The 461,373-nt window shown below is 64.5% G+C and carries 401 protein-coding genes, 6 tRNA genes and 10 pseudogenes (2 of these 417 only partly in view); 212 read left to right on the top strand and 205 right to left on the bottom strand.

What is annotated here, in order from left to right:
• The 5 genes and pseudogenes from ACQY4T_RS03945 to ACQY4T_RS03965 form a co-directional block, all read left to right on the top strand.
• Positions 1-141: pseudogene (locus ACQY4T_RS03945) on the top strand (FAD-dependent monooxygenase); it begins 1,917 nt to the left of the window's first position.
• A 127-nt stretch (positions 142-268) separates the two neighbouring features.
• Positions 269-1,375 carry an ABC transporter substrate-binding protein gene (locus ACQY4T_RS03950; protein ID WP_428537984.1) on the top strand — a complete coding sequence of 369 codons (1,107 nt, stop codon included), beginning with the start codon at positions 269-271 and terminating at the stop codon, positions 1,373-1,375.
• Between the two features lie 111 nt (positions 1,376-1,486).
• Entirely contained in the window at positions 1,487-2,500 is a 1,014-nt protein-coding gene (locus ACQY4T_RS03955) for a branched-chain amino acid ABC transporter permease (protein WP_428537987.1), read from the top strand.
• Entirely contained in the window at positions 2,497-4,278 is a 1,782-nt protein-coding gene (locus ACQY4T_RS03960) for an ABC transporter permease subunit (protein WP_428537990.1), read from the top strand. Before ACQY4T_RS03955 ends, ACQY4T_RS03960 begins: the two co-directional genes overlap by 4 nt.
• The gene (locus ACQY4T_RS03965) at positions 4,275-5,042 is read left to right on the top strand and encodes an ABC transporter ATP-binding protein (protein ID WP_428537993.1); all 768 of its coding nucleotides are present in this window, start codon (positions 4,275-4,277) and stop codon (positions 5,040-5,042) included. The genes ACQY4T_RS03960 and ACQY4T_RS03965 overlap by 4 nt, the downstream gene beginning before the upstream one ends.
• A gap of 128 nt (positions 5,043-5,170) precedes the next feature.
• On the opposite strand, the gene ACQY4T_RS03970 is transcribed toward ACQY4T_RS03965, so the two are convergent.
• Positions 5,171-6,325, bottom strand: coding sequence for an ISNCY family transposase (locus ACQY4T_RS03970; RefSeq protein WP_428532901.1), 1,155 nt, complete (start codon positions 6,323-6,325; stop codon positions 5,171-5,173).
• 188 nt (positions 6,326-6,513) lie between these two features.
• On the opposite strand from ACQY4T_RS03970, the gene ACQY4T_RS03975 reads away from it, so the two are divergent.
• Positions 6,514-7,293, top strand: coding sequence for an HpcH/HpaI aldolase family protein (locus ACQY4T_RS03975; RefSeq protein WP_428537996.1), 780 nt, complete (start codon positions 6,514-6,516; stop codon positions 7,291-7,293).
• A 731-nt stretch (positions 7,294-8,024) separates the two neighbouring features.
• Here ACQY4T_RS03975 and ACQY4T_RS03980 read toward each other — a convergent pair.
• The 4 genes and pseudogenes from ACQY4T_RS03980 to ACQY4T_RS03995 all read right to left on the bottom strand — a co-directional run.
• A pseudogene (locus ACQY4T_RS03980) lies at positions 8,025-8,438 on the bottom strand (transposase); the annotation flags it as partial.
• A 16-nt stretch (positions 8,439-8,454) separates the two neighbouring features.
• Positions 8,455-8,904, bottom strand: a complete 450-nt coding sequence (locus ACQY4T_RS03985; protein WP_428537999.1) for an IS5 family transposase — start codon at positions 8,902-8,904, stop codon at positions 8,455-8,457.
• Positions 8,799-9,155, bottom strand: coding sequence for a transposase (locus ACQY4T_RS03990; RefSeq protein ID WP_428542693.1), 357 nt, complete (start codon positions 9,153-9,155; stop codon positions 8,799-8,801). The genes ACQY4T_RS03985 and ACQY4T_RS03990 overlap by 106 nt, the downstream gene beginning before the upstream one ends.
• 43 nt (positions 9,156-9,198) lie before the next feature.
• Positions 9,199-10,028 (bottom strand): annotated as a pseudogene (locus tag ACQY4T_RS03995) (IS256 family transposase); the annotation flags it as partial.
• A gap of 227 nt (positions 10,029-10,255) precedes the next feature.
• Between ACQY4T_RS03995 and ACQY4T_RS04000 the strand changes: the two are divergent.
• Positions 10,256-11,324 (top strand): IS630 family transposase gene (locus tag ACQY4T_RS04000; protein ID WP_428538002.1). Its coding sequence is split into 2 segments (ribosomal slippage): positions 10,256-10,749 and positions 10,748-11,324, totalling 1,071 coding nucleotides; the frame shifts between segments, so codons are not numbered across the junction.
• Positions 11,325-11,365: 41 nt separating this feature from the next.
• On the opposite strand, the gene ACQY4T_RS04005 is transcribed toward ACQY4T_RS04000, so the two are convergent.
• A complete protein-coding gene (locus ACQY4T_RS04005; protein ID WP_428542696.1) occupies positions 11,366-11,563 on the bottom strand; it encodes a helix-turn-helix domain-containing protein in 198 nt (65 codons plus the stop codon).
• Between the two features lie 217 nt (positions 11,564-11,780).
• Between ACQY4T_RS04005 and sdhC the strand changes: the two genes are divergently transcribed.
• The 4 genes and pseudogenes from sdhC to ACQY4T_RS04025 form a co-directional block, all read left to right on the top strand.
• Positions 11,781-12,188: a succinate dehydrogenase, cytochrome b556 subunit gene (gene sdhC, locus ACQY4T_RS04010; RefSeq protein ID WP_428538005.1), complete on the top strand. Its 408-nt coding sequence runs from the start codon at positions 11,781-11,783 to the stop codon at positions 12,186-12,188.
• Positions 12,189-12,196: 8 nt separating this feature from the next.
• A complete protein-coding gene (gene sdhD / locus ACQY4T_RS04015; protein ID WP_428538008.1) occupies positions 12,197-12,592 on the top strand; it encodes a succinate dehydrogenase, hydrophobic membrane anchor protein in 396 nt (131 codons plus the stop codon).
• Positions 12,593-12,609: 17 nt separating this feature from the next.
• Positions 12,610-14,421, top strand: a complete 1,812-nt coding sequence (sdhA, locus tag ACQY4T_RS04020; protein WP_428538011.1) for a succinate dehydrogenase flavoprotein subunit — start codon at positions 12,610-12,612, stop codon at positions 14,419-14,421.
• A gap of 149 nt (positions 14,422-14,570) precedes the next feature.
• Positions 14,571-15,436, top strand: a pseudogene (locus tag ACQY4T_RS04025) (IS630 family transposase); the annotation flags it as partial.
• 197 nt (positions 15,437-15,633) lie between these two features.
• Here the strand turns inward: ACQY4T_RS04025 and istB are convergent.
• On the bottom strand, positions 15,634-16,479 hold the full coding sequence (gene istB, locus ACQY4T_RS04030; RefSeq protein WP_428538014.1) for an IS21-like element helper ATPase IstB: 846 nt from the start codon (positions 16,477-16,479) through the stop codon (positions 15,634-15,636).
• Positions 16,476-17,510, bottom strand: a complete 1,035-nt coding sequence (istA, locus tag ACQY4T_RS04035) for an IS21 family transposase (RefSeq protein WP_428538017.1) — start codon at positions 17,508-17,510, stop codon at positions 16,476-16,478. Before istA ends, istB begins: the two co-directional genes overlap by 4 nt.
• A gap of 85 nt (positions 17,511-17,595) precedes the next feature.
• On the opposite strand from istA, the pseudogene ACQY4T_RS04040 reads away from it, so the two are divergent.
• Positions 17,596-17,805 (top strand): annotated as a pseudogene (locus ACQY4T_RS04040) (transposase); the annotation flags it as partial.
• A 52-nt stretch (positions 17,806-17,857) separates the two neighbouring features.
• On the opposite strand, the gene ACQY4T_RS04045 reads toward ACQY4T_RS04040, so the two are convergent.
• Positions 17,858-18,265 carry a hypothetical protein gene (locus ACQY4T_RS04045; RefSeq protein WP_428538020.1) on the bottom strand — a complete coding sequence of 136 codons (408 nt, stop codon included), beginning with the start codon at positions 18,263-18,265 and terminating at the stop codon, positions 17,858-17,860.
• A 931-nt stretch (positions 18,266-19,196) separates the two neighbouring features.
• On the opposite strand from ACQY4T_RS04045, the gene ACQY4T_RS04050 reads away from it, so the two are divergent.
• Positions 19,197-19,781, top strand: a complete 585-nt coding sequence (locus tag ACQY4T_RS04050) for a DUF3800 domain-containing protein (protein WP_428538023.1) — start codon at positions 19,197-19,199, stop codon at positions 19,779-19,781.
• A gap of 560 nt (positions 19,782-20,341) precedes the next feature.
• On the opposite strand, the gene ACQY4T_RS04055 is transcribed toward ACQY4T_RS04050, so the two are convergent.
• On the bottom strand, positions 20,342-21,286 hold the full coding sequence (locus tag ACQY4T_RS04055) for an IS1595 family transposase (protein ID WP_428538026.1): 945 nt from the start codon (positions 21,284-21,286) through the stop codon (positions 20,342-20,344).
• 70 nt (positions 21,287-21,356) lie between these two features.
• Between ACQY4T_RS04055 and ACQY4T_RS04060 the strand changes: the two are divergent.
• Both ACQY4T_RS04060 and ACQY4T_RS04065 read left to right on the top strand, forming a co-directional pair.
• Positions 21,357-21,773: pseudogene (locus ACQY4T_RS04060) on the top strand (helix-turn-helix domain-containing protein); the annotation flags it as partial.
• 747 nt (positions 21,774-22,520) lie between these two features.
• Positions 22,521-23,216, top strand: coding sequence for a hypothetical protein (locus tag ACQY4T_RS04065; RefSeq protein ID WP_428538029.1), 696 nt, complete (start codon positions 22,521-22,523; stop codon positions 23,214-23,216).
• Between the two features lie 157 nt (positions 23,217-23,373).
• Here the strand turns inward: ACQY4T_RS04065 and ACQY4T_RS04070 are convergent, their stop codons facing one another.
• Together ACQY4T_RS04070 and ACQY4T_RS04075 are read right to left on the bottom strand one after the other, a co-directional pair.
• The gene (locus ACQY4T_RS04070) at positions 23,374-23,832 is read right to left on the bottom strand and encodes an HNH endonuclease signature motif containing protein (RefSeq protein WP_428538032.1); all 459 of its coding nucleotides are present in this window, start codon (positions 23,830-23,832) and stop codon (positions 23,374-23,376) included.
• Between the two features lie 148 nt (positions 23,833-23,980).
• The gene (locus ACQY4T_RS04075; RefSeq protein WP_428538035.1) at positions 23,981-24,919 is read right to left on the bottom strand and encodes an IS1595 family transposase; all 939 of its coding nucleotides are present in this window, start codon (positions 24,917-24,919) and stop codon (positions 23,981-23,983) included.
• 231 nt (positions 24,920-25,150) lie between these two features.
• Between ACQY4T_RS04075 and ACQY4T_RS04080 the strand changes: the two are divergent.
• Positions 25,151-25,258 (top strand): annotated as a pseudogene (locus tag ACQY4T_RS04080) (IS630-like element ISAli3 family transposase); the annotation flags it as partial.
• Positions 25,259-25,345: 87 nt separating this feature from the next.
• On the opposite strand, the gene ACQY4T_RS04085 reads toward ACQY4T_RS04080, so the two are convergent.
• The 10 genes from ACQY4T_RS04085 to ACQY4T_RS04130 all read right to left on the bottom strand — a co-directional run bounded on the left by ACQY4T_RS04085 (position 25,346) and on the right by ACQY4T_RS04130 (position 31,936).
• Positions 25,346-25,471: a hypothetical protein gene (locus ACQY4T_RS04085; protein WP_428538038.1), complete on the bottom strand. Its 126-nt coding sequence runs from the start codon at positions 25,469-25,471 to the stop codon at positions 25,346-25,348.
• 1 nt (position 25,472) lies between these two features.
• Positions 25,473-25,595 carry a hypothetical protein gene (locus ACQY4T_RS04090; protein ID WP_428538041.1) on the bottom strand — a complete coding sequence of 41 codons (123 nt, stop codon included), beginning with the start codon at positions 25,593-25,595 and terminating at the stop codon, positions 25,473-25,475.
• Positions 25,596-25,616: 21 nt separating this feature from the next.
• Positions 25,617-25,784: a helix-turn-helix domain-containing protein gene (locus ACQY4T_RS04095; protein ID WP_428538044.1), complete on the bottom strand. Its 168-nt coding sequence runs from the start codon at positions 25,782-25,784 to the stop codon at positions 25,617-25,619.
• Positions 25,785-26,307: 523 nt separating this feature from the next.
• Positions 26,308-26,598, bottom strand: coding sequence for a hypothetical protein (locus ACQY4T_RS04100; protein WP_428538047.1), 291 nt, complete (start codon positions 26,596-26,598; stop codon positions 26,308-26,310).
• 189 nt (positions 26,599-26,787) lie between these two features.
• A complete protein-coding gene (locus ACQY4T_RS04105) occupies positions 26,788-27,162 on the bottom strand; it encodes a type IIL restriction-modification enzyme MmeI (RefSeq protein WP_428542699.1) in 375 nt (124 codons plus the stop codon).
• On the bottom strand, positions 27,080-29,635 hold the full coding sequence (locus ACQY4T_RS04110; protein ID WP_428538050.1) for a DNA methyltransferase: 2,556 nt from the start codon (positions 29,633-29,635) through the stop codon (positions 27,080-27,082). Before ACQY4T_RS04110 ends, ACQY4T_RS04105 begins: the two co-directional genes overlap by 83 nt.
• An 11-nt stretch (positions 29,636-29,646) precedes the next feature.
• Entirely contained in the window at positions 29,647-30,504 is an 858-nt protein-coding gene (locus tag ACQY4T_RS04115; protein WP_428538053.1) for an IS1 family transposase, read from the bottom strand.
• Positions 30,505-30,708: 204 nt separating this feature from the next.
• Positions 30,709-30,785: transfer RNA gene (locus tag ACQY4T_RS04120), tRNA-Thr, on the bottom strand.
• Positions 30,786-30,831: 46 nt separating this feature from the next.
• Positions 30,832-31,260, bottom strand: a complete 429-nt coding sequence (locus tag ACQY4T_RS04125; RefSeq protein ID WP_428538056.1) for a hypothetical protein — start codon at positions 31,258-31,260, stop codon at positions 30,832-30,834.
• Between the two features lie 475 nt (positions 31,261-31,735).
• Positions 31,736-31,936 carry a hypothetical protein gene (locus tag ACQY4T_RS04130; RefSeq protein WP_428538059.1) on the bottom strand — a complete coding sequence of 67 codons (201 nt, stop codon included), beginning with the start codon at positions 31,934-31,936 and terminating at the stop codon, positions 31,736-31,738.
• A gap of 486 nt (positions 31,937-32,422) precedes the next feature.
• On the opposite strand from ACQY4T_RS04130, the gene ACQY4T_RS04135 reads away from it, so the two are divergent.
• Complete coding sequence (locus tag ACQY4T_RS04135; protein ID WP_428538062.1) at positions 32,423-32,584, top strand: ATP-binding protein; 162 nt, start codon at positions 32,423-32,425, stop codon at positions 32,582-32,584.
• 146 nt (positions 32,585-32,730) lie between these two features.
• Here the strand turns inward: ACQY4T_RS04135 and folD are convergent, their stop codons facing one another.
• Positions 32,731-33,576: a bifunctional methylenetetrahydrofolate dehydrogenase/methenyltetrahydrofolate cyclohydrolase FolD gene (folD, locus tag ACQY4T_RS04140; RefSeq protein ID WP_428538065.1), complete on the bottom strand. Its 846-nt coding sequence runs from the start codon at positions 33,574-33,576 to the stop codon at positions 32,731-32,733.
• A gap of 127 nt (positions 33,577-33,703) precedes the next feature.
• A complete protein-coding gene (locus tag ACQY4T_RS04145) occupies positions 33,704-34,018 on the bottom strand; it encodes a YggT family protein (RefSeq protein ID WP_428538068.1) in 315 nt (104 codons plus the stop codon).
• A gap of 323 nt (positions 34,019-34,341) precedes the next feature.
• On the opposite strand from ACQY4T_RS04145, the gene ACQY4T_RS04150 reads away from it, so the two are divergent.
• From ACQY4T_RS04150 to pdxA, 9 genes are all read left to right on the top strand, one after another.
• Entirely contained in the window at positions 34,342-34,989 is a 648-nt protein-coding gene (locus tag ACQY4T_RS04150) for a TetR/AcrR family transcriptional regulator (RefSeq protein ID WP_428538071.1), read from the top strand.
• Positions 34,990-35,353: 364 nt separating this feature from the next.
• The gene (cysD, locus tag ACQY4T_RS04155; RefSeq protein WP_428538074.1) at positions 35,354-36,331 is read left to right on the top strand and encodes a sulfate adenylyltransferase subunit CysD; all 978 of its coding nucleotides are present in this window, start codon (positions 35,354-35,356) and stop codon (positions 36,329-36,331) included.
• Positions 36,332-38,221, top strand: coding sequence for a sulfate adenylyltransferase subunit CysN (cysN, locus tag ACQY4T_RS04160; RefSeq protein ID WP_428538077.1), 1,890 nt, complete (start codon positions 36,332-36,334; stop codon positions 38,219-38,221).
• 195 nt (positions 38,222-38,416) lie between these two features.
• Positions 38,417-39,610, top strand: coding sequence for a sulfotransferase (locus ACQY4T_RS04165; RefSeq protein WP_428538080.1), 1,194 nt, complete (start codon positions 38,417-38,419; stop codon positions 39,608-39,610).
• Positions 39,611-39,815: 205 nt separating this feature from the next.
• Positions 39,816-40,412, top strand: a complete 597-nt coding sequence (locus ACQY4T_RS04170; RefSeq protein WP_428542702.1) for a DUF2852 domain-containing protein — start codon at positions 39,816-39,818, stop codon at positions 40,410-40,412.
• A gap of 270 nt (positions 40,413-40,682) precedes the next feature.
• Complete coding sequence (locus ACQY4T_RS04175) at positions 40,683-43,538, top strand: 2-oxoglutarate dehydrogenase E1 component (RefSeq protein WP_428538083.1); 2,856 nt, start codon at positions 40,683-40,685, stop codon at positions 43,536-43,538.
• 127 nt (positions 43,539-43,665) lie between these two features.
• Positions 43,666-45,009 (top strand): 2-oxoglutarate dehydrogenase complex dihydrolipoyllysine-residue succinyltransferase, encoded by a 1,344-nt coding sequence (gene odhB, locus ACQY4T_RS04180; RefSeq protein ID WP_428538086.1) that lies wholly within the window; start codon positions 43,666-43,668, stop codon positions 45,007-45,009.
• A gap of 58 nt (positions 45,010-45,067) precedes the next feature.
• Positions 45,068-46,459 (top strand): dihydrolipoyl dehydrogenase, encoded by a 1,392-nt coding sequence (lpdA, locus tag ACQY4T_RS04185; protein ID WP_428538089.1) that lies wholly within the window; start codon positions 45,068-45,070, stop codon positions 46,457-46,459.
• Positions 46,460-46,522: 63 nt separating this feature from the next.
• Positions 46,523-47,515 (top strand): 4-hydroxythreonine-4-phosphate dehydrogenase PdxA, encoded by a 993-nt coding sequence (pdxA, locus tag ACQY4T_RS04190; protein WP_428538091.1) that lies wholly within the window; start codon positions 46,523-46,525, stop codon positions 47,513-47,515.
• 122 nt (positions 47,516-47,637) lie between these two features.
• On the opposite strand, the gene ACQY4T_RS04195 is transcribed toward pdxA, so the two are convergent.
• A protein-coding gene (locus ACQY4T_RS04195) for an IS630 family transposase (RefSeq protein WP_428531896.1) occupies positions 47,638-48,707 on the bottom strand; the annotation gives its coding sequence in 2 pieces (ribosomal slippage) (positions 47,638-48,218 and positions 48,218-48,707; 1,071 coding nt in all).
• Between the two features lie 297 nt (positions 48,708-49,004).
• Here ACQY4T_RS04195 and ACQY4T_RS04200 point away from each other — a divergent pair.
• Positions 49,005-49,702: pseudogene (locus tag ACQY4T_RS04200) on the top strand (IS5 family transposase).
• 125 nt (positions 49,703-49,827) lie between these two features.
• Here the strand turns inward: ACQY4T_RS04200 and ACQY4T_RS04205 are convergent.
• The 10 genes and pseudogenes from ACQY4T_RS04205 to ACQY4T_RS04250 all read right to left on the bottom strand — a co-directional run bounded on the left by ACQY4T_RS04205 (position 49,828) and on the right by ACQY4T_RS04250 (position 55,681).
• Positions 49,828-50,175: a hypothetical protein gene (locus ACQY4T_RS04205; RefSeq protein ID WP_428538094.1), complete on the bottom strand. Its 348-nt coding sequence runs from the start codon at positions 50,173-50,175 to the stop codon at positions 49,828-49,830.
• Positions 50,150-50,926: pseudogene (locus ACQY4T_RS04210) on the bottom strand (AMP-binding protein); the annotation flags it as partial. The pseudogene ACQY4T_RS04210 and the gene ACQY4T_RS04205, both read right to left, overlap by 26 nt.
• Positions 50,927-50,938: 12 nt before the next feature.
• Entirely contained in the window at positions 50,939-51,130 is a 192-nt protein-coding gene (locus tag ACQY4T_RS04215; protein ID WP_428538097.1) for a hypothetical protein, read from the bottom strand.
• 15 nt (positions 51,131-51,145) lie between these two features.
• The gene (locus tag ACQY4T_RS04220; RefSeq protein ID WP_428538100.1) at positions 51,146-51,337 is read right to left on the bottom strand and encodes a hypothetical protein; all 192 of its coding nucleotides are present in this window, start codon (positions 51,335-51,337) and stop codon (positions 51,146-51,148) included.
• A 325-nt stretch (positions 51,338-51,662) separates the two neighbouring features.
• Positions 51,663-52,448 (bottom strand): Rieske 2Fe-2S domain-containing protein, encoded by a 786-nt coding sequence (locus ACQY4T_RS04225; protein ID WP_428538103.1) that lies wholly within the window; start codon positions 52,446-52,448, stop codon positions 51,663-51,665.
• 100 nt (positions 52,449-52,548) lie between these two features.
• Positions 52,549-52,881, bottom strand: coding sequence for a hypothetical protein (locus ACQY4T_RS04230; RefSeq protein WP_428538106.1), 333 nt, complete (start codon positions 52,879-52,881; stop codon positions 52,549-52,551).
• 24 nt (positions 52,882-52,905) lie between these two features.
• Positions 52,906-54,627 carry a thiamine pyrophosphate-dependent enzyme gene (locus ACQY4T_RS04235; protein ID WP_428538109.1) on the bottom strand — a complete coding sequence of 574 codons (1,722 nt, stop codon included), beginning with the start codon at positions 54,625-54,627 and terminating at the stop codon, positions 52,906-52,908.
• A 21-nt stretch (positions 54,628-54,648) separates the two neighbouring features.
• The gene (locus ACQY4T_RS04240) at positions 54,649-54,780 is read right to left on the bottom strand and encodes a hypothetical protein (RefSeq protein ID WP_428538112.1); all 132 of its coding nucleotides are present in this window, start codon (positions 54,778-54,780) and stop codon (positions 54,649-54,651) included.
• Between the two features lie 398 nt (positions 54,781-55,178).
• Positions 55,179-55,484 (bottom strand): annotated as a pseudogene (locus ACQY4T_RS04245) (CcdB family protein).
• 41 nt (positions 55,485-55,525) lie between these two features.
• Positions 55,526-55,681, bottom strand: coding sequence for a type II toxin-antitoxin system CcdA family antitoxin (locus tag ACQY4T_RS04250; RefSeq protein WP_428538115.1), 156 nt, complete (start codon positions 55,679-55,681; stop codon positions 55,526-55,528).
• Positions 55,682-55,870: 189 nt separating this feature from the next.
• On the opposite strand from ACQY4T_RS04250, the gene ACQY4T_RS04255 reads away from it, so the two are divergent.
• Entirely contained in the window at positions 55,871-57,025 is a 1,155-nt protein-coding gene (locus tag ACQY4T_RS04255) for an ISNCY family transposase (RefSeq protein WP_428538118.1), read from the top strand.
• Positions 57,022-57,216, top strand: a complete 195-nt coding sequence (locus ACQY4T_RS04260) for a hypothetical protein (protein ID WP_428538121.1) — start codon at positions 57,022-57,024, stop codon at positions 57,214-57,216. Before ACQY4T_RS04255 ends, ACQY4T_RS04260 begins: the two co-directional genes overlap by 4 nt.
• A gap of 49 nt (positions 57,217-57,265) precedes the next feature.
• On the opposite strand, the gene ACQY4T_RS04265 is transcribed toward ACQY4T_RS04260, so the two are convergent.
• The gene (locus ACQY4T_RS04265) at positions 57,266-57,892 is read right to left on the bottom strand and encodes a MucR family transcriptional regulator (RefSeq protein ID WP_428542705.1); all 627 of its coding nucleotides are present in this window, start codon (positions 57,890-57,892) and stop codon (positions 57,266-57,268) included.
• A 968-nt stretch (positions 57,893-58,860) separates the two neighbouring features.
• Here ACQY4T_RS04265 and ACQY4T_RS04270 point away from each other — a divergent pair.
• The 7 genes from ACQY4T_RS04270 (at position 58,861) to ACQY4T_RS04300 (ending at position 74,202) form a co-directional block, all read left to right on the top strand.
• Positions 58,861-61,719, top strand: coding sequence for an alpha-1,4-glucan--maltose-1-phosphate maltosyltransferase (locus ACQY4T_RS04270; RefSeq protein ID WP_428538124.1), 2,859 nt, complete (start codon positions 58,861-58,863; stop codon positions 61,717-61,719).
• Between the two features lies 1 nt (position 61,720).
• Entirely contained in the window at positions 61,721-65,026 is a 3,306-nt protein-coding gene (treS, locus tag ACQY4T_RS04275) for a maltose alpha-D-glucosyltransferase (protein WP_428538127.1), read from the top strand.
• Positions 65,023-67,221 carry a 1,4-alpha-glucan branching protein GlgB gene (gene glgB / locus ACQY4T_RS04280; RefSeq protein WP_428538130.1) on the top strand — a complete coding sequence of 733 codons (2,199 nt, stop codon included), beginning with the start codon at positions 65,023-65,025 and terminating at the stop codon, positions 67,219-67,221. The genes treS and glgB overlap by 4 nt, the downstream gene beginning before the upstream one ends.
• A 239-nt stretch (positions 67,222-67,460) precedes the next feature.
• A complete protein-coding gene (treZ, locus tag ACQY4T_RS04285; RefSeq protein WP_428538133.1) occupies positions 67,461-69,179 on the top strand; it encodes a malto-oligosyltrehalose trehalohydrolase in 1,719 nt (572 codons plus the stop codon).
• Positions 69,176-71,218: a 4-alpha-glucanotransferase gene (malQ, locus tag ACQY4T_RS04290; RefSeq protein WP_428538136.1), complete on the top strand. Its 2,043-nt coding sequence runs from the start codon at positions 69,176-69,178 to the stop codon at positions 71,216-71,218. Before treZ ends, malQ begins: the two co-directional genes overlap by 4 nt.
• Before the next feature lie 14 nt (positions 71,219-71,232).
• Positions 71,233-73,773: a malto-oligosyltrehalose synthase gene (gene treY / locus ACQY4T_RS04295; protein ID WP_428538139.1), complete on the top strand. Its 2,541-nt coding sequence runs from the start codon at positions 71,233-71,235 to the stop codon at positions 73,771-73,773.
• A 12-nt stretch (positions 73,774-73,785) separates the two neighbouring features.
• On the top strand, positions 73,786-74,202 hold the full coding sequence (locus tag ACQY4T_RS04300) for a hypothetical protein (RefSeq protein ID WP_428538142.1): 417 nt from the start codon (positions 73,786-73,788) through the stop codon (positions 74,200-74,202).
• A 333-nt stretch (positions 74,203-74,535) separates the two neighbouring features.
• Here ACQY4T_RS04300 and ACQY4T_RS04305 read toward each other — a convergent pair whose 3' ends face one another.
• The 8 genes from ACQY4T_RS04305 to ACQY4T_RS04340 all read right to left on the bottom strand — a co-directional run bounded on the left by ACQY4T_RS04305 (position 74,536) and on the right by ACQY4T_RS04340 (position 81,899).
• Positions 74,536-75,105: a hypothetical protein gene (locus ACQY4T_RS04305; RefSeq protein ID WP_428538145.1), complete on the bottom strand. Its 570-nt coding sequence runs from the start codon at positions 75,103-75,105 to the stop codon at positions 74,536-74,538.
• Positions 75,106-75,135: 30 nt separating this feature from the next.
• Complete coding sequence (locus ACQY4T_RS04310) at positions 75,136-75,435, bottom strand: hypothetical protein (protein ID WP_428531902.1); 300 nt, start codon at positions 75,433-75,435, stop codon at positions 75,136-75,138.
• Positions 75,387-77,039 carry an IS66 family transposase gene (tnpC, locus tag ACQY4T_RS04315; RefSeq protein ID WP_428542708.1) on the bottom strand — a complete coding sequence of 551 codons (1,653 nt, stop codon included), beginning with the start codon at positions 77,037-77,039 and terminating at the stop codon, positions 75,387-75,389. Before tnpC ends, ACQY4T_RS04310 begins: the two co-directional genes overlap by 49 nt.
• Positions 77,040-77,110: 71 nt before the next feature.
• A complete protein-coding gene (tnpB, locus tag ACQY4T_RS04320) occupies positions 77,111-77,458 on the bottom strand; it encodes an IS66 family insertion sequence element accessory protein TnpB (RefSeq protein WP_428531905.1) in 348 nt (115 codons plus the stop codon).
• A complete protein-coding gene (gene tnpA / locus ACQY4T_RS04325; protein ID WP_428531908.1) occupies positions 77,455-77,850 on the bottom strand; it encodes an IS66-like element accessory protein TnpA in 396 nt (131 codons plus the stop codon). Before tnpA ends, tnpB begins: the two co-directional genes overlap by 4 nt.
• 61 nt (positions 77,851-77,911) lie before the next feature.
• Positions 77,912-78,562, bottom strand: coding sequence for a helix-turn-helix domain-containing protein (locus ACQY4T_RS04330; protein ID WP_428538148.1), 651 nt, complete (start codon positions 78,560-78,562; stop codon positions 77,912-77,914).
• A 395-nt stretch (positions 78,563-78,957) separates the two neighbouring features.
• A complete protein-coding gene (locus ACQY4T_RS04335) occupies positions 78,958-80,166 on the bottom strand; it encodes an MFS transporter (RefSeq protein WP_428538151.1) in 1,209 nt (402 codons plus the stop codon).
• 143 nt (positions 80,167-80,309) lie between these two features.
• Positions 80,310-81,899 (bottom strand): acyl-CoA carboxylase subunit beta, encoded by a 1,590-nt coding sequence (locus tag ACQY4T_RS04340; RefSeq protein ID WP_428538154.1) that lies wholly within the window; start codon positions 81,897-81,899, stop codon positions 80,310-80,312.
• 159 nt (positions 81,900-82,058) lie between these two features.
• Between ACQY4T_RS04340 and ACQY4T_RS04345 the strand changes: the two genes are divergently transcribed.
• Positions 82,059-83,102 carry a helix-turn-helix domain-containing protein gene (locus ACQY4T_RS04345; RefSeq protein WP_428538157.1) on the top strand — a complete coding sequence of 348 codons (1,044 nt, stop codon included), beginning with the start codon at positions 82,059-82,061 and terminating at the stop codon, positions 83,100-83,102.
• A gap of 276 nt (positions 83,103-83,378) precedes the next feature.
• Here the strand turns inward: ACQY4T_RS04345 and ACQY4T_RS04350 are convergent, their stop codons facing one another.
• On the bottom strand, positions 83,379-84,104 hold the full coding sequence (locus ACQY4T_RS04350; protein WP_428538160.1) for a biotin--[acetyl-CoA-carboxylase] ligase: 726 nt from the start codon (positions 84,102-84,104) through the stop codon (positions 83,379-83,381).
• A gap of 69 nt (positions 84,105-84,173) precedes the next feature.
• A complete protein-coding gene (gene cysK / locus ACQY4T_RS04355; protein WP_428542711.1) occupies positions 84,174-85,151 on the bottom strand; it encodes a cysteine synthase A in 978 nt (325 codons plus the stop codon).
• 251 nt (positions 85,152-85,402) lie between these two features.
• On the opposite strand from cysK, the gene ACQY4T_RS04360 reads away from it, so the two are divergent.
• The 4 genes from ACQY4T_RS04360 to ACQY4T_RS04375 all read left to right on the top strand — a co-directional run bounded on the left by ACQY4T_RS04360 (position 85,403) and on the right by ACQY4T_RS04375 (position 88,975).
• Positions 85,403-86,023 (top strand): hypothetical protein, encoded by a 621-nt coding sequence (locus ACQY4T_RS04360; protein ID WP_428538164.1) that lies wholly within the window; start codon positions 85,403-85,405, stop codon positions 86,021-86,023.
• Entirely contained in the window at positions 86,020-87,300 is a 1,281-nt protein-coding gene (locus ACQY4T_RS04365; protein ID WP_428538166.1) for a TCR/Tet family MFS transporter, read from the top strand. Before ACQY4T_RS04360 ends, ACQY4T_RS04365 begins: the two co-directional genes overlap by 4 nt.
• A 1,137-nt stretch (positions 87,301-88,437) precedes the next feature.
• Complete coding sequence (moaD, locus tag ACQY4T_RS04370; RefSeq protein ID WP_428538169.1) at positions 88,438-88,701, top strand: molybdopterin converting factor subunit 1; 264 nt, start codon at positions 88,438-88,440, stop codon at positions 88,699-88,701.
• A 94-nt stretch (positions 88,702-88,795) separates the two neighbouring features.
• Entirely contained in the window at positions 88,796-88,975 is a 180-nt protein-coding gene (locus ACQY4T_RS04375; RefSeq protein WP_428538172.1) for a hypothetical protein, read from the top strand.
• 456 nt (positions 88,976-89,431) lie between these two features.
• Here the strand turns inward: ACQY4T_RS04375 and ACQY4T_RS04380 are convergent, their stop codons facing one another.
• From ACQY4T_RS04380 to ACQY4T_RS04460, 17 genes are all read right to left on the bottom strand, one after another.
• Positions 89,432-90,487 carry a 2-oxoacid:ferredoxin oxidoreductase subunit beta gene (locus ACQY4T_RS04380; protein WP_428538175.1) on the bottom strand — a complete coding sequence of 352 codons (1,056 nt, stop codon included), beginning with the start codon at positions 90,485-90,487 and terminating at the stop codon, positions 89,432-89,434.
• The gene (locus ACQY4T_RS04385) at positions 90,484-92,319 is read right to left on the bottom strand and encodes a 2-oxoacid:acceptor oxidoreductase subunit alpha (RefSeq protein ID WP_428538178.1); all 1,836 of its coding nucleotides are present in this window, start codon (positions 92,317-92,319) and stop codon (positions 90,484-90,486) included. Before ACQY4T_RS04385 ends, ACQY4T_RS04380 begins: the two co-directional genes overlap by 4 nt.
• Positions 92,304-94,091, bottom strand: coding sequence for an FAD-dependent oxidoreductase (locus ACQY4T_RS04390; RefSeq protein ID WP_428538181.1), 1,788 nt, complete (start codon positions 94,089-94,091; stop codon positions 92,304-92,306). The genes ACQY4T_RS04385 and ACQY4T_RS04390 overlap by 16 nt, the downstream gene beginning before the upstream one ends.
• 281 nt (positions 94,092-94,372) lie before the next feature.
• Positions 94,373-94,741, bottom strand: coding sequence for a HesB/IscA family protein (locus ACQY4T_RS04395; RefSeq protein ID WP_428538184.1), 369 nt, complete (start codon positions 94,739-94,741; stop codon positions 94,373-94,375).
• Positions 94,742-94,764: 23 nt separating this feature from the next.
• Complete coding sequence (locus ACQY4T_RS04400; protein WP_428538187.1) at positions 94,765-95,136, bottom strand: SUF system Fe-S cluster assembly protein; 372 nt, start codon at positions 95,134-95,136, stop codon at positions 94,765-94,767.
• Positions 95,129-95,605: a Fe-S cluster assembly sulfur transfer protein SufU gene (gene sufU / locus ACQY4T_RS04405; protein WP_428538190.1), complete on the bottom strand. Its 477-nt coding sequence runs from the start codon at positions 95,603-95,605 to the stop codon at positions 95,129-95,131. Before sufU ends, ACQY4T_RS04400 begins: the two co-directional genes overlap by 8 nt.
• Entirely contained in the window at positions 95,602-96,846 is a 1,245-nt protein-coding gene (locus ACQY4T_RS04410) for an aminotransferase class V-fold PLP-dependent enzyme (RefSeq protein ID WP_428538193.1), read from the bottom strand. Before ACQY4T_RS04410 ends, sufU begins: the two co-directional genes overlap by 4 nt.
• The gene (sufD, locus tag ACQY4T_RS04415; protein ID WP_428538196.1) at positions 96,843-98,096 is read right to left on the bottom strand and encodes a Fe-S cluster assembly protein SufD; all 1,254 of its coding nucleotides are present in this window, start codon (positions 98,094-98,096) and stop codon (positions 96,843-96,845) included. Before sufD ends, ACQY4T_RS04410 begins: the two co-directional genes overlap by 4 nt.
• Positions 98,093-98,842, bottom strand: coding sequence for a Fe-S cluster assembly ATPase SufC (gene sufC / locus ACQY4T_RS04420; RefSeq protein WP_428538199.1), 750 nt, complete (start codon positions 98,840-98,842; stop codon positions 98,093-98,095). Before sufC ends, sufD begins: the two co-directional genes overlap by 4 nt.
• A 5-nt stretch (positions 98,843-98,847) precedes the next feature.
• On the bottom strand, positions 98,848-100,332 hold the full coding sequence (gene sufB, locus ACQY4T_RS04425) for a Fe-S cluster assembly protein SufB (RefSeq protein WP_428538202.1): 1,485 nt from the start codon (positions 100,330-100,332) through the stop codon (positions 98,848-98,850).
• 8 nt (positions 100,333-100,340) lie between these two features.
• On the bottom strand, positions 100,341-100,793 hold the full coding sequence (locus tag ACQY4T_RS04430) for an SUF system Fe-S cluster assembly regulator (RefSeq protein WP_428538205.1): 453 nt from the start codon (positions 100,791-100,793) through the stop codon (positions 100,341-100,343).
• Between the two features lie 183 nt (positions 100,794-100,976).
• Complete coding sequence (locus tag ACQY4T_RS04435; protein ID WP_428538208.1) at positions 100,977-102,356, bottom strand: MFS transporter; 1,380 nt, start codon at positions 102,354-102,356, stop codon at positions 100,977-100,979.
• Between the two features lie 137 nt (positions 102,357-102,493).
• Positions 102,494-104,002 (bottom strand): Ppx/GppA family phosphatase, encoded by a 1,509-nt coding sequence (locus ACQY4T_RS04440; RefSeq protein ID WP_428538211.1) that lies wholly within the window; start codon positions 104,000-104,002, stop codon positions 102,494-102,496.
• A gap of 2 nt (positions 104,003-104,004) precedes the next feature.
• Positions 104,005-106,254, bottom strand: coding sequence for an RNA degradosome polyphosphate kinase (locus tag ACQY4T_RS04445; RefSeq protein WP_428538214.1), 2,250 nt, complete (start codon positions 106,252-106,254; stop codon positions 104,005-104,007).
• Positions 106,255-106,305: 51 nt separating this feature from the next.
• Positions 106,306-107,019 (bottom strand): chromosomal replication initiator DnaA, encoded by a 714-nt coding sequence (locus tag ACQY4T_RS04450; protein WP_428538217.1) that lies wholly within the window; start codon positions 107,017-107,019, stop codon positions 106,306-106,308.
• Entirely contained in the window at positions 107,019-108,167 is a 1,149-nt protein-coding gene (locus tag ACQY4T_RS04455) for an AI-2E family transporter (RefSeq protein ID WP_428538220.1), read from the bottom strand. Before ACQY4T_RS04455 ends, ACQY4T_RS04450 begins: the two co-directional genes overlap by 1 nt.
• Positions 108,168-108,205: 38 nt before the next feature.
• Complete coding sequence (locus tag ACQY4T_RS04460) at positions 108,206-108,772, bottom strand: CDP-alcohol phosphatidyltransferase family protein (protein ID WP_428538223.1); 567 nt, start codon at positions 108,770-108,772, stop codon at positions 108,206-108,208.
• A 96-nt stretch (positions 108,773-108,868) separates the two neighbouring features.
• Between ACQY4T_RS04460 and purM the strand changes: the two genes are divergently transcribed.
• From purM to ACQY4T_RS04480, 4 genes are all read left to right on the top strand, one after another.
• Positions 108,869-109,960 carry a phosphoribosylformylglycinamidine cyclo-ligase gene (gene purM / locus ACQY4T_RS04465; protein ID WP_428538226.1) on the top strand — a complete coding sequence of 364 codons (1,092 nt, stop codon included), beginning with the start codon at positions 108,869-108,871 and terminating at the stop codon, positions 109,958-109,960.
• Positions 109,948-110,580 carry a phosphoribosylglycinamide formyltransferase gene (gene purN, locus ACQY4T_RS04470; RefSeq protein ID WP_428538229.1) on the top strand — a complete coding sequence of 211 codons (633 nt, stop codon included), beginning with the start codon at positions 109,948-109,950 and terminating at the stop codon, positions 110,578-110,580. The genes purM and purN overlap by 13 nt, the downstream gene beginning before the upstream one ends.
• A gap of 500 nt (positions 110,581-111,080) precedes the next feature.
• Positions 111,081-111,878 (top strand): enoyl-CoA hydratase, encoded by a 798-nt coding sequence (locus ACQY4T_RS04475; RefSeq protein WP_428538232.1) that lies wholly within the window; start codon positions 111,081-111,083, stop codon positions 111,876-111,878.
• Between the two features lie 283 nt (positions 111,879-112,161).
• Entirely contained in the window at positions 112,162-113,622 is a 1,461-nt protein-coding gene (locus ACQY4T_RS04480) for a beta strand repeat-containing protein (RefSeq protein WP_428538235.1), read from the top strand.
• A gap of 42 nt (positions 113,623-113,664) precedes the next feature.
• On the opposite strand, the gene ACQY4T_RS04485 is transcribed toward ACQY4T_RS04480, so the two are convergent.
• Positions 113,665-114,705 (bottom strand): class I SAM-dependent methyltransferase, encoded by a 1,041-nt coding sequence (locus ACQY4T_RS04485; protein WP_428538238.1) that lies wholly within the window; start codon positions 114,703-114,705, stop codon positions 113,665-113,667.
• Positions 114,706-114,982: 277 nt separating this feature from the next.
• Here ACQY4T_RS04485 and ACQY4T_RS04490 point away from each other — a divergent pair, with 277 nt between their 5' ends.
• From ACQY4T_RS04490 to ACQY4T_RS04545, 12 genes are all read left to right on the top strand, one after another.
• Positions 114,983-116,887: a glycosyltransferase family 2 protein gene (locus tag ACQY4T_RS04490; RefSeq protein ID WP_428538241.1), complete on the top strand. Its 1,905-nt coding sequence runs from the start codon at positions 114,983-114,985 to the stop codon at positions 116,885-116,887.
• 132 nt (positions 116,888-117,019) lie between these two features.
• Positions 117,020-118,261: an ABC transporter substrate-binding protein gene (locus ACQY4T_RS04495; protein ID WP_428538244.1), complete on the top strand. Its 1,242-nt coding sequence runs from the start codon at positions 117,020-117,022 to the stop codon at positions 118,259-118,261.
• A gap of 39 nt (positions 118,262-118,300) precedes the next feature.
• Positions 118,301-119,170 carry a branched-chain amino acid ABC transporter permease gene (locus ACQY4T_RS04500; protein WP_428538247.1) on the top strand — a complete coding sequence of 290 codons (870 nt, stop codon included), beginning with the start codon at positions 118,301-118,303 and terminating at the stop codon, positions 119,168-119,170.
• On the top strand, positions 119,167-120,150 hold the full coding sequence (locus tag ACQY4T_RS04505; RefSeq protein WP_428538250.1) for a branched-chain amino acid ABC transporter permease: 984 nt from the start codon (positions 119,167-119,169) through the stop codon (positions 120,148-120,150). Before ACQY4T_RS04500 ends, ACQY4T_RS04505 begins: the two co-directional genes overlap by 4 nt.
• On the top strand, positions 120,147-120,896 hold the full coding sequence (locus ACQY4T_RS04510; protein ID WP_428538253.1) for an ABC transporter ATP-binding protein: 750 nt from the start codon (positions 120,147-120,149) through the stop codon (positions 120,894-120,896). Before ACQY4T_RS04505 ends, ACQY4T_RS04510 begins: the two co-directional genes overlap by 4 nt.
• Positions 120,893-121,627 carry an ABC transporter ATP-binding protein gene (locus ACQY4T_RS04515; protein ID WP_428538256.1) on the top strand — a complete coding sequence of 245 codons (735 nt, stop codon included), beginning with the start codon at positions 120,893-120,895 and terminating at the stop codon, positions 121,625-121,627. The genes ACQY4T_RS04510 and ACQY4T_RS04515 overlap by 4 nt, the downstream gene beginning before the upstream one ends.
• A gap of 21 nt (positions 121,628-121,648) precedes the next feature.
• Positions 121,649-122,413, top strand: a complete 765-nt coding sequence (locus tag ACQY4T_RS04520) for an SDR family NAD(P)-dependent oxidoreductase (protein ID WP_428538259.1) — start codon at positions 121,649-121,651, stop codon at positions 122,411-122,413.
• Positions 122,414-122,642: 229 nt separating this feature from the next.
• Positions 122,643-123,098: a hypothetical protein gene (locus tag ACQY4T_RS04525; protein ID WP_428538262.1), complete on the top strand. Its 456-nt coding sequence runs from the start codon at positions 122,643-122,645 to the stop codon at positions 123,096-123,098.
• A gap of 115 nt (positions 123,099-123,213) precedes the next feature.
• On the top strand, positions 123,214-123,948 hold the full coding sequence (locus tag ACQY4T_RS04530; RefSeq protein ID WP_428538265.1) for an SDR family NAD(P)-dependent oxidoreductase: 735 nt from the start codon (positions 123,214-123,216) through the stop codon (positions 123,946-123,948).
• A gap of 52 nt (positions 123,949-124,000) precedes the next feature.
• Positions 124,001-125,083, top strand: a complete 1,083-nt coding sequence (locus ACQY4T_RS04535) for an LLM class flavin-dependent oxidoreductase (protein ID WP_428538268.1) — start codon at positions 124,001-124,003, stop codon at positions 125,081-125,083.
• 257 nt (positions 125,084-125,340) lie between these two features.
• Positions 125,341-126,441, top strand: a complete 1,101-nt coding sequence (locus ACQY4T_RS04540) for an efflux RND transporter periplasmic adaptor subunit (RefSeq protein WP_428538271.1) — start codon at positions 125,341-125,343, stop codon at positions 126,439-126,441.
• 27 nt (positions 126,442-126,468) lie between these two features.
• A complete protein-coding gene (locus ACQY4T_RS04545) occupies positions 126,469-129,591 on the top strand; it encodes a multidrug efflux RND transporter permease subunit (RefSeq protein WP_428538274.1) in 3,123 nt (1,040 codons plus the stop codon).
• Positions 129,592-129,630: 39 nt separating this feature from the next.
• On the opposite strand, the gene ACQY4T_RS04550 is transcribed toward ACQY4T_RS04545, so the two are convergent.
• Positions 129,631-129,705, bottom strand: a tRNA-Val gene (locus ACQY4T_RS04550).
• Positions 129,706-129,788: 83 nt separating this feature from the next.
• Between ACQY4T_RS04550 and ACQY4T_RS04555 the strand changes: the two genes are divergently transcribed.
• The 11 genes from ACQY4T_RS04555 to ACQY4T_RS04605 all read left to right on the top strand — a co-directional run bounded on the left by ACQY4T_RS04555 (position 129,789) and on the right by ACQY4T_RS04605 (position 137,960).
• Positions 129,789-130,250 (top strand): 23S rRNA (pseudouridine(1915)-N(3))-methyltransferase RlmH, encoded by a 462-nt coding sequence (locus ACQY4T_RS04555; protein ID WP_428538277.1) that lies wholly within the window; start codon positions 129,789-129,791, stop codon positions 130,248-130,250.
• A 140-nt stretch (positions 130,251-130,390) separates the two neighbouring features.
• Entirely contained in the window at positions 130,391-130,639 is a 249-nt protein-coding gene (locus tag ACQY4T_RS04560; RefSeq protein WP_428538280.1) for a twin-arginine translocase TatA/TatE family subunit, read from the top strand.
• A 168-nt stretch (positions 130,640-130,807) separates the two neighbouring features.
• Positions 130,808-131,488: a class I SAM-dependent methyltransferase gene (locus ACQY4T_RS04565; protein WP_428538283.1), complete on the top strand. Its 681-nt coding sequence runs from the start codon at positions 130,808-130,810 to the stop codon at positions 131,486-131,488.
• Positions 131,489-131,697: 209 nt separating this feature from the next.
• A complete protein-coding gene (coxB, locus tag ACQY4T_RS04570; RefSeq protein ID WP_428538286.1) occupies positions 131,698-132,531 on the top strand; it encodes a cytochrome c oxidase subunit II in 834 nt (277 codons plus the stop codon).
• Positions 132,532-132,692: 161 nt separating this feature from the next.
• Complete coding sequence (locus tag ACQY4T_RS04575; RefSeq protein ID WP_428538289.1) at positions 132,693-133,616, top strand: heme o synthase; 924 nt, start codon at positions 132,693-132,695, stop codon at positions 133,614-133,616.
• Positions 133,617-133,619: 3 nt separating this feature from the next.
• Complete coding sequence (locus ACQY4T_RS04580) at positions 133,620-133,769, top strand: hypothetical protein (RefSeq protein ID WP_428538292.1); 150 nt, start codon at positions 133,620-133,622, stop codon at positions 133,767-133,769.
• Positions 133,770-134,420 carry a cytochrome c oxidase assembly protein gene (locus ACQY4T_RS04585; protein ID WP_428538295.1) on the top strand — a complete coding sequence of 217 codons (651 nt, stop codon included), beginning with the start codon at positions 133,770-133,772 and terminating at the stop codon, positions 134,418-134,420.
• A gap of 107 nt (positions 134,421-134,527) precedes the next feature.
• Positions 134,528-135,412, top strand: a complete 885-nt coding sequence (locus tag ACQY4T_RS04590) for a cytochrome c oxidase subunit 3 (RefSeq protein WP_428538298.1) — start codon at positions 134,528-134,530, stop codon at positions 135,410-135,412.
• 6 nt (positions 135,413-135,418) lie between these two features.
• Positions 135,419-135,778, top strand: coding sequence for a DUF983 domain-containing protein (locus ACQY4T_RS04595; protein ID WP_428538301.1), 360 nt, complete (start codon positions 135,419-135,421; stop codon positions 135,776-135,778).
• Entirely contained in the window at positions 135,775-136,467 is a 693-nt protein-coding gene (locus ACQY4T_RS04600; RefSeq protein WP_428538304.1) for an SURF1 family protein, read from the top strand. The genes ACQY4T_RS04595 and ACQY4T_RS04600 overlap by 4 nt, the downstream gene beginning before the upstream one ends.
• A complete protein-coding gene (locus tag ACQY4T_RS04605) occupies positions 136,464-137,960 on the top strand; it encodes a carboxypeptidase M32 (protein WP_428538307.1) in 1,497 nt (498 codons plus the stop codon). Before ACQY4T_RS04600 ends, ACQY4T_RS04605 begins: the two co-directional genes overlap by 4 nt.
• A gap of 10 nt (positions 137,961-137,970) precedes the next feature.
• On the opposite strand, the gene ACQY4T_RS04610 is transcribed toward ACQY4T_RS04605, so the two are convergent.
• The 7 genes from ACQY4T_RS04610 to ACQY4T_RS04640 form a co-directional block, all read right to left on the bottom strand.
• A complete protein-coding gene (locus ACQY4T_RS04610; protein WP_428538310.1) occupies positions 137,971-139,134 on the bottom strand; it encodes an ABC transporter substrate-binding protein in 1,164 nt (387 codons plus the stop codon).
• 27 nt (positions 139,135-139,161) lie between these two features.
• Positions 139,162-140,301 (bottom strand): AMP-binding protein, encoded by a 1,140-nt coding sequence (locus ACQY4T_RS04615; RefSeq protein ID WP_428538313.1) that lies wholly within the window; start codon positions 140,299-140,301, stop codon positions 139,162-139,164.
• 2 nt (positions 140,302-140,303) lie between these two features.
• On the bottom strand, positions 140,304-141,077 hold the full coding sequence (locus ACQY4T_RS04620) for an ABC transporter ATP-binding protein (RefSeq protein WP_428538316.1): 774 nt from the start codon (positions 141,075-141,077) through the stop codon (positions 140,304-140,306).
• A complete protein-coding gene (locus ACQY4T_RS04625; RefSeq protein WP_428538319.1) occupies positions 141,074-141,844 on the bottom strand; it encodes an ABC transporter ATP-binding protein in 771 nt (256 codons plus the stop codon). Before ACQY4T_RS04625 ends, ACQY4T_RS04620 begins: the two co-directional genes overlap by 4 nt.
• A complete protein-coding gene (locus ACQY4T_RS04630; RefSeq protein WP_428538322.1) occupies positions 141,841-142,917 on the bottom strand; it encodes a branched-chain amino acid ABC transporter permease in 1,077 nt (358 codons plus the stop codon). Before ACQY4T_RS04630 ends, ACQY4T_RS04625 begins: the two co-directional genes overlap by 4 nt.
• Positions 142,918-142,920: 3 nt before the next feature.
• On the bottom strand, positions 142,921-143,802 hold the full coding sequence (locus ACQY4T_RS04635; protein ID WP_428538325.1) for a branched-chain amino acid ABC transporter permease: 882 nt from the start codon (positions 143,800-143,802) through the stop codon (positions 142,921-142,923).
• 118 nt (positions 143,803-143,920) lie between these two features.
• Positions 143,921-145,087 carry a PA0069 family radical SAM protein gene (locus tag ACQY4T_RS04640; RefSeq protein WP_428538328.1) on the bottom strand — a complete coding sequence of 389 codons (1,167 nt, stop codon included), beginning with the start codon at positions 145,085-145,087 and terminating at the stop codon, positions 143,921-143,923.
• Positions 145,088-145,410: 323 nt separating this feature from the next.
• Here ACQY4T_RS04640 and ACQY4T_RS04645 point away from each other — a divergent pair.
• The 3 genes from ACQY4T_RS04645 (at position 145,411) to nusG (ending at position 146,298) form a co-directional block, all read left to right on the top strand.
• A tRNA-Trp gene (locus tag ACQY4T_RS04645) sits at positions 145,411-145,487 on the top strand.
• Positions 145,488-145,557: 70 nt separating this feature from the next.
• The gene (gene secE, locus ACQY4T_RS04650) at positions 145,558-145,752 is read left to right on the top strand and encodes a preprotein translocase subunit SecE (protein WP_428538331.1); all 195 of its coding nucleotides are present in this window, start codon (positions 145,558-145,560) and stop codon (positions 145,750-145,752) included.
• A 15-nt stretch (positions 145,753-145,767) separates the two neighbouring features.
• Positions 145,768-146,298, top strand: a complete 531-nt coding sequence (gene nusG, locus ACQY4T_RS04655) for a transcription termination/antitermination protein NusG (RefSeq protein ID WP_428538334.1) — start codon at positions 145,768-145,770, stop codon at positions 146,296-146,298.
• A 147-nt stretch (positions 146,299-146,445) separates the two neighbouring features.
• Here nusG and ACQY4T_RS04660 read toward each other — a convergent pair whose 3' ends face one another.
• Positions 146,446-147,183 carry a response regulator transcription factor gene (locus ACQY4T_RS04660; protein WP_428538337.1) on the bottom strand — a complete coding sequence of 246 codons (738 nt, stop codon included), beginning with the start codon at positions 147,181-147,183 and terminating at the stop codon, positions 146,446-146,448.
• Positions 147,184-147,572: 389 nt separating this feature from the next.
• On the opposite strand from ACQY4T_RS04660, the gene ribA reads away from it, so the two are divergent.
• Positions 147,573-148,703, top strand: a complete 1,131-nt coding sequence (ribA, locus tag ACQY4T_RS04665) for a GTP cyclohydrolase II (RefSeq protein ID WP_428538340.1) — start codon at positions 147,573-147,575, stop codon at positions 148,701-148,703.
• 80 nt (positions 148,704-148,783) lie between these two features.
• Positions 148,784-149,044, top strand: coding sequence for a DUF3126 family protein (locus ACQY4T_RS04670; RefSeq protein WP_428538343.1), 261 nt, complete (start codon positions 148,784-148,786; stop codon positions 149,042-149,044).
• A gap of 20 nt (positions 149,045-149,064) precedes the next feature.
• Here the strand turns inward: ACQY4T_RS04670 and ACQY4T_RS04675 are convergent, their stop codons facing one another.
• The 4 genes from ACQY4T_RS04675 to ACQY4T_RS04690 all read right to left on the bottom strand — a co-directional run bounded on the left by ACQY4T_RS04675 (position 149,065) and on the right by ACQY4T_RS04690 (position 152,689).
• Positions 149,065-150,669 carry a glycosyltransferase family 39 protein gene (locus ACQY4T_RS04675; protein WP_428538346.1) on the bottom strand — a complete coding sequence of 535 codons (1,605 nt, stop codon included), beginning with the start codon at positions 150,667-150,669 and terminating at the stop codon, positions 149,065-149,067.
• A 109-nt stretch (positions 150,670-150,778) separates the two neighbouring features.
• Positions 150,779-151,624 (bottom strand): fumarylacetoacetate hydrolase family protein, encoded by an 846-nt coding sequence (locus ACQY4T_RS04680; protein WP_428538349.1) that lies wholly within the window; start codon positions 151,622-151,624, stop codon positions 150,779-150,781.
• Positions 151,625-151,643: 19 nt separating this feature from the next.
• Positions 151,644-152,390 carry an SDR family oxidoreductase gene (locus tag ACQY4T_RS04685; RefSeq protein ID WP_428538352.1) on the bottom strand — a complete coding sequence of 249 codons (747 nt, stop codon included), beginning with the start codon at positions 152,388-152,390 and terminating at the stop codon, positions 151,644-151,646.
• An 89-nt stretch (positions 152,391-152,479) separates the two neighbouring features.
• The gene (locus ACQY4T_RS04690; RefSeq protein WP_428538355.1) at positions 152,480-152,689 is read right to left on the bottom strand and encodes a dodecin; all 210 of its coding nucleotides are present in this window, start codon (positions 152,687-152,689) and stop codon (positions 152,480-152,482) included.
• 196 nt (positions 152,690-152,885) lie between these two features.
• Here ACQY4T_RS04690 and ACQY4T_RS04695 point away from each other — a divergent pair, with 196 nt between their 5' ends.
• From ACQY4T_RS04695 to ACQY4T_RS04705, 3 genes are all read left to right on the top strand, one after another.
• Positions 152,886-154,157, top strand: coding sequence for an MFS transporter (locus ACQY4T_RS04695; protein ID WP_428538358.1), 1,272 nt, complete (start codon positions 152,886-152,888; stop codon positions 154,155-154,157).
• A 201-nt stretch (positions 154,158-154,358) separates the two neighbouring features.
• Positions 154,359-154,628 carry a hypothetical protein gene (locus tag ACQY4T_RS04700; RefSeq protein WP_428538361.1) on the top strand — a complete coding sequence of 90 codons (270 nt, stop codon included), beginning with the start codon at positions 154,359-154,361 and terminating at the stop codon, positions 154,626-154,628.
• Between the two features lie 3 nt (positions 154,629-154,631).
• Positions 154,632-155,036: a hypothetical protein gene (locus tag ACQY4T_RS04705; RefSeq protein WP_428538364.1), complete on the top strand. Its 405-nt coding sequence runs from the start codon at positions 154,632-154,634 to the stop codon at positions 155,034-155,036.
• A gap of 53 nt (positions 155,037-155,089) precedes the next feature.
• Here the strand turns inward: ACQY4T_RS04705 and ACQY4T_RS04710 are convergent, their stop codons facing one another.
• Positions 155,090-156,586, bottom strand: coding sequence for an MFS transporter (locus ACQY4T_RS04710; protein ID WP_428538367.1), 1,497 nt, complete (start codon positions 156,584-156,586; stop codon positions 155,090-155,092).
• 488 nt (positions 156,587-157,074) lie between these two features.
• Here ACQY4T_RS04710 and ACQY4T_RS04715 point away from each other — a divergent pair, with 488 nt between their 5' ends.
• Genes ACQY4T_RS04715 through ACQY4T_RS04725 form a run of 3 tightly spaced genes read left to right on the top strand, consistent with a single transcriptional unit; the run spans position 157,075 to position 159,750 of the window.
• Complete coding sequence (locus tag ACQY4T_RS04715; RefSeq protein WP_428538370.1) at positions 157,075-158,277, top strand: acetyl-CoA C-acyltransferase; 1,203 nt, start codon at positions 157,075-157,077, stop codon at positions 158,275-158,277.
• A 1-nt stretch (position 158,278) separates the two neighbouring features.
• Positions 158,279-159,310 carry an alpha/beta hydrolase gene (locus tag ACQY4T_RS04720; protein WP_428538373.1) on the top strand — a complete coding sequence of 344 codons (1,032 nt, stop codon included), beginning with the start codon at positions 158,279-158,281 and terminating at the stop codon, positions 159,308-159,310.
• 2 nt (positions 159,311-159,312) lie between these two features.
• A complete protein-coding gene (locus ACQY4T_RS04725) occupies positions 159,313-159,750 on the top strand; it encodes a hypothetical protein (RefSeq protein ID WP_428538376.1) in 438 nt (145 codons plus the stop codon).
• A gap of 54 nt (positions 159,751-159,804) precedes the next feature.
• Here ACQY4T_RS04725 and ACQY4T_RS04730 read toward each other — a convergent pair whose 3' ends face one another.
• From ACQY4T_RS04730 to ACQY4T_RS04745, 4 genes are all read right to left on the bottom strand, one after another.
• Positions 159,805-160,230, bottom strand: coding sequence for a type II toxin-antitoxin system VapC family toxin (locus ACQY4T_RS04730; protein ID WP_428538379.1), 426 nt, complete (start codon positions 160,228-160,230; stop codon positions 159,805-159,807).
• Positions 160,230-160,484: a type II toxin-antitoxin system Phd/YefM family antitoxin gene (locus ACQY4T_RS04735; RefSeq protein ID WP_428538382.1), complete on the bottom strand. Its 255-nt coding sequence runs from the start codon at positions 160,482-160,484 to the stop codon at positions 160,230-160,232. The genes ACQY4T_RS04730 and ACQY4T_RS04735 overlap by 1 nt, the downstream gene beginning before the upstream one ends.
• Before the next feature lie 177 nt (positions 160,485-160,661).
• Positions 160,662-161,411 (bottom strand): molybdopterin-dependent oxidoreductase, encoded by a 750-nt coding sequence (locus tag ACQY4T_RS04740; protein ID WP_428538385.1) that lies wholly within the window; start codon positions 161,409-161,411, stop codon positions 160,662-160,664.
• Positions 161,408-162,127, bottom strand: a complete 720-nt coding sequence (locus ACQY4T_RS04745) for a cytochrome b/b6 domain-containing protein (RefSeq protein ID WP_428538388.1) — start codon at positions 162,125-162,127, stop codon at positions 161,408-161,410. The genes ACQY4T_RS04740 and ACQY4T_RS04745 overlap by 4 nt, the downstream gene beginning before the upstream one ends.
• 84 nt (positions 162,128-162,211) lie before the next feature.
• Here ACQY4T_RS04745 and ACQY4T_RS04750 point away from each other — a divergent pair, with 84 nt between their 5' ends.
• Positions 162,212-162,901 (top strand): hypothetical protein, encoded by a 690-nt coding sequence (locus ACQY4T_RS04750; RefSeq protein WP_428538391.1) that lies wholly within the window; start codon positions 162,212-162,214, stop codon positions 162,899-162,901.
• A 58-nt stretch (positions 162,902-162,959) separates the two neighbouring features.
• Here ACQY4T_RS04750 and ACQY4T_RS04755 read toward each other — a convergent pair whose 3' ends face one another.
• Complete coding sequence (locus ACQY4T_RS04755) at positions 162,960-163,709, bottom strand: SDR family NAD(P)-dependent oxidoreductase (protein WP_428538394.1); 750 nt, start codon at positions 163,707-163,709, stop codon at positions 162,960-162,962.
• Between the two features lie 119 nt (positions 163,710-163,828).
• On the opposite strand from ACQY4T_RS04755, the gene ACQY4T_RS04760 reads away from it, so the two are divergent.
• The 4 genes from ACQY4T_RS04760 to ACQY4T_RS04775 all read left to right on the top strand — a co-directional run bounded on the left by ACQY4T_RS04760 (position 163,829) and on the right by ACQY4T_RS04775 (position 169,600).
• Positions 163,829-165,499: a lysine--tRNA ligase gene (locus ACQY4T_RS04760; RefSeq protein ID WP_428538397.1), complete on the top strand. Its 1,671-nt coding sequence runs from the start codon at positions 163,829-163,831 to the stop codon at positions 165,497-165,499.
• 33 nt (positions 165,500-165,532) lie between these two features.
• The gene (locus ACQY4T_RS04765; protein ID WP_428538400.1) at positions 165,533-167,578 is read left to right on the top strand and encodes a phosphatidylglycerol lysyltransferase domain-containing protein; all 2,046 of its coding nucleotides are present in this window, start codon (positions 165,533-165,535) and stop codon (positions 167,576-167,578) included.
• Positions 167,579-167,940: 362 nt separating this feature from the next.
• Positions 167,941-168,627 carry a cold-shock protein gene (locus ACQY4T_RS04770; RefSeq protein ID WP_428542714.1) on the top strand — a complete coding sequence of 229 codons (687 nt, stop codon included), beginning with the start codon at positions 167,941-167,943 and terminating at the stop codon, positions 168,625-168,627.
• Positions 168,628-168,754: 127 nt separating this feature from the next.
• Positions 168,755-169,600 carry a DUF1932 domain-containing protein gene (locus tag ACQY4T_RS04775; protein ID WP_428538403.1) on the top strand — a complete coding sequence of 282 codons (846 nt, stop codon included), beginning with the start codon at positions 168,755-168,757 and terminating at the stop codon, positions 169,598-169,600.
• Positions 169,601-169,637: 37 nt separating this feature from the next.
• Here the strand turns inward: ACQY4T_RS04775 and ppa are convergent, their stop codons facing one another.
• The 3 genes from ppa to dcd are packed head-to-tail and all read right to left on the bottom strand — an operon-like array spanning position 169,638 to position 172,020.
• Positions 169,638-170,174, bottom strand: a complete 537-nt coding sequence (ppa, locus tag ACQY4T_RS04780; RefSeq protein ID WP_428538406.1) for an inorganic diphosphatase — start codon at positions 170,172-170,174, stop codon at positions 169,638-169,640.
• Positions 170,175-170,187: 13 nt separating this feature from the next.
• Positions 170,188-171,450, bottom strand: coding sequence for a UDP-N-acetylglucosamine 1-carboxyvinyltransferase (murA, locus tag ACQY4T_RS04785; protein WP_428538409.1), 1,263 nt, complete (start codon positions 171,448-171,450; stop codon positions 170,188-170,190).
• Between the two features lie 15 nt (positions 171,451-171,465).
• Complete coding sequence (gene dcd / locus ACQY4T_RS04790; protein ID WP_428538412.1) at positions 171,466-172,020, bottom strand: dCTP deaminase; 555 nt, start codon at positions 172,018-172,020, stop codon at positions 171,466-171,468.
• Positions 172,021-172,276: 256 nt separating this feature from the next.
• Here dcd and ACQY4T_RS04795 point away from each other — a divergent pair, with 256 nt between their 5' ends.
• The 6 genes from ACQY4T_RS04795 to ACQY4T_RS04820 all read left to right on the top strand — a co-directional run bounded on the left by ACQY4T_RS04795 (position 172,277) and on the right by ACQY4T_RS04820 (position 180,005).
• The gene (locus ACQY4T_RS04795; RefSeq protein WP_428538415.1) at positions 172,277-173,191 is read left to right on the top strand and encodes an SDR family NAD(P)-dependent oxidoreductase; all 915 of its coding nucleotides are present in this window, start codon (positions 172,277-172,279) and stop codon (positions 173,189-173,191) included.
• Positions 173,192-173,247: 56 nt separating this feature from the next.
• Entirely contained in the window at positions 173,248-174,855 is a 1,608-nt protein-coding gene (locus ACQY4T_RS04800) for a DHA2 family efflux MFS transporter permease subunit (protein ID WP_428538418.1), read from the top strand.
• Positions 174,856-175,107: 252 nt separating this feature from the next.
• Positions 175,108-176,352: a branched-chain amino acid ABC transporter substrate-binding protein gene (locus tag ACQY4T_RS04805; protein WP_428538421.1), complete on the top strand. Its 1,245-nt coding sequence runs from the start codon at positions 175,108-175,110 to the stop codon at positions 176,350-176,352.
• Between the two features lie 9 nt (positions 176,353-176,361).
• The gene (locus tag ACQY4T_RS04810) at positions 176,362-177,291 is read left to right on the top strand and encodes a branched-chain amino acid ABC transporter permease (RefSeq protein WP_428538424.1); all 930 of its coding nucleotides are present in this window, start codon (positions 176,362-176,364) and stop codon (positions 177,289-177,291) included.
• A 7-nt stretch (positions 177,292-177,298) separates the two neighbouring features.
• On the top strand, positions 177,299-179,287 hold the full coding sequence (locus ACQY4T_RS04815; protein WP_428538427.1) for an ABC transporter permease subunit: 1,989 nt from the start codon (positions 177,299-177,301) through the stop codon (positions 179,285-179,287).
• Positions 179,280-180,005, top strand: a complete 726-nt coding sequence (locus ACQY4T_RS04820) for an ABC transporter ATP-binding protein (RefSeq protein WP_428538430.1) — start codon at positions 179,280-179,282, stop codon at positions 180,003-180,005. Before ACQY4T_RS04815 ends, ACQY4T_RS04820 begins: the two co-directional genes overlap by 8 nt.
• Positions 180,006-180,103: 98 nt before the next feature.
• Here ACQY4T_RS04820 and ACQY4T_RS04825 read toward each other — a convergent pair whose 3' ends face one another.
• Entirely contained in the window at positions 180,104-181,147 is a 1,044-nt protein-coding gene (locus ACQY4T_RS04825; protein ID WP_428538433.1) for a GlxA family transcriptional regulator, read from the bottom strand.
• 175 nt (positions 181,148-181,322) lie between these two features.
• Between ACQY4T_RS04825 and ACQY4T_RS04830 the strand changes: the two genes are divergently transcribed.
• The 3 genes from ACQY4T_RS04830 (at position 181,323) to ACQY4T_RS04840 (ending at position 182,975) form a co-directional block, all read left to right on the top strand.
• A complete protein-coding gene (locus ACQY4T_RS04830; RefSeq protein ID WP_428538436.1) occupies positions 181,323-181,562 on the top strand; it encodes a hypothetical protein in 240 nt (79 codons plus the stop codon).
• Between the two features lie 392 nt (positions 181,563-181,954).
• Positions 181,955-182,344, top strand: a complete 390-nt coding sequence (locus ACQY4T_RS04835) for a nuclear transport factor 2 family protein (RefSeq protein ID WP_428538439.1) — start codon at positions 181,955-181,957, stop codon at positions 182,342-182,344.
• Between the two features lie 364 nt (positions 182,345-182,708).
• On the top strand, positions 182,709-182,975 hold the full coding sequence (locus ACQY4T_RS04840) for a hypothetical protein (RefSeq protein ID WP_428538442.1): 267 nt from the start codon (positions 182,709-182,711) through the stop codon (positions 182,973-182,975).
• A gap of 41 nt (positions 182,976-183,016) precedes the next feature.
• On the opposite strand, the gene ACQY4T_RS04845 is transcribed toward ACQY4T_RS04840, so the two are convergent.
• Entirely contained in the window at positions 183,017-183,814 is a 798-nt protein-coding gene (locus tag ACQY4T_RS04845; RefSeq protein ID WP_428538445.1) for an exodeoxyribonuclease III, read from the bottom strand.
• 139 nt (positions 183,815-183,953) lie between these two features.
• Between ACQY4T_RS04845 and ACQY4T_RS04850 the strand changes: the two genes are divergently transcribed.
• Positions 183,954-184,030, top strand: a tRNA-Ile gene (locus ACQY4T_RS04850).
• 9 nt (positions 184,031-184,039) lie between these two features.
• Here the strand turns inward: ACQY4T_RS04850 and ACQY4T_RS04855 are convergent.
• The 5 genes from ACQY4T_RS04855 to hrcA form a co-directional block, all read right to left on the bottom strand.
• Positions 184,040-185,242, bottom strand: coding sequence for an ABC transporter substrate-binding protein (locus tag ACQY4T_RS04855; RefSeq protein WP_428538448.1), 1,203 nt, complete (start codon positions 185,240-185,242; stop codon positions 184,040-184,042).
• Between the two features lie 138 nt (positions 185,243-185,380).
• On the bottom strand, positions 185,381-186,520 hold the full coding sequence (gene dnaJ, locus ACQY4T_RS04860; RefSeq protein WP_428538451.1) for a molecular chaperone DnaJ: 1,140 nt from the start codon (positions 186,518-186,520) through the stop codon (positions 185,381-185,383).
• Positions 186,521-186,643: 123 nt separating this feature from the next.
• Positions 186,644-188,572 (bottom strand): molecular chaperone DnaK, encoded by a 1,929-nt coding sequence (gene dnaK, locus ACQY4T_RS04865; RefSeq protein WP_428538454.1) that lies wholly within the window; start codon positions 188,570-188,572, stop codon positions 186,644-186,646.
• A gap of 371 nt (positions 188,573-188,943) precedes the next feature.
• Positions 188,944-189,603 (bottom strand): nucleotide exchange factor GrpE, encoded by a 660-nt coding sequence (locus ACQY4T_RS04870; RefSeq protein WP_428538457.1) that lies wholly within the window; start codon positions 189,601-189,603, stop codon positions 188,944-188,946.
• Positions 189,604-189,867: 264 nt separating this feature from the next.
• Positions 189,868-190,965 (bottom strand): heat-inducible transcriptional repressor HrcA, encoded by a 1,098-nt coding sequence (gene hrcA, locus ACQY4T_RS04875; protein WP_428542717.1) that lies wholly within the window; start codon positions 190,963-190,965, stop codon positions 189,868-189,870.
• Between the two features lie 605 nt (positions 190,966-191,570).
• Here hrcA and ACQY4T_RS04880 point away from each other — a divergent pair.
• The gene (locus tag ACQY4T_RS04880) at positions 191,571-192,476 is read left to right on the top strand and encodes a class I SAM-dependent methyltransferase (RefSeq protein ID WP_428538460.1); all 906 of its coding nucleotides are present in this window, start codon (positions 191,571-191,573) and stop codon (positions 192,474-192,476) included.
• 25 nt (positions 192,477-192,501) lie between these two features.
• Here the strand turns inward: ACQY4T_RS04880 and ACQY4T_RS04885 are convergent, their stop codons facing one another.
• Positions 192,502-193,233 (bottom strand): methyltransferase domain-containing protein, encoded by a 732-nt coding sequence (locus ACQY4T_RS04885; protein ID WP_428538463.1) that lies wholly within the window; start codon positions 193,231-193,233, stop codon positions 192,502-192,504.
• A 141-nt stretch (positions 193,234-193,374) separates the two neighbouring features.
• On the opposite strand from ACQY4T_RS04885, the gene ACQY4T_RS04890 reads away from it, so the two are divergent.
• The 3 genes from ACQY4T_RS04890 to ACQY4T_RS04900 all read left to right on the top strand — a co-directional run bounded on the left by ACQY4T_RS04890 (position 193,375) and on the right by ACQY4T_RS04900 (position 202,158).
• Positions 193,375-196,806, top strand: a complete 3,432-nt coding sequence (locus tag ACQY4T_RS04890; RefSeq protein ID WP_428538466.1) for a glycoside hydrolase family 99-like domain-containing protein — start codon at positions 193,375-193,377, stop codon at positions 196,804-196,806.
• A 485-nt stretch (positions 196,807-197,291) separates the two neighbouring features.
• A complete protein-coding gene (locus tag ACQY4T_RS04895; protein ID WP_428542720.1) occupies positions 197,292-200,435 on the top strand; it encodes a glycosyltransferase in 3,144 nt (1,047 codons plus the stop codon).
• Positions 200,436-200,448: 13 nt separating this feature from the next.
• The gene (locus tag ACQY4T_RS04900) at positions 200,449-202,158 is read left to right on the top strand and encodes a class I SAM-dependent methyltransferase (RefSeq protein ID WP_428538469.1); all 1,710 of its coding nucleotides are present in this window, start codon (positions 200,449-200,451) and stop codon (positions 202,156-202,158) included.
• 19 nt (positions 202,159-202,177) lie between these two features.
• On the opposite strand, the gene ACQY4T_RS04905 is transcribed toward ACQY4T_RS04900, so the two are convergent.
• Positions 202,178-203,692, bottom strand: coding sequence for an acyl-CoA synthetase (locus tag ACQY4T_RS04905; RefSeq protein WP_428538472.1), 1,515 nt, complete (start codon positions 203,690-203,692; stop codon positions 202,178-202,180).
• 11 nt (positions 203,693-203,703) lie between these two features.
• Complete coding sequence (locus ACQY4T_RS04910; RefSeq protein WP_428538475.1) at positions 203,704-204,966, bottom strand: cytochrome P450; 1,263 nt, start codon at positions 204,964-204,966, stop codon at positions 203,704-203,706.
• A gap of 172 nt (positions 204,967-205,138) precedes the next feature.
• On the opposite strand from ACQY4T_RS04910, the gene ACQY4T_RS04915 reads away from it, so the two are divergent.
• On the top strand, positions 205,139-206,320 hold the full coding sequence (locus ACQY4T_RS04915; protein WP_428538478.1) for a thiolase C-terminal domain-containing protein: 1,182 nt from the start codon (positions 205,139-205,141) through the stop codon (positions 206,318-206,320).
• A complete protein-coding gene (locus ACQY4T_RS04920; protein WP_428538481.1) occupies positions 206,317-206,757 on the top strand; it encodes a Zn-ribbon domain-containing OB-fold protein in 441 nt (146 codons plus the stop codon). Before ACQY4T_RS04915 ends, ACQY4T_RS04920 begins: the two co-directional genes overlap by 4 nt.
• A 66-nt stretch (positions 206,758-206,823) precedes the next feature.
• On the opposite strand, the gene ACQY4T_RS04925 is transcribed toward ACQY4T_RS04920, so the two are convergent.
• Entirely contained in the window at positions 206,824-207,564 is a 741-nt protein-coding gene (locus tag ACQY4T_RS04925) for a hypothetical protein (RefSeq protein ID WP_428538484.1), read from the bottom strand.
• Between the two features lie 141 nt (positions 207,565-207,705).
• Positions 207,706-208,212: a hypothetical protein gene (locus ACQY4T_RS04930; RefSeq protein ID WP_428538487.1), complete on the bottom strand. Its 507-nt coding sequence runs from the start codon at positions 208,210-208,212 to the stop codon at positions 207,706-207,708.
• A gap of 678 nt (positions 208,213-208,890) precedes the next feature.
• Between ACQY4T_RS04930 and ACQY4T_RS04935 the strand changes: the two genes are divergently transcribed.
• Entirely contained in the window at positions 208,891-209,178 is a 288-nt protein-coding gene (locus ACQY4T_RS04935; protein WP_428538490.1) for a BrnT family toxin, read from the top strand.
• A complete protein-coding gene (locus ACQY4T_RS04940) occupies positions 209,129-209,419 on the top strand; it encodes a BrnA antitoxin family protein (RefSeq protein ID WP_428538493.1) in 291 nt (96 codons plus the stop codon). The genes ACQY4T_RS04935 and ACQY4T_RS04940 overlap by 50 nt, the downstream gene beginning before the upstream one ends.
• A gap of 65 nt (positions 209,420-209,484) precedes the next feature.
• Here the strand turns inward: ACQY4T_RS04940 and ACQY4T_RS04945 are convergent, their stop codons facing one another.
• Both ACQY4T_RS04945 and ACQY4T_RS04950 read right to left on the bottom strand, forming a co-directional pair.
• Positions 209,485-210,267, bottom strand: a complete 783-nt coding sequence (locus ACQY4T_RS04945; protein ID WP_428538496.1) for an enoyl-CoA hydratase — start codon at positions 210,265-210,267, stop codon at positions 209,485-209,487.
• Positions 210,264-211,064, bottom strand: coding sequence for an SDR family NAD(P)-dependent oxidoreductase (locus tag ACQY4T_RS04950; protein ID WP_428538499.1), 801 nt, complete (start codon positions 211,062-211,064; stop codon positions 210,264-210,266). The genes ACQY4T_RS04945 and ACQY4T_RS04950 overlap by 4 nt, the downstream gene beginning before the upstream one ends.
• 76 nt (positions 211,065-211,140) lie before the next feature.
• Here ACQY4T_RS04950 and ACQY4T_RS04955 point away from each other — a divergent pair, with 76 nt between their 5' ends.
• The 5 genes from ACQY4T_RS04955 (at position 211,141) to ACQY4T_RS04975 (ending at position 220,170) form a co-directional block, all read left to right on the top strand.
• Positions 211,141-214,050, top strand: a complete 2,910-nt coding sequence (locus ACQY4T_RS04955; RefSeq protein ID WP_428538502.1) for a helicase-related protein — start codon at positions 211,141-211,143, stop codon at positions 214,048-214,050.
• The gene (locus ACQY4T_RS04960) at positions 214,050-217,781 is read left to right on the top strand and encodes an Eco57I restriction-modification methylase domain-containing protein (protein ID WP_428538505.1); all 3,732 of its coding nucleotides are present in this window, start codon (positions 214,050-214,052) and stop codon (positions 217,779-217,781) included. Before ACQY4T_RS04955 ends, ACQY4T_RS04960 begins: the two co-directional genes overlap by 1 nt.
• 8 nt (positions 217,782-217,789) lie before the next feature.
• Positions 217,790-218,596, top strand: coding sequence for a hypothetical protein (locus tag ACQY4T_RS04965; RefSeq protein WP_428538508.1), 807 nt, complete (start codon positions 217,790-217,792; stop codon positions 218,594-218,596).
• Entirely contained in the window at positions 218,593-219,648 is a 1,056-nt protein-coding gene (locus ACQY4T_RS04970; protein ID WP_428538511.1) for a hypothetical protein, read from the top strand. The genes ACQY4T_RS04965 and ACQY4T_RS04970 overlap by 4 nt, the downstream gene beginning before the upstream one ends.
• 318 nt (positions 219,649-219,966) lie before the next feature.
• Positions 219,967-220,170, top strand: coding sequence for a hypothetical protein (locus tag ACQY4T_RS04975; RefSeq protein WP_428538514.1), 204 nt, complete (start codon positions 219,967-219,969; stop codon positions 220,168-220,170).
• Between the two features lie 138 nt (positions 220,171-220,308).
• Here the strand turns inward: ACQY4T_RS04975 and ACQY4T_RS04980 are convergent, their stop codons facing one another.
• On the bottom strand, positions 220,309-221,550 hold the full coding sequence (locus tag ACQY4T_RS04980; RefSeq protein ID WP_428538517.1) for an AmpG family muropeptide MFS transporter: 1,242 nt from the start codon (positions 221,548-221,550) through the stop codon (positions 220,309-220,311).
• On the bottom strand, positions 221,550-222,068 hold the full coding sequence (locus tag ACQY4T_RS04985; protein ID WP_428538520.1) for an N-acetyltransferase family protein: 519 nt from the start codon (positions 222,066-222,068) through the stop codon (positions 221,550-221,552). The genes ACQY4T_RS04980 and ACQY4T_RS04985 overlap by 1 nt, the downstream gene beginning before the upstream one ends.
• A 595-nt stretch (positions 222,069-222,663) precedes the next feature.
• On the opposite strand from ACQY4T_RS04985, the gene ACQY4T_RS04990 reads away from it, so the two are divergent.
• The 11 genes from ACQY4T_RS04990 to ACQY4T_RS05040 all read left to right on the top strand — a co-directional run bounded on the left by ACQY4T_RS04990 (position 222,664) and on the right by ACQY4T_RS05040 (position 238,909).
• Positions 222,664-224,847: a peptidase domain-containing ABC transporter gene (locus ACQY4T_RS04990; RefSeq protein ID WP_428542723.1), complete on the top strand. Its 2,184-nt coding sequence runs from the start codon at positions 222,664-222,666 to the stop codon at positions 224,845-224,847.
• Positions 224,810-226,219 (top strand): HlyD family type I secretion periplasmic adaptor subunit, encoded by a 1,410-nt coding sequence (locus ACQY4T_RS04995; RefSeq protein ID WP_428538523.1) that lies wholly within the window; start codon positions 224,810-224,812, stop codon positions 226,217-226,219. Before ACQY4T_RS04990 ends, ACQY4T_RS04995 begins: the two co-directional genes overlap by 38 nt.
• Positions 226,220-226,248: 29 nt before the next feature.
• Positions 226,249-228,051: a tetratricopeptide repeat protein gene (locus ACQY4T_RS05000; RefSeq protein ID WP_428538525.1), complete on the top strand. Its 1,803-nt coding sequence runs from the start codon at positions 226,249-226,251 to the stop codon at positions 228,049-228,051.
• Between the two features lie 3 nt (positions 228,052-228,054).
• Positions 228,055-231,309: a glycosyltransferase gene (locus tag ACQY4T_RS05005; RefSeq protein WP_428538527.1), complete on the top strand. Its 3,255-nt coding sequence runs from the start codon at positions 228,055-228,057 to the stop codon at positions 231,307-231,309.
• Positions 231,310-231,467: 158 nt separating this feature from the next.
• Positions 231,468-232,625, top strand: coding sequence for a hypothetical protein (locus tag ACQY4T_RS05010; protein ID WP_428538529.1), 1,158 nt, complete (start codon positions 231,468-231,470; stop codon positions 232,623-232,625).
• Positions 232,626-232,628: 3 nt separating this feature from the next.
• Positions 232,629-233,984 (top strand): glycosyltransferase, encoded by a 1,356-nt coding sequence (locus ACQY4T_RS05015; RefSeq protein WP_428538531.1) that lies wholly within the window; start codon positions 232,629-232,631, stop codon positions 233,982-233,984.
• Positions 233,985-234,141: 157 nt separating this feature from the next.
• Complete coding sequence (gene fabI, locus ACQY4T_RS05020) at positions 234,142-234,984, top strand: enoyl-ACP reductase FabI (protein ID WP_428538533.1); 843 nt, start codon at positions 234,142-234,144, stop codon at positions 234,982-234,984.
• Positions 234,985-235,236: 252 nt separating this feature from the next.
• A complete protein-coding gene (aroC, locus tag ACQY4T_RS05025) occupies positions 235,237-236,340 on the top strand; it encodes a chorismate synthase (RefSeq protein ID WP_428538535.1) in 1,104 nt (367 codons plus the stop codon).
• 111 nt (positions 236,341-236,451) lie between these two features.
• The gene (locus ACQY4T_RS05030) at positions 236,452-237,705 is read left to right on the top strand and encodes a hypothetical protein (RefSeq protein WP_428538537.1); all 1,254 of its coding nucleotides are present in this window, start codon (positions 236,452-236,454) and stop codon (positions 237,703-237,705) included.
• 152 nt (positions 237,706-237,857) lie between these two features.
• Positions 237,858-238,034, top strand: a complete 177-nt coding sequence (locus ACQY4T_RS05035) for a peptide chain release factor 1 (RefSeq protein WP_428538539.1) — start codon at positions 237,858-237,860, stop codon at positions 238,032-238,034.
• A 605-nt stretch (positions 238,035-238,639) separates the two neighbouring features.
• The gene (locus ACQY4T_RS05040) at positions 238,640-238,909 is read left to right on the top strand and encodes an HU family DNA-binding protein (protein WP_428538541.1); all 270 of its coding nucleotides are present in this window, start codon (positions 238,640-238,642) and stop codon (positions 238,907-238,909) included.
• A 381-nt stretch (positions 238,910-239,290) separates the two neighbouring features.
• On the opposite strand, the gene ACQY4T_RS05045 is transcribed toward ACQY4T_RS05040, so the two are convergent.
• From ACQY4T_RS05045 to ACQY4T_RS05060, 4 genes are all read right to left on the bottom strand, one after another.
• On the bottom strand, positions 239,291-240,052 hold the full coding sequence (locus tag ACQY4T_RS05045; protein ID WP_428542726.1) for a TlyA family RNA methyltransferase: 762 nt from the start codon (positions 240,050-240,052) through the stop codon (positions 239,291-239,293).
• On the bottom strand, positions 240,049-240,282 hold the full coding sequence (gene xseB / locus ACQY4T_RS05050; protein ID WP_428538543.1) for an exodeoxyribonuclease VII small subunit: 234 nt from the start codon (positions 240,280-240,282) through the stop codon (positions 240,049-240,051). Before xseB ends, ACQY4T_RS05045 begins: the two co-directional genes overlap by 4 nt.
• 111 nt (positions 240,283-240,393) lie before the next feature.
• Positions 240,394-241,326 carry a histone deacetylase family protein gene (locus ACQY4T_RS05055; RefSeq protein WP_428538545.1) on the bottom strand — a complete coding sequence of 311 codons (933 nt, stop codon included), beginning with the start codon at positions 241,324-241,326 and terminating at the stop codon, positions 240,394-240,396.
• Between the two features lies 1 nt (position 241,327).
• Positions 241,328-241,579: a sulfurtransferase TusA family protein gene (locus ACQY4T_RS05060; RefSeq protein WP_428538547.1), complete on the bottom strand. Its 252-nt coding sequence runs from the start codon at positions 241,577-241,579 to the stop codon at positions 241,328-241,330.
• Positions 241,580-242,070: 491 nt separating this feature from the next.
• Between ACQY4T_RS05060 and ACQY4T_RS05065 the strand changes: the two genes are divergently transcribed.
• The 4 genes from ACQY4T_RS05065 (at position 242,071) to ACQY4T_RS05080 (ending at position 246,090) form a co-directional block, all read left to right on the top strand.
• Complete coding sequence (locus ACQY4T_RS05065; protein WP_428538549.1) at positions 242,071-242,970, top strand: ROK family protein; 900 nt, start codon at positions 242,071-242,073, stop codon at positions 242,968-242,970.
• A gap of 1 nt (position 242,971) precedes the next feature.
• A complete protein-coding gene (locus ACQY4T_RS05070; protein WP_428538551.1) occupies positions 242,972-244,345 on the top strand; it encodes a DNA polymerase IV in 1,374 nt (457 codons plus the stop codon).
• 609 nt (positions 244,346-244,954) lie between these two features.
• Positions 244,955-245,365, top strand: a complete 411-nt coding sequence (locus tag ACQY4T_RS05075; RefSeq protein WP_428538553.1) for a MarR family transcriptional regulator — start codon at positions 244,955-244,957, stop codon at positions 245,363-245,365.
• 401 nt (positions 245,366-245,766) lie between these two features.
• Complete coding sequence (locus ACQY4T_RS05080; RefSeq protein WP_428538555.1) at positions 245,767-246,090, top strand: NIPSNAP family protein; 324 nt, start codon at positions 245,767-245,769, stop codon at positions 246,088-246,090.
• 25 nt (positions 246,091-246,115) lie between these two features.
• Here ACQY4T_RS05080 and ACQY4T_RS05085 read toward each other — a convergent pair whose 3' ends face one another.
• From ACQY4T_RS05085 to ACQY4T_RS05095, 3 genes are read right to left on the bottom strand one after another with little or no spacing between them, the layout of a single operon-like run.
• Positions 246,116-246,778 (bottom strand): YggS family pyridoxal phosphate-dependent enzyme, encoded by a 663-nt coding sequence (locus tag ACQY4T_RS05085; RefSeq protein ID WP_428538557.1) that lies wholly within the window; start codon positions 246,776-246,778, stop codon positions 246,116-246,118.
• Positions 246,775-247,350: a hypothetical protein gene (locus tag ACQY4T_RS05090; RefSeq protein WP_428538559.1), complete on the bottom strand. Its 576-nt coding sequence runs from the start codon at positions 247,348-247,350 to the stop codon at positions 246,775-246,777. The genes ACQY4T_RS05085 and ACQY4T_RS05090 overlap by 4 nt, the downstream gene beginning before the upstream one ends.
• On the bottom strand, positions 247,347-248,924 hold the full coding sequence (locus ACQY4T_RS05095) for a tetratricopeptide repeat protein (RefSeq protein WP_428538561.1): 1,578 nt from the start codon (positions 248,922-248,924) through the stop codon (positions 247,347-247,349). Before ACQY4T_RS05095 ends, ACQY4T_RS05090 begins: the two co-directional genes overlap by 4 nt.
• A gap of 218 nt (positions 248,925-249,142) precedes the next feature.
• Between ACQY4T_RS05095 and ACQY4T_RS05100 the strand changes: the two genes are divergently transcribed.
• The 4 genes from ACQY4T_RS05100 (at position 249,143) to ACQY4T_RS05115 (ending at position 252,239) form a co-directional block, all read left to right on the top strand.
• Positions 249,143-249,580, top strand: a complete 438-nt coding sequence (locus ACQY4T_RS05100; RefSeq protein ID WP_428538563.1) for a GNAT family N-acetyltransferase — start codon at positions 249,143-249,145, stop codon at positions 249,578-249,580.
• Positions 249,581-249,723: 143 nt separating this feature from the next.
• The gene (locus tag ACQY4T_RS05105; RefSeq protein ID WP_428538565.1) at positions 249,724-250,485 is read left to right on the top strand and encodes a Fic family protein; all 762 of its coding nucleotides are present in this window, start codon (positions 249,724-249,726) and stop codon (positions 250,483-250,485) included.
• 254 nt (positions 250,486-250,739) lie between these two features.
• Positions 250,740-251,600 carry a hypothetical protein gene (locus tag ACQY4T_RS05110; RefSeq protein ID WP_428538567.1) on the top strand — a complete coding sequence of 287 codons (861 nt, stop codon included), beginning with the start codon at positions 250,740-250,742 and terminating at the stop codon, positions 251,598-251,600.
• Positions 251,601-251,603: 3 nt separating this feature from the next.
• Positions 251,604-252,239 carry an alpha-ketoglutarate-dependent dioxygenase AlkB family protein gene (locus tag ACQY4T_RS05115; RefSeq protein ID WP_428538569.1) on the top strand — a complete coding sequence of 212 codons (636 nt, stop codon included), beginning with the start codon at positions 251,604-251,606 and terminating at the stop codon, positions 252,237-252,239.
• A gap of 71 nt (positions 252,240-252,310) precedes the next feature.
• Here ACQY4T_RS05115 and ACQY4T_RS05120 read toward each other — a convergent pair whose 3' ends face one another.
• From ACQY4T_RS05120 to ACQY4T_RS05130, 3 genes are all read right to left on the bottom strand, one after another.
• Positions 252,311-252,721, bottom strand: a complete 411-nt coding sequence (locus ACQY4T_RS05120) for a hypothetical protein (protein ID WP_428538571.1) — start codon at positions 252,719-252,721, stop codon at positions 252,311-252,313.
• Between the two features lie 128 nt (positions 252,722-252,849).
• The gene (locus ACQY4T_RS05125; protein ID WP_428538573.1) at positions 252,850-254,151 is read right to left on the bottom strand and encodes an MFS transporter; all 1,302 of its coding nucleotides are present in this window, start codon (positions 254,149-254,151) and stop codon (positions 252,850-252,852) included.
• Positions 254,152-254,439: 288 nt separating this feature from the next.
• Positions 254,440-254,598, bottom strand: a complete 159-nt coding sequence (locus ACQY4T_RS05130) for a hypothetical protein (protein ID WP_428543085.1) — start codon at positions 254,596-254,598, stop codon at positions 254,440-254,442.
• Here ACQY4T_RS05130 and ACQY4T_RS05135 point away from each other — a divergent pair.
• Together ACQY4T_RS05135 and ACQY4T_RS05140 are read left to right on the top strand one after the other, a co-directional pair.
• Entirely contained in the window at positions 254,560-254,682 is a 123-nt protein-coding gene (locus ACQY4T_RS05135) for a nucleotidyltransferase domain-containing protein (protein ID WP_428542729.1), read from the top strand. The two genes, ACQY4T_RS05130 and ACQY4T_RS05135, sit on opposite strands and share 39 nt — an antisense overlap.
• Positions 254,683-254,827: 145 nt before the next feature.
• Positions 254,828-255,409: a LysE family translocator gene (locus ACQY4T_RS05140; protein WP_428538575.1), complete on the top strand. Its 582-nt coding sequence runs from the start codon at positions 254,828-254,830 to the stop codon at positions 255,407-255,409.
• 175 nt (positions 255,410-255,584) lie between these two features.
• Here ACQY4T_RS05140 and ACQY4T_RS05145 read toward each other — a convergent pair whose 3' ends face one another.
• Both ACQY4T_RS05145 and ACQY4T_RS05150 read right to left on the bottom strand, forming a co-directional pair.
• Positions 255,585-257,441: a ribonucleoside-diphosphate reductase subunit alpha gene (locus tag ACQY4T_RS05145; RefSeq protein WP_428542732.1), complete on the bottom strand. Its 1,857-nt coding sequence runs from the start codon at positions 257,439-257,441 to the stop codon at positions 255,585-255,587.
• Between the two features lie 527 nt (positions 257,442-257,968).
• Complete coding sequence (locus ACQY4T_RS05150) at positions 257,969-258,670, bottom strand: nitroreductase (RefSeq protein WP_428538577.1); 702 nt, start codon at positions 258,668-258,670, stop codon at positions 257,969-257,971.
• Positions 258,671-258,769: 99 nt separating this feature from the next.
• Here ACQY4T_RS05150 and ACQY4T_RS05155 point away from each other — a divergent pair, with 99 nt between their 5' ends.
• Together ACQY4T_RS05155 and ACQY4T_RS05160 are read left to right on the top strand one after the other, a co-directional pair.
• On the top strand, positions 258,770-259,021 hold the full coding sequence (locus tag ACQY4T_RS05155) for a ribbon-helix-helix domain-containing protein (RefSeq protein ID WP_428542735.1): 252 nt from the start codon (positions 258,770-258,772) through the stop codon (positions 259,019-259,021).
• A 641-nt stretch (positions 259,022-259,662) separates the two neighbouring features.
• Positions 259,663-260,523 carry a hypothetical protein gene (locus ACQY4T_RS05160; protein WP_428538579.1) on the top strand — a complete coding sequence of 287 codons (861 nt, stop codon included), beginning with the start codon at positions 259,663-259,665 and terminating at the stop codon, positions 260,521-260,523.
• Positions 260,524-260,696: 173 nt separating this feature from the next.
• Here ACQY4T_RS05160 and ACQY4T_RS05165 read toward each other — a convergent pair whose 3' ends face one another.
• Positions 260,697-261,731, bottom strand: a complete 1,035-nt coding sequence (locus ACQY4T_RS05165; RefSeq protein ID WP_428538581.1) for an alpha/beta fold hydrolase — start codon at positions 261,729-261,731, stop codon at positions 260,697-260,699.
• Positions 261,732-261,990: 259 nt separating this feature from the next.
• On the opposite strand from ACQY4T_RS05165, the gene ACQY4T_RS05170 reads away from it, so the two are divergent.
• The 5 genes from ACQY4T_RS05170 (at position 261,991) to ACQY4T_RS05190 (ending at position 266,822) form a co-directional block, all read left to right on the top strand.
• The gene (locus ACQY4T_RS05170) at positions 261,991-262,692 is read left to right on the top strand and encodes a M48 family metallopeptidase (protein ID WP_428538583.1); all 702 of its coding nucleotides are present in this window, start codon (positions 261,991-261,993) and stop codon (positions 262,690-262,692) included.
• Positions 262,693-262,858: 166 nt separating this feature from the next.
• Entirely contained in the window at positions 262,859-264,955 is a 2,097-nt protein-coding gene (locus tag ACQY4T_RS05175) for a molybdopterin oxidoreductase family protein (RefSeq protein WP_428538585.1), read from the top strand.
• Positions 264,956-265,159: 204 nt separating this feature from the next.
• A complete protein-coding gene (locus tag ACQY4T_RS05180; RefSeq protein WP_428538587.1) occupies positions 265,160-265,849 on the top strand; it encodes a dienelactone hydrolase family protein in 690 nt (229 codons plus the stop codon).
• Positions 265,850-265,904: 55 nt separating this feature from the next.
• Positions 265,905-266,348: a type II toxin-antitoxin system RatA family toxin gene (locus ACQY4T_RS05185; RefSeq protein ID WP_428538589.1), complete on the top strand. Its 444-nt coding sequence runs from the start codon at positions 265,905-265,907 to the stop codon at positions 266,346-266,348.
• A 192-nt stretch (positions 266,349-266,540) separates the two neighbouring features.
• On the top strand, positions 266,541-266,822 hold the full coding sequence (locus ACQY4T_RS05190) for a DUF427 domain-containing protein (protein ID WP_428538591.1): 282 nt from the start codon (positions 266,541-266,543) through the stop codon (positions 266,820-266,822).
• Positions 266,823-266,963: 141 nt separating this feature from the next.
• On the opposite strand, the gene ACQY4T_RS05195 is transcribed toward ACQY4T_RS05190, so the two are convergent.
• Entirely contained in the window at positions 266,964-268,865 is a 1,902-nt protein-coding gene (locus ACQY4T_RS05195; protein ID WP_428538593.1) for a chloride channel protein, read from the bottom strand.
• A gap of 123 nt (positions 268,866-268,988) precedes the next feature.
• The gene (pckA, locus tag ACQY4T_RS05200; RefSeq protein WP_428538595.1) at positions 268,989-270,653 is read right to left on the bottom strand and encodes a phosphoenolpyruvate carboxykinase (ATP); all 1,665 of its coding nucleotides are present in this window, start codon (positions 270,651-270,653) and stop codon (positions 268,989-268,991) included.
• A 201-nt stretch (positions 270,654-270,854) separates the two neighbouring features.
• On the opposite strand from pckA, the gene ACQY4T_RS05205 reads away from it, so the two are divergent.
• Entirely contained in the window at positions 270,855-272,036 is a 1,182-nt protein-coding gene (locus ACQY4T_RS05205; RefSeq protein ID WP_428538597.1) for an ISNCY family transposase, read from the top strand.
• Between the two features lie 309 nt (positions 272,037-272,345).
• Here ACQY4T_RS05205 and ACQY4T_RS05210 read toward each other — a convergent pair whose 3' ends face one another.
• Positions 272,346-273,482 carry an amidohydrolase family protein gene (locus tag ACQY4T_RS05210; protein ID WP_428538599.1) on the bottom strand — a complete coding sequence of 379 codons (1,137 nt, stop codon included), beginning with the start codon at positions 273,480-273,482 and terminating at the stop codon, positions 272,346-272,348.
• A gap of 897 nt (positions 273,483-274,379) precedes the next feature.
• Between ACQY4T_RS05210 and ACQY4T_RS05215 the strand changes: the two genes are divergently transcribed.
• Complete coding sequence (locus tag ACQY4T_RS05215) at positions 274,380-274,859, top strand: PEP-CTERM sorting domain-containing protein (RefSeq protein WP_428538601.1); 480 nt, start codon at positions 274,380-274,382, stop codon at positions 274,857-274,859.
• A 174-nt stretch (positions 274,860-275,033) separates the two neighbouring features.
• On the opposite strand, the gene ACQY4T_RS05220 is transcribed toward ACQY4T_RS05215, so the two are convergent.
• From ACQY4T_RS05220 to ACQY4T_RS05270, 11 genes are all read right to left on the bottom strand, one after another.
• Positions 275,034-275,990 (bottom strand): hypothetical protein, encoded by a 957-nt coding sequence (locus ACQY4T_RS05220; protein WP_428538603.1) that lies wholly within the window; start codon positions 275,988-275,990, stop codon positions 275,034-275,036.
• A 496-nt stretch (positions 275,991-276,486) separates the two neighbouring features.
• Positions 276,487-278,427, bottom strand: a complete 1,941-nt coding sequence (gene ggt, locus ACQY4T_RS05225) for a gamma-glutamyltransferase (protein WP_428538604.1) — start codon at positions 278,425-278,427, stop codon at positions 276,487-276,489.
• Between the two features lie 19 nt (positions 278,428-278,446).
• Entirely contained in the window at positions 278,447-278,950 is a 504-nt protein-coding gene (locus tag ACQY4T_RS05230) for a DUF29 domain-containing protein (RefSeq protein WP_428538606.1), read from the bottom strand.
• Between the two features lie 173 nt (positions 278,951-279,123).
• Complete coding sequence (locus tag ACQY4T_RS05235; RefSeq protein ID WP_428538608.1) at positions 279,124-279,654, bottom strand: phosphate-starvation-inducible PsiE family protein; 531 nt, start codon at positions 279,652-279,654, stop codon at positions 279,124-279,126.
• Between the two features lie 315 nt (positions 279,655-279,969).
• On the bottom strand, positions 279,970-281,331 hold the full coding sequence (locus ACQY4T_RS05240) for an aspartate aminotransferase family protein (protein WP_428538610.1): 1,362 nt from the start codon (positions 281,329-281,331) through the stop codon (positions 279,970-279,972).
• A gap of 187 nt (positions 281,332-281,518) precedes the next feature.
• Positions 281,519-281,890, bottom strand: a complete 372-nt coding sequence (locus ACQY4T_RS05245; protein WP_428538612.1) for an RES family NAD+ phosphorylase — start codon at positions 281,888-281,890, stop codon at positions 281,519-281,521.
• Positions 281,821-282,576 carry an antitoxin Xre/MbcA/ParS toxin-binding domain-containing protein gene (locus tag ACQY4T_RS05250; RefSeq protein ID WP_428538614.1) on the bottom strand — a complete coding sequence of 252 codons (756 nt, stop codon included), beginning with the start codon at positions 282,574-282,576 and terminating at the stop codon, positions 281,821-281,823. The genes ACQY4T_RS05245 and ACQY4T_RS05250 overlap by 70 nt, the downstream gene beginning before the upstream one ends.
• 96 nt (positions 282,577-282,672) lie before the next feature.
• A complete protein-coding gene (locus tag ACQY4T_RS05255) occupies positions 282,673-284,055 on the bottom strand; it encodes a DUF2252 domain-containing protein (RefSeq protein ID WP_428538616.1) in 1,383 nt (460 codons plus the stop codon).
• Positions 284,056-284,171: 116 nt separating this feature from the next.
• The gene (locus tag ACQY4T_RS05260; protein WP_428538618.1) at positions 284,172-284,624 is read right to left on the bottom strand and encodes a phosphatidylglycerophosphatase A family protein; all 453 of its coding nucleotides are present in this window, start codon (positions 284,622-284,624) and stop codon (positions 284,172-284,174) included.
• Between the two features lie 227 nt (positions 284,625-284,851).
• Positions 284,852-286,063 carry an alpha/beta fold hydrolase gene (locus ACQY4T_RS05265; RefSeq protein ID WP_428538620.1) on the bottom strand — a complete coding sequence of 404 codons (1,212 nt, stop codon included), beginning with the start codon at positions 286,061-286,063 and terminating at the stop codon, positions 284,852-284,854.
• Positions 286,051-288,000 (bottom strand): transglycosylase SLT domain-containing protein, encoded by a 1,950-nt coding sequence (locus ACQY4T_RS05270; RefSeq protein WP_428538622.1) that lies wholly within the window; start codon positions 287,998-288,000, stop codon positions 286,051-286,053. Before ACQY4T_RS05270 ends, ACQY4T_RS05265 begins: the two co-directional genes overlap by 13 nt.
• A gap of 291 nt (positions 288,001-288,291) precedes the next feature.
• Between ACQY4T_RS05270 and dapA the strand changes: the two genes are divergently transcribed.
• The 5 genes from dapA (at position 288,292) to ACQY4T_RS05295 (ending at position 292,326) form a co-directional block, all read left to right on the top strand.
• Positions 288,292-289,170: a 4-hydroxy-tetrahydrodipicolinate synthase gene (gene dapA / locus ACQY4T_RS05275; RefSeq protein WP_428538624.1), complete on the top strand. Its 879-nt coding sequence runs from the start codon at positions 288,292-288,294 to the stop codon at positions 289,168-289,170.
• Positions 289,171-289,228: 58 nt separating this feature from the next.
• Complete coding sequence (gene smpB / locus ACQY4T_RS05280; RefSeq protein ID WP_428538626.1) at positions 289,229-289,711, top strand: SsrA-binding protein SmpB; 483 nt, start codon at positions 289,229-289,231, stop codon at positions 289,709-289,711.
• A 476-nt stretch (positions 289,712-290,187) separates the two neighbouring features.
• The gene (locus tag ACQY4T_RS05285) at positions 290,188-290,457 is read left to right on the top strand and encodes a hypothetical protein (RefSeq protein WP_428538628.1); all 270 of its coding nucleotides are present in this window, start codon (positions 290,188-290,190) and stop codon (positions 290,455-290,457) included.
• A gap of 58 nt (positions 290,458-290,515) precedes the next feature.
• A complete protein-coding gene (locus ACQY4T_RS05290) occupies positions 290,516-291,430 on the top strand; it encodes a retroviral-like aspartic protease family protein (protein WP_428538630.1) in 915 nt (304 codons plus the stop codon).
• Positions 291,427-292,326, top strand: a complete 900-nt coding sequence (locus tag ACQY4T_RS05295; RefSeq protein WP_428538632.1) for a LysR family transcriptional regulator — start codon at positions 291,427-291,429, stop codon at positions 292,324-292,326. The genes ACQY4T_RS05290 and ACQY4T_RS05295 overlap by 4 nt, the downstream gene beginning before the upstream one ends.
• A 77-nt stretch (positions 292,327-292,403) precedes the next feature.
• Here ACQY4T_RS05295 and ACQY4T_RS05300 read toward each other — a convergent pair whose 3' ends face one another.
• Positions 292,404-293,129, bottom strand: a complete 726-nt coding sequence (locus ACQY4T_RS05300; protein WP_428538634.1) for a 2OG-Fe dioxygenase family protein — start codon at positions 293,127-293,129, stop codon at positions 292,404-292,406.
• The gene (locus ACQY4T_RS05305; RefSeq protein WP_428538636.1) at positions 293,104-295,596 is read right to left on the bottom strand and encodes a mechanosensitive ion channel domain-containing protein; all 2,493 of its coding nucleotides are present in this window, start codon (positions 295,594-295,596) and stop codon (positions 293,104-293,106) included. Before ACQY4T_RS05305 ends, ACQY4T_RS05300 begins: the two co-directional genes overlap by 26 nt.
• 146 nt (positions 295,597-295,742) lie before the next feature.
• On the opposite strand from ACQY4T_RS05305, the gene ACQY4T_RS05310 reads away from it, so the two are divergent.
• The 4 genes from ACQY4T_RS05310 to ACQY4T_RS05325 all read left to right on the top strand — a co-directional run bounded on the left by ACQY4T_RS05310 (position 295,743) and on the right by ACQY4T_RS05325 (position 298,822).
• The gene (locus ACQY4T_RS05310) at positions 295,743-295,934 is read left to right on the top strand and encodes a twin transmembrane helix small protein (protein WP_428538638.1); all 192 of its coding nucleotides are present in this window, start codon (positions 295,743-295,745) and stop codon (positions 295,932-295,934) included.
• Positions 295,935-296,202: 268 nt separating this feature from the next.
• Positions 296,203-296,952: an electron transfer flavoprotein subunit beta/FixA family protein gene (locus tag ACQY4T_RS05315; protein ID WP_428538640.1), complete on the top strand. Its 750-nt coding sequence runs from the start codon at positions 296,203-296,205 to the stop codon at positions 296,950-296,952.
• Between the two features lie 2 nt (positions 296,953-296,954).
• Positions 296,955-297,890: an electron transfer flavoprotein subunit alpha/FixB family protein gene (locus tag ACQY4T_RS05320; RefSeq protein WP_428538642.1), complete on the top strand. Its 936-nt coding sequence runs from the start codon at positions 296,955-296,957 to the stop codon at positions 297,888-297,890.
• A 2-nt stretch (positions 297,891-297,892) separates the two neighbouring features.
• The gene (locus ACQY4T_RS05325) at positions 297,893-298,822 is read left to right on the top strand and encodes a 3-hydroxybutyryl-CoA dehydrogenase (RefSeq protein ID WP_428538644.1); all 930 of its coding nucleotides are present in this window, start codon (positions 297,893-297,895) and stop codon (positions 298,820-298,822) included.
• Between the two features lie 122 nt (positions 298,823-298,944).
• Here ACQY4T_RS05325 and ACQY4T_RS05330 read toward each other — a convergent pair whose 3' ends face one another.
• Both ACQY4T_RS05330 and ACQY4T_RS05335 read right to left on the bottom strand, forming a co-directional pair.
• Positions 298,945-301,890, bottom strand: coding sequence for a beta strand repeat-containing protein (locus ACQY4T_RS05330; RefSeq protein WP_428538646.1), 2,946 nt, complete (start codon positions 301,888-301,890; stop codon positions 298,945-298,947).
• Between the two features lie 345 nt (positions 301,891-302,235).
• Positions 302,236-303,462, bottom strand: a complete 1,227-nt coding sequence (locus ACQY4T_RS05335) for a CaiB/BaiF CoA transferase family protein (RefSeq protein WP_428538648.1) — start codon at positions 303,460-303,462, stop codon at positions 302,236-302,238.
• 220 nt (positions 303,463-303,682) lie between these two features.
• On the opposite strand from ACQY4T_RS05335, the gene ACQY4T_RS05340 reads away from it, so the two are divergent.
• Positions 303,683-305,194, top strand: a complete 1,512-nt coding sequence (locus ACQY4T_RS05340) for an MFS transporter (RefSeq protein ID WP_428538650.1) — start codon at positions 303,683-303,685, stop codon at positions 305,192-305,194.
• Between the two features lie 34 nt (positions 305,195-305,228).
• Here ACQY4T_RS05340 and ACQY4T_RS05345 read toward each other — a convergent pair whose 3' ends face one another.
• From ACQY4T_RS05345 to ACQY4T_RS05355, 3 genes are all read right to left on the bottom strand, one after another.
• Positions 305,229-306,335, bottom strand: coding sequence for a diguanylate cyclase (locus tag ACQY4T_RS05345; RefSeq protein WP_428538652.1), 1,107 nt, complete (start codon positions 306,333-306,335; stop codon positions 305,229-305,231).
• A 143-nt stretch (positions 306,336-306,478) separates the two neighbouring features.
• Positions 306,479-307,915 (bottom strand): MFS transporter, encoded by a 1,437-nt coding sequence (locus tag ACQY4T_RS05350; RefSeq protein ID WP_428538654.1) that lies wholly within the window; start codon positions 307,913-307,915, stop codon positions 306,479-306,481.
• 154 nt (positions 307,916-308,069) lie between these two features.
• The gene (locus ACQY4T_RS05355; protein ID WP_428538656.1) at positions 308,070-308,873 is read right to left on the bottom strand and encodes a DUF2272 domain-containing protein; all 804 of its coding nucleotides are present in this window, start codon (positions 308,871-308,873) and stop codon (positions 308,070-308,072) included.
• A 465-nt stretch (positions 308,874-309,338) separates the two neighbouring features.
• Between ACQY4T_RS05355 and ACQY4T_RS05360 the strand changes: the two genes are divergently transcribed.
• The gene (locus tag ACQY4T_RS05360; RefSeq protein ID WP_428538658.1) at positions 309,339-310,634 is read left to right on the top strand and encodes an NtaA/DmoA family FMN-dependent monooxygenase; all 1,296 of its coding nucleotides are present in this window, start codon (positions 309,339-309,341) and stop codon (positions 310,632-310,634) included.
• 5 nt (positions 310,635-310,639) lie between these two features.
• Here ACQY4T_RS05360 and ACQY4T_RS05365 read toward each other — a convergent pair whose 3' ends face one another.
• The gene (locus ACQY4T_RS05365) at positions 310,640-312,226 is read right to left on the bottom strand and encodes an amino acid ABC transporter permease/ATP-binding protein (protein ID WP_428538660.1); all 1,587 of its coding nucleotides are present in this window, start codon (positions 312,224-312,226) and stop codon (positions 310,640-310,642) included.
• 157 nt (positions 312,227-312,383) lie between these two features.
• On the bottom strand, positions 312,384-313,253 hold the full coding sequence (locus ACQY4T_RS05370) for a transporter substrate-binding domain-containing protein (RefSeq protein WP_428538662.1): 870 nt from the start codon (positions 313,251-313,253) through the stop codon (positions 312,384-312,386).
• Between the two features lie 188 nt (positions 313,254-313,441).
• On the opposite strand from ACQY4T_RS05370, the gene ACQY4T_RS05375 reads away from it, so the two are divergent.
• Together ACQY4T_RS05375 and ACQY4T_RS05380 are read left to right on the top strand one after the other, a co-directional pair.
• Positions 313,442-313,843 carry a RidA family protein gene (locus ACQY4T_RS05375; protein ID WP_428538664.1) on the top strand — a complete coding sequence of 134 codons (402 nt, stop codon included), beginning with the start codon at positions 313,442-313,444 and terminating at the stop codon, positions 313,841-313,843.
• Positions 313,844-313,862: 19 nt separating this feature from the next.
• A complete protein-coding gene (locus ACQY4T_RS05380; RefSeq protein WP_428538666.1) occupies positions 313,863-315,032 on the top strand; it encodes a Rieske 2Fe-2S domain-containing protein in 1,170 nt (389 codons plus the stop codon).
• A gap of 45 nt (positions 315,033-315,077) precedes the next feature.
• On the opposite strand, the gene ACQY4T_RS05385 is transcribed toward ACQY4T_RS05380, so the two are convergent.
• From ACQY4T_RS05385 to ACQY4T_RS05410, 6 genes are all read right to left on the bottom strand, one after another.
• Positions 315,078-315,929, bottom strand: coding sequence for an ATP-binding cassette domain-containing protein (locus ACQY4T_RS05385; RefSeq protein WP_428538668.1), 852 nt, complete (start codon positions 315,927-315,929; stop codon positions 315,078-315,080).
• The gene (locus tag ACQY4T_RS05390) at positions 315,926-316,882 is read right to left on the bottom strand and encodes an ABC transporter ATP-binding protein (RefSeq protein WP_428538670.1); all 957 of its coding nucleotides are present in this window, start codon (positions 316,880-316,882) and stop codon (positions 315,926-315,928) included. Before ACQY4T_RS05390 ends, ACQY4T_RS05385 begins: the two co-directional genes overlap by 4 nt.
• Before the next feature lie 10 nt (positions 316,883-316,892).
• A complete protein-coding gene (locus tag ACQY4T_RS05395) occupies positions 316,893-317,735 on the bottom strand; it encodes an ABC transporter permease (protein WP_428538672.1) in 843 nt (280 codons plus the stop codon).
• Entirely contained in the window at positions 317,732-318,745 is a 1,014-nt protein-coding gene (locus tag ACQY4T_RS05400) for an ABC transporter permease (RefSeq protein WP_428538674.1), read from the bottom strand. The genes ACQY4T_RS05395 and ACQY4T_RS05400 overlap by 4 nt, the downstream gene beginning before the upstream one ends.
• 138 nt (positions 318,746-318,883) lie before the next feature.
• Complete coding sequence (locus ACQY4T_RS05405; protein ID WP_428538676.1) at positions 318,884-320,464, bottom strand: ABC transporter substrate-binding protein; 1,581 nt, start codon at positions 320,462-320,464, stop codon at positions 318,884-318,886.
• Complete coding sequence (locus ACQY4T_RS05410; protein WP_428538678.1) at positions 320,461-321,804, bottom strand: LLM class flavin-dependent oxidoreductase; 1,344 nt, start codon at positions 321,802-321,804, stop codon at positions 320,461-320,463. The genes ACQY4T_RS05405 and ACQY4T_RS05410 overlap by 4 nt, the downstream gene beginning before the upstream one ends.
• A gap of 200 nt (positions 321,805-322,004) precedes the next feature.
• On the opposite strand from ACQY4T_RS05410, the gene ACQY4T_RS05415 reads away from it, so the two are divergent.
• Both ACQY4T_RS05415 and ACQY4T_RS05420 read left to right on the top strand, forming a co-directional pair.
• Positions 322,005-322,331 (top strand): hypothetical protein, encoded by a 327-nt coding sequence (locus ACQY4T_RS05415; RefSeq protein WP_428538680.1) that lies wholly within the window; start codon positions 322,005-322,007, stop codon positions 322,329-322,331.
• Positions 322,311-322,385 (top strand) — tRNA-Thr (locus tag ACQY4T_RS05420). Before ACQY4T_RS05415 ends, ACQY4T_RS05420 begins: the two co-directional genes overlap by 21 nt.
• Before the next feature lie 473 nt (positions 322,386-322,858).
• Here the strand turns inward: ACQY4T_RS05420 and ACQY4T_RS05425 are convergent.
• Both ACQY4T_RS05425 and ACQY4T_RS05430 read right to left on the bottom strand, forming a co-directional pair.
• Positions 322,859-324,997 carry an FAD-dependent oxidoreductase gene (locus ACQY4T_RS05425; RefSeq protein WP_428538682.1) on the bottom strand — a complete coding sequence of 713 codons (2,139 nt, stop codon included), beginning with the start codon at positions 324,995-324,997 and terminating at the stop codon, positions 322,859-322,861.
• The gene (locus ACQY4T_RS05430) at positions 324,998-325,651 is read right to left on the bottom strand and encodes a hypothetical protein (protein WP_428538684.1); all 654 of its coding nucleotides are present in this window, start codon (positions 325,649-325,651) and stop codon (positions 324,998-325,000) included.
• A gap of 677 nt (positions 325,652-326,328) precedes the next feature.
• On the opposite strand from ACQY4T_RS05430, the gene ACQY4T_RS05435 reads away from it, so the two are divergent.
• A complete protein-coding gene (locus tag ACQY4T_RS05435) occupies positions 326,329-327,234 on the top strand; it encodes a LysR family transcriptional regulator (RefSeq protein ID WP_428538686.1) in 906 nt (301 codons plus the stop codon).
• Positions 327,235-327,322: 88 nt separating this feature from the next.
• Here the strand turns inward: ACQY4T_RS05435 and ACQY4T_RS05440 are convergent, their stop codons facing one another.
• Together ACQY4T_RS05440 and ACQY4T_RS05445 are read right to left on the bottom strand one after the other, a co-directional pair.
• Positions 327,323-327,922 carry an NADPH-dependent F420 reductase gene (locus tag ACQY4T_RS05440; protein WP_428538688.1) on the bottom strand — a complete coding sequence of 200 codons (600 nt, stop codon included), beginning with the start codon at positions 327,920-327,922 and terminating at the stop codon, positions 327,323-327,325.
• A gap of 73 nt (positions 327,923-327,995) precedes the next feature.
• A complete protein-coding gene (locus ACQY4T_RS05445; RefSeq protein ID WP_428538690.1) occupies positions 327,996-328,730 on the bottom strand; it encodes an SDR family NAD(P)-dependent oxidoreductase in 735 nt (244 codons plus the stop codon).
• Between the two features lie 84 nt (positions 328,731-328,814).
• Between ACQY4T_RS05445 and ACQY4T_RS05450 the strand changes: the two genes are divergently transcribed.
• On the top strand, positions 328,815-329,183 hold the full coding sequence (locus ACQY4T_RS05450; RefSeq protein ID WP_428538692.1) for a winged helix-turn-helix transcriptional regulator: 369 nt from the start codon (positions 328,815-328,817) through the stop codon (positions 329,181-329,183).
• On the opposite strand, the gene ACQY4T_RS05455 is transcribed toward ACQY4T_RS05450, so the two are convergent.
• Entirely contained in the window at positions 329,184-330,533 is a 1,350-nt protein-coding gene (locus tag ACQY4T_RS05455) for an MFS transporter (protein ID WP_428538694.1), read from the bottom strand.
• 193 nt (positions 330,534-330,726) lie between these two features.
• The gene (locus tag ACQY4T_RS05460) at positions 330,727-331,719 is read right to left on the bottom strand and encodes an alpha/beta fold hydrolase (protein WP_428538696.1); all 993 of its coding nucleotides are present in this window, start codon (positions 331,717-331,719) and stop codon (positions 330,727-330,729) included.
• A 144-nt stretch (positions 331,720-331,863) separates the two neighbouring features.
• Between ACQY4T_RS05460 and ACQY4T_RS05465 the strand changes: the two genes are divergently transcribed.
• The 5 genes from ACQY4T_RS05465 to ACQY4T_RS05485 all read left to right on the top strand — a co-directional run bounded on the left by ACQY4T_RS05465 (position 331,864) and on the right by ACQY4T_RS05485 (position 336,327).
• Complete coding sequence (locus ACQY4T_RS05465; RefSeq protein WP_428538698.1) at positions 331,864-332,814, top strand: LysR family transcriptional regulator; 951 nt, start codon at positions 331,864-331,866, stop codon at positions 332,812-332,814.
• Positions 332,815-333,098: 284 nt separating this feature from the next.
• On the top strand, positions 333,099-333,995 hold the full coding sequence (locus tag ACQY4T_RS05470; protein ID WP_428538700.1) for an alpha/beta fold hydrolase: 897 nt from the start codon (positions 333,099-333,101) through the stop codon (positions 333,993-333,995).
• A gap of 98 nt (positions 333,996-334,093) precedes the next feature.
• Positions 334,094-334,477: a nuclear transport factor 2 family protein gene (locus tag ACQY4T_RS05475; RefSeq protein WP_428538702.1), complete on the top strand. Its 384-nt coding sequence runs from the start codon at positions 334,094-334,096 to the stop codon at positions 334,475-334,477.
• A 244-nt stretch (positions 334,478-334,721) separates the two neighbouring features.
• Positions 334,722-335,360 (top strand): FMN-dependent NADH-azoreductase, encoded by a 639-nt coding sequence (locus tag ACQY4T_RS05480; RefSeq protein WP_428538704.1) that lies wholly within the window; start codon positions 334,722-334,724, stop codon positions 335,358-335,360.
• Positions 335,361-335,379: 19 nt separating this feature from the next.
• Positions 335,380-336,327: an alpha/beta fold hydrolase gene (locus ACQY4T_RS05485; protein ID WP_428538706.1), complete on the top strand. Its 948-nt coding sequence runs from the start codon at positions 335,380-335,382 to the stop codon at positions 336,325-336,327.
• Positions 336,328-336,548: 221 nt separating this feature from the next.
• Here ACQY4T_RS05485 and ACQY4T_RS05490 read toward each other — a convergent pair whose 3' ends face one another.
• The 4 genes from ACQY4T_RS05490 to ACQY4T_RS05505 all read right to left on the bottom strand — a co-directional run bounded on the left by ACQY4T_RS05490 (position 336,549) and on the right by ACQY4T_RS05505 (position 339,038).
• Positions 336,549-336,947: a PRC-barrel domain-containing protein gene (locus ACQY4T_RS05490; protein ID WP_428538708.1), complete on the bottom strand. Its 399-nt coding sequence runs from the start codon at positions 336,945-336,947 to the stop codon at positions 336,549-336,551.
• Positions 336,948-337,073: 126 nt separating this feature from the next.
• The gene (locus ACQY4T_RS05495; protein ID WP_428538710.1) at positions 337,074-337,454 is read right to left on the bottom strand and encodes a PRC-barrel domain-containing protein; all 381 of its coding nucleotides are present in this window, start codon (positions 337,452-337,454) and stop codon (positions 337,074-337,076) included.
• 136 nt (positions 337,455-337,590) lie between these two features.
• Positions 337,591-338,322 carry a molybdopterin-dependent oxidoreductase gene (locus ACQY4T_RS05500; RefSeq protein ID WP_428538712.1) on the bottom strand — a complete coding sequence of 244 codons (732 nt, stop codon included), beginning with the start codon at positions 338,320-338,322 and terminating at the stop codon, positions 337,591-337,593.
• Positions 338,323-338,378: 56 nt separating this feature from the next.
• A complete protein-coding gene (locus ACQY4T_RS05505; protein WP_428538714.1) occupies positions 338,379-339,038 on the bottom strand; it encodes a cytochrome b/b6 domain-containing protein in 660 nt (219 codons plus the stop codon).
• 1,004 nt (positions 339,039-340,042) lie between these two features.
• On the opposite strand from ACQY4T_RS05505, the gene ACQY4T_RS05510 reads away from it, so the two are divergent.
• Entirely contained in the window at positions 340,043-340,510 is a 468-nt protein-coding gene (locus ACQY4T_RS05510; RefSeq protein WP_428538716.1) for a DUF2721 domain-containing protein, read from the top strand.
• A gap of 21 nt (positions 340,511-340,531) precedes the next feature.
• Here ACQY4T_RS05510 and ACQY4T_RS05515 read toward each other — a convergent pair whose 3' ends face one another.
• From ACQY4T_RS05515 to ACQY4T_RS05525, 3 genes are read right to left on the bottom strand one after another with little or no spacing between them, the layout of a single operon-like run.
• Positions 340,532-342,364 (bottom strand): glycoside hydrolase family 15 protein, encoded by a 1,833-nt coding sequence (locus ACQY4T_RS05515; protein ID WP_428538718.1) that lies wholly within the window; start codon positions 342,362-342,364, stop codon positions 340,532-340,534.
• On the bottom strand, positions 342,361-342,732 hold the full coding sequence (locus tag ACQY4T_RS05520) for a hypothetical protein (protein ID WP_428538719.1): 372 nt from the start codon (positions 342,730-342,732) through the stop codon (positions 342,361-342,363). Before ACQY4T_RS05520 ends, ACQY4T_RS05515 begins: the two co-directional genes overlap by 4 nt.
• Positions 342,733-342,766: 34 nt before the next feature.
• Positions 342,767-343,249 (bottom strand): hypothetical protein, encoded by a 483-nt coding sequence (locus ACQY4T_RS05525; RefSeq protein WP_428538721.1) that lies wholly within the window; start codon positions 343,247-343,249, stop codon positions 342,767-342,769.
• A 148-nt stretch (positions 343,250-343,397) separates the two neighbouring features.
• Between ACQY4T_RS05525 and ACQY4T_RS05530 the strand changes: the two genes are divergently transcribed.
• A complete protein-coding gene (locus ACQY4T_RS05530; protein ID WP_428538723.1) occupies positions 343,398-343,814 on the top strand; it encodes a hypothetical protein in 417 nt (138 codons plus the stop codon).
• Between the two features lie 86 nt (positions 343,815-343,900).
• Positions 343,901-344,059 (top strand): hypothetical protein, encoded by a 159-nt coding sequence (locus ACQY4T_RS05535; protein WP_428538725.1) that lies wholly within the window; start codon positions 343,901-343,903, stop codon positions 344,057-344,059.
• Between the two features lie 104 nt (positions 344,060-344,163).
• Here ACQY4T_RS05535 and ACQY4T_RS05540 read toward each other — a convergent pair whose 3' ends face one another.
• The 14 genes from ACQY4T_RS05540 to ACQY4T_RS05605 all read right to left on the bottom strand — a co-directional run bounded on the left by ACQY4T_RS05540 (position 344,164) and on the right by ACQY4T_RS05605 (position 363,819).
• Entirely contained in the window at positions 344,164-345,726 is a 1,563-nt protein-coding gene (locus tag ACQY4T_RS05540) for an FAD-dependent oxidoreductase (protein WP_428538727.1), read from the bottom strand.
• A gap of 555 nt (positions 345,727-346,281) precedes the next feature.
• A complete protein-coding gene (boxB, locus tag ACQY4T_RS05545) occupies positions 346,282-347,730 on the bottom strand; it encodes a benzoyl-CoA 2,3-epoxidase subunit BoxB (RefSeq protein ID WP_428538729.1) in 1,449 nt (482 codons plus the stop codon).
• A gap of 29 nt (positions 347,731-347,759) precedes the next feature.
• A complete protein-coding gene (boxC, locus tag ACQY4T_RS05550; RefSeq protein ID WP_428538731.1) occupies positions 347,760-349,418 on the bottom strand; it encodes a 2,3-epoxybenzoyl-CoA dihydrolase in 1,659 nt (552 codons plus the stop codon).
• Positions 349,415-350,251: an alpha/beta fold hydrolase gene (locus tag ACQY4T_RS05555; protein WP_428538733.1), complete on the bottom strand. Its 837-nt coding sequence runs from the start codon at positions 350,249-350,251 to the stop codon at positions 349,415-349,417. The genes boxC and ACQY4T_RS05555 overlap by 4 nt, the downstream gene beginning before the upstream one ends.
• Positions 350,251-351,795: a benzoate-CoA ligase family protein gene (locus ACQY4T_RS05560; protein WP_428538735.1), complete on the bottom strand. Its 1,545-nt coding sequence runs from the start codon at positions 351,793-351,795 to the stop codon at positions 350,251-350,253. Before ACQY4T_RS05560 ends, ACQY4T_RS05555 begins: the two co-directional genes overlap by 1 nt.
• Before the next feature lie 236 nt (positions 351,796-352,031).
• On the bottom strand, positions 352,032-352,640 hold the full coding sequence (locus ACQY4T_RS05565) for a 2-hydroxychromene-2-carboxylate isomerase (protein ID WP_428538737.1): 609 nt from the start codon (positions 352,638-352,640) through the stop codon (positions 352,032-352,034).
• A gap of 34 nt (positions 352,641-352,674) precedes the next feature.
• On the bottom strand, positions 352,675-354,450 hold the full coding sequence (locus ACQY4T_RS05570; RefSeq protein ID WP_428538739.1) for a thiamine pyrophosphate-requiring protein: 1,776 nt from the start codon (positions 354,448-354,450) through the stop codon (positions 352,675-352,677).
• 33 nt (positions 354,451-354,483) lie between these two features.
• Entirely contained in the window at positions 354,484-354,966 is a 483-nt protein-coding gene (locus ACQY4T_RS05575) for a hypothetical protein (RefSeq protein WP_428538741.1), read from the bottom strand.
• Positions 354,963-355,472: a hypothetical protein gene (locus ACQY4T_RS05580; protein ID WP_428538742.1), complete on the bottom strand. Its 510-nt coding sequence runs from the start codon at positions 355,470-355,472 to the stop codon at positions 354,963-354,965. The genes ACQY4T_RS05575 and ACQY4T_RS05580 overlap by 4 nt, the downstream gene beginning before the upstream one ends.
• A 167-nt stretch (positions 355,473-355,639) precedes the next feature.
• Entirely contained in the window at positions 355,640-356,521 is an 882-nt protein-coding gene (locus ACQY4T_RS05585) for an alpha/beta fold hydrolase (protein ID WP_428538744.1), read from the bottom strand.
• A 142-nt stretch (positions 356,522-356,663) separates the two neighbouring features.
• Positions 356,664-357,140 carry a peroxiredoxin gene (locus ACQY4T_RS05590; protein ID WP_428538746.1) on the bottom strand — a complete coding sequence of 159 codons (477 nt, stop codon included), beginning with the start codon at positions 357,138-357,140 and terminating at the stop codon, positions 356,664-356,666.
• 4 nt (positions 357,141-357,144) lie between these two features.
• Positions 357,145-360,123 carry a bifunctional [glutamine synthetase] adenylyltransferase/[glutamine synthetase]-adenylyl-L-tyrosine phosphorylase gene (locus ACQY4T_RS05595; RefSeq protein WP_428538748.1) on the bottom strand — a complete coding sequence of 993 codons (2,979 nt, stop codon included), beginning with the start codon at positions 360,121-360,123 and terminating at the stop codon, positions 357,145-357,147.
• A gap of 31 nt (positions 360,124-360,154) precedes the next feature.
• Positions 360,155-361,777: a hydantoinase B/oxoprolinase family protein gene (locus ACQY4T_RS05600; protein ID WP_428538750.1), complete on the bottom strand. Its 1,623-nt coding sequence runs from the start codon at positions 361,775-361,777 to the stop codon at positions 360,155-360,157.
• Positions 361,774-363,819, bottom strand: a complete 2,046-nt coding sequence (locus tag ACQY4T_RS05605; protein WP_428538752.1) for a hydantoinase/oxoprolinase family protein — start codon at positions 363,817-363,819, stop codon at positions 361,774-361,776. Before ACQY4T_RS05605 ends, ACQY4T_RS05600 begins: the two co-directional genes overlap by 4 nt.
• Before the next feature lie 215 nt (positions 363,820-364,034).
• On the opposite strand from ACQY4T_RS05605, the gene ACQY4T_RS05610 reads away from it, so the two are divergent.
• Entirely contained in the window at positions 364,035-365,822 is a 1,788-nt protein-coding gene (locus ACQY4T_RS05610; protein WP_428538754.1) for a hydantoinase B/oxoprolinase family protein, read from the top strand.
• Positions 365,819-367,876 carry a hydantoinase/oxoprolinase family protein gene (locus tag ACQY4T_RS05615; RefSeq protein ID WP_428538756.1) on the top strand — a complete coding sequence of 686 codons (2,058 nt, stop codon included), beginning with the start codon at positions 365,819-365,821 and terminating at the stop codon, positions 367,874-367,876. Before ACQY4T_RS05610 ends, ACQY4T_RS05615 begins: the two co-directional genes overlap by 4 nt.
• Here ACQY4T_RS05615 and ACQY4T_RS05620 read toward each other — a convergent pair.
• Complete coding sequence (locus ACQY4T_RS05620) at positions 367,873-368,451, bottom strand: Uma2 family endonuclease (protein WP_428538758.1); 579 nt, start codon at positions 368,449-368,451, stop codon at positions 367,873-367,875. The genes ACQY4T_RS05615 and ACQY4T_RS05620 overlap by 4 nt on opposite strands.
• A gap of 723 nt (positions 368,452-369,174) precedes the next feature.
• Here ACQY4T_RS05620 and ACQY4T_RS05625 point away from each other — a divergent pair.
• Together ACQY4T_RS05625 and ACQY4T_RS05630 are read left to right on the top strand one after the other, a co-directional pair.
• On the top strand, positions 369,175-369,612 hold the full coding sequence (locus ACQY4T_RS05625; RefSeq protein ID WP_428538760.1) for a CBS domain-containing protein: 438 nt from the start codon (positions 369,175-369,177) through the stop codon (positions 369,610-369,612).
• Between the two features lie 135 nt (positions 369,613-369,747).
• On the top strand, positions 369,748-370,038 hold the full coding sequence (locus tag ACQY4T_RS05630; protein WP_428538762.1) for a DUF1330 domain-containing protein: 291 nt from the start codon (positions 369,748-369,750) through the stop codon (positions 370,036-370,038).
• On the opposite strand, the gene ACQY4T_RS05635 is transcribed toward ACQY4T_RS05630, so the two are convergent.
• Positions 370,039-370,917 carry an MBL fold metallo-hydrolase gene (locus ACQY4T_RS05635; protein WP_428538764.1) on the bottom strand — a complete coding sequence of 293 codons (879 nt, stop codon included), beginning with the start codon at positions 370,915-370,917 and terminating at the stop codon, positions 370,039-370,041. It abuts the gene before it with no gap.
• 202 nt (positions 370,918-371,119) lie between these two features.
• Between ACQY4T_RS05635 and rpmG the strand changes: the two genes are divergently transcribed.
• Positions 371,120-371,287: a 50S ribosomal protein L33 gene (rpmG, locus tag ACQY4T_RS05640; protein WP_428538766.1), complete on the top strand. Its 168-nt coding sequence runs from the start codon at positions 371,120-371,122 to the stop codon at positions 371,285-371,287.
• A 70-nt stretch (positions 371,288-371,357) separates the two neighbouring features.
• Positions 371,358-371,768 (top strand): FixH family protein, encoded by a 411-nt coding sequence (locus tag ACQY4T_RS05645; RefSeq protein ID WP_428538768.1) that lies wholly within the window; start codon positions 371,358-371,360, stop codon positions 371,766-371,768.
• 51 nt (positions 371,769-371,819) lie between these two features.
• Here ACQY4T_RS05645 and ACQY4T_RS05650 read toward each other — a convergent pair whose 3' ends face one another.
• The 5 genes from ACQY4T_RS05650 to rpmI form a co-directional block, all read right to left on the bottom strand.
• Positions 371,820-372,368, bottom strand: a complete 549-nt coding sequence (locus ACQY4T_RS05650) for a carboxymuconolactone decarboxylase family protein (protein ID WP_428538770.1) — start codon at positions 372,366-372,368, stop codon at positions 371,820-371,822.
• 121 nt (positions 372,369-372,489) lie between these two features.
• Entirely contained in the window at positions 372,490-374,952 is a 2,463-nt protein-coding gene (gene pheT / locus ACQY4T_RS05655) for a phenylalanine--tRNA ligase subunit beta (RefSeq protein ID WP_428538772.1), read from the bottom strand.
• A gap of 3 nt (positions 374,953-374,955) precedes the next feature.
• A complete protein-coding gene (gene pheS, locus ACQY4T_RS05660; RefSeq protein WP_428538774.1) occupies positions 374,956-376,026 on the bottom strand; it encodes a phenylalanine--tRNA ligase subunit alpha in 1,071 nt (356 codons plus the stop codon).
• Positions 376,027-376,178: 152 nt separating this feature from the next.
• Positions 376,179-376,535 carry a 50S ribosomal protein L20 gene (gene rplT, locus ACQY4T_RS05665; RefSeq protein ID WP_428538776.1) on the bottom strand — a complete coding sequence of 119 codons (357 nt, stop codon included), beginning with the start codon at positions 376,533-376,535 and terminating at the stop codon, positions 376,179-376,181.
• A 14-nt stretch (positions 376,536-376,549) separates the two neighbouring features.
• Entirely contained in the window at positions 376,550-376,753 is a 204-nt protein-coding gene (rpmI, locus tag ACQY4T_RS05670; RefSeq protein WP_428489690.1) for a 50S ribosomal protein L35, read from the bottom strand.
• Between the two features lie 723 nt (positions 376,754-377,476).
• Between rpmI and ACQY4T_RS05675 the strand changes: the two genes are divergently transcribed.
• The 3 genes from ACQY4T_RS05675 to ACQY4T_RS05685 all read left to right on the top strand — a co-directional run bounded on the left by ACQY4T_RS05675 (position 377,477) and on the right by ACQY4T_RS05685 (position 381,128).
• Entirely contained in the window at positions 377,477-377,971 is a 495-nt protein-coding gene (locus ACQY4T_RS05675) for a MarR family winged helix-turn-helix transcriptional regulator (RefSeq protein WP_428538777.1), read from the top strand.
• Between the two features lie 173 nt (positions 377,972-378,144).
• Positions 378,145-378,849 carry a ribonuclease activity regulator RraA gene (locus ACQY4T_RS05680; protein WP_428538779.1) on the top strand — a complete coding sequence of 235 codons (705 nt, stop codon included), beginning with the start codon at positions 378,145-378,147 and terminating at the stop codon, positions 378,847-378,849.
• 329 nt (positions 378,850-379,178) lie between these two features.
• Positions 379,179-381,128 carry a glycosyltransferase family 2 protein gene (locus ACQY4T_RS05685; protein ID WP_428538781.1) on the top strand — a complete coding sequence of 650 codons (1,950 nt, stop codon included), beginning with the start codon at positions 379,179-379,181 and terminating at the stop codon, positions 381,126-381,128.
• Here ACQY4T_RS05685 and ACQY4T_RS05690 read toward each other — a convergent pair.
• The 4 genes from ACQY4T_RS05690 to ACQY4T_RS05705 form a co-directional block, all read right to left on the bottom strand.
• Complete coding sequence (locus ACQY4T_RS05690) at positions 381,125-382,429, bottom strand: aminotransferase class I/II-fold pyridoxal phosphate-dependent enzyme (protein WP_428538783.1); 1,305 nt, start codon at positions 382,427-382,429, stop codon at positions 381,125-381,127. The genes ACQY4T_RS05685 and ACQY4T_RS05690 overlap by 4 nt on opposite strands.
• A gap of 178 nt (positions 382,430-382,607) precedes the next feature.
• The gene (locus tag ACQY4T_RS05695; protein ID WP_428538785.1) at positions 382,608-382,982 is read right to left on the bottom strand and encodes a hypothetical protein; all 375 of its coding nucleotides are present in this window, start codon (positions 382,980-382,982) and stop codon (positions 382,608-382,610) included.
• Positions 382,983-383,396: 414 nt separating this feature from the next.
• Positions 383,397-385,364, bottom strand: coding sequence for an HAD-IIIA family hydrolase (locus ACQY4T_RS05700; RefSeq protein ID WP_428538787.1), 1,968 nt, complete (start codon positions 385,362-385,364; stop codon positions 383,397-383,399).
• A gap of 442 nt (positions 385,365-385,806) precedes the next feature.
• Positions 385,807-387,249: a protein adenylyltransferase SelO gene (locus ACQY4T_RS05705; protein WP_428538789.1), complete on the bottom strand. Its 1,443-nt coding sequence runs from the start codon at positions 387,247-387,249 to the stop codon at positions 385,807-385,809.
• A 193-nt stretch (positions 387,250-387,442) separates the two neighbouring features.
• On the opposite strand from ACQY4T_RS05705, the gene ACQY4T_RS05710 reads away from it, so the two are divergent.
• The 4 genes from ACQY4T_RS05710 (at position 387,443) to ACQY4T_RS05725 (ending at position 394,376) form a co-directional block, all read left to right on the top strand.
• Complete coding sequence (locus ACQY4T_RS05710; protein WP_428538791.1) at positions 387,443-388,429, top strand: LLM class flavin-dependent oxidoreductase; 987 nt, start codon at positions 387,443-387,445, stop codon at positions 388,427-388,429.
• 90 nt (positions 388,430-388,519) lie between these two features.
• Positions 388,520-389,659: a TIGR03557 family F420-dependent LLM class oxidoreductase gene (locus tag ACQY4T_RS05715; protein WP_428538793.1), complete on the top strand. Its 1,140-nt coding sequence runs from the start codon at positions 388,520-388,522 to the stop codon at positions 389,657-389,659.
• 281 nt (positions 389,660-389,940) lie between these two features.
• Positions 389,941-393,111 (top strand): efflux RND transporter permease subunit, encoded by a 3,171-nt coding sequence (locus ACQY4T_RS05720; protein WP_428538795.1) that lies wholly within the window; start codon positions 389,941-389,943, stop codon positions 393,109-393,111.
• Positions 393,108-394,376: an efflux RND transporter periplasmic adaptor subunit gene (locus ACQY4T_RS05725; RefSeq protein WP_428538797.1), complete on the top strand. Its 1,269-nt coding sequence runs from the start codon at positions 393,108-393,110 to the stop codon at positions 394,374-394,376. Before ACQY4T_RS05720 ends, ACQY4T_RS05725 begins: the two co-directional genes overlap by 4 nt.
• A gap of 92 nt (positions 394,377-394,468) precedes the next feature.
• Here ACQY4T_RS05725 and ACQY4T_RS05730 read toward each other — a convergent pair whose 3' ends face one another.
• Positions 394,469-397,054, bottom strand: a complete 2,586-nt coding sequence (locus ACQY4T_RS05730) for a GNAT family N-acetyltransferase (protein ID WP_428538799.1) — start codon at positions 397,052-397,054, stop codon at positions 394,469-394,471.
• A gap of 108 nt (positions 397,055-397,162) precedes the next feature.
• Between ACQY4T_RS05730 and ACQY4T_RS05735 the strand changes: the two genes are divergently transcribed.
• The 3 genes from ACQY4T_RS05735 (at position 397,163) to ACQY4T_RS05745 (ending at position 399,740) form a co-directional block, all read left to right on the top strand.
• Positions 397,163-398,194 carry an alpha/beta hydrolase fold domain-containing protein gene (locus tag ACQY4T_RS05735; RefSeq protein ID WP_428538801.1) on the top strand — a complete coding sequence of 344 codons (1,032 nt, stop codon included), beginning with the start codon at positions 397,163-397,165 and terminating at the stop codon, positions 398,192-398,194.
• 187 nt (positions 398,195-398,381) lie between these two features.
• Positions 398,382-398,966: an N-acetyltransferase family protein gene (locus ACQY4T_RS05740; RefSeq protein ID WP_428538803.1), complete on the top strand. Its 585-nt coding sequence runs from the start codon at positions 398,382-398,384 to the stop codon at positions 398,964-398,966.
• Positions 398,967-399,077: 111 nt separating this feature from the next.
• On the top strand, positions 399,078-399,740 hold the full coding sequence (locus tag ACQY4T_RS05745; RefSeq protein ID WP_428542738.1) for a protein tyrosine phosphatase: 663 nt from the start codon (positions 399,078-399,080) through the stop codon (positions 399,738-399,740).
• A gap of 101 nt (positions 399,741-399,841) precedes the next feature.
• On the opposite strand, the gene hemC is transcribed toward ACQY4T_RS05745, so the two are convergent.
• From hemC to ACQY4T_RS05760, 3 genes are all read right to left on the bottom strand, one after another.
• Entirely contained in the window at positions 399,842-400,819 is a 978-nt protein-coding gene (gene hemC / locus ACQY4T_RS05750) for a hydroxymethylbilane synthase (protein ID WP_428538805.1), read from the bottom strand.
• A 227-nt stretch (positions 400,820-401,046) separates the two neighbouring features.
• On the bottom strand, positions 401,047-401,427 hold the full coding sequence (gene copM, locus ACQY4T_RS05755) for a CopM family metallochaperone (protein ID WP_428538807.1): 381 nt from the start codon (positions 401,425-401,427) through the stop codon (positions 401,047-401,049).
• A gap of 38 nt (positions 401,428-401,465) precedes the next feature.
• On the bottom strand, positions 401,466-403,886 hold the full coding sequence (locus ACQY4T_RS05760) for a heavy metal translocating P-type ATPase (protein WP_428538809.1): 2,421 nt from the start codon (positions 403,884-403,886) through the stop codon (positions 401,466-401,468).
• Positions 403,887-404,112: 226 nt separating this feature from the next.
• Here ACQY4T_RS05760 and cueR point away from each other — a divergent pair, with 226 nt between their 5' ends.
• From cueR to ACQY4T_RS05795, 7 genes are all read left to right on the top strand, one after another.
• Positions 404,113-404,580 carry a Cu(I)-responsive transcriptional regulator gene (cueR, locus tag ACQY4T_RS05765; protein ID WP_428538811.1) on the top strand — a complete coding sequence of 156 codons (468 nt, stop codon included), beginning with the start codon at positions 404,113-404,115 and terminating at the stop codon, positions 404,578-404,580.
• A gap of 356 nt (positions 404,581-404,936) precedes the next feature.
• Positions 404,937-405,887: a DMT family transporter gene (locus tag ACQY4T_RS05770; RefSeq protein WP_428538813.1), complete on the top strand. Its 951-nt coding sequence runs from the start codon at positions 404,937-404,939 to the stop codon at positions 405,885-405,887.
• 144 nt (positions 405,888-406,031) lie between these two features.
• Positions 406,032-407,420 carry an MFS transporter gene (locus tag ACQY4T_RS05775; RefSeq protein WP_428538815.1) on the top strand — a complete coding sequence of 463 codons (1,389 nt, stop codon included), beginning with the start codon at positions 406,032-406,034 and terminating at the stop codon, positions 407,418-407,420.
• An 18-nt stretch (positions 407,421-407,438) separates the two neighbouring features.
• Entirely contained in the window at positions 407,439-408,080 is a 642-nt protein-coding gene (locus ACQY4T_RS05780; protein WP_428538817.1) for a flavin reductase family protein, read from the top strand.
• A gap of 53 nt (positions 408,081-408,133) precedes the next feature.
• The gene (locus ACQY4T_RS05785) at positions 408,134-408,514 is read left to right on the top strand and encodes a putative quinol monooxygenase (protein WP_428538819.1); all 381 of its coding nucleotides are present in this window, start codon (positions 408,134-408,136) and stop codon (positions 408,512-408,514) included.
• 145 nt (positions 408,515-408,659) lie between these two features.
• On the top strand, positions 408,660-409,943 hold the full coding sequence (hisD, locus tag ACQY4T_RS05790; protein ID WP_428538821.1) for a histidinol dehydrogenase: 1,284 nt from the start codon (positions 408,660-408,662) through the stop codon (positions 409,941-409,943).
• A 77-nt stretch (positions 409,944-410,020) separates the two neighbouring features.
• Positions 410,021-410,917 carry an enoyl-CoA hydratase gene (locus tag ACQY4T_RS05795; RefSeq protein ID WP_428538823.1) on the top strand — a complete coding sequence of 299 codons (897 nt, stop codon included), beginning with the start codon at positions 410,021-410,023 and terminating at the stop codon, positions 410,915-410,917.
• Between the two features lie 139 nt (positions 410,918-411,056).
• On the opposite strand, the gene ACQY4T_RS05800 is transcribed toward ACQY4T_RS05795, so the two are convergent.
• Positions 411,057-412,028 carry a quinone oxidoreductase family protein gene (locus tag ACQY4T_RS05800; protein WP_428538825.1) on the bottom strand — a complete coding sequence of 324 codons (972 nt, stop codon included), beginning with the start codon at positions 412,026-412,028 and terminating at the stop codon, positions 411,057-411,059.
• Positions 412,029-412,228: 200 nt separating this feature from the next.
• Here ACQY4T_RS05800 and ACQY4T_RS05805 point away from each other — a divergent pair, with 200 nt between their 5' ends.
• On the top strand, positions 412,229-413,140 hold the full coding sequence (locus ACQY4T_RS05805) for an SMP-30/gluconolactonase/LRE family protein (RefSeq protein WP_428538827.1): 912 nt from the start codon (positions 412,229-412,231) through the stop codon (positions 413,138-413,140).
• A 115-nt stretch (positions 413,141-413,255) separates the two neighbouring features.
• Here ACQY4T_RS05805 and ACQY4T_RS05810 read toward each other — a convergent pair whose 3' ends face one another.
• The 4 genes from ACQY4T_RS05810 to ACQY4T_RS05825 all read right to left on the bottom strand — a co-directional run bounded on the left by ACQY4T_RS05810 (position 413,256) and on the right by ACQY4T_RS05825 (position 418,982).
• Positions 413,256-414,854: a metallophosphoesterase gene (locus ACQY4T_RS05810; protein ID WP_428538829.1), complete on the bottom strand. Its 1,599-nt coding sequence runs from the start codon at positions 414,852-414,854 to the stop codon at positions 413,256-413,258.
• A 160-nt stretch (positions 414,855-415,014) separates the two neighbouring features.
• Positions 415,015-416,721, bottom strand: a complete 1,707-nt coding sequence (locus tag ACQY4T_RS05815; RefSeq protein ID WP_428538831.1) for a M3 family oligoendopeptidase — start codon at positions 416,719-416,721, stop codon at positions 415,015-415,017.
• A complete protein-coding gene (locus tag ACQY4T_RS05820) occupies positions 416,714-418,492 on the bottom strand; it encodes an ABC transporter ATP-binding protein/permease (RefSeq protein ID WP_428538833.1) in 1,779 nt (592 codons plus the stop codon). Before ACQY4T_RS05820 ends, ACQY4T_RS05815 begins: the two co-directional genes overlap by 8 nt.
• 7 nt (positions 418,493-418,499) lie before the next feature.
• Positions 418,500-418,982, bottom strand: coding sequence for a DUF1499 domain-containing protein (locus ACQY4T_RS05825; RefSeq protein ID WP_428538835.1), 483 nt, complete (start codon positions 418,980-418,982; stop codon positions 418,500-418,502).
• Between the two features lie 245 nt (positions 418,983-419,227).
• On the opposite strand from ACQY4T_RS05825, the gene ACQY4T_RS05830 reads away from it, so the two are divergent.
• The 5 genes from ACQY4T_RS05830 to ACQY4T_RS05850 all read left to right on the top strand — a co-directional run bounded on the left by ACQY4T_RS05830 (position 419,228) and on the right by ACQY4T_RS05850 (position 421,932).
• The gene (locus ACQY4T_RS05830; RefSeq protein WP_428538837.1) at positions 419,228-419,518 is read left to right on the top strand and encodes a DUF4168 domain-containing protein; all 291 of its coding nucleotides are present in this window, start codon (positions 419,228-419,230) and stop codon (positions 419,516-419,518) included.
• A gap of 1 nt (position 419,519) precedes the next feature.
• Positions 419,520-419,909, top strand: coding sequence for a DUF4168 domain-containing protein (locus tag ACQY4T_RS05835; protein ID WP_428538839.1), 390 nt, complete (start codon positions 419,520-419,522; stop codon positions 419,907-419,909).
• Positions 419,910-421,079: 1,170 nt separating this feature from the next.
• The gene (locus tag ACQY4T_RS05840; RefSeq protein ID WP_428538841.1) at positions 421,080-421,211 is read left to right on the top strand and encodes a hypothetical protein; all 132 of its coding nucleotides are present in this window, start codon (positions 421,080-421,082) and stop codon (positions 421,209-421,211) included.
• A 239-nt stretch (positions 421,212-421,450) separates the two neighbouring features.
• Positions 421,451-421,636, top strand: coding sequence for a hypothetical protein (locus ACQY4T_RS05845; RefSeq protein ID WP_428538843.1), 186 nt, complete (start codon positions 421,451-421,453; stop codon positions 421,634-421,636).
• A gap of 137 nt (positions 421,637-421,773) precedes the next feature.
• Positions 421,774-421,932, top strand: coding sequence for a helix-turn-helix domain-containing protein (locus tag ACQY4T_RS05850; protein WP_428542741.1), 159 nt, complete (start codon positions 421,774-421,776; stop codon positions 421,930-421,932).
• 403 nt (positions 421,933-422,335) lie between these two features.
• On the opposite strand, the gene ACQY4T_RS05855 is transcribed toward ACQY4T_RS05850, so the two are convergent.
• The 4 genes from ACQY4T_RS05855 to def form a co-directional block, all read right to left on the bottom strand.
• Positions 422,336-422,425 (bottom strand) — tRNA-Ser (locus ACQY4T_RS05855).
• A gap of 74 nt (positions 422,426-422,499) precedes the next feature.
• Positions 422,500-424,305 carry a translation elongation factor 4 gene (lepA, locus tag ACQY4T_RS05860; RefSeq protein ID WP_428538845.1) on the bottom strand — a complete coding sequence of 602 codons (1,806 nt, stop codon included), beginning with the start codon at positions 424,303-424,305 and terminating at the stop codon, positions 422,500-422,502.
• Positions 424,306-424,384: 79 nt separating this feature from the next.
• A complete protein-coding gene (locus ACQY4T_RS05865; RefSeq protein WP_428538847.1) occupies positions 424,385-425,035 on the bottom strand; it encodes a COQ9 family protein in 651 nt (216 codons plus the stop codon).
• Positions 425,032-425,565 carry a peptide deformylase gene (gene def, locus ACQY4T_RS05870; RefSeq protein WP_428538849.1) on the bottom strand — a complete coding sequence of 178 codons (534 nt, stop codon included), beginning with the start codon at positions 425,563-425,565 and terminating at the stop codon, positions 425,032-425,034. The genes ACQY4T_RS05865 and def overlap by 4 nt, the downstream gene beginning before the upstream one ends.
• A gap of 196 nt (positions 425,566-425,761) precedes the next feature.
• On the opposite strand from def, the gene rpsU reads away from it, so the two are divergent.
• From rpsU to ACQY4T_RS05890, 4 genes are all read left to right on the top strand, one after another.
• Positions 425,762-425,965, top strand: a complete 204-nt coding sequence (gene rpsU, locus ACQY4T_RS05875; RefSeq protein WP_048860545.1) for a 30S ribosomal protein S21 — start codon at positions 425,762-425,764, stop codon at positions 425,963-425,965.
• Positions 425,966-426,155: 190 nt separating this feature from the next.
• A complete protein-coding gene (locus ACQY4T_RS05880) occupies positions 426,156-427,592 on the top strand; it encodes a PLP-dependent aminotransferase family protein (protein WP_428538851.1) in 1,437 nt (478 codons plus the stop codon).
• Between the two features lie 220 nt (positions 427,593-427,812).
• Positions 427,813-428,946, top strand: coding sequence for an acyl-CoA dehydrogenase family protein (locus ACQY4T_RS05885; RefSeq protein WP_428538853.1), 1,134 nt, complete (start codon positions 427,813-427,815; stop codon positions 428,944-428,946).
• A 25-nt stretch (positions 428,947-428,971) separates the two neighbouring features.
• A complete protein-coding gene (locus ACQY4T_RS05890) occupies positions 428,972-429,379 on the top strand; it encodes a VOC family protein (RefSeq protein WP_428538855.1) in 408 nt (135 codons plus the stop codon).
• 185 nt (positions 429,380-429,564) lie between these two features.
• Here the strand turns inward: ACQY4T_RS05890 and ACQY4T_RS05895 are convergent, their stop codons facing one another.
• Complete coding sequence (locus ACQY4T_RS05895; protein ID WP_428538857.1) at positions 429,565-431,211, bottom strand: Na/Pi cotransporter family protein; 1,647 nt, start codon at positions 431,209-431,211, stop codon at positions 429,565-429,567.
• A 246-nt stretch (positions 431,212-431,457) separates the two neighbouring features.
• Here ACQY4T_RS05895 and ACQY4T_RS05900 point away from each other — a divergent pair, with 246 nt between their 5' ends.
• Positions 431,458-432,501 (top strand): MBL fold metallo-hydrolase, encoded by a 1,044-nt coding sequence (locus ACQY4T_RS05900; protein WP_428538859.1) that lies wholly within the window; start codon positions 431,458-431,460, stop codon positions 432,499-432,501.
• Positions 432,502-432,581: 80 nt separating this feature from the next.
• On the opposite strand, the gene ACQY4T_RS05905 is transcribed toward ACQY4T_RS05900, so the two are convergent.
• Both ACQY4T_RS05905 and ACQY4T_RS05910 read right to left on the bottom strand, forming a co-directional pair.
• Positions 432,582-433,013, bottom strand: a complete 432-nt coding sequence (locus tag ACQY4T_RS05905; protein ID WP_428538861.1) for an OsmC family protein — start codon at positions 433,011-433,013, stop codon at positions 432,582-432,584.
• A 169-nt stretch (positions 433,014-433,182) separates the two neighbouring features.
• Complete coding sequence (locus tag ACQY4T_RS05910) at positions 433,183-433,668, bottom strand: CinA family protein (protein WP_428538863.1); 486 nt, start codon at positions 433,666-433,668, stop codon at positions 433,183-433,185.
• A gap of 274 nt (positions 433,669-433,942) precedes the next feature.
• On the opposite strand from ACQY4T_RS05910, the gene ACQY4T_RS05915 reads away from it, so the two are divergent.
• From ACQY4T_RS05915 to ACQY4T_RS05925, 3 genes are all read left to right on the top strand, one after another.
• A complete protein-coding gene (locus ACQY4T_RS05915; protein ID WP_428538865.1) occupies positions 433,943-435,187 on the top strand; it encodes a cytochrome P450 in 1,245 nt (414 codons plus the stop codon).
• Positions 435,188-435,222: 35 nt separating this feature from the next.
• Positions 435,223-436,458 carry an MFS transporter gene (locus ACQY4T_RS05920; protein ID WP_428538867.1) on the top strand — a complete coding sequence of 412 codons (1,236 nt, stop codon included), beginning with the start codon at positions 435,223-435,225 and terminating at the stop codon, positions 436,456-436,458.
• Between the two features lie 258 nt (positions 436,459-436,716).
• Entirely contained in the window at positions 436,717-437,781 is a 1,065-nt protein-coding gene (locus ACQY4T_RS05925) for a thioesterase domain-containing protein (protein WP_428538869.1), read from the top strand.
• On the opposite strand, the gene ACQY4T_RS05930 is transcribed toward ACQY4T_RS05925, so the two are convergent.
• Positions 437,782-438,441, bottom strand: coding sequence for a hypothetical protein (locus tag ACQY4T_RS05930; protein ID WP_428538871.1), 660 nt, complete (start codon positions 438,439-438,441; stop codon positions 437,782-437,784).
• Between the two features lie 130 nt (positions 438,442-438,571).
• Between ACQY4T_RS05930 and ACQY4T_RS05935 the strand changes: the two genes are divergently transcribed.
• Positions 438,572-440,374, top strand: a complete 1,803-nt coding sequence (locus ACQY4T_RS05935) for a long-chain-acyl-CoA synthetase (protein ID WP_428538873.1) — start codon at positions 438,572-438,574, stop codon at positions 440,372-440,374.
• 9 nt (positions 440,375-440,383) lie between these two features.
• Here the strand turns inward: ACQY4T_RS05935 and ACQY4T_RS05940 are convergent, their stop codons facing one another.
• The 4 genes from ACQY4T_RS05940 to ACQY4T_RS05955 are packed head-to-tail and all read right to left on the bottom strand — an operon-like array spanning position 440,384 to position 443,414.
• Complete coding sequence (locus tag ACQY4T_RS05940; protein WP_428538875.1) at positions 440,384-441,118, bottom strand: SDR family NAD(P)-dependent oxidoreductase; 735 nt, start codon at positions 441,116-441,118, stop codon at positions 440,384-440,386.
• Entirely contained in the window at positions 441,111-442,490 is a 1,380-nt protein-coding gene (locus ACQY4T_RS05945; protein ID WP_428538877.1) for a class I adenylate-forming enzyme family protein, read from the bottom strand. Before ACQY4T_RS05945 ends, ACQY4T_RS05940 begins: the two co-directional genes overlap by 8 nt.
• Positions 442,477-442,719 carry a hypothetical protein gene (locus ACQY4T_RS05950; RefSeq protein ID WP_428538879.1) on the bottom strand — a complete coding sequence of 81 codons (243 nt, stop codon included), beginning with the start codon at positions 442,717-442,719 and terminating at the stop codon, positions 442,477-442,479. The genes ACQY4T_RS05945 and ACQY4T_RS05950 overlap by 14 nt, the downstream gene beginning before the upstream one ends.
• Positions 442,720-442,757: 38 nt before the next feature.
• On the bottom strand, positions 442,758-443,414 hold the full coding sequence (locus ACQY4T_RS05955) for a hypothetical protein (RefSeq protein ID WP_428538881.1): 657 nt from the start codon (positions 443,412-443,414) through the stop codon (positions 442,758-442,760).
• A gap of 241 nt (positions 443,415-443,655) precedes the next feature.
• Between ACQY4T_RS05955 and ACQY4T_RS05960 the strand changes: the two genes are divergently transcribed.
• From ACQY4T_RS05960 to ACQY4T_RS05970, 3 genes are read left to right on the top strand one after another with little or no spacing between them, the layout of a single operon-like run.
• The gene (locus ACQY4T_RS05960) at positions 443,656-444,972 is read left to right on the top strand and encodes an O-acetylhomoserine aminocarboxypropyltransferase/cysteine synthase family protein (RefSeq protein ID WP_428538883.1); all 1,317 of its coding nucleotides are present in this window, start codon (positions 443,656-443,658) and stop codon (positions 444,970-444,972) included.
• A gap of 23 nt (positions 444,973-444,995) precedes the next feature.
• The gene (locus ACQY4T_RS05965) at positions 444,996-445,955 is read left to right on the top strand and encodes a homoserine O-acetyltransferase/O-succinyltransferase family protein (RefSeq protein WP_428538885.1); all 960 of its coding nucleotides are present in this window, start codon (positions 444,996-444,998) and stop codon (positions 445,953-445,955) included.
• On the top strand, positions 445,952-447,349 hold the full coding sequence (locus tag ACQY4T_RS05970; protein ID WP_428538887.1) for a pyridoxal phosphate-dependent decarboxylase family protein: 1,398 nt from the start codon (positions 445,952-445,954) through the stop codon (positions 447,347-447,349). Before ACQY4T_RS05965 ends, ACQY4T_RS05970 begins: the two co-directional genes overlap by 4 nt.
• A 60-nt stretch (positions 447,350-447,409) precedes the next feature.
• Here ACQY4T_RS05970 and ACQY4T_RS05975 read toward each other — a convergent pair whose 3' ends face one another.
• Both ACQY4T_RS05975 and ACQY4T_RS05980 read right to left on the bottom strand, forming a co-directional pair.
• The gene (locus ACQY4T_RS05975) at positions 447,410-449,392 is read right to left on the bottom strand and encodes a hydantoinase B/oxoprolinase family protein (RefSeq protein WP_428538889.1); all 1,983 of its coding nucleotides are present in this window, start codon (positions 449,390-449,392) and stop codon (positions 447,410-447,412) included.
• Positions 449,393-449,397: 5 nt separating this feature from the next.
• Positions 449,398-451,422, bottom strand: a complete 2,025-nt coding sequence (locus ACQY4T_RS05980) for a hydantoinase/oxoprolinase family protein (RefSeq protein WP_428538891.1) — start codon at positions 451,420-451,422, stop codon at positions 449,398-449,400.
• 374 nt (positions 451,423-451,796) lie between these two features.
• Here ACQY4T_RS05980 and ACQY4T_RS05985 point away from each other — a divergent pair, with 374 nt between their 5' ends.
• The 9 genes from ACQY4T_RS05985 to ACQY4T_RS06025 all read left to right on the top strand — a co-directional run.
• Entirely contained in the window at positions 451,797-453,011 is a 1,215-nt protein-coding gene (locus tag ACQY4T_RS05985) for an ABC transporter substrate-binding protein (protein WP_428538893.1), read from the top strand.
• Between the two features lie 134 nt (positions 453,012-453,145).
• Complete coding sequence (locus ACQY4T_RS05990; RefSeq protein ID WP_428538895.1) at positions 453,146-453,811, top strand: ABC transporter ATP-binding protein; 666 nt, start codon at positions 453,146-453,148, stop codon at positions 453,809-453,811.
• 5 nt (positions 453,812-453,816) lie between these two features.
• Positions 453,817-454,572: an ABC transporter ATP-binding protein gene (locus ACQY4T_RS05995; protein ID WP_428542744.1), complete on the top strand. Its 756-nt coding sequence runs from the start codon at positions 453,817-453,819 to the stop codon at positions 454,570-454,572.
• Positions 454,569-455,483 carry a branched-chain amino acid ABC transporter permease gene (locus ACQY4T_RS06000; protein WP_428538897.1) on the top strand — a complete coding sequence of 305 codons (915 nt, stop codon included), beginning with the start codon at positions 454,569-454,571 and terminating at the stop codon, positions 455,481-455,483. The genes ACQY4T_RS05995 and ACQY4T_RS06000 overlap by 4 nt, the downstream gene beginning before the upstream one ends.
• Entirely contained in the window at positions 455,480-456,559 is a 1,080-nt protein-coding gene (locus tag ACQY4T_RS06005; protein WP_428538899.1) for a branched-chain amino acid ABC transporter permease, read from the top strand. Before ACQY4T_RS06000 ends, ACQY4T_RS06005 begins: the two co-directional genes overlap by 4 nt.
• A 5-nt stretch (positions 456,560-456,564) precedes the next feature.
• Positions 456,565-457,482 carry an aminotransferase class IV gene (locus ACQY4T_RS06010; RefSeq protein ID WP_428538901.1) on the top strand — a complete coding sequence of 306 codons (918 nt, stop codon included), beginning with the start codon at positions 456,565-456,567 and terminating at the stop codon, positions 457,480-457,482.
• Complete coding sequence (locus tag ACQY4T_RS06015) at positions 457,479-459,500, top strand: hydantoinase/oxoprolinase family protein (protein WP_428538903.1); 2,022 nt, start codon at positions 457,479-457,481, stop codon at positions 459,498-459,500. The genes ACQY4T_RS06010 and ACQY4T_RS06015 overlap by 4 nt, the downstream gene beginning before the upstream one ends.
• 22 nt (positions 459,501-459,522) lie before the next feature.
• Positions 459,523-461,220, top strand: coding sequence for a hydantoinase B/oxoprolinase family protein (locus ACQY4T_RS06020; RefSeq protein ID WP_428538905.1), 1,698 nt, complete (start codon positions 459,523-459,525; stop codon positions 461,218-461,220).
• An 11-nt stretch (positions 461,221-461,231) separates the two neighbouring features.
• Positions 461,232-461,373, top strand: the 5' portion of a protein-coding gene (locus ACQY4T_RS06025) for a hypothetical protein (protein ID WP_428538907.1). Its footprint extends 50 nt past the window's final position; the window shows 142 of its 192 coding nt (coding positions 1-142); it begins with the start codon at positions 461,232-461,234; its stop codon lies off the right edge, out of view.

Below are 461,373 nucleotides of genomic sequence, written 5' to 3' on the forward strand. Positions count from 1 at the left end.
CCGGTGCAGTACGAGTATGGCCGCGACGCGCTGATGCGCAGCGCCGCGCGCGAGCGGGCGGACCTGCTGGAGCTGCGCCGGCGCGCCCGCCCCAAAAGCCACGGCGGGACTCGCGGCGACCGCCCCAGACATGCGATGTAATGATTAAGCGGCGGACCGACCCTTGGCTTGGCCGGCGCCAAGGGCAAAGCAAACGCGGGCTGGCGTGAAGCAATCATCCATGTTGGGGGTCACCATGCGGGCAGTGCGGGTCTTCGGGATAGCAGCGATGCTGATCGGAATGCTGACGACGGCGGCCTCGGCGCAGATCAAGATCGGCGCGATCATTTCGATTACCGGACCGACCGCAGCGCTGGGTGTCGGCTACAAAAGCGCTTTCGCGGTGTTTCCCTCGGAGATCGACGGCAAGAGCGTCCGCTACATCATCCGCGACGACGCCGCCGATGCCAGCCAGTCGGTCACCATCGCCCAGCGCATGATTGAGGAAGATCATGTCGATGCGATCATCGGTCCGTCGCTGACCGCCTGCGCCAATGCGGTGCAGCCGATCGCCAACGCCGCCAAAGTGCCGATGATCGTGACGTCGCCGCTGGATTATGATCCGGTGAAAGACCCCTACACCTTCTCGGCTGTGCAGCCAGTCAGCCTGATGGTGAACGCTCTGGTCGCCGATATGATGAAGCGCGGCGTCAAGACGGTGGCCTATATCGGTTTCGCCGACGGGTTCGGCGATCAGGTCTATGACGCAACCAAGCAAGCCGCCGACAAGGCCGGCATCAAGCTGGTGGCGAATGAGCGCTACGCCCGCACTGACACCTCGGCCGAGTCGCAGGTGCTGAAGGTGATTGTCAAGAAGCCGGATGCGGTGATGATCGGCGCATCGGGCACGCCGGGAACGCTGCCCGACGTGGCGCTGCACCGGCGTGGCTACAAAGGACTGATCTACGGCAATCACGGCATGGTCAGTCCGGCCTTCCTGCGTGTCGGCGGTGCCGCGGTGAACGGCACCATCGCAGTGACCGGCCCGGTTGTGGTGTATGACCAACTGCCCGACACCAATGCGTCGCGCGGGCCGGCCACTTCGTTCATGAAAGCGCTTATCGCAAAGTTCGGACCGGATTCGGTCAGCCCGTTCGCAGGCTATAGCGAGGACGCCTTGCTGCTGATCAGCGCCGCCATCCCCGCGGCGCTACAGACCGCAGAATCGGGCACCGAGGCGTTCCGGGTGGCGTTGCGCGGCAACCTGGAGAAGACCCACGATCTGGTCGGCACGCACGGGGTGTACTCCATGAGCCCGACCAACCACAACGGCATGGACGACCGGGCGCGCGTCCTGGTTCAGGCGGTCGATGGGCAGTGGAAGCTGCTGCCGTAGCGGCGCGCTTGCCATCGCCGCCGGTGTCCCGGGTGGGGAAACGGGCGCACCCGCTGTCCTGGCGCGGGCGGGGCCGGGCAAGGTTGTCCGCGACCGGGCGCTGAGCCCGCAATGGACCTGACGATCCTCCTGGCGCTGCTGCAGGATGGGCTGACCACCGGGGCGATTTATGTGCTGCTCGCGGTCGGGCTGCTGATCGCGTTCACCGTGACGCGGGTGATCTTCATCGCCCAGGGTGATCTGGTGTCGTTCGCGGCGCTGACACTGGCCTCGCTGATCAGTCACCGCATCCCTGGCACGGTGTGGATGCTCGACGCGCTGTGCGCCTGGGCGCTGGTGCTTTCGCTTGCCCGCGGCCGCTGGGCGGCGCTGCTGGGCTATGGGTTGGCGCCCGCCGTGCTGACGCTGTGCACCTGGGCGGCGGCACGGTATGGCGTTGCCACCCCGGTCCTGATGCTGTTGTCACTGACCATCGTCACCGCGCTCGGGCCCCTGTTGTATCGCTTTGCCTACGAACCGCTGGGCGAAGCGCCGATGCTGCCGCTGCTCATCGTGTCGATGGCGCTGCACTTCGTGCTGATCGGGATTGGGCTGTATTGCTTCGGCGCCGAAGGGGTTTCGACCCCGCCGCTGACTGATGCCAGCTTCGATGCTGGGCCGATCGAGATTTCCGGCCAGTCGCTGAGCGTCGCCCTGGTCTGCCTGGTCATGGTCGGCGCGCTGCGGTGGTTCTCGGTCAGCACGTTGCTCGGCAAAGCGCTGCGCGCCGCGGCGTCGGATCGGCTGGGGGCGCGACTGATCGGCGTCGATCACGCACTCAGCGGGCGCGCCGCATTTGCCTTGGCGAGCTTCGCGGCGGCGGTCAGTGGCGTGCTGATCGCGCCGATTACACCGCTGTCGTACGACACCGGGTTCGAGATCGGTCTGAAGGGCTTCGTCGCGGCGGTGATTGGCGGCCTGGCATCGTACCCGCTGGCCGCGGCGGGGGCGCTGGTAGTCGGGCTGCTGGAATCGTTCTCCGGCTTTTGGGCCAGCCAATATCAGAACATCATCGTGTTCTCGCTGCTGATTCCAGTGCTGATCTGGCTGTCGCTGGCGCGCGGCAATCCGGAGGACCAGGCGTGAACCGGGTTCACCCTGGTGCAACGCTATCGCGCGGCCTTGTTCCGACCATCGTTGCGCTGCTGGTCTGTTTGGCTCTGCCATTCGTGCTGACAGAGTATCAGGCGACGCTCGCCGGCTTCATCGGGATTGCCGCTATCGCCGCGCTTGGGCTTGTGCTGCTTACCGGGGTCAGCGGTCAGACATCGTTCGGGCATGCTACGTTTGTCGGACTCGCCGCCTATACAACCGCCTGGATGACCCGCTATGGCGGGTGGCCGCCGCTGGCCGGGCTTGTCGCCGGGCTTGCCGTCACCGGCGGCGCCGCGTTTCTGCTCGGGCTGATCACCTCGCGCATCTCCGGCCATTACCTGCCGGTTGCCACCATCGCTTGGTGCTCCAGCTTCTTCTACCTGTTCGGCGTGTTGCCCGGTCTGGGCGGCTTCAATGGTTTCGGCGAGATCCCGCCGCTGTTCCCCGGCATCAGCCGTGGCACGGCCGCTGCACTGATCGGGTTAGTGCTGATAGCCGCCACCGTGCTCTGCGCCAACCTGCTGGGCAGCCGAACCGGTCGGGCGATGCGGGCACTGGCGCAGAGCCGCGTCATGGCGGAGAGCCTGGGCATCGACACCGCGCGACTGGCCCGATCCAGCTTCGTGCTGGCCGCGCTGCTGGCGGGCGTCGCCGGGTGGCTGTTCGCCCATGTCCAGCGTTATATCAGCCCGGCGCCGTTCGGTCTCAGCGCCAGCATCGAATATGTCTTCATGATCGTGATCGGCGGCGCCGCGCATCTCGGCGGCGCGATCCTCGGCGCGGCTATCGTCGTGCTACTGCGCGACCAACTCAATGATCTGCTGCCTCGCCTGCTCGGGTCGTCCGGAAACTTCGAGACGGTGGCGTTTAGCCTCGTGGTCATCGCGCTGCTGCGCTACGCCCCCGGCGGCATCGCCCCCGCCCTGTTCCGCGGTCGGTTGCGACCCGCGCCGAGCAATCCGGTAGGGGATCGCGCGGCCCCGTTGCCGAGCCGGGACAAGCCGCCACACGGCACGCTGGTCCTGGCAGCGAGCGCGTTGGAGAAGCGGTTCGGCGGGCTGGTCGCGGCGCGGGCAATCGACCTTGCGGTGCACGCCGGTGAGATCGTGGCGCTGATCGGCCCCAACGGAGCCGGCAAGAGCACGACCTTCAACCTGCTCAGCGGGGCGCTGGCGCCGGACGCGGGACGGATCCAGCTCACCGAGCATGACGTCCACGGGTCAGGCGCGCGAGCAATTGCGTGGCGCGGCCTCGCCCGAACGTTTCAGCATGTCAAGCTGCTGCCGGAGGCGAGCGTGCTCGACAATATCGCACTCGGCGCGCATCAGCGCGGCCGCGCGGGAATGCTGCGGTCGATGCTGCGGCTGGATCGGTTGGAGGAGCGGGCTTTGCTACGGACGGCGCGGGAACAGGCGGCGCGCGTCGGGCTGGATGACGTACTGCTGGCCCCGGTCGGCAGTTTGCCGCTCGGGCGCCAACGACTGGTGGAGATCGCCCGCGGGCTGTGCCTGGACCCGCTGGTGTTTCTGTTGGACGAGCCAGCCGCCGGCTTGCGGCTACAGGAGAAACAGGCGCTGGCCGGTTTGCTGCGCGCTCTGCGCGGTGAGGCCATGGCGATCCTGCTGGTCGAGCACGACATGGACTTCGTGATGGGGCTGGCGGATCGGGTGGTGGTGATGGATTTTGGCGAAAAGATCGCCGACGGCCGACCCGACCAGGTGCAAGACGACCCGATCGTGCAGGAGGCCTACCTGGGCGGCGTCGCATGACGGTGCTGTCAGTGGAGAACCTGTCCGCCGGCTACGGCAAAGCCGAGGTGCTGCACGGGGTGACGCTGTCGGTCGATCAAGCGCAGATCGTCGCCATCGTCGGGCCGAACGGTGCCGGGAAGTCAACGCTGATGCATGCGGTGATGGGATTGCTACCGCGCCAGGGGCAGGTCTCGTTTATCGGGCAGGCGGCGGGCGAGGTAGGCTGGATGGTACGGCACGGCGCCGTGCTGGTGCCGGAGACCCGCGCCCTGTTCACCGACATGACCGTGCAGGACAACCTGATGCTCGGCGGGTTCGCCCGATGGTCCCAAAGGTCACGTCCGGGCGGCCGCCAGGCGGAGTCTCCGCCGCGACTCGATCTGGCAGCCTCGATGGCGGATGTATTCGAGGTATTTCCCCGTCTGGCCGAACGGCGCCGGCAGTTGGCCGGCACGCTTTCGGGCGGCGAGCGGCAGATGCTGGCGCTCGGGCGAGCACTGATGGGCCAGCCGAAGCTGCTGCTGTTGGATGAACCGAGCCTGGGACTGGCGCCGAAGATCGTGGTGGACATTTTTCGCGTGATAAGCGCGCTGCGCGATCGCGGGATCGCCATTTTGCTGGTCGAGCAGAATGCGCGCGCGGCATTACTGTTGGCGGAGTATGGCTATGTGCTGGAAATGGGGCGGGTGGCGCTGCACGGTCCGTGCGTTGATCTGGCATCGGATGTGCGGGTGATCGAGACGTATCTGGGGCGGAAGCGTGACGCCCGGTTGCCGGGTTAATCATTCGGCAGTCAGACGAATCTGAAAATCCCCTTCGTGTCCGTGACGCGTGAAGATGTCCGCCTGATAAAACAAATCAAATGTCCATCTCGGTGGTTTTTGATGCGCCGGAGTGTTGAATGGCATGGTCATGCGGCGGCCCTCGGAACGGTTGGTTGGATGGCTACGGCGTCGCGGTCATAGCGGCCCAAGCAGCGCGGCCCATCGAAGATCGCCAGACCGCCATCGGGGTATTCATGCACCCGGATCGTCGCCCGGACGTAGTGATGGCGGTGTGTCTGCTCGGGGATCTGCAGCGTTTTGCCGCGCCATGACACGCAGTTGTCCCGCCCGACACGGCGATCCTCTTGCAGGCACAGCGTATCCGCCAACGGAGCGCCGACATAGGCGACAAAGGCGGATCCTGCCTCGGATGCCGCGACGCCGAAGCGGGCATTGAAGTCGGGCATGAAGACCTCTCGTAGATACACGTTCGCAACCTCGGCGCTGGCCAGCCCGCGGATCCGCAGTTGCTGAGGAAGACGACCTTGCAGCGTGCCGAAAGCCCGCTCCATGCGACCGCGCGCTTCGGGCGAATAGGACGGGATGTGGCGGATGCCGAGCTGTGCCAGGGCGCGGCCGACCTGGGTGAGGTTCTGTTTGTCGACTTTGCCACTGGCCTCCGGCGTCAGGAAATAATGCGAGCCGCGATCGGTGTAGAACGCCCCGAAAAGCCCGTGCCGCTGGATCGTTTCAGCCAGTCCCCGCAGGCTCGACATGGTGCCTTCTTGCTCGGTCAGGAAGATCGAGGTGATGTGCCCGGTGGCATCATCGAGGGTGACGATCAGGTCCTGCTGGGCGGCGGTGCCGGGTAGCCAGCAATGCGTCGAGCCGTCCTGGAACAGCAGCATGCCAGGCAGCGGCCGCCGCTCGCGCTTCTTGCGGTGCTTGCCCCGCAGCGTCGCCTTTTGCACCAGTCCAGCCGATTGCAGCGCCAGCCGGGTGACCGTGTAACAGAGCTTGTAGTTGTGCTCGCGGCGCGCTGTCTCGTGGAAGTGCTTGACCGAGAAATCCCGATATCGGTCACGATACAGCGCGCACATCCGACCGATCTCCGTGGTGTCAGCACGCCGCGGCGACGCCGTCCCTAGGCGCCGGTCGCGCAGTCCCTCGACGCCTTCGTCGTCAAACCGGACGCACATACGGCGGAACTGCCGACCCGATACACCAAGCAGGTCCCCGGCCTGATCGGCGCTCAGACGCCGATGGCGAAAGCGCTCCAGCGCGGCCTCGAACCGGCTCACGAAAACACCCCACAAAGCCCGTTGTCGCCGCATGTCCTACCTCTCGAACAGGCGGCGAACATTCCGGACATTTCACGCGCTAACAAACACGGACAGATCACGCGCTCCCAACACTTTTGTGGGCTGCGTTGACGCTACGCCGACCCGCGACTAGCGTGCCTACTCGACAGGCTCGGGAGAACGGCTCCATGACTACCAAGCTCAAGGCGCGCATCGACGCGGGAAAAGCAAACGTCAATGGTTGGCTTGCCATCCCGTCTGGTTTCTCCGCAGAGGTGATGGCCCAGTGCGGATGGGATAGCGTCACGGTCGACATGCAGCATGGAGTGCAGGATTACCTGTCTATGGTACAATGCTTCCAGGCTATGCAGGCTCATCCGATTACGCCGCTAGTGCGCGTGCCGTGGAATGAGCCGGGAATCATCGGCAAGTGCCTCGACGGAGGGGCAATGGGTATTATTTGCCCAATGGTAAACACTGCCGCCGAGGCAAAAGCGCTAGCAGATGCCTGCCTTTATCCGCCAAACGGCAAACGCAGTAACGGCCCGATCCGCGCCGCCATGTATGGCGAGGTGAGTGGCTACCAAACCACTGCCAACAACGAGATCTTGGTCATCCCAATGATTGAGACCCAGCAGGCCATTGATAACATTGATGAAATCCTCAGTGTTCCCGGCATTAATGGCATCTACATCGGTCCGTCCGACATGGGTTTGTCACTCGGGCTGGTCCCTATCCTAGATCGCGAGGAGCCAATCATTCTGGAAATCTATGGAAAGCTGCTGACCTCGTGCAAGAGATACGGCAGGTTTGCGGGTATCCACAACGGCACCGCTGCCTATGCTGCACGAATGATGCAGATGGGTTTCCAACTTTGCACTATTGCTAACGATAGCGGGCTAATGGCTAGAGCTGCGCGTGAAGCGGTTGGTGCAACTCGCAAGGCCGCTGGAGATGTCGCGAGCTAATCTCAAAACGATGGATTAGTTGCTCCAAAGTGATTTTTTCCGGCTCGATGCGGCATCTCGTTCTGTATAGGGGCGAAGCGGTGATGACGATGCAGATCACGCGGTTCGATCATAATGCAGATTGGTTGCGCGATCGCGGTTTATGTTGCCGACGCAAGTGTTGCGCGGCGGGCGCTGGCTCTGGTCTTGTAGGATCTCGAGTGGGCTGGAGTTTCCAAGAACTACGGCACGGACCGGCAGACGCTGCGCGACTGGAGGACAGATACAGGGAGCAGGGGATCGCCGGCTTGTCAAACCGGTCGGCATTGCGGCTGCGGGCGGCGGCAACTTGGGTGCGGTCATGCCAGGAGACGAGGGCCAGGGCATTGCGCAACAGATGAACGATGCAGGTCGGGAGTGTCAGATCTTCTGTGTGTGAGGCGGTTTCTGTCTCACCCAACCCATCGTTGGATTACTAACTGTATCGGACGGATGACCCTCCTCGGCAAGCTGCCATGACGTTTCTTGATCCACGTTCCTTGGTTCGATCGAAGCGCCTGTTCCTGCGTCCCGGCCTGCGATCGCATCGGCAGTCGCGCGCAGGCCCGGTCAAATTCGCCGCTTGCGGCGGGACGGCCGCCACGCGCAGCCCCGCTGGGGCGAGCATGGCGAGGACCCACAATTTGACCTGGCTGAGCACGACGTCAAGCTTCGGCCAGGCGGGCGTGGCGCAGGTCTTGCATGGGAAGCCATCAACCCTCCCGGGTGAAGCGCTCCGCGTAGAGGATCGCGAACTGGTTCATCGCTTCCTTCCAGTGGTGCGCCGCGGTGCCCCAACCGGCGGTGATATTGCGAACGCCAGCCAGATCAGCTTGCCCGCCGCATCGTCAGTGGGAAAATGACCCCGAGTCTTGATGATTTTTCGCAGGCGGACATTCACGCTTTCAATCGCATTGGTGGTGTAGATCACCCGCCTGATCTCGGGCGGAAAGGCAAAGAACGGGATCACGTGGTTCCAGGCGCGTCCCCACCACGGTGGAGAATTTCCGCCCCCATTCGCCCGCCGCGAACGCGTCCAGCGCCGCAACGGCAGCCTCCGCACTGGCCGCGGCATAGATTGGACGCAACGCCGCCGCCAGCGGTTTGCGGTGCTTCCAACTGGCGTAGGCTCCGGACTCAATTTCAAGTCCACCAGATGATGATGGCCGCCAGTGCGACTGTCGCGCTGAAATTTCGCTTGAGCTTGTCGTAGCGGGTGGCGACGCGGCGCCAATCCTTCAGATGGGCGAAGGCTCGCTCGATCAGGTTGCGTAGTTTGTAGATCGTGGTGTCGAACGCGGGGACGTTCTTGCGCCTCGGGTTGGGCTTGATCACCGGGGTGGTTCCGCGCTCTGCCAGCGAGCCGCGAAGGTCGTCGCTGTCATAGGCGGTATCGCCGAGCAGATGGTCGGCCTTTGGCAGTTTCGCCAGCAAGTCGTTGGCGGCTCGTATGTCGCTTCTCTGCCCGGGGGTTAGATCGAACCCGATCAGACGCCCGCGGCGGTCGGCAACGGCGTGGATTTTCGTCGTTCGGCCGCCTCGGCTGCGCCCGATCGCCTGCAAATCGGCCCCCCTTTTCCTCCGCCACTGCATCGGTGCGCCTTGGCGGTGGTGCTGTCGATGCTTTGCAAATCGACCGTCTCCGGGGTGATCAGCTGTTGCAGTATGCGCTGCCAGATGCCGGATTTCGACCACCGGTTAAAGCGATTGTAGATCGTGGTATGCGGGCCATAGACTGCGGGACAGTCGCGCCAGCGGCAACCAAACTTCAGCACATGCAGGATGCCGCTGATGCGGCCCGGCCTGACCCCTCGACGATGGGTCGGGAACCGAGCCGGGACTATTGTTTAATTGGGTTCTGAGCCTAGTCGAGGCTGTTGCGGATCAGATAGAGCAGGTTTGCAGGTTGGTCTGGGGAAACACCACGTCCAGCGCCTGAGGCATACCGGTCAACCCGTCGGTCACCGCGATCAGGATGTCGAGCACGCCGCGGCTGCGCAGGTCGTTGAACACCTTCATCCAGAACTTGGCGCCCTCGGTGGTCTCGATCCACAGACCCAGGATCTCGCGTGTGCCGTCCCGCCGCACCCCGAGCGCCAGATACACCGCCTTGTTGCGCACCACGTTGTCTTCCCGGATCTTCACCCGCAGCGCATCGAAGAACACCACCGCATAACCGGCTCCAGCGGCCGGCTCTGCCACGCCGTGACCTCCGACAGCACGGCGTCGGTCACCGTGCTGATCAACTGCGGACTGACCTCGCTGCCATAGCTTTCCAGCAGATAGCCCTGGATCTCACGCACCGTCAGGCCACGCGCATATAGCGCCACGATGCTGTCGTCGAAGGCGGTGAAACGGCGGGCGTGCTTGGGCGACTGAGCACGCGAAGGAGGGAGCAGCAGCGGCTCGAAGCTGCCCTCGCGGTCACGCGGCGTCTCGATCAGGACACGGCCGTCACCGGTCAACACCGTCTTGCTGGTAGCGCCGTTACGGTGGTTGCTGACCTGCCCGGGCTTCTCCGCGCCTGGCGCGTAGCCCAGATGGTGGCTCAGCTCCGCGTTCAGCGAAGCCTCGATCAGCGCCTTCTTGAACGCGATACCCGCCTGGTTGATCGCCTCGCCGGTCATCGGACCGCTCAGGAACAGATCGACCAGTTCCTTCGGGATCGACGGCTGCTTGGATACCTCACGCTCTACGTTCTTCACTTTGCTCGGCATCATACGCTCCTTGGCGTCGGTTATGCCTCGCACACAGATTCATGGACAGGCTCATCGGTATGACAGTAATCGGGATAATCTGAGAGAGTCCCGTCGTGTTTCCAGTGCCCCTCCCGATCTGAGGGGACGTCTAATACCAGCCGACGGTTGCGTTGACTCGTATGTGATTTCCGCCGGCTCGAGGCGGCATGATTCGATTTGCCCGTTCTGGATGCGAGGCGAGCGGCATGACGGTGCAGATCACACGGCGCGATCACGATGCGGGTTCATTGCGCGAACACGCGTCGGGTGTTTGCGAGGCGAGTGTCGTGCGGCGGCTTCTGGCCTTGGCGTTGGTGTTGGAGGGTCACGGTCGTGCGGCAGCCGCCAAGACCTGCGGCATGGATCGGCAGACGCTGCGCGACTGGGTGCACCGCTACAACGAGCAGGGGATCGACGGCCTGTCGGACCGTCCGCACGGCGGTGGTGCGCCACCGAAGCTGACCGTCGAGGAGAAGACCCAACTCGCGGCCTGGGTCCGCCAAGGGCCGGATATGACTGAAGACGGTGTCGTGCGCTGGCGGTTGCGCGATCTGCGGGACCGGATCCTGGCACGCTTTTTCGTGCCGATGGACGAGCGCAGCGTCGGGCGGATGCTGAAGACCTTGACGTTCAGCCACATCTCGGTGCGCCCCCGCCATCCTCAGGCCGACGCCGCAGCGCAGCAGGCGCATAAAAAAACTCGCCGACCTGGTCGCCGCTGCGGTTCCCGCTGCCGCACAGGGTAAGCCGATCGAGCTGTGGTGGCAGGACGAAGCGCGCGTTGGTCAGCAAGGCACCCTGACCCGCATCTGGGCGGAGCGTGGCAGCCGTCCGACCGCGCCACGCGATCAACGTTATAAATGGGCGTACTTGTTCGGCGCGGTCTGCCCGGCGCGAGGCGTCGGCGCCGGGCTCGTGCTGCCGCACGCCAATGTCCACGCCATGAACCTGCATCTACAAGAAATCAGCACTCAGGTCAGCCAAGGCGGCTTCGCGGTGCTGACGCTGGACGGTGCAGGATGGCACCAACTGGGCAACCGTCTGGTGGTGCCCGACAACATTGGCCTGCTCCACCTGCCGCCTTATTCACCCGAGCTCAATCCGGTTGAGAACATCTGGGAGTTCCTGCGGGGAAACGATCTCAGCAATCGCATCTACGCGACCTATGAGGCAATCGTCGACGCCTGTTGCGACGCCTGGAACAAACTCATCGCGGCACCCGATCGTATCCGCTCAATCGCCTCCCGAGACTGGACAAAAACGGTCACTTCATGAGTCGGTTGGTATAAAATGATCACTACAAATCCTACTCTTTACTAAGCAATACAGACGCCGGTTGTCCAGACCTGACAGGCCAACTCCTGATGCCGGTCCCGCCAACGGCGGAAGGTCCGCTCGCTGATCTCAAGCAACTCAGCCGCTTCCATCTGGCTCAGCTCCGACCACTCGGAGCGGCCTAAAATATCCGCAAAACGCATCCGACGTATGCCCTCGTGAATGCGTGCCCGATCCATCTGCAAACCCCCGACATAGGAGATCCAGATGACCGGACATTTCACCAGCTACCAAACCCGGACAATTCATCAGCTAGCCATAGAGACTACCCCCTGCGTTGACTGCCTATTCCCGCGGAGTTAATCAGCCTTGACGATTCCGACGCCGTCGTCAGATCTAACTGAATTGAAACTGACAAGACTGGAGCCACGCGTGCGAGACGAAAGGGACGCGAAGATGATCGCGCCGAACTCTGAGGGCAAACTTGTGGGTCGCCCGTTGTCGCCGCACCTGCAAGTCTATCAATGGCCGATTAGTATGGCGCTATCGATTATTCATCGCGTAACCGGCGTCGGCCTCGCAGGCGGCACCCTGTTACTCACTTGGTGGCTTGTCGCTGCCGCGGGTTCTGACGCAGCATTTGATACGGTGCAGCGGTTTGTGGGTTCCGTGCCAGGGTTCTCTTTGATGTTTGCCTGGTGCGCCGCACTTATATTCCATTTCTTTAGTGGCGTTCGCCATCTGCTGTGGGATTTCGGAATTGGTTTTGACGCGCCTATGTATAAGACGTCTGGCTGGGCTGTGGTTTTCCTAACTGGCGCCTTTATAACACTAGTTTGGATCATAGGACTATTACTTTGGTAGGGGCCGACATGTCCGGAGGACCACGAGTTGGCGTTGCGCGTTCCGCGGTTGGTGCAGCTCACGGCCGAGGATCGACGCGTGCGGGTTCACATCATTGGTGGGCACAGCGTTTGACTGCTCTCTGCCTAGTTCCCTTGTCCCTTTGGTTTATCTATTCCGTGATTCGCCTTTCGGGCGCGTCGCATCAAGCCGTAATAAACTGGATGTCATCGACCGCCAGCCTGACTTTGATGCTCGTTCTTATTGTGACAACTTTTCACCATCTCCAACTGGGGATGCAAATGGTGATCGAGGACTACGTCCGCGGCGATCTAGCTAGATGGGGCATCGTTTTGGCAGTGAGGGCCGCGTCTGCGCTTCTAGCGACAGCTTGTATCGTGTCAGTGTTGAAAATCGGGCTCTGAGTGCAGAGGAGAACGCTATGAATGCGATTACAATGCCTTCATCACGAGCCTACAAAATATTGGACCACACCTATGACGTTATAGTTGTCGGTGCTGGGGGCTCCGGCCTGCGGGCGGCGCTCGGAATGGGCGCCTCCGGCTTTAGCACGGCCTGCATTACGAAGGTTTTTCCAACCCGCAGTCACACTGTTGCAGCACAAGGCGGAATTGGCGCGGCGCTAGGAAACATGGGAGAGGACGACTGGCGGTGGCACATGTATGACACCGTCAAAGGATCCGACTGGCTTGGCGATCAAGACGCGATTGAGTACATGTGCCGCGAAGCTATCCCGGCCATTTATGAGTTGGAACGTTACGGCGTTCCATTCAGCCGCACTGAGGACGGACTTATATATCAGCGTCCCTTTGGCGGCCATATGACTGAATACGGCAAAGAGCCCGCCGTGCGTGCGTGTGCTGCGGCCGATCGCACGGGCCATGCCATTTTACACACGTTATACCAGCAAAGCCTGAAGCACGGAACGGAATTCTTCGTCGAATACTTTGTGCTAGACTTGATTGTGGATCACGAGGGCATCTGTCGCGGCGTAGTAGCCTGGAACCTAGAAGACGGCAGCATGCATCGATTTCGGGCGCAAAGAGTTGTGATAGCAACAGGTGGGTACGGTCGAGCCTATTTATCGTGCACATCAGCACATACTTGCACTGGCGATGGCACAGGCATGGTACTCCGCGCAGGTTTACCTGTTCAAGACATGGAATTTGTGCAGTTTCATCCAACGGGGATCTTTCCCGCAGGCTGTCTAATCACTGAAGGTGCACGTGGTGAAGGCGGCTATCTGACCAACAGGGATGGCGAGCGCTTTATGGAACGTTATGCGCCAACTGCAAAGGATCTTGCCAGCCGAGACGTTGTTTCTCGCTCAATGACATTGGAAATAAATGCTGGACGTGGCTGTGGCCCGGCAAAAGATTATATCATGCTCCATTTGGAGCATCTTGGGTCCGACTTGCTAGTCGAGCGTTTGCCGGGAATCTCGGAAACCGCAAGGGTGTTTGCCGGCGTTGACGTAACGAAGGATCCGATTCCGGTTCTGCCCACGGTCCATTATAACATGGGGGGTATACCGACAAATATTTATGCTGAGGTGCTACGCCCGGCGCACGACAATCCCGACGCTGTGATCCCCGGATTGATGGCAGTCGGTGAAGCGGCGTGTGTTTCAGTTCATGGCGCAAATCGCCTCGGCACAAACTCGCTACTCGACCTTGTAGTTTTTGGCCGCGCTGCAGCTCATCGCGTCTCCAAAACAATTCGCCCTGGAGCCGTCCAGTCTCCATTGCCCCCTAAAGCCGGTGAAGCCTCGCTTGATCGGTTCGACCACGCCCGGTACGCCAAAGGGGGCACTAGGGTCGCGGAGCTTCGGTTAGCAATGCAACGTTCTATGCAGAGCCACGCAGCGGTATTCCGTGATGCAAGTAGCCTGACCGAAGGCGTGGAGAAAATGAGGGAGATCTGGACTGGGATGGCCGATATGTCTGTCAAAGACCGAAGTCTGATCTGGAACAGCGACCTGATGGAGGCGTTAGAGCTAAGCAATCTTATAAGTAACGCAATGACGACGATGGTTGGGGCGGAAGCGCGCTCTGAAAGCAGAGGTGCACATGCGCATGACGACTACCCAGACCGCGACGATCAGACTTGGATGAAGCACACCCTGGCTTGGTGCGACAAAAGTGGGAAAGTGAAACTGGATTATCGGCCTGTGAAAATGCGAACGCTAACCAATGAAGTATCCGTCTTTCCGCCAAAGAAGAGGGTCTACTGAGCCTAGTAGAGGCGCTCCAATAGATCGACTCTCCTCACACCGCCTCGCTGATCTTATACCAGCCGACGGTTGCGTTGACTCGTATGTGATTTCCGCCGGCTCGAGGCGGCATGATTCGATTTGCCCGTTCTGGATGCGAGGCGAGCGGCATGACGGTGCAGATCACACGGCGCGATCACGATGCGGGTTCATTGCGCGAATACGCGTCGGGTGTTTGCGAGGCGAGTGTCGTGCGGCGGCTTCTGGCCTTGGCGTTGGTGTTGGAGGGTCACGGTCGTGCGGCAGCCGCCAAGACCTGCGGCATGGATCGGCAGACGCTGCGCGACTGGGTGCACCGCTACAACGAGCAGGGGATCGACGGCCTGTCGGACCGTCCGCACGGCGGTGGTGCGCCACCGAAGCTGACCGTCGAGGAGAAGACCCAACTCGCGGCCTGGGTCCGCCAAGGGCCGGATATGACTGAAGACGGTGTCGTGCGCTGGCGGTTGCGCGATCTGCGGGACCGGATCCTGGCACGCTTTTTCGTGCCGATGGACGAGCGCAGCGTCGGGCGGATGCTGAAGACCTTGACGTTCAGCCACATCTCGGTGCGCCCCCGCCATCCTCAGGCCAACGCCGCAGCGCAGCAGGCGCATAAAAAAACTTCGCCGACCTGGTCGCCGCTGCGGTTCCCGCTGCCGCACAGGGTAAGCCGATCGAGCTGTGGTGGCAGGACGAAGCGCGCGTTGGTCAGCAAGGCACCCTGACCCGCATCTGGGCGGAGCGTGGCAGCCGTCCGACCGCGCCACGCGATCAACGTTATAAATGGGCGTACTTGTTCGGCGCGGTCTGCCCGGCGCGAGGCGTCGGCGCCGGGCTCGTGCTGCCGCACGCCAATGTCCACGCCATGAACCTGCATCTACAAGAAATCAGCACTCAGGTCAGCCAAGGCGGCTTCGCGGTGCTGACGCTGGACGGTGCAGGATGGCACCAACTGGGCAACCGTCTGGTGGTGCCCGACAACATTGGCCTGCTCTGTCAACGCCGGTTGAAAACTGACCCACCGGTGGCGTGGGGCGCCGGTTGAAAGTTGACCCACCCGGCTGCCTCAGGACGCAGTGGTGCGTTACGGCATGTAAGCCTGCCTCGCTGTTGGGCGCCGAGGTCAAGCCCCGCAGCCGCGCAGCGGGGCGTCGCAGACGCCGGGCTTGAGGTCGGCGACCGACGGCGGGATCATGGGTTCGGCCGGTTCTCGGCGATCGGCCCTGGGAGAGCCGTAGTTGCCGCATCGACCTGTGACGGTGGGTGAGGCGCGGACTTTGGCATGATGCCGCTCTTCCTCTTGTCGCGCAGCCGGTAGCTGTCGCCGCCAATCTGCACGACGGTCGCGTGATGCATCAGTCGATCGAGCATGGCGGCCGTCAGCACGGCATCCCCGGCAAGTGCCTGATCCCAACTGCCAAAGGTCAGGTTCGAGGTCAGCACGATCGACCCGCGCTCATACCGTTTGGCGACCACCTGGAACAGCAGGTTCGCCTGATCGCGCGACAGCGGAAGGTAGCCAATCTCGTCGATGATCAGCAGCCGATACATCGAGACGGCCCGATGCAAGGCTTCCTTTAACCGACCTTGGCGCTGCGCGGTTTCCAGCAACAGCACCAGATCGGCCGCCGGCATGAACCGCGTCTTGATCCCAGCCTGTGTCGCCAGGTACCCCAGGCTGATGGCGATATGGGTTTTGCCGACCCCCGATGGTCCCAGCAGGATCACGTTCTCCGCGCGATCGATGAAGCCCAGTCCTGCCAGGTGCTGGATCTGCTGCTTCGGCGCACCGACCGCAAACGCGAAGTCGAACTGGTCCAGTGTCTTGATCGCCGGGAAGCCTGCAACCCGCGACAGCATCGTCCGCGCCCGGGCCCGGCGGGTCTCCAACTCTCCGCGCAGCACCGTCTCCAGGAAGTCGGTGAAGGATGCCTCGGTCGCGGCCGCGGTCTGCGCCGCGGCGGCGTAGCTCAGCGCAACCCCGCTCAGCCGCAGGTCCAGGCAAAGTTGGGTCAGCCGCTCGTGCTGGAGATTCACCGAACCGCCTGCGCGGCCAGGAGAGCCTCATAGACGCTGAGCGGATGCTGGATCGTGATGGTCTCCAAAGGCTGTCTGATCGACACAACAGGCGCCGAGCGGGGTACATCGCCCTGCCACGGACCCGCCAGCGGCAAAAGCCTTTCCAGTTCCTCCGCAAGCAGCTCCGCCGGAGCCCGCCCGGTCGTGCCGTGCAGCCGCACATTTGCCGTGTCGCGCAGCCACTTGCGGCCTTCGATGTTGGCCGTCGCGGCATCGACCTTGACGCCGAGCGGACGCAACCGGCTGTCCAGCGGCACCCAGAAGCTGTGGCGTAAGTATCGGATGAAACGTTCGACCTTGCCTTTGGTCTGCGCCCGGTACGGGCGGCACAGTCGGGGCAGGAAACCATGGTGATGGGCGAAGTCGCGGAACCCCGGTTGCAGCCGATGCTTGCCCGGACCATACGCATCCCGGCCGATCACGACCGTGCGCATGTTGTCGTACAGCACCTCGTGCGGCGTGCCGCCGAAGAATGCGAACGCCGCCTCGTGGCAGGCGATCAGCGTCTCCAGCCGCTCGTCGGTGACGAACTGCACGTAGGCCATCCGGCTGTGACCCAACACCGCGACAAACACCGACAGCGGATCCGCGCCGCGGCGCATGACCGCCCAGTCGACCTGCATCTGCCGACCTGGCTCGGTCTCGAACCGAACAACCGGGTCGGGAACCGCCACGGGCCGCAAGGATGCCAGATGCTCACGCAGGATGGTGATCCCGCCGGTGTAGCCACGCAGCCTCAATTCGCTCAGCAGCACGATGCCAGGAACCCGATCCGGATCTGCAGCCGCCATGCGCTCCGACAAAAACACCTTGTGGGCGTCAAGCTTCCCCTCAACCGCTGGACGCGCCGTGTAGCCCGGGTCCTCCGTCGATTTGAGATAACGCTTCACTGTGTTGCGTGACACGCCGGTACGGCGGGCAATCTCCCGCACGCTCAAGCCCTGCCGCTTCAAAATCCGGATCTCCATCGCGCTCTCCGCCAGAACCACAGGTCCCTCCGGCAAAGCGCACCACACTAAACACATGGGTCAGTTTTCAACCGGCGGGGTGGGTCAGTTTTCCAGCGGTGGCAACATGCTCCACCTGCCGCCTTATTCACCCGAGCTCAATCCGGTTGAGAACATCTGGGAGTTCCTGCGGGGAAACGATCTCAGCAATCGCATCTACGCGACCTATGAGGCAATCGTCGACGCCTGTTGCGACGCCTGGAACAAACTCATCGCGGCACCCGATCGTATCCGCTCAATCGCCTCCCGAGAGTGGACAAAAACGGTCACTTCATGAGTCGGTTGGTATAATACACCGTTGTGGTGACGCCGGAGGGCCTGCCGACGGCCTATGAAGTGCTGCCCGGTGTATTCGCCGAAAGTGTGGATCGCGGGGCCAAGGAACGCGCGATGCGCAGGCGGCAGCTGAAATGGCTGTGGAAGCGGTTGCGCGAACTGGCGGCGATGGAAATCTCGCGCGAGGAAATGCTGATGAAACGGGTGCCGCGATCCCGGGCACCCGGCGCTTGGCGCTGGTCGACAGCGAAATGGACCGCGAAAGCTCGATGTTCCTCTACCGACGGCACCATGTCGCTCGGGTAGCGGCCAGTTTTGACACGAGGAACGCGAACTTCCGTATGGCGGCCGCCTGTCCAGTGGATCAGCAAAAGGGCGTCGTTGGCAGCCTCGTCGCGATCGCAGACGATCTCGCGAATCGGGATATGGATCAGCCGTTGTTTGGTTCTCGTATCGATCAAGGGCGCATTCCGTGCGGCAGGCAGATCATGGGCAAGCTGCATGAGCATCGAGCTGGTAAGCAGAGCGCGACTCCCGCGTGCTGATTTGCGCGGCGATATTATACTTTGCGAACCCAACGTAGACTGATAGACCGCAAACCGCGAAAACACAGGCGGTCGCGGTGGGTCTGTTCGAAATCGTCAAACAGGAATGGCTCTGAGAGCCAACGCCGCAATTGGGAAATTTGTAGCCACTTCCGCCAGCTTGAGCGGCAATGGTGTTTTCTCGGCTAATCCGATCGTCGCAAAGCGCGAACCAAAAAAGGGGTAGGCATTCGCCGGAACTTGCAAAAAGCAATGCTTCGTGGCGCGGGCGCCCTCGTAACCTTCTATGGGGTTGGAGATACTTCGACCGAATCTGCTTTTATGCCCCAATCGCCAGCTTCGACTCGTGTTACGGTCCCCCGTACAACGACTGGACACCTTTGCTGGCAACGCTCCAGCAATTGCTTGCGCTCCTCCCTGGGCACCGAACGGACGTCAACGTAGATCAGGGAATTGCCGTGCTGGATTGCCTGCATAAGCCAATGGTCAGAAATCTCATTCATCCAGGCTGCGACCTCGATCCTCTTTTCAGCCAGCTTTTGACCGTCGAGTTTAATGTCCAAGACATCTCTATCTTTCGGTAATCAATGGCTCCCGCCATGCTAGGAGCACTTAAAATCGTGGCCGCGATGGCAAATCGGAATATTCCCATAGTCCCCATCCTATGATCTGCGCGGTCGTCTTTTTGGTTCATGTTTAGGAAGTGACTTGGACTCAGCCACCTTCTTCAAAGTGTCCTCGAACGTCGCTTCCTCCTCATCACAGCCGAGCTCGCGGGCGAGTTCCTTGAAGCGGTCGATTTGTGAATCTCTAGCGTTGGTTTCCGTTTCCGACCTACTATCCATTGATGGCGCCTCCGATTGGCTACATAGCATATATAGATGAGGCTGGCGACGACGGCCTTGAACGGGTCAAGCCTGCTGACGCAAATGGTGCATCGGAATGGTTTGTGCTGTCCTGCATGTTGATCCGTTCCGATCGTGAGAATGATATTCTCCCGTTTCTGAAAGACTTCCTCGGGTCCTTTAAGCAACATCAGATAAGGCATCTACATTTCCGACAATTGCGAGATGATAAGAAAGCTGTAGCGTGTGACTACATATCGGAACTTCCAGTTAGGCTGATTACTGTAGTATCAAATAAGAGGAATATGACGGGCTATTTGAAACTTCGAGCATCGCAGGCTAGAATCAACGTAACAGCCTGGTTTTATTGTTGGATAATGCGCGTTCTAATTGAACGTGTATCGGACTATTGCTGTCGGCGATCGGTTTCTCACCATGGAGAAATCAGGCCTGTTCGGTTTGAGATATCCTCGCGGGGTGGCGTTAGAATCAAGGATGTCACAAGATATCCCTCGTATCTTAAGGATCAGGACGAACTTGGGTTGATGTTCAACGACTATTGGGTTCCGTGCTGGGCCTGTCATTGATTTCGACCAGTTCCATGTCTATCCAGCGAAGGAACGGGCCGGCCTACAGTTCGCTGATTGTGTCGTGAGTGCTTTCTTCCAAGCCCTAGAGTTCACAAGCGAGGGGCTTGTTAAGCCTGAGTTTGCTAAAACTCTGTGTGGTCGCATGTGTATGAGCAAACGAAACCGAATCTATGACTTCGGATTCAAAATTCTGCCCTCAGATGTACGAATGATGGCGCGTCGTAGGCAACTTGAAATTCTGGATTTCTTACCAGCATCTGTGAAAAGGCAGCGAGCCCCGGACCCAATTACCATCGGCGGTATCTAGCCCACCCCACTGGAAGGCATCCATCCGACTGCCGCGTAACCGCAACATGGGCAACCTGCGTTGCTCGCCGATTCGGCAATAGGCGATTCTCCTTGTGGAATCAAGGGGTTGCTAAGTCTTTGATAGGACTCGTCTTTCCGACTCAGGATCGATTCTACAGATTTATCCAGGTACAAATCATACATCCAGTTCAAGCTGGCGCTGATCCGTGATGCTGGCTCGTTCCCGGCGATCAGGTAGTCGCTTTGGTCTAGGCGTGAGGTGCCGTTGCCCTGTTTCGATCAGTGCCACGGTATGTGAGCCTCTTGTCGACGATACCCGCCAGCGCCCGATCCATGCGAGCCATGTCATCAGAGCCGGTTTTGATCCGGTTGGTGTGGCGGATGTCAAATTCCGCAAGATATCTGTTCAGATGCGCCTCGGACACGTGCTGGTAGATTCCGTAAATGCCGCGCTTCAGAATGGAGAAATACCCCTCCAGCGTGTTCGTGTAGGCATCGTCGCGAACGTATTCCTTGGCGGCATGGTTAACCGTTTGCTGATCCCTGAACCAACGACCAGTGCGGCTATACGTGTTCGCTTCGTCCGTCATGAAGCGGCTATCAACATGCGCATGGCGCGCAATGATGGGGACCAGATTGGCGGCAGTGACATCGGGAACATGGAAACTGCGAACGCCGCCGTTACGCTCAACGAGCGCAAAGACCGCTTGCTTCAGCGGGATAGGGCCGTACGCGCGGTTTGCGGCCTTGCCACCAACAAAGGTCTCGTCAGCCTCAACGACCATCCCGGAACCACCCAACTTCCCACCAGTCGGCCATCCCGGCTGTTTCATGGCTTCCCGGATGCGATGGGTCATGAACCACGCGCTTTTCAGCGTGATGCCCATAGTCCGGTGGATTTGATTGCTGCTTACGCCTTTCTTGCTGGACACCATGAGAAAGACGGCCTGCAACCAATGCCTCAGCGCGATGTGGGACGCCTCGAACACTGTGCCGACCGTCACACGGAACTGCTTGCGGCAGCGATAGCATTTGTAGACGCCAGGCCGCGTCGCGGTGCCCTTTAGGAGCCCGATCCGGTTTGTCTCGCCGCAATGCACGCAGACCGGGCCATTCGGCCAAACGATGCTTTCCAATTTTGCATAGGCTGCGGCTTCATCGCGGAAATAGGGTTTATCGAGAATGCTGGGCATCTGAGCGGCTCCGTCTATGAACCTACCCTAATGCCTACCTGTGGGTTTGGCAAGTATAATATCGCCGGCCCGGCGGCTGTTGGCAATCGCGATGATCCACGACGGGGTCTCGCGGCTTGATGCCGCGCGCCAGGCGGGCATGGACCGTCAGACCCTGCGCGACTGGGTGCATCGTTATAACCATGCCGGCCTTGACGGCCTGGTGTCGCGCAAGCCACCGGGGGCGCGCGCCAAACTGAGCGAGGCGCAGATGGCGGAACTGCGCGAGCTGGTGATCGCCGGGCCTGATCCGAACATCCATAAGGTCATCCGCTGGCGCTGTGTCGATCTGCGCGCCGAGGTGACAAGGCGGTTCTCGGTCACCGTACCCGAACGCACGATCGGCAAGTGGCTGCACAAACTGAAGCTCACCCAGCTGCAGCCGCGGCCGTATCATCCCAGGAAGGATGCGGCGGCGCAGGAGGCTTTTAAAAATTCGATCAAGTGAGGCCGCGGGCGTCATAGCCAGCCGCGCTGGCAGATTCAGCAGGCGCTCCGCCGGATGCACGGCGCCGGGGTTCACGGAACATTATGGCCATCCTCAGCGCCCTGCAGCTCGCAGCCCCGGCTATTGGCCGACGAAGCGCATGAGATGCGGCGCCGCGCTGGCGCCACGGCACCGACGGATCTTACGTACCCGCATTAGCAGCCAGAATTGGCGCCCTTATTCCGGTAAATCGCTTGGGCTTTGCCGCTGGCCGTTTCAACCGCTGATTATCGTCATCACAGGCATACTGCACTTAAGCCTGGGACCCCTCGATCCCTGGCTTCACGTCAATCATTGCTGGAATCGTTCCGTTTCTTCGTCACAATCTTATGTCATACCATTCGTCCCGACGCTTTGACCCGCCTGTGACGCGGGTAGGGATTGAAGGCCTGTTCAGGTGAAGAGGCTTGGACATGGCGTTTGCGATCACGTAGAACGATGTCACAGTTTCGGACCTGGTCTGCGAATGGCGCGCGCCGCTGCCACGTCGGTTGCCGGAACTGACACGCCGGGGTCATTGGAGCCGATTCGGCCGCGTTGATCATGATGGCGCGGGTCAATTGAGCGCCAATGTTATACTTTACTGACCCATCGCTGCTGGGCTAGTGTTGGGGGTGCTTCGTGAGCGCCGCCGGTCGTTGCGAAGTATGGGGAGACCGCCGGCTTCGGAGCCTGTCTGACGTGTTAGAGATATCGGCAGCTGGATATATGGCTCTCGGCGTTCAACTCGAACGAGCCGTAGCGATTTTTGAAGATGTCGAAGATGTTCCCCCTCGGCCCTTTGGACGCCTTATGGGACAGCAGGAAACCGACGATCTTCGCGATACTTTGAGACGAGCCTTAGCCGAATGCAAAGCCCTACGACTGCCAGTGTCGTCGGAACTACTTAACTGGCGCGTTGAGGCGCTGCCCTCCACGGCCGGAGAGCTTAGCACCTTGATAGAGACTATTCATGCCGAGCTAAGAACACTGTTCTTTGTGTTTATGCCTACGGAAGCGGTTGGTTATTACCGCTTGGAGTTGGCGCCATCCGTTCAAGCCGCCTTTCCCAGAGTGGCCCGAGAGCTTAGTCAGGCGGGCGAGTCCTATGCATTTGGCTTGTACACAGCCTGCGTCTTTCACTCGATGCGGGCGGCTGAGATAGGCGTGCGAACCCTCGGGGGAGCGTTGTCTGTTAGTTTTCCAGATAAACCCATCGATTTGGCGGAGTGGCACCAAATTCTGGATCAGTGTGAGGCGCGGATTAAGGCGATCGGTCAGCAACCCAAAAGCTCGCAGCGCGACGCGGATCAGCAGCCCATGCTCGCGAAAGCTATGATGAAAGAGGCCGCTCGGGTGTTAGATCACGTGCGAGACTTTTTCGAGGGACTGGCGTCCCGTCTATCAGAGAGCGGGGCAGGGTGAAGGCGTTGCACCACAACCTTGCTAAATAGGCGCTCGAAATCCTCCGGATTATCCGAGGCACCGATTTCCTTTGCGGTCTCAACAAAACGCTCGCGTTGGGGTTTCTCATCGCGCGGCGTCGGTTTGCGTGCTGGCATCAGTTTATCTCCCTTTTGGCCTACATCTCAAAGATGCCAAGGTCCGCAATGAATGTCCGGCCGGCATCCGTGATGGTAAGGAAGTCAGGATTTGCTCTCATCCCGCCGATGGTGACTGGACCAGTAGGGTTGGCGTTAACGAGGGTGTATCCAGCATCAAAACTTCGCTTCAACAAGATATTCATGAATGGCAGCAACATAATCGCATTCTGCGGCAGTTTTAAGCTGAACAACTCCAGTAAGATGTCCATTTCAAGCTGGGAAAATTTATCATGAGCGAACCGAAGGTTGACCTTGTAGAGCCGCAAACTTTTACGGTCAATCTCCCCTCGGTCGGCGCGCCTGTGACAATTAGGACAGAGAGCGATGAGGTTGTCGTACTCGTGCGCCTTACACTGCCCCCACGGGATAATATGGTGAATATCGACCTCGATGTATCGACATGTCGGGATGGCGCATCTGTGCCCAGCTTCGACCAAGACGCGCCTCCTGATCCCGGCAGGAATTGGCGGGCGGTCTTCCCCAAATGAACCAATCACGTGTCATCTCGGCGGATATGGGAAAAGTTCGCCTTGGCGCGGATCAGCAGTAAATGTTCCCCGTCGCCTGACATGATCTCGCCTTGGCTTAAGAGGAAGCCGGGATTGGCCCTCTGCCACGAGTCGTTCGATAAGTGAGGCGCTTTCCCACGATACCAGATACCGCCAAGCTGACCCGAGCGCTGTCATCAACGCCCAGCTTCGCCCGGTTCGAATAGCGGAAGTCGAACTCCGCCAAATACCGCTTCAAATGGGCTTCTGAAACGTGCTGATAAACCCCATAAATCCCGCGCTTCACGATCGAAAAATAGCCTTCAATGGTGTTTGTGTAGTCGTCGTCTCGCACGTATTCCTTGCTCGAGTGGTTGGTTACGCCGTGGTAGGCGTACAGGGTGCCGACAGTGCCATAGAGGGGCGATTCGTCACTTTGAAAGCGGCTGTCCGCATGAGCGTGCTTGACGATGATGGGGCGAAGGTTTGCGGCAGTCACGTTCGGCACATGAAAGCTGCGGACGCTGCCCCCGCGCTGAACCAATGCGAAGACTGCTTGCTTGAGGCCAGGCGGCTCAAAAGCGCGGCTTGTGGATTTGCGGCCAATGAAGGTCTCATCCCCCTCCACGGTCATACCAGCGCCACCCATCGGATCCACGTGCAGAACCTTCATCGCCTCGCGGATGCGATGCGAGAGGAACCAAGCCGATTTGAGGGTTACGCCCAAGGTCCGGTGAAGCTGCTGAGTGCTAATACCTCTCTTGCTGCTGCAAAGCAGGTGCATCGCCTGCAACCAAATGTGGAGCGGGATATGGCTGGACTCCATGACCGTACCATTGGTCGCAGTGAACGGCTTACGGCAGACGTAGCACTTGCACATGCCGAGCTTGGTGGTTTTGCCGTTTAAGCGCCCAATCCGGTTCCGCTCGCCGCAACGCGGGCATGTCGGCCCATTCGGCCAGATGCGCGCTTCAACGAAGGCCAACGCGGCGGCTTCATCGTGGAAATGGTCGGCGGACAGGATCGACTTAGCCATCGGAACCTCCAATGACCACAACCTTATCCCCCTACTCTGGGTCAGTCAAGTATAACATCGCCAATCGAGCTCTCCGCCTTGCCGGACCACCCATCAAACTTGCGGCAGATGCTGCGCGAGCGGCCAAGGCGGCTGAACAGCCGCAGGCCGTGCTGCAGGGCACGGCGAGCGAGCGTGATGCGGAGGTCGACAAACACTGCCTGCTGATCGAGCGTATGTTGCGTCACAGCGCATGGTGTGGTGACGCTCGACGGCGCCGGCTGGCATCAGCAAGACGATAGAGTGAAAGTGCTTGACAACATCAGCCTGGTGCCGCTGCCGCCCTACTCACCGGAACTGATCCTCAACAGAATATCTGCGCTTAAACAAACTTCATCCGGAACTTAACCTTGCCGCTCGATCATAGACCTGTCCGATTTTCTTAGCTCATGATCTGTCCGCTTCGTTCTTCGGCCGGCGCGGCCGCTTCTTGCGGCGCGCCGAGCGCGTCTTGGCCCGAACCACCAGGCCTGCGCGCTGCAGGTGCAGCTTTATCACCGTGTAGCCCAGCACCTCAATTGTGCCGTTTGCGCAACTGTTCGTGGAAGTGCCGCACCGTGAAGCCGCGGTAGAGATCCCGATACGGGCCCAGCATCCGCTCGATCTCCGCCGCCGGCGCGCGACGCAGCGACAGCACCAGACGCCGGTCGTGCAGACCCTACAGGCCAAACTCCTGATGCCGATTCCGCCAACGGCGGAACGTCCGCTCGCTGATCCCAAGCAACTCAGCCGCTTCCATCTGGCTCAGCTCCGACCGCTCGGAGCGGCCCAGAATATCCGCAAAACGCATCCGACGTATGCCCTTGTGAATGCGTGCCCGATCCATCTGCAAACCCCCGACACAAGAGATCCAGATGACCGGACACTTCACGAGCTACCAAACCCGGACAATTCATCAGCTAGCCACACTCCTGAACTCAACCTGATGGAGAATGTCTGAGACTACCTTCGTTTCAGTGAACTCTTGTCGTTGCCAAGGACGTTGTCCCTCCGATGGCTGATTGTGCCTGCGCCGACGCGACCAGAGTCAAGCCAAGCCGCCTTTGGCGGTCGCTTCGCGAGGCTTGACTCCAACCATGCCGTCGCCGACCTCTTAGCCAAGCCGCGAATCTCTGCTTAGGCAGCGCGGCCCATCGAAGATGACCAGACCGCCATCAAGTTATTCATACACCGGATGGTCGCCCGGACGTAGTGATGGCGGTGTGTCTGCTCAGGGATTTGCAGCGTTTTGCCGCGCCATAACACGCAGTTGTCACGCCCGACACGGCGATCCTCTTGCAGGCACAGCGTATCGGCCAACCGAGCGCCCATATAGGCAACAAAGGCGGACCCTTCCTCCGATAGCTCTGCTATCGAATTCGGCCCAGCAGTGCTGGCGAATTTTGGCCCACCCCCGGCCCTTCAACCCAGGGTTGCCCCGATTGGACGGGGAACTTGGCGTGGACTGGAGAGCCAAAGTGGATTTGTTCGAGCGGCTTCATTGGGAGCATGAATTTGGGATCGACACGATCGCGGGTGTTGCCGCGAAGTTCGGCGTTCATCGGCGCATTGTGCGCCAGGCGGTCGGCAGTGCCGTTCTGCCGATGTATCACTACCCGCCCAGGATTAAGCCCGAAGCTGGCCGCCGTGGCGGCGCTCATCGACAAAGTGCTGGACGGAGACTGCCGCGCACCGCGGAAGCAACGCCACACCGCCCGGCGGCTGTATCGCCGGATCCTGACGGAATTCCCGGACGTCACGGTCGCTGAGTCGACGGTGTGTCAACGGCAGTCGAAAACTGACCCACCCTCTTCTGAGCAGGACAGAGTGAGTGTGTTACGGGTAGTGTCTCAGTTTGAATTTCCGAGGTGGAATGCAGTCCTAGACTTTAGCTTGTGGCGCGAGGCAAGCTTTCCCAAATTCGGCGCGAGCGGTGCGGCAAGGGTTTCGTAGCGCTCGAACAGGAAGGCGACCCGTTCGGCTTCGCTGGAAAAACGCCGTCGCGTGTAGGCGGTATCCACAGTGCGATCTAGGGCCGCGTGTGCCCCCACCAGTGCGGCCGGCATGGCGGCTTCGGCATAGAGTTCCGCAAGTGAGGAAGTGGGAAACCGGGATCGCGCGTTTAGGACCCCTTGTGCCGCATCAGCGATGGTCTCTTTTTGTTTTGGCGACGATTCCGGCCAGGGAAAGTTGTTGTAAAACGATCTTGGCGGAATATCGGTAATCGCTCTTGATCCTGCCGCATACCGCCCGCATCCATGCCATGTGCATTATCGACGTGAGAATACCGAACACGTAAGGCGTGGCATTTGTGAGCATCAGGTTGGCGTCTCCGCAGACTACCTTGGGGTCCTCGTATGCCATTGGGATATAGCGTCGGCTCTCGCCAGTGTGGCGGGGGATCACCAAGTACGGGCTTGCAGGCTGCCGTATCTCGCCGAATAGGGCGGGAGTATCGGCAAGCCTCTTCGTTGCTTCCCTCCTGCTGGCCTTACGATACGCCGCGACGCGGCGGACCCGCGCGAGAACCAGGGGCATATTCCTCAAGGCTCCCGGCGGAGCATCCGCCAGCCACAAGCACCATCTGTTCGCTCCGTAGAGCAGTTCATCCACTTGGATGAAGCGCCGGCTATAAGTTTGGGCGGCTGGCTCAGCGGCAAGCAGTTCCTTCTTCTCGTGATCCGTCAACAGCAGATGCCCGTCGTCATTGGCCATGCTGCCGAACGTCATGGCGGGCGCGTCCGAAATCGGCCTTGTCCGTTTGGGCAAAGTCACGTCGGGACCGTCAACCAGATATGGGTTGATGTTCTTGGCGCCGACTGCTTGTGCCGGGGAGCGGGGTCTCTCGTAATCGAAGATGACTTTCGTGGGACGATCCGCCAAGGCGAAGCCGGCGATGACGCAATGCACGGCGGCCTTGCCGCGCGCCTCGCTCTCCCATTCGAACGTGCGATGGGCAAAGTTGATTCGGAGGCCCTTAGCAAGGAGGGGCGCCCAAAGAACATCGGGTTGCTCGCCTTGCGTGATCGAGTTAGTCGAGACAAGCGCCGCCTCGATGCGCGGATTCTCCTTCATAAAGTCGAGTGACTTCCAATACCAGCCGGACACGTAGTCGAGTAACGCCACGCCAGCCTGGAATACGACTGCCAAGTCCGCCTTCTGTGCGGACGACATGACCCTGGCACCCGAGAACGGCGGATTGCCGACGATATACGTCAGCACCTGCGGAGCGACCACATCACGCCAGTCCATCCGCAAAGCATTGCCGTGGATGATGGTAGGGGCCTTTCGCAACGGCAGGCGTGCGAAGTAGTGGCCAAACTCAGTTGAGACCGCGAGATTCATCAGGTGGTCCATGAGCCAGAGCGCTACCTGCGCGATCTGAGCCGGCCATTCTTCCAGTTCGATCCCATAAAACTGGTCAACATCTAAGTGGATTAGGGCCAGCACATCGAGGTTCAGGTTGCGCTCGGTTTTCAGCAGCTCGCGCAAAACCTCTATTTCTAGAAGGCGCAGTTCGCGGTAGGCGATGACGAGGAAATTGCCGCATCCGCAGGCCGGGTCCATGATGCGCATCGCGGCAAGCCTTGCATGGAACTCATTCAGGCGGCGCGTACTGCCACGCACTTGTTCGAATTCGGCCCGCAGAGCGTCGAGGAACAAGGGCCGCAGCGCTTTCATGATGTTCGTCTCGGTCGTGTAGTGCGCTCCGAGATTCCGGCGCTTCTTTGCGTCCATGATGGACTGGAACATGCCGCCAAAAATTGATGGATTGATGCGGCTCCAATCCAACACGAGGCAGGTGAACAGCGTGTCGCGCATCTTGCTGTCGAAGTCGGGTGGAGCAACCGGCTCCGCGAACAGCTTGCCGTTGACGTGCGGGAAGGCCGCTAACTGCTCGTCCAGCGCCTTCGCGCGCCGCTCTTTGGGGCGATTGAGCACGTCGAAAAGCTTCGCCAGCCACAACCCAAGGTCGGACCCATCCTCAGCGGTGCGCTGCTCGACAAATTGCCGGAAGGCGCCGCGCTCAAATATGCCGGTGTCGTCCGCGAACAGGCAGAACAGGACGCGGACCAGGAACACCTCAAGTTCATGCCCGCTGTAGCCTGACGCGTTGAGCAGGTCGTGCAATGCGCCCAGCTTTTCGGCCGCCGTTACGTTAACCGGGTCTTCGTTGCCGAACGACTGCGGCTCGTAACCGCTCATGAAGCCGAAGACGCCGATGCGCTGTGGGAGTTCTGACAACGGGAACTCGATGAAGCGCTTGCTGTCCGCTTCGGGATCGGAGCCCCGGCCCTGTGCGAGTAGCAGCAACCGGGCATGTGTCACTGTATCCGGTTCCAGATCGTAGAGTCGGATGCGGGCGAAGTCAGACACAATGACGTAGCGCGGCAGATCGCGATCCTTTAGGCCGGAGAAGTAGTCGAAAGCTTGGCCCCTCGCCCGATCCAGATCCTTGCCGAGAGACTTGTGCTCTACCAGCAGCACGCCGCGCCACAGCAGGTCTATATAGCCGCCGTTGCCCGATGCCTTCTTCACCGGCTCTTCGAAAGTGGCGACGCGGCGCCGATGCACGCCGAAAACGGTGAAGAAGCCATCCCAAAAGGACTTGGCCTCTGCGTCTTCGCTGGCCTCATCTGCCCATTCCTTGGCGAAGGCGAAGGCGCGCGCACGTATCTCATTCAGTGACAGCGGCATGTTTGGTTTCCCTAGCCGACCAGCTTATCCTGCCGAACTTCCCAATCCTCGATCACCGTCACGATGTCGCTGATATCCCAAAGGCGCTTTGACACCCCAGCCGCCATAGCAGGGGTGCAGCGCAATGAGCCGTGGATGCGAACGAAGTTGTAAGCCATGAAGTGCAGCGACACGGAATAGGCATGGTTCTCGATTTTCTTTGAAAAGGCATTGGTTAGGCGCGTGAACCGTCGCATGTGCATCCGCATCGTCAGGTTGCTGCGCTCCGAATAACTCGTGCTGACATGCTTGGGATCAGGATTGCCGGTAATTGCTTCCTTGTCGGTGCCCGTGCAAATGCCGGGACTGTAGCGGCCAGCCGGTTCCGCTGCTTCACCGTAGTGCTTCACCAGCATGGCGTAATCGATATCGCCGCCAAAAGCCTGCTCAACGGCTTGCAGATAGCTCTTATAGCCATCGCTGGTCAGTTGAACGCGCGTGATCAAGCGACTGGCTAGGTCGGAAATGAACGTCTTGGCTGTCTCACCACTGCGATCTCCGACAAGCCAGGAAGGGATCAGCTTCGTGTCGGCATCGATCGCCGTCCATGTCCACACGTCGCCAGCACCTTCCGGAGCGGCTTTTGCAGTCTCAACATTACGCTGCTTGGCGTAGCAGAAAGCCCAGATTTCATCGACCTGGATGCGACGGCAAGTCAGGTTACGGAACGCCAAGCTTTGAAACTCAGAGCAAGCTTTGCCTGCGTCGATCAGCAGCTTCGTCACGGTGTTGATGCTTACGCCCGTGATGCGAGTAACGGCGCGGAGGCTCATGCCCTCGACCAGCAGGGAGATGATCTGAATGCGCGCCTCACGGGGGAGCTTGTTCATACACATGGGTATATGAACATCATGCCTACCTGTCAAGCATGATGGTTCACTATGGACGAGTTAACGTGTTCTGTTATGTTGACTCATGTTTGACTCCTAATTGGTTGCTGCAAAAACTGTTTGCTAAGTTAAGAGGATTGGCGACAATCACTCTTAACAGAACGGATGTCGAAAGTCCTGCCGGGCATCGAAGTCTGCGTCTGCTGGTGGTCCCGACCCGACTCGAACGGGCAACCTTGGGATTACGGATCACCTGCTCTATCCAGTTGAGCTACGGGACCACCGCTACCAACGCCTGAAGTTAGCGCTTCGGGCGTTGGAATTCCTCTAAGCGACGCTACGTAAGGGCGTCGGCTCGGGGCGAGGGGGAAGACTGTATTGGCGGGTGTCCTTATCGTATGCCAGAATGCCATCCCGCGCTAAACGGCTAAGAAGAGACGCGACGCTGTTGCGGTCGAGATCAACGCCTCTGGCTTTGGCCAGATCAACGACATCAACAGTCTTCAAGCCTCCGTCCGGGTGCTCACCAATCAACCCCAGAACCACGTCCTTTACCGAACCACGTCCTCTTCGCTGCTCAATAGGTGCAGGGGCATGTTCCAGACCCTTCAGAATTGCAATGGCCCGGTTGATGCCCCGAAGTTCACCGTCCAAAGAGTCGATTTCGCTACGTTTATCTTTTAGCTTGCTCTCAAGGCGGTCTCTCTCCGTTTTGAGAGAGAGTAAGGTCTGATGTGTGCTCATGCGGGAGGCCATTATGTGTCTCCAGAACGGTGGTGTCCCCGGTGGGATTTGAACCCACAGTGCCTGCCGGGCATCGGTTTTAAAGACCGCCGCGTCTACCATTCCGCCACGAGGACCATTTCAGTGGGTAAGTTGATAACGGATGCTTTCGCGTTTCGCAACACTCTTTTCTTTGGCAACGCTCAGAGAGCGGCTATCGTATTGGAATAATTGATAAGTTAATATCGGAGTTAACGTATACTAATCAGTCGGCATCGCGCTCTTTCCACCTTTTCGCGGCTGCGACTCGTGCGATTTCCGCCCTACGCTCCGGCGTTAAGGCGCGGGCTCGTGCCTTGCCGCCCTTCTGCCCACCTGACCGCGCGAACTCCTGCGCTGGCGTAAGCACGTCAGGCTTCACGTCAGGCTCCAAACCCGCCGCCAGATCGACGATCAGCTTCGCGAGCTGGTTCGGATCGCGGGGTCGTTTCGGGGTCTTTGGCACGGGTTAAACCACCCGCAAGTGCGGCGGAGCCACCGGCTCTTGTTGCTCGTCTATGACGGCAAGGTGCTCATCCTGTGCAACCCATGATTTGCCATCAAATATCGACGCGAACCCGTCTGCTTCATGGACAAATTCACCAAGGCGTTTGATTTGCACCTTATACCTGTCGCCATCTTTGATGATTTCATATGTCGTGTTGCTCATGGGCGGCTCTTTCGGGCGGGGGATACCATGCCTTATAATACCACCACCCGCGATACCCCGCGAACAAAGCCAGCTAGGACTTTATTCGAACTGAGACACTACCCGGGATCGAAACAGTTGGCACAGTGGCGCGAGACGGGTCGCTGGCCTTGCTGCTATGACGAGCTCTGGAACCGTCTGCAAGGGCGGCACGGTAGGCAGAACGGCACCCGCGCCATGGTGGCTGTGCTGGCGCTGGGCCCAGAGTTTGGCCACGACCGGCTGCGCGCGGCGGTCGCCGCCACGGAGTCGCTTGGTGCCTGCGACGTGGCGTCCGTGCGGAGATGGAGGAGCGGGAGAGCCGCGCCATCACCCGGTTTCTACATGAGGCGGAGCTGCCGCGGATGAAGACGCTGGATGGGTTCGAGTTCGACCGCTCCGGCGTCTCGGCTGCGCAACTGCGCGCGCTGACCGAGGGCGACTATGTGACCAAGGGGGGAGCCGGTTTTGCTGGTCGGCGAGGCGGGCACGGGGAAAACCCATCTGGCGACGCAGTTGTGCGTGGCGGCCTGCCGCCAGCGTCGCCGGATGCGCTTCACCACCGCGACGGCGCTGATCAACGAACTGGCCGAGGCGGCGCACGCCAATCAACTCATATCAGGTGCTTAATCGCGCCAACCAACACGGAGATCGCCTTTTGAAGGGTCGTTAGCGGCCGAAGCCTGCCCGTTGGATCCAGCGCTTCTTGGTTTTCTCCCGCGCAATCGCGCTGGGCCCGTTTTTCATTATTGGCACCGCTCACAATTAGCATATGATCAGGCGACGCGTCTGCGAAACGCGGCGGTCAGGGTGTTCTCCAGGAGGCACGCCACCGTCATCGGACCGACTCCGCCGGGGACCGGAGTGATCGCGCCGGCGACCGCTTTGCAGGCCGCGAACGCAACATCACCGGTCAGGCGGCCGTCCTGCATGCGGTTGATGCCGACGTCGATCACCGCACTACCGGGGCAGATCCAATCGGCCTTGACCATCTCCGGCTTGCCGACCGCCGCGATCAATATGTCGGCGCGGCGACACTCGGCCGGCAGGTCGCGGGTGTGCGAATGGGCGATGGTCACCGTCGCATCGGCGGCCAGCAACATCGACGCCAATGGCCGCCCGACGATCGCCGACCGACCCAGCACAACGGCTCGGGCGCCCGCAGTGGTGACCCCGGCGGCGCGGAGCAGTTTCATCACCCCCAGCGGGGTGCATGGCACTAAGTTAGGGCGGCCTTCGGCGAGCCGGCCGACGTTCATCGGATGGAAGCCGTCGACATCCTTGGCGGGGTCGATTGCCTCGATCACAGCCGGTGCATCGGTCCCGCGCGGCAGCGGCAACTGCACCAGAATGCCATCGATCGTCGGGTCGTCGTTCAAATTCCGTATAGCTTCCAGGAGCTCGGTCTGGCCGGTTTCGACCGGAAGGCGGATGGTGCGGGTTTCGATCCCGGCCTCTCGCGCGGCGCGGTCCTTGGTCCGGACATAGACTTTGCTGGCGGCATCCTCGCCGACCAGGACCACGGCAAGGCCGGGAGCAAAGCCGGCGGCGGCCACTCTGGCCGCAACCTCGACCCGCAACGCTGCGGCAGCGGCTCGGCCGTCGATCAACCGGGCGGTCACGCGGTTTCCGCTCGCATAACCGCCAGAACGGCGGCGGGCGCGGTTGGCCGAGATTCCTGGCAATTTCCCGAACGGGAGGGATTAGGTCGAACTTTCAGGGTCACGTCAGAGGCCCGCGAGCCCGCTCTCAAAGCAGGTACTGCATTGCACCGGTAAGGATCGCGGCTTCGATGTTGGCCACTATCATAATCGTCCCCTGGACCAGCAAGAGCAGGATAAGCGGGCTCAGATCGATATTGCCGAAATTGGGCAAAATGTTGCGGATTGGCCGCAATGCCGGTTCAGTGATGCGATACAGGAAGTCGCCGATGCTCCAGACGATACGGTTGCGGGTATCGATGACGCCAAATGACGCGAGCGTGCTGAAGATGGCGGCCAGCAGGACGGCCCACCAATAAAGATTCAGGGCCTCGAGCAGCAGCCAGAAAAGTGGCCGGATCATTTGGCGAACACTCCAGGTTCGGCCGCGAAAGCTAGCGACGGCTGCGCTGTTCCGCAACAAGCCTTGCGGGCATCCGATGACTGTTGCGCCTGGGGCGGAGCCAAATGTGATGGGGATCACAGATGTTTCACGGCTGATCGGTATGGTGTGCCGCGGCGGCCAACGCTGCCCGTTTACTGCCGCGGCCGCCGGATCACCCGTGATCCTTGTCAACCCCGGACCTTAACCTAGCCCGGCCGCTTCGGTGGCCGGGTTTTTTTCGTGCTTTGCTGGATCGGGTGTGCGACTCATGTAAAACACCGTCACATGAGCAAATTAGGCACATGAGTTGGTCAGGGCCCGGCGAGGGCGGTTCGGGGCGGCGCGGCTATCACCACGGCAACCTGCGCGAAGCCCTGATCGAAGCCGCGCTTGAACTGATCGGCGTGAAGGGTCCGGCTGGATTCACGATTGCCGAGGCTGCCCGGCTCGCCGAGGTCAGCCCGGCCGCGCCTTACCGCCATTTCCGCGACGCCGATGCGCTGCTCGCCGAGGTGGCGCTGCGCGGCTACGACCGGTTGGCGCAGAGGCTCGCGCAAGCATGGAACGGCGGACGGGGGGAGCCGGTGCGGGCATTTGAGGATCTCGGCATCGCCTACCTGGCGTTCGCGCGCAATGAGCCAGCATATTATGCGGCAATGTTCGATTCGCACCTTGTGGTCGACGCTCATCCGGGGCTGCAGTCTGCTGCAGACAGGGCATTCGCGGAGTTGCGGGAGGCAGCAGACCAGGTTGCGGCTACCCTTCCGAAGAGACGCCGGCCGCCCTCATTGATGATGGCGCTCCACATCTGGTCGATGGCGCACGGCGTCGCATCGCTGTTCGTGCGGCAGAGTCCGTCGCGACGCAAGTTACCGATGGCGGCCGAGGATTTACTTGAGGCGGGAGTTCTCATCTACCTGCAAAGCCTGGGTCTGGCGGCCGGGGAATAGGCGTTCCGAGCAGCGCCGGCCCCGCTGGACCAAGCTGCGCCCCGCCCCGCGAACTTACCTCCTTGGGGTAGCGGAAGGTGTTGCTCGGCTTGATGAGATTATCTACAACCGCCTGACTTCATCGATCCCCGAAGCTTAAGTAGATCCGCGCCCGGAGGATATAGTTGTCATATCAAATCTACTTGGCGGATGCCACGTTGCGAAGTCGGCGCTCTAGCATTTTCTCGGCGCGACCGGTTATCGACCGCAGAGCCGACCAGAGCGTTGGATCGTTATTCGTTTTGTCACTACGCTTGCCGCGGTCGTCCGCCAACGACAACGAGTGGACTGCTCCAGGCTGATATCCGCATGAAACGTGCTACAGGTGTTCGACAACATGCATTTGACCAGCCAGGTTACCCCGCCGGAAGAGAAAACCCTCGGGCCATCGGCAGCAAGCTCGATCAGGCCCACCTCGCACCTGCGACGGCTCGAGGAAGAGAGTATCTACGTTTTTCGACAAGTTGCGGGGGAATGCCGTGCTCCCGTGATGCTGTACTCGATCGGCAAAGACTCGTCGGTGCTGCTGCATCTGGCGCTCAAGGCGTTCTATCCGGCCAAGCCGAACTTCCCTTTGCTGCACATCGATACAGGGTGGAAGTTTCGCGAGATGATCGCGCACCGTGACGCAATGGCCGCCCGTTACGGATTGCGACTGATCGTGCATACGAATGAGGAAGGCCGACGGCAGGGCATCAATCCATTCGACCATGGCGGTTTTTATACGCATACGATGAAGACCGAGGCGCTGAAGCAGGCGCTTAGCAGCGGCGGGTATGATGCAGCGTTCGGCGGTGCACGTCGTGATGAGGAGAAGTCGCGCGCAAAGGAGCGCATCTTCTCGTTTCGTGATGCGGCACAAGGCTGGGACCCGAAGAACCAGCGTCCCGAGTTCTGGCGGCTATACAACAGCCGGATAAACGCCAACGAGTCGATCCGGGTGTTTCCGCTGTCCAACTGGACAGAACTTGATATTTGGCAATACATCGCCCAGGAAGACATCCCGATCGTCCCATTGTACTACGCGCAGGATCTCCCGGTCGTGAATCGCGAGGGGGTATGGATCGTTGTGCATGACCAGCGGATGCGTCTCGACCCCGGCGAAATGCCAAAGCTCAAACGGGTGCGCTTCCGCTCGCTCGGATGCTATCCGCTCTCCGCCGCTGTGGAATCGACGGCATCGAACCTGCCCGAGATCGTTGAGGAGATTATGACGTCGCGTGTCTCGGAACGCGGCGGACGGCTGATCGATCGCGACGAGAACGACTCGATGGAGCGGAAAAAGCGAGAGGGATACTTCTGAATGGGAACCGCCATCGAAGATCGTGCTACGCAAACCGAATCGTCGCCTCCAGCATCAGAAGGATTGCTGCGCTTCATCACCTGCGGCAGTGTCGATGACGGTAAATCAACCCTGATCGGGCGCTTGTTGTACGAAACCGGGTCGATCCCGGAAGACCAGCTCGCGACCCTGCGGCGCGACAGCCTCAGATACGGGACTACCGGCGAGGATGTCGACTATTCGCTATTGGTGGACGGACTCGAAGCGGAGCGCGAGCAGGCGATCACGATCGATGTCGCCTACCGATTTTTTACGACATCAGAACGACGGTTCATTGTCGCGGATACCCCAGGCCATGAACAGTACACGCGCAATATGGCCACGGGTGCATCCACCGCGGATCTTGCGATCGTGCTGGTGGACGCGCGTAAAGGGCTGCTAACGCAAACGCGTCGGCATTCCCTCATCGCAAGTCTGATGGGGATCGCTCACGTCGTCTTGGCAGTGAACAAGATCGACCTGGTGGATTTTGACCAGGTCATATTTGAAGAGATTTCGGCCGACTACAAGGCGGCTGTGGAGGCATTCAATTTCCGCAGTCTGGTGGCGATCCCGCTGTCGGCGCGGTTCGGCGACAACGTGATCGACCAAAGCCGGAGGATGCCGTGGTATCATGGACCGAGTCTGTTGCAGCAGCTCGAGGGTCTTGAACTGGGCGAAGCCGTCAGCCGTCCGTTTCGTATGCCTGTGCAATTGGTCAGTCGGCCCAACTCGAACTTTCGCGGCTATGCAGGCACCATCGCCAGTGGCCGGATCAGGCCGGGCGACAGGGTGACTGTCGCTGTTTCCGGGCGACAAACTCAGGTCACCGAGATCATCACCGCAGACGGGGCACTGCTTGAGGCACATCCCGGAAACGCGATAACGCTCGTCCTGGCCGACGACTTGGACATATCGCGGGGCGACGTATTGGCAGCGAGCGATGCCCCGGTCGGAGTGGCCGATCAGTTCCAGGCACACATGATCTGGTTGAGCGAAACAGCGTTGCAGAGCGGACGAACCTATCTGTTCAAGCTCGCCGCCCGTACTATCAGCGGTAGCATCACGCGCATTCGCCATCGCTTGGATCTGAACACCCACGGGCAGATGCAAGCGGATGAACTGGCATTGAATGAGGTCGGCGTGGTCAATCTGAGTTTCGCCACCGCGGTGGCGTTCGAGAGCTACGCCGAAAGCCGCGACCTTGGCGGCTTCATCGTCATCGATCGTCAGAGCAACGCCACGATAGGCGTCGGTATGATCGATTTCGCTCTGCGGCGCGCCACGAACATTCGGTGGCAGGAGTTGGACGTCGATCGCGCCGCACGCGCCGCGCTGAAAGGCCAGAAGCCGGCGGTGCTCTGGTTCACCGGGCTGTCCGGGGCCGGCAAATCAACCATCGCCAACCTGCTCGAACGCAAGCTGCACGCCGAGGGGCTGCACACCTGTGTGCTGGACGGCGACAACGTACGCCATGGGCTGAACCGCGACCTCGGCTTCACCGAGGCGGATCGGGTAGAGAATATCCGCCGGGTCGGCGAGGTCGCGGCGTTAATGGCGGATGCCGGCTTGTTGGTGATCGTATCTTTCATCTCGCCCTATCAGGCGGACCGCGACGCCGCACGCGAAAAGCTGCCGCCGGGAGAGTTCCTGGAAGTGTTCATCGATACGCCGATCGAGGAGTGTCGACGCCGTGATCCGAAGGGTTTGTACAGCAAGGCAGATGCCGGGCTTATCCAGAACTTCACCGGAGTCAATGCGCCGTATGAGACGCCCGCTGCCCCCGACATTCGCGTACGGGCGTCGGCGGCCACGGCTGAGGAGTCGGTCGAGCAGGTGTTGCAGGAGTTGCGGCTGCGCGCCCTGTGTTAAGCATGTCGTTCCACCCAGCCTTAGACCTGCTGGATCGGCATCGGTTCCGCTCATCTTGTTGCGCTCGCGCCGCCAGATCGGTTACGCTCGAAACCATGGCAATGATTGCGCTACGGCCGATCCCCTTGGCGGCAATCACCGCCCGTAGATTCGGTATCGCGCTGCGTCGAATGCTGATCAGTGGAACGAGGACAGATGGACTACGTCGGTTATGTAGACGAGGTTAACCGGTTCCGCGTATCTGGCTGGGTCGCTGATCGGGACGACTGGAAGAAATCGTTACGCGTCGATATTTTGGTCGAGGGTCAAGTACTTAACGTCGTCAAGGCCGCCATCTTTAGACCAAAACTCGATGAACTCGATCCTGACGCGACAGGCAGTTATTCATTCAACGTCCATTTCTCAAATCCGCTATCAATGTATCAGCAGCAAGAGGTCTTGGTTCGGGTCACAGGATCAAACTTCTATCTGACTCAGGATCAATCTGAAATCAAAGCGATATCGCCAGACCCTACGGTCTCCGTGCTTCGTCCCGTTGCGCCGGTGTTGCTGACCACCATGGGACGCACCGGTTCGACGGCGGTGATGGCTAGTCTGGCGCAGCACCCAAACATCGTCGTGGCGGGAACACGACCGTTCGAGATCGAATTAGGATGTTATTATGCCTATGCCCTGAGAACCCATGTCGCCAACGCCGACCACGAGAAATCATTGGCCACCGACAGGATAACGGCGGGAGAAAACAAGTATCAAATCGGCTTCAACCCGTATTTCCGCAAAGGCCATGGCGAGGTGTTCAAGAACCCGATGGTCCTCGACCACTTCATGACGAATCGCCTTCCCGCTCGGCTCGCAACAGCGTTTCGCGAAATCATTCTTGATTATTATGAGGAAGTTGCTCGCGATCAGGCGATAGATTATCCGATTTTCTTTGCCGAAAAGACGCTTCCCGAACGAGATTCTCGGCTTGGGATTCGCTACATGTTCCCGAAAACAAAGGAGATCTTGCTGATTCGCGATCTACGCGATGTCGTTTGTTCCGCCCGCTCCTCAAACGGTTCGGCCTTCGATCGGGTGATGGACGCCACCAAAAGCGCGGCGAGGAACTTGCAAACCATCGATGCGGCAAGGAATGACAGCGTTATGCTGCTTAAATACGAGGATTTCGTGTTGGACAACGCCAGAACCGTAGGTCGGCTTTTCGGGTATCTCGGGCTGGCGCCGATCGTTTCCGATCAAGACGGGATGAGCACCCTGTTCGCGACCCACGCCACGAGCGTCACGCCGGCTGCGTCGATCGGTCGCTGGAAAAAAGATCTGACGGCCGAACAACGCAAAAGATGCGAAGAATTCAATCCCTTTTTGGACCAGTTTGGATACGAAATTTAAGCCAGTCCCTTCGTCCACGGCGATCGCATTGCACCATCACGCCCGCTTAAGCAGGCCCTTCCCAACCCGGTGCCCCACAAGGGCATCTTTCCCCGCCCGCATCGCTGCCGACGATTTTGCTACAAGCGGCTCCGCTAACGGCTTGACGTTCAGCCTCGGCTGCCTTTATGTAAATGTGTTTTACATTCACATGAGGCCCTCAATGATGAGCGCTGCCAATCAAGACGCCTACGGACCACGTGGCTGGAACCAAGGGCCCTGGGGCAACAACCAGGCCCCTCAGTGGCAACAAAACAATAACGGGGCCAGCTACGCTGGGCAGAATTCGGGGGCCCAGAATTGGGGTCCGGGTTCGGGCAACCCGGCCTGGGTTGGGCCATTTTGGCACCACGCCGGGCTCAGCCGCCCGGCCGCAATCGCCTTCACCATACTTGGCTTCCTGTTCTGGTGGCCGGTCGGAGTCGCTTTCCTGATTTATATGATAGGGAGTGGTCGCATGGGATGCCTGGGCCGTCGCAGACGAGCTATGAACCAACAAAACTGGCAGGACGCTGGCCCGTGGGCGAATTGGAAGACCTGGGCCTGCGGACCATCGGGTCGTGCCGCCTCGACCTCGGGCAACCGAGCATTCGATGAATACAAGACCGAGACCCTGCGTCGCATGGAAGAGGAACAGAAAGAGTTCGGGTCGTTCCTGGAGCGCCTTCGTTTCGCTAAGGACAAGTCGGAATTCGACCAATTCATGGCCGAACGCCGGGCTCGCCCGCCCGCTCCACCGACAGATGAGCAGCCCGCCACCTGACGCTTCGCGGACTAGGTTGTATTCACCGATTTCGCCTACCAACTCTCAATGCGTCCATCCACCCTTAAACTGGGGCTGGGCGCATTTTCTGTTTCGCTCACCTTCCGCTTGCGTACTCTACATTCATCGGCTGTGCGCAGCCTGCAACCATATCCCGTCCGACATCTCCGGACTGCTCGTTGCGCCAATCCCGACGCAGCCAAAAGCGCTTTTCGTCAGCTTCGTGCTTGTCTGAGAGGCGCGTCACGGACAGCTAGAGGATCGTAACAAATGGCCGGCATCGACATCCTGGCGTCAGCCTTCAATGGCGCCAACGCAGCCTTTTTGGCCGATCTTTATGCACGGTGGGCGTCCCACCCGTCGGCAGTCGACCCCAGCTTCGCTGAACTTTTCGCTGCTATGAATGACGAGGCCCGTGCCGTTTTGGAGGATGCCACGGGTGCGTCCTGGGCGCCGCGCCGCGGCCTCATGGCGGGTGAAGCGAGGTCCAAGCCGACGACAGACGGGCTGGCACCGGATCAGGTCCGGGCTGCGACGATCACCTCGCTGCGGGCGCTGATGCTGATCCGGTCCTATCGGGTGCGGGGCCATCTTGAGGCGCAACTTGATCCGCTCGGTCTGCAGTCACCGCACAAGCACGCCGAGTTGGATCCGACTTCCTATGGCTTCACCGAGGCTGATCTCGACAAGCCGATCTTTATCGACAACGTGCTGGGTCGCGAAACCGCCACCCTGCGCGAGATCATGCAGGTTCTGCGACAAACCTATTGCGGCCCGATCGGTGTCGAATTCATGCACATACAGGACCCCGAACAGAAATCCTGGATCCAGCGCAAGGTTGAGGGCGCACCCTGGCGAACCACGTTCGATGCCGCTGAACAGCGCACCGTGCTGCGCCAGTTGACCGAAGCCGAAGCCTTCGAGGCGTTTTGCCAGAAGCGTTACGTAACCACCAAGCGCTTCGGCCTGGAAGGCGGCGAGGTCACCATCCCGTCGTTGCATGCGATGATTGCCGTTGCCGCGTCGTCAGGTGTGGTCGAGGTGGCGATCGGCATGCCACATCGCGGCCGGCTCAACACCTTGGTCAATATCGTCCGGAAGCCGCTGACCGCGCTGTTCAGCGAGTTCGGTGGAGAGAGCTTCAAGCCTGACGATGTGCAGGGGTCAGGCGACGTGAAGTATCATCTGGGCACCTCCACCGACCTGGAGATCGATGGCCACAACGTGCACCTGTCACTACAGCCGAATCCGTCGCACCTGGAGGCAGTCGATCCAGTCGTCGTCGGCAAAGTTCGCGCCCGGCAGGACCGCTCCGGCGATACCAAGACGCGCAAGTCGGTGATGGCGATCCTGATGCACGGCGACGCGGCGTTTGCCGGCCAGGGGCTGGTCTACGAGACGCTGGCGATGAGCCAACTGATCGGCTACCGCACCGGGGGGACGATCCACCTGGTCGTCAACAATCAGATCGGATTCACCACTGTTCCGGCGCACGCGTTCTCCGGACTGTACTGCACGGACGTGGCGAAGTCGATCCAGGCGCCAATCCTGCATGTCAACGGCGACGATCCCGAGGCAGTGGTATTCTGCTCACGGATGGCCGCGGAGTACCGCATGAAGTTCAACAGCGACATCGTGTTGGACATTGTCTGTTACCGCCGGCATGGCCACAACGAGACCGACGAGCCGGCCTTTACTCAGCCGCTGATGTATCGGGCGATCGACGCCACCAAAACCACCCGCACGCTTTATGCCGAGAAGCTGGCCAACGAGGGCATCGTGCCGGCCGCCGAGGCCAAGGCAATGCTGGATGAGTTCACCAAGACGCTGGAAGCCGCCAACGCTGCGGCTAAGGCATATCGGCCAAATAAGGCGGACTGGCTGGAAGGGCACTGGTCCGGCTTCGCCCCGGTGGATCAGCAGGAAGACGAACTGGCCGAGCAACCCACCGCCGTCATGAACGAGACGCTGAGGCGGATTGGCACCGCGCTGGCGCAAGTTCCGGATGGCTTCCACCTCAACCCGAAGATCAGCCGCCAGCTTGAGGCTAAAAAGCACGCCATCGATAGCGGCGAAAGTATCGACTGGGCGACGGGGGAGGCACTGGCCTATGGCAGCCTTCTGCTGGAAGGGACCCGTGTGCGACTGTCCGGCGAGGATAGTCAGCGCGGCACCTTCAGCCAGCGCCACGCGGTGCTGATCGATCAGGTGAATCAGCACGAATACACCCCGCTTAACAACATCGCCGAAGACCAGGCGCGGATCGAGATCTATAATTCGCTGCTTTCGGAAGCCGGCGTGCTGGGCTTCGAGTACGGCTACTCGTTGGCCGATCCGGAGACCCTGGTGCTGTGGGAAGCGCAATTTGGCGACTTCGCCAATGGTGCGCAGGTCATTATCGACCAGTTCCTGGCCAGCGGCGAAACCAAATGGCTGCGAATGTCGGGCTTGGTGTTGCTGCTACCGCACGGTTACGAGGGTCAGGGTCCAGAACACTCCTCGGCACGCATAGAGCGGTATTTGCAGCTCTGTGCCGAACGAAACATGTATATTTGCAACCTCACTACTCCTGCCAACTATTTTCATGCGTTGCGCCGGCAGCAGCACCGCAACTTCCGCAAGCCGCTGATCGTGTTCGAGCCGAAGTCGCTGTTGCGCCACAAGCTGGTGGTGTCGCGGCTGGCCGAATTCGCCGAGCATACTGGATTCCAATTCGTGATCCCGGAAATCGACGCGATCGCGCCGCCCGACCAGGTGCGCCGCGTGGCGATCTGCTCCGGCAAGGTGTATTATGATCTCCTCGCCGAACGCCGGTCGAAGCTGATCAAGGACATCGCCATCATCCGGCTGGAACAGCTTTATCCTTTTCCGGAAAACACCCTCCGCCGTGTGTTGGCACCTTACGTCAACGCCGACGTCGTGTGGTGCCAGGAAGAGCCCGAGAACATGGGTGCCTGGCAATTCGTCGACCGTCGCATTGAAAAGGTGCTCGGTCGCCTGGACACAAAGGTTCGCCGGCCGACCTACGTCGGCCGTGACCCCGCCGCCAGCCCGGCGACCGGCTTGGCCAAGGCCCACGTCGTTCAGCAGGCGCGCCTGGTAGCCACGCTGCTTGGTATCGGCTAGACCGCCAAGCGCTGTTTCCCTAAAACCCGCTCCTCACTGACGCCTGCTGCTGACTTGCGCCCCCCGCTGGCCCACGCCCCCTGCTGACCCACGCCCCCTGCTGACCCACGCCTGGAGACATATCGCCGTGGCGACTGAAATCGTTGTGCCCGCGTTGGGCGAGAGCGTCACAACCGCCACGGTTGCCCGCTGGATCAAGCAGCAAGGTGAAGCGGTGGTTGCCGACGAGCCGCTGGTCGAACTGGAAACCGATAAGGTGACCGTGGAGGTCAACGCTCCGGCCCGGGGCGTGCTGTCCTCGATCGTCGTGGCCGAGGGCATCGAGGTCGAGGTCGGTTCGATCCTTGGCCTGGTAGATGGCGCCGCGGGAGAAGCCGCCGGCCCGGCCAAGACCGCACCGGCCTCGCCGCCAAAGAAGGTGGCACGCGAGCCGCAGCCGACATCCGCAGCCGCGCAGCCGCCATCGTCTGTCGCCGAACCACGGCCGGCCGCCAATCCGCCGCCCGGGGTTCATCCGCCGCCGCGCCCGCTGGGTCCGGTGTCCCGCCCTGCCGAACCCAGTGGGGTTACCCGTGACGCCCCGGCGACGGCTCACGCGCCGCTGCCGGCTGCCGCAAAGCTGATTGAGGAGAACAAGGTTCCAGCCGAAGCACTCGGTGGGGGGACTGGCAAGGACGGGCGCATCACCAAGGGCGACGTTCTGGATTTTCTCAATCGCGCTGCTCCTGCTCCACCGGCACCGATCACAAGAGGGCCGCGTCAGGATGAGCCTCGGGAACAACGGGTGAAAATGACCCGCCTCCGCCGCACGATCGCGCTGCGGCTGAAGGAAGCGCAGAACAACGCCGCGATGCTGACCACCTTCAACGAGGTGGACATGTCGGCGATCATGACGCTGCGGACGCAATATCGCGAAGCATTCGAGAAGAAGCACAAGGGCATCCGGCTCGGCTTCATGAGCGTGTTCGTCCGTGCTTGCTGCGTGGCGCTGAAGGAATTTCCTGCGGTCAATGCCGAAATCGACGGCGACGACATCGTCTACAAGAACTTCGTCAACATGGGCATCGCCGTAGGTGGCCCGACCGGTCTCGTGGTTCCGGTGATCCGCGACGCCGACCAGCTCGGATTTGCCGGCATCGAGGCGGCAATCGCCGACTTCGGCAAGCGTGCTCGCGACGGCGTCCTCAAGCTCGAGGATCTGGCCGGCGGCACGTTCAGTATTACCAATGGCGGCATTTATGGATCAATGATGTCGACGCCGATCCTGAATCCCCCGCAGTCGGCGATCCTCGGGATGCACAAGATCCAGGAGCGCCCGATGGTTGTCGACGGCAAGATCGAGATCCGGCCAATGATGTATCTCGCAGTGTCCTACGATCACCGCATCGTCGACGGCAAGGAGGCGGTGTCCTTTTTGGTCCGGGTCAAGGAAGGCGTGGAAGATCCGCGCCGGCTGCTGCTGGATCTCTGAGTGGCCGTCGCAGCACAACCGTCCAACGTCGATAGCGGCGAGTAACCCCGAGGACTACATGAGCGATTCATTCGACGTCATCGTCATCGGTTCGGGGCCGGGCGGCTATGTCTGTGCCATCCGCGCCGCTCAATTAGGGCTGAAAGTAGCCTGCGTCGAGAAGCGTCCGACACTCGGCGGGACCTGTCTGAACATCGGCTGCATCCCGTCCAAGGCGCTGCTGCAGTCATCGCAGGAGTTCGAGAAAACCGGCCATTCGCTAAAGGATCATGGCGTGATGGTCGATAGCGTGAAGCTGGATCTCGTTCGTATGCAAGCGCGCAAGAACGAGGTCGTCAACGCCAACACCAAGGGCGTCGAATTCTTGTTTCGCAAGAATAAGGTCACTTGGCTGAAGGGCACTGGCCGGATCGCCGCGCCTGGCACAGTCGATGTCGACGGCACTCCCTATACCGCGAAAAGCATTGTCATCGCGACCGGCAGCGAGAGCGTCCCGCTGCCCGGTGTTGCGGTCGATGAAGAGCGGATCGTCACCTCAACCGGTGGGCTGGAACTTCCAATTGTTCCCAGGCACTTGGTCGTGATTGGTGCCGGGTATATCGGGCTGGAACTTGGCAGTGTCTGGCACCGTCTCGGCGCCGAGGTGACCATTGTCGAGTTCTTGGACAGGATTGTACCAGGAATGGACAGCGAAATCGCCTCGGCGTTCCAACGCATCCTGCAGAAGCAGGGGCTGAAGTTCCGCCTGGGCATGAAGGTTAGCCAGGCAGCAACGACGGCAGATGGGGTTACCCTGACGATGCAGCCCGTCAAGGGCGGCGCGGCGGAGACGATCATAGCGGATGTGGTCCTGGTTTCGGTTGGCCGTCGTCCCTATACCGATGGCCTTGGCTTGCAGCAGGTCGGCGTCGAGCTCGATGACCGCCAACGGGTCAAGGTCGATGCCAGCTACGCCACCAACGTGTCGGGTATCTACGCTATCGGCGACGCGATAGCTGGCCCGATGCTTGCGCATAAGGCCGAGGACGAAGGTGTCGCGGTGGCGGAGATCCTAGCCGGACAGGTAGGGCACGTTAACTACGGGGCGATCCCCGGGGTGGTCTATACGTGGCCAGAAGTTGCCTCGGTGGGGCGGACGGAGGAAGAACTGAAGGCTGGCAGGGTCGCCTATTCAATCGGCAAATTCCCGTTCACCGCGAACTCCAGGGCGCGCGCGATGGGGGACACCGACGGTTTTGTGAAGATCTTGGCGGAGAAATCGACCGACCGATTGCTTGGCGCGCATGTGCTTGGCCCCGATGCTGGTACATTGATCGCGGAACTGACCACCGCGATCGAATTCGGAGCTTCGGCCGAGGACGTCGCGCGGATTTGCCACGCCCATCCGACGCTCAGCGAGGCAGTAAAGGAAGCGGCCCTAGCGGCCGGCGGACGGGCAATCCATATCTGAGGTCATGGAACTGACGTTCAATTCGGTGCGGCAACGCGATGTGCTGTGCGCGGACGCGGAGCGGTGAAACCGCTTGCGCTGACAATGGGCGACCCGGCGGGGATTGGCGGTGAACTGTCCCTAAAAGCGTGGCTAGCGCTGCGCGAAAGCGGGATCGCGTTCGTGGCGCTGGATGATCCGGTTCGGCTGCGGCAATTGGCGCTCGATCAAGGCCTTGTGGTGCCATTGCGGACAGTGAGACATGCTGACGAGGCTACTGAAGCGTTTCAATCGGCGCTGCCTGTTCTGGCCGTGCCGCTGGCTTCGGCCGCAATTCCGGGACGGCCCGATCCGGCGAACGCGGTTGCGGTCGTTGCATCGATCGAGCAGGCGACGAAGCTTGCGCTGGCCGGGACGGTCGGTGCCGTCGTTACCAATCCGATCAATAAGGCCGGCTTGTACAGAGCCGGTTTTCCCTTTCCTGGGCATACCGAATTTCTCGCTGAACTGACCGGCGCCACCGGGCAGCAGATCATGATGCTCGTTAGTCCGATGCTACGTGTCGTGCCTGTGACGGTACACGCGTCATTGCGGGATTCGATCGAGATGCTGACAACCGAGATGATCGTCGCGGCTGGTCGCACCACCGCCACTGCGCTGCGCCGCGATTTCGGCATCGCCTCCCCTCGTCTGGCAATCGCCGGGCTAAATCCCCACGCTGGAGAGCGGGGCGCACTGGGAACTGAGGAAACCACGCTGGTGCGGCCGGCTATTGACGTGTTGCGAGCCGAGCGAATCGAGGTCTCTGGTCCCTGGCCGCCCGACACAATGTTCACCGCCGCCGCGCGCAGCCGCTATGACGTGGCCATCTGCATGTACCACGACCAGGCCCTGATCCCGCTTAAGACGCTGGACATGGACCATGGCGTAAACGTGACCTTGGGGCTGCCGATCGTGCGGACGTCGCCCGATCATGGCACCGCCTTCGATATCGCGGGCAAAGGCGTGGCCGATGCCACTAGCCTGCTGGCCGCGATCGCGTTGGCCGGGGAGCTGGCCCGGCGTCGGCGAGCATAGCCGGGAAGGTGGTGGCGCGGAGGGGTTTTCATGAGATCGGCTCAAGCACAGATCAGCCGATATCGGGATCAAGGGTTTGTTCCCACGCGGAGCCTCTAGATCTAGACCTAATACCAGCCGCCCTAGACACTGACTGTTGCCCACTCCCTGGTGCCAATGGATCGAATTCGATCTGGATCATCGACCAGCCAGTTCCAGGCCTCTGCGCAAGCCTCGAGGATCTCGTCGTAGCTGTCCCATACGCAGGCGGAGAGTTTGTTGGCGCGAAGGTAATCCCAGACATTCTCCATCGGGTTAAGTTCCGGGGCGTAGGGCGGCAGCGGCAACAGCACGATGTTGTCGGGCAGCTTGATGTCGCCGCCGCGCTGATGCCACCCGGCGCCGTCACAGATAATCGCCGCGATCGAGCCGGGCGCGACCTGCGTGCTGATCTCGGCGAGGTGCAGGTTCATGCATTCCATGTTGGCGGCTGGCGCGATGATCGCCGCGCCGACACCGCGTGCCGGACAGATCGCGCCAAAGATGTAGGCGGTGTCGTGGCGGTTGTCGCGCAGCATCGGCGGACGCGAACCGACCGGCGCCCAGACATAACTGAGCGAGCCTTTCTGCCCGACCCTGGCCTCATCCTGGAACCAGATCTCCACCGGCGTGGCCGCGGTGCAGCCGTTCAGGGCTTGCTTCAGGCTGGCACCGAAGTTTTTTTAAAAGCCTCCTGCGCCGCCGCATCCTTCCTGGGATGATACGGCCGCGGCTGCAGCTGGGTGAGCTTCAGTTTGTGCAGCCACTTGCCGATCGTGCGTTCGGGTACGGTGACCGAGAACCGCCTTGTCACCTCGGCGCGCAGATCGACACAGCGCCAGCGGATGACCTTATGGATGTTCGGATCAGGCCCGGCGATCACCAGCTCGCGCAGTTCCGCCATCTGCGCCTCGCTCAGTTTGGCGCGCGCCCCCGGTGGCTTGCGCGACACCAGGCCGTCAAGGCCGGCATGGTTATAACGATGCACCCAGTCGCGCAGGGTCTGACGGTCCATGCCCGCCTGGCGCGCGGCATCAAGCCGCGAGACCCCGTCGTGGATCATCGCGATTGCCAACAGCCGCCGGGCCTGGCCGGCGTCGTCGCTCTTCGCCGCCAGGGCACGCAGTTCCGCCGGCGCGTGGTCGATGCGAGTAATTTTGATCGCTGCGCTCATCGCGTCCTCCAATGCAGCGAATCGATGCTGCAGCGAGAGCGAATCGTACTTTCGCGGTCTTGAGAATCGGGGGGCCGAGAAATCTAGCGAGAGTCGTCTTCAGTGGCGGCTGGTATAAATCGCCATGTTTTCGATTTAATAATCTGATGAGGAACCCTGACCCTGGCGTAGGCTCAGAATCCAATTAAACAATAACTCTTGTCCCGGCTCGGTTGGTTGCCATTCAAGCTTCCCAGCTTGACTGGGGACAGGTGAATGGCAAACGAATACTGGCTGAACGACGAATAGTGGGCGGCGATTCAACCGCTGATCCCGACCCATCGTCGAGGGGTCAGGCCGGGCCGCATCAGCGGCATCCTGCATGTGCTGAAGTTTGGTTGCCGCTGGCGCGACTGTCCCGTAGTCTATGGCCCGCATACCACGATCTACAATCGCTTTAACCGGTGGTCGAAATCCGGCATCTGGCAGCGCATACTGCAACAGCTGATCACCCCGGAGGCGGTTGATTTGCAAAGCATCGACAGCACCACCGCCAAGGCGCACCGATGCAGTGGCGGAGGAAAAGGGGGGCCGATTTGCAGGCGATCGGGCGCAGCCGAGGCGGCCGAACGACGAAAATCCACGCCGTTGCCGACCGCCGCGGGCGTCTGATCGGGTTCGATCTAACCCCCGGGCAGAGAAGCGACATACGAGCCGCCAACGACTTGCTGGCGAAACTGCCAAAGGCCGACCATCTGCTCGGCGATACCGCCTATGACAGCGACGACCTTCGCGGCTCGCTGGCAGAGCGCGGAACCACCCCGGTGATCAAGCCCAACCCGAGGCGCAAGAACGTCCCCGCGTTCGACACCACGATCTACAAACTACGCAATCTGATCGAGCGAGCCTTCGCCCATCTGAAGGATTGGCGCCGCGTCGCCACCCGCTACGACAAGCTCAAGCGAAATTTCAGCGCGACAGTCGCACTGGCGGCCATCATCATCTGGTGGACTTGAAATTGAGTCCGGAGCCTAGTCCAACCGGCGGGAAAATCACCCTTTACAGAGACCAAATCGGTTTAATTGCTGCGCCAGCCGCAGCAGGCCGAAGTAGCGGATGTCGATCTCCTCGCGCACGATCGTCAGCCCATGACGGCCAACGATCCCGCCCACCCGAGTGTGGTCTGTGGTATGTACAAGTATGTCGACACGATGGCCGATTTCGCCAACCACCGACTTATGTAATTACCGTCGGTTAGGTCCAGGGCAACGATTTCCACACCTGGAACCGCGCGGAGTGCTGCCTCGCCCGGGAACGGCTTCCATGCATCGGCGATGCCGGCGAAGATGATTGCGGCACCCGCCGCCGCCATCGCCTGGCCGGTGGCGTTGCGGGCATCGGTGATCAGCACACGGCGGAACTTCGGATCGCATGTCAGTTCCCGCAACTGCACGCCGTCCTCCTCATGCTCGGTTGGCTGCTCCGGCATTGCCAGCGCCACCGCGTTGCCGCTTTTGTCGAGACGCAATGTCATACGGACCCGGTCGCCCTCGATGGCATCGCCATACAGGTGAGCAACCAGTGATGGGCCGCAGTCCAGGGCGACGGTGCCGATGTGCCAAGGCGTGCGTTCGTGGAAGTAGATATCGGTGCTGGTGCGGATCGGCCGCCGCGACCCGGTGGTGCTGGCGGAGCGCGCTTTCGACCTCGACGGCGGCGATGTTCTGGCCGGAGCGGCGCATGATGTTCTTGCGTCGGTCGACGAAGTGCAACGATCCGTCCGGCCCGCGTCGGACCACATCGCCGGTTTGGAACCAGCCGTCTGTCCAGGCCTCGGCGGTGGCGGCGGCGTCTTTCAGATATGCCCGGAAGAAACCGAAACCACGGTCGGGTCCGGCGTGGCGGACCAGAAGTTCGCTTTGTTCCGCGTTGCTGCCGTCTTCCTGGACAATGCGGCATTCGACCTCGGGGCCAGGGCGGCCGAAGCAGCAGGTGCCAACATGGCGGGGTTCGTCACTGGCTGCGATCATCGCACCCGCGCCGGTCTCGGTCATCGCCCAGGCCTCGATCAGCAGGAAGCCAAACCGTTGCTCGAACGGCGCTTGCAGCTTGCCGTCGACCCCGGCGCCGAAGCCGAAACGAACTGCGTGGTCCCGATCGTTCGCCGTCGGCGGATCAGCCGTCAGCATCGCCGGCATGACTCCAAGATAATGGATCAGCGTTGCGCCCGACTCGCGTACCGTCTGCCACCATCACCGAGGATGGAACCAATCGAGCGGGATCAGGCAGCCTCCGGTGAGCAGCATCGCCATCACCGAGCAGGCAAGGGCGTTCATATGATGCAATGGTAGCGGCGTCAGCATCCGCTCCTGACGCAGCGATGCCAACCCGCCAAGGCAGGCGTACCAATCCCCGGCGGCGAGAAAATAGCTGTTGGCCAGCACGCAGCCTTTCGGCCGTCAGGTGGTGCAGGACATGTCGAGCAGCGCGGCCTCATCCCAGGGCGCAGCGGGCCTTGTAACCGTGGCCGGGGTTTCATCCGGCGCGGTGATCGCCACGGGATGATCGCCAGCGGCTTGCCGCACCGCGGCACGGCGGGACGGTATCGCGATCACCGCGACCAGTTCAGAGTATGCGATATAATTGCGCATCTGCCTCTCGGTTGTACCGTTGTCGACGGCAAGGCGCTGCTCTCCGGGTTCGAACAGGCGGTGCAAGCTGACCCAGGGATTGTCGTCGGCGTGTGCCCCTCCTGCGCGCGCTCATACATTTCCAGGTCGTCATGCCCGACCACGGATGTCGGTGCGTCGACGAGACGGTTATAATTAGCTTTCGTTCCAGCACAAAATCCGGTGCGTCAACCAGACCGAATGTCCAGCTTTCAACCAGTGTGCGATCAGGGCCCAGCGGCTTGAACAGGCGCAGCAACTGGATCGGCCCCTTCACCTTCAGATTAGGGAAGTAGATCGTGTTATATTATATTATGCCGGTTCTCACCCAGGATCGCCCTGGCGCGGGCTTCACCATAGGCGGCGACCATGCGCTCGAAATAATCCGGTACCGCCGTGTAGTTTGAGTGGATCGAGCAATAAACTTCGGTGTGGCCGTGGTCATTTTCCCAGGTGCGGATACCCATTTTTTTTGAAGAACTCGTATGGCGCCATGAACGGCGCGTAAATCTCCACCGCCATCGGCTTCGGGGTTTGCTCGCCGGCGCGCTTCCATAGGTCGATCGCGGTGCCGGCTCATCTTCCAGTTGCAGTTGTGCATGTAACGCAGCAGCCCGCCGGCGACTTCCAGCCGACCGGCCGGCGACCGATCAACCATGTTATCGATGCTGGACAGCGAGTCGCCAAAGAACGTCGCGAAATCGGCGCCCCCGGCCGCCATCTTGGCGGACACGAAGCAGCGGTAATTGTGGATGTGCCGAACCGGCGTCAGGCCACGTGCCGCCGCGCTGTCGGTGAAGCGGGTGTTGTCATAGCCTTCGGGTAACGGCAGCTCGGCGAGGCTGCCGTCGGTGCGGAAGCTCCAGGGGTGATATGGGCAGCGGAACAATTGCCCGGTGTTGCCGCTGGTCTCGGTGGTGATGCGCGTGCCTTTATGTGGGCAGCGGTTGTACAGCACATGCAGAGAACCATCCTCGTGGCGCACCATTAGCACCGGCTGTGCGCCGATCGTGGTGCCGAAGTAGTCACCCGGCTTCGGCACTTGGGAATCGTGGGCGACATAGACCCAGGTATTGGCAAACAGCCGCTCCATCTCCGGGCGAAGACCACGGGGTCGTTGTAAACATCGCGATGGACCTCGGCGTCGCGCACCAGGGCGCGCAGGGCGTCGGGATCATCGCGGTAGCGCGTTGTCATGCCGCCTGCCTCCCATCCAGGAAGGAATCGACGGTGCGTAGTGCCTGCCGCAGCGCCAGTCCTGGTTCATCCTCCACCGCTGCCTTGCGCAGGCGGCGCACCCAACCAGCGGCGTCTGGGCGGCCGCGCGGGCGTTCCGCCGCCGCCATCAACCTGGGCATACTTATCCAAACCACGGCTATGGGTGTCGCTATATCCTTTGATTTCGCGCCGGTGCGCGGCGCCACGCCGAGCACCGAGGTCGATTGCGCACGCCAGCCCTCGCGTTCGGCCAGCGGCACGATCCAGTCCACCAGCACGCCACCGCCCTGACCGCCGATCGCCAGCACCGCGATGGTGATCGGGCGATCATGTCAGGCTGATATCCCAGCGGCCGGCGCCCACTGCCGAGCGGCGCGGGGGCGCCAGAGGAAGCCGATCACCGCGCCGCACATGCGGGCGAGCAGCAGATCGATCCGGCTTAGATTCTCGACCAGATCGGCGCGATAGAATGACGGGCACAGTACCGCGGCGTTGGCGACCTCACCGCAATGGCCGCAACTAACGCAGGAATTGTCCACCACCGCGACTGGGTCGTCGCGCAGCTTCTCTCCGGTGTGCTTCAGCGACAGCGAGGGGCAGCCCGACAGCCGCATACAGGCGTGATCGCCGGTGCAGACGTCTTGACCGACGCCGAATCTCGGCCGCACGACACGCTTGCCGGCCCTTGCCGCTGCTTGCAGCAGGGGCTTTTCCCGCCGCTGGCGGTTCAGCATGCACTCCGACGACGCAACGATCACCTTCTGGCCGTGCGCCTTCGTGGTCAGCGCCGAACGCAGTGTGTCGCGCATATGGGCGACGTCGTAGGTGCGATCGACCTGCCGCACCCATCCCGCGCCGACACCGCGCACCGCTCGCGCGATCGCGTGCCCGGTGGAGCGGCGGCGGCTCGTCGCGCGTGACGACAGCAGATCCTGCCCGCCGGTCGCGGCCGAGTAATGATTATCGACGATGACTGTGACGTGGTCGCTCTTGTTGTAGACCGCATTGCCGATGCTGGAATTCAGTCCGTTATGCCAGAACCCGCCATCGCCGAGGAACGAGACCACGCGTTTGCCCTCGCCGCCATTCAGCGCCGAGGCGGAGGCTGGGCCCAGCCCATAGCCCATGGTCGTGGCGCCGATATTGAACGGCGGCAGGATCGAGAAAAGCTGGCAGCCGATGTCGGCGGTCACGTGGTGCGACCCAAGTTCCTGCTCGACCAACTTCATGGCGGAGAAGATCGGCCGTTCCGGACAGCCGCTGCAGAAGCCGGGCGGCCGGGCGGGGACGACATTGGCCAAGGCGCGGACGGGATCCTCGTCCAGGATGGCGGCGACATTGGCGGGCGGCGTTAGTTCGCTGGCCATGCCCACGGCGGCGAAGAAACCGCGCACACGTTGCTCCAGCACCGCGACGGCATATTCACCGGCCATCGGCAGAACGCGCTTGCCTTGCAGGCGGGTCGGCAGGTCGGCCTCGCGCAGGATTTTCGCCAGCGCTTGTTCGATGAAGTCGGGCTGGCTTTCCTCCATCAGCACGGCGCGCTTGTCGGCGCAGAAGCCGGTAACTTCGGCGTCAACCAGCGGGTAGGTAACGTTCAGCACGTAGAGCGGGACTCGCGTGGCGCCCCAGATATCGGCGAGCCCGATCCGCATCAGCGCGCGCATCACGCGGTTGTACATGCCGCCTTGCAGGATGATGCCGACGTTGGACAAGTCGCCGTCGAACAAATCGTTCAGGCGGTGCACCCGGATGTAGTCAACCGCGGCGGCCCAGCGGCGGGCGATCTTGTCGCGCTCATGCGGGAAGCTGGCCGGCGGCAGCACGATGTGCCCGGTGTCGCGCCGCGGGGCGTTGCGCGCCTGGGTCAAGGAGAACGGCGGCGAGCGGTTGTCCTTGGTGATGAAGCTGCCGTGCAGGTGGCAGGCGCGGATTCGCACCCCCAGCATCACTGGCGTGCCGGAGGCTTCCGACAACGCAAACCCGTGCTCCACCATGCGCACGAGCGACGGCAGGTCGGGCCGTGGATCCAGCAGCCAAAGCTGTGATTTCATGGCGATCGCGTGGCTGCGCTCCTACATGATCGAGGAACCCTCGCCGTAGTCCTCGCCGAGGATGATCAATGCTCCGCCTGTCACGCCGCTGGATGCCAGGTTCGACAGCACGTCGGAGGCGACATTGGTCCCAGCGGTGCTTTTGAACGTCACCGCGCCACGGATCGGATACATTACGAGGTGGCGAGGGTCGCGGCCGCCGCTGCCTCATTGGCGCTGGATTCGAGATGCACCCCGAGTTCAGACAGGATGACGGACGCATCCGCCAATACATTCATCAGGTGCGAGATCGGCGCCCCTGGTAACCGGCGACATAGCCGACGCCGTTTTCAAGCAGCGCCTTGGTGATCGCCCGGATGCCCTCGCCGCGAAACTCGGCACCCGCGCCAAGGCGGAGCTGATGAACTTCGCGGGCGAAGGAGCGTTCGGCCAGACTGATCCTCTCGTTTCAACTTATCATGCGCCAGACCAACGGTTTGATCTACCCTGGAACGGAACGGGGTTTGTAAATGCAAAAAGGTCCCTGCCGCCGCGGCCGTTCCGTGACCCGGTCAGATCCGGCTGAGCAGTGCGTCTATCGCTCGAACGACCTGATCGCGATGTGCCGCCAGCGTATCGATCGGCTTGCGCAACCGCCCGAGCGGAACGGCCGCGATGTTTCGGGTCATCAGCATATATGCCGCGCCATCGATTTCAAAGACCGGATTGAGGGTTTTGGCTCAAACCGGTGGCACCGAATGCTCCGCCAGGAGCGGAGTAACGACACGCGTCGACATTTTGTCTAGCAGGCCGGATTGGATGTCGACGACGAAGCCGGCCCGCGAGCCCGGAAACGGGTAGACGGAGAATTGGCTCAAAATTGCCGAAAGTGCTCCAACGGCAGGCCGTGTTCCTCGACCTATCGGTTGTAAGCTGCGACGGCCGCGGCGTTTTCGGCCTTCCAGCGACGCTCTCGTTCGGCTCGAAGCGCCACCCCTATGCCGGTTTCGCATGCCCGCGAGAGGTTGATCCCGAGCGCCTTGGCTTCCTCGACGATGCTTGTGGGGAGGCTCACGTTCGTGGGACAGCGGTCGGACGCATCGGACGTCCTTGCGCATAAGCTTGCACATGTCAACGAAGGGGATTTTCAGTGTTGGGAGCGCGTGATCTGTCCGTGTTTGTTAGCGCGTGAAATGTCCGGAATGTTCGCCGCCTGTTCGAGAGGTAGGACATGCGGCGACAACGGGCTTTGTGGGGTGTTTTCGTGAGCCGGTTCGAGGCCGCGCTGGAGCGCTTTCGCCATCGGCGTCTGAGCGCCGATCAGGCCGGGGACCTGCTTGGTGTATCGGGTCGGCAGTTCCGCCGTATGTGCGTCCGGTTTGACGACGAAGGCGTCGAGGGACTGCGCGACCGGGGCCTAGGGACGGCGTCGCCGCGGCGTGCTGACACCACGGAGATCGGTCGGATGTGCGCGCTGTATCGTGACCGATATCGGGATTTCTCGGTCAAGCACTTCCACGAGACAGCGCGCCGCGAGCACAACTACAAGCTCTGTTACACGGTCACCCGGCTGGCGCTGCAATCGGCTGGACTGGTGCAAAAGGCGACGCTGCGGGGCAAGCACCGCAAGAAGCGCGAGCGGCGGCCGCTGCCTGGCATGCTGCTGTTCCAGGACGGCTCGACGCATTGCTGGCTACCCGGCACCGCCGCCCAGCAGGACCTGATCGTCACCCTCGATGATGCCACCGGGCACATCACCTCGATCTTCCTGACCGAGCAAGAAGGCACCATGTCGAGCCTGCGGGGACTGGCTGAAACGATCCAGCGGCACGGGCTTTTCGGGGCGTTCTACACCGATCGCGGCTCGCATTATTTCCTGACGCCGGAGGCCAGTGGCAAAGTCGACAAACAGAACCTCACCCAGGTCGGCCGCGCCCTGGCACAGCTCGGCATCCGCCACATCCCGTCCTATTCGCCCGAAGCGCGCGGTCGCATGGAGCGGGCTTTCGGCACGCTGCAAGGTCGTCTTCCTCAGCAACTGCGGATCCGCGGGCTGGCCAGCGCCGAGGTTGCGAACGTGTATCTACGAGAGGTCTTCATGCCCGACTTCAATGCCCGCTTCGGCGTCGCGGCATCCGAGGCAGGATCCGCCTTTGTCGCCTATGTCGGCGCTCCGTTGGCGGATACGCTGTGCCTGCAAGAGGATCGCCGTGTCGGGCGGGACAACTGCGTGTCATGGCGCGGCAAAACGCTGCAGATCCCCGAGCAGACACACCGCCACCACTACGTCCGGGCGACGATCCGGGTGCATGAATACCCCGATGGCGGTCTGGCGATCTTCGATGGGCCGCGCTGCTTGGGCCGCTATGACCGCGACGCCGTAGCCATCCAACCAACCGTTCCGAGGGCCGCCGCATGACCATGCCATTCAACACTCCGGCGCATCAAAAACCACCGAGATGGACATTTGATTTGTTTTATCAGGCGGACATCTTCACGAGCGTGGCTCTGGATGGGGGCGGTATGTCCGGCGGGATTGTGACGATGAGCGGTTCGCAGCAGGAGCGCGCGTGCCTGGTGCGCCATGTGGTGCAGGGCGAACTAATATAATTAGGTCATCCGGAGGCGTCGGAACGGCTCGGCATCGGGGTGAGTCAGCTCAAACGGCTTTTTGCCCGCATGGCGTGGTGATGGCGACCAGGGCCTTGTTTCGCGTCAGCGCGGGCGTCCATCCCCCCGGCGCATGGCGGGAGCGGTCCGGACCAGGATCGAAAGCCTTCTTCAGGTGGCGGCCGAAGACGCGGCTCTCGGGCTGAAGACACGCGACCACGTCGGAATAGAAGGCCGAAGGACAGCGATAGGCCAGAACGTGGTCCCACAAGGCATTAAAATACGCCGCCCCCGACTCCACTGCTGCGAACCGCAGCGCCGTCAGCCGGGCCCGTATCAGCGTGCAGCGGGGTCCACGGCCTTCGAACCAGTCGTGCAGGCCGCCGTCGATCTGAATCATTTCGCCAAACCCCGGGCGCCGGTGAGGCAACTGGAACGCACGTCGAGCGCGTGTCTTCAGCCCGAGATCGCTTCGAACTGGCAAAGTTGAGCGTAGACCGGCATAACCAACGGCGACCATCGAATAATCGGGTGGCAGACGCCATTTCGCCCGATAATCGTCAGGAGACATGCCGTGCACGGCCTGCAGGCGTCGCTTGAGCATCCTCATGGCCAGGCCATCTTCCAAGCCAACCCAATGGTCGCTGGAGACTGTCCGGCCGTGAACCGGATGAATGCATACATCTGCGCATGGCTGATATGACGCTCTTGCTGGTGGTAATCACTATAATCACCTCCGGCATCCGTATGCAGAAACCTCCGTGCGGACGGCGAGCTGCCTGGGTTTAAGTCCACTAAAATGTTGTACACATTACCGGTAGCCGTCGAAAGTGAGCCGATTCCAGCGCGATTATTGCCGGCGTGAGCTGCAATGATTTGTGCAGAGAAGAATCAGAAGGTTTGACTCTGGTGGGGCATTAATATCGATCCCCACGCGAAGAGGCTTTGACGTTTTTTTCACGTTGTATTAGCATCTACCTTAACGTCAATGTCACCGGGCCCCGCAGTTTGCCGGGTGAACGAAATCAGGCGGAGGGCGCATGAGCGATCGTATTTTTCAAGATGCCTATGTAAGAGTACGGGGGCGCCATGACGATCGGTCTTGGTTCGCTCTTTCACCGAGAGAGATAACGGACTCGATATATCGGGAGATCCGAATAATCGACAGCGAGCGAAGGATCGGGAACTACGTTGGCATGGTTCCACTGGCTGCAGCGGCAGAATAGCGTTCGATTATAGCGTCCAGGCTGGAATGTCGCGGGATTGACGCCAGGTGATCTTGTTCTGCGCTCTGCGGAACTTCGAACCTCGAAGTGGCGTTCTCCCGACGTCATGAACGTGATCCGACCTAGTACGTTGTCTTCCGAGTGGTTAGGGCGTGGCGCCCGTGATGCAATCAATGTGTATCATGTCCACCCGCTTGTGGCCGGCCCGCTTGACCGGTGGGCAGCGATTTTTGAACGCGTCGCCGCAATGGGCTTTAGTCATCTTTGCCTAGCCCCGCCGTTCGAGCCCGGAGATAGTGGGGACATATTTATTCACGCTACTTTCGATCGGTTACATCCATCACTCGGTTTCGGTGGGTCAGCCGACCAAGGCCTCCGGTTGGCGGCGGATCTGGCTTCGCGAGCAGGTCTCAAATTGATGCTCGACATCGCGCCGGGCCAGATTGCGATCAATGCTCCCCTTCACCAACGTCACCTAGACTGGTTCGGCGCTACCGGCTCGAACCGAATTCCCGACCCGCGGCAACCTCCGCACCGAATTGACATTGCGGTGCCGTGCTTTGATCAGACCGCCATGGCGGATTCGATGGCGGATTGGTGGGTAAAAATTCTGACGCGCGTGATGCAAGCTGGAATCGAAAGTTTCCGCTGTCTGACCCTAGACCTCATCCCCGCATGGTTCTGGCGCCGGATCACCGCCGCGATCCCGGATGCACTATTTTTGGCTTGGACGCCTGGTGTACCCCAGGCACGGGAACTGGCAGGAATAGACTTCAGCCTGTCCGCATCTTCGGCCGCTTGGTGGGATGGACGGGCGCCATGGTTCCTTGACGAACTGGCGGTGCTGCGTGACGTGGCGCCGGCATTGGCTAGTCCAGAGCCCTCGTTCTTTCATCGGTTGACGCAGATGTTGGCGCCCGATGCGGATCTTCCCAAAGCTTACCGGCTCTCGCTACAGATCGCGGCTGCCACTGGGGCCGGCCTATTTTTGCCGATGGGTTTTGAGTACGCAACCAGCCGCCGCTTCGATCCGGTGCATGCTCGCCCCGAGGATATGGAAGCGGCCATGCGAGAAATGCCTATCGATTTATCGGATGATGTTGCTGCGGCAATCCGTTTGAATAAGCACTTGCCGATTGCGCAAGCACTGCGTCCCGTCACAAGTCCAGCTGCCCCGGTGACGGCTTTGTTGCGTGAGGACACTCTGGTCCTGATCAATCCTGATGTCGATCGACCTGCCACACTGGGATTTTCGGGTGCACCGTTGCCTCCGTCGGCCGGTGCCGCGTTATCCGCCTTGGGCGACCTCGAAATGCCGCTGCATAGGGGTGAAGTCCGAATCCTGAAGTGTCGGCAAGATCCCGGCGTGCCCAACCAGGGATTGGAGCTGTGTTCTGACTGGGCCGAGTCTACCCGCATCGCCATCGAAGCGGTCGAGCCGAGCGGCGAGTTCGCCAGCAAAACCGTTGTAGGCCGTGAATTCACCATCAGTGCCGACGTATTCGGCGATGGTCATGACCTAGTGGCGGCAGACGTACTCTGGCGGCCTGCTGACGCTTCCGAATGGCGACGCGTTCGGATGCAGAAGCTACCAAACGATCGATGGGAGGGGCTCATTCGCCCGGAACGGGTCGGTCTGTATCAATTCGCTGTTGAGGCATGGTGGGATCAGTGGGGCACGTTTACCCATGATCTGCATGCCAAAGTCGATGCGGGCCAAGACGTGAAACTAGAGCTCCAAGAAGGCTGGCGATTGATTCAGACTGCCATGCCTGGCCTGGATACAGCGATGAACGCGGAAGCTATGCTCGCGGAAGACTTTGCGGCATTGGTAGAACACTCGATTGCACGGCCATTCGTTGCACGCAGCTCGATCCACTGGGTGCGCGCAGACCGACCATCCGCGGAATTCGCGAGCTGGTATGAGCTGTTTCCGCGGTCTGCAACGTACGACGCGGCTGTCCCTGGCACATTCCGATCGGTTATCGAGCGTTTGCCCGACATTCGCCGCATGGGCTTCGACGTGCTGTATTTTCCGCCCATTCATCCGATTGGCCGGATCAATCGCAAAGGCCGTAACAATAGCCTCACGGCCGCACCGGGTGATGTCGGCAGCCCCTACGCGATTGGCAGTGCGGAGGGCGGTCACGATGCTCTTAATCCCGAACTTGGGACCCTGGATGATTTTCGCGCTCTGATTCGGGCGGGACAAGAAAATAATCTGGAAGTCGCGATCGATTTCGCTATCCAGTGCGCTCCTGATCACCCGTGGGTGAAGCAGCATAAGGACTGGTTCCGTTGGCGGCCCGACGGCTCGATTCGCTACGCCGAGAATCCACCGAAGAAGTATGAGGACATCGTCAATCCAGACTTTTACGGCGAAGCGTCGTTTCCCGCTGTATGGACTGCCCTGCGTGACGTGGTTCAGTTCTGGGTGGACCAGGGCGTGCGGATATTCCGTGTCGATAATCCGCACACCAAGCCGTTGCCCTTCTGGCAATGGATGGTGGCGGACATACAGGGCCGGAATCCCGATGTGCTATTCCTGGCGGAAGCATTTACCCGTCCCAAGCCGATGTATCGCTTAGCCAAGGCCGGCTTCTCGCAATCCTACACATATTTCACCTGGCGGAATACGAAACAGGAAATCACCGATTACCTAACGGAATTGACGACACCGCCCGTTGCAAACTTTTTTCGGCCAAACTTTTTTGTTAATACCCCAGACATAAATCCGGTTTTCTTGCAAACGTCCGGCCGAGCCGGCTTTCTGATCCGTGCGGCGTTGGCGGCGACACTGTCGGGGCTTTGGGGGGTTTATTCCGGGTTCGAGCTTTGCGAAGCTGGCGCATTGCCGGAGCGCGAAGAGTATCTCGATTCTGAGAAATATGAGATCCGGCCGCGAGACTACGCCATGCCAGGAAATATCGTCGCCGAAATCACCGCGCTGAATCGGATTCGGCGCCATCATCCAGCATTGCAGTCTCATTTGGGGCTAAAATTCTATAACGCTTTCAACGATCAGATCATTCTCTATGGAAAGCGAGATCCGCTCGACCACAGTATGGTTTTAGTGGTTGTCAGCTTTGATCCTCATATCGCACAAGAGGCGGCCATCGAAGTGCCGCTCTGGGAGTTCGGCCTGCCCGACGAGGCCGCCATCGCGGTGGCAGATCTGATGAGCGGGGAATATTTCACATGGCACGGAAAGCATCAGTATATTCGCCTGGACCCGGTCGATCTGCCATTCCGCATCTGGCGGCTTGAGTTTCGCTAGGATGAATGTCGGCCACCCCCACCCGCAGCCAACCGACAGGGTCGCCCCAACGGCTGATGCCGATCAATTCTGGTATAAAGACGCTATCATCTATCAGATCCATGTCAAGTCATTTGCTGACAGCAATAATGACGGAATCGGCGACTTTGCTGGCCTCATCTCGCGCTTGGACTACATCGCCGAGTTGGGCATAAATACTATCTGGCTGCTGCCGTTCTATCCGTCGCCGCGTTTGGATGACGGGTATGATATCGCGGATTATCGAGGCGTTCATCCAGATTACGGTACTCTTGGTGACGTGAAGCGGTTCATCGCCGCAGCACATGACAGAGGCATCCGCGTGATTGCAGAGTTGGTGGTCAATCACACATCCGACCAGCACCCCTGGTTCCAACGCGCGCGTCTTTCTAAACCCGGCTCGATGTATCGAGACTTTTACGTTTGGTCGAATGACGATCGTAAATATGCCGGCACTCGGATCATATTTGTTGACTCAGAACGATCTAACTGGACCTGGGACGAGACTGCGAAAGCATATTATTGGCATCGGTTCTACTATCATCAGCCGGATCTGAACTTTGACAACCCTCGGGTAATGCGTGAGGTGCTCTCGGTTCTGCGCTACTGGGTAGAACTCGGCATCGACGGATTGCGCCTTGACGCCGTGCCGTATCTGGTCGAGCGAGAAGGTACCAGTAGCGAGAACCTCCCGGAGACCCACGCGGCGCTAAAGCGAATTCGTGCCGAGCTCACCGAGCATTATCCTGACAAAATGCTGTTGGCCGAGGCAAACCAGTGGCCGGAAGACACTAAAGACTATTTCGGCGACGGCGACGAGTGCCACATGGCCTTCCACTTTCCACTGATGCCTCGTATGTATATGGCGATCGCGCGCGAGGACCGGTTCCCGATCACTGACATCCTGCGTCAAACCCCAGATATTCCCAAGAATTGCCAGTGGGCGATCTTCCTCCGTAACCACGACGAACTCACGCTCGAGATGGTGACGGAGTCGGAACGCGACTTCTTGTGGGAAACCTATGCCGCAGATCGACGCGCCCGGTTGAATCTTGGGATCCGTCGCCGGTTGGCACCGCTACTGGAACGTGACCGGCGACGCATTGAGCTGATGAACTACCTCCTGTTGTCGATGCCCGGAACGCCGGTAATCTATTACGGTGACGAAATCGGCATGGGTGACAATATCCATCTCGGCGATCGGAACGGCGTGCGTACGCCGATGCAGTGGTCGCCTGATCGCAACGGCGGCTTTTCCCGAGTTGCCGACCCTTCCCGGCTGGTGCTGCCGATGGTGATGGACCCGCTCTACGCCTATCAGGCGGTGAATGTGGAAACCCAGGCCGCCGACCCGCACTCGCTATTGATGTGGATGCGTCGGGCCATCGCGGTCCGCCGCCAATATAAAGTGTTCGGCCGCGGCACGTATAGACTGTTGTATCCTAAAAACCGGAAGATTCTGGCCTATCTGCGCGAGCATGAAGGTATCGCCATCCTGTGCGTCGCGAACCTCTCGCGCACACCACAAGCGGTTGAACTCGACCTGTCGGAATTCCAGGGCCGGGTTCCGATCGAACTTGACGGCCACTCACAGTTTCCTCCCATCGGCCAGCTGACCTACCTCCTCACGCTGCCTCCGTATGGCTTCTACTGGTTCCTTTTGTCAGAAGCCGACGACTGGCCGTCCCACCACACACCCGCGCCGGAACCAATGCCTGAATATCAGACAATCGTCATGCGTCATTCTTTGCCAGACGCCTTAATGGCCGCACGGTTGGTAATTGAGCATGAGGCGCTGCCGCAGTATCTGTCCAAGCGCCGCTGGTTTGCCATGAAAGACCAGGCGTTGACCTCAACCCGAATCGCCCTGATGACCCGTGTACCGTCCGACGACGCGGTATTGCTCGAGATTGAAATTGAAGCCGCTTCCGGAACCTCTCGTTGGCTATTGCCGCTTGGCATCGTGTGGGGCGATACCACAGCGCCCCCGCTGCCGACACAACTGGCACTTGCACGCGTCCGGCGTGGCGCAAAAGTTGGATTACTAACCGACGCGTTCGCTCTGCCCGCGTTCCCAATCGCGATCCTCGCAGGTTTGGCGCAGAAGGATATTATCGCCATCGATCGCGGGATGATCAGGTTTGAGCCGACCTCGCGTATTGCGGACATCAGCGTGCCCGAAGACGTCGAAATGAACTGGATTTCCGCGGAACAGTCGAACTCCTCGGTCATCGTCGGTGACATAGCGATCATCAAAATGTTCCGTCGGGTGACAGATGGCCCGCATCCAGAAGCCGAGATGAGCCGCCATCTGACCGAGCAAGGCTTTGCCAACACGCCGGCCCTGCTGGGCGAGGTTGTGCGCGTGGACCCCACCGGCACGCGCCATGCCCTCGTCATCGCCCAAGCTTTCGTTCGTAACCAAGGTGACGCATGGAGTTGGACAACCGATCTCCTGCTCCGGGGGCTGTCCGACATCACCAACAGTGACGAAGCAGCCGCCGCGGACGCTGCAAGCCACTCGGACTACGTTCGTTTTGCCTCGTTGCTGGGACAGCGGCTGGGTGAAATGCACTCGGTGCTGGCGCGGCCATCATCCGATCCAGCGTTTGCTCCTGAGGCCGGCACCCCTGACGTAGCTGTGGCCTTCGCAGAACGGACACGGGTGCAATTGAAAGCTGCATATCAAACGGTTGAAGCCGCGCAACACTGGGAAATGGCCGGACAGCAGGATCGGACGGCCATGCAAGCGGGGAGGGAGGCGCTTTTCGGCAAGCTGCCGACTCTGGCGGAAGCGGTTCATGGCGCAACGCTCACTCGAATCCATGGTGACCTGCATCTAGGACAGATCCTGGTCGTTAACGGCGACGTCGCCATCATCGACTTTGAAGGCGAACCAGCCAAGCCGGTGGAACTCCGGCGCAGCAAGGATCATCCATTGCGAGACGTCGCTGGTGTGGTTCGGTCATTCGACTATGCGGCTGCGGTCGTGAAGCGGCGCAGCCTATCTAGTCATGCCCATCTGACTGACGAAAAGGTTAGCGCGTTTCTGGATAGTTTTGTCCAACGGGCAACGGAGTCGTTCCTGATCGGTTACCGGGAGGCGATTGCGGCCGCTGGCGAACAAGCGCCTTCGTTAGACTTGGAGCTACTTGATTTGTTCTTGATTGAAAAGGCGGCCTATGAAGTGGTTTACGAGGCTGCTAATCGACCGACCTGGATCGATGTTCCTTTACACGGACTGGCAAATTGCTCTCGCCGTGTTCTGGGGATAGAGGCTGTCGCATGAACGACGCCGTTGTTATCCCATCCATCTCGCGTGACCAGGCTCGGCACATCGCCAACGGCTCCCTTAACGATCCGTTCGCGGTGCTTGGGCCGTTCGAGACCGAGCTCGGCCGCTACGTCCGCGCGTTCTTGCCAGGCGCAAGTGGTGTGGAAGTCATCGCTCGCGCGGATGATCGGCACCTCGGGACGCTGTTGCCCACCCAACCAGCTGGGTTATTTTCAGGCTGGGTAGAGGGCAAGGAACCGTACCTATTTCGTATTCGCTGGTCTGATGTTGTTCACGAAACCGAAGATCCTTACAGCTTCGATCTTCTGCTGAGCGAAACTGATTTGCATTTATTCAACGAAGGCAGATTGTTCGAGATCGCATTCACTCTTGGTGCAAATGCTATTACGGTGGATCGAGTGCGCGGCACACGCTTCGCGGTCTGGGCACCGAATGCGCGCGCAGTCTCGGTGATCGGCGATTTTAACACCTGGGATAATCGTCGCCATCCGATGCGGTTGCGTTATCCGTCCGGCGTCTGGGAACTATTCGTCCCGCGTGCGGGGCCTGGGATGCGCTACAAGTTTGCGATCGTCGGGGCGGACAGTAGTCGGCTTGCCGACAAGGCGGATCCGCTGGCCAAAGCTTCGGAAGCTCCGCCAGCCACCGGATCCATCGTTGCCGATCCCCTTCCGTATGTTTGGCATGATGACGTCTGGATGCGCGATCGCAGCGCTCGGCACGGCGATGACGCGCCTATCACGATTTACGAGGTTCACGCCGCATCTTGGTTTCGTCCCGGTCCGGACCTTACGCTTAGTTGGGACGCCCTGGCCGAGCGGCTCGTTCCTTATGTCGCGGAGATGGGATTTTCCCATCTCGAACTTATGCCGATAGCAGAACACCCATTTGGTGGCTCCTGGGGCTACCAGCCGCTGGGATTGTTTGCACCATCTGGCCGCTTCGGGCCGCCCGATGGCTTCTGCCGCTTCGTGGATGCCTGCCATCGCGCCGGAGTGGGCGTGATCATCGACTGGGTGCCGGCGCATTTTCCGACCGATGCGCATGGACTTGCACGTTTCGACGGCACGCCGCTATTTGAACACGCCGATCCGAAGGAGGGCTTCCACCAGGACTGGAACACTTACATCTACAATTTCGGTCGCCGGGAAGTACAAGGTTTCCTGATCGCCAGCGGCGTTCATTGGCTGGAGCATTTTCACGTCGATGGCCTTCGAGTCGATGCCGTTGCCTCTATGCTTTATCGCGACTACAGCCGCAAGCAGGGCGAATGGGTGCCGAACATCAACGGCGGGCGAGAGAACCTCGAGGCTATCGGCTTCTTGCGCCACTTCAACCAGGTGGTTGCAGAGCGCTGCGTCGGCGCCATCACCATCGCCGAAGAATCCACCGCATGGCCAGGCGTTTCTCGGCCAGTTAGCGATGGGGGTCTCGGTTTCTCCTTTAAGTGGAACATGGGCTGGATGCATGACACGTTACACTACATGGAGTGCGATCCGGTCTACCGGCGATACCACAACAACGAATTGACCTTTGGCTTGATCTACGCGTTTTCAGAAAACTTTGTGCTGCCACTGTCGCATGACGAGGTCGTTTATGGCAAAGGTTCCTTAATCGAGAAGATGCCTGGAGACGATTGGCAACGCTTCGCAAACCTGCGGGCTTACTTCGGCTTTATGTGGGCTCACCCGGGCAAGAAGCTCATATTCATGGGCGGAGAGATCGCGCAATGGCGCGAATGGAATCACGATTCGGCGATCGATTGGGATCTGTTGGACTATCCTCGGCATCGCGGCATGCAAACTCTAGTGCGGGATCTGAACGCGCTTTATCGTCACACAAACGCTCTGCATAAGCGAGATTCCGTTTCCACCGGCTTCCGCTGGGTTGTCGGAGATGACACGGCAAACTCTGTGTTTGCATTCCTAAGGTCGGGGAACGAGGACGGCCGGATGGTACTGGTGGTGTGTAATATGACGCCGGTGCCAAGGGGTGGCTATGGAATCGGGGTACCGCGACCCGGCCATTGGCGAGAGTTGTTGAACACGGACGCGGATGCCTACGGTGGATCGAACCTAGGCAATAGCGGCGGTGTCGATAGTCTGCCGACACAGATGCACGGTGAAGCGCAGACGCTGTTTCTAACCTTGCCTCCACTCGCGACGCTTTTCCTCTCGCCAACTCTTTGACACGCTGCCACTCCTTTCGCCAGCAGATAGTCCTCTCGCGACATTGAGAGCGTTGTCGCCCCAAGCGGCATATTTATCTGGAGCGGTGGAACGAGCGAAGTGGGTGATCGTTCTCGGTGCTTGACGAGAACGGAGCCGGAGCGGTTTCGACCGTTGACGCGAGGTCGATCGGCCGGTGCTTGACGAGCGGTTTCGACCGCTGATGTGAGGTCGATCGGCTATGGCGAGGATTGACTGACATGGCACACCATCTCAACGTGGCCGAGATGTTCGGCACGACACGGGTAGACGACGGCAGGGTCAGGTTCCGGCTTTGGGCACCCGCGCAACAAACCGTGTCGGTCGCATTTGAACCCGGCGGCTTGGTGCCGATGCAGCGATCGAACAACGGGTGGTTCGAGGTAACCGCAGCAGTATCCGACGGTACGGGCTATCGCTACCGGCTGTCGGACGGCCAGATGGTGCCGGACCCGGCTTCCCGGTCACAGCCGCGAGGTGTGCATGAGGCCAGCGAGGTAAAAACAGGTCCGTTCGCCTGGAAGCATCCAGACTGGCGTGGCCGCCCCTGGACCGAGACTGTACTTTACGAAATCCACGCCGGAACCGCCGGGGGATTCCGAGGGATCCGAGACGACTTGCCTCGGCTTAAGGCGTTGGGTGTGACAGCCGTCGAATTGATGCCGGTCAACGCGTTCCCTGGCGAGCGGAATTGGGGTTACGACGGCGTGCTGCCCTACGCACCGGACCCTGCGTATGGTTCGACAGAGGACCTCAAAGCACTGGTCGATGCCGCACACGGCCTTGGCCTGATGATGTTTCTTGACGTTGTGTACAATCACTTTGGCCCGGACGGCAATTACCTAGCGTCCTACGCGCCCCAGTTCTTTCGCGACGATGTGATGACCCCGTGGGGGTCCGCGATCGACTTTCGGCGACGTGAGGTACGGGATTACTTCACCGGCAACGTTCTGATGTGGCTGCAGGACTTCCGATTCGACGGTCTGCGCTTCGACGCTGTCCACGCGATACTTGAACAGGACTGGGTGGAGGAAATGGCGGCAACGGTTCGGGCGACGATAAGCCCCAACCGTCATGTCCACCTAGTACTGGAGCATCACAATGCTGGGTCACACCTGCGCACGGCGGTCGACGGACAGTGGAACGATGATGGTCATAATGTGCTGCATGTGCTGCTAACGGGGGAGGACGGCGGGTACTATGCCGACTACGCCAGCGATCCCGCTGCAAAGCTGGCGCGCGTTCTTGCCGAGGGCTGGGTGTATCAGGGAGAACGGTCACCCTATCTGAATGCCCCGCGGGGTGAGCCGTGTGCCGATCTGCCGCCTTACGTGCATGTACTGTTCCTGCAGAATCATGACCAAGTTGGCAATCGAGCTTTTGGCGAGCGGTTGACGTCGCTGACCTCTCCGGCCGCATTAGAGGCAGCGATCACGCTGCAGATGTTATGTCCCCAGATTCCACTCTTATTTATGGGCGAGGAAACTGCATCGAAGACACCGTTCCTGTTTTTCACTGATCATCACGCTGAATTGGCTGATGCGGTGCGCGAAGGCCGCCGACAGGAATTTGCCGGGTTCGCCGAATTCTCAGATCCAGAGAAGCGCGAGCGTATTCCTGATCCGAATGCAGTGGAAACGTTTACCGCTTCCGTTCCGAGGCCGGCGTCGGATGAGCGCTTCGCGCTGTATAAACGTTTGATTGCGCTGCGATTGAAGGAGATCGTGCCCCGGTTGACGGGAACGGTTTCCCTTGGGGCGGACGCGATCGGGCCAAAAGCGGTTTCGGCAGCGTGGCGGCTGGGTGATGGATCCCGCTTGACCATCGTGACAAATCTCGGGGCAGAGACTGTGGCGTTCGCCATACCGCCTGGCCGTTTGCTATTTGCGACCGGCGATACAGCCCCGCTGACAGCGGTGTATCTGGAGATTGCCACATGAGCGACGAAATGCTGCGCGACTTGGCTCGGCGGGCTGGCGTCGCCGTGGAGTGGCAAGACTATGCTGGGCAGCCGCACGTCGTGGCACCGCCGGTCCTACGCCGCGTTCTGGCCGCGCTGGGACTTCCCGCCGACACCAGCCGGGAACTTTCGTCCAGTCGCAGACTGCTGACGAAACGCAGCAGTTTGGCCGATCTACCGCCGCTGGTGACGGCCGTCGCTGGCCGACCGACTCGCCTGGACGTCGGGGGCAATGAGGCACAGCCGGCTGAACTGGTGCTGGAGCGCGGCGATGTCCGTCAGGTGGCACTATTGCCGGCACGAGGACGCTTGCGAATCCCTGCGATCGCGGAGATCGGTTATCATCGCTTGCGCATGGAGGATCGCGAAATCGTTTTGGCAGTCTCCCCAGCCCGCTGCCGCTCGATTGAGGACGTCGTTCCGGATGCTCGCTTATGGGGCTTGGCTGCCCAACTCTACGGCCTTAGCCATCCCGGCGATGTTGGGATTGGCGATCTGGCGGGTGCGGCCGATTTAGCGCGCGTCGCTGGTGCGAAGGGCGCTGATGCAATCGCCCTAAGCCCCATGCACGCGCTGTTCGCGGCAGACCCGGCACGGTTCGGCCCTTATGCGCCGTCCAGCCGGCTGTTCCTCAATCCGCTACACGCGGCGCCAGAACTTGTATTCGGACAGGGCGCCCATGAGGAAATGGCTCCGGCCAACGGCCTGATCGATTGGTCCGAGGCTTCCGGCGCAAAATACGCGTCATTGCGCAAAGTGTTCGATCTATTTCTAGATGGTGATGACTGGGACGGTCATCTGGGTGCGGATTTCGGCCGGTTCCGAGCAGATGCGGGGCCGTTGCTTTACGAGCACGCGTGCTTCGAGGCCTTGCAAGCAGCGCGCATGCCGCAACGGGAATGGCGCAGTTGGCCAGCAGACTTGCGCGACCCGCAGGGTCCGGCAGTCGCGTTTTTCGCGGCCTCCCATCCCGAGGAAATTCTGTTTCACCAATTTCTGCAATGGATCTCTGATCGGTCGGTGATCGCAGCGCAGAATGTAGCCCGGCAAGCAGGCATGCGGATCGGCCTGATCGGCGACTTGGCAGTGGGCATGGACCCGGCAGGCAGTCACGCTTGGAGCCGGCAGCGCGATATTCTGCTGGGCCTGACAATCGGGGCTCCGCCCGATTTACTTAACCCACGCGGGCAGGACTGGGGCCTGACGGGATTTTCACCGCGCTCGATGGAGGAAAATGGCTTCGCCCCTTTCCTGGCGACTTTGCGCGCGGCGATGCGCCATGTCGGCGGCATTCGTGTCGATCACGCCATGGGGCTGGCCCGACTTTGGTTGATCCCCGAGGGTGCCTCTCCGGCGGATGGTGCATTTCTCAACTATCCGGTCAGCGATTTGTTGCGTTTATTGGCGCTGGAATCGGTTCGCCACGACGTCGTCGTGATCGGCGAGGACCTGGGAACTGTGCCTGAGGGGTTCCACGATATGCTGGAACAGAGTGGTATTCATGGCATGCGGGTCCTTTGGTTCGAGCGCGACGCGCAGACTGGCTTCGTTCCACCCCGGGGTTGGGGGAGTTCCGATGTGGCGATGACTTCGACGCACGATCTACCGACGGTTGCTGGATGGTGGAAGGGTAGCGACATCGATGTTCGTCACCAACATGGCCGCTTAGGCGAAGGCGTAGACCCCGACAGCGTGCGGAAGCAGCGCGAGCAAGATCGGCCGAGGCTTTGGAACGCTTTCGTTCGCGAACATGTCGGTGAAGGGCCGGTTCCGAACCCGGACGACACCGACCGCGTGGTTGACGCCGCCGTGCGTTTCATAGCCAAGACCGAGGTTCCGTTGTCCTTGATTCCGCTTGAAGATTTACTGGGCCAGATTGAGCAGCCGAATCTCCCCGGCACTGTCACTGAGCATCCCAACTGGCGTCGCCGGCTGCCGGTCGCAGCGGACGTGGTTTTAGAAGATAAGGCCGTGGCACGCCGAATCGAGTTCGTAGCGACGGAGCGGCCGCGACAGTGATCCCTCGTGCGACAATGCGGCTGCAGCTGCATAAGGACTTTATGTTCGCGGACGCGGCAGCTCTGATCCCGTATTTGATCGATCTGGGGATCAGCCATGTCTACTCTTCCCCCATCCTAACGGCGCGGGCTGGATCGATCCACGGATACGACGTCATCGATCCCACGACGGTCAACCCAGAACTGGGCGGTGAACAGGGGCTGCGCGACTTCGTTTCGAAACTACGCGCAGTCGGGCTGGGACTGATTGTCGATATTGTTCCGAACCATATGGCGGTGGGTGGCGGCGACAATCCTTGGTGGGTGGACTTGCTATGTCACGGGCGGTCGAGCCGCTACGCCGGCTACTTCGATGTGGATTGGGACACCGATGATCCGGACTTACGCGGAAAGGTGCTGGCTCCGTTTCTTGGGCGCCCTTATGGTGAGGCGCTGGACGCGGGCGAAATCCGGTTGCATCTGAATCCGTCCGGTACCCCGGCGATACATTATTTCGACAGCCATTTTCCGATTGATCCCACGGATCATGCGTTTATCCGCAAAGCTGGGCCAGAGGCTTTCAGCCCGGACAATCGCGATGGTCGCTGCAAGCTCCACGAATTGCTGGAGCGACAGCATTATCGCCTCGCCTGGTGGGGTTCGGCTGGAGACGAGATCAACTGGCGACGCTTCTTCGACATCAACGGCCTTGCCGGGTTGCGGATTGAGGAGCCGGCTGTTTTCGACGCAACTCACGCAACCCTTTTTCGCCTCTACGCTGACGGGCTTATCGACGGCTTTCGTGTCGATCATGTCGATGGACTGTCGGACCCGCCCGGATACTGCCGGCAGTTGCGTCGGAGACTCGACGAACTGGTGCCCAGCCGTCATGCCTATGTGGTGATCGAGAAAATCCTCGGCGCCGATGAGTCGATGCCGAACGATTGGGGTGTCGACGGCACCAGCGGCTATGACTTTATGAACGACGTGAGTGCCGTTCAACACGATCCTTCCAATGCGGCCGCTCTTGGGCTGCTATGGCAAAGCTTCACCCAGCGCCCGGCTGATTTCGCTGACGAGGAACGGCCTGCACGCCTCGAAATCCTGCAGCGCGGTTTCGATGCGCAATTGAATGCGGTGACCAAGGCTCTACATCAGGTTGCACGATCCGATCGGCACACGCGAGATACGTCGGCCGCTTCCATTCGCCGCGGTCTCCTTGCATTGCTGTCGCATTTCCCGGTCTATCGCAGCTATAATGGCGGGTCCGAGCGGTCGCCCAGCGAACAAGTTGGGTTTGCCAAGGCGTTGAGGGGAGCAAGAGCGGCTTCCCCGGTTTCGAGCCACATTGTTCTGGATCAACTGGATCGCTGGCTGGGCGGCGCACCAGGGAACAAAGTTGCAGCTACCAGGTTCCAACAGCTAAGTGCGCCCGTCGCGGCAAAGGCCGTTGAAGATACGGCATTTTATCGCTACGGCCGATTACTGTCTCGTAACGACGTTGGTTTTGATGCCGGCAGGCTTGGCGGGTCAGTTGTGGACTTTCACCGGGCCTGCGCGGATCGGCTGGCGGCGTTTCCCGCCGCCATGTTGGCTACCGCTACCCACGACCATAAGCGCGGCGAAGATCTGCGTGCGCGTCTCGCGGTCATTAGTGAGATGCCTGATGATTGGGCCGCTTTCCTGGCTCAATGCCGTGCTCTCGATGCCGTTCGGCCCGATCCGGCCGATGAGATCATGTTGTATCAGATGATCGTCGGCGCTTGGCCGCTGCTGCTTGATACGTCTGACCAGTCGGGATGCAAGGCCTTCGCTGAAAGACTGGGCGCCTGGCAGCAAAAGGCGCTGCGGGAGGCCAAACTGCGCACTGACTGGACCGCCCCGAACGAAGCTTATGAGGCGACGGCGAGAAATTTCCTGTTCAACCTGTTCTCGCCCAGCGAGGGATTTTTACCTCTCGCTCGATCGTTCATCGATCGCATTGCGCCGGCAGGCGCAGTGAACGGACTGGCACAAGCGCTGCTGAAAATGACGGTGCCAGGCATGCCCGATTTCTTTCAAGGAACTGAGTTCTGGGACTTCAGTCTCGTCGATCCGGACAATCGGCGTCCTGTCGATTACGGTGCTCGCCGGGAAGCGCTTGCGGCAAATGCCGAAGTCGTTGAGTGCCAGGCGTCCTGGCGCGACGGGCGAATCAAGCAGTTGATCATTCGCAAGGTCTTAGACTTCCGCCGGGAGCTGCCGGATCTTTTTCAACAAGGCGATTACAGCCCACTTCAGGTTGAGGGTGCTTTGGAACAACGGATCATCGCGTTCATTCGAGCCCGCGGTCGATCAGTGCTCATCGTGGTGGTGCCTCGTCTGATACATCGGTTGATGGTGCCGGCGGATCGTCTGATGCTCGATCCTGATGGGCTGCGCGAAAGTTCATTGTTGTTGCCGGGGCAACTGGATGGCATTCAGCTCCACCCGCTCCTGTTCAACGACGGGAGCCTGACCGCCGCACGCAGACTCCCGCTAAAATCACTGCTCGGTGATTTTCCGATGGCGGTATTATATTCGGTTGATTCTGCGTAATATTGGACCGCGATGGAGCAAACCGAAACGGAATTGCTGCGTTGTTGTACTTGCCGCCGCTTGGAATGGACCGCGCGGCAAATCGAAGGGACTTTTGATATGCTCTCGAAATCCCCGTCGCTTATAGTGGCAGCCGTATTGGTTACGGCCCCAATGTTGAGCGCGATGGCGCAGCAAAACAATCCAACCGGGAACATGGGCAGCAACAGCAGTGCCACCGCGACACCAATGACCAAGAACAATAGTCCAGGTGCAGGCTCGATGGCGAAAGGCACAGCCGGGGAAAATGGCACCAAAGCAAGGAACCGGGTGGCGCCAGGTGCAACTGGAAAAACCGTTGTGCCCGGCTCGAAAAGCAGTCAGGCAAGCGCGGCGGACGCGACGAAACAGCAGAAGTCGGGCTCGCCGACGACCGGCGGAGGTAAGTAGCCCAACGATCGCCCGGTCAGTGCGCCTTCGCCGGGGGTTCCCGAACTACGATCGTTGCGCGGCTTGGGTGTCGATAGCTAATTAACTTGTCCGGTTTAGGTAGCACTCTAATTGTCCGCTTGTTGCCGTTTTGTCCCCGCCTATCCGGCGTGGACAAACCGACGGTCGCTCTGGCGGCGCATCAGGCGACCGATGTTCGTCATCTCCCCGGGGGGCTGTTGCTTGGCGAAATAGACAGCGCTTGGGCTTGCTGCGGCTGATGCGGTGGCGGTGGAGTTGTGGGTAACGCGCTGGCGTTATCCATAAATCCACCGGCGCTGACTTGGTTGGGCGTCATGCCGCCGCACCCAAAGCACCGGCCCGCAACGCGCCGTGCCCGTCGTAGCGGCCAAGGCAACGCGGCCCGTGGAAGATCGCGTGGCTGCCGTCGTGATACCGCCGCACCTTCACCGTCGCTTTGACAAAATGCGCCCGCAGCGGACTGGGCGGGATCTGCAGCCGCAGCTGGTGGAACACCACGGTGTTGTCGTGGCCCACCTGGCGGTCCTCCTGCACACACAAGATCTCCGCCAAGTCGACCCCGCTGATCGCCACGAAGGCCGAGCCATCCTGCTCCGCCTGCACCGCAAACCGGGCGTTGTGGGCCGGAATATAGACCTCTCGGATGAAATCGTTGGCCGCCGCAACCGTGCCGATCCCAGCCAACGCCAACTCCTTCACCAGCCGGTCCTGCAAGGTCGCGAACAGACGCTCCGAACGGCCACGCGCCTCGGGGGAGTAGGCCGCGATGTGCTCCACACCCAGCTGCGCCAGCGCCCGCCCAACCTGGGTCGGAGATTTGCGATCGACCGGCCCATCAGCCCGCGGCGTGTGGAAGTAATGGCTGCCACGGTCGGTATACAAAGTAACCATTCGGCGTGGGCCGCAGGACGTCTATTTCTGATTGTTCCGACGCTGCAGGATTGTGGGATCTTGCTTGTGCATTTCGACGAGGTCAGTGAGGGTTTCGATCCCGAAGTCCGTGAATGCCATTACCCCATCGTCAGTGTCCCCGTAGACCCAGATGACGCCGTCTTCGGTGTCCATCTCGTCGGCGACATCATGGAGCCAGTCCACGCTCTCGCCGAGTTCCTTCGCGACGCGGTTGATCGTTTTGACGGAATGAACCTTGTTGACGTGCACGATCAGGCCGCCAGAGCTGGATCGAGAGATAATCGGGACGGCCAGTTCCACGGCAACAGTTCATCCAGTCGATGCACGGGATGGGCCGCGATGCGTGAGAGCACGTCCGCGAGCCACGCCTGTGGATCAACGCCATTCATTTTTGCTGTGACGATGAGACTGTACATCATCGCCGCACGCTGCCCGCCGCGATCGGACCCACAGAATAGCCACGCGCGTCTTCCGAGAGCCACACCACGCAGCCCGCGCTCGGCGGCATTATTCGAAAGGCACACGCGGCCATCTTCGAGGAACAGCCTGAAGGCAGCGGGTCGTTTGAGAATGTAATTGATCGCCTTGGCAAGATCATGCCCGCGGGACAGCCGATCCAGTTGCGCGCACAGGTAAAGCTCCAGTTCCTCGACCAGAGGCCGGCTTTTGTCCCGGCGAACCGCCAGTCGTTCGTTCGCGCTTGTCCCGTTGATCGATCGCTCGATCTCGAAGAGCGCGTCGATACGGCGCACAACCTCGATCGCGATTGGTGACAGCGGGATCTCCTTCTTGCCGGCCGCCTTGCGCCGGGCGTTCTCCTCGATATCAGCCATGGCAAAGAATGGGCGCCGGGCATGCACCCAACACGCCGCCTCCACGATGGGCCCGGCCGTTCGCCCTGGCTCATAAAGCTTTCTATATCCGTCATAGGCGTCCGCCTGGAGGATGCCGGCGTACCCGGCCACATGTGCCTGGGGGTGCTCGCCTTTCCGATCGCGCGAGTAATGCAATATCGCCGCTGGCGGCCCCGTTCCGCCAAAAGGTTTGTCATCGCGAAGATAAATCCAGCAACGCGCGATATCGGTTTTTCCGGAGGCCAGAACCGGAACCGTCGTATCGTCCGTGTGCAGACGCTCAGCCGCCATGACATGAGCCTCGATCAGGCGCCAGAGGGGATCGAGCACGCGGCAGACGGATCCTACGGCGTCGGCCATCGTCGACAGCGCGATCGGCACGCCTTCCAGGGCGTAACGTTCGGCCTGGCGGTTCAGTGGCTGGTGTTGCCCGAACTTCTCGAACATGATCATCGCGAGAAGGCTTGGGCCGGCCCACCCCCTGGGCACGACATGGAACGGCGCCGGCGCCTGCGTGATCTTCTCACAGTCACGGCAGGTGAATTTCTCGCGCACCGTCTCAATCACCTTCCATCGACGCGGCTGAGATTCCAGCGTGCACGTCACGTCCTCGCCGAGTTTGCGCAGACGGTTGCCACCACAACAGTCGCACGTCCTTGGCGGATCCATCACCACCCGCTCGCGCGGCAGGTGTTCGGGGAATGTGTTGCGCTCAGGGCGCTGACGCGTGAACCCGGTCACGCTGGTCGTTCTGGCGATCGCGGCTTCCGCGGCGAGTTCGTCTTCCGTGGCTTCGGCTTGCAGCTCTTCGAACACGAGCGCCAATTGGTCGATCAACCGCACCGAGCGTTCGGAACGTTGCCCATACAGTTGGCGTTCCAGCCTGGCGATCCGCAATTTCTGATGGGCGATCAGCGCCATGTCCTGTGAGGCTTTGGCACGCGCGATGGCCAGTTCTGCGGCGACTTCCAGGGCCTTCGCGCGCTCAATGATCAACACCGCTTTCAGCGCGTCAATGTCGTCCGGAAGACCGTCGCGAACTTCATCCATGGAGCTGAGAGAATCATAAGCCGCTCGATTTGCGATACCCCAAAATGCATGAGAGCGGATATTTTTTCGTTTCAGCCAGCGCTCGTCGGCCGCCATGTGAGTTGAGGATTTCTCCAATCAATCCCTTCAAGCATATAGGCCATCTGAGCGGGTGAAATTGCTACCGCGCCATCCGAGGCAGAAGGCCAGACGAACCTTCCACGATCGAGACGTTTGGCATAAAGCGAAAGTCCAACACCGTCATGCCAGAGAATCTTGGCAAGGTCCCCACGGCGTCCCCGAAAAATGAAAAGATCTCCGCCGTGCGGATCACGTCTGAGACCCTCTTGAATCTGTAAGGCCAATCCCCGCATGCCACGGCGCATGTCCGTGTGACCGGTCGCTATCCAGACCCGGCCAGCTGTTGGAACGGGAATCAAGATCGCAGCGCCGTCAACACACGACGCAAGGCAGCGAGGTTCACGTCACGACCAACACGCACCTGTCGTCCGTCGCCCATTTCAATTTCGATCAGGTCTGACCGTGTCTGCGAACGAGTGGACGACGATGTACGTTCCGGTTGGCTCGTCGACGACATCGGGTTCATCGGTGTCCCGAATACCCTTACCGGAACGAACGCCGGTGTCCCGCTCTCGCGTAAGGTCCCGTCGCGCTGCTGTCGGCGCCACGCGTAAAGGAGACTCTCACAAATACCGTTCCGCGCCGCCACCGCCCGCACCACCGCGTCGGGCTCAGTCGTCTCGGCCAGGATCCGAAGCTTCTCCTCGATGCCCCATCGACGCCGGCGTTCCCGCCCCGTGATGATCTCCACCACCCCATCCATCGCCCACCTTTACCACACAGTTAACCAGCGACTTAAGGAGGCAAGACCCTCAGAGCCAGGCGGCCGCCAGCGGAGGGATACTATACAAACTCAGCGGCAAGCCATGCTCGCCAAACACCTGCAGCAGCGCCTGGAACGTCGAGACGGTGCCCTCCTCGGGGCACACGAAGGCTGAGTAGATCGTGTTCGTCGCATCATCCATGGTCACGATCAGGTCCATCGCATCGAGCCCGCCAATCCAGCCGTGGCGCGAGCCGTCTTGATGCAGCATCATCCCGGGCAGCGGCCGGCGCGGCCGCTTGCAGCGATGCGCGCCGCGCGTTGTGGCGCGTGGCAGCAAGCCGTTCGATTGCAGAAACACCTTGGTCCAGGTGTAGCCCCAGGCGAAGCCGTGATCGCGCACCAGGTGCTCGTGGAAGTGCTTCGCCGTGAAGCCGCTGTAGCGGGTGCGATACAGGGTCTCGATCTGCGCCTCGCGCTCGCTCGGCACCCGCTGGCCCGACACCTGGCCGAGACGCCGGTCCAACAGCCCGCTCTCGCCGGCGTCGTCGAACCGCACGCACCAACGCCGGAGCGTCCGCTCGTTGACGCCAAGCAGCGCCGCCGCATCGATCTGGTTGAGCTCACCGGCTTCATGGCGCTCGAACTCGCTCCGGAACTTGATCACCCGCACACCCTGTAGGGCTTCCGTCCGGCGCATCCAGGCTCTCCAAAGAGCCCCGCATCACCGGACAGATCGTGTGCTACCTAAACCGGACATATCGTGTGCTACCGACATCGTTGCGCGGCTTGGGTTGTCGAATCTAACCCGTTCAGGATAAAGTTCCCTGCTGGTCCAGGGCGTGACCACCACAGCGAGGCTGTGATCTTCTGACATCGAAACGCGCGTTGCCTCGATGGTGAAGCGGAAGTCGTCTGTCTGCGGCCAAACGTTTTCTATTGTGTGTCGATCCAAGCCTTTAGACCAGCCAAAGGCTATTTATCGGGATGGAATAGCGGGCGCGCCGAGGCTTAGTCCACCGGTCGAACGTGAGACGAAGCCATAAAGCCAAGCAATAAACCGGCATCCACTTCCGGTAACTCTATTGTCCACTCCTATGAAACTGCGAGCGATGACCGGTGCCGTAACCGCCAATCGCCGGCCAACGCCAAGACGGAGGTGAGCGCCATGAACAGAACCGACGAGAAGAACACCCACCGCGGTAGATTGTGGTCCATGATCCAACCGCCAATCAACGGACCGACCGTGCCGCCGATGTTGAACCCAGTTGTGACAATGCCGAACACCCGGCCGAATGCACCTGGCGGCGAGGCTGCTTTGACCAGTATGTCGCGCGATGGCGAAATCATGCCGGACAAAAATCCTGCGATCCCCATCGCTATTGCCAACAAAATGGCGCCAAGATTCACCGTGCCAACAAGCAGGATGAGCACAGCGGCGCCACCAAATCCAAACGCCGCGACATCGCCATGGCGGTGAGTTCGGTCAGCGATAACGCCGCCGGCCAGAACCCCGAAAGCCGATGAGAACAAAAACGCCGACAGTGCCAAGTTCGCCGAAGAAAGCGAAATCCCGTACACGCTCACCAGCGCCACCACCGAGTAGTTGGTCAATGCCCCGCTGCTCAGGCTGAGCAATGCGAAAAAACCTACGAGACCAAAAACCGTGGGTGTCAACAATTGCCGCAGGGGGATGTGCATCGCCCCGGCAGCTGGCGTGTGCAAGGCGGTGTGACGATCCAGCCAGCCAGCCATGGCCAAGGGGACGGCAACGCCGATTCCCAGCACACCAGCACCGATGATCGCCGCCCTAAAACCGAATGCCTCGGCACCGAGCAGCATGAAGATCGGAGCAATCGCGCTGCCGACGAAACCGGCGAACGTGTGGATCGAGAAAGCCTTGCCAAGCCGGCTTGGTTCGATCACTAGACCCAAAATTGCATAGTCGGCCGGATGGAACACCGCGTTTGCGACGCCCACGAGCGCCATGGCACACAGGATCCAGGGATAGACCGGAAATAGACCGATGGAGATATAGGCACCGCCGCCGAGAAGTAGCCCAGCGATCAGAACTCGTCTGGCTCCGAACTTATCCACCGCATAGCCCATTGGTGTCTGCACCAGGCCACTGACGATGTTGAACAAGGTGACGACGAGACCGAGTTCGACGAACCCCAGGCCGAGATGGGCCTTCAGCATCGGAAACAACGGTATCAGAACCAGATAGTAGAAATGGCTGACCAGGTGGGCTGTGCAGATCAGTGCTAGCGACCTGATCTCAGTCCGTTGCAGCGGGTTGTTCATTGATCACTCTGTGCGCGTCAAGATTTTCAGATCGGTGCGGACCAAGTCGGCAACGACCTGCCGATTGCCGTCTTTTCAGGCCAAGCCAGCCGGGGGGCGCCGTTCCCGATCTGCAAGCCGCAGAAGCGAGACAACGTCATCTTTTAAGGACGCATCGTGAACATGGACTGCCCGGTCGTCCGCAACGGTGCAGCCATGTTGGCAAACTCACACAGCAGCGGTCGGGTATCGCGCGGATCAATGATCTCCTCGATGAGGAAGGCCTCGGCTGAACGAAACGGGGAGCGCATCTGCTCCAGCCGCTGCTCGATCTGCTTCAGTTTCTTATCGGGATCGTCGGCGCTCTCAATCTCAGCGCGGTAAGCCGCCTCGATGCCACCCTCCAGCGGTAGCGAGCCCCAATTCCCCGACGGCCACGCGTAACGGATCGGCGTAAGCGTATGCGGCACGTGCGCGCTGCCGCCGACACCAAAAACGTTGCGGATTATGATCGCACACCACGGGATAGTGGATTGGTCGATGGCACTGATCGCGGTAACCGCATGGCGCATTGTGGCGGTCGATTCCGCCTCCAGGCCGACGGCAAAACCGAAGCAATCGACCAAATGAACCATCGGCAGGTGGAAAGTTTGCGCCAGATCGACGAACCGCGTGATCTTGCGTGACGCCGCGGCGCCCCAGGTGCCCCCTCCATAGAGTGGGTCGCCGGCCATTATTGCAACCGGCCAACCATCCAGCCGAGCAAAGCCGGTGATGATGGCTCGGCCGAAATGCTTGCCCATCTCGAAGAAGCTGTCCTTATCGGTCACAGCTTCGATGATCTTGCGCATACTGTAAGCCTTGCAACGATCCTTCGGCACGATTGAAATCAAATGCTCATCGCGGCGATTCGGGTCATCCCAGGATCTTTGCCGCGGGGGCAGATCCCACACCGACGACGGCAGATAGGACAGGAATCGGCGGGTACGCTCGAACGCTTCCTGTTCGGTGTCGACTGCGTCGTCCACGGTTCCAGCCGCCACCTGCACCTGATGTCCACCTAGTTCCTGCTTGCTGCGGGTCTCGCCCAAACGCTGCACCACCGGTGGTCCAGCAACAAAGATCGCCGAAGTGTTCTTCACCATGATCGAATAATGACTCGCGGCCAGCCTTGCCGCGCCCAGGCCGGCCACCGATCCCAAGCCCAGCGCCACGACCGGAACCCGGCCCATATTCTGCGCGCAGAGCCAAAGACCGGAGCTTTGCGCGACCCCGCCCGGCAGATTGGCATGACCACGGGTCTCGATCGTCTTTACCGAACCACCGCCACCGGAGCCCTCGATCATCCGGATCAGCGGGATACGGTACTCGCCGGCCATCTGTTCGGGTAAGATATACTTGGCCTTGATCGAGGCGTCAGCCGAACCGCCGCGTACGGTAAAATCGTCGCCGTAGATGACTACCGGACGGGCCTCGATCGTTCCTCTACCGAACACACCGTTCGCGGGCACGAAATCCGTCATCACCCTGCCGGTCTGGTCGTAAGTTGCCTTGCCGGCGATTGAACCTATTTCCCGGAACGAACCAAAGTCGACGCATTGTTCGATACGTTCGCGAACGGTCAAGCGGCCGCCGGCATGTTGCCGCGCGATGCGCTCTTGGCCGCCCATCTGGCGCGCGATTCGTTTGCGTTCGGCGAGCTCATCCAGCTCCGCCTGCCAACTCTCGGAGGCGGGAGGCCTGATCTGATCCATTCGGTTTGCGCTCTATTTCATGGACGTTTCGTATCGATTATCCCACCGGTAGCGACTTCGGTCAACGTATGGTCGGCTAGTGTGTCGGTAGCACACGATATGTCCGGTTTAGGTAGCACACGATCTGTCCGGTGATGCGGGGCTCTTTGGAGAGCCTGGATGCGCCGGACGGAAGCCCTACAGGGTGTGCGGGTGATCAAGTTCCGGAGCGAGTTCGAGCGCCATGAAGCCGGTGAGCTCAACCAGATCGATGCGGCGGCGCTGCTTGGCGTCAACGAGCGGACGCTCCGGCGTTGGTGCGTGCGGTTCGACGACGCCGGCGAGAGCGGGCTGTTGGACCGGCGTCTCGGCCAGGTGTCGGGCCAGCGGGTGCCGAGCGAGCGCGAGGCGCAGATCGAGACCCTGTATCGCACCCGCTACAGCGGCTTCACGGCGAAGCATTTCCATGAGCACCTGCATCAAGACGGCTCGCGCCACGGCTGGATTGGCGGGCTCGATGCGATGGACCTGATCGTGACCATGGATGATGCGACGAACACGATCTACTCGGCCTTCGTGTGCCCAGAGGAGGGCACCGTCTCGACGTTCCAGGCGCTGCTGCAGGTGTTTGGCGAGCATGGCTTGCCGCTGAGTTTGTATACCGACCGTGGCAGCCATTACTTCCACACGCCGCGGGCTGATGGGCCGGTCGATCGCAAATCTCCGACCCAGGTTGGGCGGGCGCTGGCGCAGCTGGGTGTGGAGCACATCGCGGCCTACTCCCCCGAGGCGCGTGGCCGTTCGGAGCGTCTGTTCGCGACCTTGCAGGACCGGCTGGTGAAGGAGTTGGCGTTGGCTGGGATCGGCACGGTTGCGGCGGCCAACGATTTCATCCGAGAGGTCTATATTCCGGCCCACAACGCCCGGTTTGCGGTGCAGGCGGAGCAGGATGGCTCGGCCTTCGTGGCGATCAGCGGGGTCGACTTGGCGGAGATCTTGTGTGTGCAGGAGGACCGCCAGGTGGGCCACGACAACACCGTGGTGTTCCACCAGCTGCGGCTGCAGATCCCGCCCAGTCCGCTGCGGGCGCATTTTGTCAAAGCGACGGTGAAGGTGCGGCGGTATCACGACGGCAGCCACGCGATCTTCCACGGGCCGCGTTGCCTTGGCCGCTACGACGGGCACGGCGCGTTGCGGGCCGGTGCTTTGGGTGCGGCGGCATGACGCCCAACCAAGTCAGCGCCGGTGGATTTATGGATAACGCCAGCGCGTTACCCACAACTCCACCGCCACCGCATCAGCCGCAGCAAGCCCAAGCGCTGTCTATTTCGCCAAGCAACAGCCCCCCGGGGAGATGACGAACATCGGTCGCCTGATGCGCCGCCAGAGCGACCGTCGGTTTGTCCACGCCGGATAGGCGGGGACAAAACGGCAACAAGCGGACAATTAGAGTGCTACCTAAACCGGACAAGTTAATTAGCTATCGACACGTATGGTCGGCTAGTGGCTACGCTCGGCGGGCACCACCTCCCCTGCGAGGATGCGCTGCCGACCAAATGGCGTGTCCAGCAGTAAGGCGCCGTCCAAGTCCAGGCCGGCGAAGTGTCCAACGACTAGTTCACCCGCCGAACTCGCCCGGATCGCCGCGCCAATTGGGTAGGATCGGTTCAGCCATTGTACCCGGATCGGGGCAAACCCATTGGTTTGCCATGTCGAGAGGTGCTGCCCGAGACTGTCCAACAGGATATCGCGAGCGTCGTCGACCGAGGCGATGCCGCCGTTCGCAACGATCGTCGTGGCCTTGTAGGCGGCATTCGATGGCGCCTCGAGCACGTTGAGCCCGATGCCCATGATTGTCGCCTCGTCAACTTGTTCGAGCAGGATGCCGGCTATCTTGGCGCCATTGATGATAACGTCATTGGGCCATTTCAGCATCGCTCGAATCTGCCGCGGCAGCAGCACCTCTACAGTATCGGCCACCGCCAGCGCGGCGAGGAAACTGAGTTCGCCCGAGCGCGCGGCAGACAGGCCGGTTCGCAGGAGGATCGAAACATAAAGGTTGCCGGGCGGGCTGAACCAACTGTGTGACAAACGCCCACGCCCAGCAGTTTGCTGATCTGCATGGACCACGGTGCCGTGCGGAGCACCACCAACGGCGAGCCGTCTTGCCTCGTCGTTGGTGGACCCGATCTTGTCGTGATGCCACACTGTAAACTGCTTGGTCATGCCACCCCGTTGCTGCGGGTCTTAGCTAAAGCTCTACCACATCCGGATGACCGAAGCCTGATCCTGTAATTACAACCCCTCGAACAGCACCGTGGTAATATAACGTTCGGCAAACGAGGGAATAATCGCCACGATACGTTTGCTGGCAAACTCGGGGCGCTTGGCCACTTTTAGCGCGGCAGCGAGCGCGGCGCCGGAGGAGATACCGCCGGGGATGCCCTCGGTGCGTGCCAGCCTACGGGACTGGGCCAGCGTCTCCTCGTTGGAAACCTGGATCACTTCGTCGATTGCCCTGGTGTCCAGTATCTCGGGGATGAAGCCGGCGCCAATGCCCTGGATCGGGTGCGGCCCGGGCTTGCCGCCGCTTAGCACCGCACTGGCCGCCGGTTCCACCGCGAAAAACTTCATGCTTGGCCGCCGTGGCTTCAGTGCTTGAGCCAGCCCCGTCAATGTGCCGCCTGTGCCGATGCCAGAGACAATCGCGTCGACTTCACCCGCCGTGTCGTACCAGATTTCCTCCGCCGTGGTCTTGACGTGGATCGCCGGGTTTGACGGGTTTCCGAACTGGTTCGGGCTGACCGATCCGGGCGTCGACTCCAGCAGTTGCCCGGCACGCGCAATGGCGCCGTTCATGCCGTTCTCCCGAGGCGTCAATTCCAGTTCCGCGCCTAGGAAGGCGAGCATCTTGCGCCGTTCGATGGAAACGCTTTCCGGCATCGTCAGGATCAGCTTGTAGCCCCGTGCAGCCGCAACGAATGCCAAGCCAATGCCTGTGTTGCCCGAGGTGGGCTCGATTATGGTGCCGCCCGGCTTCAGCTTGCCCTCGGACTCCAGCGCAAGAATCATGTTGACGCCGATGCGGTCCTTGACGCTGGAGATCGGATTAAAGAACTCCAGCTTCAGGACGACATCGGCGGTGATGCCTTCTTCGGCAAGGATTTTTGGAATGCGCACCAGTGGTGTGTTGCCGATCGTTTCGGCGATGCTGTCATAGATGCGGCCGCGCAGCGGGCGGTCGAAAACCAGCGGCTTGTGGTCGTTTGCCATGGCGTTTTTCCTCGTTCCGGAAGGCCGGGCGCTGACCGGCGGCGTGTCGGCTGACCTAATACAAGGCAAAAAATTTCGGTGCTGGCAAGAAGGGTCGGGAGAGGGGGCCTTGGAAATAGATCCTCGCATCCGCACATCTGAAGTTTGGACCTCCGTTCGACTTGCCGAAAACGGTTGGCTTAAACCCGCTTGGCAACCGGTCGCCCGGATGCACATCCTGGGGCGTGGGAATAACACGCCTCGCCGCGCTTATGATGGTCGGCATCGACGCCACGACCTCGGCGCTCACGAACGGTCAAACCGAGCGCAACGGTGCATCGCGCGGTCCGGTCCGCATCGGCGAGGCTGCGTTCGGCGGCTGCCGCGGCGACGGCCCGGGCATCACCCGAGAAATCACTGCCGATGCACTCCCTACGCCCGACAGCGACATCGTCTTGGCCGAAGCCGGTGCCGGCCGCATCCGGCTGCTTCGCACAGCGTACGGCTTGGCCGCTCCGATCCCGACGATTACGTTCGCGTCCGACCTCACTCCACCGTTCAGTATAGCTTTCTGGTCGTCGGGCGTCCTGATAGAGGGACACTCTGCGTCGCTCGGCGTGGCATTTTATGATGGCACTGAATTCCCGCCCGACGATCGCGACGACGCGTTCATAGCGTTGCATGGATCACGGAACCGAGCCCAACGCAGAGGCTGCGAGGTGGTGCGCCTACGCTTCCCGGACGGGCATCCGACCGTCGTTTTTCAGGATTTCACGACCGGTCTTGTCGGTTTTGGCCAGGCTGTATGGCGTCGTCCGGTCGGGCTGACAGTGATACATGACGGATCGTTGCTGGTCAGCGAAGACGGCATCGCCTACCGAGCAGCACCATGAGTTGGCATCCAAAACCGCATTCGGCGTCAGTCAGTTTCATCCTGATCACTTTAGTGATCGATGCGCTGGGTTTCGGCTTGGTGGTTCCGATCGTGCCGTCCCTGGTATTGAAGCTTTCTGGCCTGACAGTATCCGGCGCCTCGAAATGGGTGGGCCTCCTGCTCGCCGCCTTCGCCCTGATGCAGTTCGTCTGCGCACCGGTGCTGGGCGGCCTCAGCGACAGGTTCGGGCGCCGTCCCGTGCTGTTACTGTCGCTTAGCGGGAGTTGTGCCAACTACCTGCTGCTGGCCTGGGCGCCGTCGCTGACTTGGCTGTTCCTGGGTCGGTTGATTGCCGGAGCCACTGCGGCGAATGCCTCGACGGCTACAGCCTACATCGCCGACGTTACGCCGCCGGCAAAACGAGCCGGGCAATTCGGCCTAGTCGGAGCCATGTTTGGTATCGGTTTCGTGATCGGCCCTGCGCTCGGCGGCCTTCTGGGTACCTACGGGGTGCGCATACCGTTTCTCGTCGCCGCGTGCCTGGCTGGCAGCAACGTGTGTTATGGACTGTTCGTGTTACCTGAGAGCTTGGCATCGGCGCACCGGCGTCCGTTCGACTGGCGGCACGCCAACTCGCTCGGTTCGTTGCATCTGGTGATGGCGGATCGAAATCTGGGCCGCCTGGCGATCGCTTGGGGCTGCATCTGGTTCGCGCTGGGTGCGCTGCAGAGCACCTTCGTGCTGGCCAACCAGGTCAGATTCGGCTGGGGCACCCAGGACAATGGCATGGCGCTGACCGTCGCCGGGCTTGGGTCCGCGGTGGTCCAGGGACTGCTAGTGCGCCGCATCGTTCCGGCGCTAGGTGAGCGTCGAGCGGCGATGATCGGCGGAATGATGGTGGCATGCGGTTATGCATGCATAGGGCTGGCGCCGTTCGGTTGGGTAGTGCTGTTGGGGATCGTTCTGCAGTCGATCGGGGCGATTACCAGCCCGGCGATCCAAGGGATGGTTTCTGCCGAGACCTCGGAGGACCGGCAGGGTGAAACGCAAGGCGCGCTGTCCTCGGTGCAGGGGCTCACGGCAATCGCGTCGCCTCTGGTCGCCAGTTGGGTGTTCTCGACGTTCACCGGCCCGGGTGCACCTTTGCAACTGCCGGGCGCTCCTTTCCTTGTTTCGGTGGTGGCGTATGGACTGGCGATCTGGGCGGTGTCTGGCGTCCAGCAAGCGCCGGCGTTGGTCGACCCGGCAATCGCGGTTAGCCTGCCCGTCGGTTCAGAGACAGGACGGAGTCCGTGACTATAAGCCCCGAAACAGCGGGGTCCCGCGTAGCTGCGGCCGCCATTCCACATCTTTGGCCCATTCAAGAAATTGCCGATGATTGCCGGGTTCAGTTATATGCCGCCATGGATGAAGCTTTGCCACATTGCGGCGTCGGTGGGTTTGCCCGCTGAGAGTCCTCGCGACTTGAACTCGACGGGGTAAACGACGGCGCCAGCCGCAGCCTGAATGGGTTACGCGCTGCATGCCTGGCCAGTCTGGGAGTGACGGTTCAGGCCCGCGGCCTGGTTCCTGCGACTTTGGTTAAGATGCCCCCGTTCCTTGGAGATGTGGAGTTTGTCGTGCTGGCTGCGGGCAACGGACCGAGCGGAGCGGCGTCGGCCGCAGCGACCGGGGTGAGATTCGAGACTGTGACTATCCCTTCACGGCAGCTTGGGTTCTTCATGGATTTCACGAACGCGTGGGAGGAGTGCTTGAGTGCCGGTCCATCTAGGGGCACAGTCCCTGTTTGAATGTCTTTCTCCAGGGGCCTGACTTGATGCAGCGTTTCACCTCGCTTGTACTGGCGCTAATTCTCAGCGGCTGCGGTTATAAGACATGGCTGAACCCGCCGCTCACCGCAGGCTACAATCCAAATTTACCCACTAGTAACAGCGAGAACATGCGCCGCGTTCAGGGTCAGGATACTACCGTCCCAACGCTGACCACCGAACCGGGGGATATTTGGCCAGGTCCTTTAAAGCCGCCTCCAACATTGCAAGACCTTGAACGTACCGGGGGACTGAGCCCGCAGCCAGAAGCCCCCGTTCCTGGATCACCCATGGAACGAGGCGATGGGGGACCCTATCCGTCGTCGAATCCCAGCTCGGGAAGTTCAACCCCGCCGCAGAAAGCACCAAACGGGCTTACTAGGCCGCAACCGAGTCCGCCTTTGTCGAGCTACACTGCTCCCGCGCCAGCTCCGCCAGCCCGCGGATCTGCAGGTCAGGTCATTCAGACTCCCGGCGCCCCGGCTGTAACGACAGGCGGGGGCCCAGGGTATCAGACGACCACAAACCCAGGCGGAGGCCAATCCATCATCGTGCCGAATGGGAATGGGACGAGTACGGTTATTCACTCCGACGGCCGCATAGAAACTATCCCGACAAGCAAACCATGACCCAACCATTGAAAATTTGGTATTTTGCATGGCTGCGCGAGCAGATAGGTCTGGCACAAGAGGAGTTTGCGCTTCCTGTCGGCGTTAGCACGGTTGGTGCGTTAATGGACTGCCTTTCGACCCGCGACCCGACTTACGCGAGAGCGTTTCAGAAAGGTAAGACTATCCGTTGCGCCATCAATCAAGAATTCGCCGATCGCGCGTCCCCCATACAAGCGGGAGACGAGGTTGCGTTCTTCCCTGCGGTTACCGGCGGCTAGCGCTAGCTGTAGCTGCTATGGAGGTTGTCCATCCGGGGCTCCGGGGCTGAAGGTGGAGGCGGTTTTTACCACGCCGACAACCGCGGAGCTCCGGATGGACATCCATCAGAATGGCCGAACGACGGTGCATAGTCGAATGCTGATCGTCGAGCGCCTGACGCAAGGCTGGTCAGTTGCGTCGGTTGCGTCAGCCCGGGGCTTGACCGCGAAAACGGTGCGCAAACGGCGTGGCTGGCATGCTGCCAAGGACGTTGTTCGCTTGGCCGATCGCTGATCAAAGCCGCACCGTAGCCCCAGGCGGTTGAGCGGCGAGAGCGGGAATCAGATTGAACACCTCACCTCCTCGTCGATGCCCGAGTCTGACGTCAAGCGTTTTCTGGCTGTGAAAGGCCTGAGGGCGACAGCATGATCTCGTTGTAGATAGACATGAAGTTACGCAGAATCTGAAGAGCGAGAAACCGTTCTGTGGTCACGAGGGACTCCTAACCCATGTTATCCACGTAATTCCAGATCTCTTTCCGGACGTCGTCATTACGCCGCTGTTCAATCAGTCCCGGCAGCGAAGAGCGGCATCCCCAAGATGACGAAGGAAGTTGGTCGAGCAAACCGGGGCGTTCACAGAAGCCGAGGAGCAGGGAATGGGCTGTGCGCGGATCACGACGCCGCTGAACAGCCTTGTGACCCTTGTTCTCGGCGCACACCCGCAGCTCGCGAGGCTTTATCGAAGCACCTATCGCAAGCCCGCGTTGATCCGCGTCAACATTGATGAGCCTGGAACGAGGGTATCGTCCTGCAAATCATTTAATGGCTGGTCGGATGTCTGCAGATGTGCGTGGAGATCGCGCGGATTAGGATCTACATAGAGAAGACCGGTTACGATCTCTCCTGACGCATGGCGCTGTTGCATGAAACTCAGTGCCGAAATGCGGTCGTGCATGTCGTAATCGGCATTGAGCTTTCGCAACCGCAGCACGGATCCATCATGTTGCGACACTACCTCTACCGAACCTGGGGCGAAGTCCACTGTGATTTCAGGACGTTCTGAAATAACATCCAAATAATTGACCGCAGCATTGTGCTCGCGTACGTAGTCGAAACTCTTCGTCGACCCTTCATGGTTATTGAACGCGACACAAGGCGAAATACAGTCGATGAAGGCAGCTCCTTCATGCTTCAACGCGGCCTCAATCAGCGGCACTAGCTGCGTCTTGTCGCCCGAAAAGCTGCGGGCGACGAAGGTGGCGCCAAGCTGCAGCGCCATCCCGACGAGATCAATCGCCTCATCGCTGTTCTGCAAACCACGTTTCGATACAGCACCTTTATCGGAGGTTGCGGAAAACTGACCTTTCGTCAGTCCGTAAACACCATTATTCTCTACAATATAGACCATGTTGACACCGCGCCGCATGGCGTGCGCGAACTGGCCCAGACCGATCGAAGCACTATCACCATCGCCGGAGACGCCGAGATAGATCAGATCTCGATTTGCCAAGTTGGCTCCAGTCAGCACGGATGGCATTCGTCCGTGTACCGAGTTAAAACCATGCGACGCCCCGAGGAAATAGGTTGGCGTCTTCGACGAGCAGCCAATTCCAGACAGTTTGGCGATTCGGTGTGGCGGCAGTTCAAGGTCAAAGCACGCCCTGACAATCGCGGCACTGATCGAGTCGTGCCCGCAACCTGCACACAGCGTCGATATGGCGCCTTCGTAATCTCGCCGTGTATGTCCGAGGCTGTTTTTCAACAATTCCGGATGATGCAACTTCGGCTTCGAAAGGAAGGTCATGAAACGGCCTCTTGAACAAGGTCGGCGATGGCGGTGGCTATGAACCGTGCGCTGATAGGAGTGCCGTCGTAATGCAGCACCTTGGTCAGCTTCTTCGGATCGATTTCGAGTTCGTTGACCAGCAAGGATCGCAACTGGCCATCGCGGTTTTGCTCGACGACGTAGACGCGGTCATGAAGGTCGATGAACGCTGTCACTTCGTCCCCGAATGGAAATCCACGCACCCGCAGCAAGTCCAGGTGAATGCCCTGTCCGGCCAGCAACAGGTCAGCCTCGGCAATCGCGGGGCTGGTCGATCCGTAATAGACCGCGCCGAGACGCGTTGGCTCATCAGCCTTCCGCTCAATTGCCGGCGGCACCAGACGTCGGGCGGTGGCATGCTTCTTTAGCAGACGCTCCATGTTTTCCCGGTAGTCGGCACCTTCTTCGGAATAGCGCGCCATGCGGTCCTTCGACGTTCCGCGAGTGAAGAAAGCGCCTCTCGTGGGATGGGTACCTGGCAGGGTCCGGTAGGCGATCCCGTCGTCATCCACATCCAGGTAGCGGCCAAACAGTTTTCCCGCTTCGAGCGCCTCGGCCGACATGACCTTGCCCCGATCCATACGGCGGCGATCGTCCCATTGAAAGGGCTTGGTCAATCGCTCATTCATGCCGATCTCGAGATCAAGCATGACAAATATCGGGGTCTGAAGACGGTCCGCGAGATCAAACGCGAGAGCGGCGAATTCGAAACACTCATGAGGGTCTTCGGGGATCAGCAGCACGTGCTTCGTGTCACCATGCGAGGCGTAGGCGCATGCCGTGATGTCGGTCTGCTGGGTGCGAGTCGGCATGCCGGTCGAAGGACCGGCACGTTGGACGTCGAAAATCACGGCCGGGATTTCGGCGAAATACGCCAAGCCGACGAATTCCTGCATCAGCGAGATACCCGGCCCCGAGGTCGCCGTGAACGCCCGCGCCCCGTTCCAAGCTGCCCCGATCACCATCCCGATCGACGCCAACTCGTCTTCCGCCTGGACGATGGCAAAACTCTTCTTCCCGGCCTTATCGATGCGCATCCGACCGCAGTATCGCGCAAAAGCCTCGGCCAAGGAGGTTGACGGTGTAATCGGATACCAGGCACAGACAGTGGCACCGCCGTAGACAGCGCCTAGCGCCGCAGCACTATTGCCGTCGATGAAAATGCGGTCACCGACCGTGTCTGAAGGCCGAAGCGTCAGGCCTATTGGCCAAGTCAGGTTCCGTTGCAGCCAATCGCGGCCCAAATGCAGCGCCTCCACATTCGCTGCGATCAGTTTCTCGCGCCCCCTGAACTGCTCGTCCAGCAGTTGCTCGATGACTACGGGGTCCAACTCGATCAGAGCAGAAAGTGCGCCCAAAGAAACGATATTCTTGAACAACTGCCGCTGCCGGGGATCACTATAGGCTTTGTTCGTTATCTCGGTCAGCGGCACGCCTACGACAACGACATCTGAACGGAACTTCGCGGCTGGCATCTGCTTGGTATTGTCAAAGAACAGATACCCACCAGCCTCGATCGACCTTACGTCCTGATCCCAGGTCTGCGGGTTCATCGCCACCATCAGGTCGGGACCGCCACCACGCGCCGCCAAATGCCCGGCATCGGAAATCCGGACTTCGTACCAGGTCGGCAATCCCTGAATGTTGGATGGAAAGATGTTGCGCGGCGTTGCAGCTATCCCCATGCGCAGGACCGATCTTGCGAACAGGGCGTTCGCACTCGCTGAGCCCGATCCATTGACGTTGGCAAACTTGACAACGAAGTCGTTGACCCGCTGGAGGCCTTTCTGGCGGTCTAATTGCTGCAGCATGCGTTCTTGGCCTGGGCCACATCGATCAAAAAGCGTTGCATATCCCACGCGCCCGTGGGGCAGCGTTCTGCACAAAGCCCGCAGTGCAGACAGACGTCCTCGTCCTTCGCCATGATTCGGTTGGTCTTCAAGAGCCCCGAAACGTAAAGCGCCTGGTCCTTGTTGTGGGCAGGCGCCATTAAGCGGGTTCTTAACTCCGCCTCATCGCCGTTATCCGTGAAGGTGATGCAATCGACGGGACATATGTCAACGCAGGCGTCGCACTCGATGCACAGACTGTCAGTGAATACCGTCTGCACATCGCAGTTCAAGCATCGTTGCGCCTCGGCGAAAGCCAGTTGGTCATCGAAGCCGAGCTCTACTTCTGACCTGATATCCTTGAGCGCGACATCCTTGTCTCGATGTGGAACCTTGAAGCGCAAATCGAGGGAAATATCGTTGTCGTAGCTCCACTCGTGAATCCCCATTTTCTGACTGGCGAGGGTAACCATTGGTGGTGGCCGTTCATTGACATCGGCCCCCTGGCAGAAGCGATGGATCGATATCGCCGCCTGATGCCCGTGAGCAACTGCCCAAATGATATTCTTTGGCCCGAATGCCGAGTCGCCACCGAAGAAAACCCGTGGTTCGGTAGACTGGAAGGTGGTCTCGTTTACCACCGGCATGTCCAATTCGTTGAAGGATAGACCGATGTGTCGCTCGATCCAGGGAAATGCGTTCTCCTGCCCGACCGCCACCAGAACGTCGTCGCATTCGAAGAAAACATCGGGTTCGTTTGTCGGCACGAGTCGGCGCCGACCTCGGTGGTCGAATTCGGCTTTTACCTTCTCAAAGGTCATCCCGTAAAGCTTTCCGTTGGCGTGCTTGAATTCTTTCGGCACCAGGAAATTCAGGATCGGAATGTCCTCAGCGATCGCGTCTTCCTTTTCCCAAGGCGAGGCCTTCATTTCCTCGAAACCCGAGCGGACTATGACTTTTACATCGTCCCCGCCTAAGCGGCGGGACGAGCGACAGCAGTCCATCGCTGTATTGCCGCCGCCAAGTACGATAACGCGTCGGCCGATCTTGTTGATATGACCAAATGAGACGGACGACAGCCAGTCGATCCCGATGTGGATGTTAGCGGCAGCTTCCCGCCGCCCCGGCAGGTCCAGGTCCCGTCCGCGCGGCGCACCGGAACCGACGAAGACCGCATCAAATCCGTCGCCCAGCAAACGCTCGAGGCTGTCTACTTGATGGCCCAGCCGCATTTCCGGCCCCATGGACGCAATGTAGCCAACTTCCTCGTCAATTACCTCTTCCGGAAGTCGGAACTTTGGAATCTGGCTTCGGATCATACCGCCGGCGCGGTTATCGCCGTCAAAGATCACGAGATGGTAGCCCAATGGCGCTAGGTCCCGGGCAACGGTCAAGGAGGCCGGCCCGGCTCCCACAAGGGCAAGTCTTTTGCCGTTACGGATCTGCGGAACCGTCGGCATACGGTCGCTGACGTCGCCCTTGTAGTCTGCCGCCACTCGCTTGAGCCGACAGATGGCAACCGGCTGCTCTTCCACCCGCACGCGACGGCAGGCCGGCTCGCAGGGTCGGTCGCACGTGCGCCCGAGGATTCCAGGGAATACGTTCGACTCCCAATTGATCATGAACGCGTCCGCATAACGCCCAGCGGCAATCAGCCGGATGTATTCCGGAACAGGGGTGTGGGCGGGACAGGCCCATTGGCAATCGACCACCTTGTGGAAATAGTCTGGATTCTTGATGTCGGTCGGATGCAAATCGAACTCCTGTTCCCAGCGGCTCGATACGCCGCCTTACGCGTACTCGCCAAGCACTTATGCTGCTTCAGCTACTCGCTGTCACGGAACAGTAGGTCCAATTCAAAGGCTGGGCAATCTGGGCCGACTTTGGCCGAGAACGAAGGCAGCAAGAGCCGTAGAGGACGCCGGAGTCGAGCCAAGGTTTAAGCGAGACAAGACTAATGATATTAGCTGAATTCCGCTCAGTGAAACGATCAAATGAAGCCAGCGCACTACTGCCTAAATGCTACCGTACGGCATCAAACATGAAAGCTCTCGCCGCATCCGCACCGCCCCTTCTCATTCGGATTGACAAAAGTAAACCCAGCCGTCAGGTCCTTAATCTCATAGTCCATCACCGTCCCGATCAAGAACAATGACGCTTTTCGGTCAACCAGAACCGTCAAACCTCTGTCTGTCACAACTTCATCCGAGGATGCCGGTTCAACGGTCCAAGACATGTCGTACGACATGCCAGAGCAACCCTTGGTCTTCACGCCGATGCGGAGAAGCATGCCCTGCTCACCTTTGGCGTACAGCTGTCGCAGCCGCTCTGCTGCGGCGTCCGTCAGGGTCATAAGTGGCGGCAAGGAGCGAGTCTTGCGGGGGACAGTCGTCGTGGTGCTCATCATTCAGCCTTGTGTCGCTTCGATCAAAACATATTCAACTGCAGGCGAGCCTCTTCGGTCATGCGCGAAGGGTCCCAGGGAGGATCCCAAACCGTTTCAACTCGGCATGACGTTACACCTGCAACCGACGATACGGCGCTTCGCACTTGCTCAGGCAGTTCCTGAGCGCTGGGACAGCCGGGTGCTGTCAACGTCATCTCGACTTTCACCGCCCCGCCATCGTCTATCTCCACTACGTAGATCAGACCCAACTCATAAATATTAACAGGGATTTCAGGGTCGTAGACAGTGGCGATCGCTTCGATCAGGGTGTCTTCACTCGGAAGTCGCGGCGCATTCGCGATCGGCGTTTCGCCATCCGGTGTCCATGCCGTCGGTGGGGTCAACTCACTCACTGCTTGCCTCCTTCGAACCGTTCAGCGCGGCAATCAGAGCGTGCCAAGGCAGAGTCGCGCATTTTACTCGGGAGGGATACTCGTGAACACCCGCCAACGGTGCGAGACGCCGCAACGGTTCGGCAAGCTCATCTTTGCAGTCCGGGCAACCGCCGGTGCGCGCCATCGTTTGGAAAGCCTCAAAAAGCGCCTGAGTATCCGCTTGGTCGCGATCTCGCACTGTCTCTACCATCAGGTCAGCGGAGGCAATGCTGATCGCGCAGCCACGGGCCTCAAAACCCACGCGACCGATTCGGTCGGCAATCATCTTCACCCAGACTTCGACGCGGTCCCCGCACATCGGGTTGTCGCCCCGCGCGGAAGCGTCGAAGCTATCCAAGCGCCCAGCATGGCGCGGTCGGCGTCCATGATCCAGGATAAGATCTTGATACAAGTCACGCAGATCGTCGAAGCTGTCCGACTGCGTCATTGAAAAAACTCCCGTACTCTAACCAACCCATCAACCAGCGCGTCGACCTCGGCGCGGGTTGTGTAAATGCCGAAGCTAGCCCGAGCGGTGCTTTCCAGATTGAAGCGATGCATCAGCGGTTCGGCGCAGTGGTGCCCGGCTCGCACTGCGATCCCCTGACGATCCAGTAAAGTCGCCACATCGTGGGCGTGCGCTTTGTCTACCACGAAAGAGACTACCCCGCCGCGTTCCTGCGCGTTGCCGAGGACCCTTATCCCCTCCATCTCTGCCAGGCGGGACAAGGCGTATTCCGTCAACGATGACTCATGCGCCACCATGGCATCGTAGCCAATCGCCCGAATGTAGCCCACCGCCGCTTTCAGGCCGATGCCCTCGAGAATTGCTGGCGTGCCGGCCTCGAATTTGTGCGGCACTGCCGCCCAGGTGGATTGTTCGAAGGTAACCGACGATATCATATCGCCACCGCCGAGGAATGGCGGCATTCGATCCAGCAAGTCGCGTCTGCCCCACAAAACGCCGATACCGGTGGGCCCGTAAAACTTGTGGCCGGTCCAGCAGTAGAAGTCGCAATCTAGCGCGCGAACATCCACCTTGCGGTGCACAATGGCTTGCGACCCGTCGAACATGACCTTGGCGCCGTAGGCGTGGGCGATACGCACAATGCGTTCCGTTGGCGTGATTGTGCCGAGGACATTCGACATATGAGTAATTGCGACAAGCCCGACCTTACCATCCGCCAGCAGCGACTCGAACGCCGCCATGTCCAGCTCGCCCGCGTCGGTGATCGGAGCCACTCTCAGTTCGATTCCGTGAGCGTCACGCAGCAACTGCCAAGGCACGATATTGGAATGGTGCTCCATGGTTGAAATCAGAACCGCTTGGCCGCGCTTCAACACGCCTCGGCCGTAGCTATGGGCGAGCAGGTTTATGGCCTCGGTGCTGTTTCGCACGAAAACGATCTCAGATCGATCGTTCGCGTTCATCAGTTCCGCTACGACATCGCGGGCTGATTCATAAGCTTCGGTAGTCCGCTCGCTCATCCAGTGTAGACCGCGATGAACATTGGCATATTGGGTCTGCATCGCGTCAGCCATGGCGTCGATCACTGCCTGGGGCTTCTGGGCGGACGCGGCGCTGTCAAGAAAGACGAGCGGCTTATCGCGGATAGTCTGTTTCAGTATCGGGAAATCCCGCCGTATCTGGTCCACGTCAAGGAGGGTCGGAATTGTCATCATGTTCATGGTTTTTGCCTCTCCCACCAGCGCGCGACACCGGCTTCAAGGCAGCCACGGATGGTATCGTCTGAAACCAAAGCCAGCCCGTTGGCAAGGAACGCACGCACCAGAATGGAACGAGCCTCTATTTCTGAAACACCGCGACTGCGAAGGTAGAAAAGCTGCTCCGTATCGAGCTCGCCGACCGTTGCGCCATGACTGCATTTCACGTCGTCGGCGAAAATCTCAAGTTCGGGTTTCGAGTCAATTTCCGCATCCGGCGACAGCAGCAGCGTCTGGTTCATCTGATAGCCGTCGGTCTTGACGGCGTCCCGAGCGACCTCGATCTTGCCTTGGAAGACACCGTGCGACCGACCAGCCAAGACATTTTTTACAGTCTGGCGGGACGTGCACCTCGGTGCGTCGTGACGCACGATAGACGTGAAGTCGCCGTGCTGCGACCCAGCAAGAATTTGTGCTGCATTCAAGTGGGCTATTGCTCCGGTGCCCGTAAGGTGGGTGTGAACCTCGGTGCGTGACAGCCGCGCACCGATGTTCAGTGTAAAGCTGTCATAGGTCCCACCGGCTCCAATGCACGCGTACGTGGTCGACACGTGAAACGCTCCCACCGCTTCATCCTGCAAGCGGATATGCGTGAGATGCGAACCGGGACCTACGTGGACTTCCGCAACGGTGTTTAATAGATACGATCCTTCCCCAGATGAAACCTCAACCAGGGTCAGCTTGGATCCCTTGCCTAGGTGAATGCTGTGGCGCGGATGAACGTCGGCACCGTCTGAGCAGACGCTGACAAGTTGAATGATTCCGCCATCTTGGTCAGCGGGTATCTGCAACCCCGCGCCGTCGGCGGCAAGCATCGTGTTCAACGCAACCAGCGGCTCCCGGTCCGGCCACGCCAGCGTGCCGAAATCGGGTCGTTGGGCGAAGCGGGAAAATCCCATTTCGGGTTTGATGGTCAGATCTTGGCGAATCGCGCCATCGACAAACACAATCCGGGGCGCATTCAGTAACTGCAATTCTGCCAAGAAGGCTTCAGCATCCTGCGGAGGACGAGTTGGCTCACGGCGAAAATCGGCTTCGGCGACCGACCGTAAACTGGTATACTTCCATGCTTCCATCCGGCGCTTTTGCCTGCCACCGGGTAATCCCGAGGCCCGGAACGCCGAAGCCGCAGCGGCTCGGAGCGCCGAATCACCCGGAAGCAGACCGACGAGCCCATCGTACCGGTCTAGATATCCTGCGGTTCCAGTATTCACGCAGCCTCCTGAGTCAGGCCGGCGTAGCCGCTCTTTTCCAATTCCTTCGCCAACTCCGGGCCGCCGGAGCGGACGATCCGACCTTGTGTCAGCACATGCACTCGATTGGGCACCAAGTAGTCCAACAGACGTTGATGATGGGTGATGACGAGTGCCGAAAATTGCGGCCCGCGCAGCGCATTGACCCCGTCGGCAACGACCTTCAACGCGTCGATGTCGAGACCGCTATCGGTCTCGTCGAGGATTGCCAGCTTCGGGCGTAAAATCGCCATCTGCAGTACCTCGTTGCGTTTCTTCTCGCCGCCGGAGAAGCCGACATTGACATTTCGCTTCAACATGTCGTCCGGCATCGCCAGCCGCTTTGCCTCCACGCGAGCCATCTTTAGAAACTGCACCGCGTCCAGTTCAGCTTCGCCATGTGCACGACGGATCGCATTGAGCGCTGTTCGGAGAAAATTGGCGTTATTGACGCCCGGCAATTCGACCGGCGCTTGAAAGGCCAGAAAAACCCCGGCCGCGGCCCGATCCTCCGGATCCATAGCCAAAAGATCGGCGCCGTTGAAGGTCACGGAACCCGAGATCACTTCGTAGTCTTCCCGTCCGGATAACACATACCCGAGGGTCGATTTGCCGGAACCGTTAGGCCCCATGATGGCGTGGACTTCGCCTTCGGGCAGCGTCAGATCGATGCCGTGCAGGATGGTCTTGTTGTTGATCGAAGCGGCCAAGCCGCGGATATCCAACATCTGTTTTATCCCACTGACCCTTCGAGTGATACCGTCAGAAGCTTTTGCGCCTCCACGGCAAACTCCATGGGAAGTTCCTTCAAGACATCCCTGCAGAAGCCGTTGACAATCAGGCCCACGGCATCCTCCTCCGACAGCCCACGCTGCCGGCAGTAGAACAACTGATCATCGGCGATTTTGGATGTGGTCGCCTCGTGCTCCACCGTTGCCGACAGGTTGCGGCTTTCAATATACGGTACGGTGTGGGCACCGGCCCGATCGCCGATCAACAAGCTGTCGCATTGAGTGAAATTCCTGGCATTCGAGGCGCTAGGAAGCATCCGGACCAAGCCCCGATAAGTGTTGTTCGAATGTCCCGCGCTGATACCCTTGGAGATAATCGTACTGCGCGATCCTTTGCCAATATGGATCATTTTTGTACCAGTATCCGCTTGCTGATAATTGTTTGTCACAGCAACGGAATAGAACTCGCCCACGCTCTCCTCGCCGAGCAGCACGCAGGAGGGATATTTCCAAGTAATGGCTGACCCGGTTTCCACCTGTGTCCAGGAGATTTTCGACCGGGCGCCGCGGCAAGAGCCACGCTTCGTGACAAAATTGTAGATGCCGCCTTTACCCTGGGCATCCCCTGGATACCAATTCTGCACTGTCGAATACTTGATCTGGGCATCGTCAAGTGCCACGAGTTCCACGACTGCGGCGTGCAGTTGATTTTCGTCGCGCTGCGGGGCAGTACAGCCTTCCAGATAACTCACATGGCTTCCGGCCTCGGCAATGATGAGGGTCCGCTCGAACTGCCCCGTGTTTCGGGCATTGATGCGAAAATAGGTCGACAGTTCCATCGGACAGCGGACGCCTTTGGGGATGTAGACGAAGCTCCCGTCTGTAAACACGGCACTGTTCAACGCGGCGAAGAAGTTGTCGCCCGTCGGCACGACCGTGCCAAGGTATTGCCTTACGAGATCTGGATGTTCGCGGACGGCATCGCTGATCGGGCAAAAAATCACCCCGGCTTCGCGCAATGTCGCCTGAAAGGTCGTGGCAACCGAAACGCTATCGAACACCGCGTCCACCGCGACCTGCGCACCTTCGACCGCATCGACATCGACGCCCGCGAGAATGGCCCGTTCCTTCAGCGGGATGCCGAGTTTCTCGTACATTTTCAGTAACTCAGGATCGACCTCGTCAAGACTCTTTGGGCCAGTCTTTTTCTTTGGAGCCGCGTAGTAGTGCAGGTCCTGATAATTGATCGGAGGGTGCTCGACCCGAGCCCATTGTGGCTCGTCCATCTTCAACCAGGCGGCGTAGGCTTTCAGCCGCCAGTCCAGCATCCAACTGGGCTCTTCCTTGCGCTGCGAAATCAGCCGGATGATGTCCTCATTTAGCCCCTTCGGCGCGAGGTCCATCTCGATCGCTGTCTCGAAGCCCCATTTGTAACCAGTTTGCGTGATGGAATGGACGGTATCGAGCGTTTCAGTGCCAACGGCCATGAAGAATCCTATTCGACGGCGGATTGAAAGAGGGCCTGCTGCGTTGGTGTCCGGACCGCCACGCGCCCAATTTGCATGTCGGCCAAGGTAATCCCGTTCAACGCATCACGGATGGCATCGTTAACCGGATCCCATCGTCCGCGCATGGGGCAGAGTTGCGATTCGCACCCTGAAAACGAACCGTCGACGCAAGCTGTCAGAGCGATCGGTCCGTCGATGGCGGCGATCACATCCGCGATCGGAATCTCGGCCAAGTCGCGGTTCAGGCGATAACCACCTTTGGCGCCTCGCTGTGAAGCGACGAGATCCCCCGCTGAAAGTGCTTTTAAAACCTTGGCGACAGTGGGTTCGGGGATGCCGGTTGCCGCGGCAATGCCTGGCGAGGTCTGCACGGGACCCGTCGCCGAAAGACGCACGAGCACCACCACCGCATAGTCCGTCAGCTTCGACAGCCTTAGCATGGCCTGAAAACCCCGCGTCCCGAGTGGCAAGTGTATCCGGACCAACGCAGTCCGGATTAAACGCAGATGGCGTATCCTACCGACAGCGTCAAGGGGTTTGAGACCGAGCCGGCAGCGAGGTTGCCGGGCACGCACGGCCGGTTCGGCGAACCGGCCGCGGCGCGTGAGATCCCTCGTGCCCAATCAAGTCGAGATTTGCTCGAGCACGGCTTGCCCCTGTCTTATCCCACCGAACTTGATCAGCGTTGCCGGGAGCAATGCGCCGGGTATGATAATCCACAGGATCCAGCCAAGGTGGTTTGGCCCAAGCGCATAGAGTGGCCCCAGCAACGTCACCCCAGCCCAGGCTCCTAGATGGCCCAGCCCGTCGGTCCAGGCGAAGGCTTTCGAGCGGATGCGGGTTGGATAGGCCACGGCGGTGTAATTATACAGGTTGAACAGGAACAGTCCGGTGCCGACGCGGCTGACCACATAGCATCCGGCGATAACCCACAAATCAGGCACCATCCAGGCCACTAGCCACGCGAAAGCGAAGAGCATGCCGGCGATGAACAGCACTTCGCGGCGCTCGATCTGGTCCCCGAGGCGTGCATTGACCAGGAAACCGACGAACAAGGCCGCATAAGCCACGGCAATGGTCAGGAAGACAAAATGTGCCGACCCGCCGTGGTCCACCATGAATACGGCGGCGAACGCGCCGACGCCGTACACCAGCCCGGCATAGGCGAACAGCCAGACAACGATCAGTAGCCACGTCCGGCCGCGATAATGCGGGTTTGTGAATAACTCGGTCCACGATCCACCGGCGGCGCCGATAACCGGGTCAAGTATCGGGCTGGGTTCCGGCAGTGGCGCGGCACAGGCCGCCTGACACCGCCGTTCGTAGATTGTCATCACCCGTTCGGCTTCCTCGTGACGCCCATGTGCCTCCAGCCAGCGGGGTGATTCGGGCAATTGCCACCACAGCAGCGGCAACAGGATCGCGACCTCGACCGCCGCGCTGACCCACAGGAAAAGCTGCCAGTTGCTTGGTATCCAGGCAAACGCCAGAAGATTGACGCCGACCGCGACCACGGCCGTGATACCCTGAGAGGTGAGAAGCACGCGGTTGCGCACCTGCGGCGAGGTCATTTCCGACAGATAGGTGGAGTGCGTGGCCACGATCCCGCCGACGCCGAGTGTGCTGAGCACCGATAGCACCACCATCCAGGCGAAATCGGTCACATAGGCGAAAGGCCAGATACAGAGACCTCCGAGCAGGGTCGCCAATAAGATCGCCGGTCGGCGCCCGTAGCGATCGGCGACGTAGCTCATGAGATATACGCCGAGAAGGATGCCGAGACCGACCTGCAACGCCTGAATCACCGCGTACTGTACGACATCGATGATGTGGTTTGGACGCCAGACGAACGGATACAGCCGTGCCCCAATTCCATCGGTGTCGAAGATGATGAAGCCCCAGGTGACCTCCACCAGAATCGCGAGCTGCCATTGCACTCGCGTCAGCGGCAACCGGTCGATCCGGGCTGCCATGACACCGTCGTAGGTCGTGCGTTCGACCATCCGTCCCCCCCCTCGGACCCGCACAAGGTTGTTGGCGTGGGGCCTCCGCTTCGTATCCCGAAGCCTAGGATGGGTTGCTTTCGATCGACAAATTTGCTGCGCCCCGGCGCGAAACTCGGCAGTTCAGCAGTTTCGGATCATTCCGTGGCAGCGACGGAATTCCGTTCCGTTGCCGCTTGCAGCCCGACCACCTGGGCCACCCGCTCCAGCCGCCGGATCACGCTTTCCCCGGCGAACACGCCGCTACCTTCTTGCAACCTCAGGACCAGCCTCGGCCCCTCGATCCGCAACCGCGTGCCCGCCAACAGATCCTTGGTCCCGGCTGAGAGCGTATAAGCCAAGCGGAGCGCAATCCCCAAAACCTCGGCCCGATTGGCAGCATCGGCATCCAACAGGAGACGGGAAGGGCGCAGGAAGGGCGCGTCCGACGCTGCCTCGTACCGAAGCGCGACGGCTAGTGCCAGGAAGGCTCGGGAGGCATGATCCAGTGCGACTCCCGGCTGGCGCAGCACGCGCAGGAATGCCTGTTCCGCGCGAAATTCCGGATGGTCGTGGCTGCCGATGTCCGACATCCAGCACAATGCTTCCCGCAACCGCATCCCGGCGGCTGTCTCCACGGGGAACAATGGTTGGGTCCATTCCACCAGCGCCGGCGGCAAGGAAGGGTCGCGACCATGCCGCGCTGCCAATTCCCAGGCAGCACTGAGCAGGGGGTCCTGCTGCTGTATTGCCGTTGGCATCCGCCGCATGAACCAGCCCTCGCGCAACCCGCTGGCACTGAAGATGACCCGAGGCGCCGCGGTTACGCGCAACAAGCGGCGAAGCGCCACGGCCGCGAATGGCAGGTCATCGATACGCCGGCGAGGCGCCCCCGGGATGCGTTCCAAGACCTTGCGTGTCGCGGCGGAAATGATCCCTGTCAGGTCCCGAGCTGCTTCCCGGTCGATGGTATAATAATGCACCATGTTGAGCGGGTATCCGGTCTGCGCCATGTGGATGCGTGCCAAGGCCCGCCAGGCGCCCCCCACAAGATAGAGATCGCCACCGGCCGCGTCGCCGAACCATGGCACGGTCTGCAGATCTTCCTCGGCGATCGCCCGTGCCCGTAACGGGTCGCCGCCGGACCGCTCCGCCATACGTATCACGCCTAACCGCAAGGTCTGAGACGGCCCTCGTGTGCCGTGGACCAGCCGCACGACCTCAAGTGAGCCGCCGCCGATATCCGCGAGTACGCCATCTGCGGCCGGGATGCCGCACAGCATGCCGTCCGCGGAGTAGGCAGCCTCCTCGACACCGGAAAGGATGTGGATCGGCACATCCGGCATTTGATCGCGCAGCGCGCTCACGAAGGCCGGTCCGTTATCGGCATCGCGTACCGCGGCGGTCGCCAGCACCTCGAACGGCTTGGCGCCCATGGCGCGCGCAACCGCGTGATACCGATGCATAACCGTCAGTGCCTGATCCACACCTTCTTGATTTAGACGGCCCGTGGCTTGAAGACCGCGACCCAAACGAAGCACCGCCTTTTCATTAAAAATCGGCATCGGGTTACGTGTGTGGCCTTCGTAAACCACCAATCGGACCGAATTGGATCCCAGGTCAACAACACCGCATCGCGGTAGCGGGGGAGGCGCAGCAAACGGCATCGTCAGTCCTGCGTCACTCGATCTTGGCGTCGCGGGGTGGTGACCGGGGAAGCGACCGCTGGGCCATGCAAAGCTGAACCGCGGCCAGACAGGGATGGGTTGGTCATGAAGTAATCGTGCGCAGAAACCGGCTTGCGGCCGGGTGCGACGCGGGCCCAGGAGCCGTCTGCGTTCAATTCCCAAGATTGCAGCGAATCCTTCAGATTTATCACCATGATCTGGTCCAGTACCTGGGCATGTACGGTGGGATTGTGGATCGGCACCAGGGTCTCGACACGCCAGTCCATGTTTCGCTCCATCCAATCGGCGGAGCTGATAAACACCCTTGCATGGCGACTTGGGATCACATGGCCGTCGCCGAAAACGTAGATACGGCCGTGTTCCAGAAAGCGCCCGACGATGGATTTGACCCGGATATTATCCGAAAGCCCCGGCACCCCTGGTCGCAGGCAGCAAATCCCACGGATTACCGCCATGACTCTTACCCCGGCACGAGACGCTTCGTACAATGCATCGATCAGCTCAACGTCCGTCAGGCTGTTCATCTTCAGCCAGATATTGGCCGCTTTGCCGGCATGAGCGAAGGCGATTTCCTTACGCACCAGAGCCAGCAGTTTGGTGCGGGTCGTGAGCGGGCTGAAGCCCAATTCCTCCATGATTTCAGGTCGCGCGTAACCGGTCATGAAGTTGAACAGGCGGGCAGAGTCGCGTGTCAGAGCGGGATCGGTGGTGAAGAAGCTTAGGTCGGTGTAGATACGTGCCGTGATGGGATGATAGTTCCCGGTGCCGAAGTGGGCGTATGATCGAATGGCACCCGCCTCCCGTCGTACCACCAATGACAGCTTGGCGTGCGTTTTCAGGCCCGCGAAGCCATAGACAACCTGCACACCGGCCGCTTCCATTCGACGCGACAGCCGGATGTTGGCTTCTTCGTCGAACCGGGCCCGCAGTTCGACCATCGCGGTGACCGATTTGCCAGCTTCGGAGGCCTCGATCAGCGCGTTCACGATCGTGCTGTCACGGCTGGTGCGGTAAAGTGTCTGCTTGATCGAAATCACCGCTGGATCTTGCGCCGCCTGGCGCAGGAACTGTACGACGACGTCGAAGCTCTCATACGGGTGATGGACGATGATATCCTTGGCGCGGATCGCGGCAAAGCAGTCGCCGCCGAAGTCACGGATGCGTTCGGGGAAGCGGGGCGTATAAGGCGCGAACAGCAGATCATGCCTGTCCTCGACGATCATCTGCTTCAGGTCGGCAAGACCCAGAAGGCGCTGGTCGTCGTGGATCTCGTCGGGTGCCGCGTCCAATTCGTCAATCACGAGTTCACGCAGTTCCGGCGGCATCCCCGCCGCGATTTCCAAGTGGATCGCCACGCCACGCCGCCGCCGCTTCAGCGCGGTTTCGTACGACCTCACCAGGTCCTCGGCCTCTTCCTCGAATTCAACGTCAGTGTCGCGGATAACCCGGAACAGGCCATGGCCGGCCAACCGGAAACCCGGGAACACCCGATCGAGGAACAGCACGACCAGATCGTCCAGCAAGATGAACCGGATTGAACCGCGTTCATCGCTCGGTGGCAGACGGACGAAACGGTCGATTTGGCTAGGCAAGGGCAACAGTCCGCGCATGCCCTGGCCGTCATCCTCCCGGACCAGATGAAGGGCAAGCACCAGGCCGAAGTTAGAGATGAATGGGAACGGATGCGCTGGATCTACCGCCAGCGGAGTGACAACGGGAAAAACCCGCTCCATGAACCAGGCGTCGAGCCATGCCTTGTCCTCACTGGATACGCTGTGGGCGTCGCATAAAGCCACTCGGGCCTTGCGAAGCAGGTCCAGAAGTTCGCTCAGGATACGTTGCTGGTCAGCCAGCAGCACCTCGGCGCGATGTTTGATGTCGGTCAATTGCCGGGCGGCGGTCCGGCCGTCGGCCGAGACAAGGGTCGCCCCGGCTTTTGCCTGCCCGATCAGGGCCGCGACCCTGACCGAATAAAACTCGTCGAGATTGGATGCGCTGATCGACAGGAAACGCAGTCGTTCCAGCAGCGGGTGACGAGGGTTCTCGGCTTCTTCCAGAACGCGGTGATTAAAATCAAGCCAGGACAGCTCGCGATTGATGAAGCGTTCCGGGCTGTCAGGGCTCGTTTCAGCTTCGCCAGCAGGATGCGGTCTGACCTTGACCCGAGTGGAAGCAGCCTCCGGCGCAACCGAATGTTCCGCTAGCTCCGCAGCATCGGCCTTGAGCACCATCAATGCAGTTCCTTCGCCTGACCATACGGCACTCTACAGGAAGCCCAGCAACTATGAGGAGGGGTCACCGCGTGACAAGCCGGATACGCCCCCTGCCAGCAGCGAAAATTCCTCGCTTCTGATCAGTTTGGCCGCCAGTGAACGAGTGATCGGCTTTCCGGCGGTCAAACTGAGGTCGTCCAAGCGTGCGACCGCCTGACGCAGTGCATCCGGGGTGCGGTCTATCTGCGTCAGCAGCCAGTCCTGTACCGGTTGGGCCACGCTCAGTTGGCGGTCCGCAAGCAGGCGCGCCAACAGCACGGCAAGCAGATCGTCGCTTGGCGGTCGGATCTCCGCGGCGGTGATGGCACGCAGCCGGCTGGATAGATCGGGCAGACGCACATGCCAACGCGACGGCGCGGTATGGCCAGACAGCAGGACGCACAATCCCCGATCGCGCGCGGTGTTCAGCAAATGCAACAAGAGCGGCTCCGCGACAACGGTGTCGGCATCGTCGAGCGCCAGCCCGCCAGTTTCCGGCATGCCATCCAGATCCCGCAAACTGGAACCCGCCAAAACTCGAGCCCCCACGCGCTCCGCCCAAACATGCAGCAAATGGGATTTGCCGCTCCCTCCCGGTCCCCACAGCGCCAGTCGCCGGTCAGGCCAATCGACATCGAGCCACGCCAGGGCCGCTTGGTTCGAGGCCGCGGGCACGAAATCCCGCGGGTCGAAGTTGGGTGCCCGCGGGAAGGGCAGCAGCATTTGGACGCTTTCGGGCGGCATCAGGCGGAAGGCGGATCAAGATAGAGCGGGCTCGCCAAATACCGCCGCAGCCAGAACCGAGCAAGAACACCGATGGTTGCCGCGATCGGCACCGCAAGCATCACTCCGAGGAAGCCGAATGCCGCACCGCCTGCGAAGAGTGCGAAAATCACCCACACCGCGGGCAATTCCACTCGATCCCCCAGAAAGCGTGGGTAGATCACGTAACCTTCCAGAATTTGTCCAACGATGAGCACGGCACCGACGAAAGCAATTCCGCGCCAATGAGGGAACTGCGCCAAAGCCAGGCCGATCGCGGTGACCCCGCCGGTAATGGATCCCACATAGGGGATGAACGACAGCAAGCCTGCCATCAGCCCCACGATCAATCCCAGATCCAGCCCCGCCAAGGTCAATCCGACAGCGTAGTAAAGCGCCAGGAACAGGCAGCACAGCGCCTGGCCGCGCACCCAAGCGGACAGAATGCGATCGACCTCCCGAGCCTGGGCTCGGATCACGCCGCGGTAGCGGTACGGCAGCCAAGAGTCCACCATGGCCACGACGCGCGGCCAGTCACGCAACAGGTAGAATCCCACCACCGGAGTGACAACCGCCAGCGACAGCAGATTGAAGATCGCGAAACTGCTGCCGATCAACCCGGTAATCGTGGACAACAGAATGCTCAGCATCGACCCGGCCTGACCGCTGACGACGTCGCGAATCTTGTCATTGACGACATCGGGGCCGAAATTTTGCTGCAAGTCGGTCAGCACCTCCCGCGCCCAGCCTTGTAGCAGCGTGGCGTATTGCGGGATGCGATTGACCAACAAGCCAACCTGAACGATGACCAGCGGATACAGCAGCAGGGCGAACAATAGCACGCCCACAATTACCGCCAGGATCATCAGCAAGGCCGCGACGCCCCGAGGCACACCCAGCCGTGTCAACTTGCTGGACGCCGGATCCAGTGCATAAGCGATCACCGCCGCCGCGACGAACGGAGCAAGGACCGAGGCAAAGAGCTGCAGAGCGAGCCAAAAAACCACCAGCAATCCGATGATCGCCGCGATACGCTGCGTCCGCGTCGCGCGGAACGCGGACCGCGGCAGGTTCGGCGGTTCCGCCGGCATTGCCTCCGCCGGCATTGATTCCACTGGCGCCTCTGTCACGAGCTGATCCCGGTCTGCCGGCAATTCAGTCTCCCACCTCAATCGCCCCGCGCTGCATTCCAGACATAGGCCGCGCCCGAGGCCATTGTCGTCGCAGCGACACACCACGTCAGCATCGCCGGGATCCAGGGGATGCCCAGGTCGAAGCCGCTCTGCAGCAGGCATATCCCGACCAGCATGATCTGCATCACGGTATTCAGCTTAGAGATATAGAGCGGCCTGATTGCCACCGCATGTCCTAACACTGCCTTGACGATCACACCTCCAACGATCAGCAGGTCGCGGAACACCACCAGGATAGCGAGCCAGTCCGGCAGCGCACCCACGGTCGCCAGGGTGATATACATTGTCACCAGAAGCGCCTTGTCGGCCACCGGATCCATCAGCGCGCCGACGGCGTTCCCGCCGTAACGCCTCGCCAGCCACCCATCGAGGGCGTCGGAAAGGCTAGCGGCCATGAACAAGAAGAAAGCGTCATCGATTCGGTGAGCCAGCACAAGCCAAAATGCCAACGGCACGGCGCACAGCCGCGCAAAAGTTATGATATTGGCGAGGTTTACCAGAGATCTCGTCGCCCCTCGTTCGGTTGGCGAGGCGTCAGGCATGGAGTTCAAGCCTCTGCTGTCGATTGCATTCGGTGGGCTGCCTATGGTTTCTGTAGGTGCCGATCAACCAAAGGCCGCGGTGACCAAAGGTTTGCCATGAAGAGTGCGGATAACCAAGGCGCGTGTACGCCGCCGCAGGCTCAGAGCCGGTTTGATTACAGTACGGCCGGGGTTGATATCGCGGCCGGTGACGCGCTGGTGGAGGTCATCAAGCCGCTTGCCCGGGCGACCAAGCGAACCGGCGTCATCGGAGGCCTAGGCGGATTTGGCGCGCTGTTCGACTTGAAAGCTGCCGGTTTCCGCGATCCCGTGCTGGTGTCCTGCACCGACGGCGTCGGCACCAAGCTCAAGATCGCCATCGAAACAGGATTGCATGACACCGTGGGCGTCGACCTGGTGGCAATGTGCGTGAACGACCTGGTGGTCCAGGGCGCGGAACCGCTGTTTTTCCTGGATTATTTTGCCACTGGCCGATTATCTGGCGATCATGCCCGTGTGGTGATCGCCGGTATTGCCCGAGGTTGCCGCGAGGCCGGTTGCGCCCTGGTCGGCGGTGAAACCGCCGAGATGCCCGGAATGTATGCCGACAAGGATTACGACCTGGCCGGATTCGCGGTCGGCGCCGCCGAACGCGGCGACCTGCTGCCTCGTTCGGTCGCGGTCGGTGATACCATCCTTGGACTTTCCAGCACCGGCGTACACTCGAACGGGTTCTCGCTTGTCCGCCATATTATCGGGACCACGGGCTTAAGCTGGACCGACCCCGCGCCGTTCGCGCCCGGCGAAACCTTGGGACGTGCCGTGCTGAGGCCGACGCGGATCTATGTGCGTTCCGTATTGAGGCTTCACCGTGCCGGCTTGCTGAAGGCGGCTGCACATATCACCGGCGGCGGACTGCCGGGCAACCTGCCGCGTGTCCTATCCGACGACATGGTGGCGGCACTGGATGCGTCCTGGCCGGTGCCCACGGTATTCGGCTGGCTGGCCAAGACCGGCGGCGTCGAGACGGCCGAGATGCTGCGCGTCTTCAACTGCGGCGTTGGCATGGCCTTGATTGTCTCTGATGCTGATGCGGCGACGGGGCTGTTGCAGGCGGAAGGGGAAACCGTCAGCCGTATCGGCGTGATCGAGCCTGGCGTCGGCTCGGCTGCCGTGCGAATCGATGCGCCGGCGGGATGGTTGCATTGAAACGCCGCGCCGCCATCATGATCAGCGGACGCGGGTCCAACATGGCAGCGCTGGTGGCGGCCGCACGTAGTCCAGCGTTTCCGGTCAGTATCGACCTTGTGCTGTCAAATCGTCCCGATGCGGCTGGCTTGGCCGCTGCTCGCTGCGCCGGGGTCCGGGCCGAGGCGATCGACCATCGGGAGTTCGGCCAAGATCGTACTGCCCACGAAAGCGCAATCGATGCCACGCTGCGCGCCGCGCACATCGAAATCGTCTGCCTGGCCGGCTACATGAGGCTGCTGACCCCGTTCCTGGTGCAGGCATGGCAAGGCCACATGCTGAATATCCATCCGAGTCTGTTGCCGTCATTTCCGGGCTTGAAAACCCATGCGCGGGCATTGCGAGCCGGGGTGAAGCTGCACGGCTGCACGGTCCACATCGTTACGCAGGAGGCGGATGCGGGACCGATTCTGGCTCAGGCAGCGGTGCCGGTGCTACCGGGAGATTCAGCGGACGACCTGGCTCGGCGTGTCTTGCACCAGGAACACTCGATCTATCCTGCCGCCGTGGCCGCGTTTGCCTCCGGCGCAACAGGAGGCTTGCCGGCGGCTGACGCCTGCCTGGCCAATCCATTGGATTGAACGATCGCGGCGGCGGTCTAGGCGTCGGTGTCAACGCCATCCTTGGCACCCGGCTGGCGGCGACCGGCATCGCGGTGGGGGCCTCTTGTCGTTGCATGCCGCGGTGTCCTAAATACCCAGGAGACGGTTGCTTGAGGAATACCATGGCTAGCCAAGGCAATGTTCGGTACACGGGACCTGACAGCATTGAATCGTTGACGGCAGACAGGCAAAGGATGTGGGCAAGTTTTACCAGCGCCACCACAGGCACGATCATTCTTGTCACTGTTGTGCTGGTCGGGATGGCGGTGTTTCTGCTGTAGCCGGACGGTCAGCGGATAGTCAGGCTTTTCCAAAGGGCATCAGCCGATCCGGGAGCGCTCTGGACAAGCAATGCAAATAGCTCCCGCGATCCAGATCGGAGCCGTGGTTCCTGCTCCCTGGTTTGTCAGGGCGTCGCCCGCGATCGGCAACGCGGCCTGTGCGACCTCGATCCGGGCGCTTGCACAAGGACGAATCCAATGAATATCCCGCTTGCGACCGAGAACATGTTGGCGGAAATCGATGCGCCGATCGGCTGGATCATCTTCAACAAGCCGGCCCGTCGCAATGCCGTGTCGCTCGATATGTGGCAATCCATTCCGGGGATCTTCGATCGTCTCGAGCAAGATCCCGCTGTCAAGGTAATCGTGCTGAAGGGTGCCGGCGACCAGGCGTTCGTTTCCGGGGCCGACATCTCGGAGTTCGAGACGGCGCGTTCCTCCCCGGCGAGCAACACCCACTACGAAAAAATCAGCGAGGCAGCCAGCCGCCGGCTGACAGCTTGCTCGAAACCGACGATCGCCATGATCCGTGGTTTCTGCATTGGCGGAGGTCTGGCGATCGCCATCAGTTGCGACATTCGTATAGCCAATGAGGACGCCCGCTTCGGCATCCCGGCCGCTCGCCTCGGGCTCGGCTATGACGCCGCGGGTGTTCGCAAGCTGATGGAAGTGGTCGGACCCTCCTTCACCAAGGAAATTTTCTTCACCGCAAGGCATTTCTCGGCGGTCGAAGCGCGCGAGATGGGTCTGGTCAACCGGATCGTATCAGACGACTCACTCGACGAGTATACGCGCCGCTACTGTGCCACGATCGCGCAGAACGCGCCGATGACAATGCATGCCGTCAAGCGCAGTGTCGGCGAACTTCTGCGAGGCGAAAGCGCGGACTTGGAGGTATGCGAAGCCCTGGTGAAGGGCTGTTTCGACAGCCAGGACTACATCGAGGGCCGGCGCGCGTTCATGGAGAAGCGACGGCCGGTGTTTCGCGGCGCCTGACAGAAGTAATCGCAGGCGGTGTTGACCAAGATCCGGCATGCCATAAAACGGCTACCGCGCCCGGCACCGACGACGGACTAAATAATCCTATAGCGTATTGAAGTCACCAGATCGGACCGGGACCGATATATGCGGCATTAACACAACAGATCGGCCGCGAAGGCCGATGATGCTCACGGCGCAGTGAGAAAAAGATTGCGCCAAGCGACCTGTTGTCGATAGACAGCCCGGAACGACGGAAGGCCGGACGAGCTTTGGTCGAAATCGTGCGACGGAGTACAAAATGTCAGGTTCGTCAAACGTAACAGTACCGGGCACTAACCCGAACACTCCGGTCACGGTAGCATACGGCACCGGGGATGTTCTGCACCTCGCTTCGCAGATCGGAGCCCTTCTGTCGAGCTTCCAAGGCAGTGGCAACTTGCAGGTGACGAACGGCACGATGACCTCGTTGCCAGCTGCACCGGCACCGACTACTCTGGGCGCCCAGAACGAGTTGATCATCAACGGTGGCGTGGGCAACGCGACCGTCCCGACCGGGTATTCCTACGTCGTTGGACTCGCCAGTGGCCCGAGCACGATTTCCGCGGCGAACACGGCGCTGATCACCAGTACAGTCGGTGGAACCATCAACCTCACTGGCCAAAGCACGGTGGCGGTGGAAAATGGCAACAACCTGGTCAACGCCAGCGGCAACTACCTGATCTCGACGGCGCCGGGTAACGATACGGTCTCGGCGTCGGGGCAAGGCACGATCGCCACTGACACCGGTGCCAACGTCATCTTCGCGACCGGCGTCAACTCGATCAGCAGCATCGGGCAGGACACCGTCGTCGCCGGCATCGGGCTCACGACCGTGGATTCGGCCGGGTCCAGAAGCCTCGTGATGGGCAATGCCGGGGCCGGGGATTTGCTGACCGTGTCGCTCAGCGGTGCTCAATCGACAGTGTCGACTTGGGATAGTGACGCTACCGTTACGGTTGCCGGAAGCCAGGACATGGCGGTCGGTGCGCAGGCGCTAAGCAACCTGATTGTCACCGGCAGTTCAGACACACTGCTTGGTGGCAGCGGAGCCGAAACGATCAACGCTCTCAGCAACCCGCTGTTGTTCGGTGGCACCGGGCCTGTCAGCTTCGTCGGCGGAGCCGGAGCGTCCACGATCATCGGCGCTTCGGGGGGCACCGAGCAGGTTACGGTCGGCGCGGGTGGGGTCATGTTGTCGGCCGGTGCTGGCAATTCATCGACGGTTACCAGCGGTGCCGGGACCGCGACGATTTTTGGCGGCGCCAATAGCATCGTCAATTTTTTCGGCAATCAGACTGGCGCCATGCTGGTGGGAGCTGGAGGCAACGAGACGCTTAACGCCGCGGGCTCCACGATGACCAACCTGTTTTCGGGTGGTGTCGGCGGCAACGTCTCGATGCAGGGCGGTTCGGGCAACGACGGATTCCTGGCCGGAAGCGGCTCTGAGACCATGGCCGGCGGCGCGGGGTCCAACTCATTCGCGTTCTTTTCCGCGGCGACCGGCGGCGCGCACGACTATATCACTGACTTCAGCCCAAGTGATTCGCTGTTCCTGCTGGGCTACGCAGCGGGACAAACGGCATCAAGTCTGCTGAACGCGGCAACCGAGGATGCGACCGGCGTCACATTGACCCTTTCTGACCAAACCAAAATCACCTTCACCAATCTCGGCACCACGTCCTCCTTGAACAACGATATCATGTATGTTCCCAAGGTGTGATCGCGACCTTGCACCGGAGCTGGCGGCCTGATGTGTGGGCAATTATCGACGGTGACCTGACCGTTTGCCGCGCAGTCTGTGCCAGGCCCGCCGAACATAACCGAGGGCAGCGCGCTGCCACGCCAGCGTCTCCCCCAGTTCTTGCAACCGGCGATCATGGTTAGCCACTTTGGCAACCAGATCCTCGTAATCCGCGACCGTGCCGTCAGCCGCTGCTCTTGCAGTCCCGCGGATAAAATCGATCTGTTCCTGCGTCTCCGCGAGGTGAGCGAGCAGCAGCCGCTGCCGATCTTGCTGCAGGCTGACCGGGTCAGAATACCTGACGCTGTCACGGCGCATGACTACGAAGAACTCGAAATTCTCCGGCCCGTGCAGGTCCGTCACCCGCCAGTCCGAAGCCCCCAGCGCGGCTATTTCGAGCATGACCAGGCGAAATGCAGCCGGCGTGAACTGCCAGGCATGGTAGTCATGATACGGCCCATCCTGATGATCATCGGACAGTGTGACGGTTCTAGCCGCGGCCTCGAAGGGGTCCATTAACACGGGCTCTGCGACCGGATGAGGGCCCCAGGCAAGTTGGCCGCCGACGGTGGCCGAGTAAGCCATGTGATCATAGGCCGTCTTCAAGCTGTGGCGGGTCAATTTGCGTTGGTGTGCCTCAAGCAGCGCCCCGGTCGTGCTAACCGGCCTGAAGCAGTCGAAACAATAGCGCCGATCGGGTAGCGCCACGGCTAGCGAACCATCGTGCCGGACTAGGCGACTGGCGGAGTTGAAGAACCCGATCAGGTCAGGAATGTGCTCCAGCACGTGGCTTGCAATCAGCAGATCGACGCGGTCCAGCAGGTTCGCCGGAACCGCTTCGTGCAACGGATCGTCGCGCCAGATCGTGTCAACCTCTTCAATCAAATCGATGTCGACATCCGCCGAGGCATATTTCGCGCGCAGCTCATCCCGTGTCGCATGATCGACGACATGCGTTCGCCAGCCCGCCGATTTGGCAGCGACCGGACTGTAGCCAGGCCCCAACTCCAGGATCTGCTGCGAGCGGTTCACCGTCCCGAGCAGGCGCAGTTTACGATCCAAGTAACGATGCTCTCACTGCTCCACCGATCCGCGCCATCGCCTTGCAAGCCATGTCAGTTCCATTTTCAGGCTCGCTAGTATTGACGGCAACCGGCGTGATGGGTTGATGCCACAAAACCCGCCACTGGGAAAGATGTTGTCAGGGACATCCGAATTGGCGCCCCCACGCACGGCGTGGACGCGATCGGCGGCTGCTCTGCCGCGGCCGCTGACGGGCTCGGTATCAGGCGCGCCGAACTGGTTCCGTGGGACGCTCTTAGCTGCTACGAACAAACTCATGAGTTCGCCGCCTCAGTCAACGATCTCGGTGATCATTCCGCTGCACAACGGCGCGCGGTTTATCGAGCAGGCGTTGGACAGTGTCTTTTCCCAAAGCCTTGCAGCCATCGAAGTGATTGTCGTTGACGCAGGGTCAGCCGATCATGGTCCCGATATCGTCGAACGATACGCAGCCAAACAGGAGCTGATCCTATTGCGCCATCAGAATGGCGGAACATCGGCGGCAAGGAACCTAGGTATTAATTCTTCTAGCGGAGATTTGATAGCGCTGCTCGACCCAAGCGACGTTTGGTATCGGGATCATCTCAGGGAACTGCGGCGGCCGTTTCTGCAAGATTCCGCCGCCCCGCTGGGCTGGACATACAGCAACCACGATGAGATCGACGCCACGGGCCAACTGAGGGTTAGGGCGGTGCTGTCGGGTTCCCCCGGCAACCATCCCAAGCTGCGGCTCGACCAGTGCATCGGGCAGGAGATGCTGGTCCTGCCGTCGGCGTCGATGATCGGCCGCGCCGCGTTCGAGGCGATTGGTGGCTTCGACGAGGAGCTTTGCGGATACGAGGATGAGGATCTGTTTGTCAGGCTTTTCGTTGCCGGATTCCACAACGTCTATATCGACAAGCCGCTAACTCAATGGCGCGGATACAGCGGCAGCACGCCATATGCACCGGGCAGGGCAGCGACCTGCATGACTTACGCTCGAAAACTCCTGCGTTCGTTTCCAGACGAGCCGACGCTTTCACGATTCCCGGCACGGGATCTCATAGCGCATCGGTTCCTGCCTCAGGCCGTCCAGCAGGCTCGGTTTGCGCTTCGCCACGGCGAGCCGGATCTGATCGAGGCATCCATCAAGGACATCGCATTCCTTGAAGGCGTCGGGTCGCGACATCGGAACATGTCTCCGGTCCGAGCAGACGTTTTGATCACTGCGATCGTGCCCTTGTACAATGGCGCCAGGTTCATCCGCGAAGCTCTGCAAAGTATATTTGCCCAAAATCGGGTTCCCGACGAAGTCATAGTCGTGGACGACGGTTCGACTGACGAAGGCCCCGGGGTGGTCGCTGAAATGGCAAAGCAGTATCCGATTCGATTGCTGCGCAAGGAAAACGGCGGTCAATCATCGGCCCGAAACGTGGGGGTCGATCATGCCAATGGCGATTTGATAGCGTTTCTGGACCAAGACGACGCATGGTATCCAAATCATCTCTCCGAGTTGGTCAAGCCATTCCTCGAACCTCGCCCGGTCGAACTAGGTTGGGCCTACAGCAGTCTGGACGAGATCAACGAAGCAGGCGAGATGATCGCCCATGACATCCTCAAGCCTTTCAAGTCTGCCCACCCAAAGCGAGACCTGGCTTCCTGCTTGAAAGAGGACATGTTTGTCTTGCCATCCGCGTCATTGCTTTCGCGCCAGGCGTTCCTCAAGGTAGGTGGATTCGACGAACGGCTTTCTGGCTACGAGGATGACGACCTGTTCTTGCGGATGTTTCTCGCCTGTTTTGATAACGTTTACCTCCCGGTCGCTCTCTCGAGGTGGCGGATCTTTCAGGGCAGTAGTTCGTACTCCCCCAGAATGGCGACCAGTCGAGCCATCTATGCCAGGAAGCTTATCGAGCGTTTCCCAAACGACCATGACAGGAACCGACATCACGTACGCGACATGATCGCGCCACGGTTCTTTCGCACCATGGCCGGAGAAATGCGTAAGGCCACCCTGAAGGGCACCCGGCGGCAGCAGACCATCGCCCTGGCGAATCTCAAATTTATCATAAATCACCTACGGTTGTCGGACCGACTTTTGTTGCAACTGTTTTTTCTTCCACTCTTGCGGGTTCCACCGCTCGCCTACCTCATCATGCGTCATCGGCTCGGCTTGCATCGCATGTTGCGCCGCCTGCTTTAGTTCGAACGGTCGATGGCAGCGCACAGTCGTGGGAGCGCTCACATCCTCACTCGACGCGCCAAAATAGGTCTGCTATCAGCACGCGGTCTAATGTGATGCCAAACCAATAAAGTTTTACCGGGAAGCGACAAGATGAAGACATCCATGTTTGCGGTTCGCCGCCGGGCGCTGCTCAAATCCGGCCTGGCAATCACCGCGCTTGCTGCGCCGCCGTTCATTCGCGCCCGCGGCGATACCCCGGTCCGCATCGGAATGGTGGACCCGCTCACCGGCATCCTCTCCGCGCTCGCCGCCAGTGAGGTCGAGGGCGCCAAGTATGCCGTCACGAAAATAAACAAAAACAACGGGATACTGGGTCGGCAGGTTGAGCTCCTCGTCGAGGACTCCGCCAACGACGTCGGCACCGGTGTGCAGAAGACCCACAAACTGATCGAGCGCGACAAGGTCGACGTCATTTTCGGCGACGTGAACTCCGGCATCGCCTACGCCATGTCGCAGGTGACCAACGAAGCCAAGGTGTTCCAGATCGTTCCCGGCGGCCACACCGATCCGATCACCGGCAAGGACTGCAAGTGGAACGTCTTTCGCATATGTAATACAACGTCGATGGACGCCAATGCTGTTACCGCCGAGCTGGTCAGGCGGTTCGGCAAGAAGTTTTTCTTCATCACCCCCGACTATGCGTACGGCCATACACTTCAGGATAGTTTCATCAAGAACCTGAAGGCGCTCGGCGGCGAATACCAGGCTGAGATGCTGCCGATCAACACCTCGGATTTCTCGGCGTCATTGATCAAGGCCAAAGCCTACAAGCCCAACGTGCTGCTCAACAACATGGGGGGTCTGGCGCAGATCAACTGCATGAAACAGTTCACCCAATTCGGCATGCAGACCGAGATGCACCTGGGCGGCGCTTTGTTCGAACTCGAGACTATCAAGGCGGTGCCGAAGGAAGCCCAGTCCGGCACCTGGGCGATGGAGTGGTGGTGGGACCAGCCGAACGTGCCGGAAGCCGTGGCGTTCGTGAAGGACTTCCGCAAGGCAACCGGCAAGACACCGTCCGCGCGGCATTGGTTCGGAATGGTCGCGGTCGAATCCGTTCGCCTGGCTGCCGAAAAAGCCAAGTCGCTGGACGGCGTCAAGATGTCGCACGCGATGGAGGGGCTGGAACTCCCCCCCGACATCGCGGCGCAGCCGGGCACCATTTCCTACCGCGCCGGCGACCACCAGTTGATGTCCAACATCTTCGTCGGCGACGTGCATCCGCCGACCGACAGCCCCGACAACGTGCTCAAGGTGACCAACGTCGTGCCGGGCGAAAAAGCCGCCGGTCCGGTGTCTGACACCGGCTGCAAGCTGGTCTATCCGTCCTGACGCCCGCGCCCTGAACCGTGACTCTTTAAGGGGCGCCCGATGCTGCAACTCGTTCTGTTCAACATCACGAACGGTCTCATCATCGGCGCGTTCTACGTGCTGATGGCGTTGGGCTTATCGCTGATCCTCAATCTGTCCAACGTCATCAACTTCGCCCACGGGAACTTCCTCGCGCTGGGCGGCTATATCGCCTTCGTACTGACGCCGTTCATCGGGTTCTGGGGCGCGCTCGTGGTGTCCCCCATCCTGACCGGGATCTTCGGCTTCATTATCGAGCGCCTGATGATCCGCCGCGTTTATTCCCGCGACCCGGTTTACAGCCTGCTGCTGACCTTCGGCCTCGCGTTCATCATGCAGGACGTGATGCGCTACATCTGGGGGCCGAACGGCCTGCCGATGACAATTCCTGACGTGCTCGCCGCCCCGCTGTCGGCCGATCTGTTCTTCATCACCTGGTATCGCGTCTTCATGGTAGCGATCGTGATCGCCGCGGTAACCGGGCTGTTTGCCTTCCTGCGCTACACCCGTGTGGGCATCCGCATCCGCGCCGGCACGCTCGATCTCGATACCGTTGCCGCGCTCGGGGTCAATGTCGGCATGCTGCGATCGTTCAATTTCGCGGTCGGGTCGCTGTTGGCGGGTGTCGCGGGCGTTCTCGCGGCCGGCCAGTTGGGTCTCAACCCCAACATGGGTGATGACCTGCTGATGCCCAGCTTCATCGCCATCATCGTCGGCGGCGTCGGCAGCCTGACCGGCACCCTGGTGGGAGGACTGTTGATCGGCGTTGCCGGCGCGTTGACCACCGTCTTCTGGCCCGCCGCCAGTGAAGCCGTGATCTACGTCATCATGCTCGTCGTCCTGGTCGTGCGACCGCGCGGGCTGATGGGCGAGGAAGGAATGCTCACATGAGCGTCACCACCGCCGACGTGCCGGTAACCGCCGCCCCGGCGCGTTCCTGGCTGACCGCCGTCATCGTGTGGGCGCTGCTGCTGACCGTTCCTCTCTGGCTGCCGATGCTCGGCGGCTACACCGCCCTGGCCGGCCGCGTCCTGGTGCTCGGTCTTGCCGCGATGTCGTTCAACCTCCTGCTGGGCTTCACCGGCGTCATGAGCTTCGGCCATGCCGCCTATTTTGGCCTCGGCGCTTACGGCGCGGGCCTGACGCTGAAATACCTCACCGCCAGCACCCCGCTCGCAATGTTGGCCGGCGTGCTTCTTGGCGGACTAGCCGGCACCTTGTTCGGCCTGCTGATCGTGCGCCGGCGCGGCGTCTATTTCGCCATGGTGACCGTCGCCTTCGGCCAGATCGCCTTCTACATCGCCTATAGCTGGAACAGCCTCACCGGCGGCTACGACGGCTTGCGCGGCTTTTCCCGCGCGCCGCTGCACCTTGGCTTTGCCACCATCGACATCGCCAACAGCGATCTTGCCTTCTACTACTTCCTGCTCGCCGTGTTCGCGGTCGCAACCGCGTTGCAAGGCCTGCTGCTGGCATCACCTTTCGGCCGCACCTTGCTGGCAATCCGCGAGAACGAACGACGCGCGCGCTTCCTCGGCATTCCGATCGAGCGGCATATCTGGATGTCGTTCTCGATCTCCTGCGCGTTTACCGCACTGGCCGGCGCGCTATACGCGCTGCTGAACAACTTCGCCGATCCGATGGGGCTGCATTACACCTTGTCGGGGGAAATCGTGATCATGGCCGTCATGGGCGGCATGCGCGCCTTCTGGGGCCCGCTGGTCGGGGCAGCGGTGTTCGTCGTGCTGCAGGACTACATCTCGTCCATGACCGTCAACTGGATGTCTTTCGTCGGCCTGATCTTTGTCCTGGTCGTACTGTTCTTCCCCCGAGGCATCCTCGGCGTGTTCCAGGGCGGCGGCGGTCGATGACGATGCTGGACGTCCGTAACGTGACCAAGCGGTTCGGCAGCCTGGTCGCCGTCAACAGCGTCTCGATGCAGGTGGCGGCGGGAGAACTGCGCGCCATCATCGGTCCCAACGGGGCCGGCAAGACCACGTTCTTCAACATGATCTCCGGATACTTCGCTCCGACGGTGGGCGACATCGTGTTCGATGGCGCCACCGTCACCAAGATGGCGGTGGCCGATCGCGTCGCCCGGGGCATGGCGCGCACCTTCCAGATCACCGAGATCTTTCCCGAACTGACGGTGCGCCAGAACGTCCGCATCGGCGTGGAAAGCGCCCAGGGCCTGCGTCAACGCTTCTGGCTGGGCGCCACCCATAGCGCCGAGGTCAGCAGAGCCATCGACGAGGCACTGACCCAATCCGGCCTGACCGGCAAGGCGGATCGTCTCGTCGGTGAGCTTTCCCACGGCGACCAGCGCGCGGCCGAGATCGCCACCGCACTGACCCTGAAGCCACGGCTGCTGCTACTGGACGAACCCACCGCCGGCATGGGCGAGCATGAGACGTTCGCCGTCGCCAACCTGATCCGCCGTCTGCACAAGAATAGCGCCTACACGATCGTCCTGATCGAGCATGACATGCGCGTGGTTTTCAACCTGGCCGACAAGATTACCGTGCTGGGCGAGGGGAAACTGCTGGCGGAAGGCACCCCGGGCGAAATCGCTGCGAACCCGATCGTGCAGGAAGCCTATCTGGGAAAAGCCGAATGAGCGCGCTGACAGCCGAGGGGTTGAACACGTTTTACGGCAAGAGCCACATCCTGCACGATGTCGGTATGACAATTGCTGAGGGCCAGATCACCACGTTGCTTGGGCGCAATGGAGCCGGCAAGACGACAACCTTACGCAGCCTGGTCGGCCTCACCCCGCCACGTTCAGGACGCGTCTCATTGTTCGGCAAGGACATTACCGGCCAACCGTCGTATCGCGTCGCGGCGTCCGGCGTCGGTTACGTCCCCGAGGGGCGCCGGGTCTTCGCCAACCTGACAGTTGACGAGAACCTCCGGGTCCCGATCGAGCGCCCAGGTCCGTTCACGCTCGATCGGATCTACCAACTGTTTCCCCGCCTCGGGGAGCGCAAGCAGAACCTCGGGCGGCAATTGTCCGGCGGCGAGCAGGAAATGCTGTCGATCGGCCGAGCGCTGCTGTTGAACCCGACGCTGCTGATGCTGGACGAACCGAGTCAGGGTTTGGCCCCCTTGATCGTCAAGGAGGTGTTCCGCATCGTCGCGCAAATGCGCGCCGAAGGTATTTCCGTGCTGCTGGTCGAGCAGAACGTCCGCATGAGCCTGGAAATCGCCGACCACGCCTACGTGCTGGAAAATGGCCAGATCGTCTACTCCGGACCGGCCGCGGAATTACGCGCCGACGAAGCCCGCATCCAGGCTTTGGCCGGTGCATCCGCCGAGGAATGGAAGCTGGAGGATCTGCTGCCGGCATGACCAGCAATCGGAGCCCGATCGATGATCCTGCCTCGCCTCCCCTCCATGCGCCTCGACGGCCGGCGCGCACTGGTTACCGGCGCGGGTCGCGGCATCGGGTTGGCCGCCGCCGCCGCGCTGGCTGAGGTCGGCGCCCACGTCACCCTGATCGCCCGCAGCGCCGACGAGATCACCGCTGTCGCCCGGCAAATCCGAGATGCTGGCGGCCAAGCCTCGCCACTGGTTTTGGATGTCACCGACCTGGGGGCCGTTCGCGCCGTCATCGGCGCCGCCGACCCGTTCGAAATCCTGGTCAACAACGCTGGCACCAACCGGCCTCGCAGCTTCCTGGAGGTGACCGAGGACGACTATGACACCATCACCGATCTGAACCTGCGAGCGGCCTATTTCGTTGCCCAAACGGTGGCGCGCGGAATGGCGGTTGCCGGCAGGGGTGGATCGATCATCCATATCTCGTCCCAGATGGGCCATGTCGGAGGCGGCGAGCGTACAGTCTACTGCATGACAAAGCACGGCATCGAGGGCCTGACCAAGGCCATGGCGATCGATCTGGCCCCGCTGGGCATTCGGGTGAACTCCATCGGGCCGACCTTCATCGACACGCCGTTGACCAAGCCGTTCTTCCAGAACCAGGCGTTTCGCGATGACGTTCTGCGCCGCATCAAGCTGGGGCGGCTGGGCACGGTCGAGGATCTGATGGGCGCGGTGGTGTTTCTGGCGAGCGACGCCGCGGCCCTGGTGACCGGTTCCGCGCTCGTGGTGGATGGCGGATGGACGGCGGAATAGCAAAGTGGCGCATCGATCCGACTCGACCCGCAACCACACCACTGCCGGTCCGGCAAGACCGGGGCACTTATCAGACCCAATTTGCCTCAACTAATCGCAAGTAAAACTCCGCCACCAGCATAATGACGTATCCGAATAGTCCTATTTGTGATCGGTTTTGAAGCGCATTTGTCTTGCCGATAGCCGGCGAATTCCACCACGGTTCGGCCGGAGCTTTAAGGAAGTCGTCATGAAACCTGCACTTTTCGCTGCCATGATGGGAGCCGGACTGCTGCTGGCCCCCATCGCTTACGGGCAAACGGCGTCGGTGACCGCCACCTGTAAGGACGGCACGAGTTTCTCCGGAACCACTCGCTCCGGCGCCTGCCGCGGGCATAAGGGTGTCGCCTCCTTCGGCACTGCCGCCGCAGCGGCGCCCGGCATTGCGCCTGCCACCGCGCCGGCCTCTCGCTCGGCCACTGCCGCGCCGGCATCGCCGCCGCCCAGTATCCCCGGCAGATCATCCAGCACCGCCTCGGCCAAGGTCGGTGGTCCCGGCCAAGTTTGGGTCAATAGCGCCAGCAAGGTCTACCACTGCCCGGGCGATCGCTATTACGGCAAAACCAAATCCGGCGAGTTCATGACCCAGTCGGCGGCGACCGCCGCGGGCGATCACCCCAGCGGCGGCAAAGCTTGCTCCTCCTGAGGGTCGACCACTAGCGGCGGGCGGCCCAACGCTTGTCCGACGCGTTCAACCGTACCGAAGTTGACAACCCAACCGCTGCCGCATTTCCTCCTGCGAAACCGGGAGGATCCGTTCGATGCCGCGTTTGCACAACAAAATCGTACTGATCACCGGTGCCGCACGCGGCCAGGGTGCAGCTGAGGCGCGTCTGTTCGTCCGCGAGGGCGCACGCGTCGTCATCACCGACGTGCTGGAAGCCCAAGGCCGTCAACTCGCCGAGGAACTTGGCAAGGACGTCGCCGTCTTCCTGCGTCATGACGTTGCCAGCGAAGCCGATTGGCTCCAGGCTGTGGCTGCCGCCGACGCCCTCGGCGGCCTGCATGGCCTGATCAACAACGCTGGCATCTTTCAGCCCCGCACCCTGATGGAGACCGACACGGCGCTGTTCGAGCAGCATATACGCATCAACCAGCTTGGTCCGTTCCTCGGCATGAAAGCGGTCGTGCCGCTGATGGAGCGCTGCGGCGGCGGCGCCATCGTCAACGTTTCGTCCGTTGCCGGCCTGCGCGGCTCGCCCGGCGCGATTGCCTACAGCGCCACCAAATGGGCGCTTCGCGGCATGACCAAGGCCGCCGCCATCGATCTCGCACCGCGGAAGATCCGGGTGAACTCGATCCACCCGGGCCCGATCGACACGCCGATGCTGGAAGTCCGCACCCCGGAACAGAACCAGCGGCGGTTGCAAGCCGTGCCGATGAAACGCATGGGCACACCCGAGGAAGTCGCCGACCTCGTGCTGTTCCTGATCTCCGACGAAAGCCGTTACATTACCGGTGCCGAGGTCGCGATCGACGGCGGCGCGACCTTGTAGGCCGTCCGGCCCAGACTGAACTGACTACGATGATCCTTCAGAAGGCACCGCAATGACCGTCGAATTCATCGGCATGATCCACCACCGCGAGGCGTCGGAGATCATCCCGCCGCCGCCGGTCATCATGGACCGCGGCTACATCCGCGACTTCGCGCAGGCGGCCGAGGATGGTGGCTTCGACAAGGTCCTGGTCGGCTACTTTTCCGACGGACCGGATGGTTTCCTGGTTGCCGCCGCCGCCGCCGCGCACACCGATCGGCTGGGCTTCCTGGTCGCCCACCGGCCAGGCTTCGTCGCCCCCACCTTGGCAGCCCGCAAGTTCGCCACGCTCGACCAGATCACCGGCGGCCGAGCCGCGATCCACGTCATCAGCGGTGGCGACGATACCGATCAGTTCCGCGACGGCGATACCCTGGCCAAGGAGGAGCGTTACGCGCGCACCGACGAATATGTGTCGATACTGAAGCGGATCTGGACTGAACCAGGCCCGACCGTCGATCACGATGGGCGGTTCTACCGTTTCGCCGGCGCCTCCACGGCGCAGCGCTGCGTGCAGCAGCCGCGTATCCCGATCTACTTCGGCGGAGCCTCCACCGCGGCAATCGCGGTCAGCGCCAAGCATGCCGACGTCTACGCATTGTGGGGTGAAACCCACGATCAGGTGCGCGAGATCACCGCTCGGCTGCGCGCCGAGGCTGCCAAGCACGACCGTACGGTCCGGGTCAGCCTGTCGCTGCGCCCGATCCTCGCCCCGACCGAGGATGAAGCCTGGGCCCGTGCCGAGTCGATCAAGCAACGCATAATCGAGCGTCGGGCGGCGGCCGGCCTGGGTCCCCGCAACCCGGCGAATGAGGGGTCGAAACGCCTGCTGGCAGCCGCTGCAGGGGGCGAGCGGCTCGACAAGCGGCTGTGGATGGGTGCCGCTCTGCTGACCGGCGCGAGCGGCAATTCCACCAGCCTGGTCGGCACCCCGCAACAGGTGGCCGAGGCCCTCTGCGATTATTACGACCTTGGCGTGACCACTTTCCTGATCCGCGGCTTCAACCCGCTCGCCGACAACATCGCCTATGGTCACGACTTGCTGCCGCTGACCAGGCGGTTGATCCAGGAGCGCACCGCTGCCCGCGCCGCGTAAACGTCCCGGGCGCCGGTCACTCGTTCAAGCGACCGAAGAATGTCGTTTAATGTGACCAACGGTGCCCCGTGGCCAAGAATTTTGTCTCTGGTGATTAATTGGACTTTAATCAATGATGCGCTGCGATAGGCACGGGTTGGGTTGATTACGGCTGTTCAAGCTGGAACTGGGCGGCGCTCTGGGACGAACTTTTGGTGATCGGGCAAATCAGGATGGTGCGGAAGGCTGGTCCTGGATGGCGCTCCTTGTGGCGCGGCATGATGTCTGTCGCTTTGCTCGCTTGCCTCTCGGTCCCCGGTGTCGCGCAACCCGAGCTGCAAAGTCCGGCAGTTCCGGTGACGGTCATCAAGGCGGTCCGCGAGGATGTCCCGATCTGGCTGCGTGGGCTTGGCACCGTGCAGGCCTATTACGCCGTTCAGCTTCGTCCCCGCGTTGACGGGACGTTGACCCAGGTGCCGGTCAAGGAGGGGCAGGAAGTCAAGCAGGGCGATCTGCTGGCGGTCATCGACCCGCGTCCCTATCAAGCCGCCCTGGATTCGGCGGTTGCCAAGAAACAGCAGGACCAGGCGCAGCTTTCAAACGCACAGGCCGATCTTGCTCGCTACGCTTCCCTGGTGCGGCAGGATTTCGCGTCGCACCAGCAATATGACACCCAACAGGCCATGGTGAAGCAGTTCTCCGCCGCACTGCTGGGCGACGATGCCCGGATCGAGACCGCTCAGCTCAATCTCAGCTTTTGCTACATCACGTCACCGTTTGACGGGCGCATCGGTCTGCGCAACGTCGATCCAGGCAACATCGTGCACTCGGCCGAGGCGACCCCGATCGTATCGGTGACCCAGATCCGGCCGATCAATGTCACCTTCACCCTGCCGCAGGACAATCTGCCGCAGATCATGCAGGCGATGGCGAAACACCCGCTCGACGTTGTGGTCTATGCTAGCGATAACCTAACCGAACTCGGCCGTGGCGTTCTGCTGACGCCCGACAACACGATCGACAGCACGACAGGAACGATCAAGCTGAAGGCGAAATTCCCCAACGACCGACAAACGCTTTGGCCCGGTCAGTTCGTCAACGCCAGGTTGCGGCTGGGAACCGAAGCCAACGTGGTGACCGTCTCGGCATCGGCGGTGCAGCACGGCCCCGCGGGTCTCTTTGTCTACCAGGTGGAGCAGAACGATACCGTAACGGTGCAGCCGATCCAGGTAGGCCGCCAGGAGGCCGACGTTTACGTTGTCTCCGGTGGGCTCGCCGATGGCGCGGTCGTCGTCGCAACCGGTCAGTCGCGGCTGCAGGCCGGTGCCCATGTCACGCTGCGAGACGCCCAGGCTGCTCCCGTCAAGTCCGGCACCTGATCGAGCGGCGGGGCACGAATCAGCACAATGAGCATTTCGACCCCGTTCATCCGAAGACCGATCGCAACCTCACTGCTGACGGCTGCCCTGGTGCTGATCGGCCTCGCCGCGTACCCGTTCCTGCCGGTGGCGCCGTTGCCGCGGGTGGAATTTCCCACCATTACCGTCACCGCCAACTATCCTGGCGCCAGCCCCGAAACCATGGCCGCCACGGTAGCGCAGCCGTTGGAGAAGCAATTCGCCCAGATCCCGGGCATGGCGCAGCTCACCTCGGTCAACGTGCTGGGCCAGTCACAGGTCATTCTGCAGTTCGACCTCGACCGCAACATCGACGCCGCCGCCGGCGACGTGCAGGCCGCGATCAACGCCGCCAGTGGCCAGTTGCCGAAGAACCTTCCGTCCAATCCAACCTATCGCAAGGTCAACCCGTCCGATTCGCCGATCGTGATCCTGTCGGTGCAATCCGACGAGGTGCCACTGATCAAGGTGGACGACTATGCCGACGTGGTGCTCTCGCAGCAGTTGTCGCAGATCGCCGGCGTGTCGCAGGTGCTGATCGGCGGTGAGCAGAAGCGCGCCGTGCGGGTGCAGGTCGATCCCGCGAAGCTGGCCGCGATGGGCATGACGCTGGAGGACGTTCGCGGTGTCCTGGTCAACGCCACCGTCGACTCGCCGAAGGGCACCATCAACACCGCGCGCCAGTCGTTCGCCGTCTACGACAACGATCAGCTCACCAAGGCGGCGCAGTACGACGACGTCATCTTGGCCTGGCGCAACGGCGCGCCGGTGCGGGTACGCGACATCGGCCGGGCGATCGACGGTCCGGAAAACAACCTTCTCGCCGGCTGGCAAAACGGCAAGCGGGGCATCCTGCTTGTCGTGTTCAAGCAGCCCGGCGCCAACGTCATCGACACGGTGGACGCCATCAAGGCCGCGCTGCCGCACCTGGAAGCCTCGATCCCGCCATCGGTGCATGTCAGCGTCATCATGGACCGGACACAGACCATCCGAGCCTCGGTCGCGGACGTGCAGTTTACCCTGGTCCTGTCCGTTGCCCTCGTGGTGATGGTCATCTTCCTGTTCCTGCGCAGCTTGTGGGCGACGATCATCCCATCGGTGACCGTACCGGTGGCGCTGATCTGCACCTTCGCGGCGATGTACCTGTTCGGCTACAGCGTGGACAATCTGTCGCTGATGGCGTTGACCATCGCGGTCGGGTTCGTGGTGGACGACGCCATCGTCATGCTCGAAAACATCTTCCGCCATATCGAGCACGGCATGGACCCGATGGACGCCGCCTTGAAGGGCGCGGCGGAAATCGGCTTCACCATCATCTCGATCAGCTTCTCGCTGGTCGCGGTGTTCATTCCGTTGCTGCTGATGGGCGGCATCGTCGGTCGTCTGTTCCGCGAATTCGCCATGACGATCACCATCGCGGTGATGCTGTCGGCGTTCATCTCGCTGACCTTGACGCCGATGATGTGCTCGCGCTTCCTGCGCCATCACAGCGGCCAGCACAACTGGGCCTACCGGATGATCGAGGGCTTCTTCGACGCCCTGGTCGCATTCTATCGCCGCACCCTCGATATCGCGCTGCGGTTCCGTTTCATCACCCTGCTGGTGTTCCTGGCGACGGCATCGCTGACGATCTATCTCTACATCATCATCCCCAAAGGATTTTTCCCGGCGCAGGACACTGGTGTGGCGTTCGGCGTCACCGAGGGGTCACAGGATATCTCGTTCCAGCAAATGTCGGCGATTCAGCAGAAGCTGAATGACATCGTCGCCGCCGATCCGGACACCGCCGGCTATGGAGCAACCGTCGGGGCCGGCGTCGGCGGCCAAACCGGCAACAACGGGCGTATCTACATCGCGCTGAAACCCTGGGATCAGCGCGTCGGCGGCACCGTCCAGCAATACATCGCCCGGCTGCGTCCAAAATTCGCCGCGGTGTCGGGCGGCGCGGCCTTCCTGCAGGCGGCCCAGGACATCCGCGTCGGCGGCCGACTGACCAAGACCGAATTCCAATACACCCTGCAAGACGCCGACTTCGACGAGCTGTTCAATTGGTCGCCCAAGGTCCTCGCCAAGCTGCAGAGCCTGCCGATGCTGCGCGACGTGACCAGCGATCAGCAGACCGGGGGAACCACGCTCACGCTGACCATCGATCGCGACAAGGCGGCCCGGTTCGGCGTGCAACCGCAGGTGATCGACGACACGATCTACGACGCGTTCGGGCAACGACAGATCACCCAGTACTTCAGCCAGGTGAACTCCTATCATCTGATCCTTGAAGCGATGCCCGGCCAGGTGTCCGACGTGCAGACGCTGGACAAGCTGTATGTCCATTCGACCTCCGGACAGTCGGTGCCACTTTCGTCATTCGCCAAATGGTCGACCGCGCCGGTGCAACCGCTTTCCATCAGCCATCAGAGCCAGTTCCCGGCGGTGACGATCTCATTCAACCTGGCGCAAGGCGTGGCGCTCGGGCAGGCGGTGGATGCGATCAACGCGGCGATGCGCGACATGGGCACGCCGGTGGCGCTGCAAAGCTCCTTCCAGGGCACCGCGCAAGCGTTCCAGTCGTCGCTGTCCAGCCAGCCGTATCTGATCGCCGCCGCGCTGATCACCGTCTACATCATCCTGGGCATCCTGTATGAGAGCTACATCCTTCCGCTGACCATTTTATCGACCTTGCCGTCGGCCGGTGTCGGCGCTCTGCTGATGTTGATGCTATTCCACTATGAACTCACCGTCATCGCGCTGATCGGCATCATCCTGCTGATCGGCATCGTCAAGAAGAACGGCATCATGATGGTCGATTTCGCCATCAACGCCGAACGACGGGACGGCGTCGCGCCGCTCGCCGCGATCCGCCAGGCTTGTCTGCTGCGCTTTCGCCCGATCTTCATGACCACGATGGCCGCGATGCTTGCCGGCATCCCGCTGATGCTCGGCACCGGCGCCGGATCGGAGCTGCGGCGGCCACTCGGCTTCGCCATGGTCGGCGGCCTGGCGCTGAGCCAGATACTGACGCTCTACACGACGCCGGTGATCTACCTTTATCTCGACAGGCTGCAGCATTGGTTGTCGCCGCGCCGGTCGCGTATGCCGGCGTTGGCCGCCAAGATGGGCGCCGAGGCGGACTGACAAGCCGTTGTCGATCGGCAGCGATGGGGGGGTTGCGACTGGTGGGCGCGACAGGGATTGAACCTGTGACCCCTACCGTGTCAAGGTAGTGCTCTCCCGCTGAGCTACGCGCCCGGTTCACCAGATGGCGCTCTGTGTAGCGTGCGCCGCGACCGCTCCGCAAGGTCGGATCGTGCAGCAAAAAAAGCCCCCGACCCATGCATCTTATCGCCATCGGAAAGCTGCGCGGCGGCCCGGAATACGAATTGTTCGAGCGCTACAACACACGGCTTCGGCCACGCATGACGGTGACCGAACTGCCCCAAGAGCGCGGTTCGGCTCTCGTCATCAAGCGTAAGGAGGCGGCTGGCCTGCTCAATGCCGTGCCGAAGCAAGCGTTCGTCGTGGCGCTGGACCTGGAAGGTGAGGCGTTGGCCAGCCAAGCGTTCGCCCAACATCTGGACCAATGGTCTCGGCTTGCCCGAACGGTCTGTTTCCTGATCGGCGGAGCCGAGGGGTTGGACGCCGCGGTTCTCCGCCAAGCCGATTACACCCTGTCGCTCGGCGCAATGACCTGGCCGCATTTCCTGGTGCGCGCCATGCTGGCTGAACAACTCTATCGTGCGCAATCAATCCTGCGCGGTCACCCGTATCACCGCGACGGCCGCCCGTCGGAGTGACCCCTGGGCTGGCAGACGGTGCTTGCATCAACCCGCGAGTCGCGCCATGTCACCAACTTGGCGTCTGAGCGATTGCCCCGGCGGTCTAATCGGCGGCTATGCCGGGGATGGTCGGCCGCCATGGAAGGCGTGGAGGACATATGGGTAGCTTCAGCATCTGGCACTGGTTGATCGTGCTGGCGGTGATCCTTGTGCTGTTCGGTGGCGGCAACAAGATCAGCGGGTTGATGGGCGACTTCGCCAAGGGCATCAAGTCCTTCAAGAAAAACATGGCGGAGCCCGATGATGCGTCGATGGAGGAAACCGCGTCCAAGCCCAGCGGATCGCTGGCTGGCCCGGGCACCCAGACCTCGACCAACACCCGCGAACCCACGACGACACACTCTTAGCGAAAAGCGCCTGAGGGCCTAGCAAAAGCCTACCAGGGGCGGATTCCGCCCCGGTGACCGGCTTGCGTCAAAACTTATCGTAATCTAAGGCGTCGGTAATCACCGCGCGAGCGTTAGACGCGCGACACGGCCGTGAGCCGTGTCGGTTGAAAAGGTGCCCCGAGGCTGATGACTCAAGCTCTCAGAAAACGAAGTTCCCCCGCTGCGACGGCGCGGCTGGTTCCGGCCGTCGCGCTGGACCAGGCATCGATTGTCGAGGCCTACCGTCGCTGGGCGGGTGTCTATGATACCGTGTTCGGTGGGATCTCCTCCAAAGGTCGTCTGCGCGCGGTCGCTCTGGCCAATCGATTGCCTGGCCAGGACGTGCTGGAGGTCGGCGTCGGCACCGGTTTGGCCCTGCCACATTACAATCGGGACAAGCGGATCACCGGCATCGACCTGTCCAAGGAGATGCTGCGCAAGGCCAGGGAGCGCACTCGCAAGGATGACCTGGTTAACGTCCAGGCATTGCATGAAATGGATGCCGAGGCGACCGCCTTCGCGGATGCCTCCTTCGATACCGCCGTCGGCATGTTCGTGGCTTCCGTCGTGCCAAATCCAAAGCGCCTGCTGGCCGAGTTGCGCCGCCTGGTTCGACCCGGCGGCGACATCCTGCTGATCAATCATTTTGCCGCGGCAAGCGGACCCCGGTGGTGGCTCGAGCGCGCCATGGCCCCAGGCTCGCGCGCACTTGGCTGGCATCCGGACTTTGCCATGGACGCAATCTTTTCCGCCGACGATCTGGCGCGGATCGAGGCTGATCCGGTGCCGCCGTTCGGGATTTTCACCCTGGTTCGGTTGAGGGTTTAGCGGCCCCGGACGGATGGCACGGTCTGACCAACGGTGCCGAATTGAATTAACGCGCGGCCACTTGCGTGCCTGGACCTTGATCTTGGCCGTGGCGTCCGCTAGCCAAGCCTCGATGACGGCAGTCGCCTGGTAGGGCGAATGCAAGGCGCACAATCACTGAAGTCGGGAATTAACAGATGGCCCGCGGGGCGAGTTGGGATGGTCGATCGATGCGCTTGTTAAAGTGGGTCCTGGCGGTTGCGGCTGGGTGGGGTTTCAGCTTGTCGACAGCGTCATTCGCCTGGGCTCAAGGTGTCGTAGGCGCGCCTCGCCCCTGGGAAATGGGCATGCAGCGCGCTTACAGTCCGATCAAGGATCGGGAGATCCAGCTGCACGACTTGGTGCTGGTGATGATCACCGTGATCACCCTGCTCGTTGGCGGTCTCCTGGTCTGGGTCATGATCCGCTACAACTCCAAGCGGAACCCGGTTCCCAGCCAGACCAGCCACAACACGGTCCTGGAGATTGCCTGGACGGTGATCCCGGTGCTGGTGCTGGTGATCATGGCGATCCCATCGTTCCGGCTGATCTATTACCAGGACCGCACCCCGGACCCCGACATGACCATCAAGGTCACCGGCCACCAATGGTATTGGGAATACGCCTACCCGGACCAGGGCAACCTCGACATCGAGAGCCGCTATGTCCATGACGAGGACCTCAAGCCGGGGCAACTGCGCATGCTCGACGTGGACAATCAGATGGTCATACCGGTGGGCAAGAAGATCCGCATCCTGGCCACCAGCGGTGATGTGATCCACAGCTTCTTCATCCCGGCCTTCGGTGTGCAACGCTACGCGATTCCCGGTCGCACCATCGAAACCTGGATGGAGGCGGACAAGATCGGCACCTTCTACGGCGAGTGCAACCAGATCTGCGGTCAGGATCACAGCCGCATGCCAATCTCGGTGCGTGCGGTGTCCGAAGCCGATTTCAAAAGCTGGGTCGAACAGACAAAAAAATCCGCCAGCGCGCAGCAACTGCCAAAAGTGGCATCAAGGTGACCCCGGCCTTAGCGACCTCTTCCGGCGTTCCGTGGAAGCCTTGGAACGGATCCGGCCCGCTCCATGTGCGTTGCACATACCCGGACGTAACGCGGATCTCCTGAACAGTGGGCAATACGACATCTGCATTGATCACGGCTGAGCAGCGCGGGCGATCGGCGTTGTCCCCGCCGTTGATTCAAGCGGCCGATCTTGGGTTCGAAGCCGATTACCGTGATTGGATCGCGCTGCTGAAACCGCGCGTGCTGTCGCTTGTCGTGTTCTCCGGGGCGATCGGGTTGCTGGTGGCGCCGGGACACCTGAACCCGGTGCTGGCATTCACCGCGATCCTCTGCATTACCGTCGCTGCCGGCGCGTGCGGCGCAATCAACATGTGGTACGACCGCGATATCGATGCGATCATGCGGCGGACCCGCAATCGCCCGATCCCAGCGGGGCGCATCCAGCCCGGCCCGGCGCTGGGTTTCGGCGTCACCCTCGCCGTCGGCTCCGTCCTGGTGATGGGTCTCGCGCTGAACATCCCCGCCGCGCTGATCCTGGCGCTTTCGATCTGCTTCTACGTTTTCGTCTATACAATGTGGCTGAAACGGCGCACGCCGCAGAACATCGTCATCGGCGGGGCAGCCGGGGCCTTCCCCCCGGTGATCGGTTGGGCCGCGGTCACCGGATCGGTCGACCTGCTCCCGCTGGTTCTGTTCGGCATCGTGTTCATCTGGACGCCGCCGCATTTCTGGTCGCTCGCCCTCTGGGCCAACGAGGATTATCAGCGCGCCGGCGTGCCGATGCTGCCGGTGGTCGCCGGCGCTCGGGAAACCCGCCGGCAGATCCTGCTTTACACCATCATCCTGGTGCCGCTGACGCTGGTCCCGGTCGCCATGGGATTCAGTGGCCTGCCATATGGCGTGGCCGCTGCCCTGCTGGATCTGGTGTTTCTGCAACGCGTGTCGCGCGTGATGCTCGACCGGCAAGATGATCAGGGCAACAGCCTGACCGGTGATGCCCCGGCCAAGGCGGCATTCAAATATTCGGTGCTGTATCTTTTCGCGTTGTTCGGGGCGTTGGCCGTCGATCGGCTGGTCGGATAGCAGATGGACGCGGAAAGCCATCTCCCGGTCAGACCACTCAGCGCCGAGGCCAAACGCCGGCGTCGCGGACGCAGCTTGGCCATCATGTTCGTGCTGCTGGGTCTTTGCGGCCTGTTCTACGCGATCACCATCGTTAAGATGGCGCATTTCTGAATGACCGGAGGCCAGCGCAACGGCGTCCTGGGGTGGATTCTGGCCGCGACGGCGGTCGGCATGGTCGGCATGTCCTTCGCCGCGATCCCGCTCTACCGGCTGTTCTGTGCCGCCACCGGATATGGCGGCACGCCCAGCATCGGATTTGCGGCGGCTCCGGGTTCCAGCGGCCAGTCGATCCGGGTGCGCTTCAATGCCGATGTCAATCCAGGCCTGCCCTGGACCTTTGCGCCGGATCAGCCTGAGGTGTTGCTCAATCTCGGCGACCAGCAGGTCGCCTTCTATCACGCCGTCAATCAGTCCAGCCTGCCGATCACCGGCCGAGCCCTGTACAACGTCACGCCCGAGAAGGTCGGAAAATACTTCCACAAGACAGCGTGCTTCTGCTTCAATCAGCAAACCCTGTCGCCTGATCAGAAGATGGAATTTCCCGTCAGCTTCTGGGTCGACTCGGCGATCCGTAGCGATCCCAACACCGCCGACGTCAAGGTGATCACCCTGTCCTACACATTTTTCCACTCCCTGGAGGACGCGGCGAAATCCGGTGCCCTCGCCAAGGCGGGACCGCATGTCGGACCCATGTCGGCGGCGGAACTTTCGGCCGCTGAACACTCGACTGCTGAACATGGGGAAACTTCGCAGACCAATTGACGCCGCACGGACCCTGTCTCGTCCCTCTTGAACTGGGTGACGATTTGGCGATTATGCGGCGGCCGTGCCGGGGCGGTTTCCCCCGGAGGTGTTGTTGTGGGTATGGCATGAACAGCGAAGCGCAAGCAGCACCAGTCCTGGCTCAAACCGGTTCGGTGACGACGACACCCGGTTCGCTGACGACTGGTTTGAAGCAACCCTATCACCTGCCGGACCCCAGCCCGTGGCCGATCATCGGCGCCCTCGGCGGCTTCCTGACGGTGTTCGGTATCATCCTGGCGGCGCATTTCGGCAACTACGTGGTCCTCGTGTTGGGCGCGCTCACCGTGCTGACGACGATGTTCTTCTGGTGGCGCCAGGTGATCCTGGAGAGCCGCACCCCCGGCGCCCACAGCGCCATCGTGCGACTCAGCCTGCGCTACGGCATGACGATTTTCATCGGCAGCGAGGTGATGTTCTTCGTCGGCTTCTTTTGGTCGTATTTCAATTTCCTGCTGTTCCCCGATACCCAGGGCAACGGCCAAACGGTCTGGCCGCCGACGAATGTCCATACGTTCGACCCGTTCCATCTGCCGTTCCTGAACACCATGATCCTTCTGCTGTCGGGCACCACTGTGACCTGGGCCCACCACAGCCTGCTGGAGGGCAACCGCAAGGATCTGGTCCGCGGTCTCGGGCTGACCATTCTGCTGGGCCTCAGCTTCACCCTGTGTCAGGTGATCGAGTATTCGCACGCCCCGTTCGCGTTCAACGGCGGCGGTGTCTACTCATCGGTGTTCTTCCTGGCGACCGGCTTCCACGGTTTCCACGTCATCGTCGGCACCTGTTTTCTCATCGTCTGCTGGTTCAGAGCCAGGGCCGGACAGTTTACCCCAGACCGTCATTTCGGCTTCGAAGCCGCCGCGTGGTACTGGCACTTCGTTGACGTCGTGTGGCTGTTCCTGTTCGTCTGCATCTACTGGTATGGCGCGGGACAGATCGCGGTCGAGTAGCACCGATTGGCCGAACCGCGGATTTCGATCCTTCAGGCGGCTTTGCGCTGCCGCTGTCCACGGTGCGGGGAAGGCAAGCTGTTCGACGGCCTGCTGACCCTGCAGGACGCCTGTCCGGTCTGTGGGCTGGGCTTCGGCGGATCGGACACCGGCGATGCCGGGGCGGTCGGTGTCATCATGCTGTTGGGAGCGATCGTTGTTGCCCTCGCTTTCTGGGTCGAATTCCGCTTCAACCCGCCGCTGTGGGTGCACGTGATCCTGTGGCCGGCGGTGACCATCCCGCTTGCGATATTGATTACCCGCCCGGTCAAGGCCGCGCTCGTCGCCGCCCAGTTTCGCACCCGACCCGAAGAGATGGGATTGTGAGACCGGCCCGCAGCCGGTTTCTCGTTCCCACCCTGACCACCCTGATCATGCTGACCATCTTGGTGGGTCTCGGAACCTGGCAGATCTACCGGCTGCACTGGAAGCAGGGCATCCTGAAGCAGATCGCCGCGGCCGAGGCTGCCCCTCCGGTGCCGCTGACCCCGGACCCGGCGTCCTATACCAAGGTATCGGCGACCGGCCGCTTCCGCTTCGATCTCGCGGCGCAGTTCGGTGCCGAGGTGCGCGACACCAACACCGGCCCTACCATGGGCAGCTACCAGATCGTCCCGCTGCAGCGCGACGGCGCCCCAACCGTGCTGGTCGATCGCGGCTGGGTCCCGCAACAAAACGGAACCGCGCTCAATGATCCAAGCGGTGTGGTCAGCGCCACCGGATATGTCCGCCCAGGCGAAACCCAGCATTGGTTCAGCCCGACCGACGATACCGCGGCACGCCAATTCTACACGCTGGATCCGGCGGCCATCGGCGCGGCCGTCGGCATCCACAACGTGCTGCCGTTTGCCCTGGTGGCGCTGGGACCGGCAGACGGCGGGTTCTATCCGGCACCGGCGCAACACCTGCCTCAGCCGCCAAACAACCATCTGTCCTACGTGATCACCTGGTATGGCCTGGCGGTGGCACTGATGATCATATTCGGGGCCTGGCTACGAAAGGCGCAGCGGCGATGACCCCTCCTTCCGCCTACCAACGCCTGGCCACCCGGTTCAAGCTCATCGCCACGATCGGCGAATGCGCCTCCATGCTGGGGTGGGACGCTGCCGCGGTCATGCCCCAAGGAGGCGGCGCGGCACGCGGCGACCAGCTTGCCGCCCTGGCGGTGCTGCGCCACCAGCACCTGACCGCGCCCGAGATCGAGGCGGACCTCGCCGCCGCCGAAACCACCGACCCCTGGCAGGCCGCCGATCTCCGCCTGATGCGCCACGAATATGCCCGCGCTAGGGCGCTGCCCGAGGATCTGGTGGAGGCGCGGGCCAAGGCCGACTCGGACTGCGAAAAGGTCTGGCGGGTGGCCCGCAAGAACGCCGACTTCGCCCTCGTTCGACCGCATCTGGCAGAGGTGTTGCGGCTGACCCGTGAAACCGCCGCGGCGCTGTCCGACGCGCTGGGTCTGAGCCCGTACGACGCGTTGATGGACGGCTACCAGCAGGGTATCGGCGCCGATGACGTAGCCCCGGTGTTTGCCGCCTACGAGGACTTCCTAACCACGGCGTTGCCGGCCGTCGAACAACGCCAGGCCCGCTACAAGGCGCCGACGTCCCCGCCAGGGCCGTTCCCCATTGCAGCCCAGGCAGCTTTGTGCCGAGACCTTGTCCAGCGTCTCGGGCTCGACTTCGAGCATGCCCGGCTCGATCAGTCCGCGCATCCGTTTTCCGGCGGCACGCCATCGGACGTCCGCATCACCACCCGCTATCTCGAGGACGATTTCACCTCCGCCGTGCTGGCCGTCGTACACGAGACCGGCCACGCCTTATATGAGCGCGGTCTGCCCGCCGCCTACGCCCGCCTGCCGGTGGGCGAGGCAGCGGGAATGGCCATGCACGAAAGCCAGTCGCTGATCGTCGAGATGCAGGCCGTCCGCTCCGATGCCTTCCTCGGATGGCTCGGCCCCCGGCTGCACGATGCGTTCGGCGGCGCGCCGGACCCCTATCGCCTCGACAACCTGGGACGGCTCTGGCGCCACGTACAGCGCAGCACGATCCGCGTCGACGCGGACGAAATGACCTACCCGGCGCACGTCATCCTGCGCTTTCGCCTGGAGCGGGCGATGATCGCCGGTGATCTTGCCGTCGCCGACCTGCCCGAAGCATGGAACACCGGCCTGCACGCGCTGCTCGGGATTACCCCGCCGGACGACGCGCAGGGCTGCCTGCAGGACATCCACTGGTACGACGGCGCGTTCGGCTATTTCCCCAGCTACACCCTTGGCGCAATGGCTGCCGCGCAACTGATGCAGGCGGCACGCGATCAGGTTCCCGATCTCGATCAAGCATTCGGCCGCGGCGACCTGTCGCCGCTGCTCGGTTGGCTGCGGGTTCACGTCCATGCCGTCGGCAGCCGCTTCGGCTTCAACGAAATCCTGGCACACGCCACCGGCCGCAAACTGGATCCGCTGGCGTTCCAGGCGCACCTGCGCACCCGCTACCTGAATGGCGCGGGCTGACGCGACGCGATCAATACCCCAGCGGCTCCGCCTCCACGGGCTGCCAACGCCCGTGCTTGACGACGCACAGGAACGACTGGTTCGAGCCCTGGTGCTTCGTCGGACTGAACGAAATCGCCGGCGAGCCGAAAATGTCCTGATAGTCCTTGATCGCTTCCAGGCTGGAAATGAAACTCTCGGCGGTCAGGTTCTTGCCCGCCTTCTTCAGCGCCAGTGCGACCACCTCGGCCCCGGTGAAGCCGATCTGGGCGGCGAAATTCGGCTCCTTGCCGAATTCCTTGCGATACCCGGCGGAAAACGCCTTCACCTTCGGGTCCGTCGCGGTTTCGGCGACGAACAGCATCGGCGTCATGGCGTAGAACCCGTCGGTCACCTCCCCAGGCACGCCCGAAACCGCCTCGTCATAGGCCGCCGCCGCGCCCATCATGTCGACGTTCCAGCCGGTCTTGCGCACCGCCCCTATGATCTGCACCGAATCGCGCACGATCGTGCCCAGCACCAGCAGATCGCAGCCGGCGTCGTGCATGCGCGCGACCGAGGCGCTGAAGTCGGTGTCGGTCGGCCTGTGCAGCGTGGCCCCGGTCAGTGCCATGTCCTGGGCCTTGAGCTGATCCCTGACCCCGTCGGTGATGTCGCGCCCGAAGTCGGTGTCCTGCGCCATCGTGCAGATCCGCTTCTTGCCGCGCTGCCCGATGAAATACTTCAGGCCGGCACGCACCTGATCATAGTACGACGACCCAAGTCCGAATTTAAGGTGGTTCAGCGGCTCGTACATCGACCGGGCCGAGGTCAACGGGAAGATGTTGGCGATGCCCTTGGCGATCTGGTCGGGCATGACGGCGTTGTTCATCGGCGTGCCGGCATTGGCCACCATGATGAACACATGATCGCGGTTGATCAGCTTGTTCGCCGCCTGCACCGAGCGGGGAACCTGATACTGGTTGTCCTCGACGATGTATCTGATCTTGCGGCCGTTGATGCCGCCATCGGCATTGACCTGATCGAACACCATCCGCCAGGAATTGGAGTTGTTGACACCCCACATAGCCGATACGCCGGACAGATCGGTATAGGTTCCAATCGCGATCTCGGACCCGCTCACCCCCTGTGTCGGTTCCGCCGCCGCCGCGGGTACCGCGAGTGCCAGCGCCATGGCCAGGATTGATTTGATCATTTTCCCCCCGTTCGCCGCGTCGCGGCGTTATGCGTAAGCGTTCTGCATCAAGGCTTGATAGCGCTCGTCCACCGCGCCCGATCCCGCCGCCGGGTCATCCACCCGTTGGATCGAAATGCCGAGACTGCGCGCCCAGTCCAGTGCCGCCGTATCGACCGATGTTCCGCCGACGTAAGCGAGCCGCAGCCTCTTCAAGCCAAACTCCCGCCGCACCGCGCGCAGGATCAACAGGTCGGCCAAGCGCGCCATCGGACCGCCGGCTCGGCCGGCGCGCAACGCCCAGCCATACAAGACACGCTGGGCGTGGGTGGCCACCTTGGCGCGCGCGGTCGCCAACCGGTACAGAGAGTCCCACACCGTTGCATCGGCGCCGAGCACGGTGGGTTGCGACTCTTGCAGGTTTTCCAGAACGGTGTCGGGGCCCTCTGGATAGTTGCTTATGCAACCAGTCTCCAGCGCAAGATAAAGGCCCCACACCCGTTCGGTGATGTCGGCCAGCCGCAGCACCGCCAGCCGTTCGTCTTGCGTTTGTAGTGGCACTCGAGCGCGGGCGGTGCCGATCATGTGCATGAGGTCGCCGTGGGTGAGGGTGCGTCCCATGGCCAGGCCGCCACGGGGAAACTGAATGACCGCCGGCTGATCCGCCTCGATCGTCCGGATCGCCGCGCCCCAGTCGTGCCCGCCGCCGGTGGCCATGAAGTCCGCTAGACCGACGCACGTCTCATCGGAGAAATCGCGCAGGCCCTTCATGTCGAATACCACGATCCGCGACAGCGCCGGACAGCGGTTGCGGATCGACAGCAGCTTGTCGAGTTGTTCCTCGTTCTCGACGAAGGCCAGACGGCTGCCGCTGGAGGACAGCAGATGACAAACCCGCTCGGGATCGTCGTCGGGATCGATGGCGACGCTGGCGGCGCCGCAGCCCAGGATCGCCAAGTCGGCATAGACTGCCTCGGGACGAGTTTCCGACACCATCGCCACCACGTCGCCGCGGGCAAAATCCGCCGCCAGCAGCGCGCTGCCGATCTCTCGCACCTTGCCGTCGAGTTGCGCCCAGGACACCATTTTCCAGATCCCGCGATCCTTGATCCGCAAAATTGTTGCACCGGGATGCGACTCCGCCCGTTGCGAAATCAGCGTTGGAACGGAACTCAGCGGCTGTTGCATCGTCAGTTCCACAACCGTTTCTTTCTCCACCGGCGCGTGCCCCGGGCGCCGACCTCTTTCTGGCCCAGGTAAAATTCCTGGATATCGGAACGCTGCATCAGGTTTCTGCATTCATCCGCCGCGACGATGCGTCCGACCTCCAGCACGTAGCCGAAATCGGCCGTCTGCAAGGCGATATGGGCGTTCTGCTCGACCAGCAGGATGGCCACGTTCTGCTCGCGGTTGATGCGGCGGATGATGCCGAAAATCTGCTGCACCAGCAGCGGCGAAAGCCCCAGCGACGGCTCGTCCAGCAACAGCAGTTTCGGGCTGCCCATCAGCGCTCGGCTGATCGCCAGCATCTGCTGTTCGCCACCCGACAGCAGCCCGGCGCGCTGGCTCTCGCGCTCCTTCAGGCGCGGGAAATACTCGAAGCAAAGCGCGATGTCGCGCGCCACCCCGGCCGAGTCGTGGCGCGTATAGGCACCCATGTCGAGGTTCTCGCGCACCGTCAGGAACGGGAAGATTTCGCGCCCCTCCGGCACGTGACAAATGCCTAGACGCATCACCTGATCGGGCGGCATGCGGGCGATATCGCGGCCTTCGAACATCACGCGACCTCGTTCCGGGTCCAGAACACCGCAAACTGTCCGCAGCACGCTGGTCTTTCCCGCCCCGTTGGCGCCCAGCACTGTAACGATCTGACCCTGGTCCACATCCAGCGAGACACCGCGGATCGCCTGGATCGGGCCATAGAACGTCTCGATGGAATCGACCCGCAGCAAGGCTCCGGTCATGCCGCCACCTCTGCACCCAGGTAAGCCTTCACCACCTCCGGATGGGTCTGCACCTCGTGCGGCGTGCCCATCGCAATAACCTTTCCGTAGTTCAGCGCCATCACCCGGTCCGACACCTGGTTCACCAGCGCCATGTCGTGCTCGACCATGATGACGGTGATGCCAAGGTCCTTCTTGATGTCCTCGACCCAGAACCCCATGCCCTCGGTCTCTTCCACATTCAGCCCCGAGGACGGCTCGTCCAGCAGCAGCAGCTTCGGCTCGATGCACAGCGCGCGACCCAGTTCCACCACCTTGCGGACCCCGTATGGCAGGTTGGCGATCAGCGTATTGCGGTAGCGCTGCAGGCCGAGGAAGGCGATGACGTCCTCCACCTTCTCGCGATGCGCCAGTTCGGCGCGCCGAACCGACGGCAGGAACGCCATCTGCGGAACGAAGCCGACCCGCGAGTGACAATGCCGCCCGATCAGCAGGTTCTGCAGCAGCGTCGCGTTGGGGAACAACTCGATGTTCTGGAAGGTCCGCGCGATCCCCAGGCCGGCGATCTGCCAGGATGGCGTGCGGGTGATGTCCTTGTCCTCGAAGACCAGCTTGCCCGACGTCGGGTTGTATATACGGCTGATCAGGTTGAAGATCGTCGTCTTGCCGGCACCGTTCGGCCCGATGATCGAAAACACCTCGCCCTTGCGCACATCGAAGCTGACGGCATCGACCGCTCGGATTCCGCCGAACCGCACCGAGATGTCCTCGGCCTGGAACAGGATCATCTCAGTCGCTCCGACTTGGCATAGGATTTTTGCCGCCGGAAACTGGCCTGTCGCTTGAACGGAAACGCCTGGAACCAGGTCTTCATCTTCAGCCACATGCCGTTCAGCCCGCCCGGCTGGAACAGGATCACCAGCACCAGCACCAAGCCGAACAACGACGGCTCCAGGCCCGGCAGCCGGCCGATGCCGAACGGCAGGTCGTCGCGCACGATGGCGATCAACTGCGGCAGCAGCCGCACGAACATCGCACCCAGAATAGCCCCGCGCAGCGACCCCAGGCCGCCGACGAAACAGATGGTCACGAACTGCACCGACAGGAGCACGTCGAACGAGTCGGGTGCCAAATAGCGGACGTAGTGCGCGAACAACGCCCCCGCCAGGCCCGTCATCCCCGCGCTGATCGCGAACACCAGCGTCTTGTACCGCGCCAGGTGGATGCCCATGCTCTGCGCCGATACCTCGCTGTCGCGGATCGCGACCATGGCGCGCCCGGCGGGCGATCGCAGCAGGTTGGCCGACACCCATAACACGAACACCAGCACCGCCAGCGCTACGTAGTAGATGCCCGTCGCGCCCTCGATGGCGACGCCGAATATGGTTGGTGTCGGCACCGCGAAACCGTCGAAGCCGCCGGTCACCGCGGTCCATTTCTGCAGCACCGTGCCGACGATGCTGCCGAACGCCAAGGTCGCGATCGCCAGGTAAAGCCCGCTCATGCGCAACGTCGGCCGACCGATCGCGGCGCCGCACAGCGCGGCAAACAACCCGGCGGCCGGCAGGGTCACCAGGAACGGCACGCCCCTCGCCAGCAGCACCGCGTTGACGTAGGCGCCGATCCCCAGGAACGCGGCATGACCCAGGCTGATCAGCCCGGTGTAGCCCACCAGCAGCATCAATCCGACGCCGGCAATGGCGAAGATGAACACCGCACCCAATTCGCCGATATAGAACTCACCCAACAAGGCCGGACCAGCCAGCACCAGCAGCAGCAGCAGGCCATACCAGAACCGGTCACCGTTATGGCGGAATAATCCGACATCCTGCTTGTACTGAGTACGGAACAGATACCGCATCGCTCAGACCCGCTTGCCCATGCGTTCCGCGAACAAACCTTGCGGCCGGATGAACAACATCAGCAGCAGCACGACGTTGGAGGTCACCTCCTGGAACCCGGCCGGCAGCTTGTAGCCGGCGAATTGTTCGGTGATGCCGACGATGACGCCGCCGACCAACGACCCCGGAATGCTGCCGAAGCCGCCGATCACCGCCGCGGCGAAGGCCTTGATGCCGAGGAAGCCCATGTTCACGTCGATCATCGAAACCGGCGACAATAGAATACCCGCCAGGCACGCGACGCCCGCGCTGATTGCCCAGATCAACGAAAAGATCGTCCGCACCGGGATGCCCATATAATACGCGGCAAGCTGGTTCTGCGACGCCGCCTGCATCGCCACGCCGATGCGTGTCTTGCTGAAAAACAGATACAACACGCCACACAACAGCACCGTGCCGACGATGATCGACAGATTGTCCTGGCCCAGGATCAGGCCGCCGACATTCACGGTCTTGTTGGTAAACGGCGTGTCGAACCCGACCGAATCGTAGCCCCAGGTAATGCCGGCGGCGGCGCGAAAAATGAAGCCGAGGCCGAGGGTCAGCATCACCACGGCAAACTGCGGCTGACCGATGACTCGTCGGATGATCAGCGCATCCAGCGCGTAGCCAAAGGCCGCGGTGATCAGGATGGCGAGCAGGCCGCCGACCCAGTATGGCAGATGATAGTTGGCGATCAGGCTGAACGCGACGAAGCCACCCAGCATCATGACGTCGCCCTGGGCGAAGTTCACCATCTCGGTCGCTTTGTAGATCAGCACGAAGCCGAGGGCGATCAACCCATAGATGCATCCGGACGCCGCACCATTGACGATCAGTTGCAAAATGCGTGCAGCGTCGTGCACTAACTCAGCCCTCCCTGCCCGTGGGCCAGCGGGGCCCTCTTTCTTGAATTGGCTTTAAGGATAGGGTGGGGTTTCGTGCGGCGTCAATCGCCGCCTTCGCCTGCCGTTGAGCCGGCGATCAGAAAAGCGACATCTGGCTGGGTGCGCCATCGGCGGACCCGGCCGGGACGGTGAACCGGCCGCAGTCCAATTGCGCCCGAGCCTCGCCGAACCCGAACTGCCGAGCGGCGCGGGTGAACCGGCTCATCAGCAGATCGGCATACACCCCCTGGCCGGTGAACCGATGATGGAACCGGGGATCGTTCAGCTCACCGGACCGGGTCTGCCGGATCAGACTGAGCACGTGGCGCGCGCGGTCGGGGAAATGCGCGTGCAGCCAGTCCTCGAACATTTGCCGCAGCTCCAGCGGCAGGCGCAGCAACACGAAGCCGGCATGGCGGGCGCCGGCGCGGGCGGCGGCCTGCAGGATCTTCTCCATCTCGGCATCGTTCAGCGCCGGGATCATCGGCGCGGCCAGCACCCCCGCGGGCACGCCGGCCCGGGTCAGTTCGGCAATGGCCTGCAGCCGGCGCGCCGGCGTCGCGGCACGCGGCTCCATCACCCGCGCCAGCCGCGCATCCAGCGTGGTGACCGAGATATGCACGCGCGCCAGGTTTCGCTTCGCCATCGACGACAGGATATCGAGGTCGCGCAGCACGCCCGCGGACTTGGTGACGATCCCGACCGGGTGGTTGAACCGATCCAGCACCTGCAGCACCGACCGGGTCAGTTTCAGCGTGCGCTCGACCGGCTGGTACGGGTCGGTGTTGGACCCGAGCGCCAGGGTGCGCGGAACGTATCCCGGCTTGCGCAGCTCCTTCTCCAGAAGTTCGGCAATTTCGGGCTTGAAGACCAGCTTGGTTTCGAAATCGAGGCCAGGCGAATAGCCCAGATACGCATGCGTCGGACGCGCATAGCAGTAGATGCAGCCGTGTTCGCAGCCGCGGTACGGATTGACCGCTCGGTCGAAGCCGATATCGGGCGACGAATTCCAACTGATCGCCGAACGGGTCGAATCGCGCGTCAGCGTGGTGTCGAGCCGCGGCAGCTCGCCGACGTCCTGCGACAACGTTTCCCATCCGTCGTCGAACGGCAAGGCGGTATGGCGGTCGAACCGTACGCCCGGATTGCTGACCGCGCCGCGTCCAGCCGCCTGGCGTGACGGGAACCGCTCCGCCGGCTGGGTTTCCGGCAGCGTCGCGTTCTCCATCGCGATGATGGCATCGCGGTCGATCTGGCCGTCCATCCGCAGTCTCCTCGGGGCCCGACTCTCTTCGGCCCAACGCTCTATCGGGCCCAACTCTCTATCGGGCCCAGCCCCAAATCAGCGGGGCATGTTCATACTATGTTCGGATCTGTGATCTCATAACCCTAAGCGGTTGTCAAGAACAAGATAAGAACAGAAAGCGCGTCGGCCGACTCTTTAGGCCACCCGCCGTCGATGCCCATCCGCCGCGCATCGGCCGTCCGCTCGGTCCGGCGGCCATAACGCTTGACAACGCCGCGTGTGCATCCTTTCTACGGCGCTCCGCCGCGTCCGATCCCATGCAGCGCGCGCCGGTCCACTGTAGGGGTGTAGCTCAATTGGCTAGAGCGCCGGTCTCCAAAACCGGAGGCTGGGGGTTCGAGACCCTCCACCCCTGCCAGTTGACGGGCCGAGGCCTGGACATCCGGGTATCGGGGTCGGTTCGGCGGTCATCGAGGGATTAGACGAACGTGGCATTCCAACCGGCAAAATTCGTGCGTGAGGTCAGAGCGGAAGTGGCAAGGGTAACCTGGCCCACCCGCAAGGAGACTCTGGTAACCACCGGCCTGGTCTTTGCCATGGCCGCGGTCGCCGCCATCTTCTTCTTCGTCGTCGATCAGGTGATCGGCCTCGGGGTGCGCGCTTTGTTCAACGTGGGCATCTGAGAGGTTCCGGGAAAAATGGCCAAGAACTGGTACGTCGTCCACGTTTATTCAGGCTTCGAGAAGAAGATCGCCCAGCAGATCACCGAGCAGGCCGCGCAGAAGGGTCTGGCCGACCAGTTCGAGGCTGTGCTGGTGCCGTCCGAGAATGTCGTCGAGGTCAAGCGCGGCCGGAAAATCAACAGCGAGCACAAGTTCTTCCCCGGCTACGTCCTGGTGAAGATGGACCTGACCGATGACGCCTGGCACCTGGTGAAGAACACACCGAAGGTGACCGGATTCCTCGGCAGCCGCACCAGGCCGAGTCCGATCAGCGAGGCCGAGGCGGAGCGCATCCTGAAGCAGAGCCAGGAAGGCGTCGACCGCCCGCGCCCCGCCGTGCTCTACGAAATCGGCGAGCAGGTGCGCGTCGCCGACGGTCCGTTCACCAGCTTCAACGGCACGGTTGAGGACGTCGACGAGGAAAAGGGCCGCGTCAAGGTCAGCGTGTCGATCTTCGGCCGCTCCACGCCGGTCGAACTGGAGTATTCCCAGGTCGAGAAGATCTGATCCCCGCACCCTCATGCAAAAAAAGCCCTCGCGAGAGGGCTTTTTCCATATCCGATCGCACAGCACTGTCAGACCCTCGGCGTCCACCCTTGGGCGCCCAGTATCGCGCGTCCTGATGCGCGATACTGACCGATCTGCGGTCGCCGTTCAAACCTGCATCGTGGCCGGGACGCGGCCGGCGGGAATGCCCTCCGGATCCAGCCGGTAGCCACCGCCCTCGGTCACCAGAAGCCGCGCATTGGCCGGATCAGGCTCGATCTTCTGGCGCAGCCGGTAGATGTGGGTCTCCAGCGTGTGCGTCGTCACCGCGGCGTTGTAGCCCCAGACCTCGTTCAGCAGCACTTGGCGGGCCACCGAACGGGTGCCGGCGCGATACAGGAACTTCAGGATTGCCGCTTCCTTCTCGGTCAGCCGGATGCGCCGGTTCTTGGCCGGCTCTTGCAGCAGCTTGGCCGCCGGACGGAAAGTGTACGGCCCGATGGTAAACACCGCATCCTCGCTGTTTTCGAAGATCCGCAACTGCGCGCGCAACCGGGCCAGCAGCACGGCAAGCTTGAACGGCTTGGCGATATAGTCGTTGGCCCCGCAATCCAGCCCCTTGACTACGTCGGTCTCGCTGTCGAACCCGGTCAGCATGATGATCGGCATACGATGGCCCTGCTTGCGCAGCTTGGCGCACAGGTCGCGGCCATCACCGTCGGGCAGACCGACGTCGAGAATCACTGCGTCGAAACGGGCATCCTTCCCGGTCAGGCATTCCTCGGCCGCCTTGACCGAACCCGCCTCCGTCGCAACAAATTCGCCGTCCACGGCGAGCTGGTCAACCAAGGTTTCACGCAGAGCGTCGTCGTCATCGACGATCAGGACCGGGCGTTCCGCAGACATCAGCGAGTTCCTCTTACCTTAAGTGTTGGACGTGGCTTTTTGACCGGCGCCACAGCTCGATTCCTTTTAGGACGACACCACTATCATATATATTCTCCAATTGCGACAAAATCGGTTCCGTAGGCTTTATGAACTTCGGCGATTCATACGATTGCGTGGTCCCAACGGCGTCCGGTAGGTTCCCCGTGACGTTTAACGCCAACCAAGCGGCCTAATCGCTTGATAGACGCTCTGGTTGCAGCCATCTCCTCGTCACCTCTCGCTACTGCGAAATGCCGCGCTTAGATCACATTGAAGGTCAATAGTGACGAAATTTGGTTATCGAATGTACCGAAGTCTTTCAATCCGCGGCGCCGAGAAACCTGAATGTGCGATTTGGCAGGTACGGGATGTCGATTAATGCCGCCGCCAACGCAACGATGATCGCCGATCAGGCAAGGTTGCACCTGCGCCAGGTGCATCGAGCCGCTTCCGACCTCAGACGCGGCGTGCCCGTGGTCCTCGCGGGCGACCCCGGACTGCTGATCCTGGCCGCGGAAACCGCTGGCCCCGACGCTCTGGCGGAACTGCAGGACATTGCCGGGACCGCCGCTCTGCTGATCCTCGCCCCAGCCCGGGCGGCGGCGATCCTGCGCACACCGATGTCAGCGGAGTCCGCCGCGGTTGCCGTCTCGTTGCCCGCGCCAATCGGAACCATCGATATTTTCCAGGCGCTGGCGGATCCAATGGCGGCGCAGCCGACAGTGCGCGAGGTGCTCCAGTTGGCCACCGCGCCACCGCTTGCGGATGCCGCGATCCGGCTCGCCAAGATCGGCCGACTGCTGCCGGCGATCCTCGCCGCGCCGCTGCCGAACCGCGCGGATAGCGCCGCGCATGGCCTGATCACCATCGCCGCGGCCGACGTCATGGACTATGCCGAGATCGAAGTGGCGGGCCTGACCCGGATCGTTTCCGCCGACGTGCCGCTCAACGGCGCCCCCGACAGCCGCGTGGTGGCGTTCCGCAGCCACGGTTCGGCGCTCGAACATCTCGCGATTGTGATCGGTCGGCCGGAGGAGCACCCGGCCCCGCTGGTCCGCATCCACTCGGAATGTTTCACCGGTGACCTGCTCGGCAGCATGCGCTGCGACTGCGGCGAACAGCTTCGCGGCGCGATCCGGCGAATGGCCGAGGACGGCGCCGGCGTGCTGCTGTATCTGGCACAGGAAGGTCGCGGGATCGGCCTGGTCAACAAGCTGCGGGCCTACGGCCTGCAGGATCGCGGCCTCGACACAATGGACGCCAATCGCGCGCTGGGCTGGGGCGCCGATGAGCGCAATTTCCTGATCGCCGCGACGATGCTGCGCATCCTCAGCCTCAATCGCGTGCGCCTGCTGACCAACAACCCCGACAAGGTGGACGCCGTGGCGGCCTGCGGCATCGAGGTGACCGGGCGGGAGCCGCACCTGATCGCCCCCAACGGTGTCAATGATGAATATCTCGCGACCAAGGCGGCCCGGTTCGGCCACATGTTGGACTGAACGGCGTTAACCATCCAACGCGCTGGACCCGAAGTCTGCCCAAAGGGTAAAGGGCGTCACTCTGTTTGGATGAGATACATATGACACCCTCGGAAATAGAACGTGTTCAAACCTACCTCCGCAAGCTGTTCGGCACCGAGCGCATCAAGATCGTGCCGCCGCCGCGCCAGGGCCTGTCGATCGAGATCGCGGTGAACGACGAGACCATCGGTACCGTCCATAAGGACGTCGACGACGGCGAGGTCTCCTACTCGCTGCACCTGACGGTGCTGGAAGAAGACCTGCCCGCCCCGCGCCCGGCGCCAGTCAAGCCCGCGATCGGTCCATCCGGCCGGCGCTGAGCCGCGCCGCGACGGGACGCTCACGGCGGCGGCCGCAGACCTTCGCCCCGCATCACCGTCACCGTCCGCAAGGTCCGCCCGTCCAGCCGGACCGACGTGGCGGGCAAGCCCTGGATCGAGCGGAACCAGGACGACGCCTCCCCAGGAGGATCGACCGCAAGCACCAGCACGTTCTGGCCGGCGTACGCGCTTAACCGATGGGCGAAGCCGAACTGCCGCGAATCGGCGTTCAAACACAGCATGGTTGTCCGCGGCCCCAGCGCGTAGCCGAGCTTCCCCGCATCCCGCCAGTTCAGCGCCGCCACCACCGCCCCCGGCGGCAACAGCCCGCGCGCCCGCAGGTCGTCGCCGATCGAGGTCCAGTCCAGGCCCTCCGCCGTCGGGTCGCCGCGCATGACCGCGCCAAGGCGCCCGCCCAGCCAGTCGAAATCGACCTGGGTCGCGATCACCGCCAGCGATGCGACCACCAAGGCGGCCGTGCCGGCAAACAATCCCCGCACCCAGACACGGTCCAGACGCCGCGCGGCGGCATCGCCCAGCAGTGGAAACAGCATCAGGTACCCCGGCGCCGCCCAGTGATACAGCACCCGCTGGCTCGACCACGCCGAGATCAGCGCGAACCCGACAACCGGTGGCGCCGCCAGCCAGACCAGCAGCCGCCGTGGCCACACCTCGCCGCGGCGGAACCCTGACACCAGCAGCATCATCATCGGCACCCAGACCCAGGGCAGCACGAACAGCGCCTCTCCGGCGAGGGTCTGCAGCGGCAGCAACGGCCGGAACCGCAAGCCCGCCGCCCGGGAGCCCTGGAACGCGAACGACGCCCAGCCATGCGTCGCGTTCCAGATCACGACCGGCGAAAACACCGCCGCCGCCACGATCGCCGCGATGTAGGGTTCCGGGCGCGTCAACCAGTGCCGATGCGGCCGACTGGTCAGCAGATACAGAAAGGCTCCCCCGATCGTCAGCACCGCGGAGTATTTCGAGAACAACGCCAAACCGGCGCACACACCCGCCCCCAGCCACCAGCCCAAGCCTCGCCAACCCCAGCCTCGCCAACCCCAGCCTTGCCAACCCCAGCGTCGCCAACCCCAGCCTTGCCAACCCCAGCGTCGCCAAGCCATGCCTCGCCAAGCCATGCCTCGCCAAGCCACGCCTCGCCAACCCACGCCTCGCCAACCCACGCCTCTGGGGCGGTCCGCCGGCAACGCATGCAACAGGCAAAGCGCGGCACCGAGCAAGGCGGCATCCAGCGGCCCGTCGGGCAGCACCCAGGTCCCGGTGGTGACGCCGAACACCGGCGACAGGTTCAACGCCAGCACCGCCCAAAAGCCGGCGCGCCGGTCCGCCACCAGACAGGTGATCCGCCAGACCAGCAGTTGCGACAGCGCGAACAGCAGGATGAACGGCAACCGCACCGCCCATGGCGCCTCGGTGCCGAACAGATGGGCAGCACCCCACGACAGCCACCAGCTCGCCGGCGGATGGTCGAAATAGCCGAGACTGAGAACCCGGCCGGAGGTGACCATGTAGCTCTCGTCCACCCCCAGCCCGGTGCTCGCAGCGAATGCCAGCCGGAGCAGCGTCGTCACCGCGATCAGCCGCAGGATCGGAGGCAACCTCATCGAACGCGGTTGTTCCGGCAGCCCGCGTCCCGACATCGAGTCGCAAGTTCCTTATTTCGTCGCATCACTCACGCTCGGTGGAACGTTCCGCCGAAGCCGCGATCACAGCTCAGGCCGGGACAATCCGCTGGATTTGGGTCCCCAGACCCTCGACCCCCAACCGCATCACGTCGCCGACGGCGAGAAACACCGGCTCCGGCTTTACCCCGCTTCCCACCCCCGGCGGCGTGCCGGTGGCGATCACGTCGCCCGGCTGCAACGTGATGAAATGGCTGACATAACTGACCAGCTTCACCACCCCGAAGATCATCGTCTGGGTCGATCCGTCCTGGAACCGCCTGCCGTTCACCTCGGTCCACAGCGGCAGGTCCTGCGGGTCGCTGACCTCGTCCTTGGTCACCATCCATGGCCCGGTCGGGCCGAACGTCTCGCAGCCCTTTCCCTTGTCCCAGGTGCCGCCGCGCTCCAACTGATATTCCCGCTCGCTGACGTCGTTGCACACGCAATAACCGGCGACATGGTCCAGCGCCTCGTCCTCCGGCACGTAGCGGGCGGTCTTGCCGATCACCACGCCCAATTCCACCTCCCAGTCCAGCTTGTGCGACCCGCGCGGCATCTTCACGTCGTCGTTCGGCCCGCTGAACGCACTCAGCGACTTCAGGAAGATGATCGGCTCCTTGGGCACCGGCATGCCGGCCTCGGCGGCATGGTCGGCATAGTTCAGCCCGATACAGACATAGTTCAGCGGCCGCGCCACGCAGGCGCCGATGCGCGGGTTGCCCTCGACCCTCGGCAGTTTTGTCGCATCGAGGCTGGCGATGGTCTGCAATGACGCAGCCGATAGGGCAAACCCGTCGATATCGCGCACGACGCTGCTCAAGTCCCGGATCGCCCCATCGTTCGCCAGCAGACCAGGTTTCTCGGCCCCGGCGGGACCGTAGCGCAACAGTTTCATAACCTTCTCCCAACAAGGATTACAGCGTCAGGCCGCCATCTATAACCATTGCCTGGCCGGTGATGAACTGGGCATCGCCGCCGGCCAGATAGACTGCCAGCGCGGCGATTTCCTCCGCCGAACCCAGGCGCCCCATCGGTTGGCGGGCGACGAAGGCGGCGCGAGCGGCATCGACCGAACCGGCGGCCGCGGCGTTCGCAGCAATGCGTTCGTCCAGGCTTGGCGTGGCGACCGTCCCGGGGCACAGGCAGTTGCAGCGGATTCCCCTGGTCACGAAATCCGTCGCCACCGATCGGGTCATGCCGATCACCGCCGCCTTCGAGGCACTGTAGATGAAGCGGTTGGCCACGCCTTTCACGCTGGAGGCGACCGACGCCATGTTGATGATCGCACCGCCGCCGCGCGCCAGCATGCCGGGCAGAAACGCTTGCATAGTGCGGAACATCGAACGGCAATTCAGCTCGAACGCGAACGTCCAGTCGGCCTCGCTGGCCTCCAGCAGGCTGCCCTGGTGGACCACGCCAGCACAGTTGAACAGAATGTCGATCGCTCCGGCGTCCCGCGCCGCCTGGCTGATCGCCGTCGCGTCCAGCACGTCCAGTGTCACCGTACGGATCGAAGCCGACCCCAGTTCGGCCAGCTTCGCTGTATCCACATCCGTAGCCACCACCTGGGCGCCGGCGGCGGCGAATGCCAGCGCCGTGGCCCGCCCGATCCCCTGGCCGGCCGCGGTCACGAACGCTGTCTTACCGGTCAACGACGGCATCGGAACCCCTCGGCGAAATCGATGAACGGCGATGTAAGCTATTTCGCCCAGAGGGTCACCATGTGGCGGCCACCCTGCCTTCGCGGCGCTCAGTCCTCCAGGGTGAATCCGACTTTCATCGTCACCTGATAGTGCCGCACGTCACCCTCCTCGATCTCGCCACGCTGCTGGGTTACCTCGAACCAGCGCAGGTGGCGCATGGTCTTCGACGCGCGCGCGATGGCGTTCTCGATCGCGTCGGAGTGGCTGATCTCCGATGATCCGGCGACTTCGATGATGCGATAGGTGTGGTCGGCCATTCCGACGATCTCCTGTGACGTTGCTAACACGGCTATAACCGGCGAGGCGCCGCATGGTCGCATCCCGACCGCCATTTTGTTCGCCCGCCAGGCTAACCCTTCCCGGCTGACGGTCCGCCCCGCCAACTTGCCTTGCCGGCCGCGCCGCGCTGCACTGTCTTGCACAAAACGAAACGAAACGGGCGGAACGATCCTCATGTTGGCTTGGCTGAAAGACCTGAACCAGACCGAACGACGCACCATGGCCGCCTGCTTCGGCGGCTGGACGCTGGACGCGCTCGACGTGCAGATCTTCAGCTTCGTGATCCCCTCGCTGCTGGCGCTGTGGGGCATCACCACCGCCGAGGCCGGCATCCTGGCCACCTCCACCCTGGTGGTCTCGGCGATCGGCGGCTGGCTCGGCGGCGCCGCGTCCGACCGCTTCGGCCGCGTCCGCGTGCTGCAGGTGACCATCCTGTGGTACGCCGTCTTCACCTTCCTCTGCGGCTTCGCGCAGGACTTCAACCAATTGTTCGTGCTGAAGGCCCTGCAAGGCCTCGGCTTCGGCGGCGAGTGGGCCGCCGGCGCGGTCCTGATGGGAGAGGTGATCCGCGATAAATATCGCGGCCGAGCGGTCGGGTTGGTGCAGACCGGCTGGGCCGTCGGATGGGGCGCGGCGGCGCTGCTGTTCACCCTGCTGTCCGCCAACCTGCCCGACGCGCTGACCTGGAGGGTAATGTTCTGGATCGGCCTGGCGCCCGCCGCCCTGGTGTTCTGGATCCGCCGCTTCGTCGACGAACCAACAATTTTGACCCACGCCAATGGTACGACCCAACCGCGCGCCGCTGGCGCGACCGGCTGGCTGCACATCTTCGCCGCCCTCAGGCCGCCCTATCTGTCCATCACCTGGCGCGTCTCGATGATGGTGACCGGCGCCCAGGGAGCCAGCTACGCGCTGACCATCTTCCTGCCGACATACCTGAAGACCGTGCGTCACCTGACCTCGGTCGGCACCGGCAGCTATCTGATGGTGCTGATCCTGGGCGCCTTCTTCGGCTTCCTGTCGGGTGCCGTGCTGTCCGACGTCATCGGCCGCAAGTCCACGTTCATGGTCTCGGCAATCGGCTCGATCGTGCTGATGGTGGTCTACTTGTTCGCGCCGCTCAGCAACAACCTGATCCTGCCGGTCGGCTTCCTGCTGGGCTTCATCAACCTGATGATGTTCTCCCCGATGGGACCATTCATGACCGAGCTGTACCCGACCGCCGTGCGCGGCGTCGGACAGGGCTTCTGCTATAATGCCGGCCGCGGCATCGGCGCGATTTTTCCCGCGCTCGTCGGTTTCCTGGCGGCTCGTCTCGGGCTGGCCGGGGCGATCGCAACCTTCACCCTCGGCGGCCTGCTGCTGATGATCCTGGCGCTGCTGCTGCTGCCGGAGACCAAGGGACGCTCGCTGGCCAGCCTGGAGGCCGAGCAACCCGCCGAATAGGCCACCGCCCGACAGCACGAGCGTGGGGTATTCGACGGCCGGATTTTATACCACACTCGCGCAACCGTGCCGGTTTCGTTGGGCAACCCCACCGCTTATCCGCCGTTTCAGGCTTTATCTCAGCCGGACCACTCACTCGCCGGACCACTTACTCGCCGGACCACTCACTCGCCGGACCACTCACTCGAAGGAGCGACCGAAATGGCTTTCGCCAGCGATACCCGCGGCAAACTCGATGACGCACAGGCCCAGATCGCTCGGCTGCGCGACCAGGTCGAGGCGTTGATGAAGGACCGTGTCACCCCAGCCGTTTCGGATTTCGCCGGCCGAGCCGAAAGCGCCGTCCACAGCGCCAGCGGCGTGGCCCGCGATCAGGCTCAGTACGTGTCCGGGCGGGTCAAGGATCAGCCGTTGATGGCGATCCTGATCGCCGCCGCCGTCGGCTGGATCGTCGGCCGCGTGATGCGCTGATCGATGCGTCCGATCCGGCTGGCGCGTCTGGCCGCGGAGGCGGAAGGCGTCCGCCTCCGCGGCATGGTCAGCCGCATCGCTACCCGCGCAATGTTCGCCGTGGTGGCCCTGGTGTTCCTCATCGGCGCCATCACCTTCGCCCACGTCGCGGCCTTCTTCGAACTGCGGACAGCGCTCAGCCAGAGTTTCCTTGCCGCCACCGGGGAAGTCGGGGGCGCCGACCTTCTGGTGGCGATCATCCTTGGCCTGCTGGCCAGCCGATCCGCGCCTAGCCGGGTTGAACGCGAGGCACTCGATGTCCGCCGCAAGGCGGTCCAGGCGATCGGGAGCACCTTCAGCCTGGCGCAACTGGCGCTCCCGGTGCTGCGCATCGGCTCCAACATGCGGCGCAGGCGCCGCCGCCCATAACCCGCGGCGAAGACCTAAATCCGCCGCAGAGACCTAGATCCGCCGCAGAAGACCTAAATCCGCCGTACTGGCAGCCACCAGGCCAGCAGCATCCCGGTCGTGGTAAACGAACCGATCGTCAGGAACGCCGAGCGAAATGCGTCGGCAATTTCCGACCGCACCACAATGCGTTGCGCCGAGGGCAACATACTCAACGCCTGCGGACCCTCCTGCACCAATCGGGCGAACATCGCCCCGGTCTGAGGGTCCCGCGCCGCCAACACCGCGAACAATACCGCCCCGACCAACGCGGTCCCGACCGACGCCCCGACCGACCGCGAAAATTGCACCGACGCCGCCGCCGCCCCGAGAAACCGAGGCCCGGCCACGGTCTGCACCGTCATCTGCGCCACCGGCATGGCGGTCCCCGATCCGGCCGACGCCACCGCCAGCATGACGATGATCGCGGTATCCGACAAAGCTGGCGCGAACGCCGCCAGCGACAGCAGCATGGACGCGCTGACCGGCAGCCCGATCGATGGCAGGATCGCGGTGCGTCCGGTGGCCGCGATCAGCCGCCCGCAGAAGAACGATCCCAACGCGATCCCCAGGGTCAGCGGCAGCAGCAACACCCCCGAATGGCCGGCGCTGGCGCCGCGCACCACCTGCAGATACATCGGCAGGAACGAGACCAAGGAAACCGTCTGCGCGGCGACGCAGGCCGCCATGCTGTCGGTCCGCCAGATCCCCGCCTGGCGGAACAACTGGATCGGCAGCAACGGCGCTCGGGCCCGCCGCTCCTGCCGGATCAGCAGCATCAGCGAGCCCACCGCCGCCGCCAGCAGCCCCAGCACCGCCGGCGCGGCGGCCAGGTCGATGTGTTGCGCCCGCTCCATGGCCAGCAGCAGGCAGGTGATGAATGCGCCGAAAAACAGCGTGCCCAGGCCATCGAACTGCACCCGGCCGCCGCGGCTGGGCTGCGCCGGCAGCCGCAGCACCAGAAACGCGGCCAGCAGGCCCAGCGGCAGATTGACCAGGAACACCGAGTGCCAGCCGAAGTGCTGGGTCAGGAAACCGCCGGCCACCGGGCCGAACGTGGCGGCCGAGGCAAACATGCCCGACAGGTAGCCCTGGTATTTGCCACGCTCCCGGGGCGGCACCGCCTCGGCGATCAGCGCTTGCGACAGCGTCATCAGGCCGCCGCCACCGGCGCCTTGCAGCAGCCGAGCCAAGGTCAGCAGCAGGATCGACGGCGCCATCGCGCACAGCAGCGAAGCGCCGACGAACAGGCCCAGGGCGAGCAACATCATCTTGCGCCGGCCGACCGCATCGCCCAGCCGGCCATAAATCGGTGCCGCGATGGTGTTGGCCACCAGATAGGCGACCACCACCCACGACACCCGCTCCACGTCGCCCAGCGATCCGGCGATCGCCGGCAGCGCGGTGGCGACGATGGTCTGATCCAGCGCCGCCAGGAACATCGGCAACATGATCGACGGGAACACCGCCAGGAACAGATTCGGCGCCGGCCGCGCGGCCTGAGGCGCCGGACCTGTCGTCTCGGAGGGCATGGCGTGAACCCGGTGTCTGAAGTTCGCCGCACCATGCGGCGCACGTAGGAGATGTTCGGGCCACCGACTACAAACAGCCAGTGGCGCGAAACTGAGGCTCGCCAATCATGGGGAACTTCATGCGCGCAACACTAAGCCACGATCGCGCTCAGCGGAATGTCCCCAGCGGAATGTCCCCAGCGGAGTGTCCCCAGCGGAGTGTCCCAGGGCAATTGCATTTGCCTCAAACGCACGATGCTGGAACCACCGATGCGGTAAGCATATGCAAGGTCTCTGACCCAGTCTCAACATAACTCCTATCGGCGTGCATCGGCGTGCATCTGCGGTTCCAAACCGTTTCTCTTGGCCACGCCGCGTCCGGCAAATAGCGCCGACAGAAAATCCAAATGCGATGACCCCTGCGGCATGCCCCGATTGGCATGCCCCGGTCTTCAATTGCCGCCCGATCCGGCCCATAGTCCGGCAAAGCTTCGGAAGGAAACGCATCGATGCGCAGCGCCGTCATCGTCTCCACCGCCCGCACCCCGATCGGACGCGCCTATCGCGGCGCGTTCAACGACACTCAGGCCCAGGCACTCGGCGGCCACGTCATCGCCCAGGCGGTCCACCGCGCCGGCATCGACCCCGCCGAGGTCGAGGACGTCGTGCTCGGCGCCGCGCTGCAACAGGGCTCGCAAGGCTTCAACGTGGCCCGTCAATCCGCCCTCCGCGCCGGCCTGCCCGACAGCGTCGCCGGCATGTCGGTCGATCGGCAATGCGCGTCGGGCCTGATGGGCATCGCCACCGCGGCCAAGCAGATCATCCAGGACGACATGCAGATCACCGTCGGCGGCGGCCTCGAATCGATCTCGCTGGTGCAGACCAACGACATCAACCGCTCGCGCGGCCAGGACCCCGAACTGGTGGCCCAGGTCCCCGCCCTCTACATGGCGATGATCGAAACTGCCGAACTGGTCGCCGACCGCTACCACGTCAGCCGCGAGGTGCAGGACGAGTACGCGCTGCGCTCGCAGCAGCGCACCGCCGCGGCGCAGCAGGCCGGACGCTTCGACGACGAGATCGTCGCGCTGCCGACCGAAATGCTGGTCATCGACAAGGCCAGCGGCGAAACCAGCCGCAAGCAGGTCGCGATCGCCCGCGACGAGGGCAACCGGCCCGATACCTCGCTGGACGGCCTGGCCAGCCTGAAGCCGGTGTTCGCCAACGGCCAGGTGGTCAAGCAAGGCCAATACATCACCGCCGGCAACGCCTCGCAGCTGTCCGACGGTGCCTCGGCCGCCGTGCTGATGGAGGAAGCCGAGGCCTCCCGCCGCGGCCTGCAGCCGCTGGGGATCTATCGCGGCATGGCGGTGGCCGGCTGCGCGCCGGACGAGATGGGCATCGGCCCGGTATTCGCCGTGCCCAAGCTGCTGGCCCGGCACGGCCTGCGGATCGACGACATCGACCTGTGGGAACTGAACGAAGCGTTCGCCTCCCAGGTGCTATACTGCCGCGATCGCCTGGGCATCGACCCCGACAGACTGAACGTCGATGGCGGCGCGATTTCGATCGGCCACCCCTACGGCATGTCCGGCGCCCGGATGACCGGACACGCGCTGATCGAGGGCAAGCGGCGCGGCGCGAAGCTGGTCGTTGTCACCATGTGCGTCGGCGGCGGCATGGGCGCGGCCGGCCTGTTCGAGGTCGCCTGACATGCCGATCGACCCGCAGATCCAGAACCTGCTGAACCTGCGCGCCGCGCTGCCGGAACTGCACACGCTGTCGGTGGCGGACGCCCGCGCCCAGTTCGCCGCGCGCGACTTTCCAGGCCTGCGCAAGCCCGGCGTTGCCAGCATCGTCAATCGCGACATGCAAACCCAAGCTGGCTCGCTCGGCCTGCGCGTCTACACCCCGCTCGGCGCCACCCCTCTGGGCGCCACCCCTCTGGGCGCCACCCCTCTGGGCGCCACCCCGTTGGGCGCCACCCAGTTGGGCAAGGGTCCGTTCCCGCTGATGGTGTTCTTCCACGGTAGCGGCTTCGTGGTGTGCAGCCTCGACACCCATGACGGCATGTGCCGCAATTTGTGCGCTGGCAGCGGCTTTGTCGTGGTCTCGGTGGACTACCGCCTGGCACCGGAAGCAAAGTTCCCCGCCGCTTCGGACGACTGCCTGGCGGCAACCCGATGGGCGGTGGCCAACGCCGCCTCCTTGGGCGCCGATCCCGGCCGCGTGTTGGTCGCCGGTGACAGCGCCGGCGGCAATCTCGCCGCCGTCACCGCGCTGCGCATCCGCGACCAGGGCGGACCGCGCCTGCTGGGCCAACTGCTGATCTATCCCGTGACCGACTATTACGACCCCGGCACGCCCTCGATGACCGAGAACGCCGAGGGCTACGGCCTGACCCGCGCCGGCATGATCTGGTTCTGGAACCACTACCTGCGCAGCCCGTCCGACGCCGCCAACCCCTACGCCAGCCCACTCCGAACCGCCGACCTAGGCGGCCTGCCGCCGGCGCTGGTGGTGACGGCGGAATACGACCCGCTGCGCGACGAGGGCGAATCCTACGCCGAACGGCTGCGCCAGGCCGGCGTGCCGACCCTGATGAAACGCTGGGACGGCATGAACCACGGCTTTTTCTTCTGGCCCGGCGTGGTGGATCGCGCCACCGCGGCGATGGACGAGGCGTGCGCCTGGGTCAAAACCCTGCTGGAAGGTTCGCCCCACGGCGCGACCAAGGGTGCATAGTCATGCCGACCGAGCTTCAGGGTGGCTGCCACTGCGGCAACCTGCGTGTCCAGGTCCGGCTTGAGCGCCCGCCGGCGGAGGCGCGGCTACGCTCCTGCGCGTGTTCGTTCTGCCGGTCCCACGGCACCCGCACGGTGTCCGACCCCGGCGGCCAGGCCGACCTCTGGGCGACCGACTGGGACCTTGTGCAGCGCTACCGCTTCGGCTCACGCACCGCCGACTACCTGCTGTGTCGCCAATGCGGCGTCTATGTCGGCGCGACCTGTGACACCGCGTCGGGGCGTCGCGCGGTGATCAACACGCTCTGCCTTGCTGATCGGGCGGCATTCGATCAGGACCCGATCCGCCCGGACTACGACGGCGAAACCGTCGAGGCGCGATTGGCGAGGCGCGCCCAGAACTGGATGCCGCTGGTCATGCACGAATCCGGCGATCTATAGCCTGGAAATTTCGACGAAGATGCGTCGGAGCCGGTGGTTTCTCTGCTGGTTTGCTTAGCGGGGCGCGTCCCACGGATTCAAAAGCGGCACGCCGATTGCCCGGAAGTCGGCGAGGTTGCGGGTTACGACTGTCATGCCATGCACCAGCGCTGTCGCCGCGATTAACGCATCGCGCTCGGCCCGAGGGTCGGGCACATGCAGGCGAGCGCAGCGTTGTGCGACGATCGTATCAACCGGAAATATTCGGCCATTGAACGCGGGAAAAACGCGCGAGTCCAGCCATCTGCGCAGTATCGCGCCCTGCATGGGGTCTTTGCGTTCGAGCTGCAAAATGCCTATTTCCAGCTCAAGGATGGTGATGGTCGATATGTGCAGGCTGCCCGCGCCCGCGCTATCGGCCCAGTCCGCGACGTGCGGGTCGGCTTTCCCCAAGCTTATCTTGCGCAACTCGGAAACGACGTTGGTATCAAGGACAAACATCAGGAGAAATCGGCCGGCCGGATACCGATCTTGGCGCGCGGCGGGTCAAACTCTATGTCGGCAAGGCCGGGCATCGCCAGCGCGTCGGCGATGTTACGACCCCCGCCGATGATGCGCTGATAGGCCTCGATGCTCAGCAGCACATGGGCGGGCTTGCCCCGGTCGGTGATGAACACCGGCCCCTCTGAGGCGGCTTTCTTGGCGCGGCTGGTGTCCTGGTTGAACTCTCGGCTGGATAGGGTGGTGATCGTCATGAGCGGCACTCCTGTCTGCATCGGTAACCTATCCATGTATAAACGTTACTACAAAAGCCGTCCTTCGTCAATGCCCGCTGCTTCCCGACTGCGCACAGGGTCGAGGGCGCCCCCCGGATGCCGCGGCGGAGCCCAGCGCATTCCCAGACCAAGCCTACTCTCGGATCGGCGCCGCGCTCATACCCCGGAATACCAGTTGTAGCCCTGATTCTCCCAGAACCCGCCGGGGAGCGTATTGGTCACCTCGATCGACTGCAGGTTCTTGGCGCTCTTGAAGCCAAGCTTGATCGGGATGCGCAGGCGCAGCGGCGACCCCCATTGCGGCGCCAGCGGCTGCTGCTCGAAGTCGAGCGCCAGGATGGTCTGCGGATGCAGCGCGCTGGCCATGTCCAGGCTGGTCGAGTAGCCGTCGAAACAGCTGAACGCCACGTAGCGCGCCCGCGTATCGGCCCCGACCCGGCGCAGGAAAACATGCAACGGCACACCGCTCCATTGCCCGACCTGGCTCCAGCCCTCAATGCAGATATGGCGGGTGATCTGCGCCTCCTGCGGCAGCGCCTGCAACTTCTCCACGGTCCACGGAGACTTGTCGGCGACCAGGCCGGAGACGTCCAGCCGCCAGGCAGCGGGATCGACCTGGCGGACCTGCCATTCCGGATAGTACGCGTTGAACCGGAAGGGGTGGGTGATCGCGCTCGCCGGATAGGTTGCCGCCATCCGCGCCGGACTGAACAACGCCGCCTGCACCCGGTCGTTGAACCGCAGCATGGCCCACAGCGCGGCGTCCACGCCGGAATGCGTGCTCAGGTCACAGCCGGTCAGCAGCGCCAGCGACCCCAGCGACAGGCCGCCGCGCAACAGCCCACGCCGGCGCAGCCGATCCAGGTCCGGCTTGATGTCCGCGGCACTGACCGATGGGCGGGTCATGGTGCCGCGTCCCGATCCGCACCCGCCATGGAGCTCGCCACCCCGTAGCTCGCCACCCCGGAACCCGCCACCGCGGGGACCGCCACCCCGGGGCCCGCATCCGCGGGGTCCGCCGCCACCCCGGCGATCATCGACACCAGGGTGCGCGGGTAGATCGCCACCAGCACGACATGGACGATGACGAAGCCGACGATCAGGCCCATCATCGCCAAATGGATGCCGCGCGCCACCGGATAGCCTCCGAACAAGCCGGTCAGCCAGCCGAGTTGCACCGGTTTCCAGATCGACAGCCCGGTCGCGATGGCCAGCAGGATGGCGACGATGACACCGTCATACAGCAGCCGCTGCACCGCATTATACTGCCCCAGCCGATGCGGCAGCCGAAACCGCGCGGCTCGGCCCAGATCGGTGATCACCGCACCCGGCCTCGGCGCCGACAGATGGCGGCGGAAGTGGCCCGAGGCAAAGCCGTAACACAGATACGCCAGCCCGTCGGCGAACAGCAGCCACATGGCGGCGATGTGCCAGGCAATGCCGCCGGCCAACCAGCCGCCCAGCGTCATCCACGGCGGAAACTCGAACGGCAGGCTGGGGGAGGCATTGTAGATCTGCCATCCGCTCAGGATCATGCAGCCGATCGCGTAGACCCCGATCCAGTGCATGACCCGGATCGGCCAGGGATGCGCCGCCCGTCCGCTCGCATGATGTTTTGGCAAGATCACATCCTCCTGATGGGGTGAGGCTTCCCGCATCATCACATAAGCACGCGCGGAAAGACCGCCAAACTAAAGGAAAACAAAATGAACCGAATACTCGGGCTCACCCTTGCAGCCACCACCGCGCTCTCGGTCTCGGCATTCGCGGCCCCGGCGCGCGAGCGGGTTCGCGGCACGGTGTCCGAGATCGGCGGCGATAGCCTGACCGTTCACACCGCAGCCGGCACCGACGTCGCGATGACCCTGGGCAGCAGCACCAAATATGTGCAAGTCGTAAAGTCCAGCCTCAACAATATTGAAAAGGACAGCTACATCGGCACCGCCACCAAAAGCGTCGGCTCGATGCTAGTGGCACTAGAGGTCGTGGTCTTCCCGCCCGCGATGCGCGGCACCGGGGATGGCCACTACGCCTGGGATGAGCTCCCCGATACCACCGTGGCCGGGGGCGCCAAGACCGCCAGCGCGATGACCAACGGCAACGTCGCCGCGGTGACCAAGTCGTCCGCCACGCCCGAGGTGAACAGCACGATGACCAACGGCAACGTCGCCGCCGAGGCGTCGAAGAACGGCGCCAAACAACTGACCGTCACCTATAAAGGCGGTGAAAAGACCATCCTGGTGCCGCCGACCGCTCCGATCGTGACCTTCAAGCCGGGCACCATGTCCGACGTGACCAAGGGGTCCACGGTCTTCGTCATCGCAACCAAGGATGGCGACAAGACGATGGCCAACTCGGTCGCCGTCGGCGTCGACGGCGTGAAGCCGCCGATGTAGCCAAGGCGGCCAGGGCGGTTCGGCGCGGGTCGCACCGCGCCGGGTCGCGTCCGCCGGCTTACGGCCCGACGAACGCCCCGCCGTTCACGTCCAGGATCGCCCCCGAAAGATAACTCGCCGCCGAGGTGCACAGAAACGCGATCGGCCACGCCAGTTCCTCGGGCCGCCCGATGCGCCCCATCGGCAGCGTCGGCCCCAGGTTGAAACCACGGGTCATCGGCGTCTCCACCGGCCCCGGCGCGACCGCGTTCACCAGCACACCGCGCCCCACCGCATTGCGTGACAGCCATTTCACCAGCGTATGCAGCGCGCCCTTCGAGGCCGCGTAGTCCGGCGGCGTGGTCAGCGAGGTGCCACCGGTCTTGCCCGCCACCGACCCGACCAGGGCGATGTGGCCGCCGCCGTGGGCCGCCATATGATCGACCGCCGCCGTCGCCAACTGCAGCGGCACCCGGACGTTGATATCCATCACCCGATGAAACCGATCTTGCCAGTCCGGGTCCTCGGTCCATGGCCTGGCGTCCAGGATCGCGGCGCAATGCGCCACCGCGTCGACCCGGTCCGCCGCAAACAACAGGGCGATGAACGCGTCCTCGGTCAGGTCGCCCCGCAACGCCTGGCAGGTGCCACCGGCGGCTTCGACCTCGTCGCGCGTCCGCTCCATCGGGTCCCGGTCCGCCAACACCAGGTCCGCCCCAAGCTGAGCCAGCACCGCTGCGGTCGCCCGCCCGATCCCGCTGGCCGCGCCGGTCACCAGGGCCCGTTTGCCCTGCATCGACAGTTCGGCCGGTAGTGTGATGCTCGTCATCCGGGCCTCCCCCAAGTCGCCTCGCCACGATACTCCCGCCTGTATGAAATTCTGTCCATCGCAGTGAATGCAGATGGTTCCGATTGACCTGACGCGGCCCGCTCCATAGCTTCCGGATCATGTCCGATACAGTCCGCAACACGTTGGCCGATATCCCCAAGGGGGCCGATATCCCCAAGGGGTGGCCGTTCGAGGAAGCGCGGAAAGTGGCCCTCCGCCTCGCCGCATCGGGCAAGCCTACGGCCTTGTTCGAGACCGGCTACGGCCCCTCCGGCCTGCCCCATATCGGCACCTTCGGCGAGGTCGCCCGCACCACCTGGGTGCGCAACGCCTTCAGCGAAATCAGCGGCCTGCCGTCACGTTTGCTGGCGTTCAGCGACGACATGGACGGCCTGCGCAAGGTGCCCGACAACATCCCCAACCGAGACCGGCTGACGCCGTATCTCGGCCAGCCGCTGACCCGGATTCCCGATCCGTTCGGCACCCACGACAGCTTCGGCGCGCACAACAACGCCCGGCTGCGCGCGTTCCTCGATTCCTTCGGCTTCGAATACGAATTCGCCTCCTCCAGCGAATACTACAAGACCGGACGCTTCGACGCCGCCCTGATCCGCGTGCTGGAGTGCTACGACGCGGTCATGGCCGCCACGCTGCCCACGCTGCGCGCCGAACGCCAGGCCACCTACTCGCCGATCCTGCCGATCCACCCGCATACCGGCATCGTCATGCAAGTGCCGATGCAGCACGTCGACCCAGCCGCCGGTTCGGTGACCTGGCAAGACCCCGCCAGCGGTGAGCGCTTCGAAACTTCCGTCAAGGCCGGCGCCTGCAAGCTGCAATGGAAGGCCGACTGGGCAATGCGCTGGTTCGCGCTGTCGGTGGACTACGAAATGTCCGGCAAGGACCTGGCCGACTCGGTCAAGCTCTCCGGCCGGATCTGCCGCATCCTCGGCGGCCAGCCGCCGCAGGGCATGACCTACGAACTGTTCCTGGATCAGCACGGCCAAAAAATCAGCAAGTCCAAGGGCAACGGGCTGTCGGTCGAGGACTGGCTGACCTACGCCCCCAACGAATCGCTGGCCCAGTTCATGTACAACCAGCCGCAGCGCGCCAAGCGACTGTATTTCGACGTCATCCCCCGCGCCGTCGACGAATACGTCGCCAACACCACCGCGCTCTTGCACGACGCCCGGTCCGAAGATGCCCGATCCGAAGATGCCGGGTCCGAAACCGCGCCGCCCGCCGCGGCTGCGCAGGCATCCGACCGCAGAACCAATCCGGCCTGGCATATCCACGCCGGCCGCTCGCCCGACCATGCCGGCAGCCCGATCTCGTTCGGCATGCTGCTGAACCTCGCCAGCGTGGTGAACGCCGACTCGCCCGACATCCTGTGGGGCTTCATCCGCCGCTACGTCCCCGGTGCCAGCCCGGAAACCCAGCCGTTCCTGCACCGGCTGGTCAGCCACGCCATCGCCTACTACCGGGACTTCGTCCGTCCGGCCAAGCACTATCGCGACCCCGACCCGATGGAACGCGCCGCGCTGGAAGATCTCGCCACCACCCTCGCCACACTGCCCGATACCGCCGCCGAAACCATCCAGAACGCGGTCTTCGCGGTCGGCAAGCGCCACCCGTTCCCCGACCTGCGAAGCTGGTTCGCCTGCCTCTACCAGGTCCTGCTCGGCCAGTCCGAGGGGCCTCGCTTCGGCGGCTTCGTCGCCCTCTACGGCATCGCGGAAACCATCGCGCTGATCCACGCCGCGCTCGCCCGCAGAGCGGACGCGGCCTGACGCATGGTGGCCTAGCGGATGGTGGCCTAGCGGATGGTGGCGAACGGGCGGACCGCGTTCAAAAGCTGGGCTCGTCATGCGCCCGCCGCATTGGGCGTCGTGCTGCTGGTCGGCGCCATCTACGTCGTCCAGCGCGAGTTCCGCCACCTCCGCCTGAAAGACATCGGCGAGGCACTGTCGGCGATCCCGACGCACGCCCTGGTGTTCGCCTTCACCTCGACCATCCTGTCCTACTTCATCCTTACCTTCTACGACCGCCTGGGCACCATCTACGCCGGCCATAAGGTGTCCTATGGCCGCGTGGCGTTCGCCTCGTTCTGCGCCTATGCACTCTCACACAACCTCGGCTTCGCCGCCATCTCCGGCGCCGCGGTGCGCTATCGGCTGTACGCCCATTGGGGCCTGACCCCGCTGCAGATCGGCAAGACCGTGGCGTTCTGCAGCCTGACCTTCGCCCTCGGCGGCATGGTGCTGGGCGGCGCCATCCTGTTTGCCGAACCGCGCGCCATCCCGTTCTTCGGCCAGCACCTGCCGGCGATCGCGATGTGGGGCGTCGGCGCGGCGCTGTGGGCCATCGTCCTGGGCTATGTCACCCTGGCCAGGGTGTTCGGCCGCGTCCGGGTGTTCGGCCACGACATCGAGCTGCCGGGCTGGCGCATGGCGATCGTCCAGGTGTTGCTGGCAACCGTCGATGTCGCCGTCACCGCGACCATCTTCTTCGCCCTGCTGCCGCACGCCCCGGGCCTCACCTGGCTGATCTTCCTCGGCGTCTACGTCTCCTGCTACACCGCCGGCCTGGCCGCCAACCTGCCCGGCGGCATCGGCGTGTTCGACACGGCGATGCTGTTCGGGCTGTCGCCTTACATGAGCGCACCGCACATCATCGGCGCCATCCTGGTGTTCCGCCTGTACTACTACGTCATCCCGCTGTTCCTCGCCGGATCCCTGTTCGCCGGCAACGAGATCTTGCTGCGCGGCGGCGGCCTGCTGCGGCACGTCAACCGCCTGCCCCCGGTGCAGGCGATCGGCCGCTGGAGCGAACCCGATTTCGCCGTCACCGCCGCCACCGGCGCGGTCGGCCTTTGCGGTGTGCTGCTGCTGTGCCTCGGCGTGCTGCTGCCGCAGGTGGATTTCACCTGGATCGACCCCGACTTCGGCGACTTCGCCAGGCAGGCCGGTCAGTTCGTGCCCTCATTGATCGGCGCCGGCCTGGTGATGATGGCGCTGGGCCTGTCGCACCGGGTCAACCTGGCCTGGGGCCTGACCATCTTCCTGCTGGTGCTGGGCGCCGCCTTCACCGCGACACAGGACAACCGGCTTTGGGTCGCCGGCATCCTGGTGCTCACCATCCTGCTGCTGGCACCGTTCCGAGCCTGCTTCTATCGCCACCCCCATCTGATGAGCGGGCCGCTGCAGCCCGGCAGCGCGTTGACCCTCGCCGTGCTCGGCTTTTGCCTGTTCTCGCTGGCGATCACCCGGCCGCGCACCCGCCTGCTGGAGAACAATGCGTTCTGGGCGGTGATCATCTCCCGCGATTTGCCCAACACCGTGCGGCTGACGGTCGCCATCGCGGTGCTGCTGGGGCTGGCCGCGATCTGGCTGCTGCTACGCCCCGGCCGGGTGCACTACCTGCCGTGGGACGGCAACGCCCGCCAACTGCTGCAGGCCATGGGCGGCCGCCTGGTCCAGGCCGCCGACGGCGTCGTACTGGGCGAGTCCGCCCGCGCCGCGATCCCGTTCCGCCGTTGCGGCCGAGTCCTGCTGGGCCTAGGCGACCCCGTCGGCGACGAGACCGACCGCATCTCGGCGATCTGGCGGCTGCGCGACCTGGCGCAACAAGAGGGTCTGGACGCCGCCGTCTGGCATGCCGGACCCGACCTGCTGAAAGTCTACGGCGATCTCGGCCTGACCGCCCTGCCGCTGGGACGGGACGGCCTGCCACTGCCGGAATCCGACGGCGACACGCCGGTCGCCGAGCAATACTTGGTGTGCAAGGCCGAACGCGACCTCAACTTGCTGCTGCCGGTGCTGCCGAAGCTCGCGCAAGGCCTGCGTCCTGCCGTTGCCGCCGCCGTCTGACACCCATCGGCACCCGGCAATCCAATTCGGGGCGTCCCGAACGGGACCACCGCGAAACCTGAAATTCGGCCCCGAATCAGTCATTTACTGCGGATTGGCCGGGACGCCGCGATACTTGCCACGACTAAGCCAAAAAGAACTTTCACTCTTCACGGTTTTTCAGCCGATTCGCTATGGGCGAAATCCATCGCAGCCGATATAGTGGTTCGTCTGTCGTGAAGATTTAGTCTGAGGCTGGCAATATCTGCATCCGCCACGCCTTTGAAATGGCCCGACGGGAGCAAACCGGCGATCCTGCCGCGACAGCGGCATCGGTCGCGTTCAACAACGCATATGATAATAGGGACAGTTTTCTCTTGAACATGACCAACCGCGGCCGCGGACGCCCCAGCCGGCGCCGCGGCTTCGATGATGACTTCAGCTTCGATCGTGCCCCGCCAGGCGACATGCCGCGGCCCGCGCCATCCTGGCCCTCCTCCGCCGGTTTCGGTCCCGAACACGATGCCACCGTAAAGTGGTTCAATCCCGAAAAAGGATTCGGCTTCGTGGCGCTGTCCGATGGATCGGGGGACGCATTCCTGCATGCCAACACCCTGAACCAGTCCGGCCACAGCGCGGTCAGCCCAGGGGCGACCCTGCGGGTGCGCATCGGCCAAGGCCAGAAGGGCCGCCAGGTGTCGGAAGTGATCTCGGTGGACGAAACCACCGCGACCCCCAGCGCCGGACGCGGCGCGGGCGCCGCACGCGCCGGTGGCTTCGGCGGCAGCCCAGGGGGCAGCCCAGGGGGCGGTTACGGCGATCGACCCAGTGCGCCCCGTCGCGGCGCCCCGACCGGCCCGGCCGTGGAAATGCAGGGTACCGTCAAGTGGTATAACGCAACCAAGGGCTTCGGCTTCGTCGCCCCGGCCGAGGGCGGCAAGGACGTGTTCGTCCATGCCTCCGCCCTGCAGCGCGCCGGCGTCATGCAGCTTGCCGAAGGCCAGACTATCTGGATGGATGTCGTCCAGGGCGCCAAGGGACCGGAAGCGGCCTCCATCCGCACCGACTGAACCAGCTCTCTGCGAAAGCCACAAAAGACCCGGCGGCGAAGCCCTCGTCCCGGGTCTTTTGCTGTGCTGGGCTTTTCCTCGGCCCCAGGCTGCGCCATCCTGCGGCCCTCACCAGGGAGAATCACCCATGCCACCGATCGTCGCGGTCATCGCCCCCGGCATGATGGGAAGTGCGGTCGCCAAACGGCTAACCTCCGCCGGCGCCCAGGTGCGCACCCTGCTGGCCGGCCGTTCGGCCGCCACCACGGCCCGCGCCCAAGCCGCCGGAATGGTCGCGGCATCACCCGATCAGATCGCCGAGGCCGACTTCGTGCTCTCGATCGTGCCGCCCGGGCAGGCCCTCGCCCTTGCCGAGACCCTGGTACCGGCAATGCGCGCCGCCGCGCGCAAGCCGACCTACATCGATTGCAACGCGGTCAGCCCCGCCACGGTGCTGCGCATCGCTCACCTGGTTCAGCAATCCGGCGCCCACTTCGTCGATGGCGGCATCATCGGGCCGCCGCCTGACCTCGATTCCAGCAAGACCCGCATCTACCTGTCAGGGCCGGATGCCGCCAAGGTCGCGATCCTGCAACAATACGGCCTGTCGATGCCGGTGCAGCCCGGGCCGATCGGCGCGGCTTCGGCCATGAAGATGTCCTACGCCGGGATCACCAAGGGCTTCTCTGCCCTGGGCGCGACCATGATGCTGGCCGCCACCCGCGCCGGCACCGCCGAGGCGCTGATCGCCGAAATGCAGGTCAGCCAGCCGGCCCTGCTGAAGTGGCTGACCGCGCAAATGCCCAAGATGCACAGCAAGGCGTATCGCTGGGTCGCCGAGATGGAAGAAATCGCCGCCTTCGTCGGACCCGACCAGACCGGAGACGGTTTCTACCCAGCCGCGGCTCGGCTGTATCAGCGCATCGCCGCCGATTTCGACGGTCCGCGCGCGGAAACCAAGGCACTGGACGCGTTCTGCGACAAGTCGAGCTGAACCCTGATCGCCAGCAGCCGCGACCCCCTTCCGGTGATCACGCCTTCGACTGGCGGGCGCGTTCGACGGCCTCGACAATCAGCGCCTTCGCCTCCGCCGCATCGCCCCACCCCTGCAGCTTTACCCACTTGCCATCCTCGAGATCCTTGTAGTGCTCGAAGAAATGCTGGATCTGCACCAATGTGATCGACGGCAGGTCGGTATAGTTGTGCACGTTGACATAGCGCTGCGTCAATTTCGGTGACGGAACGGCGATGATCTTCTCGTCGCCGCCGCTCTCGTCCATCATCTTCAACACGCCGACCGGACGCACATTGATCACCGCACCCGGAACGATCGGGCGTGTGTTCGCCACCAGCACGTCGATCGGGTCGCCATCATCGGACAGCGTGTGCGGCACGAAACCGTAATTCCCCGGATAGCGCATCGGCGTATACAAGAACCGATCCACCACCAGCGTGCCGGCCTCCTTGTCCATCTCGTACTTGATCGGCTCGCCGCCGATGGCGACTTCGATGATCACGTTGACATCCTGCGGCGGGTTGTTGCCGATCGCGATGGCATCGATGCGCATGACCTTGTGCCCCTTAACCGGCGACCCGTTCGATATCCGCCCCGCAGGCCGCCAGCTTGCATTCGACCGCCTCGTAGCCGCGATCCAGGTGATACACCCGGCTGACGATGGTGTCGCCCTGCGCCGCCAGCCCGGCCAGGATCAGCGACAGCGACGCACGCAGATCGGTCGCCATCACCGGCGCCCCGGACAATCCGCCCACCCCGCGCACGATCGCCGAGGCCCCGTGCACGTTGATCCTCGCCCCCATCCGGTTCAATTCGGGCACGTGCATGAAGCGGTTCTCGAAGATCGTCTCGGTCACCATCGACGCGCCCTCGGCCACCGCCATCAGCGCCATGAACTGGGCCTGCATGTCGGTCGGAAATCCCGGATACGGTTCAGTCATGACGTCGGCGCCATGCAATCCGTTCAGCCGCCGCACCATCAGCCCCTCCGCCTGCTCGTCGATGTCCACCCCAGCCTCGCGCAGGATCCGCACCGTCGCGCCCAAATGATCCAACCGCGCGCCGCGCAGGAACACCGACCCGCCCGAGATCGCCGCCGCGCACGCATAACTTCCGGTCTCGATGCGGTCCGGAATGATCGCGTGTTCGGCACCCCCCAGACGCTCGACGCCCTCGATGGTCAGCGTGTCGCTGCCGATCCCCTCGATCCGCGCGCCCATCGCCACCAGTCCCGCCGCAAGATCGCCGATCTCCGGCTCGCGCGCCGCGTTGGCCAGCACGGTGCGGCCCTCTGCCAAGGACGCCGCCATCATCAGGTTCTCGGTCGCACCGACCGAAACGAACGGGAACACGATGGTGGCGCCCTTCAGCCGGCCGCGCACTCGAGCATCGATATAACCGCCCTCCAGCACGATGCGGGCGCCAAGCTGCTCCAGCCCCTTCAGGTGCAGGTCGATCGGGCGCGCGCCGATGCCGCAGCCGCCGGGCAGCGAAACCCGAGCCTCACCCACCCGCGCCAGCAATGGGCCCAGTACCAGGAAGGATGCGCGCATCTTGCGCACGATGTCATACGGCGCCTCGGTGCCGGTGATCGCCCCGCCCAGCGACAAGGCGCGGCCATCCTCGGTAACCGGATCGACCGCGATGCCGTGCTGGGCCAGCAGCAGAGTCATGGTCCGCACGTCCGCCAACTGGGGCACGTTTGACAAAGTCAGCCGCTGGTCGGTCAGCAGGCCGGCCGCCATCAACGGCAGCGCGGCATTCTTCGCACCGCCAACCTTGATCTCGCCGGACAGCGGCCGCCCGCCGCGGATTCGAATACGGTCCATCACTATCCCTGCCGGTTACATCCTCGGCAGCGCGGTGCCCCGCTGCCCCATATACTTGCCCGCCTTGTCGGCGTAGCTGGTCTCACACGCTTCGTTGCCCTGCAAAAACAGAAACTGGCAGATCCCCTCATGCGCATGGATCTTGGCCGGCAGCGGCGTGGTGTTGCTGATCTCGATCGTCACCTGGCCCTCCCACTCCGGCTCCAGCGGCGTCACGTTCACAATGATACCGCAACGAGCATAAGTGGACTTGCCCAGGCAGATCACCAGCACGTCGCGCGGGATGCGGAAATACTCCACCGTATGGCCCAGCGCGAAGCTGTTCGGCGGAATGATGCAGGTGTCGGTCTTGCGGTCCACGAAGCTGGCCGCCGAGAACGCCTTCGGGTCCACCACCGCGGAGTCGATATTGGTGAAGATCTTGAAGTCATCGGCGATCCGCGCGTCGTAGCCATAGCTAGACAGCCCGTAGCTGATCACCCCATCGCGCTTCTGCGCCTCAACGAACGGTTCGATCATCCCGTGGTCGCGCGCCATCCGGCGGATCCAGCGGTCGGACAGCACAGGCATCGCGGCGGCGGCTCCGTTCTGGTTGCGGCTCGGCTGCTCCGGTATCCGATCGCAAAGAAGCGTGAGACGCGCAGCGCCCCCGATTCGGCGCGTGAATCGGATACCCAAACAAAAGCCACGTGTTGCACTTCACTAGCGCGGATTCCGGCCGCGCCGCAAACAAGATGTCACATCATCCCGTCGCCGCACCCGGCCTTGGGTTCACAACCAAGCCCGACCCGCCTAGCTTCGCCGCCGTCACATCCAGGAGGAAACGATGCCAGGCATGATGCAGGGTAAGGTCGCCGTCGTCACCGGCGCCGGCGGCGGAATCGGCCGCGAGATCGCGCTGATGATGGCCGCCGCCGGCGCCAAGGTCATCGTCGCCGACATCGGCGCCTCACTCACCGGGGAAGGCGGCTCCGCCAGCCCGGCCGAACAGACCAAGCAACTGATCGAACAGAAAGGCGGCGCCGCCGAAATCTGCACCGAATCTGTCGCCGCCTGGGGCTCGGCGCAGAAGATCATCCAGGCCGCGCTCGATCATTTCGGCCGCGTCGACGCCGTGGTCAACAACGCCGGCATCCTGCGCGACGTCATCTTCCACAAGATGACCGAGGACGACTGGCTTTCGGTCATCGCCGTCCACCTCAACGGCAGCTTCTTCGTCTCCCGCGCCGCCGCCGAACACTACCGCAAGCAGGAAAGCGGCACCTTCGTCCACATGAGCAGCACGTCCGGCCTAATCGGCAATTTCGGCCAGGCCAACTACTCCGCCGCCAAGCTGGGCATGACCGCGCTGTCCAAGTCGATCGCGCTCGACATGCAGCGCTACCACGTGCGATCGAACTGCATCGCCCCGTTCGCCTGGAGCCGGATGACCAGCTCGATCCCCGCCACCACGCCCGAACAGCAGGCCAGGGTCGCCAAGATCCAGCAGATGACGCCGGACAAGAACGCGCCGATGGCGGTGTATCTGTCGTCCGACGCCTCGAAGGGCGTCACTGGCCAGGTGTTCGGCTGCCGGATGAACGAAATGATCCTGTTCAGCTCGCCACGCCCGATCCGCATCGTGCACCGCGCCGACGGCTGGACCCCCGAGGCCATCGCCGAACACTGCATCCCGGCGATGAAGGCCGCGTTCATGCCGCTCGACCGCTCCGGTGAGGTGTTCGGCTGGGACCCGCTGTAAGCCCCGCGCGCAGCGGCGGACAAAGCGGACCATCAGGCTGACGGAACCAGGAACCAGTGGCGCGAGACCGGGTTCGCCTGCTATGGGCAAACCCGGACCCGCGCCACGGGCGCTTTGCCCTGTCCGAGGACTCACCCGCCTTGAACGTTCCGCACAAGCCGGGATCCGGCTCCGCCACGCCCGTGCTCGAATCACCAACCACCATCCAAACCCCCGCCAAGCCTGAAAAACTCTGGCTGGTGCTCGCCGGCCTGATGCTGGCGCTGATGCTCGCGGCACTCGACCAGAACATCGTCGCCACCGCGCTGCCCAGGATCGTCATCGACCTCGGCGGCCTCGGCCATCTGTCCTGGGTGGTCACCGCCTTCATGGTCGCCTCGACCATGACCACCCCGCTCTACGGCAAACTCAGCGATATGTTCGGGCGCAAGCCCGCCTTCTTCGTCTCCATCACCATCTTCCTCATCGGCTCCGCGCTGTGCGGCCAGGCGCGCGACATGACCCAACTGATCCTGTTCCGAGCCGTGCAGGGCCTCGGCGCCGGCGGCCTGATCGCACTGTCCCAGACCGTGGTCAGCGACCTGGTCTCGCCACGCGAACGAGGCCGCTACCAAGGCCTGTTCGCCGGCGTGTTCGCAACCTGTAGCGTCGCCGGCCCGCTGCTCGGCGGCCTGATCACCGACGCCTGGTCCTGGCACTGGATATTCTACGTCAACCTGCCGATCGGCGCCGCCGCCATGGCATTGATCGGCATCGGCCTGCGCCATCGCCCCAGACGAGTGGTGCATCAGGTCGACTATCTCGGCGCGGTGTTGCTCAGCCTTACAACCTGCTGTGGACTGCTCGCGCTCAGTTGGGGCGGCAATACCTATCCCTGGGCCTCCGCGGTCATCCTCGGCCTGGCCGCCATCGCCATCGTTTCGCTCGCGCTGTTGGTGTTCAACGAACGCCGCGCCGCCGAACCGCTGCTGCCGCCACGCCTGTTCGGGAGCAAGATCTTCGTGCTCAGCGTGCTCGTCATCGGCCTGGCCGCGATGGGCCTGTTCGCCGCGGCGGTCTTCCTGCCGCTGTATTTCCAGCTCGTGCAAGGCGCCCGGCCAACCACCGCCGGGCTGCTGATCGCCCCGATGATGGGCGGTGTCATCGTCTCTTCGATATTGGGCGGCCGGCTGGTGTCCCACACCGGGCACTACAAGCGCCTGGTCACCATCGGTCTGCTGGTCGCCGCCCTCAGCTTCGCCACCCTCGCCTACAGCGCCGGCACCGGCGGCGGCATCCCGATCGCCGAGGTCACCCTCGTCGCGCTCGGCCTTGGCATCGGCGTGTCCTTCCCCAACCTGACGACCGCGATCCAGAACGCGGTGGACCGCCAGGACCTCGGCGCCGCCACCGCGACCGCGGCCTTCTTCCGCTCGCTCGGCGGCGCCGTCGGAGTGGCCCTCTCGGGCGCCATCCTGACCGCAAGGCTACAGACCCTGCTGCCCAGCGCCATTCGCGCCCCCACGCCAGGCGACGACATGCCACGGGTCGACCACGCCGCGATGGTGTTCGCCTATCGCCACGCGCTTTCCACCACCTTCCTCGCCGGCGCCATCATCGCCTCGATCGCCTGCCTGGTCGTCGCGCTGTCCCCCGAACGCCCGCTCAGCCCGCGACACCCTTGAACGACGCGCCCCAGACTGATCCGCCAGACTGATCCCCCAAACTGATCCCCCAGACTGATCCCCCAGACTGATCTGTTGCTGCCGCAATCTTCGGCAGCCTGCGCTTTTCCGCGCCACTCCCGCCCACGCCGCCCGACAGCCCTCGCCGGCACCAGCCAAACCCCAAACCGCGCACCGGCTGGCCCACCCCTTGCTTAACTTCTGATTTTCTAGGCTGATTGCATGGGAGCCATGCAGAAAAGGGACGCCGCAATGATCAACCGCCATCTCACCCGCCGCACCACGATCCTCGCCTGCACCAGCCTGGCCCTGATCGGCACGCTCGGCATCCGTCCCACCTGGGCGGCGGATAAGACGGTGACCGTCGGGCTCGACCTGTCGCTGACCGGCGCCGACGCCGAATCCGCCAAGCGGGTGGAATACGGCGCGATGATGGCGTTCGACGCGGTCAACGCCAAAGGCGGCGTAAACGGCTACAAGATCGTCGTCACCCCATACGACGACGGCACTGCCACTTCCGGCCAGTACGATCCCGCCCAGGCCGCCACCAACGCCCGCAAGATGGTCTCCGACAAGGCCACCGTGGCGGCGATCGGCCCGCAAATGAGCGGCGCCGGCAAGGCCATGGCGCCGATCCTCAGCGAAGGCGACCTCGCCACCATCACCCCGGCCTCCACCAACCCCGACATCACCGATCCGAAATTCGCCGCCCAATACCGCCCGGAGGGCAAGTCGATCTACTTCCGCACCGTCGCCACCGATGCCTACCAAGGGCCATACATGGCGAACTATTACGCCGACGTGCTGCACGTAAAGACGGTCTACATACTGGACGACAGCGGCGCCTACGGTGTCGGCTTGGCCGACGCGTTTGAAGCCCAGGCGAAAAAGAAGGGAATCAAGGTCCTCGGCCGCGACCGCCTCGACCCGAGGGCCGCCGACTACACCGCCGTGCTGACCAAGATCAAGTCGCTGAACCCGCAGGCGATCTATTACGGCGGCGTCCTGCAGGCCGGCGTCAAGCTGGCCAAGCAGGCCTACGACATCGTGCCGAACATGATCAAGGGTGGCGGCGACGGCGTGGATGGTCCGGAAATGCTGACCGCCGTCGGCTATCCCGCCAACGAAGGCTGGTACGCCACCGTTGCCTCGCCACACGTCACCGACGACGCCAAGGCCGCCGACTGGGTCAAGGCCTACAAGGCGAAATACCACGTCGATCCCGATGACTACTCGGTCACCGCCTACGATGCCGCCCTGGTCATCATCGCCGCCATCAAGCAGGTTACCGACGGGGGCAAGGCGCCGACCCGCGCCGCCGTGCGCGACGCCATCCAGGCGGTCAAGGTCAACACCCTGCAAGGCCCGGTCTCGTTCGACGCCAACGGCGACCTGGAAGACAAGACCATCAGCGTATTCCAGATCAGGCAGGACAAAAGCATCCCGGCCGACGACATGCGGCAATACCACTACATCGGCGTCGCACCCTCGGCCTGATCGCCGCCCGTGTCGTTCTCCGACCTGCTACTGCAGCAGACCATCAACGGCCTCAGCCTGGGGGCGATGTACTCGTTGCTCGCACTCGGCTTCACGCTGGTCTACGGCATCCTGGAACTGATCAATTTCGCCCACTTCAACGTCTTCATGGTCGGCAGCTTCGTCGGCATGTGGACGCTGCAACTGATGGGCATCAACGGCCAGGCGGTGGTCATGACCGGGCTGCCGCTGATCGGCGTCATGCTGGTCGCGCTGCTCGTCACCATGCTGTTTTCCGGCGTGCTCGGCGTGGTGATCGAGCGGCTGTCGCTGCGCCCCTTGCGCAACGTCAAGGGCCCGGCGGCGATGATCACCACCATCGGCGTCTCCTACGTGCTGTTCAACATCATCCTGCTGATGGTCGGCGCGGATTCGAAGAACTACCCCAATCCGCTGCCGCCGGTGCAGTGGGCCATCGGTGACGCCGTGCTGCGGCTGCGCGAAGTCCTGATCTGGGCGATCGCCGTGCTGCTGATGCTGGGCCTGCACTTCTTCGTCCAGCGCTCGAAAATGGGCAAGGCCATGCGCGCCACCGCCCAGGATCCTGAAGCCGCCCGCATGATGGGCGTCGAGGTCGATCGCGTCATCATCATCGCTTTCTTCCTCGGCTCGGCGCTGGCCGGCGCCGGCGGCCTGATCTTCGGCCTGTATTACAACTTCACCAGCTTTATCATCGGCTTCACCGCCGGCCTGCGCGCCTTCACCGCCGCCGTGCTGGGCGGCATCGGCAACGTTCCCGGCGCCATGCTGGGTGGCGTCATCATCGGACTGATCGAGGCGATGGGCGGCCAGTTCATCGCCACCGCCTGGACCGACGTAATCATCTTCTCGATCCTGGTTCTCGTGCTCGTCTTCCGCCCCGCCGGCCTGCTCGGCCGCATGGCCCCGAACAAGTCGTGATCCCGCGATGACCGAGTTGCTCAACAGAATTCCGTTGGCCCGTCGCCAGCAGGGCCTCACCCTTCTGGTCGCGCTCGCCGCCGTTGCATTTCCATTGTTGCACAGTAACGACGCCGACATCGATGCCGCCGCCAACGCCGCCGCCTACGCCACCCTGGCGCTCGGCCTCAACATCGTCGTCGGCTTCGCCGGCCTGCTCGACCTCGGCTACGCCGCGTTCTTCGCCATCGGCGCCTACGCCTATGGCATCCTGACCTCGTTCCAGATCATGCCGCACTGGGGTCCGTTCTGGCAGCCGTTCGCCTGGCTCGAACTGGTGCAGCGCATCCCCAACCCCGGCGGCGACCTGGTCCATTTCAGCGTTTCGTTCTGGATCATGCTGCCGGTCTCGGCGCTGATCGCCGCCGGCTTCGGCGTGCTGTTCGGCGCCCCCACCCTGCGGCTGCGCGGCGACTACCTCGCCATCGTCACGCTGGGCTTCGGTGAGATCGTGCCGATCGTCGTGCGCAACGTCGATTCCGTCACCAACGGCGCCGCCGGCCTGAACGGCATCCAGGCGCCGCGGCTGTTCGGCCACAGCTTCGGTGTCATGGCCTTCCCGTATTACTACGTCGCCATCGCGCTCGTCGCACTGCTGATGTTCGTCAGTATCCGCCTGCGCGATTCCAGGATCGGCCGAGCCTGGATGGCGATCCGGGAGGATGAGACAGCGGCCTCGGCGATGGGCGTCGATCGCACCCGCACCAAGCTGCTCGCCTTTGCCATCGGCGCCGCGTTCGCCGGCGCCACCGGCACCTTCTACGTCGCCAAGCTGCAGACCGCCACGCCCGAGATGTTCGGCTTCCCGGTCTCGGTCATGATCCTGGTCATGGTGGTGCTCGGCGGCATGGGCAGCGTCTGGGGCGTCGTCGTCGGCGCGGTATTGTTGCAACTGCTACAATCCTGGTTCCTGGAAGACCTGTCCGGCTGGATCCACGACCTCGGCCATGCGATCAACCAGCCGTGGATGCTGCGCATCGACCTGACCCAGTCGATCGAACTGATCTTCGGCCTGATCCTGGTCTTCATGATGCTGTATCGCCGCGACGGCCTGATCCCCGCCACCCGCAAGCAGCCGGCGCTGACCTTCGAGCAGCAGCACGCCGAGATCACACGCGGCGGCTTCACTTCGCTGGCCGGCCTCGGCGATTTCGCCCACGAGGGCCACAAGGGACTGGAGGTCAGCGGTGTCACCGTACGCTACGGCGGCCTGGTGGCGCTGAACGCGGTCGATCTGACGGTTCCCGCCGGCAGCGTGGTCGCGGTCATCGGCCCGAACGGATCCGGCAAGTCCACCCTGTTCAACGCCATCACCGGCCTGACCCATGCCGATGGCGGCGCCATCCGCTTCGACGGCGAGAACCTGCTGGGTTTGCCGCCGCACCAGATCCTGCGCCGAGGCGTCGCCCGCACCTTCCAGAACATCCGCCTGTTCACCAACCTCTCGGTGCTCGACAACGTGCTGATCGGCCAGCACGCGCGGCTGAAAACCGGCCCGATCGCCGCCGTGTTCCGCCCCCCCGCGACCCGCCGCGAGGAAGCCGCGGCGCGCGAGTGGGCCAGCGAAATCCTGGCGCTGTTCGGCAACCGCCTGCTGCCGCGCGCCGCCCAGACCGTCAGCCACCTGTCCTACGCCAATCGCCGCCGCGCCGAGATCGCCCGCGCCCTCGCCTCCCGGCCGCGCATCCTGTTGCTCGACGAACCGACCGCCGGTATGAACCCGGCCGAGACCCTGGAACTCGCTGAACAGATCAAGAGCCTGCACGCGATCGGCCTGACCATCCTTCTGATCGAGCACAAGCTCGACGTCGTCACCCGCCTCGCCGACAAGGTCGTGGTGCTGGATCACGGCGACAAGATCGCCGAGGGCACGCCCGACGAGGTCCGCCGCAACGAGGCCGTGCTGCAAGCCTATCTCGGCCGAGGCACCTTGGCCGAGGGCATGGTCGATGCCTGACATGCTGCGGTTCCACGACGTCAACACCCATTACGGCGACCTGCACGTGCTGAAGGACGTCAACTACAGCATTGGCGACGGCGAGATCGTTTCATTGCTGGGCGGCAACGCCTGCGGCAAGTCGACCACGATGAAGACCATCATGGGTGTCGTCCGCCCGACCAGCGGATCGGTGATCTTCGACGGCGTCCCGATCGAGAAAATGTCCACCGCCGAACGCGTCCGCCGCGGCATCGCCCCGGTGCTGGAGGCGCGGCGGCTGTTCCCGCGCATGACGGTGTACGAAAATCTCGAGATGGGCGCCTACACTCGCAAGCACGGCCCGGAGTTCGAGCAAGACCTCGACCGCGTCTATTCGTTATTTCCCCGTATCAAGGAACGGCTGAACCAGGTTTCCGGCACGCTGTCCGGCGGCGAGCAGCAGATGGTTGCCATAGGCCGAGCCCTGATGGCGCGGCCGCGGCTGATCTGTATGGACGAACCGTCAATGGGTTTGTCACCACTATACGTCGAACAGGTGTTCGAGATCATCCGCACGATCAACCGCCAGGGCACCACGATCTTCATGGTCGAGCAGAACGCCAACATGGCGCTGTCGATCGCCCATCGCGCCTACGTGCTGCAGACCGGAAAGGTCGTGCTGTCCGGTTCGGCCTCTGAACTGCGCCGCGACCCCGCAATCCGCGAGGCCTATCTGGGCGAACTGCAGTTGACCTGATCGCGCGCCAACCTCGACAGCCGGCTCCAGCAGACCAAGCACGTCGGCGCGCCAAATCCGCCGCCCGCGAAAGCCCCGCGCGACACCGGCACACACATTCAACCGCTGAACCGCGCCCGATAATCCTGCGGCGTCGCCGCCAGCAGCCTCAGGAAACTGCGCCGCATTGTCTCCTCCGAACCGAACCCGCAACGCTGCGCGATCCGCTTCACCGGCAGGCCCGAGTCCGACAACTGCCGCCGCGCCGCCTCCACCCGCAGCCGTTCCACTGCTCGGGCCGGCGTCAGCCCGGTCGCCTCGACATAATGGCGGCTGAAACTGCGCTCACTCATCGCCGCCTGGCGTGCCAGAACCGGCAACGAGATGTCCTGATCCAGATGCGCGCCGATCCAGTCGTGTAGCGCGCCGAATTTGTCCTCCGCCGTTTGCAGCGACAACGCCGCGCTGAATTGCGCCTGGCCGCCCGGCCGCTTCAGGAACATCACCAAATAACGAGCCGCCGCCAACGCCGTGCCACGGCCCAGATCCTCTTCCACCAGCGCCAGCGCCAGGTCGATGCCGGCCGTGACTCCCGCCGAGGTCCACACCGAGCCGTCACGCACGAAGATCGGATCCGGCTCCACCCGCACCGCCGGGAAACGCCGCGACAAGTCGGCGCACAACGACCAGTGGGTGGCCGCCCGCTTGCCGTTCAACAGGCCCGCTTCCGCCAACAGGAATGCCCCGGTGCAGACCGACGCGACGCGGCGCGATCGCTCCGCCCGCCGCCGCACCCAGTCGATCAGAACCGAGTCCGCCGCCGCCGTCTCAATACCCCGCCCACCGGCGACCATCAGTGTATCCAGTGCCGCATCGACCGGCGGCAGCGGGTTGGTGAAAATTCCCAACCCGGCCGATGCGGTCACGCCGCCGCCTCCCGGTTCGCCGCTTCCCGCTTGGCTGCGCCGCGCCACCACCCGAAGCGCATAGGGCGCCGTTCCTCCAGCGTCGGCGACCAGATCGTTGACCGTCGCGAACACCTGCAACGGCCCCGCGACATCCAGCAACTGCACCGCCGGAAAGGCCAGCATCTCGATGACGCGAACCGCGTGCGACGCGGAGCTGGGATGCACGACTGGCGCGAAGCGAGGGCATTTTACCATTCCCACCAAATCCTGCCGCGACTCGGCTCACCTTGTCCACCCCGTCTCCGACCGCGACTGCACCGCCGCCCGGTCGGAGACTGGCGAGCCGGAGCTACACGCCGGAGCCACACGGTTGACTGATCCGCGGTTTCGATGAAGCCTGATCGAATTAGCTGAACTGGACCAACCAGTCATGACCCCTGCCACTCAGATGCTATGCAGCATGGCCCTCACCTTCGGCATACCGATCGTCATCGCCGGCGCTGAGCTATGGCGTCTTGGTCCGCCGCCGCGGCACCTGCCGCCCGGCGGCGACAGCCCCGAACCGACGCCGAGTCCGCCCGATATCGGCGTTGCGCCAGTGATGTTGAAACCGCTGCCGAGCTGTTTGATCCCGCAAGCCTCCAGCACGCGGGTGCGCGAACCGGCCTGACATCGCCGTCCGCTGGCTTTAACTCGGTCCCGAGGCACGGCCCGCGGCCGCCGCACCGCCGTGGCGTCACCCCGGCCTCCATATCATCGGCCCTGGCCACAACCGAGCCGCCGGTGACCAAGCCACGGTTCCACCAGGCACTGCGCGACGGTGGCACCGCGCAGCGGCGCCCCGTCGCCGCACCCACAGCGCCGACAATTTGGCGGAAAACGACGCCGGTTTGGCATCTCCGCCAAAGCCGCCGCCGCCATATAGCGTCGGGTGAAGTCGCGCGTCCGCGGACGCGCCGGGTTCATCGATCGGGCAAGCCCCAATCGCCTCGCACTGGTCGGCACCCTGGCGGCCGACAAACGCCGCCACGGGACGATCGACCGCAAGCCACGGAGCAACACATGACCACCCAGAGCTTCACCAAAATGTCGCCGCCTCAATGGCTGCTGGATATGTGGCAGGAAATCGATGCCAAGACCTTCGGTAAAGGCTTCAACTGCTTCGCCGAGGACGCGGTCTGCAACCTCGGCGTCGCCGACTGGCACGGACGCGAGACCATCCGCGAAAATCTGCGCGCCTTCATCGACACCGGTTTCACCGCGCATCATCAGGTCGTCGAATACTGGGACAGTGCGTCGTTGAAGATCTTCCACGGCACCGTCGGCATGACATTCGACGACCCAGGCATTCCGCCCAAGCAGCCATCGATGGTTCATTTCTTCTACATGAACAAGGCTGATCCATCCAAGGTCAGCCGCTGGATCGGTGCCGTCGGCCCCATCGGCTTCTGACCGGATAGCCGGCTGCCCACGGCCTCGGCAGACGGACGCTCAGGCGGCCGAAGTCCTGGGCGGCCGAAGCCTCGGGCGGCCGAAGCCTCCTGCGGACGCCGCCAGGCGTGCCGCCGAGTCGGTGTCTGCGGATCCGCCCGGCGCCGCGGACCGTCAGCACCGTCGGCGGCTCCCTGTCGCCCCCCGGCAATGACCGGCAGCCCATCCGCCGCCGTCGCCGCACGCCGCTTCAGTCAACCTCCGCGACCAACTCGTCCGATCATTCCAAATTGTGATCTTACCGCTCGCCCGCTGGCGCGTTCTAGAGTTGTCGCCGCAACATGCGCGCGATGCGATTAACAAAAAGCTCCAGGAGCAGAACTTGATGAAACCCTACCACTTCGTTTGTGCCGCCGTCTTGGCCGTTGCCCCGATGGCCGCGATGGCACAGACCACCGCCAGCCCCTCGGCCGGTGTCCGCACCCAAAGTGAAACTGCCGACGTCAAACCCGGCTCTGCGGCAAAATCGAACCCCGCCCACCCCGGCGCGACCGGCAAGACCGTGGTCCCGGGAACCCACAGCAGCGCGAAAGCCGACCGGCCCGCCACCACGCAGCAGAAAGCAGGTCCCAGCACCAGCGGCGGCAAGTAGTCCCAGCCCAGACCAGCGGCGGCCGGCCTCGCGCCGGCCGCTCAGCGGGCACCAGCCCTCTGCCGAGGCCGCTTCAGCACCACCCAGGTCGGCGCATGGTCGCTCGCCCCCGCCTCGCCCCGCACATCCCGATCGACCCCTGCGTCGGTCAGTCGTTCCGCCACCGAAGGCGCCAGCAGGATATGGTCAAGTCGCAAGCCGGCGTCGCGTCGCCAGCGGTCGCGCTTGTAGTCCCAGAATGTATACATCGGCCCGGTCGGGTGCCGCGCCTGGATCGCATCCGTCCACCCCTGATCCAGCATCCGCCTGAACGCCGCTCGGCTTTCCGGCTGCAGCAACGCGTCCTTGGCCCAGGACTTCGACGGATAGATATCGGCATCCGTCGGCACCACGTTGTAGTCGCCCGCCAGCACCACCGGCAGACCGGTCGCCCGCAGCTCCGCGGCGTGCGCGATCAGCCGCTCGAACCATGCCAGCTTGTAGGCGAATTTCGGCCCCGGCTGAGGGTTGCCGTTCGGCAGATACAGGCAACCGATCAGCACGCCCTCGACCGCCGCCTCGATATAGCGGCTTTGGCTGTCCCCCGGATCGCCCGGCAATTGCTTTCGGGTCAGCACCGGTTCGCCACCCCGACCCAGGATCGCCACCCCGTTCCAACTGCGCTGCCCCTGCCAAACCGCTCCGTAGCCGGCCTCACGGATCGCCGCGACCGGGAACGCATCGGACTCTGACTTCAATTCCTGCAGGCAAACCACGTCCGGTTTCGCCGCCCGCAGCCATTCCAGCAGGTTGGGCAGCCGCCGGTTGACGTTGTTGATGTTGAACGTGGCGATCTTCAAGCCTTCTCCCTCGCGCGACGGCGCGGCTGACCCCTCACGCGACGGGCGCAGCCTACCCCCTCCCGCGACGGGCCGCCGTCATTGCCGCCTCGCCCCGCGTTGACGCACCCCCGCCGCTGCGAGCATTAAAGCGCCGTGCGCGCCTGTAGCTCAATTGGTTAGAGCTGGCGGCTCATAACCGCTCGGTTGCAGGTTCGAGTCCTGCCGGGCGCACCAAACCGCCCCCTACGTGGTTCCCTCCAGCACCTGGCCGAACCGCTCGAAATGCTTGCCCGTCCACCGCGTCAGTTGCATCTGCCGGATCGGATGGAAATTCTCAGCACTGGTATTGACCGTGATCCCAGGCAGCAGCACCGCCAGCTCCACATCGTGCAGGCTCGCCGCCTGCTTCATGATGTTGGCGCGCGAGAAATCCGACCCGCACTGCTTCAGCACCTGCCACAGGCACATCGTCACTCCATACCCGAACACCGTGCCGCCATCAGTCAGGTCGGCGTCCGGCATGTATTTGGCCATGAACGCCCGCCACTGGTTCATCCCGGCATCGTCCTTCCAGCTTGGATCGGTCGGGTCCTTCAGATACGCCGCGCTGATCATCCCGGTGGCATTGTCCGGCCCCGCTGGAGTGATGACCGATCCCACCGAGATCGAAACGTTCGTCATGAAGTGCAATGGCTTCCAGCCCAGATCGGCGATCTTGCGGATCATCTGGGCGGCGAATTTCGGCGTCGCCGCGGTAATCAGAACGTCCGCACCCGAGGACTGCAACGCCACCGCCTGCGAATCGATCGTCGCATCCGTGGTCTCATAGGAAACCACCTTGACCACGCGCTTGTCGAAATCGGCGCCCAGCACGTCGCGCACCCCGGCCGGATAGTCCTTTCCGAAGTCGTCGTTCTGGTAAAGTATCCCGATCTTCGCCTCCGGCTTCTGCGCCAGCGCATAGCGCGTATAGATCTGCGCCTCGGTCCGGTAGCTCGGCTGCCAGCCCATCACCCAGGGCGAGTGCCGCGGATCCCCCCATTTGTTTGCCCCGCTGCCCAGGAACAGCAACGGCACCCCCTTGGCGTTGGTATAGCGGTAAATCGCGGTGTTGGTCGGCGTGCCGACGGTGGCGAAGATGAACGCCACCTGATCCTGCTCCACCAGACGGCGCACCTGATCCACCGTCTTCGGCGGGCTGTAGCCGTCGTCCAGCGATTCATAGACGATCTTGCGCCCGCCGACGCCGCCCTGATCGTTGATCATCTTGAACACCGCGGCCTCGGTGCGGGCGATAATCCCGTAAGCCGAGGCCGGCCCGCTATAGGCGGCGGTATTGCCAATTTTCAGCTCGCTCGCGGTGACCCCCGGCGTTGCCTCGGCGGCCCGCACACGCAACGGCAGACAGGTGGCGGCAAGTCCCGCCAGGAACACGCGTCTGGACATTTATCAGCCTCCCCGGTTTGTTTTGCCGCCAACGCTACACGTCGCGCGGTTCGGGTGGAATAGCCCATCGCGGCATTACTGCTCGGCGGCCCGAACCGCGGAGCGGCACCCAGTGACATAACCGACCTACGGCGAAACCTACCCGCGCCCGCCCTCGAAGAACGCCGCCACCTTGGCGAAGAAACCCTCGTGATCGGGACTGCCCTTGCTGCTATGCGTCGCCTCGGCCTCGAACGCCTCCAGCAACTCGCGCTGTTTCCCCGACAGGTTCTGCGGCGTTTCCACCGCGACCTGAATAAACATGTCGCCGCGCGCCGCGCTGCGCAACACCGAGAACCCCTTGCCGCGCAGCCGGAACTGATCCCCGGTCTGCGTCCCCGCCGGAATCTTCACCTTGGCCCGAGACCCATCCACCACCGGCACCTCGATATCATCGCCCAGCGCCGCCTGAGTCATCCGCAGCGGCACCCGCATCAGCACATTGGCCTGCTCGCGCTGAAAGAACTCGTGCGGCCGGATCGAGACATGTACATACAGATCGCCGTTCTGCGCCCCGGGTCCGCCGGCCTCGCCCTCGCCGGACAGCCGGATCCGCGTGCCGTCCTCCACCCCCGCCGGGATCGGCACCGACAGCGTGCGCTCGCGCTGCACGGTGCCGGCGCCATGGCACACCCGGCACGGATTGCGCACCACCCGGCCTTGCCCGGCGCAGGTCGGGCAGGTGCGCTCGATCAGGAAGAACCCCTGCTGCGCCCGTACCTTGCCCGCCCCCTGGCAGGTCGGGCAGGTCTCCGCCGCGCGGCCCTTGTCCTGCGACCCACTGCCGTCGCAAGCCTCGCACTTCACCCGCGTCGGCACCCGCAGAGCAGCCTTGGTGCCGCTGAACGCCTCGGCCAACTCGATCTCGACGCCCTGGCGCAGGTCGGCCCCGGTGCGCGTGCGCTGACCGCCGCCGCGCCGCCCCATGCCGAACATCTGGTCGAAGATATCGCCCAAGTCGCCGGTGGCCGAGAAATCGAACCCGCCCATGCCGGGGCCGCCGCCACCACCCTGCTCGAACGCGGCATGGCCGAAACGGTCATAGGCGCTGCGCTTCTGGTCGTCCTTCAGGATGTCGTAAGCCTCGCTGACGTCCTTGAACCGAGCCTCCGCCTGCCTGTCGCCGGGATTGCGGTCGGGGTGGAATTGCATGGCGAGCTTGCGATACGCCCGCTTCAGGTCGTCCGCGCTCGCGTTCTTCGCCACACCCAGCGTGGCGTAATAATCCTGCTTGGCCATTCTAGCCCTTTATACCGCGCCGCGTCCTTGATGCGCGCGAAAAAATCCGTTGCCCAAAACGGAAATCGCGCCCGCCTTCCAGGAAGTGCGGGCGCGATCCCCAGCGGCCGTCAGCCCATCAGGTCAGGCTGACTTCTTCTTGTTGTCGTCGACCTCCTCGAACTCGGCGTCGACGACCTTGTCGTCACCCGGCCCCTGCGGACCGGGGCCAGGGCCGGCACCCGGCGGAGGTTGCGCCGCGCCAGCCGCCTCGGCCTTATACATCGCCTCGCCGATCTTCATCGCCGCTTGGCTCAGCCGCTCAGTGGACTGCTTGACCGCCTCGACGTCGGTGCCTTCCAGCGCCGAACGCGCCGCCGCGACCGCCGATTCCGCCTCGCCCTTCTCCTGCGCACCCAGCTTGTCGCCATGCTCCTTCAGGTTCTTTTCCACCTGATGCACCAGGCTTTCAGCGTGGTTGCGCGCCTCGATCGTCTCACGCCGCTGCTTGTCGGCTTCGGCGTTGGCCTCGGCCTCCTTCACCATGCGCTGGATGTCGGCCTCCGACAGTCCGCCGCTGGCCTGTATGCGGATCTGCTGCTCCTTGCCGGTCGCCTTGTCCTTCGCCTGCACCGAAACGATGCCGTTGGCGTCGATGTCGAACGTCACCTCGATCTGCGGCACCCCACGCGGCGCCCCCGGAATGCCGGTCAGGTCGAAGTTGCCCAGCAGCTTGTTGTCCGACGCCATCTCGCGCTCGCCCTGGAACACCTTGATGGTCACCGCCTGCTGGTTGTCGTCCGCGGTCGAGAACGTCTGGCTCTTCTTCGTCGGAATCGTCGTGTTGCGGTCGATCAGCCGAGTGAACACCCCGCCCAGCGTCTCGATGCCCAGCGACAGCGGCGTGACATCCAACAGCAGCACGTCCTTGACGTCGCCCTTCAGCACGCCGCCCTGCACCGCTGCACCGATCGCCACCACCTCATCGGGGTTGACGTTGCGCGCCGGCTCCTTGCCGAAGAACGACTTCACCGCGTCGATCACCTTCGGCATCCGAGTCATGCCGCCGACCAGGATCACCTCCTGGATCTCGCTCGCATTCACCCCGGCATCCTTCAGCGCCGCCCGGCACGGCTCCAGCGTCCGGCTGATCAGGTCGTCGACCAGCGATTCCAGCTTAGCGCGGGACAGCTTCATCACCAGGTGCTTCGGCCCCGAGGCGTCGGCGGTGATGAACGGCAGGTTGACCTCGGTCTCCTTCGAGGACGACAGCTCGATCTTGGCCTTCTCGGCGGCTTCCTTCAGCCGCTGCAGCGCCAGTTTATCGCGGCGCAGGTCGATGCCCTGCTCCTTGCGGAATTCATCCGCCAGGTAGTCGATCACCCGCAGGTCGAAGTCCTCGCCACCCAGGAAGGTGTCGCCGTTGGTCGACTTCACCTCGAACACGCCGTCGCCGATCTCCAGCACGGATATGTCGAACGTGCCGCCGCCAAGGTCATAAACCGCGATGGTGCCGGCGGACTTCTTGTCCATGCCATAGGCCAGCGCCGCCGCCGTCGGCTCGTTGATGATGCGCAGCACGTCCAGCCCGGCGATCCGTCCGGCATCCTTGGTTGCCTGCCGCTGACTGTCGTTGAAGTACGCCGGAACCGTGATCACCGCTTGCGCCACCGGCTCACCCAGATAGGCCTCGGCGGTCTCCTTCATCTTGCCAAGGATGAACGCGCTGATCTGGCTCGGCGAGTATTTCTGCGCCTTGGCCTCGACCGCGGCGTCACCGTTGTCGTTGCGGACGATGGTGTAGGGCACCATCCCCTTGTCCTTGGCCACCAGCGGATCGTCATAGCGCCGGCCCATCAACCGCTTGATCGCATACAGCGTATTGGTCGGGTTGGTCACCGCCTGGCGCTTGGCGGACTGGCCAACCAGCCGCTCGCTGCTATCGGTAAACGCCACCATGCTGGGCGTGGTACGCGCGCCCTCGGCGTTCTCGATCACCCGGACGTCCTTGCCTTCGAGGATCGCGACGCATGAATTGGTGGTACCAAGATCGATACCGATCACTTTACTCATTCTAATAAGCTCCTTTCAGCGGACAGCGGAGGCCCGAAGCACCGGCACTGCCCCTTGGCGAATATGACCGATGTATGAGATGCGGACCGCTGGGACAAGGGTTGCCGCCGATTTTTTCGTTCCAATTCGTCACAATACCCGATCCTGCCAAGGCTTTTGTCGGTATCCAGCCCTCGGTCACCCACACCCTTCCCCGCATCGAGACCGATCTCTGCATCACGACCGATCTCCGCGCCCCGACGTCCTTCGCTCCGACTCTGTCCGCGCCCGACCTTGCCCGCGCCCCAACTTTGCCCGCACAAGCGTCAAACTCTGCCGCGCCCCGGACTGTGCCCGCGCCCCAACTTTCCGGCGTCCAGGCGTCCGCCCGCTCAACCCTTCGCTGACCCGGCCAGCTCCTCGCTCGCCGCCTTGGCGACAACCACCATGGCCGGACGCAGCAGGCGTCCATTCAGCGTCCATGCCTTGGACCACGCCTGCAGCACCGTGCCAGGAGCCTGAGTGTCGCTCTCCTGCTCCGCCATCGCCTGATGCAAATTGGGGTCGAACGGCTGCCCCACCGGATCATCGCGCTTGATGCCGTTACGCTCCAGCGTACCCAGGAAACTGCGCTCGACCCCCTCCAGGCCCTCACGCACCTTGGCCACGATCGCCGGCTGGTCGTCCGACGGCGGCGGCAGGCTGTCGATGCCGCGCTTCAGGTTATCCGCCGCTTCCACCACGTCGGTGGCGAACTTCTGCACCGCGTACTGCCGAGTGTCGTCGACATCCTTGCGCGCCCGGCTGCGGACATTGGCATTTTCCGCCTCGGCCCGCATCCAGCGCTGCTTCATCTCCTCGACTTCCGCTTGCAGCGCGGCAATGCGATCGGTCGCCGCCTGCATCAATTGCTCCGTCGTCAGCGCCTCGTCTGAGGCCCCATCGCGGGCGTCATCCAACGCTGTGGACTCCGCCGCGTTGGTCAAGTCCTCGGGTCCGGCCGCGCTATGATCTGACATGCTGTCCTGGTGTGGCTGTTGATCGATGGTCATTCTACGCCTCGGCTAAAGCTTGATCTCGCGTTAGCCCCACCGTGTAATGGCCGGGCTCGGCCTAGTCATCCACGACTTCGCCATCGTCACCATCTTGGGGTCCCCAATCCAGCGGTCCCCGATCCAGGGGTCCTCGCTCCAGGGGTCCGGGTGCGCGGCAATGCTGTGGAAGGACGATCGGGCGCCCCATCAGTTAGGCGACGCGGTCGCCAAGAACAACCTGTTTCAGCGCGTTTGTTGCGATTTCATCAACGCTGGCCCGGCTCAGCCCAGCAATTGCCCGATCACCCGAGCGGTATAATCGACCACCGGGATGATCCGGCCGTAATTGATCCGGGTTGGCCCGATCACCCCGATGGCGCCGACGATCCGGCCGTTCTCGTTGCGCGCCGGCGCCACCACCATCGACACGCCCGAGGTGTTGAACACCCCACTTTCCGCGCCGATGAAGATCCGCACCCCGTCCGACTGCTCGGCCAGCTCCAGCAGCCGCAGCATGGTCTCCTGCGCCTCCAGCCGCTCGAACAGCGCCTGGATCGCGGTCAGCCGGTCGATCTGGGTCACATCCGACAGCAACCTGGCCTGGCCGCGCACGATCAGGCTGCCCGAGCGACCCTCGCCGGTCCAGGTAGCCAGCCCGGCCGCCACTACCAGCGTCGACAGAGTGTCCAGTTCGGTGCGGTTGGCCGCCATCTCGTCGGCCACCATGCGCCGCAACTCGGCCAGCGGCCGCCCCGACAGCTTGGCGTTCAAGTAGTTGCTGGCCTGCTGCAGCGCCGACGGCGGCAGCCCGGGCGGCGTCTCGATCACCCGGTTTTCCACCTGCCCGTCGCTGTTCACCAGCACCACCAGCGCCCGCCCCGACCCCAACGGCACGAACTCGATATGCTTTACCGCGCCTTCCGATTTCGGCGCCAGCACCAGCCCGGCGGCGGCCGATAGCCCCGACAGCAGCGAGCTGGCCTCGGCCAGCGTGTCCTCCAGGCTGCGCCCCGAGGCCGCCAGCGCCGCCGAGATCGACACCCGCTCATCCTCGGTCAGTTCGCCGAAGTTCAGCAATCCATCGACGAACAGCCGCAGCCCCGAATCGGTCGGCAGCCGCCCGGCCGAGGTGTGCGGCGCGAACAGCAGCCCAGCCTCGGTCAGGTCCGCCATCACGTTGCGGATGGTCGCCGGCGACAGGCTCATCGGCAGCCGCCGAGCCAGCGTGCGCGATCCCACCGGTTCGCCGGTGGCGACGTATTGTTCGACGATTTCCCGCAGCACCGCGGCCGACCGAGCGTCCAGCCCAGGTGGCAGCGGTGGCGTTGGCTGTGTCCGGCCGTGAAACCGCGGAAACCGGCTGGATGGCGGGACGGACATGTTCATTGCTTGCACTCCAACCTTTAATCTTACAAGCGACGTGGGGTGGCGTCCATGGCTTTAAGCAAACTATCCAGGCCATTGCGCTTGCCTCGAACGCACGATGCTGGGACCCCGGATGCGGACAAGATAGACTAAAGTTTTTGGACCAAGTTTTCTGCGTTACTCCTAATCGGCGTTCATCCCCGGTTCCCTTGGTCACGCTGCGTCCAGAGATCAGCGCCGACAGAAATCCAAATGCGATTACCCTGGCAAACCGCCTGCAAAATGGCAGTTGTAGCGACTGGGCGGCTGAGTTGCACGCGCACGGGAAACCTTCGCGCATTTCCATCCGAAGCGTCCCCAGATCGTGCAGCCAGAGGCAAGCTTACGCGTCTCACATCTGTTGTTTGTCCCGTCTTCGATCGCGGCTCCTTCCGGGCCATCGGAGCGCCGCCTCGAACCTTGCGACTCACACGGCTTGCCGACATCGATATGGACTGCGCACTGGCGGCCATAAGCGAAGTTCATTAATCTGGTCCCACTCGTCGAACGGCTCCATGTCTGGTTCGGCATGTCTGGTTCGGCCCTGCGAGCCGAAGTCGCATAGTCCCTGGGAGATTCGGATGACGATGGATACGGTCTGGGGTCTGATGACGACCGAACGCCTGAAAGGCATTTCACTGAATGACCTTGTCGGAGGAGGAGACGCCAAAGGGGTTGGGCAACTCTCTTGCGAAGTATTGTGGAAGCTTGGAGCCGTCGGTCGCGAATCTCGGGTTTTGGATATCGGCTGTGGTTGCGGTCGCACGGCGGCTGCTCTCGCCCCCTATCTCCTACCGACAGCCAGCTTCGTCGGCGTGGACATCATTCCTGGTTTAGTCAGTTTTTGCCGGCGCGAGATCACTTCACGCCATCCCAATTTCCAGTTCCATACGTTGCGGCAGGACAATCCGAAGTACTCCGAGTTCATCGATCACGATGCCAATATAGTGCTTTTGGAAGACATCGAGGATCTGGACCAGGACTTCGATTTGGTGACCGCCTTTTCGGTGTTCACACATCTCGATCGGGCAGCAACGGTTTCGATGCTGGACACAATCTGGAACCGCCTCAAGAACGAGGCCACCGCAGTATTGTCATTTTTTATACTTAACCCATTCTCCCGGGCGAGCGTTGCCTCGGCCCGCTCGAATTTGTTCAGAGGCGGCATGGATGTCAGCGCGAACGTCGTGATTGATACGTTCAATGGGCCGAACAGCGCCGTGGGATTCGATGAGTCGACGCTGCTCGATATGATCCTCGAAAGCAAGTTCCAGCGTCCTCAATCGATCCATTACGGAAACTGGAACTGCGCTCCTGGGCTGCATTATCAGGATCTGGTCGTGCTGAGAAAAGAGTTGCCTGTGCCAGCGGATTTCGACCCGGAAGCCTATCTGGTCGCAAACCCGGATGTGCAGCTTGCAGGAATGAATCCGTTTTTCCACTACCGCGAGTTTGGTCGTCGCGAAGGAAGGCGAACCTGTCCGTAAGTATCAAGCCAGAAGAGCACGGGACTCAGTCGGGTTTGACGCAAATGATCACCTCACTGAACTCAGCAACGATTCCGTGAGTACGGTCGGCAAACCGGCGGATCTCCACATCGAATTGCGTCCATCGCGTTATCAGCTCGGCCAGGTCATACCCATAGTGGAATGTCACCAGTGAGCCTTCGCCGCTGATCGGATTACCGTGAAACTCCGCCTCGGCCAGGTGCGTGATCTTGCCATCCTGGCCCAGTGTCGCCCGTTGCTCGGTTTGCACCAGCTCCTTGTAAATCGGCGTGGTATGAATGTGGTAGCCACCCGCACGCAGCGTGCGAAAGATCTCCTGATAGGCGGCCTGCGGATCAAAGACATGCTCCATGACGTCTTGGGTAATCACCAAGTCGAAGCTTTCGGAGGAAAATGTTTGGGCTTCGAGATTCTCGCATCGTGTCCCCAGATACGGAGTTCCGCTTGGTATGTCAGGCCAGAAGTTGGACGCGACATACCGCGGCGCATGCGCTGCTAAAATCTTGGATACCCCGCGCGGCGCCGGCGAACTTTCGTGGATGTCAAGCTCCACCCAATGGGGAAGCAGTTGATTGATCGCCAACATCAGCGCCCGTTCTCGCGGGATCGATCCACCATCACAAGTTTCGCATAACAAATAATCCCGAAACCACGCGTCCCGGGCGCTGAAAAACGTCTGCTGCGAACAGATCGGACAAAATCCTGCCCACCGTGCAACGACGTCCGTTGATTGCATTTGTTTGCCCGATCATTGAGGGGGTGGCGGGTCGGCGGAAGATGCACTAAACGCGCCGGCATGCGAAGGCCGTGCTCGCACACCGCAGCCCACACGCAGCCGGCGGAAACGCATGGAAATGACCATTTGGAGCCTCACTCTTTGAACCGAACAGCTTATCGCTTTCCGCAACCCGCCGACGCGTTGAGCTTCAGCGGTGAACGCTACGTATCTGGATTACTGGGTAACGCTGACTCGGGCGATATTCAAAGTGAGCATTATCACCGCTATCTCTTTGCCCTCCGCTTCTGCCATGACAAGGACGTGCTGGATATCGCCAGCGGCGAGGGCTACGGAAGCCATCTCCTCGGCCAAACGGCACACAGCGTGATCGGCGTCGACGCCGACGACGGGGCGGTCTCTTTTGCCAACCATAATTATTTAAGCGACCGAGTTTCGTTCAAGACGGGCATTGCCCAGGCGCTGCCGATCACGGATGCCTCGATCGACGTCGTCGTCAGCTACGAAACGCTGGAGCATTTCACCGACCATGACGCCTTCGCCGCCGAGGTGCGGCGTGTGCTCCGTCCAGGCGGCCTGCTGGTGATCTCCTCGCCCAATCGGACCGTCTATACGGAACAAGCCGACTACCACAACGAATGGCACCTTCGCGAGCTCGACCGTAATGAATTCTTGACCTATCTCGAAACCAACTTTGCCCATGTCAGGCTTTTCGCGCAGCGCCCATTGATCGGGTCAGTGATTGCGCGCGACGATGGGCCGGACGAAGGCGGGCTGGAAGGCTTCATCCTGCGTGACAAAAGCGTCTTCCATCAGACCGAAGGCGTGCCACAGCCACCTTTCTTTCTGGCTCTCGCCTCGGATACCGAGCTGCCGCTGGCACCGGGCAGCGTTCTGCAGAACCCATCCTTGCTGTTGCATGTCGAGACGCAACGACAGCAGGCGGTGGAACTCGCGACGAAATCCAGCGCTCATGCCCAGGACCTCGAAGCCGTTCTGAACACGTCGCGCAATGAGCACGCCAAACTCGAGGCTGCGCTGATCGCCGCAACAGAGTCGGGTCGAGCAGAAACCCGTAAGGTAGAGCGCCAGTTTCTGGACACCAGGCGCGAACTCGCCCGCGCCTTGGAGCAAAGCAAGCAGCGAGAGGCCGCGATCATCGCCTCGCAGGCGGCGGATCGCGCAGCACTGCAGGAGGATATGCGAGGACAGCAGAATGACTTGCGAGGACAGCAGGAGGCCTTGCGAGGCCAGCAGGAGGATTTGCGGCAGGAGCTTGTTGCTGCGCAACGTTGGAACGTGACGTTGAACGCGGAATTGCACAGCCTGCGCGTCGATCGCGATCATCTGGCGGAAAGCCTGGCCGTTGTCAGCGACTCGACGGCTTGGAAGCTCACCCGGCCGTTGCGCCAGTTGGGCTCAGTCCTTCCGCCCACCGCGCTGCATGGAATGCGGTTTCTTACGCGGCCAAATAAGTGGCGGTCGCTCCGCCGGCGTCGTGTCGCCGGCGATACCTCACAGGCATTGGCTGGGCCTGAGCCCGCTCCAATGCTGCCACAGGCGTCCCCGAACCCGCCCGGAGTGGCCGGCGATACCCTGGAGGTATTGGCCGAACCGCCCGAACCCGTTCCGATGCTGCCGCAGGCCCCCCCGAGGACGCCATCAGATCAGCAGCGGCTCCACGACCCGGCTTGGGTCACCCCCGACGAACGACCCGAGTTCGTGCGGCTACGCAACAGTCGCCCGGCAGCCAGGATCGCGGTGGTGGCGCACGTCTACTACAGCGACCTGTGGCCGGAGATGGCGGAGGCAATTCTAAACATTCCAGATCCGTTCGATCTTTTCGTTACGCTTGTGACGGAGGCGTCTCATCATCTGGCGTGCGAAATCCACCGGCGTTTTCCGAACGCACAAGTATTGATTGTGGATAACCATGGCCGTGACATATTTCCTTTCCTGGCCCTTCTGCGCACAGGCGTCTTGTTCAATTATGATCTGATTTGCAAGCTTCACTCCAAGCGCAGCCTTTATCGTGAAGGCGGCGATCAATGGCGACAGCATTTAATCGGCGGAATACTTGGCACGCCAACGCTCGTGCAAAAAATACTCGATGCCTTCAGGGCTGATGGGGATCTTGGCATTGTAGTCGCCGATGGGCAGATGTTCGGAGGACACGAATACTGGGTGTCAAATGAGGCACGCGTGCGTGATCTCTGCCAAAATATCGGCCTCAATTCAAGTGCGTTCGAGCAGTCCTTCGTGGGTGGGTCGATGTACTGGATCCGCCCCTTGATCCTGCGCCCGATCAATGCCTTAAACCTTAACTTCGATGATTTTGAGCCGGAGCCGATATCAAACGACGGCTATACCGCTCACGCCGTCGAGCGCCTCGTCAGTCTGGTCTGCTACGACGCCGGGATGCATGCAGGCGAGTCGGCGCAGCTAAACCCTCTGCCCCTCGTCACGCCTTCCCGGAAGCTACACGTAATCGCTAACTATCTTCCGCAATTCCATCCAATCCCGGAAAACAGCGCCTGGTGGGGCGAGGGCTTCACCGAGTGGAGCAATGTGACCAAAGCTGCACCGCTGTTTCGGGGTCATCGGCAACCTCGGCTTCCCACCGACCTCGGCTTTTACGACCTTCGATTGTCCGAAGCACGAGAAGCCCAAGCAAAACTTGCTCGGACCAGTGGAATCACGGCATTCTCCTATTACTATTACTGGTTCAACGGGCGCCGCTTGCTCAATCTACCGCTTGATCAGGTGGTGTCCTCCGGGGCGCCTGACTTCCCGTTTATGCTGTGCTGGGCCAATGAGCCGTGGACGCGCAACTGGGACGGTCTTTCTGAAGAGATCCTGTTGTCGCAGGATTACCTCCCCAACTGGGAGAATTCCTTCGCGGCCGACGTCGCAAAAGTCATGCGCGATCCGCGCTACCTCCGTTTTAATGACAAGCCAATGCTGGCGCTCTACCGGGTCGCGCATATTCCAGACGCACGCGGCTCGGTTCGCCGTTTGCGTTCCGCGTTTGCCGACGAGGGGTTTCCGGACCTCCACCTTATCGGCGCGTGGGTTCAAATCGGCAGCGATAAAGCACTGCCTCCCGATGCACGCGATCTAGGCCTCGACGCCTACTTTGAGTTCCCGCCACACAACATCCCCTCGAAGCCGCTTGACGTCTGCGCCAGCGATCGAATCCAGAATTTCGCCGCCCTTGTCTACGACTACGGGGCAACGGTCGACGCAGTGATCGACCAACTTGCGAGCGGCAACGAAGGCTTCCGCCATCGCGCTGTGATGATGGGTTGGGACAATACCGCCCGTCGCGGTAACAAGTCCTTCGTCTTTCACGGCGCGACACCGGCCAATTTCAGACGGTGGCTGCGGGCCGCCATCAAGACCGCACGATCAGAGGCGCCCGGTTCGGAAGCCGCTGTTTTCATCAATGCCTGGAATGAGTGGGCGGAAGGAACCTATCTCGAGCCAGATCGCGATTTCGGCACTGGATGGTTGGAGGCTGTCGCGTCAGCGACGGCCGACGCGAGAGATATGATTGCCTCCCCGACCGGTTGACCGTGCCACCGCGTCTGAGCCGCCATCGACAAGGCGTCGGTTTGGCCGGCAGGCCAAGGAGCCCAACCCTCCGAAGCTTCGTCACAGAGTGGGCTTGCTCACCTGGCAAACGCCTCCGCGCACGGCCGAAAACGGCAGCCTCTCGCACTCGGCGGTGCCTTCGCGGTGTCTTGACAACGCCGCAAGAGGCTGGCACCAGCGGTCGATCGTGTCTGCGTTTCCCCCCGCCACCTAGCCTCCATTGGTCACCTCAGCAGTGAACTGTCGGCAGGCTTTTGTCGGCCCGCGTCAGGGCTAAACGAGGCGCAGGCAACTGGTGAAGTCTTGATTTCATCCTCCACTGGGACATCGAAACGCTATCGCAACAACAAGCGCGACGTTGCGCCCCATGGCTGATGAAGACCTTCGAAGGCAAAATGGCACTTAGTTCTGTACAGAAAGATCGAGCGGAATCACCTCCTGCCTATGCAGGCTCCCCGCTCTGCATCAGCCAGGCGTCGTTCTGGCCGCCGCGACACGTCGTTAATTCCGCGTGGCTCGAGCACGCGCCGTTCGCTTTCTGGCTGACCGAGATTCTACAGCCAAGCATCCTGGTCGAACTTGGCACCCATACCGGGTTTTCCTACCTGGCCTTCTGCCAGGCGGTGCGCCAGCTGCAACTCCCAACCTGTTGCTTCGCCATCGACACCTGGAAGGGCGACGACCATGCCGGCCATTACGGAGAGGAAGTCTTCGCCGCCCTCACCGCCACAAACGAACAGAACTATGCAACCTTCTCTCACCTGATCCGCGGTTTGTTCGATGACGCCTTGCCGCAGTTCGGCGACGGCACCATAGACCTGCTGCACATCGACGGCCGGCATGGCTATGCGGATGTGTCGCATGACTTCCAGACCTGGCGCCCGAAGCTGTCCAACCGAGCGGTCGTGCTGTTTCACGATATTGACGGCCACGAGAGTGATTTTGGCGTTTGGCGGGTTTGGCAGGAACTTGCACCGCAATACCCGAATTTCGCCTTTGATCACGGCCATGGCCTCGGCATCCTGGCGGTGGGCCATGACATCCCGGCCGGACTGCGCGGTCTGCTGGACGCCAACGCCGAGGCAACCGCGGCGATCCGCGCGGCTTATGCGCGACTCGGTGCCGTGGTGTCCGCTCAGCACCGCTCGGACGTCGCAGCCGCTTCCGTCGCAAATAGCGATGTCGAGATTGCTCGACCGCGCGCGGCGCACGATCCGGCGATCGCGCCGTCGGCGATTCCTCAACACGAGGACGCAACAACCGCCACCGCGGCGGCAACGATTGCCGAGCTGACCCGGCGGAACATGGAAGCCGGCCGAACGATGCTCGCCGAGGCGGAGCGGATTCGGCAGGACGCGGCGACTGCATCCGCCACAGCCGCCGCAACCGTCGCCGAACAAGCCCGCCTGCACGGCCAAGCCATGCGCGCCGTGGCCGCGGAAACGCAGCAAAAAGTCGCAGCGGCCAACGCGATACTTGCCGATGCGGACCGGATTCGCGACCAGGCCGCCGCCGCCGCTACCGCGCTGGCGGCAACGATCGCCGAACAGGCCCGCGTGACCGGCACCAGCGGCATTGATGCGCTCAAGGCGGAATTGGCCGCGTCGCGAAGCGAACGGGATGCGCTGCGCTATTCCACCATGTGGCGGGCCACCCGGCCATTGCGCCGCATCGGCGAGGCCATGCCCTCTTCGGCTCGGCGCACGGCGCGGCGGGCCGCGCGAGCCGGGTATTGGCTGCTCACCATGCAGTTCGGCCGCCGGCTGGCGGAATGGCGAGGAATGCCCGCCACCGCCGACTTGCCGTCTCCCAACGCTCCGTCGCCTGCCCCCGTGCAACGAGCGGCATCGGAGTATGACCGCTGGGTGCGCAACCACGACACGCTGACCGAAGAGGATCGAGCCCAGATCCGCGCGTGCATCGACCGTCTCGCCTACCGGCCGCTGATCTCCGTCGTGATGCCCGCTTATGAAACGCCCGAGCGGTTGTTGCGAGAGGCGATCGGATCCGTGCGCGCTCAACTGTACCCGAACTGGGAGTTGTGTATCGCCGACGACGCTTCACCTTCTGACACGGTTGCCTCGGTATCGCGCGAGTTGGCGGCAGAAGATTCGCGGATCAAGTGGATAAAGCGGGACCAGAACGGGCACATCGCCGCCGCCACGAATTCGGCGCTCGCCGTGGCAAGCGGCGAATTCGTGGCATTCCTGGACCATGACGACCTGTTGGCCGAGCATGCGCTGTATGAAATAGCGGCCGAACTGAACGCCCACCCCGAAACCGACCTGATCTACTCCGATGAGGATCAGGTCGATCCCTCTGGACATCGCTATCAGCCGTACTTCAAGCCCGATTGGAATATTGATCTGCTGCTGGGCCAGAACGTGTTCTGTCATCTCGGCGTGTTTCGCCGCGAGTTGTTGACCCGGATCGGCGGGTTGCGCGAGGGCGTGGTCGATGGCAGCCAGGACCATGATCTGGTATTGCGCTGCGCGGCGGCGAGCGAGCAGCCCCGCGTCCGCCATATTCCCGAAATTCTTTACCATTGGCGCCAGATGAACGCAGCGTCGTCATTTTCGCAGGTGAACCTTGACAGTTGCGTCGCCGCGGCGCGGCAAGGCGTCCAGGACTATCTAAAGGCACGCGGGGTGCAGGGCGCCGAGGTGGTTCCGGCCTCAATGGTGCCGCGCTGGAACCGCGTATGCTGGCCGTTGCCTCTGCCACCGCCGCGGGTCAGCGTGATTGTGCCGACGCGGGATCAAGCGGACCTATTGTCGAAATGTGCCTCCGGACTACTGCACCGTACCAGCTATCCTGATCTTGAGCTGTTGATCGTCGACAATGACAGCCGAGAACCGCAAACCGCGGCATTATTTGAGCGATTGCTGAGAGACGATCGCGTGCGAATACTGCAAAGTCCAGGCAAATTTAACTACTCATTTGTGAATAATAGCGCAGTCCATGAGGCCAGTGGAGAAATCGTTGCTCTCATAAATAGCGACATTGATGTGATCAATGATAGCTGGCTCCGGGAAATGGTTTCCATTGCGGTGCGACCTGACGTCGGAGCCGTTGGCGCGAAACTCCTTTACGCCGACGACCGCATCCAGCACGCCGGTGTGGTGCTGGGTGTCGGCAGTTACGCCAATGGCCCGGGTGTCGCCGGGCACTTCGGGACCCAGGTAAGTAGAAACGAGATCGGTTACTTTGGACAACTCGCGCTGACCCGAGAGGTATCCGCGGTGACCGGCGCCTGTCTTGTCATGCGCAAGGAGGTCTATGAGGCGGTCGGCGGCCTTGACGCCGAGCATCTGCCGGTGTCATTCAACGACGTCGATCTGTGCCTTCGCATCCGCGCCCTTGGCCTGCGCGTGATCTGGACGCCGTTCGCTGAACTCTACCATCTCGAGTCCGCCTCTCGCGGCTACGATCGGACATCGGAACAAATTGCCAGGGCAAACAAAGAGGCCGAATACATGCGGCACAGATGGGGCCCAGCGCTCGATAACGACCCGTTCTACAACCCGGCTTTTGATCGTGTTGATCACATGTTCCGATTGGCCATGCCACCAAGGCGTGAGAAACGCTGGCGGCAACAACCGGTCTGACAAGGAGCGCAACATGCCGACCAGATCGGAGATCTTGATGGCTTCGGTGCCCCCAGGCGGCCGCGTCATCGAGATCGGCCCCAGCTTCAGTCCGATTGCGCCCAAAGCCGCCGGTTGGGACACCCGCTCGGTGGATCACACAAGCCGAGCGGGTTTGGTGGCAAAGTATGCCAATGATCCCAGCGTCGACGTTGGCCGCATTGAAGATGTGGACTATGTCTGGAGCGGTGGCCTTATCAGCGACGTGGTGCCCTCGGAGCTGCACGGAACATTCGACGCCTTCGTCGCCAGCCACGTCATCGAACATACCCCGGATCTGATCGCTTTCCTCGATAGCGCGGCAACGCTGTTGAAGCCGGAAGGCACCGTGGTGCTGGCAGTTCCCGACAAGAGATACTGCTTCGACTATTTCCAGCCGTTGACCACGACAGGGCAGTTGCTCGAGGCCCATGCAGAACAGCGAACGCGGCACAGCCGGCGACTTGCCTTTGATCACATGGCTTATGCTGTCGAGAGCGGCGGTTCCGGCGCCTGGGGACAACATCCACTGCACGGCTTGCGATTCGTGCACTCCGTCGAGCAGGCGCGTGATCTCTTCGGGTCCGTGCAGGCACAGCATGGTTACGTGGACGTGCATGCCTGGCGCTTTACCCCGGCCAGCTTCGAGGTCCTGCTGGTCGAATTGGCTCGACTTGATCAGACCGACTGGTGCATCGAACGCACCACCGAAGCGGAAGGTTGTGAATTCTTCGCATGGTTGCGCCGCGGCGGCAAAGCGGCTGCGGCGGCGCTTTCCCCGGAAGCCATCCAGGCAAGGCGCATGGGCCTCCTGAAGCGCACGTTGCTGGAAGCCCGTGCGCAGATCGACTGGCTGCTGGCAGGTGAGCCCGAGCTTGTAACCGGACCGCTCGGCTTGCTACCGACAGCCCAGCCGGCAACGACGGAAATGCCACGTTTCGTCGACTGGTTCCCAGCCCCTGAAAACGCCGCGCGCGTCTTCGACAAAGAGTGGAGTTCGGCAGTGCCCGGCCTGCCGGGGACCGGGCAAGCCGGGCTGTTCGAAGACGGCCGTGTCATTTGGTTCGAGAAACAACTGGGCGGCTTCACCGGAAAGCGTGTCTTGGAACTCGGGCCGCTTGAGGGTGGCCACACCTACATGATGACCCAGCGCGGCGCCACCGTGACGGCCATCGAGTCCAACATGCGCAGTTGGATGCGGTGCCTCATAGTAAAAGACACGCTCAACATGCCCGGCGCCACGTTTCTGCTGGGCGACTTCCTGCCATACCTCGCCGCCGCGCCTCCAGCAGTCGACTTCGTGCTCGCCTCGGGCGTGCTCTACCACATGACCGAACCGGTGGAGTTCTTGCGCGCGCTCTGCGCGGTGAGCGACACAATCGGCTTGTGGACACACTATTACGACGCCGCGGTCGTGCTCGATCGGCATGGCCCGGACAAGTTTGACGCCACGCCGCACAAGCTCACCACGCCGCGCGGCCGCACCGTGCAACTTTACGAACAGCGCTATCTCCAGGCGCTGGATTGGGGCGGTTTCTGCGGCGGTTCGGCGCCGACCAGTAGCTGGCTGCGGCGCGAGGATGTCCTTGGCATTATCGAAGACGAGGGATTTATCTACGAAACGTTTCTTGACCAGTTAGATCACCCGAACGGTCCCGCGTTCTGCGTTTTCGCACGGCGCCGGCAGCCTCTGGGCCAGCGCTGAAAAACGGCAACCCGAGCCATCACCCCTCCCCAAAACGCCGCCGCAACGTCGGCTTGTGCACCTTCCCGGTCGCATTGCGCGGCAACGCCTCGGTGAACACCACCGACTGCGGCAGCTTGTAACGCGCCAGAGAGGCCGCGCAATGCCCGATCACCGCGTCCTCGCTCAGCGCGCATCCCGGCCTGACGACCACGACCGCCCGCCCGACCTGACCCCAGCGCGCATCGGACACGCCAATCACCGCAGCCTCGGCGATCGCATCGTGCTGATACAGCACGTTCTCCACCTCGGCCGGGTAAACATTCTCCCCGCCCGAGATGTACATGTCCTTCCAGCGATCGACAATGAAGTAGAACCCCTCGTCATCCACCAGGGCGGCATCACCGGTGTGCAGCCAGTCGTCGGTGAACGCGGCGGCGGTGGTCTCGGGCTGCTGCCAGTAGCCTTTGGTGATGTTGGGGCCTTTCACCCACAGCTCGCCGATGCACCCGACCGGTGCGTCGCTGCCGTCCTCGGCCACCACGCGCATTTGCACATGCAGCACCGGCTTGCCGGCTGACCCGGCTTTGCGGACCGCATCCTGCTTGTCCAGCATCAGTACCAGCGGGCTGGTCTCGGTCATGCCATAGCCCTGCTGCAGGGTCGCGCCCTGCTGCTGCCAGGTCCGCAGGATCGTGTCCGGAGTGGGGGCGCCCCCGACACCGGCATAGACCAGCCGCGACACGTCGGTCTCACGGAACCGCGGATGCTGCGCCATGAACTGGAAGTTGGCCGGGACACCGAACAGGTGGGTGACGCCGACCGCCGGATCGCCGATCAGGCCCAGCGCCTCGCCGGGATCGAAGCCGCGCATGATCAGCACCGCACCGCCGACCTGGAACACCGGATAGGCGTAGACGTTCAGCCCGCCGGTATGGAACAGCGGCAGCAGGCCCAGAAACACGCTGGACCGGGCGATGCCGGCCGAGCTGATACTGTGAACCGTGTTCCAGAAGTTCATGCCGTGGGTGATCGTCGCGCCCTTCGGCAGACCAGTGGTGCCGGAGGTGTAAAGGATGGTGCAGACATCGTCCAAGCTCGCCGCCACCGGCTGATCCAGACGCGGCCCTTGCAGCGCGAGGCGCTCGAACTGTGGCCCGAGCGTAACGAGCATGGCGATGTCGCGGTGTTGTGCCAGTTGCTCGGCCCGATCGGCAAATTCCGGGTCGTAAATCAGCATCCTGGGCGCGCAATCGCCCAGGATCGCGTGCAGTTCCGGGTTGGCCAGGCGCCAGTTCAGCGGCACGAAGATGGCGCCGAGGCGACCACAGGCAAACTGAACCTCGAACGTGTCGGTGGTGTTGGGTGCCAGCACGGCGATGCGATCACCCGCGGCGATGCCGAACTGGGACCGCAACGAACCCGCCAACCGGGCGATCCGCTCATCGAGCGCCCGGTAGCTGTGTCGCCGCTCGGTCGCCAGATCCACCGCCGCCAGCGCGTTCGGCTGGCGCATCGCGTGGTGGGCGATGCCATCATAGTACGGAACCGACATGATCGCCTCCCTCAACCAGCGGGAATACGTACCGGCAGTGAACCGATCGAGCGCAGGACGTTGGAATAGCCCCGCGTCGGTTCGCCGACGACCTCGATCATCGGCAGCTCCCGTTTCAGGATTTCCTCCCACAGGATGGTCAGTTGCATCTCGGCCAGGCGGTTGCCGACGCAGCGATGGATGCCGAAGCCAAACGACAAATGCTGTCGTGTGCGAGCCCGGTCGATGATGAAGTCGTCGGCGCGCTCGATGGCGTCTTCGTCGCGGTTGCCGGACACATACCACATCGCCACCTTGTCGCCGCGGCGAATGGTCTTGCCGCCGACCTCGGTGTCCTGCAGCGCGGTGCGGCGCATGTGGATCACCGGGGTTTGCCAGCGGATGATCTCGGGCACCATTTGAGTGACCAGTTCGGGATGCTGGCGCAGTTTGCGGTACTGGTCGGGGAACTGGTTCAGCGCCAGCAACCCGCCCGAGATCGAGTTCCGGGTGGTGTCGTTGCCACCGACGATCAGCAACAGCAGGTTGCCCATGAACTCGTGCGGCCGTGACGGCAGATCCCGTGTCGCCTCGCCATGCGCCAGCATCGAGATCAGGTCGGCACGCTGCGGCTGGCTGGCGCGCTGGTGCCAAAGTTCAGTGAAGTATTCCACCGCCTTGTCCAGCACCTGATTGCGCTTGGCCTCGCTGTCGATCTCGGTGCCGGCTCGGGTGTTCACGGTGGCAACATTCGACCAGTAGGTCAGCTTCGCTCGGTCCTCGAACGGGAAGTCGAACAGCGTCGCCAGCATCTGGGTGGTGAGCTCGATCGACACCGTCTCGACCCAGTCGAAGGTCCGTTCGCGCGGCAGGTCATCGAGGATGCGGCCGACCCGCTGGCGGATGGTGCCCGACAGGTTGGCCAGATTCATCGGCGCCACGATCGGGGCGACGATCTTGCGCTGATCGTCGTGCCGCGGCGGGTCCATCGAAATGAAGCTGGGGCGGCGGAAATCCATCGGCAGGTCGCGCAGCACGATGCCACCCATCAGCGCATCGGAGGAGAACGCGTGATGGTTGCTATCGACCGCCATGATGTCGCGATAGCGGGTGATCGACCAGAACGCGCCGTAGATGCCGTCGCGGCACCAGTGCACCGGGTCCTCCTGGCGCAGGCGCTGGAAATACGGGCGCCAGGTATCGTCCTGATACAGATGCGGATTGCTGACGTCGATGTTCTCGATCGGCATGGCGTAGGCGTCTTGACGCGGGTCAGCTTGGACCGGTGCGTTCATCGTCAGCCTCCCTGTTCCGGCTTTAGATCCGGTTTGGATGCGGGCCAACCTCTGCGAGTGGTCCCAACGACGCAACACTAGCACGGATTCTCCGGCCGACCGAAAGCCCGCATCCGACCGGCTAGCCAACGGCAAAAACCAGGTACAGACTCAGCCGCAGAGGAGACACAGGATGACCGAACGAACCCTACGCGGCCAGGCGGTGATCGCCGGCATCGGCGAGACCACGTACTACAAGCATGGGCAATCTCCGGACAGCGAGTTCAAGCTGGCGCTGCAGGCGATCCTGGCGGCGGCCAAGGATGCCGGCATCGACCCCAAGGACATCGACGGGTTCGCGTCCTATTCGAACGACCGCAACGACCCGTCGCGGCTGGCGGCGGCGCTGGGCACCAAAGAACTCCGGTTCTCCAACATGCAGTGGGGCGGCGGCGGCGGCGGCGTGGCCGCTTCGGTGGGCAACGCAGCCGCCGCGGTGGCCACCGGCATGGCGAACTGCGTGGTGGCATTCCGAGCCCTCGCACAGGGCCAGTTCGCTCGCTTCGGGCGCGGCACCGGAGCGCCGCTGGCGTCCGGCGACGATGCGTTCACCATCCCCTACGGCGTGATGTCGCCGGCGCAGAAATTCGTCATGAAGGTGGTGCGCTTCATGCACGACCATGGGGTGAAGCAGGACGCGCTGCGGGCGATCTCGCTGGCGTCCTATCACCACGCGCAGAACAATCCCCGAGCGGTGATGTATGGCCGGCCGTTGGATGAGGCGAAGTATGATGCCTCGCGCTGGATCGTCGAGCCGTTCCACCTGTTCGACTGCTGCCTGGAGAACGACGGCGCCGGCGCGGTGATCGTGATGCCGGCGGGCCGGGCGAAGGACCTGCCGCACAAGGCCAGCTACCTGCTGGGTGTGGCGACGGGGTCGGATCATCGCTGCGCCGCGCCGGTGCACAACGGGCCGAACTATCCCAGCAGTCATTTCGCCACCGTGGCGCCCAATCTTTACTCGATGGCAAAGCTGGGTCCGAAGGATATTGGCGTGGTGCAGTGCTACGAGAACTTCACCGGCGGCGTGCTGATGAGCCTGGTGGAGCACGGCTTCTGCCAGCCCGAAGAAGCCAACGAGTTGTTGACGCTGGACAATCTGGTAGCTCCGACCGGGCGGATGCCGCTCAACACCAGCGGCGGCAATCTCGCCGAGTGCTACATGCACGGGCTGGAACTGGTGAACGAGGCGGTGCGTCAGATCCGCGGCCAGTCGGTCAATCAGGCGCCGCGCAACGACGCGGTGATCGTGGTCGGCGGCCCGATGGTGACGCCGGTGAGCTCGCTGATCCTGGGGTCGGAGGCCACGCTATGACGACCTATCTGCCCGACGGCCTGCCGATGCCGTCGGCCCACGCCGACGGATTGTCGGCACCATACTGGGACGGCACGCGACAGGAGAAATTGCTGATCCAGTTCTGTCGCGGCTGCAACCATTGGCAGTGGGGCCCGGAATGGATCTGCCACCACTGCAACAGCTTCGACCTGGACTGGCGCGAGGTGCAGGGTCGCGGGGTGATCTACAGCTATCAGCGGATCTGGCATCCGGTGCATCCGGCGTTGACCGGGCATGGTCCGTACATCGCCGCGCTGGTGACGCTGCCTGATGCGGGGGATGTGCGAATGGTGGGAAACCTGCTGGGCGATCCGCGGCAGGAGGTGCCGATCGGCGATAAGGTGGAGGCGGTGTTCGAGCATCACGAGGCTGCGTCGCCGGCGTTTACCTTGGTGCACTGGCGGTTGGCGGGGTAGCGGCGTTTTTGGTGTTTTTGGTGCTGGGCGTTGCGGTCCGGGTAGGTTGGTAGGTGACCGGGAGCGTCAGGCGGTGGCCGAGGCGCCGGCGGTGGGCTCGACCGTGCCATTCTGTTGGGCTGAACGGGCGGCGTGCGCCGCAGCGTTTTTTTTCAACTGCTCGGTGATGTGTTGAGCCGCCAGGCGTTTGTGGTAGCCCTGCGTCCAGGGGATTCGCCTGGTTTGGGTCTTGGTGGCATCGGGGGTGGTTTCGATCGCAGCAGTGCTTTGGTCGATTGGCCGGCTGGCTGACGCAGACGTGGGGTCGGCTGGCGAGGCGGCGAATTCCATCTGCGCGTGGTCGGCCTGGGCTGTCGTTTCCGACGTGGCGAGTTGGGCGGTCGTTTCCGTGGCGGGGTCTTGAGTTGTTATTTTCGTCTGCGTAGCGGCAGCTTCGGTTGTGGTATCCTTGACCTGGGTGCGACGGGCGCGCTGCAGCTTGTCCAGTTGGCGCTGCGCCTTGTGGCTTTCGCGGCTGAGGCTGACGGCGCTGGCGCGTTGACGGAGCTTGGCCGTCAACGACAGGTCGGCGGCGGTGGCTTCGCTGAGCGCTTCGAGTGCCTGGAAGCTGAAGCTGATGATTTTGGCGGCCAGGCGGAGTTCGTCATCGGTATGCGGGTGATGGGCGGCGAGCATCCGCGTGGCGGCGTGGCGCGCGATGGCGGGGTCGCCGGGGGCGCCGATGAGGAAGAGGTAGGCAAGGCCGCCGAGGACGGTGTCGAGGACGGTGGCGGCGATGCTGGCCGGGAAAACAGTGAGGCGAGACATCGGGACTTGGGCGTTGCCGGTTACCTTGGAGAGGAAAATAGGCCGTCGTTACGAGAAATGCAAGATTAATTTCCTTGTCCCTATCCGCCACGCTCAGAATTATCTGAGTTTGCATCTCCTCTTGACGACGGCCGACCGCACCTAGCGCTTGTCCGACAGGTCGGCGAGCAACTGTGCAAGCTTCTCGCCGCTTTCATATAGCCAATGCCCTGACCCGGAGATCCTGTCGAAGATGAGCGAGGCGCGATGAGCATCGAACGCCGCCATTACTTTTGCGCTGCGCTCGAAGCCTAACTCCCGCCTCAACATACCCGGCCGTTTGGCTAGAACCATCCCGCGGCCGCCTTCCAGTACGACGGTATGGACGCGCTCGTAAAACCAGTAGGAGAAGCGGCCACGGGATCCCCGGTGAGCGCAGATGAAACGCCCGGGCCACGCGTAGATGTCCTCCGGTTCCCATTCGCTGAATACGTCGCCCGTGGGCCAGCTGGGGAGCTTAATTCGATCTCGCGTCGACAGGAGAGGAATGTCCCGATTCTCATCGTTCTTAATGACAGCCGAGACAGCCTCGTCCCGCTGTTCCTTGGTCGAATCTCCGCTTGTAAAAACGAAGCCAACACCCCGGAATAGACCTGGGTTTTGAAACACGACCTCGAGGAGCGATGAAGGGTCGGCAACCCGTCTTGCCTTGAGTGGACCACCGCGGTGCGGCTTTCGGTTCCACGCCCGTTGCGCCAGATCTAGGGCCGGGCCGTCGACAACTCGAACCAGCGCGATGCAGAGCGATAGGCTCCGCTCTTCGGCAGATGAAAGGTCCCCGCTTCGACCAGATTGGCGACCGCCAAGAAACCGATGCCGTTGTTCGATGCATTAGCCGAGCTCGTAATCAGACCCCTGCTGGAAAGATAGACCTTCGCGTGTCGGCCACGCAGATGCTTGATTCTCTGATTGTATGGTGCCCCGAGAACTCTCAGCTCCTTCGGATTCGATCCGCCCATCGTTAGATCGCAGATGATCTTGGCCTCGGCCGGTGGACAGTCTTTCGGGAAAAGTGTGCTGCTTGCCCCGTTTCCCCAGAAGGCGACGGCACATCGTGGGCCTGATCCTCGCATCAGACGTGCGATGGCTGGTCCAAGTTCGCGATCATCAAGGAAGGTTGACAATGCTTCACTCCGGCGAGGTGTGTTTAACACGATGGTACATCGGGCGGTCCCAATGCCTATAATCGCCGGGAGCACCGGATAGAATCCGGGACCAATTCAACCCAGCCCAGCCCGGTTTTTATGACACGGATGCTCGCTTCGGACGAATTTACGTGTTACTTAAATGTCCATGGAGATCAGCCTTGACTCCACCAAGCGCGCCTGGACCTTGGAACGGCGGGGATTGGATTTCGATGATGCCGCGCGGGTGTTTACAGGTGAGATCGCGACCGCCCGGGATCTGCGGCACGACTACGGCGAGGATCGCTTCATCACCGCCGGTTACCTGGATGGTCGGATGGTGGTCATGGTTTGGACACCGCGCGGCGACGATCGGCACATAATATCGATGAGGTACTGTCATGACAAAGAACGCACTCTCTGGCTCCGCCGCATCGGTGGATCCCGATGACGCCCCTGAGCTGACCGATGAATTTTTCGACGAGGCCGAGGTGTTCCGTGGCGATCAGTTCATCCGGCGCGGTCCGGGGCGCCCGAAATCGGCGGCCCGCAAGGAGCTGACCAGCGTGCGGCTTGATCCGGACGTGCTTGCCAAGCTGCGCGAGGCTGGGCCCGGCTGGCAAAGCCAGATCAACACCTTGCTCCGCCGGTCGTTGGGTTTGGCAAGGCCTGGGAAGCGTCCCGCGGCTTGATTTCGGGTGGGCGCCGGTCGGGGCGCGGGCGAGGACCCCGCCGTGCGACGTGCCACGGTCGAGCCTCAGCCGGGCTTGCGCGTCTTCAGCCGCTGGATCGCTTCGCCGACCATTTGGGTGGGTTCGTCTGACTGATAGGCGTGGTGGATGCAGCGGATGCCGGCTTCGATGGCGTCGTTGACCGGCATCGCCTCCCATTCCCGGATCAGCTCCTTCTGCAGCCGGATCGCCTTGGGACCGGATTCCACGATCGAATCAACCCAGCGCCCCAGCGCGGCATCCAGATCGGCCGCCGCGACGACCTTCTCAACCAGGCCCCACGACAGCGCGGTCGCGGCATCGATGTTGTCCCCGGTAAACAACAGCAGCCGAGTGCGCCCCCAGCCGATCAGGTTCGGCAGCAACGCCGCCTCCACCACTGACGGCAGCCCGATCTTGACCTCGGGCATGCCGAACACCGCGTTGTCGGACGCGATGTGCATGTCGCAGGCCGCCATCAGCTCCAGCCCGGCACCCAGGCAGAAGCCGTTCACCCTGGCGATCACCGGCACCGGAAGATCGCGCAGCGCCTTGCACATGCGATGCACCAAGGTCAGGAAATCGCGCGCCCGCGACGGGTTCAGTTCGCCCAGCTCCAGCAGGTTGGCGCCGCCGGCAAAGGCGCGCTCGCCCTCCCCGGTGACGATCAGCACCCGCAGCTCCGGGTCGTCGGCAAGCGCGGCCACGGCGTCGATGAAGCCGGTGATCTGGGCGTGGCCGAGGCAGTTCAGCCTGGCCGGGTTGTTGATCGCGACGGTGGCGGCCGCGCCGCCATGGGTGCGGCGGACGATAACGGGTTGGTCGGTCATGTTTCGGTCCTCTGGTTCCAGCCGATCGGGCCGCGGAACGGTCTCATGTCGGGGTAGCCGCTGACCGCCCAGGCACCATCGACCAGCAAGCTGGCGCCGTTGACATAGCTCGCGTCCTCGCTGGCCAAATACAGCGCCGGGGCGGCGATCTCACTCGGCTGCGCGGGACGCCCCATCGGGATGCGCTGCTCGAACGCCGCCAGCGCGTCGGGGTTGTCGAAGTGCCGCCGCGTCAGCGGCGTCTGCACCAGGCCCGGCAGGATGGCGTTCACCCGGATGCCGAACGCGGCGAACTCCAGCGCGCCGTTGCGCGACAGCATCTCCACCCCCGCCTTGGCGGCGACGTAAGCCGACCCGGCGTGCATCGGCACGTGGGCGTTCAGCGAGGCGATGTTGACGATGCTGAACGCGCCCGCCTGGCGCATCATCTGCCTGGCCTGGTGCTTCATGCCCAGGAACACCCCCTTCAGGCACAGATCGACGGTAAAATCCCAGTCCGATTCCGCCAGATCGACGATGTAGCCCGGTCGCGACCCGCCGGCGACGTTGAACGCGGCGTGCACCGCGCCGAACCGGTCCACCGCGGTCCCCACCAGCCGTTCGGCGGCGGATTCCTGCGTGACATCGGCCTCGATGCCAACGAAACCGGGCCCCAGTTCCTCGATCGGCTGAAGATCGCAGCCGACCACCCTGGCGCCTTCCGCCAGCAGCCGTGTGGCAATGGCGAGGCCGATGCCGGAGGCAGCCCCGGTCACCACCGCAACCTTGCCCGCGAACCTCTCGGTCAATGCGGTCATATGCATCCTTTCGCCTGCGTTAAGGGTTTGGCAATCTGTTCGTGGTTCCGTGCCGGCGTTTCAATGGGAAGCGTGCATGGAATTGTCGGTCGGGATCAAGGTCACCGTCCGCGGGCTGCAATGGGACGTGACCGAAGTCCTGCCGCTCGGGCCGCAACGACTAGTCCGGCTGACCTGCCAAGGCGGCGACCTGGACGGTCTGCAATGGGACGTCCTGCATCCCGCCGAACCGATCACGGTGACCGAGAACGATCCGCGCCCCGAGGAAGCCGGCTCGCTGGCCCACTGGCGACAATTTCACCTCGCCCGCTTGCTGGAGCAGATCCCCGGACCGCCGGTCTCGCCCGGACGGGTGGCGATCGAGGCCTATCAGCGCGTCCCCCTGCTGCGGGCGCTCGACATGGTGCGGCCGCGGCTTCTGCTGGCCGATGGGGTGGGCCTGGGCAAGACCATCCAGGCCGGGCTGATCGCCGCCGAGTTGCTGGTGCGGCGCCGCGCCCACCGGGTGCTGATCGTGTGTCCGCCAGGCCCGTTGCTGCGGCAGTGGGAGCAGGAGATGCGGCTCCGCTTCGGCCTGCGCTTCACCCCGATCGCCGACGCCACCGAACTGCGCCAGGCTCGGCGTGGACTTGAACTAGGCGGCAATCCGTTCGATGCGACGTCGCTGTGCCTGACCTCGATGGATTTCGCCAAGTCGGACCGCGTGCTGGCGGAACTGGAACGGGTGACCTGGGATCTGGTGATCATCGACGAGGCACATCATTGCGTCGGCGAGGAGAACCAGCGCCGCCGGCTCGCCTCGGTGCTGGCCGGCCGCTCCGATGGGCTGCTGCTGCTGACCGCGACGCCGCATGACGGCAACGATGCGAACTTCGCCTCGCTGATCGCGCTGCTGGACCCCAGCCTGGTGGATGCGGCGGAACGCCTGGTGGGGACGGGCTATCGGCGCCACGTGGTGCGGCGGCTGAAGTCGCATATCCGCACCGCCACCGGGGCGCCCCTGTTCCGCGAAAGGATCATTGTCCCGATCCGCGTCGAGGTCGGCGATGCCGCCCCGGTGGCGGCGTTTCATCGCGCCTTGTCGGCGCTGGTGGCGCCCCGGCTGCAACGCTCGCGCGACCGCGCCGGGCTGTCCGACGCGCTGGCCTTCGTCAGCCTGCTGAAACGCTCGATGTCGAGCATCGCGGCCTGCGTCGCCACCCTGCGGGTGGTCGCGGCGCGTTACGGCACCAAGCCATTGCCCGACCGGCGACGCGCGCTGCGGGCGTGGCGGCGGCGGACGGGCCGCTACGGCGTGCTGGGTCCGGCCGAAGAAGCCGAGATCGCCCTGCTGGAAGCCGAGGAAATGGCGGCGTCGATGACCGGCCAACAGGCGGCGCAGCAGTTGGCGGAACTGATCCATCTGGGCGAGGCGGCGCTGCCGCTCGATCCGAAACTGGCGTCGCTGGTGCTGGAGGTCAGGCTGATCCGGCTGCGCCATACGGACGCCAATGTGCTCGTCTATACAGAATACACCGACAGCCAGTCCGCCGCGGTGGCGGCGCTGGCAGAAATCGGCAGCGTCATCCTCAGCATCAGCGGCGCCGATTCCGAAGCCGATCGCACCTGGGTGGCAGAGCGCTTCGCCGAACAGGATGGCATCGTGCTGGTCAGCACCGACACGCTGGCCGAGGGGCTGAACCTGCAGCAAAAGTGCTTTCATCTGATCCATCTGGATCTGCCCTATAACCCGAACCGGCTGGAACAGCGCAACGGACGCATCGACCGCTATGGCCAGCGCTTCGAGCCCGAGATCCGCTACCTTTTCCTCGCCGGCACGTTTGAAGAGCGGCTGCTGCTGCGGCTGATCGCCAAATACGAAAAAGCCCGCGCCTGCCTGTCGTTCATGCCGAACACACTGGGCGTCGCGGCCGACCCCGTGCGTCTGCACGAGCCGCTGATCGCGGGCTTCGCCGAGGACCTGTTCAGCGGCGCCCCGCGTCTGGTCCACTCGCTGGACCTGGCGGCGGAGGATAACGACAGCGAGGCGTATCGCGACCTGCTGCGCGAGATCGACCGGGCGTTCCAGAGCTTCGATCACATGGCGGTTCGCCATGGCTGGCTTTCCGGCGGCGAGGTCGCCGAGGTCGCCAGGACTGAGGGTGTCGGCACGCCCGGCGCCGCGGCGGTGGATCTGCCGCAATTCGTCGCCTCGGTGCTGAGCGCGGACGGCGATGGCTATCGGGTGCCCCCCGCCTGGACCGGCGATCTGGACGGGCTGGCCGGGTTCGACCGCGCGACCGGTACGGTGCGCCTGACCGCCGATGCACAACGGCTGCGCGATGCCGACGGCCGTGCGTTGCTGTATCCGGGCCGATCGCATCCGCTGACCCGGCGGGCGATCGCATCGGTGCAGACCGGGCGGGTCAGTGCGGCGCGGGCGGATCGGTTGTCGCTGCTGGTGACCTACCTGGTGGAGCTGGGCGGGCTGCTGCGCCGGGTGATCGCCATCCGGCTATTCCCCGACGGTTCGCTGATCGAGCAGGCGGATGTCCTGGCGCTGGCGCAACAGGAGGTGCCGGCCGACTTGCTATGGCACCGGCAATTCGCTGCATGGACCCCGGCCGTACTGGCGGCGGCGCAGGTTCATGCGGCGGCGTTCCGGGATCGCGCGGCGGCCGACTTCGCGGCAGAACACCAGCAGCGGATAAAACGCGAGGATGCCGCCGCCGCTGCCTGGCTGCGCCGGCGAAGCGTGGAACTGTGCGGTGCCGTCGAGCCGCCCAGCGGCGATCTGTTCAGTGTCGGGCGGTCGGACGACGACTGGCGTTGCTGCACCGATCCCGAACAGCGTCTGGCCGGATTGGTTGCGGATGCAACGGTTTCCCCGGCGCGGCGCCGCGAGGCCGCCGAGGCGCTGTCCGGATTCCACTCGGTCGCCGGTCGGCGGACGCCGCTGCCCGCGGCCTCGGTGCGCCTACTGGGCCTGCTGATGCTGGTGCCGTGATGCTCGATCTGGCGGATTGCGTGCTGGCAGGATCGGCGCTGACCGCGCCGTTCCTGCACCAGGGACTGGGCCGGGTGATCGCCTTGCCCACCGGGGCGGCAGCGGAATGGCACGGGTTGTGGGCCGGGCTGCGTGGCGGCGGGGCGCGGCTTGTGCATCAGCAAGTCACGCTGAAGCTGGCGCGGGCGCTGGGCTATGCGCGGATGCTGCGACAGCACCCGGTGACGACCCGGGAAGGCCAAGAGGACGGCGGCTGGCTGATGCAGGCGTCGAACGGCGCCCGGCTGCGTGCCTGGTCGATCGACGGCGACGCCGATCTCGACGCCGCCGAACGGTCGCCGCGGTCGTTCCGCGGCAGCCCGACCCGCATCGCGCAGCGTGTGCTGCTAACGCGAGGCGAGCGCGCCGGGCTGCTGATCAACGGCGACGTGGTGCGGCTGTTGCTGTGCGACCCGTCCCGCGCCGACAGCCATCTGACCTTCCCGCTCGGCGATTGGCGAGGCCGCCCGCTGCCGCCGGACTCGTTTCGGGTCCTGCTGGCTTTGGCCGGCGCCAGCGGGCTTCCGCGGCTGCCCGATGTGCTGGAAGCGGCGCGGCTGCACCAGGTCAAGGTGACCGGCGAATTGCGCCGGCAGGCGAGGCAGGCGATCAGCGGCTTCATCAATGCGCTGCCGGACCGCGGCGGGCTGGACGCGGCGACGCTTTGGCGCGAGGCGCTGGTGCTGGTGTATCGGCTGCTGTTCATCCTGAAGCTGGAAAGTCCCGCCGAAGCCGGTGCCGGCTTCAGCTTCGCCTCGGCTCGGCTGTGGCGCGGCGCGCTGTCGCCCAACCAGGCGCTGGGGCCGCTGGTGCGGCGGCATCTGGATCAGGGCCACGATACCGGGCGCATGCTGGAGGCCGGGCTGCGCTCGCTGTTCGCGGTCTTCCGCGACGGGCTGTCGTGTTCCGAGCTGCGGATCGCGCCGCTCGGCGGGGCGCTGTTCGGCGCCGCGGCGACGCCGCTGCTGGACCGGATCGCATGGGGTGAGCGGGCGGTGGCGATCCTGCTGGATCGGCTGATCTGGATCGCGCCCAACGGCGGCGAGCGGATGCGGGTGCATTACGGCTCGCTCGACGTCGAGGACCTCGGCAGCGTGTACGAGGGCTTGCTGGAGCAAGAACCAGGCATCGCCACCGAACCGATGCTACGGCTGCGTCGCGGCAAGCGCGAAGCGGTGGTTCCGGCCGCTGCCGGCGCGGCCGACATCGAACCCGGCGCGTTCTTCCTGCGCTCCGGCATGGGGCGCAAGGCATCGGGGTCGTTCTATACTCCGAACGGGTTTGTCCGCTTCCTGGTGCGCGAGACGCTCGACCCGATGATCGCGGCGCTGTGCCCGCTGGACGATCCTCATCCGGCCCGACTGCTGACCCTCCGGATCGTCGATCCGGCCGCCGGCAGCGGCCATTTCCTGGTCCAGGCGTGCCGCCATCTGGCCGACGCGCTGCTTGCCGCGTGCCGGGTGTGTGACGAGCGCGGCCTGCACGACCGGATCGCGGCGTTGCCCGATCTGGACAACAGCCTTGCCGCGTATCTGCCGAGCCGGGGGTATTCCGAGCCGCGGGCGCGGGCGATCTGCCGGCGTCTGGTGGCGGTGAACTGCCTGTATGGTTGCGATCGAAACCAGTTGGCGGTGGAACTGGCAAAGCTGTCGCTGTGGCTGGAATCCTATGCCGAGGGCCTGCCGTTGACGTTCCTGGATCACCGTGTGGTGCACGGCGATGCGCTGAGCGGGCCGTTCTTCCACTCGCTTGCGACACTGCCGGTGAACGGGGGCGTGCTGGATCCGCTGCTGGCGCGCGGGGTGGCGGATCGGCTGGCCGCTGCCCTGCGTTTGGCGCGACGGCTGGTGGCGGCGCTGAACGCCTCGATCGGGCACGATGTGGACGATCTGGGTTCGAAGCAGGCGGTGAAGCAGCGACTCGACGGGCTGCTGTCGCCGCTGCGCCAGTTGGCTCGGGCCTGGGCCGGCGCGGCGATGCTGCGCGACCGCGATGCCGACGACGTTTGGCTCGGGCTTGCCGCGCACGTCGCCGAAACCGGCTTATGGCCCGACCGGCTGAACCAGCGCCAGGCGGCGCTGCTGGCGGCGGGGGCCAACGCGGTGGCCTGGGACCTGATGTTTCCGGAAGTGTTCCCGAACGGATTTTCCGCCGTGCTGGGCAACCCGCCATGGGATGTGGTGTTGCCGAACACCAAGGATTTCGTGGCTGACTTCGATCCCCGGGTGCTGGATGCGCCGACCCGAACGCAGCGCGCGGCGATCGAGCAGGCCGTGCTGTCCCGGCCAGGTGTCGCGGCGGCGTTCGAGGCGTATCGCGCCGGCTTCGATCGGCTGAAACGCGTGGCCGACCGGCTGTACCGCCACCAGCGGATCCGTGTCGGCAGCGCGCCGACCGGAGGCAGCCTGGACCTGTTCCGTCTGTTCGCTGAACGCAACATGGAGCTGGCGGCGGCGGACGGCACGATCGGGGTGCTGATGCCCTCGGCGTTCCACGCCAACGAGGGCAGCAGCGGGGTCCGGCGACTCTATCTTGACCAAACCGAACTGCGTTGGTGCCTGTCGTTCGAAAACCGGCGGCGGATCTTCGACATCGATAGCCGTTTTAAGTTCGATCTGATCGTGGCGCGGCGGCCGGGTCCGACATATTCGTTGCGCTGCGGCTTCTATCTCGAGACGATCGAGGACGCCCAGGATCCCGCCCGGATCATGAACTACACGCGGACGTTCCTGACGCTGGCGGGTGGTGCCGGCGAGACGCCCCTGGAACTGCGCGGAAATCAAGATCTGAGGCTGGCGCAAACGTTCTTCGCGCGGCCCGAGCGGCTGGCCGGCTGGTGCGCGGAGCACGGCCTGCGATTTGGCAACGATCTGCACATGACGGCCGATGCCGCGCTGTTTCGGCCAGCCGGTGGCGCCGAGATGGTGCTGCACGAGGGCAAGACGTTTCATCAATACAGCGATTGCTGGGACACATCGCCTCGCTACGGCGTGACGGCGGCCGGCTTGCCGCCCGCGGTCGCCCGCGCGTCCGCATATTATCGCCTGGTGTTTCGCGACATCGCCCGCTCCAATGACGAGCGGACAATGATTGCCTGTATCGCTCCGTTCGGGGTGGTGTTCGGCCACACCGCGACGGTGGAGAAGACCCCCTGGGCACGGCCGAACGCGGACGCGCTGCTGCTGTGCGCGGTGTTCAACTCGTTCGCGTTCGACTGGCTGGCGCGGCAGAAGGCGGCCACGCATCTCAGCCTGTATCTACTGGATGCATTGCCGATGGCCCGCTTCGGCGAGGTGGCGCGCCGCTTCCTGGCGCACGCCGCGCTGCTGCTGTCGTGCCGCCATGCCGGCTACCATGCCCTGTCGCGGGAGCAGGTGGGCGCAGCCCGCGCTGCGCCGGCGGACCGGCGGACGTTGCGGGCCCAGATCGACGCCGTGGTGGCGCACGGCTACGGCTTGGATCGGAACGGCTATGCCAGGGTGCTTGGCGGCTTCAGTCATCGCTCCGATCCGGATGCGGCCGCCACCTGCCTTGCCGCGTTCGACGCGATCGGTGCCGAGGGGGTCGAGGCGTTCTGCCGGCTGCATGATCCGTATCACGACGTGGCCTTGCTGACGGCGCCGGCCGAACCGGTGGCGCCCCGGCGGTCGCGGACGGCCGATTTACTGTTTGTTAACGACCGCCCCGCATAGATGCCCTCATGCGTTGTCTGATCGGCTTCTTCGGCATCACCCGTTCGCTGCGCCACACCGCGGACTCGATCCGCGCCGGCTTCGTCGACCCGTTGCGCCGGGCAACTTTCACGACCCCGCTGGTCGGCCACTTCAATCTGCCGGAACGGCTGAACAATCCCAGGTCGGGCGAGTGCGACGTTGCGCCCGATCGGGCGGAGAGCGCGCTGCTGGGGCTGGACCTTTGCTGGGTGGAACCGCAATCGGACAGCACCATCGACGCCGAACTAGCGGTCGCCAAGCGGTTTCCCGACGCGTTCGCGGATCAGTATCGCAGCACGGCCAATCTCTGCCACCAGTTGCGCAGCCTGCAGCGGCTCTGGTCGCTGCTCGATCTGGCGGGCCTCGGCGAGGACGATCTGGTGCTGCTGCTGCGTCCCGATCTGCTGTATCTGGACCGGCTCGATCCGGCCCGCGACCTGAAGCCGCTGCTGGACGGGCGGGCCGACCTGATCGTGCCCCGATGGCAAAGCTGGGGCGGCCTGAACGACCGGTTTGCGTTCTGCACCGTGCGGGCGGCACGCATCTATGCCACGCGGTTCCGGCTGTTTGCCGAGGCCTGCCAGGAGATGGGCGGGATGCATGCCGAGACGTTCCTGGCATTCGTCGCCACCTGCCATCGCCTCCGCGTCGGGCTGACCGATCTGCGCGCGGTGCGGGTGCGCGCCGACGCTCGGGTGGCGGCAAACGACGCGGCGATGCTGACCCGGCCCAAGGCGGAGCGGGCGGCGGTGATCGACGCCGCCGGATCGGATCGGCGGGTGAGCGCGGCATGACCGGGCTCCGCAAGGTCTTCATCCTGTGTCCGCGCGGCGCGGTCAGCGGCGGCCCCGAGGCGCTGCACCAGCTTTGCGGCGCGCTGCGGACGCGCCGGGTTGCGGCGGCGATGGTGTACTATCCCCCCCGACCGGTGCATGACGGGCCGGTGCATGATGGGCCAGTGCATGACGGGCCGGTGCATGATGGGCCAGTGCATGACGGGCCAGTGCATGACGTGCCGGCGCCCTATCGGCACTACGGCGCGGCGGTCAGTTCCGGCGTCGAGGACGACGCGGCCTGTTTGGTGGTGATCCCGGAGGTCGCGACCAGCCTGGCCTGGCGGTTCACCAACGCGCGCCGCGCGATCTGGTGGCTCAGCGTCGACAATTACTTCAAGTGGCAACACCTCAATCCGGGGCCTTCCGTGCTGCGGCCCGAGGCCGACATCGTGCACCTGTGCCAGTCGGATTACGCGCGCGATTTCCTGCTGCGCAACGGGGTGGCGGGCGGCCTGATGCTGACCGACTTCCTGACCGAGGACGTGTTCCGAACCGGGCCGGCGGCGGGGCGGCTGGCGGCGGTGGCGTTCAATCCGAGGAAGGCGCCCGAGACCACGCAGCGGCTGATGGCAGCTTGTGGCGGACGCACCTGGCTGCCGTTGGAGGGGCTGGACAAGGAAACGCTGGCCGAGTTGCTGCGTCAGGTGCGGGTCTATGTCGATTTCGGTCCGCATCCGGGGCGCGACCGCATCCCGCGCGAGGCCGCGTTGTGCGGCGCGGTGGTGGTGACCGGCCGTCGCGGCGCGGCTGGGTTCGCCACCGATCTGCCGATCCCGGAACGGTTCCGCCTGGACGAGGCGGCGGCCGACTTCGATGCCCAGGCGCTGCGCCTGATCGACCAGTTGCTGCGTTCGGATGCGGCGTTTCTGCAGGCGTCGGAACAGCAGGCCGACTATCGCCGATGGATTGCCTGCAACCGGGATGCCTTCATGCGTGAGGTGGATGGGTTTGTTGCCGCGATGCGGTTGAGCGGCGGATCGGCGGATGCGGTGACCGGGTTCCTGGGCTGAGGCGGCGATGATGCGGCGGCGGTGATACGGCGGCCGTGGCCCAGCCGCATTTCAGCCACGGTGGTGCGGCGTCGGCCGCATTGCAGCCAAGGGGGTGATGGCGTCGGCCGCGATGCAAGCCACGGGATGCGGCGTCGGCCGCGACGCAGCCACGCCGACGCCGCACCGGCCCGCAAACGAAGCTGCTTGCCCGATCGGTCAAGCCGAGACAGCGCCAAGACCGCACTATCACGGAAATTTGCCCAAGCGCCGACAACACTTGGACACAATTCATTTCCACAATGTGACCCAACAGCCGCTACAGTGGTTTTGTGCAAAATGGAAATGGTGACCGTGATGTGCGCGTTAACGAGCAGCACACTGACATTGGCGGGCCTGCTGCAGGATCCCCTGGTGCAACTGGTGATGCGAAGCGATAAGGTCTCTGAATCGGATCATTCCGAGTTGCTGCACCGCGTCAAGGACACGCTGACGGCCCGCACTGTGGCTGCCCAACCGAAACCCCTGCCGGTCGCGGTCTGACCCGACCGCGGCACGCGGCAACCGACATCAGCCGGTCGAACACGACACCACTGCGCATGACACCAATGGGCATGACATAGCGGCCAACCGGCAAGCTAGCCCGGCGACGCCCAGCTGACCCCACCACCGCCGTCCGACCTAACTCGCAATCGGCTGGTCCCGCCGGCGCAGCAGCATCACCATCAATCCCATGCCAGGCAGCGCGCCAGCCATGCAGACGGTATAGAACAACGTCCAGCCCAGCGCTGCCGCCATCACCCCCGACAGCCCGCCAACGGTATGGATCGCCAACTGCGGCACCGACGACAGCAGCGCGTATTGCGTGGCGGCGAACTCGCGTGCGCACAGCGCCGACAGGAAGGTCAGGAACGCCGCATCGGCCAGCCCCTGGGCAAACGCCTCGGTGCTGACCGTGGTATACAGCACCGCGTGCTGACCGGGTGTGATCGACAACAGCACATACATCGCCATCGCCACGGTCTGCGCCGACCCGGCCCACAGCAGCGCCCGCCCGACCCCGATCCGAACCACCAGCCAGCCGCCAAGGGTGATCCCGGCGAGTGTGGCGGCCAGCGAGAACGGTCCGGTCGCCGCGATCGCCGCGGTGTCGAACCTCAGATGGCGATAGAACGGTGCCGTCATTATACCGGCCATTGCCTCGCCCAGCTTGAACAGCGCGACGAACGCCAGCACCAGCCAAGCCGACGGCCGCGCCAGGAAGCTGCGGATCGGATCGATCATCGCGTGCCGCAGGCCGGGCGCCGCAGCGGGCACCGCCGCGGCAGCATCGGCCGGGCCGTCCTCGCGCGCCGCCGCCAGCGTCACCAAAGCGCCGGCGGCGATCAGCAGCGCCACCCCCAGCAGCGCTCTGTGCCATCCGATCGCAGCCGATGCGGCAACCACCGCCGACATCGACACCAGCAGCGCGACCCGGTAGCCCCAGACATAGGCCGCCAGCGCCACGCCCTGGCGGCGTCGCGGAAAGATCTCGATCCGCCAGGCGTCGATCGCGATGTCCTGGGTGGCGGACAGCAGCGCGACCGCGCCGGCGGCGGCGAACGCGGCCAGCGGCGCGGCCCGCGGATCGGACGCCGCCAGCAGCACGGCGGCCAGCCCGAGCGCCGGCTGCACCAGCAGCAGCCAGCCGCGGCGGCGGCCAAAGCGGCGCAGCGGGCGCAGCGGCGGTTGCTGGTCGAGCAGCGGGGCCCACAGGAATTTCAGCGAATACGCCAGCCCGATCCAGGCGGTGGCCCCGACCAGCGCCAGCGCCGCGCCGCTGTCGGCCAGCCACAGCCGCAAGGTGAACCCCGACAGCGGCAGCGGCAGGCCGGAAACGAACCCATACGCCGCCATCGTCAGCAGGTGGCGGTCGATCCGCATCAGGTGGGGATGTTGCTGTCGCCCCTGCCCAGCGCGCGCTGCATGCTGACCACGTCGACCCAGCGGCCGAATTTGATGCCGGTCGCCTTCATCGTGCCGATCATGTGGAACCCCAGGCTGGCATGCACCCCGATCGATCCGACGTTTTCCGAATCGCCGATGACCGCGATCATCTGCCGCAATCCGGCCGCGGTGGCCAGTTCGATCAGGCGTGACACCAGCGCCTTGCCGACGCCCTGGCCGCGGACGTCCTCGCGCACGTAGATACTGTCCTCGACGGTGAAGCGATACGCCGAGCGGTCGCGGAACGGCATGTAGTAGCCGAACCCCAGCACGCCGCTGGCGTCGGCCGCCACCAGCCAGACGTAGCCGTCATCTACCACCTTGTGGAACCGCGCCAGCATCTCTTCCACCGGCGGCGGCTGCTCCTCGAACGTGCCGGTGCCGTGCAGCACATGGTGGGCGTAGATCGACTGGATCTCCGGCACATCGGCTTCGGTGGCGTTTCTGATATCCATCCCGGTCGGCTCCCTTTTCGTCGGCGTGCAGCGCCGGTCGGCGCCCACACTAACCCGGCGCGCCGGCGTTGACGATCAGCAAGCCGCGCACCAGCCAAGGTTTCTGAGCGTTTGCCGCGTCGGCGGCTGGACCGGCCGGATGCTGCCGACCGCCAGTCCAATAACCGGCGGCAAATCAATGCGGACAAGATTCAAGTTCAGTTACGAAATTAGTATTTGATCCGATCCGGCGATTTTCAGGTTGCGTCGCCGACCTGATCCGGCCTACTCGAAAACGTGATCGAGCAACTGCCAGTAGACGGTCGCTTGAGTGATGCAACCGATAGAGTGACTCTCGTCCCAGCCCGGGAATCCAGAGGATAACTCGCGTCCGTGCTAGAAACTTGGCAAGACACCGCCATAACACCCGCGGACACCGGTGTTATGCCGTTGTCTGATCCGCCGCTATAAGGGTTTGCTCGTGGATATATCAGACGGACAAATACCCGGACCGTTCGGGGACCATCGTGCGCCGGCGACCGTTGCGCAATCCAGCGGCGGCGGCGGCGCGGCCGGGTCCGCCGGATCGGGCGCCGGCGCCGCCAATCGCGGCCCGATCCTTCCGCGGCTGTTGGCGATCATGATGGCGGCGCGCTACTACGGCCTCGAACTCGATCCCGGCGAATTCCGCCCCGGCGCCGGCGAGACGGTGCCCAGCGCCGCGGCGCTGTCGTCCTGGGCGCAGAACGCCGGCATGTGGTCGCGCGCGCTGCGGCTGCGCTGGCGCCATCTGTTCACCGTGTCCGGCGCCGGTCCGGTGGTGCTGCTGTTCAACGACGGATCGGCCGGCCTGCTGACCGGGGCGAACCCGGAAAACAAGATCGTGCTGATCCGCGATCCGCGCGCCCCGGAAGCCGATCCGCCGGTGCCGGTGGACGAGCTGCGCCTGGCCGAGGTCTGGAGCGGCGAGGCCATCCTGCTGCGCGCCGAACGCTCGCAGGCCGAGGCCGATCCGCCGTTCACCCTGCGCTGGCTGGTCAGCGTGGTCATGAAAGAAGGCAAGCACCTGCGCGACCTGCTGATCGCCTCGGTGGCGATCAGCTTCCTGACCATCTTCCCGCCGCTGATGGTCATGCAGGTGACCGACCGGGTGCTCAGCCACCACAGCTATTCGACGCTGTTCCTGATCTCGGTCATCCTCGCCGTCGCGGTGTTCTACGAGACCCTGCTGGGCTACGCGCGGCGGCTGATCATCCTGGTGGTCGGCGTCCGGGTCGACGCGAAATTGAATCTCCAGGTGTTCAACCGGCTGATCCGCCTGCCGCTGGATTATTTCGAGCGCCATCCGGCCGGCGAAACGATGTATCGGGTGACCCAGGTCAACACCGTTCGCCAGTTCATCACCGGCAAGCTGATGGCGACCCTGCTGGACCTGATCACCCTGCTGGTGCTGCTGCCGTTCCTGTTCTACCTGAATGCGGCACTGGCCTGGATCGTGCTGGTGTGCGCCACCTCGATCATGCTGATCATCCTGGCCTACCTGCGCCCGATACGCGCCATCTTCGCCAAGGTGATCACCGCCGAGACGCTGAAGAACGCCGCCCTGGGTGAGACCATCTTCGGCATCAAGACGGTCAAGTCGCTGGCGCTGGAGCCGCAGCGCAAGTCGCTGTGGGATGAAAAGGTCGCCGAGGTCGGCAAGTGGCGCTACCAGATGGGCCGCATGTCGAACTGGCCGCAGACCCTGGTCACGCCGTTCGAACGCTTCATGTGGATGGGGGTGATCCTGATCGGTGCCTACCTGGCGCTGCAGGACGTCTCGGGCGGCTACCAGGTCGGCAGCATGTTCGCCTTCATGATGCTGTCGCAGCGCGTCAGCGCCCCGCTGGTCGGCCTCGCCCGCCTGATCGAGGAATGGGAAGAGGTCGCCGGCTCGATGGGCCAGGCCGGCGAGGTGCTGAACCGGCCGCTGGAGATGGATGCGTCGTCCGGCGGCCTCAGGCCAAGGTTCGCCGGGTCGGTCAGCTTCGAGGATCTCACCTTCACCTACCCCGGCACCAAGCTGCCGGCGCTGGACCGGGTCAACTTCTCGATCCCGGCCGGCACCATGCTGGGCCTGGTCGGACGTTCCGGGTCGGGCAAGTCCACCGTGACCCGGCTGCTGCAGGGCATCAACCGCGAGTATTCCGGCTTCATCAAGATCGACGGCGCCGACCTGCGTGAGATCAACCTGCGCCACCTGCGCTCCAGCTTCGGCGTGGTGCTGCAGGAGAACTTCCTGTTCCGCGGCTCGATCCGCGACAACATCCTGTCCGGCCGCCCCGGGCTGACCTTGGAAGACGCAATCCGAGCCGCCCGCCTCGCCGGCGCCGAGGAATTCATCGAGCGCATGCCGAACGGCTACGAGACCTATATCGAGGAAGGCTCGCCCAACCTGTCGGGCGGCCAGCGCCAGCGCCTGGCCATTGCGCGCGCCCTGATCACCGATCCCCGCCTGCTCATCCTCGACGAAGCCACCAGCGCGCTCGACCCCGAATCGGAAGCCCTGGTCAACGCCAACCTGCTGCGTATCGCCCGCGGCCGGACCATGGTCATCGTCTCGCACCGGCTGTCCTCGCTGGTCAACTGCGATCAGATCATGGTGCTGGAGCGCGGCAAGATCATGGATATCGGGCCGCACGCCATGCTGCTGCAACGCTGTCCGATCTATCGCACGCTCTGGAACCAGCAGAATCGCCACATGCAGAACGAAGGATCAGGCCATGCAGTTCCTGCCCCGACCCTCCTCCAAGGCGATTAGCACCACGCTGGACGACCGGCTGGACCCTACCCTGCCGGCGATCCTGGAGTTCCAGTCACCGTCCTCGGCGATCATCAACCTGCCGATGCCGCGCATCGCGCGCCGCATCGCGCTGACGCTGTCCAGCATGATCGCGGTGATGCTGATCGCCTCGGGCCTGATCAAGGTCGACCGCGTGGTGACCGCGCAGGGCGTGGTGGTGGCGAAGACCGCGACCACGGTGGTGCAGCCGTTGGAGGCGGCGATCGTGCGCTCGATCAATGTGGCGCCGGGCGACGTGGTGCACACCGGCGAGATACTGGCTCGGCTGGATCCGACTTTCGCGGTGGCCGACATGGACGCGCTGGCGTCCCAGGTGTCGTCGCTGCAGGCCCAGGTCTCGCGCATGCAGGCCGAGATGGACAACCACCCGTTCAAGTACACCGGGATGGATCCCAACATGGCGTTCCAGGCGGCGATCTACGCCCAGCGCCAGTCCGAGTTCAACTTCAAGCTGGAGAACTACCGCCAGAAGATCGATAGCCTGCAAGCCACGCTGGTGCGCGCCCGCGCCGACATCACGACCTACACCGACCGGCTGCAATACGCCAAGACGCTGGAGGCGATGCGCATGCAGCTCGAACACCTCAACGTCGGATCGAAGATCAATACGCTCTCGGCGATGGACACCAGGGCCGAGATGGCCGGCTACCTGGCCAGCGCGCAGCAAACCGCGATCGGCGCGCAGCGCGACCTGGCGGCGATGATCGCCGAACGCAACGGCTACATCGAAAGCTGGCATAGCGATATCGGCGACAAGCTGACCGATGCGCTGACCAAGCTGTCGGACGCCCGCCAGTCGCTGAACAAGGCGCAGTTGCGCAAACAGCTTGTCGAGTTCCGCGCCGAACAGGACGGCACGGTGATGTCGGTCAGCAAGGTCTCGGTGGGTTCGGTGCTGAAAGAGGGCGATCCGCTGATGACCGTGGTGCCGACCAACGCGCCGCTGGAGGTGGAGGCGAACATCTCCGGCAGGGACGACGGCCACGTCCATGTCGGCGACCCGGTCGATATCAAGTTCGAAACGTTCCAGTACGCGCTGTATGGCATGGCGCATGGCATCGTGCGCATGATCAGCCCCGACAGCTTCACCGCGCAGGACGAGCAGCGCAACCCGACCGGGTCGGTGCCGGTGTCGCCGCAGACCGCGGATGTGTTCTACCGCGCCAGGATCACCCTGGATAAGATCCAGTTGCACGGCATCCCGGCCAACTTCCACCTGGTGCCGGGCATGCCGGTGACCGCCGACGTTCGGGTCGGCAAGCAGACCGTGCTGCACTACATGATGGGCCGGATGATACCGCTGGCCACCGAGGCGATGCGGGAACCCTAAGGCGCATGATCTGACGGACGCGAGCACGCATGGCCCTGTTTGATGCACTGACGTCTCCCGCCGCGGCGTTGCGGCGGGGCGTGCGCCGGCTGGAGCAGGGCGACGGCAAGCGCGGCTTCGTGCTGCTGACCAAGGCTGCCCGTTCCGGTGTGCCGGAGGCCGAATTCCGCGTCGGGCGCTGCTACCTGGAAGGCGTCGGTGTGCCGCCCAGCCGCACCGACGGGGTCAGGTGGGTCGAGCGCGCCGCGATCAAGGGCTATGTCGAGGCCCAGGCATTGCTGGCAACGCTCTGCCTGCACGGCATGGGTCCGGCGTTCGCCGCCGGAGGAAGTGCCGCCGGAGGCAATGCCGGCGCCGGCCTGTTCGGCGGCCAGGTGACGGCGGAACCGGACTACGCGGGCGCCGCCAAGTGGTCACGCCGGGCCGCCGAGGCCGGATCGGCCGAAGGCCAGGCGGTCCTGGGGTTCATCCTGACCTCCGGGCCCGAGGACCTGCGCAATATCGACGAAGGCGACCGCTGGTACCAGAAGTCCGCCGCCGGCGGTTGTCCGCAAGGCCAGCTTGGTTACGCGCTGGTGCTGGCGCGCGACACCAAGGATCCGGAAACCCAGACCCAACTGCTGCTGCATCTGAGCCAGGCGGCGGAAAAGGGGCTGGCGACCGCACTCTATCTCTACGGCATGGTGCAGGAACGCGGCCTCGGCGTCGCCCAGGACCGCGCCTCCGCCACCGCCTGCTACAAGCAGGCGGCGGAAAAGGGCCACCGCGGGGCGCAGGCGCGCTGGGGCCTGGCACTGATGGAGGGCCAGGGCGTCGAGGCCAATCTGGTGGAGGGCGAATCCTGGCTGCGCCGCGCCGCGCTGGCCGGTGATCCGGAAGCCGCAGCCCTGGTCGGCGACATCTACGCCAAGGGCGGCCCGCTGCCGCCGAACTACGCCGAGGCGGCGATGTGGTTCCGCCGCGCCGCCGACGCCAATCACCGCGGCGCGGCCCGCGCGCTGGGCATGCTGCATCTGACAGGCGCCGGCGTCGCGCGCGACCAGGACGAGGCCGCCAAGCTGTTCCGCGTCGCCGCCGATGCCGGCGACGGCAACTCCCACGTCGATCTCGGCAACCTGCTGCTGCGCGGTCATGGCGACCAGCAGGACCAGATCCGCACCCGCGCCTGGTTCGAGCAGGCCGCCGCCTCGGGCGACCTGATCGCGGCGTTCAATTTCGGCGTCTGCCTGGCCGAAGGTGTCGGTGTCGAACGCGACGACCGCAAGGCCGCCGAATGGCTGCGCCGCGCCGCCGCCGGCGTGGTCAATGCGCAGTACTGGTACGGCCGCATGCTGGTCGAGGGCCGCGGCGTCGACGCCGATCCCGCCGAAGGCCGCATCTGGATCGCCAAGGCCGCCGAGGTCGGCATGATCGAGGCGCAGGTGATGCTGGGCGACATGCTATTGAGCGGGCGCGGCGGATCGAAGGACCATGCCGCCGCGCTGGCGTTGTTCGAGAAAGCCGCCGGCCAGGGCCATGTCGGGGCGATGTTCGCGGTCGGCGCCATGCTCGGCGGCGGCCACGACGTGGCGTGGGACCGCCTCGCCGCGCAGCGCTGGTTCCGCGCCGCCGCCGAACGCGGCCACCCCTATGCGCAGATGATGCTGGGCCGCTACCTGGCCCGCAACCTGGCCGGCGAACAGAACGTCGAGGAAGCCCGGCGCTGGACCGAACGCGCGGTCGCCCAAGGATTGCAGGACGCCAAGGCGGACCTCGCGGCGCTGCCACCCTCCGCTGGCCAGGAACCATCACCGACGGCGGACGACAAATCCGTCCGCGCGGCCGGCGACTGAGCCATGCCGCAAGGCGGTGGCGGGGAGGAGCCAGCGGTCGCCAGGCTCGCTCGCGCCGCCATCACGCGCGGCCTCGAGGCGGTTGGCGCCGGGTCGTCCGCCGCCACCCGGAGCGACGGCCTGCGCTGGCTGGAGCGGGCTCACCGGCTGGTGCCGCACGATCCCAGCGCCGCGCTGGCGCTGGCCAGTGCCTGCCTGGCGCAAGATCCGGCGCGCGCCGCCGGACTGTTCGGCGATCTCGCCGAGCGCCACGACATCAGGCAGGCCTGGCTCGGCCTGGCCGCCGCTCGGTTACGGCTGGCGGGGCCGGACAACGCCGCCGAACCGCTTGGCGTCGTGCTGTCCCGTTTTGCCTTCGCCGCCGACGCGCAGGCCCTGGCGCAGGCGATCGGGCAACGGCCGGGATGCGCTGGATGGTGTGCCCTGCGGCCCGACGGCAGGCTGGAAATCCACCCAACGGCCGGCCGCGGGTCGCGGGCGGGCGGCGTTCGGGTGACCTTGGACGAGACCGTGGTGCGGGCCGCGCCGTTGCCGGCGCCAAGCTTGCCGGCAAACTGGCAACGCGCGCGGCTGATCGAGGTGCGGGTCGGCGACCGGCCGCTGCTCGGCAGCCCGATCCGGGTTAACGCCATCCGCCGCCTGGCCGGCTGCGTGGCGGTTCACGACGGCGGCATTCGCGGCTGGGCATGGCATCCCGCCGATCCCGATACCGCGCCGGCGCTAACCCTGCTCGACGCCTCCGGGCGCCGGCTGCACCGCTTCGTCGCCAGCCACGAGGGTTCCGCCCCAAAGGGTTCCGCCCCAGAGGGTTTCGTCCCAAAGGGTTTCGTCCCAAAGGGTTTCGTCCCAGACGGGTCCGCCCCAGACGGGTCCGCCCCAGACGGGTCCGCCCCAGACGGGTCCGCCCCAGACGGTTCCGCCCACTGGGGTTCCGCCTACGGGGGTTCCGCCCACGGGGGATTCGCCGGCGAGGATTTCGCCGATGCCGGCCCGCTAGCTCGGCCGCGCTGGTTCGAGCTGACCCGGACGGCGCTGCAAGCCCGGCAAGGCCCGCTGCATATCGTCGGCGCCGACGGCCGCGACTTGCCGGGCAGTCCGCTCGATCCATTCGCCAAGGCGGCGACCCATCTGGCCGCCGCGTTGCGGCTTGGCCGGGCGTATGGTGCGGGCAAGCTATCGCCGAAGCGGCAGGAGGGCGGCATCGGTGTGGCGCGGCGCCCGCCCGGCGTCGATATGGCGCGGTGCGCGCCCGGCGTCGGTATGGCGCAGTGCACGCCCAGCACGAGCGCCGTGCTGCGCGCGGATGCGCCGGTGCCGACCAGGGCAGTCGGCGCCGTCCACCGCAAACGCGGCGTCACCGTGGTGCTGACGGTGCGCGACGGTGACGCCGGGGCGCTGGCTTGCCTGGACGCCGTGCTGGCAACCCGGCCCGCCGATGCCCGCGTCCTGGTGGTGGACGACGGATGCTCCGACCCAGGCGTGATCGCGGCACTCGACAGCCTGGCGCGGGGCCGCGAGATCGGCGTGCTGCGACAGCCGGCGCTAGGCTCGCCGGCGGCCGCCAACGCCGGCATCCGGGCGGCCAAGGGGCGAGATGTAGTGTTGCTGGGCGGCGCTGCGCTGGTGCCGCCGAACTGGCTGCAACGTCTGCGCGCGGCGGCCTATCTCAGCCGCAACATCGGCACCGTCACGCCGCTGACGGACCAGGCCGGCTGGTTGAGCGACCCCGATCCCGCCGGCGCCAGCCACCCACCGGACCGGCTCGCCGCGGCCCGGCTGGACCGGGCGGCGCACCGCGCCAACCGCACCGGCGTGGTGGACATCCCGGTGGGCTTCGGGTTCTGCCTGTATCTGCGGCGCGACTGCCTGAACGCGGTCGGCGCGTTTCGCGTCGACCTGTTCGCCCAGGGCCCCGGCGAACAGCAGGATTTCTGCCTGCGCGCGCGGCGCCTGGGCTGGCGCAACGTGGCGGTGACCGGCCTGTTCGTCGGCCGCCTGGGCAACTCCTCGGCCGAGGCGGCGCCGCTGCGGGCCCGCAACCTCGGCATCGTCGAGCAGTTGCATCCCGGCTACCAGGCACTGACCCGGCGCTTCGCCGCCGCCGACCCGTTAGCCGAGGCGCGCCGGCAGATCGACCTGCTGCGGTGGCGCGAGGCCGGCCGTGGCAGGCCGCGATCGGCCATCCTGATCACCCACGACGACGGCGGCGGGGTGGAGCAGCGGTTGGCCCATGCGATCAGGCTGCACCAATCAGCCGGCCGCAGAGCCATCGTGCTGCGGCCGGCTCGCACCGCGCGCGGCGACCCGGCAATCCGGCTGTGCGATGGCGCGACCGACGATGTCCGCAACCTGATCTACCCGGTGCGCGAACTGCCGGCCCTGCTGCGCCTGTTGCGCGCCGCCAGGCCGGAACTGATCGAGGCGCATCACCTGGCCGGCTACCCGCCGGATATTTACCGTCTCGTGACGAGTCTGCGACTGCCGTATAACGTCCACATCCATGATTATGCCTGGTTCTGCCCGCGGCTGGCGCTGGTCGGCAAGCACGACCGCTATTGCGGCGAGCCGGCGCTGCCGGACTGCGAAACCTGCATCGCCGACCACGGCCATTTCTTGCAGGAGGAGATCACCGTCGCGGCGCTGCGCCGCCGCTCGGCCGGGTTCCTGTCGGCAGCGCGGCAGGTCGTGGTGCCCTCGGAGGACGCCGCCATCCGGATGCGGCGGCACTTCGACGGGCTGCGAACGACCGTCGTCGGGCACCAAGACGACACCGTAACGATTGCTCCGGCAGCCGCATCAGACGTCATCCATCGGACGGCTCGGCCGGTGGTGTGCGTCGTGGGCGGGATCGGCGTGCACAAGGGCTATGACGTCCTGCTGGCCTGTGCGCGGGACGCCGCGCGACGCGATCTGGATCTGCAGTTCACCGTGGTCGGCCACACCATCGACGACGCCAGGATGATGGCGAGCGGGCGGGTGTTCGTGACCGGTCGTTTCGATCCCGCCGAAGCTGTCGATCTCATATCGAAACAGAATGCCCGGCTCGGCTTCGTGCCCTCGATCTGCCCGGAAACCTGGTGTCTGAGCCTGGGTGAGATCTGGCGCGCTGGCCTGCCCGCAGCGGCATTCGATATCGGCGCGCCGGCCGAACGGATTCGCCGCAGCGGACGCGGCATCGTGCTGCCGCTCGGCCTATCGGCCAGTGCCATTAATAACACACTGATGGCAGCAATCCATCCTGAGCACACCACTGATTGAATTTGGCGAAAAGACTGCAAGCGGCGTTGCATAAATCTGAGTATCTTGCCACCACTGGTGTCGCGCATCAGTTGCATTCATCGTTTAGTCTGCCCTAAAGGGTGTATGTCATCTATGCTGACACACCAGCGTAAATCCCAAACCAGCGAGTGAGCCGAATGTCCGAAGCCACGAGCAAAACCGCGGCCCGGCCTGTCGAGCGAACCGCGGCGCGGCCCACCCAACAAACCGCGGCGCGGCCCATCCAACAAACCGCGGCGCGGCCCGGCGAACGAACCGCGGCGCCACCCACCGGCCGGCCGGCCGAAGCACCCAACCGGGTTGCCGAATTGCAGGTCTCCGGCCACCTCATGACACTGGAAACCGGCCTGTTCTGTGTCTTCCAGACCCCGGGCAGCGCGCCCTCGGACCCCGCCACCGGGCTGCCGGGAGTGCGCATCACGCCGGCCCCCGGCCTGGCCGGACGGCCGGAAGCGGTCAGCGTCAGCACGTTTCGCGAAGACGGCTGGCTGAACGGAACCGCCGCGCTGGTGCGGGTCTCGGATGGGTCGGCGCAGATCCTGGTCACCATCTACCAGAACAAGGGCAAGGACACCGCGCCGCGCCTGCAGGTGCTGCGCCTCAGTGGCGAGCCGAACGCCGCCGCGCCCGGTGCGGCGGTAGCGGCGCGGCCGAACGGCACGCCCACGCCGATCCAGCCCACGCCGGTCCAGCCCACGCTTGTCGAGCCCAGGTTGGCGACCGCCGATCCGGCCTCCGTCGATCCGGCGGCCGCGGCCAGTCCGGAGGTCATGGCCCATGTCCATCGCATGGGCGATGTCGGCTGCACCCGCGGCGAATGGCTCGGCCAGAAGGGCAGCCGCCAATGGGTCGAGGGCTTCGGCCTGGCACCGCTGCAGGGCCTCGCGCCGCAGGACCTGGAATATCAGGCCGTGCTGGGCCGCAACTGGCTATCGCCATGGGTCGAATCCGGCAAGTTCTGCGGCAGCCGCGGCATGGCACTGCCGCTGCTGGGGCTGAAAGTCCGACTGAAAGGCGCCGCCGCCAGGAGCCATGAATGCAGCTACGCGGCGAGCTTTGTCGATGGCAGCGAAATCGGCCCGGTCGGCGCCGGCGAGCCGTGCGAGACCGAAAGCCTGGCGCCGCTGGAAGCATTCCGGATCGTCATCAATCGCCGCGGCGGCAAGGCCGTGGTGACCAGGACCGAGCATGCCGCGAGGCCGCCGGCGGCCAAGAAATCCGCCGCCGAAAGCGCCGCCCCCGCCAAGTCCAATGGCGCCGACCGAGTGCCAACCCGGCCGCGCGCCAGGCTCTGACACGTGAAGTTCCTGTTCGTTCACCAGAACTATCCCGGACAGTTCCTGCACCTCGTTCGCCACCTGGTCGCCGCCAAACGGCACGAGGTGGTTTTCGTTACTGAACCGAACGCCAACGAGATCATCGGCGTGCGCAAGGTACCCTACGCCAGGCCCAAGCTGGACATCACCGATACCCACATCGCCGCGCGCGAACTGGACAACGGCGTCAGGCGGGCCGAGACCGTCGCCAAGACCGCCTACGGCCTGCGCCACCTCGGCTACACACCCGACATCATCATCGGCCATCACGGCTGGGGCGAAATGCTCAACCTGCGCGATGTCTGGCCCGACGCGGCGATGCTGGGCTATTTCGAGTTCTACTATCAGCACGACCAGGCCGATGTCGGCTTCGATCCGGAATTCCCCGCCGCCTCGCTCGACTTCCCGCGCATCCGTGCCAAGAACGCGATCAACCATGTCGCGCTCAACCTGGGGGGCGCCGGGCAGACCCCGACGGATTGGCAGCTATCGACCTATCCCGATTGGGCGCGGCGGCGTATCGACGTGGTGTGGGAAGGCGTCGACCTGGCGACCTGCCGCCCCGACCCCGCCATCCGCAAGCAGACCCTGAAGATCGGCGACATGGCGATCCGGCCGACCGACAAGCTGATCACCTACGTGTCGCGCGACCTGGAGCCGTATCGCGGATTCCATGTCATGATGCGCGCGCTGCCGGATCTGATGCGCGCGCGCAAGGACATCAAGGTGGTGATGATCGGCGGCGACGGCATCAGCTACGGCGCCGCGCCGCGCACCGGCGGCAACTGGCGCGAGGTCATGCTGGCCGAACTCGGCCACGACATCGACCCGACCCGCGTGGTGTTCCCCGGCCGGGTCGACTACCTGACCTACCTGGCCGCGCTGCGCCGTTCCGATGCGCATGTCTACCTGACCTATCCGTTCGTCGCCTCGTGGTCGCTGCGCGAGGCGCTGGCGATCGGCTGTCCGGTGATCGGCGGCGACTCCGCAACGGTGCGCGAGTTCATCAGCCACGGCGAGAACGGGCTGCTGACGCCGTGCCTGGACCCGCGCGCGCTGGCCCGCGCCGTGCTGGGTCTGCTGGAGGACAAGGCGCTGACCCGCGGCTTGCGCGCCGGCGCCCGAGGCTACGCCGAACGCCGCCTGGCGATGGCCGACTACCTGGCATCCTATTGCGGTCTGATCGAGCGCCTGACCGGCGAAAACCCGGCCCCCGCCGCGCATCCCACGCCGGTCACCGGCAATGCACCGGCGCCACGCCAGGGCCGCCTCGCGCCTCGCGCCCGCCCGCGCTCGGGCGCTGCGGCATCGCGCCGGCTGGTCGCGGCGGCAGAGTGACCCGCCGGCGGCGTGGCGCGACCGGCACCGCCGATGCCATTCCCGCTGCGTCATGATCCTGGCCCCTTGCCCGATCCCGCCGCCTTGTGCCACCACCCCGAAGCGAAGCATGTGCGCCTAATCTCTATTGCGGCGCGGCGCGACCGAGAGGATCAAAATGGCCGATAGTGCGCCGGCACACCTTCCCGTCCAGGGCAGCCTGATGCGCGGCAGGCGCGGCCTGATCATGGGTGTGGCGAACGATCGTTCACTGGCCTGGGGCATCGCCGCGGCGTGCGCCGCGCAGGGTGCCGAACTGGCGTTCACCTTCCAGGGCGAGGCGCTGGAGCGGCGGGTGCGCCCGCTGGCCGCCGGCGTCGGCTCCGACCTGGTGTTGCCTTGCGACGTGGCCGACGAAGCCAGTATCGACGACGCCTTCGCCGCCTTGTCGCGGCGCTGGGACGGGCTGGACTTCCTGGTCCACGCCATTGGTTTCGCCGACAAGAACTACCTGCGCGGGCGCTACCTCGATACCCCGCGGGCGGCGTTCCAGCAGGCCATGGACATTTCCTGCTATTCGTTCACCGCGGTCTGCCAGCGCGCGGTGCCGATGATGAAGCCGGGCGCCAGCCTGCTGACCTTGACCTATCTCGGCGCCGAACGCTGGGTGCCGCATTACAACGTGATGGGGCTGGCCAAGGCGGCGCTCGAGGCATCGGTGCGCTATCTGGCCGCCGACCTGGGTTCGGCCGGAATCCGCTGCAACGCCATCAGCGCCGGGCCGATCAAGACCCTGGCCGCTTCCGGCATTGGCGACTTCCGCTATATCCTGCGCTGGAACGAGCTCAATTCGCCGATGCGGCGCAATGTCAGCATCGAGGAGGTCGGCGGCGCCGGCCTGTATCTGCTGTCCGACCTGGCCAGCGGCGTGACCGGGGAGGTGCATCACGTCGATTGTGGGTATCACGTTGTCGGCATGAAACATCCGGACGCGGCCGACATCGCCGCCGCCGAGGGCTGACCCGTTATCCGCCCCACGCGGAGCGTCAAGCGAGCACCCCACGCGGAGCGTCAAACGAGCGCCCCACGCGGAGCGTCAGACAAGCGCCCGACGCGGAGCGTCAGACAAGTGCCCGACGCGGAGCGTCAGACAAGCGCCCGACGCGGAGCGTCAGACAAGCGCCCGACGCGGAGCGTCCACGACCGGGCCGCGTGCATCGGAGACTCAAACAATCGGCGACGTATCGCGCCGGATGCGCGATACTAGGGTGCCATGTCGCACAACAGTTTCGGCCATCTGTTCCGGGTCACCACATGGGGCGAGAGCCACGGCCCGGCGATCGGCGGTGTGGTGGATGGCTGCCCGCCGCTGCTGGCACTGACCGAGGCCGACATCCAGCCGTGGCTCGACAAGCGCCGTCCGGGCCAGTCGAAATACACCACTCAGCGCCAGGAGCCCGATCGGGTTCGCATCCTGTCGGGTGTGTTCCAGGGACTGACCACCGGCACCCCGATCAGCCTGCTGATCGACAACCAGGACCAGCGCTCGCGCGACTATGCCGCCATCGCGGAGCAGTTCCGTCCTGGCCACGCCGACCTGACCTATGAGCTGAAATACGGCATTCGCGACTATCGCGGCGGCGGCCGGTCGTCAGCGCGCGAGACCGCGATGCGCGTCGCCGCCGGCGCGATCGCTCGCATCGTGCTTGGTCCAGCGGTGCGGATCCGCGCTGCCCTGGTGCGGATCGGCCCGCATGGCATCGACCGCGACCGTTGGGACTGGGCCGAGGTCGACGCCAACCCGCTATTCTGTCCCGACCCGCTGGCGGCGCGCGCCTGGGAAGCCGAACTGGCCGAGGTGCGCAAGGCCGGATCCTCGGTGGGCGCGGTGATCGAGGTCGTCGCCGAGGGCGTTCCCCCCGGCCTCGGCGCGCCGATCTATGGCAAGCTGGACGCCGAGCTGGCCGCCGCGCTGATGTCGATCAACGCGGTCAAGGGCGTGGAGATCGGCGAAGGCTTCGCCGCCGCTGCGCTGTCGGGCGAGGCCAATGCCGACGAGATGCGGATGCATCACGGCGTGGTGCAATTCCAGTCCAACCACGCCGGCGGAATCCTGGGCGGCATCGCCACCGGCCAGCCGATCGTCGCCCGCTTCGCTGTCAAGCCGACCAGTTCGATCCTGTCGCCGCGGCGTGCGGTCGATCGCGGCGGCGCCGACATCGACGTCGTCACCAAGGGCCGCCACGACCCGTGCGTCGGCATCCGAGCGGTGCCGGTAGGCGAGGCGATGATGGCCTGCGTGCTGGCCGATCACCTGCTGCGCCACCGCGCGCAGAACCCGAATGCCGCCACAACAGCGAGGCTGCCGCGCAACTAACGGGTATTAGGTTTGGTCCCACGCGGACAAACCCGGCGGAACCGCGGCGCTCTCGCACGCGTGATGCCGCACCGCGCAAGTACCTAGCTTGACGGTCGGAAAGAATACAGCGTGAATGACGTCCCTGTTATCGGGATCGAGTTTGAAATGGCCGCGCGCCCCGCAGATCCGGATGATCCCCGCCTGAATGGTTTCCTGGCACTGCTGGGTGAACCGCGGTGGGGGGCGCGGCTGGCCGAGATCCGCGACCTCGCGGCGTCCGGGCGGCGCGCCGGCCAGGCGGTGCGTCAGCGCCACGCGGTCGAGCTCAGCCTGGAGAAGATCCGCCGCCAGCCGGCGGCCCCGCCCTCCGCCGCCGATCGGCTGCTGACCCGGATCGCCGGCGAACTCGCCGACATCGCCGCCGAACTGACACCGCGCGGGCGCGACCGGCTGATCGAGCGGCTGCACTTGGGGCTGAGCGGCGAGAACACGTTGATCCCGCTGTTCCATCTGGCGCGCACCGCGATGCTGCATCGTTCGCGTGGCTTCAGCGTCGGCTTCTCGGGTCTGGACGACGACACGCCGCACGATCTGCTGATCCGGCGCGACGCGGTCGAGGCCGAGGTGGCGTGCGACGTGGTCACCGCCGAGGACGGCCGCGGCGTGCATCGCGGCGCCTGGTTTCGGCTGGCCGATCGGGTGGATCCCGACCTGCAGACCTGGCTCGCCGCGCATCCCGGCCGCTACCTGCTGAAGATGACGCTGCCGCTGGGCCTGCGCGGCGGTCTGGCCGACGGCGAGCCCGACGGTGAGACGCTGGGGCGGCTGCACCAGCGGATCCGCACCATGCTGGAGACCCGGGCGCGGCAGGCTCATGACGCGGCGATCGTGCTGCGGCTGGATCCGCTGCTGTTGGCCGGCGCGCAGGCCGAGGACAACGGCCTGGTGTCCTCGCTGCGCCAGGAGTTCGGACCCGAAGCGCATCTTTCGGTCACGACGGCGGGAGCCGGGATTTTCGTCATGGCGGCGCGCGCCGGCCAGGAGAACGAGGTGGCGATCGCCATCCGCCGGCGTCTGGCGGTGCTGTCGCCGACCCGGCTGACCGGCACCCGCCCCGGCATCCTGTCGGTGTTCGTCGAGGACACCGATCGATCGGAATGGCGCGGCCTGCGCGAACGGCTTGAACTGGAGGGCGAGGCCAGGCAGTTCATGACCAATCCCGAAGGCCGCCCGGTGGTGGCGATCAGCTTCGTGTCCCGCCTGGAGTTGTTCGGCGTGGCCGAACCCGACGCCTCGCCGGGCGGCGAGCTGCGGTTTCGCAATCCGGCCCACCCCGCGGCCGGGCTGGCGGCGCTGGCGCCGGCGGTGTTGTCGTCAGTGTGATCGGCCAAGCGATACGGAACCCGACTTGCCGCCACATATCCTCGGTTGCGCCGCACGGCAGCCATGATCGGGGCCATCATCGGAGCCACCGTTTGGCGCCATGATGGGTGGTGACGGGCGACGCGGTTGATCGGGCTTTGGCAGGGGTGAGCATGTCCAGTGCGGAATACAGCCGAAAACTTGACGAACTGGACCGGCTGCTGAATGACCCCGACGTCCCGATGCAGCCGGATCGGATCTGGTCCCTGCTGGCTGACGTCTCGCGGCCCGAAACCGCGGCGGTGATGGCGGCGAACACTCCCGCGATCTCCAAACCGGCGGATCGTTAAGCCTTCTCTCATGGCGTGAGCGATGGCCGCCCGGGCTAGTCGGTTGCGACCCGTGATTATCCGGCCTGACAAATCGTCCGGTCCGCGCGTCTTTGAGCCAGCGCACCTTGCGGTCAGCGATCCAGGGCCTCGCCCGCGAACCCGCGGAACCAACTGCCGGCGCCGCCGCCTCGTATCATGCTGTTGCCCGAAGTGTAGGCCTAGATACCGGCCCCGGATAGCGGCCCCGGATAGCGGCCCCGGATAGCGGCCACGGATACCGGCGCCCAAATACCCGCCCCGGATACTAGCCGCTGAATACCGGCCCCGGATACGGGCGCCAATACCTGCAATTGCACACGGCGCTGCTGAGCCGACGCCGTGCGCGAGCGCTCTGCCGGGCCGGTGTTGAAACGCACAACGGGTGACCCAGCCTTTCGGCATCGATCGCTTTCAGATAAGAGTCGGTCTCCGAAAAAATCACAATCTCGGAAAATTGCACTCAAAAACTCGGATAATTTCGTTGTTCACGTGTAAATTTGTTGATCAACCGTCGAACTCATTGCAAAACACGATCCTTAGACAGATCAACGTCGGGTTTGATCTCGCACTCATAAGGAACGTGGATGTCAAAGGCATTTATCGCCAAGGTGCTTCAGCAATCGACCGAAGTGACCGGTGCGGCGGCTAATCGAGCGACCAACGAACTGATCCGTGCGATCGTCGGGGAATTAAAACGGACTGGGAAATTCACCCTCCCCAGCTTCGGCACGTTCATCGTGCGCAAGACCAAGGCGCGCAAAGCGCTCAACCCGCGGACCGGTGAATCGATCAGGGTCAAGGCCGGCAAGACGGTCCGCTTCAAGGCGTCGCCGGTGCTGAAGCGGGCGGTCTGATCATCCGGTCGTTGCGATTTGTGTATCGCCCGCCGGGTTGGTTGCCACCAGGACGGTGACACGCCCGCCGCGCCCATAGCAACCTCGCCGCGTCATCCCGCGGCCACCGACTAAATCGACCGAGCGAACTTAGCCAACCCCGCGACCGAAGCTAACCGAGCGACCCGAGCTAACCGAGCGACCAAAGCGGACTAGCCGACCGAAGTGGACCGGCCGACCGAAGCGGACTGGCCCGACCTGAGTTAACCGAGCGACCGAAGCGGACTGACCCACCAAAGCGGACTGACCCACCAAAGCGGACTGACCCACCAAAGCGGACTGACCCACCAAAGCGGACTGACCCATCAAAGCGGACTGACCCACCAAAGCGGACTGACCGACCTAAGCGGACTGGGCGACACAAGCTGGACCAAACCGAGCACCCAGCAGGAACTCCTTGTTACCCTCGGGTCCGGTGATCGGACTCTCGGCGATCCCGACGACCGCCCAGCCAGCCTGCTCGGACCACCAGCGCACCAGCCGCTCGCAGACCGCCCGATGCACCGCCGGGTCGCGCACCACACCCTTGCCGCCGACCGATGCGGCGCCGGCCTCGAACTGCGGCTTGATCAGCACGATCGCCCAGGCCCCGGTGACGCAGAGGCTCAACGGCGCCGGCAATAGCGTGGCAAGGCCGATGAAACTGGCATCGCAGACCAGCGCCTCGATCGGATCGGGCACCGCCGAACGCGTCAAATACCGAGCGTTGGTCTTCTCGTGCACCACCACCCGATCGTCGCCGCGCAACTTCCACGCAAGCTGGCCGTGACCGACATCGACCGCATGCACGCGAGCCGCGCCGTTCGCCAGCAACACGTCGGTGAACCCCCCGGTCGAGGCGCCGATATCGAGGCAGGTCCGCCGCGCCGGAGAAAACCCGAAATGGCCCAGCCCGTGCGCCAGTTTCAGTCCGCCGCGCGATACCCAAGGGTGGTCCTGCCCGCGCACCTGCAGCGGATCGTGTTCGGAAAGCAGGTCGCCCGCCTTGGCGACCCGCTGCTCGCCGCGAAACACCTTACCGGCCAGGATCAGCGCCTGCGCCCGGCTGCGGCTTTCCGCCAGCCCGCGCAGCACCAGCAACTGATCGGCGCGCTGCTTCACTATTCCAGCGGCCGGGTCCCCAGCGATCCATCCGACCGCCGCACCAACGCCTCCACCCGGGCCTCGACCTCGGCCAGCTTGGCCTCGCAGTGGCGGCGCAGCCTGACCCCTCGCTCGAACGCCTGCACCGCGGCGTCCAGCTTCAAGCTGCCGCCCTCCAGGCCGCGCACGATCTGGTCAAGCTCGGCCAGCGCATCCTCGAACGACAACTGGCTGACATCGTCCTGCGACATGTTCGGCACGCCTTCCGGGGCATGATCGCGGCTTGGCCGCGTGGATCATGCGACAAATTGGTCCAACCCCGCCGTCCGCCGCATACGGCGGCGAACCTCCGGGACAGGACACTAGATCCGCATCAGCCCCCGGACATGCACCGCGGCCGAGGCGGCCAACGCGGAGAGGTCATAGCCGCCTTCCAGCACCGAGACCAGACGCCCGCCGCAATGCATGTCGGCCACGCCCACCAGTTGTTCGGTGATCCAGGCAAAGTCGGCGGTCTGCAGCCGCAGTTGCGCCAGCGGATCGGCGACATGGGCGTCGAACCCGGCGGAGATGATCAACAGACCCGGCGCGAAGCCGTTCAGCGCCGGCAGGATGACGTTCGACCACGCGGCACGGAACGCCGCACTGCCGTCGCCTGGCCGCAGCGGAGCATTGACGATGTTGCGGGCGACGCCGCGCTCCCATTCCTCGCCGGTGCCGGGATAACAGGGACTTTGGTGCGAGGACGCATAGAACAGGTCGGGGTCGGCGGCGAACATCGCCTGCGTGCCGTTGCCGTGATGGACGTCGAAATCGACCACCGCGACCCGCTGCACACCCCAGCGGGCGCGGGCGTGCAGCGCCGCCACCGCCACGCTGTTGAACAGGCAGAAGCCCATCGGACGGGTCGGTTCGGCGTGATGGCCGGGCGGCCGGACCGCGGCGAACGCGGCGCGCGCCCAGCCCTCCATCACCGCATCGACCGCCATGCAGGCGGCCCCGGCGGCGCGCGAGGCGGCCTCGGCGCTGCCGCTGCTCATCAGCGTATCGGCATCGAGCTGCACGGTTTTGCCGGCGTCGGGGCAGATCGACAGGATGGCCTCGACATGGTTCGCCGGATGCGCCCGACTGAGCTGCTCGACCGTGGCCAGCGGCGCCGATTCGCGCAGCAGGTCGGCGAATTCCGGCGCCTCGAGCGCGGCCAGCACGGCGCGCAGGCGGTTCGCGGTTTCCGGATGATAGCCGCCGGTGTCGTGTTCCAGGCAGGCAGGGTGGGTGATCAGCGCGGTGCGCACGTCAGCTCGCCTTCGGTTCGGGTTCATCGGCGCGGCGGCGGATCACGAAGCTGAAGACGCCGGCTTCCTCGCTCCAGGCCAGCAGCGGGTGACCGGTTTCGCGGCAAAACGCATGAAAATCGCCGACCGCGGCGCGATCCGTCGCCAGCACCCGCAGCCGCTGCCCCGCCGTCATGGCGCGCAGCGCTCGGTTGGCCTTCAGCACCGGCAATGGGCAGTTCATGCCTTTGACGTCGAGCAAGGTCTCGTTCATGGCGGCAACATGCGTACGACGCGGCCGTTGGGCAAGTCGCCCACGTCGCAAGGCGGCCACGACGCAAGTCGGCCATCACCCAAGTCGGCCATCACCTAAGTCGGCCCACACCTAAGTCGGCCATCACCCAAGTCGGCCATCAACCAAGTCGGCCATCAACCAAGTTGGCCCATTACGGCAGGTCGGCCCACTACAGCAAGTCGGCCCATTACGGCAAGTCGGCCCATTACGCCCGACAATTGCATTTGCCTCAAACGCACGACGCTGAAACCACGGATGCGCAAAGGACCAGGTTCATTGCACCCAGTTTTCAGCGTAACTCCTACTCAGCGTGCATCAGCGTGCATCCGCGGTCGCAAACCGCTTCTCGTGGATACGCCGCGTCCACCGACTTGCGCCGACAGAAAATCCAAATGCGGACACCCTGCCCATTACGCAGGTCGGGCTTGAGTTGGCGCGCCAGCCGGCGCCATGATGGCGCCACGGAGCCCATGACCCACCATCGCATCGGCATCGACCTGGGCGGCAGCAAGATCGAGATCGCGGTGCTGGCACCCGATGGCGGCGAGATATGGCGCCAGCGCACCGCGACCCCGTCCGGCTACCCCGACACCGTCGCGACGATCTCCTGCCTGGTGCGCGGCTGCGAATCCCGCCTGGGCATCAGCGGCAGCGTCGGGATCGGCATCCCCGGCGTGATCAGCCCGGCCACCGGCCTGGTCAAGAACGCCAACTCGATCGCGCTCAACGGCCATCGCTTCGACCAAGACGTCAGCCAGGCGCTGGGCCGCGAGGTCCGCGTGCAGAACGACGCCAACTGCTTCGCCCTGAGCGAGGCGGCGGACGGCGCCGGCGCCGGGTTCGGCGTGGTGTTCGGGGTGATCCTGGGCACCGGCTGCGGCGGCGGCATCGTGGTCGATGGCCGGCTGCAGCAAGGCCCGCACCGGGTCGCCGGCGAGTGGGGCCACACCCCGCTGCCCTGGCCGCGCGGGCCGGAAGTGCCGGGCCATCCGTGCTGGTGCGGCCAGTACGGCTGTCTGGAGACCTACGTCGCCGGCCCCGCTTTGGCGCGCGACTGCGACGGCCCCGGCGCGCACGACGCCAGCCTGCTGCCCGAACGCGCCGCCGCCGGCGATCCACGGGCAGCCGCGGCGATCGCGCGCCACGCCGACCGGCTGGCGCGCGGGCTGGCGGTGGTGATCAACCTGCTGGACCCCGATGCCATCGTGCTGGGCGGCGGCCTGTCGAACATGGACCACCTCTACACCGAATTGCCCCGGCTGATCCCGACCCACGCCTTCAGCGACGTGATCGCCACGCCGATCCTGCGCAACCGGCACGGCGATTCCTCCGGCGTGCGCGGCGCCGCTCGGCTGTGGCCGGCCGCCTGAGATGACCGAACCGGCGGTTACCCCAGCGCTTCCCCCAGTGGTGGCCCCAGAGCAGACCCCGCTGAAGGCCTCAAAGGTAGCCCCAGAGGTGGCGCCAGATGTGGCCCCAGAGCAGGCCCCATTGGTGGTGATGTGCCGCGATTGCACACTCGTCGCCGACGCGATCGGCTCGCGCTGCCCGCGCTGCGGCGGTGCTCGGCTGGTCCGCCACCGGTCGCTGCTGCGCCTCGGCATCGCCCACGTCGATTGCGACGCGTTCTATGCCAGCGTCGAAAAACGCGACCGCCCGGAGCTCAGGGCGCGTCCGGTGATCGTCGGTGGCGGCACCAGGGGCGTGGTCACCGCCGCCTGCTATGTCGCGCGCATCCACGGCGTGCGCAGTGCCATGCCGATGTTCAAGGCGCTCAAGGCCTGTCCCGACGCCGTCGTCATCAAGCCCGATTTCGAAAAGTACAGCGCCGCCTCACGCCAGGTGCGCGCGCTGATGAACCAACTGACGCCCCTGGTACAGCCGCTGTCGATCGATGAAGCGGTGCTCGACCTGGCCGGCACCGAGGCGCTGCACGGCGCCGCCCCGGCCGTGGTGCTGGCCCGCTTCGCCGAGGCGGTGGAGCGCCGCGTCGGCGTCACCGTCTCGATCGGCCTGGCGGCCAACCGGCTGATGGCCAAGATCGCCGCCGGCCGCGGCAAGCCGCGCGGCTTCACCGTGATCGACGCCGAGCAGGCCGCCGGCCTGCTGGCACCCGAACCGGTTCGCCTGCTGCCCGGGATCGGCGCCGCGCTGGCGCGCCGGCTGGAAATACAGGGCATCACAAGGCTTGGCCAGTTGCAGGCGCTGAGCGACCGCGACGCGCTCAGCCGGCTGGGCGACGACGGGCCGGCCTGGGTGCGTCGCGCCCGCGGCGAGGACGCCCGCGTCGTCGATCCGTTGCGCGAGGCCAAATCGATCAGCGCCGAGACCACCTTCGCGGCCGACCTTTGGCACCTCGCCGATCTGGAACGCCCGCTCTGGCGTCTGTGCGAAAAGTTGGCCGGGCGTCTGAAACAACAGGGCCTGGCCGCCGGCGGCGTGGTGCTGAAACTGAAGACCACCGATTTCGCCTCGCGCACCCGATCGGGTCGGCTGTTCAGCCCGACGGTGCTGCCCGACCGGTTGTTCGATCTGGCGCGTTCGCTGCTGGTGAAGGAAGCGACCGGGCCGGCGTTTCGCCTGATCGGCATCGGCGCCCACCCGCTGGTCGATGGGTCGGGCGCCGATCGCGGCGACCTGGCCGACACCCTCACGCCTCGGCGGGCGGCGGCGCAGGCGGCTATCGATGCGTTGCGCGGCCGCTTCGGTGACGCCGCGATCGGCCGCGGCCGTTCGCTGCGCTAAGTAACCGTTCCGCTTGCGCTATTGGTCTGAGCGAAACGATCCGGCGGGCGTGAAGCGCCCATCGCGGTTCGGCAATCTCGTTCGCGAGCGCTAGGCTCAGGACTCGAGAAAACCCCTTAGTCTGTGTTTTAATTGATAAATTCCACTTCATTCGCCGGATACGTATTAGCAATAGTAACGATTTTGGAGCGCCAACGTTCGGCCGGTCGGCGCCGGCGCGCGGTTCAGGCCGGGCGCTTCGCGTCGGTTGCCCGGGATCGCCGCAGCGTGGCCCGGATCGGTCGCCGCTGCCTTGGTCCGCGAACAAAATGGACGTGCTACGAACAATATGGACGCGCCATCAGTTCTGTTTCGCTCGGCCGAATCGGCGCGGCGCGGTGCGGCGACCGCCGAGGGCTGCAGCACAACAGTCATTGGCCGGACGACTTGGTGCTCAGCCGCGTTATATCAATCGAACGTATTATTGCGAAACTACAATTTAATCACCGGAACAAATACGTTTGGTACACCACTTCGTTACGCGACAGGATTTCGGCCGCGTGACAACTATCGATTGGCGGCCGTCGCCTGATGCGGGACGACCGCCGTTGACAGGAAAGGTGTAGGGGTATGATCACAAACGAGGTCAGCGACGGTCTGGCCGGCATCCTGCGAACCGCGATCGTTGAACTGGTCCGCCGCGACGGTCCCGATCTGTCGGCTCGCCAACTTGGCGTGTTCCTGACTTGCTATTTGGAAACTGAGGCGCAAACGGTGCGCGGCCTCGCGGCGAAGCTGGGGGTGTCGAAACCGGCAATCACCCGGGCGCTCGACCGGCTGTCGGAATTCGACCTGGTGCGCCGCAAGACCGATCCGCTGGATCGCCGCAGCGTGCTGGTGCAGCGCACCGCGACCGGAATGGCGTTCCTGCGCGAAATGCGGACAATTCTGCGCGATGCCGCCTCGACACTGCGGATCACCGCCGAACCGGCACAGGCCCGCGGACGCACCGGCAGCGAACCGGTCAGAGCCTCGCACTAAGCACCGGGCCGCGGGTTCGCGGCCCGGCTGCAGTCAGATGCTGGGCCACTGAAGCGGTCGCGTTGGACCTTCATTGGCCAGTGGCTCGAGCGCCCGAAAATATTGACCCTGGAGCGTTTCGTTTCTCCGGGGCGCTTCGACGCGAAATCGATATGACCCGTTCGCCACCTTATCGATTCCGAATCAATGACCGCTGCACCGAAGCGCCGGCGCGTGCGCACAGCGTGCGGCTATAGGTCCCAGTCCAGAAACCGCGCCTCGAACAAAACCGCACTCGAGCGAACCGCGCCGCCACCGCCGGCCACCCGAGGCGGGTCTCGGACCGCCAGATACCCGGCAATCCGCGTCGCATCCAACCCGTCGCATCCATCAGCACGCCGCATCCACCAGGGGGATACAAAATGCTCGTCGATCACCGCACCTATACGGTCAAGCCCGGCACCATGGCCCGCCAGATGGCGCTCTATCAGGAATACGGCCTGACCCCGCAGAAGCGCCATCTCGGTGAGCCGTTGGCCTACCTGATCACCGAATCCGGTGAGGTCAACAGCTTCGTCCATATCTGGGTCTACCAGGACGCCGCCGATCGCGCCGCCAGGCGGGCGGCAATGAGCGCTGATCCGGAATGGCAGGTGTATCTGCAAAAGACCGGCGAGGCCGGCTATTTGATCGGCCAAAGAAACAATCTTATGACGCCGGCGGGGTTCGCGCCGATCAACCGATAGGCCGCCTGGCCGTTCCGAACGGTGGTCAGCGCGAGCCGAATATCGCGCTGCCGACCCGGACCCAGGTGGCGCCGCATGCGATGGCGATCTCGAAATCGGCCGACATCCCCATCGACACCGTCGCCAGGCCATGCCGCGCCGCTCGGTCGGCCAGCCAGGTGAAATGCGGCCGCGGGTCCTCCCCCTGCGGCGGGACGCACATCAGCCCGGTCAATGCATTGCCGAAACGTCCCTGGCAGTCGACGATGAAGCCATCGGCGGCATCGCGCGCGATGCCCGATTTTTGCGCCTCCGACCCGGTGTTGACCTCGATCAGCAGCGCCGGGGTGCGGCCTTCCCGGCCGATCGCGGCGGCAATCGCATCCGCCAGCTTGGGACGATCCAGCGATTCGATGACGTCGGCGATGCGCACCGCATCGCGCGCCTTGTTGGTCTGCAGACCGCCGATCAGGTGCAGACTCAGCGCTTGCTTGGCCTGCAGCGGCGGAAACTTGGCGGCGGCTTCCTGCACCCGGTTCTCGCCGAATACCGCCTGACCGGCGGCGAGCGCCGCGGCGACCGACTCCATCGGCTTGGTCTTCGACACCGCGACCAGAGTGATGTCCTCGGGCCGGCGGCCGGCCGCGATCGCGGCGCCGGCGATACGGTCCCGGACCCGGCGGAGGTTGTCGGCGATCGCGTCGGTCATGCGGAGTTCTTCTTCGGTTCAGCCGGCGTCGCGCCGGTGGGGCGTTGACCCGTCGGGCGTTGACCCGTCGGGCGTTCACCAGTCGGGACTTCACCAGTCGGGACTTCACCAGTCGGGCGTTGACCCATCGGGCGTTGACCAGTCGAGCGTTGACCAGTCGGGCGTTGACCAATCGGTTGTTGATCAGTGGGACGTTGATACCCCGAATACTGCTTCTGCTCCACCAATGTCGAACCCAGCCGCCGGTTCAGCGCCTGCTTGATCCGCCCGCGCTCGTCGTTTTCCTGATAGACCGCCCTGGCCAGCGCGACGAAACCCGGTCCGAAATCGCCGGCGGTGTCCTTGGTTCGGATCAGCTCCTCGATCCGCCACAGCCGCAGGTTCACCGCATCGAGTGCGGCCAGCAGGTCGGCCACCCCCGCCGGCACGCCCGCCGCCCGGCGCAGCAGCTCCAATTCCACAGCGGCGTCCGCGCGCGCGACCGGGGCACCCAGCCGGCGCGTCTTGATCCGCAGGATGGCGATCTTGTCGAGCAACTCACCCCACGACACCGGCACGCTTGGGCTGGTCATGGCCGGTCGCCGATGCCGCCGCCGAACCATCCGTCGCCCAAAACGCCGGCCAGCGCGTCGGCAATCGCTGCGAACACCGGGCCCCAGTCGCCATCCCGCGTCTGGCGGAACAGCCGCATCGTCGGATACCACGGGCTGTCGGTGCGATCCAGCATCCAGCGCCAGTCCGGCACCAGCCGCAGCGCCACCCAGACCGGGCGGCCCAGCGCGCCGGCCAGATGGGCGATCGAGGTGTCGGACGTGACCACCAGGTCCAGCGTCGCCATCACCGCCGCGGTGTCGAGAAACCCATCCGGCCCGGCATCGAGACCATCCAGCGTCTCCAGCGCAAAGCCGGCCCCCGCCACCTGATCCTCGCCGTCGCCCTTTTGCAGGCTGATCAGGCGCACGCCGGCAATCCCGGCCAGGCCGCCGAACAACGCCAGCGGGAACGACCGGCCGCGGTCCTCCAGCCGGCCGCGGAAGCCCTGCCAGTTGATGCCGACGCGGAAACCGGCATCGCCGATGCGCCGGCCCCAGGCGGCGACGCGATCGGGTTCGGCGAACAGATAGGGCGGGTCGGCGGGCACCAAGTCGGTGCGCGCCGGCAGGCTCATCAGCGGCGCCACGGTATCGGCCGGCGGCGGCGCGGTGTCGGCGGCGACCATCGGTGGCAGCGCCGGGTTGCTTGACAGCAGCCGGATCAGCCGCGCCGGTGCCTCGAAACCCACCGAACCGCCGATCCCCGGCCGCAGCAGCGCCGGCAAGTAACGGACAAACTGGATGACGTCGCCCGCGCCCTGTTCGGTATGGACCAGCAGACTGCGTCCGCCCAGCGGTTCGCCCTGCCATTGCGGCTGGGTGAACGCACGCGGCGGAGTGGCGCCGGCGCGGAAGCGCTGCTCCCAGCCGGGCCAGGCCTCGGCGGGCCGGCCCAGCAGCAGCATCAGCAGCGACCAGTTATAGAGCAGCGCCGGGTCGCCGGGGGCGATCCGCAACGCCTGGCGCAGCGTCGCCTCGGCCGCGACGAAGGCGCCGCGTTCCTTCTGCACGCTGGACAGGTTGACCAGCGCCCCCGGTTCCGGCGGCGCCCGGCGCAACTCCGCCTCCGCCTCGGCCAACCGGCCCGCCTGGCGCAGCACCGTGCCGAGGTTGTTGCGGATGTCAGGCAGATCGGGTTGCAGCTCGAGCGCCGAAAGGTAGGCGGCGATCGCCGGCTCCGGCTGGCCGGCGTCGCTCAGCGCGTGACCCAGAACCTGGTGCGCCGCGGCATCACGCGGACGCGCGCGCAGCACTACCCGCGCCGCCTCGGCGGCCGGTTCCGCCCGGCGCAGCGCCAGCAGCACATGCGCTCGGGTGAGTTGGAAGTCGGCGGCCGGCTTCAGTGCGATCGCCTGTTGGACCATCTGTTCGGCGAACTCGGCATTACCGCATTGCAGGGCCAGCGCGCCCAGCGTATGCAGCGCCTCGGCATGTCGCGGCATCGCCAGAAGCACCTGACGATAGGCATTCTCAGCCTCCGCCAGGCGCCCAGCCCGATGCAGGTGCTGACCCTGGCGAAACAGCGCCTCGATCTGTTGCGACCGCTTGTTCATGCCGGCGGGATTAGCGCCGGGGAGGTGGGGGCGCAATGACCGGGCCGGTGTGACGAAGGGATCGGCCGTCTTGCGATGATGATGTACGCCAGAGGAGAGTGTTCCCTGTCTGCGGAAGTCAAGACTTTCACATCACGGCGTCGAACCTCGAAGAAGGTCTTGCCCCGATGGATAAAGCCTGCTCCCACCGCAGATGACCCAACCGGGAGACCGCGGCTATGCAGTTGGCTGATATCGAACCGGGTCTTCATGTTATTTGCGACGACAACCCATCTATCGATACTCGCAACAACCTCATCCAGCAGATTGATGCCTTTAATGCGCGCACATTCCCACCCAAATTCGAACGGTTCGCACTGTTATTGCAGGACGACGCCGCTTGTCTCAAAGGCGGAATCTCCGGACTTATCTATTGTGATTGGCTCGTTGTTGACGGCCTTTGGATTGATGACGGTTTGCGACATCGAGGCATCGGAACCGAGTTGATGATACGTGCCGAAAACCTCGCCATCGCGAGGGGTTGCCACTCAGCGTGGTTGGATACCTTTCAGGCGCGCGGCCTCTATGAAGCAGTAGGATACGAGCTGTTCGGCATGCTGGAGAATTATCCCGCTGGCCAAACGCGTTATTTCTTGAGAAAGCGACTTATTCCGTGAAGCAAAGGTAAGTGCCGCTCGGGACCCGAACTGTGCTTGGTGCATAATTCAAGATTTATACTTCAAAGTTAGAGCGGCGAAAGAATGAATCTTTTCCGGCGTGCGAGTCCAGTGCATAGTGGCGGCTGATTCGGACGAAAAAAGTGGACCAACTGCTTCAGGGCATCGCGGAGAAAAAGGCCGAACTCGACCGGCTCCGTCGCCGTGCGCCCGGTAGTTTGAGCAACCTCGAGCACAGCCACGATATCGAACTGACCTACACGTCCAACGCGATCGAGGGCAACACGCTGACGGCGGTCGAGACGACCATGGTCGTCGAGCAGGGCATCACCGTGGGCGGCAAGCCGCTCAAGGATCACCTCGAGGCGGTCGATCATTTCGCCGCGCTGGGGTATGTGCGCGCGCTGGCGCGGCAGGCAGACCCGCTGACCGAAATCGATGTGCGCAACCTGCACCGTCTGGTGATGTTGCGTTCAGACCCCGAGATCGCCGGACGCTATGCCGATCAGGGCCGCTATGTGTTGACCGACACTGGCCGCCACGGTTTCCCGCCTCCGGCCGAAGTCCCGGCGCTGATGGGCGATTTTGCCCGTTGGCTGACGGGCGCCGTGCCAACACCGGAGACCGCATTCACCGCTCATCGCCAACTGGTGGCGATGCATCCGTTCAACGACGGCAATGGCCGCACGGCTCGGCGGCTGATGAATCTTGTCCTTATCCGGGCCGGTTACCCGCCGGTCGCCGTGCGACCCCAGGACAGGGCCGGTTACCCCGACGCCTTGCAGCACGCCCAGTCCGGCCGCGGGCACGGCGCGTTCGACCGCCTGCTTTACGAACGGCTCGATGCGACGTTGGGGGACTATGTCGGCGCCGCAAGTCGGGCGCTGCCCGCACCCAATCGATAAGGCCGCCCATGATTTACTGCGACGCCCGGAAAAGGACGAACGGCCAGAGCTTTGACGCCCAGGTTTGTCAAGTGACCAAGGCCGGATGCAAGAAGGTGTTCCGCGGTGTGGCAAGCGGAACCAAGACCGACCGCACGCTGCCGTGCGGGGGAGATCGACCGCATGCTCGACATGCACCACAGCACGATTTCGAGACTTTGAGGAGACAAGTTCTCTCGAAACCTTGAGAAGTGCAAGATGTCCAGGAAGCTCACATGACAATTTTTGAATTGGTCAAAATAGCTCTTGATGCACTCTACGAAGATGGAGGAGAGGAGTACGGAAGCGGACTGGACGCGGCAATCAAGAAGCGCATGACCTATCTGAAAACGAGTTATGGATCACTTAATTCCTCTACCCGAATACCGGTCGATTATAAGGATCCGGCCACCAGGTTTGCTTACGTTTACAAATACGTGGCTGCACACGGTGATTACATTGTTCAGATCCTCGAACAACTCAGGTCTAGGCTTGGGGAAAACATATTTAAACAAGAGACTCTAAATGTTACCTGTGTAGGTGGCGGTCCTGGAAGTGATATCATCGGTATACTCAAGTATTTTGATGAATACCAGGAACCAATTGGCAAAGTCTCTTGTCAATTACTTGACAAACAGCAGGCATGGGCCGATACTTGGTCGGATTTGGGATTGTCTCTTGACTCGACCTTGTACGTGAACAGCAATTTCCAGAGGCTTGACGTCACCGATCCGGACTCCTGGCAATATCAGAAAAAATTTCTCCGAGCCGACCTTTTTACAATGAGTTACTTTGTCTCCGAGGTAATGTCGCTAGACCAGAGTGGTGTTGTGACCGAATTTTGGCAAACTTTATTCGAGAAAGCTCGTCCCGGAGCCCTGTTCCTATACGACGACAATGGGCACACGGATTTCACATCCTACTTCGACAAGCTCTGGGAGGCCGCCAAACTGGAATGCCTTTTATCCGCTGATAATAAACGTTTTTTACCCCGATTTTCAGAACAATCATCCGAGCTCGGTGTGTATCTGACCAAGTTTGGCCAAAATCCGAAAATTCAATCACAAATAACCTATCGTGTCCTTAAGAAGACTTAAGTGATGTCGGACCTTTTCTCCGACAAGAATATGCTACATCCCCTGCCTTTGCGAGGAGCGGAGGTTTTTTACGCTCGTTACTTTGACCTTGGTCAGGACCCCATTTGCCTGATGCAAAGGTTGATTGTGGAGGTTCCTTGGCGTGCTGAAAACGTCGTTGTCTGGGGTAAATCCTATCCACAACCACGTTTGATTGCATGGTTTGGAGATGCGGGGCGCGGTTATCAATACTCTGGCGTGAAACTGAATCCGTTGCCTTGGTCCGCCTTGTTGCTGTCGGTAAAGCGTCGTGTTGAGCAACTTGTTGGCGTTGATTTCAATAGCGTTCTGCTCAATTACTATCGGGATAATCGTGACAGCATGGGCTTCCACAGCGACGAAGAGAAGGAGCTGGGAAAGCGCCCCATCATTGCCTCGCTCAGCCTGGGACAAGGACGCGTGTTCATTTTAAAATCCAAGCAGGATACAGCCGGCAAGTCCATCAAGTTGAAATTGGAGTCGGGAAGCTTGTTGTTGATGAAAGGTGATACTCAGAAAAATTGGAAGCACGGCATTGAGAAGGAAAAGCGGCCTTGCGGCCCCCGGGTCAATCTCACATTCCGCAGGATTAACGCTGACGACGGCCTTGTCGGGAAGTGACGGAGATGGGAAGCCGCGCCCAAACGGCAATCAAGTCGATGGCGGACAAGGCCACGCAATGTCACAGCCGGTCAGGCGCCGGGCTCAGCGGGTCGATCGGCCCTGTTTTCTGAAGTCTGGAACCAGCACCCCTCCTCAAGCCAGGCGAGCCGTATCGGCGAGGCGTAGAAAGTCATGCCGTTGTTGCTCTGCTTCCAGGCGATTAGGAAATCGGAAGGGCAGTAATCGCAATCCGGCAGCATGGAAACGAACGGGCCCGCGAGGATATCACCCTCCCAGCCAACGCCGGCTGCGAGTTCCTGAACCCATTGCCATCTTGCATTGAACTCCGAGATGTAGCGCTTGTCGTCGAACAGGCCATCGTCGCCGAATTCGTCCTCCGGCTGGGCGATCTTGGTCGGTGGATCGGGTTCGAAGGCACTTTCGGGTTCCTGCCACCCGGCCCAGTAGTCCTTGGGACCCATCGCGTAGAGGTAGATCATCGGTAATTTCCTCCGTTGCCGCAAAAAAGTCCACGCTGACTGCTGACTTACCCTAAAACGTCATCAGGCGTTTTGACCGCGGCCAAAAGTCAGCGCCGTTCCCGGTTCAACCGAGGCGCGGATGCGCCTTAAGCCACCGCCCCGATCAAATCCCCCCGCCGCTTCGGCAGGATAAGGTGAACCCCCAGCGTGGCCACGACATACGCACCCGCCCCGGCAAAGAACACCACCGTGTAATTATCATGCGTGGCATCCAGCACGTGCCCGACGACCACCGCCGAGAACCCGCTCAGCACCGAACTGATCCCCCCACCCAGCCCCACCGCGCCGGCGACCGCGCTGGTCGGCATGGTATCCGACACCAGAGTGAACAGATTGGCGGAGAACCCCTGATGCGCCGCCATCGCCAGCCCGATCAGCCCGACCGCGACCCAGATTTGTCCCACCATCGGCGCCATGAACACCGGCACCGTGCAGCAGGCACAGCCCAGCAGCGCTAGCTTGCGCGCGGTGAACACGCCGAAGCCCGCCTTGATCAACCGCCCCGACAGCCAGCCGCCCAGCACCGACCCCACATCGGTCATCAAATAGATCACCACCAGCGGCAGACCCAGCGCCAGCAGGTTCACATGGAACTTCGAGAACAGAAAGCTCGGCACCCAGTTGTTGTAGAACCACCAGACCGGATTGGTCAGCGCGCTGCCCAGGATATAGGTCCAGGTCCCCTGATACCCCAGCAGCTTGCCCCACGGGATCGGTTTCGCCGCCACGTCCGGCTCGCTGCGGATATACGCCAGTTCGGCGGCGGAAACCCTGGGGTGGCGGTCCGGCGCTCGATACATCACCAGCCAGAACGCGACCCAGATGAAGCCGACCGACCCGGTGACGTAGAACGCCGCTTGCCAGCCCCAGGTCGCGGTGACGAACGCCGCGATCAGCGGCGCCACCAGCCCGCCGACATTGCTGCCGGCGTTGAACACGCCGGTCGCCAGAGCTCGATCGCGCACCGGAAACCAGGTGGCGACCGACTTGATGCAGGTCGGGAAATTGCCGCCCTCACCCAATCCCAGCACGATCCGGGCCACGGCGAAGCCGGCGACCGACGTCACCAGCCCATGCGCGGTCGACGCCGCGCACCAGATCATCGCCGCCACTGCCAGTCCGATGCGGATGCCGACCTTGTCGGTGAACGCGCCCATGCTGGCATAGCCGGCCGCGTAGGCCATGCTGAACGCAAAGACGATGTTGCCGTAGTCGGTCTCGCTGAAATGCAGATCGCCCTGGATGGTCGGCTTCAGCACGCCCAGCAGGTTGCGGTCCATGTAATTGATCGTGGTGATCACGAACAGCAGTCCGATGATCACCCATCGATAATGCCCCGCCGGCGCGACCGCCGCCTGGCGCGATGGCGTATCCTGCGTCTGCAGCAACGCTCCCTCCCCGATCGAGACTTGGTGCCGGGTTCGCCCGACATTGGTTGTCGCCGACCGAAGCATCAGCGCTCCGATCCGTGGCGACCACTGCCATCAAACGCGCAACACCGCAATCCGCCCGGATCAGGCTTAACTTCATGCGCCTGGACACCCAACGCAGGATTCAAGCTCGCGGGACTTGCCGTCCCGGGGACCCGGGGAGTTGCCTTGCAGCATGACTCGCCGCCCGATAGGCTAACCGAGCCGTCCGGGGCCCTCATCGTTTCGGCTCCCAATCCTGCTACTCTACGCTTCGAGTTTGCAGGTCCAGTAGAGCGCATAGTGTCCCAAATTGTCGAAATCGACCCGGTTATGTTTCGCTTCCGCCAGTCCCTGCACGAGATCTACGGCGGCCAAATTGAACGGGTGGTACTGTTCGGTTCCCGCGCCCGCGGCGATGCCCATTCCGAGTCAGACTACGACATCGCGATTTCATCAAGAACTTCCAGGATAGCTGGGCCGAGATGGACCGCCTTGTGCCTGTGGTGATGGACGTGCTCTACGAAGATTTCGCTTTCATTCACGTTCTGCCGTTTCGGGCAGGCGCGTCTGAAGACCGAACACCGCTCATGCACCAAATCCGGCGGCACGGCCGGGATCTGTGACCCCTGAGGCCGAGCCGGAGTAAATGACGATGCCGACGCTCTCGCTGCTCGGCTCCATTCTGGTCGTGCATTGGCTGCTGACGATGACTCCAGGCGCCAACGCCGTACTCGTTGCGCAGACCGCCGTCGCAAGCGGGCGTGTCAACGCCATCGCGGTGATCGCGGGCATCTGCGCCAGCGGTGCGATATGGGTGACCAGCGCGAGTCTGGGCCTCAAGGCCGTGTTCCTGGCGTTTCCCTGGCTTTATACCTTCATGTCCTATGCCGGCGCCGCCTATCTAATCTGGCTCGGAGTCAAGCTCTTGCGTTCGAAGCCCGAGCCCATCGAAAGTCAGTCCGCCGGAGGTGCGCCGCAGCGTTTGGCCGTGAGCTTCGCGCGGGGGTTCATATCCAACATCACCAACCCGAAAACCCTGGTCTATTTCTCCAGCGTGTTCGGCACCTTCATGCCGCCGGACGCCGGCCCGGCTACGGTGATTGCTGTCGTGCTGGTCACTTGGTTCTGCAACTTCGGCTGGTATGGAGGCCTTTCGTTCCTACTCTCCGGCGGGACCGCACGACGAATGTATGGACGGTTGGGAACGATCAACCGCATAGCGGGGGGGCGATGATTCTGTTCGGCCTGCGGATGGCGGCCGCTCGCCCGCAGTGATAGCGATCTTTGGTCGCACAAAACGTCGCACCGAAAAGCCCGGCTGCGGGCTTCGAGGCCGCCGCCTTTGCTAATGTCGCTGCCGCATAGGAAATAAATGGCTAGGGGCGCGGGCGCTGACGCCCCGACCCCCCTCACTGACACGCCAGACACTCCTCGTAATCCGTCGCGTTCCCCGCCATCGCCACCAGCGGCAAGCGCCCCTGCTCGTCATTCGCCGGCAACGTCGCACCCAGCATCAACCCGGTGAACGCTGCCGGCGCCACGCCCCGGTCGCTCACCGTATCAGCCCGCGCGATCGACAGGCTGCGGCAATAATACAGCGACTTCACCCCCCGCTTCCACGCCAGGAAATGGATCTGGTGCAAGTCCCGCTTATGCACATTGGCCGGCAGGAACACATTCACCGACTGGCTCTGACAAATGAACCCCGCGCGGTCCGCCGCATGCTCCACCACCCAGCGCTGATCCAGTTCGAACGCCGTCTTGTAGACCGCCTTCTCCGGCTCGCTTAGGAACGGCAAATGCTGCACGCTGCCCTTGGTCGTGGTGATCGACGACCATACTTCTTCCGTATCGAACCCCTTCGCCGCCAGCAGCTTCTGCAAATGCCGGTTGCGCACCGAAAAACTCCCCGACAGCGTCTTCTGCAAAAACACATTCGCCGCGATCGGCTCGATCCCCGGCGACGAATTCCCGGCAATGATCGAAATCGACGCCGTCGGCGCCACCGACATCTTGTGCGAGAACCGCTCCTTCACGCCATACTCCGCGGCATCCGGACAAGCCCCCCGCTCCCCGGCCAGCTTGACCGACGCCGCATCCGCCTGCGCTCGGATATGGCGGAAAATCTTCTTGTTCCAGACCTTCGCCACCACGCTCTCCCACGGCACGTCGAGCGCCTGAAGAAACGAGTGGAACCCCATCACCCCGAGCCCCACCGAACGCTCCCGCATCGCCGCGTAGCGCGCCTTCTCCATCCCCGCCGGCGCGCGATCGATGAAATCCTGCAGCACGTTGTCGAGGAACCGCATGATGTCCTCGACGAACGTCGGGTGACCCTCCCACTCCGACCAGTTCTCCAGGTTCAGGCTGCACAGGCAGCACACCGCGGTGCGTTCCCTGCCATGCTGGTCCGTCCCGGTCGGCAAGGTGATCTCGCTGCACAAGTTGGACGTCTTCACCTCCAGCCCGGCCAACTTGTGGTGTTGCGGCCGCGCATCGTTGACGTGATCCGAGAACACCAGATACGGTTCCCCGGTCTCGATCCGCGCGGTCAGGATACGCACCCACAACGCCCGCGCCGAGATCGACCGCACCACCGACTTGTCCTTCGGCGACAGCAGCGACCACGGCCCGTCGTTCTCCACCGCGCGCATGAACGCATCCGGGATCTGCACGCCATGATGCAGGTTCAGCGCCTTGCGGTTCGGATCGCCCCCGGTCGGGCGGCGGATCTCGATGAACTCCTCGATCTCGGGATGCCACACCGGCAAATACACCGCCGCCGACCCGCGCCGCAGCGACCCCTGGCTGATCGCAAGCGTCAGGCTGTCCATCACCCGGATGAACGGGATCACGCCCGAGGTCTTGCCGACCGCCCCGACCTTTTCCCCGATCGAGCGCAGATTGCCCCAATACGACCCGATCCCGCCGCCCTTCGACGCCAGCCAGACATTCTCGTTCCACAACCCCAGGATACCGTCCAGGCTGTCGCTCGCCTCGTTCAGGAAGCACGAGATCGGCAGCCCGCGATTGGTGCCGCCATTCGACAGGATCGGCGTCGACGGCATGAACCACAGCTTGCTCATGTAGTCGTACAACCGCTGCGCATGCGCGTGGTTGTCGCCATACTGCGACGCAACGCGCGCGAACAGGTCCTGGAACTCCTCGCCCGGCATCAGATAGCGATCGGTCAAGGTGGCGCGGCCGAAATCGGTCAACAACGCGTCGCGCGACCTCTCGACCCGAACTTGATAACGACCTGGCATCTGAACGGCATCGAGCACGGCGGTCTCTCCTGGCAACGTCACATCGCGAATGATCTTTCTCCCTCAGGCGGTTGGATTCGCTGCAAACTATATATGGGCGAACCAGATGAATTAACCACTATATAGAGCGTTTGTGGCCCGATTACCACGACTCGATCTCGCTACAGCAGACGCCGGTCCAGGCCGCTGAACGGCGCTCATGCAGCAAGACAATTGCCGCAACAGGGACACGCGCCCCCGCCGCATGTTCCTGTCATGTTCCAAGGAACCAGGGGCCAGGTCAATCTAAATCGCCCGCCTAACTCGCCGCCCGCCTAACTCGCCGCCCGCCCAAATCAGCAGCCCGCCCAAATCGCCGCCCGCCTAACTCGCCGCCCACATAATCGTAGGCCGCCTAAATCGCAGTCCGCCCAACTCGGCGTCCGCGCTACCGCCCGGGCGCGCACCACCCTGTCCGACGATGAAAGCGCCCCCATGATGAAAGCACCCCAATGATGGCAGCACGTCGAACCTCCCGCCCGGCGCGGTCAGCTCGCCGTCGGCGAGCCGTCGAACCCGGCGAACCGCATGAACGAGCCTGCTGGCGCCCGTGACGTGACCAGGCCGTTCTCCGGCGCGTCCGGATCGGCGAACCCCAAGGCCATGCCACAGACCACGGTATCCTCCTCGCCCAGGCCAAGCACCGGTCGGATCACCCGGTGGTACTGCGTCCAGGCAGCCTGCGCGCAAGTGTCCAGGCCGAGGCCACGCGCCGCGGTCATGACGTTCTGCAGGAACATGCCGTAATCCAGCCAGGACCCTGTCGCCAGCCGTCGGTCGATGGTGAAGATCATCCCGACCGGCGCATCGAAGAACTGAAAGTTACGGCGATGCTGCGCCTTCATCTTCGCCGCGTCGCCCTTGCCGATGCCCAAGCGCCCATACAGGTCCCAACCCACCGCCCGGCGCCGTGACAGATAAGGCTCAAAAAAACTGTCGGGGTAATACTGCACCTCTTGGCGGTGCCCCGCTTCGCCGGCATCGTACACCGCCTGCACCGCCGCGATCAGCGCATCCCTCGCACCTCCCGCCACCACATACCCCCGCCACGGCTGCATGTTGGTCCCGCTCGGAGCCCGCGCCGCGGCGTCCAGGATCGCCGCCACCGTCGCCGCCGGCACCGCGGTCGGCAGAAACCGCCGGATCGACCGGCGGGAGGTGATGGCGTCGTCAACCCTGTTCAATCGCAAGATACTGATCCGACCAGCCTGGAAATTCTTCATACGTATGAGAAAGTGTGACGTGGAGTTTGCCGGAGACTCAGTACGGCGGAGATAGAAAGATTAACAATCACGCTACCGTCAGATATGGCCGCAGCGGTCAAAGGCGCGGTTCAGGGCGGCGATTACGCATCCAGCAGCGAGGTCGTGCGCGAGGCTTTGCGTGACTGGAAGCTGAAACGCTCTCTCCAGTTGAAAGAGATGGAGGCGCTCAAAGCCGACATCGACAAGGGGCTAATCGATCTTACTCAAGGCCGGGTGCAAGACTTCAATATTGATCGCATCGTTGCGCGGGGGAGAAGACTATTAGCTGCCCGTTAGCCCTCCACCTGACCGCAACCGCCGAGCGAGCCTTGCCGAAATCTGGTCTACTATCGCAAGCAACGCGTCCGAGGAAATAGCGTCAGTTGCTCGATCTTGGCGTCGATCAGCCGAGACGGGGACAGGCCCGTGGCCGTTGCGCTTTTTCCCATCCTGTTCGCAGCCCCCTTCGGCGTTTTTTCCATCCTGCGGGGTATAGCAGTAGGACGCTTACCATGCTGGTTCCACCTGCAGCCGCGACTTGACCATAACGCTGCAAGCACTCGCATACGGTCCGTTCCATCATCGCAGCGGCTTTCGGTGACACCGCATGATCGGCATGCCTGCAGATATCGCGGTCTGTGGCGCCGAGCAGGATCAAACAGCGGACAGCAAGGTGTGAACCAACTCACAGACAGAAAACCTGAAGCGCGCTCTTATCTCGAAGCGCCGATGATCCTGCGTTCGGTTTCACGGGCATCGGCGACGGCCAACACAAGCGGCGGCGTTTCGAAACCGCCTGGCAACAGGTCCAGAAAGCCCAAGCAGTTACGCTCAAGTATATAGGTCAACCAATGTTGGAAGCCGTGTTCGCGACTATAGGCATCCAATATTCGCTGTGACTTCGCATGCAAAAGTCATCAATCGTAAGGGAGTTTCAAATGGTTGCGCGCACATGGATCGGCGGCGGGACTAACTCGGCAACAGACCCGGCGAATTGGTCACCGGCCGGGGCGCCGGTGCCGGGTGATTCCCTGACCATGAGCAACGGGACGATGAACATCGATCTCACCGATCTCGATCCTCCGGGTCAATTTCTGGTAAATGGAACCGCCGCCATCAACATGGTCGCTGCGACCGTGTGTCCGATCAATACTGGGAATAACGGCAACAACCTCACCATCAACATGCGTGGTCCGGTCAGCACCTCGATCAATCAGGGTGGTGGCTCAGTCACGCTAGATTTGGCTGGAGCGTGGTCCGGAACCATCAATCAAAGCGCCCTGCCAGGCAGTGGTACACTGACAGTAAACGGTGGTGTTCTTGTCCATTCGGGTAACTCGGTAATTGGTCCTGACGGCAGTAGCGCAAGGATCAACTCCGTCGTACTGGGCACTGGCTCTTTCACGATCACCAATTTCCACGGCGGCACGGGCATCCTGGAATTCTCCAAGGCGGTCGGCCCCGGACAAACCGTGACGGTTTCCAACGGATTTGACGGCCAGGCCGTATTGATCATCAATGATCCGAGTGCCTTTTTCGGCACGGTCCTGCTGCAAGGCAATCCGGCAGACAAAACGGAGGTCTCCGTTATTCACCTCAACAACCTGGTGGGGGCAGACAGCTATTCTTTCGCAGGTGACATTCTGTCGCTCTGGGATGCCGGCCGAGTCATAGACACGCTTTCCCTGACCAGCGCCACCGCCTTCAGTATCGTGAAGCCCAACCCTACCTCGGTGGCCATCTATGTCGGCGCCGGGACACCGCCGGCCGGTACGCCACTACCGGTGCATCCACAATAGCCAGGACGGCCGGCAAACAGGGCATTGCAATCAGGATGGCGCGGCACTCGACATCCTGGTTCAGCCAGGCGGGGAACCGTATTCATCGACGGCCGCAGCCATGCAATCGGCTTCGATTGACGCATTCGTATCAACCCGAACTACTCATCAGGGATCATCAATCGGTCAGAAGATCACCCCCTCGCCTCCAGCCGGGCAACGAACGCACGCAACGCCGGCGCCCACTTGCCCGCATCCGCGCCCGAAGCCAGATGCCCGTGCTCACTATCGATCTCGACATAATCCGCCTCCACCCCCGCACCGCGCAGCCCCGCCATCACCCCCGGCGCCAGGCTGGGCGGAAACAGCACATCGGTGCGCGACAGCACGTAAAGCACCGGCACCCGGATGCGCCCAAAATCCTTCGCGACATCGTAACGACCCATCGCGTCTCCCAGGATGAACAGCGAGTTCGCATCGAACCCATCCGCCCAGGCCGACGCAATCCGCCGCAACTCCGCACCGCGCGCCGTCGGGTCGGGAAACCGCTCCGCCAGGCTATCGGCGAGCCCATAGCGCGTCAGCGTGTCCACCCGCAGCGCGGTCAGCGTGTCATGCACGCCGCCGGCGTCGTAGTAATCGCCGCCGTTCCAGTTCGGGTCCTTGTCGAACCATTGCAGCAGACCCTCGATCCGGTCCGACGCCGGCGGCAACGGTGACGTCACCACCGGCGCCACCCCGTCCATGAAATCGGGAAACGTCACCGCCCACTGGAACGCCTGGAACCCGCCATAGGAAGGCCCCACCACCAGCCGCAGATGCCTGATCCCCAGATGCTCCAATAATCGCCGCTGTGCCGAAACGACATCCACCACCGACAGCTTCGGAAACCGTGACCCATACGGCTTGCCCGACCGCGGATCGATCGAGGCCGCGTTGGTCGACCCAAAGCTCGACCCCAGCATGTTGCTGCACACCACGAAGTAGCGGTCGGTGTCGATCGGCGCGCCAGGCCCGACCAGCGTGCTCCACGCCCCCTCCGACGACGCCACGCCCGGTTCGATCATCCGCGGCCCGCTGGTGTAGCCATGCGTGACCAGGACCGCGTTGCGTCCATCCGGCGCCAACCGGCCGCGGGTGACATAGGCCAGCGTCACCTCCGGCAGGCTGCCGCCGCCGCTCAAGCCAAAGTCGGTGAACGAGAAGCTGGCGTGTTCGGCATCGGACATGGCGGCACTCCCGGGCGACTGACGATCAGGGTGCCATCGCCCGCCCCGGCAAGCGAATCAGCGCCCGCGACGGCGATCGACCGCCGGGGCTGCCCTGGACGCGGCTGTCGCCGGCGCTGCCCTGGACGCAGCCGCCGCCGGCGCGCAGGCCCCGGTTCAGCCCAGGCTTGGCCCCCGTCCAGCCCAGGAACGGCCCGGGGTCGGACCGCGCCGCGACCGCCCATTGACGAATCGGCGCAACTCCTGCGCATTCACCACCATGGACGATCTCCAGCCTGAGACACTCGCGCTGCCGTCCGGGCCGGCTCGGGTCGAATGGCGCCGCAGCGCCCGGGCGCGCCGAGTGTCGCTGCGGATCGACCCGGCCGGAGGCATCGTCGTCGTGACCCTGCCGACGCGAGCCAGCCGCAAGTCCGGCATGGCCCTGCTCATGGGGCACGCCGACTGGGTCGCCGACCGGCTGGCCGCGCTGCCCGCTGCGATCATCTTCGGCGATGGCGCACTGGTGCCGATCTGCGGCGTGCCGCACCGCATCCGCCACGACCCGGCGGCGCGTGGCGGCGCGTTCCTGCTGCATTGCGAATTGCACGTCGCCGGCGCCCCTGAATTCCTGCCCCGCCGAGTGCGCGACTTCCTGCGCCAGGAAGCCCGCCGCCGGCTCGGCGCGCTGACCACGGCCAAGGCCGGGCTGATCGGCGTCATGCCAAAGCGAATCATCATCAAGGACACCACCAGCCGATGGGGAAGCTGCGCCCCAGACCGCACGCTGGCGTTGAGCTGGCGCCTGGTGATGGCGCCCAGCTTCGTGCAAGACTACGTCGTCGCCCATGAGGTCGCGCATCTGCGCCACATGAACCACGGCCCGCGGTTCTGGGAACTGGTGGACGAACTGACGCCGCACACCCGGAAAGCGATCCCGTGGCTGCGCAATGACGGCGCCGGACTGCTGCGCATCGGCTAAGCAGAGCATCGCGGCCTGGGCGGAACCACCGTGATCATGCCACAAAACAGCCAGCGAAACCGTTTTCGGCCTGCACGGTCACGCTGAAATGGTCTGCTGACGCGCAGCGGACAAGCCGCGATACGCACAGTTCCAGTGCCGCCGAAGATGCTCTACCGTGTCCGCCATGAGCAGCGCCATCCAAGCCTCGGCTATCAAAGCATCGGTGTGCCCGCACGACTGCCCCTCGACCTGCGCCCTGGCGATCGAGGTGATCGACGGTCGCCAGATCGGTTCGGTGCGCGGCGCTGAGGACAACGACTACACCGCCGGCGTGATCTGCGCCAAGGTATCGCGCTATCGCGAGCGTATCCACCACCCCGACCGGCTGACCCAGCCATTGCTGCGCACCGGACCAAAAGGCGCCGGACAGTTCCGCCCGATCGCCTGGGACGAGGCGCTCGACCGGATCGCCGAACGGTTCGCCGCCGATACGGCGAAATGGGGCAGCGAAGCGGTCTGGCCATTCTACTATGCCGGCACCATGGGCCTGGTGCAGCGCGACGGGATCAACCGGCTGCGCCACGTGATGCGCTACTCGCGGCAGAAATTGACCATCTGCACCTCGCTGCCCGATATCGGCTGGCGCGCCGGCATCGGCGCCGCCCGAGGCGTCGACGCTCGGGAAATCGCCAAGTCCGACCTGATCGTGGTGTGGGGCGGCAACCCGGTCGCCACCCAGGTCAACGTCATGACGCATGTAGCGCGCGCCCGCAAGGAACATGGCGCCAAGTTGGTCGTGGTCGATCCCTATCGCACGCCGACCGCCGCCGCCGCCGACCTGCACCTGGCGCCGCAGCCCGGCACCGACGCCGCGCTGGCCTGCGCGGTGATGCACGTCGCGTTCCGCGACGGCTGGGCCGATCGTAACTACATGCGTGATTACGCCGACTGCCCCGACGCACTGGAAGCGCATCTGCGTGACCGCGGACCGGCGTGGGCCGCAGCCATCACCGGCGTCCCAGCCGCCCAGATCGAGGCCTTTGCGACGTTGTATGGACAGACCAGACGCAGCTACATCCGCTGCGGCTACGGCTTCGCGCGCAGCCGCAATGGCGCGGCGGCGATGCACGCGGTCACCTGCCTGCCCACCGTCACCGGCGCATGGCAACACGAAGGCGGGGGCGCCTTATGGTCGAACCGCAGCATGTATCACTGGGACAAGACGCTGATCGAGGGACTGGACGCACTCGACCCGTCAATCCGCGTGCTCGACATGAGCCGGATCGGCAGCGTGCTGACCGGCGACCGTTCCGAACTCGGCTCCGGACCGGCGGTGCATTCGATGCTGATCCAGAACCAGAACCCGCTGACCGTCTGCCCCGACAGCAACCGGGTGCGCAAGGGCTTCGGCCGCGACGACCTGTTCGTCGCCACCCACGAACAGTTCCTGACCGAAACCGCGCGCTGGTCCGACATCGTGCTGCCGGCGACGATGTTCATGGAGCACGACGACATCTACCAGGCCGGCGGCCACAGCCATATCCAGATCGGCGCCAAGCTGATCGAACCGCCAGGCGAGTGCCGCTCGAACCACGAGGTTCTGCAAGGGCTGGCATCGCGCCTCGGCGCCAACCATCGTGGCTTCGAAATGACCGCGCTGCAAGTGGTCAACGCGACACTCAGCGCCTCGGGCTACCCAGACGCCGAAACCGTGCGGCAAAAGCGCTGGATCGACGAGATGCCGCCGTTCCGCACGGCGCATTTCCTCGATGGCTTCCCAACCCCGGACCGGCGCTTCCATTTCGCTCCCGATTGGAAAACGCTGGGCGACCGGCACGCCGTGATGCCGGCGCTGCCCGATCAACTCGACAACACCGAGACCGCCGGCGCCGATGCGCCGTTCCGCCTGGTGACGGCGCCGGCGCGCAGCTTCCTGAATACTACTTTCAGCGAAATGAACTCGGGCCGCAAGCGCGAGGGCCGGCCCACCGTGCTGATGCATGCCGAGGACGCCAGGCGCCTCGGACTGGTGGACGGTTCCAAGGTGCGGCTGGGCAACATCCGCGGCGAGGTCATCCTGCACGCCAGGATCGTCGACGGTCAGCAGCCAGGCGTGCTGGTCGCCGAAAGCATCTGGCCGAGCGAATGTTTCGAAAGTGGAATTGGGATCAATGCGCTGACCAGTGACGACCCGGGTCCGCCGTGGGGCGGCGCGGTGTATCACGATACCGCCGTCTGGATGCGCGAAGAGGTCTCCGAGATCGCCCTGGCGGCCGACTGAACGTCGCCCAGATCGTCTTGGCAACGACCGGAGCGCGGCCCGAGATCGCCCTGACCAACTGAACGCGGCGGGGCACATTTTCCAGTCCCTCCACTTGCGGTCCTGGCAGGCCCGAGGCAGACCCTTCGAACGCATGAGGAGCACGTGATGCCGAACCAGCAAGTCACTATCCGGACGCGCGATGGCGATTGCCCGTCCCACGTCATGACCCCGGCCAGCGGCGGCCCGTGGCCCGCGGTGATCTTCTACATGGACGCCGGCGGGATCCGACCGGCGGTGCTCGAAATGGCGCAGCGGCTCGCCGAGGCCGGCTATGTCGTTTTGCTGCCGGACCTTTTCTACCGTTATGGCCCATACGGGCCGTTGGTGCCCAAGGAGGTCTTCGCCGGCGACGTGCGCGCCATCCTCGGTCCGTTGATGGCCACCACCGGCAACGACAAGGCGGCCGAAGATACAGCGTCCTTGCTCGCCTACCTCGACACGCGCAACGACGTCGCGGCCCGCAAGCTCGGTGCGGTGGGTTTCTGCATGGGCGGCGGCATGGCGCTCGCCGCGGCGGGGACCTACCCCGATCGGTTCGCCGCAGTGGCCAGCTTCCATGGCGGCAATCTCGCGACCGACGCGCCGACCAGCCCGCATCTGCTCGCGCCCAAGCTCAAGGCCGAGGTCTATGTCGCCGCCGCCGAGAACGACGCCAGCTACCCGCCGGCGATGGCCGAGCGGCTCGAGCAGGCGCTGGCCCAGGCCGGCGTGCGCTACAGCACGGCAACCTACCCCGCCGCGCACGGCTGGATGAAGCCGGACTTCCCGGTTTATGATCAGGCCGCCGCCGAACGCGGCTGGGTCGAGATGCTCGCGCTGTTCGCGCGGAACTTGCACCAGGTGGGTGACTGACGCCCCGGATGCTACGCTGGCTTTCGTGCCTAGGCCGGGTCAAAAGGACGATCGGATGCCAAGCCACTCCGAACAAAAACTGTTGCCATATTCCCCCGACCAGATGTTCGACATGGTCGCTGACGTCAGGGATTACCCCCGGTTCGTCCCATGGTGCCAAGCCGCGCGGGTCCGCCAATCCGGGCAGTCCCTGATTGTCGCGGACCTCATGATCGGCTTCGGCCCGTTCCGCGAGAGCTTCACCAGCCATGTCCATCTTGATCGTCCGCGTGAGGTGATGGTGCAGGCGGCTGACGGACCGCTCGAACACCTCTCCAACCAATGGGTGTTCACCCCGGTCAAGGATGGCACCCAGGTCGACTTCGCGGTTGACTTCCGATTCAAGAGCCATTTGCTCGACCACGCCGCCAACGCGATGTTCCACGACGCATCGATGCGCTTGATGGACGCGTTCGAGGCGCGGGCACACAGTCTTTACCATCCTGCCCCGAACGGATGATCCGGCGCAGCGCCAAACCGTCCGGCGCGGAGTGCCGCCGGACACCCGGGGCGAGCGGACCGGAGGCGGCGCCCCCAGACACCCGGGGCGAGCGGCCGGAGGCGCGATGACGACCTCCCGGCGCGTGGACGAACGAACAGCTAGCGCAATCCCGCCCGCGTCCCTATCTGCACATCTCAGGAGGACGAACCCATGCAAGCAACCCTCAGCGGACACGTCATCGCCGACAGCAGCGACATCGTCGAGAGCGGTGGATACGCCTACTTCCCGGCCAGCGCGACGCGGCTGGAATGGCTCGCCAAGGCGCCGAAGACCGCATCGGACCTGGAATGCCCGCACGGCGTGCAGTTCTACGACGCCACCATCGACGGCCAGCGCCACGAACGCGCCGCCTGGTCGTATGAGCGACCGCAACCGAAGATGCAGGCGGTCGGCGGCCGCTTCGGCTTCTGGAAGGACGTCAAGGTCGCTTGATCCGACGCTTCGGCTGTAGCGTTCCGGCCGCGGTGGCGGACCGGGCCCACCTGCATCCAGCCCACCGGCATCGGGCCCGCTGGCACAGGGCCAACTGCCACAGGGCCCGCCGGCCATTGGCCGCGACAGTCCCGACACCGGTCAACTGGGATAGATCTGCACGCTGCGGGCGACCGTATCCGCCACGTGCTCCTTGGTCACCACGCCGACCACCCGTTCGGTGCCGTCGTCGCGGCTGACCACGATGGCCATCGCGGCGTTCTGGTTCCACATCGTGGTGATCACGTCGAACGCGACCTCGGTTTCCCGCACCACGGTGAACCGCGGCTGCACCAGATCGCCCAGCGGCACTTCGCTGGCGGCCACACCCAGGGTGCGGCGCAGGTCGGTGTTGACCCGGATGCCGCCGATCACCTCGCCGTCCCGGGTCACCACGACATGGCGCAAGCCGCCGCCCTCGGCCGAGAGTTCCAGGAACCGCGAGAACGGCGTTGCCTGGTCCAGCACCAGCACGTCGCGCTCCATGATGTCGGCCGCGGCGCGCACCAGGAACATGTTGGCGTGCAAGGCCTTGGGAATCGGATGGCCGCGGCGCACCAGCTTCAGGGTGTAGATGTTCTCGTTCGACAGCATGCGCCGGACGCCCAGGCCCAGCGCCACCGCCAGGATCATCGGCAGCACGATCTGATAGTCCAGCGTCATCTCGAAGATCATCGTCACCGCGGTCATCGCCGCGCCTGTCCCGGCGCCGACCATCGCGCCCATGCCGACCATGGCGAACGCCGGCACGCTGATCGGCAGCCCCGGCATCACGATCTGCACCAGCGATGCGAACGCCGCGCCGAACGCCGCGCCCATGAACAACGAGGGTGAGAAGATGCCGCCCGACGACCCCGATCCGAGGCTGATCGAGGTCGCCAGCAGCTTGGCCACGAACAGCAGCAGCAGGAACGCGGCGCCGCCGATCGGCCCACCGCCGAACAGACCGCCGCCGATCTGCCCAACACCGATCTGGTTATGCAGCATGGCCTGGATCGAGGAATAGCCGACGCCCTCGATGTAATAGTGCCCGGCCTTCGTCCACAGCACATACATCAGCACGCCGACCAGCAGCATGCCGAGGATGTGGCGGATGTAGCGCCCGGGGACGAGGTCGAAGCCATCCTCGATCCAGTGCAGGCCGCGGATGAAGCCGGCCGCGGCGACGCCGATCAGCGCGCCCAGCACCGCATACAGCAGCAACGTCACCGCCGAACTGACGTCGTTGGGGATGGCGGTCAGGTTGTGCGGCACGTTGAACGCCGGCTGGTCGCCGAAGAACAGCCGGCCGATGAAAGTCGCCGTGCCGGTCGCCACCGCCACCGGCAGGAAGGTGTTGACGCTGATCTCGGGCAGCATCAGTTCGGTGGCGAACAGCACCCCGCCGATCGGCGTGTTGAAGGTCGCCGCAATGCCGGCCCCAGCCCCGGCGGCGACCAGGGTGATGCGCTGGCCGGCCTGCATCCGGATAACCTGGCCCAAGGTGGACCCTAGCGCCGATCCGATCTGGATGATCGGGCCCTCGCGCCCAACCGCCGCACCGGTGCCGATGGCGATCGCCGAGGCGATCGATTTCACCACCGCCACCACCGGGCGGATGATGCCCTGCTGGTAGTAGATCGCGTCCATCACCTCGGGCACGCCGTGGCCCTTGGCCTCGGGGGCGAAGTTCGACACGATCCAGGTGACGCCGATGCCGCCGATCACTGGCACCAGGATGATCGCCGCGCCCCACGGATTGAACGGGGTGAAACTGGAGGAATCGTAGGCGAACGAGAACTGGCCCAGGAAGAAGGCGTTGTGCACCAGCCCGATCAGGTCGCGGAACACCACCGCACCGAGGCCGGTGATGACGCCGACCACCAGCGCCAGCAGCGACAGCACCAGCAGGCGCAGGCGCCGGACCGATTGTTCCGGCTCCTCGGCCGGTGCCGGCGGGGCTCGGGTGGCGGTGGCAACCGTCGGCCTGGCGTCGGGTTCCGTGGATGCTGAATCAACCGCCATTCCGCCACCTTTGGTTGGCTGTCGCGGCCGCGCCGCTTCAGAAAGTATAAAGTATCCGGTTCGGCTGCTCTCGCAGCGCTGCTCCGACCGCGCCCGGTCACGCCCCGGAGCGTCACCTGGGGGTCAGGCCGCGGCGCGGATTGCCACGGCCTTGACGTCGTCGCCGACGCCGGCTTCGAAGCCGGCGAAATTCTGCTCGAAACGCGCGATCAGGTGTTTCGCCAGCTTGTCGTAGGCGGCCTTGTCGGCCCACGATTTGCGCGGGTCCAGCACGTCGTCGGGGATGCCCGACACGTGTTCGGGAATCGCCAGGCCGAAGAACGGTTCCTTGTGGAACGCCATCTTGGTCAGCGACCCATCGAGCGCGGCGCGCAGCAGGGTTCGGGTGTGCTTGATCGACATCCGTTCGCCGGTGCCGAACGGGCCGCCGCTCCAGCCGGTGTTGACCAGCCAGCAGGTGGCGCCGTGGCGCGCGATCAGGTCGGCGAACATGCGGCCGTAGACCTCGGGCCGGCGCGGCAGGAACGGGTGGGCGAAGCAGGTGCTGAAGGTGGCATTCGGCTCGTCTCCCATGCCTTTCTCGGTGCCGGCGACCTGGGCGGTATAGCCGGACAGGAAGTGATACATCGCCTGCGCCGGGGTCAGCCGCGAGATCGGCGGCAGCACGCCGAACGCGTCGCAGGTCAGCATGAACACATTCTTCGGCTGACCGCCGCGGCCGGACAGGTCGACGTTGGGGATGAATTCGACCGGGTAGCAGGACCGGGTGTTCTCGGTCAGCGAAGCGTCGGTCAGGTCGAGGTTGCCGTGGCGGTCGCCGACGACGTTCTCCAGCACCGAACCGAAGCGGTTGGAGGCGGCCCAGATCTCGGGTTCGGCCTCCTGCGACAGGTTGATCACCTTGGCGTAGCAGCCGCCCTCGAAGTTGAAGGTGCCGTCGGGGCCCCAGCCGTGCTCGTCGTCGCCGATCAGCCGGCGGTCGGGGGCCGACGACAGCGTGGTCTTGCCGGTGCCGGACAGGCCGAAGAACAGCGCGACGTCGCCGGCGTCACCGACATTGGCGCTGCAGTGCATCGGCATGACGCCCTTGGCCGGCAGCAGCCAGTTCATTACGGTGAAGATGGATTTCTTCACCTCGCCGGCGTATTCGCTGCCGGCGATCAGGATCGTCTTCTGCTCGAACGACAGCGCGATGGTGGTCGAGGAGCGCACGCCGTCGATCGCGGGGTCGGTGTGGAACAGCGGCGCGTGCAGGATGACGTAGTCCGGCTGGAAGCTGGGGAGGTCGGCCTCGGGCGGGCGGATGAACATGTTGCGGGCGAACAGCGCGTTCCAGGCCTGGGTGGTGACCAGGCGGACGCGCACCCGATGTTCGGGGTCGGCGCCGGCATAGAGGTCCTGGGTGAACAGTTCCTGGCCCTGCAGGTAGGCCTGCACGCGGTGCTTGATGGTGTTGAAGCGGTCCACCGGCATCTTCTGGTTGACCTTGCCCCACCAGATATCGGCGTGGACGGATGGTTCATCGACCACGAACTTGTCCTGCACGGAGCGGCCGGTGTGGACGCCGGTCTGCACCATGAAGGCGCCGTCGATCGACAGGCGGCCTTCGTCGCGGCGCAGTGCCTCGGCTACCAGAGCCGGCGCGGCCTGGTTGGCGTGCACCGGGCGGGAGGCATACACCCCGGTGCCGGCGAGCGCCTTGGCGGCTTGTTTCTTCCACGCATTGTTGTTCGCGGGGGCGTGAGTCAAGGGTCTGTTTCCTACCTTCGTCAACGTTCGGCCGGCCATCCACCGGCACGACCGAGCCGGTCCCGGCCGAGTGTCGGCCGGTGCTGGCTGGGTGCCGATTGGGCATGGTAAGAATGGACTATAGGCAAGCCCAGCCGAATGACAAACGCGCTAGTGCTCCGAGTGTCGGTAGCACACGATATGTCCGGTTTAGGTAGCACACGATCTGTCCGGTGATGCGGGGCTCTTTGGAGAGCCTGGATGCGCCGGACGGAAGCCCTACAGGGTGTGCGGGTGATCAAGTTCCGGAGCGAGTTCGAGCGCCATGAAGCCGGTGAGCTCAACCAGATCGATGCGGCGGCGCTGCTTGGCGTCAACGAGCGGACGCTCCGGCGTTGGTGCGTGCGGTTCGACGACGCCGGCGAGAGCGGGCTGTTGGACCGGCGTCTCGGCCAGGTGTCGGGCCAGCGGGTGCCGAGCGAGCGCGAGGCGCAGATCGAGACCCTGTATCGCACCCGCTACAGCGGCTTCACGGCGAAGCACTTCCACGAGCACCTGGTGCGCGATCACGGCTTCGCCTGGGGCTACACCTGGACCAAGGTGTTTCTGCAATCGAACGGCTTGCTGCCACGCGCCACAACGCGCGGCGCGCATCGCTGCAAGCGGCCGCGCCGGCCGCTGCCCGGGATGATGCTGCATCAAGACGGCTCGCGCCACGGCTGGATTGGCGGGCTCGATGCGATGGACCTGATCGTGACCATGGATGATGCGACGAACACGATCTACTCGGCCTTCGTGTGCCCAGAGGAGGGCACCGTCTCGACGTTCCAGGCGCTGCTGCAGGTGTTTGGCGAGCATGGCTTGCCGCTGAGTTTGTATACCGACCGTGGCAGCCATTACTTCCACACGCCGCGGGCTGATGGGCCGGTCGATCGCCAGTCTCCGACCCAGGTTGGCCGGGCGTTGGCGCAACTGGGTGTGGAACATATCGCGGCCTACTCCCCCGAGGCACGGGGCCGCTCGGAGCGTCTGTTCGCGACCTTGCAGGACCGGCTGGTGAAGGAGTTGGCGTTGGCTGGGATCGGCACGGTTGCGGCGGCCAACGATTTCATCCGTGAGGTCTATATGCCGGCCCACAACGCCCGGTTTGCGGTGCAGGCGGAGCAGGATGGCTCGGCCTTCGTGGCGATCAGCGGGGTCGATTTGGCGGAGATCTTGTGTGTGCAGGAGGACCGCCAGGTGGGCCACGACAACACCGTGGTGTTCCACCAGCTGCGGCTGCAGATCCCGCCCAGTCCGCTGCGGGCGCATTTTGTCAAAGCGACGGTGAAGGTGCGGCGGTATCACGACGGCAGCCACGCGATCTTCCACGGGCCGCGTTGCCTTGGCCGCTACGACGGGCACGGCGCGTTGCGGGCCGGTGCTTTGGGCGCGGCGGCATGACGCCCAACCAAGTCAGCGCCGGTGGATTTATGGATAACGCCAGCGCGTTACCCACAACTCCACCGCCACCGCATCAGCCGCAGCAAGCCCAAGCGCTGTCTATTTCGCCAAGCAACAGCCCCCCGGGGAGATGACGAACATCGGTCGCCTGATGCGCCGCCAGAGCGACCGTCGGTTTGTCCACGCCGGATAGGCGGGGACAAAACGGCAACAAGCGGACAATTAGAGTGCTACCTAAACCGGACAAGTTAATTAGCTATCGACACGCGCTAGTGCCCCGAGTCTGAAGTTCGCCTTATCGGGCGAGCATCAGGCTCGCGACGCTAGCTCTTTCAGTGGCCTGCCGATCTGGGGCCGGAGCCCAGTCAGCGCATCGGCCATCGGCAGGCTGCGCGGGGTGATCCGGTCGGCGCCGCGATGCGCCCAGTCGTGACTGGGGACGGCGGCGATCATGCGGGCCTGGGCCTCGGTCAGTGCGGCCAGTGCGGCGGCGTGGTCCACGGTGAGCACCGTGGCCCGTGCACCACCAGGTGGCCGTCGATGAACACCTGCTCGATCGCCCGGTCGGCAGCGGTGTAGACCAGTGATCGCAGCGGGTCGTGCGCCGGCATCATCCAGGGGTTGGTCAGATCGACCAGCACCAGATCGGCCTTGGCGCCGGGTTGCAGCCGGCCGATATCGGTCCGCCCCAGCGCCCCAGCGCCCCAGCGCCTGGGCGCCGCCGGCGGTGGCGGCATGGAACACCTCGTTCAGCGAGGTCGCGGTGATGTCCTCGGCCGCGATCCGGCCGATTGTGGCGGCGAGGCGGATTTCCTCGATCAGGTTGTGGGGGGCGACGTCGGTGCCGATGCCGAGGTTGACCCCGGCGCTGCGGTAGCGGCCGAAGTGTTCCAGGGTCTGGCCATAGCGGGCGAACGGCGAGGGGCAGTGGGCGACGTTGGTTGCGGTCTCGGCCAGGATCGGCAGGTCGCGATCGGTGTGCCAGCGCGTCCAGGAATGCCGGTCGATGAAGATGGCGTGGCCGAGGATGGTGCTGCGGTCGAAAATACCGAGTTGGTTGGCCCACTGCACCGGGGTGATGCCGTGGCGACTGGTCATCTCGTTGAACTCGTTGACGCTTTGCGAGCAGTGGGTGGTGAAGGGGAGGTTTTTCTCGAGCGCGGCGGCGTGGCTTTCGCGCAGCAGGTCGGCGGTGCCGGTGTCGATCTGGGCCGGCGAGACGATGCCGGATAGGCGGCCGCTGGGGTCGGCCTGGGCTTGCTCGATCAGTCGCAGCGCGGCGTCGAGGCCGGCGCGGCCGGCGGGTTCGTCCCAGGCATATTTCAGTTGCCAGTGGTTTTCCAGGTGCCAGTGGGCGGAGGCGAAGCTGGGGGCCGCGAACACCCGCAGGCCGGAGCGGGCGGCGAGTTCGATCCAGCCCTGATCGATGCCGGACAGGTCGGCCACGGTGGTGGTGCCGCTCGGCAGCAGTTCGGCGTAGTGCGACGGTCTTGGCGGCGAGGCGGGCGGGCGCGTCGGGGTGGAAGGCGAGGCCGCGTTCGTAGAGTCCGGTCATGAACATGCTGGGCAGGCCGTGTTCCTCGCGCAGGCCGCGGAACAGGGGTTCGCTGCTGGGGTGGGCGTGGATGTTCACCAGGCCGGGCATGACCATGCGGTCGGTGCCGTCGATTTCGCTGTCGGCCGGGCCGCTATAGCGGCGGCCGATGAAGCTGATGCGGTCGGCCTGGAACACGAGATCGGCGTTGCGCAGATAGGCGTGCCTGGCGGTGGCGGGGTCCCAGGCGATGATCCAGGCGGCGTTGCGGATGCAGGTTGTCGGCATGGCTCGGGTCCTGGCGGGTTCGGGGATCATGGCAGGGCTTTCGGGCGCTGATAAGTTGGGGGACGCGGATCGGCGCCGATGCTGCGCGACCTGGGTGGCCTGATGGATGCCGGCGATGCCGACGCGCTTCCCCGACTGCGTGCCGATGTCGGGGGGGGTGTCGTTCCGACTGCGCGACGGAGACCCGCGGCTGGCGCGCGGATGTGACGGTTCGGTCTGGCTGATTGTTGGCATGTCGATCCACCCGCCTGGGCTGCTTCACGGCTGTCGGAATGTTTTACAGCGCACGGAGGTAATGCCAGCGGGTCGGACGAATCCAGCAACGATATCAATGAGTAACGAGTTGGCATCGTACTTGCTACTGTAACGATGTCCAATCGTGGACGATGTCCAATCGTGGACGATGTCCAATCGTGGACGATGTCCAATCGTGGACGATGTCCAATCGTGGACGATGTCCAATCGTGGACGATGTCCCGATCCTGGGCGGTTTGAAGTTCGGAGACTGAGTGATGCGGACGATGTTGCTTTCAACTATCTTCGGCGCGGTGTTGGCGTTCTCGACGGTGGCGCGTGCCGACAACTACCAGATCGACTACACGACGATGAGCGGCGATTCAGCCAGCCTGCTGGTCTCGGCGACCGAGACTCCGGTTGGTGGTCCGTTCACGGTGACGGCGATCAGCGGCGAGCGCGACGGTCATGCGATCACCGGCTTGTCGACCTACGCGTCGTCTGATCAATTGTTGTTCGCGGCGGACCCATATGTCGATTTTTCGGGGTTGTCGTTTTCCACGTCGACCGGGGACTACAACCTGTTCACCAACAACGGTGTGTATGCCGAGATCGACAGCAATGTGGACTCGGTCGGGTATTCGTCGAGCGGCGTCACGCTGAAGTCGGTGGCGGTGACTGACGTGCCCGAGCCGGCATCGATTGCGGTGCTGGCGATGGGCTTGCTGGGTGTGTCTGTCGCCGCCCGCAAGCGCAAGATGATCTGATTGGACGGCCGCTGGGGCGGGTCCGGCCTCGGCGGTTTGGACTGGCGCGCGGCGTCCGACAGGGACGGCGCGTTCGCCGTTGGCGGTGACTGCCGGACGACAGGGGCTGCGAGCCTGACCGCGCGGTGGCTTGTCGTTTCGTTAGATTGTTGGAACGTTTGGTTCAGCGCCGCTTTATGGTGTGGGGACGTTGCCGGCCTGGCCGGGCTGAGCGTGCAGCATGGCGTGCCGCGCAATCGCTGCCTCGGGTGCCGAGGATGCGGCGTCGTCGGCCACGGCCTGAAGGTCGGCGAGCATCGCCTGGGCGTTGTGCCGCATGATCGCGAGATCGGTGGTGAATTCCGGGTCGCCGATGACGGCTGAGCCCGGGTAGGCTGATGGCGGGACGGCGGATGCTCGGTTCGGCGGCCGATGCCCCGCCGGCGGGGGCGCCGACGCCGCGTGCGCCGCGGTCGGTGATCTCGCTGGCCGGCCGGACCGAGCCGGCGACCGGGGTTCCGACCGGGGCTGGGTCTGGCATGGCGGCTGCGATGCGGCCGTGAGGTCGGGTTGGGCCTGGGCCTGGCATTGGGCCGGGGATTGCGAAGTGGGGTGAGCGGGCGGCTGGGATCGTGCGGTGCGTTCGGGTTGGGTGGGCGCCTGCGATGGCGCCGAAGCAGCGGCCGACGACGGGTGCGGCTGGGTCGGCGGCACCTGGCGCGGCGGCGTGGCGGGCCGCGGCGGAGCCTCTGGCGCGGGCCGTGACGCGGGCATCGGCGCGGTCGCGGCGGCCGGCGTCGTCTGCTTTTCGGGTTGGCTTCTAATCGCTTGCAGGGCCTTGCGACACTGATCGGCGGAGCGGCCGAGGGCGATGGCATTGCGGCGGTATTGCAGGATCAGCGAGTCGGTCAGATGCGGTTGCATCGACAGTCTGAGACTGTCCATCGCCGCGGCGGCATAGCCGAGTGAACGGCCGGCGAGGTCGTATTCCTCGGGGGTGTCGGCGCGGCAGGCCTGGATCATCTCCCCGATCGCGTTCAGGGCGAGGGTTCTGTCGCCTTTGAAGCCGGGGGCGTGGAACGGCAACAGGCAGCCGAGGGCGGTGATGAACAGCGCCTTGTTGGCATCACGGTTTGGCTGTGGGTGGGACATGAGGCGGGGCCCTTTTGGCGTTTTGGTCGGTCGCGCGTTTATGATATGTTCTTTTGTTTCTACCTCAAGTTGTGGAGGAACACAACAGGAAAGTTGGGCTCGGCTGCGCGGGCGGGTTGGCGGGGCGGGCGGGCTGCGCGGACTGGCTGCGCGGACTGGCTGCGCGGGGCGGCCGGCGAGCTGGCTGGCGGGGGGCTGCGTGGGTCGGCTGCGCGGACTGGCTGCGCGGGGTGGCCGGCGAGCTGGCTGGCGGATGCTGCGCGGGTTGGCTGCGCGGGCGGGTTGGCTGCGCGGGCGGGTTGGCTGCGCGGGTGAGTTGGCGGGCTGGCGGCCGGGCTGGCTACGTGGGTCGGCTGCGCGGACTGGCTGTCTGGCTGGCTGGCGGGTTGGCTGCGAGTTGGATGCGCGGGTTGGCCGCGTGGGCTTGCGGACATGATCGCGGGGGCTGGTCGGTGTTGTCCGGCGGCCCGCTCGGCGGGATGGGAGGGCGCGGCGGTCAGGGGGCCAGGGCGACCCCGGCGGGACGGCGGGAGTCGTTGGCACCGAAATACACGGAGGGCGGCGCCGCATGGGTGGCGACGGCGTCGGCGGCTGACGCCATCGATCTCACGCCGGTCGGTTTCACGTCCATCGATGGCTTGGGCGCCGAGGCGTCCGATCCCGCATGCGGGGGTTGCGCAAGGCCCAAGGCGCCCGAGGCGATCAGTTCGACCGCGCCGGAGGGTTGCTGGCGGCGGATCTGATAGCCCATCTGGCGCAGCATTGCCTCGGTGTCGGGCGACAGCGCGAAGCGTTCGGCATACAGCAGGTCGGGCAGCCATTGCTGGTGCAGGCGGGGTGCGTCCACCGCCTCTTGCGCGTTCATACCGTAGTCGATCATGTTCAAGATGGTCTGCACGACCGCAGTGATGATGCGCGGCCCTCCGGGTGAGCCCAGCACCATCTGGACCCGGCCATCGCGCAGCACGATGGTCGGGGCCATCGAGGACAGCGGGCGCTTGCCGGCGGCGATGGCGTTGGCCTCGCCCTGCACCAGGCCGAACTGGTTGGCGACGCCGGGCTTGAGGGTGAAGTCGTCCATCTCGTCATTGAGCAGGAAGCCGGTGTTGCCGGCGATCACGCCGGCGCCGAAGCCGCCATTCAGCGTATAGGTGACGGCGACCGCGCCGCCCGACTTGTCGAGCACCGAGAAATGCGTGGTTTCCTGCGCTTCGCCAGGCGGCGCGACGGCCGGTCCCAGGCTGGCCGACGGCGTCGCGCGGTCGCCGATGGTGCCTCGCAACCGGGCGGCGTAGTCGGTGGACAGCAGGCGGTGCAGCGGGGCGTGCACGAAGTCCGGGTCGCCCAGGTAGGTGTTGCGGTCGAAGAACGCCAGGCGGAACGCCTCGGCCATGACGTGGACGGCTTCGGCGGAGTGGAAGCCGATTTCGTCGAGGTCGTAGAACTGCAGGATGTTGAGGATCTGGCAGACCGTCACCCCGCCGCCCGGCGGCGGCGCGGTCTCGACGACGTAGCCGCGGTAGGGGCAGGTGAGCGGGGCGGCCTCGGTGACGCGATAGGCGGCGAAGTCGGCCGCGGTGAGGATGCCGCCGCCGGCGCGCGAGGCGGCCTCGACCTGGCGCGGAATGTCGCCTTTGTAGAACGCGTCGGGACCGTGGTCGGCGATGGCCTGCAGGGTGGCCGCGAGGTCGGGCTGGCGGAGCCGGTCGCCGGCCTGCAGGGCTGAACCGTCGGGGCGCAGGAAGCTGCCGGCGGCGGCTCGGTTGCGGCGCAGCAGTGATGCGCCTCGGGCCAGGATGTCGGCGTCGGCGGCGGTCAGGGTGAAGCCCTGGCGGGCCAGGCGGATCGCCGGGGCCATGACGGCGGCGCGCGACATGGTGCCGTATTTCACCAGCGCGGTATCCAGGCCGAGCACCGAACCGGGCACGCCGGCGGCCTTCCAGCCGCGCAGGCTGGCGCCGGGGATCGGGTTGCCGTCGGCGTCGAGGTACATGTTGCGCGCGGCGGCGGCGGGGGCGGTTTCGCGGAAATCCAGAAAGACGTCGCGCCCGTTGGGGTGTCCGTCGGGCCGGGCATTGGGGCGTTCGTCGAGGCGGCTATCGGGGCGGCCATCGGGGCGTTCGTCGAGGTGGCTATTGGGGCGCCCGTCGGGGTGTCCTTCGGAGCGGCCATCGGGCAGATGTGCGGTTAGGAAGCCGCCGCCACCGATATTGCCGCAACAGGGATTGACCACCGCCTCGGCGTAGCCCACGGCGACGGCGGCATCGATGGCGTTGCCGCCCTGGCGCAGGATGTCCACGCCGGCCTCGGCCGCGAGGCGCTGGGCGGAGACCACCAGGCCGGTGGTGGATTCGGTGGGTGGGGGCGATGCCGCGTTGGCGGCGACGGCCAGCAGGCAGAGCGCCAGGGCGGCGGCTTGGACCAGGGGCCGGATCATCGGTCGGATCGGGCTTGGGTCACTGATGGCGGCTGCTCCGGGACGCTGGTTCGGGCGGGTCGAACGCCCGTGCGGCGTCGACCGTCCAGGGTGATGTCGCGGGAAAGCGCGCCGCCGGCAGCCCGGTTTCGCGCGCCGCCCGCCGGATTGCGTCCGGGTAGGCCGACGCGGCCAGGGTGTCGGCCTGGCGGCCGAGGCTGGGGATGCTATCGAGCAGGGAGCGGATTTCGCTTTGCTGTTCGAGGATGGTGGTGACCCAGCCGCGCGTCAGCCGGCCTGGCTGGAACTGGCATTGCAGCAGGTGGAGCAGCAGGACAACGAGCCGGGAGCGCAGTTCCCGCCGATCGCGGATGGTCATCTCTGTCAGGTAGTCGATCAGATTGGTCCGATCGAGGCGGTTCAGCCTGCCGTTGGTCAAGGCGGCGACCTGCGCCGCGATCCATGCGTGCTCGTCTTGGTGGTAGAGCGCCTGATCGGGGTGCGGGTCGTGCGTTCCGGTCGGCAGCGGCGTGACTTTCGGCATCGGACACCTCCATCGCATCGACGAGATTAGCCGAAACGCGGCGCAAGCCAACGGCCTCTGGGCCGGCTATCCTGGTCTCGCTGACATGGGATGGGCATTGGGGCGGCGGGGCATTGGGCGGCTGGTCATTGGGGTGGCTGGCATTGGGGTGGCTGGCATTGGGGTGGCTGGGCTTAGGTCTTGATCGCGGTTTCATCCGGACCTTGTTCGGTGCTGACCGGATCGACGCGGCGCAGCATATAGATCGATGCGACCATCACCAGGATCAGCACCGCCAGGACACCGAGCTCGATCATCGAATTGTGGAATGTCCGCATTGCTTCGTTCGACATGTTGCCCTGCTGGGTGGTCTGCGAGGTTTCCAGGGTGATGACGAGAATGCGCCGGATCGAGGCGATCAGGCCGACGATGAGGAACGGTTCGCAGGTCAGCGCGCCCGAACGCACCGAAACCAGCACGGTGTGCAGGATCTCGACCAGCATGAGCACCACCAGCAGCCGGTCGATCACGACGAAGACCGTGTTGGTGGCGGTCCAGTCGCCGAGACCGGTCCACAGGGTGACCGCCGCGCCGAGGATCACCACGATGCTGGTGGCGCACAGCAGCACCGCCAGGGCGACGTACAATCCGTGCTCGGCCTGCACGAAAATCCGCGTCGAGAACGGGCGCCAGGCGATTTTTTCGTTAGCTTCATCAGTGTCCATGGCGCCGCTATGTGCCCTTCGGGCTGGGGTGTAAATGGCTGCTGCGCGGTTGGCCGCGGCGGTGGGTTGATTTTGCCTTGGCGGCGCGCGGGGTGCCCGAAGTCGGGTTCCTTGCGTGCATCGTTTGGGGTGGTGTGGGGATGCGGGTGGGCGGGTCATTGTGGTTCGAGGGCGGCAAGTCGCGGGTGGGCGGGGCCAGCTCGGCCATGGCACAAGCGAACCCCTGGGCCTGGCGGCGACGCGGCGAGCTCGGATGGGCGTGGCGCGGCGGTTTGGCGTGATTGGCCGGGACGGTCGGGCTGGGGTTATGCCGGGCTAGGTCACGGCCTGGATTGCGTCGGCGATGATCTGCACGATGCGGTCGAGCGTTGCCTCCGGCGTCGGCAGCGGCGGGGCGAGGCACAGCGTGTCGCCGCTGGCGGGCGGCCCGTCGGCGGCGGCGCGCAGGCGCAGGATCAGGCCGCGGTTGGCGGCCTCGGCGACGATGCGGGCGCCTAGGCCCTTGGCCGGGGTCTTGGCGGACTTGTCGGTTACCAGTTCGACGGCGGCGAGCATGCCGATGCCGCGGACTTCGCCGACATCGGGCAGCGAAAGAAGGGTTTGCAGGTTGGCGCGGAAGCGGTCGCCCTGGATTTGCGCGCGATCGACCATGCCTTCGCGGTCGATGATGTCGATGTTGGCGAGGCCGACGGCGCAGCAGACCGGGTGGCCGGAATAGGTGGCGGCGTGCATGAATTTCTCGTCCGCCGGGGCGTCGAGCAGTACGTCCTGCATGTGGCGCGAGATGACCACGCCGCCGAGCGGCAGGTAGCCCGAGGTGACGCCCTTGGCGAACGACATCAGGTCGGGTTTGGTATTCCAGTGGCCGAGGCCGAACCAGGCTCCGGTGCGGCCGAAGCCGGTGATGACCTCGTCGGCGATCAGCAGCACGTGGTGGCGGTCGCAGATTTCCCGCAGACGGGGGAAGTAGGTGGGCGGGGGGACGATGACGCCGCCGGAGCCGATCACCGGTTCGGCGATGATGGCGGCGACGGTGTCGGCGCCTTCGGCCAGGATGGCTTGCTCGACGGCGTCGGCGGCGGCGATGCCGGGGTCGTCGTTGCCGGGCCAGCGGTAGGGGTAGGGTGGGGCGACCTGGAGGAACTCGGGCACCAGGGGGCCGAACATCTTGTGGTAGTTGGGCAGGCTGGTGGCGCTCATGGCGGCCAGGGTGACGCCGTGATAGCCGTAGCGGCGGGAGACAATCTTGACCTTGTTGGGCTGGCCCAGGCGCTTCCAGTGGTAGCGGGCGAACTTGAAGGCGGACTCGTTGGCCTCGGCGCCGGCGGTGGTGAAGTAGACCGCGGCCATGTTGTCGTAGGCCAGGCCGACGATGCGTTCGGCGAGGCGGATCGCCGGTTCGTTGGTGAAGCCGGCATAGGCCGAGGCGTAGGCCAGGGTTTCCATCTGGGACGCGGCGGCGGCGGCGAGTTCGCGGCGGCCGTGGCCGATATTGACGTTCCACAGCGAGGACAGGCCGTCGATGTATTCGCGGCCGTCGGCGGTGCGCAGCATGGCGCCGTGGCCGCTGACGTAGAGTTTCGGGTTGGCGTGGTCGGCGGCGTGGTGCAGCGGGTGGATCAGGTGGCGCTGGTCGGTGGCGACCAGAAGGTCGCTGGTCGATCGAATATCATCCATGCTAGGCGCCTTATGCTACTCATGCTGATCGTAGGGGATCCGCCGTGGGTTTTGAAGCATGCGAACCTGCCGTGTGCGATGCGCAAGGAAATGCCGATGAAGGCGGGAAGCCGGCGTGCTCGGACTGGCTCGAGGACCCAATCGCCCGCGGTTGTCGCGATCGGCTTAGATCGGCGTGACTGATGAGCTAGTGGAACAGCCGCCTGTCCCACCAACAAGGCCGGTGCAAACTGGATTGAAGTCGCGGGAAATCCGGATGGTACTGATTGATCAGATAGTTATGTTCCATGCGAGCGACGATACTGGGCACGATCAGCAGTAAAGATCGCTTGTTGAGCTGCCATGTTTCCCCAAAGGCCCTGGACTCAAACGCGCTCGGATCTGCCCAGAGGGGCATATGAGCGGGTTCAAACGTTTCATATGTCATGCCGTTGGGAATTGTGATCTCGATGAAGTGCTGGTTGGGCGGCATGCTGCCGCTGCCGTGAACTAGCTTTTCGAGCATTGCGGTCGAATAGTGCTGGAGGCGTAGATCATTGGGCTGGCTGGAGTGTTCCAACGGCCCGGGAAGAGCCTGGACCCCGCAGCGTCAAAGATGGGATAAACTCCGTTTGGGTCGCCAATTCGGTACGCTTTTAGAACGCGGTCGAGTTTCTGCGCGGTCACGCAGCCGAACCGTATTGGAGCCTTCCTAAGGATTCCCTCTACGAGCGGCCGGCCGAATTCGTCGGCTATCACGACATCAATGGGACGGCCACCGTCGAGCATGGGATTTGGCCTGAACAAAAAAGCTCGGGCCTCGACGTCGCTGCCCCACACGCGCCGGGCCATTGCCCATACCTCGGCCAATCTGGCGACTTTGGCGCCCTCAGGTTGTGAGAGCCGTGAGTTCTGGGTTCCGGAGCGTGGCAGATATGTTCTCGTCCGGGGTGCGCCCGAGGCTTTCTGCGCCTCTGAAAAAGGGATGTATCTCCGGGTGCGTGGGCCAGGCAGATCCGAAGACAACCAGAGATCTTTTCGAAGCAGGACGGCTTTTCTCCGTTTCGCCAAGATTGGTCTGGATACGAACCTGTAAACAAAGTCTTTGTCATTGGGGGCCACCTGACGAGCCAAGCTTTCCAGTGCGCTCAGGGGAAGCCCTTCTGTCACCGCGCGGCTGATCCACAGGGCCGACCGGGTCTTTCCCCGGGGAACGTTGATACCCAACACACGCGCGGTTTCAGCTTCCGCTATCACGGTTTTCACCTCATTGCCCAGGTGAGACAATCTATTGCGTCAGATGATTCCTGGCGACCGCACCGCGTAGCCTGAGGCAAACAAATGCGATGTTCCTCCGATCAATCAGGGAGAGGCCCCGCTGGCGTCGATCTGGCCGGCCTTGATGGCTTCCAGGAACAGCCGCCAGTCGGCGTTGGTTTGCGCCGCGTAGGCCATGGCGAAGCCGGCGATGGCGGATTCGAAGGCGGTGCTGGTGCCGATGTAGCCGGCGATGCGGGCGGCGTCGCCGGAGCGGGCGTGGGCGCGGGCGAGGGTGACGCCGCACAGCGTGGCGTGGAACGACAAGGCGCCCTCGGCGAGGTCCTCGCCGATCAGCGCCAGGCGGCTGTCCTTCAACTGGCGGATGTAGCATTGCTGGTCGTCGCCGCGATCCTCGGTCCAGCCAAGGAAACTGTCGGGCAGGGTCTGCATGATACGCTGTCCGACCACCACGCGCTGGCCCTGGTTGCGATAGACGCTGGGGCCGGCGTACGGCGCCAGCACCGAGGCCTGGGCCTCTTTCAGTTGCAGCAGCAGGGTCTGGTCGTCGCGGGTGACGAACAGGCCGATGGCGCAGAACGTGCCGACGCTGCCGACGCCGACGACCTTGAAGGCGACATCGGCGAGTTCGTAGCGGTCGAGCAGGATGCGGCGTTCCTCGGGCAGCGACAGCTTGTAGGAATCGAAGGCGGTGCGGGCGACGATTTCATGGGTGTCGTCGCGCTGGCCGGACAGCGGGAAGATCAGCGGCGGCTTGTCCTTGATGCGCCACTGGCCCTTGGTTTTTTCGATCAGCTTGGGGTAGCCGGCGTGGCCGGCCTCGACCGCGGTGTGCAACCGCTTCAGTTCGCGCTCGCGCAGTTTTGGCTCTGCGATGCTGTCGATCACGTCGGTGACGTCGACGCGTGAGCGCCAGGCGTCGAGCGGGGCGAGGCGGACCAGTTGCTGCATGTGGCGGCGGTAGGCCTGCGCCACGGCGGCGGCGAGGTGGTGGGCGGCGCGGTCGCCGAGGACGCGGGTCTGGGCGCTGACCGCGAAGCTGGCGGCGAGGCGCTTGAGGTCCCACTCGAACGGTGCGGGCAGGGTTTCGTCGAAGTCGTTGACGTCGAACACCGGGGTGCCCTCGGGCGAGGCGAAGCTGCCGAAATTGGCCAGGTGGCAGTCGCCGCAGGCCTGCACCCAGAGGCCGGTGGTGGGGGTTTCGGCGAGGTCGGCGTTCATGATCGCGGCGGCGCCGCGGAAGAAGCCGAACGGGGAGGCGCGCATGCGGTCGTAGCGGATCGGCAGCAGGCTGGCGATGCGGTGGCGGCCGGACTCGATCAGCAGGTCGATCGGGTCGTGGCGGGTGGCGGGGGGTTTCCAGTGGGCGTGCGCGCTGCGCGGCACGGTCTTGCGCAGGGCCTGGCCGATGTGACGGCGCTCCGCCGCGGGCAGGACGATTGCCGTGGGCATATGCTCCAAGGGCATTGGGGCGTTCCGGAGGGTTGCAGAATATCACATCGTGTAGTGGACAAATCGCAAGTGTCAAATGCACGCGGCGGCACTATTTGCGCGGTCAATCGGGGTGGTCCGTCTTGGTTTTGTCACATCAACCATTCTGGGCGTAACAGTCGCACAGTGATCAGCGGGATGGCGGCGATCAGGCCGGCGATGACGTCGTCGGCCATGATGGCGAAGGCGCCGTGGCGGCGGTCTGCCCAGCCGATGGGGCCGAGTTTGGTGATGTCGAACAGGCGGAAAAGCACGAAGGCGGCGAGCAGGCCGGGCAGGGTGGGGCGGGCCAAGGCGAGGACTGTGATCCACTGGCCGGCGAATTCGTCGATCACGACCCAGCCGGGATCGCCCTCGATGGCGGCTTTGCGGATGGCCAGGGTGCCCCCGATGGTGGCTGCCGCCGCGGCGAGGGCGAGCAGCCAGGGCGAGATCGACAGGAACGCCGCGCCGGTGATGACGGCGGCGGCGGATGCGACGGTGCCGGCGGCGAGCGGGGCGTTGCCGGTGCCGAAGCCGGCGGCGATGAAGCGGGCGAGGGTCATGCGCCGGGTCATGGGTTGGCGGATGGACTGCGGGTGGTCATGGGTTGCGGGGGGCAACTCGTGGGTGGCCGGGCCCGGCCATGACACCACGGGCGCGGCGGGCATGGGGCATGGGGCAGCGGTTCTTCATGGGTTGCGGTGGGCAACTCGTGGGTGGTCGGGCCAGGGCCGGCCATGACACCACGGGCGTGGCGGGCACGGAATTGGGGGCATGGGGCTGCGGGTGGTCATGGGTTGCGGGCGAGAAAGTCGCGGATCGCGGCTAGGACCGGAGGTTCGGTCAGGATCGGCGCGTGGCCGATGCCGGGCAGCGAGACGACCTCCATGTCGGGGTGGACGGCTTGCATGCGGCTGACGGTGCCGGGTAGCAGGATGTTGCTGACGGCGCCGCGGACCAGCAGCACCGGCAGATCGGTCAGCGCGCCGAATAGCGGCCACAGGTCGGGCGGCGGCCGGTTCAGCAGTTTGGCGATCGCGGTGTCCCAGTTCGGGTGCCATCGGCCGCCGGCGCCGACCCGGTAGGTGAGTTCGGCCATATGGCGCCAGGCGGCGTCGGAGTGCAGCGACATCGGCGGCAGGCTGGCGCGCAGCAGGGCGACGCAGGCGTCGAGGCTGGGCAAAGCGGGGTCGTGGGCGACGAAGTCGCGCACGAAGTCGGCGCCGTCGCCGGCGATGTCCGGGCCGATGTCGTTCAGCACGACGGCGTGGACCAGGCTGGGCTTGGCGGCGGCGAGGCCCATGGCGAGCAGGCCGCCGAAGCTGGTGCCGATGATCACCGCGCGGTGGATGTGCAGCGCGGCGCAGACGTCCATGACGTCGCGCAGGCAGGCCTCCGGGGCGTAGCGGTTGACATCGCGGGAGCGGCCGGAGTCGCCGCGGCCGGGGTAGTCGAGGGTGACGACGCGGCGATCGCGGCCGATCTCGGCGGCCAGAGCGTCGAAGTCGGCGCCGGTGCGGACCAGGCCGGGCAGGCAGAGGACCGGCGGCTTGGGGTGACCGGCGCGGCGATCCGCGTCGCAGCGGGCGTCCGGTTGAGCGTCTGGCTGGGCGTCCCCGCGGGCGTCCCGGTGGGTGTCGCCACTCGCTTCCCGGTAGGCGTCTCCGTGGGTGTCGCGATGGGTGTCCCCATGGGTGTCGCGATGATTGTCACGGTGGGCGTCGCGATTGGTTTCCCGGTAGGCGTCTCCGTGGATGTCGCGATGGGTGTCCCCGTGGGTGTCGTGATGGTTGTTACGGTGGGCGTCGCTGTGGGTGTCCCGGTGGGCGTCGTGTTGGGTGTCGCTGTGGGCTTCGTGTTGGGCGTCGTGTTGGGTGTCGCGGTGGGCTTCGTGTTGGGCGTCGAGGTGCGTGTCGCGATGGGGGTCGCGATGGGCGTTCCATTGGCGGACCTGTAGCGGCAGGTGGTCCCAGGCGCTGATGCGGTGGATCAGCGGGTCCAAGGCGTGGCGGTCAGGATCGGGGTGGGGTCGTGGCGGGCGGCGCGATACATCACCACGTTCTCGGTCACCCGCTGGACGTAGTTGCGGGTCTGGCCGACCGGGATCAACTCGATCCAGTCGACCATGTCGATCGGGCCGGTGCGCGGGTCGCCGTTCTGGTCGAGCCACTCGGCGACGCGGCGGGGGCCGGCGTTGTAGGCGGCGGCGGCGAGCGGCAGGCAGTTGTCGAAGCGGGTCAGCATGTCCCCGAGATAGGCGGTGCCGAGCTGGATGTTATGGTTTGGGTCGAGGGTGAGGCTGGCGAGGGAGACGCCGATGCCGAGCTGTTTGGCGACCTCGGACGCGGTGGGCGGCATCAACTGCATCAGGCCGCGGGCGCCGGACGGGCTGAGCGCGGCGATGTCGAAGCTGCTTTCCTGGCGCATGATGCCCAAAGAGAACGCCGGGTCGGGCGGGGCGGCGACGGCATAGGGCATCGGCCAGCCGGCGTGCGGCAGAGGCAGGCCGTCGCGGCCCATGCGGCGGGCGACGAACACCGCGCCGTCGGGCACTCCGGCTTGCAGCGCGAACACCGCGGTCAGGGTGCGTTCGGCCGGGATCGGGGCGAGTTGGTCCATGCGCACCAGGAACGCTCGGGCGCGGCTTGGGTCGCCCCAGGCGATCAGCCAGGCGGCGGCGCGCAGCACCTCGTGTTCGGTGAAGGCGAGGGCGGTGTCGCGGGTCCAGGTCGGGTCGCTGAGCCGAACGATGCGGGAGGCGGGTTGCTGGCCGAGCGCGAGGGTGGCGAGCTGGCCGTAGAAGGTGGTGGGGAAGGCGGCGGCGGCGGTGAACTCGGGCCTTGGGTCGCGTCCGGCGGCGGCGGCGGATCGCGCCAGCCAGTAGTGGGCTCGGGCCTGGGTGATGATGGCGTGGGCGCCCGCGAGGGTGCGGAAGTGGGGTTCGGCCTTGGCCGGGTCGTGCAGCATGCGCAGGGCGATGAAGCCGGCGAGGAATTCGGCCTCGGCGTGGGTTTCGTCCTCGGTCTGGCGGTGCGCGGCGGTGACGGCGTAGGCGGTAGCGGGGTCGCCGTCGTGCAGCAGCTTGCGGGCGAGCAGGTTGCGTTCGGCCCAGAACGCGGCCGGATCGTCGGCATCCGGGGTGTGGATCAGCAGGGCGGCGGCTTCGGCGTCGTGGTTGGCGTGGCGTAGCGCGCGGGCACGGTCCAGGGTCAGGCCGGGGTCGTCGCGCTGGTTGGGGGGCAGGGCGGCGACCAGGGATTCGGTGACCGGGTCGTCGCGTTTGGCGGCGAGGCGGGCCGCGGCGGCGGCGTGGTGGGCGGGATCGAGGCGGACGATCTGGCGGGTGGCGGCGGCGGGGTCGATGCGCCAGCCGAGGCGCTGGAAGCGGGCCCACTGGTCGTCTTCGGTGGCGATGCCGGGCCAGCGGGCGAGGAAGTCGGCCTCGGCGGGGGCGGTGTCGATGGCGTCTATCCAGGCGCGGCGGGCCAGGGCGTCGGCCTCGGCGGTGCGCCCGGTGTTGGCGGTGGCGCGGGCGCAGCGCAGCAGGGCGGCGGCGAGGGTCGGGGCGCGGGTGCATTGGGCGAGCACGGCGGCGTCGTCGGGGTCGGCGGCGAGGGCTTCCTGGCGGCGGCGTTGCAGCATGGCCTGGTCGGGCCAGTCGGGGTTTTGGGTGATGAAGTCGGCGATTTCGGAGGCGGTGGCGGCGCCGGGGGCGCGCAGGCGGAGGTAGAGGATGAGCTTTTCCGCCACCGGGTCGGCGAACTGGGCGGCGTCGGCCTGGGCGTCGGTCCAGCGGTCGGCGCGGACCGCGGCGAGTGGGTTGGCGGCTTGCGGGTTGGCGGTTTGTGGGTTGGCGGCTTGCGGGTTGGGTTGTGCGCCGGCTTCGGCCGCGGGCCAGGCGGCGAGCAGGACGAGGGCGAGGCGGATGCTTGGGCGCATGGCCGCCTTCTAGACCAGTTTCGGCATGATTGTGCATGCCGAAATGGTCTAGAACTTTGTTTTGTCCCATGATTCACGCACTTTGAACATTCCGCCCAAGCTGCGATCATGCTTCTGGTATCGCGCGTCATGGCAGCGCGATGGTTTTGTTTAGGTATCCGGTCCAGGCACCGAATCGTCGACGCGTTGGGTCTGGCGCCGCTCCGCGACCGGATGCCGGCCTTGCGGCGCATCGATCACGCGCCTAGGTTCCGCGTCCTTATATCGGCTGAATCCGGGCGGGAGAGGGACATGTTCAAGGGATCGCTGGTCGCGCTGATCACCCCCATGCGGGACGACGGGTCGGTCGATGAGAAGGCCTATGCCGCGCTGGTGGACTGGCAGATCAAGGAGGGCACCCAGGGACTGATCCCGGTGGGCACCACCGGCGAAAGCCCGACCTTGTCGCACCAGGAGCACCGCCGGGTGGTGGAGATCGCCATCGAGGTGGCGCACGGCCGGGTGCCGGTGATCGCCGGGGCCGGTTCGAACAGTACAGAAGAGGCGATCGCGCTGACCCGGCACGCCAAGGAAGCCGGGGCGGATGCGGCGCTGGTGGTGACGCCCTATTACAACAAGCCGACGCAGGAGGGGATGTATCTGCATTTCCGCGCCATCGCCGACGCGGTGGAACTGCCAATCATCATCTATAACATTCCGCCTCGGTCGGTGGTGGACATGAGCGTGGAGACGATGGGGCGGCTCGCCAAGCATCGCAACATCGTCGGCGTGAAGGACGCGACCGCCGACCTGAAGCGGCCGCTGCACACGCGGCGGGCGTGTGGCGAGGATTTCTGCCAGTTGTCGGGGGAGGATCATACCGCGCTGGCGTTCAACGCCGCGGGCGGGGTGGGCTGCATCAGCGTGACCGCGAACGTGGCGCCTCGGCTGTGCGGGGAGATGCAGGCGGACTGGGCCGAGGGGCGGGTGGTGCAGGCGATGGCGGTGCAGCACCGGTTGCTGGCGCTGCACGACGCGCTGTTCGCCGAGACCAGTCCGGCGCCGGTGAAGTATGCGGCGTCGCTGCTGGGCAAGACGTCGGAACGCTGCCGGTTGCCGCTGGCGCCGATCGGCGAGGTGACTCGGGTTCGGGTCAAGGCGGCGATGGCCGAGGCGGGGTTGTTGAACTGAGGGTTCGGGTGGTGGCAAAGTCGTGGGTGGCCGGGCCGATGCCGGCCATGACGGGTTGATGGCTGAGAGCAAGAAAAAGGGCCTGATCTCGCACGGCGTGGCGGCGCAGAACCGCAAGGCGCGGTACGACTATTCCATCAAGGATACGGTGGAGGCGGGGCTCGTGCTGAAGGGGCCGGAGGTGAAGTCGCTGCGGCTGGGGCGGGCGACCTTGACCGAGGCCTGGGCGGGCGAGCGCGAGGGCGAGATGTGGCTGTTCAGCGCCTATATCCCGGAATACCAGGGTGGGGTGCTGTCGCGGTTCGAGCCTCGGGCGCCGCGCAAGTTGTTACTTAAGAAGAAGCAGATCGTTCAGTTGCTGGGGGCGGTGTCGAAGCAGGGCGCGACGCTGGTGCCGTTGCAGATCCATTTCAACGACCAGGGGCGGGCGAAGGTGCTGCTGGGGGTTGGCGTGGGGCGGCAGAAGCAGGACAAGCGGGAGGCGATCAAGGACCGGGATTGGAAGCGGGACAAGGCGCGGTTGATGAGTGCTCGGGGGTAGCGGTCGGGTAATGGCTGGAGGTCCGGGTGTAGATGGCAAACCTGGCGGTGAAAAATGTGCGCCTGGAGCCTTGGATTGGGAGGAGGGCCGGGCTGGTCTTCGACAGTCATTTTTCTCAAGTTATGGAGAACGTTGGCCAACCGGCGTAGTATTGAAGGTCTTGGCTGGGCATCGAAGGTCTTGGCTCGCCCAGGCGGGTGGATCTCGTCCCGCATCATCGAGGGTTTGTCAGATCTGTTTTCGAGTTTGGCCTGTTTTCGGGGATGGCCTGTTTTCGGGATGGCCTGCCAGATCCGCTTGTTAGGCGGTCTTCCAGATTATTTGGTGGTTTCCCGAGTTTTCTTGGATGGCTGATCGGACTTGATCGCTGTGCGGAAGTCGCGGGACTTCGCCGCGGTCCACGGCGTGTTTCCGCTGACTGATTTTCACCTGCCAAGCCGTCCTGGACGCCGCGGCGGATCCGCTGGCCACGCGCCGTGGACGCCGCGGCTGATCTCCGCTGGGGCTGTGACGCCTTCCGCGACCCAGATTTGGCGCTGTTGGCCCAGGTCGGGCTTGCCGGCGAGGGCGACAATACGCTTGGCATTTTCGCGCGACCTGCCGCGGCGCGTCTCGCCGGGCCGATTATTACTCTAGCGCACGAGCCGGAGCTGCTGCTACTCGACGGACCGTTCGGCGCGCTGGATCATTTCACACGCGAGCAGCCGCGGCAGGTCGTGCAGACCCTTCGGCCAGAAGGAGGCTGACATCAGGGAGGCTGACATCGGCTTTTGGCTCCGTTGCTTCCCGAACCCCGATTTCCGCATGTCCGGCCGGGTATTCCTGCTGCTGCTGGCGGCGATCCTGGCGCGCTGCGCGACACCGCCCGGGACCGATTGCAGACTGACAATGGTCGCCCGGATGCCGTTGGCGGTGCAGGATCATCTGCTGGTGGTGCCGGGCGGCATCAACGGCAAGGAGGTTCACCTGGTGGTCGATAGCGGGGCGGAGCGGACCACGATCAGCGACGAAGTGGCGCGGCGCCTCGGGCTGCCGCCGGACGCAAGGTACGTCAACCGAGCGCTGGGCGTCGGCGGTGTGACGACGACGACCGATGTCAGCGTCCAGCGGCTGGTTTTGGGCGGGGTGCATTTCCCGCTCGATCGGATCGCGGTCGGGTCGTTCAATCTGCGCACCACGACCGGGCTGGACGCGGATGGTCTGCTGGGCGCCGACATCCTGCTGGCGTTCGACATGGACATCGACGTGCCGGCGGGCAGGCTCACGCTGTATCGGCGGCGGATCTGTGCCGATATGCGGCCACCCTGGACCGATCCGGCGATCGAGATCACCGGGGTCAGGGCGCGCCGGGACCGCCTGCTGGTGCCGTTCCAACTGGATGATGTGCCCGGCATGGCGATCCTGGATACCGGGGCGCAGGGCAACGTCATCGGCATCGACATGGCGCGTCGCATGGGACTGGATCAGCGGAGCTTGGCCAATGATCCCGCGGTGCGCCAGCACGGCGTGGGCCCTGGGGAAACCATCTCGCGCCTGCATCAGTTCCGCTCGCTGCGGATCGGGCCGGTGGTCCAGCAGCAGCCCCGGATCACCGTGATGACAGCCGATTTCGGGGTCGGCGACGCGTTGATCGGCGAGCAGTTCCTGTACCGCCGGCGCGTCTGGGTGGCGTTCCACAGCCGCCAGATCTTCGTCTCGCAACGCACCGATCAGCCATGATCGACAAGCTGGAAATGCTGCTGGCACTGGCGCGCGAACAGCATTTCGGCCGCGCCGCGGAGTCGTGCGGGGTCACCCAGCCGACCTTGTCGGCCGGGCTGAAGCAGCTCGAGGAGGGCTTCGGCGTGCTGCTGGTGCAACGCCAGTCGCGCTTCATCGGCTTCACACCGGAAGGACTGCGGGTGCTGGACTGGGCGCGCCGCATCGTCGGCGACTACCGCGCCATGCGCGACGAGATCCGGGCGCTGAAACGCGGCCTGGCCGGGCATCTGCGCATCGCCGCGGTGCCCACCGCGTTGCCGATCGTCTCGACCCTGACGACCCCGCTGCATGTCGCCCACCCCGAGGTGCTGTTCACCATCCTGTCGCGCAACTCGATCGAGATCCTGACCTTGCTGGACAATCTCGAGGTCGATGCCGGGCTTTCCTACGTCGACAACGAACCGCTGGGACGCGCCCGGGCAATCCCGCTGTATCATGAGCGTTACCGGCTGCTGGTGGCCGCCGACCGCCCGCTGGGCGACCGGGCTTCGGTCGGCTGGGCCGAGGTGGCCAGTGTGCCGCTGTGCCTGCTGACGCCGGACATGCAGAACCGTCGGATCATCGACCGGCGGCTGCGCGACGCCGGGGTGGAACCGGCGCCGACGCTGCAATCGAACTCCATGGTGGTGTTGTTCTCCCACGTGCGCACCGGGCAGTGGGCGAGCGTGATGCCGGCGCTGCTGGCCGAGACGATGGGCTTGCAGGCGCCGATCCGAGCGATCCCGATCGAGGATCCGATCTTGCCGCCGACGATCGGATTGATCTATCCGCAGCGCGAGCCGTTGACCCCGCTGACCGCCGCGCTGGTCACCGAGGCGCGACGGGTCGGGCCGGGATGGATGCAGACGCTATGATGACCTGCCGGTGGCGTGCGAGCGCTTTTTGCTGGCATCTCCGGAAGCGTTAATCGCGCACTCGAGAATGTCCAGCCTCACGCGCGGCGGAACGTCACCACCAACACGTCGCGAAACCCTGGTTCGGCCGGATCCAGCGGCTGCACCGGGGTCACCCCATGCAGCACCCGCGCATCATCCACCAGCGCGGCATCCAGCGGCTCGGTCAGGGTGAAATCGCCCAGCGTGTGGCCGGCCAGATCGTGCACCGAGGTGACGCCGCTGGCGATGTTGCGGCGATTGACCAGCAGCACCAGCACGTAATCGACGCCATCGCGGTGCATGCCCTCAGGGGTGGGACGGCCTTGCTGGTCGCGACGCGCCTCGATGCGGAACTGATGCACCTCGACGTGCCAATCCGGCGCCGGCGAAACTGGGGCGGGGTTGAGTTCGCCGAACAGCTTGTGGCAAAAGCGCAGGATCGCGGTCATCGAGGCGCCGAGGGCGGCCTGGTCGGTGACCGGTTCGAACCAGCGCTGGATGCCGCCGTTCAGGGTGTTGTAGTCGCGGCTCTGGTAATGCGGCTGGGCCGACTGGCGATGGATCCCGCCGGCGGTCGCCCTGAACACCGCGTGGCGGCGTTTGCGGTAACGCCCGCCATCGGCCATGTAGGTGTCCGCCCCGAGATCGTTCCAACTGGCGGCGAAATCGGCCCAATCGGTAAGCGCGCCGGTCTGGCATAGCAGCGCGCGCATGTCTGGGCCATGCACGAAGCTACGGCCCTCGGTGCGGATCGTGTCAGTCAGCGGCCTGAGCGTGTCCATGGTTGTCGCCTTTTTCAGCCGGGGCCTGGGCCGGCAACGACACCGTCATCGTCGGCACCGGGTTGAAGATCCTGATCCCAAGCTCCTGAAACCGCCGCTTCATGCGCCGGTTGAACTCACGCTGCACGGGCCAACGGCCTGAATCGGTGCAGACCACCTGGCCGACGATGGTCGTCGCCGCGCCGTCCACCTTGTCGACGCCCCATAGCTGGAAGTCGCTCAGCATCTTCGACGACAGGTCGGACTCGGCGCGCATCCCGGCGACGATCGCCTTCAGTTCGTCGGCCACCCGGTCGGTATCCTCATCATACGCGACGCTGACGCTGATCGAGGCGTTGCCCAGCCCGCGGTTGGTGTTGCTGACCGAGGTGACCGAGCTGAACGGGATGATGTGGACCGATCCGTCGCCGGCGCGTAAGCGGATGGTGCGCACCGACAGGTTCTCCACCGTGCCGGTCAGCCCGGACACGGTGACCGTGTCGCCGACCTGCATGGCGTTTTCCAGCAGCAGGAAGATCCCGGTTATCAGGTCCTGCACCAGCTTCTGCGATCCGAAGCCGATGGCCACGCCGACGATGCCGGCACCGGCCAGCAACGGGGCGATGTTGATGCCGATCTCGCTCAGGATCATCAGCCCGGCGATGATCGAAATGGTGATCAGCAACGTGGTGCGCAGCAGCGGCAGCAAAGTGCGCAGTCTGGCGGATTTGGCGAACTGGGCCTGGCGCTGCAGCCGGTCGAGGTGCTGCTGGACGCCGCCGTTGACCGCCTCCCACACGGACAACGCGAGCACGATGGTGACCATCAATGTTCCGACCGCCGACAGGATGCGCACGCCGAGTGCGCTGCCGACCAGCCAGAGGAAGGTGTTCAGGCCGTACAGTTGCAGCAGCCCGAGTACGCACAGGACATAGACGAACAGGCGCAGTGCCAGGGTGACCGCGGGATGGTAGACCTTCAGCCGGGTGCGCATGCCGGCATAGAAGTCCAGCTCAGCTGATCCGGTCCGCATGACCCGGTCGACCACGCCCAGCAGCAGCAGCAGCGCCAGCCGGGCGCCGATCAGCACCAGGGCGGTGACGACGAAATAGTGGATCACCAGGGCAAAGCCGTGCGGCACCTCGATCGCCCAGGCCAGCCAGAGGGCGATCAGGAAGAACAGCGCCACCCAGTGCCAGACCCGCGCGAAGCGGTTGCGGATCGCGGCCAACATGCCGGTGGCGCCGGGCGGGGCGCGCAGCAGGCGGGCTACGGCGTGACGTTTCTGCACCACGATGAACGCCAGCGAGAGGTGCAGCAGCAGGCCGACGAACTTCTCGAACGCGTCGTGGCCGATGTCGGACAGGCCGAGCAGCAGCCCGACCTCGCCGATTGCGTAGCCGAACACCGCGATCAGGATCAGCCGCCGGGTCCAGTGCATCAGGTAGGCAGCCGAACTGTCGCGCAGATGGAACAGTCGCAGGCGGGATTCGCCGGGCGAGAGCAGCATGCGCGCGACGCACAGCAGCGCCACGCAGATCGCGTAGGAGTCGATGATTGCCAGGATGATCAGCCGGCTGACGGTCTGGCCGCCAAGGCTCGATCCGGCGATCAGGTGTCCGACCAGGATGATGCCGAACACCGGCACCAGTTCGAGCACCAGGCGGGCGGTGACCAGCGGCACACGCCTTAACAGGGTCCAGGCCGAGGGGCGCGGCCGGTGGCGGTGGACCGGTGGGTCGGTGTCCTCGGTCTCGGCGTGGATCTGTTGCATGGGCGCCGGCGGTTCGGTTGCCGCCTCGTCCAGGTCGGGTGCCTCGGGGTCGGGCGGGACGGCCGCGTCGGGGATTTCCTGTCGATCCGCCGAACGGACCGCGGGCGCCTGGCCTTCCAGGCGGTGGATCGGCCGTTGCAACGCGCGGCGCAGGCCATACTCGACGGCGACGGCACAGACCAGCACCAGGGCGACCCGCCAGGCGACGTCAAGCAGGATGCCGAGCGCGATCGGGTTGGTCGCCATCACCACCGCCCAGGCATAGAGCAAGGGCAGGCTTTGCACGGCGTTCATCGCCTCTACCGTCTGGGTGCCGACCTGGTTGACGAAGGCCGACGCCGAAAGCAGCACCTGGGCGCCGAGGCTGTCGGGGGCGAGCGGGATGTTGATGCCCTCAACCGTGGTGTGCGGCGGCGCCGGCTTGGCCGGTTCGGCGGGCGCGGCTGCCTGGGTCTGGCTGGCGCCGGATCGCGGTCCCGGCGTGGCGCCGGGTCGCGGGGCTGCGGTGGCCGACGGATGGGTTTTGATGATGGCGTTCAGCGTGGCGGCGAAGGCGGCGCGCTGGGCGGGGTCGTTCAACACGTCCAGCGCCGCGCGGGCCTGCTCGGCCGAGATCGAGGGCGGCGCGGCGGCCTGGGCCGGGGCGGGCTGGTCGGCGGGCTGGGTAGCGGCAGGCTGGGCAGCGGCGGGTTGGGCGGCCGATGGCGCAAGCACGCCCAGGACGATTGCGCACAGGATAAGAGCGACGCGTATCATCCGCCGGGTACGACCACACATGGCGCCGCCCGGTCAATGAGAAACCGGGGCCGGGCGCGGCCGGGCCACTTACCGAAGTGCCAGCTACACGCCATTATCTCGGGATGCATGGGTTTCTGACAGTCCTGGTCATTATTATGATGTTTGCCACGCTGGGCGTGCTGGTCGCCGGTATGGTCGGCATGGTGCGCGAGACCGATCCGCGACGATCCAACAAGCTGATGCAGTGGCGGGTTCTGCTGCAGGGCGTGACGATCCTGCTTTTTGTCATCCTGATGACCTTGTTGCGGTCGTGAGCTTGGCCGGCGACCGGGCCGCGACCTGGCCTCCTCGCCCTCGACCCGCCGTGGCCTCCGCCCGAGCCGCGACCTGACCGCTGCTCGCGACCCGGCTTGGCCTCCGCCCCGGCGTGAAGGGCACGGCGCGGCCGGGGCGTTTGACACCCACAGACCCCGCCCATAAGGTCCGGCGCCCTATCGCAGGTGCGAAGTTGTGCTCGGAACCTTAGCGTTACCGGGCGTTTAGGTATGTGCTCATCAAGGTCCCAGAAGGCGACGATTTCCCATGAAGATCATTGTCCCCGTCAAGCGGGTGGTTGACTACAACGTGAAGGTTCGCGTGAAGTCGGACGGTTCGGGCATCGAAACCGCGGGGGTGAAGATGTCGATGAACCCGTTCGATGAAATCGCCGTCGAGGAAGCCGTGCGGCTGAAGGAAAAAGGCGTCGCGACCGAGATCGTCGCGGTCTCGATGGGCGTGGCGCAGTGCGCCGAGACGATCCGCACCGCCCTGGCGATGGGTGCCGACCGCGGCATCCTGGTGGAAACCGACGCCGACCTGCAGCCGCTGGCGGTGGCCAAGCTGCTGAAGGCGATCGTCGATCAGGAGCAACCGCAGATCGTCATCCTGGGCAAGCAGGCGATCGACGACGACATGAGCGCCACCGGACAGATGCTTGCGGCGCTGCTGGGCTGGTCGCAGGGCACCTTCGCCTCGAAGCTGGCGGTCGAGGGCGAAACGCTGACCGTGACGCGCGAGGTCGATGGCGGGCTGGAGACCGTGGCGCTGAAATTGCCGTCCATCGTGACCACCGATCTGCGGCTGAACGAGCCGCGCTATGCGTCGCTGCCGAACATCATGAAGGCGCGGAAAAAGCCGATCGCCAACATGAAGCCGGCCGATCTCGGCGTCGATGTGACACCGCGGCTGACGGTGTTGGGGGTCAGCGAACCGCCGAAGCGCAAGGCCGGTCAGAAGGTCGGATCGGTGGCCGAGTTGGTGAGCAAGCTGAAGACCGAAGCGAAGGTGATCTGACGATGACAAGCCTGGTCCTGGTTGAATACGACGCCTCGGGCATCAAGCAGCCGTCGCGCAGTGCTGTCGCCGCCGCGCAGGCTTTGGGAGAGGTGCACGTGCTGGTCGCCGGTGCCGGCGTGACCGAGGCGGCGGCGGCGGCGGCGAAGTTGCAGGGCGTCGCCAAGGTGCTGGTGGCGGACGATCCGGCGCTGGAACATCTGCTAGCCGAACCGACGGCGGCGCTGCTGCTGGGGATGGCTCCGGCGTATTCGCACATGCTGGCGGCAACCACCGCGGTCGGCAAGAACGTGATGCCCCGGGTCGCCGCGCTGCTGGATGTGCAGCCGATCAGCGACATCGCGGAGGTGGTGGACGCCGATACCTTCGTGCGGCCGATCTATGCCGGCAACGGCATGGCGAAGGTGAAGACCTCGGACGGCCAGAAGATCATCACGGTGCGCGCGGCCAGCTTCGATCCGGTCGCCGCCGACGGCGGCAGCGCGGCGGTGGAAAACGTCGCGGTGGGGGAGATGCCGGGGCTGTCGAAATTCGTCTCTACCGAATTGTCCAAGAGCGAGCGGCCCGAGCTGACCGCGGCACGGGTGGTGATATCCGGCGGACGTGGCATGCAGAACGGCGAAAACTTCAAGCTTATCGAGCCGATTGCTGATAAGCTTGGGGCCGCTGTCGGTGCGTCGCGGGCGGCTGTCGATGCCGGCTTCGTGCCCAATGAATACCAGGTCGGTCAGACCGGAAAGATCGTCGCACCTGACCTTTACGTCGCTGTCGGCATTTCGGGGGCAATCCAGCACCTCGCCGGCATGAAGGACAGCAAGGTGATCGTGGCGATCAACAAGGACGAGGAAGCGCCCATCTTCCAGGTCGCCGATTACGGCCTGGTGGCTGATCTGTTCACTGCGCTGCCCGAACTGGCGGCGGAACTGGAGCGCTCCTGACGATGAATATTGACGTCAAGTCCGGCATTGGCGTGGCCCCGATGGTAACCGAACCGCCGGAGATTCAGAGCGTCGGCGTGGTCGGCGCCGGGCAGATGGGCAACGGGATCGCCCATGTCTGCGCTCTGGCCGGACTGCCGGTCACCATCGTCGATATCAAGCCCGAAGCACTGACCAAGGCCATGGACATCATGGCCCGCAACATGGACCGCCAGGTCAAGCGGTCGTTGGTGACGTCGGATCAGCGCGATGAGGCCTTGGCGCTGGTCACCACGTCGACCGATTACGCCGCATTCAAGGACGCCGATTTCGTGATCGAGGCGGCGACGGAAAAGGAGGACCTGAAACGGCTGGTGTTCAAGTCGTTGGTGCCGAATCTGAAGCCGTCCTGCATGGTGGCGTCGAACACGTCCTCGATCTCGATCACCCGGCTGGGCGCGGTCACCGACCGGCCGGAGAAGTTCATCGGCATGCACTTCATGAATCCGGTGCCGGTGATGAAGCTGGTGGAGATCATCCGCGGCATCGCCACCGACGAACCGACGTTCCAGGCGGTGAAGGCGCTGGCCCAGCGGTTGGGCAAGGTCAGCGCGGTGGCCGAGGATTTCCCCGCCTTCATCGTCAACCGCATCCTGGTGCCGATGATCAACGAGGCGGTGTTCGCGCTGTATGAGGGCGTTGGTTCGGTCTCGGCGATCGACGACGCGATGAAGCTGGGTGCGAATCACCCGATGGGCCCGCTGGAATTGGCCGACTTCATCGGCCTGGATACCTGCTTGTCGATCATGCAGGTGCTGTATGAGGGATTGTCCGACAGCAAGTACCGGCCCTGCCCGTTGCTGGTGAAGTATGTCGAGGCCGGCTGGTACGGCCGCAAGACGGGTCGCGGGTTCTACGATTACACCCAGACGCCGCCGCGCCCGACGCGGTAGGTTTGCACGGGCGCGCCGGCGATCGATCGAATGGGCAAAGACAAAAGCCTGCGTTGGCCGGACCGGTCCACGCAGGCTTTTGCTTGGCGGGGTCCGGCAATGCAGCCGGAGCCCGATTTGCCTCAGGTGAGGGCGAAGTTGCTGGCGTGCAGCGTCGTTGGGGCAACCCCCGAAAGCGCCAGCGAGCTGCCATTGCCCAGGTTGATCATCGCGCCGCCGCCGGACGCGGTGGTGGCTTGCTGAACGTCGGCAAAACTCGCGAATTTCGCCGCGCTGAGCTCGATGACATCCTGCGACGCATTGAAGCCAGCGATCGTGTGCGCCCCCGCCGCGAAGCTGGCGAAGACGAATTCGTCCGGCACCTGGGCTGACGCCGTCAACGTCTCGCCTGCGGCGGCACTATAGATGAACTGCATCGCGCCGTTGCCGGCCGAGTTCCAGGATGTTCCAGGATTTGCCAGTTGTGAGGCTGAAACAATCTCGGTGCCATTCATCTCCCATGTTACGACCGCGCCGGTGTCGTCGCGGAAGACGATGTCGGTCTTCCCATCGTTGTTGAAATCACCGGTGCCGACGATGTGCCAATTCGATCCTGGGTCGACCGCCGCACCGTTGACTCCGACGTCGCCTGCCTTGGTGATTTCCGTCCCGTTCATTTCCCAAATGGCTACGGACCCGTCCTGGTTCTGAAACAGGATGTCAGTGTTCCCGTCGCCGTAGAAATCACCGGTTCCGGCAATACGCCATGTTGGCCCGGGATTTACCTCGTTCCCGTTCACGCTGGCGTTGCCGGCATGCGTGACCTCGGTGCCGTTCATGTCCCAGATCGCGACGGATCCGTCCTGGTTCTGAAATAGGATGTCGGAATGGTGGTCGCCGTAGAAGTCGCCGGTTCCCATGATCTGCCATGCCGGGCCCGGATTAATCGCTGCGCCCCCCGCAACCGCGGTCCCGCCCTGTGTGATCGTGCTCCCGTTCATTTCCCAGACGTCGATCGAACCATCCTGGTTTTGCAGCAGGATATCCGTCTTGCCATCGCCGTAGAAGTCGCCCGTCCCCCTGACCTGCCACGAGGATCCCGGATTCGTGACAACGGCACTTGTCGTGGGCTGGCCGCCGGGGACCTGCCACAACGCGACCGTTCCGTCCTTGTTCTGAAACGCGTAGTCGGCGGTGTCGCCAGCGTAAAACGCGCCGTTCGCAACCAAGGACCACGCCGGTCCAGGATTCGGCAGGCTCAAACTATAGGCATCCACGCCGTTTGTCTGCCAGACCGAAAGCGCGCCATTGGTGTTCTGGAACAGAAGATCGAGCTTGGAGTCGCTGTTGAACGACACCGCCAGCGTGCTCGTCGTGGATGCAGTGCTTGCGCCGTCATTGACCGCCCAATTTATCTGTCGGCCGGGGTCGGCGTTGCCACCGGTCGGATCACCTGGGCTGAAACTATAGGCAACCGAGTCCAGTTCGGCCTGATATGCGGCCAGGCTCGCGACCCCCATCAGACTGAGCACGCCGGTCGAGGCATCATAGTTGCCGGTGATACCGGTTTCAGCCGCGAAGCTCAGTTCGTCGCCCGCAAGGAAGCCAGTGCCGATGGCTACGGACGCGCTGCTGAGCGTCGTTGACCCGCCATCGGCGAGAGTAAGCCCAGGATCGAGAGCGACCGCGGTGGAGTAGGCAGCATAGTTTGCCATGGCTCCCGCGGTGATGCTAAGCGCGCTGGCTGTGGTGCCGAAATTGACCTCGGTGCCGCCGGCCACCGAAGTGGTGTCAAACGAGCCGGCCAGTGTGCCGGTCAGCGCGATCGACGCCACCGTCGTTCCGGCATTGAGCAGCACGAGGTGCCCGTTGGTCACTTGCGCGCTGGTCGCCGTGACGCCCTCAACCACGATCTTGTCGCCGGTCTTGGCTGCCACCGTGCCAGAGAAATTTGTCGGGTCGTCGATCTGTAGCGTGTCGTCGCCGTTCATGACGAAGGTCTGACCGGCCGAGACGGAATGTACTTCCAGCGTCGCGCCGGTTTGATTGATCGTCGGCGGGCCCTGGTTCTCGACCGTGTCGAACAGCACGGTGCCGGTGCCGGTCAGGGCGCCGGTCAGGTCCAGGGTGTTGACGGCGACGGTGCCGTCCAGGAGAACAGCCAGGGCATCCAGCGTGCCGGTGTTCGTAACGCCGCCGACGATCGTGCCGGCGCCCTGCACGATGCCGCCATTGATATTCAAACCGCCTGTGGTGACCGTGCCGCCCTGCACATTGAGCAATCCGGACGCAGCGTTGGTGCCGTGCGCCTCGATCGTGAGCGTGTTGGTGGTGAAGTAATTGTGGTCGGTCACATCGACCGTGCCGCCGCCCTTGATGTCGGTCAGCGTGGTCTCGACCCCGACGTAGATAGTGCCGTTCCACTCGTTGATCGCGGTGTTGATACCGGTGAAGCTCAGCTCGGTCCAGCCGCCGACAATGGGCGGCCCTTCGATGGTGCCGATGCTGACAACGTCGCCCTGCAGGGCGCCGCCAAACTCGATGAGCGCATCCGGCGAGTTGACGTCGCTCTTCGCCTCGAAGATGCCGTCGAACAGCGTGTTGCCCGAAAGCTCGGCGATCGATTTTGTATCGATGACCGCAGTGCCGGCGAGCGCTTGCAGTTCGTTGGTGATGTAGACGCCGTTGGTGCCCGTGATCAGCAGGTTGCCGCCGGACTGGATGAAGCCGTTGATCGTGCCGGCGTTGATGATTTCGCCGCTTTCACCGTACGGGGTGTAAATCTGAGTCTGCAATATACCGTCGATGGCGCCGGCAGAACCCGGCGCGAAGGCCAGCGTGCCGTCGATTTCGAGCGACGCGGCCATGTAGGGGAACGAATTGGCGCCCTGATCGAGGTCGTTCATCGTCAGGCTGTTGACGGTGAAGGATTCGCCCGCGGCGATGGTCACCCCGTAGCCGCCGACGAGCGTCGTCGTCGTGTCGATGGTGACGTCGGCGTCGACCGCATTCGGCACAGCCCCGCCGGTCCAGAGCGTGCCGGTATTCCAATCGCCGTTGACGTCGTTGGCCCAGGTAAAGTTCGCCATCTGCATCCCTTTCGCTGGCTACAGGACAGTGAAGCACCGTAATGGGCGCGAGCCGGCTTGATCGCCGGCGGCGTTCCTCAGATGCTTCGTATCTGTCCTAGAACCGTGTTAATATCCCAACGAAAGCGGCACAGCTAAGGTGGCCTCCCGCATCGGTAACACCAACAATAACGAAATCGATGTGAATTCCAAAGTCACATCGGCTTGATACCAATACGGTATCAGAACCGTTACCCGGGTCGCATACCCCGGTCCGAAGTCTCGATCAGGCCGTCCGCAGCCCGGGCTGCCGCTGTCGCACCGCCCAGCTCCCCAGCCCAGGCATGGGATCAGCCGGTCAATAATTTAGCCAGTGATTTCATCGATCTCGGTGCTGGAATATCCGGCCTCGTCGAGGATTTCCCGGCTATGCTCACCCAGTGTCGGCCAACCGCGATGCAGGTTCGGCGGCGACTTCGAAAACCGCGCCGGGATCGCCGGAACCACAACATCGCCCTCCGTGGGGTGGCGGTAGGACTCGAAATAGCCGGTCTCCGTCAGGTAGGGGTCGGTAAACAGGTCTTCGAGACTGTTGGCTTTGCCGCACGGAATATCGAACGGTTGCAACAGCGCCAGCCACTCCGCCGTGGTGCGCTGCCTCATGCCCTCGGTCAGCGTGGCGTAGGCGGCGTCGATGTTGCTCGACCGCGCCGGAACCGAACTGAAGCGCGGGTCGTCGATCAGCTGCGGCACGCCCATCGCCTCGAACAGCTTGCCCCATTGTGCGTCGCTGTGCGCGATCACGCTGATGTAGCCGTCCCTGGTCGGATAGGGCCGCCGATGCGGCGTCAGCATACGCGGGTAGCCGACCCCCTTCTCAGGCTCACCCAGTGTGCCGTGCCACAGATGCTCGACCAGGGTGAACGACAGGATGGTCTCCATCATCGGCAGATGGATCTCCTGGCCTTGGCCGGTGCGCTCGCGGTGGAACAGCGCCATGCCGATCATCGACGCGAGCGTTGCCCCGGTCAGTTTGTCGACCATGACGGTGGGGAAATAACGCGGCACGCCGTCGGGGCCGGCGTTCAAGGCGGCGACCCCGGAGGCGCCCTGGATCAGGTCGTCATAGGCCGGGAACTCCTGCAACGAGCTGGCTTTGCGAAAGCCGCTGGCACAGGCGTGGATCAATCTCGGGTTGCGCGCCGACAGCGTCGCGTAGTCCAGCCCAAGCCGAGCAGCGGCGCCGATCCGCATGTTGTGCACGAACACATCGGCGGTCTCGGTCAGCCGCAGCACCGCCTGGCGCGCCGCCGGGCGCTTCAAGTCCAGCGCCAGGCTGCGCTTGTTGCGATTGAGATTGGCGAAATACGACCCCATCCCCGGCGTGCGGCTCGGCCCGATCTGGCGCGTGGTATCGCCTTGTAGGGTTTCCACCTTGATCACATCGGCGCCCATGTCGCCCAGCGTCTGGGAGCAGAACGGACCCAGCACCACGGTGGTGACGTCGATGACGCGCACGCCGGCAAGCGGGCCGGTCGGACGCTGCGCGATGGCGGACGGTTGCTGCGGTTGCTGCGGGCCGGATGCGGTCACGAGGCTGTCCTTGTTTGCTTGCGATGACCGGAAGCATCGACGCCGGACGATCGGTTGGCAATGTCGGCGCGCCGCCAAAACCCGGGCGTGGATGCGTGTTCGCGAACAAACCGCCGGACCTTGAGCGCGCCCAGCCATGGTCCGATGGCGCCGCTAGATCGGGGCACCTATGATGGAGTGTTGGTATCACGCGATGCGGGACCGGATTAGGCTGGTCTCGATGGATGCGCCTTCGCCCCTGCCCGCCGCCGTCGGCAGGCGCCATAGCCGCCCGCAGACCGTCCTTCTGATCGTCGCCAGCGCGATGTTCATGGAACAGCTTGACGGCACCGTCCTCGCCACCGCGTTGCCGACCATGGCGCGCAGCTTCAATGCCGATCCGCTGCGCATGAACGTGGCACTCACGTCGTATCTGCTGACGCTGGCGATGTTCATCCCGGCCAGCGGGCGCATCGCCGACCGGTTCGGCTCCAGATCGGTGTTCCGCGCGGCGATCGGGTTGTTCACGCTGGGGTCGGTGCTGTGCGCGCAGGCGCCGACCTTGTGGACGTTGGTCGCGGCGCGGATGCTGCAGGGCGCCGGCGGGGCGATGATGTCCCCGGTCGGGCGCCTGGTGATGCTGCGGGTGGTGTCGAAAGCCGACCTGGTGCGCTCGATGGCCTGGCTGATGGTGCCGGCGACGATCGGGCCGATCGTCGGACCGCCGCTGGGTGGTTTCATCGTCACCTACCTGTCGTGGCACTGGATCTTCTACATCAACGTGCCGATCGGCCTGGCCGGCATCGCCCTGGTCACGTTGTTCATCGACGAGATGAAGGAACCGACGCGGACCAAGTTCGACCTGCTCGGGCTGGTCCTGTCGGGCACCGCGCTGGCCTGCCTGATGTTCGGCATCGAGGTTGCCAGCCGTGGCGTCGGTTCGGTCCTGATCGTCGCGGCGCTGCTGGGCGTGGGTGGCGCCTCGGCGGCGCTATACTGGTTTCACGCCCGGCGCACGCCGCGGCCGATGCTGGATTTCCGGCTGCTGCGGGTGACGACGTTCCGGATGTCGCTGCTGTGCGGGTCGCTGTCGCGCATCGCGGTCGGTGCCATGCCGTTCCTGATGCCGATGATGTTCCAGTTGGGTTTCGGCCTGTCGGCGGCGCAGAGCGGGCTGATCACCTTCGTCAGCTCGATCGGCTCGCTGGCGATGCGCGCCTGCGCGCCTTGGTTACTGCGCCGCATGGGGTTTCGCTTCGTGCTGACCTGGATCGGCGTCCTGGCCACCGGCCTGCTGGCGCTCAGCGCGGCGTTCCGGCCAAGCTGGCCGCTGCCGCTGATCTATGCCGTGCTGGTGGCGAACGGATTCTTCCAGTCGCTGCAGTTCATGGCCTACAACACCATCGCCTACGCCGACGTCCCGCGTGAGGACATGAGCGCGGCCACCAGCTTCTACACCACGTTCCAGCAGATGTCGCTGACCCTGGGGATCGCGGTTTCGGCGGCGGCGCTGGCGGCCTCGATCGCGGTAACGCACCACGCCCAGGCGATGCTGCCGGATTTTTCCGCTGCCTTCCTGTTCGTCGCGGCGGTGTCGTTCATGGCGCCGCTGCTGGCGCTGCGGCTGGCCAAGGACGCCGGCGCCGAATTGTCCGGCCACCGCGGCCGGCCGCCGCGGGCGACGCGGTCGCGCCTGGACGCGCCGGGCGGAACGGTCACGGTGCGTGATTCATGCGACGAGACAAAGCGCTAGCTGGCCTTGACAAATCCGCACCGCCCGACGCGGTTCAGGCTGCCCGTGGCCGCCGGTCCGTCGCCACCCGGTTGCGGCCGTTGCGTTTGGCGCAATACAGCGCGTCGTCGGCACGCACGATGACCTGTTCGATCGAGCGGTCCTGGTCGAGCTGGATCGCGATGCCGATACTGACGGTCATCGCGATGCGGCGGTCGTTGAACGGCACCAGGGTCTCCGCCACCCGCACGCGCAGCCGTTCGGCCACCGCCTCGGCGGCGCCGATCGGAGTGCCGGGCAGCACGATGGCGAATTCCTCACCGCCCATCCGCCCCAGCAGGTCGATCTGGCGGATTCCGGCGCGCAGCGTCGCGACCAAGTGCCGCAGCGCACAGTCGCCACCGGCGTGACCGAAGCAGTCGTTGATCGCCTTGAAGTGGTCCACATCCAGCATCAGCACGACCAACTGCGTGCCCACCGCATGGCCCGCGTCGATCTCGCGCTGCGCCGCGGCGAGCAGTTCGGCGCGGTTGAGCGATCCGGTCAAGCCGTCGGTCGTCGCCATCTTTCGCAGCCGGATTTCCAACTGCCGGCGTTCGGCGATTTCATGCTCCAGCCGCAGCCGAGCGGCCTCGGTTTTCTGGGCGTTTTCTTCGGCGGATTCGGCAAGCGCGGCAAGGTGGGCGGCGTGGTCCTCCAATATCTCGGAGTTGAACCGCAGTTCGGCGCTGACCCGGGCAACCGCGTCGGTTGCCTCGTGCTCCAGTTCCTCGGAGATGTCGACGTAGGTCAGAATGCGGCCGCCATCGGCGCAGGCTGCGCAGCGGAACAGGATTTGCTGGCGGTCGGCGAGCTTGATCACGACCGGGGGGATCCAGCCGCTGCGGACCTCGGCCTCGCGTTCGTTCAGGTAGGCGAACAGCTTGGCCAGGGGCATCGCATAGCGTCCGCTGGAGGCGGTTTCGCTCATGATCTGGCGGAACGTCGGGGCGGCTGCCAGCAAGACAGGCGGCAGGTTCAAGATTGCCTGGCCGCGGCGATTGATGAAGCACACGCGCAGGTCGGCATTTAGTACGACGATGCCGAAATCGACCTGGTCCAACGCGTCGCCGAGCATGTTCAGCATGGCGTTCACCGGCATCGGGATCGGGTATTTCGGCATGCATCGGACCTTCTTCAGCCGCGCCCGCGCCGGATCACCGGCGGCGGTCGCGCGCACCGGATGCTAGGGCGAATTTCTTACCCAGCGGTAAACACGATGCCTGGGGCGAGTACGCCTGGGCGCTGCGGGACAGGACGCCCCGGTCATGACACGCTCGGGATGCTGCGGTCGGGCGCCCCAGCGAGGCTGTTTTCGCTGTCGTCGGGCAATGCCTCCAGCCGTCGATCGTGGCCGAGTACCAGCAGAACGATGCTTGACACCAGCGCCCCCATCGCGATGGCGAGCAGGCCGATGCTGAAGCTGCCGGTCGCGTCGCGGATGCTGCCCATCATATAAGGACCCAGGAAGCCCCCAAGGTTGCCGACCGCGTTGATCAGCGCGATGCCGGCCGCCGCCGCGGTGCCCGACAACATGGCGGTCGGCAGGGTCCAGAACGGGGGTGCGATCGCCGACTGGCCCATCTGCGCCAGGATGATCGCGATCATCAGCAGCACTGGGCTGTGCAGCAGGACGCAGACCGCCAACCCGGCGAAATTCAGGAAGCAGGCGGCGGCGGCGTGCAGGCTGCGTTCCCCGGTGCGGTCCGAATGCAGCCCCCAAAAAACCATCGCCACCGCCGCGGCGGCGAATGGCAGGGCACTGATCAAGCCATTCATGCCGACGCCGACGCCGAACCGCTTGACGATCTGCGGCAGGAACAGCACCAGCCCATAGCCGGTCACGTTCTGGCCGAAATACACCAGGGTCAGTAGCCAGACGCGGGAATTGCGCATCGTTTCGGCGAACGAGTACTGCCGGATCGCTTCCTTCTGGCTGCGCTCCGCCGCCAGGCGGCCGATCAACCACTGGCGCTGATCCGGCCGCAACCAGTGCGCCTGCTCCGGCCCGTCGGTCAGGTAGACCATCACGACAATGCCGAGGATGATCGCCGGCACGGCTTCGAGGATGAACAGCCACTGCCAATCCTGCAGGCCGCCCCACGGGCCGAGACGCAGGATCTGGCCCGAGACCAGCGACCCGGTGACGATGGAAATCGGAATCGCAGTCATGAAGATGCCGATGATGCGCGACCGGTAGGCGGACGGGAACCACCAGGTGAGGTACAGGATGATGCCGGGGTAGAAGCCGGCCTCGGCGAGGCCCAGCAGGAAGCGGATGCCAAGGAACGACCAGGTGCCGGTGACGAACGCGGTCCCCGCCGAGATCACCCCCCAGGTCAGCAGGATGCGGGCGATCCATTTGCGCGCGCCGACCTTGGACAGGATCAGGTTGCTGGGGATCTCGAACAAGAAGTAGCCGAGGAAGAAGATGCCGCTGCCGATGCCGAAAACTGCCGCCGAAAAGCCCAGCGCCTTGTTCATCGTGAGGGCGGCGAACCCGACGTTCACGCGATCGAGATAGGCGGCGAAATAGCTCACCATCAGCAACGGCACCAGGCGGAGGGTGACCCGGCGCATGGTTTCCTTCTCGATCGGGTCGATCGCGCCGGTGCCCCCGTTGGACGAGTGGGCGGCGGACGAAGGGGTGGCGGACGAAGGGGTGGCGGACGGATCATTGGCTGGAGCTACGCTTGAAGCCATGGACAACTCTCCCGGACAGGCGTCTTGGACCGGTCACGCGGTGACCGCAGCCGCAGGTTTGGCCGAAGCCCGGCGGTTCGTGAAATTAAATTCCCGGCATCGCGGCCAGATCAAGCGCTCTTGGGAAACAGCGGCCGACTGCGCCGTGATCGGGTCAAGCCACCGGGCCGGGTTCGTCCGCCAACAGCCGCAGCACCGTCATCCAGGGGAACCGAGGGTCCAGCACCACACCTTGCGGCGTGGCCAACTTGCCGTCCTGGGTCACCGGCACGCGGTTCAAGGTGACGGAATCCTCGACATTGCCGCCGATCACCGCGATCTGGCCGGGGACCGTGGTGTCCACCACGATGTCGCAGTGCGACGGGAACAGCGCCGGGGTGGGCAGGTCCTGGTAACGCAGTTGCCTGGCCGGCCCGCGGCCGAAGCACACCAGGTCGCCCGGCCGGGGCGCGTAATCCTGCACCGGTTCGGCCGCGATCAGCCACGCCTTGGTCTGCCCCAGCGAGACCCTGCGCGCGGCGTTGATGTAATCGGCGTGGTCGGCCGAATAGGGAAACCGCTGGCCGGCCCCGGCGATCCGCATGACATAGGATACGAACGCCGCCGACCAGGCATAGTCGCCGTCGAGCTCGGGCGGGAACACCGCGCCCTGGCCGTCGTGCTTGCCGGTCCAGGCGCTCTCCTTCGACCCGGGATCGAGCCCGAGCCACCAGTATTCGCCGACTCGCTGCCACAGGCCGGGCTCGCGTTCGGGCTTAATCGTCCGGCCGGCTTCGGCGTCAGGGTTGGCGACGCGCTGGCCGAACAGGCGCCATTCGCGCAGTGCAATGGCCACCACCGCCTGCCTGGAGAACGGCTCGAACGGGACCGAGGCGAACGGCGGGACATGGGCGTCTGGCATTGGGCCTCGTGTGCAGGCGGCGAGCAGGACCAGCGACAGGATCGACAACCGGTGCATCGCGGCGATCGTAATGGTTTTTCCCCGATTCGCGATACTGTGATCTGCCGCCCCGACGCGGCGATGGGTCGCGGCGCCGACGGGTTACTGATCGGCGAGCGGGATCAGGGCTGTCGTCTAGACTAGCCCGAGGCGGGATCCGACGCTGGCTCAGGCACCCGCGCGGGCGGCGGCGTCCCGTGTGCCGGGCATGCCCAGCGTCCAGGGGGTGAAAGTCCTCAGGCTGCCTGGAACCAGAAATCGTTTTGCCATGGAATGGACAAGCGCGTGGTGGCGCCTCACGCCGGCGAAGTGACCACTATGCGATCAAACGCACGGTTATTGGGCTGCGCGGCGATGGCGGCGCCTTCGCCGGCCGCGTAGCGCCACTTGTCGTGACGCCGCGGGCCAATTGGCACCCAAATTGCTGCACCGCCTTCGTTGTGCGGCACAAGAACGAAATTTCCCGCTCGACAGGAGGTCCGCATGTTCCACCTAGGATGGTTCGTCGGCAAAGGCTATTCGGTGCATGCCTGGAACCAGCCCTGGAGCGGCACGATCGGGCAGGACTGGATGGAACCCGATCTCTATCTCGACCTGGCCCGAGCGCTGGAGCGCGCGTGCTTCGATTATATGCTGATCGAGGATGGGTCGTTCGTCGCGGACGCCTACAAGGGTTCGCCGGAATACTACCTGCGCAACGCCTACGCGGTGCCGAAGTCCGATCCGCTGCCGCTCGTCCCGCTGCTCGGTCATGTCACCAAACGCCTGGGCATCGTCGCCACCGTCACCACAAGCTTTTACCCGCCGTTTCTGGCGGCTCGGCTTGGCGCCACGTTGGACCACCTGACCCACGGCCGCGTCGGCCTGAACATTGTCACCGCGCACAACGACCGTGCCGCGCAGAACTTCGGCCTCGACCGCCATTACGAGCACGACCTGCGCTACGAAATGGCCGATGAGTGGATGGAGGTCGTCAACCGTCTCTGGACGTCCTGGGAGCCCGACGCGATCGTTGCCGATCCGGCAAGCGGGGTGTTCGCTGACCACACCAAGGTCCACCCGATCCATTTCGAGGGCCGCTACTACAAATCGCGTGGCCCGCTAAACACCGCACCCGGGCCGCAGGGGCGTCCGGTGATCTGTCAGGCCGGCGGTTCCCCGGCCGGCATCGCCTTCGCCGCCAGGCACGCCGACAGCGTCATTGCCAAGGTGCGCGGTGCGGCGGCGGCAAAATCGTTCCGCCAACGGCTCTCGGCGCAGATGCAACCGCTGGGGCGCAAACCCGGCGACTGCAAGGTGCTGTTCGCCACCTCGGTCGTCATCGGTGACACGATGGACGATGCACGCGACAAACGCGCCAGGATGACCGCGTCATTGGCCGACTCAATGGAGACCAGGCTCGCCGGCATGTCCTATCTCAGCATGGTCGATTTTTCCAAATATGACCTGGACGCGCCGCTGCCGGCGATCAAAACCAATGCGTCGCGGGCCTCCTTCGAGGCTTATCTGTCCGGCGACGGCGGCAAGACATTGCGCGACATGCTGCTTGATCCCAGCGGCGGCGGCCTGGACTTCGTCGGCACTCCCGACAGCATCGCCGCCGAGATGGGCGAGATGATGCAGGACATCGGTGGCGACGGAATCCTGATACAGGATCCGCTGACGCGAAAAACCGTGGCCGAGATCACCGATGGATTGGTTCCGGCATTGAAACGGCGAGGCCTGGTGCGACAAGCCTATCAGCACGAGCGGTTCCGCGACAATCTGCTGGCCTTCTGACCGGATCAGGCAACCGCTTCCTCGGTCTTGCTCACCATGCGCAGGAAGCGGCGCGTGCGCTCGTGAACCGGCCGATCGAGAACCTGTTCGGCGTCGCCCTGTTCGACGATCACGCCGCCATCCATGAACAGGATGCGATCGGCGACCTCGCGGGCGAAGCCGACCTCGTGAGTGACGATGATCATCGTCATGCCGGCTTCGGCGAGGCCGCGGATCACCGCCAGAACCTCGCCCACCAGCTCCGGGTCCAGCGCCGAGGTCGGCTCATCGAAGAGCATCACCCGCGGTGACACGGCCAGGGCGCGGGCGATCGCCAACCGCTGCTGCTGGCCGCCCGACAATTGGTGCGGATAATGGCTGGCGTGGCGTGACAGGCCGACCGCGGCCAGCAGGCGTGTGGCGACGCCACGAGCGTTGTCCGGCGATTGGCCATAGACCGTCACCGGTGCTTCGGTGACGTTGTCGAGCGCGCTCAGGTGGTCGAACAGGTTGAAGTGCTGGAACACCATGCCGATCCGCGCGCGGGCCCGCGCCTGGGCCAATTTGCGGATCGGGCGAAGACCGCCACCGGGCACCCTTTCGTAACCGACATGACTTCCGTGAACGGTGATCTCGCCCCAGTCCAGTGGTTCCAGATGATTGATCAGCCGCAGCAGGGTGCTCTTGCCGGACCCGCTTGGTCCCATGATCACCACGACCTCGCCGCTGTGGACGGTCATGTCGACGCTTTTCAAAACCTCCCGCGCGCCATAGGCTTTTTGCACGTTGCGGCAGACGACGCAGGGGTCGGTGTCGGTGCCGACCAGATCGCGGCAGATGCTGGCGATCAGCGTGGGCAGGCGCTCACGTGGCGGTTCGGGATGGGTCTCGGACTCCGGCGCTGGCGGGCGGGGCCGTCCGATGGCGGCCAACAAACGCTGCCGTAAGCCGCCGCGATCCTCCCGCATGAAATCGAACCGGCGTTCCGCGCCAAGCTGTGCCAGCGCGACGGCGCTGGTCATCGCCAGGTAGATCATTCCGGCGGCGGCGAAGACCTCGAAGAAGCGGAAGTTCTGCGCGACGATCTGTTCGGCGCGGAAGGTCAGTTCATTGACGAAGATCACCGACGCGATCGACGTGCCCTTGATCAGGCTGATCGTCTGGTTGGCCAGCGCCGGAAGGATCGCCCGCATCGCTTGGGGCAGGATGATGCGCCGCAAGGTGAGCAGCGGCGGCATGCCCAGCGCGCTGGCGGCGATGCTCTGGCTGCGGTTGACCGATACGATTCCGCCACGGATTATCTCGGCGGTGAAGGCGGCTTCGTTCAATGAAAAGCCGACCACCGCGGTGGTGAAGGTGCCGAACGTCAGGCCCACCGCCGGCAACACGTCGAAGATGAATACCAGTTGCAGCAGCAGTGGCGTGCCGCGCATGAACCAGATGTAGAACCAGGCGATGCCGCTGAGGATCGCACTGCGCGACAACCGCAACAGCGCCAGCCCAAGCCCCAGGATCAGCCCCACCACCATCGCCAGTCCGGCGATTTCCAGGGCCAGCAGCGCACCCTGCAACAGGAACCACGAGGTCAGGTAGCCTAGAAGATGGGTCGGCATGAAGTCGATGACCTGCGAGAGATGCGGGCCGCTCCGGTGGTAGCGGCCGGACCGCGGGCAATGACGTCCGCCGATGCAAATGTCGCGTAGCGGCCGGACCGCTGCTTCCTTTTCAGGCGTAATCGCCGGTGCCGGATCCTGAAGCGGCGACCCGCACTCATTTTGTTAGGATAACGGGCTGAAGCAGCAGTTTCGGATCCAGCTTGTACGACGCGTAGATCTTGGCGATCTGTCCGGTTGCCAGGGTCGCCGCCATGGCGTCGGCAATCGCCTGCTCAAGCTCGGTCCGCCCTTTGGCGGTGGCGACGCCGACCTTGACGTCGGGCAGGAAGTCGAAGCCGGTGGCCATGGCGGGATGTTGGGCGGTCGCCGCGGCGGCCATCGCGGCTGAGGACAGCACGATGTCCGCCCGGTTCGTTTCGATCATTTGCCATGCGCTCGGCCGGTCCTGATAGGTCATGACCTGGATTGGCTGTTTGCCCGCTTGCGTGCATTTCTGATTGAGGTTGATCAGCAGCAACGCCTCGACAGTGCCCAGACCGGCGACCGCGCGAACCCCACATAGATCGTCCAGCGAGGTGATATTCTTCGGGTTGCCCTTGTGCAGTACGGCGGTGTCGGATGCCAAGCTGTACAGGACGTAATCGACCCGCTGGGCGCGTTCCGGCGTGTAATACAGATCGTCCCACATGACGTCGATACGTCCGGATGCGACGGCCGGAAGCAGGCCTGACCATGCGGCGATCTGGAAGCTCACCGGAACGCCAATGCAGGCGAACACAGCCCGAGCATAATCGGCGTCGGCACCCAGGATGTGGTCGGGGTTGTTCGGGTCATGGTAGCTGTAGGGCAATGAGACCGCGTCCTGACCGACGACGACGGTCTTGCCGGCAAGACTGGGATAGCGCTTTGCCACCTGCTCCGGCTGGCATGGCTTCACGTCGGCCGCGCGGGCCTGATGGCCCAGCGCCAGCAAGGCGATGAAGCTGAACACGACCCGAGACCATAAACTGAGCAGCCTGATCATCGCATTGCTTTCTCGAAACAAAAGATCGCGGGAGCGGAGCGGGCCGATTTTTGCCTGGCCGCATGTCGCGGATGGCCGGCCAGCATGTGATCCAGGGCTAGCAACCCGCGTGCCAGATCCGACGGCCTGCGCGCGGACTGCCTGGCATGGCGACTGCATGCCCGACGACATTACCTGCGAGGCGCCGAATGGCAGAGAACGAGATGCTGTTCCACATGGTGCATGGCGGCCCCAAGCCGGTGGCCCCATTCAGTCATGCGGTGGAGTGCGGCGGATGGGTCTTCCTCACCGGCCAGATGCCCGACAGGCCCGCTGCTCCGGGTGTACTGCCCGACGGCATAGCGGCGCAGACCCACAATGTGATGGCGAACCTGAAGACGGTGCTGGCGGGGATCGGACTGGGGCTGCAGCACGTGACCATGGTGCGGATCTATCTGACCCATTTCGATAGCGATTACGCGCCAATGAACGTGGTCTACCGCGACTATTTCCCGGAAGGCCGCCGGCCCGCGCGCACCTGCGTCGGTACCACCGGCCTGGCCTATGGCGCCAGGATCGAAATCGACATGGTCGCCCACCGGCCCGCCTGACGATCCCAAGGAACCAACAATGGCCCCGCTCGATCATCACGACGAACCCGGCGAGACGCCCTATCGTCGCCATGCCATCCCCAAACTCGGCTTCGAGAACTACTGGTATCCGATCATCCTGAGCTCCGAACTTGGCCGCAAACCGAAAGCGGTGCGGCTGCTCGGGCGCGACATCGTGCTGTTCCGGGACGAGAACAAAATATTCGCGCTGCAGGATCGCTGCCCACACCGAGGGGTCAAGCTGTCGCTCGGCCAGTGCAGCTATCCCGGCAGCGGCACCATCTCCTGCCCCTACCACGGCTGGACCTTCGAGGGCGCCAGCGGGCGTCTGGTCGCGGCGCTGATGGAAGGACCCGACGCCGCCGTGGTCCGCAAGGTCGAGGTCGCCAACTTTCCGGTTCAGGCCCGTGCCGGCCTGATATGGCTTTGGCCCGGCAGCATGACGCCCAGCAACCTCGCACACGACGTGCCGGCGTGGATCGGCGATCAGGACAGCTTCTTCAATATCTCCATGTATACCGATTACCGCTGCAACTGGCGCTGGTTGGTGGACAACTGGCCGCAGGACCACCACGCCCAGTATGTCCATCGCAACTCTCCGGAGTTGATATTCCAGCCCCAACTTCCGTACGCGCTGAACCTCGACCCGCAACCGCTGGAGGGCAACAAGGGTCTGGCGATCAAGCGCTCCGGCGGCATGACCGGGGCGGATTATCCGGGGCTTGGCCGCTTCCCGCGGCGCGAGTGGTGGCGGTTCATGAAGCCGACCGGCCGCGGCGCGACAGCGGGCTTCGAGAACTCGAAAGCCCGCAAGGTGTATGGCATCAGGAACCAGTCGGAGATCTGGCTACCCGGGCTGACGGTTGTCGGCCGGCTGAGCGGAGAGTATTGCCTGATCCAGTGGGCGGTGCCGATCGATGGCGAGACCACGCGCTGCTTCAATATAAACAACTGGCGCCGCATGGGTCGGAGCAAGGAATGGTTTGCTCGGGCGCATTACTACCTGTTCCGTCGCTGGGTACACGACCGGATGTTTTCCGATCAGGACAAAGCGCTGATCGAGTCGACAGTGCCGGGGCCGGAACGTCTTTCCAGGACCGATGTCGGGGTGATCGCGTGGCGCAAGTTCGCCGGCGCCTCGGCACGGCGCCCACCTGGGGACCAACCCGCACGGCTCGACGTTGCGTGATGCCAATCGGGTTCTTGGCGCTCCACAAGCGATTGGACGGATGCATCACCCAAAGCTGGTTTGGCGCGGCTGCACCTCATCGCCCTGCTCGGCCAGCCCGACGCACCGATCCAACCGCGGCGCCGCTTGCAACAGGGTCTGGGTGTAGGAATGCCTCGGGGCCGCGAAGATCTGTTCGGTCGGGGCACACTCGACGATTTCCCCACGCAACATGATCGCTACCCGGTCTGACAGACGCTGCACCACGGACAGGTCGTGAGAGATGAACAGGTAGGTCAGGCCGAACTTCCGGCGCAGGTCCAGCAGCAGGTTCAGCACCGTTGCCTGCACCGACATATCCAGGCCGGAGGTCGGCTCGTCCAGGATCAGCAGCCTGGGCCGTAACAGCAGCATCCGAGCCAGCGCGATCCGGCGCAACTGGCCGCCGGAGAATTCGTGCGGGAAGCCACGTCCGGCCTCCGGGTCCAGGCCGACGGCGGTCAGCATGGCGTCGACCCGAGCGTGGCGTTCGGCCGCGGGTCCGGTGCCGTGGATGCGCAGACCTTCGCGCATCGTGGCCCCGATGCTCCACCACGGGTCCAGCGCGGCGGCGGCGTCCTGGTGGACATACTGGATGTCGCGGCGGCGGGCACGAGCCTGCGGCGGTGCCAGGCCGCTGACCACCGCGCCATCCAGCCGGATCTCGCCCGATGTCTCGCGCTGCAGCCCCAGGATGGTGCGCCCGATCGTGGTCTTGCCGGAGCCGGACTCGCCGACCAGCGCAAGGATCTCCCCGGGCTGGATCGACAGGCTGACCCGGTTGACCGCCCGGGTGGGTTCGACGGTCGGGCGGAACCAGGAACGCGACCCGCCCAGCAACACGGAGACGTCGGTGACGTCCAGGATCGGCGGGGTCATGCCGCGCGGATGCACCGCACATCGGTGCCGGCATGGACGACCGCAGGCAGCGCGGCGGAACACACCGGTTCCCGGTATGCACAGCGCGGCCCGAAGCGGCAACCTGGCGGCATGCGAAACGGCGACGGCACGGTGCCCGGGATGCCGACAAAGGCGGCGGCGCGCTCCGGATGGCAGGCCAGCAACGCCTGGGTGTAGGGGTGGCCCGGCGCGTTCAGCACCGTCCGCACCGGACCGGATTCGACGGTCTGGCCGGCATAGATGACGCACAGCGCGTCGCACAGTTCGGCGACCACCCCCAGATCGTGGGTGACGAACAGCAGCGAAACATCGAGTTCGTCGACCAGTTCGCGCAGCAACGTCAGGATCTCCTGCTGCGTGGTCACATCGAGTGCCGTGGTGGGCTCGTCGGCGATGATCAGGCCAGGGGCGCAGGCCAGGGCGGCGGCGATCAGCAGGCGCTGGCGCTGACCGCCGGAGAACTGGTGCGGGTAGCGCTCCAGCGCGGCGGCCGGATCGGGCACCCGCAGCCGGGTCAGCAGATGCACCAGCCTGGCGATGTGGTCGCGGCGGTTGGTGCCCCGCGGGGCGTGGTCGCGCATGATTTCCAGCATCTGGGTGCCGACCTTGAACACCGGATTGAGCGACAGCAGCGGGTCCTGCGGGATGAAGCCGATGCGGCTGCCGCGGATGCGCTGATTGAGCTCTGCCTCGGTGAACGCCAGCAGGTTCTCGCCCTCGAAGATGATCTCCCCGGCATTGACCCGCGTGGCGGGCGGCAGGATGCCTAAGATCGCTCGGATAAGGGTGGATTTGCCGCAGCCCGATTCGCCGACGACCCCCAGCACCTGGCGCTTTTCCAGCGTCAGCGTGACGTCGTCGAGCACGGCGGCGGGGCCGGCGTCGGTTCGGAAGGCGATCTTCAGACCACGCACGGCAAGCGTCGGGATCATTGGACGGACTTCATCGCGAACGCCGCAGCCGGGGATCGATCAGGTCGCGCAACCCGTCGCCCAGCAGATTGAAACCCATGACCGTCAGCAGGATCGCCAACCCGGGATACAGCGCATACCACCACGCACCGGGCAAATAGAGGCGGCTTTGCGCGATCGTCAGGCCCCAGTCGGGCGCCGGCGGCGCGGCGCCCATGCCCAGAAAACCCAGCACCGCCGCGGTCAGGATGGTGAAACCCAGCCCGATGGTGGCGCGCACGATGATGGGGGAGGCGGTGTTCGGCAGGATATGCAGAAACACGATGCGCCAGGGGCTGGCACCGATCCCTCGCAGCGCGTCGACGGACAGCGATTGCGACAGGCGCTGGGCCTCGGCGTGAACGCTGCGGGTGAAGAACGGCCAGTAGGTCAGCGACAGCGCCAGCATCGCACTTTGCAGCGACGGCGACATCAGTTGCGCGATCGCCAGCGCCAGGATCAGTTGCGGGATCGCCAGCACCATGTCGGTGAAGCGCATGATCGCCTCCGACAGCGGCCCTGGTCGGTAGCCGGCGATCAGGCCGAGCGGGATGCCGATCGCCATCGCGATGCCGACCACGGTGAAGGCGACCTGAAGCGCGCCGCGCGCACCCAGGATGACACGCGACAGGATATCGCGGCCCAGATTGTCGGTGCCAAACGGGAAGGCATGGGTGGGCGGTTTCAGGCGGCGGACCAGGTGCGAGGCGGAGGCGTCGCCGGGATAGGGCGCCAGCCAGGGCGACAGCAGCGCGAGAAGAACCACCGCCAGCACTAGCGCCAGCCCGATCATCGCCGGTATGTCGCGGCCGAGTTTGCCCAGCACCGGTTTCACCGACGATCCATCAGCCTGGGATCAACCAGCCCATGCACCAGATCGGTCAGGATGTTGACCACGGCGTAGACGACACCGATCAGCAGGGTGACGGCCAGCATCACCTGGTGGTCTCCGGTCAGGATGGCGTTGACGGTGTAGTTGCCGATGCCTGGCCAGTCGTAGATCGCCTCCACCACCACGCCACCGGCGATCAGGCTGCCGAACAGCAGGCCGATCTGGGTGATCGTGGCGGTGACGGAGTTGCGCAGGACGTAACGCCAGATCAGCCGCTTGCGGCGGTAGCCCATGGCGCGTTCATAGGTGACGAAGTCCTGTTGCAGCGTATCCAGCACGCCGGCGCGGGTGAAGCGGACGATCCCGGACATGCCGCCGAGCGCCAGCGTCAGCGCCGGCAGCACCAGATGCGCCAGCACGTCCCGGAACACATCCCAGCGGCCGGTCAGCACACTGTCGATCAGCATGAAGCCGGTGATGCGCATGGGTGGCGTCAGCGCATCCGACAGTTCTCCGCGCAGCGGCAGCCAGCCCAACTGCATGCAGAACAACAGTTGCAGCATGATCGCCACCCAGAAGGCGGCGACGGCCACACCCGTCACCGACAGGATTCGCAAGGCAAAATCCGGCCACTGGTTGTGACGGAGCGCGGCGAACACCCCCAGCGGCACGCCGACCGCGATGGAGATCGCCATCGCCGCGAACGTCAGCTCCAACGTCGCCGGCAGGCGCTGGGCGATGTCCAGCGCGACCGGCCGGTGGGAGAACGCGCTTTCGCCGAAATCAAACCGCATTGCGTGGCCGGCATAGATCAAGAACTGCTGCCAGACCGGGCGGTCGAAGCCATACTGGTGGCGGATCTCGGCGATCTGGCGCGGCGACGCGGAATCGCCCGCCAGCGCCACCGCCGGATCGGACGGCACGACCCGGATCAGCACGAAGATCAGCACCAGCAGGCCCAGCAGGGACGGCACGACCAGCAGGCACCGGCGCAGGATAAATCGGAACATCATCGCCTGGTCTCGCGCGTCGGCGATGCACGATCCGGCTGATTCAGGCGCGCAATCGTGGTCACGTCGCGAGCCATGCTTTTCCGCGATCGGAGCCGGACACGGTCGCTTCTTGACGCGGGCCGCCGCGTGAATCGGACACTAGATGGATATCCAGCGCATCTCGCAGCCTTGCCCCACCGTGCAGAACCGCCTTCCCTTCACCCGATTGGCGATGCCCTGCAACTGCATGGAGTTGTATACCCAGATGTCGGGACAGTCGGCCACGATCACGCGGATGGCTTCTTCATACAACGGCGCTCGGTCGGCCTGGTCGCGGCCGACGCGGGCCTTGCGTAGCAGTTCATCGACCTTGGGGTTCGTGTAGTAGGCGGAGGCCTTCCAGGTGCCGTGAAACTGGCTGTCGTACATCTGGCCGACCCAGTTCTCGGGATCGACGAAATAGGCGCTCACCCAATGGACCCACATGTCCGGGCAGGATTCCGGCTTCACCACGTTGGTGGTCATGTTGGCCCAGGTATCCGGCACGACTTTCAGGTTGATGCCGATATCGGCCAGGTCGCTCTGGAACATCTGCGCCGCCTGCACGCTCTGGTCGTTTTCCGACTGCACGTGCAGTTCGATCGGGCGCTTGACGTTGGCGCCCTCGGCGATCGCCTTGGTGATGTAGTCCTTGGCCATCTTCATGTCGTAGTCGTAGCCTTTGATCCCCTTTGGATAGCCCCACAGATTGTCGGGCAGCGGGGCCGGATCGCGTGTCGCGTAGCCGCCCAGGATGTCGTTGATGAACCCCGTGTAGTTGAAGGCGTGGGCGAAGGCCTTGCGGACGTTGATGTTGTCGAACGGCGGCCGCATGTTCTGCATGCGCACGACGAAGATACGCATCACCTTGTTCTGCTCGACATGGGCGATTTTCGATGCATTGATCCGGTCCACCTGGTCCGCCGGCAAATTGGTGTCGGTCCAGTCCATCGATCCGTTGAGCAGCGCCAGGATGCGGGTCGAGGTCTCCTTGGTCGGGCGCATCGCCAGTTTCTTTACCGGGCTCTTGTTGTCCTCCCAGCCCATGAAATGGTCGGGGAAGATGTCCAAATCCAGCACTTCGAGCGGCAGGTAGGTGTCCGGCAGGATCCTGTAGGCACCCGATCCGGCATCGTTCGACGCCACCCAGGACTTGCCCCAGTCACCGTCCTTTTCATGCGGCTTGATGGCGCGCTGGTTGACGATCGACACCAGCGGAATGGCCGAGAAGAACGGCGCATAGGGTTTGGACAGCACGAAGCGCACCGTATGAGTGTCGGGCGCGGTGACATTCTCCGGCTTCAGGATCGGCAGGAAGGCACCCGCGGGGGCCAGCTTCAGTCCAAGGACCCGATGGAAGCTGTAGACGACGTCATCGGCGGTCAGTTCGCTGCCATCATGGAATTTCACGCCGGGGCGCAGCTTGAATTCCCAGGTCAGGCCGTCGTCTGACTCGGTGTGGCTGGTCGCCAGCCAAGGCACGATCTCCGGCGGATCGTTTTCGTAACGGTACAGATTGTCATAGGCGTTGAACATCACGGTCTGCATCGGCACGTCGAAGATCTGGTGCGGATCGAGGTTGGAGGGCAAGCCCCAGCCGGACACGAAGGTGCCGTTGTCGGCCGCGTAGCCCGGCACGGTGACAAGCGAGGCGGCGGCGAGTGTGCCGAAGCCGCGCCGGCTGAGGGTGACGGTTTTCATTCCGCCACCTGCGGCAGACTGTCCCAACGACTGACAGGTTTCGGCAGTCCGAGATTTTCGCGCAATGTCTTGCCCTCATAAGCTGTTCGGAACAGGCTGCGTCGTTGCAACTCCGGTATCACCATGTCGACGAAGTCGGTCAGTGATCCAGGCAGGAACGCCGGCATGACGTTGAAGCCGTCGCAGGCACCGTTACGGAACCAGTACTCCATGACGTCGACGATGTCCGCCGGCGTTCCGATGGTCAGCAGATGTCCGCGCGGGCCGGCATTCAGCAGGCACAGTTCCCACATCGTCAGGTTGTCGCGGCGAGCGGCCTCCAGCAGCAGGCGCTGGCGGGACAGCGGGCCGTTGGTGTCGGCCATGTCCGGCACCGGGCCGTCCAGCGGATACTGTGCCAGGTGGGGCACGCCGATGGTGTGTTCCAGCACCTGGATGCCGACGCTGGGGTGGATTAGGGACTGCAGGAAATCGAATTTCTCCTGTGCTTCCGCTCGGGTGCGGCCAACGACGGGGTACAGACCCGGCATGACCTTCACCTCCTGCCGGGTGCGGCCGTAACGCGGCAGGCGGGCCATGATGTCGCCATGGAATTCGGCGGCCTGCTCAAAGGTGGTCTGGGCGGTGAACACAAGCTCCGCCATGCGGGCTGCCAGATCGCGGCCGGTGTCGGAGGCGCCGGCCTGTACCAGCACCGGGCGTCCCTGCGGCGAGCGGGCGACGTTCAGCGGCCCGCGGACCGAGAAGTGTTTGCCCTTATGGTTCAGCACGTGGAGCTTGGTGGTGTCGTAATTGACGCCTGAGTCCTTGTCGCGGATGAAGGCGTCCCCGTCCCAACTGTCCCACAAGCCGGTGACGACCTCGGCGAAATCCGCCGCGCGATCGTAACGATCGGCATGGGCGGAATGCTGATCGCGGCCATGGTTGAACGCCTCTGCCTCATTATTGGACGTAACCAGGTTCCAGCCGGCCCGCCCGCCACTGATCTGGTCCATCGAGGCGAACTGCCGAGCAAGCGTGTATGGCTCGCTGTATGTCGATGTGCAGGTAGCGACGAGGCCAAGATGCTTGGTCACCGCCGCCAGCGCGGACAGCACGGTGATCGGCTCGAACTTGACGGTCTTGCCCATGCGCCCGCGGGCCTCGGCCGAACCCATGGTACTGACGGCGGCACTGTCGGCGAGGAACAGCAGGTCGAACAGGCCGCGTTCGGCGATCTGTGCGACGGCCACCGATTGGGCGAAGACGGTGCCTGACTCGGCGAAGGCGTCAGGGTGGCGCCATGCGGCGACATGCTGGCCGGTTTCGTGGACGAACGCGCCCAGGTTCATCTTGCGCATCGCGGGCTGCTCCGGATCGATGTCTGCATCCGGTATGGAGCAAATTCCGTGCCGCTGATGCAAGCCGAGCCGCCAAACGCATGTCGCGGTCTAGACTCGCGAACTCTGGCGGTCGAACGGCACGTGGCGCTCCGGCGGGTAGTAGCCGTCGTCGAAAATGCGGCAGCACGGCTTTTGACAGACGTCTGCAGGTCCGCCGAGTGGATCACTGGCTCGCCGGTCGGGTCCGCGCCCGCGTGTTTCTCTGCATGCTGGGCTATAACCTCGAATGGCACATGCGCCGGCGCCTGGCGCAGATGCTGTTCGATGAAACCGACAAGGAGGCCGCCGAAGCGCAGCGTCGGAGCGTGGTGGCGCAGGCCCAACGCTCAAACGTCGCGCTCAGCGAGCAGACCACCGGTCAGACCTTGGACGGCCTGCCGGTGTACAGCTTCCGAGTTCGCCCAGCACACGGGCGGCCTACCAGTGTTCCCGCTGATGGTCAGATAGGCTATAGAAGCCACCGCGCCGGGTTAGCACAGCGGTAGTGCAGCGGTTTTGTAAACCGAAGGTCGGGGGTTCAAGTCCCTCACCCGGCACCAGTTTGAGGTATCGTCCCATAAAGATATTTTGGCGAAAAGAAGTTCGAATCCGTGGGCCTTTTCCAACAGGACATTGACCGGACAGCCGGCCAAATGGCTCGCGCTTAAATCCGGCCCTGTGGCGGCCGATGGGAGACACCGGGCTCGCGGAGCCCACCAGAGAAGCACATTGAGAATCGCGATCTGGCGTGTCCTGTAGGAACTGGCGTTGCAGGAGGCGTATGCTTCCAGCCTAACTCGACCGGCCGCGACGCCAATGCTGGGCATCAGTAACGCATCTCCACGGTGATGCTTGATGCCCGCTCGCCGTTCTCCTTAGCTCAGCTTGCCTCGCGAGTTTCGTGAGAGTCTCCCGTGCAAACGCCCAACGCAAGCAGCGTGAGAAGTTGGCTACAGCTAGACTATAATGTGTCAATTGAAACAGCCAGCTTGCGGCCGAAGTTAGCGACGGAGTGGCGCTGGCCGCACAGTGCTCAAGCGTCCGTCGTGTTCCCGGTAATGAGGCGGCTGCCGCGCCGGTAGGTGAGGTATGCCCAGAGCCAATTCAACACAACGGTCGTGCGGTTGCGTCCTCCGGCAAGGAGCAGGACATGGGCGAGGCCCCACAACCACCAGGCCGGCGCTCCCCATATCCGAAGCCGGCTCATTTCCACGACTGCGGCAAGGCGACCGATGGTCGCAAGGTTGCCGTAGTGGCGGTATTGGAAGGCGCGCGGTGCCGGATGCCCCTCGATGGCCGTGCGAATCACGTTGGCGGTGTGCCGACCTTGCTGTTTGGCGGCCGGGGCCAGCCCGGGGACTCCCGCACCTGCCCACGCGCTCGAGGCGGCCGTGTCGCCAATTGCGAAAACGCCCGGGCAGCCTGCAGCGGCAAGATTGTCGTCGACGACGACGCGGCCGGATTTATCTCCCGCCTGCCCGAGCCACTTCGCGGCCGGCGAAGCCGCCACACCGGCGGCCCAAAACGTTGTCCGAGCGGCGATGCGGCCCCCGTCTATCTCCACGCCATCGTGGTCGATATGGGTCACTTTGGCGCCCGTGCGGACTTCCACACCGAGCTCTCGCAACGACCATTCGGCTCGATCCGAGAGAACAGGCGAGAAGGTCGGCAAGACCCGTGGAGCGGACTGAACCAGGATTACCCGTGCTGTTCCCGGGTCAATCGCCCGGTATTCCTGGTTGAGCCCCCTACGGGCGAGTTCAGCCAGTGCACCAGCCAACTCGACGCCAGTCGGTCCGCCGCCCACGACCACAAAGGTCAGCCACGCCTCGCGTTTAGCCGCATCTCCCTCCGCTTCCGCCCGTTCGAAAGCCAGCAACATCCGGCTGCGCATTGCTGTCGCATCCTCGATGCTCTTGAGCCCCGGGGCATGTGACGACCACTCATCCCGGCCGAAATAGCTATGTTGGGCGCCGGTCGCGAGGATGAGGTAATCGAACGGAATGCGCTCCGAGTGCAGGATGACCTCACGGGCGTTTTGATCCACGCCGACCACCTCGCCCAGGCGAACAGTCACGTTCCTCTGGTCTCGCAGGACGCTGCGGATCGGTAGTGCGATATCAGCCGGCGATAAGGCCGCGGTCGCCACCTGATAGAGCAGGGGCTGGAACAGATAATGATTGCGCCGGTCGACGAGCGTGATCCGGCAGGCTGCCCACCGCAGCCCACGCACTGCGGCGATCCCGCCGAAACCGCCTCCCACGACCACGACGTGCGGGACGGACTCAGCCGTACGGTCCCGCATTCGCAGACGGGTAGAGGCCCAGCAGGCTGCTGCGCCATCGACCGACAGCCACCCCGCCCCTTTCGCCGCAAGCAGCAACAGTAGCAGTGCGACCTCGAATTGATCGGGTGTTCCACTGGAAAGGACAATTGGAGGTGTCAGTCCCCACAGGATCAGCGTCACCGGCCGCGTTGCCACGCCGACCAAAAGTGCCCAACAGAGCATGAGGGTCCACCACGGCGCGGTGACCAATTCGCCGGTGAAGGGCACCTGCCACATGGCGAAACCGGTCCCTCCGGCAAATGCCAGCGACAGATAGAGGCGTGTTGCAAACGGCAGCGCGAGATCGCCAAAGCGATCACTCCAGGCGTAAAGCCGGCCTATGGCTCTCACCGTCCAGATCGGTACCCGCGCGAGGCCGCTTCGCAACAGGTAATCGAGGGACAACGGTCCCGCGCCGCCGATCACCAACCAGACCAGCAGAAGAGCCTGAGGACCGGCCATACGCGTTCCGGACAGGTCCTGACCGACGCCAAAGACGAGAAGCAGCGCCACCGGGCGGGTCGCCAGGCCAGTCGCAAGCAGAAGCGGGGCTATGCTCCGGATCAGCGTGGCCCCCACCGACGGCGTCTCCGCGAACCCCTCGGCGCGCATCATCATCATGATCTGGTGGACGAATATCGCTTGGCTGAGCCAAATCCGTGCCGCCAGGAGAAGGCCGGCTTGGGCGATCCCGCCGGCGGTTCCCGTCAAGCGCCCAATCGCTGCGCACCCCTCCAGCACCGCCTGAGCGTGTTCGACACCAAACTGCGAGGCCGCCCAGACCGCAGCCCCGCGTGCGGCCCCGAACTCCTCGGGGCCGGCGGGATGGGGTTGATCGCCGGTCATCTAGGAGGCGAAAGCGAACGCGCGTGCCACCAACCCATCGTAGGGAAGACCAGGTATCAGGCGCTTGGCCAGCAGGTTGTCGAGACCCAGGCTGCGGCCGGCTTGGGACACCGCGAACATGCCGTCGGTGCAGATGATGCCGACATAGGTCCATGGCCACTCAGTCGGGTCGTTGTAGAGGCCAATCAGCAGGTTGAGAGTGAACAACACGCCCACTACACCGGCCAAGCGCACGGCTATGCCCAGCATCAGCGACACGGCGAGAGCAGTTTCCAGCAGGAAGACCAGTGGCTGAACGACAGCAATATGGTCCAGAAATACTTGCATGATCGCTGCATGGGCCTGGAAAGAGCTATATTTTTCCGAGTTCTCCAGCCAGAATTTGAACCCTGCTGATACCGGCAGTGGTAGCTTCCATAGCGTGCCGAGGTACCACATGCCGGCGCTGACCAGTCGCATGGCATAGATGCTCAGATGCGTGCCGGTCCGCTGGGTAGAATCCAGACGCCAGTTCGTATAGGCGATCGCGAGGCTTCCGATCAGAAGTATCCAATAGAGCGCGACCTCGAACCAGCGGAATCCACCAAGACTGAGTTGATCGGGGATGTTGCCGCCCAGGACCTGGAAAAAAGTGTGAATCGGATTGTCGTGCATGATGGTCACCTCATCAGGTTCGCGAGCGTGTTGCCGGATGTTCGTGGATTATCGAGAGCCGGTTTGCCACCCGAACGGAGACCCTAGGAAGGCGGTCTGTCGCTACGTCCGCCGAGTGGTTGCATATTCGGGGGCGTAACGTGCGTTGATGGCTGGCTGTTGCGATCGGAAGTTATTGTCCTGCGTATCCAAGACGAGATTGAGTAAGATCACCAATACCGTCTCTGCATGGCGTCGATAGCTAACGGATCGTTCACGCCGATCGACCCGATGAATGCCGTGGCTCGGTTTCGGCCGGAAGGGTGTCTATCTGGTAGGCGGGCGCTCTCTCGTGGGACAATGATCCCGCGTCAGCCTTTCAAGGCCGTGCTTATGATCGCGCCTGCCGGTTTGGTCGGAAGTCTCGGGATCAAGGTCCAATCGGGATGCTCATCGACAATGATCTCGATCCCCTGCCGGCGGCGCTCTTGCTAACTTCGGGTTTTGTGCCAAGACGGTCGGACGGTGGCTGTGTGCAGCAGGTGCTAACCATCTCTTAATACCGAGCCGGACGACGATGCGTGCTAACCCGCACCTGAAGGTTGAATGATTCCCGGCGGCGAAGACGAACAGAGACCGCGATGATTGTCGTCAGTCTCGGCCGACCGACCAGTTGATGACGTATTGGAGAAGCCGCCATGGAATTGCAGGAGATCCGATATTTCCTCGCGTTGGGCAGAACACTCAATTTCACCAAAGCAGCCGAGGAGTGCCACGTAAGTCAGCCCGCCCTGACCCGCGCCATCCAGAAGATGGAGGATGAACTGGGCGGCTTGCTTTTCTCGCGGGAGCGAAGCAACACGCATATGACCGACCTCGGCCGGTTGATAGAGCCGCATCTTGTCGAGGTGATGACGCGCACCGGGGAGGTCAAGCGAACGGCGGAACGCTTCCTCAAACTCGACGAGGCAAATCTAGCGGTCGGCGTCATGTGCACGATCGCGCCGGTACAATTCGTCCGCTTTCTGGACCGCTTCAGGATGGATAATCCGGGCGTCGAGATTACGCTACTTGAGGCCGTTCCGGACCGGCTCTGCGACTTGCTTGAGACAGGCGCTGTTGATGTAGCGCTGATGGCTCGTCCGGGTGACTTTCCAACGCAATTGCATACTACAAAGCTCTATTCGGAGCGGTTCGTCATAGCCTGCTCGGCGGGTCACAGGTTTGCCCTGCAGGACAGCGTGCGCGTTCCGGAGCTTGACGGCGAAGTATACCTTTCGAGGATCAACTGTGAATTTTACGACGTGCTTGACGAGATGTGCCAAAAGCATGGCGCCAATCTGGTCAAGGCGTACAGCAGCGAACGCGAGGACTGGATCCTGACGATGGTTGCCGCCGGGATGGGCATTTGTTTTCTGCCCGAATACGCCGCCACGTTTCCGGGCGTTATCGGTTGTCCGGTCGCGTCGCCTTCGGTCGAGCGAAATGTCTGCCTGGTCACCGTTTCCGGCCGTCGCTGGTCGGCACCGGTCGCGGCGTTCACGCGCGCGGTCCAGAATTACCCATGGCCGGCCGCGTCAGGCGTACATGCTGATGCCGCTTAGGGTGTGTTGGAAATCAACTGCGCCTTCACGTTGGCTTTGCGTCATCGTTAACGTCAAACATAGTGATGGCTCCAAGCCCCCCCTGTGTCTAGTCGAACTTGACCAAGTCCTTAAAGATCAGTTGACCCCAGCTATTTCCGCGCGCCTGCACAAGCAGTCCACCTTCAGAAAGCCCGCCAAGTTTGATCGGCGAGAAACCGAGATCTTCCGCAAGCGCACCAATCTCCGCTGCGGCGCCGTCATCGTCGCTCGCCAGGAACACGACTCTCCTGCCACCATTTACGGCCGGATCTTGGTCAAGGACGGCAGCACCCAAATGGTTGAAGCCCCTAACCAGTCTTGCACCAGTGAAGGCCTGCGCGACGACCTTGGAAGAAGGCTGACCTCCGAGTTCCTCAGGTGACACGCCGTAGGCATTGGTCACATCGACGATGGTCTTGCCCTGCCAGGTGGGCAGCGCCTTCGCGACATCCGGGTGCGACTCGAAATGGACAGCCAAGAAGACGATGTCCGCCTTGACGGCTTCCGCCAGCTTTTTGGGGATAATCGTAGGTCCGATCGCGGCCGCAGCGGATGCAAAGCTTTCCGGATCGCGAGTGGTTGCAACGGATACTTCGATGCCGCCGCGGGCAAACGCCTTGGCAAGAGCCTGGCCGATCTTGCCGAAGCCGATAATTGCGTAGCTCATAATATTCTCCTTCGGTTTACCACGCCCTACGGGCTCCGAATATCGAATGGAGTGACCGGCCGGGCGTAGCGCGTCAGATTTGCGCCAGGCCGCCGTCAACGGCGACTTCGCTGGCGGTCATGAAGCTGCTGTCCGGCGACGCGAGAAAGGCGGCCACCGCTCCGAGCTCCGCCGGATCGGCCATGCGCTTGAGCGGATTCATCGAGGCGAAGGCCTTCATGCCCTCCTCGCCTAGCGCTTCCTTCGCGAGTTCGGTTGCAGTCGGCCCGGGCGACAGCACGTTTACCCGGATGCCGGTGCCCTTCAGGTCCTCCGCCCAGGTCCGCGCGAGGTTGCGCACTGCCGCCTTGCTCGCGCTGTAGGCGCTGAATGCCGGGGCGCCCGTGGTGCCGGCGCTCGATCCGGTCAGGATGATCGAACCGCCCTGGCCCATCAGCGGCAGCGCCTTCTGGACCGTGAAGATCGAACCCTTCACATTGGTGTCGAAGATTTCGTCAATGTGCTCGGCGGTGATCTTGCCGAGCGGAAGCTGGGTTCCGGCCCCGGCATTGGCGAAGACGATGTCGAGGGTTCCGCGCTCGGCCTTCACCGCCGCGTAGAGTCGGTCGAGGTCGGCCAGATCGGAGACCGAGCCCTTCACCGCGCGGGCATTGGGCCCGAGGTCGGCCACAGCGGCGTCGAGCGCTTCCTGCCGGCGGCCGAAGATGAAGACGAAGGCGCCCTCCTCGATGAAGCGCTTTGCCGCGGCGCGGCCGATGCCGGTAGCGCCACCGGTGATTACAGCGGTCTTTCCATTCAGTCTGGTCATGTCGTGCGTCCTTCGTTGGAGTTGCACGAAAACTGGAGAGTGCTTACTTGGGGACAAGTATGCACCTTTTGGTAAGTATGAAAAATGACTGACTGTTCTCAAAACTGCGGTGGCCGCTTCTCCCACGGGCTCGCCGCCACGCTCCACGTCATCTCGGGCAAGTGGAAACCGCAAGTCCTGTACTTCCTGCTCGACGGTCTGAAGCGCTACGGCGAGCTCAAGCGCACGATCCAGGGCGTCAGCGACAAGGTGCTAATCCAGCAATTGAAGGAACTGGAGGCCCATTGCGTGCTGGCGCGGACCGACTACCAGGAGGTGCCGCCGCGTGTGGACTACGCACTGACCCCGCTCGGTCACAGCCTGGCTGACGCGATCGTCCCGCTGTGCACATGGGGAACCGAGAACATGGCGGAAATGACAAGCATCTTCGCCAAGCACGACGGTTTGCCCTAGTCACACGAGATCGGCCGGCGCCGTCGCGGCAACGCGGTGCTGCCACGCTATCCTGGCGGCGAGAGCCGACGCACCAGCGAGCGCGATTGCGGCAGCAACGGCAGCCCAACGCGCTCCTGTCGCGGTTGCCGGTCCCCCGATCAGGGTGCCCAGCAATGCGACACCGATAACGCCCCCGGTCTGCCGGGCGCCGTTGAGGATGCCGGAGGCCAGGCCACTGCGCTCGCGCCCGACCGAGTCCAGGACGGACAGGTTCATTGAAGGCACCGTGATGCCCGCACCCATGCCGATGAAACAGAGGGGAATCGCGATCGCGACCAAGTCACGATCAAATCCCACGACCGCCAGTGCGATCGCACCCAATGCCGAGGCCGCATGGCCCCAGATCTGTGGTCCGAAAGGATTCGATTTATGCAGGAATTTCGCGCCCACCCTGGTTCCGGTCGCGAGGGCCAGAGTCATGGGAAGGAACAGCAAACCCGCCCCGACCGGGGTCATGCCGCGCAGTTCCTGAAATGCAAGGCTCAGCGCAAAAATGAGGCCATAGATTCCGACGTTATGCAGAAGCCCCACCAGCGCCACGGATCCCAAGGCAGGTCGGAACAGCAGGTCGAGTGGCAGCATCGGGTTGGCGTGTCGTGATTCGACCGCGAGGAAAGCGGCACCAAGCAGGATAACGCCAACGCCCGAGGCGATCATGGAAGGTGAGAAAGCATGCGACCGGCCCGCGCTGATCATCCAGTACGTCAGCGTCGCGAGGGTCGCCACCGCCAAGAGCTGGCCAATCGGATCCAACTCGCGCTGCATCTGACGAGAGCCGGAGGCAACGTGCCGTCGGGCAAGCCAAACTCCCATCAGTCCAACGGGAACGTTCACAAGAAATATGCTTCGCCAGTCGAGGTATTGCACCAGAACGCCACCGATCAGCGGTCCCAGGGCAACGCCCAAGGCGCCGGCGCTCGACCATGCTGACACAGCAATCTTTCTGCGATCCGGATCTTTCACCGTATGATTTAGGCTTGCCAGCGAATTCGGCAGCAGCATGGCGGCGCCGATGCCCTGTACCGCCCGAGCGCACTGCAAGCTTGCCATTTCGGGCGCCAGCCCGGACGCGGCCGAAGCGGCGCAGAAGATGAGCAAGCCGACGGAGAACATGCGCTTGGCGCCGTAGCGGTCGCCCAACACACCCGCGTTCAACAACAAGCTGGCGAAGACCAGCGCATATCCGTCGACGAGCCATTGCAGGGTGGTGAGGTCGGCATGAAAAACGTCTCTGATCCGGGGAAGGGCAAGGTTCACGATCGACGTATCCAGAACGATCATGAAGAACGCCGCGCTGGTACTGACCATGGCCGCAAATTCGGAGCGATTCGCGCTCTTCAAACTGGCTGACACTGTGCTTCTTTTCCAGTAACGAAAGCGGCTTCATTGCCGAAACGGCCGTCAGGCACTCAGCTTGTTGGCGAGGCAGTATTCACGGTTTCGACGTCGCCAATGTCGTGAGGTCGTGCTCGATGCAAGCACGCGTAAGCAGGCCGCGCCGTCATCCGGGATGCTTGGCCATGAAGTCCAGGATCAGGCTTGCGATTTCGTCGGTCTTCTCGTCCAGCGCAAAGTGTCCCGCGTCGAGCAGATGGATCTGGGCATTGGGAAGGTCACTTCTGAATGCCTCCGCACCCGCGGCAATGAAAGAGGGATCGTTGCGGCCCCACACGACCAGTGTGGGCGGCTTGTGCTCATGCAACCAGGCCTGCCACTTGGGATAGGAAGCAACGTTGGTTCGGTAATCGTACAGCAGGTCCGACTGGATTTCTCGCTGCCCCGGCTGCGACAGATGAGCGTACTCGTCGGTCCAAGTATCCGGGTCGTAGCGATCAGGGTGCGACGTGCCGGCGATATGACGCTGTTCGGTTGCCTTGAAGGAAAGGAACGCATCGACGACCTCCGGATGCGCTTTCGGATCGGCCCAGTATTCGGCAATCTTGGCCCAGTTGGCGCCGAGGCCAGCCTTGTAGACGTTGCCGTTCTGGAAGATGAGGGCGTGCAGCCGCTCGGGGTGCGCCAGAATGATGCGGAATCCTACCGGCGCACCGTAATCATGAAGATAAAGAGTGTAATCCTTGATCTTCAGAGTTCCCAGAAGATCGTCGATCGTCTTTGCGAGATGATCGAAAGTGTACGTATAAACCGCCGGTGCCGGCGAGTCGCTCTGACCGAAGCCCGGATAGTCGGGTGCGATCACATGATAGCGGGTGGCGAGCAGGGGAATGAGCGTGTCGAACTCGCGGGAGGAGGACGGGAAACCGTGCAGCAGCACGATCGTCGGGGCGTCCTTTGGCCCCGCCTCTCGATAGAAGATTCCCACCCCGTCCACATCCGCGCGGTGATAGGTGGTCGTAGCGTTCGTCGAGGCGAGAGATGCGGCCCGCGCCGTGCCCGCGAACAGGACCGCTGCGAAGACGTACTTCAACAGATGGGTCATTCGAAGAGCCCCTTGTTTGAGGGGGGCGGTCCGGTAGTAGGTGCGGGTGGTCATCAAGCGGGCTCCCGTGGCGTTGAGGACGCGTCGGCCGGTTAAACGAGGCGCCTTCGGTTTTCCGATTGTCGTTTTTGGGGCTTCCCATGATTAACGGACAGCCGCTAAGTTTGAGAGGAGACCTCTCAGGTCACGGAAGGCCCTTTGGACCGTCTTGACGCCATGTCGGTACTGCTCGCTGCTGTTGAGAGCGGCAGTCTGTCGAAGGCGAGCCGGAGTCTCCGGCTTCCGCTAGCTACGGTCAGCCGCAAGGTAGCGGAGTTGGAGGCGCACCTGAACGCCACCTTGCTGATCCGGTCAGCAAAGGGACTGGAACTGACACCGGCGGGGCGCTCCTACGTTACCGCCGCGAAGGCGATCCTGGAGCGGTTGACCGAGGCGGAACGCGCCGCCGCCGGCGAATACACCGAACCCAAGGGAGACCTGGCGGTCACGGCACCGATCATGTTTGGCCGGATGCATGTGCTGCCCGTGGTGGCGCGCTTTCTTTCCGCCTTTCCCGACGTGGCGGTCGAACTAGTGTTGACCGATCGGGTCACGCATTTCTTGGATGACCAAGTGGATGTGGCGCTCCGCATTGGCGCGTTACCGGATAGCAGACTGATCGCGACCCGCTTGGGGTCGATCCGGCGGGTGGTTTGCGCAAATCCGGACTATTTGGCGACGAACGGCGTCCCCACGACGCCCGACGACCTGGCGCGGCACAGCGTGATTTCCTTTGAGGGCGTCTCCTCGCCCACAATCTGGACCTTCGAGTGCAACGGAGTCGCGATGACCGCGTCTTTTCGGTCTCGTCTCAGCGTCAATACGATCGATGCAGCGATCGATGCCGGACTGTGCGGAGTGGGTCTCATCCGGGTGAACTCGTATCAGGCCGTTGACTACGTGCGCAGCGGCCGGCTGGCGGTCGTTCTCGAGGACTTCGCGCCCGCGTCACGGCCCGTGCATCTCGTCTACGACAAGCAAAGCCGGCTGCCGCTGAAGCTGCGCGCGTTCGTCGATTTCGTGGTCCCGCAGCTGCGCGAACGATGTCTCCACGTATCCATCCCGCGAGGCTTTCGATTACCCACATTTGGTGATGGTCTGATCGTTTAATGCTTGTACGGCTCGAATCCGTCGTGATTCGTTGTTGGGCATCCGACGCCGGGCGGAGGGCGTGCGACCTTGGTATGAACCGCCCCGGGTTTGCCGGAGGCTGGTTTGGTTGAGTTCTACGCGGCGATCGGCAAGACCTCGAGCTCTGCGTCATAGGCGGCTTCGGCCTCAGCGGGTGGAATGTTGCCGATGGGCGCGAGGGCCTCTCGCTGACCGGAAGGTTGCTTCCCGAACTTCGCCGCTGCCCGCCAGCCGCCGAAAGGGGGACAACGATCTCACCAACAATGGCGGCCGAAGCCGCAAACCTAGGAGATTGCGTGGTGACCGTTCGCTTCAACACCGCCGACGTCGACGGCCTCAAGCTGTTCTACCGCTCGGCCGGCGACCCCGGCGCCCCCGTGGTCCTGCTACTGCACGGCTTCCCCAGCGCCAGCCACATGTTCCGCGACCTGATCCCGGAGCTGGCCAGCCGCTACCAAGTCGTCGCCCCGGATTTGCCCGGGTTCGGCATGACCGAACAGCCCAGCCGCGAGACCTTCAGCTACACCTTCGAAAACTTAGCCGAGGTGGTCGGCCGCTTCACCGAAGTGCTCGGCTTGAACAAATTCGCGCTCTATGTCTTCGACTACGGCGCCCCAATCGGCTTCCGCCTCGCGGTCAAACATCCCGAGCGTATTTCGGCCATCGTCTCGCAGAACGGCAACACCTACCTCGAAGGAGTGTCCGAAGCCTTCGCCCCGGTGCAGGCCTACTGGAACGACCCCAGCCAAGCCAACCGCGACGCCCTGCGCGGCTTCCTGGCCCCGCAGACCACGCTGTTTCAGTACATACACGGCGTGAGCAACCCGGACCTGGAGTCGCCGGACGGTCGCAACCTTGACGACTTCTACCTGGCGCGGCCGGGCAATGATGAAATCCAGCTCGACTTGCTGGGCGACTACAAGACCAACGTGGCGATGTACGGCGATATTCAAGCTTACCTGCGCGACCGCCGCCCGCCCGTCCTGGCTATCTGGGGCAAGAACGACCCGTTCTTCATCCCACCGGGCGCGGAGGCGTTCAAGCGAGACGTGCCGTCCGCCGAGGTCCGCTTCGTCGACAGCGGCCACTTCGCCCTGGAGACCCACGCCAAGGAAATCGGCGCGGTCATGCGCGAGTTCCTCGCCAAGCACATCGGCTGACCGAATCGTCCGAGAGCGCTGGGCGCGCATGCCCGGCGCTGTTCGACACCTCGCGGCGCCGCTCGCACGGCCCACCCTAAAGCCGAAGGACACCGACCATGACCACCACCGACATCGTCCGCAGCTTCTACGACAAGCTGGGCGCCGGCGACGCGTTCGGGGCCCTTGGCCTGATGGCGCGCGACATCGAATGGATCACCATGTGGCACTACAAGATCGACGGACGCGGTCCGGAAGCCGTCGCCGAAGGCCTGTTCAAGCCGCTGACCGCGGAGTGGTCGAGCTTCGCCCTGGTGCCCACGGAGTTCATCACCGAAGGCGACACCGTCGTGTCGCTGGGCGACTTCACCGGGGTGCACGGCGCCACCGGCAAGTCCTCCGAGGCGCGCTACGCCCACGTGTGGACGATCAAGGACGGCAAGATCACCCGCTTCCGTCAGTACATCGACACCCTCGCCATCGCCCGAGCTCGCGTGGCGTGAAGCCACCCTTTCGGCCGGGCGCGGCCCTGAGCGTGCGCCCGACCGGAGGCCCCCCCTCTCGCAGCAACCCTCATTGTCAAAGATCGACGTCCATGAGCAGCCCCCCGTTTCCGCCCTTCACCGAAGAGACCGCGATCCAGAAGGTCCGAGCCGCCCGGGGCTGAGCGACTTGCGCCTGTGATCTCCAACCTCAATCGGACTTGGCCCGGGGGAGTCCCCGCGCCGCCGTCGAAGGATTTTAACCATGACAAAGCTCCTGTTCATCCAAGCCTCCCCGCGCGGCGCTCAAGCAAAATCCACGCAGGTCGCTGAGGCCTATCTCGAGGCTTTGCAGACCGCGACGCCAGCCCTGGAGGTTGATGTCCTCAATCTGTGGGAGACGGAGCTTCCTGTCTTCGACGGCGACAAGGTGGCCGCCAAGGTAACCGTAATGCTCGGGCAAGAGCATGATGCCGATCAGAAGACGGCGTGGGATCAGGTGGTCGAAACGGCGACGCGCTTCATCGCCGCGGACCGCTACCTCCTCGCGGCGCCGATGTGGAACGCCGGCATTCCGTACCGCCTCAAGCACTACATCGACGTCATCCACCAACCTGGCCTGCTGTGGGGCCTCAAGCCCGACACCGGCTACTTCGGGCTGCTGGAGAACAAGCACGCGACCCTGGTGCTCACCGCCGGCGCCTATGCGCAGAGCTTTCCATCGCCGGCATTCGGCGTGGACCACCAGTCCACCTACCTGCGCGCCTGGCTGAACCAGGCCGGCGTCACCGCCATCGACGAGGTTCGCTTCCAGCCGACCCTGCTGACCCAAGACCCCGACGGCGACTTCCAGCGCGCGAAGCAGGCGGCCGTCGAGCTCGCCACGGCGCACGGTCGCGCCTGACATCTGAGGGAGCCAGAGCATGAAAACTCGTCATCTCGGAGCCGCTCTCACCGGCGCTGCCGTCCTCGCCGGCGCCGGGGCGGCCACGGCAGAGCCGATCCCGTCGACCACAGCCACCACGACCTACCATCGAACCCAAGTCAATGGGGTTCGCATCTTCTATCGCGAGGCCGGGCGCAAAGACGCGCCGACGATCGTGCTGCTGCACGGCTTCCCATCGTCCTCGCGGGAATTCGACACGCTCATCCCGCTGCTGGCCACGCGCTACCATCTGATCGTTCCGGATTTCCCCGGGTTCGGTCAAAGCGAGGCGCCGCCGCCGTCAGAATATCGCTATACCTTCGACCACATCGCCGAGACCATGAACGACCTCCTGGCTCAGCTGAAGGTCGAATCGTACACGCTCTACATCCACGATTATGGTGCGCCGGCCGGCATGCGCATGATCCTGGCTCATCCGGGTCGGCTGCATGCCCTCATCACTCAGAACGGCAACATCTACCAAGAGGGTCTCGGTCCGAAGTGGAGCAAGATCGCCCAGTATTGGGCTGACCCGAAGGCGCACCCGGAAGTCGTGGATGCTTTCCTCTCGTACGAGGCGACTGAGCAGAGACACACCCACGGCACGTCGCATCCCGAGCGTTATAACCCGGACACGTGGACCGACGAGTTCGCCCACCTGTCAAAGCCAGGTCAGCGCGAAATCCAGACGGCGCTCCTCTACGACTACAGGACCAACGTTGCGTCATATCCGAAGTGGCAGGCCTGGTTGCGCGAGCACCGTCCGGTCACGCTGGTCGCCTGGGGCGCCAACGATCCGTCCTTTATCGCCGCGGGCGCAACGGCCTTCCAGCGTGACCTGCCGGACGCCGAGATCCATCTGGTCGATGCGGGCCATTTCGCACTGGACGAGAAGACTGACGAAATCGCTAGCCTGATCCTGGCGTTTCTCGCGAAGCATCGCTGAGGGCGATCGGCCGCGGCTAGAGCGTCGCGGCCGTCACCCGCTCGCGCAGGCGAGGGACAACGAAAACCACGAAGGCGCGAAGCTACGCTGGCGCGAAGCCGCACCGATTGTTTGCAAAGGTCGACGCACGATAGGCACGGCGACTGCCAAATCTCTGCTTCAAATCAGATGCTTACGCCACATCCGCCAGAGCGTCCCTGCCATGCGCTGAATAAGATGGGTTAGCCGCCGCCGCCTTCCAGGGGCGAGCCATAGCTAAACCGTTTCATTTCCGCCATGTGCTCTTTGGTCCCTTGCGGCATTTCCATTCTGTCGGAACCAAATTCTATACTGCTAAGCGGTACCGCTACCAATTTATCTTGTTTCCCCAAATACTGTCCCACCGCCAGTATTGCCCGAGGTTTGCCAACCTTCGGATCGACCAGAACGTCGTCGATCGTACCGATTTCCTCTCCTGTAGCATTATAAACAGGTGCGTGCAGCAACTTACTGGTACGTAACGTGTGGTCTGCCATGACAGCAGCTTTTGCCGATGACATCGACGCGGCTTGAGCAAAAATGGGGGCACCTGTCCCAACGGACATAACTAAAAGTGCGGCACCAATGGTCAGTGGTTTCATATCATATTTCCCTCTGCGGATACCAACCCTGATCAAACAATATGGCGACGCTGCTTGCTGGAAAAGCTATTGGTTGGATAGCCGTTCGGCATGGCGTCCGAGACCAAACTCGCGCCCGGACTGCTATCAGTGCGATGGTTTGGCGAGACCAACCTTAATCAGGCGGTTCGGATCGATCGTGGTGTCGCCGTTACTGGGGGCGAAGGTCGGGAAGCCGCTGAGTTGGTCCGGTGTATAGGCGACCACCTCCATGTCCTGCCCCACTAAAACCATCGCATCGATCGGAACGGCAATCGGCCGGCTGCCAAACCCGAAGAAGCCGCCAAACTGGATCACGGCAAAGATCAAGCCCTTGCCGTCCTGCATCACCCCCACGACCCGGCCAATGCGGGTCTGGCTCTCGACGGGTTGAAGCACCTGGCGATTGAACAGATCTCCTACCCGGACCGGCTGCGGAAACCGCATCGCGGCAGAGGCTGCCAAGCTCATGCCGAGCGGCGGCGGCATGCCTCCGGGGGTCCTGCTCTGTGCCTGCGCGGCAACGCCCGGAGCTGCCAGACAGACGGCTATACAAAGCACTGCCTTCATGCTGGCTCGCGGCATGATACGGGGCTTGTCGACGCCTGCGTTTCGTTCAGGCATCTCAGATGCCGGCGAACCACGGGAAGCCGCGCTTTTCCCAGTATCCGCCGGGATAGGTGTTTGTCACCTCGATGGCGGTGATCCATTTCGGGTTCTTGTAACCGAGTTTGGTCGATGTCCGCAGCCGTAACGGGTAGCCAAACGGGTCGGCCAGCGGCGAGCCGGCGTAACCGGTTGCAAGCAATGTCTGTGGATGCAGTGCCGTTGCCATGTCGATGCTGCTCGGGTAATCGTCGGCGGTCTGGAAGGCGACATACTTGGCGCTCAGATCCGCGCCGACGCGCTCCAGGAAGCTGCGGAGCGTAACGCCGGACCATTGGCCGATATAGCTCCAGCCTTCCACGCAGATGTGCTTGATGATCTCACTTTGCTGAGGCAACGCGGCCAGGTCGCTCACCGTCCAAGGCCGCTTGCTGGCAACAAGGCCAGTGACCTCCAGCTTCCACGTGGCGCCGTCGACAGGCTTGACGTCAACCACGTCGTAATAGGCATTGAACTTCGGCGGCTTCAGCACCATCGAAGCCGGGTAAGTGGGCGCCAGCTTGTTCGGATCGAACAGCCAAGCCTGCAGGCCGTCGTTCAGCCGGGAGATGGCCAGCAGCGCGGCCTCGACGGATTCGGGCCGCTGCACGTCACAGCCCGTGAGCATCGTGAGCATGCCCAGCGATAATCCGCCACGGAGCAGCCCGCGCCGCTCAAGCGAGCGGATGAGCGGCTGGTGGGTATCGAGCATGTCGGTCAGGCTCGTAGCGCCGGCCGGGCGAAAGGGAGATCTCATGTGCAACGGGCCTAGGTATGACGATCGGGTTGTCCGGGTGATCTTGCGATCCTGGGGCCGCCCGTCACCATCGCTAGCAATGTCTGCGGGATAAGCAACGCTAATACGACGTGGACGATCAGGAAGCCGAAGATGATTGTCATGCCGGCGAAGTGGATCACACGCGCTGTCTGAAAGCCGCCCAACAAAGCGACCAGGCCAGAGAACTGGATCGGCTTCCAGATCGCTACTCCCGTAACGACTTGTGCGATCCCCGCCAGGATCACGATGATATAGAGCAGCTTCTGGACCGCGTTGTAGACAGTCAGGTCCTCGTGCGCGAGTTTGAAGTGGAGCGTGTCTCGGATGGTTGCCCACACTTCAGCAATGCGGATCGGCAGCATCCGTTCGCGCAGGCGACCGGTGATGCTGCCGTAGACGAGATAGGCCAGGCCGTTGAGCACGCTCAGCCACATGCCGGCAAAATGCCAGTTCAGGCTCCAAGCCGCCCAGTCCCCAAGCCGCAAGTAGTCAGGGAAGTGCAAGCCTCTGATAATGACGTCGTCATTGTAGATTCCCCAGCCGGACGTGATCATCACGATCATCGCCACTGCGTTGATCCAGTGCATGATGCGCACGGCGAGCGGGTGCAGGCGGCGGCCGCTGCCGGCGGGTCGGGTCGCGACGATCATGCGATCTGCCATTCCGCGACGCAATCGGTCACCGCGCTGCCACTGCCGGCGAACTGGCCCTGTTTGATTCGTAGAGAATAGGTTCACGAGCACTGCTCGCAGCGGTCTGGCCGGGTCCGGATATCGGCTTCCGGAGGACTGCCGTGGTCGGGGAAAGTAACCTCAACATTCGCATCTCTTCGTGGCTGGGGCGTCCGGCGGTGAACAACCGGGGTTGGAGCCGGCGCCGCCCTGAGTAGCGCCTGCCGTACTAAGGAAGCAAACGGACCAATGACGCCAATGCATTCGATGCATCATTGCGATAACCCTGCTCTCGATGCCGGCCAGGAATGGCCCGCGCGCGACTGGCGGTTTGTCTGTCGCGTGGCAAGCGCCGTCAACAAGTAACTGGCGAAAACGGCCGCCGATCTCTCCGATCGGGCTTAATGGGTTGAGGAGGCAAACAGCAGTGATGCTGCGGTCCGCGTCGCATGCTTCTGGATAACGTCGCGGCCCGGGATCATTCGCCGGGCAGTCCTGGGCCGAAACTGGTCTGCGGGTTCCATTCGCACTGAGTGTCGCCCTCGGCACCCTTGAGCGGAGTTCGCGCTTCCGTGCTTACGGATAAAACTACAATCAAGGAGACGATGCGCAAACGGATAAAACTACAATCATAGAGACGATGCGCAATAGGCATTGGCTCGTGCCTGGAAATTCGCCGTCTTTGGGGAGTGATATAAGGAGTTTTACATGCAACGAACATTTGGCCGAAGAGTAGTTGCCAAATGGACGGGCGTGCCTGTGCTGATCGGATTAAACGATCGTCACCACATACGGCCCGGCTGCCCGGTCGCGACATGCCGAAGATCCAAGGCCCGGTTCCACGCGTCATGCAACGTGAACCTCGCAGCGGACACCGACTCTGTGATCTCCCGCGCTCACACCGGACTGTCGAGACATGACAGCCCCTTCAGGCTTCAAGGCCCGACGGATCATCCTTTGCGCCTTACAATCTCCGCCCACCGATGACTGACCCCACCGGAGATGTCGCGCACCTGATCCAGACGGCGCTGACGCCGGTGTTCCTGCTGTCCGGCATTGGCATACTGCTTGGGTTGTTCAACACGCGTCTGGCCCGCGTTTCGGACGACATGGCGCACGCGGCCACCCTGCTGACGGGCGATGTCAGCCCAGCGGATGACACCAATCTGCGCCGACATCTCGTTCGTCTTGAACATCGGAGGTGGCTGTTGGACGCCTCGATCGTGGTCGGCGGCATCGGCGGTGCTTCGACGTGCGCCGCCGCCTTCGTCCTGTTCCTGGGCAGCGTGGGCAAATCGGCGGTCACCGGCTGGTTGATCGGGCTGTTTGCCGTCGCCTTGGGTTGCACGGTCATTTCGCTTGTCGTGTTTCTTGGCGACAGCGTGTTGGCGTGGCGCGGGCTGCGCCAGGAAGGGCTGCTGCCCCGATCGATCAATAACATGGCGAAATGAGCGTGGGTGCGACGGTTTGCGCTATCGCGTTGATCCGTCAGCGAGGTGCTCGGCGACGCCGCCTGGCTGGCCAGTCAAAGTATGCGCGGTGTTGACCAGCGCGAAGTGGCTGAACGCCTGCGGAAAATTCCCAAGCTGCCGACCGGCGGCCGGGTCGTATTCCTCCGCGAAGAGGCCGAGGTCATTGCCATAAGTCAGCAGCCGCTCGAACAGCGCTCGCGCGTCGTCGATGCGGCCGGCAAGCACCCAGGCGTCGCACAGCCAGAAACTGCACGCCAGGAAGGCGCCTTCGTGACCGGGGAGACCATCGGCATCGTCGCGGTCCGTCCGGTAGCGATAGACGACGCCGTCCTCCAGCAGCTCTCGTTCGATCCGCGCAATCGTGCCCAGCACGCGCGGGTCATTGGCGGGCAGGAAACCCAGCATCGGGATCTGCAGCAGTGCCGCATCGACCCGATCGGCGCCGTAATACTGAACGAAGCTATTGGTCGCCTCGTCATACCCTTTTTCGCAGACGTCGGCATGGATCTCGTCGCGGGCGCGTCGCCATTCCTCGACCGGGCCATCGAGGCCGAACTCAGTCGCACTTGCCACCATCCGATCAAAGGCGAACCAGCACATGACCTTCGAATAGACGAAGTGACGAGGCTGCCCACGCACTTCCCAAAGGCCCGAATCCGGCTCATGCCAGACCGTCAGCAGGTTTTTCGCGATGGCGCGCTGGAGCGGCCACACTTTGTCCATGTCGGGCAGGCCGGCGCGCCGCCCGGCGTCGAACGCGCCCAGCACGGCGCCGTACACATCGAGCTGGCGTTGGCCGTGCGCGGCGTTGCCGACGCGAACGGGGCGGCTTTGTTCATATCCCGGCAGATGATCGAGTTCGACCTCTGTCAGCCGGCGTTCGCCGTGCAGGCCGTACATTATCTGCAGCTCGTCGGGTGCCCCGGCGGCGGCTCGCATCAGCCACCAGCGCCATGCGCTCGCCTCGTCGTGGAACCCCGAACCGGTGAGGGCGTAGATCGTCAGCACGGCGTCGCGCAGCCAGCAAAAGCGATAATCCCAGTTGCGAACACCGCCGGGCATCTCGGGCAACGAGGTGGTTGGTGCCGCCACGATGCCCCCGGTCGGGCGGTAGGTCAGAGCCTTGAGGGTGATCAGCGAGCGTCGCACGACCTCGGCATGAGGGCCCTTATAGGTGCAGCTTCGAGCCCACTGCTCCCATTCCGAGATCGTGCGCTGCAGCAGCGCGTAGGGATCACGCGGAAGCGGCGGGCTTTGGTGCGATGGAAACCATTCCAGCATTGTGGCGACGGTCTGCCCCGAGGCGATGTCGAAGCGGGCCCGGGTGGAAAAATCGACGTTGTCGAGATCGATGCTGCTGCTCAGTCGCACTGCGTCCGGCCCCGCGGTCGCGACAATCATCCCCTCTTCCCGCACCACCCAAGGCGCCCAGGCGCCGTAATTGAAACGCAGGCGCAGATCCATGGCGATTTTGACCCGACCGGCGATGCCACGAACGATGCGGACCAGCTCGTGCGTGCCACCGACGGCAGGACGCGGCATGAAATCGAGCACCAGGGCCTTGCCGTCGTCGGTCTCGATCGTTGTTTCAAGCACCATTGTCTCGGGCAGATAGCGCCGGGAGACCCGGGCGCTTGAATCCGGCGTGCTAAGTTGCCAGGCGCCATGGCTGCGATCGCCGAGCAGTGCCGCGAAAATCGCCTCGGAATCGAAGCGCGGCACGCAGAGCCATTCAATGGTGCCGTCGCGGTGAATCAAGGCCGCGCCCTCGGTTGATCCGATCAGCGCGTAATCCTCGATCGGGCGGACCGATCCCATCCGCGCGGCGCTCATCTCTGCCTCCTCTCGGCGGCAAGCCGATGCCAGGTGCGGCCGTCGCGTTCCAGCAGCGTTTCGGCAGCGTTGGGGCCAAAGCTGCCAGGCTGGTATTGATCGGGCTTGCCGCCTTTCGCCCAAAGATCGAGAAAAGGCTGCACTGCGGCCCAGCTCGCCTCGATCCCGTCAGCCCGCTGAAATGGCATCCGGTCGCCGATGAACAGGTCGTAAAGCAGTGACTCGTAACCAACCTGACGGGCGATGTCGAGGCTTACCGGCACGGTGGCCACCCGGGGACCCGGCCGACGAGTGAGGTCGCCCGTGGCGCCAAAGATGACAATGGTGACGGGTGGCGCCGCCTGGACGGAACAGTCGGAAGAGGCCATGGGGTATCTCATGATTGTTTCGAGGATTGATGCTTCAGAGGCCGGTTCGGCATCTTGGGTTGACGACGGGCGTCCGCCGATTGCCGCAGCAGGTGGAAGTGGCCGTCGGGGTCAAGTAACAGCGCGTCGCGATCGGCGGCCCAGACAATCCGGGTGGCGGCAATGTCATTTGGCGCCGACAGCTCCGCTGGACCCCCTTGGATGTATGGTAGGCCAGCAGCTTGAGGTGCGGCGGTGCTTCCCGGGGCATAAGCGGCACGACGCCGACCTCCGCTTCCTCGAGCCCGTCGAGAGCGGCCCGCGCCAGGCCAGCGCTCAGCATAGGCGTTCGCGCGGTCAATCCCAGCGCCTCGTAGAAGCGGCGGCCAGCCCCGGCATCGGCGACGCCGATCGCACTATGATCGATGCCGAGCAAACCTGTCCCTTGCCAGAAACTGCGGGGTTCTTGCGGAACTTGCAGTAATTCCAGCGGATGGCCGTCCGGATCGCGGAACTTCATGACGGTGAAGTCACCCAAGGAGGTGCTCAGCGTCACTGGACCGATAATGGAGATTGGCCTGTCGTCGCGTGCCGAGACCCACGCCCACCGAACCCTTGGCCGTTTGTCGCCGCGCTCTCCCCGAGCGGTGGGAAGGGCGCTATGGTGAGCTTTCTGGAGAGAGCGAATGAGCGAGAACCACGGGCCGGATTTGTCGGCGATGTTCGAGATGTTGTCCGCAATGAACGCATCGAACGAGCGACAGGCAGCTGTGTTGGAACAACAACAGACCCTCTTGGTTGAGGTTAAACAGCTCGCCTTTGATCTGAAGGCTGTTTTGCAAGAAGAAGTTGCGAGCGTGCGTGTGGACTTGATGGCGCGTATGGACCGGCTGCAGGACACTGCGACCCGGCAGCGTGACGATATCACGCTTTTGCTCGACCTCGCGATGGGCAATAAAAACCGGGCTGAGCTGAGCTTGACCGAGGCCCGGGCAGCGGTCGATATGCAAGGCAGCAACTCCTCGGCGCTGATTGCTCTGCAACGCAAGGTTATGGATCTCGAAGCGCAGGTGCGCGAACTGCGTGAGGGCAAACCGCTTTGAAAGAGAGCAGAAGCCAACGAGATGTTGGGAAACGAGCCGATGATTGTGCCCAAGTTACCCCCGCGTTCGTCCGTGACCAGCGCGAGATGTTGGAAGCAGAGGTCGACGGCGGTGGCGTTGTTTGGGTAAGGCCGGCCCGGCCGATCGAAACGGTCGAGGTCGATGTGCTGACCGCCGATGCGGAGTGGCAGGCGGGTGCCGCCGCCATCGAGTCCGAGCAGCGCCATCTCGTCCGGCGGAATTAGTTGGGGCTTGCCGATCGCGAAGCCCATGCCTGCGTAGAAGCGGGCGAGCCGCACCGGGTCGGTGGTGGTCAGCCGGAAGGCGGTGATGGCGGTCACCCTGGCGATCATAGCCGCTCGCGGATCCGGTCGGCGACACGCAAGGCATTGGCAACGATGGTGAGGGTTGGATTCACCGCCCCGATCGAGGGGAAGAAGCTTGCGTCGGCGAGATAGAGGTTGTCCACCGCGTGCGCGCGGCAGTCGAGGTTGAGCACCGAAGTGGCGGGATCGGTGCCGAAGCGTGCGGTGCCCGCCTGGTGCGCGGTGCCGCTTAGCGGAATGTTCTTGCCGAGGTAGAGCGTGCGGTCCAACAGCACATGTGGATGACGGGCCTCGGTCAACGCCTGGGCAAGTTTGCGCCTCAGGTGCATGAGTGCCTGCGGGTTGGTCTCGGTGAGGTCGAGATGCACCTTCCCATCCCGGTAGTAGATCCTGTTATCGGGGTGGGGCAGGTCCTCGGCCTGCAGCCAGAAATCCATCGAGTGGCGCGCGATCTGCTCGAATGGCATGTCCGGCAGCCACTCCAGCCAATGCGGCCGGGCCTCGCCGCGGATCTGATCGGCATGGCTTGTCGCGCACATCTGCACCAGGCCGAGCGGGTAGTCCCAATCGTCCGCGCCGAAGTAGAAATCGCTGAACGCCAGCGTCTTCTGGAACACGGTGTCGTTCGGTTCGCGCATGATCGCGGCGACGACACTCATGTGGTGGCGCATGTAGTTACGGCCAAGTTGGCCAGATGCATTGGCGAGCCCGCTCGGGTGCGCGTCGTTGGCTGATCGCAGCAGTAGCAGTGCGGAAGAGAGCGCGCCGCATGCCACCACCACGATGTCGGCCGAGAAGGTTTCCTCGCCACCGTCGCGGGTGACCTGGACGGATCGGACTCGGCGGCCGGAGGCGTCGGTTTCCAGGCGGGAAACATAGGCGCCGGTCAGCAGGGTGACGTTGTCGTGGGCAGCCAGCATCGGATCGATGCAGGCCACTTGCGCGTCGGCCTTGCCGTTCATCGGACAGGGAAACCCGTCGAAGTAGCTGCACCGGATGCAGGGGCTGGTTGGCGTTACCCGGCCGTTGTTCTCATCGAGCAGGATGCCGAGCGGTAGGTGGAAGGGATGTAGGCCGATGCCGCGCAGGTTCTCGTCCAATCGCGCGATGCTGGGTTCGTGACTGACAGGTGCGTGGGGATAACGACTGCTTGCCCAGGGCTCGCAGGGGTCCTCGCCGCGCTGGCCGTGGACGTGGAACAGCCGTTCGGCCTCGGTGTAATAGGGCTCGAACACGTCATAACCGAGCGGCCAGGCTGGCGAGATGCCGCCGGCATGAACCACCTCGCCGAAGTCGCGCTCGCGCAGGCGAAATAGGGCAGCGCCATAGACCTTGGAATTGCCGCCGACATAATAATGCAGCGCCGGGTTGAAGCTGTCGCCTTTGGCATTGGTCCAGGTTTCCCTAGCTTGATAAAGGCCATCAACGAAGACGTCCTGTGCGCTCCAGTTTCGCTCCGAGCGCGGCAGGTATTCGCCGCGCTCGAGCATCAGGATGCGCTTGCCGGTCGGCGCAAGACGATGGGCGAGCGAAGCGCCGCCCGGACCACTGCCGATAACAACAAGATCGTAGTGATCTGAGGGCACTTATGACATCCTTTGCTTGGGCCGGAGCTGGTGGCTTTCGTTGGCGCCCGATTAGCAGCAGAGAACCAACCTCATCGCTAATGCATTTGGGTTATGGTTCTGATAGTGTCGGCAATCGGCATCGCTGGGTTAGTCGGCCAGGTGTCGCTCCATCCCTTCGAGGTCACCGCAGGTCCAACATGACAGCGCCATCGCTGCGGTCATCAAAAGCATGCCGCAAGGCTATTAGGGGCTGTCAGGAATCAACCGCTCCGTTGGAGCGATCGGACGGCTTGTGGATGAGGGGCGGACCAGCGTTGACCGTGCAGATCACGCGGCTGATGCGTTGCGTTAATTCATGGCGCGCGGCGGCTGCTGGCGTTGGCCCTGGTGCTGGAGGGTCACGGCCGGGCTGGGGCGGCCAAAAGCCCTGCGACATGGATCGGCAAACGCTGCGCAGTTGGGTGATCCGCTATAACGAGCAAAGGATCGCTGGCTTGTCGGCCGCCCGCATCGCGGTGGTGCGTCACCGAAGCTGGTGCGCCGGAGGCGGCGATCCACCCCCAGCGCCGGACCTCAGCCCGCCAGTTGCACGTACTCGAAATCGCCCGGCATGTTGTCGATGCCGTGCCGAGGCGGCGCGATCCATCCGGCATAGCAGCCGGGCTGCAAGCAGGGCCGCATCAGGCTCGCGATGAACAGGTTGTCCTCGGTCGAAGGCAGCATCGACTCGCGGCGCCGCTCCCACTCCTCGTTGCCCAGGATATTGCCGTCGGTATCGGTGTGGATCGCGCTGAACTCGCCGATGCGGCGGTTGAAGGCGACGTGCGGCAGGGTTATCCGGAACGCGGTGCCGGCGCGCTCCAGCACCCGGTTCCACCGCGCCACCCCGGCCGCCGCATCCTCCACGAAATCATCGCGCAGCCGCATGTTCAGCGCCGAAAGCGCGGCGATATCCTCGCGCAGGATCGCGCCCTCGCGCGGCCGCAGCACCGGATAGAGCGCGTCGGTCAACAGATGATCGTCGGTCAGCTTGTCCTCCCGGTAGCGCCCCTTCAGGCCGGCGTTGAAGGCATTCGCCGCATTGGTGCTGATTTCGTTACCGAATAGATCGAACGTCAACGAGCAGTGCAGGTTGGCCTTCTTCTGGATCGTCGGCAGATCGATCACGCCCAGCGCCCGCACCCGTTGGATGTCGTGCGGGTCCTCGATCCCGGCCTGCTGCATCGCCTCGGCGGTGCGCTGGATGATGCGCGCGATGCCGGTTTCGCCGACGAACATGTGGTGCGCCTCTTCGGTCAGCATGAACCGGCAGGTGCGCGACAGCGGATCGAAGCCGGACTGCGCCAGCGCCGCCAATTGCATCTTGCCGTCGCGATCGGTGAAGAAGGTGAACATGAAGAACGACAGCCAGTCCGGCGTCTGCTCGTTGAACGCCCCCAGCATGCGCGGCGTGTCCTGGTGCCCCGAGCGGCGGCGCAACAGGTCCTCGGCTTCCTCGCGTCCGTCACGGCCGAAGTATTTCTGCAGTAGATACACCATCGCCCACAGGTGCCGCCCCTCCTCGACGTTCACCTGGAACAGGTTGCGCATGTCATACAGCGACGGCGCGGTGGCACCCAGGTAGCGCTGCTGCTCGACCGAGGCCGGTTCGGTGTCGCCCTGGATCACCAGCAGCCGGCGCAGCATGGCGCGATACTCGCCCGGCACCTCCTGCCAGGCCGGCTCGCCCTTGTGCGCGCCAAAGGGAATCGTGCGGCCCTCGACCGCGGGCGCCAGCAGGATGCCCCAGCGGTATTCCGGCATCCGCACGAAGCCGAACTTCGCCCAGCCCTCGCTGCCGACGCCCACCGCGGTGCGCAGAAACACCGGCGAGGTCTGGAATCCGTAGGGTCCCATCGACTTCCACCAGTCGATATAGCCGGGATGCCAGGTCTCCAGCGCCTTGCGGACGCGAAGATCGTCGGACAGGCCGACATTGTTGGGGATCAGGCCATCATAATCGATCTGGCTGCCGTCCGGCATGGTGATGATCCTTTCAGACCCGTTGTGTTTCAGACCCGTTCAGTGTTGAAGTCCGGCCGCACGCCGGACCCGTAGCGCTTCAGCGAACCCGCCTCGCCGACCGCGTTCGGCCGCTGGAAAATCCAGTTCTGCCAGGCCGTCAGCCGGCCGAAAATGCGCGTCTCCATCGTTTCGGGACCGACGCAGCGCAGATTAGCCTCCAGCCCGGTCAGCGCGTCGGCCGAGAACGACGCGCGTTCCTCCAGCATCAGCCGCACCTCGTCGTCCCAGTCCACTTCGTCATGGGCGAACGTCACCAAGCCATGGCGCTCCGCGGTCTCGGCATCCAGCGTCGCCCCGATCAAACCGGCCGCCGCCGCCAGCGAGTCCGGCTCGCCATAAAATCGGTTCGCCAGCCGCGACAGCCCGTTGCCCATCGGCAGGCTGGAGAAATTCAACGCCGACAGATGCAAGCTGGCCGGACCACGATTGTCGCCTGCTACGGTCCCGGCGAACATCACCGAACGATCGGCGGCGAACACCAGTTCCGCCAGGCTGCCGGCAAAGCAGCTTGCGGGCTCGATCAGCGTGACCAGGCTGCGAGCCATCATGTCGACGCGCTTGAACACCCGCTTCAACAGCAGCCGGATCTCACGCACCCCCCAATCGTCCTGGTACTGCTCCAGCAGGCCGTCCACCGCCAACACCGACCCCGGATCGCCCACGGAACGAAATACCAGCAGCCCGAGCGAGGGTTCGTTCAGCCGCAGATGCAGCAACAGGTCGTCCAGCTCGCGTGCCATCGCCAGCGGCCAGAACCCCGCGCCCAGGTCGTGGATGGCGCGCAAATCCCCCGGCAGATCGGTCGGCCCCTGGATCGTGACCGTCACCGAGCGGGCCGCCCTATCCAGCACCGCGATGACGTGTTCGTAGGCCACGCCGTCGTCGCCGAACGTCCGCTGCAGCGGCGTCAGCGCGATGCCCCGCAAACCGTTGCCCACAACCCCGTCACGATCGGACTGCCCGGCCAACGCCCGCGCGCGTTCCGCCACTGCCGCCTCCCATGCCGAGGGCGGCACGACCTCGTCCACCAGCCGCCAGTCCACCGCGCGCTGGCCGCGCACGCCCTCCTCCGCGGTGCAGAAGATATCCGCCCGGTCGCGCCGCACCCGCCGCTTGTCGGTCAGCCGGGTCAGCCCGCCGGTCCCCGGCAGCACCGCCAGCAGCGGCAACTCCGGCAGCGACACCGATGACCGCCGGTCGTCGATCAGCATGATATGGTCGGTGGTCACCGCCAATTCATAACCCCCGCCCGCCGCGCTGCCGGCGATCGCCGCGAGATAGCGCTGGCCCGAGTTCTCCGACGCATCCTCGATCGACAATCTGGTTTCGTTGGTAAACTTACAAAAATTCACCTTGTGGCCGTGCGTCGCTGAACCCAGCATGCGGATGTTCGCCCCGGCGCAGAACACCCCCGGCTTGCCGGACCGCAGCACCACCGCCCTGACCTCGGGATGCTCGAACCGCAGCCGCTGCACCGCATCGGCCAATTCGATGTCGACGCCCAGGTCATAGGAATTCAACTTCAGTTCGTAGCCGTCCATCAGTCCGGCCGCCGGATCGACATCCATCGCCAGGCTCGCCACCGGCCCGTCGAACGACAGCTTCCAGTGGCGGTAGCGCGCAGGGTCGGTCTGGAAATCGATCACGTCGAGGAACCTCGCTCAAGCTTGGCGATAAACCCGGCAATGGCGGTCAGGGTTGCGTCCTTGGCCTCCAGATGCGGCGAGTGCCGCGCCCCGGCAATCAGTCTGGTCTCGATCGGCGCCCGCGCATTGGCTGCGAACACATGCAGTTGCCCGACCGAACCGTAGGGATCGTCCGCACCCTGCAACGCCAGGATCGGCACCCGGATGCCGCGCAGCCGTTCGGTGATCTCGAATTCGCGAAACCGCGGGTCCAGCCAGGCGTCGTTCCAGCCGCGGAACGCGACATCGACATCGCGGTGATAGCGCGCCAGGCGCCGCCGCAGCGGCCCGCTGTCATAGTCGGCCTTGATTTGGCGAATACTGGCGATGTTCACGTCCTCGACGATGAAATGCGCCGCGATCGTCACCAGTCCCAGCAGTGCCGGCTCAGCACCCCCCAAGGCGGCATCACTCAAGGCGGCATGACCCAACGCGGCATCACTCAAGCCCGCGTAGATCGCCGCGATCGAACCGCCATCGGAATGGCCGAGCAACACCGAACGCCGGATCCCCGCCGCCCGCAGCACCTCGGGCAACACCACCTCCGCCTCGTGGTGCATATAGGTCATTGGCCGAGGCAGCGCCGTCGCCGTCGAATCGCCGTAGCCAAACCGCGAGTAGGCGAACACCCCCCAACCGGTCGAGGCGGCCAGCAGCGCCGGCACGTCGCGCCACAGCGCCACACTGCCCAGGCCCTCGTGCAGCAGCACCAGGGTCGCTGCCTCTCCCGGCCCCGGCCCCCACCAGCCGGTCTCCAGCGTGCCGCCTGCAACCCGGATGCGCCCCGCCCGCATCACACCTCGCGCAGCCGAAAGCGCTGGATCTTGCCGGTCGCCGTCTTCGGCAGGCTGTCCACGAACTCGATCCAGCGCGGATACTTCCACACCCCGACGCGGCTCTTGACGTGCGCCTGCAGCTCCGCCACCAGCGCATCGACGCCCAGGGCACCCCTATCGCCTTCGTCACGCCGGATAACGAATGCCTTGGGCTTGACCAGCCCATCGCTGTCAGCGCGCCCGATCACCGCCGCCTCCAGCACGGCGGGATGCGAGATCAGCGCTTCCTCGACCTCGAACGGCGACACCCAGACGCCGCTGACCTTCAACATCTCGTCGCTGCGGCCCTGGAAACGGAAATAGCCTTCGGCATCCCGCGTATAGGTGTCACCGGTATAGGTCCATTCGCCCTGGAACGTGCGCCGCGACCTGGCCCGCTGGTTCCAGTAGCCATCCGCCGCGCTGTCGCCACGCACCACCAGTTCGCCGGCCTCGCCATGCGCCACCGGCCGGTCGTGCTCGTCCACGATGCGCGCCTGATAGCCCGGCACCGGCTTGCCGCTGCTGCCGTAGCGCACATCGTCGGGATGGTTGCTGATGAAAATATGCAGCATCTCGGTGGAGCCGATCCCGTCCAGGATATCGACCCCTACGACCGACTTCCAGCGCCTGCCGATATCGGCCGGCAGCGCCTCCCCGGCCGAAATGCAGCGCCGCAGCCGCGCCGACCCGGCCCCCGGCGAGATCATCGGATTGGCCAGCAACCCCGCGTATAGCGTCGGCACTCCGCCGAACAGCGTCGGCTGGTGCCTACGCATCATGTCCAGCACCGCGTCCGGCGTCGGCCGCTCCGCCAGCAGCACCGACGACGCCCCGACCGAACCAGGAAACGTCAGGCTGTTGCCCAGCCCATAGGCATGGAACGCCTTGGCCGCGGAGAACATCACATCGTCCGGCCCGATCCCAAGCACCTTGGCACCATAGGTCTCCGCCGTGCGGCGCAGGCTGGAATGCACGTGCCGCACCCCTTTCGGCGCCCCGGTCGAGCCCGACGAGTATAGCCAGAACGCCACCTCATCGGCCGACGCCGCCACACTGGGGGTTACCGGATCGCCACCCGCCAGGAACCCGGCGAAGCCGGCCCAGCCATCCAACCCATCCGACTGTGACACGATCACCCGAACCACCCCGGCCGCCCGCAGCGCCCCGCCCAGGCTTTCTACCAGCCCCGCCGAGATCACCACCGCCGCCGCTCGGCAATCCGCCAGGATGTAGCTCACAGTTTCCGCTGTCAGCAGCGTGTTGATCGGCACCGGAACCGCGCCGGCGCGCATGCTGCCCCAGAACGCGATCGGAAAATCCACAGTGTCTTGCAGCAGCAGCAGCACCCGCTGTTCGCGCCCGACACCGGCACCGATCAGTGCTCCGGCGAAGGCGGCGCTGGCGGCGGCGAGTTCGCCATAGCTCAGGGCCCGCGAGGCATCGCGAAACGCCAACCGAGCGCCATTGCCCTCGGCGACGTGTCGGTCGACGAACCAATCGACGGCGTTGCCTGACACCATCCCGATACGCTGCCTCCTTGCCGTGTTCCGACCCTCGACGTCCGGTTACATGCACTATATTGCATGTTGGCCGGAAGCGGAAGGCCCAAACGCCGGTCGCGCAAACTCGGGGCAGGCCAACACGACCAAGCGAATCCGACCGAGGGAATCCAGGCCGGCGAACCCAGGCCGGACGAACCGAGGCCGGACGAACCGAGGCCGGACGAACCGAGGCCGGACGAGCGGGCCGCGGACCGCTATGCGGCGCTCCGCCCGATTGCCTCCTCGACCTCGCGCAGCCGGTCTTTGCCGAAGAATATCTGCCTGTCCACGAAGAACGTCGGCGAACCGAACGTGCCCCGTTCGAATGACCGTTGCGTGTTCGCCAGCAGCTCGTCCTTGACCTCTTGCGCCTGTGCCAGGGTCAGCAGCCGGTCGGCGTCCATTCCGGAGTCAGCCAGTGCCGCGCGCAGCACCGCCGGATCATCCAGCTTCTTCGGGTCCGACCACATGTGACGATAGGCCTCGTCCACATAGCGTTCGAACACTCCCAACCGCCGGGCGGCGACGGCGGCGCGCATCAGCGCCAGCGTATTGACCGGAAAGAACGGATTGGCGCGGAACCCGGTGATCGCGTGACGCTCGATGAACCGCTGGGTTTCCAGCTTCTGGTAGTCCGGCTTGTTCTTGATCCCCGCCATGCTCTCGGCCGGCGAGCGGTTGCCGGTCAGCTTGAAAATCCCGCCCAGCAGCACCGGCACGTAGTCGAACCGAGCACCGGTTCGCCGCTCGATGTCCGGGATCACCAGGTGGCTCAGATACGCATTCGGGCTGCCAAAATCGAAATGGAACTCGACCTTGCTCATGACCTTGTCCTGTCCCTGCCGAACCGCGCCACGCTCATGGCGCCACGCGGATCTCCACCAAGGCCTGGCGCCGGGCCGTGGTGATCTGCTCGATCGCCGCCGCCAGCACCGCTGGCAGCTCCGCCGCGGTCTCCACCTTCGCCGTCCAGGCCCGGCTCGCCGCCGCCACCTGGGTGAAATCGGGTGTCGGATCCAGCGAAACCAGAGGCATCCGGTTGGCCCGCGAGGCGTAGCCATCCGGATAGGTGCCCAGCACCGACCTGCGCACCGCGCCCCATTCGTGGTTGTTCAACACCAGCATCAACACCGGCAAATCCAACGCCTCGGCGATCTGATGACACACCACCGGGTTGGCGAACATGTAGGACCCGTCCCCCATCGTGGCGATGATGATCCGTCCGGGCTGCGCCAGTTGCATGCCCAGCGCGCATGGCGCCGACCAGCCAAGGCCGCCGGAATGAGGCTCCTGATACCAGCTTCCCGGCGCACGCAGCGTCATCGGCTCCATCGGGCAGCCCAGTTCCGACAGCACGGTCGCATCGAGGCCCTCGATCGCCCGCGACAGGCACAGGCTGACCCAGGCCTTGGTCATCAGCTCGCCATCCCGCCCGCGTTCGGCCGCCCGCCGCGCCGCCGCCCGGATCTGCTCGGCCTTGGCCGCCACGCTTTCGCGCCGGTCGCGGCAGGCATCCGACCGCCCCGGCGCACCCATCGCCGCCTGCAGCCCCAGGATGACGTTGTCCAGTTCCCCGGCCAGCGACAGATCGGCCGGAAAATGCCGCACCGGGAAGCGGCTGTACAACGGGTCCGGGCCGGCCTGGATCACCTTGCAGCCGGGCGCCAGCTGGTTGACCTCGGGCGACCACGGCGCCAGGCAATCCAGCACCAGCACGACATCCGCCTGGCTCAGCCAGGGTTCCGGATCGCTGCCCACCGCCATCGGATGATCGGTCGCCAGCGCGATCTCGGTTACCCAGTACTGCACCACCGGAATTCCCCAGGCATCGACCAGTGACGCCAGCGCCGCGAACCCCTCGGGCGAACCCGCGCCACGCTGCGCCACGATCACCGGATGCCGCGCCCCGGCCAGCCATTCGGCCGCCTGCCGCAGCGCCGCCGCCGTCGGCGCGAATCCGACCGCCGCCATCCGGGTCGGCTGGTTCAGCGCATCGGACGGGCACGGCCCGCACAGCACCTCCCGAGGCAGGCTGACATACACCGGCCCCTTGGGCGTCGAACTGGCGATCGCATAGGCTCGATCCACCACCTCCGGCACCTGTTCAGGAAACCGCAGCTCGTAGTCCCACTTGGTGGCCTCGCGCACCAGCGCGGCTTGGTCGCGCATCTCCTGGCCCCAGCCGATCGGCACCGTCCTGGCCCCCAGCCGGCCTTGCTCCAGCGTCGGCGTCCGCCCGGAGAACAGCAGCACCGGCACCCGTTCGGTCGCCATGTTGATCGCCCCGATGGCGCAGTTTGCCAGCCCGACATTGGTGTGCGCCATCACCGCTTGCGGCCGCCCGGTCGCCAGGTAATAGCCGTGCGCCATGCCCATGGCGGCGTGCTCGTGCGGGATCACCAGCGCCCGAGGCAGCGCGATGTCGGCAGCAGCCGCCTCCGCCAGCCCCTCGATGATCGGCGGGAAATCGGTACCCGAGTTGGCGTAGATGTAGTCCACCCCGACCGCCTTCAGGCGCGCCAGCAGGGCGCCCCCAGCCGTGATGCCCCCCGCCGTGACGCCCCCGGCCGTGATGCCCCTAGCGGGAATGCCGCCAGCGGTAATGATGGCTCGATCCGCGCGCGCTTCGGACATCGCTGGCTCCTGTCGGGTGAAGACACGACGACCCTACTGCAGGAATCCCCAGCGTTCCACCGCCGGTTCCGCCGACGCCCATTTCCAGCCGGTGGCCTGCTTGCAGATGTCGGCGGTGAACCACGCTCGCTGCAGCTTGCCGCCGCCGCCCTCATCGACCGAGAACGCCACTTCCCGGCAGGCCGCCAGCTTGGTGTCGATCGCCCGCACCACGCGCAAGCCGCCGTGTTCGTCGCCGATCGGAATATCGTACTCGATCTTCCATGCCGCCTTGGTCCCCACCGGCAGCTCGCCGGCGACCTGGGCGATCGCGTCCTGCTCGGCGCCTTGTCGAAGCCGCCCGTAATAGCGCACCACGTAGTTGGCGCCGGCATCGACCGCCACGCCGACCAGGAAGCCGACCGCCGGGTTGCCGGTGGCGCCCCCCGCCGCGCCGCCGGCCACCACCGCGGCGATCTTGCCGGTGGCGTTGCAGCCCGCCAGCGACACCGCCGCCGCCAGCAGCAGTATCCTCATTGCAGCGGACCCCAGCGCGCGGTTGCCGGTTCCGCCGAAGCCCATTTCCAGTGCTGCCCGTCAAGGCACACCGTCGCTGTGTAGAACGCCCGGTTCGGCAGTTTCTTGCGCACCGTGTCGACCGAGAACACGATCTCCTTGCAGTTGAAGTCATCCGCGCCCAGCAACCGGGTGACAACCAGGTCGCCGTGCTCGTCATCCTCGATCGGGATGCGGCGGCTGACGCTCCAATGCCCGACCGTGCCAGGCATCAGCGCCCCCGCCGCACTGGCAATCCGGTCCTGCTCCACGCGGTGCACGTCACGCTCAAGATATTGCAGCCCGGCATTGGCCCCGGCCGCCACGCCCAGGCCAATCCCGGTGGCAGCGGCGGGACTCTTGTTCACCGCGTTGGCGATGCCGGCCCCGGCGATACCCGCGACATCCGAGGTGGTCGCGGTCAGCACCGACCCACACGCCGAAAGCGCGCCCAGGCAGCCCAACAGCACGACAATACGAAGCAGCATCGTCGCCAGTCGTATCGAACCGTTGCGTGACCGGTCAACCCGAAATTCACCCAGCCGACGCCGTCACTTCATGACGACGAGCGAGCTCAGCGCCGTTCGTTTCGATAAGGTAGCATGGATTTCCGACGCAAGCGTGTGCGCATCGGTTGCCGTTCGCTCAAGCGCCGCTACTTCATTCCAGTGATCGAGCTGACCATCGCCCTGGCATCGCGCACGGGCCAGCGTCCGGCATCGACCTGCACGATGAAGTCGCCCACCAGCCGGTTGAACTGGTCGGGGTCCTCCAGGTTGATGGTGTGGCCGCAGTTCGGCATCACCGACAGCGCGGCGGTGGGAATGGTCTGCTTCATCAGCAGCGCCGGCTGCAGGCACGGCCAGTCCTCGTCCCCGGTCAGGATCAGCACCGGCACCGTCAACGCCGCCATCTGCTCGGTCAGGTCATACAGTGACGGCCGCTCCCGTTGCACCCCCAACTGCGTGTTGCGCGCCCCCACCGCCGAGTGCTCGGCAAGTTGCCGCTTGAACTCGTCGAAGCCACGCGGGTCCTTGTTCTCGAACTGCACCCGGGTCGGCCCGTAGGCGTATTTCGCGGCGAACGCCTCGATGCCGTTCTGGTCAAGAAACGCTGCGACGGCGGTAACTTCCGAACGGAACTTCTCCCGCTGGCCGGCCTCCGCGCCATAGCCGCAGCCGGCTACGCACAGCGACAGCGCCCGACCCGGATGGCGCAGGCCGAAATGCAGCGTGGCGAACCCGCCCATCGACAGCCCCACCACGTGCGCCTGGTCGATCTGCAGATGATCCAGCACCGATACGATATCGTCCCCCGCCCGAGCTTGCGAATACTTCGCCACGTCGTCCGGCACGTCCGACGGCGGATAGCCCCGCGCGGCATAGCTGATCGCCCGGTAGCGCTGTCCGAAGTGCCGCATCTGGGCTTCCCAGGCGCGATGGTCGCCGGCGAACTCGTGCACGAAGATCACCGGCACGCCAGAGCCGGACTCTTCGTAATGCAGGCGAACACCGTCATCGGTGGTGGCGACGGGCATCGTTCATCCTCCTGGATAGGGCAGTCCGATCCTACGCCATTGCATAAAGCTGACCAGGGTCGGGCGAACTACCGTCTGGCGCATCGGTTCGCACGGAGGATCGCCACATCGGCAGCACCGGCGGCCCGGAGCGTTTTGCGGCTCACCCGCTACTTGTGGCTGCCCGTGCCGCTTTCAGCGTTTCCTGAGCGTGCCCGGTCACACTGACCTTCCGCCAGATTTTCAGCACTCTGCCATCCGGCCCGATGAGGAATGTGCATCGATCCATGCCCATGTATTTCCGCCCATACATCGATTTTTCGATCCAGGCGCCGTAGCGATCCGCCGTGACATGCTCCTCGTCGGAGGCTAGCGCAAACGTCAGGCCAAATTTTGTCGCAAACTTTTCGATCGCCTTGATCGGGTCCGCCGACACCCCAACGACGTCCAATCCAGCGTCTTCGAACTGCGGCCTTCCTTCCTGAAACGCACAGGCCTGCTTTGTGCAGCCAGGAGTATCTGCTTTCGGGTAGAAATAGAGGATGAACGGTTTGCCTTTATAGTCGCTCGATCTAACTCTGCGCTGGCCGGTAGCAGGCAGGTCAAATTCGGGCGCCATTTCACCTTCCGTGACAGTCATTCGTCTAACTCCCCACATACTGTTCAAACAAAAGTCGTACCTGCTCCGCGATCTTATCTGCTTGCTGCAGCAAATCGTCGGCGTCACTCACGGCTACACCAATTCTTGCCGCGGCTTCCAGCAACGGCAGCGCGGACGCATGCGGCAAGGTCGCGGTTTCCACTCGGCCGACGGTAATCCGAAGCATGCCTTGGATCGTGCGCCATAGACGTTCGGCGTTGATCAGAAAGCGCCCTTCAAGCCTGGATATCGCGCCGATGTCCGTCAAGCGCTGAAGCGCCACGCGCGTGGTCTGGCTGCGGCGAAAACCAGGATCGCCAGCATGGATCAGTTGCAGCGTTTGCGCAATGAATTCGATATCGATCAACCCGCCAACGCGGAGCTTCACTTCCCAGGGCCGGTGTGAGCGAAGTTCTTGTCCGATGCGTTCCCGCATCTGCTGGGCATTGATCCGAATCTGGCTCGGATCCTGGCACCCCCGGATGGCGGTTTCGATGGCCTGGTCAACCCTGCGGCGGAGAGCCGGTGGGCCCGCCACGACCCGCGCCCTTGTCAGAGCCATGCGCTCCCAGGTCCATGAATCCCATTCGTGGTAGTGCCTGAATCCTTCCAGCGAGACGGCGATAGGTCCCTTGTTGCCCGACGGTCGCAAGCGCATGTCGAGTTCATACATCCTGCCCTCCGGTCCTGGTGCGGTCAGGGCGGCGATGCATGCCTGCGCGGCTCGCGCGAACCACTGGCTGGCCGGCAGGCTGCGGACGCCGCGACTTTCGCCCACTTCGACCGGATGGTCATAGATAAACATCAGATCGAGGTCCGACCCAGCCATCATTTCTCGACCACCCGCCTTTCCCATTGCCACGACAGCAAGCGCGCTGCCGGGAACGCGACCGAATCGAGAAGCGAAATCGGCTATCGCACGCGGCACCAGTGTGGACAAAGCCGCCTCCGCGAGGGCGGTGCGTTGTCGTCCGGACGCATCGGCGTCCAATCGCCCTTCGAGGGTCGCGACCGAAAGGAAGAAATCCCGCTCCTTCACTGTCCTTCGGATAACCAATATAGCTTCGTCGAGCGTCGCCGCATCCGCCGCCTGAGAGCGGACCAGGCGCCTGAGGTTGGCGTTCTCGGTGGTCAACAATCCGTCCAGCGCGCTCGGGTGTCGCGCAAGGTGTTCGGACAATATCGGAGCCGCGCCAAGCACAGCGGCGATGCGGTCCAGCAGCATCGGATTGCGCTGGAACAGCGACATCGGCTGTATGCCCGCGGGCAACGCGCTGATGAAGCGGTCGAAACGATTGAACGCTTCATCCGGATTCGGCTGGCGTCCCAAGGCGACCAGCATCGTGGGTATCATCGTTGTCATCAAATCCCGAGCCCGGCTCGATCTCAGGGCGCGAACGCGGCCGGCCTGCCATTGCCTGACAGCCGTGATTATCCGCGTCGTATCCTGATAACCCAGGCCGTTCAGCGCGGTGACCGTCGCGGCTGGTTGCGGATCGTCACCGCGGAAGTCCAGGTCGGGCCCAATCGCCTCGGTGCCCGGCAGATCGGGAACATGTTCGAAGATCGCCTGGTAGTTGACCCGGACGACGGCAACATGCCCCAGGAAGTCGAGCGCGAAGGCTTCTGCATCCTGATATCCCAGGAAGCGAGCGAGCTGCACCAACTCGTCGACCAGTTCGGGCAATTTATGGATCTGCCGGTCGTTCACCATCTGGATGCGATGCTCGACGCGGCGGAGAAACCGATAGGCCTCGGCCAACTGACGCCTGGCGGACTGCGCCAGATGGCCGGTCTCGGACAACCTGGCCAATGCCAGCAAGGTCGGCTTGATGCGAAGCGTCGGATCGCGGCCGCCCCATATCATCTGCAAGGTTTGCACCAGGAATTCGATCTCCCGGATCCCGCCCCGGCCCAGCTTGACGTCGTGGCCGGTGATTTGCGCCAGCGGATCTTCCTTTCGGACCAGTGCGGTTTTCCCGGCCTCGTCGATCCGCCGTTTCATCGCGTGAATGTCCGCCACCGCCGCGAAGTCGAGGCCACGGCGCCAGACGAATGGTCGGATCGCTTCGAGGAAACGATGCCCCAGCGGAATATCACCGGCAATTGGACGTGCCTTGATCATGGCTGCACGCTCCCAATTCTGGCCCATGGTCTCGTAGTAAACCAGCGCCGCATGCAGCGACACAGCGGGTGGTGTCGCGGCCGGATCGGGCCGCAGCCGCAAATCGGTGCGGAACACGTAGCCGTTGGCGTCGCGTGCCTCCATCAGCATGACCAGATTTCGCGCCACTCGGGAGGTGAACGAACCGGTTCCAGCCGCCGCTGTGCCGCGTGCGTAAACGCTGGCCGAGCCGTCGTATAAGAGAATGAGGTCGATATCGGACGAGTAGTTCAGCTCCGCCCCGCCAAGCTTTCCCATCGCGAGTACAACGAAAGCGCAATTCAGCTCGGGCGCGGTGGGATCCTTCAGATGTATTTCCCCAATGTCGTGGGCAGAGCGGAGCAAATGGCGGATCGATAGTCGCAACGTCGCTTCCGCCAAATTCGACATAGCACCGACCACATTTTCCAGTGGCCAGATCCCACCGATATCAGCGATCGCCGCAATCAGGGCCACCCGCCGCTTCGCTTGGCGGATCGCCGCGGCAATGTGGGGGCGCCCCGCGGAGAACGAAACCTGGTCGAGCGAGAACAGGCTTTCCGTGAAAGCAGCATTGGGACCCGCGGTCACCAAACGATGTATCGCGTCGGGTTCCCGCGTCGCCGCCGCAGCGAGGTGAGGGCTGTTGCCTCCCAGGCATCGCAGCATTGGCAGGACGCCTGGGAGGTTCAGCAGCTCGTGCTCGTCCACCTCTCGAAACCGCTCGACGATCCGATTCGCGGCGCCCTCATCGGAAGGCAGTGGCCAATGGCGTGGTATGAAAATGCAGGGCGGTTTCATGGTTCGGTGCTTTGGTCCGCTCGACGAGCCGGCATCCACGCGGTGATCCAGGGTGTTGCTTGGCGCCGGTTCAGCTCCCCGCACCACCGGCCCGATACACTTCGCGCGCCGTCAGCTCATCGATCCGTTGCTCCGCCACATCGCGGGCCACCGATGTCGGGTCACGCTGTTCCGGGCGCCCATAGCCACCCGACCCGGCGGTCACCACCTCGATCAGATCGCCGCACCGCAGCATCCCCGATCCATGATCCAGCGGCACCGACGCCGAGACCGAGGCCATCCCCCCGGCCGATGCTCCGGCCAGCCCCCATGGCGCCGACAGTATCCGCGCGCCGTCCACCCGGACATGACAATCGTGATCCGCGCGATACACCCGCCTGATACCCATCCCGCCGCGGAACCGGCCCGCCCCGCCCGACCCGTCCACCAGTTCATAACGCATCAGGGTCAGCGGATATTCCAGCTCCAGCGCCTCCACCGGCAGGTTCGAGGTGTTGGTCATGTGCACATGCACCCCATCCAGCCCGTCCTTGTCGAACCGAGCTCCCGACCCGCCACCGATGGTTTCCAGATACACCCACAGCGCCCCATCCGCCGGCTGATGACCCGCAAACGTAATGGAAAAACACGCGCCATTGGCCGCCGCCGTCACCTGCCGCGGCACCGCGGCCGCCAGCGCGCCGAAAATCAGATCGACCACCCGCTGGCATAGCGACAACCGCCCGTTCACCGCCGCCGGATGCACGCAGTTCACGATCGTGCCGGCCGGCGCCGTCACCGTCAGCGGCCTGGCTAGCCCCGCGTTCGGCAGGATGGTGGGATCGACGATCGCCTTCACCGCGTAATACACCGTCGACAACAGCGCCGTCATCGTCATGTTCAGCCCGGCCCGCACCTGAGCCGGCGCCTCGAAGTGCAGCGTCATCGCATCGCCGCTGACGGTGATCGCGCAGGACAGGTCCAGCTCGCCATCCACCTCCGGGCAATCGTAACGATCCTCGAACCGATACACCCCGTCGGCGATCGCCGCGATCCCCGCGCGCATCTTGCGTTCGGCATAGTCCTGCAGCGCCGAACCCGCCCGCAGCACGGTATCGCGTCCATATTTGGCGCACAAGCCGGTCAGCCGCCGCACCCCCAGCCGGTTTGCCGCCATCTGTGCCCGCAGGTCGGACAGCCGCTCCCTGGGCACCTGACAGTTCAGCAGGATCAGCGCCTGCACATCGGCTTGCAGCACGCCGGCGCGATACAGCCGTACTGGCGGAATGCGCAGCCCCTCCTGATAGATATGGGCGTGCCCGCGGTCGGCGAAATCGGCGTGGTGGGCAAGGTTCACCGCCCACGCGATCATCGCGCCATCGACGAACACCGGTTCGGCCAGCACAATATCGGGCAAATGCGTGCCGCCGCCCTCATAGGCGTCGTTGCCGCAGAACACGTCGCCTGGCCGCATCTCGGCCACCGGGTGGCGCTTCATGATGTGCGGAATCAGTTCCAGGAAACTGCCCAGATGCATCGGAATGTGTTCGGCCTGGCACAGCGTGTTGCCGTCGATGTCGAACAGCGCCGTCGAGCAGTCCCGCCGCTCCTTGATGTTGGTGGAGTACGACGCTCGGATCAGGGCCTCGCCCATTTCCTCCACGATCGAGGACAGCGCGCTGCCGATCACCTCGACGGTGATGGGATCGATCATGCTGCCTCCAGAATGAGACTCAGATACGGCTCGACCCTGGCGATCATTCCCGGCAGCACCACCGTCGTTGCGTCCATCTGCTCGACCACGGCGGGTCCGGCGATGCGGTTGCCGGCGCGCAGCAGCGCGCGGTCGTAGATCGGACATTCCACCAGGCCGCCGGCCTCCGGCAACCAGACCGAGCGCCGCCCGGTCACCGCGCCGCGCGCCTCCGGCCCGGCGTCTTGTTGCGCGACGAACCGAGCCTTCGGCACCAGCGCCGATGCCTCCAGGCGAAACGTTACCAGTTGTACCGGTTCATCCTCGGCGGCAAAGCCATAGGCCAGTCGATGCGCCGCCGCGAACGCCGCCGCCAGATCGTCCACCAGATCGCCGCCCGCTGGTCCGACCGGGATCGGCAATTCGTAGTTTTGCCCGGCATAGCGCATGTCCACCGTGCGCACGATCCGCCTCGCCTCGGCCCCGATCCCCTCGGCGTCGAACCACGCCTCGGCCCTCGCCGCCAGCACGCCGAACGCATCCGCCAGCACCATCCCCGCCGCCGCATCCAGCGGAGTCAACCGAGTCACCGCGAAGTCACTGCGCAAATCGGTCAGCAGCAGCCCCATCGCGCACAGCACCCCCGGAGAGACCGGCACCAGCACCCGCCCGATCTCCAACTCCCGCGCCAGCCGAGCGGCATGCAGCGGCCCCGCCCCGCCGAAAGCGATCAGCGCGTAATCCCTGGGGTCATACCCGCGCTGCACCGAGATCACCCGGATCGCCCGCGCCATGTTGGCCGTCACAACCGAAACGATTCCTTGCGCGGTCGGCATCACCTCCAACCCCAACCGTTCCGCCAGCCCAGCGATCGAGGTCAGCGCCAGGTCGTGCCGCACCGCCATCCGCCCGCCCAGCAGGAACCCCGGGTTCAACGTCCCCAGCACCACGTTCGCATCGGTCACCGTCGGCGCCGTCGCACCCAGGCCGTAACAGACCGGTCCCGGATCGGCCCCGGCGCTCGCCGGTCCCACCTTCAGCAATCCGCCGCTGTCGATGAAGGCGATCGACCCACCGCCGGCACCGACGGTATGGATATCCAGCATCGGCGCCTTGATCGGATAGCCATGCACCACCGCCTCGCTGGCCAGCCGGCACTCGCCGCCCGACAGCAGCGCCACGTCGGTGCTGGTGCCGCCCATGTCGAACGTGATCAGCTCGCCAAACCCGGCCTGGCGGCCGATTTCGCGCGCGCCCACCACGCCGGTGGACGGTCCCGACAGCACCGTCCGCACCGGCAACCGGGCGGCCTGCTCGAAACTGATCACCCCGCCGTTGGACTGCGTCAGATGCGGCGTCGCGGTCAGGCCCTGCCGGCGCAGCCGCTCGCCCAGAAGCTGTATATATGATTGAATTACCGGCCCGAGGTAGCCGTTGACCACCGCGGTGGACATCCGCTCGAACTCGCGGAACTCGGGTGCCACCGCGTGCGAGATCGAGGCGAACGCGGCGGGGAATTCCTCCGCCAGGATGCGCGCCGCGATCGCCTCGTGCGCCTCGGCTACGAAGCCATACAGGAAGCACACCGCCACCGCGGCGACGCCCTCGTCGCGCAGCCGGCGCACCGCCGCGCGGACCGCCGCTTCATCCAACGGCACTTCGGTGCGGCCGTCGTGGCGCATGCGTTCCGGCACTTCCAGCCGCAGGTCGCGGCTGACCAGGGTGGGCGGCTTGTCCACATGGATGTCGTACAGATCGGGCCGCTTCTGCCGCCCGATTTCCAGCAGGTCGCGAAACCCGTCGGTGGTGATCAGCCCGGTCCTGGCGCCGCGATGCTGGATCAGCGCATTGGTTGCCACCGTGGTGCCGTGGCCGAAATAGCCGACCGCACCGGGATGGGTGCCGGCACGCTCGATCGCGTCGGCCACACCGCCGGCGATGCCACGCGACGGATCGTCCGGGGTGGACGCCACCTTCCACACCGCGACGGTGCCGGTTGCGTCATCGAACAAGCAGACGTCGGTGAACGTGCCGCCGGAATCGACGCCGATACGCCAAGCCATGTAGCCCCCGTAGCCAGTGCAGGCTGGGATCGTGCCATGGACTCTTGGGTGTTGTCATGCTGACCCCCCGGCTAATAGCCGCGACGCTCGGAACCTGAACCCGAGCAACTAATCGCCTACCGATACGATGCGTCCCCGCATCATGCGACGGCGAACCCGGTTGCCACGAAACCGTATCGGTGGTCGGATGATGGCCCACCAGGCGACAGGCCGCGATGTCCGATCCGATCACTGAAGAACTGTTCCGCAACGCGATCTCGGCGATCGGCGATGAGATGGTGCTGACGATCTACCGCACCGCCTATTCCGGCGTGCTGAAGAACATCATGGACTACAGCGCGGCGATCTGCGACGCCGAGGGCCGGCTGGTGGCGCAAGGGTTGTCGCTGCCCGGTCATCTATGCTCGATCCCGGTGGCGCTGCAAGCGGTGCTGGCGCATTTCGGCGACGACGTGCAGCCCGGTGATATCTTCATCAACAACGACCCCTATGACGGCGGCATGCACCTGCCGGACATCTTCATCTTCAAGCCGCTGTTCGCGCCAAAGGAGCAATCCGGGGAGCCATCCGGGCGCCCGATCGGCTATGCCGCGACGATCTGCCACCACACCGATGTCGGCGGCCGGGTGCCCGGGTCGAACGCCTCGGACAGCCTGGAAATCTACGCCGAGGGGCTGCGTATCCCGCCGCTGAAGCTGTATGAGCGGGACGAGCCGAATGCGACGCTGTTCCGCATGATCGAGCGCAACGTGCGCATGCCCGGCCGGGTGTTCGGCGACATCCGCTCGCAGCTCGCGGCCTGCGAGATCGCGGCCCGTGGCATGGCGGACCTGGTCATCCGTTACGGCGCCGATTCGGTCGTTGAGCTGATGGTTTCGATGATGGACTATTCCGAGCGGCTGACCCGGCAATGCCTTGAGGAGCTGCCGGACGGCGAGGCGACGTTCACCGACTGGATCGACGACGACCAGATCGACCTCGGCGTGCCGATCCCGCTGGTCTGCACCATCCGCAAGCATGGTGACTCGATGGAGGTGGACTGGACCGGCAGTGCGCCGCAGGTGAAGGGCGCGATCAACAATACACTTAGCTATACCGCGGCGATGAGCTTTACGGCGGTCAAGTCGGTGCTGTCGGTCAACATGCCGAACAACGACGGGGTGTTCCGCCCGATTAGGATCATCGCGCCGCCGGGCACGATCACTCACGGCAAGCTGCCGGCGGCCTGTGCGGCGCGTGGGTTGACCGGGTTCCGCGGCGTGGACTGCGCTTTCGGTGCGTTGGCGCAGCTGTATCCCGACAAGGTGTTTGCCGCCTCCGACGGGGGAAACACCGGGCTGACCATCGGCGGCTACGACAAGCAGCTCAATCCGTTCATCTATGTCGACTTCATCTCGGGTTCCTGGGGTGGCCGGCCTTGGGCCGACGGGCTGGACGGCAACACTTGCATGTTCGCCAACATGGCCAGCTTCTCGGTCGAGGTGATCGAGGCGGAGAATCCGCTGGAAGTATTGGACTACGAGTTTGTCCCCGATACTGGCGGCGCGGGTCGGTTTCGCGGCGGCATGGCGCAGCGCAAGACCTGGCGGATGCTGGCCGATGAGGGTGTGCTGCAGGTCCGCGCCGACCGCCAGACGCATCGTCCTTACGGTCTGCAGGGCGGTGGCCCGGGCGCGCCGGGGCGGAGCGTGATGAATCCGGGTTCGGCCGGGGAGACCAAACTGCATGCCAAGATCACCATGAACCTGAAGCGCGGCGAAGTGTTCCGCCACGAGCTGCCGGGCGCCGGCGGCTGGGGGCCGGCGCTGGACCGAGCGCTGGATCTGGTGGCGCGTGACCTGCGCGACGGACTAGTAACGATCGCCGCCGCCGCGCGTGACTATGGTGTTGTCGCCGCCGGCGATCCGCCGCTGATCGATGCTGCCGCCACCGAAGTCCTGCGGGCTCGCCTGAAAGCCGAACGAACACCGCTGCCAGCGGTGGCCTGGGAGCCGGCGGCGTGAGCCTGCGGATCGGCATCGATATCGGCGGTACGTTCACCGATCTGGTCGCCATCGCAGCGGATGGCGGCGTGACGACGCACAAGACGCTTTCGACGCCGCCCGACTACGGCGACGGCATCATCGAAGGCCTGCGCGTTCTGTTGGCTGACCAGCCCGGTCCGGTGGTCGATGTGCTGCACGCCACCACGGTCGGATCGAACACCGTGCTGCAGGCCAGCGGCGCCAAGACCGCGCTGATCACCACGCGCGGCTTCCGCGACATCCTGGAGATCCGCGACCTGCGCATGCCGGTGCTGTACGATATCGGCTGGAGCAAGCCGCGCGCGTTGGTGGAGCGGCGCCTGCGCCTGGAGGTGACCGAGAAGGTCCGCCCCGACGGGTCGATCGCCATCCCGCTGGACGCTGCCAGCCTGGAGCCGGTGCTGGCGATGCTGCGCGCCGAACGCGTCGTCAGCGTCGCCATCTGCCTGCTGCACAGCTACGCCAATCCGGCGCACGAGCAGGCTGTCGCGCGCGCGGTGCACCAGGCGCTGCCCGACATCGCGATCTCGGTCAGCAGCGACATCCTGCCCGAGATCAAGGAATATCCGCGCACCAGCACGACGGTGATCAACGCCTATGTGCAGCCCACGGTGCGGGCCTACATCACCGCGCTGGATGCCAGGCTGCGGGCCTTGGGCATCGCGGCGCCGCTGCAATTGATGCAATCCAATGGCGGCCTGGCGTCGGCCTCGTTCGCCGCCGACTGCCCGGCCCACATCATCGAATCGGGCCCTGCCGCCGGTGTGGTCGGCGCCGCCGGGCTGGCCAGGCGCCTGGGTGAGGCGCGCATCATCACCTTCGACATGGGGGGTACCACCGCCAAGGCCGGATTGGTCGAGAACGGCGAGGTGCTGCGCACCGAGGCGATCGAGGTCGGCGGCGGCGTCATGGCCGGATCGCGGCTGCTGGTCGGGGCCGGTTACATGCTGAAGCTTCCCGCCATCGACCTGGCCGAGGTCGGTGCCGGCGGCGGGTCGATCTGCCGGCTGGACAGCGCCGGCGCGCCGAAGGTTGGCCCCGAGAGTGCCGGCGCGATGCCCGGGCCGGTGTGCTACGGACGCGGCGGTACCGCGCCGACCATCACCGACTGCAACCTGGTGCTGGGGTATCTCGATCCGGGCGGATTGACTGGGGGGTCGATGCGCCTGGACCTCGACGCCGCGCGCGCCGCTGTCGGGCAACAGCTTGGCGAACCGCTGCGGCTGTCGATTGAGGCGGCCGCGTTCGGCATGCTGCGGCTTGCCTCGGCCACCATGATGCGGGCGATCCGGGCGGTGTCGGTGGAGCGCGGTCGCGATCCTCGGCAATTCAGCCTGCTGGCGTTCGGCGGCAACGGACCGCTGTTCGCCGCCGGGTTGGCGGCCGAACTGGGCATCGGGCGGATCATCATCCCGCCGTTGCCGGGAGTGTTCAGCGCCTTTGGCCTGCTGGTCGCGGAGGCCGAACACCATGGCCGGCAGACCATCCGGGTCCGGCTCGACCAGGCCGAACCGGGGCGGATCGGCCGGATCCTGGATGATTTGACCGAGGCGGCGGCGCAACGGTTGAGCCGCGATGGGTTTGCGCCCGATCGCCACCGCTTCCAGCGCGCCGCCGCCGCCCGTTACGCCGGGCAATCGAGCGAGATCGAGGTCGCCCTGCCGGACGGTGCCATTACGCCGGCAACGATTGCCGCGCGGTTCGCCGACGAGCATCAGACCACCTATGGCTTCCGCGCGCCGGCTGGCGAACCGGTCGAGCTGGTCGGCTTGTCGGTGATGGCACGCGGCCTGTCGGAGCAACCGCGTCTGCCCGGCCGCATTCCGCCGTTCAGCCAGGCGGTGCCGGCGAGCCGGCGCATTTGGTTGCCCGATGGCGGCTGGGTAGAGACGCTGGTGACCGACCGGGCCGGGCTGACCAAACCGACCGCCGGGCCGCTGATCGTGCAGGAGTACGATGCCACTTGCCTAGTGCCGAGGGGCATGACCGCGAGCGTCGACGATTTCGGCAATATCCGGTTGCGGCTGGGTTAACCCGCCTGCTCGGTTTCGATTTCATCGGCCAGATCGATGCCGGCGTAGAATTCCACCATTGGCACCTCGATGCCGATTTCCGGCATGCGCAGGGTGTCCTCGGTGGTGCGGGTTTCGGCGATGAAGTCGGTGTCCTTGCGCACGAAAACCATTGCCGCGATCGCATCCTGTTCCAGAATGACGTAGCGCTGGACGGACGGCGTGGCGCCGTACTCGCGCAACTTGCTGATGCGGTCGGTGCGGGAGGTACTTTCGCTGAGTACCTCGAACACCACGACCGGGTCGCGGATCACGGTGGTATTCGAGGCAACGGGTGTGCAGAACACAAACGCGTCGGGATAACGGATGCGGCCGGCGGCCTCGACCTTCAAGGTCGGCCCAAGGACGCGGCAGGGACCCCGGCCGAGGCGATCGCGCAGAGCGAACCGGACGTTGTCACCGATGGTCTCGTGCGCGTAGGTGCCCCCGGTCATCGCCACGGGGTCGAAACCGTCGAATTCCCAGCGCAATTCCTGCCGTTCCTCCCAGGAGAGGAACTCACTGACGGTCATCGGCTTGCGGAGAGCGATGCTCATGAGACCTGTATAGCACGGACAGCCAGGATTGTCGCCGGTCGTCCGGCGATGCAGACTAAACAGGTGCCGTATCGGCGATCGGTTCGATGTCGGCAGAGAGTTCTGCCATCGGCAGCTCGATGTCGATTTTCCGGCATCCTCGCGGTGTGATCGGTGGTGAGGGCGTCAGCGGCGAGGTCGGTCGCCTTGCGCATCCGGATGATGCAACTGACGAGGCTTTGGGCCGGACGATAGGCTTGGGCTGGCAAACGCGATCGTCGGGCCGTATGGCCGGAATCAGCGGCAAGATTCGTGGGCGGCGAAGGTGCGGAGAGGTCGCGCCCGGTCGGTCGGCCAGCCTTCCTGGCATTGATGCCGCTCAAAGCGACGCCCGGATGGCTTGACGGACTGCGGCAAGCGCCAAAGTTGGTGTTGCGTTCTTCATCCTGAACCTCAGCCGGCGCCAAAATGTCGGTAGCGGCCACAGGCATCCAGGAGTGAACCGAAAGCGTGAGCGCAATGCGCTTTGATCAAACGATGCGTCGGGTGAGCGTCAGGCCCTTCAGCGGGTCAGGCAGACAAGGCTGGATTTCGTGCTATAACGATGGGGCCTGTGGGTCAGCGGAAGCAACCCCGGCAAGCCTGGTCTTGGCCACTTGATCTCGGGACAGTGGCCGGAGACACTTGGCTTGCGGATGGATTTGCGGTCTTGCTGACTAATCGTCAATGAAGGGGAACAAAAGAATGTCCGTGGGCGCCGTTTTAAAAGCCAAGATCGCCGCGCAGGTCGTGTCCGTGGAGCCATCGGCGACCGTGCTGGAGATTGCTGAGATCATATCCTCCCGTCGGATCGGCGCGGTGCTGGTGCTGGATGATCACGGTGGCGTGGCCGGAATTGTCAGTGAACGCGACGTGGTGAAAGCGTTGGCGGCCCATACCGACAAGGTGGTGACGATGCGGGCAGACGATCTGATGACCCATAATGTGACCACCGCCACGGCGCAGACCACAATTGTGGAGGCCATGGAACTGATGGATCACGGGTATTTTCGCCATCTTCCCGTCGTCAATGACGGCAAGGTCGAAGGGATTATCAGCATCCGCGATCTGGTGAAGTACCGGATCATGGAGCATGAGCGTGATGCCGACGACATGAAGGCGTATATCGGCCGGATGGTTTGATCCTCCCGCCCACGCCGAACCGGAGCGGCCGCGCGGGGCTTTCGCCCGCGCTTGGACGGAATGGGGTCATCCCATTGTCAGGATCAATCTCTCGGTAGCGTCCGGTGAGGACCCACCCATCCTGGAAGGAAACCCATGGCCAAGACCTACTGGATCGGCACCTATCGCGCCGTGACCAACCCCGACAAGCTCACCGCCTACGCGCAACTGGCTGGCCCGGCCATCGCCGGCGGCGGCGGCAAGTTCATCGTCCGCGGCACCCCGGCCAAGACCTATGAGGCGGGTCTCAACCAGCGCACCGTGGTGATCGAGTTCGACAGCCTTGCCCAAGCCACGGCGGCGCACGACAGCGCGGCGTATCAGGCCGCGCTCGAAGCACTCGGTGACGGCGCCGAACGCGACATCAGGCTGGTCGAGGGCGTCTGATCAGCCGGTGATGTAGTCGCATCTGAATCCGTCGCCCCAGCGTTTGATATAGCCGCGGGATGGCGATGGGAAATGCGCGAAGCAGCATTGCGTGTCGGTGTCGCAATAGGTCTCCAGGAACTTTCGGCGGGTCGCGATGCCCTGGGCCGGATGGTAATCAATACGCATCGCCAGATCGGGCCACCTGGCCTGTAGCGGCGTGTGGATCAGGTCGCCAGTGATCACCGCGTCAAGGCCGCCGCGTCCCAGTGTGACCGCGTAATGATCGATCGTGTGGCCCGGTGTCGGGATCAGCCTGACGAGGTCGTTCAACGCGTGATCGCTGGTTATCAGGTCGTGGCGTTTCGCCTCGACGATCGGGATTACGCTGTCTGCGATCGGCGGCTGCGTCACCTTGTCATTCTCCGCCAGCCAGAAATCCAGCTCGGTTTTTGAGAACAGATAGCGTGCGTTGGGGAAGGTTGGCACCCAGCGGCCGTTTTCCAGCCGCGTGTTCCAGCCGACATGGTCGACGTGAAGATGCGTGCAAAGAACGAAATCGATGTCATTGACGGTCAGGCCGACCTCCGCCAGGCCGGCCATGAACACGTTGTCGGTCTTCATGTGCCACATCGGGCGCGCCGAGCGATCCTTGTCGTTGCCGACGCAACTATCGACCAGGATGACGTGACGCCCGGTGCGCACGATGTAGGACTGGAAGCACAGCACGAGTTTGTCCTCGGCGTCGAGCGCCAGCGGTGCGTTCATCCAGGGGCGGCTGTCGTCCAGCATTTCGGGCGTCAGCTTGGGCAGGAACTCGAGCGCCGGAGTCAGGCCGCATTCCATCTCGATGATGCGGTGGACGATCATGTCGCCGAGCTTGAACGTCGTGGTCGTCATGCTTTGCCGCTCCCGTGGTTATGATCGTTGGGTGGACATTAGCCCCGAACCCGCAGGGCGACAAACCGGCGGCACGCCAGCCTTGCGCCCCTCCGACAAAGCGGCGGCATGCGGGGGTGGCGCAAGCAAAACTCTTGACCGGCGCGCGCTTGTTGCCCATTTTCCCGCCAGGCCGGCGAGCGGCTGTTGAAGGATCAGGCCCATGGCGAAGTCGAACGTCGTTCAGATCAAGCTGATATCCACCGCGGATACCGGCTTCTTCTATGTCACCAAAAAGAACGCCCGCGCCCAGACCAACAAGCTGGAGCTGAACAAATACGATCCGGTGGTGCGCAAGCACGTGCCGTTCAAGGAAGCCAAGATCAAGTAGTGTGCCTTCCGGGGGCGCTTCCCACCGGTCGGCATGACCCGAAGGCGAAACGGGTGCATCGACGCCGCCGATGATCACCTTCCACCATATCAGGCCGATCCTCACGGCCGTGGGCCTGTTTGCCGCTCCGGTCTTGGTTTCGATGCCGGTCAGAGCCGCGGCTCCGGATTATCGTTTTGAGGTCACCGATGTAAGGGCTGCCGGTGCGGGCAAGACCGACGTCGTGCTTCGGCTGCTTCACCTGCCCGACAAGGACCCGGTGAGTGGTGCCGAGATCACTCAGGTGTCGGCCGATCGGGCGCCGGACGGCCAGCCTACGATGAAGGCGCCGGCCAAGCCGCTGCCGGCATCCCAGCCCGGCGTCTACATCATTGAGGTCGAGCCCAGCCGGCCCGGCAACTGGGCGCTGCGGTTGGCCGCCAAGGTCCGCGGCGAGCCCGAAACGCTGCGCGCCACGGTGCCGGTCAAGCTTGGGAACTGACGTCGGTCGTGCGGCGGGTGAGTGACGGCCGGAGACTGGGTGGGTTTGGATCTATAAAGATAGCCTGGCCTCGGCGTCGTCCTCCTGCTCGATCCGCAGCGCGTCGTTGAAGCGGTTGAAGAACCCGCAGAGGGTGATCCGCAACGTCAACTCGACGATCTGGGCTTCCGAGAAATGCTGGCGCAGCCGCTCGAACAGGCTGTCGCGGATCCGGGCGGGCGTCTCCCAGGCCGCGCGCGCGTAGGCCACGACGATCCGGTCCGCGTCATCGAGTTCGGGATTGTCGTCGTCGAGCAAGCGATCGATGGCGTCGGGGGGCAGGCCCTCGATCGCCAGGAACGGCTTGTGGTGAGCCACGCAATAGTGGCACTCGTTCAGTTTCGAAACGACGACGATGGCGATCTCGACATAGCGCTTCGGCAGGGTGGCCGCTTCGCGCAATTCCATCAGCATCGCCATCAGGTGCCGCATCGCCGGCGGAACGTGGGCCAAGACCGCGAGCTGATTGCGGAACGGTCCGTATTCGGCGGCGAAGCGTTCATAGATCGCCGCCTGGTCGGGCGGCAATTCGGCCGAGGCAATGTCACGCACGCGAGCCATGGCTTCATGCTCCCAAATCTTGTTGTAGCGCTTTCAGCGTGATCGCAAACGGTCACCGCGCGCCAGTTCTTTGTTTGAGCGAGCAACCTCGGTCTGATTTTCCAGTCAGGCTGATGTTGATCTACCGCAACGTCGCCCCGGTTGCCTTCGCCACCGCGGCAACGACTTTCTGGCAGGCGGCCTCGATTTCGGCGTCGGTCAGCGTGCGCTCGCGCGGCTGGAAGGTCACCTCGACACCCAGCGACTTCTTGCCGTCGGCCATCTTGTCGCTTTCGTACAGATCGAACAGGCAGACCGACGTGATCAAGCCGCGTTCGGCGCCCCTGGCCGCGCGCAGCACCGCATCGGCGGCGACCGAGGCATCGACCAGGAAGGCGAAATCGCGCCGCAACGGCTGGAACGCCGGCAGATCGGGTGCCGCCTTCTTGCGCCGCTTCGGGTCGGCCACGGCATCGAGGTTCAGCTCGAACATCACCATCGGCCCCGGCAGCCCCAGCCCCGCCAGCAATCTGGGATGGATCTCGCCAAAATAGCCCAGCAGCGTCTTGGGACCCTGGCGCACCATGCCCGACCGGTGCGGGTGCAGGAACACAGGTGCATCGGTGGTCACCTGCAGTGCCTCCAACGGCACGCCGACAGCGTCCAGCAGCGACCATAGGTCACGCTTCGCATCCATCGCGCCGGCCGGACGCTGCGTGGCCAGCCAGGTCCGCGGCGTCGATCCCGAACGCAATCCGGCGGCGACCAGCTTCTGCCCGTCGGGCGCATCGATGTCGAACGCCGGCCCGACCTCGAACAGCGCGACATCGGCATAGCCGCGCGCGGCGTTGCGCCTGGCCGCCAGCGCCAGCGTTGCCAGCGGTGTCGGGCGCAACTGGTCGAGGTCCGCCGCGATCGGGTTGATCAGGCGCAGCGCCTCGGGCGTCGGGCCGAACCGTTCGGCGTCCGCGCGGGCCATGAAGCTGAAGGTCACGCACTCCATCAGGCCGGCAGCGGCGAGGGTGCGGCGCGCCACGGCGGTGCGCTGTTGCCGGGGAGTCAGGGTGGCAACCGGCACCGGGCTGTCGCGCGGCAGCGAGACCGCCGCCACCGCGTCCAGCCCGCGCAGGCGCAGGACTTCCTCGATCAGGTCGCTTTCGGCCTCGATCGCGGCGCAGCCTTCGGCGGCGGCGGCGGCCTTGGCTGGATGCAGTGTCGGCGACTGATCCAGGGCGATCGGCATAGCGACGTCGTTGCGCCACGACGGCACCGCCACTGTCACCCGCTCGGCGTCGCGCCGGCGTAGGGCGAAACCCAGCCGCTCGAGCGAGGCAACCGCGGCATCGGGGGAAATGTCGGATCCGCCGAACGCGGCAATGCGGGCGAAGCGCATGCTGGCGTCGCGCTGCCATGCCGGTTCGGCGCCGGCGGCGGTCACCGCACCGGGTTCGCCGCCGCACAGTTGCAGGATCAGCGCGGTGGCGGCCTGGATCGCGTCGGGCATCAGGCCTGGGTCGATACCACGCTCGAACCGCTGGCGCGCGTCGGACACGATCTGGTGGCGCCGCCCGGTTTGCGCGATGCGCACCGGATCGAACAGCGCGCATTCGACGAAGACCCCGGTGGTGGTCTCGTCGCAGCCGGTCGCCTCGCCGCCGATCACGCCGGCGATCGACTGCACCCCGGCGGCATCGCAGATCGCGCAGTCCTCGGCATCGACGACGTAGTCCTTGCCGTTCAGCGCTCGCAGCGTCTCGCCGCTTCCCCGGCGCAAGGTCAGCACGTCACCGGTCAGCTTGGCCGCGTCGAACACGTGCAGCGGGCGGCCGAGGTCGACGGTGAAGAAGTTGGTGATATCGACCAGCGCGTTGATCGGCCGCAGCCCGATGAAGGTCAGCCGATCCTGCAGCCATTTCGGGCTTGGGGAGTTCCGCACGCCGCGGATGCCGCGGCCGATGATCCAGGGACAGGCCTCGGGGAACGCGATGTCCCAGCGCGGGCCGCCATCGAACAGCGGCGGGATGGGGGCAGGGGCGAACGGCTTCAGCGTGCCAAGGCCGGCCGCCGCCAGGTCGCGCGCCACGCCGCGGACCGAGAAACAATCTCCGCGATTCGGGGTGACGGCGATCTCGATTACCGGGTCGTCGAGACCGGCATAGGCCGGGTAGGATACGCCGACCGGTGCATCCGCCGGCAGTTCGATGATCCCGGCGTGATCGTCGCCGAGGCCCATTTCGCGCGCTGACAATAGCATTCCGGCGCTTTGCACGCCGCGGATCTCGCCGACTTTAAGGGTGATCCCGGTGCCGGGGATGAACGCTCCGGGCGCGGCGAACACTGCCTTCATGCCGGTGCGGGCATTGGGCGCGCCGCACACCACAGACACGATGCCGTCGCCGGCATCGACCTGGCAGGCGCGCAGCCGGTCGGCATTGGGGTGCTGCACCGCCTCGATCACCTGGGCGACGCGGAACGAGGCCAGCGCGGCGCCGGGATTATCGACGCTTTCCAGTTCCAGCCCGATCTGGGTCAGCGTATCGGTGATATGGGTCAGCGAGGCGTCGGTCTGGAGGTGCGATTTCAGCCACGACAGGGTGAACTTCATCGTTCACACTCCTTCGTGCAGCATGGTCGGCGCCAGCGGGTTGAAGCCGTAATGGCGCAGCCAGCGCAGGTCGGATTCGTAGAACGGCCGCAGATCGGCGATGCCGTGCTTCAGCATGGTGACGCGTTCGACGCCCATGCCCCAGGCGAAGCCCTGCCACTCGCGCGGGTCAATGCCGCAATTGGCCAGCACCCGGGGATGCACCATGCCGCTGCCCAGGATTTCCAGCCAATCGCCGCCGCGGCCGAGTTCCCCGGTCCTGCGGTTCCAGCCGATATCGACCTCCATCGAGGGTTCGGTGAACGGGAAATACGACGATCGGAACCGCACCGGCAGGTCGGCGATGGCGAAGAACGTGCGCAGGAAGTCGATCAGGCAGCCTTTCAGGTGGCCCAGCGTCATCTGGCGGTCGATCACCAGCCCCTCGCACTGGTGGAACATCGGCGAGTGGGTGGCGTCATGGTCGGCGCGGTAGGTGCGGCCGGTGACGATGACGCGGATCGGCGGGTCTTGCGCCAGCATGGTGCGGATCTGGCCCGGCGAGGTGTGGGTGCGCAGCACCATCGGGGTATCGCTGCCGGTGCGCGGCGGCAGGTAGAAGGTGTCGTGGTCGGCGCGCGCGGGATGGTGCGCGGGGATGTTCAGGGCGCCGAAGTTGAACCAATCAGTTTCGGCGTCCGGGCCGTCCACCACGGTGCATCCCATGGCGCCGAAGATCGCCGCGATCTCTTCCATGGTGCGGGCGATCGGGTGGATCAGGCCGGGCTGGGCGGGCCACGGCGGCAGGGTCGGATCGATCCGCTCCGACAGCACGCGGGCGTCCAGCGCGGCGTCTTCCAGTTGCGTCTTGCGCGCCTCGATCGCCGCAGTCAGCGCATCCTTCAGCCGGTTCAGTGCGGCGCCGCGGTCCTTGCGCTGTTCCGGCGGCGTCTTGCCGAGGTCGCGCAGCATCCCGGTCAGGCTGCCGTTGCGGCCCAGCACGGCGATGCGCACCGCGTCCCAGGCGCGCAGGTCGGGCGCGCCGGCCAGGGCGGCATCGGTGATGGTCTTCAGGGTTTCAAGATCGTCGCTCATGCCAGATCGTTGTTCATGATCGAATCCCGTACATGCGGGCGGGCGCCCCGGTCAGGCGGTCCACCGGCCAGATTGCGGCGTGCCGGATCGAGGTTGTCCGATCGCGGCTTCGCACATCGCGGCTTCTCAGGGGCCGAGGTTCAGACCCAAAATCAGCCGAGGGCGGTCTGCACCTTGCGCACGATCGCCGCGAAGGATTCCGCATCGTCGTAGGCGATGGCAGCCAGCACCTTGCGGTCCATCTCGATCCCGGCCTTCTTCAGTCCGTCGATAAATCGGCTGTAGGTCAGACCGTGCTCGCGCACCGCGGCGTTGATCCGCTGGATCCACAGCCCGCGGAATTCGCGCTTCTTCACCCGGCGGTCGCGGTAGGCGTATTGCAGCGACTTCTCCAGCCGCTCACGCGCGATGCGATAGTTGGTCGATGACCGGCCGACGAAGCCCTTGGATTGTTGCAGGACTTTCTTGTGGCGGGCGTGGGTGGTGGTGCCCCGTTTGACGCGTGCCATGTGGTGCTACTCCGTCAACCGAGACCGTAGGGGGCCCATTGCTTGACGGTCAGGCCGTCCGCATGGGTCAGCACCTGGCTGCCGCGGTTCTGCCGCTTGGCTTTCTGCGAGCGATTGATCAGGCCGTGGCGTTTGTTGCCGGGTCCGGCCAGCACCTTGCCGGTCGCGGTGATCTTGAACCGCTTCTTGACCGAGGACTTGGTCTTCATCTTGGGCATTTTGATCTCCTTATGGCTGGCGCCCGCCACCCAGCGCGGGTATCATCCGCAAGCCGTCGTGGACAAGCAGTCGCGGCCGGGCATGCCCTTCCAGGCCCGGTCTCGCAGACAAGGGCGGGGATATAGCGAGGCTGGCAGCGCCAGGCAAGCGCGGATCACGCAACCTGCGATAGCCAACCCCTGATGTAGCCAACCCTGTTATGGCCAATGCTGCGATAGTCAACGCTGCGAGCGCCAACCCTGATATAGCCAACGCTGATATAGCCAACGCTGATACTGGCGGCCGGGCAGACGCAGCCCCGGCGATACGGAGGCTGGCTCGGGCCGGTCGCAATCGCGTGATGGTTCGGGTTTCATTCCAGACTTGCGCGAGGTGTCGGTCCAAGTTCCCGTCATACGCATGTCCTTGCACTGGATACTCGTAACAGTTGTGGGGTTCTTTCAAGAACACGGCCGACGCGCCCATCACGAGATGGCTCGGAGTATTGTACTGCCCGAAGTATCGATCGCCTGGACTCACGGCGCTCCGCGGCCTTTGATGCCACGATGGTAACGCATGACCGATCAAGCAAAAGTCAGCCTCGGAAGTCATGACCTTGATGGCATGGCCGTTGTTTCCGCGTTCCATCACCAATGGCGGAAATGCCGGCGTCACTGCCCGATGTCGGTTGTTGCGCGGTGACTTCTCCGCCATGATTGCAGCAGGATGCGAGGTGGTTTCAAGTGAAAGAACCAGTTGACGTAGAAAAAACCCCTCGCCTTGGGGAGTTTCGGCTTGAAGATTTCTTGCCTTACCGCCTGGCCTCGGCCGCCGAATCCGTGTCCCACCTGATGGTCCGTCATCACCTTGCGCGGTCCGGCCTGGCGATGCCGGAATGGCGCTTGCTTGCCGCGGTCGGCCGCTTCGGCGTGCTGTCGCCGACCGCCGCCGGAGAGCGAACCTCGATGGACAAGGTCAAGGTTAGCCGCGCCGCCGCAGGCCTGGTGGCACGTGGGCTGATGCGACAAGGCGCCGACCCTGACGATGGCCGCGGCCGTCTGCTGCGGCTGACTCGGAAGGGTTCGACCGTATTCTCAGGCGTCGCCTCCACCGCCGGCGAGATCGAAGCCGCGCTTGCCCCCGGCCTGACCCGAACCGAGTGGACCGCCTTGCACAAGGCATTGGGCAAGCTCGCCGCGCACGCGCAGTCGATCTTGATCGGTTCATCAAACGAATGATCCCGCTCGGCCGCCGCTAGCCACGGACCGCCGCTCCAACAGCCGTCCCTGAATCTCGAACGCGAATTATCTCGGACCCGAGTCGCAGACCGGGGGTCCGTGGTCTGGCGGGATCTTGCGCCGAGCGGCCAATGGCGTGTCAATTCGCCGCCAGCAGCAGATCGGACAGGTGCATGACCATCGACCCCGCGACCCTCGCCGCGCTTTCTGGGATTTCCACGGCAACAATTACGACGGTGCTGCTGAAAAAAGGTCTGCGCAATGTGTGGATGCGCGGAACCAGGCCGATCCGGGCCGGCCAGCCCCGCATCGTCGGCGCCGCCTTCACGCTGCGTTTCGTGCCGGCGCGAGAGGACCTGGCGACACCGGAATCCTGGTCATCACCGATCTCGACCCGAGCCGCGATCGAAGCCATGCCGCAGGGCTGCATCACCGTGGTGGATGCCATGGGCGTCACCGATGCCGGCATTTTCGGCGATATCCTCTGTGCACGGATGGCGAAGCGCGGCGTCGCCGGCCTGGTCACCGATGGCGTGGTGCGCGATCTCGCCGGCGTGCTGGCAACCGGGCTGCCGGTGTGGTGCCAGGGCGCGGCGGCGCCTGCCTCGGTGACCGGCCTGACTTTCGTCAACTGGCAGCAACCGATTGGCTGCGGCGGCGTCGCGGTGTTCCCGGACGACGTCGTCATGGTCGATGACGACGGTGCGGTGGTGATCCCGAACAAGCTAGTGGCCGAGGTTGCCGCCGTCGCCGCCGATCAGGAGCGGCTGGAAGAGTGGATTATGACCGAGGTTAATCAAGGCGCATCGCTTCCCGGCCTGTATCCGCCGAACGCCGAGAACAAGGCGCGCTACGAGGTCTGGGCGAAGCACCGGTAGATCACGCCCGGCGATCCGAATCGGGCCACCCCGCGAACGGGCCACGCGCTTTGCGGGCACGCGCCAATCGGGCAAGCGCAGGTCGGCGCGCGCAAGTGGGCACGCGCAAGTCGGGCACGCGCAAGTCGGGCACGCTCAGGTCGGGCACGCTCAGGTCGGGCACGCAATCCGGTCGCGTGCTCGCGCAGCGCCGGATTGTTACGACGGACCGTCGATACAGGGTCCGCCAACTCACAGTGATGTCATGACACGCACGGGATCGTACGCGCCTATCCAGCGTCTCCTGGACACAGTTGCAACGCGCCGTTCGGTGCATCGAAGAGCCAGTTTTGCCCGATCTCCCAGTCTCACCTGATTTGAGTGCCGAAACCGAACCCCTGATCGACCCGGCGTCAAGCATCGATCGTGCCGCGGCGCCTGGGCCGGGATCGGCCGGCGGCAAGGTCATGCAGCGCCTGGTGCCGCGTGCCTGGGCGCCGGCGCGGCGCACTCTTTCCGGCGCCGCCTCGCGCCTGCCACCCGGCCTGCGCAACCGGCTTCGCCGGCTGTTGCGGCTGGGGCGTCCCGACATGGGCGACATCGAGCGCGACTATGCGAACTGGATCGCGCTGTATGACCGAATCGATGACGCAACCCGGCGCTCGATCGGCGCCGACATTGCCCGGATGCTCGACCCACCGCTGATCTCGGTGCTGATGCCGGTGTTCAATCCGCCGCCCGCCCATCTGTCGGCGGCGATCCGCTCGGTTCAGGATCAACTGTATCCGTGGTGGGAGCTGTGCATTGCTGACGACGCTTCCACCGATGCGGCGGTCATCGACCTGCTACGTGAGGTGGCCGAACGCGATCATCGGATCAAGCTGGTGCGGCGGGAGCGGAACGGCCACATCTCGGCCGCGTCGAACTCGGCGCTGCGACTGGCGAGCGGGCCATTCGTGGCGCTGCTGGATCATGACGACCTGCTGCCGGCGCATGCGCTCCATCAGGTCGCGACCACCGTCCTGGCGCATCCCGATGTCGATATCATCTATTCCGATGAGGATCATATCGACGACGACGGGCGGCGATCGCATCCCTACTTCAAGCCGGACTGGAATCCGGACCTGATGCTGGGGCAGAACCTGATCAGCCATCTTGGTGTCTATCGCAGGACGCTGGTTGACCGTATCGGCGGCTTCCGCACCGGTTTCGAGGGCAGCCAGGACTACGACCTGGCGCTGCGGGTGGTGGCCGAGACGCGGCGCGACCGCATCCGGCATATCCCCAAGGTGCTTTATCACTGGCGACAGGGAGCCGGGGACCGGACCTTTTCCGAGGCCTCGCATCAGCGCTGCGTCGATAACGGGCGCCGCGCGGTGCAGCAGTTCCTCGGTCGTGACCAGCCGGGGGCGCGGGCCGAAGCCACCCCGTTCGTCGCGGGATGGACCCGCGCCGTTTACCCGGTGCCGGACCCGGCGCCGCTGGTATCGGTGATCCTGTCCGCCACGGCCCCGGTCAGCATGGTGCCCGGTTGCATCGAACACCTGCTGAACCGGACCGATTATCCGGCGCTGGAGATCCTGACCGCGGCGGAAGAGGCCGACGCCTGGCCTCGGGCGGTCGCGTCCGACGACCGGGTGCGGCGCATTGCCGGCGGTTCCCCGGACTGGACCAACCAGGCCGCCGAGGCGGCACGCGGACCGCTGCTGCTGTTGCTTGACCCCGGTCTGGTTCCCAGCGGCGCCGGGTGGCTGCGGGAGATGGTGTCCCAAGCGGGTCGCCCCGCGGTCGGAGCGGTCGGTGCCAAGCTGCTGTCACCGCGTGGAACGGTACGCCAGGCCGGCATCGTGCTGGGTGGCCGAAATTTGGCCCTTGCACCGTTCGTGGGCCGGCGCCGCGCCCAGGGCGGCTATTTCGGTCATTTGCAGATCGCCCGCGAGGTCACCGCGGTGAGCGGGCAGTGCCTGCTGGTGCGGCGGACCGCGTTTCTGGCGGCCGGCGGGCTGGACGAGGTGCTGGCGTGCAGCTCATTCAGCGATGTCGATCTGTGCATGAAGCTCGCCGATAGCGGATGGCGCACGGTCTGGACGCCGTATGCGGAACTCAGCTTTGGTCCCGAAGCGCCGAGACAGACTGGATTCGAGCAAGCCGTTGCCCGCATGCGACAGCGCTGGGGTGATCGGCTGGATGGGGATCACTACTGGAGCCCCAACCTGTCGACTGATTCCAGCGACATCGGGCTGGCATTTCCACCGTCGTACGCGGTCGGTTCCGTCGCTCCGGCAGGCGCCCCCGGTTAGCCGGTTTCACCCCGCGCCGCGGTTTGCTGTTCGATCGCCGCCAACAGGATGCACAGCGCAATGGCCTCCGACGCGGCGGTGACATCGGCGAGTGACGGGAAGGTCGGGGCGAGGCGCAGGTTGCTGTCGTGCGGATCATGGCCGTTTGGCCAGGTGGATCCAGCCGCCGTCAGCGCCAGCCCGGCATCCCTGGCCAGCGCGACGACCGCCTTCGCGGTACCGGGAACCGCATCCAGGCTGATGAAGTAGCCGCCCTCGGGCCGCGCCCAGGTTGCCGCCCCGGTGCCGGCCAGGCGCTGATCCAGCGCCGCCTCCACCGCCCTGAATTTCGGCGCCAGCAGGGCGCGGTGGCGGTCCATATGCCGCATCAGACCGGCCTGGTCGTGCAGGAACCGCACGTGGCGCAACTGGTTCAGCTTGTCCGAGCCGATGGTGCGCTTGAACGCGCGTGCCATGAACCAGGCGAGATTGGCTGGCGAGGAGGCGAAAAACGCCAGGCCGGCGCCGGCCAGCGTGATCTTCGAGGTCGAGCCGAAAACGAACGCTCGGTCCGGGTTTCCCGCCGCCGCACAGGCATCGAGGATGGAGGGTATTTCACGCTGCTGCCCGGTCAGGTGGTGCACCGCGTAGGCATTGTCCCAGAACAGCCGAAAATCGGCGGCGCCGGTGCGCATCGCGGTGAGCCGGCGGACGGTTTCGGCGGAATACACCTCACCCGTGGGATTGGAGTATTTCGGCACGCACCACATGGCTTTGACGCTGGGGTCCGCGACCAACGCCTCGACCGCGTCCATGTCCGGGCCTTGTCCGGTCAGTGCGACCGGCAGCATGCGGATGCGGTATTCCTCGCACAGCGCGAAGTGTCGGTCGTAGCCGGGAACCGGGCAGATGAACGCTGGCGCCGTCTGCTGGACCATAGTGCTGCCCCAGGCGGAGGCGCCGCCCGGGACGCCTTTCAGCAGGGCCCAGACGATGCAGTCGTGCATCACCGCCAGGCTGGAATTGTCGGCGACGAAGATCTGTTCCGCCGGGGCACCCAGCATCGGGGCGAACAGCGCGCGAGCCTCGGGCAGACCTTGCAGCACGCCGTAGTTGCGGGCGTCATCACCGGCCTCGGCGAAATAGTCGCGGTTGCCGGGCAGGGCCAGCATCTCGTTCGCGAGGTCGAGTTGATCCGGCGCCGGCTTGCCGCGCGTCATGTCGAGCCGCAGGCCGCGGCCTCGGAAAGCGTCGTATTCGGCACGCGTCTGGCGGCGCAGGGCTTGCAGCTCTGGATTCGACAAATCGACGATTCGGGTCATTCCGGACCTCCTGCATCAAGGCGCCGATCTACGCCGAACCACGCCGCCGACAACCGTTACAATGGCGACAGGGCCATGCGTTCGCAGCAGGCATGGCCAAGCGCGGTCGCGCTCGATGCTCAGGCGCCGATTATCACGCGCCCGACGATCAGGCGCCAGACCATCATGCGTCGGGCCATCAGGCGCCGCGTTTGCGAACCGGCGCAAGCGGCTGCATCCCGAAGGCCGCCGGCAGGTTGGTCGTCGTCGATCCCGGTCCGGGTGGCGTTTCCGGCGTGGCCCGCATTTTGCCGGATTGCGAGGCCGGCGCGGCATCGTGTTCGTCGTCGGCGATTTCGGTTTCGAGCACCGCCGTCAGGTTCGGGGTGATGCCATTGCCCAGAATGTCGCCTGACAGGTCCAGGTCGTCCCCGATCACCACTGGGATCGCCACCGCCTCGGCGAAACCCGCCTCGGCCAGCGCATGGCTGGGGTCCTCGCCGTCCTCGACAAGCACCGCGCGGATCGACACCCGGTTGAACGTCGGCACTCGGTCCATTGGATCATCACTCATGCACAATGCCTCATTGCCCCGCGCCGGGTTGCCCCGCGCCGCATCGCCCCACGCCTCATCACCCAGCCCCGATTTCCCCGGCCGCATCGACCAGTGCCGCATTGCCGAAAGTCCATTCGCAAAAGCGCCATTCCAAACCCTTCAGGCCATACCCCTTGACCACAACCTCGGCCCGAACCCGTCAGTCCGAACCTGTCAGTCCGGACCTGTCAGTCCGAACCTGTCAGTCCGAACCTGTCAGTCCGAACCCCCCAGCCCAACGTTCACTGAATGTTCTTAGCTTAATCGAAAATATTTGGCAAGGATTATGTTTTCCTGATCACGGGGTCCATCGCGATAGCGGCCGTTCTGCCGGCCGGCCCGCGGCCCTGGGGGCGCCCCTCGGGTCCAAGCCGGCGCGATCACCATTGCTGGCTACCGTCGCCGACCGGGCCCATGCGCAACGGCATCCGGCCGATGTTCAAGCGGGGTCCTTCCGCTCGGCGCGGCGCCAAGCAATCCGTCGAGGCTGATCTTATGGGCCGCCGCCATGCCCAACCGAACCAGGGTTTCGTGCTCGCCGGCTTCGGCTTCGCGCCACGCCGCCGAGGCGCCGCGCCGGGCCGCCTCGTGCCGGACCCGAACCAGGCGGGGTGCCTCGGCGGCGTCCACCTGGATGGTCCGGTCGGCGCGGCCGCACCGTCTGGCCAATTCCAGCGCCACGACGCCATCCCAGATCACCGTCGCGCCGGGCGGCAGCGTGGGCCCCGGGCGGCTCCATTCCGAGCGCCCGAATCGGCCGGCATAGGCTGGCGGTGCAAGCTCGACGGGCGCGGCGCGCCGTCCGTTGGCGCGGCCGAGCGCCTCGACCAGCAGATCGATCGCGTAGCCGCCCCAAGCGCCCGGCCCGGGCTGGGCGTCCGTTCGGGCCCAGGCGTCGAGCTGAACCACCACCGCGGGCTGTCCGCGTTGGCGCAGCTCGCGCGCCAGCATGGCGGCCACGGTGGATTTGCCCGATCGCGCCGGGCCGCCGACGAACCAGTCCTGGTTCGGATGCATCGCCGCCAGCAGCGCTGCCCCGGCGTCCACGATCCGGCGATAGTCGTCCAGGATGAAGCCGACGGCGGCGGCGAAATCCGGCTGCGTAAAGCCTGGCTCGAAGCGATGGCGGCCGTCCAGCCCGCCATTGCCGGTGCGCACCAGGATGGCGGAGACGCCGGCCGCTTCGGCGGCGCCGAGGTCGGCCGTGCTGTCGCCGATGACCCAGCTTGCCGCCGGATCGAGGTTCAGGTCACGCGCCGCCCGCAGCACCAGCCCCGGCGCCGGCTTGCGGCAATCGCAGACGATCTTCAGCGCGGCCACCTCGCCGGGGACGCCGGCGTCGGGATGGTGCGGACAATAGTAGTAGCGATCGAAATAGGCGCCATCGACCGCGAGCTCGGTGTCCAGCCGGGCATGGATGCGACGTAGCGCGGCCTCGTCGGCCTGGCCGCGCGCCAGCACCGGCTGGTTGGTGATTACCGCGGTCCGCCATTCGGCCTGGTTCAGCCGACGCAGCGCCGCGCCCACACCGGGAAATACCTCAAGCCCCTCGGCTCGGCGCAGATGGCTGACATCGCGGTTCAGCGTGCCGTCACGATCGATCAGCACGCCCGGCCGAGGCTGTTCCAACCCGGCGCGGCCGATGGCGCCGTCGGCAAAGGCGCGGCGCACCCGGTCGAGCCGCGCCGGCGTGCCGATATCCATGATGTATTCCGGTGACTGGTAGCCGCGCAGCCGTGCTCCGGCCGACACCATGCGGGGGAACAGATCCTTGGCGAAATCCAACGGCGGAGCCGCGTCCCGCCAGGCCGCCAGCGCGTCGCGGCGCAGGATATAGAGTGCCGCGTTGACCAGGTTCGGCAGCCACGCCCGCTTTGGGTGCGGGTGGGGATGGAAGCGGACGATGTTGCCCGCGCTGTCCTGCTCGACCCGGTCGCAGTCCCGCGGATGGTCGTTTGCATGCAGCAACAGCGATCCGGCGGCGGCGGGGTCGACTTCGTGGCAGGCCCAGAACCGCGCAAGATCCACCTCCGGCATGGTATCGCCGTACAGAACGGCGAACTCTGCCGCGAGGTCGGGCAGCGCCGCCAGCACCGCCCCGGCGGTGCCGCGCGGGGTGCCGTCATGCAGCAACCGGACCGGGATCGACGGCCGTTGCGGTCCGGCCAGCCATGCGCGGATCTGGTCCGCGCCATGACCGACCAGCAGCACGACGTCGTCGAAGCCGTGCCTGGCCAGCAGCCGCAACTGGTGTCCCAGCAGCGGTGTTCCGCCCACATCGGCCAATGATTTCGGCAGGTCGCCGAGCACGCTTCGTAGCCGGGTGCCCTGGCCGCCAGCCAGTATGATGGCCTGTCTCAATGTCCTGTGTCCTGGGCGGCAGTCTCGGGGGCGCCGTGCCGGGTCGTTCCTACCGCTTCGGTCCGCAACCGACGGCCCAACGCCGGTGTCATCGCGCTGGCTCGATAAGCTCCGCTGGTGCCAACAGATGGCAGCGGCATCGCCGTTTCATTTCCAGCGATGGATGCCAGGCAACGAGCCGCTGCACGACCTCGGTCCTTGCCGCTTCGCGAACGCCGCCGGTGTCGAGAACAGCATCGAGGGTCGTCCCGGAACGGAGATTTTTCTTCGTCACGTCATGACCTCCTTCACGCGTCGGCTTGACCGCATTACAGAGCGGCCCAACACAGAGCGGCCCAACACAGAGCGGCCCAACACAGAGCGGCCCAACACAGAGCGGCCGAGTCAAAAGCGTGCCGGCGCCGATTGCCAACCCGACGCCGGCTTCAGTTTCCCAACCGCCTTAGGTTCCGCAGAAAGTCTGTCGCACGCGTTCCTCGTGCCGCGGCGGACGGGCATACTGCTCAAGCGCCGGATCGTCCCGGTAAGGCTGCGACAGCACGTCCAGCAAGGTCTCGAACGGTCCGAAATCGGCCCGCTCGACGGCCGCGGTCAGCGCCGCCTCGACGACATGGTTGCGGGCGATAACCGCCGGGTTGACCGCCCGCATCGCCGCGCCTGGATCGACTTCCCGCGCCAGTCTGACCCGCCACCGCCGCGCCCAGGCGTCATACCCGGCGCCGTCGCGGAACCGCACCGCCGCATCGGCCGCCGGACTGTCGGCCGCGTCGCACAGCCGGCGGAACGTCTGGGTAAAATCAGCGCCGTCCGCCGCCATCAGCTTCAACAGGTCCTGCGTCAGGTTGTCGTCGCCCTCCGGCTCGCCGGAAAGCCCGATCTTGCGCCGCAGGCCACCGAAATACGTGGCTTCGAAGTGCGGCGCGAAGCCTTGCAACGACTGCTTCGCCGCGTCCTCGTTGTTGTCAAGCAACGGCAGCAGGCACTCGGCCAGCCGCGTCAGGTTCCACAGCGCGATCCTGGGCTGGTTGCCGTAGGCGTAGCGGCCCTGATGATCGATCGAACTGAACACGGTGGCCGGATCATAGCCATCCATGAAGGCGCACGGGCCATAATCGATCGTTTCACCTGAAACCGAGCAGTTGTCGGTGTTCATCACGCCGTGGATGAAGCCGACCAGCAGCCATTGCGCCACCAGCGCCGCCTGCCGCGCGACGACCTGGTCCAGGAACGCTCGATATGGGTCCGGGCCGCGCGCGGCATCGGGGTAATGCCTGGCGATCGCGTAGTCGGCCAGCCGGCGCACGTCGTCCTGGTCGCCCCGAGCGGCGAGATACTGGAACGTGCCGACACGGATATGGCTCGCGGCGACCCGGGTCAGCACCGCGCCGGGCAAGCGGGTTTCGCGCCACACCGTTTCTCCGGTGGTCACCGCGGCCAGTGCCCGCGTGGTAGGAATTCCCAACCCCGCCATCGCCTCGCTGATCAGGTATTCGCGCAGCACCGGCCCGAGCGCGGCACGCCCGTCGCCGCGGCGGGAAAACGGCGTTGGCCCCGACCCTTTCAACTGGATGTCGCGACGCACCCCGTCTTGCCCGACCACCTCACCCAGCAAATTGGCGCGGCCGTCGCCGAGCTGGGGCACGAAATGGCCGAACTGGTGCCCGGCGTAGGCCAGGGCGATCGGGTCGGCGCCTTTCGGCACCTGGTTGCCGGCCAGCAGGGCCACGCCCTGTGGCGTCGCCAACTCCTCCGCATCGAGCCCCAGTTGCTCTGCCAGGGCGCGGTTCAGCCGCACCAGTGCCGGCGCCGCCGCCGGTGTTGGATCAACCCGGGCGTAAAACCGGTCCGGCAGACGCGCATAGCTGTTGTCGAATTGGATGTGCATATCCGATCCTACCGCGATATGCCGCCGGACGCATCCCACACTCTTTCGCTGGCGCTTCCGGCAGTATTCCTCCCGGTGCTTCCCGCACTTTTTTCGGCCGGCGCTCCCGCACTCTTTCGGCCGCCGCTCCCGCTATTCCTCCTGGCGCTTCCGGCACTATTCCTCCCGGGACTTCCCGCACTATGTAGTGTGGATGATCCCCTTGTCCGTACTCGACCTCTCCCCGGTCCCCGAGGGCAGCGACGCCGGCCAGGCGCTGCGCAACTCGATCGATCTTGCAAGTCACGTCGAGGCGCTAGGCTACCGGCGCTACTGGATGGCCGAGCACCACAACATGGCGGGAATCGCCAGCGCGGCGACCGCGGTGGCACTGGCCCATGTCGCGGTGGCAACCAGCAGCATCCGGGTCGGCGCCGGCGGCATCATGCTGCCGAACCACGCGCCGCTGCTGATCGCCGAGCAATTCGGCACCCTGGCCGCGCTGCATCCCGGCCGCATCGACCTCGGGCTGGGGCGCGCGCCGGGGTCCGACCAGCTCGCGGCGCGGGCGATGCGGCGCAATCTGGCGGCCGACGTGAACCAGTTCCCCTCCGACGTGGTGGAACTGATGCACTATTTCCGTCCCGCCGAACCGAACCAGCCGCTGCGCGCGGTGCCCGGTGCCGGCGAGGACGTCGCGGTGTGGATTCTCGGTTCCAGTACGTTCGGCGCCCAGTTGGCGGCGCATCTTGGCCTGCCGTACGCCTTCGCCTCGCACTTCGCGCCGGAACAGATGCGGGACGCGGCGGCGATCTACCGCGACCGCTTCCGCCCGTCGCCGCACCTGGCCTCGCCGCACCTCATGTTGGGGGTGAACGTGTTCGCCGCTGACACCGATGCCGAGGCGCGGCGGCTGTTTTCCTCGTTGCAGCAGGCGTTCCTGAACCTGCGCCGCGGCCGGCCGGGCAAACTGCCGGCTCCGGTCGAGGACTTCGAGGCCAGGGTCGATCGCCATGGCTTGGCGATGCTGGCCGACGCCCTGGCGTGTTCGGTGGTCGGTGGGCCGGAAACCGTGCGTGATGGCTTGCGCGCGTTCGCCGCCGCTACCGGCGCCGACGAACTCATGGTCACCGCGCAGATCTTCGACCACGGCGCACGCAAGCGGTCGTTCGAGATCCTGGCACAGGCTGCCGAAGACTGAGTTCGGCGCGCCGCGCGAAATATCGCGACGTGTGCGATCGGTGATCGGAACCCTGCCCGACGCACCCCGTTGGGGTACACGGACAATGCCATGCAGATCGACAGCACATCCGGGTTGTTCCCCGCCAGGCGCAACCTGCTGAAATGGACTGGCGCGGTGGCCGGTGCGAGCAGCCTCGGGCTGACCGCGGCCCATGCGCAACCCGCCGCGGCCGTAGCCCCGACCGGCGCACGCGAAGTCGGCGGCCTGCGCACGGGCATGTTCAGCTACATGCTCGCCAGCGAGCAGTTTCCCACCGCCGAACTGGTCAAACTCGGGGCACAGGCGTCGCGCGCCGGCTTCCAGGTGCTGTCCACCAGCGACCACATGCAGCCCTGGCAGTCCAACGAGGGCCATGTCGGACAGGCCTGGGTCACCATGGGGGCGCTCGGCGCCCATGCGCACGGCTGGATGGGCACCACCGTCACCTGCCCGACGCTGCGCTACAATCCCGCCGTGGTGGCCGAGGCGTTCGCGACCTTGACCCACCTCTATCCGGGGCGGGTGTTCCTGGGCGTCGGATCGGGCGAGGCACTGAACGAGCAGGCGGTCACCGGAAACTGGCCGAAATGGCAGGAACGCTGGGACCGGCTGATCGAGGCGATCACCATCATCCGCCAGCTCTGGTCGGGCCAGGACGTCGCCTTCAAGGGCAAATACTACACCGTCAACGCCAGGCTGTACGACCCCCCGACCACTCCGATCCCGCTGCTGACCGCGGCCAACGGCAAGAAGTCGATGCGCCTGGCCGGCCAATACGGCGACGGACTGGTCACCGACCCGATGTCCTGGATGCAGCACAAATCCGAGTGGCAGGAAGGCGCCCGCGCCGCCGGCAAGGACCCGGCCCAGATGCCCGTCCTGGTCGAGCAATACGTCGTCGTCGGCGATCAGCACGCCGCCGATCAAGCGGCGGAGTTCTGGCGCTTCGGCCCCAAGGCCTTCAAGACGCTGTACAACGTTCGCAGTCCGGCCGAGATCCAGCAAAAAGCCGATGCCGGCACGCCGCTTTCCGAGGTCCAGAAGTCATGGGCGATCGGCACCGATCCGGCTGTGCACATCAACAAGATGCGCCAGTTGTTCGACAGCGGCGTCAGCATCGTCAACGTGCATTCCGGCCAGCCCGACCAGACCCGGGTGATCGAGTTCTACGCCCAGCGGGTGCTGCCGGCGTTCAAACAACCGGCGTGACCGGGCTCGCTGGCTAGTATCGCGCATCAGTGAAGTGCGATACGTCGCCGTTTGTTCAAGTATTCGGTTCACGCGCCGGTTCGCGGACACTCGGCGTCTTACGCTCCTCTGTGATCGCTTACGAGCGGCCTTGCGGTTGGACGGCCGAGTGCGCCTCCGCGTCACAATTCAAACCAAACCCGATGCTGGACAGGATTTAATCTGGCCAGCCCGCTCGGCTGGGTGGCCGCTGCACCGCAGCACTTGCGCCTGGCGCCGACCCCGCCAAATACCGACATCAGATGGGTCTCGTCACATATGCGCTGAAGTTCCGCATCACATTCTACGTGATGTCGATCCTGATCCTGCTTGCCGGGATCGGCGGCTACATCGTGATGCCGAAAGATGTGCTGCCCGAGGTCAACATTCCGGTGGTGACAATTGTCTGGACCTACACCGGTCTCGACACGCCGGAGATGGAAAAGCGCGTCACCACCTATACCGAGTTCGCGCTCAGCAACAACGTCAACGGCATCCGCGACATGGAGAGCACGACGCTGCAGGGCGTCACCATCACGCGGATCTACTTCCAGTCCGATGTCAGCATCGACACCGCGCTGTCGCAGGTGACCGCGTCGACCAACTCGATCCGCGCCGTGCTGCCGCCCGGCATCAATCCGCCGGTGGTGATGCGATTCTCCGCCTCGACCGTGCCGGTGATCCAGTTGGCGATGAGTTCGAAGCAGGAGAACGAGCGGCAACTGTATGATTACGGCCAGTACCGTGTCCGCCAGACCCTGACCACCGTTCCGGGATCGACACTGCCGTCGCCCTATGGCGGCGCGCCGCGCCAGATCATGGTGGATCTGGACCTGCACGCCTTGCAGGCCTACGGACTGACCGCCGCCGACGTCACCAGCGCGATGACCGCGCAGAACATCACGGTTCCGTCCGGCCTCGCCAAGTTCGGCGGCAAGCAATACGTCATCCGGCTGAACTCGACGCCCGAGGCGGTGTCCGCCCTGAACGAGGTGCCGATCAAGGTCGTCAACGGCTCGCCGATCCTGATGCGCGACGTCGCCTATGTGCGCGACGGCGGCCCGCCGCAGCAGAACATCGTGCGCGAGAACGGCCTGCGCGGCGTGCTGCTGACCATTTTGAAGAACGGCAACGCCTCGACGCTGTCGGTGGTCAACACGGTGAAATCGCTGCTGCCGGGCATTCGCGCCGCGGCGCCGAAGGACATGAACATCACCCCGCTGTTCGACCAGTCGGTGTTCGTCTCCGGCGCGATCAGCGACGTGATCCGCGAAGGTGCCATCGCCGCCGGACTGACCGGGCTGATGATCCTGCTGTTCCTGGGTTCCTGGCGCTCGACCTTGATCGTGCTGGTCTCGATCCCGCTGTCGATCCTGACCTCGCTGGCGGTGCTCGCCGCGCTGGGTGAAACGGTCAACATCATGACCCTGGGTGGCCTGGCGCTGGCCGTCGGCATCCTGGTGGACGATGCCACCGTGGCGATCGAGAACACCTATCGGCTGCTGGAGGAAGGCAAGGAGTTCCGCCACGCGGTGGTGCACGGCGCGGCCGGCATCGCCAAGCCGGCGCTGATCTCCACCCTGTCGATCTGCTGCGCTTTCGTCTCGGTCACCTTCCTGACCGATGCGCCGAAATACCTGTTCACCCCGCAGGCGCTGGCGGTGGTGTTCGGCATGCTGGCGTCCTACGTGCTGTCGCGCACTCTGGTGCCGATCCTGATCGACGTGCTGGTGCGCCACGAGCGGCATGACCACGATACCGGGCCACCGGGGTTTTTCGGCCGCTTCCGTGATCGTTTCGAGCAAGGCTTCACCCGCTTTCACCGCTTCTATGTCGGCCTGCTGCACGTGGTGATCGGCCACCGCTTCATCACCTTGGGCGTGGTCGGGTCGATCATCGCCGGCGCCGCCGTTCTGTTCGTCTTCGTCGGCACCGACTACTTCCCCCAGATCGACGCCGGCCAGATGACGCTGCATGTGCGCGCGCCACCCGGCGTGCGCATCGAACAGGCCGAGATTCTGTTCCAGAAGGTCGAGGACACCATCCGCCAGGTGGTGCCGCGCGACCAACTGGGCGATATCATCGACAATATCGGCCTGCCGGCGTCGAACTATAACTTCGCCTTCGGCAACGGCACCTTCGTGGCCTACAACGACGGCCAGGTATTGGTCACGCTGAAGCCCGGCCACGGCTCAACCTTTACCTATCAGAAACGACTTCGTTCGATCCTGCACCAGCGTTTTCCGGACGCGATCTTCTACTTCGAAGCCGCCGATATCATCACCCAGATCCTGGACTTCGGCGTGCCGTCGCAGATCGACGTGCAGGTCAATGGGCGTCACCCCGGCAAGGATCTGCAGACCGCCCAGGCGATCGCCACCAGGCTACGCGGTGTGCGCGGGGCGGTGGATGTGCATATCCAGCAGATCACCAACGCGCCGGAGTTTTTCGTCAAGGTCGATCGCCAGCGCGCCGCCGAACTCGGCTTGACCGAACAGCAGGTCGCCGCCGACTTGAACGTGTCGCTCAGCGGCAGCTTCCAGGTCAGCCCGAACTTCTGGGCCGATCCGCAGACCGGCATACCCTATCAGGTCTGGGTGCAGACCCCGGAATACCGCAACGACAGTATCACCTCGATCACCAACACCCCGCTGCTGGTCTCCGCCGCGACCGCCCCCGGGCCACTTGCCCTGCAACTGCTGTCCAACGTCGCCACGCTGCAGCGCGGCACCGAGCAGACGGTGGCCAATCACGTCAACACGCAGCCGACCTACGACGTTTACGCCGCGGTGCAGGATCGCGACCTGGGCGGCGTCGAGGCCGACATCGACCGCATCGTCGCCGATCAGCAAAAGCAACTGCAGGCGCCGGACAAGATTTCGATACGCGGTCAGATCCAAAGCAAGGATCAGGCATTCCTGCACATCGGCATCGGCCTGATCGTCGCCATGGTCGCGGTCTACCTGCTGATGGTGATCAACTTCCAGACCTGGGGCGACCCGTTCGTCGTGCTGGCGGCGCTGCCGCTGGCGTTTTCGGGCATCGTCGCCAGCCTGTTCATCACGCAGACCTCGTTTTCGATCCCGTCGCTGATGGGCGCCATCATGAGCGTCGGCGTCGCGTCAGCCAATTCCATCCTGCTGGTCACCTTCGCCCGCGAGCATCGCGAAACCCACGGGTCCAGCGCCGCCGAAGCCGCCATCGCCGCCGGCGAAACCAGGTTGCGGCCGGTGCTGATGACCGCGGGTGCGATGTTCGTCGGCCTGCTGCCGATGGCGGTCGGCGTGGGTGAAGGCAGCGAGCAGAATGCCGCCTTGGCACGCGCCGTGCTAGGCGGGATTGGCGTCGGAACCTGCTCAACGCTGCTGTTCGTGCCGTTCCTTTATACATTGTTGCGGCGTGGCGAGGCCAAGCCGCTGGAAGATTACCTATGACCGAAACCGGGCCGCCGCCGCCGCCGCGCAAGCGCGTCATCGCCTACGTGCTGATCCCGGTCGCGTTGCTGCTGGGCTTCGGCGCCTACCGGCACTGGCGCACCTACGCCGATGCCGCCGAAACCCAGGCTGGGCAGGAGAATTTCGTCCCCGAGGTGCGCACCGCCACCGCCCAGCGGGTCGATTCGCCAGTGCAACTGATGCTGCCGGGCCAGACCGAGGCGTTCGACGTCGCCAACCTGTATCCGCGCGCCACCGGATACGTCGCCGAACGCCGCGTCGATATCGGCAGCCGGGTCAAGGCCGGCGATCTGCTGCTGCGCATCGACGCCCCCGACCTCGATCAGCAACTGCGCCAGGCCGAGGCGCAGCTCGGCCAGAACCGCGCCGGGGTGCTGCAGGCGCAGGCCCAGGTGCAGACCGCCCAGGCCAATGCCAAGCTGGCCAATGTCACCAAGTTCCGCGAAACCACACTGGCCGGACAGGGCTGGGAAACCAAGCAGAACGCCGACAACGCCACCGCCAACTTCTCGGTGCAGACCGCCGCCATCGACAACGCCGAGGCCGGTGTCGCGGTCGCGCTGGCCAATCTGAAGGCGCAGCAGGCCACCGTCGATCGGCTGGCCGCATTGACCGCGTTCGAGCAGGTCAAGGCGCCGTTTGACGGCGTCATCACCGCGCGTAACGTCGATAAGGGCGACCTGCTGACGCAGGACAGCAGCGGCGGGTCGCCGATGTTCAGCATCGCCCGCGACGACGTGCTGCGCATCGCGGTCTATGTTCCGCAAAGCAGCGCCATCGGCATCCACGATGGCGTCGAGGCCCAGGTCACGGTGCCGGAACTTCCCGGCCGCGTGTTCAGCGGCCGCGTCGCGCGCAGCGCCGTGGCGTTGCAGGCGGCATCGCGCTCGATGCTGACCGAAGTCGATGTCGCCAACCCGGGCGGCGTGCTGCACCCGGGGTCGTTCGTCAACGTGGCGTTCTCGATTCCGCGCCAGGCACCGGCGATCGTCGTGCCGGACGCCGCGCTGGTGTTCAACGCCGCCGGGCTGCAGGTCGCGACGGTGGGCGCCGATAGCCGGGTCCACTTGCAGAAAGTCACGATCTACCGCGATTTCGGCACCACCGCCGAACTGCGCGACGGCCTGCAGGGTGGCGAAAACCTTATACTCAGCCCGCCCGCCGAGCTCGCTGATAACGCCAAGGTCGACGTCGTCAATCCGCCGCCGAAACCCGAGGCCGGCCACGAGACCGCCAGCCGTTGACGCGTCGGCCGTGCCGTTGACCCACCAGCCGTTGACGCAGCTTCATGTCGTGGGCCGACGCCGGTTATTGCGCAGCGCCCAACCGTCAGTCTTCAAAGCCCCAGCGTCGCCTCGATGATCTCGGGATCGTCGGGCAGGCGGTGCAGGCTGAATCCAAGATGGCGGACGAACGCCAGCATCGGGTGATTGTTGGCCAAGATCTGCCCAACCACCTGCTGCAGGCCGCGGCTCCGGGCCCAGTCGATCAGCCGCCGCATCAGTTCCGAGGCCACGCCGCGGCCCTTCATGTCGGCCTGCACGATCACCGCGAACTCACCGGCTTCGCCGTCCGGATCGCAGGCCAGGCGCGCCACGCCGACGGTTTCGGCGGTGGCGTCGTTGACGGCGACGAATGCCATCTCGCGATCGTAATCGACCTGGGTCAACCGAGCCGTCATTTCCGGCGAAAGCTGGCGCATTGCGCTGAAGAAACGATAGCGGATGTCCTCGGCCGACAGGCGTGAGAAGAACGCCGTGTGGGCGGTGGCGTCTTCCGGCCGGATCGGGCGGATGGTGATGCGGTCGACGGCGAATAGGCAATGTTCGGTCAATTCCACCGGATAGGGGGCGATCGCCAGGCGGCCCGGCGGTTCGTCGGCACGGCGCAGCCTGATCCAGGCGTCGACCGCCAGGACCCCGTCGGCATCGACGAACAGCGACGGCGTCTCCAGCACGGCGATTTCAGGGAAGTCGACGATCAGTTGGCTGATCCGCACCAACACCTGAGCGATTGCGTCGCTGCTGAGCGGTGGGTGGTCGCGCAGCGGCAGCCCCAGCATCGCACCGCCGCGGCAGCGCCGGATCAGGGCCTTGGCCAACGGCAGGTTCAGCGGCGGCAGATCGACCGCTCGGTCGGCGGGATTGGGCGTGGTGCCGCCGGCGCCGAAGCTGATCGTCGGTCCGAACGTCGCGTCATCGGCGACCTTGACCGAGAATTCCCGCGCCCGGCCGACACAGTGCTGGACCAGCAGTCCGGCGTTCGACTTGTGGCGGGCGGCCAATGCCTGAGCCGGGGCGATGACCGCTTGTGCGTCCTGCAGGTCGAACGCCAGACTGGCGGGAGGCCGCTCGGCCGGCGGCGTGCTGTCACGCAGCTTGACCACGGCGGGAAATCCGACCACCTGGGCGGCCGCGGCGGCATCCTGGGCGGTGGCGGCCACGCGGGTGGGGACCGTCGGGATGCCGTAGGCGGCGAGGACTTCAAGCGCCTGATCCTGGGTCAGCGCCAGCCGGTCCTGGGCTCGGGCCTGATCGAAAAGGCGGCGTACGCGGTGCCGGTCGGGGGCCAGGTCGAGCACCGCGCTGGGCGGCAGTTCGCGGGCGGCCTCGCGGTTGCGGCGGTCGCGCACCAAGAAGTCGAAGCCTTGCACCGCCTGGTCGGGGGTGGCGAACACCGGCAGGCCGGCTCGTGCCAAGGCGGTGCGATGCGCCGCCCCGGTGGTTTCGCCCATGGCGCAGACCAGCAGTGGCGCCCCCAGCGTGGCCGGGGCTTCGCGCAGGTTGGCGATGGCGGCGGCATCGGCTGCGCCTTGCGGGGCGTGGACGACCAGAACCCCGCCGATATCAGGCCGGGCCGCCAGGGCAAAGGCGGTCGCGGCCAGGTCGGCGGAGGCGACCGGGGTGATGGCCTGATCCGAACGCAGTTGCAGACCCTGGCGCAGAACGCTGTCGGCGGCGAGGCGTCCGGGGCCGATGGCGTTGCTGACGATCGCCAGCGTATCGCGTCGGGCCGGTCTGGCGCGCGACAAGGTCTCGGCGGCCGCCAGCAGGTCTTCGAGGCGCTTGACAGCGAGCACGCCGGCGCGGCGCAGCGCCGCCTCGAACGACAGGTCGGCTTCGCCATCATCGTCCAGCAGCCGCAGCCCGGCGCGCAGGGCGACCACCGGGCGCAGCCGGGCCGCGGCGCGGGCGGCGGACAGGAACAGGCGATGGTCCTTGATGCGGCGGATGTCGAGCAGGATGGCGCCGGTGCCGGGATCGCGCGACAGCCAGTCCAGGGTGGCCCCGAAGCCGATGCCGGCGTTGCCGCCGAGGCCGACGATATGGCTGAACCCGACGCCGTTCGGTCCGGCCCAGTCGATCACCGTCCGGCACAGCGCCGAGGATTGCGAGATCAATGCCAGGCGGCCCGGTGGCGGGGCAATGTGGGATCGGCTGGCGTTCAGTCGCAGGCCGGGCACCGCGAGGCCGAAGGAATGCGGCCCGAGGATTCGAACGCCGGTGCGGGCGGAATGGCCGGCGAGATCATCGGCGGCGCCAGGGACGATGGCGGCGAAGCAGTTGGCCTGGGCCAGCGCGGTGAGTTGGGGTCCGATCTGGTCCGGCGGGACGGCCAGCACCGCCAGCGAGACGTCCTTGACCAGCGTCGTGTGGATCGCGCCGTTGAAGCCACCGAGCCTGAGGTTGGCGAGGATCTGGGCACCGGCGCCGGGGTCCGCGTCGGGCAGCGCACCCGGGCCGCCCCTGATGGCGGCGCCCGCGTCCGCGCCGACCACGGCACCAGCGTCCGCGCCGATCAGGGCACTTGGGTCTGCGCCGATCACGGCACCAGTACCCGCGCCGATCAGGGCGACGGAGGCTGGTCGGAACAGCGCGGCCGGATCGAACCGGCCGGCGGTATGGAGGCGAGGGACGGTCATGCGGCTCCATACTGTCGCGGTAAGGGCATAAGGTCACGGCGGGATTCGTTGGCAAGTCGCGAACTGCGCTATCGTGTTCGGGCCGCAGCTTCACGGAGGGCGAACAAGATGTCGGATCGATCGCGCTGGGACGCCGAGATGGCCGCTTTCACCGGTGAACAGGAGCGGGCGGCGGCAGCCTATCCCGCGGTCAAGGCGGAGCTTCCGTTGGCGCCGCATCGCCGGGTCAACGATCTTCTGGGGCTGCGAACGGCGGTTGGCGGCCCGGTGATGGCGGACACGGCGGATCGCTTCGTCGACGCTCGTGGACGGCGGATTTTCTGCCGCGTGTTCCGGCCAGCCACCGATCGGCCAATCACTGATCGGCCAGCCGCTGATCGGCCAGCCACTGATCGGCTGATGACCGATCGGGTGGTTCCGACGCTGGTGTATTTTCACGGCGGCGGCTGGGTATGGGCGAATGTGGATACCCACGACCGGATGACGCGGGAATACGCCGCGGCCGGGCCGGTGGCGGTGGTCAGCGTGGATTATGCGCTGTCGCCGGAAGCGAAGTTCCCTCAGGCGCTGGAGGAGTGCGCGGCGGTGGTGCGCTGGGTCTGCCAGCATGGCGCTGATTGGGGGCTGGACCCGTCTCGGGTGTTCGTCGGCGGGGATTCGGCAGGCGGCAACCTGGCGCTGGCGACGGCGCTGCTGCTGCGCGATACCGGCGGCCCGGCTCTGGCCGGCGTGCTGGCGAACTATCCGGTGAGCGATGCTCGGTTCGACACGCCCAGCTATCGGGAATTCGGTGCCGGCGGGTTCGGACTGAACACCGAACGGATGGCGTTCTACTGGAGCGTCTACGTGCCGCACGATATCGACCGGCTGCACCCGCTGGCCGCGCCGTTGCGGGCGGACCTGGCCGGGCTGCCGCCGGTGATGGTGCTGCTGGCGGAACTGGACGTGCTGCGCTCAGAGGGCGAGGCACTGGTGGCCAAGCTGCGGGCCGCTGGGGTAGCCGTGGAAACCGAGACCTTCGCTGGGGTCGTGCATGGCTTCCTGCGCGCTACCGGAACGGTTGCGAAGGCGCGGGATGCGGTGGCGATGGCCGGGGCCTGGATGCGGCGGGTCGGCCTGGGTGCGGCGGTGTCAAGGTAAAGGATTGTTCAGCGAAGCGTTGCTGACCGGGTTGTTCGACCTGGGTTCGGGATCCGAGATGCCTCGGTCGTCATGCGACGTAAGCGCAATGATCGCGCCTAAAGCCTTGTCCCATCCGAGCGAGTACGTTATGGTATGGCATCGCTTTGCCGAATTTTGACCTGCCGCAGTAACGAGGTTCGATCAAATGGACGATCAGTCAAAGCCGGCTGCCCCCGACGCGCGCGCCAGCAGCGCCGCGATCAGCCATCAGCCGGACCCGACGGCTATCGTCGTCCGCCGCCCGACCGAGGCGGACGTCCCCGGGCTGGCGGCCCACTTCTCGGAGATGCAAGCACATTATAACTGCCCGGTCGCCGATACGGTCGCGACGCAGGCCGCGGCGCTGATCTGCAAGCCGCCGACCGCCGCCTTCGATCCGCGCGTGCTGATCGCGGTGGCCGGCAGTGCCGTCGTCGGTTCGCTGGTGATGAATGTTACCTTTCCGGCATACGCCCTGACCAAGGCACTGTATATCCGCGACCTCTATGTCGCGAAGGCGGCGCGCCGGCATCATGTCGGGCGAATGCTGGTTACGGCGGCGACCCACCTTGCGGTCAGCGAGGGCTTTTCGGCGGTGGAATGGACAACCGACTCGGCAAACAAGGCGGCACGGAAATTATACGAATCGTGCGGGGCAAGGCAGATCGATCGAACCTATTTCAGCGAACGGCGCGGCATCGCGCGACCGGTCCCCGCCGAACGCCGCCTGCCCCGCAGCGCAGCGGGATAGCCGGAAAGCCGATCCTGGACCACGCCGCGTGGCGCTGGTTGCCGCTCGGGTTCGGCCATGCGCATATGGGCGCGATTTTTCGAAGGCCTGGCGCGAACTCGCATGGACTCCATCTTCAACGGCGATCTGACCACCGGCAAAGGCCGCTCCGTGGCCTGGATCGACTCGCTGTTCATCGACCATGCGGTGTTCCGGCTGGCGTGGGGCAATCTGGCCGCGGTGGTTCCCGGCAAGATCTACCGCTGCAACCATCCGACTCCGCGGCGGTTGCGGCGGATGACGCGGCGGCTGGGACTGCGCACCCTGATCAACCTGCGCGGCAAGACCCAAAGCGGTTCGGATGCGCTGTCGCGCGAGGCGGCGCGCGCGCTGGGGCTGGATTTTCTTGACATGGCGTTCGACAGCCGCGGCGCGCCGCAGCGCGAGCGCATCCTGCGTCTGCACGACATCCACCAATCCATGCGGACACCGGCGATCATGCACTGCAAGTCCGGGGCCGACCGAGCCGGCCTCGCCGCCGGGCTGATCGTGCTGTTCGAAGGCGGCCGATCGGCTGATGCACTGCGCCAATTGTCGTGGCGGTTCGGTCACGTCAGGCAGGCCCGGACCGGCATCCTGGATGCATTCTTTTTGCGCTTTCAGCGCGAGGGCGAGGGCCGCAAGCCGTTCCTGGACTGGGTGCGGGAGGATTATGAAGCGGCCGCGCTGCAGCGCGACTTTCACGCCAACGGGCTGGCCAGCTTCATCAACGACTGGGTGTTGGCGCACGAATGACCGGTCGCGGAGCACCCGCGCGTATCCCAGGCGACGATCGATCGACCGGGGTGTGCGGCGGTTGTTAGGCGTGGCGTGCCTGCTGGCGGCGATCGCGCCGATCAGCCAGCGAACACATCCGCGGGCGCATCGGCCCGCAGGCCGGCGCCCAGGTCAGCCCCGATGCGCAGGGCGTCAGTCGGATGTCCGGTCACGGTCCGTTTTAGCAGAAACGATCCGTCGGCGCGGGCGACGACCGCCGTCAACGTCAGGCTGCCGTCGGCCAGCAACCGGGCATAGGCCCCGATCGGGGTGCGGCAGGACCCGTCAAGTGCGGCGAGCACCCCCCGTTCGGCGGTGGCTGTGGCGCGCGATGTCGGGTCCTCGATGGCGGCCAACAGATCCAGCATTGCGGCATCGTCGGCGCGGACCGTGATGCCGACGACTCCCTGGGCGGCGGACGGAACCATGATCGTCGGATCCAGGGTGACGGCGCCGGCAACCTCGACTGCCAGACGGTTCAGCCCGGCCAAGGCAAGCAGGCTGGCCTGGCAGCTTCCCTCGCGCAGCTTGCGCAATCGGGTCTGCACGTTGCCGCGGATCGATCCGACCCGCAGGTCGGGCCGCAGGTGCAGCAACTGCGCCTGGCGGCGCACCGAGGACGTGCCGACCAGGGCGCCATGCGGCAGCGCCGCCAGCGGGTCGGCGGCATCGGGCGTGCCGCAGGTATCGCCGAGGATCAGCACGTCGCGCGCATCTTCCCGGGTGAGCACGCAGCCGAGCACGATGCCGGCGGGAAGCTCGGTTTCCAGGTCCTTCAGGCTGTGCACGGCGCAGTCGATGCGGCGATCCAGCAACGCCTCGTGGATCTCCTTGGCGAACAGGCCCTTGCCGCCGATGTCGGCCAGCGGGCGGTCCTGCACCGCATCGCCGGTGGTGGCGACGATCACCTCCTGCCCGGGCGGTGCGTTCGGGATCGTGGCGAGCAGACGCAGGAAACCCCGCGTCTGCACCAGCGCCAGCGGGGACCCGCGGGTGCCAGCGCGGAGTGGCGGAGGCGCGTGCGGCGCGGCGCCGGGCGTGGGATCGGAAAGGTTCATCCCGACTGTCTAAAGCAACTGCGGCGGGGCGGGAATGCCGCGGCGGCGCGGCGGGGCGGGATGCTGCGGCAAGCGCAGCGGGGCAATGCCGCGGCATGCGCGGCGGGTCGGCAATGCCGCGGCACGCGCGGCGGGGCGGCAATGCCACGGCACGCGCGGCGGAGTGGCAATGCCGCGGCAACCCTGGAATGGCCCGCACCATGGAACCATGATCGGCTTGCGGGAACTCAGCGGGCGGCGTGCCTGGCCTGCCATGCCTGCATCTGCGCGATTTCGTTCTGCTGCGCCGCCACGATGGTCCGGGCCAGGCGCAACATCTCCGGGTCCTTGCCGTATTGCAGCTCGACCTTCGCCATATCGACCGCGCCTTGATGATGCGGCAGCATGCAGGCCACGAAGTCACGGTCGGCATCGCCGGTCATCGGCTGCATCATGCCGCGCATCATCTTTTCGTCGGCGGCCTTGAAGGCCTTGGATGCCGGGTTGGCCTCGCCCGCCGCCGGCGAAATCACCATGCCAGGCTCGGGCCGGGCCGGCGTCGGCTGAGCGGTCGCGGCGACAGTCGCTGCCATCGCCAGACCCAGCGCGGCACAGAGCGTTGTCTTCATGCTGGTTACCCTCGAACGGAACAAGCCAGGCAGCGCGGTCATAGCGCGGCGGCGCGCAGGCGCAGGGCGTTGGCGATGACCGACACCGAACTCAGTGACATTGCCAAGGCGGCGACCATCGGACTGAGCAGGATACTGAAGGCCGGATAAAGAATCCCGGCGGCGATCGGAATGCCGATGGAGTTGTAGGCAAACGCGAAGCCCAGGTTCTGGCGGATGTTGCGCATGGTCATGGCACTCAGGCGGCGGGCACGCGCGATCGCCGCCAGATCGCCGCGCAGCAGGGTGATGCCGGCGCTCTGGATGGCGACCTCGGTGCCGGTGCCCATGGCGATGCCGACATCGGCCTCGGCCAGCGCCGGGGCATCGTTGACCCCATCGCCGGCCATGGCGACGATCTTTTTCTCCGCCTTCAGTTGCTTGACGATGCGGAGCTTGTCTTCGGGCAGCACCTCGGCGTGGACCTCCTCGATGCCCAGGCGGCGCGCCACCGCATCGGCGGTCGTGCGGTTGTCGCCGGTCAGCATCACGACGTGGATGCCGCTGCTTTTCAGCGCCTCGATGGCGGCCTGGGTGGTCGGCTTGATCGGGTCGGCGATGGCGATGACGCCGGCGGCCTGGCCATCGACGGCGGCGAACAGGGCGGTGGCGCCGTCTCGGCGCAGCGTCTCGGCGCGCGCTTCAAGCTCACCCAGGGTCACGTTCTGGTCTTGCATCAAGGCGGCATTGCCCAACGCCACCCGGCGGCCGCCGACGCGGCCGATGACGCCCTTGCCGGTGATCGAGGCGAAGTCGGTGGCCTCGCTGGTGCGCAGGGCGGCGGCCGCGGCGACGATGGCCGCCGCCAACGGGTGCTCGCTGGCGCGTTCCAGGCTTGCCGCCAGCGCCAGCAGGTCGTCGCGGGTGATGGTGGGGGCAGTGACAACGTCGGTGACCCTGGGTTTGCCCTCGGTCAGGGTGCCGGTCTTGTCGATCACGATGGTATCGACCCGTTCCAGCCGTTCCAGCGCCTCGGCCGACCGGATCAGCACCCCGGCCGCGGCGCCCTTGCCGACGCCGACCCCGATCGACATCGGGGTGGCCAGGCCCAGCGCGCAGGGACAGGCGATGATGACGACCGAGACGGCGGCGACCAGGGCGTAGGCCAGCGACGGCGCCGGGCCCCAGACCGCCCAGGCGGCGAACGCCAGCGCGGCAATGGCGAGCACCACGGGCACGAACCACCCGGCCACGCTATCGGCCAGACGCTGGATCGGTGCCCGGCTGCGCTGCGCCTCGGCGACCATGGCGACGATGCGCGACAGCATGGTGTCGGAGCCGAGCTTTTCGGCCCGCATGATCAGCGCGCCGGTGCCGTTCACGCTGCCGCCGATCAGTTTGCCGCCGGGCTGCCGGGCAACGGACATCGACTCGCCGGTAACGATGGATTCGTCCACCGCACTGGACCCTTCCAGGACCTCGCCGTCCACCGGGATGGCGTCGCCGGGGCGCACCCGCAGGCGGTCGCCGAGCCTGACCTGATCGATCGGGATTTCCTCGTCGCCGCCGGTTTCGGCCACCCGCCTGGCGATCTTGGGCGCCAGGTTGAGCAGCCCGCGGATGGCGTCGCCGGTGCGCTCGCGGGCGCGCAGTTCCAGCACCTGCCCGAGCAGGACCAGGACGGTGATCACGGCGGCGGCCTCGTAATACACCGCGACGCTGCCGTCGGCGCCGCGGAAGCCGGCGGGGAACAGTTCGGGCGCAAACGTTGCGGCCATGCTGTAGAGGTAGGCGGCGCCGGTGCCCAGCGCGATCAGCGAAAACATGTTCAGGTTGCGGCTGACCACCGAGGCCCAGCCGCGCTGGAAGAACGGCCAGCCGGCCCACAGCACGACCGGGGTGGCCAGGATGCACTGGATCCACACCGAGACCCGCGGCGGGATCAGATCGTGCAGGCCGAGGCCGGGGATATGGCTGCCCATCTCCAGCACGAAGACCGGCGCGGCCAGCGCCAGGCCGATCCAGAAGCGGCGGGTCATGTCGATCAGCTCGTGGTTCGGCGGCGCCTCGGCGGTCGGCTGCAGCGGTTCCAGCGCCATGCCGCAGATCGGGCAGCTTCCCGGGCCGGTTTGGCGGACCTGCGGGTGCATCGGGCAGGTGAAGAGCGCCCCGGCGCTTGCCGGCGGCGATACGGGTTCTTGTTCCAGATACCGGCCCGGGTCGGCGGCGAACTTTTCGCGGCATCCGGCGCCGCAGAAGTGAAATGTGGTTCCGCCATGCCGCAGGCTGTGCTTCGAGGTCGCCGGGTCCACCCGCATGCCGCAGACCGGGTCGGAGGCGGCAGTCGGGCCAGCGGTGGCAGTCGGGTCCGAGGCGGCAGTCTCGCCGGCGGTGGCAGTCGGGCCGGAGGCGGCAGCCGCTTGGGCCGCTCCGGCGTTGTCCGGTGCTTCGGCATGGTGGTGGCCTTGGTGTTGGTCCACGGCAGCTCTCCTTGCCGGCCGCCAGGCCGGCGGCTTGGTCGGGAGATGGGGCTTCCCATCGTGGCAAGGTCAAGGCCCGGGGAATGCCACCGGGTAAATAAGGCGGCGATGGACCGGCCCAAGGGCGGCGGCATGGTCAAACACCATGGCAAGCGCGCGGGCCGGCCGGCCCGGCCTTGACCTTGCCACGCTGGGAACCTTCATCCCAGCGGCAAGGAGAGCGCGCATGAACATCGGCGAAGCGGCCCGGGACTCCGGCATCACCGCGAAGATGATCCGCTATTACGAGAGTGTCGATCTGATCCCGCCGGCCCACCGCTCGGGCGCCGGCTACCGAACCTACGACGAGCGCGATGTGGATACGTTGCGTTTCATCCGCCGGGCGCGGGATTTCGACGTGCCGATGGATCGGGTGAAGCTCCTGGTCGGCCTGTGGCAGGACAAGAACCGGCCAAGCCGCGAGGTGAAGGCGATCGCGCTGCGCCAAGTGGCCGAACTGGAGGCCAGGATCAGTGAACTCCGAGCGATGAAGGACGCGCTGGCCGAACTGGCACAGGCCTGTCGCGGCGACGGCCGGCCGGACTGCCCGATCCTGCGCGACCTGGAGGGGTCATCGCCGGCGCCGATCCATGCCTCGCCGGCTTCGCCGTCGGCCGCGGCGGGAAAGCGCCTGGCGCCGCGCCGACCGGCCTGAACGTAGGCCGGGCCCCTGCATGGGATGGCACCGATGGGAACATTCAAGCAGCGGGACCGGCACGAGAAGCCCTCGGCCCCCAGGGCCTGGGACGGCCGAGGCGGTACTGATCGGCCCGCCGCGCGATCATCCCGATCGGCGCCCACACGCCGCGTTCCAGCAGGCCGGTAGCGGGGATTCCCGGCCGCCATGACCGATGTTGCCGCCGCCGCCGGGACTCGATCCGATCCGCGCGCACCGGAAAGCAAGCACGACCGCGTCTGACTGACGCATACGGGCCATTCCGCTTAGGCTGGGCTTTGATCCTGCCGGATGGGCTACCGTTGCGTTTCGGCAGGAGCACGTCCGGGATCCAAATGAACGCCCCGTCCACCGCATCGCAGCGCGCGATGTTCGTCTTCATCTGCTTCGTCTGGGGCACCACCTGGCTGGCGATGAAGGTCGGTATCTCGACCATCTCGCCCGGCGTGTTCGCCGGCCTGCGCTGGACCCTGGCGGGGGCGATCATCCTGGCATTCCGTGCCGCACGCGGCCAGCGGGTGATGCCGCCGCCGCGGCTAATCCCCAGGCTGCTGCTGGTCTCGGTGGTGCTGATCACGTTCAATCAGATCACCCAGTTGTACGGCTTGAAATACATCACCGCCGGGCTGGCGGCGGTGATCAGTTCGGCGCTGACGCCGATCGCGCTGCTGGCGTTCTCGGTCGGCGCCGGGCAGGAACGGATCAGCCCGCGCCAGGTCGCGGCGATCGGTCTGGGCGTCTTCGGGGTGGCGATGCTGTTTGGCCCGGCGGCGATGGCCGGCACGCTGGACGCGTGGCAGGTGATTGGGGCGGCCGGAGTGACCGTGGGGGTGCTTTGCTACACCGCCGGATCGGTGATGACGCGGCCGATGATGCGCACGCTGGAACCAGTGCAGCTTGCCGGCCTGACTGACCTGATCGGCGGCCTGGTGCTGCTGGTCTCGGCGCTGGCGGTCGAGCCCGGGGCGTGGCAGTCGATGCGCCTGCAATGGGGCTGGCCGGCTTTTCTGGGTTGGCTCTATCTGCTCATCGCCGGATCGCTGCTGTCCACCACGATGTATTTCCTGCTGGTGCGCGATTGGGGGGCGAGCCGGCCGGGGACCTATGCGTTCATCTCTCCGGTGATCGCGGTGGCGATCGGCTGCGCGCTGTTCGACGAGAAGCTGGATTGGGGCGAGGCCGTCGGCATGTTGCTGATGCTGGGCGCCGCTTGGCTGGCGCTGCGTCCGGGGCCCGGGTCCGTCGTGCCGGTGGCGACATCGGCCGCGGTGCTCAGCGAGGGGTAGGTCTGAATATTTGTTTTGTCGCCTGATTCACCCGCTTTGCACGTTCCGCCGAAGCCGCGATCAGGCTCTGGGCGGCGCAAGGTTCGGTCCCTGCCGAACTGATTGGCGGCGATTTCCGGCCCCGGCGCACCCATTGTCGCGGGCATGGAAAACAAATCGTTCGGAATTACCGTGCTGGCGACCAGCCTGGCCTTCGTACTGGTCCAGCTCGATGTATCCATCGTCAACGTGGCCTTGGCGACCATCGGCGTTCGGCTGCGGACCGGTGTGGCTGGACTGCAATGGGTGGTGGACGGCTATGCCGTGGCGTTCGCCGCGCTGTTGCTGTCCGCCGGAGGTCTGGCAGACCGCATCGGGTCTCGGGTCATGTTCATGGCGGGGCTGGGCGGATTTACCGCGGCCTCGGTGTTGTGCGGCCTGGCACCCAGCGCGGGCGGCCTGATCGTGGCGCGAGTGCTGCAGGGTGCGGCGGCGGCGGCGCTGGTGCCCAGCAGCCTGGCGCTGCTGAGCCAGAGCTGCGGCGACGATGCGGCGCGCCGAACCTGGGGTGTCGGCATGTGGACCGCGGCCGGCAGCATCGGATTGGCGGCCGGCCCGGTGCTGGGTGGCGCGATGGTCCAGTTGCTGGGCTGGCGCGGCATCTTTCTGGTCAATCTGCCGATCGGCCTGGCTGGCCTGTGGCTGACATGGCGCTTCGTCGCCGCGACGCCCGGCGCTGAAACGCGCATCGTCGGAACGCGCACCGACTGGGCCGGCCAGGTGCTTGCCGTCCTGACCCTGCTGGTCATGACCGGATCGGTGATCGAGGCGCACCGCCTGGGCTGGGCGTCTTGGCCGATCGCCGGCGGGATGCTGCTGGCGTTCCTGCTGCTGGCGGCCTTCGTCGCGGCCGAGCGCCGGCATGCCGAACCGCTGTTGCCGCTGGGTTGCTTTGCCCAGCGCTCGTTCTCCGGGGCGATCGCGGTCGGCTTCTTGCTGAACATGGCGCTGTATGGATCGCTGTTCGTGCTGGCGCTGTATTTCCAGCAGACCCGGCACTGGTCGGCGTGGATCAGCGGCATCGCCTTCCTGCCGTTGCCGGTGGTGCTGGGGCTGGCGAACCTGCTGGGTCGGCGGGCAGCTTCATGGCTGGGCACGCCGATGGCGATGACGGCGGGGTTGCTGCTGGCCGCCTGCGGCATGGCGGCGTTGCGCGGGATCGGCGCGGCGACGCCCTATCCGGCGAACCTGCCAGGCCTGGTGCTGATCGGGGCCGGCATCGGCGTCAGCGTGCCGCTTATGACGGCGGCGCTACTGGGCAGTGTGCCGAAGCCTCGGGCCGGGGTTGCTTCCGGCGCGCTGAACGCGGTGCGTCAGGCCGGCGGGGCGATCGGTGTCGCGCTGTTCGGCGGGCTGCCGACGCATGACGCGCTGCTTGTGGGCACCGCGCTGCTGGTCGCGGCATCAGCCGCGGCGGCCGGGCTGATCCGCACCGCCGAGCCAGCGCAACATCCGGCAGGCGGGAAAGCGACGGCCCAGCCTATCTGTCGCTGAGATAAGGAGAACCCCGCCATGCATCAGGTCACTCAACCCGCAATTCTGTATTTCGGCACCCCGGTGGTGCTGATCAGCACGGTCAACCCGGACGGCAGCTTCAATCTGGCGCCGATGTCCTCGGCGTGGTGGCTGGGTCAGCGCTGCGTGCTGGGTCTGGCGGCGGGGTCGAAGACCACGCAGAACCTTTTGCGCACCGGGCAGTGCGTGCTCAACCTGCCGTCCGAGGCGATGGGTGCGCAGGTAGATCGGCTGGCCCGCACCACCGGCAGCGATCCGGTGCCGGAAGGCAAAGCCCGCCGCGGCTACCGCCATGTCGGGGACAAGTTCGGGGTTGCCGGGCTGACCCCGATCGCCTCGCTGACGGTAAAGGCGCCGCGCGCGATGGAGTGCCCGGTGCAGTTGGAGGCCGAGCTGGAAGAATCGCATCCGATCGCCGCCAACGATCCGGCCTGGCGCGGCCGCAGCCTGGTGCTGCAGGTGGCTGTGCGGAAGGTCCACACCGCGACCGAAATCCTGGCCGATGGCGAGCCGGACCGCATCGATCCCGACAAGTGGCGGCCGCTGATCATGAGCTTTCAGCGCTTCTACGGCCTGGCGCCCGGCCAGGTGCACGGGTCGGAATTGGCGAAGATACCGGAGGCGGCGTATCGGGCTTGAACCAAGCTGGAGGGGTCTGATTGGAACATCGGAACCATCGAAGCAACTCGATCGTGACGAGCAAAGCAACCCATCCCGACGCCGTGGTGTTGCTACACGATGGATCGGCCCCGAAGCGGAGAAAGACCATGGCGCGCATAACGACGATCGTTCACTTTTCCCTACCGAAGGAAAATATGGGTGAGTTTCTGACGCACTGGAAGAAGATGAGGGATGTGATGCTCAAAAAGCCGGGCGCCCTGGATGGCACGTTCCATCAGTCGATCGACGATGACTCACCCTTTCAGTTTGTAAATGTGGCTCATTGGGAGAGCCCCGAAGCCTTGGCAAACGCTTTGCGTGTAACGAGCCAAGCCATGGATGTGGGCGCGGTCATGCAACGCCTGGGGGTTCGCGTGTCTCAAAACAACTATACCGAAGAAGTAACTTACTAACTCGCAACGTGGCCGCACCTTCTATCGATCCTGGGCGGCCGCGGCGACGAGGATGCAGCCTGTCGCCTGGCATCGCTCGCCATCCCGAACTTGCGAAAATCGCCGAGGCCGCCTATCGCGCCCGAACCACGCGAGAGGCAGGCGCATGATCCGCACCATCAAGCTCGGCACCACCGAGGCTGAAAAGACCGAGGCCGACCGCAAGGTCCGCCACACCGTCGAAGTGATTCTGGAAGATATCGCCGCGCGCGGCGACGCCGCGGTGCGCGATCTGTCGGCCCGGTTCGACAACTGGAGCCCGCCCGCTTTCCGGCTGCGCCCGGACGAGGTCCAGTCGCTGATCGACAGCCTGCCCGACCAGGTGATCACCGACATCAAGTTCGCCCAGGCGCAGATCCGCCGCTTTGCCGAGGCCCAGAGGGACGCGCTGCGTGATATCGAGATCGAAACGCTGCCCGGCATCCGGCTGGGCCACAAGAACATCCCGGTCAACAGCGTCGGCTGCTACGTGCCCGGCGGACGGTATCCGATGGTCGCCTCGGCGCACATGTCGGTGCTGACCGCGAAGGTCGCCGGCGTCGCGCGGGTGGCCGCCTGCACGCCGCCGCTGAACGGGGTGCCTCCGGCCGCCACGGTGGCGGCGATGGCGCTGGGCGGCGCGGACGAGATCTATCTGCTGGGCGGCATCCAGGCGGTGGCCGCAATGGGCCTGGGCACCGACACCATCGCGGCGGTGGATATGCTGGTCGGCCCCGGCAACGCCTTCGTCGCCGAAGCCAAGCGCCAGCTGTTCGGCCGCGTCGGCATCGATCTGCTGGCCGGGCCGACCGAGACCCTGATCATCGCCGACGACAGTGTGGACGCCGAGATGTGCGCCACCGACCTGCTGGGGCAGGCCGAGCATGGGCCGACCTCGCCGGCGGTGCTGTTGACCACGTCGCGCCGGATCGCCGATGCCATCGAAGCGGAGATCGAGCGGCAGTTGGCGGTGCTGCCGACCGCCGATATCGCCCGGGTCGCGTGGCACGACCATGGTCAGGTGATCCTCTGCGACAGCGATGACGAACTGCTGTCCGAGGCCGATCGCATTGCCTCCGAACACGTCCAGGTGCTGACCCGTGACCCGCGCTGGTTCCTCGATCGGATGACCAATTACGGCGCCTTGTTCCTGGGTCCGGAAACCAACGTCGCATACGGCGACAAGGTGATCGGCACCAACCATACGCTGCCGACGAAGCGGGCGGCGCGCTACACCGGCGGCCTGTGGGTCGGCAAGTTTCTGAAGACGGTGACCTATCAGCAGGTCAGCCCGGAGGCGTCCGCGATGATCGGCGAATACTGTTCCCGGCTGTGCGCGATCGAGAACTTCGCCGGGCACAAGGCACAGGCCGATTTGCGGGTGCGCCGGTATGGTGGCAGGAACGCCTGAAGCAGTATCGCCGCGCGGCCGGAACGTTCCGGATACCGACAAGACGGCGGGCGGAACAAACGGGAGGATCGTTCAGCATGACAGACCCAGCCGAACCCACCGCGCAGGTACGCTACGAGATCCCGGCGCCGCACGTCGCTCGGATCGTCATGGCCCGACCCGAGGCGCACAACGCCCAGGGCTTGCAAATGACCTACGAGTTGAACGCCGCGTTCGACCGCGCCGCGCATGACGACGCGATCAAGGCGATCATCCTGGCCGGCGAGGGCCGCAACTTCTCGGCCGGACACGACCTCGGCGGCGACGGCAGCCGGACCTGGCGCGATTTCGAAACCGTGGGTACCTGGGCCGGCTTCGACGCCAAGGGCGCGGAAGCACGCTACGGGCGCGAAATGGAAATCTACCTGGAGATGTGCGAGCGTTGGCGCAATTTGCCCAAGCCGACGATCGCGCAGGTGCAGGGCAAGTGCATCGCCGGCGGGCTGATGCTGGCCTGGGTTTGCGACCTGATCATTGCCAGCGACGATGCGTCGTTCAAGGACCCGGTGATCGACTTCGGTATCTGCGGCGTCGAGTTCTTCAATCACCCATGGGAACTGGGCGTCCGCAAGGCCAAGGAATTCCTGTTCACCGCCGATGAGATCAGTGCGCAGGACGCCGCTTCCCACGGCATGGTCAACCACGTGGCGCCGCGCGATGAGCTGACGGCCGTTACGCTGGCGCTGGCGGAAAAGATCGCGACGAAGCCGGCGTTCGCGCTGAAGGCGACCAAGCAGGCAGTGAACCACGTGCAGGATGTGCAGGGGCGGCGCAACGCGCAGATGCACGCCTTCAGCCTGCACCATCTGTTGCATGCCCATAATGAGCTGATCTACGGCATGCCGATGGACCCGAACGGCCTGCCCGAAGCGGTCCGCGACAAGGTGCTGGCGCGCGTCGCTCGGGCCAAGCAGGCGGCGAAGACGTCTGACTAGCGGCATTTGCGCCCAGGGCCGCAGCCCGACGCGCTACCCTCATGACCGCGGCACGGCGCGCTCCTCATGGCCGCGCCGCGACGCCACATCCTCATGACCGCGGCGCGACGCGCCATCCTCATGACCGCGGCACGACACGCTATCCCCATGGCCGCAGCACGACGCGGCCGGGCGGCCTGTCGGCGGCGGCCTGATACGCCGCCACCGCGTCCGCCAGGGCAAACCGCTGAGCGATCGGAGCGGGCGCGTAATCGCCCGCCTCGAAACCGGAGCGAAGCGCTTCCAGCACGGCGGCGGATTCGGTCTGGTCCAATTGCAGCGAGTCGATGCCGAACAGCCGGCTTTCGTTGTGGTAGAAGTCCGCAAGGTCGAAGCTCACCTCCCGCCCGCCGGTGACACTCATTTCGACAAGGCGGCCGCGCCGAACCAGGCAAGCCGCTGCGTGACGGAACATGGTGCCACCAACGCAATCCAGTACCACGTCGGCCCCGCGGCCGCCGGTGACGTCGCGCAGCGCCTCCGGAATATCGGCCGCGTCGGCGATCAAGCAGGTTCCGGTCTCGGTAATCGACGCGCCCGGACGTGGTTGCCTGCGGTCCGTGCCGATGATGCGGGCGCCGATGCGTCTGGCGATCTGCACGCCGGCATTGCCGACCCCGCCACTGGCGGCGATGATCAGCACCGTTTCGCCCACGCGCAGATCGGCGGCCTCGACCAAACCTTTCCATGCAGTAATGAAATTCACACCGACGCAGGCCGCCTGATCGAAGCTCAGTGCATCCGGTTTGCGCCGCAGGCTGGCTGCCGGAACCAGGATATGCTCCGCATGAGAACCGTCCCGGGTGAACCCGCTGTCACCGCCAGTGCCCCAGACCTCGGCACCGATCCAGGCCGCCGGGCCGGCCGTGACCACGCCGGCGAAGTCGCGGCCGGGGGTGCGCGGCAGGGTAGTCTGTGCCATCGCGCCCTGGACGTTCTTCCAGTCGCTGGGATTGATCGAGGCAGCCTCGACCCGGATCAGCGCTTCGTCGCTTGCCGGAGACGGGTCGGCGATGGTTTCGACCGTCAGCACGTCCGGCTTGCCGTGGCAGGTGAACCTGACAGCCCACATCCTGGCGTCTCCCACAATTGTGGCGCGCCGTTCGACGCGGCACGAATCCGCGCGTCGCCTGACGCGACATAGTTCCGACACGTCGCTTGACGCGACATGGTTCCGGCGCATCGCTTGACGCGACATGGTTCCGGCGCGTCGCTTGACGCGACGATCATTCGGAGGACACTGCCTCAAGCCCGAAAAGGAGGAAACACCGCATGAGCGACGTCACCATCATGGCAACCGGTTTCGGCTTTCCCGAGGGCCCCGTGGTGTGCCCCGACGGTTCAATCATCCTGACCGAGATCCGCAACAACCAACTGTCCAAAGTGACGCCGGACGGCAAGGCCAGCGTGTTCTCGCGCTGCGGCGGCGGTCCGAACGGGCTGGCGTTCGGCCCGGACGGCGCGCTGTATCTGTGCAACAATGGCGGCAGCCGCTATGTCGAGGGCTACTCGATGGGCGTCGCGCCGCATCCGGACTACAAATTTGGCTACATCCAACGGATCGATGCGAAAACCGGTGAGTCGAAAACGCTGTACGCCGAGGCCGGCGGCAACAAGCTGTCGGCGCCGAACGACATCGTGTTCGACACCCAGGGCGGCTTCTACTTCACCGACCTGGGCAAGCGCTACGCCCGCCATCGCGACCACGGCGGCCTATACTACGCGTTGCCCGATGGATCGAAGGTGACCGAGATCGCGTTCCCGATGCTCAGCCCCAACGGCTGCGGCCTGTCACCTGACGGCAAGACCCTGTATGCCGCCGACACCGAGGGCGCTCGGTTGTGGGCGTTCGGCATCGAGGCACCCGGTGTGCTGCGCAAGCCGGACCCGCACGCCCATCACAGCGGCCGTGTCATCGCCGGCCTGCCCGGCAACGCTCGGTTCGACAGCCTTGCGGTGCTGGCCAACGGCAACATCGCGGTGGCAACGTTGAACACCGGCTACATCACCGAGATTTCACCCGGCGGCGAGATCGTGCGCGCGGTGAAGATGCCCGACCAGTACCCCACCAACATCTGCTTCGGCGGCGCCGACATGCGCACGGCGTATATAACCTTGTCGGACAGCGGACGCCTGGGGTCGATGCAGTGGCCGACGCCGGGGCTGAAGCTGAACTTCGGGTGATCACGCATCGCACTTTGTCCCTCGCCGAGTGCAACATCAGCTTGACTGGAAAGTCAGGCTGATAAAGTTGCTCGCTCAAACAAGGAGCTAGAGCGCGGTTTACGGTGACCGCGCTCTAGTCCCGCCGTGGACGCCGCAGCGTGAACGTCTCGAACGCCGCCAGCTCACCACCCGGTCCCACGACGTCGTAGTAAACCACCTTCATGGTAGTCAGTCCGCCGCGCTCCGATCCCGGATCAACGGTGAACGCGGCGAAGCCGTAGGCGTGCGCGGCGTTCCGCACCGCCGACCAGGGCGCGTCCTCCTTGACGTAGATCGGCACACGCTTTTTCCTTGCCGGATCGACCGCCCCGACCGAGACGATCACGCGGCACTGTGGCGGATCGAAAAACAGCTCGTTCGACGGCACCGACGTTCCACCGCCGCCGATCACCATATGTACCGTTCCCTTGGTCGTATCGATCACGTCGGTGACCAGCGAAGCGGGTTTCGGCGTCAATGTCTGGTTCGCCTCCTGCCCGCGGATCGGGTGAGAGCGCTCGTAATGATGTTCGTGCCCACATACCACCAGGTCAACGTTGTATCGGTCAAATAACGGCACCCATTCCTCGCGGATTCCTAGGTCCGCGCCGTTGAATTTGTCAGCCGTCGAGATCGCGACCTGGTGCATGCACACCACCACCCAGTCGATATCGCGGCTCGCCCGCGTGGCTGCCAATTCCTGTTCCAGCCAGGCTTTTTGCGCGCCGTACGAATAGCCCCTGACGTATGAATTGCCGCCGTCCTGATACGCGACATCGTCGTTGGCGATACTGATCACCCGCACCGAACCGGCGCTGAAGGCGTACCAGAGTCCGCGTGTCACCTCGGTCTGGCCGGTCGCCTCCGGCACCGAGAAATAGGTCTGGTAAGCCTGGTAGCCGATGGGTCCGTTGCCCAACTCGTTCTCGTGGTTGCCGGGCGAGGGCATCCACGGGCGGTTGCGCGCGCTGCGGGTGTTGTTCGCCCAGAAATCCCACCAGGTCCGCACGCGGTCCTGGGCCAGATTGGCATAACAAAGATCGCCATTAAACAAGTGGAACAATGGCCGCAATTGTTCGACGCCCAGCGTCGTGTCGCCCGCGGCCGGTGAGCCGAGATTGTCGTTGACGAACACAGCCGCGGTCAGCGTGATCCCCGGTGGCGGGACAAACTTCTTGCCGGTGGTCGGCGTCCCCTGATCGCCGAAACTGGTGAACGTGAACGACGCTCGGCCACGCGGTGACGTCCGGAACGTGCCAAACTCCGGCGCCGCGCCGTCATGCATGGCGCCATACATGTAGCTCGCATCGGCCTGCAGCCGCGCGATCTTGGCATGATATGCGTAAACCACCTGCTTCGACTTTCCGTCGGTGTAGCTGGTGGGCTTGGCGGACACCGTTTGCTCGAACTTGCCATCGGGACGGCCGAGCACCACCCGCGGATTGTGGACCGGCTGAAGTGTGTGCCAGGACACGGTGACCTCGGACGATGCATCCGCGCCGAATTGCAGGTGCAGCCCTGCCACCGCGGGGATCGCCACCAAATCCGGCAATTGGCCTGCAACGGAGGCGCCCTGGGCCTCACCCACGACGGTGACCGAGGCCGCTGCCATGGCCCCCGATCCAATTCCCGCCGCCGCAAGCAGGTTGCGACGACTCAGTTCAAGGTTAAGCCCTGCTGCTTCCGCGGTCATGTGGTCCATCCTGCCATGTCGGACCCGATCGGTGCCGCACCAAGAGACAGAGGACTATCGCGACTCGATGACAGTTGCGAGGCAAGCCTGCCGGAACCGCGCAGCGGCCCACGATCCAGTGACGGTCAGCGTCGCGGCGCCTGGAGTGAACTACCACGCCCTAAACACCCAGTACCGCCGCCGCCTCCCGCACCACATCCGCCAACGCCCCATCGGCAAACGGCGACACCAGCCCGGCGGAGCGCACCAGGTCCTGGAATGGCGCCGATCCGCCGCGTGCGCAAAGCCGCACGTAGTCTTCCATCGAGGCCTCGTAGTCACGCCTCGACTTCACCCAGAACTGCATCGCGCAGCACTGTGCCAGGGTGTAGTCGATGTAGTAGAACGGCGACCCATAGATGTGCGGCTTGGCCTGCCAGCGGCCGCCGTTGCGCAGGTAATCCAGGTCGCCATAGTCGGTCCACGGCATGTAGATCGCCTCCAACCGCCGCCATATCGCGTGCCGCTCGGCGGGTGACGCGTCCGGGTGGGCATAGACCTCGTGCTGGAAGTGATCGACGCAGACCCCGTACGGCAGCAGCGCCAGCGCCCCGATCAGGTGCATGCGGCGGAAGCGGTCGGCGGCGTCCTCACCGACCAGGCGGCCGATGCCGGGATGGGCCAGGAACTCCAGCGCCATCGAGTTGATCTCGGCCGCCTCCATCGTCGGCCACAGGTAGTCCACGCCGGGCTGGTCGCGGCTTTCCCAGTTCTGGAAGGCGTGCCCCATCTCGTGGGTGAAGACGCCGACGTCGTGATGGGTGCCGTTGAAATTGGCGAAGATGAACGGCATGCCCTGGGTCGGAAACGACGTGCAGAAACCGCCGCCGGCCTTGCCCGGACGGTTCTTCAGGTCCATGAACCCGCCCTCGCTCATCAGCCGGTAGAAGCCGGCCAGGCGGTGGTCCATGCCGTCGAACATGGTCTGCGCGGCGGCCACCAGGGTGTCATGGTCGCCGGCCGGCTTCGGGTTGCCGGCGGGATCGATCAGCGCTTCGTCCCAGAACCGCAGCCGGTCCCAGCCGTTGGCGGCGCGTCGAACCTCCAGCAGGCGCGCCACCAGCGGCACCACGTGGCGAACCACCTGCTCGCGGTAACGGGCGACGTCGTCCGGCCCGTAGTCCACCCGCCGCAGCCGCCGATATCCAAGCGCGGTATAGTCGGCAAAACCAAGCTTGCGGGCCATCGCGTGGCGCAATTTGACCAATTGGTCGAAGAGCGAGTCCAACACCTCGGCGTTGGCCGCGAAGAACCCCCAGCGCACCTGTTCCGCCTGATGCCGCACCGACCGGTCCGGGTTTTCGGCATAGGGTCCGAGGCCGGCCAGGTTCACCGTCTGCCCGGCGATCTGCAGCTTCGCCGAGGCCAGCAGCTCGGTATAGCGGGCGGACAGCCGAGCCTCTTGTTCCAGGTCGGGCTTGATGGCGGGATCAAAGGTGGTGACGTCGGTCTGCCAAAGTCGCATTGCGTGCGGCCCGACCCGCGCGGCGAGGTCGGATTGATCGGGATCGGCGAGCAGCCGGCGTTTGACCGAGGTTTCCAGGTCCGCCGCCTCCGGCGCCAGCGTGTCGGCGTAGTCTCGATCTGCCTGCGCGTTCGCATCGGTGGTGTCCTGGGCGAAGCGCAGATGCGCCAGCGCCGTCCAGGTGTCGAACCGCCGCCTCAGCGCGTCCCATTCAGCCAAAGCGGCGCCGCGCTCGCCGCGATCCAGCCGGTCGTTGATGGCGGCATACTCGGCGGTCAAACTGGCCGGTGTCGGCCTCGGTTCGCTGATCGCGTCGAACCGCGGCCGATCAGCGCGTGGATCGTCCTGCGGGGCGTCAGTCACCGGCCGGCTCCGGCACCACATCAGATGTCACCAGCGTGCCGGTCTTGCCGACCTGGCGGGCGAGACTGAGCCGTTTGTCGTGGAACGCGGCAACCGAGGGACGATGGGCGATCGACACCAGGGTGGCATCGGGCAGCCGGTGCTTCAGCGTCTGGTACAGTTCTTCCTCGGCCTCGGGGTCGACGCTGGCGGTGGCCTCGTCGAGGAAGATCCAGTCCGGTTTCGCCAACAACGCCCTGGCGAAGCCCAGCCGCTGCTGCTCGCCCATCGACAGCCGCATCGGCCAGTTGTCGTCATTGTCCAGCCGGTTGCAGAACTGTCCCAGCCCGACGTCGCGCAGCACCTGGGCCATGTCTTCGGGGCTGAACGAACCGATCGGGTTCGGATAGGCGATGACGTGCCGCAGGGTGCCCAGCGGCACGTAAGGGCGCTGCGGGATGAAGAACGACCGCGGCGGGATCCGCACCTCGCCCGACCCGAACGGCCAGATCCCCGCCAGGGTGCGGAACAGCGTGGTCTTGCCGGCCCCGGATCGGCCGGTGACGACGACCGAGTGCCCCGGCGTCAGCAGCAGGTCCGCCCCTTCCAGCAGCTTGGTTCCGTCGGGCAGCGTCATGGTGACATCGCGCAGCCGCAGATTGCCGTCTGTCGAGGTCGCCGGATCGAAGCCGCCATGGGTCTCGGCCTGCGCCTTCAGGATGGCCCTGTGGAAGGTGGCCAGACGCTCGACGATCGCGCGCCAGACCGCGAGCTGGGCGTACGAGGCGACGAACCATGACATCGACCCCTGCACCTGGCCGAAGGCGCCCGCCGTCTGCACCAGGCCGCCCAACTGCATCGACCCGGCAAAATAGCGCGGCGCGGCGACCACGATCGGGAAGATGCCGGCGACCTGGTCATAGGTGCCGGTCAGGGTGTTCAGCAGCTTGGTCCGGGTCATGATCTGGCGCCAGTTGGCGATCACCGCGGCGAACCGTTCGCGCAGGGTGACGCCTTCTTCTTCCTCACCGTGATACAGCGCGATGTTTTCCATGTTTTCGCGCACCCGGACCAGGGCGTATCGGAAATCCGCCTCCACCCGCTGCTGGCGGAAACTCAGGATCGACAGCGGCCGCCCGACCAGATGGGTCAGCCAGGTGCCGATCGCGGCATAGCCCAGCGCCACCCAGACCATGTAGCCGGGAATAACGATGCCGAACAGCGTGACCGATCCGGACAGGCCCCACAGGATGCTGACGAAACTGAACAGCGAGACCAGGTTGGACAACAGCCCCAGGCTCAGGCTGAGCGTGTTGTCGGTGAAATCGCGCAGATCCTCGGCGACGCGCTGGTCGGGGTTGTCGGTGCCGACCGCGGCGGGATCGGCGGTCAAGCTGATATGGTAATAGGCGCGATCGGACATCCATTCGTTGAGGAATTTGCGCGTCAGCCAGCGCCGCCAGCGGATCTGCAGCAACTGGTTGATGTAGACCGAGTAAACATAGAGCGCGATGTAGACCACGGCGACCTCGCAGAACCCGGGCAGCAGCCCGATCGGCGTCCGGCGATACAGGAACAGCAGTTGCAGGAACGCCTTCCAGTCCTTTTCCTGCAGCGCGTTGTAGAACTCGCGGTGCCAGAAGCTGAGCACCACGCTGAGCCCGACCAGGGTCAGGTTCATCGCGATGATCGCCGCCAGCAGGCCGCGCGCCGCCCAGCGCTCCTCCGAGGTCACGAAATAGGGCCGGGTCAGACGCCAGGCATCTTTCAGGAAGGGGCCGATACCGCGCATATACGGGTTATCTCTCGCTGGAAGGGGGGAGTTTCGTCCGCAGCTCGGCGAGCCAGGTGGCGAGGCGCTTGCGGTTCACGCCGAGGTCGGACTGGCCATACACGCTGCGCGAGTAGATGATCAGCAGGCTGGCGTCGGGGCCGGCGGACTGCACCTGCACCATGATCAGGTCGGGGAAGTTGAACACCATGGAGCGGGCAACGTAGTGCACCTGATGCTGGTCGGCATAGAGCGCGGCCTGATAGGTGCGGGGCTGCGCCGCCGCGACGGCCTGTACCAGGGCGAACAACGCATCGGGCGCCAGCGCGTAGGGCGGGGTGACGATGTCGGGCGCCGGGGTGAAGCCGGCCGGCGCGGCCAGCGCGGTGTTCGGACTGGATGGGCGCACCAGATGGGTCACGTCCAGCAGCGCTGGCGCGGGTAGTCCTGCCGCCGCAGGGAAGCCGCAGGCGGGAAGCACCAGGCCGATCAGCCAGGCAAACGGCGTCATCCGGCATACGCGGGTATCATTGTGCGGGTGATGCCCGGAAAGCAGGCAGTGGGCAAGTTACTTTCAAACAAGCCCCTCGCACACTGGCGGGCAAGCTCGGCTGCCGCCCGGTCAGGCCGGCTCGCTGCGTCGCGATATACCGCCTGCACGGCGGGCCGCATTTTGGTTGAACCCGATGCGTGCCGCCTCGTTGGAGTCCGGGTGGTCCGGCAGGATCACGCGTTAACACAACAACGGAGAAGACGATGGCACCGTTTCAGACCAACCAAGCCACGATGTCGCAGGACATGGTGACCCGGGTCGGTTCGGCCGCCGGGCGGGTCGCGAAGATTCAGCAGGACTATGCGACGCAGGCTGAATCCGAAACCGCCGCCGATGCTCGTGAGGCGCTGGCAAGCCGCGCGCGTGCAGCGGCGGAGCAGGTGATCGACGAGCAGGGGATTTCAATCGACGACTACAACGCTGTACTGACGGCGGCGGAGGGCGATCCGGACCTTGAACAGCGGTTGCTGGACGCGGCGCGGGAGGTGCTTTGAGATGCGGCATTTCTTGATCGCGGCCGGCCTGGCGCTTGGCTTGGCTCCCGCCTTTGCAGTGGCTGCGCCTGACCAGATGTCGCCGGCGCAGCCAGCGCCACCGAGTGCTCCTGGCACGGCGCCTGGCGCGTCGATCCCTGACGGCACGATCGGCAAGGCCGGCGCGGCCCTGCGGGACGTGGCCAAGTTGCAGGAAAAGTATCAGGGCCAGATGGAGCAGGCCACGCCTGACCAGAAACAGGGCCTGAGCGAACAGGCCAACGCCGAGGCGGTCCAGGCGATCCAGTCGCACGGGTTGTCGGTGCAGGAATACTCGACCGTGGTGCGGACCGCGCAGAACAATCCGCAGGTCAAACAGCGGCTACTGAGCGCCGCCAACAGCGCGCAATAGCGGCGACAGGGACGGGACGCGCAGTCCTGCCCCTGGGAGCCTATGGGCTTTGCGTGCGGTTTGCTGTTAGCACGATAACACGTGATGCGAAGCTGGCGCGGATATGGCTTTTTTGGCCGATCCGGCGCCTGCTCGGCTGCGGCCCGGTAGGGACAAGCGGTCGGGAAGCGCCCGTCGGATGCAAGCAACTGCCCGCCGCCCGGCAATAGACCACTTCAAGGTGGATTCCGCCGACTGTTTGCCATCTCAGAGACTGGGTGGCGCGGCATTAAGCCGCCGAAGTGGCGCCGTGCGGGATGCCGTGACTTGATCGCGGCGCCGGGCAGGTCGCGGCTCGCACTGATATCATGCAGCGGTCGGCGATAACGGATCGGCCGGGCCGGACCGGGGGTTCGTCGGGGCTGATCGCCAGGGACACCGCCGGCGATGGCGTCGCTCCGGTTGTGGTCTCTTTCGAGAATATATCGGATAGATAATTTGTTTTCGGGGTGGGGCGCGGTGCGGCATCGCGTCGGAAAGGGTGCGATCACAGCCCCGCCAGCCACTATTGCCGAATCGCCGTTTCGCTCCATTTACGAGACTTGGAGGACCAAAACCTATGAAGATGCGCAATGTATTGTTCTCAGCCATACTGGCGATCAGCCCTTTGACCGGTGTCATGGCGCAGGGAACCAGCGGGTCGGGTAGCCAGTCGGACGCGACAAGTGCGGCCCAGCCGGGCGCAACCGGGTCAACGGTGGTGCCCGGTAACAAGAGCACGGCGGCCGGTGATCAGAAGGGAACCGCGGACACCAAAGCCGGCGGCGTCAGCGGCGGGAAGTAAGTCGTTTGACCGCGTGGCCGGCGCCGTTCGGCGCCGGCCACGATGCTGGAACCACGGATGCGGCGAGGATATTGAAGGTCTTTGAACCCTGGCGTGCCCCAATCGCGAAGAGATCAAACCGCGCTCGACCTACCATTTTCGTCATCACGCATTCACTTCCATCCGCGCTGGACTCGACGGGTTACCATTACCCGAACCAAAAATGCGGCTTGGCCAGTATGCGCACGGCGAGGCCGATCGCGAACCACGCATCGCTTTGATCAGGGCGTCGGAAAGAAGACCGGCCGTGATCGACCAGCGGTCAATATTTTGGTCGTCGCCACGCTGAACGCCTGCCGGGGCGGCCCATGAAGCACGACCTGATCGGCTGGCGCGTCATCGACAACTGGCCGAAGCGCTTGCCTGTCACCGAACGCGAAGTGGACATGTTCGAGGCGTGGTTTGGCGACATCCTCAATGAGTTGTTCGGGCCGCCCTAGCCGCCCTTCCTCATGCATTGGATTACCGCGTTCCTTGCGCTATATCGTCCATTGGCGTAGTATTCGCTGTGTCTAGGCCAGCCCCCGTCAGCGTCGTCGAGACGCCCGAGTTCCTAGCCGCAACGCGGCGTATCATGAACGACGAGGAGCGCGGTTTGCTGGTCGATTATCTCGCCCGCAACCCACTGGCCGGCGACCTGATTCCTGGAACCGGTGGCGTGCGAAAGCTGCGCTGAGCCTTGGAGGGACGCGGTAAGCGGGGCGGCGCGCGGGTAATCTATTACTACCACAGCGACGCCATGCCGATCTTCGCCCTGACCGCCTGCGCCAAGAACGAACGGGCCGACATCAGCCAAGCCGACCGCAACGATTTTCGCCGCGTGACGGCGCTGCTGGTCGAGCGTTACGCGAGGAGAGCAAGATGACGAGCAAAGGTGCCGACAGCATCCGGCGCGGGCTTCAGGAGGCTTTGGCCTATGCCGAGGGCACCGCGGATACCAGCCGCTATGGTGTCCACATCCCAGAGGACATCGATGTGAAGGCGATCCGGATCAAGCTGGAGATGACCCAGGAGGAGTTCGCCGGCCGCTTCGGGTTCAACATCAACACCCTGCGCCATTGGGAGCAGGGCCGCCGTGTCCCAGAGGGGCCGACCCGCGCCTATCTCCTCGTCATCGACCGCAATCCCAAGGCGGTTCAGAAGGCGCTGACGGCGGCATGACGAGACGATCTGGTCGCCCAGCATCTGGAGGAGCGTTTGCTCGATCCGGCCGCGCTGGAAGAGGTGTTGAGCATCGTCCTCGATCGCCGCCAGGAGCGTGCCGAACGCAGGGCCGCCCATGCCACCGAACTTCGCAAGAAAACCGCCGAAGCAGAGGTTCGCCTCAAGCGTCTCTATGACGCCATTGAGAGCGGCGTGGCCGACATCGAGGACGACTCGCTCAAGGAGCGAATCGCCGACACGCGAGCGCTGAAATCCCAGGCCCAGGTGGATGTCGAGTGTGCGACCCATTTCGTTGGATGCGGTCGGGGGAGAAATCACCCCAACCAAGCTCCGCATATTCGCCGAAGCAGCGCGCCGACGGCTACGCGGTCCAGACGGCGGTTACCGCCGCGATCATCTTTGGCGGAGAGACAGGGATTCGAACCCTGGGTACGCTTTCACGCACACACGCTTTCCAAGCGTGCGCCTTAAGCCACTCGGCCATCTCTCCCGCGCAAGCACGACTACGCAAAGCGGTCAATATCATCGCCCCGAGCAGAGGCAAACCCCTGCGGGCCAACCCCCTCACGCATCCATCTTAAGCGCCGCGAGGAACGCCGACTGCGGAATCTCCACCTTGCCGAATTGGCGCATCCGCTTCTTGCCTTCCTTCTGCTTCTCCAGCAGCTTGCGTTTTCTTGAAATATCCCCGCCGTAACATTTCGCCGTCACGTCCTTGGACAGCGCGCTGATCGTCTCGCGTGCAACCACCCGGCTGCCGATCGCCGCCTGGATCGCGATCTTGAACAACTGCTTGGGGATCAGGTCCTTCAGCCTGGCACAAATCTGCCGACCGCGGTTCTCGGCGGCGGCGCGGTGCGCGATGAACGACAGCGCATCGACCAGGTCGCCGTTCACCAGGATGGAGATCCGCACCAGGTCGCTCTCGGCGTAGCCGTCCATCGCATAATCGAAGCTCGCATAGCCGCGCGAGACTGACTTCAGCCGGTCGTAGAAATCGAACACCACCTCGTTCAGCGGGATCCGATACACCGCCATCGCCCGGTTGCCGACATAAGTCAGGTCGACCTGCTGGCCGCGCCGTTCGGTGCACAGGCCCAAAACGCTGCCCAGGTAGTCGTCCGGCACCATGATGGTGGCCTTGATCCACGGCTCTTCGATGCGCTCGACCACCGAACCGTCGGGCATATCGACCGGGTTGTGCAGGTCCTGCATCTGCCCGTTGGTCTTGTAGACGTGGTAGACCACCGACGGCGCGGTAGCGATCAATTCCAGCGCGAACTCCCGGGTCAGCCGCTCCTGGATGATCTCCAGGTGCAGCAGGCCGAGGAAGCCGCAGCGGAAGCCGAACCCTAGCGCGGCGGAGGTCTCCGGTTCGTAGTGGAAGCTGGCATCGTTCAGCCGCAGCTTGCCCAGGCTGTCGCGCAGCTTCTCGAAATCGTCGGCGTCGATCGGATACAGCCCGCACCACACCACCGGGATCGACGGCTTGAACCCCGGCAGCGCCTGGCTCGTCGGCGTCCGGTCGTCGGTGATCGTATCGCCGACGTTGCAGTCGGCCACCGTCTTGATGGCGGCGGTGATGAAGCCGATCTCGCCGGGCCCGAGGTCGTCGGTCGGCACCATCTTCGGCGTGAAAACACCGACCTGCTCGACCGAATGGACGGCGCCCGAGGACATCATCCGGATCCGCTGGCCGCGCTTCATCCGCCCGTCCTTGATCCGCACCAGGATGACGACGCCCAGGTATTGGTCGTACCAGCTATCCACCAGCAGCGCCTTCAGCGGCGCCGATCCGTCGCCAGTCGGCGCCGGCAGGCGGGTCACCAGGGCCTCCAGCACGCCTTCGATGTTCAGCCCGGTCTTGGCGCTGATTTCCACCGCGTCGGAGGTGTCGAGGCCAATTACGTCCTCGATTTGCTGCTTGACGCGTTCGGGTTCCGCCGCCGGCAGGTCGATCTTGTTGAGGATCGGCACGATCTCATGATTGGCCTCGATCGCCTGGTAGACGTTGGCCAGGGTCTGCGCCTCGACCCCTTGGGAGGCGTCGACCACCAGCAGGCTGCCCTCGCACGCCGCCAGGCTGCGGCTGACCTCGTAGGCGAAATCGACGTGGCCGGGGGTGTCCATCAGGTTCAGTTCGTAGGTCAGGCCGTCCTTGGCGGTGTAGCTGAGGCGGACGGTCTGCGCCTTGATGGTGATGCCGCGTTCCTTCTCCAGCTCCATGTTGTCCAGCACCTGCGCGGTCATTTCGCGTGCGGTCAGCCCGCCGGTGACCTGGATCAGCCGGTCGGCCAGGGTGGATTTGCCGTGGTCGATATGCGCAATGATCGAGAAATTGCGGATACGCTGAAGGGGGGTGTCGGTCATGAAGCTGCGAACCGGGACCTGCTTTGAACGTCGGCTGCCGAGGCGGCGGCCGGCGGTGCGCGCACAGATAGAGTGTCCGTCAGCCCGTGTCACCCATTGCCGTGGGCCGGCCGAAGCCGGGCGGGCGTGGCAGCCGGGCCAGCAGGCCATCGATCCGCCCCCTGACCTTGCCGATCCGACCCACCGCGGCCAGCCGCCGATCGAGGAACGCCAGCGTCGAGGCATCGTCCTCGGAGCTGTCGCGCAGCCAATACAGCACGGTGGCGCTGTAGACCGCGGCCAGGATCGCCCGTTTCGTATACCAGCTAAAATCCGCCGACCGGTCACCGGCGGCGTGCCAGATGGCATCGACCGTCCTGGCGGTGCAGCCGGCCGCCGCGCCGGTGTTGCCCGGCAGTGCCAGCACCGAGAGCGCCCGCCGGATGGCTTCCTTGTTCGGCCGGTTCTGCTCCAAACGCAGCGCGATCACCGCGTGCACCCGGGCTGACACTTTGGTCTGCGGCAGCGCCGCGGCGGCCTCGGCCATGCGCCGGTCGGCGAGGTCGCAGAACGTCTCGATCATGTCCACGGTGCCGAGCGGGAAAAGCATGTCGGCCTCGTCCGGCGCCATCCCGGCGTCGCGCACCCCGGCCCGCAGCGCCCGCTTGGTCCAGCCGTCGAACGCCACGTTCGGCAGCATCGCGATGATCGCCTGGTCGCGTTCCGGCAGCCGTTCGGGGGCTTCGATCATCGGTCCGCTCCGGCTCGGTCGAGTTCGCTGGTGAAGCCGAAATGGCGGAAATCGATCATGCGCATCGGATACAGGATACCGTCCAAATGGTCGTACTCATGCTGAACGATCCGGGCGTGGAAGCCGGTCACCTCGCGCTCGATCACGTTGCCGTCGCAATCGGTGCCGCGATAGCGAATGCGGGTGGCCCGCGGCACCGCGGCGCGCAGATCGGGGATCGACAGGCAGCCTTCCCATCCCAAGGCGCGTTCGTCCCCGAGTAATTCCACCTCGGGGTTGATCAGCACCGAGTTGGCAAGCGGGATATCGTCGGGGTCCTGGGTTTGCCGCCCGGGGGGAACGCGGAACACGAACAGGCGCAACGGCTGGTAGACCTGCGGGGCGGCCAGGCCGACTCCGGGCGCGTCCTCCATGGTCTGCATCATGTCGGCCACCAGGCGGCGGATATCGGGCGCGCCCGGATCAACCACGGGGCTGCACTTTTGCAGCAAGACCGGGTTGCCCATCCGGGCGATTTTCAGAATGGCCATGCCTACGTTGCGTCCTGTCGGTGAACCATGGGCGTCGGTGACCCATGGGCGTCTGGGAACCATGGGCCGGCGAATATGGACTTGTAAGTATCCACGGCCATGTTATAGCGCGAGCCCCTGCTTCCGGGATGCCGGCGAAAGGGGGCGTTTGCGCATCCGATCGGCGGGGCGTTTTGGCAAAGGAGTAGGCGGCCAAGTGCAAGTTCTCGTGCGTGACAACAACGTTGACCAGGCGCTGAAGGCGCTCAAGAAAAAGATGCAGCGGGAGGGGATTTTCCGCGAGATGAAGCTGCGGCGGCACTATGAGAAGCCCTCCGAACGGCGCGCCCGCGAAGCCGCGGAGGCGGTTCGGCGTGCCAGGAAGCTGGAACGCAAGCGGCTGGAGCGCGAGGGCTTTTAGCCTTCCCATAGCTGGCGTCACCGTTTCGGCGCGTGAAGCGGCAAACTCTGTCTGGTCGGATCAAAGTATAAAGCGGCTTTACGGCGGCAGGGAGGTTCCCTAGCGTCGCCTTCTGCATGTGCAGCTTGCCGAGCCGACCTGGCGGGGTGTAGGGTCCGGCAATTGGACCAACCGGCTGGGACGTAACCTCGTGCTTGCGCCAGACCAAACCCGCCAGAGCGCGGTGTTCGACCATCTTCGTCACAGCATCTTGACCGGAGCATTGCCTAGTGGCGGCCGCCTGCCGCCCAGCCGCTCCCTCGCCCACGAACTTGGCGTCGCTCGGCAGACAATCGTACTCGCCTATGAACGCCTGGCGGCCGAGGGCTATGTCCGCGGCCGCACCGGCAGCGGCACCTACGTGGCAACGGATCTGCCGGATCAGGCGCCGTCCCCGACCGCCACGCCGATGCTGGCCGCTGCCGCGCTCTCCGCCCGTGGCGCCCGGCTAGCGGCGGTCCCGGTATCGGCCAGCGCGCGCGATCCGGCGCTTGGGCTGCTGCTGGCCGGCGGCCTGCCGGCACCGGATCTGTTTCCGGTCAAGGCCTGGGCGCGCTGCGCGGCGCGGGTGATGCGGCCGCTGAGCGGCGAACTATCAAGCTATCCGCCGCCGCAAGGCCTGCTGGTGCTGCGCGAGCAGATCGCCGCCCATCTGGCCGCCACCCGCGGACTGGTGGCCGATCCCGGCTGCATCGTGGTGACCAGCGGCACGCAGCAGGCGTTGCGCATCGCCGCCGACCTGCTGCTCGACCCCGGCGATCCGGCCTGGGTCGAGGATCCGGGCTATATCGCCGGGCGCGGCGCGCTGCTGGCCGCCGGCGCCGACCTGCGCCCGATCCCCAGCGACGCAGAGGGGATCGATGTCGCCGCCGGGGTGCGCATCGCCGCCAACGCCAGGCTGGCGCTGGTCGCGCCGTCGCACGCCACGCCGCTGGGCGGTGCTTTGCCGATCGGGCGCCGGCTGGCGCTGTTGGACTGGGCTCGGCGCGGCACCGCTTGGGTGCTGGAGGACGATTGCGATTCCGAGTTCCGCTGGGAAGGCAAGCCGCTGCCTCCACTGGCGACGCTGGATAAGGCCGGGCAGGTGATCTACTGCGGCACCTTCAGCAAGACCCTGGCGCCGACGCTGCGGATCGGCTTCGCCATCGTGCCGCCGCCGCTGGTCGCAGCCTTCGTGCGGCTGCGCACTCTGACCGATCGCGGCACCGACGGGTTCACCCAGGCCACGCTGGCGGAATACATGCGCCAGGGTCTGCTGTCGCCGCACATCCGCAAGATGCGCACCGAATATGCCCGCCGCCGCGAGGCCCTGCTGGAGGCGATGGGTCGCGTGGTCCGTCACGCCACCGCGCTGGCCGCTCCGGGCGGCCTGCATATGGTGGCGCGCCTGGACGACGGCGTGGACGAAGCCGGCGCCGTGCGGGCGTGCCGAACGCGGGAGCTGGCGGTGTCGCCGCTGCGGGCGTATTTCGCCGGGGAGGCGCGGATGAACGGTCTGGTGATCGGGTTCGCCGCGACGCCGACCGCGATGGCAGGCGAGGTGGCGCGGCGGTTGGAAGCGGCGCTGCTGCATACCGCGGCGGGCTGAGCTCACGGCGCGATGGCCGAAGCCACGGCGGCCCGCTTTTCAAGTGCCGGGAAATGCCGCATCGTCGACTTTGGCGACGTTGAAGCCAAGAATCGCCTTTGGCGATGTTAAAGCGGAGAATCGCCTCTGGCGATGTTAAAGTGGAGAATCGCCTCTGGCGGCGTCGAAGCCGAGAGCAGGGACCAGCGGCGTTTGCCGCCGAGACCAGGGAGACGGAAGCATGACGGATGTCCACCCCCAGGTGGCGCGGGCCCGCGCGCTGCATCCTCTGCTGAAACAGCAGGCCGACGAGGTCAACCGCCGCCGCGAACTGACCGCTCCGATCGTCGAGGCGCTAAAACAAGGCGAGTTTTTCCGCCTGCTGCAGCCGCGCTCGATCGGCGGGATGGAGTTGAAGGCGTCGGACTTCGCCCGCGTCACCGAGGCAATCTCGGCCGCCGACGGGTCCACCGCTTGGGTGGTGTGCCAGGGCAACGGCTGCTCGATGTCGGCGGCCTATCTGGACCCGGACGTGGCCGGGGAGATCTTCGGGCCGGTCGACGGCATTCTGGCCTGGGGTCCGCCGGGCGGTCCGTCCGAGGCCGAACCGGTGGCGGGCGGATACTGCATTTCCGGCACCTGGCGGTTTGCCAGCGGCAGCCAGAACGCCAGTTGGCTGGGGGCGCACATGAAGGTCGCCGGACGCAAGGAAGTCCGCACCATGCTGTTTCCCAAATCCAGTATCGAGATGGTCGATATCTGGCACACGCTGGGACTGCGCGGCACCGCGAGCAACCAGTATGTTGTCAAGGACCTGTTCGTGCCGACCGATCATACCATGCTGCGCGATCAGGCGGTCGATCGGCGGGAAGCCGGTCCGCTGTATCGCTTCAGCAGCAGCCAGCTTTACTCGGCCGGGTTCGCCGGCGTCGGGCTTGGCATCGCACGCGGCCTGATCGACGCGTTCCTCGAGTTGCCGGCCACCAAGATATCACGCGGCGCCAGCAGGCCGATGCGGGAAAATAACGTGGTGCAGTCGCAACTGGCGCAGTCGGAGGCGAAGTGGCACTCGGCGCGGGCGTTCCTGCACAATACGCTGGACGAGATCCACGACCACGTGATCCGACACGGCGAGATGACCGAACATCAGGCCGCGATGCTGCGGCTGGCCTCGACCTGGGCGATCGGGCAATCGCGCGAGGCGGTCAACACGCTGTTTCACTGCGCCGGTTCGGCGGCGGTGTTCGAGGACCAGCCGTTCGAGCGCCGGCTGCGCGACATTCACACCGTGTCGCAACAGTCCCAGGGACGTCAGTTGCACTACGAATCGGTCGGCCAGATCATGCTTGGTCTTGCACCGGAGAACCAGTTTTAAACCTGACCCGAGGAAGGAACGAAAGATGCCGGCACAGTCGCTGAACCACTACACGATCAAAGTACGCGACTTGGAGCACACCAAGGATTTTTACCAGGACATCGTTGGCCTCAAAGTCGGCGACCGACCGCCGCTGGCGTTTCCCGGTTACTGGCTCTACTGCGGCGATGTCCCGACGGTGCATCTGATTGGCAACCGCGCGGAAGATCCGGTGATCGGCGATCACGCCTCGCAGCCGGCGGCGACCGGTCGGCTGGATCATATCGCGTTCTCTTGCAACGGCTTGAAGGAGATGCGGTCCAACCTGCAGGCGCGTGACATCAAGTTCGACGAGCGGGTTTTGCCGCGGCTGAACATGACGCAGTTGTTCTACTTGGATCCGGATGGCATCTCGGTAGAATGCAACTTCGAGGCGGCCGAAACCGGATCGTAGAGCGACATCAGCCGGACCGGAAAGTCAGGCTGATATAGTTGCTCGCTCAAACAAAGAACCAGAGCACGGTGACCGTTTGCGGTCACCGAAAGCGCTCCAGCTATCGATGTCCATGCCATTCCTGCAATCCGCCGGCGAGCAAGACCCGCGCTGCCGATGGCACCCGTCTCCACCGATCCAAACCCCTACCGCAGCCGGCTTTCCAGCAGCTCGCCGCGGTTTTGCAGCAGCGGGTAGGCCGCCGCCGCCACCAGATGGGCGTTCACCCGTTTCAGGTCGCGCATCGCATCGAGGTGCAGCGTGCTGGTCTCGACCGAGTCCAGCCGGCCTTCCCGCAGGCGGGCAAAATGCTCCGTGGTGGCCTCGGCTTCCAGGCCGCGGAAGGTGCCTTTCTCCTCCACCAGCAGGCGGGCCGCGCGTTCGTCCCCGGTCACCAGCAACGCCGCCGCCGAACGCAGGTTGGTCATCAGCCGGTCGACGATGGCGCGCAGCGGATCGGCCTCGGCCGGGGAGAACACCAGGCCGCGCTTGACCTGCTTGGCGACGATCCCCAGCAGGCCCTTGTCCACCACGTCGCCGGCATGTTCCAGGTTGGTGGCGAAGCTCAGGATCTCCACCGCGCGACGATGGTCGCTTTCGGTCATCGCCTCGGCCGGCAAGGATGTCATGTACGATCGGATCGCCGTGTTCAGCGTGTCGAGCACGTCATCCAGCCGCCTCAGCTCACTCAGGTGACGACGATCGGGGCGCTGCAGCGCATCGCGCAGCCCCAGCAGCATGGCTTCGAGCGCGTCGGCCATGCGCAGTGCCTCGCGCGTCGCCGCGCCTAGCGCCACCACCGGCACCTCGATCGCGCTGTGGTCCAGATACAGTGGACGGCCGGGATCGGCGGTATCGATCCTGGTCGGCAACAGCCGCCGCAGCATGGCGGCAAACGGCGTCAGCAGCGGGAAGAACACCAGCGCCAGGGCGAGGTTGAAGCCAGTGTGGAAATCCGCCACCACGCGAGCGTTGTCGGGATCGATCGAGACCAGCCACGGCCCCAGCAGCGGCAGCAGCGCCAGTCCGACGGCGACGCCGATGGCGCGGTTGATCAGGTTGCCGATCGGCAGCCGCCTGGCCGCCGGATCGTCGCCGGCGCCACCCTCCAGCACCGGGTTGATCGCGGTGCCCAGATTGGCGCCCAGCACCAGCGCGAAGGCGGCGGCCGGCGGCACCACGCCCTTGGCCGCGAACGACATGGTCAGCAGCACCACCGCGACAGAGGAATGCGCCGCCCAGGTCAGCCCCGCCGCCAGGATCACGTCCAGCACCGGCAGGGTCGACACCGCACCCATCAGCAATCGCAGGCTGGGCACGTCCTCATACGGGTCGAGCAGGGCGACGAACTGGCTCAGCGCCATCAGCACCAGGCCGAGGCCGATCAGCACGCGGCCGAAGTCGCGCGGCGCGGCGCTGGTGCGGCGGAACATCAGCACGCCGATCAGGATCAGCGCCGGGGCGACCTCGGCGACGTGGAACGACAGCAACTGCACGATCAGCGTGGTGCCGACATTGGCGCCCAGCATCACCGCCAGCGCCGGCACCAGGTCCATCAGCCCGCCGGCGGCGAACCCGGTGACCATCAGCCCGGTCGCGGTGCTGCTTTGCAGGATGGCGGTGACGCCGATGCCGGCCAGGAACGCCTGAAAGCGGTTGCGTAGCGCGACGTCCAACAGCCCGCGCAGCTTGGCGCCCAGCGCGCGCTGCACGCCGGTCTGCACCATGTGCACGCCCCACAACAGCAGAGCGACCGCGCCGGCGAGGTTCACCAGCGTGACGGAGAAGTCCATTGGCAGCCTCCCGCGGACGCGCCGAACAGCGAAGAATCGTGGCTGATGCCCGTCAGCGCGCCGGGGGTCAAGTTCCTGGTTGACGACCCACGCGACAGCGTCGTCGGTCAGCCGGCCACAGCCGCGTCCATCGCTGCGCGGGTGCGTCATCCGGCCGTCCCGGATCGCGCAGCTGATCCGATCCCGGGACATGGCCGAACCGCTTGCGCGGTATCCCTGCCCGACCGGTTTTGCTAGCTAGGTCGGATGCAAGCCACCCATCCGTCGAAACTGAGCTTCCCGATCCCCGAGCCGCCGGCGTTCGGCTCGATCACCGACATCGCCCCCGGCATCCGCTGGCTGCGGCTGCCGCTGCCGTATCGGCTGGATCACGTCAACATCTACCTGATCGCCAACGCCGGCGGCTGGACGGCACTGGATACCGGCCTCGGCGACGACGCCTGCAAGCAGGCTTGGCAGGCCGCGCTAGCCGGCCCGTTGCGCGGTCAGCACCTGAACTCGCTGATCGTGTCGCATTTCCATCCCGACCATGTCGGCCTGGCCGGCTGGCTGTGCGAGCGGTTCGACCTGAAACTCAGCATGCCGCGGCCGGAATACCTGCACACCCTGCTGCTGCAGTTCGCTCCGGCCGACTACGGCGAGGACGTGTTCCGACCGTTCTACCAGCGTCACGGTCTGTCCGCCGAGGCGACCGAACTGGTGCTCAGCCGCGGCCACGAATACCTGCGCCGCACCAGCGGCGTTCCGGCATCGTACCATCGCATCAAGGGCGGCGACACGCTGGCGGTCGGTGAACGCTCGTTCCGGGTGCTGACCGGCGGCGGCCACGCGCTGGAACAGGCGATGCTGTACCGCCCCGAGGAACGCCTGTTCCTCGCCGCCGACCAGGTCATCGCCAGGATCTCGCCAAACGTCAGCGTGCACCCGATGGAGCCCGACCTGGACGCGCTGGGGATCTATCTTGGCTCGCTGCGCGCGGTCCGCGAGAGCGTGGCGCCGGACGTCCTGGTGCTGCCCGGACACGGCCTGCCCTTCCACGGCCTGCACGACCGGGTCGAGGAGCTGATCCAGCATCACGCCCAGCGTTGCGGTGAACTCGCCCTGGCGTGCACCACCGCGCCGCTGTCGGTGGCGGAGATCGTGCCGTACCTGTTCACCCGCACGCTCGACGCCCACCAGACCGGCTTTGCCTTCGGCGAGGTGCTGGCCCATGTCAACCACATGCTGGGCCGTGGCGAACTGCGGCTGGAAACCGATGCCGGCGGAGTCGACCGCTACCGCACGGTATGACCGCCGGCGGCAGCGGCCGCATCGTTTCGGCCGCCGCACGCCTGTCAGACCCTAATCGGGCGCCGCGCGCCCGTCCGACGTCAGACCAGCTTGGCATCCAACGTGATGTCGGCGTTCAGCAGCTTCGAGACCGGGCAATTCTCCTTCGCCCCCTTGGCCAGCTCCTGGAACTTGGCGTCCTCCAAACCCGGCACCTTGGCCTTCAGCGTCAGATGGATCGCGGCGATTTTCCAGCCGCCGGGGATCTGTTCCATGGTCAGGTCGGCGTCGCAGTCCAGGGTCTCCGGCGGATGCCCGGCGCCGCTGAGCTGGAACGCCGCCGCCATGCTGAAACAGCCGGCGTGGGCCGCGGCGATCAGTTCCTCGGGGTTGGTCCCGGTGCCGGTCTCGAAGCGTGACTTGAAGCCGTACGGCGTGTCCTTCAGCGTGCCGCTCGGCGTGGTCAGGCTGCCGCTGCCGTCCTTGCCCGAGCCCTGCCATTTCGCCGTTGCGTGCCGTTTGATCTGAGCCATGTCGGTTGCTCCTAGTTGGTTGCCACTCGACCGCCATGCTGGCGGTGCTGCGGATATGGGGCGGCTTTGGTCAAAGCCAGGGCGACATGGCCGATTGCCGACAGGGTGGCCGATCGCGGTGAATTCGGCGGGTCGCCAGCGGCCGGACCCCGCCTACCTGGACCGGCGCTCACAGCGCGGCTCGGATCATGGCGAAGGCGTGCGTCACGGTGGCGGCGCGGATCGCCGTTCGGTCGCCGGGGAACACCTGTCGTTCCGAGCGGGTGGGCTGAGCCGTGCCGGCGAGGCCGAAGCAGACTAGGCCGACGGGTTTGTCGGCGCTGCCGCCGCCGGGGCCGGCGACGCCGGTGACCGATAGCGCGATGGCGGCGCGGGACCGCGCCAGGGTGCCCTCGGCCATGGCGCGGGCGACGTCCTCGCTGACCGCGCCATGGGTCTCGATCAGCGCCGGCGCCACGCCGATCATTTCGGTCTTGGACTCGTTGGAGTAGGTGACGAAGCCGCGATCGAGCACGTCGGAGGACCCAGCGATCGAGGTGAGCGCGGCCGCAATCAATCCGCCGGTGCAGCTTTCGGCGGTGGCCAGCATGATCCCCTTGGAGCGGCATTCGGCCAGTAGGGCATCGGCATCGGTCAAAATGGAATCTGGAAGCATTGAAAGGTCCGCTTCTGTTCTCTAATGCAAACGGGGATCTCAGACAGGGTGGGCCGAAGCGGGACGGCTGTCCATCGGGCGCCGAGCGCAGGGCTGTTTTGCGCGACTTGATGCGCGTTAGCGGGTCATTTCCGGCCTGACTGAGGATGCCAACGATGATATAGTCGAACGTTTGGCTGATTGACCGCTTGGCGCGGCCCGTTCCACTGGCGCCAATGATGCGCTATTCTGTGTACGCCGATCGAGAAGACAGTCATGGATCTAGGAGACAGTCATGGATGTGCCGGTCAGCCCTGAAGCGCTGGGGAATCCCTGGTCCACGCCGCTGGATCGCATCGATGTCGCCGACGCTCGGATCTTCCAGGACGATGTCTGGCCAGATTGGTTCGCCCGGCTGCGGCGTGACGATCCGGTGCATCATACCGCCGACAGCCAGTTCGGTCCGTATTGGTCGGTGACCCGCTACCACGACATCATGCGGGTGGAGACCACCCCGTTGGTGTTCTCCTCGGCCTCGGGCATCACCCTGCTGGACCAGGAGACGCAATATCGGCTGGCGATGTTCATCGCGATGGACCCGCCGAAGCACGATGTGCAGCGGCATGTGGTCGCCCCGATCGTGGCGCCGGCCAACCTGGCGCACATGGCGGGCACCATCCGCGAGCGGGTGATCCGCATCCTGGACGGCTTGCCGCGCAACGAGACCTTCGACTGGGTCGAGCACGTGTCGGTCGAGCTGACCACGCAGATGCTGGCGACGCTGTTCGATTACCCGTTCGAGCGGCGCCGCGAGCTGACCTACTGGTCGAACATTGCGACCACCAACCTGAAGGACCCCAACGCCCTGGTCAGGACCGAGGAAGAGCGGTTCGTCGAGCTGCGCCAGATGGCCGCGGCGATGACCGAGCTATGGAATGAACGGGTGAACCGGCCGGGCGGGGTGGACCTGATCTCGATGCTGGCGCACGGCGAGGCAACGCGCGAGATGGATCCGATGGAGTTCATGGGGAACTGCGTGCTGCTGATCGTCGGCGGCAACGACACCACGCGCAACTCGATCAGCGGCGGCCTGTGGGCGCTGAACAAGCATCCCGAGCAGTATCGCAAGCTGCGGGAAAACCCCGGGCTGATCGCCACCATGGTGCCGGAGATCATTCGCTGGCAGACGCCGATCGCCTATATGCGGCGCACCGCGCTGGCCGACTACGAATTAGGCGGCAAAACGATCCGCGCCGGCGACAAGCTGGCGCTGTGGTATATCTCGGGCAACCGCGACGCCGACGCCATCCCCGACGCCGATCGCTTCATCATCGATCGGGCGCGCCCGCGCCAGCACCTGTCGTTCGGCTTCGGCATTCATCGTTGCGTCGGCAACCGGCTGGCCGAGTTGCAACTGACCATCCTGTGGGAGGAGATCATGCGGCGGTTTCCGCATGTCGAGCTGATGTCGGAGCCGAAACGGGTCTATTCCAGCTTCGTGCACGGGATCGCTTCGATGATGGTGCGGATACCGGGTTGACCGCGGGGGGCGGGTCGGCCGGATAGCCTCGTTCGGTGGCTAGGCTGTTCGGTGCGGTGGCGGCCCTGCCCCGGTGGATGATCTGCTACGTGCTGCTGGGCCTGGTGCAGAGCGGCATGGTGCCGGTGATCCTGCCGCTGGCCGCTCGGCCCGGCCCGGCCGCCGGGGTGACCTACGCCGCGTTCGCCGCCGCCGGCATTGCCGCCCCGTTCATCGGCGCCTGGAGCGACCGCCATCGCCGCCACCGGCGGACCCTGGCCGCCGGGTTGGGCCTCGCCGGGCTGGGCCTGATCGCGCACAGCCTGCCCGGCGGATTGGTCCAGCACATGGCGAGCGCGGCGCTGATCGGGTTCGGGGTCTCCTCGGGCAGCACGGTGGCGACAATGTTCATTGTCGAGGTGGTGCCCGAGGCAGCGTGGGATGGCCAGATCAGCGCGCTGCAGGCGTGCACCAGCGGCGGTCAGCTTGGTGGCCTGCTGATCGCCGGCGCATTAGGGCTGCGCCACGTCGAAGCTGCCTTGCTGCTAGGCGCCGCGGTGCTGTTGGCGGCGATTCCGCTGGCGCTCGCTCTGGCTCCGGACCCGCAGGTCCAGGTTTCGCGCGCCGATCTGGTGCCGCGGCCGGCGCGTGGCGGCGATGCGATCGCGAGCGGCCCGCAGCGGTCGCTGCATCGGGTGAGCTGGCGGGCGATCGCCGGGCTTGGGCACAGCGGGCTGGCCTGGTTCCTGGCCGCCTGGGTGGTGTCGTACACCGCGACCAATGGTCTATCGGTGATGTTCTCGGTGGCGATGGTGCGCGACTACCAGGCGTCGGCAACCTTGCCGACGACGGCCTATGCGATCGGTGTCGGTTGCAGCCTGCTGGTGTTTCGCCTGGTCGGCCGCTGGGACAGCCGGTTCGGACCCTGGCGGGTGCTTGGCGCCGGGCTGGCGTCGCGAGCGCTGCTGGTTGGCGGGTTGGTGGTACTCACGGCATCGCACGCCAAGGCCGCGCTGGTCCCGATCCTGTTGTGTTTCGGTGCGACGCAGGTTGCCTGGCCGCTGCTCTCGGTTGCCAGCACGCGGCTGTCGGTGACGCTGTCGCCGGCGCATCGCGCCGAGAGCGCCGGTTTGCTGAACGCCGCGACCTCGGTGGGAGCAACGATCGGGGGTGTGGTTGGCGGGGTATTGCTGCACGCCGGCTTCGTCTGGCTGTGCGTCGCGGTGCTGGCGGCGTTGGTTCTGAGCCTGTTGCTGGCCTGGCATCCGCGGGTTCGGCTGGGTTCGGGTTGATCGGCGCGAGTGTAAGGAATGCCGACACTGGTGGGCGGGGCTGGTCAATACATTCGTGTTCCGATCACGCGCAAGCGCCACCCGCTCGGAAGTCATACAACATACTGTTTTGTATGAATATTTTGGTGTTTTAAGGGATCTTCTTCGGCAGGCTTTTTCCGCAATGTAGTCGGGATACATGCGGCTGTCTGCAGAATTACTTGGCACATGGGTTGCTTTGTCTCAAAGCCACGGATGCTTGCGATGGAGGACACCTGGATGCCCGATACCGTTCTGCCGTCGTCTTGGGTGGTTGAAGGCGGTGTAGCCGATGATCCGGGGCGCCACGCCGGTGCGTTGAATGGTCTGTTCGCCCTGACCGGGCGCGGGTCGGAGCGGGTGATCCATCCGATCAACGACAGCGCGGTTGAAGCCGGCCACGCAGGGCCGGCGTTCTATTGCGTGCATTCTCTGTCCGGCGCGGGCGGAACGGACTTCCGCCAGTTGGCCCGGCTGATGCCCGGCGTGCGGTTTTACGGCATCCAGGCGCCCCCCAAGAAGATGCGGGACCAGGGGTTCGGTGGTTCGGTCGAGGCGATTGCCGAGTATTATGCCGACGCGCTCGTGCGATTTCAGCCGCATGGGCATGTCTTGCTGGGTGGTTGGTCAGCCGGAGCGATCATCGGCTTGGAGATCGCGCAGAACCTGCGTTCGCGTGGCCGCGAGGTCGCTCTGTTCGCGGCGATCGATGCGGCGCCTGAAAATACCGCGGCCGGGCGTCGCCCCTGGCATCCGATCTATCTGCTGCAACTGGCGGCCAACTTGCCGGGCTGGGTCAGGCATGAAAACCTGACCGACAAGACTGCCGTGATGTCGCTGGTTCGCCGCGCCGGGCAGAAAACCATGGCGCGGGTCAAGGCCACGTTTGGCGAGCGCAATGCCACGACTGCCAACGACCATGCGGTCGAGGGGATCATTGACCTGGCTCGGTTTCCGGCCGAGCAGAGGTCGTTCATGAAGCGGCTGTATCGGGCGCTGCTGGAGTATCACGCGAAGCCTTACTCGGGCGACGTGGTTGTGTATGAGGCGCGGGTGAAGCCGCTGCTGCATCTGCCTCAGTTGGGACGGGTCTGGCGCAGGATCGCCCCGCGGTCGGTGATCGTGCCGGTCGACGGAACGCATGCGAGCATCATGCGAAAGGCCCATGTGCCGGCTCTGGCCGACGATCTGCGCGCTCGGATCGCGCGGATCGCGGCAGTGCCGGTTTACGACGTTGCGGGTCGCGTGTGCAGCCTGGCGGAAGCGCGGGAGCGGCGGCGGGCTCGGGCGCTGGTGGGGTCCTGATCAGCGTGGCGGTGCTGTCGTGCCCATGGCGGCCGGCGACGGATTGGTCGGGCGGGCGAGGCCCTGGGCGAGTGCCGCGACGCGCAGGCCGGGGCCGATGATGGCAAGGGCGGCGAACGGCCAATAGAACACGGCGTGGCCGAGGCCACCGGCCAGCGGACCGCGCAGGAAATCGATCGCGAAGGCATAGGCCACGTAGTTCATTCCAATGACTCGCAGCAGCCACCAGCCGGTCTTGCCCAGCCTGGCGCGCAGCGAGCTGATCGAGCACAGGGTCAGCAGGCCGACGAAAAGGATGGCGGTGCCGAACACCAGGAAGGTCCTCAGGCCGGGTGGGTGGCCGAGCAGGCAGAGCCAGGCGACCAGCGCGAGGTGGACGCACTCGATCGCGGCGAACGAGAGCCCGAGTTCACGGGCATGGCGCGGCAGTGGTTTCAGGGCCGGCCCGAACAGCGACACCAGGGCGGCGCCGGCATAGGCAAACCAGAACGGCAGAAAGGCCAGTCGCGCGGTCGCCTTCAGCGCCAGGATGGTGCCCTGCTCCCCGGGTCCGGCGACCAGTAGCACAGCGACGGTCAGGCCGACGGCGGCGGCGAAGGACACCTGGATCCAGTGCGCGGTGCGAAACCTCGCCGGCGTCGTCCTGGGGGGTGGGGCCACGCGATGGCTCCTGATGGAGTGCTTGCAAAGTAGAGATAAGTTCGTCGTCTTTCGAGATCGAAAGCATTATAGCATCGTGGCGGCGGATTTGACAGCTTAATGCAGCGGTTTTGCGACGATGGTGGCGATCATGCGGGATGACGGACAGGGCGCGACGGCGCCTTCTCAGGCGGAGCGGGGGGCGGCGCTGAAGGCGTGGATCCGCGCGATGGACGCGATCAAGGTCATGGACCGCGAGCCTGCGGCGACGCTGCCCGGGATGCTGGACGGTCTGGCCGGCGCGCATGGTGACCGAGTGGCGTTGCTGGGCGAGGGCCAGCAGATGAGTTACCGCCAATTGACCGAGCAGGTGAACCGCATCGCCCGCTGGGGCGTGGCGCAGGGCTTCGCCGCCGGGGATGTGGTCTGCCTGCTGATGCCGAACTGCCCGGAGTATGTCGCGATCTGGCTTGGCCTGACGCGGATCGGCTGCGTGGTTGCCCTGATCAACACCAATCAGGTCGGCGATGCGCTGCGGCACAGCATCCGGACGGTGGGGGCGGCTGGCCTGATCGTCGCCGGCAGCCTGGCTGGCAAGATTGCCGCGATCGCCGATGGGCTTCCGGCCGGGGTCTGGGTGCATGGCGATGCGCCCGGCGATTGGCCGCGCCTGGAGCCTGGGGTCGCGGGGTGCGATGACGCACCGTTGACGGCAGCCGAACGGGCGCTGCCGCGGCCGGCCGATCAGGCGCTGCTGATCTACACCTCGGGCACCACCGGTGCGCCGAAGGCGGCGCGGGTGACGCATGGCCGGGTAATGGAATGGAGCTTCTGGTTCGCCGGCATGATGGACGCGCAGCCCACCGACCGGCTGTATGACTGCCTGCCGCTGTATCACAGCACCGGCGGTATCGTGGCGATCGGGGCGATGCTGGTCCGCGGCGGGTCGGTGCTGATCAGCGCTCGGTTCTCGGGCAGCCGGTTCTGGGACGAAGTGGTCGATGGCGAGTGCACCATCTTCCAGTATATCGGGGAGTTGTGCCGCTATCTTGTCGCCGCCTCGCCGCACCCCAACGAGCGCCGGCACCGGCTGCGGCTGGCCTGCGGCAACGGGCTGCAGGCCGAGGTGTGGCGCGAGTTCGTGCGGCGCTGCGGCGTCGCGCGCATCCTGGAGTTCTATGCGGCGACCGAGGGCAGCGTTTCGCTCTACAACTGCGAGGGCAAGCCAGGCGCGATCGGGCGGGTGCCGCCGATCCTGGCGCAGCGCTTCCCGGTGCATCTGCTTCGCTGCGACAGCGATCAGGCCGAACCGGTGCGTGACGCCGACGGTCGCTGCATCGCCTGCGAGGCCGGCGAAGTGGGAGAGGCGATCGGACAGGTCCTGGACGCGACACGGTCTCCAGCCCGGCAGTTCGACGGCTATACCGACGCCGGGGCCTCGGCTCGCAAGTTGCTGCGCGACGTGTTCAGCGTCGGCGACTGCTGGTTTCGCACCGGCGACCTGATGCGCCGGGATGCCGCCGGCTATTATTACTTCGTCGATCGGATCGGCGACACGTTCCGCTGGAAGGGGGAGAACGTTGCCACCTCCGAGGTCGCCGAGGCGGTTCGCGGCTGCCCGGGCGTGAGCGATGCGGTGGTCTACGGGGTCAGCGTGACGGGACACGAGGGCCGCGCCGGCATGGCGGCGATCACCACCGAGGCGGGCTTCGATCTGGCTGGCCTGCGCGAGCATTTGGCGGCGCGGCTGCCTGGGTATGCGCAGCCGTTGTTCGTGCGGGTGTGCGCCGAGCTCGACCTGACCGGAACGTTCAAGCTGGCGAAAGGACGGCTGCAGCGGGACGGCTATGCGGAGGCGGCGGACCCGGTGTGGTTCAACGATCGCGAGAGCGGTCGGTTCGTTACCTGCGACGCGGCGCTGCGGCGGTCGATCGGCGATGGGCGGCGGCTTTAGGGTTGGGGTTCACGCGGTGTTGCCGGCATCGACGGTGGTTGTGGTGCCGGTGATGTTGCGCGCCTTGTCGCTGAACAGGAAGTCGACCGCATGAGCGATGTCGGCGATGTCAGGCATGCGGTGCAGCGCGCTGCGGCGGGCGATCTGGGCGCGCTGGGCCGGGGTCAGGTCATGCGTCATTTCGGTATCGATGAAGCCTGGCGCGACCGCGTTGACGGTGATGCCCAATGGTCCGAGTTCGCGTGCCAGCGACCGGGTGAAGCCGGTCAGCGAGGCTTTGGTGGCGCTGTAGACCGACAGTCCGTTGTAGCCGGTGGTGCTGACCACGGAGGAGATGTTGACGATGCGCCCGCCGCTTCCGGTCATCATCGAGCGCACCACGTGTTTGGTCAGCGTCAGCGGCGAGGTGACGTTGAGTCGGACCAGCCGGTCGATGGTGGCGTCGGGCATGTTGGCGAGGATGCCGCTGGTGCCGAGTGCTGCGTTGTTCACCAGGCCGTAGAATGGCCCGAATTCCCGGCTGAGGGATTTTACCAGCGTGGGGATGGCGGCGATATTGGTCAAGTCGAAGGCGCGGAAATGCAGCGCGTCAATTTCCGCCGGCGTGAGTTGGGTGCGCAGGGCTGGAAGCTGGTCGCCTTGCTGGCGGGCGAGGGCGATCACCTGGAAGCCGGATGCCAGCAGTACGCGGGCGATGCCGAGACCGAGGCCTCGGCTGCCGCCGGTGACGAGCACGTTACGCATGGGTGCGGGCCAGCTTGCCGGAGGCGGCGATGTCGAGCGCGGCGACCGGGCGCAGCATGGCGGGCACCTTGTGCGCCGGCAGCGCCGTTTTGCAGGTTGTCAGGATCTCGGCGCTGATCGTGTTGAAGCATTGCTGGGCGGCGGATGCGCGGAGCACGATGTCGGCGACCACCAGGGTTCCGGTGATCGGGCTTGGGCGTCCTCGCACCCGGACCATTTGGACGGCTGGATGCTGGCTGATCACGGCCTCGACTTCTTCCGGATGCACTTTTTGCCCCCCGACGTTGATAACGCCTTCCCGGCGGCCGGCGAAATAGTAGCGATCGCCACGCAGCGCCACGATGTCGCCGGTGTCAACGAAACCGTCGGCGTCCGCCAGCGTGGCTTGATCGCCAAGGTAGCGTGAGGCGGTGCGGGTCGAACGGATGCGCAATGAGCCATGCTGGACGCTAAGCTCGGCCTTGGCTCCGGGTTGGCCGATCAGCGCGGCGGGGAATCCGGCCAGGCCATCGCTGACGTCGAAGGCGACGCCGGCCTCGGTCGAGGCGAAGGCGTGGGTGATGGTGGCGCCGGGGTAGGCGGCGGCGAGTTGGTTGAGGATCGGCTGATCCGCGACCTCCCCCGAGAGGCGGACATAGCGTGGCGCGATGCGTTCGGCGGCGGTCATCAGGGCGCGCCGCCAATGCGATGGGGTGCCGGAGATGTGGGTGACGCCGGACTGGCCGGCGCGGGTGAGGAATGCCGCCACCGGTTCGGGGTGATGCGACAGCACCATCGATCCGCCGCCGAGCAGGGCGCGCAGCAGGATTTGCAGGCCGCCGTAGCGGCGGACGTCGTAGAACGTGGCCCAGACGGTCGCTTCGGCTGCGGCGAGTCCATCATCGAGCGGCCCGGTCAGGCTGGCCAGGCTGTGGAGCACCAGCTTGGGGCGCCCGGTGGTGCCGGAGGTGAACAGCAGCCATTCCGTGCGTGTGCGGCGGTCGTGGTGGTGGGGCGCGGGGCCGGGCTGGTGGGCACAGACTACCACCGGAGTGGCGGTGGGTATTGGCGGGGGCGCGTCGCAGACGATGACGTCGATCTGGGCTTGTTGCAGCACGTCGGGCAGGTGGGCTGGTGCGAGATCGGGCGGGCACAGCACGACGCGGGCGGCGATGCCGTCGAGTTGCAGCAGGGCCAGGGCGAAGATCATTTGCCGTTCCGACCAGATCAGCACCGACTGGCCTTGGAACTGATGCAGCGGCCTGTCGAGCGTGCTGGCCTGATTGAGGCTGACCAGGCTGACCTGGCCGCGATGGTCGGCCAAGAAGCGCCGCGGCGCCAGGCCGGCGGCGGCGGTCAGATCCCAAAGCGGACGATGGTCAGGCCGCGGCATGCTCGTAAAGCGAGATGAACTGGCCGACGGTAACCGGCAACGGGGCGTCGTCGTCGGTAAACGGATCGACGCCCAGGCGGTCGTCGAGCGACGCCACCAGGACGGCGATGCAGAGCGAATCGAGGCCCGAGTCGAGCAAGGGCAAGCTGTCGGACAAAGGTGCCAGGCGCTTGCCTTGCTGGGCGGCGATTTCAGTGATCTGGGTCATGACGGTGGAGCGGATCGACATGGTTGCCTGCTGTGTCGGAGGGAACGGTCGGGTCCGGGTCATGGGATGTGGCCTGATGGCGCCAGGTTGGGCACCAATTCGAGCAGCAGGTCCTTGAAGCCGACCCACAGCGGCAGAATGGAATCGTCGGGTCGCAGATGGCGGATCATCGCGCCATGGCCTTGGGTTGGATCGCTGTCGAATCTGATATGTTCGGACAGGAAATGGCGGAACCCGCGCAGCAGCGGGTCTTCTGACGCGGGCGACGTCAGCATGGCGCGGAACACGCGTTCCAGGCCGCCGTCCTCGTAGCTGGCGATGCTGAGCGCGCGGGTGGTGGCGTCGGTTTGGCGGACCATGCGAAGGTAGCGATCGCCGGCCGCCTTGAAATGAAGTCGTTTTGAGTCCGGAACTGGCGTCAGGGCGAGGACGCGGTGCATGAATTCGTCATGATCCAATTTCTCTTTGGGTTGGGCGACGCCCGGCCAGGGCGAGAGGTTGTCGGTGTCGCATTCTTCCCGTTCGAGATCCTGCAGTTTTTCGTCCGCCGGGTGGAGGATGCGGGCGATCTGGAGGTTTTCCCTAAACTGCACGGAGAAGAAGTAATATGCCCAGGCGGCGGCGATGGTATCTTCCTGGCCGAGGCCGGGCCAGTTCAGATGGCATATCTGCTCGATAGTTTCTTCATAGGCAAAATCGACGACGGTTTGCATCATGGCCATGGTCCAATTGTAGCGCAGGCAGGACATTGCCTGTGCAGTATGTTTATAGATCTTTAGTCTACATCTTGCAAAATAATTTTGGCCAGAGTTCGAATGATTTTGGCATACGTCTATGTGTATTGCGCAATGACTACATTAGTCTGCCGAAAAAACGTTTACTTCCCGATTTGTTCATGCCATAGATCGTGACGCCTCGGCAGGCGAGTCGCCGTCGTGCCGATCGGGGAATCAAGGGATGCGGACCGAGACCATCGCACTTCACGCCGGCTATCAGGCGGATAAATCGGTCAGGTCGGCAGCGGTGCCGATCCACCAGACGGTGTCCTATGAATTCGACAGTGCGGATCATGCAGCCGCCTTATTCAATCTGGAAGCGGAAGGTTTTCGCTACAGCCGGATCAGCAATCCGACGACGGCGGTGCTGGAGCGCCGGGTTGCGGCGCTTGAGGGTGGGGTCGGCGCGCTGTGTCTGGGGTCCGGGATGGCTGCATTGTACAATGCGATCCTTTGCCTCGCGGCGCCCGGGCGCAATCTTGTCAGCGTGCCACAACTGTATGGCACGACGCATACGCTGCTGTCTCATGTCTTGCCGCGGATGAATGTCAGCGTACGGTTTGCCTGCTCCGACGATGCCGACGACATCGGCCGGCTGATCGACGACGATACGATGGCGGTGTTCTGCGAGAGCGTCGGCAATCCGGCGGGCAATGTCTGCGATATCGAGGCGTTGGCCGAGATCGCGCATGCGCATGGCGTGCCGTTGCTGGTGGACAATACGGTGGCCTCGCCGGTACTGTTGCGGCCGATCGAATTCGGTGCCGATATCGTGGTGCATTCGCTGACCAAGTTCCTTGGCGGCCACGGCACGACTCTAGGTGGGGCGATCGTCGATGGCGGGCAGTTCCCGTGGCATCGCCAGCCGGGGCGATTTCCGATGCTGAACCAGCCGGATGCGTCGTATCACGGTCTGGTCTACGCGACGCATTTCGGGCGCACCGCCTATATCGAGGCGTGCCGGAATTTCTGCCTGCGCACCACCGGTGCCGCGCTCGCCCCGCTGAGCGCGTTTCTGCTGCTGCAGGGCGTCGAGACCGTTGCTCTGAGGGTGGAACGACATGTCGAGAATGCGCGGCTTGTGGCCGAGGCGCTGCAACGCGACGACCGGGTGGACTGGGTGAATTACGCCGGGTTTCCCGCCAGTCCGTACTATCCGCTGGTGCAGAGGTATATGGCGGGCAGAGCCTGCTCGCTGCTGACCTTCGGTGTGCATGGCGGCATGCCGGCGGGAAAGCGGTTCTACGACGCGCTACGGCTGATCAAGCGGGTGGTCAATCTGGGTGATGCGAAGTCGCTGGCCTGCCATCCGGCGTCGACGACGCACCGGCAGATGACGCCGCAGCAGCAGATACAGGCCGGTGTCACGCCTGAGATGATCCGGCTGAGCGTCGGCATCGAGCATGTGGACGATATTCTGGCCGATCTCGATCAGGCCCTCGCGGCGGCACATGACGGATGTCTCGATCCCGCACTGGTGTTGCGCGAGCCGGGCTGACGCGGCGATCGGGAGGGGAGGTGGTGCTGACGCAACGAACCAGCCAAAGGCCGCCCTCCGAACTGGTGATCGGCCTGGTCAACAACATGCCGGCGGCGGCCAGGCGAGCAACCGAGCGACAATTCGCCGCGCTGCTGAAGACCGCGTCGCGGCGGCTGGGCATCGGGGTCAGGCTGTTCGCGGTTGAGACGCTGCTGGATGATCCGGACGACACGCTGGACGTGCTACGCCACGCCGGGGCCGACGCCTTGATCGTCACAGGCGCCGAACCGCGGAGCAGCGCGATCACCGACGAACCGCTTTGGCCGGCGCTGGGTCGGCTGATCGACTGGGCGGCCGATCGCACGATCTCGACCATCTGGTCGTGCATGGCGGCGCATGCGGCGGTGTATCGATTGGACAAGATCAGCCGCAGGCGACTGCCGCACAAGCTGTCGGGCGTGTTCACCTGCTTGAAGGCAGGCAATCATGAGCTGCTGGCGGATGCGCCGGGCTGCTGGCCGGTGCCGCACTCGCGGCACAACACGCTGGATGAAATGGAGTTGCTCGGCAGCGGCTATACGGTGCTGTCGCATGCGCCGTGCATCGGAGCCGACTGCTTTGTCAAACAGACCCGCGCCAGCCTGTTCTTGTTGCTGCAAGGTCACCCGGAATATGGGCCGGACAGCCTGCTGAATGAATTTCGCCGCGATGTCAGGCGGTTTGTCCTGGGCCAGCGTGAGCGTTGGCCGGACATACCCGCCGGCTATTTTGATGCCGAGGTTGTCGCTGAGCTCGTCAGGCTGGGAAAGCGTGCCGGGGCGGCGCCAGGCGCTGACGTGCTTGCCTCGGTCGATGCGGCGATCACCGTGGCGCCGCGGCAAGTCTGGCGCCCGGCGGCGGTGGGACTCTATGTGACGTGGCTTTCGTATCTGTCGGAACAGAAGGCCGCGTGCGACGATGCGGCGTTCCGGCCGATGCGCAACTGGCGCATCGCATCATGACCGGCTCCGCGTTATTTCCATCGCCTGAACAGCGGCTAATCTGGACCAACCACCTGACCGAGATGCTGTCGGCGGCTGAGCGGCGGGTGATGCAAGGTTCGGTGACGCCGACGTTCGACCGGGATGCGTTCGCGGCCGAGCTGGCCGGGTTCGACTTCGACCAGCCGGTGGCGTTCGAGCGGCTGCTGGACTGGACCGTGGCGCGGATGGAGCATGGCGTCGTGCACATGACGCATCCTCGGTATCTGGGCCTGTTCAATCCGGCGCCGAGTTTTCCGGCGCAGTGTGGCGACCGGATCGCGGCGTCGTTCAATCCGCAATTGGCGACCGCGACGACCTCGCCGGTGGCGGTGGCGATCGAGGCACATGTGGCGGGTTTGCTGTGCCGGCGGATCGGGCTGGCGGCGGATGCCGTGGGTCACTTCACCTCGGGCGGGTCGGAGGCGAACAATACCGCGCTGATCTGTGCGTTGACCCGAGCGGAACCGGGGTTCGCCAGCAGTGGCAGCCGAGCGTTTGCGGGTCAGCCGGTGTTCTATATCTCGGCGGACAGTCATCTGGCGTGGATCAAGTTTGCTCACATGGCGGGGATCGGGCGCTCCGCGGTCCGGCTGGTAGCGACCGATGGCGGGGGGCGGATGAGCGCGGAGGCGCTGGAACAGGCGATCGCGGCGGATCGCCGCCAGGGCTCTGTGCCGGTGATGATCGTGGCGACGGCGGGAACCACCAATGCCGGGATGATCGATCCGCTGGCGGCATGCGGCGCGATCGCGCGCCGGTGCGGCGTCTGGTATCATGTCGATGCGGCCTGGGGTGGGGCGCTGGCTGCGTCGGCGCGGTTGCGCGGCAAGCTGGCGGGGATCGAGGCAGCGGATTCGGTCACCATCGACGCGCACAAGTGGTTCGCCACGACGATGGGCTGCGGCATGTTCCTGACCGCCCATCCACGGGTGTTGCAGGCGGCCTTCAACGTGACCACGAGCTTCATGCCCGGGGCCTCTTCGGTCGATCCGTACATGACGACGGCGCAATGGTCGCGGCGTTTCGTCGGGCTGCGGCTGTTCCTGTCGCTGGCGGCTGGCGGCTGGGGCGGTCATGGCGCGCATGTGGAGCGGGCGGTGGAATTGGGACATCGGCTGGCCGAACGGATGCGGCGGCAGGGCTGGACGGTGGCGAACGAGGCGGGGCTGGCGGTGGTTTGTCTGCGGCCGCCGGCCGGGTCGGTGGCGGTGCGGGAGATCGTGGGCCGGGTTGTCGGCTCGGGCGATGCGTGGGTCTCGGCGGCTCGGTTCGAGGGTGGCGAGGTGATCCGGGCCTGTGTCACGCATGGGGAGACGTCGGCGGAGGATATCGACGCGGTGGCTTCGCTGCTGGAGCGGGCGCGGATGGGCTGACGAGGTGGCGTTGCCGGAGCTGGGGCGGACGGGCTGACGTGGCGGCGGTGCCGATACGCCCTACCCCCTATCCCAGAAAGCAGCCGATCGGCGCTGCATCATGTCGCGGAACTGTTCGGTCGACTTCGGCAGCAAAGCGCCGCTGTCCCAGTCCAGCACCACGCCATACTGCCGGATCACGTCCATCGCATCCAGTTCGCCGGCGCGAAACCGTGCGGCGATCGCTTCCGGGTCCGACGCCAGCCAGCCGTGGCGGCCGGTTCGGATTTCGCCGCGCCTGGCCTCCGTCGCCGCCTCGTCCACCTCATACTCCGCCAGTTCGGCATCCACCGCGCGGATGACCACGCCATAATCCTTCGCCGCCCGCGCGATCGAGACATAGCCGTCGGCCACGTCGTCACACACCAAGGCCGGTTTGCGCAGCAGCGGATCGCCGAAGCCGCCGCCGCCCGCCGTCGGCCGGCTGAATGCGTCGCCAGACTCGAGCTTGACGTCGGAAAAAACCGAACCCAGCCAATCCGGCCGCGACGCACCGTTCCGGGTCAAGGTCAGGCCGTGCGGCATCGACGGCAAACCGCCCTCGATGCCCCAGACCACCGCACGTTCCCGGTCGCAAATGTAGGAGATGACGGTCCCCTCCGCCTCCCGCAGCAGCGTGCTCTTCCGCACCCCCGCCCCGCCGCGCCACTGGCCCGGGCCTGGGCTGTCGGTCAGCACCTCGAACTCGGTGGTCAGCATCGGGCAGTTGCGCTCCTGCCCCTCCACCGGCTGCGACTGCAATCCGGTGCCGAAACAGGCGGTGGTGACGTTGGCGCCGTCTTTTCCGTTGCGCCCGCCCCAGCCGCCCGGCAACCAGTCGTAGAACATGAAGATCGGCTTGCCGGCCGACCGCAGATCGCGGCCGCCGGTCAGCAGGTATTCCAGGTTGAAGGCACAGGCGATCGCCCGCTCCGGCATGATCTTCGACCAGATCTCGTAGATCGAGTTCATGATCTTCTCGAACGGCATCAGGAACCCGGTCACCGCGACCGGCCACCTGGCGTTCACGATGGTGTCCACCGGCGCGATCACCTCGATCGGCCGATAGAAACCCGAATTCAGCGGCAAGTCCGGAAAGAACGTCTTCATCCCCGCCGCCACCGCCGAGAACGTTGCCCCGAACGCCGAGTTATACAGCGACCCGATGCAAGGGTGGCTGCCGCTCAGGTCATAGATCACCCGGTCGCCCGAAATCGTCATCTTGACCTTGATCGGGATCATGCCCTCACTGGCCGAGGGATCACGATCGATGAAATCCTGCGTCTCCCAAGTGCCGTCCGGTAGTGCCAGCAGCCGCTGCCGCAGGATGCGCTCCACATAGCTCTGCACATCGGCAAAGCCGGCAACCACGGTGTCCTCGCCATACTTGCCGACCAGGCGCAGGATTTCCCGCTCGCAAACCGCGGTGGCCGCCGCCTGTGACTGCATGTCGCCGATGATCGAGGCCGGATCGCGCGTGTTGCTGGCGATCAGGTGCGCAACGTCACGGCGCAACACACCTTTATCCCACAGCCGAACCGGAGTGATGCGCAGGCCTTCGCGGAACATTTCGGTGGCGCGGACATCGAACGATCCCGGCACGCTGCCGCCGACATCGGACCAGTGGCCGTTCGACTGGCTGAACGCGATCACCTTGCCGCTGGAGAAGATCGGCCGGATCAACCGCACATCCGGAAAATGCGTTCCTCCAGCGTAAGGATCGTTGATGGCGAACACGTCGCCCGGATGCATGTCGTCACCGAAGAAGCGGATGACGTCCTTGCACGTCCAGTGCAAGGTGCCGACGTGGACGGCGATATCGGCGTTGCCCTGGGCGATCGAATCGCCATTCGCATCGTTCAAAGCATTCGAGAAATCCCGATTGTAGATCACGAACGAATAGCACGTCCGGATCATCTGCTCGGCCATCTGGTCCACAGCAGTAATGAAAGAATTCTTGAGAACCTCGAAAGTAACCGGATCAAGCGCCACGCCGGTGTCGCCCGGCAACAGGTCTGCGTTCATGCTGATCAGCTCCCTACCCGCATCACCAGATTACCAAACCGATCCACTGTCATGCTGGCCCCCGGCGGCAGCACGCTGGTGGCGTCGAGCTGGTCGATGATCGCCGGACCCTCGATCACCGCGCCCGCCGGCAACTCCGAGCGCCAATATACCGGCGTATCATGCGGCGTTGCGTTATCAAAATACACCGACCGGCGGCTAGCCGGCTGCGGCATGGCGCCGCCCGGTTCGCTGGTCGCCAGAGCGGCCTTAGGCACCACCCCGGTCGCTTTGAGATTAAGCCGAAACAGGCTGACCGGTGCATCGTCACGGCGGAAATTATATTCGCGTTCATGCTGTTCATGAAACGACGTCACCAGCGCTTCCATCGTGGTGATTTGCGGCGGCACCGGAACGCTCAACGACCGCCACTGGCCCTGATACATCATGTCCACGCTGCGCTGCATCACCATGTCGGCCATCGCCACGCCCTCGTGCAGCAGCCGCTCCGCCGCCGTCGCCTCAAGCGTTGCGAACCGGCGCTGTAGGTCCGCCGGGTCGGTAGCCTCGGCCGGCCTCAGGTAGCTTTCCGCGAAATCGTGCTGCAGGTCCACCAGCAGGCAGCCCAGCGCCGAGGTGATGCCGGGATTGGTCGGTATGATCACCACCGGAATCGACAGTTCCCGCGCCAGCGCGGCGCCGTGCAGCGCGCCGGCACCGCCGAACGCGACAAGTGCGAAGTCGCGCGGATCATAGCCGCGCGAGATCGAGATCAGCCGCACCGCGTCGGCCATGTTGGCGTTGGCAACGCGGATGATGGCGTCCGCCGCCTGCGGCACTGAAACCCCGAGCTGCTCGGCAACGCCGACGCGCACCGCCTGCTCCGCCAGTTTTGCATCCAGCTTGATGCTGCCGCCCGCCAGGCCGGTTCCCAGCCGACCGAGCACGATATTGGCGTCGGTGTTGGTCGGCACGGTATTGCCGCCGCCGTAACAAGCCGGACCCGGATGCGCGCCAGCCGACTGCGGCCCATTCTTCAGCGCCCCGTCCTCGATGCGCGCCAGCGAGCCGCCGCCGGCGCCGATAGTCAGCACCTCGATGCTGGGAAAGCGGATCGGATAGCCGAACTCGATCCCCCAGTCCTTGGTCACCCGTGACTGGCCTTCGTAGGCCAAAGACACGTCGCAACTGGTGCCCCCCATGTCCAGGCCGATCGAGTTCGCAAAACCGCACAGCCCGGCGATGTGGCGCGACGCAATGGCCCCCGCCGCAATCCCCGACCCGGCAATCCGGCCGGCGAAGTCGCGCACGCTCGATGGGGTCATGACGCCGCCGCCGCTATGCAGCAACAACAGGTCGGAGGCATAGCCGCCGGCGCGCAGGCGCTCGCTCAGGCGCTCGACATAGGCACCGGCAACCGGGCTGAGCACGGCGTTGACGACGGTGGTGGAAAACCGCTCGTGCTCGAAAATCTCCGGCAACACTTCCGAGGAAATCGATACCGGAACGCCGGGCAGCTCGCTCAGCAGGATGTCGCGCATGGCGCGTTCGTTCTCGCCGTTCATAAAGGCGTTCATGAAGCATACGGCGACCGCGGCAACCTGTCTTCGGCGCAGTATGCGGGCCAGTTCCAGCGCTTCCGCTTGATCTAGTTTCGTAACGACGACGCCGGCCGCATCGATCCGTTCGGACACCGCAAGGCGGTCGCGACGCGGGATATAAGGTCGCGCGACATCCTTGTAGGCGTCCCACAAATCTTCCTTGTTGGCGCGACGAATTTCGATGACGTCGCGGAAGCCGCGGGTGCAGATCATGGCGACGCGCGGCAGGCGGCGGGTGATCAGCGCGTTGGTTGCGACGGTGGTGCCATGCGACAACAGCGCAATGTCACTGAGATTCACCCCGACCGCTGTCAATCCGGTCATGAAACCGTCGATTGGGTCCGGCGTGGTCGGGGTTTTCGCCACCTGCATCTTGCCGCTGACTTCGTCCAAGGCACAGACATCGGTGAAGGTTCCGCCGATATCGATTGCCACACGTACGCTGCCCATACGGTTCGCTCCTCCGCTGCCAAGCGCATTGCTCCAGCGAGATGCATTTGTATGGAAGGCGCGCAAACGGTCAACCGTGCCGTCCATGCGGCTCGGTTGCTTACAACGACGGCAACTGCTTCCGCGACAAGCGCGCAAATGCCGCCGGGCGGTGCAGCGGAGAAAGTAACGATACCAAAACGATAGCGCTGCTGGACGGTTGCGCTTTGCCCTGGCGGCTGTTTGAACCTGCGACAAATCTGTCCGGCGAACTTCGCCGGCCTGCCGGTCGATTGCGGCATGCATGGCACAGCCCTTGCAGCCCCTCGGATTAAGGAAGCGGTCGCTGCTGGAGTGCGGCGCAACTTCGCAAAGACGTGTTGTAGGAGTTTAGTGTGAAAGTATCATCGGCCGGCTGGGCAGTGGCGATTGTTGCGGGGTCGATACTTGCGTGTGCGCCGGCCCGTGCACGTGCGGCGGATGATGATATCGTCCTCGGCTTCGCGGTCGCCCAATCCGGCGGAATGGAGGCCTACGACGGCGACGCCACCAGAATGGCAGGGCTCTGGATCGACCAGATGAACGCCAAGGGCGGCTTGCTCGGAAAGCAACTGAAGCCGGTCTACGCCGACACCAAAAGTGACCGGGTCGAGGGCACCCGCGCCGGCCAGGAAATGGTCCATGACGGGGCAAAGGTCGTATTCGTCACCGCCGATTACGACTACGGCGCGCCAGCCGCCCTGCAGGCGCAGAAGGCCGGTCTGATCTCGGTATTCCTGGGCGCATCGGACCCGAAGGCCGGGGTGATCGGCGTGGGCCCGTACTCATTCACGGCAGAGAAGGCCGGCCAGCTCGAAGGCGCCACGGTGGCGGAGTGGGGCTACGAGAAGAAGGGCTACCGCACCGCCTACGTGTTGCTCGACGATGCCATCGAATATGACAAATCGGTCTGCGCCGGTTTCGACTGGGCGTTCGAAAAGGAAGGCGGCAAGATCGTCGGCCACGACACCTTCAAGAACGCCGATCCGTCGATCGGATCTCAGGTCACCCGGCTGTCCAACGCGATCCGCGACCACAAGGTGGATGCGCTGATGCTGTGCACCTACCAACCCGGTGGTGCCAGCGCGGTGCGGCAATTGCGCTCCGCCGGCATCGAGCTGCCGATCCTCAACGGGTCATCGATGGACGGAACCTACTGGATCAGCGCGGTGCCGGGCCTGGACGATTTCTATGTGCCCGTGCAGGCACTGGCGAATGGCGATCCGCGCCCCGAGGTCGCCCAGTTGACGAAGGATTACACCGCGAAATACGGCAAGCCCCCGACCTCGCAGTATGCCTACCCGATCTATGCCTGGCTGCAGCTCTGGGCCAAGGCGGTGACCGAAGCGAAGACCACCGACGCCAAGCCGGTGGTCGCCATCATGGAAAAGTTCCACGATGAACCCACCGTGCTCGGACCCCGCAGCTTCACGCCCAAGCTGCACATCCAGACTCGCATTCCGCTGACCATCACCGACACCGCCAACGGCAAGCAGGTCCCGGTGGAAGACTGGCGCATCAAGCAGGACATCCCCCCGGCCGTGCTCTACCGGCTGAAGAAGGCCTCCTGATCCTGCAAGCCAACGACGCGACGCAAGCAGCTTCGCTCAGCCTGCTGACCGACCGGCCCGACGTCGTCGGGCAACCCCAGGCGGCGGAACTGACAGCGGAAAAGCTGGAAGTACGTTTCGGCGGCGTGGCGGCGGTGTCCGACGTCACGCTGACGGTCCGACGGCGTGAGGTGTTCGGGCTGATCGGTCCGAACGGCGCCGGCAAGACCACGCTGGTCAACTGCCTGACCGGCTTCCAGCGCCCAACCGCCGGCCGGGTTCTGCTCGGGGGCGATCCAACCGAAGGCTGGTCGCCGGACAAGTTCCGCAAGCAAGGCGTGGCCCGCACCTTCCAGGCCGGCCGGCTGTTCCGCGACATGACCGTACGCGAAAACATCGAGGTCACCGCCGTCGGCCTCGGCCTCGGCCGGCGCGCCGCGGCGGAGCGGGCGATGGCGATGCTCGACTGGATCGGCTTGGCGGATCAGGCGCACCGCATCGCCGGAACCCTGGCCTACACCGACGAACGCCGGGTCGGCATAGCCCGAGCGCTGATCCTGTCCCCGGCGTTCATTCTGCTGGACGAGCCGGCGGCCGGCATGTCGGACGCCGAATGTGAAGGGCTGGCCGAGTGGGTCGCCACCATCCCGCGCCGCTTCGACTGCGGCGTGCTGCTGATCGAGCACAACATGCACGTCATCATGGGCGTCTGCGACCGCATCCACGTGCTCGACGGCGGCCGCACCCTGGCCGAAGGCCGCCCCACCGAAATCCAGGACAACCCCGAGGTGATCGCCGCCTATCTGGGAATGGAACCGTGACCGCAATGCTGGACCTGCACGACGTCGAAGTCCGCTACGGCCGGCTGGTGGCCCTGCGCGGCCTGACCATGGAAGTGCGCCAGGGCGAGGTCGTCTGCCTGATCGGGCCAAACGGCGCCGGCAAGTCAACCACCCTGGCAGCCATCGCCGGCGGTGTCGCCCGAACCACCGGGTCGATCCGCTTCCAGGGCACCGAACTGCCGGCGCGCAAGCCTGAAAGGATCGCCAGGCTGGGTCTCTCGCTGGTGCCGGAAGGACGCCACATCTTCGGCACCCTCAGCGTCGAGGAAAACCTGCGCATCGGCGGCTACATGCGACCCAGCGCGAAAGACGCCTCCGTCGCATTGGAGCGCGTGGCCAACTACTTCCCGCCGCTGAAGCAGCGTTGGCGCTCGCCGGCGGCGCGGCTGTCGGGCGGCGAGCAGCAGATGCTGTCGATCGGCCGAGCCCTGATGACCGGGCCAAAGCTGATGATGGTGGACGAGCCTTCGCTGGGCCTGGCACCGCGCATCATCGACGGCGTCTACGACATCCTGTTGGACCTGCGACGGCAGGAAGGACTGACCCTGCTGATCAACGAGCAGAGCTCGCACCGCATCCTGCGCTTCGCCGATCGTATCTACGTCATCCGCAACGGCGGCATCAAGCTGCACGGCGCCGCGTCGGAGTTGCAGGACGGCGAAGCCATCAAGTCGGCCTATTTCGGCTTCGGCGTGCCGCCGACACCGGTTGGTGCCAGTGAAGAGGAAGCGGCGGCTTGACCGACTTCGTGCAGAACCTGATCGACGCGTTGAGCCTGGGCAGCCTGTACGCGCTGGTGGCACTGGGGATAGGACTGCTGTTCGGCATTCTGCGGCTGGTGAATTTCGCGCATGGCGATTTCATCACCCTGGGCGCCTATGCGCTGATCATCCCATCCTCGGATGTGGTGGCGAAGATGTTTATCGGCGCCTGGAACTGGGCGTTGCTGATCCCGGCGGTCTGCGCCATCGTCGTTCTCGTGGCGCTGTTGACCGACGTGCTGGTGTTCCGCCCGCTGCGACGCACCAGCGCGCCGACCCTGATGATCGCGTCCTTTGCCGTCAGCTACATGATCCAGAACGGCGTGCTGATGGCCTATGGCTCGCGGCCGAAATCGGCAAACCTGTGGCCGGGACTGACGGCGCAGATCATGCTGGGTGGCCTGCGGGTGCCGCTGCTGCAGGTGGTGACGATCGTCACGACACTTGTCCTGATGGGACTGTTGACACTGTTCCTGTACCGCACCCGGTGGGGCGTGCAGATGCGCGCGGCGGCCGAGGATTTCCGCATGGCCCAATACCTCGGCGTGCGCGGCAATTTCGTGATCGGGCTGGCCTTCGCCATCAGCGGCGTCTTGGCGGCGGCCGTGTCGCTGCTGTTCCTGGCCCAGACCGGGTCACTCAGCAACGTCATGGGCGTGCCGCTGGCGCTGTTCGCCTTCGTGGCCGTCGTCGTGGGCGGCATGGGCAGCCTGCCGGGCGCGGTCGCGGGCGGCTTCCTGGTCGGGTTCGTCATCATCATGCTGCAGGCCTACCTGCCGTCCGATCTGCGGGTGTTTCGCGATGCCTTCGCGTTCGCCTTCGTCATCCTGGTGCTGTTGCTGCGACCGTCCGGCCTGATCCCGTCCCGCACCCTCGTGGAGCGGGTGTGAGAGCCGTCCTGCGCGGGCTGTTGACGCCGCTGCTGCTGATCGCGGCGGTGGCGCTGGCGACCCTCATCGGCGTTTTGGGCGGCGACCAGATCCAGACCTCCCTGGTCGAGATGCTGATCCGCATGGTCGTCGTGGTCGGCATGTGGGTTTTCATCGGCAACTCCGGCGTGATCTCGTTCGGCCATATCGGCTTTATGTGCATCGGCGCCTATGCCGCGGCATGGGCGACGGTGGACCCGAACTGGAAGAGCATCATGCTCACCGGGCTGCCGAATGCCCTGCAAAACAACCAGTATCCGATTCCGCTCGGCATCGCCGGCGCTGCCGCATTGGCCGCCGTCGTGGCATTGCTGCTGGGCGCGGCGATCATGCGGCTGTCCGGCATCGCCGCCTCGATTGCCACCTTCGCCTTCCTGATGATCGTCAACAGCGTCTACTCGAACTGGGATTCGGTGACCGCCGGCACCAGCTCCATCATCGGCATCCCCACCGTGGTCGGACCGTGGCTGGCATTCGGCTTCGCCGCCGCCGCGATCCTGGTGGCGCACCTGTTCGCGGTTTCCAGGATCGGCCTGATGCTGCGCGCCTCCCGCGACGACGAGGTCGCGGCCAAGGCCTCGGCGATAAACATCCTGCGCGTCCGGCTGCTGGCGTTCGTGCTGAGTGCCGCCATCGTCGGCGCCGGCGGGGCGATCTGGGGACACTTCCTGGGCATCCTGACCGCCGATACGTTCTACCTGAGCCTGTCCTTCATTACTTTGGCGATGCTGGTCGTGGGCGGCCTTGGCAGCCTGAGCGGCGCCGTCCTGGGCGTGGTGTTGGTTACCGTCGTGGTGGAGGTCCTGCGCCGACTCGAACAGGGCATCCCGATCGGCTCCACCACCGTCGTGCTGCCGGCCGGCAGCCAGGAAATCGGCCTCGGCCTGGTGCTGGCACTGGTCATGATCTTCCGCCCGACCGGCGTGGCGGCGGGACGCGATCTGGTCTGGCCGCGCCGCTGGACACGCGCCGGCCGAACCAAGCCGTTGGCCGTGCCGGAACGGCGAACCGCCGAAATCGAGGCAAGCGGGCATTGATCGCGATGCCGCAATCGCGCTTCCTCAGCGGGGCGGCCTATGTCGATGGCCGCGTCACGCCGCTGGCCGAGGCATGCATTCCGCTGACCGACTATGGCTACCGGCGGTCCGACGTGACCTACGACGTCGTCAGCGTCCGGCACGGCGCGTTCTTCCGGCTGGATGACCATCTCGCGCGGTTTCGCGCCTCGATGCAGGCACTGCGCCTCGATCCCGGACTGAACGATGGCGATATCCGCGCGATCCTGCTGCGGCTGGTGCGGTTGTCCGGCCTACGTGAGGCCTATGTCGCGATGGACTGCCTGCGCGGCGCTCCGAAACCCGGATTGCCGCCGCATCCGCTGAACTGCCGCAACTACCTGGCGGCGTTCGCCCGTCCCTACGTGTGGGTGATGTCGCCGGAGGTGCAGGCGCGCGGCGCGCATCTGATCGTCGCCGACGTGCCGCGGATACAAGAAGCCTCGATCGACCCGACGGTAAAGAACTTCCACTGGGGCGACCTCACCCAGGCCCTGTTCCAGGCGCACGATCGTGGCGCAGACACAGCGGTGCTGCTCGACACTGCCGGAATGGTCACCGAGGGCCCCGGCTTCAACGTGTTCAGCATCACCGACAATGTCGTTTCGACCCCGGATCGCGGCGCACTCGCCGGCATCACCCGCCTGTCAGTGATCGAGCTGTGCGCCGAGCTCGGGCTGCGCTGCGAGGTGCGGCCGGTGACGGTGACGGAACTGCGCGCCGCCGATGAACTGTTCACCTGCACCACGGCGGGCGGCGTGATGCCGGTGTCGCGGCTGGATGGTCGTATCATCGGCAACGACCGTCCCGGCCCGATCTCGGCCGCGCTGCGTGAACGCTACTGGAAGCGCCGCGCCGAGGGCTGGCATGCCACGCCGATCGATTATCAGGAGACAGCGTCATGATGCGGCTGGGGATCGACGTCGGCGGCACCTTCACCGACTTCGTCGCTTACGACACCACCACGTGCACATTGCGGGCTTGGAAGAACATGTCCACGCCGGCCGATCCGACCGAAGGCATCCTGACCGGACTGAGCAATGCCAGCTCTGACCAACTGTCCGGCCTGCGGCTGGGCAGCACGGTGGTGACCAATGCGCTGCTGGAGCGCAAGGGTGCGGTGGTCGGCTACGTCACCACCGAAGGCTTCCGCGACATTCCGTTCATCGGACGCGGCAACCGGCGCCATCACTACGACCTCGCCTGGGTCAAGCCAAAGCCCTTCCTGAAGCGCCGGCACGCCTATGAGGTATCCGAACGCATCGCCGCCAACGGCGCCGTGCTGACGCCGCTGAATGAGGACAGCGTGCGGGTGCTGGCACGCCGGATGCGCAACGAGAACCAGGTCGAGGCGGTCGCGGTGATGCTGATGCACTCCTACATCGAGCCATCCCATGAGCGAAGCATCCGCGACATCTTCGCCGCCGAAATGCCGGATGTGCCGGTGTCGATCTCCTACGACGTGCTACCGAAATGGAAGGAGCATTTCCGCTCCTCGACCACGCTCTGCGACGCCTACGTCAAGCCGATCGTCCGCCGCCAACTGGGATCGTTGCGGGCGCGCCTGGATGGCGCCGGGATCGCGGCGCCGATCGTGGTGATGCGTTCCAACGGCGGGGAGATGACGTTGGACGCCGCCGCCGCCGCGCCGATCCAGATGGCGGTGTCGGGGCCGACCGGCGGGGTCATCGCGGCCAAGCGCGTGGCCGGCCTGCTCGGGATCGACAACGTGGTCACCTTGGACATGGGCGGCACCTCCACCGACGTGTCCACCATCGTTGGCGGCCAGGAACGGTTCACCACCGATTTCGAGATCGAATGGGGCCGTCCGGTGCAGATCCCGATGATCGATATCCGCACCATCGGCGCCGGCGGCGGGTCGCTCGCCAGGATCGATACCGGCGGCATGCTGGTGGTCGGGCCGCAAAGCGCCGGCGCGCGGCCCGGACCGGCCTGCTACGGTCGTGGCGGCACCGAACCGACGGTAACCGACGCCAATGTCGTGCTGGGGCGGATCGCGGCGGACAACTTCCTGGGCGGCAGCATGAAGCTGGATCCGGCCGCGGCGCGCGAAGCCGTCGCCGGGCTGGCCGCGCAACTAGGCATCGGCGTGGAACAGACCGCGCTGGCGATCGTTCGCATCGCCAACAACACCATGGTCGGGGCGTTGCATACCTCGCTGACCGAGCAGGGGCTGGACCCGCGGGATTTCACCATCATGCCGTTCGGCGGGGCAGGGCCGCTGCATGTCTGCGACCTGATGCAGGAGGCCTCCATCCGGCGCGCGGTGGTGCCGAATTTCCCAGGCCAGTTCTCCGCTTTTGGCTTCATCCTGGCCGACGCCAGGGTCGATCGGCACCGCACCGTTCAGCTCTCCTCACGCGCCTTCGACGAGGCGCGCGCCGAGGCGGCGATGGCCGACCTGGTAGCGGAATGCCTGGACGAATTGCGCGTGCAAGGACACACCGACAACGTAACGATACTGCGCAGCGTGGACATGCGTTACGCCGGGCAGAACTACGAACTGAACGTTCCGGTCCATGCCGACAGTTTGCATCACGACGGCCGGACCGCGTTGTGGGAGGCGTTCCACGCCCAGCATGCCGCGCGGTTCGGCTTCCGATTGGGTGACGCGGTGGAGATCATCACCTTCATCGTCACCGCCAGCGTCGCCACCGGTGCGATCGAACTGCCGACCATCACCAAGGCTTCCGCTGCACCGGTGCAGGCGCACCGCCGCGCTGTCTGGTTCGAGGCGGGGTGGATCGATACACCGGTCTATGACCGAGGCAGCCTGCTGCACGGCCACGAACTGCCCGGCCCGGCGCTGGTCGAGGAGACCGCATCGGTCACCGTCGTCGGGCCGGGTCATCGGCTGACCGTGGATGCCCACGGCAACCTGCATATTCTCGATGCAAGCTGATATCGACAGGGAGATACCTGGCATGGATATGGTCACGCTGAACATCGTCGGCGGCATCCTGGTCTCGATCTGCCGCGACATGGGGGTGACGCTGATGCGCACGTCCTACTCCACCATTTTCAGTGAATCGCTCGATTTCACCTGCGGGCTTGCGCTGCCCACCGGCGAACTCATCGCAACTGGGGATTTCTGTCCGTCGATGATCGGCGGGCTGCCCCTGCTGCTGCGCTCCTGCGTGCAGGAAATTCCGCTCGATACACTGCGTCCGGGCGATGTGCTGGTGCACAACGATCCCTATCGCGGCGGCCTGCACACGCCGGAGCACACCTTCTTCAAGCCGGTCTTCGTCGACGGCGAAATCATGGGTTTCGCGGTGTCCATCGGCCATGTCTGCGAAATCGGCGGCATGGCCCCGGCCGGCTTCGCCGGTGAGGCAACCGAGGTGTTCCACGAGGGCCTGCGCGTGCCCCCGGTGAAGCTGATCCGCGAAGGCGTGGACGAGCCGGATATCTGGCGGCTGCTGCTGGCGAATGTGCGCACGCCGCGCTACAATTACGGCGATTTCCGCGCCCTGATCGCGGCAACCGACCTGGGCGAGCGGCGCATGGCGGAACTGGTGCGCAAGCACGGCAAAGCCCGGTTCGTCGAACTGGGGCGCGAGTTGATGGCCTACTCCGAACGCCGCATGCGGGCCGAGATCAGCAAGATTGCGGACGGCAAATACATGTTCGAAGACTTCATGGAGGATGATGGGATCGAAGACCGCGCCTATCGCATCCGAGCCACCGTCTTCGTGCAGGGTGACGAGCTGATCGTGGATTACACCGGTAGTGACAAGCAGGCGAAGGGCCCGATCAACGCGACTCTGGGGGTAGCCTGGGGTGCCTCCTACAATGCGGTCTTGCAACTGACGGATTCCACAATCCCGAAGAACTCCGGCTGCTTTCGCCCGATCCGCGTGCTGGCCCCGGCCGGCACCATCGTCAACGTCAATTTCCCCGGGCCTTCGGTCGGCGGCAACACCGAGACGCATTGCCGGATTGCCAATGTGGTGATGGGCGCGCTGGCACCGGCGATGAAGCCGCGTTCGGCGGCAACCGATGGCGCCAGCCACAGCAACTTCCTGTTCGGCGGCAACGATCCGGAAACCGACGAGTTCTTCTGCTGCTACGACCTGACCCCAGTCGGCTGGGGCGGCCGCAGCTTCGCCGACGGCAACGACGCGGTCGGTGGTATCAATGGCAACTGCCCGCATACCCCGGTCGAGGTGTTCGAATACCGCTATCCCTGGCACGTCGAGGAATTCCGGCTGGTGAACGATTCCGGCGGCGCCGGCACCTTCCGCGGCGGTCTGGCACTGACCAAGACAGTGCGGGCAACGACCGCGCCGATGACGTTCTCCTACATGAGCGACCGGCAGAAGCTCAGTCCCTGGGGGCTGCATGGCGGACTGCCGGGGGCGAAAGCCGAACTGCTGATGGCGCGCGACGGCAGCGGGTCGTGGCTGACGGTGACCCAGGCCTTCAACAAGGTCTCACCGAGCAAGTTCGCCAATGTGCCGATCCGGCCGGGGGATCGGATCCGGATCGTTTCGCCGGCCGGGGGCGGCTGGGGGCCGCCCGAACACCGCGACCCGGCGCGGGTGCTGGAGGATGTCCGGGAGGGATATGTCTCGGCGGAACAAGCCCGAGCGGTTTATGGCGTCACGCTGGGCGATTAGGGGGTGGGGGGATGCGATTTTCGCCGGAAGGCTATTACGTCGAACGTTACGTTAAATGCGCGAATTGCGGGCTGCTGATCTACGACCAGGGCGTTGCGGGCACCGGCGGGACGGGGCTGTTCTGCTCGGCGTGGTGTGTGGCTTGGGATGAGC

It is taken from the genome of Rhodopila sp., from assembly GCF_965277825.1.
In the GTDB taxonomy this organism is placed as follows: Bacteria; Pseudomonadota; Alphaproteobacteria; order Acetobacterales; family Acetobacteraceae; genus Rhodopila.

Excerpts from the sequence above, each read along its gene's own strand:
- ACQY4T_RS03950 (WP_428537984.1), top strand. The coding sequence starts at position 269 with ATGCTGATCGGAATGCTGACGACGGCGGCCTCGGCGCAGATCAAGATC.
- ACQY4T_RS03955 (WP_428537987.1), top strand. The coding sequence starts at position 1,487 with ATGGACCTGACGATCCTCCTGGCGCTGCTGCAGGATGGGCTGACCACC.
- ACQY4T_RS03965 (WP_428537993.1), top strand. The coding sequence starts at position 4,275 with ATGACGGTGCTGTCAGTGGAGAACCTGTCCGCCGGCTACGGCAAAGCC.
- ACQY4T_RS03975 (WP_428537996.1), top strand. The coding sequence starts at position 6,514 with ATGACTACCAAGCTCAAGGCGCGCATCGACGCGGGAAAAGCAAACGTC.
- ACQY4T_RS03985 (WP_428537999.1), bottom strand. The coding sequence starts at position 8,904 with ATGCAGTGGCGGAGGAAAAGGGGGGCCGATTTGCAGGCGATCGGGCGC.
- ACQY4T_RS04005 (WP_428542696.1), bottom strand. The coding sequence starts at position 11,563 with ATGGATCGGGCACGCATTCACGAGGGCATACGTCGGATGCGTTTTGCG.
- sdhC (WP_428538005.1), top strand. The coding sequence starts at position 11,781 with ATGATCGCGCCGAACTCTGAGGGCAAACTTGTGGGTCGCCCGTTGTCG.
- sdhD (WP_428538008.1), top strand. The coding sequence starts at position 12,197 with ATGTCCGGAGGACCACGAGTTGGCGTTGCGCGTTCCGCGGTTGGTGCA.
- sdhA (WP_428538011.1), top strand. The coding sequence starts at position 12,610 with ATGAATGCGATTACAATGCCTTCATCACGAGCCTACAAAATATTGGAC.
- ACQY4T_RS04050 (WP_428538023.1), top strand. The coding sequence starts at position 19,197 with ATGGCGCCTCCGATTGGCTACATAGCATATATAGATGAGGCTGGCGAC.
- ACQY4T_RS04055 (WP_428538026.1), bottom strand. The coding sequence starts at position 21,286 with ATGCCCAGCATTCTCGATAAACCCTATTTCCGCGATGAAGCCGCAGCC.
- ACQY4T_RS04065 (WP_428538029.1), top strand. The coding sequence starts at position 22,521 with ATGGCTCTCGGCGTTCAACTCGAACGAGCCGTAGCGATTTTTGAAGAT.
- ACQY4T_RS04075 (WP_428538035.1), bottom strand. The coding sequence starts at position 24,919 with ATGGCTAAGTCGATCCTGTCCGCCGACCATTTCCACGATGAAGCCGCC.
- ACQY4T_RS04095 (WP_428538044.1), bottom strand. The coding sequence starts at position 25,784 with ATGGATCGGGCACGCATTCACAAGGGCATACGTCGGATGCGTTTTGCG.
- ACQY4T_RS04100 (WP_428538047.1), bottom strand. The coding sequence starts at position 26,598 with ATGAGCGCCGCCACGGCGGCCAGCTTCGGGCTTAATCCTGGGCGGGTA.
- ACQY4T_RS04110 (WP_428538050.1), bottom strand. The coding sequence starts at position 29,635 with ATGCCGCTGTCACTGAATGAGATACGTGCGCGCGCCTTCGCCTTCGCC.
- ACQY4T_RS04115 (WP_428538053.1), bottom strand. The coding sequence starts at position 30,504 with ATGAACAAGCTCCCCCGTGAGGCGCGCATTCAGATCATCTCCCTGCTG.
- ACQY4T_RS04125 (WP_428538056.1), bottom strand. The coding sequence starts at position 31,260 with ATGGCCTCCCGCATGAGCACACATCAGACCTTACTCTCTCTCAAAACG.
- ACQY4T_RS04130 (WP_428538059.1), bottom strand. The coding sequence starts at position 31,936 with ATGAGCAACACGACATATGAAATCATCAAAGATGGCGACAGGTATAAG.
- ACQY4T_RS04145 (WP_428538068.1), bottom strand. The coding sequence starts at position 34,018 with ATGATCCGGCCACTTTTCTGGCTGCTGCTCGAGGCCCTGAATCTTTAT.
- ACQY4T_RS04150 (WP_428538071.1), top strand. The coding sequence starts at position 34,342 with ATGAGTTGGTCAGGGCCCGGCGAGGGCGGTTCGGGGCGGCGCGGCTAT.
- cysN (WP_428538077.1), top strand. The coding sequence starts at position 36,332 with ATGGGAACCGCCATCGAAGATCGTGCTACGCAAACCGAATCGTCGCCT.
- ACQY4T_RS04165 (WP_428538080.1), top strand. The coding sequence starts at position 38,417 with ATGGACTACGTCGGTTATGTAGACGAGGTTAACCGGTTCCGCGTATCT.
- ACQY4T_RS04170 (WP_428542702.1), top strand. The coding sequence starts at position 39,816 with ATGAGCGCTGCCAATCAAGACGCCTACGGACCACGTGGCTGGAACCAA.
- ACQY4T_RS04175 (WP_428538083.1), top strand. The coding sequence starts at position 40,683 with ATGGCCGGCATCGACATCCTGGCGTCAGCCTTCAATGGCGCCAACGCA.
- lpdA (WP_428538089.1), top strand. The coding sequence starts at position 45,068 with ATGAGCGATTCATTCGACGTCATCGTCATCGGTTCGGGGCCGGGCGGC.
- ACQY4T_RS04205 (WP_428538094.1), bottom strand. The coding sequence starts at position 50,175 with ATGCCGGAGCAGCCAACCGAGCATGAGGAGGACGGCGTGCAGTTGCGG.
- ACQY4T_RS04220 (WP_428538100.1), bottom strand. The coding sequence starts at position 51,337 with ATGCGCAATTATATCGCATACTCTGAACTGGTCGCGGTGATCGCGATA.
- ACQY4T_RS04225 (WP_428538103.1), bottom strand. The coding sequence starts at position 52,448 with ATGGAGCGGCTGTTTGCCAATACCTGGGTCTATGTCGCCCACGATTCC.
- ACQY4T_RS04235 (WP_428538109.1), bottom strand. The coding sequence starts at position 54,627 with ATGAAATCACAGCTTTGGCTGCTGGATCCACGGCCCGACCTGCCGTCG.
- ACQY4T_RS04260 (WP_428538121.1), top strand. The coding sequence starts at position 57,022 with ATGACCATGCCATTCAACACTCCGGCGCATCAAAAACCACCGAGATGG.
- ACQY4T_RS04270 (WP_428538124.1), top strand. The coding sequence starts at position 58,861 with ATGCTCGACATCGCGCCGGGCCAGATTGCGATCAATGCTCCCCTTCAC.
- treS (WP_428538127.1), top strand. The coding sequence starts at position 61,721 with ATGAATGTCGGCCACCCCCACCCGCAGCCAACCGACAGGGTCGCCCCA.
- glgB (WP_428538130.1), top strand. The coding sequence starts at position 65,023 with ATGAACGACGCCGTTGTTATCCCATCCATCTCGCGTGACCAGGCTCGG.
- treZ (WP_428538133.1), top strand. The coding sequence starts at position 67,461 with ATGGCACACCATCTCAACGTGGCCGAGATGTTCGGCACGACACGGGTA.
- malQ (WP_428538136.1), top strand. The coding sequence starts at position 69,176 with ATGAGCGACGAAATGCTGCGCGACTTGGCTCGGCGGGCTGGCGTCGCC.
- treY (WP_428538139.1), top strand. The coding sequence starts at position 71,233 with ATGCGGCTGCAGCTGCATAAGGACTTTATGTTCGCGGACGCGGCAGCT.
- ACQY4T_RS04300 (WP_428538142.1), top strand. The coding sequence starts at position 73,786 with ATGGAGCAAACCGAAACGGAATTGCTGCGTTGTTGTACTTGCCGCCGC.
- tnpC (WP_428542708.1), bottom strand. The coding sequence starts at position 77,039 with ATGGATGAAGTTCGCGACGGTCTTCCGGACGACATTGACGCGCTGAAA.
- ACQY4T_RS04330 (WP_428538148.1), bottom strand. The coding sequence starts at position 78,562 with ATGCGCCGGACGGAAGCCCTACAGGGTGTGCGGGTGATCAAGTTCCGG.
- ACQY4T_RS04335 (WP_428538151.1), bottom strand. The coding sequence starts at position 80,166 with ATGAACAACCCGCTGCAACGGACTGAGATCAGGTCGCTAGCACTGATC.
- ACQY4T_RS04340 (WP_428538154.1), bottom strand. The coding sequence starts at position 81,899 with ATGGATCAGATCAGGCCTCCCGCCTCCGAGAGTTGGCAGGCGGAGCTG.
- ACQY4T_RS04345 (WP_428538157.1), top strand. The coding sequence starts at position 82,059 with ATGCGCCGGACGGAAGCCCTACAGGGTGTGCGGGTGATCAAGTTCCGG.
- ACQY4T_RS04350 (WP_428538160.1), bottom strand. The coding sequence starts at position 84,104 with ATGACCAAGCAGTTTACAGTGTGGCATCACGACAAGATCGGGTCCACC.
- cysK (WP_428542711.1), bottom strand. The coding sequence starts at position 85,151 with ATGGCAAACGACCACAAGCCGCTGGTTTTCGACCGCCCGCTGCGCGGC.
- ACQY4T_RS04360 (WP_428538164.1), top strand. The coding sequence starts at position 85,403 with ATGATGGTCGGCATCGACGCCACGACCTCGGCGCTCACGAACGGTCAA.
- ACQY4T_RS04365 (WP_428538166.1), top strand. The coding sequence starts at position 86,020 with ATGAGTTGGCATCCAAAACCGCATTCGGCGTCAGTCAGTTTCATCCTG.
- moaD (WP_428538169.1), top strand. The coding sequence starts at position 88,438 with ATGACCCAACCATTGAAAATTTGGTATTTTGCATGGCTGCGCGAGCAG.
- ACQY4T_RS04375 (WP_428538172.1), top strand. The coding sequence starts at position 88,796 with ATGGACATCCATCAGAATGGCCGAACGACGGTGCATAGTCGAATGCTG.
- ACQY4T_RS04380 (WP_428538175.1), bottom strand. The coding sequence starts at position 90,487 with ATGACCTTCCTTTCGAAGCCGAAGTTGCATCATCCGGAATTGTTGAAA.
- ACQY4T_RS04385 (WP_428538178.1), bottom strand. The coding sequence starts at position 92,319 with ATGCTGCAGCAATTAGACCGCCAGAAAGGCCTCCAGCGGGTCAACGAC.
- ACQY4T_RS04395 (WP_428538184.1), bottom strand. The coding sequence starts at position 94,741 with ATGAGCACCACGACGACTGTCCCCCGCAAGACTCGCTCCTTGCCGCCA.
- sufU (WP_428538190.1), bottom strand. The coding sequence starts at position 95,605 with ATGACGCAGTCGGACAGCTTCGACGATCTGCGTGACTTGTATCAAGAT.
- ACQY4T_RS04410 (WP_428538193.1), bottom strand. The coding sequence starts at position 96,846 with ATGAACATGATGACAATTCCGACCCTCCTTGACGTGGACCAGATACGG.
- sufC (WP_428538199.1), bottom strand. The coding sequence starts at position 98,842 with ATGTTGGATATCCGCGGCTTGGCCGCTTCGATCAACAACAAGACCATC.
- sufB (WP_428538202.1), bottom strand. The coding sequence starts at position 100,332 with ATGGCCGTTGGCACTGAAACGCTCGATACCGTCCATTCCATCACGCAA.
- ACQY4T_RS04430 (WP_428538205.1), bottom strand. The coding sequence starts at position 100,793 with ATGCTAAGGCTGTCGAAGCTGACGGACTATGCGGTGGTGGTGCTCGTG.
- ACQY4T_RS04435 (WP_428538208.1), bottom strand. The coding sequence starts at position 102,356 with ATGGTCGAACGCACGACCTACGACGGTGTCATGGCAGCCCGGATCGAC.
- ACQY4T_RS04440 (WP_428538211.1), bottom strand. The coding sequence starts at position 104,002 with ATGCCGTTTGCTGCGCCTCCCCCGCTACCGCGATGCGGTGTTGTTGAC.
- ACQY4T_RS04445 (WP_428538214.1), bottom strand. The coding sequence starts at position 106,254 with ATGGTGCTCAAGGCCGATGCTGCGGAGCTAGCGGAACATTCGGTTGCG.
- ACQY4T_RS04450 (WP_428538217.1), bottom strand. The coding sequence starts at position 107,019 with ATGCCGCCCGAAAGCGTCCAAATGCTGCTGCCCTTCCCGCGGGCACCC.
- ACQY4T_RS04460 (WP_428538223.1), bottom strand. The coding sequence starts at position 108,772 with ATGCCTGACGCCTCGCCAACCGAACGAGGGGCGACGAGATCTCTGGTA.
- purM (WP_428538226.1), top strand. The coding sequence starts at position 108,869 with ATGAAGAGTGCGGATAACCAAGGCGCGTGTACGCCGCCGCAGGCTCAG.
- purN (WP_428538229.1), top strand. The coding sequence starts at position 109,948 with ATGGTTGCATTGAAACGCCGCGCCGCCATCATGATCAGCGGACGCGGG.
- ACQY4T_RS04475 (WP_428538232.1), top strand. The coding sequence starts at position 111,081 with ATGAATATCCCGCTTGCGACCGAGAACATGTTGGCGGAAATCGATGCG.
- ACQY4T_RS04480 (WP_428538235.1), top strand. The coding sequence starts at position 112,162 with ATGTCAGGTTCGTCAAACGTAACAGTACCGGGCACTAACCCGAACACT.
- ACQY4T_RS04490 (WP_428538241.1), top strand. The coding sequence starts at position 114,983 with ATGAGTTCGCCGCCTCAGTCAACGATCTCGGTGATCATTCCGCTGCAC.
- ACQY4T_RS04495 (WP_428538244.1), top strand. The coding sequence starts at position 117,020 with ATGAAGACATCCATGTTTGCGGTTCGCCGCCGGGCGCTGCTCAAATCC.
- ACQY4T_RS04500 (WP_428538247.1), top strand. The coding sequence starts at position 118,301 with ATGCTGCAACTCGTTCTGTTCAACATCACGAACGGTCTCATCATCGGC.
- ACQY4T_RS04505 (WP_428538250.1), top strand. The coding sequence starts at position 119,167 with ATGAGCGTCACCACCGCCGACGTGCCGGTAACCGCCGCCCCGGCGCGT.
- ACQY4T_RS04510 (WP_428538253.1), top strand. The coding sequence starts at position 120,147 with ATGACGATGCTGGACGTCCGTAACGTGACCAAGCGGTTCGGCAGCCTG.
- ACQY4T_RS04515 (WP_428538256.1), top strand. The coding sequence starts at position 120,893 with ATGAGCGCGCTGACAGCCGAGGGGTTGAACACGTTTTACGGCAAGAGC.
- ACQY4T_RS04520 (WP_428538259.1), top strand. The coding sequence starts at position 121,649 with ATGATCCTGCCTCGCCTCCCCTCCATGCGCCTCGACGGCCGGCGCGCA.
- ACQY4T_RS04525 (WP_428538262.1), top strand. The coding sequence starts at position 122,643 with ATGAAACCTGCACTTTTCGCTGCCATGATGGGAGCCGGACTGCTGCTG.
- ACQY4T_RS04530 (WP_428538265.1), top strand. The coding sequence starts at position 123,214 with ATGCCGCGTTTGCACAACAAAATCGTACTGATCACCGGTGCCGCACGC.
- ACQY4T_RS04535 (WP_428538268.1), top strand. The coding sequence starts at position 124,001 with ATGACCGTCGAATTCATCGGCATGATCCACCACCGCGAGGCGTCGGAG.
- ACQY4T_RS04540 (WP_428538271.1), top strand. The coding sequence starts at position 125,341 with ATGATGTCTGTCGCTTTGCTCGCTTGCCTCTCGGTCCCCGGTGTCGCG.
- ACQY4T_RS04545 (WP_428538274.1), top strand. The coding sequence starts at position 126,469 with ATGAGCATTTCGACCCCGTTCATCCGAAGACCGATCGCAACCTCACTG.
- ACQY4T_RS04555 (WP_428538277.1), top strand. The coding sequence starts at position 129,789 with ATGCATCTTATCGCCATCGGAAAGCTGCGCGGCGGCCCGGAATACGAA.
- ACQY4T_RS04560 (WP_428538280.1), top strand. The coding sequence starts at position 130,391 with ATGGGTAGCTTCAGCATCTGGCACTGGTTGATCGTGCTGGCGGTGATC.
- ACQY4T_RS04565 (WP_428538283.1), top strand. The coding sequence starts at position 130,808 with ATGACTCAAGCTCTCAGAAAACGAAGTTCCCCCGCTGCGACGGCGCGG.
- coxB (WP_428538286.1), top strand. The coding sequence starts at position 131,698 with ATGCGCTTGTTAAAGTGGGTCCTGGCGGTTGCGGCTGGGTGGGGTTTC.
- ACQY4T_RS04580 (WP_428538292.1), top strand. The coding sequence starts at position 133,620 with ATGGACGCGGAAAGCCATCTCCCGGTCAGACCACTCAGCGCCGAGGCC.
- ACQY4T_RS04585 (WP_428538295.1), top strand. The coding sequence starts at position 133,770 with ATGACCGGAGGCCAGCGCAACGGCGTCCTGGGGTGGATTCTGGCCGCG.
- ACQY4T_RS04590 (WP_428538298.1), top strand. The coding sequence starts at position 134,528 with ATGAACAGCGAAGCGCAAGCAGCACCAGTCCTGGCTCAAACCGGTTCG.
- ACQY4T_RS04605 (WP_428538307.1), top strand. The coding sequence starts at position 136,464 with ATGACCCCTCCTTCCGCCTACCAACGCCTGGCCACCCGGTTCAAGCTC.
- ACQY4T_RS04610 (WP_428538310.1), bottom strand. The coding sequence starts at position 139,134 with ATGATCAAATCAATCCTGGCCATGGCGCTGGCACTCGCGGTACCCGCG.
- ACQY4T_RS04615 (WP_428538313.1), bottom strand. The coding sequence starts at position 140,301 with ATGCAACAGCCGCTGAGTTCCGTTCCAACGCTGATTTCGCAACGGGCG.
- ACQY4T_RS04620 (WP_428538316.1), bottom strand. The coding sequence starts at position 141,077 with ATGACCGGAGCCTTGCTGCGGGTCGATTCCATCGAGACGTTCTATGGC.
- ACQY4T_RS04625 (WP_428538319.1), bottom strand. The coding sequence starts at position 141,844 with ATGATCCTGTTCCAGGCCGAGGACATCTCGGTGCGGTTCGGCGGAATC.
- ACQY4T_RS04630 (WP_428538322.1), bottom strand. The coding sequence starts at position 142,917 with ATGCGGTATCTGTTCCGTACTCAGTACAAGCAGGATGTCGGATTATTC.
- ACQY4T_RS04640 (WP_428538328.1), bottom strand. The coding sequence starts at position 145,087 with ATGGACGGCCAGATCGACCGCGATGCCATCATCGCGATGGAGAACGCG.
- nusG (WP_428538334.1), top strand. The coding sequence starts at position 145,768 with ATGGCCAAGAACTGGTACGTCGTCCACGTTTATTCAGGCTTCGAGAAG.
- ACQY4T_RS04660 (WP_428538337.1), bottom strand. The coding sequence starts at position 147,183 with ATGTCTGCGGAACGCCCGGTCCTGATCGTCGATGACGACGACGCTCTG.
- ribA (WP_428538340.1), top strand. The coding sequence starts at position 147,573 with ATGTCGATTAATGCCGCCGCCAACGCAACGATGATCGCCGATCAGGCA.
- ACQY4T_RS04670 (WP_428538343.1), top strand. The coding sequence starts at position 148,784 with ATGACACCCTCGGAAATAGAACGTGTTCAAACCTACCTCCGCAAGCTG.
- ACQY4T_RS04675 (WP_428538346.1), bottom strand. The coding sequence starts at position 150,669 with ATGAGGTTGCCTCCGATCCTGCGGCTGATCGCGGTGACGACGCTGCTC.
- ACQY4T_RS04680 (WP_428538349.1), bottom strand. The coding sequence starts at position 151,624 with ATGAAACTGTTGCGCTACGGTCCCGCCGGGGCCGAGAAACCTGGTCTG.
- ACQY4T_RS04685 (WP_428538352.1), bottom strand. The coding sequence starts at position 152,390 with ATGCCGTCGTTGACCGGTAAGACAGCGTTCGTGACCGCGGCCGGCCAG.
- ACQY4T_RS04690 (WP_428538355.1), bottom strand. The coding sequence starts at position 152,689 with ATGGCCGACCACACCTATCGCATCATCGAAGTCGCCGGATCATCGGAG.
- ACQY4T_RS04695 (WP_428538358.1), top strand. The coding sequence starts at position 152,886 with ATGTTGGCTTGGCTGAAAGACCTGAACCAGACCGAACGACGCACCATG.
- ACQY4T_RS04700 (WP_428538361.1), top strand. The coding sequence starts at position 154,359 with ATGGCTTTCGCCAGCGATACCCGCGGCAAACTCGATGACGCACAGGCC.
- ACQY4T_RS04705 (WP_428538364.1), top strand. The coding sequence starts at position 154,632 with ATGCGTCCGATCCGGCTGGCGCGTCTGGCCGCGGAGGCGGAAGGCGTC.
- ACQY4T_RS04710 (WP_428538367.1), bottom strand. The coding sequence starts at position 156,586 with ATGCCCTCCGAGACGACAGGTCCGGCGCCTCAGGCCGCGCGGCCGGCG.
- ACQY4T_RS04715 (WP_428538370.1), top strand. The coding sequence starts at position 157,075 with ATGCGCAGCGCCGTCATCGTCTCCACCGCCCGCACCCCGATCGGACGC.
- ACQY4T_RS04720 (WP_428538373.1), top strand. The coding sequence starts at position 158,279 with ATGCCGATCGACCCGCAGATCCAGAACCTGCTGAACCTGCGCGCCGCG.
- ACQY4T_RS04725 (WP_428538376.1), top strand. The coding sequence starts at position 159,313 with ATGCCGACCGAGCTTCAGGGTGGCTGCCACTGCGGCAACCTGCGTGTC.
- ACQY4T_RS04730 (WP_428538379.1), bottom strand. The coding sequence starts at position 160,230 with ATGTTTGTCCTTGATACCAACGTCGTTTCCGAGTTGCGCAAGATAAGC.
- ACQY4T_RS04735 (WP_428538382.1), bottom strand. The coding sequence starts at position 160,484 with ATGACGATCACCACCCTATCCAGCCGAGAGTTCAACCAGGACACCAGC.
- ACQY4T_RS04740 (WP_428538385.1), bottom strand. The coding sequence starts at position 161,411 with ATGACCCGCCCATCGGTCAGTGCCGCGGACATCAAGCCGGACCTGGAT.
- ACQY4T_RS04750 (WP_428538391.1), top strand. The coding sequence starts at position 162,212 with ATGAACCGAATACTCGGGCTCACCCTTGCAGCCACCACCGCGCTCTCG.
- ACQY4T_RS04755 (WP_428538394.1), bottom strand. The coding sequence starts at position 163,709 with ATGACGAGCATCACACTACCGGCCGAACTGTCGATGCAGGGCAAACGG.
- ACQY4T_RS04760 (WP_428538397.1), top strand. The coding sequence starts at position 163,829 with ATGTCCGATACAGTCCGCAACACGTTGGCCGATATCCCCAAGGGGGCC.
- ACQY4T_RS04765 (WP_428538400.1), top strand. The coding sequence starts at position 165,533 with ATGGTGGCGAACGGGCGGACCGCGTTCAAAAGCTGGGCTCGTCATGCG.
- ACQY4T_RS04770 (WP_428542714.1), top strand. The coding sequence starts at position 167,941 with ATGACCAACCGCGGCCGCGGACGCCCCAGCCGGCGCCGCGGCTTCGAT.
- ACQY4T_RS04775 (WP_428538403.1), top strand. The coding sequence starts at position 168,755 with ATGCCACCGATCGTCGCGGTCATCGCCCCCGGCATGATGGGAAGTGCG.
- ppa (WP_428538406.1), bottom strand. The coding sequence starts at position 170,174 with ATGCGCATCGATGCCATCGCGATCGGCAACAACCCGCCGCAGGATGTC.
- murA (WP_428538409.1), bottom strand. The coding sequence starts at position 171,450 with ATGGACCGTATTCGAATCCGCGGCGGGCGGCCGCTGTCCGGCGAGATC.
- dcd (WP_428538412.1), bottom strand. The coding sequence starts at position 172,020 with ATGCCTGTGCTGTCCGACCGCTGGATCCGCCGGATGGCGCGCGACCAC.
- ACQY4T_RS04795 (WP_428538415.1), top strand. The coding sequence starts at position 172,277 with ATGCCAGGCATGATGCAGGGTAAGGTCGCCGTCGTCACCGGCGCCGGC.
- ACQY4T_RS04805 (WP_428538421.1), top strand. The coding sequence starts at position 175,108 with ATGATCAACCGCCATCTCACCCGCCGCACCACGATCCTCGCCTGCACC.
- ACQY4T_RS04815 (WP_428538427.1), top strand. The coding sequence starts at position 177,299 with ATGACCGAGTTGCTCAACAGAATTCCGTTGGCCCGTCGCCAGCAGGGC.
- ACQY4T_RS04820 (WP_428538430.1), top strand. The coding sequence starts at position 179,280 with ATGCCTGACATGCTGCGGTTCCACGACGTCAACACCCATTACGGCGAC.
- ACQY4T_RS04825 (WP_428538433.1), bottom strand. The coding sequence starts at position 181,147 with ATGGTAAAATGCCCTCGCTTCGCGCCAGTCGTGCATCCCAGCTCCGCG.
- ACQY4T_RS04830 (WP_428538436.1), top strand. The coding sequence starts at position 181,323 with ATGACCCCTGCCACTCAGATGCTATGCAGCATGGCCCTCACCTTCGGC.
- ACQY4T_RS04835 (WP_428538439.1), top strand. The coding sequence starts at position 181,955 with ATGACCACCCAGAGCTTCACCAAAATGTCGCCGCCTCAATGGCTGCTG.
- ACQY4T_RS04840 (WP_428538442.1), top strand. The coding sequence starts at position 182,709 with ATGAAACCCTACCACTTCGTTTGTGCCGCCGTCTTGGCCGTTGCCCCG.
- ACQY4T_RS04855 (WP_428538448.1), bottom strand. The coding sequence starts at position 185,242 with ATGTCCAGACGCGTGTTCCTGGCGGGACTTGCCGCCACCTGTCTGCCG.
- dnaJ (WP_428538451.1), bottom strand. The coding sequence starts at position 186,520 with ATGGCCAAGCAGGATTATTACGCCACGCTGGGTGTGGCGAAGAACGCG.
- dnaK (WP_428538454.1), bottom strand. The coding sequence starts at position 188,572 with ATGAGTAAAGTGATCGGTATCGATCTTGGTACCACCAATTCATGCGTC.
- ACQY4T_RS04870 (WP_428538457.1), bottom strand. The coding sequence starts at position 189,603 with ATGACCATCGATCAACAGCCACACCAGGACAGCATGTCAGATCATAGC.
- hrcA (WP_428542717.1), bottom strand. The coding sequence starts at position 190,965 with ATGTCCGTCCCGCCATCCAGCCGGTTTCCGCGGTTTCACGGCCGGACA.
- ACQY4T_RS04880 (WP_428538460.1), top strand. The coding sequence starts at position 191,571 with ATGACGATGGATACGGTCTGGGGTCTGATGACGACCGAACGCCTGAAA.
- ACQY4T_RS04885 (WP_428538463.1), bottom strand. The coding sequence starts at position 193,233 with ATGCAATCAACGGACGTCGTTGCACGGTGGGCAGGATTTTGTCCGATC.
- ACQY4T_RS04900 (WP_428538469.1), top strand. The coding sequence starts at position 200,449 with ATGCCGACCAGATCGGAGATCTTGATGGCTTCGGTGCCCCCAGGCGGC.
- ACQY4T_RS04905 (WP_428538472.1), bottom strand. The coding sequence starts at position 203,692 with ATGTCGGTTCCGTACTATGATGGCATCGCCCACCACGCGATGCGCCAG.
- ACQY4T_RS04910 (WP_428538475.1), bottom strand. The coding sequence starts at position 204,966 with ATGAACGCACCGGTCCAAGCTGACCCGCGTCAAGACGCCTACGCCATG.
- ACQY4T_RS04915 (WP_428538478.1), top strand. The coding sequence starts at position 205,139 with ATGACCGAACGAACCCTACGCGGCCAGGCGGTGATCGCCGGCATCGGC.
- ACQY4T_RS04920 (WP_428538481.1), top strand. The coding sequence starts at position 206,317 with ATGACGACCTATCTGCCCGACGGCCTGCCGATGCCGTCGGCCCACGCC.
- ACQY4T_RS04925 (WP_428538484.1), bottom strand. The coding sequence starts at position 207,564 with ATGTCTCGCCTCACTGTTTTCCCGGCCAGCATCGCCGCCACCGTCCTC.
- ACQY4T_RS04935 (WP_428538490.1), top strand. The coding sequence starts at position 208,891 with ATGTCCATGGAGATCAGCCTTGACTCCACCAAGCGCGCCTGGACCTTG.
- ACQY4T_RS04940 (WP_428538493.1), top strand. The coding sequence starts at position 209,129 with ATGACAAAGAACGCACTCTCTGGCTCCGCCGCATCGGTGGATCCCGAT.
- ACQY4T_RS04945 (WP_428538496.1), bottom strand. The coding sequence starts at position 210,267 with ATGACCGACCAACCCGTTATCGTCCGCCGCACCCATGGCGGCGCGGCC.
- ACQY4T_RS04950 (WP_428538499.1), bottom strand. The coding sequence starts at position 211,064 with ATGACCGCATTGACCGAGAGGTTCGCGGGCAAGGTTGCGGTGGTGACC.
- ACQY4T_RS04955 (WP_428538502.1), top strand. The coding sequence starts at position 211,141 with ATGGAATTGTCGGTCGGGATCAAGGTCACCGTCCGCGGGCTGCAATGG.
- ACQY4T_RS04960 (WP_428538505.1), top strand. The coding sequence starts at position 214,050 with ATGCTCGATCTGGCGGATTGCGTGCTGGCAGGATCGGCGCTGACCGCG.
- ACQY4T_RS04965 (WP_428538508.1), top strand. The coding sequence starts at position 217,790 with ATGCGTTGTCTGATCGGCTTCTTCGGCATCACCCGTTCGCTGCGCCAC.
- ACQY4T_RS04970 (WP_428538511.1), top strand. The coding sequence starts at position 218,593 with ATGACCGGGCTCCGCAAGGTCTTCATCCTGTGTCCGCGCGGCGCGGTC.
- ACQY4T_RS04975 (WP_428538514.1), top strand. The coding sequence starts at position 219,967 with ATGGAAATGGTGACCGTGATGTGCGCGTTAACGAGCAGCACACTGACA.
- ACQY4T_RS04980 (WP_428538517.1), bottom strand. The coding sequence starts at position 221,550 with ATGCGGATCGACCGCCACCTGCTGACGATGGCGGCGTATGGGTTCGTT.
- ACQY4T_RS04985 (WP_428538520.1), bottom strand. The coding sequence starts at position 222,068 with ATGGATATCAGAAACGCCACCGAAGCCGATGTGCCGGAGATCCAGTCG.
- ACQY4T_RS04995 (WP_428538523.1), top strand. The coding sequence starts at position 224,810 with ATGCAGTTCCTGCCCCGACCCTCCTCCAAGGCGATTAGCACCACGCTG.
- ACQY4T_RS05000 (WP_428538525.1), top strand. The coding sequence starts at position 226,249 with ATGGCCCTGTTTGATGCACTGACGTCTCCCGCCGCGGCGTTGCGGCGG.
- ACQY4T_RS05005 (WP_428538527.1), top strand. The coding sequence starts at position 228,055 with ATGCCGCAAGGCGGTGGCGGGGAGGAGCCAGCGGTCGCCAGGCTCGCT.
- ACQY4T_RS05010 (WP_428538529.1), top strand. The coding sequence starts at position 231,468 with ATGTCCGAAGCCACGAGCAAAACCGCGGCCCGGCCTGTCGAGCGAACC.
- fabI (WP_428538533.1), top strand. The coding sequence starts at position 234,142 with ATGGCCGATAGTGCGCCGGCACACCTTCCCGTCCAGGGCAGCCTGATG.
- aroC (WP_428538535.1), top strand. The coding sequence starts at position 235,237 with ATGTCGCACAACAGTTTCGGCCATCTGTTCCGGGTCACCACATGGGGC.
- ACQY4T_RS05035 (WP_428538539.1), top strand. The coding sequence starts at position 237,858 with ATGTCCAGTGCGGAATACAGCCGAAAACTTGACGAACTGGACCGGCTG.
- ACQY4T_RS05040 (WP_428538541.1), top strand. The coding sequence starts at position 238,640 with ATGTCAAAGGCATTTATCGCCAAGGTGCTTCAGCAATCGACCGAAGTG.
- xseB (WP_428538543.1), bottom strand. The coding sequence starts at position 240,282 with ATGTCGCAGGACGATGTCAGCCAGTTGTCGTTCGAGGATGCGCTGGCC.
- ACQY4T_RS05060 (WP_428538547.1), bottom strand. The coding sequence starts at position 241,579 with ATGAACGAGACCTTGCTCGACGTCAAAGGCATGAACTGCCCATTGCCG.
- ACQY4T_RS05065 (WP_428538549.1), top strand. The coding sequence starts at position 242,071 with ATGACCCACCATCGCATCGGCATCGACCTGGGCGGCAGCAAGATCGAG.
- ACQY4T_RS05070 (WP_428538551.1), top strand. The coding sequence starts at position 242,972 with ATGACCGAACCGGCGGTTACCCCAGCGCTTCCCCCAGTGGTGGCCCCA.
- ACQY4T_RS05075 (WP_428538553.1), top strand. The coding sequence starts at position 244,955 with ATGATCACAAACGAGGTCAGCGACGGTCTGGCCGGCATCCTGCGAACC.
- ACQY4T_RS05080 (WP_428538555.1), top strand. The coding sequence starts at position 245,767 with ATGCTCGTCGATCACCGCACCTATACGGTCAAGCCCGGCACCATGGCC.
- ACQY4T_RS05085 (WP_428538557.1), bottom strand. The coding sequence starts at position 246,778 with ATGACCGACGCGATCGCCGACAACCTCCGCCGGGTCCGGGACCGTATC.
- ACQY4T_RS05090 (WP_428538559.1), bottom strand. The coding sequence starts at position 247,350 with ATGACCAGCCCAAGCGTGCCGGTGTCGTGGGGTGAGTTGCTCGACAAG.
- ACQY4T_RS05095 (WP_428538561.1), bottom strand. The coding sequence starts at position 248,924 with ATGAACAAGCGGTCGCAACAGATCGAGGCGCTGTTTCGCCAGGGTCAG.
- ACQY4T_RS05100 (WP_428538563.1), top strand. The coding sequence starts at position 249,143 with ATGCAGTTGGCTGATATCGAACCGGGTCTTCATGTTATTTGCGACGAC.
- ACQY4T_RS05110 (WP_428538567.1), top strand. The coding sequence starts at position 250,740 with ATGACAATTTTTGAATTGGTCAAAATAGCTCTTGATGCACTCTACGAA.
- ACQY4T_RS05115 (WP_428538569.1), top strand. The coding sequence starts at position 251,604 with ATGTCGGACCTTTTCTCCGACAAGAATATGCTACATCCCCTGCCTTTG.
- ACQY4T_RS05120 (WP_428538571.1), bottom strand. The coding sequence starts at position 252,721 with ATGATCTACCTCTACGCGATGGGTCCCAAGGACTACTGGGCCGGGTGG.
- ACQY4T_RS05130 (WP_428543085.1), bottom strand. The coding sequence starts at position 254,598 with ATGGGCATCGCCGCGGGCGCGGGAACCGAACAGTACCACCCGTTCAAT.
- ACQY4T_RS05140 (WP_428538575.1), top strand. The coding sequence starts at position 254,828 with ATGCCGACGCTCTCGCTGCTCGGCTCCATTCTGGTCGTGCATTGGCTG.
- ACQY4T_RS05145 (WP_428542732.1), bottom strand. The coding sequence starts at position 257,441 with ATGCCAGGTCGTTATCAAGTTCGGGTCGAGAGGTCGCGCGACGCGTTG.
- ACQY4T_RS05160 (WP_428538579.1), top strand. The coding sequence starts at position 259,663 with ATGGTTGCGCGCACATGGATCGGCGGCGGGACTAACTCGGCAACAGAC.
- ACQY4T_RS05165 (WP_428538581.1), bottom strand. The coding sequence starts at position 261,731 with ATGTCCGATGCCGAACACGCCAGCTTCTCGTTCACCGACTTTGGCTTG.
- ACQY4T_RS05170 (WP_428538583.1), top strand. The coding sequence starts at position 261,991 with ATGGACGATCTCCAGCCTGAGACACTCGCGCTGCCGTCCGGGCCGGCT.
- ACQY4T_RS05175 (WP_428538585.1), top strand. The coding sequence starts at position 262,859 with ATGAGCAGCGCCATCCAAGCCTCGGCTATCAAAGCATCGGTGTGCCCG.
- ACQY4T_RS05180 (WP_428538587.1), top strand. The coding sequence starts at position 265,160 with ATGACCCCGGCCAGCGGCGGCCCGTGGCCCGCGGTGATCTTCTACATG.
- ACQY4T_RS05185 (WP_428538589.1), top strand. The coding sequence starts at position 265,905 with ATGCCAAGCCACTCCGAACAAAAACTGTTGCCATATTCCCCCGACCAG.
- ACQY4T_RS05190 (WP_428538591.1), top strand. The coding sequence starts at position 266,541 with ATGCAAGCAACCCTCAGCGGACACGTCATCGCCGACAGCAGCGACATC.
- ACQY4T_RS05195 (WP_428538593.1), bottom strand. The coding sequence starts at position 268,865 with ATGGCGGTTGATTCAGCATCCACGGAACCCGACGCCAGGCCGACGGTT.
- pckA (WP_428538595.1), bottom strand. The coding sequence starts at position 270,653 with ATGGCCGGCCGAACGTTGACGAAGGTAGGAAACAGACCCTTGACTCAC.
- ACQY4T_RS05205 (WP_428538597.1), top strand. The coding sequence starts at position 270,855 with ATGCGCCGGACGGAAGCCCTACAGGGTGTGCGGGTGATCAAGTTCCGG.
- ACQY4T_RS05215 (WP_428538601.1), top strand. The coding sequence starts at position 274,380 with ATGTTGCTTTCAACTATCTTCGGCGCGGTGTTGGCGTTCTCGACGGTG.
- ACQY4T_RS05220 (WP_428538603.1), bottom strand. The coding sequence starts at position 275,990 with ATGTCCCACCCACAGCCAAACCGTGATGCCAACAAGGCGCTGTTCATC.
- ggt (WP_428538604.1), bottom strand. The coding sequence starts at position 278,427 with ATGATCCGGCCCCTGGTCCAAGCCGCCGCCCTGGCGCTCTGCCTGCTG.
- ACQY4T_RS05230 (WP_428538606.1), bottom strand. The coding sequence starts at position 278,950 with ATGCCGAAAGTCACGCCGCTGCCGACCGGAACGCACGACCCGCACCCC.
- ACQY4T_RS05235 (WP_428538608.1), bottom strand. The coding sequence starts at position 279,654 with ATGGACACTGATGAAGCTAACGAAAAAATCGCCTGGCGCCCGTTCTCG.
- ACQY4T_RS05240 (WP_428538610.1), bottom strand. The coding sequence starts at position 281,331 with ATGGATGATATTCGATCGACCAGCGACCTTCTGGTCGCCACCGACCAG.
- ACQY4T_RS05255 (WP_428538616.1), bottom strand. The coding sequence starts at position 284,055 with ATGCCCTTGGAGCATATGCCCACGGCAATCGTCCTGCCCGCGGCGGAG.
- ACQY4T_RS05260 (WP_428538618.1), bottom strand. The coding sequence starts at position 284,624 with ATGACCCTCGCCCGCTTCATCGCCGCCGGCTTCGGCACCGGCAACGCC.
- ACQY4T_RS05270 (WP_428538622.1), bottom strand. The coding sequence starts at position 288,000 with ATGCGCCCAAGCATCCGCCTCGCCCTCGTCCTGCTCGCCGCCTGGCCC.
- dapA (WP_428538624.1), top strand. The coding sequence starts at position 288,292 with ATGTTCAAGGGATCGCTGGTCGCGCTGATCACCCCCATGCGGGACGAC.
- smpB (WP_428538626.1), top strand. The coding sequence starts at position 289,229 with ATGGCTGAGAGCAAGAAAAAGGGCCTGATCTCGCACGGCGTGGCGGCG.
- ACQY4T_RS05290 (WP_428538630.1), top strand. The coding sequence starts at position 290,516 with ATGTCCGGCCGGGTATTCCTGCTGCTGCTGGCGGCGATCCTGGCGCGC.
- ACQY4T_RS05295 (WP_428538632.1), top strand. The coding sequence starts at position 291,427 with ATGATCGACAAGCTGGAAATGCTGCTGGCACTGGCGCGCGAACAGCAT.
- ACQY4T_RS05300 (WP_428538634.1), bottom strand. The coding sequence starts at position 293,129 with ATGGACACGCTCAGGCCGCTGACTGACACGATCCGCACCGAGGGCCGT.
- ACQY4T_RS05310 (WP_428538638.1), top strand. The coding sequence starts at position 295,743 with ATGCATGGGTTTCTGACAGTCCTGGTCATTATTATGATGTTTGCCACG.
- ACQY4T_RS05315 (WP_428538640.1), top strand. The coding sequence starts at position 296,203 with ATGAAGATCATTGTCCCCGTCAAGCGGGTGGTTGACTACAACGTGAAG.
- ACQY4T_RS05320 (WP_428538642.1), top strand. The coding sequence starts at position 296,955 with ATGACAAGCCTGGTCCTGGTTGAATACGACGCCTCGGGCATCAAGCAG.
- ACQY4T_RS05325 (WP_428538644.1), top strand. The coding sequence starts at position 297,893 with ATGAATATTGACGTCAAGTCCGGCATTGGCGTGGCCCCGATGGTAACC.
- ACQY4T_RS05330 (WP_428538646.1), bottom strand. The coding sequence starts at position 301,890 with ATGGCGAACTTTACCTGGGCCAACGACGTCAACGGCGATTGGAATACC.
- ACQY4T_RS05340 (WP_428538650.1), top strand. The coding sequence starts at position 303,683 with ATGGATGCGCCTTCGCCCCTGCCCGCCGCCGTCGGCAGGCGCCATAGC.
- ACQY4T_RS05345 (WP_428538652.1), bottom strand. The coding sequence starts at position 306,335 with ATGCCGAAATACCCGATCCCGATGCCGGTGAACGCCATGCTGAACATG.
- ACQY4T_RS05350 (WP_428538654.1), bottom strand. The coding sequence starts at position 307,915 with ATGGCTTCAAGCGTAGCTCCAGCCAATGATCCGTCCGCCACCCCTTCG.
- ACQY4T_RS05355 (WP_428538656.1), bottom strand. The coding sequence starts at position 308,873 with ATGCACCGGTTGTCGATCCTGTCGCTGGTCCTGCTCGCCGCCTGCACA.
- ACQY4T_RS05360 (WP_428538658.1), top strand. The coding sequence starts at position 309,339 with ATGTTCCACCTAGGATGGTTCGTCGGCAAAGGCTATTCGGTGCATGCC.
- ACQY4T_RS05365 (WP_428538660.1), bottom strand. The coding sequence starts at position 312,226 with ATGCCGACCCATCTTCTAGGCTACCTGACCTCGTGGTTCCTGTTGCAG.
- ACQY4T_RS05370 (WP_428538662.1), bottom strand. The coding sequence starts at position 313,253 with ATGATCAGGCTGCTCAGTTTATGGTCTCGGGTCGTGTTCAGCTTCATC.
- ACQY4T_RS05375 (WP_428538664.1), top strand. The coding sequence starts at position 313,442 with ATGGCAGAGAACGAGATGCTGTTCCACATGGTGCATGGCGGCCCCAAG.
- ACQY4T_RS05380 (WP_428538666.1), top strand. The coding sequence starts at position 313,863 with ATGGCCCCGCTCGATCATCACGACGAACCCGGCGAGACGCCCTATCGT.
- ACQY4T_RS05385 (WP_428538668.1), bottom strand. The coding sequence starts at position 315,929 with ATGACCCCGCCGATCCTGGACGTCACCGACGTCTCCGTGTTGCTGGGC.
- ACQY4T_RS05390 (WP_428538670.1), bottom strand. The coding sequence starts at position 316,882 with ATGATCCCGACGCTTGCCGTGCGTGGTCTGAAGATCGCCTTCCGAACC.
- ACQY4T_RS05400 (WP_428538674.1), bottom strand. The coding sequence starts at position 318,745 with ATGATGTTCCGATTTATCCTGCGCCGGTGCCTGCTGGTCGTGCCGTCC.
- ACQY4T_RS05405 (WP_428538676.1), bottom strand. The coding sequence starts at position 320,464 with ATGAAAACCGTCACCCTCAGCCGGCGCGGCTTCGGCACACTCGCCGCC.
- ACQY4T_RS05410 (WP_428538678.1), bottom strand. The coding sequence starts at position 321,804 with ATGCGCAAGATGAACCTGGGCGCGTTCGTCCACGAAACCGGCCAGCAT.
- ACQY4T_RS05425 (WP_428538682.1), bottom strand. The coding sequence starts at position 324,997 with ATGACCGGCGATCAACCCCATCCCGCCGGCCCCGAGGAGTTCGGGGCC.
- ACQY4T_RS05430 (WP_428538684.1), bottom strand. The coding sequence starts at position 325,651 with ATGCACGACAATCCGATTCACACTTTTTTCCAGGTCCTGGGCGGCAAC.
- ACQY4T_RS05435 (WP_428538686.1), top strand. The coding sequence starts at position 326,329 with ATGGAATTGCAGGAGATCCGATATTTCCTCGCGTTGGGCAGAACACTC.
- ACQY4T_RS05440 (WP_428538688.1), bottom strand. The coding sequence starts at position 327,922 with ATGAGCTACGCAATTATCGGCTTCGGCAAGATCGGCCAGGCTCTTGCC.
- ACQY4T_RS05445 (WP_428538690.1), bottom strand. The coding sequence starts at position 328,730 with ATGACCAGACTGAATGGAAAGACCGCTGTAATCACCGGTGGCGCTACC.
- ACQY4T_RS05450 (WP_428538692.1), top strand. The coding sequence starts at position 328,815 with ATGACTGACTGTTCTCAAAACTGCGGTGGCCGCTTCTCCCACGGGCTC.
- ACQY4T_RS05455 (WP_428538694.1), bottom strand. The coding sequence starts at position 330,533 with ATGGTCAGTACCAGCGCGGCGTTCTTCATGATCGTTCTGGATACGTCG.
- ACQY4T_RS05460 (WP_428538696.1), bottom strand. The coding sequence starts at position 331,719 with ATGACCACCCGCACCTACTACCGGACCGCCCCCCTCAAACAAGGGGCT.
- ACQY4T_RS05470 (WP_428538700.1), top strand. The coding sequence starts at position 333,099 with ATGGCGGCCGAAGCCGCAAACCTAGGAGATTGCGTGGTGACCGTTCGC.
- ACQY4T_RS05475 (WP_428538702.1), top strand. The coding sequence starts at position 334,094 with ATGACCACCACCGACATCGTCCGCAGCTTCTACGACAAGCTGGGCGCC.
- ACQY4T_RS05480 (WP_428538704.1), top strand. The coding sequence starts at position 334,722 with ATGACAAAGCTCCTGTTCATCCAAGCCTCCCCGCGCGGCGCTCAAGCA.
- ACQY4T_RS05485 (WP_428538706.1), top strand. The coding sequence starts at position 335,380 with ATGAAAACTCGTCATCTCGGAGCCGCTCTCACCGGCGCTGCCGTCCTC.
- ACQY4T_RS05490 (WP_428538708.1), bottom strand. The coding sequence starts at position 336,947 with ATGAAACCACTGACCATTGGTGCCGCACTTTTAGTTATGTCCGTTGGG.
- ACQY4T_RS05495 (WP_428538710.1), bottom strand. The coding sequence starts at position 337,454 with ATGCCGCCGCCGCTCGGCATGAGCTTGGCAGCCTCTGCCGCGATGCGG.
- ACQY4T_RS05500 (WP_428538712.1), bottom strand. The coding sequence starts at position 338,322 with ATGCTCGATACCCACCAGCCGCTCATCCGCTCGCTTGAGCGGCGCGGG.
- ACQY4T_RS05505 (WP_428538714.1), bottom strand. The coding sequence starts at position 339,038 with ATGATCGTCGCGACCCGACCCGCCGGCAGCGGCCGCCGCCTGCACCCG.
- ACQY4T_RS05510 (WP_428538716.1), top strand. The coding sequence starts at position 340,043 with ATGACTGACCCCACCGGAGATGTCGCGCACCTGATCCAGACGGCGCTG.
- ACQY4T_RS05515 (WP_428538718.1), bottom strand. The coding sequence starts at position 342,364 with ATGAGCGCCGCGCGGATGGGATCGGTCCGCCCGATCGAGGATTACGCG.
- ACQY4T_RS05520 (WP_428538719.1), bottom strand. The coding sequence starts at position 342,732 with ATGGCCTCTTCCGACTGTTCCGTCCAGGCGGCGCCACCCGTCACCATT.
- ACQY4T_RS05530 (WP_428538723.1), top strand. The coding sequence starts at position 343,398 with ATGAGCGAGAACCACGGGCCGGATTTGTCGGCGATGTTCGAGATGTTG.
- ACQY4T_RS05535 (WP_428538725.1), top strand. The coding sequence starts at position 343,901 with ATGTTGGAAGCAGAGGTCGACGGCGGTGGCGTTGTTTGGGTAAGGCCG.
- boxB (WP_428538729.1), bottom strand. The coding sequence starts at position 347,730 with ATGCCGGACGGCAGCCAGATCGATTATGATGGCCTGATCCCCAACAAT.
- ACQY4T_RS05555 (WP_428538733.1), bottom strand. The coding sequence starts at position 350,251 with ATGCGGGCGGGGCGCATCCGGGTTGCAGGCGGCACGCTGGAGACCGGC.
- ACQY4T_RS05560 (WP_428538735.1), bottom strand. The coding sequence starts at position 351,795 with ATGGTGTCAGGCAACGCCGTCGATTGGTTCGTCGACCGACACGTCGCC.
- ACQY4T_RS05565 (WP_428538737.1), bottom strand. The coding sequence starts at position 352,640 with ATGAGCAAGGTCGAGTTCCATTTCGATTTTGGCAGCCCGAATGCGTAT.
- ACQY4T_RS05570 (WP_428538739.1), bottom strand. The coding sequence starts at position 354,450 with ATGTCCGAAGCGCGCGCGGATCGAGCCATCATTACCGCTGGCGGCATT.
- ACQY4T_RS05575 (WP_428538741.1), bottom strand. The coding sequence starts at position 354,966 with ATGAGGATACTGCTGCTGGCGGCGGCGGTGTCGCTGGCGGGCTGCAAC.
- ACQY4T_RS05580 (WP_428538742.1), bottom strand. The coding sequence starts at position 355,472 with ATGCTGCTTCGTATTGTCGTGCTGTTGGGCTGCCTGGGCGCGCTTTCG.
- ACQY4T_RS05585 (WP_428538744.1), bottom strand. The coding sequence starts at position 356,521 with ATGCCCGTCGCCACCACCGATGACGGTGTTCGCCTGCATTACGAAGAG.
- ACQY4T_RS05590 (WP_428538746.1), bottom strand. The coding sequence starts at position 357,140 with ATGACTGTCACGGAAGGTGAAATGGCGCCCGAATTTGACCTGCCTGCT.
- ACQY4T_RS05600 (WP_428538750.1), bottom strand. The coding sequence starts at position 361,777 with ATGATCGATCCCATCACCGTCGAGGTGATCGGCAGCGCGCTGTCCTCG.
- ACQY4T_RS05605 (WP_428538752.1), bottom strand. The coding sequence starts at position 363,819 with ATGGCTTGGCGTATCGGCGTCGATTCCGGCGGCACGTTCACCGACGTC.
- ACQY4T_RS05610 (WP_428538754.1), top strand. The coding sequence starts at position 364,035 with ATGTCCGATCCGATCACTGAAGAACTGTTCCGCAACGCGATCTCGGCG.
- ACQY4T_RS05620 (WP_428538758.1), bottom strand. The coding sequence starts at position 368,451 with ATGAGCATCGCTCTCCGCAAGCCGATGACCGTCAGTGAGTTCCTCTCC.
- ACQY4T_RS05625 (WP_428538760.1), top strand. The coding sequence starts at position 369,175 with ATGTCCGTGGGCGCCGTTTTAAAAGCCAAGATCGCCGCGCAGGTCGTG.
- ACQY4T_RS05630 (WP_428538762.1), top strand. The coding sequence starts at position 369,748 with ATGGCCAAGACCTACTGGATCGGCACCTATCGCGCCGTGACCAACCCC.
- ACQY4T_RS05635 (WP_428538764.1), bottom strand. The coding sequence starts at position 370,917 with ATGACGACCACGACGTTCAAGCTCGGCGACATGATCGTCCACCGCATC.
- rpmG (WP_428538766.1), top strand. The coding sequence starts at position 371,120 with ATGGCGAAGTCGAACGTCGTTCAGATCAAGCTGATATCCACCGCGGAT.
- ACQY4T_RS05645 (WP_428538768.1), top strand. The coding sequence starts at position 371,358 with ATGATCACCTTCCACCATATCAGGCCGATCCTCACGGCCGTGGGCCTG.
- ACQY4T_RS05650 (WP_428538770.1), bottom strand. The coding sequence starts at position 372,368 with ATGGCTCGCGTGCGTGACATTGCCTCGGCCGAATTGCCGCCCGACCAG.
- pheT (WP_428538772.1), bottom strand. The coding sequence starts at position 374,952 with ATGAAGTTCACCCTGTCGTGGCTGAAATCGCACCTCCAGACCGACGCC.
- pheS (WP_428538774.1), bottom strand. The coding sequence starts at position 376,026 with ATGAGCGACGATCTTGAAACCCTGAAGACCATCACCGATGCCGCCCTG.
- rplT (WP_428538776.1), bottom strand. The coding sequence starts at position 376,535 with ATGGCACGCGTCAAACGGGGCACCACCACCCACGCCCGCCACAAGAAA.
- rpmI (WP_428489690.1), bottom strand. The coding sequence starts at position 376,753 with ATGCCCAAGATGAAGACCAAGTCCTCGGTCAAGAAGCGGTTCAAGATC.
- ACQY4T_RS05680 (WP_428538779.1), top strand. The coding sequence starts at position 378,145 with ATGACCATCGACCCCGCGACCCTCGCCGCGCTTTCTGGGATTTCCACG.
- ACQY4T_RS05690 (WP_428538783.1), bottom strand. The coding sequence starts at position 382,429 with ATGACCCGAATCGTCGATTTGTCGAATCCAGAGCTGCAAGCCCTGCGC.
- ACQY4T_RS05695 (WP_428538785.1), bottom strand. The coding sequence starts at position 382,982 with ATGAGTGATGATCCAATGGACCGAGTGCCGACGTTCAACCGGGTGTCG.
- ACQY4T_RS05705 (WP_428538789.1), bottom strand. The coding sequence starts at position 387,249 with ATGCACATCCAATTCGACAACAGCTATGCGCGTCTGCCGGACCGGTTT.
- ACQY4T_RS05710 (WP_428538791.1), top strand. The coding sequence starts at position 387,443 with ATGATCCCCTTGTCCGTACTCGACCTCTCCCCGGTCCCCGAGGGCAGC.
- ACQY4T_RS05715 (WP_428538793.1), top strand. The coding sequence starts at position 388,520 with ATGCAGATCGACAGCACATCCGGGTTGTTCCCCGCCAGGCGCAACCTG.
- ACQY4T_RS05720 (WP_428538795.1), top strand. The coding sequence starts at position 389,941 with ATGGGTCTCGTCACATATGCGCTGAAGTTCCGCATCACATTCTACGTG.
- ACQY4T_RS05725 (WP_428538797.1), top strand. The coding sequence starts at position 393,108 with ATGACCGAAACCGGGCCGCCGCCGCCGCCGCGCAAGCGCGTCATCGCC.
- ACQY4T_RS05730 (WP_428538799.1), bottom strand. The coding sequence starts at position 397,054 with ATGACCGTCCCTCGCCTCCATACCGCCGGCCGGTTCGATCCGGCCGCG.
- ACQY4T_RS05735 (WP_428538801.1), top strand. The coding sequence starts at position 397,163 with ATGTCGGATCGATCGCGCTGGGACGCCGAGATGGCCGCTTTCACCGGT.
- ACQY4T_RS05740 (WP_428538803.1), top strand. The coding sequence starts at position 398,382 with ATGGACGATCAGTCAAAGCCGGCTGCCCCCGACGCGCGCGCCAGCAGC.
- hemC (WP_428538805.1), bottom strand. The coding sequence starts at position 400,819 with ATGAACCTTTCCGATCCCACGCCCGGCGCCGCGCCGCACGCGCCTCCG.
- copM (WP_428538807.1), bottom strand. The coding sequence starts at position 401,427 with ATGAAGACAACGCTCTGTGCCGCGCTGGGTCTGGCGATGGCAGCGACT.
- cueR (WP_428538811.1), top strand. The coding sequence starts at position 404,113 with ATGAACATCGGCGAAGCGGCCCGGGACTCCGGCATCACCGCGAAGATG.
- ACQY4T_RS05770 (WP_428538813.1), top strand. The coding sequence starts at position 404,937 with ATGAACGCCCCGTCCACCGCATCGCAGCGCGCGATGTTCGTCTTCATC.
- ACQY4T_RS05775 (WP_428538815.1), top strand. The coding sequence starts at position 406,032 with ATGGAAAACAAATCGTTCGGAATTACCGTGCTGGCGACCAGCCTGGCC.
- ACQY4T_RS05780 (WP_428538817.1), top strand. The coding sequence starts at position 407,439 with ATGCATCAGGTCACTCAACCCGCAATTCTGTATTTCGGCACCCCGGTG.
- hisD (WP_428538821.1), top strand. The coding sequence starts at position 408,660 with ATGATCCGCACCATCAAGCTCGGCACCACCGAGGCTGAAAAGACCGAG.
- ACQY4T_RS05795 (WP_428538823.1), top strand. The coding sequence starts at position 410,021 with ATGACAGACCCAGCCGAACCCACCGCGCAGGTACGCTACGAGATCCCG.
- ACQY4T_RS05800 (WP_428538825.1), bottom strand. The coding sequence starts at position 412,028 with ATGTGGGCTGTCAGGTTCACCTGCCACGGCAAGCCGGACGTGCTGACG.
- ACQY4T_RS05805 (WP_428538827.1), top strand. The coding sequence starts at position 412,229 with ATGAGCGACGTCACCATCATGGCAACCGGTTTCGGCTTTCCCGAGGGC.
- ACQY4T_RS05810 (WP_428538829.1), bottom strand. The coding sequence starts at position 414,854 with ATGACCGCGGAAGCAGCAGGGCTTAACCTTGAACTGAGTCGTCGCAAC.
- ACQY4T_RS05820 (WP_428538833.1), bottom strand. The coding sequence starts at position 418,492 with ATGCGCGGTATCGGCCCCTTCCTGAAAGATGCCTGGCGTCTGACCCGG.
- ACQY4T_RS05825 (WP_428538835.1), bottom strand. The coding sequence starts at position 418,982 with ATGACGCCGTTTGCCTGGCTGATCGGCCTGGTGCTTCCCGCCTGCGGC.
- ACQY4T_RS05830 (WP_428538837.1), top strand. The coding sequence starts at position 419,228 with ATGGCACCGTTTCAGACCAACCAAGCCACGATGTCGCAGGACATGGTG.
- ACQY4T_RS05835 (WP_428538839.1), top strand. The coding sequence starts at position 419,520 with ATGCGGCATTTCTTGATCGCGGCCGGCCTGGCGCTTGGCTTGGCTCCC.
- ACQY4T_RS05840 (WP_428538841.1), top strand. The coding sequence starts at position 421,080 with ATGAAGCACGACCTGATCGGCTGGCGCGTCATCGACAACTGGCCGAAG.
- ACQY4T_RS05850 (WP_428542741.1), top strand. The coding sequence starts at position 421,774 with ATGACCCAGGAGGAGTTCGCCGGCCGCTTCGGGTTCAACATCAACACC.
- lepA (WP_428538845.1), bottom strand. The coding sequence starts at position 424,305 with ATGACCGACACCCCCCTTCAGCGTATCCGCAATTTCTCGATCATTGCG.
- ACQY4T_RS05865 (WP_428538847.1), bottom strand. The coding sequence starts at position 425,035 with ATGATCGAAGCCCCCGAACGGCTGCCGGAACGCGACCAGGCGATCATC.
- def (WP_428538849.1), bottom strand. The coding sequence starts at position 425,565 with ATGGCCATTCTGAAAATCGCCCGGATGGGCAACCCGGTCTTGCTGCAA.
- ACQY4T_RS05885 (WP_428538853.1), top strand. The coding sequence starts at position 427,813 with ATGACGGATGTCCACCCCCAGGTGGCGCGGGCCCGCGCGCTGCATCCT.
- ACQY4T_RS05890 (WP_428538855.1), top strand. The coding sequence starts at position 428,972 with ATGCCGGCACAGTCGCTGAACCACTACACGATCAAAGTACGCGACTTG.
- ACQY4T_RS05895 (WP_428538857.1), bottom strand. The coding sequence starts at position 431,211 with ATGGACTTCTCCGTCACGCTGGTGAACCTCGCCGGCGCGGTCGCTCTG.
- ACQY4T_RS05900 (WP_428538859.1), top strand. The coding sequence starts at position 431,458 with ATGCAAGCCACCCATCCGTCGAAACTGAGCTTCCCGATCCCCGAGCCG.
- ACQY4T_RS05905 (WP_428538861.1), bottom strand. The coding sequence starts at position 433,013 with ATGGCTCAGATCAAACGGCACGCAACGGCGAAATGGCAGGGCTCGGGC.
- ACQY4T_RS05910 (WP_428538863.1), bottom strand. The coding sequence starts at position 433,668 with ATGCTTCCAGATTCCATTTTGACCGATGCCGATGCCCTACTGGCCGAA.
- ACQY4T_RS05915 (WP_428538865.1), top strand. The coding sequence starts at position 433,943 with ATGGATGTGCCGGTCAGCCCTGAAGCGCTGGGGAATCCCTGGTCCACG.
- ACQY4T_RS05925 (WP_428538869.1), top strand. The coding sequence starts at position 436,717 with ATGCCCGATACCGTTCTGCCGTCGTCTTGGGTGGTTGAAGGCGGTGTA.
- ACQY4T_RS05935 (WP_428538873.1), top strand. The coding sequence starts at position 438,572 with ATGCGGGATGACGGACAGGGCGCGACGGCGCCTTCTCAGGCGGAGCGG.
- ACQY4T_RS05940 (WP_428538875.1), bottom strand. The coding sequence starts at position 441,118 with ATGCGTAACGTGCTCGTCACCGGCGGCAGCCGAGGCCTCGGTCTCGGC.
- ACQY4T_RS05945 (WP_428538877.1), bottom strand. The coding sequence starts at position 442,490 with ATGCCGCGGCCTGACCATCGTCCGCTTTGGGATCTGACCGCCGCCGCC.
- ACQY4T_RS05950 (WP_428538879.1), bottom strand. The coding sequence starts at position 442,719 with ATGTCGATCCGCTCCACCGTCATGACCCAGATCACTGAAATCGCCGCC.
- ACQY4T_RS05955 (WP_428538881.1), bottom strand. The coding sequence starts at position 443,414 with ATGATGCAAACCGTCGTCGATTTTGCCTATGAAGAAACTATCGAGCAG.
- ACQY4T_RS05960 (WP_428538883.1), top strand. The coding sequence starts at position 443,656 with ATGCGGACCGAGACCATCGCACTTCACGCCGGCTATCAGGCGGATAAA.
- ACQY4T_RS05970 (WP_428538887.1), top strand. The coding sequence starts at position 445,952 with ATGACCGGCTCCGCGTTATTTCCATCGCCTGAACAGCGGCTAATCTGG.
- ACQY4T_RS05975 (WP_428538889.1), bottom strand. The coding sequence starts at position 449,392 with ATGAACGCAGACCTGTTGCCGGGCGACACCGGCGTGGCGCTTGATCCG.
- ACQY4T_RS05980 (WP_428538891.1), bottom strand. The coding sequence starts at position 451,422 with ATGGGCAGCGTACGTGTGGCAATCGATATCGGCGGAACCTTCACCGAT.
- ACQY4T_RS05995 (WP_428542744.1), top strand. The coding sequence starts at position 453,817 with ATGCTGGACCTGCACGACGTCGAAGTCCGCTACGGCCGGCTGGTGGCC.
- ACQY4T_RS06010 (WP_428538901.1), top strand. The coding sequence starts at position 456,565 with ATGCCGCAATCGCGCTTCCTCAGCGGGGCGGCCTATGTCGATGGCCGC.
- ACQY4T_RS06015 (WP_428538903.1), top strand. The coding sequence starts at position 457,479 with ATGATGCGGCTGGGGATCGACGTCGGCGGCACCTTCACCGACTTCGTC.
- ACQY4T_RS06020 (WP_428538905.1), top strand. The coding sequence starts at position 459,523 with ATGGATATGGTCACGCTGAACATCGTCGGCGGCATCCTGGTCTCGATC.